This is a genomic window from Brevundimonas sp. TWP1-3 (assembly GCF_049896085.1).
In the GTDB taxonomy this organism is placed as follows: Bacteria; Pseudomonadota; Alphaproteobacteria; order Caulobacterales; family Caulobacteraceae; genus Brevundimonas.
The window spans coordinates 560821-998723 of the sequence record NZ_JAFCTP010000001.1 but is presented as its reverse complement, the minus strand read 5'-3'; the positions used below and the strand labels follow the sequence as shown (position 1 = coordinate 998723).

Below are 437903 nucleotides of genomic sequence, written 5' to 3'. Positions count from 1 at the left end.
CGAGATCGAGATCAAGGTCGCCCAGGGCGCCAAGCCCGGCGAGGGCGGCCAGCTGCCCGGTTTCAAGGTGACCGAATTCATCGCCCGGATGCGCCACGCCGTGCCCGGCACGACCCTGATTTCGCCGCCGCCGCACCACGACATCTATTCCATCGAGGACCTGGCCCAGCTCATCTACGACCTGAAGGCCATCAACCCCGATGCGCGGGTGACGGTGAAACTGGTGTCGGCCTCGGGCATCGGCGCCATCGCATCGGGCGTGGCCAAGGCCAACGCCGACGCCATCCTGATCGCCGGCCACAACGGCGGCACCGGCGCCTCGCCCCAGACCTCGATCAAGCACGCCGGCCTGCCGTGGGAGATCGGCCTGGCCGAGGCCCACCAGGTGCTGACGCTGAACAATCTGCGCGGGACAGTGACGCTGCGCACCGACGGCGGGGTCCGCACCGGCCGCGACGTGGTCATCGCCGCCATGTTGGGGGCCGAGGAATACGGGATCGGCACCGCCGCCCTGATCGCCATGGGCTGTCTGATGGTGCGCCAGTGCCATTCCAACACCTGCCCCGTCGGCGTCTGTTCCCAGGACGAGCGCCTGCGCGAGAAGTTCACCGGCACCCCCGACAAGGTCGTGAACCTGTTCACCTTCATCGCCGAGGAGACCCGCGAGATCCTGGCCTCCATCGGCGCCCGCACGATGGACGAGATCATCGGCCGCACCGACCTGTTGCGTCAGGTCCGGCGCGGCGGGTCTCACCTGGACGACCTCGACCTGAACCCCCTGCTGGTTCAGGTGGACGAGGGCGCGGCCGGCAAATGGGCCGACAAGACGACGCGCAAGCCCATCGCCGACAGCCTGGACGCGCGAGTGCTGCAGGACGCCGTCCGCTTCCTGGATCGCGGCCAGACGCTGGAACTGTCTTATCCGCTGAACAACACCCAGCGCACGGTCGGCGCCGCCGTCTCGTCCGCCATCGTGCGGCGCTTCGGCCCTCAGGGACCGGCCGGTCGCCTGAAGCTGCGTCTGGAAGGCATCGCGGGCCAGAGCTTCGGCGCCTTTGCGGCGAGGGGTCTGGAACTGCACCTGACGGGCGAGGCCAACGACTATGTCGGCAAGGGCCTGTCGGGCGCCGAGATCTCGGTCCGCACGCCGGAATGGCGCGAGGATCAGCTGATCTGCGGCAACACCACCCTGTATGGCGCCACCTCGGGCCGGCTGTTCGTCGCCGGCGCGGCGGGCGAGCGGTTCGCGGTGCGCAACTCGGGCGCCGAGGCGGTGGTCGAGGGCCTGGGCGCCCACGGCTGCGAATATATGACCGGCGGCCGGGTGGTCGTGCTGGGCTCAGTCGGCTGGAACCTGGCGGCGGGCATGAGCGGCGGCGAGCTGTTCGTGCTGGACCAGCCGGGCTTTGCCGAGCGGGCTCTGAACGGCGACCTGGCGGGCGTGTCCGACATCGACGCGGCGGCGGCCGAACGGCTGCGCGCCCTGGTCGAGGCGCACCTGGCCGCGACCGCATCCCCGCTGGCCCGCCGCCTGTTGGGCGACTGGGACAACACACTGCAAAGGTTCGTGCGCATCGTTCCGCTGACGGACATTGTCACCCGGTCGGAACGGCTTAAGACTTCCGCCTGACCTCGTTTTCTTCCTCTCCTCCCCGAGACGAATCCATGACCCGACACGCCGCCCTCGCCGCCACACTCGTCGCGGGGGCGGCGTCGCTGGCGTCTCCCGCTCTGGCGGCGCCAGCCCTGCTGGCGCATCAGGCGCCGCTGGTCATCGACACTGCGGCGACGGCCTGGATCCTGACTTCCACGGCCCTGGTGCTGCTGATGACCCTGCCGGGCCTGGCGCTGTTCTACGGCGGCATGGTGCGCAAGAAGAACATCATCAGCGTCATCGCCCAGTCGGCGGCGGCCTTCGCCATCGTCTCGGTGCTGTGGTTCCTGGTCGGCTACAGCCTGTCGTTCGGCAAGGGGCCGGACGCCATCAACGGCTTTATCGGCGGGGTCCAGGCGGCCTTCCTGAACGGGGTGACGGCCCAGACGGCCCACAGCCTGCTGCCCGGCCTGCCCGAACTGTTGTTCGTCAGCTTCCAGATGACCTTCGCCATCATCACCCCGGCCCTGATCGCCGGCGCCTTCGCCGAGCGGATGAAGTTCTCGGCCAGCCTGCTGTTCTTCGCCCTGTGGCATCTGATCGTCTATGCGCCGATCTGTCATCAGGTCTGGGGCGGCGGCTATCTGGGCGGGCTGGGCGTGCTCGACTTCGCGGGCGGGGCGGTGGTCCACGTCAATGCGGGGATCGCCGGCCTGGTCTGCGCCCTGGTGCTGGGGCCGCGTCACGGCTTCGGACGCGACAACATGGCCCCCGCCAATCTGGTCTACAGCGCCATCGGCACCGGCCTGCTGCTGGTCGGCTGGCTGGGCTTCAACGCCGGGTCGGCGGGCGCGGCGGATGCTTTGGCCGCCACGGCCGCCTTCAACACCATCCTGGCCGCCGGGGCTGCGGCGCTCGGCTGGATGACCATCGAATGGTTCGACCGCAAGCGTCCGACCCTGCTGGGTCTGCTGTCCGGCGTCGTCGGCGGCCTGGTCGCCATCACGCCCGCCGCCGGCTTCGTCGATCCCAAGGGTGCCTTCTTCATCGGCCTGATCGCCGGCCCGGCCTGCTATGCGGGCGCGGTCTGGCTGAAGCGCGCGCTGAAATACGACGACACCCTGGACGCCTTCGGCGTGCACGGCGTGGGCGGCATCGTCGGCGCCCTGTTGACCGGCGTCTTCGCCACCACGACCGTCAACGCCCTGTCGGACGGCGCCACGGTGTGGAAACAGGCCGTCGGCTTGGGCGGCGTCATCGTCTGGAGCGCGGCGGGCACCTTCCTCGTCCTGATGATCTGCAAGTTCACCACCGGCCTGCGCGTCACCAAGGACGAAGAGGTCGAGGGGCTGGACTATACCCAGCACGGCGAGGCCATCCACTAACCGGCCCACAGGGCGCGGGGCGCGGGCGGTTGATCCCGCCCCCGTCCGCCCCCATCTTCATCTGTGACGGAAGGTCTTGCCGATTGCGGGGGACCGGCCGCTCGGTCGCTTTATTCCAGGACCCAGATGACGACGACGCGCACCATCCTGTTCGACAGCCCCTTCCTGTTGGGCTTCGATCACACCCGCGCCCTGATCGACCGCGCCGCCAAGGCGACGGCCGAAAGCTATCCGCCCTACAATGTCGAACAGATCGGCGAAGCGGGCGTGCGCATCAGCTTGGCCGTCGCCGGGTTCGCGCCCGACGAACTGGCCATCACCCTGGACGGCCGCCAACTGACCATCGCGGGCAAGCGCGACGACGCCGGCAAGGGGGAGCAGGCCTTCCTGCATCGCGGCATCGCGGCGCGGGGCTTCGTGCGCAACTTCGTCCTGGCCGACGGGCTGGAAGTCGAAGGCGCCCGTCTGGAGCACGGCCTGCTGCACGTCGATCTGATCCGCCCCGAGTCCGAACGCCAGGTGCGGCGCATTCCCATCACGGTCGGCTGAAAAGCATAGCCGTTCGAACCGCCCGGCGATCCGGGCGTTGTAAAACTCAAAGGAGGCGATCCTAATGACGCCGATGACGATGACCAAGGAAGATTTTGCAGGACTGGGCGCCCCCGACCTCGTCTACGTGCGAGAGATCAAGGCAGCCGACCTGCTTGAAGAAGCGGTCGAGATCAAGGACGTGGACCTGAACCCCGGCCAGTCACTCTATGCCGTCCACAGCGCCGACGGTGAACGTCTGGCGGTCATGATCGACCGCGACACCGCCTTCGCCGCCGCCGTGGCGCACGAGCTGGAGCCGGTTTCGGTTCACTGATTGAATGTGATGGGGCGGCGGCCAACCCCGCCTGCATGACGCCTAGGCGGCGGTCGCGGCCGTATCCTTGACGAACAGGGCCCGGATCGCATCCGTCGTGCGCGCCTGACGCAACTGTTCGCGCAGTTCCGGCGATCGCATGGCGCGCGACACCGCCGCCAGCGCCCGCAGATGCTCCGCCCCCGCCTTGGACGGGGCGTACAGCCCAAAGATCAGGTCCACCGGACGATCGTCCACGGCGTCATAGGCCACGGGCGTATCCAGCCGCACGAAGACCGCCGTCACCTGGCTCACCTCGTCCAGACGCGCATGCGGCACGGCCACCCCGGACCCCAGCCCGGTCGATCCCAGCGCCTCGCGCTCCATCAGGGCGTCGAAAATTCGGGATTCGTCGATGCCCAAGGCATGAGACGTCGCCTCGGCCAGGGCATGCAGCGCCTGTCGCTTGGACGACGCGCCGCCGCGCAGCACCACGCCCTTGGGCGCGAGCAGATCATCGATGTCCATCAGACAACCTCGATACACGCAGACGACAACGGCGCGGGCGCCCGTTTAGAGGCTCCCGCGCCGAAGTCAAACTTGGCTGTTCAGTTCACTGAGCCGTTGGTCTTGGTCTTGCCATTGGTCGCACTGGCGATTTCAGGGTCGATCCAGCCGACATTGCCGTCCGGGCGACGATAGACGACCGCCAGGCCGCCATGGGCCGCATTGCGGAACAGGACGACGGGATAGCCCGTCATATCCAGCTCCAGCACCGCACGTCCGACCGTGATGGTGCGGATTTCATGCTCGGTCTCGGCGATGACCATGCCCACGGGCGGCGGGCCGTCGTTCTCGCCGGTGTCGCCGAAGACGTCGTCCTCCACGCTGTCGGGATCACGCAGCACGATGCTGCGTGCGACTTCACGGGCGGCGTTCTCGGTCTTCTCGGGCGACAGACCCTTGGGTCCGATGTGGTGATCCTTGAGCCGACGCTTGTAGCGACGGACCCTTTTTTCGAGACGATCCAGCGCCTCGGTGAAGGCGGAATGGGCGTCGCCGCCCATGCCGGTCGTCACCAGAGTCTGGCCCGACGCAAGGCGGACCCAACAGTCCACCTTGAAGTTGTGGCCGTCCTTGGACACCACGACCTCGGCGTCTTCACCGCCTCGGGCGAAGTATTTTCCGACCCCGTCTTCGAGTTCCTGGGAGATGCGCGAGCCTAACGCTTCGCCGACATCCACTTGCTTGCCGCTCACTTGGACTTGCATACGCATAGAACGCTCCCGACCGGATTTGGTGTCAATCGGGATCACCGTTTTGTGGTTACGCTTCAGGCGGTCTTCATCATCCTGCGGCGCTCGACGGACGATGGAATTCTCAACGCTTCCCGATATTTGGCGACGGTTCGGCGGGCGATGTCGATGCCCGTTTCCTTCAGGATTTCCACAATCTTGTCGTCGGACAAGACGTCGCCTTCCAGGCCCTCGCCGTCGATCATCGACTTGATCCGGCGACGGACGGCCTCGGCCGAATGGGTCGACGCCCCGTCCACCGACTGGATGGCGGCGGTGAAGAAGAATTTCAGCTCGAACACGCCGCGCGGGGTGGCGATATATTTGTTCGAGGTGACGCGGCTGACCGTCGATTCGTGCATGCCGATGGCGTCGGCGACGGTCTTCAGATTGAGCGGCCGCAGGAACTCGACGCCAAAGGCGAGAAAGGCGTCCTGCTGGCGCACGATTTCGGACGACACCTTCAGAATGGTCTTGGCCCGCTGGTCCAGCGACTTGACCAGCCAGTTGGCCTGGGCGGCGCAGTCGGCGACGAAGGTCTTTTCCGTATCGGACCGCACCCCGGCCTGCACCAGCCCATGATAGCGCTTGTCCACCAGCAGACGCGGCAGGGTGTCGGCGTTCAGCTCGACCCGCCAGCCGCCGGCCGGGTCGGGCCGCACATGCACGTCAGGCACCACCGTCTGGGCCGGCTCTCCACCGAACCCGGCGCCGGGGCGCGGCGTCAGCGCTTTCAACTCGGCGATCATGTCGGTCAGGTCTTCGCCATCGACGTCGCAGACCTTCTTCAGCCCCGTCAGGTCGCGCCTAGCAAGCAGGTCCAGATTGTCCAGCAGGGCCGCCATAGCCGGGTCGAACCGGTTGCGCTCGATCAGCTGCAGCTTCAGGCATTCCGGCACAGACCGCGCCATGACGCCCGTCGGCTCGAACCCGTGGCAGACGGTCAGCACCGCCTCGATCCGCTCCAGCGTCACGCCCAGCCGGTCGGCGAACTCGGCCAGCTCGCCGCGCAGATAACCGCCCTCGTCCGTGGCGTCGATCAGGGTCAGGGCGATCCCGTGATCGGAAGGCGAAAATCCGGCCGAGGAGGCCTGGGCCTGAAGATGTTCCCACAGGGTCGGCTCGTGCGTGTCGGGCCGTTCGCCGTCGCCCTCGAACATCTGGCCGCCCTTGCCGGCGCTGGACCAGTCCGACAGACCCGGCTGGGCCTCGTCGGTCATCCGGTCGCTGGTGCGCTCGCCCGGCGCCGCGTCGCCGTAGACATCGTCGGAGCCGGCATCCATCGAGGCGACGGACTCATGCCCGACCCCGTCGCCGAAAGACATTTCGCCGTCGGACGCCGCCTCGACGCGCTCGACCGGCTCGGGCATCTCGCCCTCCGGCTCCTCGCGCTGCAGCAGCGGATTGCGTTCCAGCTCGGCCTCGACGAAGTCGTCCAGCTCAAGATTCGACAGTTGCAGCAGCTTGATCGCCTGCTGCAGCTGGGGCGTGATGACCAGCCCCTGCCCCTGCCTGATCTCTAACCTTTGCCCGATCACGTTCGAAATCTTCCCGCCCGTCCGCCAAGTGGCCCGGAACTTGCTGGGGCAGAATGTCGCCTAAACGGTTAACGCCAGACGAACGGGACCGCACACCGCTTTCGTCATCCTCCGGCAAGCCGCGTCTTCGCGGCGCAGACCGGTGGATCCAGCGGCGCCGAAGGCGATGCGTCCCCAAAAGAAATGTCAGAAATCGAGCGCGCGACAGGGTCGCGCTCACGCGCGCCGCTGGGTTCCCCGGTCTCGCTACGCTCGCCGGAGAATGACGAAAGAGGGTTCATACCCTCACACCGCGATCAAACGTAGTTTTCGCCCAGATACACCCGGCGCACCTCGGCGTCGTGGACCGCCTCGTCGGAGGTGCCTTCGAACAGCACGGCCCCGTTCGAGATGATCGAGACCCGGTCGGTGATGTCCAGGGTCTCGCGCACATTGTGGTCGGTGATCAGCACGCCGATGCCCTGGCTGGCCAGATAGCGGATCACGGTGCGGATGTCGGCGATGGCCAGGGGGTCGATGCCGGCGAAGGGTTCGTCCAGCAGCATGAAGGACGGCCGGCCCGCCAGCGCCCGCGCGATCTCGACCCGCCGACGCTCGCCGCCCGACAGGGCCGTCGCCCCGGCATGGCGCAGGTGGTCGATGTGCAGTTCGTTCAGCAGGCGGTCGGTCTCGGCGCGGATCTGGTCGCGCGGATAGTTCAGCTCGACCACCGCCTTGACGTTCTGCTCGACCGTCATGCCGCGGAAGATCGAGGCTTCCTGCGCCAGATAGCCCAGGCCCATGCGGCTGCGCTGGTACATCGGCTGGCCGGTGATGTCCTCGCCGTCCAGCCAGATCGTGCCCGAGTCCGGCGGGATCAGGCCGGTGATCATGTAGAAGCAGGTCGTCTTGCCCGCGCCGTTGGGACCCAACAGGCCCGCGACCTCGCCGCGCTGCACCGTCAGGGACACGTCGCGCACCACCTGACGCGGCCCGAAGGACCGGGCGAGGTTCAGCACCCGCAGCCCCTTTTCCGCAGGCGAGACCACCGGCTGCGGCGTCGTCGCCGGCCGGTCGTCCAGGTTCAGGGCTGACAGTTCCTTGCGCGCCAAATGCTCAGGTCCAGACGGCCGACGGCCTCAGTTTGCGTTGGGGTAGAAGACGCCCTGCACGCGGCTTCCGGCGGCGCCGCGCGGCGCGCCGTCCATGCGGGCGGCCTCGGTGTTGATGTTGTAGACCAGGCGCGAGCCGGTCAGGACGTTCTTGCCCTGGGTCAGGACCACATTGCCCGTAACCACGATCTCGCCATTGCCCAGATTATAGACGGCGCGGTCGCCGCGCATCGACTGGTCCGGGGTCACGAAATAGACGGTTCCGGCGGCCTCCGCGCGTTCCAGATCGCCGCCCGCGCCGCTGACCAGGGTCAGGGTGTCGGCGCGGAAGCGGTTGCCGCCCTGCGTCGCTTCGGCCCGGCCTCTCAGGATGATGCGGTTGGGGCCGTATTCGACCGAGTCCGCGCCATAGGCGACGGGCTGGTTGCCCGTTTGTGATTGCGCGTCGCCGACGGCCGGCAGGGCCACGACCGTCACGGCCGCGACCATCGCCAGAGCCTTTGAAATCTTCGTCATGATCATCCGCCAGACCCCTTGGGCGTCAGCACGCCCATCACCTTGTTGTCGCCCGCGCCGTCGAACACGACGCGCTGTCCCTGATCATAGATCGCATAGGACGATGCGTTGATGGTTCCAATAGGGCCGGAACCCTGAACGCCCTTTGAACCGGTGACGTTTCCGGTCGAGGTATCGACCACCGCCTCGGGCGTGGTCAAAACAAAGCCGGTGCCGCCGTCCGAGATCCGCACGTTCGGACCAATGGTCACCGTCTTGGCCTGCTCGTTATAGGTGCCGCCGTCGGCGGTCAGTTCGGTCACCTTGCGCCCACCCAGGTTCAGCTTCAGCGCCGGACCGATCAGGCGGAAATGGCCGGTGGCCGGATCACGCACCGCCCCCTGGGCGCCGACGGTGAAGGCCCGGCCCTGGGCGTCCTGGCCGTGGAACAGGGGGCTGTCCAGACGGACTTCCTGGCTCTGGCTGGCCTTGCGCTCCACCCCCGACATCACGGTGCGGAACACCGTCCAGGTCAGGGCGCCGCCCGCCAGCACCAGGATGATGATCGGCAGGACGCGGCGATACAGCTTCACCCGCCGCGAGCGCGCACGCCAGCGGGCGCCGGCCAAGGCGACCCTGGCCTCGTCGGCCTCGATGCGGGACTGTTCGCCGGGTTCGGTCAAGCGCGCCTCAGCTGTGGGCGAAGATGTCGATCTCGTCCCAGCCGGCGAGGTCGAGCGCCGAACGGGTCGGCAGGAAGTCGAAACATTGGGCGGCCAGCTCGGCGCGCCCCTCGCGCGCCAGCATCATGTCCAGCTTGGCCTTGGCCGCGTGCAGATACAGGACGTCGGACGCCGCATAGTCCAGCTGCGCCTGGCTCAGCGTCTCCGCGCCCCAGTCCGACGACTGCTGGGCCTTGGACAGGTCCACGCCCACCGTCTCGCGCACCACGTCCTTCAGGCCGTGCCGATCGGTGTAGGTCCGCGCCAGCTTGGAGGCGATCTTGGTGCAATAGACCGGCCGCGTCTCGACCCCGAGATGCAGCAGGAACATGCCGATGTCGAACCGGCCGAAGTGGAAGATCTTGGTCACCGCCGGATCGGTCAGCACCCGCTTCAGATTTGGACAGTCGTAGTCCGGCCGCTTTAGCCGCACGACATGGGCGTTCCCGTCGCCGGACGACAGCTGCACCACGCACAGCGGATCGCGGCGGAAGCGCAGGCCCATGGTCTCGGAATCGATAGCGACCTCGGACCCCAGGTCCAGGTCGTCGGGCAGGTCGCCCTCGTGCAGGTAAACAGTCATGCTCTGGCTCTTACACGGCGAACGCGGCGGACGAAACGGGCTACAGCCATGCTGAACGCCGCGCCGCATTCAAGAAACGGCCTCAAGCAGGTAATGCGCCGCGCGCATTCCGGTAGGCCCAAAATACGGCCTCAAGCAGCGGAGCGCCGCGCGCGATGCGATAGGCCAAAAGAATGAAAGCGCCGCACCATTCGGTGCGACGCTTTCAATAATATGGTGCCCAGAAGAGGACTCGAACCTCCACGGCCGTTAAGCCACTGGCACCTGAAGCCAGCGCGTCTACCAATTCCGCCATCTGGGCCCCGTCGGCAGCGCCTTGCGGCGTTTCCATCGGGAAGGCGCGGACCTCTAAGGCAGCGAAACGACGGGGTCAACAGAGGTTTTTCGCCGCGTGTCGTTTTATTCCGCAAGCGGCGCTTCAAGCCTTGCCGCATCGCCTTTTCGATCCGCGTTCGGCGGCGACTTAACGCCTGCTAAGCCTGTTTTCTAACCCCGTCTTGAGTCCGGCCCGCCTACAACCGCCCCATGGCGGACCCCTCCCTCAGCCCCCACGCGCCCGAACGCCGCGTCAAGCCGCGCGCGCCGTTCCGCCAGCGCCGCCGCGCCGGCGAGCGGGTGCAGATGCTGGGTCAGCCCGTCGATCTGGTGAAGCCGGAGGAGGTTCTACACCATGTGCAGCAGGCGGTGCTTCAGGGCGAAAAGAGCCTGATCGCCAACCATAATCTGCACAGCCTGTATCTGATCCAGAAGCGCCCGGAACTGGCTGGCTTCTATGACCGGGCCGATCTGATCGAGGTCGATTCCACGCCGCTGCTGTGGTTCTCGCGCGCGCTGGGCCTGCACAGCCGGGGCTTTCACCGCTGCACCTATCTGGACTGGCGCGATCATTTCTGGAGCGTGGCGAACCGTAACGGCTGGCGCGTCATGTCCATCGGCGGCGCGCCCGGCGTCGGCGACGAGGCGGCCCGCAGGCTGAAGGCCCGCTATCCCGACGCCGACATCGCCATCCATCACGGCTTCTTCGACGCGCATCGCGAAGGGCCCGAGAATGCGGCCGTCCTCGCCCAGATCACCACCTTCCAGCCTCACATCCTGTTCGTCGGCATGGGCATGCCGCGCCAGGAACTGTGGATCGACGACAATTTCGAACGCCTGCCCGATTGCGTCATCCTGTCGGTCGGCGCCGCCTTCGACTATGAGGCGGGCGTGCAGAGCGCCGCGCCGCGCTGGATGGGTCGGGCCGGAATCGAATGGGCCTATCGCCTGTTGCACGATCCGAAACGCCTGTTCGTCCGCTACTGCGTCGAGCCCTGGACCCTGCTGCCCCTGGCCCTGCGCGACATCCGCGACGCCCGTCGCCGCCGATCTCCGCCCGCCTGATCACGTTATTCCTACTGGCCAGATAGTTATTTATCGCCATGATCCGCCCCGCTCGCCGTGTGTTATCGACACGGCCGGAAACAGAAGCGGGGACGTGAGTGCCACAGCAGAATGGACCGCATGTCGCCATCGTGGGCGCGGGTTTCAGCGGCCTTCTGACCGCCGTCAATCTGCTGAAGGCCTCGCCCGACGTGCGCGTCACCCTGATCGAGCGGCGCGGCGTCTTCGGTCCCGGCACCGCCTATGACACCGGCAGCCCCAACCATCTGCTGAACGTCCGCCTGGACAATATGAGCGCCTTCCCCGACCAGCCGGGGCATCTCGCCGACTGGCTGGCGGAACAGCCGTCATGGCGCGCCCAGGACGGCTTCATCACCCGCGGCGTCTATGGCGAATACCTGCGCGCCCTGCTGAACGAGGCGCTGGACGACGCCCCCGACCGGCTGACCCTGATCGGGGCCGAGGCCCACTCCATCGATCGTCAAGGCGATGCCTGGCATATTGTCACCAGCGACGGAGAGGTCACGGCGGACCAGGTCGTGCTGGCCCTAGGCAATCTGGAGCCCGCCTCGCCCCCCGGCGTCGAGGCCGAGGTTCGGAACGCTCCCGCCTATGTCGAGAACCCCTGGCGGTTCGATCCCCAGTCGGCCGGCGACGCGCGCAACGTCCTGCTGATCGGTTCGGGCCTGACGATGGTGGATGCGGCCCTGACGCTGCGCCGACCGGGACGCAGGCTGACCGCCCTGTCGCGTCACGGCCTTCTGCCCCGCGCCCACGCCACGGTCCCGCCCGCGCCCTATGTCGGCGCGTTTTCGGGCAGCCCTGCCGAAATCCTTCATCAGATTCGCGCCGCCACGGCCGAGGCCGACTGGCGTGCGGTGTTCGACCGCCTTCGCCATTCCGCCCGCGACATCTGGCGCGGGTGGTCGCAAAGTCAGCGCAGCCGCTTCCTGCGCCATCTGCGTCCTCTGTGGGACGTGCATCGCCACCGCCTGTCGCCCGGCGTGGCCCGCGACATCCACTCCATGCTGGCTGGCGGCGAGTTGACCATCCTGGCGGGCAAGCTGACCGAACTGAAGACCACCGACGTGATCGAGGCCTCCTGGCGCCCGCGCGGGAAAAAGCGCGCCATCCGCGACCGCTTCGACCTGGTGGTCAACTGCACCGGCCCGCTGGGCGTGATCTCCAAAAGCACCGAGCCGATGATCCGCGACATCCTGGACAAGGGTTACGGCCGCCCCGACCCTCTGGGCCTGGGCCTGCAGGTCGACGACGACGGCGGCCTGCTGGACGGCGCGGGCGCACCGGCGCAGGGCCTTCACGCCATCGGCCCCCTGACGCGCGGCGCCTTCTGGGAGATGACCGCCGTGCCCGATCTGCGCGGTCAGGCCCGCGATCTTGCCCGCCGTATTCTGTCGGATCGGTCCTAGACCCGAACAACCGACACGTTTAGCCTTTACACGCAGGAAATCGGGGAGGGCCTACATGTCGCGGAGTATACGCATCGGCCTGCTGGCCGCGACCCTGGCGTTCGCCCTGGCCGGCTTCGCGCCTCAAGCCGTCTCGGATTACCGCCTGGCCTCCGCCGACAAGGTGCGCATCGACGTCTTCGGCGAGGACGCGCTCAGCGGCGAGTTCACCGTCAATGCCGAGGGCAAGGTCGCCCTGCCCCTGATCGGCGAAGTGCAGGCCGCCGGCCTGACGGGCACCCAGCTTCAGGACGCCGTCACTCAAGCCTTGAGCCAAGGGTATCTGAACCAGCCGCGCGTCACGGCCCAGGTCCTGACCTATCGGCCCATCTACATCCTGGGCGAGGTCAATCGGCCGGGCGAATACCCCTATCTCCCGGACCTGACGGTGCTGAACGCCGTGGCGAAGGCGCAAGGCTTCACCTACCGCGCCAATGCGCGCCGGGTCTTCGTGCGCCGCTCGGGCTCACAGATCGAAGAGCCCCAGCCGCTGACCGCCGACACCCGCGTGTCGCCGGGCGACACCCTCCGGATCGGCGAACGCTACTTCTGAGCCTGCCTCAGATCGGCATCGCCATGATTTCCTTGTAGGCGGAAATCACCTGGTCGCGCACCGAGATCACCGTCTCCAACGACGCCTCGGCCGAGCTGAGCGCGGTCACCACGTCGATCAGATTGCCCTGACCCTGGACCGATTTCGTCATCTGGGTCTCGGCCGCGCGCGACTGCTGGGTCATGTCGGTCATGGCGTTCTTGACTAGGTCGGCGAAGCCGCCGTCGCCGGCGCCCGGCGCTTGCGCTGCGCCGGAAAGCCCGGTCGGCATGGCGCCGCCCTGGACGGCGGCATAGGCCTTGGCGGCCATCATCGGGTTCATGGCCTAGTCCTCAGCGTTTGATGATGTCGAGGGTGCGGCTGTCCATCGACCGCGCCGTCTCGATGACGTTCAGATTGGCCTCATAGGCGCGTTGCGCCTCGCGCATGTCCATCGCCTCGACCAGGGTGTCCACGTTCGGCCGCATCACATAGCCCTGGGCGTTCGCGGCCGGGTGCGACGGGTCGTAGTCCATCTTGAACTCGCCCTGGTCGGGCCGGACCTCTGCCAGGGTGACGCCTGTCGCGCCATCGACCTCGCGCGCCTGGAAGACGGGGATCTGGCGGCGATAGGGCTCGCCGCCCGGGGTGCGGGCCGTCGACTGGGCGTTGGCGATATTCTCGGCGATGACGCGCATCCGCGACTGCTGGGCCTTAAGGGCCGAGGCCGCCACGGCCATGGTGCTGTTCGAGGGCGCGATGGGATCAGGCATTTGTCAGTCCTTCTTCAGCCGCCGGGCCGCTTGGCGGCCATGCGGATCATGGACATGGATTTCTGGTAGAAGCCGATGGCGGCGTCATAGGCCATGCGGCTCTCGGCCATCTTCAGCATCTGCTCTTCGACCACGACCGAGTTGCCGTCCAACGTGGTCTCCGAATCGGGCGACTTGGTCGGATCGAACCGCACCGGCGAACCGGCGGGCGCGATATGGGCGGCGTTGGTGCGCACCATCTGCAGCCCCCCGCCCGACCGCATGGCGGCGGCGAAGTCGGTCGGCTGCTTCAGGTCACGGCCGACGAAGCCGGGCGTATCGGCGTTGGCGACGTTCTCCGCGATAACGCGCTGACGCTCGTCCAGCCAGCCCAGCCGGCCCTTGATCTGCCCCAGCAGCGGTATGTCGGCGACGCCCATGGCGATCTCCCGTGCGACGCGGATGCGCGCAATGGGCAGAAAATGCCGCCTGCATGGTTAATAACCTCTTATCTCAACGCCTCGTTAACCGTGGTGGTTAACATTCGCCTTCTAAGCGCCGACTGCGCGGGGCCTCAAAGCGTCATGAATTTCCTCGATCTCGTCCGGGCGGTCTTCGGCCTGGCCTTCACCCTCGGCCTGATCGGGATCGTGGCCTGGGCCGCGCGCCGCTATGCGCCCCAGCTGCTGGCCAAGCTCAGCGCCGAACGCGGGGCCCGCCGGCTTCAGGTGGTCGAGACCCTGGTCCTGGACCCCGCCCGCCGCCTGGTCCTGGTCCGCGTCGATGACGAGGAACGGCTGATCCTGCTGGGCGAAGGCCGCGAGCTGATCGAACCGCGCCAGACCAACCTCGGCCAGACCAACCTCGGCCAACCGGGAGGCGGCCTGTGAAACGCGCAGCCATCATAAAACCCGCCCTGTTCGTCAAACCCACGGGCGCCGAGATCAAACGCGGGGCCCTGCTGTCGCTGTTCACCACCCTGGTCTGCCTGGCCTGGCCCGTCGCGGCCCTGGCCCAGCAGGCGGCGCAGAGCGGTTCGGCCCTCAACATCGATCTGGGCACCGGCGCCGGCCTGACCCAGCGGGTGGTTCAGCTGGTCGGGCTGATGACCGTGCTGTCCCTGGCGCCGTCCATCGTCATCATGACCACCAGCTTCGTGCGGATCATCGTCGTCCTGTCGCTGTTGCGCACGGCGCTGGGCATGCAGCAGTCGCCGCCGAACGCCGTCCTGGTGTCCCTGGCGCTGTTCCTGAGCGCCATCGTCATGGCCCCGACCTGGCAGGACGCCTATGATTCGGGCATCCGCCCGCTGATGGATCAGCAGATCGAACTGCCCCAGGCCTTCGATCTGGCGTCGGAACCCGTGAAAACCTTCATGCTGGCCCAGGTGGATCGCGGCGACCTCGCCCTGTTCACCCGCCTCAGCAACATCGAGCCGCCTCAGAACGTCCAGGAACTGCCCCTGCGCGTGGTCACCCCGGCCTTCATGATCAGCGAGCTTAAGAAGGCGTTCGAAATCGGATTTCTCCTTTTCGTTCCGTTCCTTGTGATCGATCTGGTGGTGGCCAGCGTGCTGATGTCCATGGGTATGATGATGCTGCCCCCGGTGGTGGTCTCCCTGCCGTTCAAGTTGATCTTCTTCGTGCTGGTGGACGGCTGGCGACTGGTCGCCGGAAGCCTGGTCGAGAGCTTCCAACGAGCGTCCGGTACCGGATAATCCCCCGCCCCATATGGCTTTCAGCGTCATAGACGCTTGCAAAGCCCGTCAAAATCCGTGTTGATCCCCCGGTCCTCGCCCGGAATCGGGCGACTAACACTGGAAACGCTTCTTATGACCACTCAAGCCGAACTGATCGCCGCCGTCGCAAAAGACGCCGGTGTCTCGCAGGCCGACGCCGGCAAGGTGCTGACCGCCATCGTCGAAAACATCCACTCGACCCTGAAGTCGGGCGGCGACATCCGCATCTCGAACCTGGGCGTCTTCGACACCGCCGCCCGCGCCGAGCGCGAAGGCCGCAACCCGGCCACCGGCGCGACCATCAAGATCGCCGCCTCCAAGGCCGTGCGCTTCCGCGTCTCCAAGCCTCTGAAGGACGCCGTCAACGGCTAAGCCTTTTCGGTCCTGCGATGCAGGATCGGCAAAGCTCGACGGGCGGGGGTCGCGACGCGATCTCCGCCCGTTTCAATTTCAGGCGGCGGCTTTCGCCTCGGCTTCTTTTCTGAACGCCTGTTTGGCGCTGTTGACCCAGCCGACGAAGGTGTCCGCCTGGCTGGACAGGTTGGCGAAGTCGCCCGCCCCCGCCACGCCCGACAGACTGTCGTCCAGCGCCACGCGGATAGCGGGGCCCGATCGCGCGCCGGCGACGAAAGGCGCATAGCGGGCGTTCAGCCTTTGCAGCGCGGCCCGGTCGCCGCTCAGCGAATAGCCCACGCCCGCCCGGATCAGCCAGCTTTCCTCCGCTGGGGTCAGCGCGCCCGCCGCCTTGTATCGCTCGCCCAGCCGCGCCTCATAGACCGGCGCCGCATCGGTCCATTTCTGCTGTTTCCAGAAGATGTCGGCCCGCACCTCGCGCGCCGGATTCGATTGGTCGCGATCCAGCACCTCCAGCGCATGGTCGAACCGGCCCAGGTCCATCAGGGCGCGGGCCTCCAGCGCCCTGCGCTCGCTGTTTATCGCGGCGGGCAACAGGGTGGTGCGCGAGCCCCATATGGCCTGCAGCGCCTTCTCGGGCTGGCGATCCATCAGATAGACGGTGGCCAGGTTGGTGGCGACCTGGGCCTTGGCCACCCCGTCCAGCCGCTCGTCCACCTGGTGTTTCAGCAGTTCGGCGGCCTGGTCCAGCAGATCGACGTCGATCAGGCGGCGCGACAGGCGGCGCACCATCTCGTCCCCGTCGGCCCCGATGGGCGTCAGTTCGCGGAAATCATAGAACAGGGCCAGCGCCTGCACCGGCTGCAACCCGTCCGCCGCCCCTTCCAGGAACAGGGCGCGGAAGGCGTTGGACTGGTCGGCCTGGACCTCAGCCGCGCCCGGCACGCCCGCCATCCGCTTGCCCGCCCCGCGCAGGGCGTCCAGCGCCTCGCGGTATCGTCCCTGTTGCAGATAGATGCCCGACAGCTTGCGCACGACCGCCATCTCGGTCGCGTCCCCGCGCCAGCGCCACTTCAGCTGCTCCAGCTGCGCCGTCGCCTGATCCGGCGTGATCGCGCCCTTGTCCAGCTCCAGGCTGATCGCGCCCAGTTTCGCCGGCGTCGCGATCCCGTCCAGCGGCGCGCGCGCCACGGCCTTGTAGATCGCCAGCGCCCGGTCCTTGTCGCCGTTCAGGTCGAACATCCGCGCCTGCACCAGCCGCGCCGTCAGCTGATCGACGGCCGGCGCGTCCTGGCTGAACACATAGGCCAGCAGTTGCTGGGCGGCGGGCAGGTCGTTCAGCTGGATAGCCGCCATGGCGTGGGCCGCGCCGAACCGCGCGCGCCAATCCTTGGGGAAGTCGTCGATCACCGAGGCGCCGGCGGCGAAGTTCCTGCGCGCCCCCTCCCAGTCGCCCATCTCCGAGGCGATATAGCCCAGCCAGACCTTGGTCGCCGGGTCGTTGGTCAGGGCGGCGCCCGAGAAATCGACCTGGGCCTCTTCAAGCCGTCCGATGCCGACGCGCGCCACGCCGCGCAGGCCCCGCACCTCGGGTTCGCCCTGCAGATTGGGCGCCTTGGCGATCAGGGCGTTCAGCACGCCGATCGCCTCATAGTTCAGGCCCGACCCGACCAGGAACCGCGCCAGCGCCATCCGCGCCTCGATCGGGGCGCGCGGATTGTCGCTCGCCCCGATCGTCTCCAGCCCCGCCGCGTCCTGCAGCCGGCGATAGCGATCCGAGAATCCCGCCTCGCCCGTCGTCGCCCAGGTCTCGTCGATCAGGGCCGGATGGGCCGCCCGCTTGGGCGCGTCGGCCGCTTGGTCCCCGGTCTCCAGCCCCGCCGTCGGCGCCGACAGCGTCAGCCCCTTGGGCCGGCTCAGCGTCACCAGATCGCCCGCCGCCTCGATCTTCAGATCGTCGGCCCCGGTCTCGACCGCCAGGCCCTGCGCCGTCGGAATCAAGGTCAGATCCACCGTGCGGCGCCCGCCCGCATACCCCTTGCCGGGCGCCAGCGCCGTCACCGCCGCGAATCGGTCCCCGACCAGCGGATCGGTCAGCCAGATCGCCTTGGTCGCCCCGGCCATCTGCGCCACCAGCACCGGCGCGCCGTCGTCGGAACGATCCACCTCGACGCCAGAAGCGCCGGCCTGGACCCCGCCGATGGTCACAGTCCAGGTTCCGCCCTGGCCCTGCGCCGAGACGCCCAACCCCTCGGGCGCCGCGATCCGCATGGCGGTATAGCCCGGCCCCGCGGCCCAGTGCGCGTCCTTGGCCGGCCCCCCCGCCAAGTGAGTGTCCTTGGCCCCGGTCATGTCCATGCGCGCGGCCGTGTCGAACACGATCCACACCGCATCCCCCCGACGGAAGACGGCGGCCCCCACGGGCGCGCCCCAGTCGAAGGTCAGGACGGTCTTCTGTTCGCTGGATTCGGCCCGAACCGGCACGACGGCCTTGGTCGTCTGCGGCGCGGCCGCGTCGCCGCCTTCCGGCGCCTTGCCGGGCGCATAGAGGTTCAGCCACACCGCCCCGTCCGCGACGCCGGAACGGGCGTCCGCCCCCTCCTCCAGCGTCAGGATCAGGTCCGTGCCGCCGGCCCGCGCCATACGCGTCTCGACCGACTTCACCCCTGCGGGCGGATCGACCCTCAGGCGCGAAACATCGGGCGCAGCGGTCGTGCCCATCCGCACCACGACCTTGTCGCCCTCGCGGCTGACGCGCGAGCGCACCCCGATGACCCCGCCGAATTCGACGCGGGTGAAGGCGTCGTTCTGGCCGATGCTGATCGACAGCGGATCGCGCGACGGGCCGACTTCCTGGGCCAGCGGCGCCATGGGCGCAAACACGACGGCGCCCGCCGTGGCGGCTGCCACAGTCGTCTTCAGGATGCGCTTGGTCGGCGAGGCCCCGGACATATCTCCCGACCCATGCCCCACAAGGCCTTTAATCGCAGTTAACCGACGTTGACCGTAGTTCTACGGATGCGCCCCCTTCTTTCGTCGCCGCTAGGACAACCGGTCCACGCGACAGGACCGCCTTCAGGGCGCATAGAGTGGTCCCATGACCGACTATCCTCGCCTCAGCACCCTCAAGACCGGCCTGGCCTGTCGTTGCCCCCGCTGTGGCGAGGGGCCGCTGTTCAAGGGCTATCTGACGCTTCAGACCGACTGCCCCGAATGCGGCCTCAGCTACGCCTTCGCCGATCCGGCGGACGGCCCGGCCTTCTTCGTCATGTCGGCGGTGGGGATCATCGGCATGATCCTGCTGATGGTGTTCGACTTCACCGTCCACCCGCCGATCTGGGTCCATCTGGTGGTCACCCTGCCGATCCTGATCGCCATGTGCCTGGGCTGCCTGCGCCCCTTCAAGGCCTGGCTGGTCGCCGAACAATACATCCACAAGGCCGCCCCGCCCGAGTTCTCCTCAAACGGCAAGCACGGCCCCTTCTAGGGTTCGATCACCGTCAGCTCAGGCCAGCGCGCACGCGCATTCTCGACGGTCTTCACCCACCCCTTGGCCAGCGGCCTGTTCGGATTGGGCCGGATCGTCATCGCGAACACGTCCTCCAGCCCGAAGGGTGCGGCGACGCTGATCGCATCGTCGGCCTCCAGCCGCAGCCCGACCGCGAAGGTCGGCGCCACGAACCGCCCCAGGGCCTCGTCCGTCGATCCCAGCGCCTCATAGGGTTCGCCGAACCGATCCTGGAACCACAGATGCACCCGCGCCTGGTTGCGCACCTCGACCTGGCTGCGGAACGGCTCGTCGAAGGCGGCGGCGACGCGTTTGATGACGATGTCCTCGGCGTCGTAGGACAGGTCCGACCCGTCGAAATAGGCCAGGTCGTAGTCCTTCACCCCATACCCCGCCGGCCGCCCCGTCTTCACATTCCACACCGCCTGATAGACCGCCCCCGACACCAGCCGCCAATCCGGCAGGTCCAGCGCCCTCACAGTCGTCAGCACATGCATCAGCCCGGCGTCGGCGCGCACGATGTCGGTCAGTTCTTCGTTCAGGACGTCGCTCATCCCCGATCATTAGCGAGCGCGCCGGTCGCAGGGGAGTGGCGACGAAAGACCGTCCACAGCCCCTTTTCCTCGTCATCCTAGGCCTTGTGCCTAAGATCCAGACTCCCGGTGTTTCCACAGCGTGCGCAGGCTTCGAACGCGGAGCGTATGGATCCTAGGCACGAGGCCTAGGATGACGGCCTCAAAGGAGATGTCTCGCCTACCCCCGCATCGGCCAGCCGTGGTCCAGCGGGCCGTGTCCGCCGCCCAGGCCCGGCGCGCGGCGGATCGCCTCGCCGACATAGGCCCAGGCCTCGGCGACCGCGACCTCCAGCGGCCGGCCCAGCGCCAGTCCGGCCGCGCAGGCGCTGGCCAGGGTGCAGCCGGTGCCGTGGGTGTGGCGGGTGTCAATCCGTTCGGCCTCCAGCACCGTCTCGCCGTCGCCGGTCATCAGCAGGTCGATCACAGTCGGCCCCGACACATGGCCGCCCTTCATCAGCACCGCCCGCGCCCCCATGCCTAACAGGGCCTCGCCCGCCCGCCTCTGGCCGTCCAGATCGTGGACGGCGAACCCCGTCAGCGCCTCGGCCTCGGGCGCATTGGGCGTCAGCAGGGCAGCGCGCGGGATCATCAGCGATTTCACCGCCGACACCGCCGCATCGGGCAACAGGGGGTGGCCGCCCTTGGCCACCATGACCGGATCGACCACCGCCGGGGCGTCGGCCTCGTCCAGCAGGGCGGCGACCGTCTCGACCACCTCGACAGAGCCCAGCATGCCGGTCTTGAACGCATCCGTGCCGATGTCTTCCAGCACCGCCCGCGCCTGGGCCGCGATCAGATCCAGCGGCAACGGATAGACGCCGTGAACCCCCAATGTGTTCTGCACCGTGATGGCCGTGATGGCGGTGGCGGCGAACCCGCCCATCATCGTCACGGCCTTGATGTCGGCCTGGATGCCCGCGCCGCCGCCCGAGTCGGACCCCGCCAAAATCAGCACCCGGCCCTGATGAAGCGCACTCATGCCGCCGCTCCCGAAAACAGTTTCAGCCCGACGATGCCCGCCACGATCAGCAGGATGCACACCGCCCGCACCGCCGTCGCCGGCTCGCCATAGACCAGGATTCCGACCACGGCCGCCCCGACGGCCCCGATGCCGGTCCAGACCGCATAGGCCGTGCCGATCGGCAGCTTCTGTGTGGCGACCCACAACAGGACCATGCTGCCTGCCAAGGCGACCAGCACCCCCAGCGAGGTCCACGGCCGGCTGACGCCCACGTTCTTGAGGCCCGAGGCCCACAGGACCTCCAGCAGACCGGCGACGACCAGGGTCGCCCACGGATTGATCGACATCACCCAGGACATGACGACCAGATGGAACAGGCCGCCGTCATGAGCAAGCCGCGATCAGGCCCCGAGCGGCCCCTTGAAGATGAAGAAGGCCCCCAGGCCGATGAAGGCGAACCCGACCAGGTGGTTCACCGTCAGCTTCTCGCCCAGATACAGCACCGAGAAGCCGGCGAAGACCAGCAGGGTGATCACCTCCTGCATCGTCTTCAGTTCGGCCGGCGAATAGACCTGGATGCCGATCCGGTTGGCCGGCACCGCCAGCCAGTATTCGAAGAAGGCGATGCCCCAGCTGGCCGTCACCAACAGCCACAGCGGCTTGTGATCGAACTTCAGATGCCCGTACCAGGCGAAGGTCATGAAGACGTTCGACAGGGCCAGCATGACGATGGGGGCGATGTAAGAGGTCAGGGGCATGGACGCGGACCCAGGTTGTTGCTTTCGCCGCCTCTACACCAGCCGCGACCAGACGTCGCGGGGCTTCAACCCGCCGCCATCACAGCCGCCTGGACCTTCAGCGCCTGCACCGTCTCGCGCACGTCATGGACCCGCACCATCAGCGCGCCCCGCCGCACGCCTTCCAGCGCCAAGGCCAGCGAGCCGCCCAGACGGTCGGTCGCCTCGACCGCCGTCGCATCGATGGCCTGGATCGTCCGCTTGCGGCTGGCCGCGTACAGCACCGGAAAGCCCAGATCGACCAGCGCCCCCAACCCCGCTGTCAGCGCCATATTGTGCGCCAGTGTCTTGCCGAAGCCGATGCCGGGATCCAGCCAGATCCGCTCGCGCGCCACGCCCGCCGCTATCGCCGCCTCGGCCCGGCCGCGCAGATAGGCCCCCACCTCGGCCACCACATCGCCATAGCGCGGGTCCGCCTGCATCGTGCGCGGCTCGCCCTTCATGTGCATCAGCACCACGTCGCAGCCCATTTCGGCCGCAACCGTCAGACTGTCGGGCGCATGGCCCAGGGCCGTCACATCGTTCCACATCGTCGCCCCGGCGGCGACGGCGGCGCGCGCCACGGCCGGCTTCATCGTATCGACGCTGATCGGCCCGCCCCAGCGCGCGCGGACGCCCGCGATCACCGGCGCGACCCGGTCGATCTCCTCGCCCTCGCCCACCGGCTCCGCCCCCGGCCGCGTGCTCTCGCCGCCGATGTCCAGCACGTCGGCCCCGTCGGCGACCAGCCGCATGGCCCGGTCCACCGCGCCTTGCGTCGAGGCCCACCTTCCCCCGTCCGAGAAACTGTCGGGCGTCACGTTGACGATCCCCATCACCTGCGACAAGGCGGCCGTCCGCGCGGTTTGACTTTCATGGGCCATGGGACCAGCCTCTAGCCGTGATCACTCAGCCCGTCAGCCAGGCTCGACGCCTTTCTTACGCAGGACGCCTCGTCGCAGGCGACTGACCCGGAACGGCCGCGCGCCCTTCGCCCCGTTCCGGGCATCGATCCACCCCCTGAAAACCGCCAGCGTCCCCGCCGTCCTGTCACGGCGTGCGGGCGCTCGCGATCCAATGAAAGATCCGCCATGACCCCCTCCACCGCCACGTCCGCCCGTCCCGACATCTTCCTCAGCGCCGATGACTATGACGCCCTGTCCCGCCTCGTGGGCGACATGCCCGGCGAGGGCGTCGCCGGACTGCTGCAGCAAGAGCTTGAGCGCGCCATCGTCTGCGCGCCCGGCGACCGCCCCTCCGGCGCCGCCCCGCTTCATCGCTGGCTGCATTACATCGACAGCCGCTCGCCCGAGCCGCGCCGCATCCAGATCGTCCTGCCGCACCAGGCCGACATCGACGCGGGCAAGGTCTCGGTCCTGTCCCACGTCGGCGCAGGCCTGATCGGCCTGGTGGAAGGCCACACCATCGCCTGGACCGACCCCTCGGGCGTCGAGCGCAGCCTGACCCCGGTCATGGTCGAAGACCCCGAGGACCTTTCCCAGGACTGACGGCGCTCAGGGACGCTTCTGCGGATGGGGGGTCTCACCCCGCTTCAGCATCTCGACCAGGCGCGCGATGGCCTTGGCGCGCCCGGCCGGGGTCTTGGGCGCTTGGGTGCGATAGATCAGGGCGAAGCGGTTCTGGGCCGTCAGGATGTCGAACATCGCCCGCGCCTGCGGCTCCGCATCGATGGCCGCCATCAGGTCGTCGGGCGCGGCGGCGTCCTTGACCCGATATGCGGCGTCCCAGCGTCCGTCCACCCTGGCCGCCTCGACGTGCTTCAGTCCGTGTTCGGTCATCCGTCCTTCGTCGTTCAGGCGGGCGACATTGGAGACATTGATCTGGCTCCAGACGCTCTTCTTGCCGCGCGGCGAGACGCGTTGCAGAAAGCTGACCTCGTCCAGGCTCTTGCGCACCCCGTCGATCCAGCCCCAGCACAGGATCACGTCCACCGCCTCGGCCCAGGTGATCGAGGCCACGCCCGATTTCACCTTGTAGATGCGGATCCACAGCTCCGTCTCACGATCATGGTTCTGGCCCAGCCAGGCGTGAAAGCCGTCCTTGTCCGCGAACGCCCGCACCTTCGCCGGATCGACCACCATGGGCGCCATCAGCCGGGCCTCCCGATCAGCCCGCCCAGCGCCTCCAGATAGGCGGCGAAGGCCTTGCGGCCGGCGGGGGTGATCGACACGCGGGTCAGGGGCTTGTTGTTCACGAAGCTCTTGGCCACGGCGACATAGCCTGCCTCCTCCAGCTTCTTGATATGGACGGACAGATTGCCTTGCGTCGCCTCCAGCACCGTCTTCAGCTCGGTGAAGTCGGCGGCCTCGGCATCGGCCAAATAGACCATGATCCCCAGCCGCATCCGGCCGTGGATGACCTCGTCGATCTTGCCGAGATCGTTCAGCCCCATGGATCAGCCGGCGTCCGCATCGACGGCGCGCGTCTGCAAGGCCGCGCGCGTCATGATCCAGCCCGGCCCGGCGAAGAGGGCGAACAGGGCGGCGGTGCAGACATAAAGGTAGATCACCGGCTCGCGCACCAGCAGGCCCAGCGCCACCGCCGTGATCCAGCCGCCGATCGACGCCGCCAGCATCCAGGGCTTCTTCCTGAGGTTCCAGGCTACGAACCATGCCGCCGCCTGCAACGCGAAGATCATCGCCGGATAATAGAGCCAGACGGCGAAATCCTTGTCCCGCGCCGCGCCGATGCCGAACACGATGATGATCGCCAGGTTCGCCATGCCCGCGCCGCTGAAGGCCGCGTTCAGGGTCCGCGTCACGATGGGTCCCGCCGCCCCGATCTTGCGATCCTCGCGGATGGCCCAGGTCAGCACGATCAGGAAGGCGACGGTGATCCCGGTCACGAAAGCCAGATTGGCCAAGTCCGGCCAGCGCACCCAGCCCACGGCCTGGCCGACGTGGAACAGGCACTGCAAGCCGTACAGCAGGCCGCCGGCTAAATAGGCCACGCCCAGCGTCAGGGTCGCCTTGGGATTGTTCCCGCCCTGGACGATGGCCTTCAGAAAGGCCAGGTCGGCTTCGGGCGTGCTGCGAGACTTGTCGGACATCGGGTGATTCCTGTGCGACCGGCGCACGTTCTCGGATGAACGCCGCCGTCGGGGTTGGCAAGCTATTCGGCGGGGACCAGGGCGGGCGTCGGCTTGTTGCGCCACGGCGCGCGTCGCCCATTCAGCCACCGCCCCATGAAACTGTGGCGGATCAGCAGTTCGTAAGAGACCAGGCAGACGGCGAAGACCCCCAGCGAAACGCCGGCCAGTTTCAGCCCCCACGGTCCGGCCCAGTCCTGCACCCAGACCTGGGCCAGCATGACCAGCGGCAGGTGCACGATATAGACCCAGTAGGAGGCGTCGGAGAGATAGCGCCGGACCGGGCTGCGTCCCGACAGGAACCGCAGGCACAGCCCCATGGCGGCCAGGGCCGAGGCATAGACCGCCAGGGCCGTCACGGCGGCGGCCAGCGCCTTGGCGCCGGTCGGCGCGGTCATCGGCGCAATGTTCGGTCCGCCCGCCAGGACATAGGCGGCGACGCCCGAGATCGCCGCCACGATCAGGAACAACGGCGACCATCTGGCTATCCGCCCCAGCAGGTCGCGCCGACGGTCCAGCATGAAGCCCAGGCCGAAAGCGAGGCCGAACCCGACCAGGGCAGAGACGTGAGGGATCACGCCCGCATCCGGCGTCGGCACGGCGAAGAAGGCGATCCATTTCGGGTCCAGCCACAGCGCCAAGGCCAGCGGCGCGGCCAGGACGACGGGCGTCCATGGTCCGATCAGGGCGCCGGTGATCCTGTCTGCGACCGGCCCCGACCGGCCCTTGCGATCCACCGCAGAGAAGACAGCGCGAAGGATCAGCACGGCGGCGTAGAACAGCGTCAGCACCCACAGGAACCACAGATGGGTCAGCGGGAAATTGGTCCAGTCATAGGTCGGCGGCGGGGGCGGCGGCGCGCCCGGCGTGACCAGACCGTTGGCATGCGCGTTCCAGACCAGGGCCGTTACGATCCCCGCCATGACCGGAAACCAGAAGGCCGCCAGCGGCCCGGCGATCCGCATCGCCCGGTCCTTGGCGAACCCGACCCACCCCCGTCGCGCCAGCATCATGTGGGCGAACAGGCCGGCGATCAGGAAGAAGGCCGTCATGCGAAAAAGGTGAATGGCGAAGAACAGCCACGCCGCGCCGATGGACCGGCTCTCGTCCGCCACGATCCAGATCTGCTGCGGGAAGAACGACAGGCTGGCGTGCAGCACCACCCCCAGCAGCAGCGCACCGGCGCGCAACGCATCCAGCCCGTGCAGGCGCTCGGCTTGATCCCTTCCAGACATCGACATGACGACCCCTCTTCAGATTGAGAGCACCATATGTCATAGACTTGTCTGTAATACAAACTTGTTCGCCACACCCACGTCATCACCCTCGGGCTCGACCCGAGGGCCGGGTCGGCCGCCGCATTTCGTCAAAGGCGCCGCAGAGCCCGATCCGCAGCCGGTCCTCGGGTCGAGCCCGAGGATGACGGTGTAGAGAGAGGGCATCGTCCCAAAGAAAAACCCGCCGGGAGATCGCTCTCCCGGCGGGCTTCTTCATTCGAACCTGAACCTGGGTTCAGTGAACCGTCGGCACGCTGGTCGCGGCCGGCGCGGCGACCGGCACCTCGATGTCGGTGCCGTCAGACACCGGCGTCACCGGCACCGAGACCGAAGGTCCGGCGTTGGGGAAGTTGTTCTCGTCACGGTTCGGCGCGACGCCCTTCTCCAGCAGATCCTTGATCTCCTCGCCCGACAGGGTCTCGTATTCCAGCAGGGCCTGGGACAGTTTCTCGTGGTCCTCGGCCTTGGTGGTCAGGATGCGACGCGCATCGTCCCAGCCTGCGGACACCAGACGACGAACCTCTTCGTCGATGGTGCGCGCCGTCTCTTCCGAGACGTTCTGGCTGCGCGCCACCGAGTGACCCAGGAAGACCTCTTCCTGGTTCTCGCCGTAGGCCACCGTGCCCAGCTTCTCGGAGAAGCCCCAGCGCGTGACCATGGCGCGCGCCAGCTTCGTCGCCTGTTCGATGTCCGACGAGGCGCCCGAGGTGATGTTCTCCTTGCCGAAGATCAGCTCCTCGGCGACGCGGCCGCCGGCCATGATGGCGATCCGGTCGATCATCTGCTGGTATTTCATCGAATAGCGGTCGCCTTCCGGCAACTGCATCACCATGCCCAGGGCCCGACCGCGCGGAACGATGGTCGCCTTGTGGACGGGGTCGGCCATCTTGACGTTCATGGCGACGATGGCGTGACCGGCCTCGTGATAGGCGGTCAGGCGCTTTTCTTCCTCGTTCATGGCCATGGAGCGACGCTCGGCGCCCATCAGCACCTTGTCCTTGGCGTCCTCGAAGTCGCGCTGGGTGACCATGCGACGGTCCTTGCGCGCCGCCGTCAGCGCCGCCTCGTTGACCAGATTGGCCAGGTCGGCGCCCGAGAAGCCGGGCGTGCCGCGCGCGATGGTCTTGGTGTTCACGTCGGCGGCCAGGGGCACGTCCTTCATGTGGACGCGCAGGATGCGTTCGCGACCCGAGACATCCGGGTTCGGCACCACCACCTGGCGGTCGAAACGGCCGGGACGCAGCAGGGCCGGGTCCAGCACGTCGGGACGGTTGGTGGCGGCGATCAGGATGATGTTCTCGGACGCCTCGAAGCCGTCCATCTCGACCAGCAGCTGGTTCAGCGTCTGTTCGCGCTCGTCATTGCCGCCGCCCAGTCCGGCGCCGCGATGGCGACCGACGGCGTCGATCTCATCAATGAAGATGATGCAGGGCGCATTCTTCTTGGCCTGTTCGAACATGTCGCGCACGCGGCTGGCGCCGACGCCCACGAACATTTCGACGAAGTCCGAGCCCGAGATCGAGAAGAAGGGCACGCCCGCCTCGCCTGCGACCGCACGGGCCAGCAGCGTCTTGCCGGTGCCGGGAGGGCCCACCAGAAGCGCGCCCTTGGGGATCTTGCCGCCCAGACGTTGGAACTTGCCCGGATCCTTCAGGAAGTCGACGACCTCCTGCAGTTCGTCCTTGGCCTCGTCCACGCCGGCGACGTCGTCGAAGGTCTTCCTACCCTTGTGCTCGGTCAGCAGCTTGGCCTTGGACTTGCCGAAGCCCATGGCGCCCTTCGCCCCGCCCTGCATCTGGCGCATGAAGAAGATCCAAACCCCGATCAGCAGCGCGATCGGCAGGATGCCCAGCAGCAGGCTCATCCAGATCGACTGGCCGCCCGACTTGGCGTCGATCTCGACGTTGGCCGCCAGCATCTGGGCCACCAGCTGTTCGTTGGGATAGACGGTGGTGGAGGTGAAGCGTTCGCCGTTCTTCAGCTCGCCGTTCACCTTGTCCAGGCGGATGGTCACCTGTTTGACGTCGCCGGCGTTCACCCGCTGCACCAGTTCGGAATAGCTCATCACTTCGGGTTTGCCGCCGGGCGGCTGGCCCGCCACGCCGTTCATGGCGCCGCCCTGGGACAGGGCGGCGTAGCCTGCCAGAAGCGCCAGGATGATCACGCCGGTGATCGCCAGATTACGCAGGTTCATTGAGGTCCTCGGTCGTCCGCGAACCCGAGTGGGTCGACGGTCTGGATGTGTCTGCCTGGGAAAATAGGAGCTTAATCAGCGTTACGCTATCGGGTGGCGGAAATCAGGTCGTCTTCGTGCGTCGTTTCGTCCAGCGCCAGCCTGAGCCGTTCCGCGACAAGCGCGCGCCGTTCGACCCCTTCGCCTGCAAGAACCGGCGCCAGGGCGTCGTCCCTGATCAACACAGGCCAGGCCCCGCGCGTCGCCGCCGGCAGGCGATTGATCTCGATCCTGTCGGCGTCCGACAGGCTGGCCAGCCGCCCCCGCGCCGCCACGACCGACCAGCCGGGGTGTTCGGCGCGAAAGGCGAACCGCCCGTCCCACATCGCCTCGACGCCCGGCGTCAGGACCAGCGGCGCAGTACCGCGCCGGCCCAGTTCGCCCGCCTCGCGCATCACCCGAACCGTATCGCCGACGGCCTCGATCCGTGCGCCGGCGAGGGTCGCAGCGAAATCCTCGCCCGCCCTCAGCCGCGCCGTCAGACCCTGCACCCTTGCCCCACGTGGCGGCGTCGCCCCGCCCCCGACGCAGACCAGAGCCGCCGCCAGCGTCCGCGCTCCAATGTCGCGGTCTGCGCGCACCATCGCCTCGTCGTCCATCGCCAGTCTGCGATCAGTCTCGACGCGCCCGTCGTCCGACACATCCGGCGCCTGACCCGCCAGCGCCTGCCGCGCCCGGCTGCGCCCGAACCTCGGATCGGCGTTGGCGGGATCCTCGATCCAGTCCGCTCCCTGCCCGGCCAGCCAGTTCCGCAACACCCCGCGCCGCTCGCCCAACAGGGGCCGCAGCAGCATCAGCCCCCGCCCCTGCGGCCAGGCCGGCGACGGCGACCATTCGCGCACCCGTCCCAGCGTCGAGCCTTGCGCCCGCATCAGATCGGCCTCGGCGATGTCGTCGGCGGTATGGGCGAACAGCACGACGGACGCCCCGGCCTCGCGCGCCGCATCGGCGATCAGCCCATGCCGCGCCGCCCGCGCCGCCGCCGTCAGACCGGTCTTCGGCTTGTCCCCGTCCCAGCTCAGCCCGCGCCAGTCCGCCCCCGCCGCCCGCGCGGCCTCTCCCGCAAACTTCGTCCAGCCGCCGCTGTCGGAGTTCAAACGGTGATCCACGGTCAGGGCCAGCACCGACCGCCCGCGCGATCGCCCCCAGTCGGTCGCCAGCCGCAACAGGGCGACGGAATCCCCGCCTCCCGACAGGGCCAGCGCCACAGGCCGCGCCGTCTCTCTCGTCAGTCGCGCATCCAGCCGCGCGAACGCTCGCGCCGTCAGATCATTGTCGGGCGTCAGGCGCACCCGCCCGTGGTCTTCAACTGCGCCGCCCGCGCCTTCTGCGGGTCCGAGGCGGCGGGCGCATAGCGGCGCGTGAACTCGCCCAGAGCCGCGCACCCTTGCGGCTTCCTCTGGGTCGAGAACAGGGCGTCGGCCAGTTTCAGCGTCGTGTCCGCCGCCCAGCCGATGCGCGGCCAGTCCTTCAGCGCGGCGGCGTAATAGGGCACAGCCCCCGCCTTGTCGTTCGCCGCGACCCTCAGGTCGCCCAGGCGCGAGTTGGCCTCGCGCGACTGCGGCGTGTCGGGCCAGGCCGCGATCACCGTCTCCAGCGCCCGCTCCCCGCGCGGCCGGTCGCTGGACAACAGGGCCACCGCCGCCGCCAGGTCCCGCGTCGCATCGCCGGTCGGCGAGGTCGCCTCGATCGGCGCATTCAGCTCGGCCGCCGTTTCCAGCTTCTGGAGACGCGCCTCGGTCTCGGTCAGCCGTACGGTCAGGGCCTGGTTGTCGCGCGTGGCCTCATCCAGCTGGAACGTCAGCCGCTCGTTGTCGCCATTGATGCGGCGCACCGTGGCCTCCAGGTCGCCCAGCCGCCGATCCATCAGGGCGAACTGCCCTTGCAGGGTCACCACCTCGGGGTCCGGCTCGACCAGCACAGGCTGGCCGGCGGCGTTCCTCTGGGTCAGGGCGCGCTCCAGCCGGCGCACATTGCGGTCCAGCTGGTCCAGCCGGCGATTGTCCCACTCGGTCCGCTCCATGATGTTGGGCTGGGCCTGTTGCGCGACGGCGGCGCCGCCGATCAGGACCAACCCGAGAGCGGCGGCGGCGAGAAGGTGAGCACGAGAGATCGAGAGCTTGGTCATACCTCTAGCTTTCACCGATTTGGGGCCGCCGCAAGGCCGGTCTAGTGACCCAGCCCCAGATAGACGATGGCCGTCACGAACAGGCCCACCACGATGTTGCAGAACATCAGCAGCGCCGTCGTCCGCCACAGGGCCGAGAACCAGGACAACGAATAGGCGCCCTTCATCTGGGCGAACATATGCACCGGCACGGCCAGCACCCCCAGTGTAATGACGATCTGACCCAGCCACCCCGCCAACGTCGCCGACAACACCATCAGCATCAGCAGCATGGCCATGAAGGTCAGCGAATACAGGACATAGACCCCGTGGTCGTACAGGGTGAACCCCCGCTTCCACAGGAACAGCAGGGCCACGAACGGGATCGACAACGGCACCAGCAGGAAGGCGAACTTGTACATCGTCTGCTGCAACTTATAGAGCGCAAGGTCCGGGTTCTGCAGCTTCTTCAGCACCGTGGCGCCGACGCCGTGGCCTTGCTTGTTCGCGTCCTGGCCCATGACCCTCAGCTTGGTCTCGCCGCCCTGGCCGGTCGCCATATCCTTGATGCTGGCCTGCCAGCTGCCGGGCTTCAGCCCATCGGCGCGCCCGTCGCGCTGTTCGACCTCCAGCCGGGCCAAGGCTGTGCGTCGATCATCGACCAGCTTCTGTCCGGCGTTGATCGCCATCTGCATCCTCGGGGCAGGCTGGGCTGCACTCTCGGCGCGCAGCTGGACCAGCGCCTTTTCGGCCTCGGCCAGACCGACCCGCTGGGCGGCGATCCGCTCGCTCATATCCGCCGCCTCGCCGGTCTTCGACTCGGGGTGCGGCATGAAGCTGAGCGCGAAGAACATCACGAACAGGGTGAACAGGAAGATCGCCAGCGGCGAGACATAGCGCGACCGCTTGCCCTCGACCCACTCGCGGGTAAGACGGCCAGGATTCAGCCACAGCAGCGGCAGGGTGCGCCAGATGCGGGCGTCGAAATGCATGACCCCGTGCAGCAGCTCTTCGCCCAGGTGCAGCAGGGTGCGGTGGACGTGGGTCGGCTGGCCGCAATTGGCGCAGAAGTTGCCGCTGGTCTGGGCGCCGCAGTCCGAACAGACGCCGTGGCTGTGGTCCTCGCCCGCCTTGCCCGTCGGCGTCTCGATCGCGCCCGCGATCAGGCCGCCCGTGACGGCGCCGCCGGCCCCTTCGATGTCCATGTCCTGATCCCCCGATCCTTACGGCGACGTTCTTGCCGCCCGCCCGGCGTCAGGACAAGCGCCGAAACGAAAAGAGGCGCCGGCCTTGCAGCCGACGCCCCTTCGCTCTGTCTTCTCAGCCAGTGTTTAGCGCGGCGCGCCCGACACGATGGCGGTGTGGGCGTTGCGGTTGCGCGCGAACGAATCCTCGCTCGACCCTTCCGCGATCGGGCGCTCCTTGCCGAAGCTGATGGTGTCGATCCGGCCCGCCGGAATGCCGCGGTTGATCAGATAGGTCCGCACCGACTCGGCGCGGCGCGCGCCCAGGGCCAGGTTGTATTCGCGCGTGCCGCGTTCGTCGGCATTGCCTTCGATGCGGATCGTCACCGACGGATAGCGTTGCAGCCACTGCGCCTGGGCGTCCAGGCGCGGCATGGCCTCGGGACGGACCTCATAGCTGTCCAGGTCGAAATAGATGCGGTCGCCGACGTTGACGACGAAGTCCTGCTCGGTGCCGGGCGCGGCCGAACCCATCTCGCCGCCGGTCACAGGGCCGGTCGGGGCGGTCGGATAGGCGGGGCCCGTCGGCTGCGTCGTGCCGTCGTTCGGACCAGGCACGCCGGTTTCGACCGGGGGCTTGCGGGTGCAGGCGGCCATGGCGGCGACGGCGCAGCCCACCATCGCCAGCTTGAGAATGCGGGAAGTCTTCATGAGGTCGTCTCCTGACGGTGTTTCTTGTGCGAGGCCGCAGCCCTCAAGCTTGGCGTTACAGTCTGCCTTGGGCGATTTTTCGGCGCGAGAGGCGATAACGCACAGTTCAGCTTTAAGGCTCCGATGTGATCGGCGCAGTGTTTACGACGGACAGGCGTCCGCGCCCTGGTTCATGCCCAGATTGGTCGGCGGGCGGTCCAGCAGCGGCGACCAGGCGGGGTCGGTGCCGCGCCCGTTATAGCCCGCCTGCGACACCACCCGACCGGACAGGTCCACGGTCCACAGGCGCGTATCGCCGCCGCGCGTCTGGCGCGCGAACATGACGTAGCGGCCGTTGGGCGCCCAGTTCGGGCCTTCCTCGAAATAGCTGGATGACAGGATGCGCTCGCCCGAACCGTCCGAGTTCATCACCCCGGTCGAGAACTGGCCGCCGCCCTGTTTGGTGAAGGCGATCAGATTGCCGGTCGGGCTCCACGACGGCGCCGTATACAGGCCGCCCCCGCGCGAGATCGGCCGCTGGCCCGATCCGTCCGAGCGCATGACATACAGGCGCGCCGACCCCGAACGGTCCGAGGTGAAGACGATCTGGCTGCCGTCCGGGCTGAACGAGGGCGAGGTGTCGATGCCCGGATCGTTGGTCAGGCGCGTGATCTGACGGCTTCTCAGGTCCATCACATAGACGTCGGTATTGCCGCCCCGGATGATCGAGAAGGCGATCTTGTTGCCGTCGTTGGAGAAGCGCGGCGCCAGCACCTGACCGTCGAACTCGCCCAGGCTCTCGCGCCGGCCGGTCGTCAGATTGTACAGATAGATGCGGCTGTAATCCTTGCCCAGCGCCACATAGGTGATCTCGTCCGGCTGCGACAGCGAGAAGCGCGGCGACATGATCACCTCGTCGCCCTGGGTCAGATAGGTCGGGTTGAACCCGTCCTGGTCGGCGATGGTCAGGCGGTTGATCCGGTTCAGCTGCGTGCCCTCTTCGGACACGAAGATCACGCGCGAATCGAAGAAGCCGCTCTCGCCCGTCATCCGCTGATAGATGACGTCGGAAATCTTGTGCGCGATCCGGCGCCATTGTTCCTGCGTCGCCGTAAACTGATAGCTGACCAGCTGGCACTGGCGATACGGATCATACAGGCGGAAACCCACGTCCAACCGGCCGTCGCCGCGCGTCGTCACCCCGCCGTACAGCACCGCCTGCGCCCCGATCTGGGTCCACTGCGGAAAGTTCGGCGCATTGGCCAGCGTCAGCCCCGTCTCGATGAAGCTGGACGGGTTCAACGGCTCGAAGAAGCCAGACCGTTTCAGATTGCCGCTGACCACGTTCGAGATGTCCGACCCGTGCGTCCCCGCAAACGGCACGACCGCGATCTGAAGTGGCCGCAACACGCCGTCATCGACCACGACATCCTGTATCGGTGCGTTCTGAGGCGCAGCTTGAGCGTGAACCGGGCTGAGCGCCATTGGCCCCGCCAAGATGGCGACGGCGGCAGAGGCCATAAGAAGGTTCAGACGCATGATTTGCTCCCACGCTTTGGAAAGACAGTCTCGTCCTTATCGTCGGACGTTGTGACAATCGCCAGCTTCACGGCGATTGGGGCGACATTCGGTCATGGACAGGGCCTGTCACGAGACCTTTAGCGATTTCCGCACTTTCGAGCGGTTTCAAAGCGGAAAGGCACTTCTTGGGCTTGGAAGCCATTCGGCACGTTGAAAGGCACTGCGGCCCTAAGAGCTCGCAGCATTGCGTCAGACGCAGCGCGCCAAGTCGCGTCGCTGCGCGGCTGTTCCAGACGAGGCGAGCCAACGATCTGTCCATCGGCTGTCAGCCGGACCGTCACGCGAATGGTCATGGAGTCCATGCCTGGCAGGTCGCAGTTTAAATTCCAGTGCGGGTTCACCTGCCCCGCTAACGCAGCAAGCTGCGGCCCGGTCGCCTGAGACGCCGTTCCCGCCCCCTGCTGACCCGTCGCCGGCCTTCCGCGATTGTTCGTCGGGCGCGTCGGTCCGGCCAGGGCGTCCAGGTCCAGGCTCGGCTCGGGCCGTTGCGGCGCCGGACGGGCGGGCGCGGGCGTCGCCGGGCGCGGATTGGTCGGGGCCTTGGTCGGCGGCGCAGGCGTGGGCGGCTGGGGCCGGGGCGGCGTCGGGCGAGGCGGCGTCGGACGCGGCGTGGGGGTCGGCGTCGGACGCGGCGTGGGGGTCGGCGTCGGAGCAGGCGTCGGCCGCGCCGGCGTGGGCCGTGGCGGCGTCGGGGTCGGACGCGGCACGGGCTGGGGCGGCGTCGGCTGGGGCGTGGGCGGAACCGGATCAGGTTGCTGCACCGGCGCGGTCGCGGCGTCGTCGGGTGACGGCTCGGGCTGCGGATTGTCGGCCGGCGCCGCCTGCACCACCTCTTCCGAGACGATGGTCACCGGCACCGAGGCGACCAGCGGCGTCTCGTCTTCGTCCACCTTGTGCGAGAACGTCACGAAGGCGAGCGCGATCACCCCGGCGTGCAGGGCGAGGGATCCGAGGATCGCGGGGCTCGGACGACGCAAGGGGCTCAGGCCTCCGGCGCCGTGTCGGTGATCAGGTTCAGCTTGGTGAAGCCCGAGGCGCTCAGCCGCGCCATCACCCGCGCCACCGCCTGATAGGGGGCACGCCCATCGGCCCGCACGAACACCGGCCGCTCCGACGCCTGTTCCGCGCCGCCGGCCTCGGTCAGCAACCGCTCCGACAGGGCGTCGAACGCCGTCTCGCTGTCCCCGACGAAGATCGCGCCCTGCTGGTCGATGCTGACCGACAGGGGTTCCGACCTGATCTCGACCGCGCTGGCCTCGGTCTTGGGCAGTTCGACCGGCACCCCGACCGTCAGCAACGGCGCCGAGATCATGAAGATGATCAGCAGCACCAGCATCACGTCCACCAGGGGCGTGACGTTGATCTCGGTCAGAGGGCCTTTACGCCCCCGCCGTCCCCGACGCCCTCCGCCGCCGCTCGAACCACCGCCCAGGGCCATGGCTCAGCCGCCCCGCGTCAGGCTGAGGTCGCTGGACGCCACGGGCGGAGGCGGCGGGGCCGAGGGGCTGCCCAGGCGGCGCGCCACGGCGGCCTGCAGGTCGTCCGCAAACGCCTCCAGCCGATTCGAGAACTTGCCCGCGTCGATCGAGAACTTGTTGTAGGCGATATAGGCCGGGATGGCCGCCGCCAGGCCGATGGCCGTAGCGAACAAAGCTTCCGCAATGGCCGGCGCCACGGTCGTCAGATTGGTATTGCCCGCCGCCGCGATGCGGCCGAACGCATTCATGATGCCCCACACCGTGCCGAACAGGCCGATGAAGGGCGAGGCGGTCGCCACGACCGACAGCACGCCCAGACCGTTCTCGATCCGCTGGCTCTCGCGCGTGATCAGGCTGTTCATCGCCCGGTCGATGCGGGTCATCAGCAGGTCGCCCTGGTGTTCGTTCAGCGCCCCGCGCTGACGCGCCTCACGCCAGTCAGACAGGGCGATCACCAGCATGCGCGGCAGGGCGTGGTCCGGCGCCGGCCCGGCCTGGGCCGCGACGTCCTCCAACGACCGGCCCGACTGGACCGCCTTTTCGAAGTCGTCGGCCTGTTTGTTCAGCGCCGTGAACCGCACCGCCTTGTCGATGATGATGGTCCACGACCAGATCGAGGCCGCCGCCAGACCGATCATCACCGTCTTCACCACCCAGTCGGCGGTCATGAACAGCTCGACGGGGTTCATCATCGAGGCGTCGACGGGCATTGTCATTCAGGCGCTCCGGGCGGAATCGAGTTCGTTCACGCCCTCTTCGACCCAGCGGACGTGACCATTGTGTGGCGTCCGGCCCGTTTAGCTCCGACCCGACCGCCCGTCATCTGACAGGCGCGTCATAAGGGTTAACAGAGGGTTATTCCGCGCCCGATCTGCGCGTCGGATCGACCGCGACGGCCACCGGGGCGCCGACGCTGATAATCACGCCCTCGTGGCCTTCCTTGGCGATGGAATAGGTGGCGGCGTCGCGCAGCAGCTGTTCCTCGCACAGACGGTCTCCGGCCCGGCCCAGTTCGGCGCAGCCGCGCTTGGCCGCATCGGTCCAGCCCAGCACCCGGCGCGTCGCCGCCTCGGCCCGTTTGATCGCCGCCTCGTCTTCTGCGGCGGCCTGGGCGATCAGCGCCTGACGCGCGCCCTGCTGGTATTGCAGCTCGGCCTGGCCCGCCATCTTGCGTTCCCAGACCTTGTAATAGGGACAGCCCACCAGCCCGCCGCCGATCAGCAGCAGGAACAGCAGGACCGTGACGATCACCGCGCTGGTGGACATCTTGTAGGTTTCTGCAGCCACGACGTTTCCCCTCGTTTCGGAACGATTTTAGCGGAATCGGCGACGTCCGACAGCCCCATCTCTTCCGCTCATCCCGGCGAAAGCCGGGACGCCGCCAGCCACGGCGTCACCTTCTCGACCAGCCCCTTGGAGGGCCGGCGCGGTCGTCCGTCCAGATGGATGCAGACCGCCGTCACCTCGGCGCGGCACAGCACTTCGCCCGCCCGCTCCACGCTCTGGCGGATGATCAGCCGCACCCCCTTCACCTCTTCGTAAATCGTGCGCACCACCAGGGCGTCGTCGATCCGCGCGGGCTTCAGATATTTGATGTTCATTTCCGCCACGACGAACGCCAGCGGCTCGGCCTCTTCCAGCAGATCGGCGTGCCCCACCCCGATGGCGCGCAGGAAGTCCGAACGTCCCCGCTCGAAATAGCGCACATAGTTGGCGTGATAGACTAGGCCGGTGAAATCGGTGTCCTCGTAATAGACGCGCACCGGCAACAGGTGATCGCGCCCCTCGAAACGGCCGGCGGTGGGTTGGTCGATGCTCATCCGTGCAGTCTAGCGCACTGGAGACGGCTGCGTAGGCCCCTGCATGAAGCCGGGGCAATACCGCTGACGCATCTCGCGAAACTCGGTCGGCAAGGGATCGTCGCTGAACAGGATGCGGTTGGGGATCGACACGAACCCGACCGCCGGCCCGCCCGCAACCCGCCCCATATAGCCGCACACCGCCCGCCTCTGTCCCGCCTCGGCATAGCGCAGCTCGGCGCCGGGGCCCGCCTGGATGCGGATCTGACGCGTGACCCGCGTCGAGGCCGGCTCGGGCGACGGCGTGTTCGCCGGCCGCATCGCGACCCAGGCGACGACGGCGCACAGGGCCAGCACGACCGCCGCCGCGATCATCGTCCACCGCTGTCGCGGGCTGCGATGCGGCATCATCTTCATGCGGCGGGCGCATCCAGGGTGAAGTCCAGCGGCGTGTCGGCGGCCGGCAGGCAGCTGCGGTCCACCGGCTTGGACGGATCACGCAAGAAGTCGCGCGCCATCTTGCGGGTGCAAGCGCTGGCGTTGATCACGCCGTGGGTGGCGTTAGTCACGATCACCACCTGGCTGTGGGAATAGCCCTTGGCGGCCGCCTCGGTCAGGGGCGGCGGGCAACCGGGATCGATCTCGGCGGCGACGAACAGGGTCGGGATGTCGGTCTGGACCGGCAGATTCTCGATGGGCGCGGCGGGCCGCTCGCCCACGGCCGCGCAGACGTCGAACAGCCGCGACAGCGACGGGACCAGCACCTCGGCCACCGGATCGCCCGCCGCCCCGGCCGCCAGCCGCGCCTTGGATTCGAACGGCAGCTCCTCCTTGCACAGGTGCGCCATGTGCTGGCCCTCGAAATAATAGGTCCGATCCTCGGCGATCTCGGCGACGGGGCTCAGATCGCCGGCGATGATCTTCTCCAGATCGACCGGCAGCCCCCGCACCCCCGTGGCGCTATAGGTCGTGTCCATTAGAAAGGCCGAGAGGTCGTCGACGGTAAACGTGCGCCCGTCATTGCCGGTGATCGGCCCTGCCAGCCATTTGCGCGCCTCGACCTCGAACCGCGCCTGAAGGTTCGGATGCTGCGCCGCGCACGCCGGCTGGGCCGCGCATTTGGCCAGGATGACCTTCACCGCCGCCGACACTTGTTCCGGCGTGCCGACGGCCCAGTTGCCCTCGGGCGGCCAGGGGCTGTCCATCACGGCGGCGCGCACGATCTGGGGCTGATGCGTGATGACGGCGGCCTCGATGCGCGGCCCGTACGATCCGCCCCACAGGTCGATCTTCGTCAGGCCCAGCGCCTGGACCATGTCCTTCACGTCGTCGGCGATGGCGGCGGCGTTGTACTGGTTCAGATCGACGCCCTGCGCCTGATAGCCCTTCAGACAGGCGATCAGCCCGTCGCGGTCCGCATCGGACGGCGGCCCGGCGTCGGTCAGCTGCACGCCCGGACAGTCCATCGACGGCTTGCTCGCCCCGCCGCCGCGCTGATCGAACAGGATTACGTCCTGATCCACGGCGAAGGCCTCGGGATTGCGGCGCAAGGCCCCCAGCATCCGCCCCGCCCCCGGCGTCAACGCGCCACCCGGCCCGCCGTGGAACGTCACCATCGGCGGCAGCGCCTGTCCCGAGGCGTCCCTGAACGGCGCGCTGGCCTTTATGATCACCACGGCGACGTCGATGCGCCGGTCGCTGACGCTACCGTCGCGCGCCTCGTCCACCGTCAGCGTTCCGCACCGCACCTCGCGCAGCCCCGTCGGCCAGTCGCTCGGACAGGGCTTGTCGGTGAACACCGGCGCCGCCGCGTTCGCCGGCGGAGCCAAAGCCGTCAGGCCGGCTACGAGCGCCAGGACGGCCAGAGTGCGCAAGATCATAGGACGGCTCCGGTTCGACGCCACCAAACCCTCGCCCGCCCCGCTTGGCAACCGCCTATTCGAACAGGTCGCCCGGCACGGGACCGGCGGCCGGCGGCGCAGGCGCACTCAGCCCCAGGTGGGCATAGGCCTTGGCGCAGGCGACGCGTCCGCGCGGGGTGCGCATGATGAAGCCCTGTTGCATCAGATAGGGCTCGATCACGTCCTCGACCGCGTCGCGCGCCTCGGCGATGGCGGCCGCCAAGGTGTCCATCCCCACCGGCCCGCCGCCGTAGTTTTCGATCAGCGCCCTCAGGAACCGCCGGTCCAGGCTGTCCAGCCCGGCCTCGTCCACCTCCAGCCGCGCCAGCGCCCGCGCCGCCACCAGTTTGGAGATCGTCTCGGCCCCCTCGGCGGACGCAAAGTCCCGCACCCGGCGCAGCAGACGCCCGGCGATCCGGGGCGTGCCGCGCGCCCGTGACGCGATCTCGCGCGCGCCATCCTCGTCGATGGCCGCGCCCATCTTGCGCGCCGTGCCGCGCACCACCGCCGTCAGCTCGTCGGCCGAATAGAACTCCAGCCGCAGCGGGATGCCGAACCGGTCCCGCAGCGGCGTGGCCAGCAGCCCCGCCCGCGTCGTCGCCCCGACCAGGGTGAAGGGCGCCAGATCGATCCGCACCGACCGCGCCGACGGCCCCTCGCCGATGATCAGGTCCAGCACATGGTCCTCCATGGCCGGATACAGGATCTCCTCGACGTTGGGGCTCAGCCGGTGGATTTCGTCGATGAACAGGACATCGCGCGGCTCCAGATTGGTCAGGATGGCCGCCAGATCGCCCGCCTTGGCCAGGATCGGCCCCGATGTCGCCCTGAACCCCACGCCCAGCTCGCGCGCCACGATCTGCGCCAGGGTCGTCTTGCCCAGCCCCGGCGGCCCGAACAGCAGCACATGGTCCAGCGCCTCGGCCCGCCCGCGCGCCGCATCGATGAAGACCTTCAGATTGCCCTTGGCCTGCGACTGCCCGACGAACTCGGACAGCGTCTGCGGCCGCAGGGCGCGGTCGTAGGCTTCGCCGGGGGCGGCGTCGGCGGCGACCAGTCTATCGTCGCTCATCGCACCGCTCCCCGACGCGACAGGCCTACAGCCCCTTCAGGACCACGTAGCCGACCACCATGGCGATCAGACCGACGGCGAAGACGATCACGACCTGCAGTTTCTTGTTCATTGTCAAATCCACTCTGACGTTTCGGGGGGGCGTCCGCATAGGCCGCGTCACTCACCCGGCTCAACCCCGCCGCCCTTGAACCTGGCCCGAAACCTGGGGAGCGTTCCGTTCTCACCGCCCCAACTCCTGCAAGGCCGCCCGGATCACGGCGGGCAGTTCGGCCTCGTCGCCCCCGTTTTTCGACTCAAGCCGGATCAGCGCCTGATCCACCGCCCGCCGCGCATTGACCTCGGCCACGCCCAGCCCCAGCAGGGCCGACACCGCCTCGCCGGTGATGGACGGCGCAGGCGGCGCGATCTCGACATGCATGCCCGGCGCGGTCGGCGCGAAACTGACTTCGCCCAGCGGCTTGCCCTTCAGCTCGGTCACGATCCTCAGCGCCAGCTTGGGCCCCACGCCATTGGCCCGCGCCACGGCCGCCTTGTCCTCGCGCGCGACCGCTCCCGCCAGTTCGCCCGGCGGCAGCACATCCAGCACCGCCAGCGCCGCCTTCGGCCCCACCCCCTGGATGGCCAGCAGGGTGGTGAAGGCCCGCCGCTCGTCGCGCGTCAGAAAGCCGTACAGGCGCGGCCCCGCGTCCTCGCTCCACTGCGAATGCACATGCACCGTCGCCTCGTCGCCCGGCGCCGGCAACCGTCCCAGGGTCCGCGCCCCACAGGACACGACATAGCCCACGCCTGCACAGTCGATCAGGCAATCCGCCTCCCCGACCTCGGCCAGCACGCCACGCAAACGCCCGATCACGCCGCCCCCCGATGCATCGCTTCCAGCAAGGCCCGTTTCCTCAGTTGCGCATGGGTGACCGCCACGGCCAGCGCATCGGCGGCATCCGCCTTTACGTCGCCGGCGGTCGGCAGCAGCCGCTTGATCATGAAGGCGATCTGGCTCTTGTCCGCGTGCCCCGCGCCCACCACCGCCTTCTTGATCAGGTTCGGCGAATATTCCGCCACCGTCAGCCCCAGCTTGGCCGGCGCCAGCATCACCGCCGCCCGCGCATGGCCCAGCTTCAGGGTCGAGGACGGGTTCACGTTTACGAACACCTCCTCCACCGCCGCCTCCTCGCAGCCGTGGTCGGCGCAGATGACGCCCAGCGCCTCGAACAGATGCAGCAGCCGCTCGCTGAACGGCGCGGTCTCCGGCGGGCTGACGACCCCGTGCGCCACCCACCTCAACCGCGCACCGTCGGACACGATCACCCCCCAGCCGGTGCGTCGCAGACCGGGGTCCAGGCCGATGATTCTGACAGGTTCGTTCGCCATCCGTTCCCCTCATGCCGCAAAGAGGGTTATCGGGCAATGAACGGTTTTCAGTCGTCGCGCGGGTCCAGGCTGTAGGCGACCACGCCCGGTATGGCGCACAGCTGTTCCGCCAGCCGCTTCAGCTGGCTTTCCTCCGCCGCCCTCAACCGCCACGTCCGCCGCACGTTGCGCCCCTCGTCGATCAGTTCGAACGTGTCGTGCCGCACCTCGGCGTCGATCGCCCTCAAGGCCGCCTCGATGGCCGGCTCAGGCGACGCCTCGCGCCTCTCCCAGCACACCTCGGCGTCCACCACCGTCCGCGCCGGCAGCCGGCCGCTGATCAGTTTCAGCCCGACCAGGATCAGGGCCGTGACCACCGTCGCCGCCGAGCCCAGCGCATACAGACCCGCCCCGAACAGAATGCCGATCGCCGATGTGATCCACAGCGACGCCGCCGTGGTCAGGCCGTGGATCGAGAACCCGGTGCGGAAGATCACGCCCGCGCACAGGAAGCCGATCCCCGTCAGCACCCCGTGCGCCATCCGCGTCGGATCGGTGACGATGTTCTCGTCGGGCAGGGCGCGGAACGCCCAGTCCGCCTGCGACATGGCCGCCAGCATCAGCAGGGCCGAAGCCAGACTGACCAATATGTGGGTGCGCAGACCCGCCGGCCGCCCGCGCCATTCCCGCTCGAAACCGATCACACCGCCCGCGATCACCGCGCCGAGGATCGGCGCCACCGCGCCTTCGAGACTGCCCAGATTCATCCGCCCTCAACGACGGGACGCGGCGGGATGTTCCTTGGACGGACAGTCCTGCGACACCCTGTTCTCAGGCCGACCGTCAGCCGTGTTTTTCGATATAGGCCTCGGGATCCTTGTTTACTGGCTTGACCCCGGTGATGTGCTCGGCCTCGAAGGCGGCGAACTTGACGGCCAGGGCGTGGCGCGTCTCGATGTCGGCATTCATGCGGAAGTCGGTCAGCCCCTGCCGCTCCTCCTCGCCCATGTGCTTGGAGTTGACGACGTTCGCCTCGCCCACGGCCTCGAACCAGGCCTTGGTTCCCACCTCGTGCTGCTCCACCGCCTTGACCGCGTTTCGCAGCTTGTTGTGATCCTCGATGGCGTCCTCGGTCTCGCCCTCGACCGTGCCGTCCTCGGCGTCGTTTGCGCCCTCGCCCTGTTTCAGCAGCTCGGGATAGAAGAACCGCTCCTCGGCCTCGGCATGCACGTCCAGAAACGCCGACAGCCTCAACCACACGGCGCTCAGCGCATCCACGTCCTTGGGATCGATCTGCTCGATGATCGCGAACAGCCGACGCTGTTCGGCATGGTCGTCGAGGATCAACTGGGTGATGTCCATGGGGCCCTCCAGGCGTACCGGTGAAGCCTCGTTACGCCTTCGCCGCCGCCCGGTTCCGTGCGAACGACTCGCGCCCTATTTCGGGTGATGGTCTCGCAACGACTCGTCCCCCAGGACCGCACTGGCTGCGGCGATCAGATCGTTCAGTTCACCATGCACGATGGCCCAGACGCGGCTTTCCGCGACGTTCTGATAGACGTGGCGAAAGACATTGCCGGAATCCTCGATCTGCCGCCATCGGATCGACGGATGATCGGCCTGCTGGACGCCACGAAGACGCCGAGCCGCTTCCGACACGATCTCCAGACATCGCGTGACCGCATAGAAGGTCTTGCGATCCGCCGCGAACTCGGCGGCCGACAGGGTTGCGCAGAAGCTCTGCGCCAAAAGGCAGTTGTCCAGAATGGCCCGCCAGGCGAGCCTCTCCCTGCGATCCGGCTCAGAAAGCAAAGATCGCCTCGCGCTCCGCCTCACGGCGGACGGGTTCGATCAGCATCTCGCGATCCGACACGTCTGCGCGGCCCGCGAACAGGTCGCCGATGAACTGGGTGATGCCGACGTAGTCGTAGAGGTTCACGTCCGCCGCCGGGTCGATCTGGACCATGATGTCCAGATCGCTGTCAGGGCCTGCATCGCCACGTGCGACCGATCCGAACAGGGCGGCATGCGTGACGCCCTGACGACGCAGTTCGCCCTCGTGCTCGCGCAGGACGGCAATGACGGCGGCGCTGTTCATGACGACAGTTTAGCGCGAACGCCGTTTCGACGCGAGGGCGCCGGAAATCAGCCCGCGTATTTCGCCGCGTCCTCGTCCGAGACATCCTCGTTGGAATAGACGGCCGACACGTCGTCCTCGGCGTCCAGCGCGTCCAGCAGCTTGAACAGCGTCCCGACCGCGTCGCCGGTGACCGGCACGTCCGACTGCGGCTTCCAGACGATGGCGGTGGATTTCGGATCGCCCAGAACCTTGGACATGGCCTCGGCGACTTCGTTCAGGTCCTCGAAGGCGGTCCAGATCGTGTGGCCCGGCGCGTCCTCATAGATGTCGGGCTTGACCAGGTCGCTCTCGACGTCCTGGGCGCCGGCCTCGATGGCGGCCTCCATCACGGCGTCTTCCGAACCGGCCTCGGCGGCGTAGGTGATCTTGCCGACCTTGTCCCACATGAAGGCGACGGAATTCATCTCGCTCAGCGCCCCGCCGTTCTTTTTGAACGCCGCGCCGATGTTGGACGCCGCGCGGTTGCGGTTGTCGGTCAAAGCCTCGACGATGATGCCCACGCCGCCCGGCCCCCGGCCCTCGTAGCGGACCTCTTCCATCGTATCGACGTCGCCGCCCGAGGCCTTGTTGATGGCGCGGGTGATCACGTCCTTGGGCAGGCTCTCGGCCTTGGCGTTGTTGACCGCCAGACGCAGGCGCGGGTTCAGCGCCGGATCGGGCATGCCGTTCTTGGCCGCCACGGTGATGTCGCGCGACAGTTTGGAGAACAGCTTGGAGCGCTGCGCATCGGCGCGCCCCTTGCGGTGCATGATGTTCTTGAATTTCGAGTGGCCGGCCATGGGATCGTCTTCGTGCGTTCTGGAACCTGAGCGGGCGGTCCTAAACCAACAGTGTCATCCTGTCACGATGGGTGACAGGGGTGGAACCTCGACCGTTTGCGCGTATTGATCCCCCGCAGACAGACGGAGCGCAGCCATGACCGCAGACGACACCATCTACGAAGCCCAGGGCTATATGGACGAAGACCTGCACGAGGCCGACATCGTCGAATGGTACGAAACACGCCCGGTCACCGTCTCGACCGCCGTCGCCACCGGCGCCATCGCCACCGCCTTCACCCTGGGCGCCCTGACCGCCGTCGGCGCCCTGTTCCTGATCGGCCGCCTGGACGACTGACGGCCGGGAGACCGGTCGCCCCAGTCAGACGGTCAGTCTCAAGGCCAAGGCCGCCAAGGTCACGGCGAGTACGGGCAAGGTCATGACCACCCCGACCTTGAAATAGTAGCTCCAGCCGATCTTCACGCCCTTCTTCGCCAGGACGTGCAGCCACAGCAAGGTGGCCAGCGATCCGATCGGCGTCATCTTGGGGCCCAGGTCGCTGCCGATGACATTGGCGTAGATCATCGCCTCCTTGACCGCGCCCGTCGCCGACGAGGCGTCGATGGACAAGGCGCCGATCAGGACGGCCGGCATGTTGTTGGCGATGGACGACAGGAAGGCGGTCAGGAAGCCGGTCCCGAAGGCCGCGCCCCAGACGCCGCCTTGCGCGAACCCGTCCAGCAGCCCTGCGACATGGCGGGTAAGGCCGGCGTTCCCCAGCCCATAGACCACCAGATACATGCCCAGAGAAAAGATCACGATCTGCCAGGGCGCCTCGCGCAACACCCTGGTCGTGCTGATCACCGCACCCCGACCGGCGACCACAAGAAGGATGGCCGCGCCCGCTGCCGCGACGGCCGAGACGGGGACGCCCCTGGGCTCCATCACGAAGAAGCCGACCAGCAGCAGGGCCAGCACGATCCAGCCCGCGACGAAGGTCGCCCGGTCCTTGATCGCCGTCGCAGGCAGGGCCAGGCGGTCGATGTCATAGGCCCTGGGGATGTCGCGCCCGAAGACCGCGAACAGGACGACGAGCGTCGCGGCGATGGCCGCCAGGTCCACGGGGACCATGACCGCCGCATAGCGGTCGAAGCCGATGTCGAAGAAGTCGGCCGAGACGATGTTGACCAGGTTGGACACCACCAGCGGCAGGCTGGCGGCGTCGGCGATGAAGCCCGCCGCCATGACGAAGGCCAGGGTCGCCTTGGGTCCGTAGCCGAGCGCCAGCAGCATGGCGATGACGATGGGCGTCAGGATCAGCGCCGCCCCGTCATTGGCGAACAGGGCCGACACCGCCGCCCCCAGCAGAACGAACAGCACGAACAGCCTGCGCCCATGGCCGCCGCCCCAGCGACCGACATGCAGGGCGGCCCATTCGAAGAAGCCGGCCTCGTCCAGCAACAGGCTGATGACGATGATGGCGATGAAGGTCGCCGTCGCATTCCAGACGATGCCCCAGACCACGGGAATGTCGTTCAGGGTGACGACGCCCAGCAACAGCGCGACCGCCGCGCCGCCCATCGCGCTCCAGCCGATCTGCAGGCCCTTCGGCTGCCAGATCACCAGGGTGGTGGTGACCGCGAAGATCAGAAGGGCGATGATCATGGGGAGGCTCCGTTGCGGCCGACCGGCGACCGCAGAAACCCCTCTAGCTTGCACTCGACCACATTTCCAGTATCTTGGAATAATGGAATCCGAACCGGCCATTCTCGCGCTCGCCGCCCTGGCCCAGTCCACGCGACTGGACGCCTTTCGGCTGCTGGTTCGACACGAACCCGAAGGCCTGCCTGCGGGAGAAATCGCCGACCGGCTTGCCGTCCCGACCAATACGATGTCGGCGCATCTGGGCGTGCTATCCCGCGCGGGACTAATCACGGCGCAGAGGCGCAGCCGGTCGATCATCTACCGCGCCGATCTGGATCGGCTGCGCGAGGTCGTCCTGTTCCTGCTCAAGGACTGCTGCCAAGGCAGCGCCGAGCTTTGCAAACCCCTGCTGGCCGAACTGGCCCCCTGCTGCGACTGAGGCCCCAATGGACGTCGTCATCTATCACAATCCCGCCTGCGGGACGTCGCGCAACACCCTGGCCCTGATCCGCCATGTCGGAATCGAGCCGCATGTGATCGAATATCTGAAGACCCCGCCCAGCCGGGCGCTGGTGGCGCAACTGCTCGAACGGATGGGCGGGTCGGTGCGCGACATCCTGCGCGAGAAGGGCAGGCCCTATGCCGAACTGGGCCTGGACGACGCCGCCCTGTCGGACGACCAGCTGCTGGACGCCATCGAGGCGCATCCGATCCTGATGAACCGCCCCATCGTCTTCACGCCCCTGGGGGTGAAACTGTGCCGCCCGTCCGAGGCGGTGCTGGATCTGTTGCCCCAGGAGGGGCTGAAGCCCTTCGCCAAGGAGGACGGCGAGGTCGTCGTCGACGCCGACGGGCGCCGCGTGATCGGATGAGCCGACTTCGCGACCTGCCCGATCCCGGCCATCTGCCGGCCCTCGATCCGGCCTATCTCTCGACCACGCCCGCGCAGGGCCTGGGTCCGGGAAATCCCGCGCCGCGCATTCTGCTGCTCTACGGCTCCCTGCGCGCGCGGTCCTTCTCGCGCCTGTGCGTCGAGGAGGCGGCGCGACTGTTGCAGGTCATGGGGTGCGAGACCCGCATCTTCGATCCGTCCGACCTGCCGCTGACCGATCAGGTCGCCGGCGACGACCATCCGGCCGTGCACGAACTGCGTGAACACGCCATGTGGTCCGAAGGCATGGTCTGGTGCAGCCCGGAACGGCACGGCCAGATCTCGGCGATCATGAAGCTCCAGATCGACCACCTGCCGCTCAACATGGGCGGCATGCGCCCGACCCAGGGCCGCTCCCTGGCGGTCATGCAGGTGTCGGGCGGCTCGCAGAGCTTCAACGCCGTCAACACCCTGCGTCTGCTCGGCCGCTGGATGCGGATGATCACCATCCCCAACCAGTCCAGCGTCGCCAAGGCCTTCACGGAGTTCGACGACGCAGGCCGCATGAAGCCGTCGGCCTACTACGACCGGATCGTCGATGTGATGGAGGAACTGGTGCGGTTCACAATCCTGACCCGGCCTCACGCCGCGCAGCTTGTGGACCGCTACTCCGAGCGAAAGGCCGAGCAGACGCCGATAGACCGGTCAAAGGATCTGTCCGCAATCGCCGGCGGTTCTTAGCCCCTCACCCCGCCCGCAGGTTCTCCACCACGGCCTTCAGCTTGGCCGGCAGCGGCTTGGGTCGGCGGGTTTCGGCGTCGACATAGACGTGGACGAAATGGCCGATGGCGGCGGGGACATCGGCGCTGCGCTTGAAGACCGCAAAGCCGTAGGTGACGCTGGAGGTGCCGATCTTATCGACCTTGATCCCGACCTCGATCACGTCAGGGAACTTCAGCGACGAGGTGTAGCGGCAGCCGGAATCCACCACCAGGCCGATGGATTCCGTCAGGGCGTCGGCGATCAGCAGGTGGGCGTTCACCGCCGAGTCCACGAACTCGTAGAATTTGGCGTTGTTGATGTGCCCGTACTGGTCGTTGTCGGCCCAGCGCGTCGAGACCATGTGAAAGGCCTTGTAGGTCGCGCGGTGGGCCAGGGCGCCCTCGTCTCGTTTCGGCATCGTCATCTCCCTCGGCGACGCGAACCGTCGCTCTCGATCACGACGCTCTAGCTTGGACGACGTTGCGTCAAGCGCCTATCGGTAAAAGCCTGATCACGAACGCGCTGGTCTTTTCGGACATGAGGACAAGAGCATGAGCATCCCGACCCGCGCCGCCATCCTGTCCCGCATGGGCGCCGCGCCCCCTTACGCCGACAGCCGCCCCCTCTCCGTCAATGCCGTGACGCTGGACCCGCCCGGTCCCGGCGAAGTCCTGGTCGCGATCAAGGCCGCAGGCCTGTGCCACTCGGATCTCAGCGTCATCAACGGCGACCGCCCCCGCCCTCTGCCCATGGCCCTGGGTCACGAAGCCGCAGGCGTGGTCGAGGCCCTGGGGGAGGGCGTCACGGATCTGGCCGTCGGGGACCACGTCGTCATGGTCTTCATGCCCTCATGCGGCCATTGCGATCCCTGCGCCGGCGGCCGTCCCGCCCTGTGCGAGCCGGGCGCCGCCGCGAACGGCAAGGGCGAACTGTTGTCCGGCGCCCGCCGCCTCTTCCGCGAGGGCGAGCCGGTCAATCACCACCTCGGCTGTTCGGCCTTCGCCGAACACGCCGTCGTTTCACGCCGCTCCCTGGTGAAGATCGACCCGGCCCTGTCGTTCGAGGAGGCGGCCCTGTTCGGCTGCGCCGTCCTGACCGGGGTCGGCGCCGTGGTGAACACAGCCGGGGTCAAGGCGGGCCAGAGCGTCGTGGTCATCGGCCTGGGCGGCGTCGGCCTGTCCAGCGTCCTCGGCGCCCTGGCCAGCGGCGCCTCGCCTGTCATCGCCGTCGATCTGTCGGAGGACAAGCTGGCCTTGGCCCGCACCCTGGGTCCGGTCCACACCGTCAACGGCGCCGATGCCGACGCCGTCGATCAGGTCCGCGCCCTGACCAAGGGCGGCGCCGACTTCGCCTTCGAAATGGCCGGCTCGGCCCGCGCCCTCGACACCGCCTGGCGGATGACCCGGCGCGGCGGGACCACCGTCACCGCCGGCCTGCCCCCGCCTGAGGCGGCGCTCGCCGTCAACATCGTCTCCCTGGTCGGCGAGGAGCGCACGCTGAAGGGCTCCTACATCGGCGCCTGCGTCCCCAGCCGCGACATCCCCCGCTACGTCGCCCTCTACCGCCAGGGCCGGCTGCCGGTGGACCGGCTGATGAGCGGCGTCATCCCTCTGGACGACATCAACGCCGGCTTCGACCGCCTGCACGCCGGCGAGGTGGTGCGGCTGATCGTCAGGCCCTGACGACCAGCCCCTGGATCACTCCGCCGGCTTTGGCGGCGCGTTCTTCACATACTGGTCCATCCAGCGGGTCATCTCCCACAGGGTGTGGCCCACCGATTCCCGCGCCCGATAGCCGTGCGCCTCCAGCGGCAGGGTGACGTAACGCGCCGTCGCCCCCAGCCCCTTCAGCGCCGCATAGAACCGCTCGCTCTGTACCGGGAAGGTGCCGGAATTATCGTCCGCCTCGCCGTGGATCAGCAGGATCGGCTCGTTCAGCTTGTTCGCATAGGTGAAGGGCGACATCTCGGTATAGACCTCGGTCGCCTCCCAATAGTTGCGCTGCTCGGCCTGGAAGCCGAACGGCGTCAGGGTGCGGTTATAGGCCCCCGACCGCGCGATCCCGGTCTTGAACAGGTCGCTGTGCGCCAGCAGGTTGGCGGTCATGAAGGCGCCGTAGCTGTGGCCCCCGACCGCGATCCGGTCGCGATCCGCCACCCCCATCGCCACCACCGCATCGACCGCGGCCTTCGCGTCGGCGACCAGTTGTTCGACATAGGTGTCGTTCGGCTCGGCCCCGTCCTTGCCGATGATGGGCATGGAGGGGTTGTCGAAGATCGCATAGCCCTGGGTCAGCAGGAACAGGTGGCTGGACCCGCCCGGCCGCACGAACCGGTTCTGCACATCCACCGTCTGGCCCGCCACCGCCGCGTCGGTGAACTCGGCCGGATAGGCCCACATCAACATGGGCAACGGCCCGTCGCGATCCTTGTCGTAGCCGGCCGGCAGATACAGCGTCCCCGACAGCTTGACCCCGTCCGCCCGTTCATAGGTCACCAACTGCCGCGTCGCCCCGGCCAGTTGCGGCGCCGGATCGGGGAAGTTGGTCAGGGCCGTCGTCTGGCCCGTCGTCAGGTCACGGATCTGCAGGTTCGGCGGGTCCAGCCGCGTCTCGCGCTGCGTCACCACCCGTTTGCCGTCCGCATCCAGGAAGCCGACCACCGCCTCGTAATCCGTATCGGCCGAGGTCCACAGCCGTTCGCTGCGTCCCGTCGCCGGGTCCATCGCGGCCAGGAAGGGGAACTCGCCCTGCGGCGTCGCCCCGGCGCCCGACATCAGGATCCGCCCCTGCGGATCGAACCGGATCACCGGCCGTCCCGCCGCATTCGGCTGGGTCACCGGCTGGCCCGGATTGTCGTATCGGGCCTGATAGTTCCGCTCCAGCAGCACCCGGCCCTCGCCGGGGTTCGACGGATCGACCACGAACCGCGTCTCGTGCCGGGTGTTGAACCAGCGGCTGTTAACGATGGCCAGGTCGTCGCGCCCCCAGGTGATCCCGCCGAACCGCTCCTTCAGATCGATCAGCTTGACCGGCGCGTCCGTGAACGGCGCGGCCTGCATGAAGACCCGGTCGCGGAACTCGGCCTCGCGCTTGATGTCGCCGCCGTCCAGCGCCACGACCCAGGTCAGGGTCGCCGGCGCATCGGCCCGCCAGCCCACCGAACGCGGCCCCGGCGCCACGGCGTCGAAGGCGGTCGGAACGTCGTCCCTCAGCGGCAGATCGGCGATGGTCCGCACCACCCGGCCGGCCATATCCGTCACCACGATCTCGGTCGGGAACAGGTCGTCCGGCACCACATAGGAATAGGGCCGCTTGGCGATCTCATGCAGGATGTACTGGCCATCCGGCGACACGGCGCTGTCCAGATAGACCGCCGGCGCCCCAATCGTCCGTACACGGCCGTTCAGCGGAACCAGGGTCAGCTGCGAGGTGAAATAATGGTCGAACAGGGCCTCATCGCCGGGGTTTGACAGCAGGTCCTGATAGGTCCGCACCGGCGCCACGCGCCCGGCCGTCTCCTCAATGTTCGGCCCCGTCGGCGCCGCCGTCACGTCGGGCGCCGCACCCCGTCCGGCCGGCACCGCCTCGACCAACAGGCCCGAACTGTCGGGCAGCCATTCATAGCCCGACCCGCCCGTCATATTGACCACCGGCTCGGTCAGTTTCCGCGCCCGCGCCGTGGCCACATCCACGACCCACAGCTCCAGCCCCGTCGGCCGGTCCAGCACGAAGGCCAGAGATTTCGTATCCGGCGAGAACCGCGCCGCCGTGAACCGCGCCTCGGCCGGCAGAGCCACGACCCGCGCCGGTCCCCCGTCCACCGCCTGAAGGCTCAGCCCCGTCAGCCACGACACCCGGCTCTCCGCCAGGCCATTGTTCCTCGGATTGATCCGCGCCCCCGCCAGCCGCAGCATCGGCTCAGCCAGGGCCTTGATGCTGGGCAGGTTCGACCGATCCATCAGCACCAGGGTCTTGCGATCCGGGCTCAACATCGGCGACGGCGTCGGCTTGGCGTCCAGAATGTCCGCGATGGGCGCCGGCGGCTGCTGATAGACCGATACCGCCGGGGCCGCAGTCTGAGCGCCCGAGCTTTGAGCCAGGGCCGCACCAGCCACGCCGCTCATCAACACCGTCGCCAGCACAAGGCCGGCGCCACGAACACGCATCATCATCGTCTGAAATCCCCACAAAACCCGAACCCCAGACCTAACCCCGCCTGCGCGCCCGTGCCAACCCGTTTCAGGGTTACAGTGTCACATGGACGCTGGCGGATCATCAGATCGCGATCTTTCCGAAGGCAGACGCATGGCGCCCCCTCTGGGCAGGCTCAGCTTCGCGGCGCCGGGACCAGTTCGATCAGGTCGAGATTGGACTCGTACTGCGGCCAGGGCAGGACCAGGCGCCAGCGGGCCTCGCCGATGCGTTCCAGCACGGCGACCAGATCGCGGTCGGCGTTGCGGCCGTAGGAGTTGGCGGCGGGTTCCTGGGCCAGGGCCATGGAGCCGAGCAGGACCATGTGCCGGTCGTTCTCGGGAAACAGCAGGCCCGACGGACGTTGCGACCCGGTCAGTTTGGAGAACTTCAGCCCGCGCGGCGTCTGTTCGATGCGGCAGGCGAACCAGCCGTAGACGACATAGCCCAGGCCGTCCTCGCCGCCCTGGGAGCCCAGTTTGACGGTGCGGCAGCGGTAGTCGCCGGGCGGCGGCGCGACGCCGGGGCGGGCGGCCTTGGGCGAGATGAGCTCGCCCAGGCTGTTCAGGTCGCCCGAGCCGCGCTGACGCTTCGCCTGCTGCAAGGCCAGGGTCCAGGCGGCGTCGACGCGGCGATAACGGTCGCGATCGGCCGAGGTGATGACGCCGCGCCAGTCCATCAGCGCGGCGGCGCCCGATGCAGTGCTGGGCGGCGGAGGCGGGGGCGGCGGGGTCGCGGCGCAGGCGGCGACGGCGCAGACGGCGACTAGAGGCGCCAGACGGCGGATCAACAGACGGGACGAAACGAACCGGGCGAACTGACGCATCAACGCTTCCCTTGGGGGCGACCTTGCGGGCGAAGTGGCCCTCTTAGGCCCTCTGGCACCGGTCGGCGTCAAGGCCGGCGGACGCGGGCGCGCCGCCCAGCACGTCGTTCAGCGCGGCCGCCAGGGCGGTCAAGTCCAGCGGCTTGGCCAGATAGGCGTCGAAGCCAGCGGCGGCGCCGCGCGTGCGGTCCTGGGGCGAGACGGCGGCGGTCAGGGCCAGGACCGGCACGTGGCGCGTCATCGGATCGGCGTCCAGCCGCGCCTTGACCTCATAGCCATCCATATCCGGCAGGCCGATATCCAGCAGGATCACGTCGGGCTGAAGCGCGCGGGCCAGCTCCAGCCCCTCCGGCCCCGTCGTCGCGGCGTGCAGCGTCAGACCCAGTCCGGTCGCAGCCTGTCGCATCAGGGCGATGTTGGCGGGGTTGTCCTCGACATAGAGCACCACCGCCTGTTTCGGCGTCGCGGCGCCCATAACGCCAGCGGCGGGCAGGCTGAGCGAGAAAATCGTCCCGCCCCAGGGCTCGCGCTGCTGGGTGAGGGCGCCGCCCATCCGCTCGGCCAGGCGCTGGACCGAGGCAACGCCCAGGGCGGTGCCGCCGCGCGCATCCTGGCCGTCCAGGGGGTGGAACAGGCGCTTCGATCCCTCGCCCGTTGGGGCCGCGCCGGCGTCATGGACGGCGACGATGACCTGTGCGTCGTCGCGCCTCATCACCATGCGGACGGTGCCGCCGCCGGGCGAATGGAGCACGGCGTTCTCGACCAGGCGGCGCAGGATGCGGCGGACCTGGCCGGGGTCGGCCATGACGCACAGACCTGACGCCGGCGGGGGACAGTCAAGCGCAACGCCCCCCTCGCGCGCCTGCGCCTCGACGCCGTCGCAGACCTGGCGCAGAGCCAGGCGCATGTCGACGCGGTGGATGGACGGCGAGGCGCCGGCGTCGCCGCAGGCCACGAAGGCGTCCGCTTCTTCGATCAAGGCCAGCAGCACTGCGCTCGCCGCCTCGATCTGGCGCACGGCCTGGGACTGGCGTGCGGTCAGGGGGTCGGCCTCGGCGTTGACGCGCAGCAGTTGGGAAAAGCCCATGACGGTGGTCAGGGGGGTGCGCAGTTCGCGCCCCAGGGCCTGCATCACCTCGCCCTTGGTGCGGTCCTCGGCGGTCAGGCGCTCGATCTGCGCCTCGGCGGTCGTCAGGGCGCGACGCAAGACCTGGGTCTGCTGGACGATGCGGGTTTCGAGCCGTTCGTTCTCACGGCGCAGACGCAGCGCGACCGCATGCGCCTGAAGCCAGAGCCATATTCCCGCGCAGGTCCCGGCCAGGGCCAGGGACAAGACAAGCAAGACGATATCCATGACGCCCTCCTACGCGCCAGAATGGCGCGCAGGAGTTGCGTTCAGGTAAACACGCTCGCGTAAGTTGTTTAGTCTTCGGAAGCTGCGGCGGCTTCCGGCTTGCGGCGCGGGGCGCGACGACGCGGGGCCGCCTCGCCTTCGGCTTCCGGGGCCGACGCGGGGGCAGCCGAGGCGGGGGCGCGGGTCAGGAAGCCCGGCAGGGCCGTCGGGGCGTCGCCCTCGTCCGCCGCTATGGCGGCGGCGGTGCGGCGCGGACGGCGGGCGGGACGGTCCTCGGCGGCAGGGGTTTCGACCTTGTTCTCGACGACGGGGCTCTCGACGACGGGGGTCTCGACGGCCGGAGCCTCGCTGACGGTCTCGGCGTCGGAGGCGTCGGCGTGGACGGGGGCGCCGTCTTCCGCGCCTTCCTGATTGTCGAAGCGACGGTTGCGTTCCTCGCGGCGACGCTCCCAGCGTTCGCGACGGCTCTCGCGGCGACCGCCCTCGCCCTCGGCGCGGACCTCGTCGCCCTCGCGCGGCTCGCGGGGTTCACGCGGTTCGCGAGGCGGTTGGGCGTCGCGGTTCTGGTCGCGGTCACGATTTTGGTCGCGGTCACGGTCGCGATTCTGGTCACGGTCGCGATTCTGGTCGCGGTCGCGATCACGGTCGCGGTTCTGGGTCTGATCCCGATCGCGGTTGTAGTCGCGGTCGCGGTTCTGGTCGCGGTTCTGGTCGCGGTTCTGGTTCTGCTCGGTGCGCTCGGACGCTTCCTGCGCCTGGCGGTCGGCAGCCTGCTGGGCGGCGACGAAGGCGGCGGCCTGGGCGCCGGATTCGTCCTCGAAATCGATGTCGAAGCCCTGGTTCGACTGTTCGCGCGCGGCGATGTCCGAGAAGGACCGCTGCGGCTGAAGGGCGCGCAGGACGCGGTAATAGTGTTCGGCGTGCTGCTGATAGTTTTCGGCCAGCACCCGGTCGCCGCCGGACGAGGCGTCGCGGGCGAGCTGCTGATAGCGCTCATACACGGTCTGGGCGTTGCCCCGGACCTTGATATTTTCGGGGCCTTGCGAGTCCCACGAACGATTCGGATTGGCGCTGTTGGCGTTCGAGGCGCCCGCCTTGTTCCGATTGCGTCCGCGCTGACGCTTCATGCCCTTGAAATCTCTCATTCGCGCTACCGTGTGCAGGGATGGAGCCCAGGCCAGCGGCCGGTTCCGTCCGTTTCGTGGTTCCGTTTCGATCGGGGCCGATCCCCGATTGTCGAACTGTCGGAAGGCCTTGTCGCCCGCATGGTGCGCCGGTCCTTTCGGGACCGACCGTCATGATCGGCTCAAGCGCGAACAGCCGGATAGAGGCCCGTAAAGCTGCGTTTGAGTGGGAGACGAGCGAGACTTAACCTGTGCGACGCCCCTTTCCAAGAGGTATTCGTCAAAGCGTCGCACGCGCTCGTTAACTGCCCCGCTTTGCCGATGCCTGCCTGCTGGGCTAGGCATGACCTTTGAGACGACGACGAGGCTATCCCATGCGTGTTCTGGTTCTGGGCGGCGACGGTTTCTGCGGCTGGCCCACGGCCCTGCATCTGTCGGCCGCAGGGTGGGACGTGACCGTCGTCGACAACCTGAGCCGTCGCAACATCGACAATGAGCTGGAGGTCCAGTCCCTGACGCCGATTCGCACCATGGGCGAGCGGATCAAGGCCTGGAAAGAGGTGTCCGGCCGCGACATCGGTTTCGTCAACATGACGGTCGGCAAGGAGTTCGACCGTCTGGTCGCCCTGATCCGCGAGCAAGCCCCCGACAGCGTGGTGCATTTCGCCGAACAGCGCGCGGCCCCCTATTCGATGAAGTCGGCGCGGCACAAGCTGTACACTGTCGACAACAATATCAACGCCACCAACCACCTGCTGGCCGCCATCGTCGAGAGCGGGCTGGACGTACACCTGGCCCACCTGGGGACCATGGGGGTCTATGGCTACGGCACCGCGGGCCTGCGTATCCCCGAGGGCTATCTGAAGGTGACGGTCCAGACCGACAACGGCCCCGCGGAACAGGAAATCCTGTTCCCGCCCAATCCGGGCAGCATCTATCACATGACCAAGACGCAGGACGCCCTGCTGTTCCAGTTCTATGCCCGTAACGACGCCTTGCGGATCACCGACCTGCACCAGGGCATCGTCTGGGGGACGCAGACGGTCGAGACCAAGCAGGACGAACGGCTGATCAACCGCTTCGACTATGACGGCGATTACGGCACGGTGCTGAACCGGTTCCTGATGCAGGCGGCGGTGGGCTATCCGTTGACGGTGCACGGATCGGGCGGCCAGACGCGGGCCTTCATCCATATCCAGGACACGGTGCGCTGCGTCGAGCTGGCGCTGAAGAACCCGCCAAAGCGCGGCGAGCGGGTCAAGATCCTCAACCAGATGACCGAGAGCCGGCGCGTGCGCGACCTGGCCGCGATGATCGCCGACAAGACCGGCGCCGAGATCCACAACGTCGCCAACCCGCGCCAGGAGGCCGACGAGAACGACCTGGTCGTCGCCAACGACCAGTTCCGCTACCTGGGGCTGAAGCCCATCACCCTGGCCCAGGGACTGATGGACGAGGTGACCGAGATCGCCCGCCATTACGCCAACCGGGCCGACCTGACGCGGGTGCCCTGCGTCTCCGCCTGGAACCAACGCCGGGCGGAGGCGCTGGAAAATGAGGCGCGGCCGCCATCCGCCGCGCCGGTTTCCAAAGTTCTGACGGCCTGAGTAACGTGACCCCCACCGACGTCCATGACCCTGCACCCGCCCCGAACCTGCTGGTCTTCGGCGGCGGCTATCTGGGGCGGGCGACGGCGCTGGAGGCGATCCGGCGCGGCGGTCGGGCCGTCGCCACCTCGCGCGATCCCGACCGGCGTCGCGCCCTGGCGGCCGAGGGCGTCACGGCCATCGACCCGACAGACACGGCCGCGCTGAAGACGGCGCTTGAGGCGGCGACGGCCGTCCTGATCACCGCCGCGCCGGACGCCCACGGCTGTCCCGGTCTGCGCGCCCTGGGACCGCTGGCGGGCGACGCCTGGCCCGACTGGATCGGCTATGTCTCCTCCACCTCCGTCTATGGCGACCGGGCCGGGGGCTGGGTGTTCGAGGACGGGCCGCTGAACGCCGCCAATCTGGAGGGCGCGCGCCGGGTGCGGGCCGAGCGCGACTGGCTGGACGGGGCGCAGGGGATGGGGCTGACGGTGCAGATCTTCCGCCTGCCAGGCTTCTATGGGCCGGGGCGTAGCGTGGTCGAGCGGCTGCGGGACGGCACGGCGAAACTGGTGTGCAAGCCGGGCCAGGTCTTCAACCGTATCCATGTGGACGACATCGTCTCGGGCCTGTTCGCCTCGATGGCCCGGCCGCGTCCGGGTGCGGCCTACAATCTGACCGACGACGAACCCTCGCCGGCCGATGTGGTGATGGAATGGACCGCCGGTCGGATGGGCCTGCCCCGCCCGCCCCAGGTCGACTGGACCGACGACAGCGTCAGCGAGGCGATGCGGCGCTTCTATCTGGATTCCAAACGCGTCTCGAACGCCCTGGCCAAGGCCGAGCTGGACTGGCGGCCCTCCTATCCGACCTGGCGCGAGGGGCTGGCGACGCTGCTGGAGACGCCGCCGCCGTTGCGGTTGGTGAGTTGATCACAACCCGTCATCCTCGGGCTTGACCCGAGGACCGGATGGTCCGCCGCTCATGCGAAGGGGCGACGCACAGTCCGACCGGCGCCCGGTCCTCGGGTCAAGCCCGAGGATGACGGGATAATGTGGTCGCGCTCAAGCCGCGAGCGACCGCATCGCGAGCATAGCGCGCTTAAAAGGGCAGCAGATTCCGCTGACGGCTGTAGCTCATGGTCCCGATATTGGCCCCCAGGCGTAAGCCTACGCCGGTGCGGATCGGCGCCAGGACGATACCGTCCGCCTGCTGATAATTCACGCCCATGCCGGCGACCAGATAGGCCGAACCCTCGACGCCCGGATAGCGGCGATAGATCATGTCGGGGTGGTACAGGCCATAGACCAGGGTGAAGACCCGGCTGGCGTTGCCGCCCCAGTCCCAACCCACGGACGCGCCCTGCCAAAACACCTCCTGCGAGGCCGACAGGTCCTTCATGTGCAAAGCGCCGCGGCCGTAGCGGGCGCCGACGACCACGGCGCCGGAGCCTTCTTCGCCTGCGATATAGGCGGTCGGGCGGTCGCCCTGGTCGGCGAAGACACGCTCGATGGCGCCGCCCACGACCTCTGCCGCGATGCCCAGTTCGCGCGAACCCGCCGAGACCAGTTCGTCGAAGCTATAGGCCTGGGCCGTCTGGTCCGAGCGGATCGGATAGTTGGGATCGCGCGCCGGCGCCGTGGCGCAGGCGCCGACGGCCGAGGCGCCGGCCGCGGTGGCCAGGCCGGAAAGAATCAGTTGGCGACGATGCATGGGGGGACGCTCCGAGAGGCGGCGAGAGGACGGCCGGCTGGCGCACCGGTCTTGGCTTCACCGTCCCCGACCTTTGCGGCAGCCTTGCGGCTTCAAGGTTAACGAGGACTTACGAGAGGAGGACCAGCGTCGGCAATCAAGAGGCGGATGGTCCACAAAGGCATGGTCAGCTATCGTCTGGATGAATGATCAATGAGATGCCCCGTCGTCAGACACTGTCACGCTGGATCACGATCCCAGTCGGGGTCGCTATCGCGATCTCACTTGCATACGTGTTGAATCAACCCGGCAAGATAAGACTTGAGACCGCTCGGCGCGATCTCGCCAAAGCCGGCTACCCCAATGCGCGCGTCAATCGGGTTCAACTTCCGACAAATATGCAGCGTTGCGGGGTCGGCCAGATCCGCAACAAAGGCTATGCTTATAGTTGGGAGACAGACGCTCACGGCGGGGTCTTCTGCCTGCGCCAAGACGGTCGTCCCAGCAGCGTCATTCAAGATCAATAACGGAACCGCCTCCAAGCTGTCCTAGAAGCCACCTCGATCCGTAAACTTTACGCTCGCAGTAGCCCGCCCTGCTTTTCACCGCCGCTGCGACTTTGGCGATCAAGCCTGGAAGCGCTTGCGGCGGATGACCAGCCAAGCCACAGCGATCAGGACGGCGAGGGTTCCGAAGGCCTTGGCGGCCGTCAGCGGGTCCTCGACCACGAAGATCACAAACAGGGTTGTATTGATCGCCAGAGCGATGATCGCCGGCAGGGGATAGAGCGGCATTTTCCAAGGCCGTTCCAGATTGGGCTCACGCACCCTCAGGACGATGACGGCCGCATTCACCAGAACGCTCATCAGCGCCAGCAGAGACGTCGAGAACGTCAGAAGCGTCTCATAGACGCCGATCGTCGCCAGAAGGCCGCCGGCCAGCACCGTTGCGATCAGGGCCAGACGCGGCGTGCCATTGGCTGCGACCCGGGTCACGGCGGACACCTGATATTCCCGCGCCATGGCGAACAGGACGCGCGGGAACACCATCACCATGGCATTAATGATCGTCACCAGCGACACCAACGAAATGGCCGTGACGATGGGGCCGGCCACATCGCCGAACACCCGACCGGCCGCATCCGCCGCTACCAGGTTCGACCCGGCCATTTCGGCCGGCGTCAGGACGTTGAGATAGGCGAGGTTCGCCAGGACATAGATCACCGTCACCACGGCGATGCCCGAGAAGGTCGCGCGCGCGATGGTTCGGCCCGGATCGACGACCTCCTCACAGAAATAGGAGGCGCTGTTCCAGCCGTAGTAGGTGCCGGAAATGGCCCGCAAGGCCATGACGATGCCGCCGAACGTCAGGGCCGCCGCCGTCGCCGGTGCGATCTCGGTGGCGACGGGCACACCCCGGGGCGCCAGAAACAGGCCGATGATCAGCACGGTGAACAGGGCGGCCTTGACCGCGCTGCCGATCTCCTGCGACCGACCGCCGACCTTGGTGCCCAGCCATTGCACGCTGCCCACCGCGACGACGATCAGCAGGGCGAGGATGTCTATAGGAACGGTCGTGGCGACGCCCAGTCGGTGCAGATACTCGCCGAAGACCACGGCGATGAAGGCGATGCCGCCCATGTTGCCGAGCCAGTCGCACACGCCGACAGCCAGCCCTGTCACAGACCCGAAAGCGCGCCGGGCGAAGATATAGGGCCCGCCCGTCTTGCGGATCGAGGCGGCCAGTTCGACCGTCGACATGGCGTCGATCCAGGCGACCAGACCGGCGACGCACCACAGGGCGATGATGATCGTAGGGTTCTGCACCCCTTCGGCGACCACGCCCGGCGTGCGCAGAATCCCCTGCCCGATGACGCCGCCGACCACGACGGCGACGCCGAACGTCACGCCCAGCACGCGCAGCAAATGGCCGCGATCAGGATCAGCCGCCTGAGGTTCCGTCGTCATCGCCTGCTTCCCCTGCGTCGTCCGAAAGGCGACGCTGCGATCCTTATGCCCGCAGCTTGCCGCCCTGCTTTTCCACCGCCGCCACGACCTTGGCGGTCAGGGCTTCGATCTCGGCCTCGGTCAGGGTGGCGTCACGGGGTTGGATTACGACTTCCAGGGCGACGGACTTGAAGCCCTCGTCCACGCCCTTGCCGCGATAGACGTCGAAGACGCGGACATCGGCGATCAGGGCCTTGTCGGCGCCGGCTGCGGCCCGGACCAGATCGCCCACCGGCTTGGCGTCCTCGACCACGAAGGCGAAGTCGCGGGTCAGGGGCATCAGGGGCGACAGGTCGGCGGAACCGCGCGCCTTGCCGGATTTGCCGCGCGGCTCGGGCACGACGTCCAGCAGGATCTCGAAGCCCAGGATCGGACCGTCGGCGTCCAGCGCCTTCAGCACGCGCGGGTGCAGTTCGCCGAACTCGACCATGACGTTCTTCGGCCCCAGCTGCAGCCGGGCCGAACGGCCGGGGTGCCACCAATCGCGGTTCTGGCCCTGGACCAGTTGCAGCGAACCGACCGGCGCGCCGATCTCTTCCAGCAAGGTGGTCAGATCGGCCTTCAGGGCGAACAGGGCGTCTTCCCCGGCGCCGGCCCAGTGCCGGGCGGCATGGGGGGCGACCAAGGCGGCGATGACCGTGCGCTGATCCTTGGGACCGTCGCCCAGATAGATGGGGCCGATCTCGAACAGGGCGGCATCGGCGAAGCCACGCGCGGCGTTGCGCGCCGCCGCCTGGATCAGGTTCGGCAGGATGGATGACCGCATGCAGTCCAGATCGGCCGCGATGGGGTTCTCCAGCACCAGCCGGTCGTCCCCGCCGCCGAACAGGGCCGCGGTCGATTGCTTGGTGAAGGACCAGGTGACGGCCTCGGCGTAGCCCAGGGCCGCCAACGCGCGGCGCGCGGTGCGGACACGGGCCTGACGGGGGCTCAGCACCCCGCCGGCGGGCCGAGCGACCTCGGGCAGGGGCGTGTCGGGCAGGCTGTCGAAGCCCTCGATCCGCGCCACCTCTTCTACCAGATCAGCCCGGCCCTCGACGTCGCGCCGCCACGACGGCGGGGTCACGATCCAGGGCTCGGCCTGATCGGCGGGCCCGGCGGTGACCAGGAAGCCGAGCTGGCCCAGGATGGTCCCGATCCGGTCGTCGTCCAGGTCCATGCCGCTGAGCCGTTTCACATAGGCGGGGTCGAAGGCGAAGGGCGCCGGGCTGGCCGGGGGCTCGCCGACGAAGACGATCTCGGACGGCTCGCCGCCGCACAGGTCCAGGATCAGCCGCGTGGCCAGTTCCAGCCCCGGCGTGACCGAGACCGGATCGACGCCGCGCGCGAATCGGTACTGGGCGTCGGAATGGATGCCCAGCGCACGGCCCGTCTGAGCGATGACCAGCGGGTCGAACCAGGCGCTCTCGATGAAGACATCGGTGGTGGTCTCGTCGCAGCCGGTGCTCTCGCCGCCCATGACGCCGCCCAGGCCGATGGGACGCTCGCCCCCAGCGTCGGCGATGACGCAGTCGGTCGCGGCGGCCGCATAGGTCTTGCCGTCCAGGGCGAGCAGATGCTCCGGCTCGCCGCCCTCGATATGGGCGGTCCCGGCCGAGACCTGGCCCGCGCGCACGACGATCTCGGTCCCGACCAGCTTGGCCACGTCATAGACGTGCAGCGGCCGGGCGCGGTCATAGGCGATCAGATTGGTTACATCGACCAGACGGTTGATCGAGCGCAGGCCGATGGCGGTCAGACGTTTCTGCAGCCAGGCCGGCGACGGGCCGTTCTTCACGCCCCGGATCACGCGACCGGCGAAGACCGGACACATCTCGGGCGCTTCGAGCCGCACGGTGATCGGCGACGGGAAGGCCCCGCGCACCACGGCGATGTCGAAATGCTTCAGCTTGCCGACGCTGGCGGCCGCCAGATCCCGCGCGATGCCGGCGACGCCCAGCCAGTCGGGCCGGTTCGGCGTGACCTCGAAGTCGATGACGGGTTCCGCGCCGAACAGGCCGGCGACCGGCGTCCCCACCGGGATCTCGGGCGGCAGTTCCTGAATGCCGTCGCTCTCGTCCGACAGCTCCAGCTCGGAGGCCGAGCACAGCATGCCGTTGGACACCACGCCGCGCACCGGCTTCTCGACCAAGGTCACGCCCAGGCCGGGCACATAGGCGCCGATGGGGGCGTAGATGGTGGTCAGGCCCGCGCGCGCATTGGGCGCCCCGCAGACGATCTCCTTCAGCCCGTCGACGGTCTCGACCTGACAGACCTGAAGCCGGTCTGCGTTGGGGTGGCGCTCGGCCGACAGGATCTTGGCCACGGTGAAGGGCGCCAGTTTGGCGGCGGGGTCGAGAACCTCCTCGACCTCCAGCCCGGCCATGGTCATGGCCTCGGCGATCTGATGGACGTCCGCCTCGGTTTCGAGGTGGTCCTTCAGCCAGGACAGGGTGAACTTCATGCTTGCGGCGCCACGACCGACGGCACGGCCGCCAGTTGCTCAAGGATCTCATCGGAACCCGTGAAGCCGACGTTGTAAAACTCGCAGCCGATGAAGGTGCAGTCATGCATCGGAACGGTCCCGAGCGCCTTGGAGCCCATCGGCTTCAGGAGCAGATTGCGCATCTCGCCACGCGGATTGCCGAAGTTGGTCTCATCGAAAGTCGTGCCCGGACCGACCAGCACGATGGCAGGTCCGTCAAAGCGGCATCCGACGAAGGTGCGGCCCACCACGGCGCCTTGCGCGAGACAGGTCACGTACAGGTCGTGCAGGCTCATATCGACGTTCTCGAACGTCTTCAGGCTGAAATCGCTGGCGAGGTTGACGGGGCGGTTGATCGGAAGACGGGCCATCAAACAAAAGCCTTTTCATGCGGAGTGCGCGTAGCGGACGTTATGTCGGTCATCATTCAGCTCAGCCCGCTCGCCGGATTAGGAGCGGCGAACGCGGAGAAGCCGTAGTGCGCCAGCCAGCGCGTATCGGCGTCGAACATGGGGCGCAGGTCGGGCACGCCGTATTTCAACATGGCCAGGCGATCCACCCCCATGCCGAAGGCGAAGCCCTGATACTCGTCCGGGTCGATGCCGCAGTTCCGCAGCACATTGGGATGCACCATCCCGCAGCCCAGAATCTCCAGCCAGTCGTCGCCGGTGTTGAACACCAGTTTCCCACCCGACCGGTCACAGCGGATGTCCATCTCCGCCGAGGGTTCGGTGAAGGGGAAGTGGTGCGGCCGGAACCGCGCCTGGACCTCGTCCAGCTCGAAGAAGCGGGCGATGAAGGTCTGAAGCGTGGTCTTCAGATGGCCCATATGGATGTCGCGGTCGATCACCAGGCCTTCGATCTGGTGGAACATCGGCGTGTGGGTGGCGTCCGAATCCTTACGGAAGGTGCGACCCGGCGCGATGATGCGAATGGGCGGCTTTTGCGACATCATGGTGCGGACCTGCACCGGCGAGGTGTGGGTGCGCAGCACCTTGCGCTCGCCTGTCTCGGGGTCCGGCTTCAGGAAGAAGGTGTCGTGCATCTCCCGCGCCGGATGTTTGGGCGGGAAGTTCAGGGCGGTGAAATTGTGGAAGTCGTCCTCGATGTCCGGGCCTTCCGCCACCGCAAACCCCATCTCGGCGAACAGGGCGATCATCTCGTCCATCACCTGCATGGTTGGGTGGACCCCGCCCTTCCTGCGCGGCCTGGCCGGCAGGGTCAGGTCGATGCGTTCGGCCTGAAGCCGGGCGTCCAGCTCGGCGGCTTCCAGCTCGGCCTTCTTGGCGGTGATGGCGGCGGCCACGCGGTCGCGCAGGCCGTTGATCATCGGCCCCTGTTCGCGGCGCTCGTCGGGGCTCATCGCCCCCATCCCCTTCAGCAGGCCGGAGACGGAGCCGGACTTGCCCAGGGTGGCGACGCGCACCTCCTCCAGGGCGGCGACGCTTTCGGCGCCGCCGATGGCGTTGATCAGGTCGAGTTCGAGTTTGGCGAGATCGGTCATTTGCCCCGTGCCTTAACGGGTGGAACGGCTTTCGTCACCCTTCAAGGCGATGCAGCGAACGTCTGAAGGCTTGCGCCGGACCAGGCGTTTCCGTCCGCTCACTGATCAACTGTCCGAAACCCGCCGCGAAAGGTTCATGAACGGCAAAGCTGGCGTTAAATATCAGCCGCTAAGCAGGCCTCCGAACGGGTGGGGACCTTGATGCCGCGTATCGGTGACTTCGTTGATTTGATCACGCCGGTGGCGCCGTCCACGCCTGGCGCGGATGTGTTCGAGCGGTTCCAGACCGAGCCCAACACCCTGGCCCTGGCCGTCGTGGACGACGACGGCCGCCCGGTCGGCATCATCGAGCGCAACGCCTTCACCTTGAGGATGGCGGCCGAGTTCGGGCGCGCCCTGTACGCCAGGAAACCGGCCGAAAGCCTGATGGACCGCAACGCCCCGATCGCCGAGGCGGCGACCAGCGCCGAGACCTTCTTCCAGGCCTATGGGGCGGCGGAACTGGGCGCCCTGCTGAGCGGCTTCGTCGTGGTGGCGGACGGCCGCTACGTCGGCGTCGGCACGGCGCTTCAGGTCGTTCAGGCCGGGGCAGCGCTTCACCGCCAGCGCGCCGAGGAGATGAGCGCCCTGGCGCGCGACCTGGCCGTCGCCGAGGCCGAGGCCGTCGCCTCCAGCCGCGCCAAGTCCGAGTTCCTGGCGGTGATGAGCCACGAGATCCGCACGCCGTTGAACGGGGTGCTGGGCGTCGCCGCCCTGATGGACAAGAAGCTGGAGCAGGAAGAACTGCGCCCCTACGTCCGCACCGTCATCGATTCGGGCCAGAGCCTGCTGCGGCTGCTGACCGACGCGCTGGACATGTCGCGCGCCTCGGCCGGAATGCTGACCCTGGAGGAAGAGCCGCTGAACCTGTCGGCCGTCGCCTTCGACATCGACGCCCTTTGGCGCGCGCGGGCCGAGGAAAAGGCGTTGACCCTGACCGTCCGCACCGACTTCGAATCCAGCCCCTGGGTCAGGGCGGACGGCATGCGGATCAAACAGCTGCTGAACAACCTGGTCGGCAACGCCCTGAAGTTCACCCAGTCCGGCGGGGTGGTCGCCACCCTGGCCAGCCGGATGACGCGCGACGGTCTCAGGGTCGAACTGACGGTGGACGACAGCGGCCCCGGCGTGCCCGAGGCGGCGGCGGCGACCATCTTCGACCCCTTCAACATCGGCAAGGCCGGGCGCGAGGGCGCCGGCGCCGGCCTGGGCCTGGCCATCTGCCGCCAGATCGCCGAGCGTATGGACGGAACCATCGGCCTCAGCGTATCGCCGCTGGGCGGGGCGCGGTTCCATGTCGTCCTGCCCCTCAGCGCCTGCGCGGCGGACGAGGCGGGCACAACCCCGACCATGGCCGAGCCGACCCCGCATGAGACGCTTCATGTGCTGGTCGTCGACGACAACCCGACCAACCGTTTCGTCGCCGGCAAGCTGCTGGAGATGTTCGACTGCACTGCGGAGATGGCCGAGAACGGCCGCGAGGCGCTGGAGGCGGTTCAGAACCGGCGCTTCGACCTGGTGCTGATGGACATCAAGATGCCGGTCATGGACGGGGTCGCCGCCACCCGCGCGATTCGCGCCCTGCCCGGCCCGGTCGCCCGACTGCCCATCCTGGCCCTGACCGCCAACGCCGATGAGCGCGACGAGCTGGACTATATCGCCGCCGGCATGAACGGCGTGGCGCAAAAGCCGATCCAGCCGGACGCCCTGTTGAACGCCATCCGCCTCGTTCTGGCCGGCGCCGAAGCCGAGGCCGAGGCCGAGGCTGACCGCTTGATTGAGGCAGCCGCCGCCTGAACCCACCGGCCCGAACGAAGAACGCCCGCCCCGGCGAACCGGAACGGGCGTTGATCTTGGTCGGTGCGACTGTGGCTTAAGCCAGAGCGGCGCGAACCTTTTCCGCGACGGCCTTGAAGCCGGTCGGGTCAGCCGCGATCGAGGCCAGAACCTTGCGGTCCAGTTCGATGCCGGCCTTGTTCAGACCGTTGATGAACTGGCTGTAGGTGAAGCCTTCCAGACGCGCGGCGGCGTTGATGCGCTGGATCCACAGGGCGCGGAAGTTGCGCTTCTTGGTGCGACGGTCGCGATAGGCGTATTGCCCGGCGCGGTCGACGGCGGCCTTGGCCGTACGGATGGTGTTCTTGCGGCGGCCGGAGAAGCCCTTGGCCTGCTCCAGAACCTTCTTGTGCTTGGCGTGCGAGGTTACGCCACGTTTTACGCGAGCCATGTCGCTATTCCTTCAAATTCTTTGGGATGGAGATCAGTCGTACAGCGCGCGCCGATCAGGCGTACGGCATGTAGGATTTGATCTTCTTGGCGTCGGCGTCGGCCATGACCTTGGTGCCGCGGTTCTGGCGGATGTATTTCGAGTTGTGGCTGATCAAGCGGTGACGCTTGCCTGCAACGCCCGACTTCACCTTGCCAGTGGCCGTGAATTTGAAGCGCTTCTTGGCGCCTGACTTCGTCTTCAGTTTCGGCATTTCAGTCTCCTTTTTGGAGGGCTACCGCCCTTCGGGCTGCTTGAGCCGTGGGGAGGTGGTCTTCCAGAGTTTAAGAACCGCCCAGGCATGCCTGTTCGCCCGGCGGTTCGGTACGCGAAGGCGCGGCTTGTAGGCGAAGACGCCTGCCGACGCAAGACGTGAGTCAGGACAAGGACTTGGCGGCCATTTCGTCGGCGGCCTTGCCCCGTTGGATCGCCCGTCCGGCATTGATCGCCATGACCGCCGCCGGGATGGTCAGCAGCGCCCCGACCAGGAAGGGCCAGTCGTGCCCCAGGCCGGAAAACAGCGCGCCGGCGATCATCGGCCCGAAGATGCGCGCCACCGAGCTGGAGGCCATGTTCAGCCCCAGCATGGCGCCCTGCCGGTCGGGCGGCGAGGCGCGGCTGATCATGGCCGAGATATTGGGCATGGCCATCGACATGCCGCACGCGCCCAGCGCCATGACCATCGGAATGACCCAGCCCTGGACGATGGGAATGGACAGGGCGCCCAGCTCCAGCCGGGTCGCCGGGAACCAGGCGACGGGCGCCAGCACCTGCAGCACCAGCGAGCTTCCGAACAGCAGCATGCCGACCGCCAGCACCCGCGATTCGCCGAACCGCCGCGCCAGCTTTCCGGCGAAGAACCCCTGGTTCAGGGTCGAGACGATGCCCACGATCATGAAGCTGAGCCCCACCTCACGCGCGCCCCATTGATAGCGGCTCTCGGCCCACAGGCCGAACACGCTCTCCATCGCCGAAAACCCGGCCATATAGATCAGGGTCACGATCAGCACCCGCGACACCACATCGTTGTCGCGCGCATCCTTCAGCCCTGCCAGGAAGGCCGGGCGCGGTGCGGCCGGATCGGCCTTGGCCCGGCTCTCGCGCAGGAAGACGATCACCCCGACCGCCGCCACGGCCGCCAGGGCCGCCGCCAGGAAGATCGGCAGCTGGTATCCCAGACGGCCCAGCTGCGGCTGGGTCAGCAGGCCGCCCAGCCCCGGCCCGACGATGAAGCCCAGGCCGAAGGCGGCGCCGATCAGCCCCATCCGCCCCGCCCTCTGTTCCGGCGGCGTCACATCGGCGACATAGCCTTGCACCGTCGAGATGTTTCCCGCCCCCAGACCGGTGAACAGCCGCACCGCGATCGCCAGCCAGATGTTCGGCACGAAGGCCAGCATCAGATAACCCAGCGCATTGGCGAACAGGGTGATCAGCAGCACAGGCTTGCGCCCGATCCGATCCGACAGCCGCCCCCAGAACGGCTCGGCGAAGAACTGACCGAGCGAATAGGCCGAGAACATCAGCGTGATCTGCCACGCCTCGGCCTGCAGGCTCTGGGCGAAGAAGGGCAGCAGCGGCACCACCAGCCCGAACCCGACCAGATTGATGAAGACCGTGGCGAACAACACGGCCAGCGCCGGGGTCTTGAGCTTGGGCGGGGTCGTCGGTGTCGCGGTCATGAGCAAACGCTTAGCGTGCCGTGCTGCGCCTAGCGAGCGGTTGTTGAGCTCGCCCCCATCTCGGTTGGATCTGATCGATCCGACTTACCGCTTGCTTAAATCGAACACTGATATACCGCTACTTATGGTTGTATTTTGCAGCCAAGGAAAACGACAGATGGGTATTTTTGATTGGCTGAACGTAGGCGGCCAAGTGGTCGACCTGGCGTCAAATATCGCAGGGCTTCTGTCCGAGGATTCGGATGAGGCCAACGGCGCGAGCTACGATCTTGGGTCGGTCGTATTCGCCCTCGACCAAAACCAGCACACATGGGTCGGCAATCCGACGGGCAACGATATGCTTATGCTTCTGTCTCAGACGCAGTTGCAGCCTGCCAGCGCTCAACCTGGCACCTCGACTTTGCCGGTTCCGATCTCCGCCAACGGCGGCAACGACATCAGCCAGGCGATGCAGCTGTATCAAAGTGGCGGTACGTTCACGGTCTCGCCGATCAGCACCACCTCGGACACGCTTACCAATGCGATCAGCTTTGCGATTCGCTCGGTGGCGATCGCCTCGACTGTTTCGATCGTCAACGGCGTGACGGCCAATGGCGGCCGGCAAGCCGACGGCACCTGGGCATTCACGATCAAATCCACGGGCCCCACATTGACCGGTGGAACGATCACGGTGACCGACCAGAACAATGTCACCGCGTCGGCTCAAGTGACGTTCACCAACCCCGGCACGGCCCAGGATACCAGCGACGGCACAGCCATCCTGCCCGAAAGCCTGCTTCTTTCGCCGACCATAACGGCGCTGGAAATCGTGTTGGAGATGAGCAGCGCCGACGTTCGCGCCCTATCGAAAGCATCGGCCAGCAAGCCTTTGAAGGACATCCCCGTCTTCAAAAACCTGAAGCCGCGTTAGACCCTAACCGGCGTACAACGCTTCGGGATTTCTCGACGCTGCGGAGCCTTGCTCAAAAAGAAAGGACTGGACGCCTCGTGCGTCCAGTCCTCGTTCTTTTGAAGTCTCAGGGCCTTGATCGCCCCAGGCCGTGGATCGCGATCAGCGCGGGGCGAGGATCATGATCATCTGGCGGCCTTCCATCTTGGGCGAGAACTCGACCTTGGCGATTTCGTCGAAATCGGCCTGGACCTTGTTCAGCAGCTTCATGCCCAGTTCGGGGTGCGCCATCTCACGACCGCGGAAGCGAAGGGTCACCTTGACCTTGTCGCCCTCGTCGAAGAAGCGGTGCATGGCCTTGGTCTTCACCTCGTAGTCGTGGGTGTCGATATTGGGGCGCAGCTTGATTTCCTTCAGCTCGACGACCTTTTGGCGCTTGCGCTGCTCGGCCTTCTTCTTCTGCTCCTGGAAACGGTGCTTGCCGTAATCGAGGATCTTGACCACCGGCGGCTCGGAGGTGGAGACGATCTCGACCAGGTCCATCCCGGCTTCTTCGGCGGCTTCGAGCGCGGAAGAGGTGGGCATGACGCCCTGTTTCTCGCCGTTCTGGTCGATGAGCAGAACGCGGGGGGCGCGGATATCCTGGTTCATACGCGGCCCGTCTTTCACGGGTGGCGCTTGCATGGGACGGCGAATGGGCGTCGTTTCCTTATGTGATCAGAGAAGGCGTGTGTCTTGATAAGCGGAATGGCGCAGCGTGCGCCACGTTCCCCTTAAGGCCGCAATATGCGCCCGGAAGGCCGGTTTTTCAAGGCTTCACGGGCGGGGCGCCGATATAGGCGTCGTGCAGCGCCAGCACCGCCTCGAACACGTGATCCACGCTCAGATCCTCGATGGGCGCGAACTGGCCGCGTGTCTCGTTGGACGCCGCCGTGCGCGTCTTTGGACCCCACGGACCATACAGCCACCACTCGGTCGGACCGAACAGACCTAGCGTCGGCCGCCCAAGCGCCGCCGAGACGTGCATCAGGCCTGAGTCATTGCCGACGAACAGATCGGCCCGGTCGATGGCGGCGGCCGAAGCGAGGATGTCGCCCTTGCCGACGAAATCGATGCCGCGAGGCCCGGCGGCGTCCATAGCCGGCGTCGCCGGCGGCCGGTCGCCCGGCCCGCCCACGGGCATGAAGCGCCAGCCGTCGAAGCGCGGTTCGGCCTTCAGCTTCTCGACCAGGGCGCCCCAGCGGTCGGCGGGCCAGCTCTTGCCCGGCTGATGCGCGATGGGGGCGAGCGCAATGATCCGGCCGGGACCGGCGCCGCCCGCCAGCTGCGGATCGATGACGGGGGCGGCCTCGGCCCGCGCCTGATCGTCCAGGAAGATTTCGGGATCCAGCGGCGTCTGCGAGCCCATCAGGCGCGACACCATCTCGACCTTGCGCAGGCCGGTCTCCCACGAGCGGTTATAGACCACGCGCCGCTTGGCCGGGATCAGATAGCTGAGCGCCGAACCCCGGATGTCGATGACCAGGTCCCAGCGCGTGCCGACGACCTGTTTCCACAGGTCGAGCCAGTGGCCGGACATCTTCTTCTTGTCGAGCACGATGGTGCGCACCACGCCCGGCGCATTGCGGAAGAAGGGCGCCGGCGGCCGACCGCAGGCGACGGTGATCTGCGCCCCCGGAACCTGGCGCGCGATCTCGCGGATCACCCCCGACGAGATGACGCAGTCGCCGATGCGGTTGGAGGTGACGAACAGAACTTGGGGCGCGGACATGCGCCTGTAGTTCCGCCATCGCGCGTCGCGGTCAAGGGTGACGGCGGCGGAAAGTCCGGGCAAAACGCGCCCATGACCGACATCCGTCACCTGTCCCGCCCCGACGGCGAAACCCTGGCCTTCAAACGGATCGAAGGCGACGGCCCGACCGTGGTCTGGGTCGGCGGCTTCCGCTCGGACATGGAGGGGACCAAGGCCCTGGCGCTGGAGGCGTCCTCACGCGAACGCGGCTGGTCCTACGTCCGCTACGACCATTTCGCCCACGGCCAGTCGTCGGGCGACTGGCGCCAGGCGACCATCGGCCGCTGGCGCGAGGACGCCATCGCCCTGATCGACAGCCTGTCCGGCCCGGTCATCCCCGTCGGCTCGTCGATGGGCGGCTGGGTCTCGCTGCTGGCGAGCCTGGCCCGACCCGAACGGATCAAGGGGCTGATCCTGGTCAATCCGGCCCAGGACTTCACTGAACGGCTGATGTGGCCGGGCTTGGCCGACCACGAACGCCAGGCCATCCTGCGCGAGGGCGAGACCCTGATCGTCGAGCAGGGCCTTGGCGAATACGTCCTGACGCGGCGCATGTTCGAGGAAGCGCGGGACTGGCTGCTGCTGGACGGCATGATCGACATCGCCGCGCCGGTCCATGTGCTCCAGGGCCGCGCCGACGACGTCGTGCCCTGGCGGCATCAGGTCGAACTGGTAGAGCGCCTGACGGGCGGCGACGTGCGGCTCGACCTGATTGAGGGCGGAGACCACCGGCTTTCGACCGCGACCGACCTCGACCGGCTGGTCGCGGCGGTGGAGGCAATGCGGAGCTAGATCCTCCCCCGCTGACGCAGGGGAGGATTGGGTCAGCCCTTCCCCGTCAGCGCCCCATACAGATCCGTCCGCCGATCCCGAAAGAAGCCCCAGGCCGCGCGATACTTGTCCAGTTCGTCCAGGTCGAAGCGGTGCACCAGCACCCCCTCCTCCTCGGCGCCCAGGCTCTCGACCAGATCGCCGCGCTGATCGGCGATGAAGGAATGGCCGTAGAAGGTCTGGCCGACCTCGGTCACCGTCTCATGGCCGATCCGGTTGGCGCCGACGACCGGCACGGCGTTGGACACCGCATGACCCTGCATGGCGCGACGCCAGGGCTCGGCCGTGTGCAGGTCCGCGTCATGCGGCTCGGTGCCGATGGCGGTCGGATACATCAGCACGTCGGCGCCCATCAGCATCATCGCCCGCGCCGCCTCCGGGAACCACTGGTCCCAGCAGATGCCGACCCCGACCTTGCCGAACCGGGTGTTCCAGACCTTGAAGCCCGTGTCGCCCGGCCGGAAATAATACTTCTCCTGATAGCCGGGACCGTCGGGGATATGGCTCTTGCGATAGACGCCCAGCACCTCGCCGTCCGCGTCCAGCATGACCATCGAGTTGTAATACTGTGGCCCGTCCTTTTCGAAGATCGAGACCGGAATGGCCACGCCCAGCGCCTTGGCCACGGGCGCCATGGCCAAAACGCAGGGATGTTCGCGCCACTCATAGGCCTGGGTGAACCAGTGCTCTTCCTGCGAGACGCAGAAATACGGCCCCTGGAACAGTTCCGACGGCAGGATCACCTGCGCGCCCCTGGACGCTGCCTCGCGCACGAGGTCGACGGTCTTGGCGATGTTCGCCTGCATGTCCTCGCCATACGAGGTCTGGATGCCGGCGACGGTGATGTTGCGGGTCATGCGGGCTCCTGCTGGGAGATGCAGTGGAACGAGCCGCCGCCGGTCAGGATGGCCTTGGACGGCAGCGGGATGATCTCGCGATCTGGGAAGGCTTCCTTCAACGCCTGACAAGCCATGTCGGCCGCCCGGTCGTCGCCATAGGTCGGCACAACGATCGCGCCGTTGGCGATCAGGAAGTTCATGTGGCTGGCCGGGATCGGCCGTTCGTCCTCGTCCAGCACCAGGCCCGGCGACGGGATCCTCAGCACACGGATCGACCGCCCTTCGGCGTCGGTCATGGCCGACAGATCGCGCGCCGTGGCGTCATAGACCTCGGCGTTGGGGTCGTTGCGACCCCAGGCGACCGGGCAGGCCACGACGCCCCGCGCGACGAAGCGGGCCAGGTTGTCGACGTGGCCGTCGGTGTGGTCGTTCAGCAGGCCGTCGCCCAGCCACAGCACGGCCTTGGCCCCGATGGCCGTCTCCAGCGCGGCGGTCGCGACCGCCTCATCCTGGTTCCAGGCCGGGTTGCGGTTGGGGTTCAACAGGCACTGGCGCGTGGTCAGCACCGTCCCCTCCCCGTCGTGATCCAGCGACCCGCCCTCCATGACGAAGTCGTTCCAGGTCAGGGCCACGCCCGAATGCTCGCCGATCTGCCCGGCGACCAGATCGTCGCCCGGCATGTCGTATTTCCCGCCCCAGCCGTTGAACTTGAACGCCGCCGCTGTCTTCGATTCCGCACCGAAGATCGGCCCGGTGTCGCGCAGCCAGATGTCGCCGAACTCGCCGGCCACCACCTCTACATTCTCGACCCCGGCGAACCGCGCCTGAGCGTCCGCCAGAACCTCGGCCTTGCCCACCATCAGCTTGACCTGTTCACGCCCCGGCCCGGCCAGAGCCCGCACCAGGCCCTCGACCTCGTCCTGCGCCTGTTCCAGCGCCTCGAACCAGTATTCCGCATGGCTGGGCCAGCCCACCCACATGGCGCGGTGCGGAGCCCACTCTGCGGGGATGGCTGCAGGGATGGGAGCGGTCATCGGCGAACTGATCCTGTCTAGAGTTCCGGCGGGACGTCCGGGACGAAACGCGCGCCGCGCCATATGGCCCCTCCAGCACCCGACTTCAACGCCGGGCCTCTACGCCAAAGAAAAAGGGCGGCCCGCGAACGGACCGCCCCTCGTCGTTTCAGTCTGTTGTTCGCTTAGAACTTCAGGCCGACCGTCATTTGCACAGTGCGCGGCGAACCGAGCGAGTAGGTGCGGGCCAGTCCGCCACGCAGCGGGACGCGGGGATCGCTGCTGACGACAGCGGCGAGACCGTTGTTCCCTTGCGAGATGTTGCCCAGATAGTCTTCGTCGAACAGGTTGGTCACGTTCAACTGAACATAGGCGCCCTGGATGGAGATGTTCGGCAGGTCATAGCGAACGTCCAGATCGGCGACGACATAGGACGGCGCCACTTCATCGTTGACGTCGGTGGCGAAGCGATCGCCGACATATTTGGCTTGCAGGCCGACGTGGAAGTTCTCGGTCGGATCCCAATCGACGCGGGTCGACAAGGTCCAATCCGGCGTCTCCACGACCTTCTTGCCCTGGGTTTGCAGGAACTGCGGGATTTGCAGAGCCGCAGCCGGAGCCGTCGGGCAGGCCGGGGTGGAACCGGCGACCTGGTTGGCGCTGGTGCAGGCGAAGTTGCCGAGGAACAGGTTATCCTGCAGTTCGCTGTCGTTGTACGAAGCGGACGCGTTGATCGTCCATTGCTCGTTGAGGACATAGCCGATCTGGGCATCGACGCCCTTTTGCTTCACGGCGCCGACGTTGCGATCGACGCTGAAGCCGAAGGTCGGCGAGGTGATGTCGTTGTCCAGCGACGAGACGATGCGGTTTTCGAACTCGGTGTACCAGACGGCGACCGAACCGATGACCCGGTCCGAACGATAGCGGTAGCCGAGGTCGTAGGTCTTGGTCGTTTCCGGCTGAACGGCCGAGAAGTCGATGGCGTTGGTCGTCGGGTTACGAACGGGTTGATAAAGGTTGTCCGTGCGCGGAACCGAGATGCCTTCGGCGTAGCTGACGTAGACGCTGTTGCCGCCGCCGAAGCGGTAGACGGCGCCCAGGTTCGGCAGAACGTCGTCGAACTTAACCGTCGCCGCGTAAGGTGGGATATAGGGCGTGGTGCCGGTCGAGGCGAAGGTGACGTTGCCGTTCGCGAGCGTGCTCGCCACAGCTTCGGTCGTGCATCGCACGGTCGAGCTGCCGTTTTGCGAGTAGCAGTACTGGTTCAGCTCGCGTTCGAAGAAGGGCGCGCGGACACCAAGGTTGATCGTCAGGGCGCGGTCCAGGAACTCGCCGACATATTCAACAGCGACCTGGTTCAGCTGGGCGATCGAGAAACGATCACGGCTGCGCAGGATGGATCCGTCACGACCGACGATGCGCGCATCCTTGTCGCCCCAACGCTCCTGACCCGCGAACGGATTGCTCGGCTCGCTGTCGCGACCGAAACGGATCGCTTCGCCGGTCTGGCGGTGACGTCCGTAATCCAGGGTGTAGGCGGCGCGCAGACGCTGGGTGTCGGTGATGTTCCAGATCAGCGAGCTGGTCAGGCCATAACGGTGGGTGTTCGTGTTGCTCGGCGTATACAGGCCCACGTTGTCGCAGCTGTCGCCGTCGCCGTTCAGGTCAACGCCCGTCGCGTTGAAGGCGGCGGTGGCGCACTGGGCGTTGGTGATGGCCGACAGGCCGGTCGCGCTGTTGTTGTTGGTGCGGTTCTGGTCGAGGCGGTCGTCACGCTCTTGGAAAAGCGTGTAGCCGCCGCCGTTGGCGATCGTGTATTGGAACGAAGGGTCGATCGTCAGGCGGATTTTGTCCGTCAGGCCGTAGCTGAACTGACCGCGGATGTTGCCCGTGTTGGACGGGTTGATGCGCAGGCCGTGGTAGTTGGTGCAGCTTCCCAGCGCCGTGGATCCGTCGCTCAGAACACGCTGGCTCTGGGTGTTTTCATCCTGAACCGTTCCGCCGACGCCGAGCGGAGTGACGCAGGCGATGTCGTTCTCAAGGAACGAGTTGTTCTCGAACTGCGCCTTGGTGATCAGGTTGTTGTACTGGTTGTTGCGGTTGATGTTCCAGTGCGCGGCGATGCTGGCGAAGTTGCCTTCGCCCAGATCCTGGTACAGCTTTCCGTTGAACTGGGTCTTCTCCAGTTCGCCCGAACCCTTGAACTTGTCGTAGTTCGTATAGGAAGCCGTGAGGTAGGCCGTCGTGCCCCAGGGACCGAACTCACCGGAATCAACCCGTGCGAACATGCGCTTGTAGTTGAACGAGCCGATCGCCGTATTGATCTGCAGGCCCCGGACATCCAGCGGCGTGGAAGACCGATAGGCGATGGTGCCGCCCGTGGCCGAAGCCGTCGGGCTGTCGACGTCGGCAGTGCCCTGGTTGACCGTCGCGCGCTCGATCAGTTCTGAATCAAGCAGCTGGTTCGTATAGGCGGCGTAGTTGCCGGTATCGTTCAGCGGCATGCCGTCGAAGGTGATGGACACGCGGTTGCCGTCGAAACCACGCAGACGAATGTTGCCGCCCGAGTTGCCGTACGGGTCGGAGTTCACGAAGTTCAGGCCGGGAACCAGGTTCAGGCTTTGCAGGATGGTCTGACCCGACGCCTGCGTCGAGATGAACTCTTGGTTGATGCTGGAGCGGGTTTTCGGAGCCGTCTCAGCGGTCACGCCTGCGATGGCGCGAGGCGCGCGAGTGCCGGTGACGACGACTTCCTGGACTTCGGTGGCTTCCGTGCCGGTCGATTGGGCGGAGGCGCCGCCTGCGAAGGCGAGCGAGCCGACGAGGGCGGTGGTCGCCCAGATCAGGCTTTTGCGAGTTATCATTACATCTATCCCCAGATGGACGGCGCGAATGGCCTGGGCGGCAAGCGGCCATCGCCTGTCGCAATCCAGCCCCCTCTAGGACTCATGTTGAACCTTGGGACGACAGTTATGTAACAGCAATATGACAGCGCCCTGGGAGTGGTCTTGGCGCCACACCTTTGGTGCCGGCGTCGGGCGCTCAGTCCGAGATGCGTTCGAAGACGTCCACGATGCCGCGCGCTGTAGGAAGGATCGCATGAGGCTCGTGGAAGTTGCCGTTAACCTGGCTTTGCGCGATCACATGGGCGCGGAAACGGGTGAACAGGGCGGTGTCGGGCGCTTTGGGCGCGGACCAGAAGGCGTCGATCGGCTGCTGGTCGGTCAGCCCCTCGAAGTCGAAGAAGGCGTCGCCCATCACCTTGACCGGCGTGTGGAAGCCTAGAGCCGACAGGGCGGCGCTGGAGTTGTTGACTACCATACCCTGCGACGCGCGGCACAGGGCGGCCAGGTTGCCGCCGTCGATGAAATCGACGCGACCGGCCAAGCCGTGCTCTTGCGCCAGTCGCATCGTCACGACGCGCAGATTCACAAGACCCGGATCCAGCGGGTGATTCTTGACGACAAGTCGTGTGCCAGCGGGAGCGTTTGCGGCGAAACTCGCGATAACAGCCTTCAGAAAAGCCTGGTTATCGACGTATTGCGAATATCGCAGCAGCTGGGCGTCACCCTCGCGCTGCAGGCAGGCGATGAAGAAGTCCCCGCGCGCCTTTATGACATCGGCGTCGTAATTCTCGACCCTGCGGAACGCCAGGCCGACATAGCGACGGATATGGCCGAGGCACTGTTTCAGCGGCGAAAAGACATAGGGTGCAGCGTAACGGGGGAACAGCGCACCGCCGATGATCTGGGCAGCGTGATAGGCGCTGATATTGGCCACATGGTGCGGCAATATCTTGCCGATGGCGATCGGTTCAGGAACTGGCGGCGCGGGCTCGGGATAACCATCGCGGAAGCGCGGCAGGGCGCTGGAGCCGTTGACGCCATTCCGCTCGACGGTCACCCAATCGGGGCGGAAATAACCGTTCTCCAGCACCCAAACCCTGCAGCCCAAGTCATCGCAGGCCGACAGGATGGCGCGATTGTAGGGACCTGCCTCACCGAACAGGACGAGGTCGGTGAACTCCGGCGCGAGGGTTTCGAGACGATCAACCCACTGTTCGGGCGCATCCTTGAAGGCGACCCCGCCCTGACGCCGCCAGTTGAGCGCGTCGCCGGCGTTGAAAATCATGCGCCTGACGCTGGCCCCGCGCTCTTCGAGTACAGCGGCCAAGGCCATGCCGAACGAACCGAACGGAGCCGATACGATAAGAAAACGGCGGCCGGCCAGCGGCTTGGTGCGATCCAGGTTCGGGAAGGCGGAGACGACCGCCGAGGGCGAGATCTGCGACGGACGCGACCGGTGCAGCGCATCGGGCCGCGCGGTCTCGGCCCTGAGCCGGTAACGCCGACGCCGGCGCGCGGAAAGAAGCCTGGAAGGCGAGCGCAGATCGGCCATTAAGCCAGACCATGCTCTGAAAACGCGCGACCGTCGAGAAGCCGCGTCGCGGCCCCTTCACAATCATGACGTTTGCGGACGGAGATCATCTCCGCCCTTTTGTCGCGGCGAGCCGATGGGATCAATCGAAATCGGCGCCACCCACGACGTTGATCCAAGCGGGGCTTTTGGCTTGGCTTTTCAGCATCAAAGCCGCCGCCACCCAGAGGATGACGACGGCTCGATGTCTTCTGATCGACAACTTTCATCGTTCTTCGGTCGCCGGCCCGGCATGCCAGGCCGGCTTCCTGAAGAGACTTAGAAGTTGATGTCGATGGTCGCGCGGCGGTTGAGCGGTTCACGCACACCGTCGGCGGTCGGCTTGGCCAGGTTGGTTTCGCCCTTGCCGTCGAGGGCGATGACGCCGCCGTTGACGCCTGCAGCAACCAGCGAGTCCGCGACGGTGCGCGAACGGCGGTTGGACAGACCCAGGTTATAGGCGGCCGAACCCGAGGTGTCGGTGTAGCCGACGATCACGACGCGCGTCGGACGACCCGACTTGGCGTAGTTGGCGGCTTGCGTCACGACCGAGCGGGCTTCCGCGGTCAGGTCCGAGCGATCCCAGTCGAAGTAGACGACGAACTGGCGAGCGACCGGGGTCTGAGCGACCGGCGGCGGGGGCGGCGGGGGCGGAGGAGGCGGCGGGGGCGGAGGCGGCGGGGGCGGGGGCGGGGGAGCCATTTCTTCCGCACCGAAGCTGTAGCGCAGACCCAGGGTCACGGTGTGCGACTGATCGTAGTCGCCGTCCCATTCGCCGAACTGCGTGGCGCCGGCGCCCGTGCCGACCGTCGTCGAGGCGAAGCCAGCATCGCCCGTCAGGTAGCGGTAGGTCAGGTCGATGTTGGTGCGGTCGCCCACAGCCCAAGCCAGACCGGCGATCGCCTGAGCGGCGAACTTGGTCGAGTCGTCATCGGCCGTGAAGGTCGCGCCGCGGTTGGCGCGCAGGTTGCCCGTCAGGTCAGTCTTGACGCGGTTCACACCGGCGCCCAGACCGACGAAGGGACGGATGCCCCAGGCTTCGTAGCCGAAGTCATAGATGACGTTCGCCATCAGGGTCATCGATTCGATGTCGCCTTCAGGAGAGAAGCAACCGCCCGTGGCCGGGGTGAAGTTGCAGAGGCCCTGCGTGCCCGAAACGGCGCGAACCGTGCCGACGTCGCCCGAGCGGTAGCCGCCTTCGAGTTCCGCACGCCAGTTGGGGTTGAAGCGATAGCCGAGACGGGCGAACGCCGCCCAGCCGTCGTTCACTTCATAGTTCCACGACGCGCCGGTCGTGGACGACTCGGCGTTGATGTCGTCGATCATGTGGTAACCGGCGTCGATGGCGCCGTACCAGCCATTGGGTTCTGCCGATGCGGCTCCGGCTGCGAACAGCCCGGCTGCGGCGACAGAGGCGAGAAGTTTAAGCTTCATAGCTTCCTCACTGTGTGAATTGCGCGAAGCTGCGCATTAGCACAGCGTTCCCGAGCCGAACGGCATGGCTGGCGTCCGGTTCCGCTCTAGGATTAGGATTGTGACGACTGTGGCGCCGTTTCAACACATTGGGCGCCCGCGAAAGGGAACAGATTATGGCGATGCGGTTCGACGGACAGGTGGCGATCGTGACGGGCGCGGGGGGCGGCCTGGGGCGCGAACACGCCTTGGCGCTGGCGGAGCGCGGGGCCAAGGTGGTGGTCAACGACCTAGGCGGGGCCCGCGACGGCTCGGGCGGATCCGCCAGCGCCGCCGAGGCCGTGGTCGCCGAAATCGAGGCGGCCGGCGGCGAGGCCATCGCCAACGCCGCCTCCGTCACGGACTATGCGGCGGTTCAGGCCATGGTTGATCAGGCGATGGCGAAATGGGGCCGGATCGACATCCTGGTGAACAACGCCGGCGTCCTGCGCGACAAGAGCTTCGCCAAAATGGAGATCGAGGATTTCCGCTTCGTCGTCGATGTGCACCTGATGGGGGCGGTCAACTGCACCAAGGCGGTGTGGGAGATCATGCGGGGGCAGAACTACGGCCGGATCGTGATGACCACCTCGTCGTCCGGCCTGTACGGCAACTTCGGCCAGGCCAACTATGGCGCAGCCAAGATGGCCCTGGTCGGCCTGATGCAGACCCTGTCGATCGAGGGGGCCAAGAACGACATCCGCGTCAACTGCCTGGCGCCCACCGCCCACACCCGCATGACCGAGGATCTGGGCGCCGCCCTGCCGCTGGAAGCCCTCTCCCCTGCCCTCGTCACGCCGGGTCTTCTATACTTGGTCAGCCGCGACGCCCCCAGCCGCGCCATCCTGGCCGCCGGGGCCGGCGGGTTCGAACGCGCCTATGTCACCCTGACCCAAGGCGACTTCATCACGGGCGAGGATGCGCCCGAACAGGTCGCCGCCCGCTTCGACGCCATCTCGGACCGCACCGGCGAGATCATCCCGGAAATGGGGGCTGCCCAGGGCGTGATCGAACTGACCAAGGCCCAGAAGGCGCACTCTTCCTAGAGGGCCTATCGCGCTGCGCGCTACTTGAGGCCAGTTGTCGATACGACGCTTGCGTTGACGTGGCGGCAGGCGCCTAACTTCCTTCCAGAGGAAACCGGCCTCAAGCAGCGCGAATGCGCGATAGGCCAAACAAAAATGGGCTCAAGTAGCCCGAAGGGCGATAGCCCCAGGAGGAAAGCTCATGCGCGAAGCCGTCATCGTCTCCACCGCCCGCACCCCAATCGGCCGGGCCTATCGCGGGGCCTTCAACGACACCCAGGCCCAGCAACTCGGCGCCCATGCAGTCAAGCACGCGGTCCAGCGCGCCGGCGTCGATCCGGCCGAGATCGAGGACGTGATCATGGGCGCGGCCCTGCAGCAGGGCTCGACCGGAACCAATGTGGCGCGCCAGATCGCCCTGGCCGCCGGCCTGCCCTCGACCGTTCCCGGCATGAGCCTGGATCGCCAGTGCGCCTCGGGCCTGATGGGCATCGCCACGGCGGCGAAACAGGTCGTTTTCGATCAGCAGAAGATGGCGGTCGGCGGCGGTCTGGAAAGCATCTCCCTGGTCCAGAACCAGCACATGAACCTGTACCGCGGCAAGGACGAGGCCCTGCTGAAGCTGGCGCCGCACATGTATATGTCGATGCTTGAGACGGCCGAGGTCGTGGCCCGGCGCTATGGCATCGACCGCGACCGCCAGGACGAATATGCGCTCCAGTCCCAGCAGCGCACGGCGGCGGCGCAGGCGGCGGGCCGTTTCGACGCCGAGATCGTGCCGATGACCAACTCCATGCTGGTCACGGACAAGGCGACCGGCGAGACCTCATCCAAAGAGGTGACCCTGTCGAAGGATGAAGGCAACCGGCCTGAAACCACCCTGGAAGGCCTGAAGTCGCTGAAGCCCGTGTTCGGCGCCGGCGAGGAAATCCAGCAGGGCGAGTTCATCACCGCCGGCAACGCCTCGCAACTGTCGGACGGCGCATCGGCCTGCGTGATCATGGAGGCCGGCGAGGCGGTGAAGCGCAACCTTCAGCCGCTGGGCGTCTATCGCGGCATGGCCGTGGCGGGCTGCGAGCCGGACGAAATGGGTATCGGCCCGGTCTATGCGGTGCCCAAACTGCTGAAGCGCCACGGCCTGACGGTGGACGACATCGGCATCTGGGAGCTGAACGAGGCCTTCGCCGTCCAGGTCCTCTATTGCGCTGAAACCCTCGGCATTCCGATGGACCGACTGAACGTCTCGGGCGGCGCCATCTCCATCGGCCACCCCTACGGCATGTCCGGCGCCCGCATGACCGGCCATGTCCTGATCGAAGGCAAGCGTCGCGGCGCCAAATACGGCGTCGTCACCATGTGCATCGGCGGCGGCATGGGCGCGGCCGGCCTGTTCGAGATTTACTGATTTCGTCTTTCGTCATCCTCCGGCAAGCCGCTTGCGGCGCCGACCGGGGGACCCAGCGGCGCGCGAGAGCGCGAACCTGTTGCGGACTTTGCGTCTAGGATAGTGCGGCGCACGAATCGCCTACGGCGCCGCTGGGTCCCCCGGCCTCGCTACGCTCGCCGGGGGATGACGAAAGAATAGACCACCAGGTCAAGGCAGAGGGTTACGACGGCCTTAAACCCGTTCGCTGATCTTGATCGCCGCCTTGCACCCGACCTTGATCACCCCGCTCAGCAACCGATAGGCCGGCGCCTCGCGGCTGCCGTGTTCGATGGCGTGGTCGTGATGGGCCAGCTCCTCGTCGCGGAACTGTTTCAGCTCGGCCGCCAGGGCCGGATCGCGCTCGCCGATCTCGGCGATCTGGTCGGCATAGTGTTTCTCGATGACGCTCTCGACCGCCTCGGTGCAGGCGTGCGCCGCCTTCTCGCCCATCAGGGCCGTGCCGGCGCCCAGGGCCGAGGCCGCGATCCGCCACAGGGGCGTCATCACTGTGGGCCGCACCTGCCGCTCGTTCAGCAGCCGGTCGAAGCGCGCCAGATGCACCGCCTCCTGGTCCTGCATCTCGCCCAGGTCGCGGGCGATCTCGCCCCTGCCCTTGCGCCCTTCGAACACCGCCTTCTGCGCGCGATAGATCAGGACGGCGGCATACTCCCCGGCATGATCGACCCGCAGGATCTCGTCCATCCGCGCCTTGTCGGCGCCACGTCCAGGTCTGGGCAGGGGAATGGAGCCGCTCATCAGATCAGGCCTTCTCGATACGGGGGGCGCGGGCGTCTTTGGGGCGTTTGGCGGCCAGCAGGCTGAACACCGCAAGCGCCGAGGCGGCGATGGCGTTCCATCCGGCCATCGACAGACCCAGCCAGCTCCAGGCCACGTCGCCGCAACCGATCACCTTGACCACCGGCCCCGTGCCCATGGCCAGGGCCGTCAGACTGTCAATATCGACCGACCCGCCGACCGACGAACAGGTCGCGGGCAAGGCCCACCAGCCATATTCACCGCCCATGTGGAAGATGGCCGTCACGGCCCCGGTGGCGAAGACGGCGGCCAGCAGGAAGGCGGCGATGCGAGGGGTTCCCCGCCGGCTGCCGCTGATCAGGGTCCAGGCCGTGGCGACCGCCGCGACCGCGACCGCGCCCCAATAGGCCTCGCGCTGCTTGAGGCACAGGTTGCAGGGCTCCAGCCCCCCGAACCGCTCGAAAGCATGGGCCGCGCCCAGCATGGCCAGCGACGCGGCCAAGGCGAAGGCGGTCCACCAACGGGTCAGAAGGCGATAGGCGTCGATCATTGCGAAAAGTCTTACCCCTCCCCAGGCCTTACGTCGACTTACAGAAGCTTCACGGCGACGATCAGTCCGACCAGAGCCACGAGGCCGATCACGCTCCACAGCGCCAGCCGCTTTTCCACCTGCGCCAGCATGGCCGGACCCCAGCGTTTCAGGATCCACGCCTCCAGGAAGAACCGCCCGCCGCGCGTCACCACCGACGCCCCCGCGCCAGATCCAAGACGCGGTCGTAAAGCTGGCGAAGCATGAAAATCCCTGAGGCGACGTCGTCCCCTAGCAACGCCGGCTTCAACCCCCTAATCGGATCGCATGACGCCCACACCCTCCCCCGGAAAACAGGACGACGTCAGCCACAACGTCACCCGCCTCTTGCGACGGCTGGCGGACGACGGCGGCGACGCAGGCCTGACCCTGCACGAGATTCGCGACCGGCTGGACGAGCGCGCCTATGGGCTGCTGATCCTGCTGCTCTCCATCCCCTGCCTGGTGCCCGGCCTTTACGGGGTGCCGCAGATCGTCGGCCTGATCGTCATCCTGCTGGCCGGTCAGATGCTGGTCGGGCGCGAGGAGCCGTGGCTGCCGCGCTGGTTCCTGAACCTGCGATGCAAGGGCGCCTGGCTGAAGGCCATGGCCGATTTCGCCGAGTCGAAACTGGGCTGGATCGACCGACTGTCGCGCCCCCGCCTGCGCCGCTTCGCCGACGGGCCGGGCGAGAAGCTGGCGGCCGTCTTCATGATCCTGGCGACCCTGACCATCGTCATGCCCCTGACCAACACCATCCCCTCGGTCGCCCTGGCCCTGCTGTCGGTCGGCCTGATCCAGCGCGACGGCCTGTTCGTCCTCGCCGGCGCCGCCGTCACCACCGTCTGGCTGACGATCCTGGGCGCCTTGGGAACCGGCCTGCTGATGGGCGCCGAATGGGCGACACGCTGGCTGCCGGGCTGAATCGGTACAGAAAGTGGAGTCTCGCGCACGTCGTCGTTGAATCGCTTCGTCTCATCGCGCCATATTCGCGCGCCTAGTCGCGGAGCACTGATTCCATGAAATCGAACCTGATCGGCACCTTGGCCGCCTTGAGCGTCGCCGTCGGGTGGACCGCGCCGAGCCAGGCCCAGCAGGCGGCTGCGATCGAGGCGCGCACGGCGCCAGAAGGCGTCGCCGTCACCTGGCGCCTTGCCCAGCCGACCGATCAGGTCGCCTACCTGGATCCAAACATCATCCGCACGCGATGGACCGTCACGACGCCCGGCGTGACCCTGGCGGACGGCGTGGTGAAGTCAGACCAGCCCTTCGACACATTCGAAATCCTGATCGCGCCCGACGCCGCCGAGGTCGACAGGGTCTATATGGGTCTGACCCGCGTCGGCGCGGGCCATGTGCTCTATGGTCCCGCCCTGACGCTGAAGGGTATGGACGCCCAACTGACCGCGAGGCGTGTCGAAGGCGAGACGACCTTGCCCGAGGCGCAGGCGATCAAGGGCTACGCCTATATCGGCCCGGAGGCGGCCGTGACGCGCAAGAATGGCGGGGCGGTCGTGACTGGCGCTTCGGTTCCCGCATCGCTTTCGACGCTGATGGGCGACGGCTTCCTGGCGGCCCAGAACTTCTACGGCGCCAGACTGGGCCGCGACCTGCCCTACCAGCCGGTCCTGGTCGTCACGACCGACAGCCCCGGCCCGACGACGTTCCGGGGGGATGTGACAGACACCGGCGTCATCGCCTTGCGCTTCTACGGCACGTCCTGGGACAGCCCGCCCGAGGAGGTCCGCGGGCCGCTTTCCACCTTCGTCTGGCATGAGACCTTCCACCTCTGGAACGGTCATGGTGTCATCACCAAGGACGGCGACGCCGCGCCTTGGCTGCATGAGGGCGGCGCCGAATACGGCGCCCTGGTCGCCGCCGTCTCGTCCGGCGTCATCGACGACGCCCAGGTGAAGTCCTCCCTGGCCCAAAGCCTGAACGGTTGCCGATCCGCTTTGGAGGATCGCGACTACGATCCCCGGCGTCTGCGATCCGGCTCGGCGGTCTACGACTGCGGCGTCGTGATCCAGTGGATCGCCGATCTGGAAACGCGCCAAGCTTCCGAAGGGCGGCGCGACATCTTCGATGTATGGAAGACAATGCTGGACGCCGGCCGCGCAGGCGACGGCTATGGGGTGGCGGATTTCCGCGCCCTTCTCCGCAGCGACAGCGGCGTGAGCGTCCTGCTGGACGGACCGGGCATGGACCGTTGGCCGGGCATTGAAGCGCGGCTGGCGTCGCTGGGCGTTGTCCTGAAAGATCAGCCCGGCCAGGACGACTATCGCCAGGCCGCCCTGTTTCATCTGAACGACCAGAACTGCACCGGCGGCGGCACAGGTTTTTACCGGAACCCCGAGGGCATCAGGCTGGACACCGGCGACCGGTGCGGCGTGCTGTCGGGCGACCCCCTCCTGGCCGGCATCGAGGATCATGACCCTTACGCCGACGCCGAAGCCATGTTCTTAGCGGTTCAGGCCCGCTGCGCCCAAAGCCAGCCAGTCCGTTACCGGTTCGAGGACGGCCGGACGGTCGAGGCCGTCTGCAAGGCCCCGCTCGTCGCGCCCAAGGCATGGGTTGTAACCGCGGCCCCGGCGCTGACGACGCGATCGAGCTGAAACGGTCGGCCGCTCTCGCCTCCGTCATCACGACCCCGTGGCTTCGGCTTGGCTCCGTCGTCTTCTGTGACTAGGTTCCGCGCCAATCGGCGGCCCCTTTCGGTTAAGCCCGCCTCGAAAATCTGTGCGGGAGACACGCCATGAACGACATGACCCAGTCCACGGTCGAACAGATCGACCAGGAAAACCCCCTCGGCGTCGACGGTTTCGAATTCGTCGAATTCACCGGCCCCGAGCCGAGGGCGATGATCTCGCGCCTGGAGTTGATGGGCTTCACCCAGACGCACGTGAACCCCCGGACCGACGTGGTCCGCCTGAAGCAGGGCGACATAAGCTTCCTGGTTCACCGCAAGACCCAGGATCGTCCGGACAGCCAGGCCGCGACCTTCGCCAAGGATCATGGCCCGTCCGCCAACGGCATGGCCTTCCGCACCACCAACGCCAAGGCCGCCTATGAGGGCGCGGTGGAGCGCGGCGCCAAGCCGGCGCAAGGCGTCTCGGGCGGCGCCCTGGGCGGCGACTATCCCTACATCCTCGAAGGCATCGGCGGTTCGCTGCTCTACGTCATCGACCAGTATGGCGACGCCGGCTCCCTGTACGACACCTGGGACGAGATCGAGGGCTGGGAGGAATCCGAGCGCAAGAATTCGATGGGCCTGGAGATCCTGGATCACCTGACCCACAACGTGCGCCGCGGCGAGATGCGCACCTGGTCCGGCTTCTACGGCTCGGTCTTCAACTTCGAAGAGCAGAAGTATTTCGACATCAAGGGCAAGGCGACCGGCCTGTTCTCGCAAGCCATGATCGCGCCCGATCGCGCCATCCGCATCCCCCTGAACGAAAGCCAGGACGACAACTCCCAGATCGAGGAGTTCCTGCGTCGCTACAACGGCGAGGGCATCCAGCACATCGCCCTGACCACCGAGAACATCTTCGAGACGGTCGAGGCCATGCGCGAACGCGGCGTCGAGTTCCAGGACACCATCGAGACCTATTTCGAACTGATCGACAAACGCCTGCCCAACCACGGGCACGACGTGGCGCGGATGCGCAAGAACCGCATCCTGATCGACGGCTCGGACGAGGACGGCCTGCTGCTGCAGATCTTCACCCAGGACACCTTCGGCCCGATCTTCTTCGAGATCATCCAGCGCAAGGGCAACGAGGGCTTCGGCAACGGCAACTTCCAGGCCCTGTTCGACTCCATCGAGCTGGACCAGATCCGTCGCGGCGTCATCAAGGTCGACGCCTGAATGCAGATGCGGCCGCCCACGTGGCTGCCTTGGCTCGGCCCGGTCCTCGCGGCCGGCGCCGGGGCCCTGGCTGGCGAATACTGGCTGGGCGGCGGCTTCTGGATGGTCCTGATCGCCGCCCTCCTCTGCGGCTTCGCCCCCATCGTCGGCTATCAGGTGTGGAAGCGGCTGCACCACCGGGGGTGAGTTCCGGACGGGGCCGGAACCTGTCTCGTCTATCTCAGCGGCGTCTCCGCGACGACTGCGGCGAGATCCTCGTCGATGAACGGCGCCAGAAACGTCCTGACGGGCTGCTGGAAGCAGGCATCCCAGGGTTGGGTCTTGAAAAAATAGTTCCAGACATTCGCCCCGCCGGGACTTGAGGCGAATGTCTTGAACGCCACCAGGTCTGGAACGAACAGGCTTTGTGCGATCGGCTCTGACACGCACCGGATGGCCTCTTCGATGACGGGATCAGGCGCGGCCTTGACGCGTGCGATCAATCGGTCCGAAAGCCGGGCATCTCGATCGTATAGATTCAGATTGCGTTCGGTCAGAACGTCGACGGCCAGCCGGCTGGCGGCGATGTTGATGCTCCAGCTGTACTCCGAAACATACGCCTCCCGAGGGAACAGGGCCGCCGCCGCCGCATGCCGCTCCGGCCCCGGATCCTGCGGCAAGGCCGGCGGGATCGAAGCCGCCTGAAGGCTCAGGACGGAGACAAGCGCTGTGATCATGATCCATGAGTATCGGCCGTCGAGACTGTCATCAATGGGTCGATTTCGGTCTTGGATTTCGGCAGACGCAGACGTGTGCGGATAGGCCAGAAAGAAGACATCGCAAACGTCAACTTAGGGTAGTTAGCGGACCTACCCATTAGTCTGTTCGGATGAACGGCCTCGCACGACACGTGTAACGCCCCTCCGCAATCTGGATGTCCGCTCCAAGACGAGCAGGGATCGCAAAGTAGGTGTTCCTGCCTTTCGATTTCACGAGAATTTTCGCAGGCCCATAAACAAAGCATTCTCCAACGCCCATCTCGGTGAAACGACAGTCAGTAGTGCCTTCAAGGGTCTGCAGCGTGAAATCCCCGGACGTGATGTTATTCCGGATCGAGCCCCAGTATTCATTCGGGAAGCCACCTACCTCAGCGCAAGGCGTGCCCGGGTTGGTTTGTCCTGAAAACGCCAGTAGGGCTAATCCAAGGATGATCATGCTTGTTCCTCACTTCGACAGGAGGGTACGCGGTTGCTGAAGGCCCGCAAGGTGTCGATTTGCGACGCAAACCGTCAGCATGGAAGCGGACCTTCGGTTCGTCACGCCCTCTCCTATGCTGGAGGCAGCAAAGCTGACAGTACTCCTGAATGGGATCAGCCTCTGCATCAGGCCGACATGTTCGGACCACGGGCCTCTTTCGCGCGGACGAAGCGTCATATCGCTAAGCGCCAACGCTCTGATTTTACGACACTTCCGATTTTCTTCGACCAATCGACCTGACAGGGCCCCGCGCTGCGTTAGACTGCCGCCGACCGGCGCCTCGGAGGGAAAGTGCACAGATTGCACCCTGTTTTTCGGCGCCCGGAGGGGTTTCACGATGCGCGCCGCATATTTCGGACTGATTGCACTCTTTGCACTGTGTTTTTCCTCGGCCCACGCCCAGGACGCCGCCCCCCGCTGGTCGCTCGCCATCCACGGCGGCGCCGGCGTCATCGAGCGCTCCAGCCTGACGCCGGAGCAGGACGCCGCCTATCGCGCCTCGCTGCAACGCGCGCTGGACGCCGGTTCGGCCGTCCTGACGCAGGGCGGCTCGGCGCTGGACGCGGTTCAGGCCGCGGTTGAGGTCATGGAGGACGACCCCCTGTTCAACGCCGGGCGCGGCGCGGTCTTCACGGCGGCGGGCCGGAACGAACTGGACGCCGCCGTCATGAGCGGTTCGGACCTGACCGCCGGGTCCGTCGCCGGCCTGACTGCGACCCGCCACCCCATCGCCGCCGCCCGCGCGGTGATGGAACGCTCGCCCCACGTCATGCTGATCGGCCCCGGCGCCGACGCCTTCGCCGCCTCCGTCGGGCTGGAACAGGTCGATCCGTCCTGGTTCTTCACCGAGCGGCGCTGGCAGGGTCTGACCAAGGCCCTGACCGAGGCCGGCCAGCCCATCCCGGACCGCCCCGCCGGCGCGCCCGCGTCCCCAACGGCCTCGGGCGACGAGGGCGCCGAGATCGCCCCGCCCCTGAACGAGAAGAAGTTCGGCACGGTCGGGGCCGTGGCCCTCGACGCTCAGGGCCGCCTCGCCGCCGCCACCTCCACCGGCGGCATGACCGCCAAACGCTGGGGCCGGGTCGGCGACGTTCCCGTCATCGGCGCCGGCACCTACGCCTCCAACGCCGACGGCTGCGCCGTGTCGGCGACCGGCGACGGCGAATATTTCATCCGCGCCACCGTGGCGCGCGACATCTGCGCCCGGATCGGTGCCACAACGGCGGCCGACACGGCGGCCCAGGCCGAGATCGACGAGGCCAAGACCCTGGGCGGCCTGGGCGGCGTCATCGTCATGACCACGGGCGGCGCCCCCGCCTTCGCCATGTCCACCTCGGGCATGTATCGCGGCGCCGTCTCCTCGACCGCCCCGGCCCGCGTCGCCATCTACGCCGATGAAAACTGATTCCCACGCCCCTTTCGTCATCCTCCGGGCCGCGCAGCGGAACCGGGGGACCCAGCGGCGCGCGAGAGCGCGAAGCTGTCACAGACGAGGTTTTTCCATTCGTGCCGCGGACGCATCGCCTTCGGCGCCGCTGGGTCCCCCGATCTGCGCCGCTGTCGCGGCTTGTCGGAGGATGACGAAAGTGCATTTCAGACTATTCAGACGTTTCAGACTCTCTTTTTCCAGACCGAGCCCATGCCTGCATCCGACGATGAACTGACCCTGATGGCCCAGGAGGAGCTGGACGCCGCCTGCGCCATGCCCTTCGTCGAGCTGAAGAAGATCACCCCCTGGGGCGACAGCTACGAAGGCTTCGCCCCGTCCGGCCGCACGGTCGAGGTCGAGCGCCGCTACCTCTGGGCCGTCGATCCCAAGGGCGGCGTCATCGTCGAGGTCGAGGTCCGCGACGCGGCCGCCCGTACCGGCGCCGAGGCTCGCGCCCTGTTGACGCCAAACGCGTGATCGCTCGGTTTCCAACCCCGTGAATTCGGTTTAGGCCTTTGTCCATGAAACTCGCCTCGCTCAAGCACGGCCGCGATGGCCGCCTCGTCGTCGTCTCCCAGGACCTGAACTGGTTCACGGACGCCTTCCTGATCGCCCCCACCCTGCAGGCCGCCTTGGACGACTGGGAGCGTTGCGGTCCCCGCCTGCTAGCCCTGGCCGAAAGCCTGGAGCACGAGGCCGTGCCGCGCGGCCGCTTCCACGAGCGGGACGCCGCATCCCCCCTGCCCCGCGCCTATCAGTGGGTCGACGGCTCAGCCTATGTGAACCACGTCGAGCTTGTGCGCCGCGCGCGCGGGGCCGAAATGCCCGCCACCTTCTGGACCGATCCGCTGATGTACCAGGGCGGTTCCGACAGCTTCCTCAGCCCCCGCGACGCCATCCCCCTGGCCGACGAAGCCTGGGGCTGCGACCTGGAGGCCGAGGTGGTCGTGGTCGTCGGCGACGTGCCCCAGGGCGCGACGCAGGAACAGGCGCTGGAGGCCATTCGCCTAGTCGGCCTGGTCAACGACGTATCCTTGCGCAACCTGATCCCGGCGGAACTGGCCAAGGGTTTCGGCTTCGTCCAGTCCAAGCCCGCCAGCGCCCTGTCGCCCGTCCTGGTCACACCCGAGGCCTTGGGCGACCGCTGGCAGGACGGCAAGCTGCACGGCGCCCTGAACGTCCAGTTGAACGGCCAGGACTTCGGCAAGGCCGACGCCGGCGTGGACATGACCTTCGACTTCGGGACCCTGATCGCCCACCTGGCCAAGACCCGCTCGCTGGGCGCCGGGACCATCATCGGTTCGGGCACCGTGTCCAACAAGGACGCCGACGGCGGCCCCGGCAAGCCCGTGTCGGAAGGTGGTCTGGGCTACAGCTGCATCGCCGAGGTCCGCACGGTCGAAACGATTCTGCGCGGCGCCGCCGAGACCCCCTTCCTCAAGCACGGCGACACGGTGCGGATCGAGATGCTGGACGACCGTCACCACTCCATCTTCGGCGCCATCGAACAGACCGTCGCCCCGCTTTCCAGCGACGTGTGACAGGATTAGGCTGACCGCATCGGCCTCGGGGGAGGCCGTATCCGGTCTTTGGGGAGAGACGACGTGCCGCCTGAAAAACTGATCCCGCTGCTCATGATCCCGATCATGCTGGTGGTCGTGCTGCTGAAGAACCGCAGGAAGCGGGTGCTGAAGCCGCATCTGCTGTGGATCATGCCGGCCATCGTCCTGCCGCTGATCAGCCTGGGCCTGTGGGGCACGGCGCAGAACCCCCACATGGCCCACGCCCCGTTCGGCCCCGCCGCCTGGGCGGTGCTGGCCATCGGCGCAGTGCTGGGCGGTGTCGCCGGCTGGTATCGCGGCAAGACCGTCACCATCGAAAGGGAGCCGGACGGCGCCCTGATGGCCCAGGCCTCTCCCCTGGGCCTGATCCTGCTGGTCGTGCTGTTCGCCGGCCGGTCGCTGCTGCGCGACCTGATCGAGAGCCACGCCGCCGAATGGCATCTGAACGCCATGGCCGTGACCGACGCCTTCCTGGTCTTCGCCATGGGCCTGATCGTCATGCAGCGCGTCGAAATGTACATCCGCGCCCGTCGCATCCAGGCGGGGGGAACGGACAGCCATGTGGAGGTCGCGGCGTGATTGCAGGCCTGTTGCTGGCGCTCGCACAAGAAGCCGCCGTGTCGGATCTGGCGTGGACGGCCACGAAAAAGGACGGCTTGGAAGCTGCGTCTATTGAATACGATGTCGGGGTGACTCTCTCGGCGGCTTGCCGAAATGGGCGGTTCGTATTTGCGTTGGGAGGACTGCCGACGACGGGCACCGTCGAAGCAACCCGGAAACTCGATGTCAGCCTTCGCGACCAGACGCTGGTATCGTCGACTTGGTCAGTCGCGCCAAACAGCAACGGCTCGGTCGTTCTGGCGGCGGCCCCCTCGATCTACGCGCGCCACCTTCGCTCGTCGGAGAGCTTCACCGTGCGCATTCCTGCAGAAGGTGACATCCGAGCCCAACGCTACCAACTCGCCATCCCGCGAGATCATTCGCCGCTCGACGCGGTAATGAGGGCCTGCGACGTCGCCTTGGAGAACGCTGCCGACGCAATCTATGATCCCCGCCCCTTGAATGTCGTCTGGGCCGTCCCCCCAAGAATCACTCCGCCGCCGACCTTGCCATCGGCCAGCTATGCGGAAGCGTTAATTCAGTGTTCCGTTGATGAACGCGGCAAACCCGAAGATTGCGCCCTTCTGGACGAAAACCCCGCACGCTCAGGCTTCGACCGTCATGCCTTAGGGATGATAACAAGCGGGCGGGTGGAACGTATCGACGGAGCGCCTATCCAGGCGGGCGGCGTCTTCACGACAAGAATGACCTTCAGCATGACTAACCACTGAAGGAACACTAGACCCGCCTCACGTCTCTGTGGCATGAGGCTGCCTCTGCGGGCGTGGTGGAATTGGTAGACGCGCTGGATTCAAAATCCTGTTCCGAAAGGAGTGCCGGTTCGACCCCGGCCGCCCGCACCACCTTCTTGAAAACCTGATCAGCCCAGTTGGCGGTGGAAGAACCCCGCCACGTCGGCGAGAACCGTCGCCTTCTTGCGGAACAGGGGCGAGAAGGTCGCGATCAGGTCGGCGTGATCCAGCCCGGGATAAAGCTTGGCTTCGGACCGTCCGCCCACCGCCCGCATTCGCTCGTCCAGAATGACCGTGTCCTCGTCGTGGACCACCGTGTCCGCCGTCCCGTGGCCCAGCCACAGCGGCGGGGCGTCGGCGCGGACGAAGGTGACGGGCTGGGTCAGGGTCGGGTCCGGGGCGCGGCCGAAGGCGTTGCGCGACGCCGCCAAGTCGAACGGCAGGAAGTCGTAAGGCCCCGCCAGCCCCGCCGCCGCCTTGATCAGGTCCGGCCGACCGACGGCGGCCATGTAGCGCCGGTCCAGCGCGATCATCATCGCCAGGTGCGCGCCCGCCGAATGGCCCAGCACGCCCAGGCGCGCGGGATCGCCGCCATGTTCAGCCGCCACGTCCGCCGCCTTGGCCGTGGCCGCCGCCGCATCCTCGATGAAGGCCGGGAAGACGACCTGGGGCACGACGCGGTAGTCCGGCAGGGCCACGACGAACCCCTGCGCCGCCAGGGCCTGGGCGGCCCAGCCGTACTGGCTGCGCGAGCCGGAATCCCAGCCGCCGCCATAGAAGAAGACCAGGGTCGAATACGGTCCCGGTGCGGTCGGGGCGTAGATATCCATCTGCTGGCGCGGATCGTCGCCATAGGCGATGTCGCGCGCGACACGCCGCACGCCGCCATCTCTCGGCCCCAAGGTGTTGAGCAGGCCAAGCGGCGAGCAAGCGGCGGCGAGAAGCCCCAGGGCGGGCGCGAAAAGTCCACGGCGGGTCATGCGGAGTGCTCCATCGCGCTTCAATACGTTCGCTCCAGCCGATCGGTCGTCGTCGCCTTGACGAATACCGCGCCCCTACCTGGCGTTGGCGATCAGCCGACCGCAGTCGGCGTCCTCGGCCAGGCCCGGATCGACGAAGGCGAACAGGGCCGTCACCGGCGCCACCACCGCGCCCAGCAGCCCCGCCAGCCCGCCCTGGGAGACCATCTCGCGCACGTCCACCCCGACCTTGGGCGCGGTCAGAGGACCGGAGACCGTGATCGGCGCCCACAGGCGCAGCAGGCGCGGTTTCTTGGATTCGCCGTCGATCTTCAGGTTCAATGTCTCGGCGCCCAGATCGATCGTGCCCTTGCCCTGGGCCAGCACGACATCGGTGTCGATGATGAAGGTCCGGGCCGTCGCCGTGCCCCCGCTGACGGTGAAGTCGGCGACCGCGCAGCGGATCTGGCTTTCGGACTGATCGCCGCTGAGCAGTTTCAGCAGGCCCGCGCTGGCGTTGATGCCCAGCAGTTCGGCGAAGGCCGCCCGCATCCGACCGTTCGGCACCACCAGGCTGAGCGAGCCCTTGGACGCCGCCGCAAAGTCGTGGATCGAGGCGCCCGGCCCCTCCAGCTTGGCCCGACCCAGGGCGCGGCCGCTCAACGGCGACGAGCCGTTGCGCGCCGGAATGATCGATTCCAGCGGATAGCCGGCCAGCCGCAGATCGACGGTGCTGTAGGGCGTGGTCTTGGTCGCATCGATCCGCGCCGTGCCGTTCATCTCGCCCCGGTTGAAGTTGAAGCTGATCGGGTCGAGCTTCAGAATGCCATCCTTCAGATCGGCCCCCAGGTTCACGGCCCGCACGTCGAAGTCGTTCGCCTTCACAGCCGCCGCCCGATAGGTCAGCGTCCCGTCCATCGTCTGCAGGCGTTCGGTCTGAAGCTTGGCGTCGGGCAGCAGCTTGCCGCCGACCACGACCGGCGCTTCGGTATCCGTGCCGGCCGCATTGGTCCGGACGCGCGCGCCCAGCACGGCGGCCAGGTCGTCGATGTCCAGCCGGCGCGAGGTCAGCTGCGCATCCACCCTCAGACGCTCGGCGGAATCGATCCGCACCTCGCCCGACAGGTCGGACGCGCCGACCCGGCCGTCGAAATCCTTGAAGGTCCAGGTCCGCGCGTTGCGGTTCAGCGCGCCCGACAGCCGATAGGCCGGCGTATTGGGCAGGGTCACGCCGGTCAGCAGATAGAGATCGGACAGATTGCCGCCCTCGATCGTCATCGTCGCGTCGAACCGGCCCAGGTCGAACGGCCGCGTGATCGCCCCCTTGGCGTTCAGCGACGAACCCGCCCCGGTCACGTTCGCCTCGAACCGATAGGGTCGATCGCGCCGAATGTTCATGAAGGGCCCGCCCTCGATCTTCAGCGTCAGCGGCGATCCCCTGACATCGCCCCGTCCGTCCAGCACGAAGCCCGCCGCGCCGCTGGCCGCCTCTCGCGCATTGACGGCGGCTTGCAGCGTCAGGCCGCGCCGCTGTTCGTCGAAGGACAGCTGGCCGTCGGTGATGATCAGTTGCTGGATGACCGGCAGCTTCAGCCCCTCGCCGGTGTCGGGCTTGTTCGGGTTCAACGCCCAGCTCTTGCGACCGTCCTTGGCCGAGATCAGCACCACCCTGGGCCGGGTGAAGCTGAGCAGCGTCATCTCGATCTGGCCGGCCAGCAGCTTCCTCAGCCTGACCGAGGCGCGGATTTCATCGACATCGGCCGTGTCGCGATCCCGCGCCCAGTCTGGCCCGCCGACCTTGAGCCCCCGCACCACGGCGGACGGCGTCCAGCTGAACAGGTTGACGTCCAGATCCCCCGTCAGGGCGATCTGGCGATCGTATTTGACCGAGGCCCAGCGCCCTATGGGGCCACGCAGCATGTTCCAGTCGAACAGGGCCAGAAACAGCACCACGATCGCGACGAGGACCAGCACGACCCCGGCCGCCCATTTTTCCGCCGATCCGGGCCGCCGCGCCGCCGCATAGACCGGGTCGTTGTCGCGAACCCAGTCGCGCCAGGACCGCAGGCGCACGCCCGCAGGGACCAAGGCCCTTTGATGCACGTCAGCCCGAAAAGTCCGCCAATTCCGTGGGTTCGACAATCGCTCGTCTCCGTCAGCCACACAGAACGCATCAGCCCCCATTTGGAGCCGCAACGTCAACCCGCCATTGCGTGTCGTCTATTTGACGTGAACTTGTCGCATAATCTTTACAAACAGAAATATCGGCGCATATTTCGTCAGAGTCCTGATCTTAATTCAGGCCATGGAGGATGCCCGGATGACCCGTTTTCTCACGCCTGCCCTGATCGTCGCCGCCCTGGCGGCCGCCGCGACGCCCAGTCTTGCCCAGCAGAGTCTGGCACAACAGAGTCTGGCCCAGCAGACGCAAGCCCGCGAAACCCTCCGCCCCGCCGCGCTGCGGGCGGTCATGGCGTGCAAGACCGACACGGCCACGCGTCGCGCCTATCAGCGCGAGTTCGGCGCCGCGCCCGTCTTCGTGACCGCACAGGAAGCCGTCGCCGCCCGCGAGAACGGCCAGCGCTGGGCCACCCCGCGATGCATGACCGAGCATCAGTACAATCGACTGGTCGCCTCGACCCAGACGCGCGCGTCGCTCTGAGCCCCAGCCCCCATCTGATAAGAACCGAGCGCATAAGATAAGGGGCGCGGCCTTTCGACCGCGCCCCTTTCTGTCATTCCAGATTACCGCGGCTTACTGCGCCGGCGTCAGATATTTGTTCAGCCAGCCGAACACTTCGTTGTGCCATTGCAGGCTGTTGGCGGGCTTCAGCACCCAGTGGTTCTCGTTGGGGAAGACGATCAATCGACTGTCGATGCCCCGACGTTGCAGCGCCGTGAAGGTCGACAGGCCCTGGGCGGTGGGAATGCGGAAGTCGCGATCACCCTGGACGACCAGCATCGGCGTCTTCCAGTTCTCGACGTGGTTGGCCGGGTTGAACTTCTGATAGCCCTCCGGCTTGTCCCACGGCGTGCCGCCGTATTCCCACTCGGTGAACCAAAGCTCCTCGGTCGAATAGCCCATGCCGAAGGTGTCGAAGACACCGTCGTGATTGACCAGGCACTTGAACTCATTGGACCAGTTGCCGGCGATCCAGTTGATCATATAGCCGCCGTACGACGCGCCCAGCGCGCAGGCGTTGTCGCCGTCCAGGAAGCTGTATTTCTGCTGCGCCGCCGCCCAGCCCTTTTGCAGGTCTTCCAGCGGGCGGTCGCCCCAGTGCTGGCTGATCGCGTCGGTGAAGGCCTGGCCGTAGCCGGTCGAGCCGTGGAAATCGATCATCACCACCGCATAGCCCGCGCCGGCGTAGGTCTCGGGGTTCCAGCGATAGGACCAGCCGTCGCCGAACGAGCCCTGCGGCCCGCCGTGGATCAGGAAGGCGACCGGATATTTGCGGCCCTCGACATAGCCGACCGGCTTGATGACATAGCCGTGGACCGTCTCGTTGTTCCAGCCGGGGAAGCTGAACTGCTCATACTCGCCGAACGATTTGGCGGCGAAGGCGGGGTTTGACTGCGTCAGGCGGCGCGGCATCTCGCGACCGAGATAGGTCTTGAAATACAGGTCGCCCGGCTCGCGCAGGCTGTCCTGGGCGAAGACGAAGCCCGACGGCGTCTGCTGGAAGGCCGAGACGTGGCCCGCGCCCGTGATCGGCGTCACCACCCCGTTGCGCGCATCCACCGAGAACAGCTTGGTCGAACCAACGTCGCCCGCCGTCGTGTACAGCGTCTGGCCGTCGCGCGACCATTGCAGGGTGTCGGCCGACCGGTCCCAGTTCGAAGCGATCTCGCGCTTCTGGCCGGTTTCGACATCCATCAGGACAATCTGATAGCGATCCGCCTCGAAGCCCGGCCGCGCCATGGCGCGATAAGCCAGGGTCCGCCCGTCCGGCGAGAAGACCGGGCCGGTGTCCCAGGCGTCGTTGTCGTCGGTCAGGTTGGTGAAGGTGCCGTCGCCCGACAGACCGTTGGTCTTCCACAGGTCGAAATTGGTGCTCCACGGCTCGGTCTGGCCCGCCAGACGCGCCGAGAAGACCACGGCGTCGCCCGCCGGCGTGAAGACGAACTCGCTCTCGTCGCCGAACGGCTTGGAGGGTGTGTCGCCGTCAAAACCCTTGGTGATCCAGGCCGGCGTTCCCGTGGCCTTGCCGTCGCGACCGATGGACTGGACGAACAGATGGTTCTGGGTGTGGTCGTTCCACGTATCCCAGTGACGCACGAACATGCGGTCATAGACCTGGCCGGTCGTCTTGCCTTCGGCGATGGCCTTGCCCTGTTCGACCGAGGCGTTCAGGTCGGACGCGTTGGGATAGACGGCCAGCGACACCGCCACCTTGTCGCCCGTCGGGCTGATCCGATAGGCGTTCACGTCGGTCGGCAGGTTGGTCACCTGCACCGGCGCCGACGTGGGCGAGGCCACGCGCCAGACCTGGCTCGCTCCCGACTTGCCCGACAGGAAATACAGATTGCCGTCCCCGCCCCAGCGCGCGGTGTTGGCGCCCTGGTCCGAGATGGCCAGTCGACGCGGCGCGGCGTCCGGCGTGGTCAGGTCCAGTATCCACAGACTGCCGGCGCGGCTGTTGGCGTCCACGTCCGTGGTCGTGACCGAATAGACGACATAGCGCCCGTCCGGCGACACCTGCGGATCGCCCAGCCGGTTGGCGGTGATCATGTCCTGATAGGTGAAGGCGTCGGGCGTCGCAGGCGCGGCGGGAACCGGGGCGGGCGGAACCTGGGCCAGGGCCGGAACGGCGCTCATCAAGGCGACAGCCGCGCAGGCGGCGGACAGAAGGGAACGGTGACGCATCAAGCTCTTCCTCGGAAATCTTGCTGCGCGAGGCGTAGCACCGCCGTTCGCCGGGCGGAAGTTGCCGCGAACGGCCGACTTAGCTAAGATAGTTAGACCAACCCAAGATCCCGGGGAGCGAGACATGACCGTCGTTACCGTCCATCACGCCAAGACCCACCTGTCCAAACTGATCGCCGCCGCCGAGCGCGGCGAAGAGGTCGTCATCGCCCGCGGCGACAAGCCGGCCGTGCGGATCGTGCCGTTCGAACCGGCCGCCAAGCCTGATCGCAAGCCGGGTCGGCTGAAGGGCATGGGCAAGTTCGACGAAAGCTTCTTCGATCCCCTGCCCGAGGAAGAACTGCGGCTGTGGGAAGGACGCGGCGATTGAATGTCTTGCTCGATACCCACGCCCTCATGTGGTGGGTCTGGGACGACGAGCGGCTGACGCAACCCGCGAGACAGGCCATTCGATCTGCCGAAACCATATTCGTGAGCAGCGTCTCGGCCATCGAGATCGCCATCAAATATCGCATCGGCAAACTGCCGAACGGAGAAATGCTGGCCGAGCACTTTTTGAAGGTCATGGACGATGAGTCGTTCGCCGAACTTCCCGTAACCTGGCGGGACGCCAGCCTCGCGGGCCGCATGGAGGGCGATCACCGCGATCCGTTCGACCGGCTGCTGATCGCCCAGGGCCTGCTGAACGAACTGACGCTCGTATCCAACGAGCGCCTGTTCGACAGTTTCGGGGTGGCCCGGATCTGGTGATTTATTCCGCCGCCGTATAGCGGCCGACCCAGTCCAGGATTTCCTGCTGCCAGTCGACCCAGGTGCGGGGCTTCAGCACCCAGTGGTTCTCGTCCGGCACATGGACGAAGCGGCTGGGAACGCCCTGGCGCTGAAGGGCCGCGAAGGTCGCCAGACCCTGCTCCATCGGCACGCGGAAATCCTTGGAGCCATGCAGCACCAGCATCGGCTTGTTCCAGTCGCCCGCATAGGTTTCCGGGTTGAAGGCGTCGTACACCGCCTTGCGCTCCCAGCTCGGCCCGCCGAACTCATGGATGAAGTTGCCGATATCCATGGCGTTCATCAGCTGAGGCACGTCGAACACCCCGGCGTGGTTGACCAGGCAGCGCCACGGCCCGTTCCACTTGCCGGCGATCATATTGACCATATAGCCGCCGTAGGAGGCGCCCAGGGCGCAGGCCCGGTCGCCGTCGATCCACGGATTGCTAGACAGGGCCGCCGCCCAGCCCTTCTCCAGATCCTCCAGCGGCCGGTCGCCCCAGTGGTCGTTGATGGCGTCGGTGAAGGCCTGGCCGTAGCCGGGCGAGCCGTGGAAGTTGATCATCACCACCGCATAGCCGGCGGCCGTATAGGTCTGCGGGTTCCAGCGGTAGGAGAAGCTCTCGGTCCAGGGCGATTTCGGCCCGCCGTGGATCAGATAGACGGCCGGATAGCGCCGCCCCTCGACCGCCCCGGCCGGCTTGAACACCCAGCCCTGAACCGGCTCGTCGTTCCAGCCGGCGAAGGTGAAGGCCTCGCCCTTGGACAGGCCCAGCAGCGCCAGCACCTCGGCGTTCTGGCGGCTGATCTGGCGCGGTTCGCCATTGGCGTGGACGAAGATTTGCGCCGGGGCGACGAAGCTTTCGTGGGCGTATGCCAGGACGCCCGCGACCTCTTCATAGGACCCGACCGCGCCGTTTCCGGTCAGGGGCGTGACCCGGCCGTTGCGCGCATCGACCGAGAACAGCCGGTTCTGCCCCTCGTCCGCCGCCGAGACCAGCAGCGAGCGCCCGTCGGTGCGCCACTGCAGGCCGCCCGCGCCGCGATCCCAGTCGGTCAGCTTCCTCGCGCCGGAGCCGTCGGCGTTCGCGACCCAGACCGCCGCCTGATCCCCGCCGACATTCTCGCGCGGCGCCGACAGCCAGGCCAGTTGGCGGCCGTTCGGCGAAAAGACAGGATTGCCGTCCGCCCCCTTGTTCGCCTCGGTCAGGTTGACCGGCGCGCCGCCGTTTAGTGCTACGCGGAACACGTCGCTGTTGCTGGTGAAGGGCTCGCCCGCCCCTTGCGTCTGGGTTCCGTAGACCAGCGACCGCCCGTCCGGAGAAATGTCGAAGCTGGAATCGCCCGCCGACACATCGGCATCCAGGCCCGCCAGCAGATCGCGCGGCTCGCCTCCACCCAGCCCCGACCCGTTCAGCGGCTGGACGAACAGATGGGTGCGGCGCGTATCCACCCAGTGATCGAAGTCGCGCAGCGGCAGACGGTCATAGGTCTGGATCGTCGATTTGCCCCGCGCATCCAGCCGCGTCTTGGTGCAGGCCAGCGTATCGCAATCGACGAAGACCGACACCGCCAGCACCAGCGACCTGCCGTCCGGCGCGATGCGGAACCCCGAGACATCGAACGGCAAGGTCGTCACCTGGGCCGCCGCCATCCCGGCCGCATCCGTGCGCCAGACCTGGTTCGATCCGCCCCGCGACGACAGGAAATAGATGGCCCCGCCGTCCGGCGCCCAGCGCGCGCCCGCGGCGCCGCCTTCCGAGATCGCCAGCCTGCGCGGCTCGCCGGATTGTTGACCGGGGGCGACATCCGCCAGCCACAGGCCGTTGACGCCCTTGTTGCCGTCCCAGTCGGTGGTGCGCACGGCGTAGACGATCTGGCGGCCGTCCGGCGAGACGCGCGGCTCGCTGACCCGCTCTATCATCGCCAGGTCCTTCAGCGACAGGCCACGCGGCTGACTCTGGGATTGGGGCGCAGCCGCCTCGGCCGTCGCAGGCGCCGTCTGCTGGGCGAACGCAGGCGCGGCGGCCAGCATCAGGGTTCCAAAGGCGGCGGCCGCCATCCAGCGTGAACGCGTCATGTCTCATCCCCACAGCGATTTGCGATCTTGATAGGGGGCGTTTGCCGCAACGCCAAGCGACCAAGGCGTCGCTGCCTGCGCCGCGCATCTTGCTCCCCTCGACCGAACCGGCGACAAGCGACCCTTCATGGATTCAGCCCCTCTTCCCGCCCGACGCCGACCGCACATCGTCGATGTGCTGATCGCCGAACGTGCGCCGCGCCTGACCGCCTCGCCTCTGTGGCCCGTGGTGCGACCGGCGCTTTATGGCGTGCTGGGCTATGGGGCGGCGGTGCGGATGGCCGACGCCATCCAGCCCCTGTCGGGCACCCAGACCTTCGACTACGTCTCCGACCTGCTGAAGCTGAAGGTGACGACGACCAACTTGGATCGCCTGCCCGCGACCGGCCGCTGCGTCGTGGTGTGCAACCACCCCACCGGCATCGCCGACGGGGTCGCCGTGTTCGACGCCATCAAACAGCGGCGCAGCGACATGATCTTCTTCGCCAACGCCGACGCCATCCGCGTCTCGCCCCGGCTGGACGAAACCATCATCCCCGTCGAATGGGTCCACGACAAACGCACACGCGAAAAGACCCGGGCCACCCTGACCGCGGCGAAGGAGGCGTTCGAGGCCGAACGCTGCGTCGTCATGTTCCCCGCCGGTCGTCTGGCGCGCGAGAGGAACGGCGTCCTGACCGATCCCGAATGGGCGCCGACCGCCGCCTCAATGGCGCGCAAATACGATGCGCCGGTCATCCCCATGCACGTCACCGGCCCCTACAGCCGCCTGTTCCACCTGTTCGACAAGGTCTCGCAGGAGCTGCGCGACGTGACCCTGTTCCACGAGCTTCTGAACAAGGCGGGCAAACCGTTCGGCGTCGATGTCGGCCTGCCCATCCCCGCCGACCGACTGGACGTGGACGCGGCCAAGGCGACCGAGGCGTTGAAGCGGTTCACCGAACGGACCCTGGCCAATGATCCCGACGCGGTGTTCGCATGAAGATCGAACTGCCCGACGCCGAGGCCACCACCGCTTTGGGCCAGGGTATCGCCCCCCTGCTCGCGCCGGGCGACAGCGTCCTGCTTTACGGGCCGCTGGGCATGGGCAAGTCCACCCTGGCGCGCGGCCTGATCCGCGCCCTGACCACGCCGGACGAGGACGTGCCGTCTCCCACCTTCACCCTGGTCCAGTTCTACGAGTCCGACCCGCCCGTCGCCCATTTCGACCTCTACCGCCTGACCCGACCGGAAGAGGCGTTCGAGATCGGCCTGGACGAGGCGCTGGACGAAGGTTGCGCCGTCATCGAATGGCCCGAACGGCTGGGCGAGGAACCGGGCCGCTTCCTGGGGCCGGACCAACTCACCGTTACGATTTCGGAACAGGGCGAAGGCCGCCTTGCGACCGTTTCCGGCGTAGGCCGATGGAAAGAGCTGATCGACCATGTCCGTTTCTGACCGCGAGCAGCTTCGCCTCGACTTCCTGGCGTCCGCAGGCCTGGGCGACGCCGTGCGCGCCCCCCTGCCCGGCGACGCCTCGACCCGGCGTTACGAGCGGCTGACCCCGACGACCGGCCCGACCCTGATGCTGATGGACCAGGCCCCCGCCGCCGAAAGCCCGCCCGCCGATCCGGCCTGGACGCCGCAGCAACGCCACGCGGCCGGTTGGAATGCCGTCGCCCGCCTGTCGGCCGGACGGATCGAGGCCTTCGCCGCCGTCGCCGCCCATCTGAAGTCGCTGGGCCTGTCCGCCCCCGAGATCCCGGCGCTGGACGCCCCGAACGGCCTGGCGGTGCTGGAGGATTTCGGCGACGCCCTGTTCGCCCGAGTGATCGAGGACGGCGCCGACGAGACGGCGCTCTATCTGGCCGCCATCGAGGCCCTGGCGACCCTGCACGAAGCCGGTTCCCCGCCGCAAACCCTGCACGGCCCCGGCGGCGACTGGCCCCTGCTGACCTATGACGAGACGGCGCTTCAGGGCGGGGCCGATCTGTTCGTCGACTGGCTGCCCCGTCTCGACGACCGCGTCGCCTTCGATGCCGCCGCGATCGCCGACTGGCGCGCGGCCTGGGCGCCCCTGGTCGCCTCGGGCGCGGCCGGGGCCTGTGTCATGGCTCACCGCGACTATCACGCCGAAAACCTGATCTGGCTGCCCGAGCGTGAAGGCCCCGCCCGCGTCGGCATGATCGACTTCCAGGACGCCGTGCGTGCCCACCCCTCCTGGGACCTGCACTCCCTGCTGCAGGACGCCCGCCGCGACGTGTCGCCGGCGCTGGAGGCCCAGGCTCTGGACCGCTATTTCGCCCTGCGTCCCGACGTGGACCGCGCCGCCTTCATGGCCAACTACGCCGGCCTCGCCGCCCTGAACGAGGCGCGGATCATCGGCATCTTCGCCCGGCTGATCGCTCGCGACGGCAAGCCCCGTTACCGCCAGTTCCTGCCGCGCATGTGGCGGCATCTGAACGCCAATCTGGAACAGCCGGCCCTGGCGCCCGTCGCCCGCTGGTTCGACCGCCATGTCCCTACCGAGGTGCGCGCATGACCGCTCCCAAGACTGCCCCCAAGACGGCGATGGTGCTCGCCGCCGGCCTGGGCACCCGCATGCGCCCCCTGACCGACGACCGGCCCAAGGCCCTGGTCGAGGTCCAGGGCCGCGCCCTGATCGACCATGTGCTGGACCGATTGGCGGACGCCGGCGTCGAAAAGGCGGTGGTCAACGTCCACTGGTTTGCGGATCGTCTGGAAAGCCATCTGGCCGCGCGCGGCCAAAACCCTAAAAATCGGGGCCCGCAGATCGTCATTTCCGACGAACGCGCCGAACTGCTGGAGACCGGCGGCGGGCTCAAGAAGGCCCATCCCCTGCTGGGCGAGGATCCCGTCTTCGTCGCCAATATCGACAGCGTCTGGATCGACCGGGGCGACGCCTTGGCTGACCTCGTGCGCCTGTGGAACCCCGAGACGATGGACGCCGCCCTGCTGCTGGCCCGCCGCGAGGGCTCAATCGGCTTCGAGGGCGACGGCGATTTCTTCCTGCGTGAGGACGGCGGCCTCGCCTTCCGCGGCGCGGCCGCCTCCGCTCCCTACGCCTATATGGGCGTCCACATCACCCGCCCCGGTTATGCCGACAGCGGCTGCGAAGGCCCCTTCTCCCTCAGCCCCCTGTGGCGCAAGTCCGCCGCCGAAGGCCGTCTGTTCGGCTGCGTGCTTGACGGCGACTGGATGCACGTCGGCGATCCTCAGGCGCGGGACCAGGCCGAGGCGAAACTGGCGGGAGACGCGTGAGCGTCTTCGATCCCTTCACGGCGTCCAGCCCGCGCTGGTACGCCATTCCCGCGCATCGGCCGTTCCTCGAAGACCTGGCCGCAGGCGTCCTCGACTGGCTGGGCGAACTGCCGCCCGAGACCCTGTCGGACGCCACCATCCTCCTGCCCAACCGGCGCGCCGCCCGCGCCTTCACCGGCGCCCTGTCGAAACTCTCGCAGGGCCGCCCCATCCTGTTGCCCCAGGTCCGGCCTCTGGGCGATCTGGAGGAGGACGAGCCGCCCTTCACCCCCGGCGCCCTCGGCCTCGACCTGCCCCCCGCCATCCCGGCCCTGACGCGCCGGTTCGAAATGGCGCGGATGATCGTCGAACAGTTCGACGCTGCCCTGACGCCGATGCGGGCCCTGGACCTGGCCGACGCGCTCGGCGGCTTCCTCGATTCCTGCCAGCTGGAAGAAATCCAGAACCCCGAACGGATCGCCACACTGGTCGACGGCGAAATGGCCGAACATTGGGAACGGTCGGCCGAGTTCCTGGGCCTGGCCGTCACCGCCTGGCCTAAACGTCTCGCCGAACTGGGCATGGTCGATCCCGCCTGGCGCCGCGCCACCCTGCTGCGCCGCCTCGCCGAACTGTGGGACCACACGCCCCCGACCCAGGCCGTCATCGCCGCCGGTTCGACCGGCACCGTCCCCGCCGCCGGCGACGTGCTGAAGGCCGTGGCGAGGGCGCCGCTGGGCTGCGTCGTCCTGCCGGGACTGGACCTCGATCTGGATAAGGCGGTCTGGGACCGTCTGGACGAACAGCATCCGCAGAGCGCGATGAAACGTCTGCTGGACCGCTGCGACATTCCCCGCGAAACCGTCCGACCCTGGTTCCGCCCCCCGGTCGCCCCCGCCGTCGAGGCGCAAGGCCTGGCCCGCCAGCGGCTGGTCAACGAAGCCCTGCGCCCCGCCGAGGCCACCGACGACTGGCGCCGCGCCATCCGCGACATCCGTTCGGCCGCCGCCGCGCGGGGCGAGGCCCGCGATCCCATAGCCGAAGGTCTGCAAGGCCTGTCCCTGCTCACCGTCCGCGCCGAGGAAGAGGCCGCCGCCGCCATCGCCCTGATGATGCGCGAGACGCTGGAAACGCCCAATTCTGATGGAACGGGAAGGACCTGCGCGCTCGTCACGCCCGACCAGGCCCTTGGCCGCCGCGTCGCCGCCCGGCTGGAACGCTGGGGCGTCATCCCGGATTCGTCGGCCGGCGCCCCCCTGTCGCGCCTGCCCGCCGGCGCCCTGGTCGATCTGTGCGCCCGCTGGATCGCCGATCCGGTTCAGCCCCATCTGCTGCTGGCCGTCGTCAAACACCCCTTGGCCCGGTTCGACCTGGGCGACTCTTCTCAGGCCGCCGCCGTCGCCGCGCTTGAGGAACACGCCCTGCGCGGCCCCCGCCCGCGCGACTTCGCCGCCCTGCGCTGCCGTCTGCTTGAGGCGGTCGAACCGGACCGACGCGGCAAGGCCCCGCCCGAGTGGACGCGCGATCGCCTGTCGGCCGCCACGCGCCTGGTCGACCATCTGCAAACCGCCGTCGAAGCCGCGACCGCTGTCTTCACGCCCGAAGCGGATCTAAACACGGCCGCCTCGGCCCTGACGCGCCTGATCGAAACCCTGGCCGGCCAGGACGCCTGGGCCGGCCCCGACGGCGAGGCCGCCGGCGCCCTTCTGTCCGGCTTGATCGAGGGCGGGGCCTCCCTGGGCCGCATCCGCCGCGCCGAACTGGCGGAACTGGTCGCGTCCCTGGTGCAGGAGACCGTGGTCCGCACTGGCGGCGCCACCCATCCGTCGCTGCGGATTCTCGGGGCCATCGAGGCGCGGCTGGTGCGCGCCGACCGGATGATCCTGGCGGGCCTGGAGGAAGGCGTCTGGCCCCAGGCCGCCCCGACCGATCCCTTCCTGTCGCGTCCGATGCGCAAGGCGCTGGGCCTGCCCCCGCCCGAGCGCCGCCTGGGCCAGACGGCCCAGGACTTCGTCCAGGCCGCCTGCGCCGACGAGGTCATCCTGGTCCACAGCGAACGGCGCGGCGGCCAGCCCGCCGTGCGCTCGCGCTGGCTGTGGCGGCTGGAGATGCTGACGCGCGGCGCCGATGCGGCCGAGACGCCCGTCTCCATCGCCCGACCGACCACCGTCCTCGACTGGGCCCGCGCCCTGGACGCGCCCCCGCCAGGACCGCCGCGCTTCGCCAAACGACCCGAGCCCCGCCCGCCGGTGCATCGCCGCCCGCGCAGCCTCTATGTCACCCGCATCGAACGCTGGGTGCGCGACCCCTACGCCATCTACGCCCTGTGGGTGCTGGGGCTGGAGGCGCTGGAGCGTCCCGGCGCTTCTGCCGAAGCGCTCGCCCGTGGCAACGCCGTCCACGCCGCCATCGAACGGCTGACCCTGGACTGGCCCGACGACCTGCCCGACGACTGCGAAACCATCCTTCACGACCATCTGCTGCGTGAACTGGGCGCGCGCGGCTTCGAGGATGCGGCCATGGCGCGCGAGGCGCCCCTGGCCCGCAACTGCGCCCGCTGGCTGACCGACTTCGAACGCCGCCGCCGCGCGCGGGGCATCGACATCCTGGTCGAGCAACAGGGGACCATGACCTTCGACGCCCCCGCCGGCCCCTTCACGGTCAAGGCCTTCGCCGACCGGATCGAACTGTCGTCCGACGGCGCGGCGGTGATGGATTTCAAGACCGGCGCGGCTCCATCCGCCAAACAGGTCAAGTCCGGCTTCGCCCCACAACTGACCCTGACCGCCGCCATACTGGCCGACGGCGGGTTCGAGCGGACCAACGGCCCGGTCACGCCCGACGAACTGACCTATGTCCGCGTAGTCGGCCGCAAGACGGCGGGCGAGGTCATCACCCGCGCCTCAGGCGCCGAGGCCGCCGACCTGGCCCAGGCGGCGCTGGAGGGGCTGAAGCGCCGCATCGCCCGGTTCGACGACGAGAACACCCCTTACGTCTCCTGGGCCGCACCCCAGTTCATGGGCAATCAGGGCGGCAACTACGACCATCTGGCCCGCGTCTGGGAATGGTCGGTGATCGGCGACGGCGAGGACAGCGAATGACCGCCCTCTCTCCCCAGATCGTTGCGGCCGACCCGCGCCTGACCGTCTTCGTCACCGCCAACGCCGGTTCGGGCAAGACCACCACCCTGGTCAACCGGGTGGCGCGGCTGCTGCTGGATCAGGTCGATCCCGGCGCCATCCTGTGCGTCACCTACACCAAGGCCGCCGCCGCCGAGATGCAGGCGCGGCTGTTCGACCAACTGGGCGGCTGGGCGGTGCTGGACGACGCCGCTCTGTCGCGCGAACTGGCCCGGATTGACGACGGCGACCCGCAGGCGATGGATCACGCGGCGCTTTCCCGCGCCCGCAAGCTGTTCGCCCGCGCGCTAGAGACGCCCGGCGGGCTGAAGATCCAGACCATCCACGCCTTCTGCGAAAAACTGCTGCGTCGCTTCCCGCTCGAGGCTGGGGTCTCGCCCCGCTTCACCGTGCTGGAAGACCAGGCCGCGACCGCCCTCAGCCATTCCGCGCGCGAAGACCTGGCCCGCGCCGCCGTCGCCGCGCCGGACGGTCCCATCGGCCTGGCCTACAGCCATTTCGCCGTCGAACTGGACTGGCAGAGGTTCCAGGCCCTGCTGTCGATGATCGAGGCCAAGCGCGCCGATCTGCTGGACTATATCGACCGGGCCGAGGCCGGAACCGCGCCCGATCCCTACGCCCTCACCGACGCCGAGGCGGGCCGCAGTCCCGAAGAATTGGAACAGGACTTCGTCGCCTTCATCGATCCCGGCGAATGGAACCGCATGGCCGAGGCCATGGAGACCGGCTCGACCAACGACCGCAAGATCGCCGACGCCATGAGCGTGGCCGCCCCGCCCTACGCTGGGTTTTCGGCTCTGTCGAAAGTCTTCTGCACGGAGAAGGGCGAGCCCCGCGCCAAAATGGGCACCAAGTCGGCGCCCCAGGGAGCCGTCGGCTGGCTGGTCGATCTGCAGACCCAATTCCTCGCGACCCGCGAGGCACTGCGCAAGGCCCGGATCGCCGACGACACGATCAAGGTCCTGACCCTGGCCCGCGCCCACGCCGCCTTCTACGAGGCCGCCAAGGCCCAGCGCGGCGCCCTGGACTTCCCCGACCTGGTCGCCCGCGCCGCCGCCCTTCTGACCCGCAGCGGGGCCGCCGCCTGGGTGCTGTACAAGCTGGACGGCGGCGTCGATCACGTCCTGATCGACGAGGCCCAGGACACCGCGCCCGAACAATGGGCCATCGTCCGCGCCCTGACCGGAGAATTCTATTCCGGCGAAAAGTCCGGCCGCACCGTCTTCGCCGTCGGCGACGAGAAACAGTCGATCTACTCCTTCCAGGGCGCCCGGCCCGAACGGCTGCGTCAGGAACGCGGCGCGTTTCTCGCCTTGGCCGAGGGCGCCGGCGAGCCCTTCGCCGGGCCCGAGCTGAACACCTCCTACCGTTCGACCGAAGAGGTGCTGACCTTCGTTGACGCCGTCTTCGCCGCCCCCGACCGCACCCGCGCCCTGACCGGCCCCCAAGGCGACATCGCCCGACACCTGCCCGCCCGCATCGGCCAGCACGGCGCCATCGACCTGTGGCCCCTGTTCCTGGACGAACCCGCGCCAGAGACCGACGCCTGGGACGATCCGGTGGATCAGGAGAGCACCGGCAGCGCCCGCAAACGCATGGCCCGCGACCTGGCGCGCGAGATCCGCCGCCAGGTCGAAAGCGGCCTGGCCGTGTTCGACCGTAGCACCCGCGAGCTCCGCCCCGCCGGCTACGGCGACTATATCGTCCTGGTCCGCCGCCGCGACGCCACCTTCGAGGAGATCATTCGGGCGCTGAAGACCGAGGGCGTCCCCGTCGCCGGGGCCGACCGGCTGAAACTGTCCAGCCATATCGTTTTCGACGACCTGATCGCCCTGGCCCGTTTCGCCCTCTTCCCCGACGACGACCTGTCCCTGGCCGAGGTGCTGCGCAGTCCCCTGTGCGACATGGACGAGGATGGCCTCTACGCCCTCGCCGGCCGCGAGAACCGCAAGGCGGGCCAGCTGTGGCGCGACCTGCGCGACCGCGCCCACGAACGCCCCGAATGGAGCCGCGCCCGCGAGGCGCTTCAGGCTGCCGTCGATGCACGCGGCGGCGATCCCTTCGCCTTCTTCTCCCAGGCCCTGAACCGGGTGGACGACACCGGCCGCTCCGGCCGCGCCCGCATCCTGGCCCGGCTGGGCCGCGAGGCGGAAGAGGCCATAGACGAGACCCTGAACCAAGTCCTGGCGGCCGAGAACCGCGGCGCGATCGACCTGGAGACCTGCCTGGCCCAGCTGGAAGCCGCCGACGTCGAGGTGAAGCGCGAGCTGGAAGGCGCGCGCGGCGAGGTCCGCGTCATGACCGTCCACGGCGCCAAGGGACTGGAGGCGCCCATCGTCATCCTGCCCGACACCACCATGAAGGCGAAGGCGCAAGGCCCGTCCCTGATGCCCGCCGTCACCGATGAAGGTGAAGGCGAGGCCTGGCTGATGGCCCCCGGCTCAGCCAAGGACGACTGCCCCGCCTCGGCCGACGCCCGCGCGGCGCGCCAGGCCCGCACCGACGACGAGACGCTGCGTCTGCTCTATGTCGCCCTGACCCGCGCCCGCGACCGGGTCATCGTCATGGGCCGCGCCTCCAGCCGGGGCGCCGAACCCGGCAGCTGGTGGTCGGTAATCGAAGAGACCTTCGACCGGCTGGGGGATCAGGTGCGCGAGGTCGAGAACGGCGTCCGCCGCTTCGGCGTCGATCCCGAACGTCGGCCCGTCGCGACCGCCCAAGACCGCACGACCGCCGCCCTGCCCGCCTGGGCGGCCACGCCGCCGCCCGCCGACGCCGCCGCCCGCTTCGCCGCGCCGTCGCGGATGGAGGGCTCGATCCGCATCCCCGCCCCCTCTCCCCTGGCCCGCAGCGCGGCCGGCGGCGCGTCGCTGGGCCGGTTCCGGCGCGGCGACCTGATCCACCGGCTGCTGGAGCGCCTGCCCGAGATCGCCCCTGCCGACCGCCCCGACGCCGCGCGGCGCCTGCTGGCGCGCGAGACCGATCTGGACGAGGCCCAGCGCGCCGAAATGATCGCCGCCGCCTTCTCGGTGCTGGACGACGCCCGCTTCGCCCCGGTCTTCGGTCCCGGCTCCCGCGCCGAGGTCGCTCTGACCGGCGCCCTGCCTGGCCCGCCCAGCGTGGCGATCAACGGCCGCATCGACCGGCTGGTGGTCACGCCCGACCGGGTGCTGGTCATTGACTACAAGACCAACCGCCCCGCCCCCGACGCCCTGGAGCGGGTCGATCCCGCCTATGTCTTGCAGGCCGCCGTCTATGTCGCCGTGCTGAAACGCCTCTACCCCGACCGCCCGGTCGAGGCCGCCCTGGTCTGGACCGACGGCCCCAAGCTGATGCCGATCCCGCAGGCGATGCTGGACGCAGCGTTGGCGGACAGTTGAATTGCCCGCGATTCGCTCCCACATCTGCATCCGAACCCGGACGCTCCGGCCAACACCAACCCGCGCTCAAGTAGCGAGGCGCCGCGCGCCGAGCGTTAGCGCCCAAGGAGCCATTTATGGCGACAGTTAAAGTCACCGACGAAAGCTTCGACGCCGACGTCCTGAAGTCGTCCACCCCTGTGTTGGTGGACTTCTGGGCCGAATGGTGCGGCCCCTGCAAGCAGATCGGCCCGGCACTGGAACAGATCGCCGACGAACTGGGCGGCAAGGTCACCGTCGCCAAGATCAACATCGATGACAGCCCCATGACCCCGTCCAAACTGGGCGTGAAGGGCATCCCGACGCTGATGCTGTTCAAGGACGGCCAGATGACCTCGATGAAGGTCGGCGCCATGCCCAAGGGCAAGATCGTCGAATGGCTGGCCGAGGCGGGCGTCAAGGCCGACGCCTGATCCGGACGGATCGCTGAAGATCAAACGCCCGCCGGTCCCGACCGGCGGGCGTTTCGCTGTTGTGGACAGGACCGTCAGACAGCCGGGCGGTCGCCAGGTCGAACGCTTCGTCCTGCCAGCCGGTGATCCCGCCCGCCATGATCTTCACCGGTCGCCCGAGTTCGGCGAGCCGCAGCGCACCTCGCGCCGCCCCGTTGCAATGCGGCCCGGCGCAATAGGTCACGAACAGCGTCTCTTGCGGCCAGTGCGCCAGTCGCGAGGAAATGATCTTGCCGTGCGGAAGATTGATCGCCCCCGGGACATGGCCCTTGGCGAAAAGCGCCGGAGACCGCACGTCCAGCAGGACGAAATCCGCCTCTTTCGACAGGGCGTCATGCACGTCCCAGCAGTCGGTCTCGAAGGTGAAGTCGGCTGCGAAACGCCGCCTTGCTTCATTGCTGTCGGCGGCGGGAATGGCGGTCACGGATGAGGTCATGGGTGTCTCCTTCGTGATCCAAGGTGCCTTGAGATCCCGCCGGCTTTCAATTGGCGCGATTGACGATATACGTAAAAATCATGCCAAACCTGTCCGGTCCGCTCGTCGTCGCTCTCGTCTATGACGGCCTGTGCACTTTCGAGTTCGGCATCGCCGCCGAAGTCTTCGGTCTTGCCCGCCCGGAAATGGGATCGACCTGGTATCGTTTCGCCAGTTGCGCGATCGAGGATGGCCCGCTCAGGGCGCATGGCGGGTTCAGCCTGCTGCCGGACGGCGGCATGGATTTGATCGACGCCGCCGACCTGATCGTCATCCCGGGCTGGAGAGACGTGCAGGCCCCCGTCCCACCCGACTTGATCGAGCGGTTGCGCGCGGCCCATGCGCGAGGCGCGAGACTGGCGTCCATCTGTTCGGGCGCCTTCGTGCTGGCGGCGACGGGTCTGCTGGACGGCCGCGTCGCGACGACCCACTGGCGTTACGCGGACGCCTTGAGGCGAAAATTCCCATTGATCCAAGTGGATGAGACCTCGCTGTATCGCCATGACGACGGCCTGATGACCTCTGCTGGCAGCGCGGCCGGCATCGACCTGATGATCGAAATCGTGCGCCAGGACTTCGGATCGTCCGCCGCCAACTCGGTCGCGCGACGCATCGTCATGCCGGCCCACCGCAGCGGTGGACAGGCGCAGTTCCTCGAACGTCCCGTGGCCTTGCGCAAACAGACGGAGATCGCGCCTTTGCTGGATCGTGTACGCACGCAACTGCACCGCCCCTGGCCGATCGCCATATTGGCCCGTGAGGCCCGGATGAGCCCTCGGACCTTTTTGCGCCGCTTCGCCGAGACGACCGGCGTATCGCCTGGAGAATGGTTGGTGCAGGCGCGGATCGACGCCGCCAAGGCGCTGTTGTCCGAAACCGCCGGATCCATCGACGAGATCGCAGCCGCCGTCGGCCTGGGCGGCGCACCCGCCCTGCGGCATCACTTTCGGACACGGCTGCGCATTTCTCCCAGCGAGTATCGTCGTGCCTGCGTATCGCCATGCTAGGATGCCGCAATGAGCAATGATGACGAGCCCACACCCGCCCCCACGGACGAGATTCCCGGCGAGACCCCCGTCCAGCGCGCCCTGCGCCTGAAGAACGCCAAGCTCGACGGCCGGCCCCAGGCCCCGCGCGGCGGCCGTTTCCAGCGCGAGCAGAACGCCCGCATCGCGGCGGGCAAATCGCGCCCCTGGATGAGCAAATAAAGCACTCTCCCTCCCCTTCATGGGGAGGGACGATCGCGCAGCGATCAGGGTGGGGCCCGAGAGGGCGTGAGCGAGGTCCTGAATTCCCCACCCCGGCTACGCTTCGCTTCGCCGCCCCTCCCCATGAAGGGGAGGGAGATCTGTCAGTCCGGCCAGGTCTCCCGGCTCGCCCCCAGCACTTCTCCCGCCAGATACAGCGACCCACAGATCGCGATGCGGCCGGCTCCCAGCCTCAACGCCAGGTCCAGCGCGTCACCCACCGACCCCGCCGGCGTCGCCGCCAGTCCATGACCGCGCGCCACGGCCGCCAGAGCTGCCGGGTCGGCCGACGCCCCGTCGAAGCCGACGGTGAACACCGTCGCCTGGCTGTCCTTCAAGGCGGCGAAGAAACCGCCCGCATCCTTGTTCGACAACATGCCGCAGATCAGGGCCAGCGGACGCGGCGCGCGCGCCTGACGCTCGGCCAGAAACGCCGCCAGGGCCTTTGCGGCATGGGGATTGTGGCCCCCGTCCAGCCACAGTTCGGCCTCGGCCGCTCTGGCCGCCTCGCCGTAAGGTCCGGCCGAAATCCGTTGGAGCCGCGCGGGCCAGCGCACGGCCTTCAGCCCCTCGGCGATGGCGGTTTCCGGCAAATCCAGTTCAACCGCCGCCGCCACGGCCAGGGCCGCATTGTCGATCTGGTGCGCCCCCGCCAGCGCCGGCGCCGGCAGATCCATGAACAGTTCAGCCGTCTGGAAAGCCAACCCGCCCCGCTCGGCCCAGGCGTCGAAATCGACCCCCAGCACCGTCAGCCGCGCATGGACATCGGCGGCGCGACGTTCGATGGCCGCCATCGCCTCCTCGCGCTGGCGCGCGATCACGGCCGGCGCCCCGGCCTTCAGCACCCCCGCCTTTTCCGAGGCGATCCCCGCCAGGTCCGTGCCCAGAAACTCCGCATGGTCGTAATCGACGGGGGTGATCACGCTCAGCAGCGGCCGTTCGATCACATTGGTCGCGTCCAGCACCCCGCCCAGGCCCACCTCGATGATGGCCAGGTCGGCCGGCGTTTCGGCCATGGCCAGGAAGGCGGCGGCGGTGGTGCTTTCGAACACCGTGGCCTCGCTGTTCGTGTCGGCCATCACGGCCTCGATCCGGTCCAGGATGGCGTTCAGCGCCTCGTCCTCGATCAGCTTGCCGGCCAGCCGTATCCGCTCGTTGAACCGCACCAGATGGGGCGAGGTATAGGCGTGGACCTTCAGCCCCGCCGCCTCGGCGATGGCGCGGATCAGGGCGACGGTCGAGCCCTTGCCGTTGGTGCCCGCCACATGGATCACCGGCGGCAACTTGTGTTGCGGATCGCCCAGGGCGGCGCAAAGCACGCGCATTCTTTCCAGCGACAGGTCGATCCGCTGGGGGTGGCGCGCACGTAGACGTTCGGAGACGGGATCCATCCGCCTCCTTTAGCCCCTGATTTCGAGAACCGCGACATGACTTCCAGGCCGCACATCAGAACGGCGGCCCGCATCGTCCTGGCGGCCGTCTTCCTGGGCGCCGGCGTGCTGCATCTGATGGTTCCTGGCCCGTTCGTGCGGATCACGCCGCACTGGGTGTCGGACCCCGCCCTGGTCGTGACGCTGACAGGGATCGCCGAGCTGCTGGGCGCGGCGGGGCTGATGATCCCGCGGCTGCGTGTCGTCGCCGGCTGGGCGCTGGCCCTCTATGCGGTCTGCGTCTATCCAGCCAATATCCAGCACGCGATGGACGGGCTGGCGTCAGGCACGGACTTGGGTTTGGCCTATCATGGCCCGAGACTGCTGCTTCAGCCGGTCATCGTCTGGTGGTGCCTGTGGGCCTCGACCGCGATCGACTGGCCCTTCAGGACGCGTCAGGCGGCGGCGCGCGTGCCGCCCATCAGCATGGAGAGAATCTGACCCAGGGTGCGCGGCAGGTCGGCGCGGGTCACGACCCGGTCCACCATGCCTTTTTCCTGCAGATATTCGGCGCGCTGGAAGCCCGGCGGCAGTTTCTCGCGGATGGTGGCCTCGATCACGCGCGGACCGGCGAACCCGATCAGGGCGCCCGGCTCGGCCAAGTGCACGTCGCCCAGCATGGCGTAGGAGGCGGTCACCCCCCCCGTCGTCGGATCCGTCAGGACCACGGCGTAGGGCAGTTTCGCATCCTTCAGCTCTTCGATGGCCAGGGTCGTCCGCGCCATCTGCATCAGCGACAGGGCGCCTTCCTGCATCCGCGCGCCGCCGGCGGCGGTGAAACAGATCATCGGAACCTTGCGGGCCACGGCCTCGCGCGCGGCCTTGATGAAGGCCTCGCCCGCCGCCATGCCCAGCGACCCGCCCATGAAGGTGAAGTCCTGCACGATCACAACGGCCTCCTGGCCGCCGACGACGCCATAGCCGATGGCCATGGTGTCCTTGCGCCCCGACGCCTTGCGTGCGGCGCTCAGGCGATCCTTGTAGGATTTTCCGTCCGAGAATTTCAGCGGATCTTCCGGCACGTCCGGCGTGTCGATGGACTCATAGACGCCGCCCTCGAAGGTGGCCTTCAGGCGGGTCGGCGCGTCGATCCGCATATGGCGGCCCGACGGCGTCACCCACAGGGACGCCTCCAGATCCGAGCGATACAGCATCTCGCCGCTATCGGGATCCTTGACCCACAGATTGTCAGGGGTGTCGCGGCGCGACACGATCTTGCGGACGCCGGGCGCAAAGCGGCTCAGCCAGCCGCCGCGCTTTTCCTGGGGTTTGCTCTTGTCGATCATGGGCGGGCTCTTAGACGGTTTCCGCCACGGAAGCACTACTGACGACCGATCGAACCGCGTCGCCCAGCGCCTTCACCCGGGCCAGCACACGCGGCGCGACCGGTTCGCCGGCCTCCAGCGCGGCGGCGACCTCGTCCACCAGGGCCGAACCGACGACGACCGCATCGGCCACGCGGGCGATCTCGGCGGCCTTTTCGGGCGTCTTGACCCCGAAGCCGACCGCGACCGGCAGGCCCGAGGCCTTGCGGACCCGCTCCACCGCCGGCGCCACCACCTCGGCGTTCGCTTCCTTGACGCCGGTCACGCCCGCGACCGCCACATAATAGACGAAGCCCGAGGTGCCCCGGACCACGATCTTCAGCCGTTCGTCGTCCGACGTCGGCGTGGCCAGTCGGATCAGCGAGATCGAAACCTTGTCCAACGCTTCGATCAGCGGCCCGGCCTCTTCGGGCGGACAGTCCACGACGATCAGGCCGTCGATGCCGCAGTCGGCGGCATAGGCGGCGAAGGCGTCATAGCCCAGGCTCTCGATCGGGTTCAGATAGCCCATCAGCACGACCGGCGTGGCGTCGTCGCCTTTGCGGAATTCCTTGGCCAGATCCATGGTCGAGCGCAGGCCGAACCCGGCCGCCATGCCCCGGATCGCCGCCCGCTGGATCGGCGGCCCCTCGGCCATGGGATCCGAAAACGGAAAGCCCAGTTCGATGATGTCGGCCCCGGCGCCGGGCAGGCCGTTCAGGATCGCCAACGCCTCCTCGCGCGACGGATCGCCCCCCATCACATAGGGAATGAAGGCCGCACGGCCCTCGGCCTTCAGCGCGGCGAAACGGGCGTCGATACGGGCGGTGGTCATTGCGGCGGCGATCCGGCGGGAGCGGCAGGCGGGGTCGCAGCAGCAGCCGCGCACACGTCGCCGGGGATGGTGGCGAAGCCCAGATAGGCGGGCAGTTCGGCGACGGCGGTCTTGGTGGTGTCGTAGAAGGCGACCATCTGCATGCCGTCGCAGCCGCCGGCCTCGCGGCGCTTGATAAGGACCACGCGGTTCTCGTCCCCGCCCGCCGCCAGCCAGCCCTTGGTCTCCAGATCGGCGATATAGGCGTCGGCCAGGGCGCCGATCTGGCCCAGTTGCGCGGTCACGCAATACGCCCGGCCCGTCAGATTGTTCAGCCCCCCGCAATCGGCCGCCAACTCCGCGCCCGTCAACAGGCCGACATCGGCCGGGCCGCCTTGAGGTGAGGCCGGAGCAGGCGTCTGGGCCTGAGCGGCGGTGGACAGGGCGAGCGCGGCGGTCGCCGCAAGCAGACTACGGATCACAGTTCCACTCCCAGATGTTTGGCGACCTGGAAGATGTCCTTGTCGCCGCGGCCCGACATCAGCAGGACGACATCGCCGCCCTTGCCGACTTCGCGCGCCACTTCGCCGGTCCGCGCAAGGGCGTGGGCCGGTTCCAGCGCCGGGATGATGCCTTCCAGCTTCGAACACAGCTGGAACGCCTCCAGCGCCTCATTGTCGGTCGCCGAACGATATTCCGCCCGGCCGATGTCGTGCAGCCAGGCGTGCTCCGGCCCGATACCCGGATAGTCCAGCCCGGCCGAGATCGAATGGCCCTCGACGATATTGCCGTCCTCGTCTTGCAGCAGATAGGTCCGGTTGCCGTGCAACACGCCCGACCGGCCGCCCTTCAGCGACGCCGCGTGGTCCGGCGTATCCAGCCCATGACCCGCCGCCTCGACCCCGATCAGGCGCACAGCCTCGTCCTCGATGAAGGGGTGGAAGGCGCCGATGGCGTTCGATCCGCCGCCGATACAGGCCACCACAGCCTCGGGCAGCTTGCCCATCCGGGCCATCGACTGGGTCTTGATCTCCTTGCCGATCACCGACTGGAAATCGCGCACCATGGCCGGATAGGGGTGCGGACCCGCCGCCGTGCCGATGATGTAATAGGTGTCCGAGACGTTGGTGACCCAGTCGCGCATCGCCTCGTTCATCGCGTCTTTCAGGGTCGCGGCGCCGGCTGTGACCGAGAAGACTTCCGAGCCCAGCAGACGCATGCGGAACACGTTCGGCTGCTGCCGCTCCACGTCCACCGCGCCCATGTAAACCGTGCAGGGCAAACCAAAGCGCGCCGACACGGTCGCCGACGCCACGCCGTGCTGACCCGCGCCGGTCTCGGCGATGATGCGTGTCTTGCCCATGCGCCGCGCCAGCAGGATCTGGCCCATGCAATTATTGATCTTGTGCGCGCCCGTGTGGTTCAGGTCCTCGCGCTTCAGCCAGATCCGCGCCCCGCCGAAATGCTCGGTCAGCCGTTCGGCGAAATACAGCGGGCTTTCACGACCGACATAGTGGGTCAGGAAGCCGTCCAGCTCGGCCTGGAAGCTCGGATCGGCCTTGGCCGCCTTATAGGCCGCATCCAGCTCGTGGATCAGCGGCATCAGGGTCTCGGCCACGAACTGCCCGCCATAGGGACCGAACCGGCCCTGCGCGTCCGGCCAGGCGTAGGCGTTGGACAACGGCTGGCCAGAGGTCGGGGCTTGGATGGGGATTTGAGCGTTCACGAGTCCAACTTTCACGCAGGGAGGCGTCGTAATTACGTCCGGCGTGCGTTTTGGATGAAGGCCGCGATCCGGTCGGCGTCCTTAACACCCGGCGCGCTTTCCACGCCAGAGGACACATCGACCATGGGCGCCCCGGTGATCCGCAGCGCCTCGGCCACATTGTCCGGGTTCAGCCCCCCCGCCACGAACCAGTCATGGCGGAACACCCGGTCCGCCAGCAGGGTCCAGTCGAAAGCCACGCCGTGCCCCCCGCTGTAGCTGGCCCCTTTGGGCGCCTTGGCATCCAGCAGCAAATGGTTGGCCGCTGCCTCCATCGCGTCCAGCCCGATCAGATCCTCCGCGCCGGACACCCCCCGCGCCTTGATCACCGGGATTTCATAGTCGATCCGCGCATTGCGAACCTCCAGCGCCGTCTCCCGCCCATGCAACTGTATCATGTCGGGTTGGAGATCATGGACCAGAACGTCCATTTCAGGACCGACCATGTCCGCAAACAGCAGCACAGTCTTGGCCCGGCCTCGCGCCCGATCCACCAGCCGGCTCGCCAGACTTGGCCCGGCATATCGCGGACTGGCCTTCACCATCACGAATCCGACGAAATCGGCGCCGGCGTCCAGAGCGGCGTCCAGGGTGTCGGCCGTGGTAAGGCCGCAGATCTTGATCTTTGTCGTCATGGCACGAGTACCTGCAGGCCGATGTCGGTCGCCACCTTGGCCATGTCCTCGTCCAGTGTCGCGAGGCTACAGCCATGCCTCGCCGCCAGCGCGAGATGAAGCGCATCGGGCGCGCGCAATCTCACGTCATTTCTCACCAAGCGCCGCGCTTCCACCATATCGCCATCAAGGACCGAAAGGACGACCCTGCCTCTCAACCATTGGTCCAGTTGCAGTTCGAATTCGCGCCGATCCCTGTCGAGCAAATTGCGCATACGCGTCTTCACCGCCAGGGCGGAGGAAAACTCTGTAAGCGTCCAACTGCTCATGACGAAGGCATCAACGCCCGCGATCCAGGCCGAAGCGCGCTCGGTGTGCTTGTCGGTTTGAAACAGGGACATCAGGACGCTGGTGTCCAGATAGACGGTCAAACCTCTTCGTCCCGCATCCGGCGCAGGAGCGTCACCGAATCCATCGACGCTTCTGATTTGATCCGCACCCTTTTCAGCCAGTCCATGTCCATCGGCCCTGACGTCGGCTCAACCTCCTGCGCCGGCTCCAGTCGCGCCACAGGCACGCCGCGCCGCGTGATGGTCACGGCCTCGCCCGCCAGCATGCGATCCAGCAACTTGGGCAGGTTGTTCTTGGCTTCGGCGACGGAGTAGCTGGACATGGCCATCAAGATAGCCATCTGCCGCCAAAAGTCCAATCAGTCGCCGGTCGGTTCCACAAAGATCGACGCGATCTCGTCCGGGCTCAGCAGCCGCCACTGTCCCGGCGCCAGATCGGCCGGCAGGGCCAGTCCGCCCATCCGCTCGCGGTGCAGGGTCTCCACGTGATTTCCGGCGGCGGCGAACATGCGCCGCACCTGATGATAGCGCCCTTCGGTTACCGTCAGCAGGGCCTCGGTCGGCGTCACGACCTCCAGCACGGCGGGCGCCAGCGGCTTGTCCTCGCCTTCCAGCACCAGCTCCCCGGCCGCGAACAGTTCGCCTTCCGTCCCCACCAGCGGCCGCGCCAGTCCGGCGCGATAGACCTTGGTCACATGGCGTTTGGGCGAAATCACCCGGTGCAGCAGGTCGCCGTCGTCCGTCAGCAGCAGCAGGCCCGTCGTCTGCTTGTCCAGCCGCCCGATGGTCGAGATGGCCGGATCGCGCGCCCGCCACCGTCCCGGCAGGATGTCATAGACCAGCGCCCCCTCTTCCTTGTGCGAACAGGTCATGCCCAGCGGCTTGTTCAGCATGATCACCAACCCCTGCACGGGGTCCAGCGGCTCGCCGTCGATCTCCATCCGCGTCGGCAGATCGCGCGTCACCGGAATGCGTTTGGACACATCCGTCAGGTCCGCCCCGTCCAGCACGATCCCGCCCGCCTTGGCCATCCGCGCCATCTCGGCCCGCGAGCCATAGCCCATCGAGCCCAGCAGGCGGTCGACCCTCGACGTGGGGACTTTTTTCATACGCTACCGCCCTTCGGGCTGCTTGAGCGCTTGCTCACTTCACCGCCTCGAACAGCTTGTAGCCGCCCGCTTCCGCCACCAGCCGCACCCGTTTGAACGCCGCATTCAGCTCCGCCTCATACGGCAGGTGACGGTTGGCCACGACCCAGGCGACGCCGCCCTTCTTCAGCAGTTCGGCCGCCTTGCGAATGAAAGCCTGGCCCAGCCGCCGGTCCTCGGCCCCGCCGTCGTGGAAGGGCGGATTGCTGACCACGAAATCCTTGTCGCCCTTGGCCTCCAGGGTGCGGGCGTCGGACCACCAGACCTTGGCCCGTTCGTCGGTGACGTTCTCGCGCGCGGCGCGGATGGCGCGGCGATCCAGATCGACCAGCTTCAGCTTGGTCACCGCCGACGAACGCAGCACCACGATCGACAGGGCGCCATAGCCGCAGCCCAGATCGACCCCCTCGCCCTTCATCGGCGGCAGGTGTTCGGCCAGCAGCGCCGACCCCGCGTCGATCCGGTCCCAGGCGAAAATCCCCGGTTGAGACCAGGCCTCAAGCCCCGGCACGAACTGCGGGCCGCCTGCGGCGATGGCGGCGTCGATGGCCGCGTCCAGCCCCTGCGCCGTCTCGGGCTTGAAGACGATGCAGCGGCGATGGTGCGCCTTGGCCGTCTCGGCGACCTCGACGCCGAACGCCTTCAGCTCCTTGCCCAGGCGCGAGCCGCCCTTGTCCTTGGGCGCCATGACATCCAATCGCCCGCCGACCTTCAGCGCCCTCAGCGCCAGGGCCAGGACATAGCGCCGCTCCAGCACGCCGGGCGGGGCGTAGATCATCACCGTATCGGCCGAACCGGGGTCCTGCGCCTCCAGCGCAGCGGAATCCGGGATCAGGGGCGAGGTCTGGGTCGCCCCACCCTCGCCAGTGCTTGGCGGATCGAAAACGACAGGCGGGCGGCCATAGAGAAGCGTGGTCATGCCCCGCACTTAGAGGGTGAAGGCGAAAATCGCCAGTCAGGGGAGTCCTACCCCCAATCCCGTCACCCTCGGGCTCGTCCCGAGGGCCCACTGCAAATGCGGACACTCGCCGACGCCGTTTCGCAAAGGCGCGGAAACTTCAGGCCATCGAGATCGCCTAACCGTAGGCCCTCGGGACAAGCCCGAGGGTGACGGCCTTTGATGCTCAGAACCCCGCCTGCAACAGCACCAGCCCCACGACCCCGACCACGATCCGCCACCAGGCGAAGACGCCGAAGCCGCGCTTGGACACGAAATCCAGCAGGAACCGCACCACCGCCAGCGCCGAGAGGAAGGCCACGACGAAGCCCACGGCGATCAGGCCGACGTCGCTGAAATCCAGCGTCTTGTGGTTCTTGAACAGGTCATAGGCCACCGCCGCCCCCATGGTGGGCAGGGCCAGGAAGAAGCTGAACTCGGCCGCCGACCGCTTGTCGGTCTTCAGCAGCAGGCCGCCGGCGATGGTGGCGCCCGATCGCGACACGCCGGGGATCATGGCCAGGCACTGGAACAGGCCGATCAGGAAATAGATCCGCATCGGATAGGCCTCGGCGTCCAGCCATTTGGGCCGCTTGTCCATCCGGTCCAGCGCCAGCAGGATCACCCCCCCGACGATCAGGGCCACGCACACCACCTGCGGCGTCTCGAACAGCACCGTCTTGATATAGTCGTACGCCAAAAAGCCGATCACCACGGCGGGCGCGAAGGCGACCAGCAGGCCGATCAGGAACCGCCGCGCCTCCGGGTCGAACGGCCAGCGCGTCGCCAGCGCCCACAGCCGTTTGAAATAGACGCTGATGATGGCCAGCAGGGCGCCCAGCTGGATCACGATCTCGAACGTCTTGCCCGAACTCTCGAACCCCATGAAATGGCCCAGCAGCAGCATATGGCCCGTGGACGAGACCGGAATGAACTCGGTCAGCCCCTCGACCAGACCCAGGATGATGGCCGCCAGCCAGTCCGACATGAAAACCCCGAAACAGGTCCGGGATCACGACGCGCCCGGTTCGCCCCTGCCTTAGCGCAATCGTCCCCGATTAGGCGAGGGGACCGCGAGCGGTTGGCTTTCCGCCATGATTGCGCGAGAAGAGGCCGCATATGACGACGCCCGCCCCCGCACCTGCGCCTCTGGAAGACGCCCACCTGGCCACCCGCCGCATCACCCGCCTGTCGGTCGGGGTCGCGGTCGTGCTGATCGCGATGAAGGCCTTCGCGCTGGGCGCCTCCGGCTCGGTCTCCATCCTGGCGACCCTGGCGGATTCGGTGCTGGATCTGGCGGCGTCCCTGACCACCTTCTTCGCCGTGCGCTGGGCCGCCGCTCCAGCCGACGAAAACCACCGCTATGGTCACGGCAAGGGCGAGGCCCTGTCCGCCCTGGTCCAGGCCGGGCTGGTCTTCGCCTCGGCCCTGTTCATCGCCTGGGAGGGGGTGCAGCGCATCTTCGATCCCCGCCCCGTCACCTCGGGCTGGTGGGCGACCGGCGTCGTGGTCGCCGCCATCGCCATCACCGCCTGGCTGGTGTGGATGCAGACCCAGGCGTTGAAGAAGACCGGCTCTCTCGCCGTCGCCGGCGACCGCGCCCACTACGCCGCCGACCTGGCCGCCAATGTGGTGGTGCTGATCGGGGTGATCTCGGGCGCCTTCCTGGGCGCGCCGGGCCTGGATGCGGCGGCGGGCATCGTCGTCGCCGTCTGGCTGTTCTGGGGCGCGACCGGCATGTTGAAGGCCGCCGCCGACCATCTGCTGGACCGCGCCGTGCCCGAGGCCGACCGCGCCGCCATCACCCAGGCCGTCCTGGCCGATCCGCAAGTCTTCGGCGTGCATCAGCTGCGCACCCGCATGGCCGGCCAGGTGATGATGATCCAGATGCACGTCGATCTGGACGCCCACCAGACCCTGGACGCCGCCCACGCCATCGTCGTCGCGGCCGAGAACCGGGTGCTGGCCCTCTTCCCCACGGCCGACATCCTGATCCACGCCGACCCGCGCGGACACACCCGTCCGCAGACGGACGTTCCCGCCGTCGCGACGCCCGCGCCAGAGCCTGAACGGCCGGCCGTCGAGGCCCCGACCGGCCCCGCGCCAAAGGGCCCCTGGTCCTGACCTTGCGCCCAATTTCAATGCAGTAAACGCGCATTAACGGGTCGGGGCGCATCAACCCCTGATGGCCGACCCTTGCGTTCTCTTCCACTTCGCCTTCCAGCCCGCTTCGCGCGCCGCGCGCCTGGCCCTGGGCGAGGCGCGGATCGAATGGACCGACACCCCGGTCCGTCCGTGGGAGGCCGACTGCCCGGTCAACGACTTCAATCCGTCCGGCCTGCCGCCGGTGATTCAGACGATGGATCGCGGCCGCCCACTGGTCCTGTGCGAACTGCCCGCCGTCCTGGGCTGGATCGAGGATCAGCAGAAGGCCCCGCTGCTGCTGCCCGCCGACGCCGCCGAACGCGCCGAGGCGCGCCGCCTGACCGGCTGGTTCGAGCGCCGCTTCATGGACGAGGTCGACGCCGTCCTGCTGCACGAGCGGATGGAGAAACCCCTGCTCAAACTGGGCCCGCCAGAGGCCCGCGCCCTGCGCGAGGGCCGCGACGCCCTGAAAGCCCATCTCGCCATGCTGGAGGACCTGGTCGCCGCTCGCGACTGGCTGGCCGGCCGCCGCCTCAGCCAGGCCGACCTGATCGCCGCCGCCCATCTGTCGGTGCTCGACTATTTCGGCGAAATCCAGTGGAAGAACTGGCCCGGTCTGAAGACCTGGTACTCCAAACTCAAGTCCCGCCCGTGCTTCCGCCCCCTGCTCGCCGACCGCTTCGTCGGCGTGCCGCCGTCGGCTTGGTATGCGGATCTAGATTTCTAGACGCCAAGCAGACGTGTTTGATGACCGCTAAGGGTGGAAAGCGGACGTTGACCATGGCGTCGTGTGTGTCGAAGGATGAGCAATGCTTCGCGCTATTTCCCTCTTCGGATTTCTGGCCATGTGCTGGCTCGCAGCCAGCACAGCAGAAGCTTGCAGTTATCAGCTTCCTCGAAATCCCGGCGAGACCAAAGCGCATGCTTACGAACGCCGTCGGCAGGCCAATCAGGATCGCTACTGGGCAGACGCCGATACGATCTTCGTTGGGCGGGTCATCGGGCTTATGATGGGCGACCGTGGCCTCGAAGTGAGCGTCCTACCCCGGAGGTCGATCAAGGGCGACGTCGGGACAGATGTTGTCACCTACTCTCTTGATGGCATTGAGGTGAGCTGTGATCGCGCAGCTTTTCCAGACTATGACAAAGTCGGGTTGTTCTATGCCAGCCGCGAGAACGATCGCCTTGTCGTTTTCGGAATGCTCGGTCCGAATGACATCAAAGACGAAGTTTTAAGAGCCCGCGTATTGAGAGAACTTGAGCCGGGCGAACTCACGACGCTGACGATGGAGACACCAACTGAAGATCGATGGCCGATGGTCCTCGCCGGGCTGATAGCGTTCTTTGCGTTCATCGGGGGCATTGTGATCGGGCGACAGGGTCGGAAGCGGACGGTCGCTTAATCAGCCCGCCGAAGGTCCGCTTTGGGTCGAATCCAGACCCGAGCACATTCTTCAAAATCGCTCGCCTCAAGACGCCTTAGCGTCCTCGTGCTATCCCCCGCCCCGTGTCCGACCGCCTGAAAACCTTCATCCGCCAGCGCGCGGCCGAGCTCGGCTTCGATGTCTGCCGTTTCGCCTCGGCGGCCGACGCCTGGCCGGCGGGCGAGCGGCTGCGCCATTTCGTCGACGAGGGCCGGCATGGCGACATGGAATGGATGGAGACGACGCTGGATCGCCGCCAGCACCCCACCGCCATGTGGGACGAGGCCAGGACCGCCATCGTCCTGGGCATGAACTACGGCCCCGAGGAGAACCCGCTGGACCAGCTGGCCGACCGTTCGGCCGGATACATTTCGGTCTATGCGCGCGGCGACGACTATCACGAGGTCATCAAGGGCCGGCTGAAACAGCTGGCGGGCCAGATCGCGGTCCGCAACGGCGCCGACATCAAGGTCTTCGTCGATACCGCCCCATTAATGGAAAAGCCGTTGGCCCAGCGCGCCGGCCTGGGCTGGCAGGGCAAACACACCAATCTGCTCAGCCGCACCCACGGCAACTGGCTGTTCCTGGGCACCATCCTGACCGCCGCTGAGATCGAACCGGACGCGGCCGAGACCGAACATTGCGGCCGCTGCACCGCCTGTCTCGACGCCTGCCCGACCAAGGCCTTCCCCGCCCCGTTCCAGCTCGACGCCCGACGCTGCCTCTCCTACCTGACCATCGAATTCGCCGATCCCTGGCCGGTCGAGTTCCGCACCCTGACCGGATCGCGCATCTATGGCTGTGACGACTGTCTGGCGGTCTGTCCGTGGAACAAGTTCGCACAGGAAGCGCGCGAGATTCGGCTGGCGCCCCGCCCCGCCTTCCAAAGCCCGCGCCTGGCCGACCTGCTGGGGCTCGACGATCCCGCCTTCCGCGCCCTGTTCACCAAGAGCCCGGTCAAGCGGATCGGCCGCGACCGCTTCCTGAGGAACGTCCTTTACGCCGTCGGCAACGCGGGCGACGCATCCCTGATCGCCCCGACGAAAGCCCTGCTGGCCGACCCCTCGCCCCTGGTGCGCGGCGCCGCCGTCTGGGCCCTGTCGCAACTGACGCCGCCCGGCGAGTTCGCGGCCCTGTCCGAGGCGACGATGGAGACCGACCCCCAGGTCCTGGCCGAATGGGGACGGGCGCAAACGCCTCAACCCGCATAATCGCCGCGACGAACCGCAGCGATTTCAACGCCCTGAAGACGACCACAGACCGCTACCCTGCCGCCCCCGCGCGCTGGGCTATACTGCCCGCCTGTCTTTGACATTCGCCGGAGAACTGCAAACCGCTCGCAAAAATCTGCACGAAAGTACACTCGAAAAATTCGCAGTGCACTTTTCCTCCCCGCTTCGCGGGGAGGGGGACCGCGCGTAGCGTGGTGGAGGGGCTCTTGAAGTCCCACAGGCGCCTGTGATGCGTCGCACAACCCCTCCGTCACGGCGCTGAAGAAGCGCCGCGCCACCTCCCCACGAAGTGGGGAGGAGACGGATCGCTGGGATCACCCCATCGCCGTGCCGACGCCCGATCCACCGCCCGGCACCTTGGCAACGTCCAGCAGTTTCAGCCGGAAGATCAGCACGGAGTTCGCCGGGATCTTGGGGCTGCTGCGCTCGCCATAGCCCAGCTCGGGCGGCACATAGAGCAGCCATTCGTCGCCGACGCGCATCTTCTGCAACGCCTCGGTCCAGCCCTTGACCACCTCTTCCGGCGTGAACACCGCCGGCGCGCCGCGCGCGAACGAGCTGTCGAACACGCTGTTGTCGACCAGCTTGCCCTCGTAATCGACCTTGACCAGGTCGTTGCGGTCCGGGCTGACGCCGCTGGCCGGCCCCGCCTGCACGACCTTGTATTGCAGGCCGCTGGGCAGGGTCACGACGCCGTCGGCCTTGGCGTTCTCGGTCATGAAGGCGACCGCCTCGGCCTTGCCCGCGTTCGGATCGACCGGCTCGGCCTGGCCGCAGCCCGCCAGCAGCAGCGCGGCGACGACTGCCGCCTTACCCCATCCGAAGTTCATAGCCGCGTTCCTTCAAGGCCTCGCCGATCTCGTCGGCGTGGGCGCTATCGCGCGTTTCGACCATGATGTCGAACTCCGCGCCCTTGGCCGGCACGTCCAGCGCCAGGCGGTTGTGGACCACGTCGATGATATTGCCGCCCAGGCCGCCGATCACCGCCGCCATAGCCGACAACATGCCCGGCCGGTCGTCGCCCAGGATACGGTAAACCAGCAACCTCCGTTCACGGACCATCTCGCGGTTCAGCACCACGGCCAGCATCCGCGCGTCGATGTTTCCGCCGCACAGCTCCAGCCCGACCTTCATCCCCTTGAACCGGTCGGGATAGGCCAGCAGGGCCGCCAGGCCGCCGGCGCCCGCGCCCTCGGACACCGTCTTCTCATAGGTGACGTAGTGGGCGACGGCCCGTTCGAAGTCCGCCTCCTCGCAGACGAAGACCTCGTCCACCAAGGGATCGGCCAAAGCAAAGGGGATGTCGCCCACGGCCTTGATGGCGATGCCCTCGGCGATGGTCTGGCCGGTGCAGACCGGCGGCAGGCCCGCCCGCCGCGCGGTGAAGGACGGATAGCGCGCCGCCTCGACCCCGAACACCTTGATGTCCGGTTTCATCGCCTTGGCCGCGATGGCGCAGCCGGCGATCAGCCCGCCCCCGCCGATGGGGATCAGCAGCGCCTCGACGTCGGGCGCATCCTCCAGGAACTCGATGGCGCAGACCCCCTGGCCCGCCACGATGCCTGCGTCGTCGAAGGCCGAGACGAAGACATAGCCCTTCTCGACCTCCAGCCGCTGGGCCGCCTCGGTCGAGCCGGTGAAGTCCAGCCCCTCGATCACCACCGTCGCCCCATGCGAGCGGGTGCCGTTGATCTTGGCGAAGGGCGTGCCCTCCGGCATTACGATGGTCACCGGCACGCCCAGCCGACCGCCGTGATAGGCCAGGGCCTGGGCGTGGTTGCCGGCGCTGGCCGCCACCACCCCGCGCCTGCGCTCCTCCGGCGTCAGCATCAGCAGCCGGTTCAGCGCGCCGCGCTCCTTGAAGCTGCCGGTGAATTGCAGGTTGTCGAACTTGACCCAGACCTCGGCCCCGGTCAGCTGCGACAGCTTCCTGGAATAGCGGGTCGGGGTGTGGTCGACCTGGCCTGCGATCCGGGCGCGGGCGGCTTGGATGTCGGCGAAGGTGACGGTCATGCGGGCGTTTCCGAGCTGTCGCGCCTCGACGAATGGGCGCGTTGTTCGGGTCTGTTTCGCGCGTTGTCGGGTCCGGGTCCAGAGGCGGGCGTCTTGACCGTGGAAGTGGGAGGCCGGGTCTGCGATAGTGGGCGCGTCGTCCCCCCGACCGCGAAATCCCCCGGAGGAAAGCCCATGTCGATCCGCCCCTTCGCCGCCCCAGGCCTCGCCCTCGCCCTGACCGCCGCCGCCCTTTCGGCCTGCGCCCCCACGACCGGAGGCGGCCTGCCCTACGCCGGGCCTGCGGCCTTCGACGAAGGCGATTTCGGCTGGTCCCAGATGCCCGGCCGCAACAGCATCGAAGGCCAGATCGCCTTCGCCCAGGACGGCAAGACCTTCGCCTGCGTCGGCTCGGCCGGCCTGACGCCCGACACCCCCTACACCCGCGCCCGCTTCCGCACCCTGTATGGCTCGACCGAGCGCGCGGCCGTGCCCGCCGCCGTGGTCCGCGCCCGCACTGTGCCGGACGCCAACGCCAACTACAGCGGCTATGTCCGGTCCGAACGCTGCGAGAACGGCCGCGTCCGCTTCGACGGCCTGCCGGACGGCGGCTGGTTCCTGATCGTGCCGGTCACGGCGGGCGATGCGCCTCTGGTGCTGATGCGCCACGTCCAGACGCGCGGCGGCCGTGTCGTCGCCGTCACCCTGTGACCCCCACACCTGTTCTCACGAAGATGCGACCCCGGTAACGCGGATCGCCATCTTCTGACCACGAGCGCCCCGGACTGATCGCTTCTTCTGTGAGAGTTCGGGGAGCGTTTTCTTGTCCCAACACAATATCGTAGGGTCCGAGGCCTTTACACGAGGGCCATCGGTCATCATCCGCAAATACAAGGCGGGCGGCATGCGGCGGCGACGGTCCAAGACCATCGCCACCTTCATCGCCGGCGCGGGCGCCATGCTGGTGGTCGGCCTGATCACCGCCGCCGCCGTCTATGGACCGACCCTGGCCGGCGGCTGACGCCCGGCTGGCCCTCAGGCCAGCCAGACCATCATGCGGGTGTCCGCCTCGGCCCGACGCGCCTTGCTCCACGCCCGGCGCGTCTCGCCGGTGTAGAGGAAGCCCGCCTTCTCCAGCACGCGGCCCGACGCCGGGTTGTCGGCGAAATGGCCGGCGACCAGCGCCCGGCGCTTCCACTTGCGGCTGGCCCAGACCAGGGCGGCGTCCAGCGCCTCGGTGGCGAAGCCCCGCCCCCAATACTCCCGACCGATCCAGTATCCCGTCTCGGGCACGCGATCCTCGCCCTCGAACAGGCCGATGACCCCGATCGGCCCCGCGTCCTCATGGTCGATGACGAAGGTGTTGGCGCGCCTGGGATCCTGGGACGCCACCTGCAGCACGAAGTCGTCGGCGTCACGCATCTGGAACGGGTGGGGCATCCGCTTGGTCATGCGCGCGATGTCCAGGTCGTTGGCAAGGGTAGCGATGCGCGGCGCGTCCTGGGGCGCGGGCGCACGCAGCACCAGGCGCCGGGTCTCGACGACGGGAGAGGTTTCGATGACGCACATGGGCGTTGCCTCGGATCTTCAACCGTCTCCTTGAAGGGCTCGGACGGTCTTCGAGGCGGGGAAACGCAAACGGGGAGCCTGGTGATCCAGACTCCCCGCGGAATATAATCCCTGGTCCGGACCGGCTGCTTTCAGAAGCAACGCCGATCCGGGAAGGTCCAGATCGCGTTACTCGGCGGCCATCGCCACTTGGGCGTCGTCATTGGCCGCGAGGATCGACACGTAACAACGGCCGCCCGCCTTCTTGGTGAATTTCACCGCGCCGTGCGTCAGGGCGAACAGGGTGTGGTCGCGGCCCATGCCGATGTTCTCACCCGGGTGGAAGGTGGTGCCGCGTTGGCGCACGATGATGTTGCCGGCCAGCACGCGCTCGCCGCCATACTTCTTCACGCCAAGGCGCTTCGACTCGGAGTCGCGACCGTTACGCGACGAACCACCGGATTTCTTGTGAGCCATCTTGCCGCTCCGTCTTTCCTGAGTGTCCTATCGGCCTTTCGGCCTACTTGAGGACGTCTCTCTTAGCTGGGTCTGGCGCTGTGAGGCGCCGGTGAATGTCTTAGGCTTCGTCGCCGGTGGCTTCAGCCTTGGGCGCGGCCTTCTTCTTGGCCGGGGCCTTCTTGGCGGGAGACGAGCTCTCGACCACGACGCCCTTGACCTCGGCGCCGTCCACGTCGGTCACGACCGTCTCGGTCGAACCCAGCGAAGAAGTCGCTTCACGAGCGGCCAGGTTGCGGGCCCGCAGGTTGATCTCGGCCTTGGTCGTCAGATCGACCTTGCCATCCCACTTGGCGGTCTCGCCGGCGCCGTCGATGCCGGTGATGCGCAGGACCGATTCCATCTGGCGGTGGCCGTTGGTGCGGCGATAGCCCTGGCGACGGGTCTTCTTGAAGATCTTGATCTTCTCACCCTTGCGGGTTTCGACCAGGGTCGCACCGACGAAAGCGCCGTCGATGAGCGGGGCGCCCAGGGTCACGCCGTTGTCGCCGCCCAGCATCAGGACGCTGTCGAACTTCAGCTCCGAGCCGGCGTCGCCGTCGAGCTTTTCGACGACAATGGTGTCGCCCGGTTGGACCCGGTACTGCTTGCCGCCGGTCTTGATCACCGCGTACATGTTGAAGCCTCAGCGCAAACGCAAAAAAAGATACGCCGCCCAAGGACACCCCCGGCGGCGAAGAGCGGCGACATATACGGAAGGGTGTCCGAGAGTCAACGCCGAACCCGGCGGAAATTCAGCCCCGGACGGATTATCCCCCGCCGTTATGACCCATACGGCCTCAATCCCAGACTCAGTCCAGGGCGCAGATGTCGGGCAGGCCGCGCAAGGCGCCAGCGTGGTCCAGGCCGTAGCCGACCAGGAAGCGGTTCGGCGCCTCCCAGCCGACGAAGTCCGGCTCGGGCGCACGCGGAGCGGGCCAGGGCTTTCTGGCGAAGACGCAGGTCAGGACCTCAGACGCGCCGGCCTCGCGCGCGATGCGGACCGCCTCGGCCAGCGACAGGCCGGTGTCGAACACATCGTCCAGGATCAGGACGCGACGCCCGGCGATCGGGCGCTGGAACGGGGCATAGACGTCGATGCGGCCACGGCTGGTCTGTTCGTCGCCGTAGGAGGCCAGCCACAGGGCGTCGAAGCGGACGTTGCGGCCGACGCGGGACAGGGCGCGGGTCAGGTCGGCGGCGAACCACAGGCCGCCGGTCAGCAGTACGGCGGCGACGGTGTCGTCGTCGATCACGGGGGCGATGCGCTGGGCCAGGTCGGCGACGATGCGCGCCACCTCGGCCTCGGGCAAAAGAACGGTCGGCGTCGGGGAGGGATCAGCCATGATGCGAGGGCGATACCGCCTCACCCTGCCCCTTGTCCACCGCCCCCACGGGTCGCGCGTCGATCGGCGCGGCCGTGTTCGGGGCCTCGGCGCCGGGCGCCGTGGCCGAACGCAGCCCCTGGGCCGTCGCCGGCTGTGCTGCGGCAGGGGCGTGGTCGGAGTTCGGTTCGGCCCCATGCGCCGCAGCCTTCCTGTCGTCATCGTGCCCGGCGGTCGGCTTGGTTGGCGTCGGGCTCATCGGGGCGAAGTCGACGCCGATGCCGGCGCCGTGACCGCCTGGATCGGGGATCAGGGCGGCGAATCCCTGGACCTTGCCCGGCAGGACGGGCGCCGCGTCGATTTCGACGATCTTGAAGCCCACCTCCGCTCCGTTGGCGTCCACCAGGGCGACGCGGACGGGCGGCGACACGATCTCGACGTCGCGCACGTTGCGAAGGGCGCCGGACACCACGACCATGCCGGGATGGCCCGGCGCGGCCTTGGCGGTCAGGGCCTCGAAGTCCAGCCCGACCGGGTTCACCGTCGCGCCAAAGAATTTGTAGGCCGAGGCCGCCTTGGGGAAGGCCTGGACGATCTCGACCCGGAACAGGAAGGCCGCCACGATCAGGCCGATGAAGACGCTGGCCAGACCGGCCCAGACGACGCCCTGGGCGGCGGCGCGACGCAGCTTCTTCTGGCGGTCGGCGCGGGCGCGGAAGGCGCGGGGTAGTTCGGGCGCCGGCGTCTCGGCCAGGCTGGCGGCGGTCGGCGCGGGTTCCGGTTCGGGCGCGGTTTTTGGGGTGGAGGCGGCGGCGACCACGGGCTCGGGCGTCAGGGTCAGTTCCAGCGGCTCGTCGGGCGTCGCGCGCCACACTTCGCCGCACGACTGGCACCGCACCTTGCGGCCGTTCGTACCGACCGCGTCGTCGGGAATGAAATAGCTGGTGGCGCAGGCGGGGCAGGTCAGTATCATGTGGCTGACTGCGAGGCTGTCGCCCCCTCCCGTAAGGCGCGACGCCGCGCCCTGTTCCTGAAACACATACCATGCCGTCCTCGCCCGCCGATTCCGCTCCCGTGTCCGAGACCGCCCGCCTGTCGGGGGTGGGTTTCGGCTATGCAGGCGCGCCCGACGTGCTGAGCGACATTAACCTCATTCTGCCGCGCGGCTCTTTCCACTTCCTTACCGGGCCGTCCGGGGCTGGAAAGTCTTCGCTGCTGCGCCTGCTGACGCTGGCGGACCGACCCCGAACGGGCAGCATCCGCCTGTTTGGATCGGATGTCACGCGCATCGACCGCCGCGACATTCCCGCCTTTCGACGGCGCATGGGGGTGGTGTTCCAGGACTTTCGCCTGCTGGATCACCTGTCCGCCTTCGACAATGTCGCCCTGCCCTTGCGCCTGGCGGGCGGATCCGAGGCCGACTATGCCGCCGATGTGCAGGAGATGCTGAAATGGGTCGGCCTGGGCCGCCGGATGGACGCCCGCCCCCCGGCCCTGTCCGGCGGCGAGAAACAGCGGCTGGCCATCGCCCGCGCCGTCATCACCCGGCCCGGCCTGATCGTGGCGGACGAACCGACGGGCAGCGTGGACGCCGTCATGGCCGACAAGCTGCTGCGGCTGTTCCAGTCGCTGAACAAGCTGGGGGCCACGGTCCTGATCGCCAGCCATGACGACGCCCTGGCCCAGCGGTCGGGCGCGCGCGTCCTGCGGCTGGACGCCGGGCGTCTGAGCGAACCGTCGCGGGCCGCCGCATGATCCGCCTGTCCGACTTCAGCCTGTCCAGCCGCCGCCCCGGCCTGTTGCCGCCCGCCGCCGCCGGCGAGCCCTGGCTGATGACCGTCATCGCGGTCCTGTGTTTCCTGGCGTGCCTCGCCGCCGTCGCCGCATCGGCTGCGGATCGCGCCGCGCACGGCTGGGCCAGACAGTTGGGCGCCGAGGCTACGGTGCAGGTGCGCCCCAGCGTCGGTGAGACCGGCGACACCGCCGCCGCCCGCGCGGCCGAAACCCTGTCGAGCGTCGATGGGGTCGAGGAGGCCGCCGCCCTGAGCCGCAAGGCGGCCGAGGATCTGCTGCGGCCCTGGCTGGGCGACGCGGTCCTGCCCGATCTGCCCCTGCCCCATCTAGTGACCGTCAGGCTGAACGCCCAGGCGCCGGCCAGCGCCGTGACCCTAAGCCGCGCCCTGGCCGAGGCCGGGCTGGACGCGACGGTGGACGACCACAGCCTGTGGCGCGGCGAGGTCGAGCGGTCCGCCGCCCTGATCACGGCCCTGGCCGGCGCCGCCTTCCTGGCCATCGCCTTCGCCGCCGCCGCCGCCATCGCCTATGCGACCCGCGCGGGTCTGGCGGCCGGGCAGGGCGTGATCGAGACATTGAGCCTGAACGGGGCGACGGACGGGGCCATCGCCTGGCTGTTCCAGCGGCGATTCGGCCTGATGGCGGCGGGCGCGGGCGCGATAGGCGCCGGGCTGGCCGCGATCCTGCTGGCCTTCCTGAGGGTCCTGGGCGGATCGGACGGGCTGTCGGCGGCGTTGCCGATCACCTGGAGCGACCTTGCGCTGCTCTCGCCATGCCCGCTGCTCGCGGCTACGGTTGCGGTTCTCGCCGCGAGATTCGCCGCCATGCGAGTGCTGGCTTCGGGCAAGGATGGAGGAGACGCATGAGACTGTTGAGCGTCATCGCCATCGCGGCCCTGATCTGGCTGGTCGGCCTGTTCGCCTTTGCGCATCGGGTGCGCGAGCTGACGCCCGCCGACGATCCCGCGCGCGCCGACGCCATCGTCGCCCTGACCGGCCCCTCGTCCGAACGGGTCAATACCGCCATCCGCCTGCTGGAACAGGGCAAGGGCGAGCGGGTGCTGATCTCGGGCGTCAACCGCGAGGTCCGCCGTCAGGAACTGCGTGAGCTGACGCCCGGCTCCAGCCGTCTGTTCAACTGCTGCGTCGATCTGGGCTTCGAGGCCGAGGACACCGTCGGCAACGCCCAGGAGATCGCCGCCTGGACCCGCGCCAAGGGCTATCGCAGCCTGATCGTGGTCACCTCCGACTATCACATGCCGCGTTCGCTGGTCGAAATCCGGGGCCAGCTGCCGGGCGTGACGCTGACGCCCTACGCCATCTCCACCCCGTCGCTGGACAATGTCCGCTGGTGGCGAGCGGCGGTGACGGCGCGGCGCATGACGCTGGAATATATGAAATACCTCGCTGTCCTGGGCCGCGAGGGCGTGCGTCGCATCACCCGCGACCGTCCCGCCGCCCAGACGCCAAGCACAGACCCGTCTCCTGACGAAAAGGCCCCTGCCTAAGTGAACACCCTGCGTTCCCTGCTCTTCACCGCCTGGCTCTATCTGTCGATGCCGATCATCGCCATCGGCCTGTCGCCGGCCCTCCTGGGTCCGCATCGCTATGCCCAGGGGGTGTGCCGGTTGTGGGCCAAGATCGTCCTGTTCGGCCTGCGCTGGATCGCCGGGGTCAAGGTCGAGGTGCGGGGACTGGAGCACGCCCCGTCCGGCGCGGCCCTGATCGCATCGAAACACCAGGGTATGCTGGACATCGTGGCCCTGCTGGCCGTGCTGCCGGACGCCTGTTTCATCATGAAGAAGGAGCTGATGCCCCTGCCCTTCTTCGGCTGGTTCGCCTGGAAGGCCAAGATGATCGCCGTGGACCGCGCCGGTCACGCCAAGGCGCTGAAGGACATGACCCGTCAGGCGCACGATCGCCTGGCCGAAAGCCGCCAGATCGTCATCTTCCCCGAGGGCACCCGCAACGATCCGGGCGTGCCCGGAGACTACAAGCCCGGCGTCGCCGCCATCTATCGCGATCTGCAAGGGCCCTGCTGGCCGGTCGCCACCAACTCCGGCGTCCATTGGCCGCCGCACGGCTTCCGGCGCTATCCGGGCAAGGTCGTGTTCGAATTCCTTGAGCCCATCCCCGCCGGGCTGAAGCGCGGCGCCATGATGGCGTTGCTGGAAAGTCGCATCGAGACGGCTTCGTTGGCACTGCTGGAGCCAAAAGCCTAGCTCAGGCGTATGAGGGCTTCCGATTTCGTCCTTTTAGGAAACCTCCCCGTATGTTCCTGCGTACCTTCGCCCTGACGACCGCCGCTGCCTGCGCCTTCGCCGGCTCCGCCTTCGCCCAGTCGCAACCCTATGAGCAGCTTCGTCCTGCGCCCCAGGGCTGGACTGTCGATCTCGGTGTCGGCGCCCTCTACAGCAAGGACAGCGGCGGCGACACGGGATCCCAGACCACGGTCGTGCCGTGGGTGTCGGCCAACTATCGCGACGTCGTCTATGTGAACGCCATCGACGGCCTCGGCTGGAATGCGATCAAGACCGACGACTTCCGCGCCGGCCTGCAACTGCGCCCGCGCTTCTCGCCTGAAGACATCGAGGGCCTGGACCTGGATCGTCCTGATTTCGGCGCCGATCTCGCCGCCTATGCCTACAAGCGTCTGCCCGGCAACATCGTGGTCGGCGGCCGGGTCAGCCGCGACGTGACCGACGTCAGCGAAGGCACCGAATACTACGCCTCGGTCGGCCATCAGCGCGTCACGCCGGTCGGTCTGCTGAACGCCTCGGTCTATGCCCGCGGCGGCGACGCCAAGCTGGCGGACGCCTATTATGGCGTCAGCACCGCCGAGGCCGTGCGCAACGGCATCGACGCCTATTCGCCGGGCAGCGGCCTGCAAGGCGCGGGCGCCAGTCTGGTGCTCCTGGTTCCGATCGGCGACAAATGGGGCGCGGGCGCTCTGGTCAACTATGAACGCCGTCTGGGCGACGTCGCCGACAGCCCCCTGTCCCAGGAAGACGACACGATCCGCACGGGCGTCTTCTTCGCCCGCCGCTTCGGCGGCTGATGACAGAACGGCGGCCGTGGATGCGGCCGCCGTCCCTTGCTTCGATCAGGTCGCCGCGAACTCGCTCAGCGCATCGATCACGGCGCGGTTCTGGTCTTCGGTGCCGATGGTGATGCGCAGGGCCTGGGGCAGGCCGTAGCCGCCGACCGGGCGCACGATGATGCCCTTGGTGTTGAGGTATTCGTTGGCGGCGGCGGCGCGTTCGGGCCCGTCGAACAGCACCAGCACGAAGTTGCCGGCGCTGGGCAGTACCTCAAGGCCGAAGCCGCGCAGGGCCTGAGTCAAACGCGGCTTCCAGTTCGAGACCAAGTCGCGCGACGCCGTCTGGTGCGCCTCGTCGAACAGGGCGGCGGTGGCGGCGTCCACGCCCGGAACCGAGACGTTGAACGGCAGGCGGATGCGGTCGATCGCCTCGGCGATCTTCAGCGGCGCATAGCCGAAGCCGATGCGCAAACCGCCCAGGCCGTGGATCTTGGAGAAGGTGCGGGTGACGACGATGTTCTCGGCGTCCTTGGCCAGCGGGAAGGCGGTCTCCCAGTCGGCCTCGGTCACATATTCCGCATAGGCCTCGTCCACGACCAGGATGATGTGGGCCGGCAGGGCGGCGTGCAGACGGCGGATTTCCTCGCCCGTATTGTAGCTGCCGGTCGGGTTTGACGGGTTGGAGACATAGACGATCTTGGTCCGGTCATCGACCTGGGCCAGCAGCGCATCGACCTCGGCCTTGAAGTTCGGCTCGGGCGCCAGCTTGACCTGGGCCTCGCAGCCTAGGGCGCTGATACGGTAGGCGAGGAAGCCGTACTGGCCGCAGACGATGTTGTCGCCGGCCGTCAGATAGGTCTGGTTCAGCAGGGCGAAAACCTCGTCCGAGCCGTTGCCGAAGATCAGCCGTTCGGCCTCCAGCCCATGGATCTCGGCTGCGGCGTCGCGCAGCTTGGTCGCGCGGCCGTCGGGATAGATGTGGATGTTCTTGATCGCGGCCTCATAGGCGGCGCGCGCCTTCTCGCCCGCGCCCAGCATGTTCTCGTTCGAGGACAGCTTCATCGGCTCGGCGACGCCGGCGATGGACGACTTGCCGCCGACATAGGGGGCGATGTCGAGGATGCCGGGCTTGGGGGCGGGCGCGTCGGTCATGGGAAACCTTGAACTAATAGATGGGGGCGGCGCCGATGACGCCGTTCAGGCGGCCGGGCGCGGTCTTCAGCCGCCCGTCCTCGGCCTGCACATAGCCCGTCAGCACGAACAGCTTCAAGCCGCCCGCCGCCGCCAGCGGATCGGCGACCAGTCCGGCCTCGCCCAGGGCCTCGACGATCTTGGTCTCGGACCAGCCGCTGTCGGTGACCCAGAAGCTGCGGTCGTCGCCGGTCGGGCCGGAGGTTTCCCTGGACACCACGAAGGCCTGGGGCCGGCCGCGTCGGTCGTCGGGCAGGGCGGCGACGATCTTCAGTTCGGGCCGCGCCAGCAGTCGCCCCCACCAGGGCCGGTCGGGCGTCAGATCGATCACGGCGCGCGCCCCGGCCTCGACCGCCTTCAACGCATCGTCGGCCGACATGGGGCGCGATCCCAGGCCGTAGCGATCAACCGCCAGAGCCTGGGCCAGGCCGCCGCAGACGACCAGGGCCGGGCCGGTCGCCACCTCCAGCCGGCCCCACACCGCCTTGACCGCCGTGGCCTCTGCGGGCGATGCGCCATCCAGCAACTGACGCAGGGCGATGGCCGAGGCGTCGGCCCGGTCGCGTGGCCCCGCCGCAACCCGCGCTCGCACCGCCTGGACCAGGGTGCGGTCCAGCGCCAACAAGGCTTCGTTTGTCTCGGGTTCGTCCAGCAAGGCCATCAGAACAGCTTGGGCGCCGGGGCCAGGGGGAAGGGGCCGAGCCAGGTGCGACCGTCGCGGAACACCAGCGTCAGGGGCAGTTGCTCCTGACCCGTCGCTTCGGCGGTGCCCGCCGCAGCCGCAGCCCCGGCCGCGCCGATCCGGTTGACCGGCCCCTGTCGCGTCGCCATCAGGCCGGCAAGCGCGGGCAGAGGTTTCTGCGCCTGCAGTTCGACCTGGCCTGTCAGCCGTCCGTTCGCATCGGCTCTCAACACGTCGCTGCTGAGGGTCGCGCGGCTGTCGCCCGCCTGCAGGTCGCCGCGCACATTGCGGAACGTCCCGCCCGCCTTCGTCCAGGCCGAGAAGACCCCGGCCGCGTCGCCGCCCGTCTTCAACAGGCTGGCCTGGCCGATCACGGCCTCAAGCTGGGTGGTCAGGCGGCCGTCCTGGGCGAAGCCTTCGACGGGGCCGTCCGCCCGCCCCTGCCCGTCCACCAGGCGGAACATGACATCGACGTCGTCGGTCGGCGTGGTCGAGCCTTCCAGATGCGGTCGGGCGTACAGCTCGATCCGCGCGGCGCGGGCGATGGGGAAGGGTTCGGCGCCGGTCTGGGTCGTGAAGACCGGATTGACCATCTCCAGCGCCAGATTGGGCCAGCGCTGGTCGATGCCGCTGGCGCTCATTCGGATGGCGTCGCCCTTGACCGCGACCTCGCCCTTGCCGGCGCGGGTCAGCATCAGCCCCTGCGGCGCCACGACCACCCATTTGGTGGGCTGATAGGCGTTGGCCTCGGCGTTCAGTTCGGCCGCATTGATGGCGTGACCCGAGGGCGTCTGCACAACCAACTGGGTCAGGCCGACACGGGCGCGGAAGGGCCAGCCGGTGATCGTCTTGCCCGCGAAACGCACGTCCCACCCGTCCTGACGCAGGGTCTGGACCTGGGCCTCAAGTCGCGTGTCGATCTGGCGCGTCAGAAAGACCCACCAGCCGGTCCAGGCCGCCAGGGCGATCAGCACGAGGATGAAGGGCGCATAGAGGCCCTTGCGGCTGGGTCGCTTGGTGGTGTCGGTCATGCGCGATCCTATAGCGCGCCATTTCAAGCCGTTCTAGGCGGTGAGGTCGGCCAGAACGGCGTCGGTCGCTCGCAGCGCCTCGTCCGGCGCGACGCCCAGCAACAGCCCGCGCTGGCCCCCATTGATCAGCACCCGATCGAACAGGATGGCCGTCTCGTCCATGGCGGTCGGCACGGTCTTCTTCTGGCCGAAGGGACTGACCCCGCCGACCTTGTAACCGGTCAGCCGTTCGGCGTCGGCGGGCTTCATCATCTGGGCCGACTTGGCCCCCAGCACGGCCGCCAGCTTCTTCATGCTGACCTCGCAGTCGGAGGGCACGATGACGCAGGCGGGCGCGCCGTCCACCAGGACCATCAGGGTCTTGAACACCTGCTCGGGCGCAATGCCCAGGGCCTCGGCCGCCTGCAACCCCACGCGCGGCGCATCGGGGTCGTAGTCGTAGGGGAACAGGTCGAAGGCGACGCCCGCCTTGGTCAGGGCGACGGTCGCGGGCGTGGTCTTCGACATCTCAGGTCGTCTCGGGGTTCAGGAAGCTGCGGGTCAGTTCCACCGCATCGGCCAGGCCCATGCGTTGGACCTCGGTGCCCGGCGGCAGGCTGGCGAACAGGCGTGTCGGCGTGGCGGCGTCCAGCATCAGGAAGACCCCCTTGTCATCGCCGCGCCGGATCAGCCGGCCGAAGGCCTGGGCGATGCGGGCGCGGGCCAGGGCGTCGTCATAGCCCTTGCCCCCCAGCCGCTCGCGCCGCGCCTTGTGCAGCAGGTCCGGGCGCGGCCAGGGTACGCGGTCGAAGGCCAGCACCCGCAGGGACCGGCCCGGCACGTCCACCCCGTCGCGCACCGCGTCGGTGCCCAGCAGGCATGAGTTCTCCTCGACCCGGAACATGTCCACCAGGGCCCCGACCTCCAGCGGATCGACGTGCTGGGCATACAGAGGCACGCCGGATTTCGCCAGGTCCGGACCCAGCCGTTCATAGACCGCTTTCAGCCGGCGGATGGCGGTGAACAGACCCAGCCCCCCGCCCCCGGCCGCCAGAAACAGTTCGCGCATCGCCGCCGCCGTCTGGCGCGGGTCGTCCTTGACCAGGTCGTTGACGACGATGACCCGGCTGTTGGCCGCATAGTCGAACGGGCTTTCGACCTTCAGGGTGCGCGGCGGATCGATCAGACGGGCCGATCCGGTCCGCATCCGCGCCAGGTCGAACGGGTCCTCCTGCATCGGATCGGACAGGGTCGCCGAGGTCACCAGCACCCCGTGCGACGGCACGATCACGGCGGCCTCAAGCGGCACGGTCGGGTCGATCCAGTGGCGACGCAGGGCCACGTCGTGGATGCGGCCGAACGCCGTCTCGGCCGACAGCCAGTCGACGAAGTCGGGATCGGGCTGATCGCCCCCATCCTCCAGCGCCGCCAGCATGGACCGCCAGCCCGGCAGGGTCATGCGCGCGCGCCGGTCCAGACCGCGCAGCGCCCCCTCGATCCGTGACCGTTGCGAGCCGTCCAGCTCGGCCGCCTCGTCATCCAGAATGTCCTCCAGATGGCGCGACAGGGCCAACAGCGGCGCCTCCAGCGCGGCCAGGGCCTGGGCCGCCGCGCGGGCGGTCTCGGCCACCGGATCGGTCACAGGCTTCAGCGCGCACTCCATGCCGAACTCGGGGCCGCCGTAGGTATTGGTCTCGGCCGTGCGGGCCCGAAGTTGGTCCAGCGCAGCAGCGAGGAAGGCCTCGATTGGGCCGATGGGATTGACCTCTCCCGAGGCCGGGGCCACGCGGCCCGATACGCCTTCGCCCGGAAGCGCGGCCGAGGCGCGGATGGCGTCCTGAAGCGCCTTCAGCGCCGCCTCATTGTCCCCGACCATGTCGCCCAGCCGCTGTTCCAGCCCGCGCCCGCGACGCCCCCGCCCCTCCGGCCCCCGGATCCAGCGGCGCAGCTCGGCCGCCTCCTGGCCCGACAGACAGGCGGAAAAGGCGCTGTCGGCGGCGTCGAACAGATGGTGGCCCTCGTCGAAGACGATGCGTTTCAGCGCCGCCGTCTCGCCGTCCTGTTTCTGGCCCCGCGCCGACCGCGCCCCGTCGAACGCCGCCTGGGTCAGGACCAGGGCGTGGTTGGCGATGACCAGGTCCGCACGGCGGCTGGCGCGAATGGTCTTTTCGACGAAACAGCTGCGATAGTGGGGACAGGCGGCGTGGACGCATTCGCCCCGCCGATCCACCAGATTCGCCGCCCCCGCCGCATGGGCCGCCGGCATGGCGAACAGGCCGGGCAGCCAGCCGGGAAAGTCCCCGCCGGTCATGTCGCCGTCGCGCGTATGCAGGGCCCATCGCCCGGCCAGCGCCAGGCCGATCAGGTCGCCGTTCCCCAGTTGGGCCGCCTGGACCATGTCCTGCAGGTTCAGGACGCACAGGTAGTTCTCGCGCCCTTTTCGGATCACCGCCTTCTTCTTGCGCTCGGCCGGATCGGGCCACAGCGAATGGCTCTCGCGGTCGATCTGACGTTGCAGGGCGCGGGTATAGGTCGATATCCAGGCCGCCCCCTGGTTCCGCTCGGCCCACAGGGAGGCGGGCGCCAGATAGCCCAGAGTCTTGCCCGTGCCGGTCCCCGCCTCGGCCAGCAGCACGCGGGGCCGCCCTTCTTCATTGCGCGGCGAAAAGGCGAAGGCGGCCTCGGCGGCGTAGTCCGACTGGGTCGGGCGGGTCTCGTCCAAGCCCGAGGCCTGAAGCAGTTTCTCCAGCCGGATGCGCGCGCTCTCGGAATCGACCGGGGCCGACCCCGCCTCGCCGCGCGGCGCCTCGTCCTCCCACTCTGTCAGGCGCGACCAGACGTCCAGCCCCGACCCACGATGCTGGCGCGCCCGCACGCCGCCCGCCTCCAACGCCTGAACGACGCGCTCGCCCCAGGCCCAGCCGGCCCGCTGCATCGTCAGCGCCAGGACATAGGCGGCCTCACGCTCGGGATAGGCCGGCTCGGCCAGTTCGCGCAGCAACAGCCCCGCCGCCTCGCGCAGGGCCGCCGCCTGCGCCTCGGCCGACTTGGGCTCGGCCATCCCCAACGACAGAGCCAGGCCCGTGGGCGACGGCGCGCAGAACCGCGCCGGCCGCACGAAGGCGTACAGCTCCAGCACATCCATCAGCTCGGGCGACCTCGGCGGCGGCGTCAGACCCAGCCGCCGCGCCGTCAGCGAGGCATGGGCCACCATGACCGGCCCGGCGCTGAAGAACCCCTCGGCCGCCCCCCGCCCGATCTTCCTCGCACCCGCCTCGTCGCACACCGCCCCTGCTCCGGGCGGCGTGGCGAGCGCCGGGGGCAACTCTGCCCACGGCTCGGCGCCGGTCAGGCGGGTTTCAGCGATGACGGATTCGTCGGACACGACCGATAGATAGCGACCTCGCGGCTGAAACGGAACGGGAACATCTGGTTTCGACCGCCACACAGTTATATATGTCGATTGAACAAGGAGATCGCCGTGAACAAACCGATTGATCCCACGGACTGGCTGGTCGCCATGGCCGCCAAGATCGAGGTCGAAGGCCCGCAGACGGTGGAGGTCGCCGGGCACGGCCGCGTGACCTTGATCGCCGAGGCGGAATTCCGGCGATTGAACGAACGCAAGCCCACCTTCAAGGAGTGGCTGCTGACCGGTCCCCGGCTTGACGACGTCGAGATTGAGCGCGATCCGCGACCCAGCCGAGACTTCTCTTTTTGAAGTATCTGCTCGACACCAATGCGATCAGCGAAACGCTAAAGTCCCGACCCAATGAGGGCTTTCTCGATTGGCTGGATACGGTCGTCTCGCTGCCGGAAGAACTCGACGACACCTTATACATCAGCGTCCTGTCTCTGGGGGAGATGCGGCGTGGCGCAATGAAGCTGGCGCCCGGTCCGAGACGCGAGGTGATCGAACGAAGGATCGCGGAGATGGTCGACGACTACAGTGACCGGCTTCTCGCCGTGGATCTCGCAGTCGCAGAACAGTGGGCCATACTGGCCGAGCGCTACAAAGTAAGTGGGATTAGCGTGGGGCTGATCGACGAATTGATCGCGGCGACCGCGCTCGCCAACGATCTGACCCTGGTCACACGCAACATTCGCCATTTTGAACACAGCGGTTGTCGTCTGCTCTCGCCGTGGAGCGTGTGACGACCCTTCCCCCTCTTTTCGCCGACTGGTTCGCGTCGCGCGGCTGGTCTCCTCGGCGGCATCAGCTGGAGATGATCGCGGCGGGTGAAGCGGGCAGGCACGCCTTGCTGGTCGCGCCGACCGGCGGGGGCAAGACGCTGGCGGGGTTTTTGCCCAGTCTGATCGAACTGGCGGAGCGTGGACCCAGGCCGGCGACCGGGCCGGGGTCGGGGGTGCATACCCTGTATCTGTCGCCGTTGAAGGCCCTGACCACCGATGTCGAGCGCAATCTGATGACCCCGATCCGGGAGATCGGGCTGAACATCTATGTCGAGACGCGGACGGGCGACACGAAGCAATCCAAGCGCCAGCGTCAGCGCGACTTTCCGCCCGACATCCTGCTGACCACGCCCGAGCAGTTGGCCCTGTTCTGCGCCTGGGAGGGGGCAAGGGGCTATTTCGCCGATCTGAAATGCGTGGTGCTGGACGAGGTGCATGCGATCTGGAGCGGCAAGCGAGGCGACCTGCTGTCGCTGGGGCTGGGGCGGTTGCAGAGCTTTTCGCCGGGGATGCGGCGGGTGGGGCTGAGCGCGACCATCGAAGATCCGGACCTGATCCGGGGGTGGCTGGCGCCGCGACTTCCTTCTCCCCTTGAGGGAGAACGAAGCTCGCGGAGCGAGACGGATGAGGGGTTGCTCCGCGGCCAAACCTCATCAGTTTCTGAGGCCGAACCGACCCCTCATCCGAGCCCTTCGGGCCCCCCTTCTCCCGCAAGGGGAGAAGGGGTGATCTTGGTCGGCGGCGATCCCGGCGCGCCCGCCGCGATCGACGTCCTGATCTCCGAGGGCAAGGTGCCTTGGGCGGGCCACACGGGCCAGCACGCCATCCCGGAAGTCTACGCCGCCATCCAGCGTTCGACCCTGGCGCTGATCTTCGTCAACACCCGCTGGCAGTCGGAGTTCGTGTTCCAGCAGCTCTGGGCGATCAACGACGAGAACCTGCCCATCGGCCTGCACCACGGCTCGTTGGCAGCCGAACAGCGGCGCAAGATCGAGGCGGCGATGGCGCGGGGCGACTTGCGAGCCGTGGTCTGCACCTCGACGCTGGATCTCGGCATCGACTGGGGCGACGTGGACCTGGTCATCCAGATGGCGGCGCCGAAAGGATCGAGCCGCCTGGTCCAGCGGATCGGCCGCGCCAATCACCGGCTGGACGAGCCCTCGCGCGCCCTTCTGGTGCCCGCCAGCCGGTTCGAGATGCTGGAATGCCAGGCGGCGCGCGAGGCGGTGGCCGACAACGCCTTCGACTGGGAGCCGATTCACATCGGCACCCTGGACACCCTGGCCCAGCATATCATGGGCGTCGCCTGTTCCGGGGCCTTTGACATGCAGGCCCTGTATGACGAGATCGTCGGCTGCGGCCCCTATCGCGACCTGACGTGGGAGCAGTTCGAGGAGGTGGTCGATTTCGTCGCCACCGGCGGATACGCCCTGCGCACCTACGACCGGTTCGCGCGGATCGTGCGCACGCAAGACGGCCGCTGGAAAGTCCGCAACCAGCACATCGCCCAGCGCCACCGCATGAACGTCGGGGCCATCGTCTCGGCCGGCACCCTGAACGTGCGTGTCGCCAGCCGCCGGGGCGGGGCGTCGCGCCAGCTGATCGGCGGGCGCAAGGTGGGCGAGGCCGAAGAGTGGTATTTCGAACAGCTGACGCCCGGCGACACCTTTCTGTTCGCCGGCCAGGTCTGGGCGTTCCAGGGCATCACGGGGACTGACGCCCTGGTCACCCACGCCAACGACAAGGATCCCAAGATCCCGTCCTGGGGCGGGTCGAAGTTCCCGCTGTCGACGTCGCTGGCCGACCGGGTGCGGACGATGATCCACGACCGCGACCACTGGCGCGTCCTGCCGCCCGACGTGCAGGAATGGCTGGAGCTTCAGGAGACCCGTTCGGTCATTCCCAATGCAGAATCCATGCTGGTCGAGACCTTCCCGCGCGGCAGTCGGCATTTCCTGGTCGCCTATCCGTTCGAGGGCAATCTGGCCCACACCACCCTGTGCATGCTGCTGACGCGGCGGCTGGACCGGATGGGCGTCGGGCCTCTGGGATTCGTCGTCACCGACTATTCGCTGGCCATCTGGTCGATCAAGCCGATGGACGGGATCGACCTGGACGCCCTGTTCCAGTCCGACATGCTGGGCGACGATCTGGAGGCCTGGCTGGAGGAAAGCTTCATGATGAAGCGGTCCTTCCGCAATTGCGCCCTGATCTCGGGCTTGATCGAACGCCGCCAGCCGGGCGCCGAGAAGACCGGCCGCCAGGTGACCTTTTCCACCGACCTGATCTACGACGTGCTGCGCCGCCACCAACCCGACCATCTGCTGCTCAAGACCGCCCGCGCCGACGCCGCCTCGGGCCTGCTCGACGTGGCGCGGCTGGGCCAGATGCTGACGCGGATCGAGGGCCGGATCCGGCATCAGCCCCTGACGCGGCCCTCGCCATTCTGCGTGCCGGTGCTGGTCCAGATCGGGCGCGAGCGCGTGGGCGGGGACGCCGCCGAGATGATCCTGGACGAGAGCGCCGAACTGCTGATCGCAGAGGTCATGGACGACGCCGAACCCGGCGAGGCCGCATGAACGCCGCCTTGCGCCAGACCCTTTCACCCGCCCGCAAGACCTGCGGTTCACTGAGCGTGCGGATCGCGGGCGAGGCCTGCGTGCTGCGCTGTTCCGGGGCGATGTGGGTTCCGGCCTACGGCGCCCTGATCGTCGCGGATCTGCATCTGGAAAAGGGGTCCGCCTTCGCCGTGCGCGGCCAGCTGCTGCCGCCCTATGACAGCCGCGCCACGCTGGACAGGCTGGAGGCCGAGATCGCCGAACTGGACCCGGCCATGGTCGTGTTGTTGGGCGACAGTTTCCATGACACGAAGGCCATTTCCCGTATGGCCGCCGACGACCGCGCGCGGCTGGACAGGCTGGCGGCGGGGCGCGACTGGCTGTGGCTGGAGGGCAATCATGACCGCGAGGCGCTCGCTCGGGATGCAGACACAGCGGCCCGCCTGCCCGGTCGGGTCATCGGCGACATGGCCCTGGGCCCGCTTCGCCTGACGCATGAGCCGGAACCGCTGACCGCCGACGACGACCGGCGCGGGGAGGTCGCGGGACACCTGCATCCCGCCGCGCGCGTCGCCGCCTATGGACGCGGCGTGCGGCGGCCGTGTTTCGTCACGGACGGATCGCGCATCGTCCTTCCGGCCTTCGGCGCCTTCACCGGCGGATTGAACGCGCGCGATCCGGCCATCGCCGATCTGTTCGCCGCCCCGCCCCTGGCCGCCGCCTTGGGACGGGACCGGGTCCACGCCCTGGCCTGGGACGTGCTGCGATAGGGCGTTCGTAAACCGTTCAGCACGTCGCTTCACCGCATCTTGGCGGACGGCGATGCAGGATGACGGTGGATCAGTTTTACGGACGCCCGCCTCATGCTCACGCCCCGCCGCATCGTCATGGCCGCCCGCCTCGGCTTCGCCATGGCGGCCCTAGGCATGGCCGTCCTGATGCTGGGACCGTTCCAGGGGCTGGAGCAGGTCTTCGGCCTGAATGACAAGGCCGCCCACGTCATCGCCTTCTACGCCGTGGCCAGCGGCCTGTTCCTGATCGCACCCAGCCAGCGCCGCGACGACCTGGCACTCTATGTCATCGCCGCCGCCTTCGGCGTCGAACTGCTGCAGGCCCTGACTGGCCGCAGCGTCTCCATCATCGACTTTCTAGCCGGCGCCGCCGGTGTCACGGCCGCCTGGGCGCCTGGGCGTATCGAACAGCTGCGCCAGTCGTTCCGCCGCCATCCCGACCTGACCCTGACCGAAATCGACCGTCTGGACCGCCGCCTGCGCCGCCGCCGCGCCTCGACAGGCCCGTCCCCCGTGAACGCCGTCCAGCGCCTTTAGGGCTCCAGCTCGATGTCCCAGTAGAGGAAGCTGAAACCGCCTAATCCGTCGCAATAAGCCCCTGAGGACATTGATGAATACCGCTTCATCATGAGGCGGAAGAAGCCCGTGGTCACCATTTGGTCACCACGGCGCCAGCAATCGCGAGCGATTTCCAGCCTGTCCAGGAGCTTACCAGAGTGGGCGAGAAAAGTCGTCTAAGGAGGTCTGCTTGGCGCCAGAAGCGGACACTATCATCCAACCCAAGCCCGGACATGCTCGCCGATTCTGGACCATTGCGCTTGTGACCTCAGCGTGACTTCTTCGAGATACGGAGGACACGGTGACACAACTGGATGCTCGAGAGCATTTCAAAGAGATAGTGGCCGCCGGAGTCGGCGAGTATGTGGAAGCCGAAGCTGAGCTTACTGCTGCCACCCAAGCGGCCGATGAGGACCGGATCCAGAAGGCGCGGTTTAGGGCGCTTCGATTAGGTGGCGCGGCGGCAATCTATCTGCACCATTTCGCTGATATAGTTGCAAAACGACCCTCAAAAGGACTGCCGGACTTCGAGTCGTCGGTGGCTAAGGTGCGAGAGTTTCTCCAAGCCAAAGGTGCCGTTGACCTCACCATCCTGGGAGATGCTGCCGACTCTCTGCAGCATGCTGTTCTGACTTACCGGCTGCCGAGGCAAGTCGAAGAGGCGGGACAAGTCCCGTGGTCTCTCGGGGATATGGCGTTGATCGTTATGGCGAAGGCAAGTTCGGCGGTGGTGAACAGGTATGGATACTCGCGCGCTCCGGCCAGCGCTCGCTTACGTCAGTCCTTCGCGGGATTACCACTGTGTGGGAAGACGTACTCTTCGGCTGAGCGCCTACGTTGCGGCGAAGCCAAGCAGGCAAACGGCTCGGCCACCTTCCCAGGATCAGGGGAGACAAAGAACCTCGATCTGGCTGGCGGCATAGATGGTGGGATCGCGTTCTGAGAGGACCTGCCAGGGGATGATCTCATCGACCAGCAGGCACCTGAAACGCTCCTCGTCGAAAAGCCCCATCCGCACGCCCTGAGCAACGATGAGCGCGGCTTTCATATGTTCAACGGTCGCATTGTCGGGCAAGCGCAACACTCTACGGCCAGCGTCTGTAAAGGCCGCAAGGAGACGCGCACCGCTGACGCAGCATCGTGTGGAACCGCCTCCGAACAGACCCATCTCGATCTCGAGAGGCGACCCAAGATGGGCATGTGCAAGCTCGAACGTCCCCTTGCCAGCATTGAGGTTAAATTGGCGGAAGAAGCCGTCGAAGCGGGCCAAGGCGGATACTGCCTGGGCGATTTCCTGGGCGGTGTAGGGATAGGGCCGCATGCCGGTCCAGAGCGCATCCAACAGACGCTGGAAGCGGCCAGGCACAACCTCGCCATCTACAGTGACGTTCAGAAGATCAGTGCAACGCCGACGCCGCTCGATCAGATCAACGACGGCATTCCCGTCGCTCTCAAGCGTGCTCAAAGCCAATTTGACGTCAGCCTGCGACAGGTCCACGGCATTCCATCGCTCGTCGGGACCGGCCGCCCAGATTTCGCTGGGCGGCGCACTCTCGGCAGGCGCAGCAGCAGGCTCGGCCTGCACATGGTAGACCTTCAACGGCGACGCCGGGTCGTCGATAAGCGTCTGGAACCGCCGGCTCCGCTCATCCAGCACCGCATGGAGGCGGATCATCTGCTCCAGATGGCTCTCCCGAGCCGGATAAATCTCGCCGCGGCTGATCGGGGAGATAGCGCCCGTCTGTAGAAAGACGATCCGGTCGACCGGCCAAAACCTTTCAAGATCCGCATTGCCCTCCAGGAAGAGCCCGGCCTGAGCCTGAAGGCGCCACAGATTGGCAACATCGATCTCGAGAAACCGGAACTGCAACCTGCCGGCGGACATCACCTCGAAGAAGCTCGACAGACGATCGTGGTCGAGCAGATAGATTGCCCCGTACTCAGCCGCGCCCACATCCTCTGTGGCGAACCAACCGGCGACCGCCGGCTCCCGGGTCAAATCAATGAGTGGCGTAGCGGCAATGCCATGGTGCTGGACTGCTGCAAGAATCTGATCGTCGGACTGGAGGTAAGGGACCATCTCCGGAGAGTTTCGGGCCCACGACCAAAACGACTTCAATTTCTCCAAGTCCACCTCCCTTCCGCCGGCCGTGCACCGCGAAACGGTAGAGGTCGATCGTGGTCAACCACGAGAAGCTGACCAACATCGCCGACTACTGGTGGAACTCCGAAGACCAAATCCTTCGCGACCCGACCATCGGCCGCACTGTGAACCTGATCGTCCACGACCTTCAGGAGGTGAACGACGCCCTGCGGCGCGGCGAGTACTTCTGGACCGACATCGTTCGCGACGGCATCGCCCTCTACGAGATTCCCGGCCATCCCTTCGCGACGCCGCAGCCAATGACGGCCCAAGCGGCGGCAGAGATGGCGGAGCGCCATTTCGAGCAATGGTCAATCAGTGTCGCTCGTTCTTTAGAAACGGCTGCTGAACAACTGGCGAAAAACGCTGAACTAGGCTGGCGGAGAGATGCAGCGTTCAACCTCCACCAAGCGGTGGAGCGCGCCTACGCCTGCTTCCTCTTGGTTCACACTTTTTATTTTCCGCGCTCTCACAACATCAAATTCCTCCGTTCGCTGGCCGAGGACGTGAACACCGGCCTAGTGGAGGCCTGGCCCCGTGAGCACCGCTTCGACCGTCGCCGGTTCGAGCTGCTGAAACGCGCCTATGTCGAAGCCCGCTACAGCGACCAGTACGACGCCTCGGCAGAGGATCTGGAGTGGCTGATGACCCGCGCCGGCCATCTGCGCGATATCGTTGCCGACCTCTGCCAGACCCGCATCTCGGAGCTGAAGTCCAAGGCCGCCACCGCCTGATCTGTGGGTGTTTGCGACATCGCTCGATCACATTCGCTTGACGGAATGTGAAAATGAAACGCCGTGAAAAGCCTTGAAACAACCCTTCCGTGACCGGCCTTTTCGGCGGGATTGACGAGCTGGGGATAAGTGCGTCGCTTGAGGACCTTCACCAAGGAGCACCCTCAATGACCCGTCATTTCCCCGAAGAGACCGAAGACGTTCTGCTGAACCGCAAGGAGGCTTCGCGCGAACTTGCGACCTTAGGCATCCGCCGCGCGCCCTCCACCCTCGCCAAGATCTTCTGCACCAGATCCGACGGTCCGCCCTGCACCCACCTCGGCCGCACGCCATACTATCCGAGAAGCAAACTGCACGAATGGGCCCGGAGCCAGCTAACCGGCCTGCGCTCCTCGTCGAGCCAGCCGCGCCGGCAAGGCGGCTGGCCCCAAGAGGTGGACCAGTCGCCGCCGCTCTAGAGCTCCAGGCCGAGCCCTTTGCTGCGTTGCTGCTGACCGAAGCGGAAGTCCACCTGACCGCCCTGCAGCACCCCGGTGAGCGCCTGTCCCCGACAGGCCTCCAGCGCCGGCCGCCACGACGCCAGGGTCACGGCGGCCTTGCTCTCGATCACCGCATAGGTCCGACCGCCCATATGGGCCCGGTCCAGATAGACGCCGGAGAACCTCTGCCCCTCCTGGGCCCTGACCAACGGCTTGCCGGCCTGTCCGAGCCGTTCCATCTGGCCCTCCAGCTCCAGGGTCCAGAGCTGCCGCCTTTCCCCCTCGCCGAGCCCCATCGGCGCGCCTGAGCCGATGCCCCAGCTTTTCAGCACCTCAGCCCGTTGAAGCCCTAGCGCCTTCGCCTCGTCGGCCAGCGCCCCCGCCTCCGGTCCCTTCGCCAATCCGCCGGCGACCTTGTCGAGCCAGGTCACGCCTCTGGCCTGCGGCTGCAGCTCCAGCGGTCGAACGTCCAGCACCCGCACCTCCAGATCGACTGCGCCATGACGCGCATGGTCCGCCGCCGAGGCTTTCGCCAGATAGTCAGACGGAATGGCGAACAGGCCTTCGCCAAGACTCTGGCACGCCCCCTCACGGCTCATCGCTTCCAGCCGCCGCACATGCCGCTCGATAAACGCCGGACTGTCTCCCGGTCGTGCGGCCTGGTGCTCCTTCGCTGAATAAATCCCGCCACGCTCGCCGGCGATCTCAATGATCGTTCGGTCCGACGCCCGCTCTGGTCGCGCCTTGCCCCGCACCTCGACGATCGCCCGCTCCGGCACGCGGTCCAGGATCAGGGCGCTGTCCAGCGACGGCAGCCGCACATGGCCAAACCGTCCATCCATCGTCTCCATCACCAGGGCCTGCGGTCCGTTTCCATAGGGGCCGATAGGCTGCACCCCGGCATAGGCGCCGACGACGCTCTCGCCCGCCTTGATCTCCAGCGGCTGAAGCCGCTCCATCTGCCCGCCCCACCGGCCGCCCCAGATCGCCTTGGCGGCCGCCGCCTCTCTCGCTTCGCGCTCCCCGACCCGCTGCAGGGTCTCGCGTAGATCGGCGGGGACGTTCCACATCTCAGGCCCCTCGCGCGCGACCCAGCCCCGCGTCTCCAGATGGACCAGCCGTCGTAGCGCATCGGTTCGTTGCGCCTCTGGCAGACTTTCCAGGCTCAGCCGCCCGTCGCGGACTTCGCCGATCAGGGTCTGGTCCATGCGGGTGAACCGGTCCGCCGTGACGTCCTTCTCTGAACCCGCCCGCTCCTGCCTCGGCCCAAGGATTTCGGTCGCCAGTTGCTGGGACCGCTGACGTAGCCCGTGGCTGACGTAGTCGCGGGGGATGACCAGATCCCGGCCGTCGTCGCGCTTGCCCCGCAGCAGGATATGCAGATGCGGTCGTCCGGTGTCGTAGTGGGCGCTCGCCACCCATTCGAGCGGCGTGCCCATGTCGGTAGAGACCTGATCCATGAACCGGCGGGTGAAAGCCTTGAGGTCGGGCAACTCGCGCCCGTCCTCCGGATTGACGATGATCCGGAAGTGGTGCCGGTCTCCTTCGCAACGCCGTGCGAACCCGGACGCCTCCACTGCGTCTTCGCGCGCATCGAAGAAACGACCCGGCTCGCCCTTCGCGCCAGCCCCCTCGCGGGCCACATAGCGGACATGGGTCATCAGCGCCCTCTTGGCCCCCGGCGTCATCGGCACGACCCGCACCTTGACGATCACCCGACGCATGCCGCCCGCCGCCGACCGCACCGGTCGGACACGCTGCACTGAACCCTTCGAAGAGAAATGCCGCGCTCTCGCGCGCGGCGGCATCGACGGCGTCGCCCGGCTGACCAGCCGCCCGACGGTCCAGGTCGGCGGAGTTTCCCGCCGCGCCGTCATCGGCGGTTTGAGGCCGTAGTCTTCAGGTTCTCTCGGTTCGGTCATGGCGGGCTCCCGCGTCCCCGAAACCCTTCGCCTTTACCGATGTACCCGGCCGGCGAGTTCCAAGGATCGCAGGCCGGATTTTATCTTGCCCTGCCACCCTGTCGCTGTGCCTCTCGACGCTCATGGTTGCTCATGATTGACGGACGAGGGCTCACCTCGCGGCTCAGCTGCGCGTCCGTCCGCTCAGTCCAGGCGCGTCATCCGACCCGCTACAAGGTTCGAATGAAGGGGGCTGCGGCCAGGATGGCCTGGCTGCGATTATTGACTTCCAGCTTCTTCAAAATGGCCGACACATGTTGTTTGACCGTGCCTTCCGTCAGGTTCATCTCTCCGGCGATTTCCTTGTTCAGCTTGCCGTCGGATAGGGCGCGCAGCACCCGCAATTGGGCTGCCGAGAGACGGGCCACGCGCTTGTGGAAGTCGATCACGGTCTCGTCGGCCTGTGCGTCGTGCGGGAACAGTTCTTCGCCGCGCAACAGGGCGCCCACGCCGTTCACCAAGGTCTCGACCGGAGCAGCCTTGGACAAATAGCCCTGAACACCGAAGGCCCGGGCCATGCTGATCGAATGCAAGTCGGCGCGCGATGAGACGATCGCCACGGCGCTGTCAGGCAGCAGTTGCTGAATCCGCAACAGCGCGCTGAAGCCGTCGGCGTCGGGCAGCAGCAAGTCCAACATCACCAGCTTCACCCGGGGACCATACAATCGGGCGTATTGTTCAGCTTCAGCGGCGGACGTCACACGGCCGACGTCCAAATGCGGGTAGGCCGCCCGGATCGACAACTCCAAAGCCTGCCCCACCAATGGGTGGTCATCAACGATCAAGACGATCCAGCGCATGGGTCATTACACCCCGTGATTGTTACCCGTCGCTTAAAATCAATCCAACCCCGCCAGAAAGCTCGGCGTCTTCGCATTCCCTTGAGTTCGCCCGCTCGCTGACCGGAAACAACGGCCAAAACCTATAACTTTGGTTCGATTTCGCCCGTTTTTCACGCACCGCTTGTAGACCCCGGATGAAATCGGGATGATTTGGCTCTCCAACGCCGCCGCGGAACCCTCCGTGACGCACCCCGAAAAAAGTTGGAGAGTTCCATGTTCATCAAGTCGCTGACCGCCGCCGCCGTCCTCGCCCTGACCGCTGTCGCCGCCCCCGCCCTGGCCCAGAGCGCATCGACCACCGGTTCGGGTTCGATCACCGTGATCCGCCCCCTGACGCTTACCAAGACCGCCGACCTGAAGTTCGGCACCGTGGTTCGCCCGGCGACGGGTTCAGGCACGGCCGTGATCAGCGCCGCCGGCGCCCGCTCCGTCACCGGCGGCGTGGTTGGCCTGAGCTCGGGCGACGCCCCGGCCGCTGCCGCCTTCACGGTCGCCGGCGAAGGCGGCCAGTCGGTCTCGGTCACCGTCCCGGCCTCCTTCTCGATGGCCAACGGCACCGACACCCTGGTCGTCACCACCTCGAACAGCCTGACGGGTTCGGCCGCCAGCCAGACCTTGTCGAACGCCCTTGGGTCGGCCGGTTCGCTGGCCTTCACGGTGGGTGGATCCGTTCCGGTCGCCTCGACCACGACCACCGGCGCCTACACCGGGACGTTCACTGTCTCGGCCGCCTACAACTGAGGCTAGGCGGATGTTTCCACTGCATCAGGAGGGCGAGACGGCTGGCCCCATTAACCCCACGATAGGGTCTTGGGGCCATCGTTTCGCGTCCCTGTTGCATACGGCCTTCACCATGAGCCTGCGATTCCTGATCCCTGCGTTCGCGCTCCTGCTGCTTGTGGGGTCTGCAGAGGCGCAGGTCGGGGCGGATCTGAACATCTCGCCCAAGCGCGTCGTGTTCGGTCCCGGAGAGCGCAGCGCCACGGTCTATATTTTCAATCAGGGCGATAGCGAAGCCACCTACACGGTCGAGACGGTGGACCGGATCATGCTCGCCGACGGCCAGATCGTCGCCGCCGCCGACCGGCCGGAAATCGCCGTCAACTCGGCCGACGACCTGGTTCAATACACGCCGCGTCGCATCACCTTGCAGCCGCGCGAAAGCCAGGCCATCCGCGTGCGGGCCCGCCCCGGCGCGGACGCTGGCGAATACCGCACCCACCTGACCGTGACCGCCTTGCCGTCAGAAGACACCGGCTTCACCGTCCAGCAGGCGACACAGCCGGGCGGCGGCGAGGTGTCGTTGCAGGTCGTGGCCCTGTTCAGCGTCAGCATTCCCGTCATCGTGCGCGACGGTCCTGCCGACGCACGCGCAGCGATCGAGAACCCCGCCATCGTGCAGGAGGGAGAGGCGCGCCTGCTGTCGCTCGACCTGGTTCGGCTGGGCGCCAGCTCTGTCTATGGCGATGTCGAAATCCTGTCGGGTCAAGGCGCCGACGCCAAGATCATCACTGCCGTGCGCGGCGTAGCCGTCTATCCCGAGGTCGCCCGACGTACGATGGTCGCCGCGCTTCCGGCCGTGATTGGCGCAGGCCAAGTCTTGACGGTCATCTATCGCGACGACGACACGCACAAGGGCGAGGTCCTGGCGATGACGACCCTCGTTGCTCCGTGATCACCGCCCGCTCAGCCGGCGCAGCCGCGGTTGCGCTCGCCGCCGCCATGGGCTCGTCGGACGCGTTCGCCCAAACCCTGGTGCGCAATCTGGTGATCGCCGCCGATCCCCAACCTTTCAGCGCCGACGACCTGCTTTGGATGGAGGTGCGCGCCGGCGACCTGCAACTGGCTGAGTCGATGAATGTGTACGCCTCCCGTTCGGGCGTCTTTGTGCCTCTGGGCGAGTTCTCGCGCGTGCTGGAGCTGGCCGTCGGCGTGTTCCCCGGCCAACGCCGGGCCGAGGGCTGGGTGCTATCGCCTGACCGGCGCCTGGTCGTCGATCTGGCGACACGCCAGGCGACGGTTCAGGGGCGCATCATCCCCTTCAGCACGGACCAGGCCGCCATCTACGACGGCGACCTCTATGTCCGCGCAGATCTGCTGGAACAACTGCTGCCGGTTCGGATCAAGGCCGATGCCAGCGCCCAGGTTCTGGCCCTGACGGCGACCGAGGCCCTGCCGTTTCAGCAACGGGCCGAACGCGAGCAGCGCCGCGCCGGCGCCGTGGGCGCTCCGCAGGACGAAGGGACGCGGCTGGCGACGCCTTATCGCCTGTTCACCGCACCGTCTTTCGACGTCAACATCGGCGGCCAGCTGGCGCGTGACGGGATCGATCAGGCCAGCCGCTATGATATCCGCGCCGCCGGCGACCTGCTGCATGCTGGACTTGAGGCCTATGCCGGGTCCGATGACGACGGCCGCATAAGCGATGTTCGCGTAACCCTCAGCCGCAAGGATCCCTACGGCCGCGCGCTCGGGCCGCTGGGCGGTACGCGGGCCGGCGTGGGCGACATCTTCACCCCGTCCATGGCCATCGGCGCCGCGAGCTATGCGGGACGCGGCCTCTATTATACGTCCGCGCCGCTGGAGAATCTGGACCTGGCCACGCCGTTGAACCTGCGCGGTGAACTGGCGCTGGGCGAGGATGTCGAACTGTATGTCAACGAGGTGCTGCAGCGCGCCCAAACCTCGCCGGTGCAGGGGCGCTATGAATTTCTGGATGTGCCTCTGGCGTTTGGACTGAACACGCTGCGCCTGGTCTTCTACGGATCCCAAGGTCAGCGGCGCGAGGTCGTGCGCCGCATCAACTTCGGAACGGGCCAGGTCGAGGCCGGCCGGTTCGTCCTGCGGCTCGGCGCGGCCGAACAGGGGCTGACGGTCTTCGATGTCAGCGGCGGGGAGACCCCGATGATGGCCGAGGCCGGAGCCACGCGCCTGGTGGCCTTGGCCGACTATGGGCTGTCCCCCGGCCTGACGCTGAGCGCCGGAGCCGCCCGCTATCGGCCCCAGGGTCAGGCGACCCGCACCCTGGGCAGTCTCGGCCTACGCGGATCCCTGGGCGCCGTGGCTGCCCAGGTCGACGCGGCCTTCGACGATCAGGGCGGGCGGGGCGTCACCCTGGGCGCAGCGGCGCGGCCGTTTGGCGTCTCTATCGTCGGCCGCCATTCGGAATATGCCGGCGACTTTATCGACGAGACTCGACAGTTGGGCGTCAGCGACCAGGCGCCGCTGGCCCGCGCCACCGACCTGCGGCTGGACGGTCAGGTATCGGGCCCCCGAGGACTGGCCGTGCCGCTGTCGTTCAACGTGCGCCGGCTTCAGCGCGCGGACGATAGTCTGACGACCAATGCCGAACTGCGGGCCTCGGCCCCCATAGGGCGCTATTACGCCTCCAGCAGCGTCGTCTATGAGGCTGAAAAGACCGCCTTGGCCAGCCGCCGTCGCTGGCTGGGCGCCAGCGATGTCACCACCCTGATCTCGGCCCGGCTGCAGGCGCGTGCGGGCGTGTCGTACGAACTGTCGCCGGATCCGGGCGTCGATACCGCCTATGCGACCGTGGACTGGCAAATCAGTGACGCCAACGCCCTGCGCCTCGGCGTCGTGCGCGCCATCGGCCCCCGGCCGGCGACCAGCTTCCAGGCCTCGAACCTGTGGCGCGCGCGGCGTTTCGATCTGGCGCTGAACGTCGCCTATGAGACCGAGCGCAAGGACTGGCGCATCGGTCTGCAACTGGGCTTCGGCTTCGGTTATGATCCGCTTGAGCGTCGCTACGAGATGACCCGACCCGGCGTAGCCGGTGGTGGAGCCGTAGCGGTCAACGCCTGGATCGACGCCAACGGCGACGGCCTGCGCCAAACGGACGAACAGGGCGTCGGCGGCCTGGTCGTGGACACGCCTGCCGGCGCCGAGGTGACCGACGAGGCGGGTCGCGTCTTCGCCACCGGCCTCGGGGACGCCGCCGTCGCGCGTATTCGCCTGAACGACGAGGCGATCGACGATCCCTTCCTGGTCGGCGGCGCCGGCGTGATCGAGATCGTGCCCCGCGCCGGCCGGACCCTCGTCATTGACCGGCCTATGGCGCGCAGCGCCGAGGTCGAACTGACCGCCCTGTTCATACGCGAGGATGGCGTCTCGCGTCCGCTGGCGGCGCTGGACGTCGAGCTGGTCGCAGAACGCGGCGGCCAAGCAATCCGGGCGCGCAGCGACCACGCCGGCATCCTGTTTTTCGAAGGCGTCCCGCCCGGCGCCTATGTCCTACGCCTCCAGACGGATCAGGCCCGAACGCAGGGCATGAGCCTGGCGGCGCCGGTGACCCTGTTTGTGCCGGCTGACGGCGGCTTTGTTCGCGGCGGCCAGGTGCGTGTGCGCCTGGGCCAGGATGGTCAGCCATGAATCGTGTCCTGGCCGCCCTGGTCGCGATCGGCGCACTGCTGGCGGCGGCCCAAGGCGCTCATGCTCAGGCGACGGTCACGCGATCGCCCGCCACCGCGCCCGCCTTGGGCACGACGATCCGGGGCAATGCGACCACGGTGTTCAGCATCTCGGCCACGGGAACCGTGACCCGCGTCTCCGGCAACGCCATCCGCCTGTCCAGTGCGTCGGTGACAACGCCCACCCTGACCATCAACTGTGGTCTGCTGAACCTGTCGGGCCTGTGCGCCCTGCGCTATGTGCGGGTCACGATCACGCCGGTCACCGGGTCAGGACCCGCGACCATATCGAAACTGCGCGTCGCATCACTGTCGGGCGCCAGCTATCGCAGCGGTTCTGCGCCATCCGAAGGAGCCAGTCTGATGTTCGACCTGAATCCGCTGGGCCTGCTGGGCAGCGCCACCCTGCGGCTGGGCATGGATGTCACCCTGGCCGCCAACGCCGCGAGCGGAAACCACAGCTACGACTACATCGTCACCGTAGACCTGGTTCAATGATCGCTCGTCTCGCCTTGATCGCATCACTGATCGCCCCTCAGGTCGCGGCGCCGGCCTTCGCCCAGACAGCGCGGGGCTCGCTGGAGGTGCAGCGCAGCCTGAGCGTCGCGGCCGTCCACGTCAGGTCGATTCAGCCGGACACCTTGTCGGCGTCGCTATCGGTCGTGTCTGATGCGAGCCGCCCCGATGCGCCGTCGGTCGTGATGGTCCGCGGTGATCCCGGGCGGGTCTATCGCATCCGCGTGCCGGAAACCCTGACCTCCGATCAGGGGATGTCGATCGTGGAGGATGTCCAGATCTGGAGCGTCAATACTGGCGATGTCTCGACCGTGCGCGTGTCCCACATGGATGCGGACGGTCGCGATCTGTTGCGCATCACGGGTCGGCTGCGACAGCAGGGGCTAGCTTCGGATGGCGCCGTCCTGACCGCCCTGCCCCTGACCATCGACTACGAATAGTTAGATTCCGTCGATAGCGGCCACCAGGGCGTCGATCTCATCCTCGCGGGGAACCTCACCTGCGGCGAAACGCCCATCCACCGCCAGGGCCGCCGCTCCGACGTCGACGAAGCCGAAGATGCCCGCGGCGCCCGCGAGCCCGTGGGCCAGATGTTCGACGTCCTGAAACCCTTCCGCGCCTCTTGCCCAGGCCAGACGGATGGCCGACGCCTCTTCTTTCGCCTTCTTGCGAAAACGGTCGCGCAACTCGGCCAGAGGATCGACGGTCAAGCGCGGGCTTCGGCCAGAAGATCCCGGACCTGACTGGCCAGGGTCATTGGGTCGAACGGCTTGGTGATGACGCCGATCGCCCCCAGGGTCTTGAAACGATCGATCTCGCCGGACTGTGCGCGCGCCGTCATGAAGATGACAGGCGTCTCGCCCAGCCCCTCGATCCGACGCAACGCCGACAGCACGCCAGGTCCATCCATCTGCGGCATCATGACATCCAGAAGGATGACGTCAGGACGTGCGCCCGCCGACAGCTGCTCCAGCGCGGCTTCGCCGGACGCCATGCTGGTCAGGCTGATCTCGGGATCGAGCTCCAGCGCCATGGCCGCCACCTCGCGGATGTCCGGCTCGTCGTCAACGTGCATCAGGGTGATCGGCATGGCGGCTCCAATGTTCAGTTGCGAACGTCCTTGTGGGTGAGACGCCGCACCGTGCGGGCCAGGTGCGCCAGCGAGGTGCGCGACTTCACCAGCACGGCTTCGACCCTTTGACCCAGCGCGGCGTCCATCTCTTGAGCCGAATAGACGACGACCGGAATCGATCCGCCTGCATCGTCTCCCAACTCTTTCAGAAGCTCCAGACCCGACCCGTCTGGCAGGCCGAGATCCAGGATCACCAGATCGGGACGCGCGATCGCCAAGGCGCGGCGCGCATCGGCCAGGCTGCCCGCGCCCGACATTTCGGCCACCCCCGCCAGGGTCGAAGCCGTCACCTGGAGGATATCCGGGTCGTCGTCCACATGAAGGATCGAGGGCCGTCGCGTCTCCAGCCGATCCAGGATCGAAGCGACTGCCGACCTCAACCGGCTCTGATCGAACGGCTTCTCCAGCCAGTCCAGCACCTCCAACGACCGTCCACGCGCCTTGCCGCGCGCCACGTCCGCCGACACCACGACGACCGGCAGATCCCGTGTCGCCGCATGGCCCCGCAACGCGCGGATCAGACCGATCCCGTCCGCATCGGGCAGTTGCAGATCGACCAGAACGGCCGCGTAGCGCTCCTGCCGAACCACGTCGAGCGCCCCGCGCGCTGTGGCGACCACATGGGCCTCGAACCCGTCCTGCTCCAGCATGACGCGCAGCACCTCGGCAGCGTCGGGATCATCCTCGACGATCAGCAGTCTCGGGCCGGTTCCGGGCGCCGTATCGGAAACCCCGATGGCCAACGGCAGGTCCAGATGGAAGGTCGCCCCCTCGCCCGGCGCGGATTCAAACCACAGCCGCCCTCCGTGCCGTTCCGCAATCTCGCGGGCGATAGCCAGGCCCAGCCCGGTTCCGCCGCGCTGGCGGGTGTCAGACCCGTCGGCCTGGGCGAACTTGTTGAAAATGCGCGCGCGGAATTCGTCGGGAATGCCCGGCCCGTGGTCGCGCACGCTCAGCCGCGCAATCCGCGCCTCGGGCACGACGCTGACTTCAACCACCCCGCCCGAGGGCGAGAACTTGGCCGCATTGGACAGCAGATTGACCACCACCTGCACCAGCCGATCGGCGTCGCCGCTGACCGGCGCCTCGGCCCCCTCGCTTAACGTCAGGCTGACCCCCAGACTGTCGGCGAGGCCCCGCACGCTGTCCAGTGAGACCAGAGCAATGTCGCGCAGGTCCAGCGACACCAGATCCAGCGTCATCTGACCCGACTCGATCTTCTCCACATCCAGGATGTCGTTGATAAGTCGAATCAGCCGCTGGCTGTTGGAATGGGCGATGCCGATCAACCGACCCGCCTTCTCAGGCAGCACGCCGCCCGCCCCCCCGACCAGCAAACCCAAAGACCCCGCAATCGAGGTCAGGGGCGTCCTCAGCTCGTGACTGACGGTAGAAACGAACTGCTGCTTCATCTCCTCCACGCGACGGCGCTCTGAAATGTCGCGGATCACCGCCACCAGATGCACGCCCGTCGGCAGAGTCATCGGGCTCAAGGCCACATCCACGGGGAAGGTCGTGCCGTCGCGACGCCGGGCGGTGAGTTCACGCACGACGCCCTGTTCGAAATCTTCGCGATTGGCGCCGATCCGGGTCAGGAAAGCTGTTTCTCCATCGCCGCCCAAGTCCATCAAGACCGAAACATCGCGACGCCCCAGTTCAGGCGCGGTCCAGCCGAACATGCGCGTCGCCGCCGTGTTCAGCGTTTCGATGCTGCCGCTGGGATTCAACGTCAGAATGGCGTCGATGGCGCTGTCGAAGATGGCTGTCTGACGGGCGGCCGTCGCCTGAACTGCGTCCAGCAAGACGCGACGTGTCCGGACATAACGCCAGACCAGAAAACCGCTCGACGCGACCACCGCAATCAGCAGCAGGAACACGCCTGCGACCAGGCGTTCGGTCATGCGGCTGCGTGCATCAGCGCGCTGCGTCACATCAGCAAGCGCCTGGGCGTCGACGGCCACCATCCGGTCGACGGCGACGCGAATATCGTCCATTGCCGCCTTGCCCACGCCGTTGGAGACCGCATCGAGCCCGGCCTCACGACCCTGGGTGTCGTGCGCCACGATACCGTTCCGCATCGCCGCCTGTTTGCGCGCGATTAGGGTCTCCAGCCAAACCAGATTGGCCGCCTGTTGAGGATTGTCGCGATAGAGCGCCTTCAGGCGCGGGAGTTCGGCACCCAGCGCACGGGCTGCGCTGTTATAGGGCTCCAGATAGCTGGCTTGGCCCGTGATCACATAGCCTCGCTGGCCTGTCTCGGCATCCTGCATGGACGAGAAGATTTGCAGCAACTGGGCGCGGGCCACATGGGATCGCTCGACCTCGGCTCGTAATGCGCGCGCGCGATCGAACTCAAGCCGAAGCTCTAGTCCGACGAAAGCCAGGCCCAGCAAGACGGCGACAGCCAAGGCGACCAACAGGGCTTGCTGATAGGGTCTCGTGATTACGGCGCGCTTCAAGGTCGGCAAGCGGAGGTCTCCGATGCAGGCTCGAAGACGCCCGCTCAATCACGAAGCGCGTTCTTTGCGCCAAACGATGCAGCAGGCTCCCATGATCGGCGCCGCACGACAATAGAAGGTTCTGACGCCACTCCAGAAGCCTTATGTTTGCTACGCTCGTCCAAGCACCGCTTAAAGCTGACCCTGCTCGCCTTCGACCCCAGCGTCGTCCCGTGCGAGGTGGCGGATTTGGGTCATGAGCGCCTCTTCGTCCCGGTGTCATCGGCACGACCTGCACCTTGACCATCACCGGCGCATCCCGCCCGCCGGAGAGCGGACGGGTCGAACACGCTGGACGGAGCCCCTCACATTCAAGGGCCGCGCTTTGGCGCGCGGCGGCATCGACGGCGTCGCCAGACTGACGAAGCGTCCGGCTTTCCAGATCGCCAGCGTCTCCCGCCGCGCCGTCATCGGCGGCCTGAAGCCGTAGTCTTCAGGAGCACGGGGCTCGGTCATGGCGCTCCCGCGCCCCGAACCCTTTCGCCTTCACCGATGTACCCGACTGGCGATTTCAAGGATCGCAGGCCGGAAGAACGACGGCGCCCGGCCGCGTCAGATCGTCGCGGCCGTCGCGCTGCACCCCACGAGATCGCAGTCAAGTTGAAGACGGGACCAATCAGGCTTCTCCAGCCTGCGAGGTTGCTTGCGACGGTCGCCAATCCCGCGACGACAGCGCTGGGCGTCGCTCTGCAGTCCCATCTCGGAAAAGTCAGCTCCAATACAAATGCGCGGACGCGCACACTCTGCGCGCGAACACCTAAGCTTGCGCAGCAGCGAAGACTGGCTTTGCTGTAAAGACCGTCGATCCGTCCATTTACCTTGAGTTGTGACTCGGTGAACATAGTTCCAGATCTGGAGGACTGACTCATGATCAATGCCATGGCCGAAGGGCTCGGCCGATCGGATCAAGCGGCGGACGCCGCAGGGGCCGTCGATCGGGACTGGATGATCCACTCCGTCGAGTCGATGCTGCGGCAGGCGTTTCCAACCCTCATCATCGTCGGAAGCCAGGCGTCGATCTATTTCAACGACGCCTGTCGCGCGCTTCTGCCGCTATCAGCTTCGCAGGGGGGCGTATTCGAGGACATGGCGCCGTCCCTGTCTTCCCAGTTGGCGGCGACCATCGCGGCGGCTTGGACAGGCGACGCGGGAACCGCCGATGACATCCGGCTGCATATCGATCGCCCGGAGGGCGCGCGGGAGACCTGGGTCACGGCTGCCGTCACGCCTATCGCCCGCGACGACAAGGTGCACGCCGTACTGTGCATGCTCCGCGACGTCACTGAGGAGAAGGGCTTGCGCGCGCGTCTCTTAACCGCGGAATCAACTTTGGACTCACTGACGAGCTTGGCCCCCCTCTTCCTGTGGCGCCTGGACACCCGCGGGGTCATCCGATGGATGAACGACCGATGTCAGACCTATTTGGGCGTCAGCCTACCGCAAGCGAGGACGGATGGCTGGATAGGCTGGCTTCATCCGGCCGAACGGGACCGCATCATCGCCGACTGGGGCCGCGCCGTCACCCTGGCCAAACCCTTCGAAAGCCGGCACCGGCTCCGCAGCGCAGGCGGCGTCTATCGCTGGTTCACCATTCGCGCCCTGCCCCAGTTCGACGAGCACGGAGAGTTGTTCGAATGGCATTCAGCGGCTTTGGAAGTCCTGGACGCAGAGAACGCCGCGCCCGAGCGCCGACTGCTCTGGACAGTCGATGTCGCCGACTGGAGCCGTCGCTTTCTCAACATTGACACCCAGACCGCCTGGCCGGGAGATCGCCCCTCTGTCATCGCCTGGACCGACCAGCTCGCTGCGGTTCTTGAGGAGGATCGCCCTGCGTTTCGTTCGGCGGTCGAGACGTTGATGACCGGCAAGTCCATCGAGGCCGCCTATCGTGTTCGCGACCGCAGCGGAAGTCTGCTTTCGGTCGAGGACACCGCCTTTCCATTGATCGAGGCGGATGGGGAGATCAGGCGATTCGTTGGCGAATCCCGAATTCGCACCCAGCCCGGCAAGACCGTTCTTCTCATCGACCCTGCGCGCCGGGGTTGCCAGGTGCGCCGCGCACTAGAGAGCGATGAAGTCCGGGTGGATGTGACTGGCGCCCTGGACCAAACGCTTCGGACACGCACGGGTGTTCAAACGATCGTCTACTGCTCCGACTCGACCGTCGTGGACATCCTCAAGGCGACAGAGGTCGTCGGACGCGAGCTGCCTGACGTTCCTCTGGTCATACTGGGGGATCCATTGGCGACGCCGCGTGAGGTCATCGCTCTGCACAACTCGGGGGTCGTCGATCTTCTGTCCTATGGCGACACCGAAGAGACCCACATCGCCGCCATTCGGGCGCATTGTGGAATCTCCAATGATAACATTGACCTATCCCTACCTGGTAGACCTACCAGGCAGGCCTTGGCCCGATTATCTTCGCGTGAACGGGAGATTCTGGAACACGCGGTCTCGGGCGGTACGTCCAAGACGATCGGGCGCCTGCTCGGCATCAGCCCTCGGACCGTCGACTACCATCGCGGCAAGGCGCTGGACAAACTCGGGATGAGGTCGGTCAGCCAGGCGGGAGACCTTTTCACCCCCCGTGAAGCCCTACCCGCGAGCCGTTACTAGGCGTCAAAAGTAGGTCCCCTGCGCGAAATCCAGGAAACCGCAATCGCGTCACGATTGTGTCCTCGGTCGCATTAGCCTCTCCGTCTGGGAGCAGAAGTCTCCCGTGCTGGGAGAAGTGCAATGTCGGCAAAGGGTTGGAAAAGCGGATCCGCCGTTCTTGGGAATGGGACGACGCGCGCGACACGGCTGTTGGTCGCGACAGTCTATATGATCGGCGCGCTGGCGCCCTTCGGATTGCTCGTCGCGCCTGAACGCGCGCGGGCCCAGACAAGCCTGGTGAGCGTCTGCTCCGGCGTCTCCCTGCCGCGTTCTGTGGTCACAGACATCATGGGCCCCGTCATCACCGGCGTCGTGACGCCGCTCGAAGATATCCTCGACGGCCTGCTCGGCATCCTGGTCCCCGATGTTGATGTTGGCGCGGACGATCTGCTGAACGACGCCGCAAGCGGTCAGAACATCAACCTTCAGGTTCTCGATGTGAACGGCGGCCTCGTCGACCCCGACAACGCCTGCATCAATCAGGCGGACGGCTTCACCCTGGCTGAAGAAGCGGGCATCGCCATCGGCGGCAATCAGATCACTGGGCTTGGTTCCGGAGGAGCGATTGCAGTGGCGGGCGAGGTCAACTCCATAGCCTTCGGCAATGGCGCCGTAACGGCCGCCACGTCTGCGGACGCCATCGCTCTCGGCCGGAACGCCGAGGTGCTGGGCGGGGCCGCCGGCTCGATCGCCTTCGGCGCGGACGCCTCCGTGGCTGTCGCCAACAGTCTCGCCCTCGGATCGGGCAGCACCGCGCTTCGCGGCGCCCAGACGGGTTACTCCCCCCTTGGAGTCGTTGATCCCCAAAACTCGGTCGGCGAGATGTCCTTCGGCGCCGTCGGCGCGGAACGCCAGTTGACCAATGTTGCGGCCGGCTCGGCAGACACGGACGCCGTCAATTTGCGGCAGCTTCGGGGTGTGGCCACGAGCATCGACGCCCTCGCCGCCCTGGCCGTCACCTATGACGACAGCACCGCCGCGACCCTCACCTTGGGCGGCGCGACAGGCACGCGCATCACCAATTTGACCGCCGGTCTATTGGCCGCCGGGTCCACCGACGCCGTCAACGGCGCTCAGCTGTTCGGTCTCGGTTCCAGCTTGGCGGCCGAGATCGGCGGCAGCACTGTCTTCGATCCCGCCTCCAGTACTCTCGACATCGGTCTGACTTACGACGGCGTGATCTACGGCAGCGTCCAGGAAGCCCTCGACGCGGTCTTCACGACGCCGGCCGGCGGCAGCCCCTTCCTGGCCGTCAACTCCGCTCTGGGCGGCGCCCTGGCCGGAGGCTTGAATTCGACAGCCGTCGGCCCTGCGGCTTCGGCCAGCGCCGACAATAGCGTGGCCCTGGGCGCTTCCAGCACGGCGACGCGTGGATCGCTCGCCGCCTATGCGGCCCTGGGTCTGGAAACGCCGCAAACCTCATCGGGCGAAGTCTCCATCGGCGCCGTCGGCGCGGAACGTCAGCTGACCAATGTGGCCGCCGGATCCGCCGTCACCGACGCCGTCAACGTGGGCCAGTTGCAGGGCGTGTCAGACGACCTTCAGGCTTTGGCGGACGTCGCCGTCGCCTACGACGATTCGACGGGCGCCAGCCTGACGCTCGCCGGTATCGGCGGGACAGTCATCAGCAATGTCGCCGCGGGCGATCTGAGCGCCGCATCGACAGAAGCCGTCAATGGCTCGCAGTTGTTCGCCACCAACACCCAGGTGGCCGCCAGCGTGAACGCGATCGACGAGCTCGGCACAGATCTGGACACCCTCGCGCAAACGGCCGTCCAGTATGACGACATTCTGGCGGGTCGGGTCACCCTGGCGGGTGTTGACGGCACGGTGATCGGCAACGTCGCTGCCGGCGCCCTGACCTCCACCTCGACCGAGGCGGTCAACGGCGCTCAGCTGTTCGCCACCAACACGCAGGTCGGCATCAACACAACGGCCATCACCAACCTCAGCACCGACTTGGGCGCCCTGTCGGATACCGCCGTCCAATACGACGACCTGCTGGCAGGCCGGGTCACCCTTGCTGGCGTTGACGGCACGATCATCGGCAACGTCGCTGCCGGCGCTCTCACCGCGACCTCGACAGAGGCGATCAATGGTTCGCAGCTGTTCGCCACCAATAGCCAGGTCGGGCTGAACACAGACGCGATCGCGGACATCGCCGCCGTGTCAGCGCTGGCGGTCGTCTATGACGACGCGTCTTCGGACACCCTGACCCTGGCAGGTCTCGCTGGCACCACCATCAATAATGTCGCGGCGGGAGAGCTCAGCGCGGTCTCCAACCAAGCGGTGAACGGCGCTCAGCTGTTCGCCACCAACACTCAGGTTGGAATCAACACGACGGCCATCACCAACCTCAGCACCGACCTGGGCGCCCTGTCCGACACGGCCGTCATGTACGACGACCTGCTGGCCGGCCGCGTCACCCTGGCAGGGGTCGATGGCACGGTGATCGGCAATGTCGCCGCCGGCGCCCTGTCCTCCACCTCGAACGAGGCCGTCAACGGCGCCCAGCTGTTCGCCACCAATACCCAGGTCGGAATCAACACGACCGCCATCACCAACCTCAGCACCGACCTGGGCGCCCTGTCGGATACGGCCGTCATGTACGACGACCTCCTGGCCGGCCGCGTCACCCTGGCGGGTGTTGACGGCACCGTCATCGGCAATGTCGCCGCCGGCGCCCTGTCCTCCACATCAACCGAGGCGGTCAATGGCGCCCAGCTGTTCGCCACCAATACCCAGGTCGGGATCAACACGACCGCCATCACCAACCTCAGCACCGACCTGGGCGCCCTGTCCGACACGGCCGTCATGTACGACGATTTTCTGGCGGGACGGGTCACCCTGGCCGGCGTTGACGGCACCATCATCGGCAATGTCGCCGCCGGCGCCCTGACCTCCACCTCGACCGAGGCGGTCAACGGCGCTCAGCTGTTCGCCACCAACACCCAGGTCGGATTGAATACGGATGCGATTGCGGACATCGCCGCCGTCTCTGCGCTGGCGGTCGCCTATGACGACCCAAGCTTTGACACCCTGACCCTTGCCGGCGCCGCCGGCACCACCATCAGCAATGTCGCGGCGGGCGAGCTCAGCGCCGCCTCCACCGAGGCGGTCAACGGCGCACAACTGTTCGCGACCAACACCCAGGTCGCAGAGAACACCGCCGACATCGTCACCAACACCACCGCTATCACCACCATCACGAACAATCTGAACAATGGCGCGGTCGGCGTGGTGCAATATTCGGACGCCGCCGATCCGACGACGCCGAACGGCGGGGTCCCCAGCAATGACGTGACCCTTGTGGGCGCGCTGGCCGGTCCGGTGGGCCTGCACAATGTCGCCGCCGGCCTGATTGCTTCCGGGTCGAGCGACGCCGTCAACGGCGGCCAAATCTTCGCCTTCGGCCAGAGTGCGGCGGCCGGGTTCGGCGGCGGCACCGCCTTCAACCCTCTGACCAACAGCCTGGATGTCGCCATCACCTATCAGGGCGTCCAATACGCCAGCATCCAGGCCTTCCTGGACGCCCTGTCGGGTGCGCCGACGGGCGGCGGATCCAGCGTCTATCTCGCCGTCAACTCCAACCTCGCCCCTGCGAACGCCCAAGGCCAGGATGCCGTCGCCGTCGGTCCCGAATCTCAGGCCGTCGCGGACAACAGCGTCGCCCTGGGCGGCGGCAGCGTCGCCGATCGCGCTGCGCAAACCGACTATGCGGCGCTAGGCGTCACGGGCCTTCAATCGTCGGCCGGCTCGGTCTCGTTCGGCTCTGCCGGCGCCGAACGCCAGCTCACCCATGTCGCGGCCGGCACGGCGGCGACCGACGCGGTCAATGTCGCCCAGTTGCAGGGCGTGTCCGATCGGGTCGAAGCCATCGCCGGGACCGCCGTCTCCTACGACACGACCACCCGCGACACCCTGACGCTGGCCGGCGCCAGCGGGACCACCATCACCAATGTCGCAGCGGGCCAAGTCAACGCGACCTCGTCCGACGCCGTCAACGGGTCGCAACTGTTCGCCACCAACACCCAGGTCGCCCAGAACACGACGGCGATCACCAATCTGACCAACAACATCGCCAACGGCAGCCTCGGCCCCGTGCAATACAGCGACGGCGATGACCCCGAGACCCCGAACGGCGGAGTGCGCTCCGACGATCTGACGCTGGTCGGCGCCAGCGGCGGCGCCGTTGGTCTGCACAATGTCGCCAACGGCCGTATCGCCGCCGGCTCGACCGACGCCGTCAACGGCGGCCAGATCTACGAACTGGCCTTCGCCGCGACCAATGCGGTCCAGTACGACACCGACGCAAACGGCGGTCGCACCAACAGCATCACCTTCCAGGGCGGCGACGCCTCGGCCCCGGTGACGCTGAACAATGTCGCGGCCGGTGCAGTCACGGCCACCTCCACGGAGGCGGTCAATGGCTCGCAGCTGTTTCAGACCAACCAGGCCGTCGCCACGGCTCAGACAACGGCCGACAGCGCCCTGGCCCTGGGCCAGAACTCGCTCCAGTACGCCGACCAGGGCCAGACCCGCGTGGTTCTGGGCCGCAGCAATGGGCCGGCGGTCACCGTCAGCAATGTCGCCGCCGGGGTCGCAGACACCGACGCCGTCAACGTCCTGCAACTGCGCGAGAGCATGAACGAAGCGATCCAGCAGTCGAACGCCTACACCGACATGCGGCTGGCGGCGGTCAACTACAACGTCCAGGAAGTGCGCAAGCTGGCCTTCGCCGGCACGGCGGGCGCCCTGGCGGCGGCCGGGATGCCGCAGATCGCCGAGCGCGGCAAGTCGATGTTCGCGGTGGGCTACGGCACCTACGAGGGCCAATCGGCCATGGCGATGGGCTACTCCCGCGCCCTTGGCGACGGCTCCATGGTCTTCCGAGCCGGCGCGACCTTCGACACCCAGAACCATGTCGGCGCCAACGCCGGCATCGGCTGGCGCTTCTGAATAGGCCAGGGGAGGCTCAGCCTCCCCTGGCTATCCGCCTTATAGGCCAAGCTCCAAGAGGTTGTTTCCTGTGTCCGCCCCCACCCTCACCGACGCTGAGTTCGAGACCATGATGGCGCGGTTCATCGCCGCCGGGGATCGGTTGTCAGACCTCCAGCTTCTCGATCTCGCGGATTGCTATCACGAGATGCTCCGGCAAAGGCGCACGGGTCGGGTAAGCGATCGGGAGGCCTCAGTGACGGACCCGGTGCGCGTCCCTCCAGAGGATCGAACGTTTTGACGCGGGGCGCTGAAGGACCCAGGCACGCAAGCCTCCACTGTCAGGCCACGGGGCGCAAAGGCTCTATGTCCGCCAAGGCTTGGCGATTGGCGATCGCATCCCGCGACAGGTCATGCTGGGCCTGGAGGTTCATCCAGAACTCCGGTGACGTCCCGAACACCCTCGCGAGCCGCAGGCCTGTGTCAGACGTGATGGCGCGCTGCTCGCGGACTAGCTGCTCGATCCGACTGCGATCCTTCAACCCCATGGCGCGCGCCAATCCGCCAGCCGAGAGCTTGAAGGCCGGCAGATAGTCCTCCCGCAAAATCTCGCCCGGGTGGGCCAGAGGCGTGGCGAAGGTCGTGTAGTCACGAACGGTCATGACGATCTCCCAGGCTCCCGCCGTCGGATGAAGAGGAGGTCTGTGACCTCCGGGATGGTCTCAATGGTAGTCGACGAACTCAACATCTTCGGGACCGGACGCTCCCCAAGAGAAGCAGATCCGAAACTGGTCGTTCACGCTGATGGACCACTGCCCGTCCCGATTATCGACGAGTCGGTGGAGCCGGTTTCCCGGCGGATCTCTCAGGTCGCCCACATCCGTTGCGGCATCCAGCACCTGGAGCTTTCGCCGCGCGCGCCTCAGGAGGTCGGCCGGAAAGCCTTTGGGGCTCGCGCCAAGAAACACCAACTCGGTCTGGCGATCCTTGAAGGACTGGATCATCCTCCACATCCATTGATGTCGCCCGACATGTAGCGCCAAACGCGACATGTCGCAACCGCTTTGTAGCGTGACACACTACACATGATCATTTCCGCCCTCAGCGGGTCGTCGTAGAAGCGTTTCTGCGACGTTGCGGCTGATCCGGTCGGCAGCGGCGCGGATCGGATCGTCAGCCAAGTGAGCATACCGGCTGGTGGTCGCGACATGGGCGTGCCCGAGCAGCTTGCCGATCAAGGGGAGACCCTCGCCGGACGCCAAACCTGCGCTCGCGAAGCTGTGGCGAAGGTCGTGGATGCGGACATCATCGAGCCCCGCTTTCTTGCGGATGCAGACCCAGGCCCAGTCCAGATTGGCGACCGGCTGGTCAGGCCTCCGGCGGTCGGGAAACAGATATACGCTTCCATTGGACTTGAGCGCCGCGACCAGCTCCAGAGCAGCCACGCCGAGCGGAATGATCTTCGGCCCGGTTTTGGAGTCCCGCAGCCGCAGCAGGCCGCGATCGAGATCCAGCTCGGACCACCTCAGACGAGCGATCTCGTTCTTGCGCGCGCCCGTCAACGCCAGCAGCCGCAGGATGGTGATATGCCGAGGGTCGCCGCCGTCCTTTTCGAGGTCGGAGAGGACATCCCCAAGTCGGCCGAGCTCCGCGGGAGACAGGAAACGATCTCTCCGATTGTCGCGAAAGCGTTTCACGCCTCGAACGGGGCTCTGCGCTATGAAACCGTAGTCGACTGCGAAGTTGAAGATGCCGCCGAGGAGACCGACCGTTCGCGCAGCAGCGCCCTTGCCGCCCCGTGTGTGCGGCGTCGCGTCCTTACGAATATTCCCGTTGCCCACGTCGATCATCAGCCGCTGGATATCGCTCCGAGCGACATCGGTGACTTTCATGTTCCCGATCCGGGGGTTGATATGCCGCTTGATCCGTATGCGGTCGATATGGAGCGTCGTCGCCTTCTTGGTCGCCGTGCCCTCGGCCATGTAGAGCTCGCACAGCTCCCGGACCGTCATCTCGGCGCGGCGTTCAGCTTTCACCCCTTGCGGGTCGCCGCCCATTGCGACCCGCGCGAGCGCTTTGCGCGCCTCCTCGCGGGCCTCCTCAGTCGTCAGAACGCCGTGGGTCGCCAGCGTCAGCATCCGCCTCGCGCCGCCGATCGTTCGGTATCTTACGATGTAGGTTTTTCGGCCTTCCGGGGTGACCCGAACGCCAAACCCCTTCAACTCGATATCCCACGCCAAATACCGCTCTGGGCCTACCACCAGGGCATCTACGGCCCGTTTGGTCAATTTCGTGGTCACCGTATGGTCACCAGACATTTCGCCTCCGTCCCGCCACAGCGGGTTTTGAACGCCCATTTTGGTGACCACATGGTCACCACTTGGGAGCAAATCGGAGGATAAAGCGGTCATCCCGGGCAATCGCCCTTTGCCCAGTTTACGCCATCAAAACAGGCACTTGGGCATCAACAGGAAACATCGGGAAACCCTAGGGTTCGAGCTCGATGTCCCAGTAGAGATAGTCCAGCCAGCTCTGGTGCAGGTAATGCGGCGGGAAGCGACGGCCCGCATCTTGAAGCTGCCAGGCGTTGGGGCGATAGGGTTCGCGGCGGATCGGCATCATGGCTTGGCGCGGGGTGCGGCCGCCCTTGGCCAGGTTGCAGGGGCTGCAGGCGGCGACGATGTTCTCCCAGGTCGTGCGGCCGCCGTGCGAGCGGGGGATGACGTGGTCGAAGGTCAGATCCTTCGACTCTCCGCAGTACTGACAGGCGAAACCGTCGCGCAGGAAGACGTTGAAGCGGGTGAAGGCGGGGTTGCGGTCCTGGTCCACATAGCTGCGCAGCGCGATCACGCTGGGAAGCTGCATCTCCATCGAAGGGGAGCGGACGACCTTGTCATACAGGGACACCACGTCCACGCGGTCCTGATAGACCGCCTTGACCGCCTCCTCCCACGGCCAGAGCGACAGCGGATAGTAGGACAGCGGCCGGAAGTCGGCGTTCAGCACCAGGGCGGGAAAACCGGAGGGCGGTCGATGGAGAACCTGCATCAGGCCCTCCCGCGCGGACGGGGGGATATTGAGGCGACAGAGGTGAGGACACGTCTCCTTCCCTAGTCTTGCAGCGACAGCCTACCCTTGATTCCCGCTCATCGCCATGACCAGAGTGCAGCGTTTTCGTGACGAGGCCTCAGAAAATCTCGACCAGTTCGAACCGCTCGCAAACGACCTTCATGCCCGGCGCCCAACTGCCCTCGCGGCGGTAATAGGCCTCGTGCGCGTCCCGCCACCATTTATAGCTAAGATCGCCCTCCCCCTCCGCACGGGCGAAGTCCTCTCCGACGTCTTCAAAGGCCATGATCTCGACCTCGGTCGTGCGGATGGCGCAGCGGGGCGCGCCCGCGCCATCCAGGATCACGCTGACCTCGCCGACGGTCGGCATGATGTCGGCCTCGCACGCCGCCAGAGACGAACAGGTGGCGCGCTTGCCGCCAGCCAGCACCAGGGCCAGCAGTTCGTCGGCCAGTTCCGGGCTGTCGCCGAAGGGCCAGCGCGGGGCGTCGCGATAGGCGGCGGGGATTTCGCTCATGACCTAGGCCCGACTGGCATGGGTGGGAAAGCCCGGCAGGGTCCAGCCCCAGCGCAGGGCGCAGGCCCGCAACAGGAAACCGCACAGGGCCGCGACGATGGCGGCCGGCCAGATCGGCATGCCGGGCGCGCGCAGCGCGATATAGACCGTCGCCGCCAGTATGGCAGCCGTGACGTTGATCTCTCGCCGCAGCAGGATCGACGGCTGACCCGCCAATGTGTCGCGCACCACCCCGCCGAAACAGGCTGTCAGCGTGCCCATGACGATGCAGATCAGGGCCGGCGCGCCCGCCGCCTCGGCTTTGGCCGCGCCCATGACGCCGTAAGCCGCAAGCCCGATCGCATCCAGCCACAGCAGGGCGCGGAACCGCCAGTCGCGCTGACCCACCAGCCACAAGGCCGTCGAGGCGAACAGGCAGACCGCCAGATAGCGCCAGTCCTGAACCCAGAACACAGGCAGGCCCAGCAACAGGTCGCGCAGGGTGCCGCCGCCCACGCCGGTGATGGCGCCGAAGAAGGCGAAGGTGACCACGTCGTGCTTCTCGCGTGCGGCGGCCAGGGCGCCGGTGGCGGCGAAGACGGCGACGCCGGCGAAGTCCAACGCCGACAGCACGGTCTGGGGATTGCGCAGGGGTTCGGTCAGGACGGGATCGAGCGGGGTCATTGCGCAGCCTCCAGAACGATCTCGCCGCGCTTCACGCCCGTGTACCAGGCCCACAGCAGATGGGTCGCCACCGCCCGATACGGCCGCCAGACCTCGGCGCGGGCATAGGCGGCTTTCTGGTCCGGCCGCACCTCGGCGCCGTCGGCCCAGCGTAGGGCCTCCTGCAGCGCCACGTCGCCGCCGGGAAACACGTCCAGCCGACCCTCGCACATCAGGAGATAAGCCTCGGCCGTCCACAGCCCCACGCCCTTCAGCGCCGTCAGGGCGGCGATCGCCGCTTCGTCGTCGAGACTGGCCAGATGCTCCAGATCGATCTCGCCGGCGAGCTGGGCGCGGGCGATGCCCTGACCATAGGTGGCCTTCTGCCGCGACAAACCCATGTCGCGCAGTTGATCCAGATCGTGCGCCAGCAGCAGCTCGGGCGTGATCCCGCCCATCCCCTCGCGCAGCCGCGCCCAGACCGAAGCGGCCGAGGCCACCGAAACCTGCTGCTCCACGATCATGCGGAACAGGCCTTCGAACCCGCCGACCCGCAGCCGCCATTCGAAGGCCGGCGTCTGCGCATGCACGCGCGCCATGGCCGGATCGGCGGCGACCAGCGCCTCGCGCGCGGCGGCGATGTCCTGGGGCGTGGGCTGAGGCGGCATGGCCTACCTATGACCTGCTCAGGCGCTCAAGGAAATGGAGGCGCTGGCGGATTTCGGCTGGCGACAGCGCGATGTAATAACTATTATTGGTCGGTCGATTGAGGATTCCGTCATGACCATGACCGTCGAACTGGGTGCGCTGGAACAGGTGGTGGACCGCCTGGTCCGCGACGGCCGATACGGCTCCAAGAGCGAAGTGCTGCGCACCGGCGTGCGGTTGGTACAGGAGCATGAGGCCCGACTGGCGGCCCTGCTGGGCAAGCTGGAAGAGGGGATCGCCGACGCCGACGCCGGCCGGTTGACCCCGCTCGAAGACGCCCGCGCTGCGTTCGAGGCCCGGTGGGCCGCCGAGGGCGAATGAGAGTTCGGCTCGCCGACGCCGCCTTACGCGACCTGGCTTCGATTGAGGACCATGTCGCTCTGGACAGCCCAAACGCGGCGCGGCGACTGGTCAGGACGCTTTTTGGACGCTGCGAAACGCTCGCTCAAAATCCCCGGCGCTATCCAGAGGCCGGCATCGCCGATCTGCGAAAGCGCCCCGAGGGCAGCTATCTGATCTTCTATAGGGTGACGGCCGATGTCGAGGTCGTCCGCATACTTCACGCCGCCCGTGACTGGACGCATCTGCTGGCCACGGACGAAGACTGAGCCGTGTTCACGACCCGCTTCGCCCCCTCCCCCACCGGCCGCCTGCACAAGGGCCATGCCTTCTCGGCCCTGAGCGCCTGGTCGGCGGCGAAGGCGGCGGGCGGGCGGTTCGTGCTGCGGATCGAGGATATCGATCCGACGCGGTGCAGGCCGGAATACGAGGCGGGCATTCTTGAGGATCTGGCCTGGCTGGGCCTGGACTGGGAGACGCCGGTGCGGCGCCAGTCGGATTATCTGGACGACTACGCCGCCGTGATCGAAGGCCTGAGAGAGCGCGGGCTGCTCTATCGGTGTTTCCGCACGCGCAAGGAGATCCTTAACGGCATCGGCGATGCGCCGCACGGGGCGATGGAATCGGTGCGGCCCGGCCCCCATCCGGCGCAGGAAGAGGCGCGGCTGCTGGCCTCGGGCGCGCCCTTCGCCTGGCGGCTGTCGCTGGATCTGGCGCGCGAGGCGCTGGGCGATGCGGTCTGGACCGGCCTGACCTTCGTCGAGGAGGGCGAGGGTCCGAACGGCGAAACCGGGGTGGTCGCCGTAAATCCCGAGGCGGCGGGCGACGTGGTGCTGGCGCGCAAGGATACGGGCGTCGCCTATCATCTGGCGGTCACCCACGACGACGCGCTGCAGGGCGTGAGCCATGTGATCCGGGGGCAGGACCTGTTCGAGGCGACCGATGTGCAGCGGCTGATCCAGACGCTGATGGGCTGGCCCGCGCCGACCTATCGCCATCACCGGCTGCTGGCGGGCGCGGATGGGCGGCGCTACGCCAAGCGGGATCGTTCGGTCACCCTGGCCGAACTGCGGGCGGGCGGATTGACGGCTGAAGCCCTGCGCGCCGAACTGGGCTTCAGCTTCGGCGGCTGAAGATGCGCGAGGCGCCGTAGCCGGTCAGGGCGGCCAGAACGACGCACAGCACGCCGTAAAGCCACGGGCGACGATGAGCGAACTCGTAGATGTCGCGCTCCAGCCCGACCTTCTCGACCGTCAGCGTCAGGTTGGACACCGACTGCGGCTCGCCGTTCTGGAACAGCCAGACCTCGGCGTAGTATTTGCCGGTCGGCGCGACGGTGGGCAGTTCGACCTCGGCGCGGAACAGGCCCCGGTCGACGAACTCCACCCCTTGGGAATCGGTATCGTAGAGGGCGGCGGCCTCCTTCAGCCGGATCACGGCGCGGCGCCAGTCCAGATAGTCGTCGCCCAGCCGGCTGACCACCACATCGCGCACGCCGTAACGGGTGACGGTGCGGCTTTCCTCCGGCGCGTCGATGCGCAGGTGATCGACCCCGACGCCGAGGCGGCGCAGCTGGCCGAAGTCGGCGATGTCACTGAGCGGGCGCGTCGAGGCGGTCATGTAGAAGCCGGGCGCGCCTTCGAACAGCACGGGCCGGCTGTTCAGCCAGACGCCAGAGGTGCGGGTCTTCTTCACCAGGCGGATCGGCGCATCCGGCCCTCGCACCACCACGACGACGTCGGCCGGTTCGGGCGTCGGATTGAACACCGCGCCATAGAGGACGATGGACGCGCCCGTGAAGCTGGAATCGACGCGGACCTGGGCGTCGGTCAGGGCGGCGGCGACGCGCAGTTCGCCCGTCGTCGCCTCCGACCGATCCGGAGCCGGCGCCGTGATGGCGGGCGGTGGAGGGGGAAGCGCCTGCATCAGTCCGCGATCCCCGGCGCGATCATAAAGATGTCGTTGGGGCGCACGAACAGGTCCAGTCCCATCTGGATTCCGACCAGCAGAACGATCAGCCCCAGGGCCGCCCGCAACTCCTCGGCGCGGAAACGACCGGCGAACCGCGCACCGAGCTGGGCCCCGACCACCCCGCCCAGCAGCAGGATGGTGGACAGGACGATGTCGACCGTCTGGTTGCGCCCGGCCTGAAGGATGGTGGTGATGGCGGTGGTAATGATGATCTGGAACAGGCTGGTGCCCACCACCGCGCCTGCCCGCATCCGCAGGATATACAGCATGGCCGGCACAAGTATGAAGCCGCCGCCCACCCCCATGATGGCCGACAGGACCCCCGCGAAGACGCCCAGGCCGAACGGCGGCAGGGCGCTGATGTACAGACCCGACTTGGGAAATTTCATCTTCAGCGGCAGACCGTACAGCCACATCGGCCGCCGGCGCTGCTTGTGCGTCGCGGGCAGGCCCCGACGACGACGCAGGATCTCGGTCAGGCTCTCGTTCAGCATCAGCACGCCGATGGCGCCCAGGAAGACGAGGTAGGAGACTGCGACGACCAGGTCGGCCTGGCCCAGCAGGCGCAGGTATCGAAACAGCTCGACCCCCGCCAGGGCGCCGACCGCGCCGCCGGCCGCCATCACCGAGCCCATCTTGAAATCGACCGCGCCTGCCCCCGCATAGCGGATGACGCCGGAGGTCGAGGAGGCGACGACGTGGCTGGCCTGGCTGGCGACGGCGACGGTCGGGGGAATGCCCAGGAAGACCAGGATCGGGGCCATCAGGAAGCCGCCGCCGATGCCGAACAGGCCGGACACGAACCCGACCACCGCCCCCAGGATCACCAAGGTCGGCCAGTTCACCGAAACCTCGGCGATCGGCAGATAGATGTCCAAAGGACGCGCCTTCGGCTGGAGCGGTTAAAGGATCGCCGTCAGGCGGCAGCGGGGGTCGTCAACGACCGGGCGACCGATAGCCGCCCGACGCATGTGAATCTACCCCGTCGCCTGCGACGCGGGTTGAGACTGGGCCACGAAGGCGTCTGCGGCGGTGCGGGCGGCGCGCTGGGCGGTGGCGCTGGCTATCGGACGCAGGCGCGTTACGGCGGCCTGGGCCTCGGAGTCCCCGCCGCGCGCGGCGATCATGTACCACTTCAGGGCTTCGGTCGGATTCTTGGCCACGCCGTCGGCGCCGGTCTCGTAGATGCGCGCGACATTGTACTGGCTATCCGGCAGGCCGCGCTCGGCGGCGTTGAGCAGCCAGGTCAGGGCCTCGGCCTGATTGGTCGCGCCGCCGTCGCCTTCATACAGCTGCATCCCGTAGAGATGCATTCCGCGCGGATCGCCGCCCTCGGCCGCACGACGGCCCCACTGACGGCTCAGCGCCGGGTCGGCGGGAACGCCGTTGGCGCCGTCCAGATACAGCTGACCCAGATAGGTCTGGGCGGGCGCGTAACCCAGGTTGGCGGCGCGCTTCATGCCGTCCAGACCCGTGCTGTCGCCGGCCTCCAGCTTGCCGATGGCCGTTTCGTAGTCGGCCGCGCCGGGACCAGCGAGATCGAAGGTCGGTCGCACGCCGGTCGGCGTCACGGCCGAGGCGGCGATAGGCATGGCAGGGCCAGCAGCCTGGGCGCCGCCGAAGCTCGGCAGGTCGAAGTCCGGCGCGCCGCCGTCGGTCAGGGACAGATAGCCATAGACGCCGCCGGTCAGGGCGACCGCCGTGACCGAGGCCAGAAAGGTCTTCTTGACGGTCGAGCCGTCCTTCGCCGCCTGTCTGTCCAGCCGCTCCTGCAGCTTGGACTTGCCGCCCCGCTTGAGGCCGAAGCCCGAACGCGGCGCCGGTTCCGGCTCGGGCGGCGTCGTGATGGCGGCGCGGGCGGCGTCGATGGTGCTGCGGGTCGCCGAGGCGCGACCGGCGGCAGCGGCGGCTTCCATGCTGGCGCGCAGACGGCGCGGATCGACGAACTCGGTCTCGCCGCCGAAATCGTCGTCGTCGGCGTCCAGAACGGGCGCGGCGCGCTTTTCGGCCGCGGCGGTCGAGAAGCCGGGCGAGGTCGCTTCCAGCGCGTCCTCGACATCGGCGCCGCCGAACCCACTGAAGGGCTGGATGATGGGTTCGACACCGTCGGGATCGACCTGGCGCGACGGCGGCTCGTCCGCCTCGGCGGCGACCGGCTCGGGTTCGGGTTCGGCGAAGGCGGTCGCGGGGAAGGGCGAGGCGGCGGCGACTTCGGGCGTGACCGGATCGCTGGACCAGGCGTCCTCGTCGGTGAAGGTCTCGTCGGGGAAGGCGGCGGCGCGCCAGTCGCCGTCGACCGAGGCGGACTGGATCGGCGCAGGCGCAGCGCGTTCAGGAACAGCGCGCGACGGAGCCCAGGACGGTTCGTTGTCCAGCGGCTTGTCGCGGATGGCCGAAGGCGTTCGCGTCTCGATGCTCTCGCGCGCCTCGGCCAGCAAACGAGCGGTGCGCTCCTCGGTCATCCGCATACGCTCGGCCAGTTCGCCCGAGGCGCGGTCGTAGCGTTGCTCGATCTTGTCCGAGCTTTCCGACAGGCGTCGGCCGATGTCTTCCAGCGCCTGCTGCGAGCGGCGCTCCGACTGGGCGATGCGGTCGCTCAGCTGGTCCGAGATGCGAGTGATCTCGCCGCCCAGCTTTTCCAGCGCGATGGCGTGGCGGTCGTCGCTGGCGGTCAGGCGTTGATCGACGCGGTCGACGTGACGCGCGAACTCCTGATCCAGGCGACCGGCGCGACGCGCGACCTCGGTCTCGATGGTCTGGCCGACAGCTTCCGTCACGGCGCGGGCGACGGCGTCGGTGCGACCCTCGCTGTCGGTTTCGACCTTCTGGACGCGGGCGTTCAGGTTGCGGGCGATGCGCAGGACTTCGCGACCCATGGCCTCAAGGCCCACGGCGCCCTTCTGCTCGGACGCCTTGATCTGGTCGCCGACGGCCTGGACCGCGCGTTCGATCCGGTCGATACGCGCGCCGGTTTCGGCGGCGTCGAGACGCTGCATCATTTCGGCGCGATTGTTCTCGATCTGGCGCGAAAGGCTTTCGGCCAGCTTTTCGAAGCGTGCGAGATCGCGCGCGCTTTCCGGCTCGACCCGGCTCTCGGCCGACCGCATCCGCTGATCCAGCTCGGCGAACGAGCGTTCCAGCGTCTTCAGCGCTTCGGTGGTGCGGTTCTGGGCCTCGTCCAGACGCGCGCCGACCTGGGCCAGCATTTCCGTGCCGACGCCGGGGCCGGCGGCCTTTTCGACCGCCTCCATCCGCTCGCGCAGGTCGTTGACGCCCAGGCGCTGGCGTTCCTCGATGTCGTACAGACGGCCGGTCAGGGCGCCCAGCGAGGCCTCGACCTTGCCGAATGCTTCTTGCGTCAGCGGGCCGGTGTCGCGTTCGAAGGCGCGCAGGCGGCGGTGGCCCTCGCGCAGTTCTTCGGCAATGTCGTCGATACGGCGCGCGGCGCCCTGGGCCTCGGCCTCCTGGCCGTCCAGGCGACGCATCAGGCCGGAAACCGCCTGGTCCACGCCCTGGATGGCGACGGTCGAGCGACGTTCGGCGGCTTCCAGCCGCGCGGCGATCACATCGATGGAGGCGCTGATCCGATGCCCGTTGTCTTCGGCGACATCATAGGCGTCGTCGAGACGGCGGCTGCGGTTGCGGCGTTCGTATTCGGACGCTTGGGAGCGACGCGGCAGGGTGGCGTAGCCCTCCTCCTCGTCCTCCATGATCATGGAGTTGAGCCATTCGCCCAGCGTCATGCCGGAACGACGCGCAAGGTCTTTTGCGACCTCACGGGCCTTGGGATCGATTCCCTTAACGCTCCAAGGCGCTGCAGCGCTCACTGATTCGGCTCCCGACCCATACGACGCAGGCTATACCGTCAATATCGAGGGTGTAAACTGATGGTTAACCGCAATATCTAGCGGCGATCTTCCAATCCTGTGGACAGGCCTCCAGACGCCGGGATTAGTGAATCATCTCGGTTAATGCAGTGTGAAGATTAACCTCCCGGCAAGGGTTCGCTTGCCAAGCGGCGCGCGCTTCGCCACGTGCGGCGCATGAGCTTGACGACAACCCTCATTTTCCTGGCCCTGGCCCTGGCCGTCATGGTCTTCACCGGCTGGCGCGGGGCGCGTCCGCCCGACCCGCTCAAGGGGCCGCGCATGATGCCGTGGCGGTTTTTGATGGTCGGGTCTGCGGCCATCGCCATGCTGCTGCTGATCCACCTGGCGACCCTGTTCGGCGCCGAACGCGCGCCGTGGGTTCCCGGAGCTTAGCCTTAGGAACCCGAACCCGGCCGGTCTGTTGATCCTGCAGCTCACTCAAGGAGATGCTGCATGACCGACAAGCTGACCGCCGCCGAGGCGGAAAAGGAATTTTGGAAAAGCCTGAAGGAGTCCAACACCGGGATGCTGGGCCTGGACAAGCCCGGCTATCACCATCAGCCCATGACCGGCTATGGCGAGGACGAGACCGGAACCATCTGGTTCTTCACCCGTGACGACACCGACTTCGCCCGTGACGTGGCCGGCGGCGGTCAGGACGGGATGTTCTGCTACCAGGCCAAGGACGGCAAGGTTCAGGCCTGCATCCACGGTCGCCTGGCCATCGACCAGGATCGCACCCGGATCGACAAATACTGGAACCCCGTCGTCGCCGCCTGGTATCCCGACGGCAAGGACGACCCGCACCTGACCCTGGTCCGGTTCGACGCCAACGACGGCCGCGTCTGGGTGTCCGACAAGGGCGCGCTGGGCTTCGGCTACGAAGTCCTCAAGGCCAACCTGACCAAGTCGACGCCCGACGTCGGCGGCGTGTCGGACGTGAAGCTGTAGGCGACCGACGCCATTAAGTCAGAAAGGGCGGACCTGATCGGGTCCGCCCTTTTTCTCGTTCAGCCCGCGAAGCACCAGGCCAGGACGGCCTTCTGGGCGTGGATGCGGTTCTCGGCCTCGTCCCAGACCAGGGAGCGCGGGCCGTCGATGACAGCGTCGGTGACTTCCTCGCCCCGGTGGGCGGGCAGGCAGTGCAGGAAGACGGCGTCGGGATCGGCCAGGGCCATCAGGGCCTCGTCCACCGAATAGGATTCGAAGGCGGCCAGACGCGCCTCATAATCCTGATCGCCCATCGAGACCCAGGTGTCGGTGACGACCACGTCGGCGCCCTTGATCGCCTCGCGCGGGTCGCTGGTCAGGGTGACGGCGTTCGCGCCCTTGGCCAGGTCGCGCAGGTCGGGATGATATTCCGCCGGGCAGGCGACGTTCAGGTGGAAGCCGAACTTGGGCGCCGCATGCATGAAGCTGTGGCAGACATTGTTGCCGTCGCCGATCCAGGCGATGGTCTTGCCGGCGATGGGGCCGGAATGTTCCTCGATCGTCTGCAGGTCGGCCAGGATCTGGCACGGGTGGCTGCGGTCGGTCAGGCCGTTGATCACAGGCACGGTCGAGACGCGGGCGAAGCGCTCGACATCTTCGTGGTCATTGGCGCGGATCATCACCGCATCGACCATGCGCGACAGGACGCGGGCCGTATCCTCCACCGGCTCGCCACGACCCAGCTGCATGTCGGCGGCCGTGGCGATGATCGACGACCCGCCCAACTGGCGGATGGCCGCGTCGAAGCTGAAGCGGGTGCGGGTCGAGTTCTTCTCGAAGATCATCGCCAGGACGCGATCCTTGCCCGGCGCGTCGGCGTCGGGCCGCCCCTGGGGCCAGCCCTTGCGGGCAGCCTTGCGGGCATGGGCGTCGTCCAGAATGGCGCGCAGTTCAGCGGCTTCGAGTCGATGGATGTCGAGGAAGTGGCGGGTCATGGCATCCTCCACCCTCTCCCGTTGGGAGAGGGCTTGAGCGCCCGAGAGCCGCAGGCGCTCGGACTTGCGCGAAAGGGTGAGGGTTCGGTCTTGGCCGGTGAGGTGCGACCCTCACCCTTTCGCCTTGACGCATCGCTGCGCTCTGCGAGGCTCAAGCCCTCTCCCAGCGGGAGAGGGACGCTCATGCCGCCAGCTTCTCGCGCGCGACCTCGCAGGCGCCCTCGAACCGGGCGATGGCCTCGCGGGCCTCGTCCAGGGTCAGGTTCAGCGGCGGCAGCAGGCGCACGCAGTTGTCGCCGCCGCCGGCGATCAGCAGTTTTTGCGTATCGCGCGCCAGGGCCATGAACTCGCGATTGTTCGGCACCAGCTTGATCCCGATCAGCAGTCCCTTGCCGCGCACGTCGGCGATCACGTCGGGGAACCGTTCCTGCAGGCCCACGAACTGCTGCTTCAGATAGCCGGCGATCTCGTTGACGTTGTTCAGGATCTCGGGGCTGTTGATCAGGCTCAGCGCCTTTTGACCGACAGCCATGGCCAGGGGGTTGCCGCCGAAGGTCGAGCCGTGGACGCCGACCGTCATGCCCTTGGCCGCCTTGGCCGAGGCCAGGCAGGCGCCGATGGGGAAGCCGCCGCCCAGGGCCTTGGCCACCGCCATGATGTCGGGCGCCATGCCGGCCCATTCGTGGGCCCACAGCTTGCCCGTCCGGCCCATGCCGCACTGGACCTCGTCGAAGATGATCAGGACGCCGTGTTCGTCGCACAGCTCGCGCAGCCCACGCAGGCACTGGTCCGGCATGGCGCGGCAGCCGCCCTCGCCCTGGACCGGCTCGACGATGATTGCGGCGGTCGTGGGGTTGGCGATGGCGGCCTTGATGGCCTCGTGGTCGCCCCACTTCAGCTGGTGGAAGCCCTGCATCGGCGGGCCGAAGCCCTCGGTGTAGCTGGGGTTGGCGGCGGCGTTGATGGCCCCATAGGTCCGGCCGTGGAACGAGCCGTCGAAGCCGTAGATGTCGATCCGCTCGGGCGCGCCGTTGGCGGAGTGATATTTGCGCGCCGTCTTCAGCGCGCACTCGACGGCTTCCGTGCCCGAGTTGGTGAAGAAGACCACGTCGGCGAAGCTCGACTCGCACAGGGCGTCGGCCAGGGCTTCCTGGCCCGGAATGCGGAAGATGTTGGACACGTGCCACAGCTTCTCGGCCTGATCTTTGACCGCCTGGACCAGTTCGGGGTGGGCATGGCCCAGGCCGTTGGTCGAGATGCCGGCGACGCAGTCGAGATATTCGGTCCCGTCGGTCGCCCACAGACGCGCGCCTCGGCCGCGTTCCACTTCCAGCGGCGCGCGATTGTAGACACCCATCAGATGTTCAGTGGACACGGACCAAGACCTCCAAAAGCGATACGGCCCCGCCGCGAGCGCGACGGAGCCGGATTGATACGGACAGGCGTTGTCGGATTAGTGACGGTGTTAGTCAACACCGGCGCCGAGCACGCCTTTCGCCCGCACGTCGGCGACGATGGCGCGAACGGCGGCGATCTGGTCCGCATCCAGACCCCGCAACGGCAGGATGAAGTTGCTGTTGGGCGTCAGGGCGAAGATCCAGCGATCCTTCTCCTCGACCGCCGCCGCGACCAGGGTCCAGCCCACCCGGCTTTCCAGCTCCTCGGCGGAAACGACGAAGCCGTCTGCGGACAGACGCCAGGACACCGGCCGTTGCGAGATCGGCGCGGCGCGGGACACGGCCATGACCCGCCGATGAGCCAGCATGCTGAGGCCGACGAAGCCATAGAGGCCCGCGAGCTGCAACCCGACCACCCAGGCCACCGGTCCATAGGTATCGAAGGCCGCCACGAGGATGGTCGCCATCATGAACAGGCCCAGCCACAGCATCGGCCAGGTCGTCCAGCGACGGATGGTCGGCCAGGCCTTGATGGCGGCGCGGCCTTCCTTCGGCGTCGGCTGAACGCCGAAAACCTCGACGACGATGCTCACTGAGCGCTGGGGACCGGCGCCGGGATGGCAGGGGCGGTCTCGGCGGCGACGGCGGCGTCCTTGGCCTGGATCTCGACCAGACGCTTGTCCAGGGCCAGACCCAGGTCGGCGATGAACAGACCGAAACGGGCCACGTCCACGCCCTTCAGATACGACAGCCTGTCCTCGGTCGAATGGATGCGCTGGAAGACGGGCGGCACGAAGCCTTCCTTCAGGCCATTGTTCTCGCCGCCGTTGAAGGCCAGCCACATCTGGTGGGCGCCGACCGCGTCCTGGGTGCCCATCGACACTACCGGCACGCCGGCCGCCGAGAAGGCGCGGTCGTCGCTGGGCGGATAGACCGGATAGGGCATGCAGTCGAAGCCGCGCTCGGCGCACAGGCTACGCAGCGTCTCCAGCACGAAGTCTGACTGGTCGCCGTTGTTCTCGCCATACATGATCGTCTGGCCGTAGGCGGCGACGTCGGCGTTGATGACGGCGGCGATCCTGTCCTTGCCGTGCTTTTCCAGGAAAGCCTTGGCGCCCAGCAGGCCCAGCTCTTCCTGGTCGGTGAAGACGAAGACGAAACGGTGGGCGACCGGCTGGCCCTCCAGCCCCATCTCCAGGGTCTTGGCCGCCTCCATCATCGCCATGACCGAGCCGACATTGTCGACGATGCCTTGCGACAGGGTGCCGTCGCGCAGCTTCACCGCGTCATAGTGGGCGGTCAGGACGATGTCCTTGGCGCCCTCGCCGACCGTGACGACGACGTTCGCGCCTTCCATCGGGCCGGTGGCCTGGTTGCCGCCGGCGAAGACCTGGATTTCGGGCGTGAAGCCCAGCGTGGTCAGCATGCCGACCAGAACCTGGGTCCGTTCGGCGTTGGTGGGCTTGACGAACTGGGCGGCGCCGGCGCCGATGTCGGGGCGGTCCCCAGCTTGAGGCGTCGCCTCCTGAGCGAAGGCGGGAACAGCGGCGAACAGCGCCGTGGCGGCGACAAGCGAACGGAACAGCATGGCGGACCTCTCGGGGGGGAGCGATCCGCAACAGGTAGCGATCTAGCTCTTGAGACGCCACCCCGAGCGGAACACCAGCCAGCAGACGACGCCCATGACGACCATCAGCACGGCCGAACCGACGACCCCGATCATCAGATTGCTCTCGGCATGGCCGATGAAGCCATAGCGGAAGCCGTCGATCAGATAGAAGAAGGGATTGTAGCGGCTGAGCGAGCGGAAGGGTTCGGGCAGGTTCTCGACCAGATAGAAGGTGCCCGACAGGAAGGTCATGGGCATGACGATGAAGTTCTGGACCGCCGACAGATGGTCGAACTTCTCGCTCCACAACCCCGCCAGCACGCCGGTCATGCCCATGACGAAACAGGCGGCCAGGGCGAACCAGACGATGGCGAAGATATTGGCGATGCCCAGCGGCGCGAACGGCAGGACGCAGATCGCCGTCACCAGACCGACCGCCAGGCCCCGCGTTGCGGCGCCCAGGGTGAAGCCCAGCGTCAGCTCCAGCGGGCTGAGCGGCGGGGTCAGGAAATCGGTGGCCGTGCCCATGATCTTGGCCTGGATCAGGCTGGACGAGGCGTTGGCGAAGGCGTTGTTCAACATGGCCATCATGATCAGGCCCGGCGCGACGAACAGGGCAAACGGCGTGCCGTGCAGCGGCGGCCGCGCGTTCTGAAGCGCCACCACGAACACCAGCATATAGAGCAGCGTCGTCACCACCGGCGCCGCCACCGTCTGGGCGCCCACCTTCCAGAAGCGCCGCACCTCGCGCAGATACAGCGTCTGCACCCCGATCCAGTTGATCCCCGGATAGCGACGCGGCTGCGGCAAACCGGCGGGGCGGGTGGAGATCAGGTCGGTGGTCTCGGTCATGGCCCGCCAGATGCGCTCGACCGTGGCGGTTCGCAAGGGATCACCCCCGATCCGCCAGAAAACGACCTCCCCGCCTTAACCTTAACGATGATTCAATATCTGGTTTCTGTGGACGGTTGATTCGCACATCTTGCGTCTCTTAACGGCTGGTTTACGATTAGTTGTAGGTCAAGACCCCGGAGGGGGAGCCTGGACCTAGATATTGAATCCAAACTCGCTGGAGGGTGGCATGACCGCAGGCTGGACCGACGACCGCGTAGGCGCGCTGAAGAAGCTCTGGCTTGAGGGCCAATCCGCGAGCCAGATCGCCAAACAATTGGGCGGCGGGGTTACCCGCAACGCCGTGATCGGCAAGGTGCACCGCCTGGGCCTGTCGGGCCGGGCCGCCCCGTCGCAACCGGCGCGCACCGTCGCCGCGACCTTCCGCACCGCCCGTCCGCGCCCCGCGCCGGCCGCCCCGGCCCAGCCCTCGGCCCCGCGCCGTCTTGAGGCCGTCCAGCCCAAGCCTGTCCAGGCCGCCGCCCCCGTCCCCGCCCCGATCCCGGATCTGCCGGGCACGGCGACGGTGATGACCCTGGGCGCCCACATGTGCAAATGGCCAATCGGCGACCCGTCGTCGCGCGAGTTCAGCTTCTGCGGCCGCCGCTCCTCGGAAGGCGTCTATTGCGTCGAACACGCCCGCGTCGCCTACCAGCCGCAAGTCCGTCGCGGCTCCAAGGAAAGCGGTTCCGACCTGGCCCGCAGCCTGCGTCGGTACATCTAAGGGCGCTATCGCGCTTCGCGCTACTTGAGCGCAGCGCTTCGCGCGGTTCATTCCCGCGTCACAGATGCTCTCTAGGGAGCCGACTTCCCCCTCGCCGGCTCGCGCAAGCAAGCCGGCGAGACTTCAGGGGCGGGGCTGCGGTTCATCCGGGTTGACGCAGCCCCATCCGCCTTTTGCTTTCGTCATCCTCCGACAAGCCGCGTATTGGCGGCGCAGATCGGGGGACCCAGCGGCGCCGAAGGCGATGCGTCCGCCGCACCAACATCAAACATCCCGTCCGCGACATGTTCGCGCTCTCGCGCGCCGCTGGCTTCCCCGGTCTCGCTGCGCGCGCCGGAGAATGACGAAAGAGGATGGCGGCGAACCTAGTTCAACACCCGCCGCGCGTCGGGCGTGTCCAACGAGAACGCCGGGATCTCCGCCTCGAAACTGCGCCCATCCGCATCCGTCATATAATAGGCGCCGACCATCGACCCGCTGTCGGTGCTCAGCGGACAGCCCGAGGCATAGGCATAGCTGCCGCCCGGTTCGATCACCGGCTGTTCGCCGACCACGCCGGGGCCGCGCACCTCTTCCACATGACCGTGACCGTCGGTGATGGTCCAGCGGCGCGCCATCAGCTGCACCGTCGACCCGCTCAGGTTCACGATCTCGATCTGATAGGCCCAGACCCAGCGGCCTTCGTCGGGATCGGACTGCCCCGCCAGATAGCTGGGCCGGACCCGGATCAGGATGCCGTTCGATTCGGCGGTATAGGCAGGACCATCGTGCATGGGCTATATGCTCGCCCCGCCGCGCGCGGGCTGCAAGCGCGACTTGGAGACAAGTCGCGAAAACCGTGTGAGACAGACGCCATGAGCTCCTTCCAAGCGCCCCGTCCCGGCATCCTGCCCGCCCAGTCCATCGAGACGTTGATCGCCACGGGCGCCATCACGTCGGACACAGAATTCGATCACGACCAGGTCCAGCCCGCCAGCCTGGACCTGCGCCTGTCGGACCAGGCCTGGCGCGTCCGCGCCTCCTTCCTGCCCGGCAAGCGCAAGGTCGAGGAGCGGATCGCCGATGTCGCCATGCACGCCATCGAGATCACCCCCGCCGGCGTCGTGCTGGAAAAGGGCTGCGTCTATATCGTGCGCCTGCAAGAACGGCTGAAACTGCCCAAGGGCCTGATCGCGCGGGCCAACCCGAAAAGCTCGACCGGCCGGGTCGACGTCTTCGTGCGCCTGCTGACCGACCAGGGCGCCCGCTTCGATGATGTGGCCGAGGGGTATGACGGGCCCCTCTACATGGAGGTCGCGCCCCAGACCTTCTCCATCCTGGTGCGGCCCGGCACCCGGTTGAACCAGCTGCGGCTCAAGGCCGGCGATCCGCCCAAGCTTGAAACCCGTTCGGTCGGCGTGGATCTGCAGGGCGGCGACATCGTCGGCTTCCGCGGCCGTCGCCATGCGGGGGTGGTCGATCTGGACCATATCGACGGCCACGACCCGCGCGACTTCTGGGAGCCGCTGACGCTACGCCGTGGCGAACTGCTGCTGGATCCGGGCGAGTTCTATATCCTGGCCTCGTCAGACGATGTCGAGATCCCGGTCGATCAGGCCGCCGAAATGACCCCCATCGACCCGTCGGTGGGCGAGTTCCGCGTCCACTACGCCGGCTTCTTCGACCCCGGCTTCGGCACGGACGAGGCGCACGGCGCGGGCTCGAAAGGCGTGCTGGAGGTCCGCACCCACGACACACCCTTCCTGCTGGAACACGGCCAGATCGTCGCCCGCCTGGTCTACGAACCCCTGACCGAACGCCCCAGCCGCCTGTATGGCGAGAGCGGCAGCCACTATCAGAACCAGGGCCTGAAGCTGTCGAAGCATTTCAGGGTGTGGTGACCTCTCCCTCCCCTTCATGGGGAGGGGCGGCGCAGCGAAGCGCAGCCGGGGTGGGGCAGTCAGGACCTCGCTCGCGCCCCTTCGGGCCCCACCCTGATCGCTACGCGATCGTCCCTCCCCATAAAGGGGAGGGAGAAGCTCACGTCAGCTTGTCGGCCTTCCGCAATCCCGGGAACATCGCCGACCAGGCCCCGGTCGCCGCCAGAGCGCCGAAGCCGCCGAACACCGCCGCCCCGACCGCGCCCAGCATCCGGACCATGACGCCGGAATAGGCCTCGCCCAGCTCGTTCGACGCGCCGATGAACAGCATGGACACCGAAGACACCCGCCCGCGCATGTGATCGGGCGTGGCCAGCTGGATCAGGGTCTGGCGGATATTGACGCTGATCATGTCCGCACCGCCGCCGATCAGCAGGGCCAGGGCGCTGAGCCAGACGATCTTGGACAGGCCGAACGTCACCGTGCAGATCCCGAACACCGCCACCGCCGCGAACATCCATCGCCCGCCGTGCCGCACGATGGGGTAACGGCTCAGATAGATCGCCACCACCATCGCCCCGACGCCGAACGACGCCCGCAACAGGCCGAACCCCTGCGGGCCCACATGCAGGATGTCGCGCGCGAAGATCGGGGTCAGCAGGGCCACGCCGGCGAACAGCACCACCACCAGGTCCAGCGAAATGGCGCCCAGCACGATCTTGGTCTTGTAGACATAGGCCAGCCCCTCCTTGACGGATTCGATGGGCGACAGGGGATTGGCCTGGGGCGCGGGCTTGCCGCTGGTGCGGATCAGGATGAAGGCCGCCACGGCCAGCAGGAACATGCCCAGCGACACCGCATAGGCCAGGGGCACGTTCACCCCCACGATCACCCCGCCCAGGGCCGGGCCGGCGATGGCCCCGGTCTGGAAGGCGATAGACTGGGCCGCAATGGCGGGCGGCAGGGCCTTGCGGCCCACCACCATCGGCAGGAAGGCCTGGCTGGCCGGCGCCAGAAACGCCCGCGCCGCGCCGAACAGGGCGGCGACGGCCAACAGACCCCACAGGGGCGGGTTCCCGTGCAGAGCCATGGCGAGGAACGAGCCCGCGCAGGCCGCCTCCACCAGGATCGAAATCCACACCGTGCGCTTGCGATCGCGACGATCCGCCATCGCCCCGGCCGGCAGGGTGAAGGCCAGCAGCGGCAGGAACTGACACAGGCCGACCAGACCTAGATACAGGCTGGCCTCCTCGATCGGATGATCCCGCCTGGCGATCTCATAGACCTGCCACAACAGGGCCGACGACTGAATCTGGATCGCCAGCACGGCGACCACCCGGCCGAACCACAGCAGGCGGAAGTCGCGGATGCCCCATGGACTGGACGGGCCCTCTGGGGGCGCGGGCGGGGCGGCGGGGCCGGTATCTATGGTTTCTGTGGTCACGTGCGTCTGGATTGTTTCGGATATGGCGAGCCGTCGCGGTGGAAATAGCCGTCGACGCCCGCGTGGAGCACCATGTCGATGTCGGGATAGTCGCAAGGGGTGATGGTCGGGCTGCGCGTCCCGACCTCAAGCAGCACCGCCTCGCGGCCGGATCGGTTCTCTATTCTGTGACCATTGGGCACGCCCGCCTTGAACCCGGCGCAGTCGCCGGCGCGCAGGACGGTCTCGCCGTCGTCCTCGATCAGCACCACCTCCCCCTCGACCACCATGACGAACTCGTCCTCCTCGGCGTGCCAATGCCTCTGGCTGGACCAGGCGCCGTCGGGCAGGCGCAGCAGATTGACGCCGAACTGGGTCAGGCCCGCTGCATCGCCCAACTTCCAGCGGCGACGCGGCTTGCACGGGCCGGCGAACTCTTCGGGATAGGTCGTGCCGTCGCCTCTCGGCGCGCTGTCGATGTCGATCTTGGGCATGGGCCTTCTCGCCTTGGCGTGTTTTCCCTAAAGCATAGCTGCATGAGCCGCGCATCAACTCCTGTGATCGATCCTGTCGAACTGACCCGCGACCTGATCCGCATTCCGTCCGTCACCCCCGCCGACGAGGGGGCCATGGACGTGCTGGAACGCCATCTGACGGCCCTGGGCTTCACCTGCCGTCGGCTGGCCTTCGAGGGGCCGGGGGGCGAAGGGGTCCATGCGCGGATCGAGAACCTGTATGCGCGGCGCGGGACCGCCTCGCCCAACCTGTGTTTCGCCGGCCATACGGACGTGGTCCCGACCGGCCCGTCGGAGCAGTGGTCGTCGCAACCCTTCACCGCCGAGGTCCGCGACGGCCTGCTGTACGGACGCGGCGCCGTGGACATGAAGGGCGGGATCGCCGCCTGGGTCGCCGCCGTGTCCCAGGTCATCGCCGAGGGCGAGCCCGAAGGCTCCCTCTCCTTCCTGATCACCGGCGACGAGGAAGGCCCGGCCCTGCACGGCACCAAACGGGTGGTCGAGACCCTGGCGGCCGAGGGCGAGGTCATCGACGCCTGCGTGGTCGGCGAACCCTCGTCGTCGCAGCATCTGGCCGACATGATCAAGGTCGGGCGGCGCGGCTCGCTGAACACCTGGATCACGGTCACCGGCAAACAGGGCCACGTCGCCTATCCCGAACGGGCGGCCAATCCGGCCCCGGTGATTGCCAAGCTGATGAGCCGGCTGAACGACCATGTGCTGGACGATGGCTACGAGCACTTCCCCCCGTCCAACCTCGAAATCACCACCATCGACATCGGCAATCCGGCGACCAACATCATTCCGGCCCAGGCCAAGGCGCGGCTGAACATCCGCTTCAACCCCAGCCATACCGGCGACGGACTGATCGACTGGCTGAACCGCGAGGCCGGGGCCATGCAGGCCGAGACCGGGCTACAGATCACGCTGGAGCACCTGTGCTCGGGCGAGGCCTTCCTGACCGAGCCCGGCGTCTTCGTCGCGGCGGTGCAGGACGCGGTCGAGGCCGTCGCCGGCCGCCGGCCCGAGGCCTCCACCACCGGCGGCACCTCCGACGCCCGCTTCATCCGCGCCCTGTGCCCGGTGCTGGAACTGGGCCTGGTCGGCCAGACCATGCACCAGATCGACGAGCGCGTGCCGGTGGCGGAGCTGGAAACCCTGACGGCGGTCTATCGTCGGGTAATCGAGACGGTGTTCGAACGGTTGTAACGACACCTGTTACTGGCCAATTCTGCTGAATCTGGCTGCAGTTGGTCCGCCCGCAAAACCCGACCTTTTGTGTGTTCTGAGAAGGACGGGAAGGAAACATACTGGACGATCTACCGAGGACCAGCTTAGCTCGCTGTAATTCTGGAGGATGTCTGTGGGTTGGTTTGCAAAACTATTCGGACGCTCAACGGAGGTGGCCAAATCGCCGCAAGCTGAGCGTCCCCTACGCTCAAGCATCGAGCCGCCGCCGGGACTGTTGCCTAAGAGGGGCCACGTTCAATGGCGAGCTGGCTCTTTCCCTACAGAGGTTGTCGGCGAAAGCCACTATCAAAGGGCGATTATGGCTCAATGCGGCGGGCATACCCGCTACGGCGTCGAACACGAGTGCATCGCCACGGTCCGGCCCGACCCGTCGAATAAATTCGACCTGAATGCCGTCGAGGTGCTGATCGGTGGACAGCGCGTTGGGTTCCTATCCCGATAAGAGGCCCCTCGCATGAAGGAAGCCCTTTTGGCTGTCGGCTTAGGCTCTGCGACATGTGGAGCCCGCATCAACGGCGGTTGGCGGACAAACCAATATGACGAGGGTCATTTCGGCGTCAGGCTAGCTATACCAGGATGGGGTCCGCTAGATTTCGGAGGGGGTCTAGTTCACGGAGAACCAAGGGTATGGCCCAAAAAGGATCGCACCTCCCGACCCGTCTCAAGTGGTGCTGGCCCCTTAGTGGGAAGGCGAATAGCTTTTATGGGGGCCGCGCAGAGTAAGTTACCTGACGAACTCGCTGCCATGGGGGCAACCATCGTTGCAGGCGTTGGTAAAACGACCACTGACTTGATCGTAATAGGTGGAGACCGGCCGTTCACATTTGGAGTCGAAAGAAGCCGCACCTTTGTGACCGCTAGCGAAGCAGCTATGTCAGGTCAGCCAATTCGCATCTGGGGAGAGTCTGAATTTCGGAAGGCGCTTCCACCCGCAATCGTTCCTTAATTCCGTTCCAAGAACCGCAACGCCGTCAGCACATGCGTCTTCACCCCCAGCGGCAGGACCTTCTCGTTCGGTGAGAACTCTGGCGAATGGTTCGGGGCGGACTGTGACGGGTCCACGCCGTCGGGACTGGCCCCGAGATGGTAGAAGACGCCGGGGATGACCTGCTGGAAATAGCTGAAGTCCTCGGCCACCGTGGTCGGGGGCGTGGCGGGGTTCACATTGCCTTCGCCCGCAGCCTCGGTCAGGACCGGGGCCAGCCAGGCGGACAGGCCGGGGTCGTTGAAGACCAGGGCGGCGTTCTGTTTGACGCCGAACTCGGCGGTGGCGCCATAGGCGGCGGCGACGTGGTCGATGGCGGTCTCGGCCCGGGCGACCAGGGCGTCGCGCTGGGTGACGTCGAAGGTGCGCAGGGTGCCCGACAGGGTCGCGCTGTCGGGGATGATATTGTAGCGGACGCCGGCGTTCAGGGTGGCGATGGTGAAGACCGTCGGGGTGGTGGTCGGATCGACCGTGCGGGCGGTCAGGGTGTTGACCGTCTCGATCACCTGGCCCGCCACCGCGATCACATCGACCCCGCGCCAGGGCCAGGCGCCGTGGGTCTGTTTGCCCTTCAGCACGATATCGACCCGGTCCGAGGCGGCCATGAAGCCTTCGGGCCGATAGAAGACGCTGCCCGGACGGCCCGGCACGACGTGCAGGCCGAAGATGGCCTCGGGCTTGGGATCGTTCAGCGCGCCCTCGGCGATCATCAGGGCGGCGCCGCCCTTGGGTTCGCCGGGAGGGGCGCCCTCCTCCGCCGGCTGGAAGACGAAGACCACCGTGCCGGCGATCCGGTCCTTCATCCCGGCCAGGACCTCGGCCGCCCCCATCAGCATGGCCATGTGCATGTCGTGGCCGCAGGCGTGGGCGACGGGAACCGTATTGCCCATGTATGTCCCGGTCGCGGTGGAGGCGAAGTCGAGACCCGTCGCCTCCTGCACCGGCAGGGCGTCCATGTCGGCGCGCAGAGCCACGACCCGGCCGGGCCGCGCGCCGCGCAGGATGCCGACGACGCCCGTCTTGCCGACCCCGGTGCGGACCTCCAGCCCCAGGGACCGCAGGTGTTCGGCGATCACCCCGGCCGAGCGCGTCTCGGCGAAGCCCAGTTCGGGATGCTGGTGGAAGTCGCGACGCCAGGCGGTCACCTCGGGCATCACGCGCTGGACGGCGGCGTCCACGCTGGCCGCATCGACGGCCTGGGCGTTTGCAGCACCGGCCGCGAGCAGCAGCGCCAGGGTGGAGGCGGCGAACAGTCGGCGCATGTGAAGGTCCCGTGAAATTTGAAGCCTGATCGCAGGTGACGGCGCCGCGAGCGCTTGTGCAAGCCGTCGCGAACGGCGATCTCTGTCGGCATGGCCGAGAAGGACTTCAAGAGCGCGAAGACGGAATGGCGGGACGTGGTCCTGGTGTGCCGCAAATGCTCCAAGAAGCTGGACGGCGGCTTCGGCCCCGGCGGCGACCTGACGCTGAAGAAGGCGCTGCGCAAATATCTGCACCTCAAGAAGGGCAAGCAGGGCCGCAAGGGCGGGCTGATCGTCACCGGCGCCGACTGTTTCGACATCTGCCCCAAGGGCGGGGTGGTCGCGGTCAACTCGGCCCAGCCCAAGAAGCTGCTGATCATTCCCGCCGGCGCGGACCTGTTCGAGGTCAAGACGCGGCTGGGGCTGGACGACGGGCGGCGGCTGAAGCTGGTCGAACCGGACTGACGCAGGTTGGCGGGTTGCGCCTTCCTTCCGGCGACGAGCCGTGCCAGAGCGAAACCATGGATGACACTCGTATCGAAAAACGCGTCGGCGTTCAGGCGACCTCGGACCGGATCTGGGATCTGATCGCCGACCTGTCGGGCTGGAGCGCCTGGAACCCGGTGGACACCGATGTCGAAGGCGCCATCGCCTATGGCGGGCGGCTGACGATGACCGAGGCCTGGCCCGACATGCCCGAGCGCCAGGCCCTGGCCCAGGTCGTCGAATGGCAGCCGCGCATGCGTCTGGTCTGGGCCGAACGACGCGGCTTCCTGTTCCAGAGCCTGCGCTACATCCAGATCGAGGAGCTGGGCCCCGGCAACTGCATCCTGACCGTCGGTATCCGCTTCTCGGGCCTGCGCGGCGAACTGTTCCACGACAAGCACCGCCCCGCGATCAAGGCGGCGCTGGAGCGCGCGGCCGAGGGCCTCAAGGCGGCGGCGGAGGCCGGTTAGCCGCCCTCTTTCATCATATCCATGACGTTCAGGATCGCCGGTCCCAGGATGACGATGAACAGCACCGGCAGGAAGAACAGGATCATCGGCACGGTCAGCTGCGCCGGCAGGGCCGAGGCCTTCTTCTCGGCGGCGGACAGGCGCAGGTCGCGGTTTTCCTTGGCCATGACGCGCAGGGCGGTCGCCAGCGGCGTGCCATAGGTCTCGGCCTGGGTCATGGCGGTGGCGACCGACTTCACGCCCGGATGGTTGGTGCGCTTGCCCAGATTTTCATAGGCCATCCGCCGGTCGGGCAGATAGCTGAGCTCGGCCGACAGCAGCGACAACTCCTCGGCTAAATCGATCGACGACGCCCCCATTTCCTGGCTGACCTTGGTGATCGCCGCCTCGATGGACATGCCGGCTTCGACGCAGATCAGCAGCAGGTCCAACGCATCGGGAAACGCCTGCATGATCGAGGTGCGGCGCTTGGTGATGCGGTTCTTCAGATACAGATTGGGCGCATAGAAACCCGCGACCGCCGCCGCCATGACCAGCGTCAGCTTGTTCATCGTGGGCCAGTCCACGATCTTGATCACGAACATGTAGAAGGCCGCCAGGATCATGAAGACGAAGGGCGAGGCGAAGCGGAAGAAGTAGAAGGTCGTCAGCGGGCGCGGCCCGCGATAGCCGGCCTGGGCCATCTGACCGGCGACCTTGGGGTCCTCCAGCAGCTTGGTCAGGTTCAGCCGATCCACGATCCGCTTCTTGAACCCGTCGTCGGTGTGACGCAGCGCGCCCTGGCCGGCCGCCATACTGGCGCGCGAGCGGCGCTTCAGATCGTCGCGGCGTTCGGCGACGGCCTTCATCCGCTTGTCCAGCTTCACCCCGCCGCTCATCGACGAGAGCAGGGTCATGACGGTGGCGAAGACCAGCACGCCCACGCCGATGCTGAGCAGGTTCTGCGGGTCGGTGATGAAGCGAATGAAGCCTTCCATTACTCCCGCCTCAGAACTTGAACGAGATCATGCGCTTCATCACGAAGATGCCGGTCGCCATCAGGCAGACCGCCATCAACAGCATGAAGTTGCCGCGGAAGTCGGTGAACAGCGGCATCATGTAGGACGGCGTCGTGAACATCACCATCGTCATAACCGCAGGCGGCAGGGAGGCGATGATGCCTGCGGAGGCCAAGGCTTCGGACGACAAAGCCTTGATCTTCTCGCCCATCATCCGGCGCGCGCGCAGCACGCCCGACAGGTTGCCCAGGGCCTCGGCCAGGTTGCCGCCGGTCTTCTGCTGAATGGCGATGACGATGGTGAAGAAGCGCAGTTCCGGCGTCGGCATCCGCTCGAACATCTTGTCCAGCGCCTGCTCCAGTGTCAGGCCGACGCCCAGGCCCTCGACCAACTTCTGGAACTCCGGCCCCAGCGGCGCCGGGCTTTCGCGGCCGATGATCTTGAAGCATTCGTGGACCGGCAGGCCCGACTTGATGCCCCGCACGATGACGTCGACGGCGTTGGGAAACTCCAGCGAGAACTTCTTCATCCGCCCCTTGGCCAGGAAGCCGACGACCCAGCGCGGCAGGCCCAGGCCGAACACCAGGGCGAGGCCCAGCACCGCGAGAACAGGCAGGCCGAGCACGAAGGCGACCAGCGCCGCCACCACGCCGACCACGGCGGAGATGATGTAGAAGGTGCGCACATTCAGGCTGAGACCTGCCTGTTTCAGGCGCGCGGCCAGGGTGGTGCGCGCCTTGCGTTCGCGGCGATCCGCTTCCTGAAGCTGGATCAGGATCTGTTTGCGCCGCGCCTCGGGCGTATTGGCGGCGGCCGCCTTGCGGGCGATAGCGGGGTTCTTCTTGGCCTCGCCCAGGCTTTGGGCGCGCTTGACCGCCTGGGCCGACGAATCGTCGCCCCCGACGAAGACCCAGCCCAGGCCGCCGATGGTGATGAAGGCCAGAACGGCGGCGAGGATCGGCAGCATGGTCTACTCCGCCGCGTCCAGGGCGTCGGCCAGCTCGCGCTCCAGCCCGTAATAGCGGGCGCGATCCCAGAACCGCGGACGGGCGATGCCGGTCGAACGGTGCCGGCCGATGATCTTGCCGTTCTCGTCCTCGCCGGTGATGTCGTAGACGAACAGGTCCTGGGTCACGATCACGTCGCCTTCCAGCCCCACCACCTCGGTGATGTGGGTGATGCGGCGCGAACCGTCGCGCAGGCGGGCGGCCTGGATGATCACATCGACCGAGCCGACGATCATCTCGCGGATCGTGCGCGAGGGCAGGCCGTATCCGCCCATGGTGATCATGGATTCCATCCGGCTGATGGCTTCGCGCGGGCTGTTGGCGTGCAGCGTGCCCATGGAGCCGTCGTGGCCGGTGTTCATGGCCTGCAACAGGTCGAAGGCCTCGGGACCGCGCACCTCGCCGACGATAATCCGCTCGGGACGCATCCGCAGGCAGTTCTTCACCAGGTCGCGCATGGTGATCGTGCCCTGGCCTTCCAGGTTCGGCGGGCGGGTTTCCAGACGCACCACGTGCGGCTGCTGCAGTTGCAGTTCGGCGGCGTCCTCGCAGGTGATGACGCGCTCGGTCGGGTCGATGAAGGCCGTCAGGGTGTTCAGCAGGGTCGTCTTGCCCGAACCCGTACCGCCCGAGATGACCAGATTGCATCGCGACGCGCCGATGACGCCCAGGACGCGCGCGCCCTCTGGACTGATGGAGGCGTACTCCACCAGGTTCTTCATCGTCAGCTTGTCTTTCTTGAACTTCCGGATCGTCAGCGTCGGGCCGTCGATCGCCAACGGCGGAGCGATGACGTTGACGCGCGAACCGTCCGGCAGACGGGCGTCGCAGATTGGGCTGCTCTCGTCCACGCGGCGGCCGACCTGGGACACGATCCGCTGGCAGATGTTCATCAGCTGGGTGTTGTCGCGGAAACGGACGTTGGTCAGCTGAACCTTGCCCGCCACCTCGATGAAGACCCGGCCGGCGCCGTTGACCATGATGTCGGCGATGTCGTCACGCGCCAGCAGCGGCTCCAGCGGCCCATAGCCCAGGACGTCGTTGACGATGTCCTGAACCAGATGCTCCTGCTCGGCGACCGACATGGAGACGTTCTTGATCGCGACCAGTTCGGCGACGATGTCGCGGATTTCTTCCGACGCGGCCTTCTGGTCGAGATGCGCCAGCTGAGCCAGGTCGATGGTGTTCATCAAGGCATTGAAGATCGTCGTCTTCGTGGCGTGATAATAGTCGCTCTGTTCCCGGACGATCTCGGCGACGGCCTGGGCCTTCTTCAGCTGCTCAAGACCCGCAGTGGCCTTCGGACCCGTTCCGGCGACGTTGCCGGTCGGGCGCGGAGCATCAGGAGCCGGCTTGGGCTTGGGACGCGAAGCCAGCGCGTCCAGGCGATCGGCCGGCGCAGGCTGGGTGGGCGCAGACGCGCGATCGAAGGCGTCCGCCGCCGGTTCCATATCCTCGTCGGCATAGGCATAGGCCGGCGCCTTGGCCGCCATCGCAGGAGCGGCGGCGTCCATATTGAACACCGACACAGGTTCGCCGCCACCGGGCGCAGGGGCCGGACGCAGGGGCGCCGGCGCGGCGCCGGGCTGACCTGTGCGTTTGCCGAACATCCGTCAGCGCTTCTTGAACATGTTGGCGAACAGGGATTTCGAGGCGCCGTCAGCCGGCTTGGTCTTCTCGGCCTTGCCGGCCTTTCCCGGCTTGGCCTTCGGTCCCGCCACCATGGGCAGTTCGCGACGCGACACGATCTGGGCCAGAGTCTGGAAGGCCTCGGCCGCCTTGGTCTTGGCCCCGGCGTCCAGGATCATCTGGCCATTGTTGGCGGCGGCGCCGAAGGTCTTGGCGTCGAAGGGAATGATCAGGCTGGGGTGAACCCCCAGGGCGGCGCCGAAGTCCTTGGCCGGGATCTCGGGACGCCCCGGCACGCCGACCTGGTTCAACACCAGGCGCGGCGGCGCATCATTGGGGCGGCCCTGACGGATCAGATCGATCATGTTCTTGGCGTTGCGCAGCGAGGCCAGGTCGGGCGTGGCCACCACCACCACCTCGTCGGCGCTGATCAGGGTGCGGCGCATCCACGGCGACCACAGGTGCGGCAGGTCCAGCACGACGAACGGCGCCGTGGCGCGGATCTGATTGGTGACCTCCTCGAACGCCTCGGTCGAGATGTCCCAGTCCGTGTCCAGGCTGGCGGGCGCGGCGAACAGGCTCAGCTTGTCGGTGCAGCGGACCATCATCCGGTCCAGCAGGGTGGCGTCCAGCCGGTCCGGCTGGCCCAGGGCGTCGGCGACGCCGCTCAGCGGGTCCTGGTTGAAGTCCAGGCCGGCCGTGCCGAACGGCAGGTCGTAATCGACGATGACGGTGTTGGCGCCGATCCGCTCGGAGATCGCATAGGCGGTGTTGTGCGCCACGGCCGAGGCCCCCGCCCCGCCCCGTGCGCCGACGAAGGCGATGGTGCGGCCGACGAAGGGCTGGGCCGGATCGTTGAACAGGCCGCCGATGGCCGCGATCAGTTGCAGCGGCTGTAACGGCGCGACCAGATATTCACTGACCCCGCGCCGCATCAGCTCGCGGAACAGGATGATGTCGTTGGTCGCCCCGACGACGATCACCTTGGTGCCCGCGTCGCAGACCTCGGCCAGTTGATCGACTTCCCACAGCAGGGTCTGGGGGTCTTTCAGGCACTCGACGATGATCAGCGGCGGCGTCGGTTCGTGATGATAGGTCTCGACCGCAGCGGCCACGCCCCCGACGCGGATCTGGGTCGTCGCACGCGACAGGCGTCGATCCTGGGCCGCGCGTTCGGCGGCCGCCAGCGTATCCTGGCGCTCGGCGAAAACGTGGATAGCGATGCGCGGCACCGACACCTCGCCGATGGCGCTGGACGGCGCCAGGCCGGCGGAAGCAAGGCCGGTTTCCACCAGGCTGGCCTGAGCCTGGGCCACGACGTCGCCGACAGGGTTGAAACTTGCGGTCTCGGGGACATAGGCGGGCGCTGCTGAAACAGGCGCAAGCGATTGGGGCGCGGGCTGAACCGGCGCGGCGGCCGTGAACTGAAGCGGCGCCCGGGCTTGATCGGCCGAAACCTCAGCCAAAGGTTCGGCGAACTCCATATCGACGTCGAAGGCGTCGTCGAAGGTATCGAACACGCGGGTGACGGGGGCTGTGCTCATGGGTCTAGTTCACCGCACGGGAGACGGCGGTCTCCTGGATCAGCGTTTCGGCTTCGGCCGCCGTCGGCTTGCCGGCCCGGTAGAGATCGAACACCACAGTGCGTCGTCCCGCGTCGGCAGGCGTCATCGCACGAGGTCTTTGAATGTCGCGCGGATCCTCGATCTGGGCGGCGAGGTTGGCCGTGACTGCGCAACCGAAGTTCGACGCGGACCGGTTGTCTCCGGTGCGGCTCAGATTGCCCCAGGTCGTCCCGCATTGCGGCACGGCGGCGCGGACGGTCTGATAGCCGACCACCACCGGCGCCCTCGGATCTGGCGCGGCATAGCTGACAAGGGTGATGCGATCCGGCGACACGCCGGACGACGCCAGTATGGACTTGATGTCATAGGCGGTCTTCAGCGCGACCGGATCGTTTCCGGCGGGCGCCTCGATCACCATCGGCACGGCGTCAATGTAGCGATAGCGTCCGACCAGGGCCTGCAGGGCCTCGGCCTGCGCCGGCGACAGGCCGGTGTCGTGAACCGCCAGGGCGATTCGGTCCAGGTCGGGCTCGACCTGAAGCTGATAGCGCGAGGTGGGTGTCAACGGCGGTTCCCCGCCCAGGCTTGCCGGCCCGCCGACACAGCCGCCAAGCGAAAGCGTAGCAGCCAAGAAAACGATAATCGGGGTGCGGTTCATGTCGCTCACTCGATCACATAGCCGACCGAGCCGGCCGGGGGCGCATTGGGCAGGCCATAGACCTGGTTCAGCTGTCCGAAGAGGATGGTCTGGCTGTCTTCGGCGATCCGCAGGCCGTCGGCCGGCGTCTGCATCCGGCCAGGCGAGGTCGGGCTGACGATATAGGGCTCGACGATGACCACCAGCTCGGTCTCGCCCATCAGATAGTCGCGCGAGCGGAACAGGGATCCCAACACCGGCAGATTGGTGACGCCGGGCAGCGAATCCACGGTCTGGCGGCTGCTTTCCTGAAGCAGGCCGGCGATCATCATCGATCCGCCCGAGGGGATTTCGATGGTGTTCTCGCTGCGACGGACCGTCAGGCCCGGCAGGGTGATGGAGGACGGCGTTCCCGCACCGATGGTCAGGCCGCCCTGCGACGACAGTTCGGACACCTCGACCTTGACCTGCAGGCTGATGCGGCCGCCCGACAGCACGACCGGACGGAAGGCCAGGCCCACGCCATAGGGCTTGTACTGAACCGTGATCTGGCCCTGAGCGTCACGGCTGGCAGGAACGGGGAACTCACCGCCGGCGAGGAAGCTGGCGGCCTCACCGTTTACGGAGGTCAGGTTCGGCTCGGCGAGCGTGCGCAGCAGACCCACGCGCTCGAAGGCCTTCAACATGGCCTCGCCCTTGTTCAGACCATCCGAGCCCGGACCGGTGCCCGCAGCCGCGGTATCCCAGTTGGAGGCGTCTTCTGGACCGTTGACAGTGAAGTTGCAGAGCGCTCCGACGGGGAAAGCCCCGCCGCAGGGCCGCTGCAACTGATAGTTCTTGGTCGTGTCGATCGACGTTCCGGTGCTGATGCCGCCCAAAAGCGCGCCGTTGACGCCCCAGGTGGCTGCATTGCCCAACAACCATTGGGTGTCGCCGAGGCGGCCGATGACCGCAGACGTGTTGAAGCCCAGCTGCTTGATGACGTTGCGCTGAACCTCGACCACGCGGACCTTCAACGTCACTTGATCCGACCCCGGCACAGTGATCAGGTTCAGGACCTTTTCGGGCGCGGACACGAAGGCGGCGGCGATACGGCTGGCCTGGGTCGATTGTGCAGGGTTCTCGGCCACGCCGCTCAGGATGATGCTGTCGTTGACCGCCTCGGCCTTGACCTGGCCGCCTGGGATCATGCGGTTCAGCGTGTCCTGTAGAGCGCTTGTGCCCGCATCGACGCGGACGCGCAGGCTCAAGATCGTACGTCCGGCCCCGTCCAGGAAGACGGCGTCGGTTTCGCCCGGCGCGATGCCGATCACAGTAATGCGGCGCGGCGAATGCAGCATGGCCTCGGCCACCTGCGGATTGGACACGATCACGTCGCGCGCATCGGCGGGCAGATCGACGGCGAACGACGTGCCGCGCGGAAGATTGATCATTTGCGGCGCGGCGCCCATCGACACGGCGGTCCGCGTCTGGGCCACGCCGGCCGGCACGGCGGTCAGGCTGGCCAGAAGAGCACACGCGACGGCGGCGGTCTTTTGCATCGCGGATCGGCGCATCGAAACGGCTTTCATGGGACGGCGACCACTTCGGGCGCGCCGCCGCGATAGATGCGAACGGCTTGGGGTTGGGCCGTCGCCGCAGCGCGACGGTGCGTGGCGCCGGATGGGCCGGCCGTATCGGCATAGGAGCGCAGCGACAGCGACAGTTCGCCCTCGGCCTTGGCTTGGGCCAGCATTTCCGCGTCCTGCGGACGGACTTCCAGAGTGGCGGTCGCGCCGACCACCGCCTGTTCGTCGTCGCCGGCGCGCGTCGATTGGTCGATGGCCAGCACCTTGATGTTCTGCAGAACGGTGCCGGAGATGAACTTGGACTTGGAGGCGCCTTCGACCGCGCCGTTGCGATTGGTTTCGGCGGTCAGGACCACATCGACCCGGTCGCCCGGCAGGATGAAGCCGCCTGCGGCGGATTCCACGGTGACGGCGATCGCCATCGCGCGCATCCCCGGTTCGAGATAGGCGGCCAAATAGCCGCTGTCGCCGGCCCGCACGATCTTGCGCGCCACGATCGGTTCACCGGCCAGAATGGGCTCGCGCACGACCGAGCCGATATAGTCGGACTTGGCGCCGGGCCCGGCCATGTCGGTCACGGCCTTGGCGACGCCCTCAACGGCCCCGCTTGTCTTCTCGGCCGCGTTATCGGCGGCGGGCTTGGCGGGAACGGGCGTGGAGCCGTCGGTGATGAAGACCGGATTGACCTCGTCGACCGGCCAGTCCTTCCAGGCCAGATCGCCTTCGACCAGACGTTGGCCGGGCTCCAGATCCTTGGCGGCGACCAGCACCTTGGCCATCGGGCGCGTCTCGACCTGAGCGGCGGCGGCCGGTGCGGCGGGTTGGTTGGACGACGACCCCATGGCCCGGACCACCAGGGCCAAACCGATGGCCGAGACGGCGGCGATGCAGATGACGACGATACGGGCGGGCTTCATCCAGAATGTCTCCAGCAGGCGCTGTGTTCGGATTCAGTCCCCGAGGCCTACCGTTAACGATCATGACCCTTACGGGTTAACGCTTCCTAAGCGGTGCGAACGCTGGTCCGTGCAACCTCAACGACCCGACGCGAAGGTCAGCAGCAGACCGCTTTCCGGCAGGGCCAACAGGGCGCCAGCGGCGATGGCGACGCCATAGGGGATGTCGCCCTTGGGCTGCATCAGATTGACGACCCAGCCTTGCGACACCGACGGCGCGACCATCGGGAAATATTGACGCGCGGTCATCAGGAACAGGCAGAAGGCGCCGCCCGCGATGCCGGTCCACAGCAGGAAGGGCGCGACGCCGGTCGATCCCATCCACAGACAGCTGGCGGCCAGCAGCTTGGCGTCGCCGCCGCCGACCCATCCGGCCGCGAACATGCCCATTCCGACCAAAAGTGCAGCCACGCCGATCCCGACGTGAATGGCGATGTCCATCGGCGCGGCGCCGATCAGCAAGGCGACGGGAAAGAAGGCGGCGATCAGGGCCAGGGAGACCCAGTTGGGAATCTTCATCGTGATCAGGTCATGCAGACCTCCGACGATCACGAGGGCCGGAAACACGCCGAGCACGATGAGCAGCAGAATATCCATGACGCCTATCTTGCCCGGCAGGGCTTAAGGTTGGGTTGCCAAAAAGAAAAGGGGCCGGAGCTTTTCAGCTCCGGCCCCCGTCTCTACGTCGATCACTCGACGATTACGTGTTCGCTTTGTTCAGTTCGGTCGAGACCTTGGTGAAGGTCGCCTTCAAGCTGGTGCTCATGGTGCCGAGCACCGTGATCAGAGCGACGGCGATCAGAGCAGCGATCAGGCCGTATTCGATGGCGGTGGCGCCCGATTCGTCTTTGGCGAAGCGCGAGATGAACTTGGTCATGGGTAGGTCCTTTTTTTTCAAAATGGTCTAGCGAGCAACTTGGCGGGGGGAGCCGGTAGCCCGCTTGACCCCCAAACGCAGGATCAAAATGCCAGACCCCCGTTAAATCTGAGTCACGAGGTTTGGTTACGCGCAGATTTACCAAAGAAAATTCTCATCCCGACGCTTCAGCCTTTGTTGAGAATCATCGGCGCATCATGCGTGCGTCCGCGTCCGCACGCGCCGTCATTCAGAGCCGCCGATGTCTCGCATCTCCGCCCCCGTCCTGGCGCAAGTCCTCGCCTTCGCCCTCGTCGCCGCCCCCATCGCGGCGCATGCCCAGAACGGACCGCTCAACGTCGAGATTGATCGTTCGACCCGGGTCCAGCTGCGCGGCGCGGCCGCCTCGGTCATCGTCGGCAACTCGCAGATCGCGGACGTGTCCATGGTCGACGCCAACACCCTCTTCATCGTCGGCAAGGGCTATGGCGTCACCGAGGTCGCCGTGATCGACAGCGTCGGCCGCACCCTGTTCCAGCGCGAGATCGTCGTGTCCGGGGGCTCGACGGGTTCGGTTCGCGTCTGGCGCGGCGCCCAAGCGACGGAAATGGCCTGCGGCTCTTCCTGCGCGCCCAGCGTTCGCGTCGCTCCGACAGCCGCGCCGACCGCCCCCTGACCCCGGATATGAGCGCCCCGGATCTATCGGCCGCCAGTCAGCGTCGTTCGCGGCGCCGACCCAAGCGTGAAGGCGCGGCGGCCGTCGAGTTCGCCATGGTCGCTCTTCCCTTCTTCCTGATGATCTTCTCGATCCTGGAACTGGGCGTCGTGTTCATTCTGGATTCGGTCATGGAGACGGCGACCACCGAAGCCGGCCGCCTGGTCCGCACCGGACAGGCCGATCAGCAGAAGTTCAACGCCGCCCGCTTCAAGACCGAGTTCTGCAGCCGCATGATGCTGTTCGAAAGCGACTGCGCCAATCGCGCGACCGTGGACGTCCGCGTGATCCCCAAATTCACCGAGCCCAATCCTCCCGATCCGATCACCAACGGCGCGATGGACGAGAAGAAGACCATCTACGACGGCGGCAAGCCTGGCGATTTCATTCTGGTCAGCGTCTGGTATGTGCATCCGCTCGCTACCCCGATGTTGAGCCAGGCCACCTCGCCGCTTGGGGTCGGCAAGATCATACTGCGCTCCACGACCGCCTTCCGCAACGAGCCCTGGAATGCGTAGGTCCGGCCTGATCTCATGCTTCAGGGCGCTGGGACGCGACACGCGCGGCCTGGCGGCGGTGGAGTTCGCCTTCCTCGCGCCGATCCTGATCGTGTTCTATTTCGGCATGGTCGAATTCTGCCAGGGCTATATGGCGCTGAAACGCACGGGACATGTCGCCGCGATGACGGCGGACCTGGTGTCCCAATCCGATTCGGTCACCAAGACCGAAATCCAGGATATGCTCGCTTTCGGCGATCTGATTATGAAACCTTTTGCAGCGAGCGGCCTAACCCAGCGGGTCTCAAGCGTCACGCGGGTCAATGCGACGACCTACCGGGTCGATTGGAGCGTCGGAAAGGGCATCACCGCGAAACTGACGGTGGCGGAAGCCAAGCTCCCTTCCGACATGCTCACCGACGGCGAATCCGTCATCGTGTCCGAGGCGAACTACGACTACAGATCGCCGTTCGATCGCGTCGCGCCCTACGTCACCCAGTTCAAGCGGATGGCCTATCTGCGTCCCCGCACGGCCGACGTGATCGCCTGCACGGGCTGCTGACCTAATATCCGATCAGAGCGTCGCGCATCGCCGAAATCTTCGCGTCGGTTTCGGCCTCTTCCTCCACTGGATCGCTGTCGGCGACGATGCCCGCGCCGGCCAGGGTGCGGAAGCGCCATATGCCCTCCGACCGCTCGAAGCCGGCCGTGCGGATCAGGACCGACGCGGTCAACGTGCCGCCCTCCTCGATCAAGAACAGCGATCCGCACCAGGGACCGCGCGGCGGTTCGTGCGCCGCAATGACCTTCATGGCCTGATGCTTTGGCGCGCCGGTGATCGAGCCTGGCGGGAAGGTCGCCTCCAGCAGGTCGGCGGGGCCGATGCCGGGATCGGCCTGAGACGTCACCGTCGAGACCAGATGATGCACGGTCGGATGGTTCTCGACCTCGAACAGGGTTTCGACCCGCACCGACCCCGGCTGCGACACCCGCGCCAGGTCGTTGCGCATCAGGTCGACGATCATCAGGTTTTCGGCCCGGTCCTTGGCGCTGGATTTCAGAGCGTCCGCCAGGGCGGCGTCCTGGACCGGGTCGAGGGCGCGGGGGCGGGTGCCCTTGATCGGGCGGGCCTCGATGCGTCGGCTGGCGGCGTCGAAGGCGAGAAAAAGCTCGGGCGAGTTGGACACCAGCGCCCGCTCCCCGATCCGCCAATAGGCCCCGAACGGCGAGGCGCGATCCTGCTGAAGTCGCAGAAAGACGTCGAAGGGATCGGCGGCCGGCTTCAACGCCCCCGACCAGGCCTGCGCGATATTGGCCTGGAACAGCTCGCCCGCCGCGATCCGCTCCACCACGTCCGACACGGCGGCGCGATAGGCGCCCGGCGACATCTCGGCCTCGAAGGTCTCTGCCGGCGCCGACGGTGGCGCGACGACGGCGGCGTTCGCCAACCAGCCGAGGGCGACCGCTGCGGCCACATCCGCCCGCTCCGCCGTCGCCCCTCGTCCCACCGCGCGCACGGTGCGCTGATGATGATCAAAGGTCAGCATGGCCGGGTAGCGGGCCAGCATCAGGTCGGGCCATGTCGTCTCTCGCCGCCCGGTCGCCGGCCGCGCGCCTGCGTCATAGGCGGCCAGGCCCACCACGCCTGCGCCGAACGCCGGATCTCTCAGCGCCTGGAACGGCGCGGCGTCATCGACAGGGCCGACCTGAACAAGGTCCGGCGCCGTGGCGACGTGCGACCAGCGCCCCCCCGGTCCACCGTCCGACAAGAGAGCCAAGGCCCCGTCACGGCCGCCCAGACCCGCCGCGACCGCGACGGGTTCCGCCCACGGCGCATCGCGCGTGACGACGTGGCTGAGAACATCGCTCACGCCGACAGTCGCTCCACGATCCGCTCGCGCCGGGCGGTATCCACACCCAGGGCGTCGCCCAGATAGGCGTCCACCGACCCATGCCGCGCCTCGACCTCGGAGAACGCCGCCTCCAGATAGGCGGCCTCGACACCCAGGAAGGCGACGATGGCGTCATCCGACGCGATCCGGCCAGTCACCTTGTGCAGCTGTTTGGCGATGCCGGGCGCGCGACCCGCCAGATCGACGGCGACATTGGTCAGCAGATAGTCCTCGACCATGTCGTCGCGCGACACGCCCAGCAGGTGGTGGGTCAGGGCGGCGAGAAACCCCGTCCGGTCCTTGCCCGCCGCACAGTGGATCACCACCGCCCGATCCTGATCCGCCAGCGCCTGAAAATAGCGGGCGAAGACATCCAGATGCGAGGCGTCGAAGGGCAGGGTTCGATAGGTCTTGGCCATGAAGCGCCGACCCGACTCCGGCGTCAGGTCCGCGGTCTTCAGGAAGGTGATGTGCGGCGCCTCGGCCCCGTCGTCCACGCCGCCCTCGATCACCCGTCCGGTGAAGCCCTCCGGCCGACGCGACGGCTGATCTCGACGTTCGCCGGGGCGACGCAGATCGACCACCGCCCCGATGTCCAGCTGCCGCAGCCGCTCCAGATCCGCCTCGGTCGCCCGCGCATGGTGGGCCGAACGCAACAGACGGCCAGGCTGCACGCGCCGCCCGGCCGTCGTGGCGTAGTCGCCATAGTCGCGGAAGTTGTCGATGGCCTCGAAGGCATGAAGACGGGTGGTCATACCCGCGCTTCTAGCTTGATTTCACCGCTCTGGCAGCAGGCCCGCCATCGCATCGAGATAGGCGACGAAGGCGTCGCGTCCCTGGTCGGTCAGACTGGCCTCGGTCAGGGGCTTTCGGCCCTTGAAACTCTTGGTCACGGCAACGAAACCGGCCTCTTCCAGCTTGCGCAGATGGACCGACAGATTGCCGTCCGTGGTCTGCAACCGGGCCTTCAGGGTGGTGAAGTCCGCCGTCCCCGCACCCGACAGATAGGCCATGATCCCCAGCCGGATGCGCCCGTGGATCACATCGTCGATCCGGCTGATATCGAAATCATCGGCCATGCTCAGACGATCTCCGACGGTTCCTGACGCATCAGGATGATGCCCGGAACCAGGGCGACGGCCATCAGAACAACCGTGAACACCGGATAGATCATGGCGCTGTCGATGAACCAGGCCACGGCGACCGCGCCGGCATAGGCCGCAAGCGCCGTCACCGACATCCAGCGCGTCTTCGTCATCGCCGCCCCGATCATCCAGGCCGAACCATAGGCAACCAGCACGGTTGTCGGCATCACCGCCATCCAGGACCAGTTGTCGGTCTTGAACGACAAGGCCACCAGCGCCAGCCAGGTGACGAAGATGCCGTAGCCGACGCCCGACCAGGCCGCGCCGACCGCCTTGTTGCCGGCGGAGTTGATGCCCGGCTTGCCCTTCATGCGCCCGATCAGCATCGTCAGCGCGACCGCGAAGACAGCGCCGGAGCCGATCCACAACCAAAGCTGCGCCCAGGGGCTGATGTCCAGAACGTCGGACTGGAGGGCCCACTGGCCCAGACTGGCGCCGCCAAACACGATGGCGGCGGTGATCAGGATCGGTCCCGCCAACAAGGGCGCGTGGCGCCCGTCGTGCGCAAGGCTGCGCATATAGGCGATGTCGTCCTGAATGGCCTGGGTCTCGCGGGTCATGGGTCTCTCCTCCTCAAATTCGATGAGGAAGCATCGCCCACAAACTTTGTATTGTAAAGTTCTTTCTCGGGATCGGTGTCGCGCATAGAAAAAGGGGCGGAACCGAAGTCCCGCCCCTCGATCTGATTGTCTCGCCCGTTAGAGTCGGGGCGTGCCGCCGCGTCCGCGAAGTCCGCCGGCCACAAGGGCGATGACGAACAGGATGATGGCGACGACAGCGACGAATTTAGCGATCTCGAACGAGAAGTTCGCGATGCCGCCGAAGCCGAGGACGGCCGCGACCAAGGCCACGACCAGGAAGATAATTGCCCAACGCATCATGGGTTTGGCTCTCCTGAGTTGATGTTGCCGCCGGCGACCCGAGAGCCGTTCGTCGGTCCTATACATTAACGTTGTCGCGGCTTGGCCGTTCCGTCCTTCGATTGGCTTATCGACGACGACGGCGCGAATAGCCGCCCTGATCCATCTTGCGCTCGGCGACCATGCTGGCGACGATCGCCGCCAGGGCCGGATTGCGCAGCAGAAGGAAGGCCGCGCCCAGACCGCCGACGGCGCCCACGATCGGGCGCTCGCGCACGATATGGATCACCTTGCCCAGCAGACCTTCCGGCTCGTCCTCTTCATCGCTCTCGTCGTGCTTGTCGCCCTTCAGGAAAACGACGGCCACGATCAGGGCGACCAGGGCGAACAGACCGAAGGTCACGGCCGCCGCGCCCAGCGGCGTCAAGGTCAGGCTGAGCGCATAGAAGATCGACAAGCCCAGGAAGACGACGGCCAGAAACACGCTGGCGGCGACGACAGCCGTCGCCACCAGCTTTTTGACGATGCCCTTGAACATCAGCGGCGGCGGCCGGCCAGCAGCAGGCCCAGGATGACGCCGACGCCCAGAGCCACGGCCGTGGACTGAAGCGGACGCTCCTGCACGCGCTCGACGACATAGCGTTGCGCCTCGTCGAAGCGTTCGGCGGCGTCGTCGTAATATTCGCGGCCCTTCACGCGGGCCTCGTCGTAATAGCCACGAGCCTGGTCGCGCACTTCGTCGCTCTTGGCGCGCAGCTTGGCTTCGGCCTCGGCGGCCTTCTCGCGCAGGCGCTGGGTTTCCTCGCGGGCGCCGGTCTTCAGATCCTCCTTGAGGGTCTTCAGGTCGGCCTTGATGTCTTCTCGGGCCTTGGTGGTGGCCATGATGCGCGCTCCGTTGAAAGCTTGGCGGTAGAATAGAGAACCCCGTCTGGCAACGCCACACTCCGAACGAGGTTCCAACAGATGGGCGCCCGCCTCTGCCCTCGCCACGGGCTTTTCGCCGCACTAGAACGGTCGCATGACCCAATGGCTGTTCCCGCCCCGCTCCATCCCATCGCTGCCGATCGTCGGATCGGACCAGCGGTTTCCCGTCCGCCGGATCCTGTGCGTGGGCCAGAACTACGCCGCCCATGCGCGCGAGATGGGGTCGGACCCCGACAAGCAGACGCCCTTCTTCTTCGCCAAGCCCGGCGACGCCGTGGTGTCGGACGGGGCCAACCCCGCCTACCCGTCGGCGACGGCCAATCTGCATTACGAGGCCGAACTGGTCGCGGCCATCGGGCCGGATGCCGACGGCGGGGTCGCCATCGTCGGCTGGGCCGTCGGTTGCGACCTGACGCGCCGCGATCTCCAGGCCGAGGCCAAGAAAACCGGCCGCCCCTGGGACGCGGCCAAGGGGTTCGACCAGTCCGCGCCGTGTGGCCCGATCACCCTGGGCGCCCTGCCCCATCCCGCCGGCGCCATCGGCCTCAGCGTCAACGGCGAGGTCAAGCAGGCGGGGGCGCTGGACGACATGATCCTGAACCCCGACCGCATCGTCGCGGCGGCGCAGGCCCTGTGGAGCGTGCAACCCGGCGACCTGATCTTCACCGGCACCCCGTCCGGCGTCGGCCCGGTCAGCCCCGGCGACCGCGTGGTCGTCACCGTCGAGGGTCTGGAGACGCTCAGCTTCGAGATCCAGCCATGATCCTGCACGGCTATTGGCGTTCGGGCGCCAGCTACCGCGTCCGCATCGCCCTGAACCTGAAAGGGCTCGGCTACGACTTCGCCGCCCACGACCTGCGCAAGGGCGAGCAGAAGACCGCCGACTATCTGGCCCTGAACCCGCAGGGCATGGTGCCCGCCCTGCAGGACGGCGACCTGATCGTCACCCAGAGCCCGGCCATCCTGGAGTGGCTGGAGGAAACCCACCCCGAACCGGCCCTGTTGCCGAGGACCGCCAACGATCGGGCGGCCGTGCGCGCCATGGCCGCCCTGATCGCATGCGACATTCACCCGCTGAACAACCTGCGAGTGCTGAAGGCCTTGCGGTCGAACTTCGACGCCGATCAGGCGACCGTCGACGCCTGGGCGGCCGGGTGGATCGCGCCGGGATTCGATGCGCTTGAGGCCCTGATCGCGCGCCACGGCGGCGCCTGGTGTTTCGGCGACGCGCCGACGCTGGCGGATTGCTATTTGATTCCACAGCTCTATTCGGCGCGGCGGTTCAACATGGACCTGTCCCCCTGGTCCCGCCTTCTGGCCATCGAGGCGACCGCCGGAGCCCACCCCGCCTTCGCCTCGGCCCACCCGGATCGCCAGCCAGACGCGGATGTCTGATTTTCGCCGGATTGCGCATATCAGCGGTGGATAAGTAGGGTTCGCTTAAGGTCTCGCTCAGCGTCCCTTAAGCATTGGGCGTCATTGTGCGGGCGTGTCGTATTCCCCCGCCACACCTTCGGCGTCGTCGCCCATCCATCGCCTGGCTCTCGCCGTGGTGACAGAGCCCGAACGCGCGCCCGGCGCCTTCATGAGCGCGCCGTCCGGCGCTCGTGAAGAGGCCATGCGTTTTCTGCTTCAGACGGGAGCCGACGCCGGGGTCAAACTGATCGCCACCCGGCCCGAGGGCGACGGCGAGCGTCTGCTGGGTCAGGCCTGGCCCTTCCCCTCGCCCTTCCAGGTCACGGTGCGGACCGTGCCGTTAAGCGAAGGTCTGGACCGGGTCGAGGCCCGCGCCCGGCGCTCGCTGGAACGGATGGGCCTGCCCCGCGGCGACGTTTTGCTGATTTCCAACGCCGCCGATTTGGCCGGCGCCGAAGGTCGCGCCCTGTGGGATCGCGCCCGCAGCCTCAAGGATCGCGGCCTTTATCGCCGCATTGGTTTCTGCGCCACTTTGGAAGACGGTCCCGCCCTGCTGGCGCGCCGCCTCGAAGCGGACGTCGTCCAGGTGCCGTGCAGCCTGCTGGACCAACGCGCGGCCCAGGACGGCGTGCTGGAGGCCATCGCCGATACGGGCGCATCCGTTCATCTGTCTTCGGTCTTCGCCGGCGGCCTGCTGTTCGCGGGCGGCGACGATCTTCCGGCCGAACTGGCCAGCCACGCCCAGGCCCTGTCGCGCACGCGCCGGCGTTTAGCCGAGCAGCGTTGCGACCCGATGCAGGCGGCCCTGGGTTACGCCCTGGCGCTCAAAGGGGTGGACAAGGTGGTGGCCAGCGTCGCCTCGGCCGCCGAACTGCGCGCCATCCTGGCTGCCGCCCACGCCCCCTGCCCCAATCTGGACTGGGGGTCATTGGCGCTGGAAGCGCCGGCGGCCTTCACCGCCGGCGCCCGCGCCCGGATCAGTAGCGCAGCCTGATCCCGACATAGCCGGACCGCCCCGGCTCTCCGTAACCGAACACCTGCTGATAGTGTTCGTCGCTCAGGTTCTCGATCCGCGCCGTCAATGTGACCTGGTCGGTCAGTTCATAGGCCGCGTTCAGGTTCGCGGTGACGAAGCCGTCGCGCGCCACGGTCGAGAAGCCGCCCGAGTCGTCCTGGTCGCCTTCCGCCCGCACCGTCAGGGCACCCGAGACGCGATCACCGGTCCAGCCCAGGGTCGCCGCACCGGCGTGTTCCGGCACGCGCAACAGGCGCAGGCCCGTCGTGCGGTCCTCGGCGTCGGTCCAGGCATAGGCCAGCGTCAGGTCGAAACCGGCGCCCAGCAAGGCGCGGCCTTCCAGCTCGAACCCGTCCGACCGGGTCTTGGCCACATTGATGTAGCGTCCGGCAGTATAGGTGATCTGGTCCTCGACGTTCAGGCGATACAGGGTCGCGCGACCGTCGAAGCGGCCATCGGCCGAGGCCCAGCCCAGGGCGATCTCGACGCTGTCGGCCGTTTCCGGCTTCAGTTCGGGATAGGGCAGCGGTGCGAAGCAGAAGTCGCAGACCGCCTGGCTGACGGTCGGCGACTTGAAGCCCGTGCCGTAGGCGCCTGACAGGATGAACCCGCCGGCCAGATCATAGGCCGCCGAGATGCGACCCGTCGTCTTGGAGCCGAAATCGTCGGTGTCGTCGTAACGCAGGCCGCCGGTCAGGTTCAGCGCGCCGACGTCATACTGGGCCACGCCGAACACCGAGGTGATCGACAGGTCGCGCGACAGGCCCGACGACAGAGCCGCCGACGCCTCGTTGCGCTCGACGCCGAACGCATAGTCGATGTCCTGCGCCTTGCCGTTGGCCTGCCAGCGATAGGCCTGACGGTCGCCGGTGAAGGTCGAACCGAAGCCGTCGCTGACCGAGCTGCGGTCCAGATCCGACGCGGAGACGCTGAACTGATGGTTCAGGCCGAACGCCTGGGCGGTCACCCGGCCAAAGCCCGACCACTGCTCGCTTTCCTGGGTGTCGTCGGTGTCGGCCAACGCGAAAGTCGGGGCCGGGAAGCCGTCTAGATCGGCCTTTGATTTATTCCAGCGCACCGAGCCGTCGACCTTGACCAGGTCCGAGAAGGCGTAGCGGCCCTTGGCGCCCAGGGTCGTGCTGCGGAAGCCGTCGGCCTCGGGATTGCCGTCCGCCTCGTCGGCGGCGGAGATGCCGTCGGTGTCGAACCGCGAAACATAGGCGCTGACGGCGTAAGTCTCGTTAGCGACGCCGGCCGATAGGCGGCCGCGCACCGTGTCGAAACTGCCGGCCTCGGCCTCTGCGCGCACGCCGTCGATCTCTTTGGTCGTGAAGGCAATCACGCCGCCGATGGCGTCGGAACCCCACAGCGACGACTGCGGGCCGCTGAGCACTTCGATGCGCTCGATGTCGGCCAGCTCGAAGCTGGAGAAGTCATAGGCGCCGTTGGGCTCGGCCGCATCGTTGACGGGCGCGCCATCTACCAGCACCAAGGTCTTGCCGGGCGTGGCGCCGCGCATGCGGACCTGGGCCACGCCGCCGAACGCCCCCGTGCGCGTCACCGACAGGCCCGGCACGTCGGCCAGGATGTCGGCGGCGAAGATCGCGCCGCGCTGTTCGATGGTCTTGGCGTCGATGACGCGGGCGCCGGGCGTGTCGGCGACGATGGCCGGGATGCGGGTGGCGGTGATGACGACGTCGTCCAGCTGGGTCGCATCATCAGCGGCGAAGGCAGGCGCGGCGAAGGCGCCAATCGTTACAGAAAAAGCAGCCGTCGAGAGAAGAATGGAACGCTTCATTGAGCGAGATCCCCGTTTCGGTCCCGCGAGTGCGCGCGAGAGACCGTTCAAAGCGAGCCGACCCGCCAGACCGCGAGGGTCTGGACGGCGCAAGGTCGGGTCGCTGCGACGGTTAAGTCCCCGCGCCTCTGTCTGGTCCCGGACAGCAGCGAGCGACACAGGCGGCCAGGTTTCCTGGCTTGCGGGTCAAAAACCGCCGTCCTCGCCTTCCCAGTCACCCAGTGGCGCCGAAGTCGTCAGACCCCGGACGGACGACGCTCTCGCCGCCTACAGTTGCGGGCACAGCCACGGTGTCTCACCGTGTTCCCTAAACCGCCTGGCGCGGCCTATCGCAGGGGCGACAAGCCTGTGCAAGGGCCGTTCAACGGCCTTGAGCCGCCGGGCGCGATCCGTCACCCTGTCGCCACATGAACGCCCCCGTCACTCACCCGCCCGAAATCGCCGCTTCGCTGGAGGGCGCGACGCCGTTCATGGCGCAATATCTGACGGCCAAGGCGGGTCAGCCGGACGCCATCCTCTTCTTCCGCATGGGCGACTTCTACGAACTGTTCTTCAAGGACGCCGAGGTCGCCGCCGCCGCCCTGGGCATCACCCTGACCAAGCGGGGCAAGCACCAGGGCGAGGACATCCCGATGGCCGGGGTGCCGGTTCACGCCATGGAGGGCTACCTCGCCCGCCTGATCCGCATGGGTCACAAGGTCGCCATCTGCGAACAGCTGGAAGACCCCGCCGAGGCCAAGAAGCGCGGCGGCAAATCCGTGGTCCATCGCGGCGTGGTGCGGGTCGTGACGCCCGGCACCCTGACCGAGGACAGTCTGCTGGACGCGCGCGGCGCCAATCGCCTGGCGGCGGTCGCGGTGCGCAAAGGAAGGGCGGCGGTCGCCGTGGTCGAACTGTCGTCCGGCGCGGTCGATTCCGTCGCCTGCTCAATCGAAGACCTGGGCGCGGCCCTCGCCGCCTTCCGACCGTCCGAGGTTCTGGTCACCGACCGGATGTATTCGGACGAGGCGACGCGCGAAGCGCTGGACGGCTCGGGCGGCGTGGTCCAGGCGCTGGCCTCCGCCATCGCCGAACCCCAGGCCGCGCGGGTGCGGGTCGAACGGTTGTACGGCGTCTCGGCGCTCGACGGTTTCGGCGCCTTCGAGGAGGCCGAGGTCTCGGCGCTCGGCCTGATCGCCGCCTATCTTGAGACGACCCAGGCCGGCAAGGTTCCCGCCCTGGCCCCGCCGCGTCGGCTGGGCGAGAGCGGCTTTCTGGCCATCGACCCGGCGACCCGCACCAGTCTGGAGATCGACCGCACCCAGCGCGGCGAGCGCGAGGGGTCTTTACTCGCCTGCATCGACCGCACCGTCACCTCGGGCGGGGCGCGCGCCCTGGCCGAACGGATCGCCCGCCCCCTGCGCGATCCGCTGGCGATCAACGAGCAGCTCGACGCCGTCGAATGGCTGCTGGAGCGGCGCGATCTGAGGCGCGACCTGCGCGAGGCGTTGAAGGCGTCCTCGGACATCGCCCGCGCCGTCGGACGGCTGGCCCTGGGACGCGGCGGCCCGCGCGATCTGGCGGCCGTGCGCATCGGCCTGTCGATCGCCGAGGGCGTCGCCAGCCTGTTCGTGGGTCAAGTCGATCCCCTGACCGGCCAGCCGCGCCGCATCGCCTCGGCGCTCGACCGGCTGACCCTTTCGCCCGACGTGTCGCGACTGAAGGCCGATCTGATCGACGGTCTGGTGGACGAGCCCTCGCACCTGGCGCGCGACGGCGGCTATGTGCGCCCCGACTATCGCCCCGAACTGGACGCCGCCCGCACCCTGCGCGACGACAGCCGCCGCGTCGTCGCCGACCTGGAAGCCCGCGCCGTCGCCGAATCCGGCGTGCCCTTCAAGGTCAAGCACAACGCCGTCTTGGGCTACTTCCTGGAAACCTCGGCCAAGGCGGCGGAACCCCTATTCCGCGCCGGCCCAGACAGCCCCTTCATCCATCGCCAGACCCTGGCGAGCCAGGTCCGCTTCACCACGGTCGAACTGTCGGAACTGGACGCCAAGATCAGCCAGGCCGGCCACCGCGCCCTGGCCATTGAAAGCGAGACCTTCGAGGGCTGGCGACGCGAGGCCGCCCGCCTGGCCCAGCCGTTGCAGGCCGTCGCCGAGGCCTTAGCCGAACTGGACGCCCACGCCGCCCTGTCCGAATGGGCGCAGGAAGTCGGCGCGACCCGGCCCGTGGTGGACGACACCCTGACCTTCTGCGTCGAGGCCGGTCGCCATCCTGTCGTCGAGGCGGCGGTCAAGGCGCAGGGGTCGCCCTACACCCCCAACAACGCCCGGCTGGACGGGTCAGGCCAGGACGGATCGCGCCTCGCCATCGTCACCGGCCCCAATATGGCGGGTAAATCGACCTTCCTGCGCCAGAACGCGCTTCTGGTGATCCTGGCCCAGGCCGGCGCCTTCGTGCCCGCCCGCTCGATGCGGCTGGGCGTGGTGGACCGGCTGTTCAGTCGCGTCGGGGCCGGCGACGACCTGGCGCGCGGCCGCTCCACCTTCATGATGGAGATGGTCGAGACCGCCGCCATCCTGACCCAGGCCACGCCGAAGAGCTTCGTCGTGCTGGACGAGATCGGCCGCGGCACCGCCACCTACGACGGCCTGGCCATCGCCTGGGCCACGGCCGAGGCCCTGCACGAGACCAACCGCGCCCGCACCCTGTTCGCCACCCACTATCACGAGCTGGCCCAGCTGGAGATGCGGCTGGACCACGTCTGCAACCTGTCCATGGTCGCGCGCGAATGGAACGGCGAGCTGGTCTTCCTGCACGAGGCGGCGCCCGGCGCGGCCGACCGCTCATACGGCGTCCAGGTCGCCAAGCTTGCCGGCGTCCCCGCCGCCGTCGTCGCCCGCGCCCGCTCGGTTCTGAACCGGCTGGAGGGTGAAAAGGCCGCCGCCGCCCGCTTGGACGACCTGCCCCTGTTCGCCGTCGCCGAGCCGGAACCGATGCGCGGTCCGTCGCCGCTGGACAAGGCCATGCAGGACGTCGATCCCGACGCCCTCAGCCCGCGCGAGGCGCTGGAAGCCCTGTACCGGCTCAAGGGTCTGGCTTGACCGTAACTACGCAAGAACCCCTATAGGTTGAGAATTTTAACCTCATTCGGCCAGACTTGAGCTTCGCCCTCCACGCCGCTCCAACCGAACGAGACGATGAAGCTCAGCGCCCTTTCCCTGTCGGCCAAGACGGCCCTGATGGTCATCGCCGCCCTCGGCGCCCTGACCGTGGCCGTGATGGCGCTCGCCGCCGTCCTTCTGACCCGCGACGCCGAGTCCAGAGCGGCCGAGCGTCAGGAAACCAATATGCGGGTCGCCTGGAACGTGCTGGCCGACTATGGCGACGGTTTCACCGCGCGCGACGGCAAACTCTACGTCGGCTCGACGCCGATGAACGACTTCACCGCCCCCGTGGATCGGGTGAAGACCCTGGTCGGCGGCACCGCCACCGTCTTCCTGGGCGACCTGCGCGTCACCACCAATGTGGTCAAGGACGACGGCTCGCGCGCGGTCGGCACCCGGCTGAAACCTGGCCCGGTCTTCGACGCCGTGCTCAAGGACGGCCGGCCCTATCGCGGCCAGGCCGATATCTTGGGCAAGCCCTATTTCGTCGCCTACGACCCGATCAAGACCACGGCGGGCCAGACCATCGGCGTGCTGTATGTCGGCATTCCCAAGGCCGACTTCATGGCCTCGGTGAACAATGTGATGATCGCCCTGTTCGCCTGTGGCCTGGTCGTGGCCCTGCTGACGGTCGGCGCCTGCCTGGTCGTGTCGCGCCGGATGTTCTCGCCGATGAAAGGCCTGTGCGACCGGATGGAGGCCCTTCGTCAGGGCCGCACCGACTTCGACGCCCCCTGGGTCTCGCGCGGCGACGACATCGGCCAGATTTCGCGCGCCGTCATCGCCTTCCGCGACGCCGCCCTGCGTCAGAAGGAGACCGAGACCGAGGCCGAGACCATGCGTGAAAGCGCCCGCGCCACCCGCCTCGCCGGCGAGGCCGATCGCGAACGGCTGGCCGCCGAAGACGCCGTGGTGGTCGAGGCCCTGGGCGACGGCCTGGCGGCCCTGGCGCGCGGCGACCTGACCTATCGGATCACCACCACCTTCGCCGAGCGCAGCAAGAAGCTGAAGGACGATTACAACGCCGCCGCCGACACCCTGACGGCGACCATGGGCGACATCATCGAACTGGTCGGGGCGATGCGCTCCGGCACGGCCGAGGTCACCACCGCCACCAACGACCTGTCGCGCCGCACCGAGCAACAGGCCGCCGCACTAGAAGAAACCGCCGCGGCTCTGGACCAGATCACCGTCACGGTGAAGAAGACCGCCGAGGGCGCCCAGTCCGCCGCCGGCATCACCGCCAAGGCCCGAGGCGGGGCCGAGGAACGCGAGCGGATCATCGCTGACACCACCGCCGCCATGGGTCAGATCGAAAGCACCTCGGGCCGCATCGGCGAGATCATCGGCGTCATCGACGAGATCGCCTTCCAGACCAATCTCCTGGCCCTGAACGCCGGGGTCGAGGCCGCCCGTGCGGGCGAGGCCGGTCGCGGTTTCGCCGTCGTCGCCTCAGAGGTTCGCGCCCTGGCCCAGCGTTCGGCCGACGCTGCGCGAGAGATCAAGGGGCTGATCGCCGCGTCCAGCGCCAGCGTCGGCGAAGGCGCCCGACTGGTGTCCCAGACCGGCGGCGCCCTGACCGCCCTGATCAGCCAGGTCGCCGACATCAACCTGCTGGCCGCCGAGATCGCCGCCTCCGCTCGCGAACAGGCCGTGGGTCTCGCCGAGGTCAACGTCGCCGTGAACCAGATGGACCAGACCACTCAACAAAATGCTGCGATGGTCGAACAGACCACCGCCGCCAATCAGGCCCTCAGCCACGAGGCCGAGCAGTTGGCCGAGCTGGTTTCGCGCTTCCGCATCGACGCAGGCCGCCAATCCCAAGGCCGAGAGACGGCCTGGGCCGCCTGACGCACCTCTAAACAGCAAGAGGCCCGGCCGCTGAAAAGCGACCGGGTCTTTTTCTTGTCCTAGAGCCTGCGCCTTTCGGCGCGGCGCCGGATCAGGCCTGCATCATCCAGCCTTCGACATCCATGGCCGCCTGACGGACGGCTTCCGAACGGGTCGGGTGGGCGTGGCAGGTGCGGGCGATGTCTTCCGAGGCGCCGCCGAAGCTCATGGTGATGGCGGCCTCGTGGATCATTTCGCCGGCCTGCGGACCCATGATGTGGACGCCCAGCACCTTGTCGGTGGCGGCGTCGGCCAGGACCTTGGCGAAGCCGTCGGTCTCGTGGTTGATCTTGGCGCGGCTGTTGGCGGTGAAGGGGAACTTGCCCTTCTTGTAGGCGACGCCGGCGGCCTTCAGCTGATCCTCGGTCTGACCGACCCAAGCCACTTCGGGGAAGGTGTAGACGACGCTGGGGACCAGGGCGTAGTCGACGTGGCCGTATTTGCCGGCGATGGTGTCGATCACGGCCACGGCGTCTTCCTCCGCCTTGTGCGCCAGCATCGGACCGTGGGTCACGTCGCCGATCACCCAGACGCCATCCGCCACCTTGAAGTGGTCATGGTCGATGAAGCCGCGCTTGTCCGGCGTCACGCCGACGCTCTCCAGACCCAGGCCTTCGGTATAGGGGCGACGGCCGATGGCGATCAGGACGACGTCGCCCTTCAGGGTTTCGGCGGCGCCGCCGGCCGACGGTTCGACCGTCAGCTCCACCCCGTCCTTGACCGACTTGGCGGCCGTGACCTTGGCGCCCAGTTTGAAGCTCATGCCCTGTTTGGTCAGGGTGCGCTGGAAGGCGGTGGCGACCTCGGTGTCCATGCCGGGGGTGATCCGGTCCAGGAACTCGACCACGGTCACTTCCGCGCCCAGACGGCGCCAGACTGACCCCAGCTCCAGGCCGATGATGCCGGCGCCGACCACGATCAGCTTTTTCGGCACAGCCGGCAGCGACAGGGCGCCGGTGGAATCGATCACCTTGCCGTCCTCGAAGGCGACGCCCGGCAGGGGGGTCGGCTCCGAGCCGGTGGCGATGACGATGTTCTTGGCGTCCAGCGTCTGGACCGAACCGTCGGCGGCGGTGACTTCCACCTTGCCCTTGCCGACGATCTTGCCGCGCCCCTTGATCCAGTCGGCCTTGTTCTTCTTGAACAGGAACTCGATCCCCTTGGTCAGGGCCGTGACGCTCTCGTCCTTGGACTTGTGCATTTGGCCCAGGTTCAGCTTGGGCTGGACCTCGATGCCGATCTTGGCGAATTCGCTGTTGGCGGCGTTCCACATTTCCGAGGCGTGCAGCAGGGCCTTGGACGGCATGCAGCCGACGTTCAGGCAGGTGCCGCCCAGGGTGGCGCGCATCTCGACGCAGGCGACCTTCAGGCCCAGCTGGCCCGCACGGATCGCGGCGTTGTAGCCGCCAGGGCCTCCGCCGATGATGACGACGTCGTAGGCGGCGGTGGCTTCGGCCATGGTATCCTCTGGTCTTCTGGCGCGCGGGGAAAGGCGCGCGGACACTAGCGCCGACCCCGCACGGGTCAACCGCTGCACGCCATATGGGGCCGCGTTTCGACCAATTGCAGAGGTCGGGACCACGAAAAAGGGCCGAGCGTCGCCGCAACGCCCCTTCTCGATCTTGCACGCCTCAGATTTTAGAAGGCCATCCGCGCGACGACCTGGAACCATGGGCCGGCGGATTCTGTCTCCAACTCATACTCGTCGTAGTCGCGGTCGATCTGCTCCTGCTCGGTGTTGAACTTGTCGAACACCTCGTCCTTGGACGAATCCAGCAGGTTCGAGCCCGTGAAGCGGAGGACGATGTTCTCGGCGATCTTCTTCTCGACGAAGATTTCCAGGTCGGCGCCATAGGTCGTCTTGACCTCTTCCGACACGACGCGGGCCAGCGCATCGCCCTGCTTGCGGTAGGTTGCGCCGAAGGCCGCACCCCAGGTCGGGATGTCGTGGGTGAAGCCGACGTTGAAGACGTATTCCGCCTGGCTGTTAAACCGACGCTCACCCATGAAGTCGTCGACCGAGCTGTCCAGCCAGGAGTAGTTCAGGAAGACGCCGGTCGTCTCCATGCCGATGAAGTCCAGCGGCGTGGACAGGTCGAACTCGACGCCCCAGACCTGACCGTCGCCGACATTGTCGACGCTGTAGATGAACGTGCCGTCGCCGGCGGATCCCTCTGCGCCGGTGTTCACGTCCTCGATCAGGTCGGTGATGTCGCGATAGAAGGCGTTGACGCCGAAGACGCCGCGGCGACCCAGACGACGCTCAAAGCCCGCGTCAACGCCCCAGGCCGATTCCGGCTTCAGATTCGGGTTGCCGATGAAGTCGCTGTCGCCGACCTCTTCTTCGAGCAGGACCGGCGAGAGACGGTCGAAGTTCGGCCGACGCACGGTGCGCGCGGCCGAGAAGGTCAGTCGATCGGTCTCGTTCAGCTTGATGCGCAGACTCGCCGACGGCAGCAGGAAGGCATAGTCGGTGTCGTTGACGCGGTCTGCGGCGGCGACCGTCTCGTCGGTGATGGTGGTGTCGGTGGTCTCATAACGCAGACCGGCCTCCCACTTGGCGGCGCCCTTCTCGCCCGACAGCATGATGTAGGGGTCGATCCGGGTTTCCTCGATCGTGCCCAGACCGCCAGGGATCGGCTCGAAAGCGCCAAAGCTCCAGTTGGTCGCAGCATTGGTCGAACCATTGGCGACGTTGAAGCGGACCCGATCGGGAGCGGTGATCGAGGTGTCGCGATCCTTCTGATTCCACTGGACCCCGAACTCCAGCTCCAAATCCCCTGCCAGCGGGCGCTTGTGTTCCAGCGCGCCGCTCAGCTCCTTGTCTTCGATATCCGTCTGGGTCGCGTCGGCCGTGAACCGATCCTCGTCGGGGAAGACCAGGGCGTCACGCCGGTATTCGGACTCATATTCATATTCGTACTGCTCGTCCTTGATGGCGGCGTAGCCGAACTTGAAGGTGGTCTCGCCGCCCAGCATTTCGCGCGTATATCGCAGGTTCAGCGACAGGTTGTCGGTGCGGATATCCACGTCGTTGTCGTTGACCGTGCTGATGTTCGCATTGGTCTCGACACCGTCGATGTATTCGATCGAGTCCTCGTCCTGATAGCGATCGGTGCGAACGAAGACGCCCGACAGGTTCAGACGACCGCCCGCGACTTCCACATCGTAAGAGCCGTTGAAGGAATAGTCGGTGCCGTCGCGGGTGTCGGTCTGGACCTCGGTATTGTCCAGCGTGCCATTGGGCTCGTCGAACCGTTGGCTGTATTTCTGCTTGGGATTGCGGCGGTCCTGAATATTGGCGCCGAGCAGCAGTCGCCCTGGTCCGGCCTGGCCGCCCCAGACGGCGCCGTAGCTGCCGCCCCACTGACCGTATTCGCTGTCTTTCCAGTGCAAGGCGCCGAGGCGGACATAGCCGCCGTCCAGCGACAGGGCGTCACGCAGAACGATATTGATGGCGCCGGCGACGGCATCGCCCGAACGGTTGGCCGACGAAGAGCGGACGACCTCGACCCGCTCGATCAGCTCGGCGGGAATGCGATCGACGAAGAAGGACCGATCGACGCCGGCGCCGGGCACGCGCTCCCCGTTGATCAGGATTTGAGTGTATCCCGAGTCCAGGCCGCGCAGGCGCACGCCGTCCGATTCCAGCACGTCCGACAGGAAGGCGACCGAGGGCACCCGCTTCAGGGCGTCGCCGGCCGTCAGCGGCTCGAACCGCTGGAAATAGTCCAGGTCGTAGGACAGGGTCGGCACCACGTCGTCGGTGCGGTTGCGCATGGCCGGCTCGCCGGTGACGACGATCTCTTCCAGCGCCGTGACGGGCGTCTGGGCGGTCTGCTGCGGCGCGACCTCGTCGGCGGCCAGAACGGGAGCGGCGAAGGCGAGCGGGGCCAATGCGGCGCCCATGAGCAGGTTGATTTTCATCTCGATGATCCCCTTCGGCGGGCGACGTTTCACCTCTGCCGATGGGCGGCCCGATAGCGGGGACTGGCGACGCGAAAGCGACGTTTCGACGACGGCGATTTCGCGGTTTCAGGACAGTTGCGCGACGATCCGTCCTGACACCGATCATGCGTCATCGAACCGCATTCAAACCGTCACCAGGACGCCGTTGACCTGTGGGGGTTCGGCCTTGATCTGGGCCCCGACGAAATCACGTGACGACGTCACATCCGGGAACCTGCCATGACTTCGCCGATCCGACGCGCCGCCCGTTTCACCGCCGCCGCTTCTTTCTTCGCCTTGCTCGCGGCCTGCGCCACGACGGAAGTCGATTTCCAGGGTGAGGGCGAAGGCTTCGTCGGCCCCGGCGCGTCGGTCCAGGCTGTGCTGGAAACCCCGTCGGTCGGCACGGCGGGCCAGGACGCCGCCGACGATCCTGCCGTCTGGGCCAGCGCGACGCCGGTCACGGTGATGGGCAAACAAACCCCCGGCTTCGTCGCCGGCACGGACAAGAAGTCCGGTCTCTATATCTATGGCTTCGACGGTCAGATCCTGCAGTTCCTGCCCGAGGGCCTGCTGAACAACGTCGATGTGGTCGAGGGCCTGACCATCGGCGGCCGGCCCCAGGTGGTGCTGGGCGCCAGCGACCGCACGCCCGGCAAGACCGGCATTTCGCTCTACACCTTCGACCCGGCCGGGACCGGCGAGAACGGCGTGCGCTATTGGGGCGCCGTCGCCACCGACGTGATCGAACCTTACGGCTTCTGCTTTGCGCGTCGCGGGGCCGAGGTCCAGGCCATCCTGGTCGGCCATGAGGGCGAACTGCGCCAGTTCATCCTGACGGTCGGCGCCGACGGCAAGCCTGCCGCCCGCGAGGTCCGCCGCGCCGAGATCGGCACCATCTCCGAAGGCTGCGCCGCCGACGAGGCCACCGACGCCCTCTATATCAACGAAGAGAACGTGGGCCTGTGGCGCTATGGCCTGAACCCGGCGTCGGGCGCGGCCCGCACCCTGATCCAGCCCATCGCCAAGGACATTCTGGTCGCCGACGCCGAAGGCCTGACGACCATAACCGACCCCTCGGGCCGCTACCTGATCGCCTCCAGCCAGGGCGATTCCAACTTCCCCGTCTGGCGCATCGACGGCGCGGCGCCGGAATATAAAGGCCGGTTCAAGGTCGTGGACGGCGCGGTGGACCGCATCACCGGCACGGACGGCCTCGCCGCCGCCAGCGGCCCGGTCGGCCCCTTCCCCGAGGGCCTGGTCGTGATCCAGGACGACGTCAACGACGTCGGCACCCAGAACTTCAAATACGTCGACTGGCGCGACATCCGCAGGGCGCTGGGGCTGTAGCGCCCGACGCCATCATCCTAGGCGAGGGTTCACCAAGACCGGCATCAGTTCATGCCCAGCCTAAGCGCGAAATTTATCTTACGGTCTCACAGCGACGCCTTGGGCTGCGCACTGCCGCCGCACACGGGCTTGGGCAGACTGGTTCCGCTCGTGATACCAGTTGCCTACCCGCGTCAGGTTGGGGATTCCGAGCGGTCTATCCTCAACCGTGTCCGGAGTCGTGTCGCTCGATATAAACACCATCGGCGTTTCTCCTGGCGATGTAACAAGTCCGCAAACCGTGCGCCTATCGGTCGAAAACGCAAATGCTGAAAGCTCGGCCTCAGGATAGGCAATCGCCAAATCTCTCAGACGATCCTTGAGGTGGCTTTCAATCTCGGCGTTGGTTGCTGGTCCTTGGTTGGTCGGTTGAGGACTGGCGGGCGAGGAACAAGCCGCCAATAGGCCAAAGATGGAAAATCCAATCAACTTCACCATCAGTTCCTCCAGTGGATAGTAACCGGACGCCAGCGGGTATCAGTGTAGCCAGGTCCGCGGGGCGTCTCATCGACAAAGTACCGATCCAAAGCGACACGGACCCGTTTGACGATCTCGATCACGCCGCACGCATCGGTCTTGCGGAATCCAATGAAGATCGGCCAACCTCTGTAATCAGACTGGAGTGCGCAGTTTGCGCTCCATTCGAAGCAGCCCCCCAAGGCCTCGTACGCCTCAGCGCCCTTGGGATAACCGACAACGAAGGTATCGGGCGCCGGAGGGCCGTCGGCGGGCATGTTCGCGGCGACAAGAAGGGATCGCTGCAAGGACGAAAATTCGGTCGCCGAGTATCGATCCACGTCACACGATTGGGGATCCAGCACGAGACCGTCTTCGACAGGAAATCCGAACGCGCCAAAGGAGTGGTTGAACTCGCCAATGTTCTGAGATCCGATGTTTCCGCCAACAGCCGCGCTGTACATCCGAACTCTGATCTCTTGGTCGTCGTGCGACGGGCCGTCCGTCATTGGAATCTTGATGCGCAACCGCATCCTCGGGCCGGGCGTGGCGTCGGGCAAGATCATGACGGGAGGCAGTCGCAAGCGTATTCTCTTTCCCGTGATGCGATCACCGCCTGGGATATATTCATAGAGGCTCTGCTCCACGAAACCTTGAGGCTTGGTAATCGACAAACGGGGTCGCCCCGGCTTTACGATATCTCCGGGTTTGGGGTCTCCAGCAGGGGCGTAAGACGCGGGAGTCAAAAGGCAAAGGGGCAAACACGCCCACATCAATTTGCGGCGGCTCATCAACGCCGAGTCCACTTCCAAACCGCTGCGGACATCCGCTCAGACTCGTTGCAAAGAATCACTTTGCTTGCGCCTTGCGAAGCTCAACCAGCGCAAACGCGGCTCGCGTCGCCAGAACACCCGCCAGAACACCCACTAGATTGAACGCGGAAAGAGCAGCCCAGCCATAAACCCATCTGGTGAAGGGATAGGCAAGGCCGACAATCGCCCATGCTGTCATCCCGAGAGCGACGAAGCGATTAGGGACAGAACGAAGGTAGAAGCCTCCCACCATTGCGACGGCGGACAGAACAAGGAGAAAGAGCGAGGTTGCGTTCGGGTCTCGGGTGACAAGCGTGCTGAACGGAAACCGCCACGCGTAGATGGCCGAAAAGACGTGTGTGATAGCAATGGCGTAGAAACCTGCCGCGCCTTCTTCGACACCAGAACGCGCGGCTTCCACGCTGGAAAATTTCTGAAATGGGTTGGCCTTGGCCAGCGTTTTGGCTTGGGGACTGTAAATCGCCATAGAGGAAGCATCCTCCAAAAGCGTGAGCCCCAAGTTGAAAAACTATCGGTGATTTGGAGGTGCGCCGCCCATCCCAAAACAGATGATCGGAATGTCGCTGTCAGACCCGAGGGTAACGGCGACTGTCACTGATCCTCGTCGAACTTCCGCGCGACGAGGTCGGTCAGGGCTTCCATGGCCTCCTCGGCGTCCGGCCCTTCGGCGGAGACGTCGATGCTGCAGCCGATGCCGGCGCCCAGCATCAGCAGGCCCATGATCGAGCGGGCGTCCACCGTCACGCCGTCGCGGGTGACGTGGATCTCGCTTTCGAAGCTGGAGGCCAGTTTGACGAACTTGGCCGAGGCGCGGGCGTGCAGACCGCGCGTGTTGCAGATGTTCAGGGTCGCGGTGACGGTCATTTTTCGCCTGCGAGCACCCAGGACGCGACGGAGATGTATTTGCGGCCGGCGTCCTGCGCATGGGCCACACAGGATTCCAGCGTCTCGCGGCCGCGCACGCTGGCCAGTTTGATCAGCATGGGCAGGTTCAGTCCGGCGATCACCTCGGCGTGGGTCTGTTCCATCACCGAAATCGCCAGGTTCGAGGGCGTGCCGCCGAACATGTCGGTCAGCAGGATGACGCCATCGCCGTCGTCCACGGCCGCCGCCGCGTCCACGATGTCGCGACGCCGACGCTCCATGTCGTCTTCCGGCCCGATGCAGATGGCCGCGACGCCGCGCTGCGGGCCGACCACATGCTCCATGGCGGAGAGAAATTCGGACGCCAGCCCGCCGTGGGTGACGATCACCAGACCGATCATGAGGACTTCACTCGCATCCCGCCCCGAACCGTCCCAGGCATTCCCCCGCCCGGCAAGGGAGGCCGGACGCCGCCCTCTTTGGACCGCAAGGGGCGTGTCATAGACCCGTCTTTCGGGGTTTCAAAGCGTCTCCAACGCGACTGCGACCACATCGACGGCCGAGGCCGGTCTGGGGTCCAGCGCCAAGAGGGGCAGGTCCACCCCCGCGAAACGCCGTGTCTGCGGCTCTGGAAGGCGTTCGACGGCCTCCGGCACGCAGGCGACGGCCAGCACCACTCGGGCCATGGGGCGTGTCGCGGCGGACACGATTCCGACCCCGCGAACCTCGATTCGACCCGCGATAGAGGCCGGCGCTGAGGCATGAACCGCCCCGCCAGACGTCCAGACCTGGGTGTAGTCGTCGCTGATCAACCGCCAGCCGCGCCCGATCAACCGCAGGGCCAGATCGCTCTTTCCCACGCCCGACGGCCCAAGGATCATCACCCCCTGCCACGCGCCGCGCCTGCGAACGGCGACCGTCGTGGCGTGGACGGGCGGCTCCATCGTCATGCCCTGCGGCCGACCGCCGGGAAGACGATCTCGAACCGGGCGCCGCCCTCGGGACGGTTCTCGGCATGGACGCGACCGCCATGCGCCTCGGCGATCTGACGCACGATCGACAGGCCCAGGCCCGAGTTCGACCCGAACGCCGCCCCCTTGGGCCGCGAGGTGTAGAAACGCTCGAACACCGTCTCCAGGTTCTCGGCCGGAATGCCCGGTCCCTGGTCCTCGACGCGCACGCGGATCGGCAGGTCGTCGGTCGTCTCTTCCAGCGTCACCTTGACCACCCCGCCGGCCGGGCTGAACGAGCGGGCGTTGTCGATCAGGTTGCGGAACACCTGCCCCAGCGGCCCGTCCCGCCCCATGACCCGCAGCGCCTGCTCGGGCGCCGTGAAGGTCACCGGTATGTCGCCGGGCTTGGCGGTCGTCTCATAGATGCCGACGATGTCGGCCAGCAGCCGGTTCACGTCCACCGGGCGTGGCCGATCCCGCGACAGTTCCGCATCCAGCCGCGACGCATTCGAAATGTCGGTGATCAGCCGATCCAGCCGCCGCACGTCCTGTTGCAGCAGGGCCGTCAGCTTCTCGCGGTGCGCATCCGTCTTGACCAGCGGCAGGGTCTCCAGCGCCGAACGGATCGAGGTCAGGGGGTTCTTGATCTCATGCGACACGTCGGCGGCGAACCGCTCGATGGCGTCCATCCGCGTCGACAGGGTGTCGGTCATGGATTCCAGCGACCGGGCCAGGTCGCCGATCTCGTCCTTGCGATCCTCCAGATCGGGCAGGGAGATGGCGCGCGCGCGTTGCAGTTTCACCTGATCCGCCGCCGCCGACAGCCGCATGATGGGCCGCGCCACGAACAGATGCAGCAGCAACGATCCCAGCAGATTGACGCCCAGCGCCACCAGGGCGAACGGGAACAGGGCCTGCCGCTGGGCGCCCAGGATTTCGTCCACGTCCCCGGATTCGACGGTCAGCACGCCCAGCACCTGACGGACATGGCGCACGGGAATGGAGACGGAGACGACCCGGTCGCCGGATTCGTTGCGGCGAAGCGTCGACTGGGACGAGCCATCCAGCGCCGCCGCCACCTCGGCCGCCAGTTCGCTGTCGGCGCGGGCGACCCGGCGCTCGGACAGCAGATTGGCCTTGGCGGCGTCCTCGGTTGTCGAACCCGCCGGCCGCGCGTCGGGCAGGGGCCGGCCGCCGATCGCTTCCGTCACCTGATAGCTGTCGACCAGCAACAGGCCGTTGACATCATATAGCCGCACCCGCTGGCCCGCGGGGATGAACCGGTCGGTCAGCCAGATTGACGCGCGGATGGGGTCCAGTTCGGGCGTCGGCTCGCCGCGAGTCACGCCTTCTTCGCGCAGCACATTGGCCAGCAACTCGGCCTGCACCGTCAGCGATTCCTGACGCGCCTCGATCAGGCCCGGACGCCATTCGTTGATCGCCAGCGCCCCGCCAAACAGGATCAGCAGGCTGAGCAGGTTCAGCACCAGGATGAAGCCGCCCAGCCGCGATCCGCCGAAGCGGAGCAACGGCCGGCGCACAGGCTCCTCGTCGGGCTCTCGCCCGCCCGGAAGATCAGCTCTCGCGGTAGCGGTAGCCGACGCCATACAGGGTCTCGATCGCGTCGAACTCATTGTCCACGGCGCGGAACTTCTTGCGCATCCGCTTCACGTGGCTGTCGATGGTGCGGTCGTCGACATAGACCTGGTCGTCGTAGGCGGCGTCCATCAGGTTGTCGCGGCTCTTCACGAAGCCGGGGCGCTGGGCCAGGGCCTGAAGCAGCAGGAATTCGGTGACGGTCAGCTTGACCGGCTTGCCGTCCCAGGTCGATTCGTGACGGGCGGGGTCCATCGACAGCTTGCCGCGCTTGATCGCGCGCCCCGAGACCTCGGCCGCCGTCTCCGGCTCGCCGCCGTCGGCGCCCGTGCGGCGCAGCAGGGCCTTGACCCGCTCGATCAGCAGACGCTGGCTGAACGGTTTGTGGATGTAGTCGTCGGCGCCCAGGTTGAAGCCGAGGATTTCGTCGATCTCCTCGTCCTTGGACGTCAGCATGATGACCGGAATCTGCGAGGTCTGGCGCAGGCGACGCAGCACCTCCATCCCGTCCATGCGCGGCATCTTCACGTCCAGGATCGCCAGATCGGGCGGCGAGGATTCCAGCGCGGCCAAGCCCGATGCGCCGTCGTGATAGGCGGTGATCTTGTGGCCATGGCTTTCCAGCGCCAGCGACACGGACGCCACGATGTTCTCGTCGTCATCGATCAGGGTGATGTTGGCCAAGTCTGTCTTCTCCTGAACTTGCGTTCTCGCGAACGACAACGCGCAACAAGCGTAACCGTTCGATCGCGGTCACATTAGGGCTGGAGCCCGGCGGGCAGAAGGGAATTCGATCCACAATCTCCAACAGCGCGCGAACGCCCAAGATGGTTCGTCGCCCCGCCCATTTCAACGCGGCGCCGAATTCGCCTCTGCAAACCTCGCCTTAAAGCCTTGCCCGCCAAGGTGGGGCCATGGCCGGTCCGATCCACTACGAAGTCTATGTCCGCAAGAGCGCCCCGTCGTTCTGGACCCTGCTGATCGCGACCGAAGACCGCAAACACGCCATCGAGACCGCCGAAGACCAGTTGAACGACCGCCTCGCCGTCGCCTCGCGCGTCACCAAGGAGACGCTGGACCCCGACACGATGGAGTTCAGTTCTCTGACGATCCTGACGCTGGGCGCGCCGGAAGAGAAAAAGAAGAAGGTCGCCGACCCGGCGATCCGCCCGGCCTGCAGCGGCCCGGCCGATTTCTATTCCCCCCACGCCCGCGCCCTGATCGGTCGGGTGCTGGAGGACTGGCTGAAGCGCGAGGGCGTCACCCCCTTCGAACTGCTGCACCGTCCCGACGTCGCTGAACGGCTCGAAGCCTCGGGCGTCGAGCTTCAGCACGCGATCCAGAAGGTGTCCGTTCCTGAAAGCCAGGCCACGGGCCAGGACGTCCACTCCGTCGTCCGCCACTATCAAAAGCTGGTCGATCAGGCGATGGCCCGCCTGCGCAAGGCCGGGCGCGACGGACTCTTCCCGGAGCTGCAGGATCGCTCGATCGCCGACCTGGCGCACCGCCTGGCCGGGGCCTCGACTCGCGCCTTCAGCATGGGCGGCGTCATCGCCGACGCGATCAAGGATCGACGCGGCGCGCGCGAACGGCTGGGCTTGCTGATGGACCTGATGGATGGAGCGCCGATCGACGGGCCGCCGCGCGCCCTGGTGGTCGTCGCGGTCGAACAGATCGTCGCCGAAATGCTGGAGGTGCGATCCAACCTGACCGAAATCCTCGGCCCTTCGCTGGATCAGGGCGCGAATCTCGCGGCCATCGTGCGAATGGTGGCGCCGTCCGAGATGGACAGCCTTCTGCGCATGGACCCGCGCCTGGCCCTGATGATGCCCGATGTCGAAGGCCCGGCCGCACGCCTGGGCCTGCACCTGGCCGCCGGCGAGTTTCCGCTTTTAGCCGCGTCTCTGGCCCGGCTGGTCACGCGCGAACTCACCAGCCAGCGTCGTCTTCGCCCCCAGGATCCGGTCGGAGAGATCGACATCCTGCGCCTGCTGGCCATGGCCCTGACGGCTTCGGCCGGTCGTCTGCTGACTTTGGAAGAGGTCCAGGCGGCGTTCGTTGAACGTTCCAAGAGCTTGGTCACGGCGGACTTCGTCGGCGCCTACGTCAATCCCTGCCCCACTGTCCTAGCCGAGGCGGAGCAACTGACCCGACTGTGCGAGAACGTCACCGGCGGGGCCAACAAGCGCGCGGCCGCTCGTTGGCTCGGGGCCTGCATCGGCTCCCTACGGTTCGAAAAGGAGATGCGCCAGTCGCTTCCGGGCGGCCCCAGCGCGTCGCAGAAGCTGGCGATCCTGGCCCGGTTGCAGCGCTCGGTTCAGGCGGCGCACCTGGGTGAACACGACGAGAGCCAGATCGCACAGGCGCTCGGCGTGATCGGGGGCAATCTGGAAGCCGACGCCAAACTGGTGGCCCATATCGTTCGCGCTCAGGCCCCCGCGCCCCAAAAACTGACGGCCCTGCTCAAACTCGCCACGGGAGAAGCCGGCCCATTGGGTCCGGCGGCCGACCGCGCCCGGTCGGAAGCGATCAAACTGCTGCGCGCGCCGGACATCCGCACAGCTCTGTCGTCCGCACCCGAAAGCGTAGCCTCCCTCAAGGGCCTGATGCAGGCGGCAGGTCTCGCCGCCTGACGGTTCAGTCGAAGATGTCGAAGATGCTGTCGCGCTTCTTTTTCTTGTAGCGATAGTCGTCGTCGCGATGGCGTTCATCGCGGTATTTGTCGCTCTTGTAGCCCCGATCGTCGCGGTAGGGCTGCGGCGCGGCGCCGCCCCAGGGCTGAGGCGGGGCCTGCATGTGCGGCTGGGGCTGAATCGGCGGCGGGGCGTAGGCCTGCGCGGGCGCGGCCGGCGGCGCAGAGGCGCTGCCTTCCTCTACGGCGGCGGCCATCAGTTTTTCCAGCTCGCCGCGGTCCAGCCAGACGCCCCGACAGTCGGGGCACATGTCGAACTGGACGCCGTTGCGCTCCAGCGTCTGCATGGCGGCATTGTCGTTGGGGCACATCAGAAGAGGCATTTCGGGCTCCGGTCGAAGGATTCAGGATCGGGCGGTCGATACGACGGGCCAGGAGGGGAGAAAGCCCCATCGCATCGACGCACCCGTGCGGTCCGACATCGCGTCGTACAGCCCGGCGCAAGGAAGGGGGAACGCCAGACCGCAACAACGCCAGAGGGGCCCGTTCCGCGCCTTCAAGCTAGGCGCCGCCCTGCCCCGCCGCCATGCGTCGCGGGGCCGCAGGCGTCGCATTTCGCGGCGCACCGGCCCCAGCCGGCATGGTTTCGGTGATGAGGCGTCGCGTTTACAGCGACTTGAAACTAAGCAGCGGCAATCGACCATACACGCCAGCGACAGGAGCTATGATCCCCTTCGGTCTTTGACATCGCCATTGGAACGGACGGGGACATAAAGGACTGTTCTCGTTTCGCGTTGAAACCGTCTGAATTTTTTCGAACGAAAAACCGTTTGGAAACAGATCCATGGCCTCGAAAGTGCACACTGTGCACTCTGTTTTTGTCACGGCCAGAGTCTGAAAAACTGTCCGCCTAGCAGACCTGCCCGGCCGCCCAGCCCGACGACCAAGCCCACTGGAAATTATAGCCTCCCAGCCAACCGGTCACGTCCACCGCCTCGCCGATGAAATACAGGCCGGGAACGGCCTTGGCCTGCATCGTCTGCTGATCCAGCGCCGCCGTATCGATCCCGCCCAAGGTGACCTCGGCGGTGCGATATCCCTCCGACCCGACCGGCTTGACGGCCCAGGCATTCACGGCCTGGTCCAGCCGCCTCAGCACCTTGTCCGACAGGTCCGCCAGATTGCCCGACGCGCCCTCGCGCACGCACAGGCTTTCGGCCAGGCGACGCGGCACGATATGGCCCAGCGCCGTATGCACGGCCTGACGCCCGTTCGTCGCCTTGGCAGCCTTCAACTCCTCGAACACGTCGCGGCCCGGCGCCATGCTGGCCACCACGGCCTCGCCCTCGCGCCAGTAGGAGCTGATCTGCAGAATGGCCGGGCCGGACAGGCCCCGGTGGGTGAACAGCATGGCCTCGTTGAAGCTGGCCTTGCGCGCCTTGGCCCCTTCGGGCGCCGAGGCGACCGAGGCGTCCACCGCCACCCCCGCCAGCGGAACCAGCGTCTCCAGCAGCCCAGCCTCGAACGTCAGCGGCACCAAGGCCGGCCGTGTCTCGGTGACGCGAATGTCGAACTGGCGTGCGACCTCATAGGCCCAGCCGGTCGCGCCCATCTTGGGGATCGACTTGCCGCCCGTCGCCACGACCAGGGACGCCGCCGCGACCTGTGACCCGTCCGACAGGGTCGCCGACCAGCCGTCGCCCGAGCGCGCGATCCGCTCCACCCCGGTCTTCATGTTCAGGGCTGCGCCGGCCGCCGCCATGTCGTCCGTCAGCATACGGACGATCTGCTTGGCGCTGTCGTCGCAGAACAGTTGGCCCAGCGTCTTTTCGTGCCAGGCGATCCCGGCCTTGTCGATGCGCTTGATGAAGTCGTGCTGGGTGTAGCGGCGCAAGGCCGAGGTCGCGAACCGGGGGTTCTCGCCCAGGAAGTTCGCCGGCCCGCAGCCCAGATTGGTGAAGTTGCAACGCCCGCCGCCCGAGATACGAATCTTCTCGCCCGGCCGGTCGGCATGATCGACGACCAGCACCCGGCGCCCCCGCCGTCCGGCCTCGATCGCGGCCATCATCCCGGCCGCGCCCGCCCCCACGACGAGGACGTCGAACGACGCCCTCGTCATGACAGGCCCCTCGTTTCGAGGGTCTTAGTAACGATAGTGATCCGTCTTGAACGGACCTTCGACCGGCACATTGATGTATTCGGCCTGGTCCTTGGTCAGAACGGTCAGCTTGGCGCCCAGCTTGGCCAGGTGCAGCATGGCGACCTTCTCGTCCAGGTGCTTGGGCAGGGTATAGACCTTGTTGTCGTAGGCCTTGGCGTTGGTCCACAGCTCGATCTGGGCCAGGGTCTGGTTGGTGAAGGACGCCGACATCACGAAGGACGGGTGGCCCGTGGCATTGCCCAGGTTCACCAGACGGCCTTCCGACAGCAGGATGATCTTCTTGCCGTCCGGGAACTCGACGTGGTGGACCTGCGGCTTGATCTCGTCCCACTTGAAGTTCTTCAGGCCGGCGACTTGGATCTCCGAGTCGAAGTGACCGATGTTGCAGACGATGGCGTTGTTCTTCATCTGCCGCATGTGGTCGACGGTGATGACGTCCTTGTTGCCGGTCGTCGTCACATAGATGTCGGCGCGGCCGGCGGTATCGTCCAGCGTCTGGACCTCATAGCCCTCCATCGCGGCCTGCAGGGCGCAGATCGGGTCGATCTCGGTCACGATCACGCGGGCGCCGCCCTGGCGCAGCGAAGCGGCCGAACCCTTGCCCACATCGCCGTAACCGCAGACCACGGCGACCTTGCCCGACAGCATGACGTCGGTGCCGCGACGGATGGCGTCGACCAGCGATTCACGGCAGCCGTACAGGTTGTCGAACTTGGACTTGGTGACGCTGTCGTTGACGTTGATGGCGGGGAAGGGCAGCTCGCCCTTTTCGGCCATCTGATACAGGCGGTGAACGCCCGTGGTCGTCTCTTCCGACACGCCGCCGATGGCGTCGCGGATGGCCGAGTAGAAGCCGGGCTTCTCGGCGATGTAGCGCTTCATGACCTTGAAGAGGGCTTCCTCTTCTTCGTTCTGAGGGTTGGCCAGGACCGAGATGTCCTTCTCGGCCTTGGGGCCGAGCACGGTCAGCAGGGTCGCGTCGCCGCCGTCGTCCAGGATCAGGTTCGGATAGCCGCCGTCAGCCCATTCGAAGATCTTGTGGGCGTAGTCCCAGTATTCTTCCAGCGTCTCGCCCTTGGTGGCGAAGACCGGCGTGCCGGCCGCGGCGATGGCGGCGGCGGCGTGGTCCTGGGTCGAGAAGATGTTGCACGAGGCCCAGCGCACTTCGGCGCCCAGGGCTTCCAGCGTCTGGATCAGGACCGCCGTCTGGATGGTCATGTGCAGGCTGCCGGCGATGCGGGCGCCCTTCAGGATCTGCTGCTCGCCGAACTCCTCGCGCAGAGCCATCAGGCCCGGCATTTCGGTTTCGGCGATCTCGATTTCCTTGTTGCCCCAGTCGGCCAGGGTGATGTCGCGAACGATGTAGTCGGTCATGTCAGGGCTCCGAGCCGCAGGAAGGTTTGGGGCCTCTTAGCCCGGTGAGCGCCAGTTATCAACAAACACATAAAGATATCCTTATGCGATCTGGATACGCGATGACGTTAATGTCTCGAAAACCCACACCAACTATGTGGACAATACCGTGACGGGGGCGTCCGGCAATCAGTAAGAGGTTTGCGTGCATGTCAGAGACGTCGATCCAGCAGCGAACGGCCTTCGCCGGCCTGTCCGGCCCGTCGTCCGCCTACAAGGCGATCCAGGGCGCCATTCGCCGCGCCGTGCCTGCCGCCCTCGACGCCTTCTACGACCGCATCCGCGCCACGCCCGAGACCCGGCGCTTCTTCCGTGACGAGACCCATATCGGCCGCGCCAAGTCCGCCCAGGTGGGCCACTGGGATGCGATCGTGGAAGGACGCGCAGACGCCGACTATGCTCGCGCAGTCACCGTCATCGGCCAGACCCACGCCCGGATCGGCCTGGAGCCGCGCTGGTATATCGGGGGCTACGGCGTGCTGCTGGCCGAGTTGATGAAGGCGGTGGCGACGCGGCCCCGCAAACGGTTCGCCGGCGCCGCCCACGACCGCGAAACCGGCGAGGGCCTTGCCGAACTGACCCAACGCGCCCTGCTGGACATGGACCTGGCCATCTCGATCTATCTGGACGCGCTCCAGCAAGAGCGGGACAACGCCGCCGCCGCCAAGGCCGAGGCCGATGCCCGTCAGGCCGAGGTCGTGGCGGCCCTGGGACAGGCCCTGAAGACACTGGCGAGCGGCGACCTCAGCATCGCCATCCAGTCCGAATTTCCCCAAGAGTATCGCACGCTGAAGGACGACTTCAACAGCGCCGCCGCCAGCCTGCGGAACGCCTTCGGCGCCGTCGCCGAGAGCGCCGAGGCGGTGCGGACCGGCTCGGACGAACTGGCCAGCGCGTCGGACGACCTGGCCAACCGCACCGAACGCCAGGCCGCCGGGCTGGAGCGCACCGCAGCCACCACCGAAGAGATCGCCGCCGGGGTCGAACAGACCGCCAAGGGCGCGCAGAACACCGCCCAGGCCGTCGCCGCCGTGCGCCGCGACGTTGAGAACGGCGGCGAGGTCGTCGGCGAAACGACCCAGGCCATGACCGCTATCCAGGAGTCGTCGGTCGAGATCGCCCGCTTCACCTCCCTGATCGACGAAATCGCCTTCCAGACCAACCTGCTGGCCCTGAACGCGGGGGTCGAGGCGGCCCGTGCAGGCGAGGCCGGTCGCGGCTTCGCCGTCGTCGCCTCCGAAGTCCGTGCCCTGGCCCAGCGCTCCGCTGAAGCCTCCGGCGAGATCCGCACCCTGATCGCCACCTCGGCCGCCCAGGTCGCGCGGGGCGTGGACCTGGTCGAACGCGCAGGCCAGGCGCTGGACCGGATCGGCGAACGGGTCGCGGCGGTGGACGACCTCGCCGGCGACATGGCCTCGGCCTCGCGACATCAGGCCGATCGACTGTCCGAGGTTCGCCAGGCCCTGGTCCAGCTGGACGAGATCACCCAGCAGAACGCCGCCATGACCGAACAGGCCACCGCCGCCAGCCGCCAACTGGCCGGAGAAGCCGAGACCCTGGCGCGTCAGATCGCGGGATTCCGGTTCGAGGGCTCGACGTCTGACGCCCGCTCCCCGCACCGCCGCGCGGCGTGAGGGTTTCTTAAGCCGTCGGGACTAGTGTCGACCTCATGGAACGCCGCGCTCTTCTCGGTCTCGCCGTCGTCGCGACGGCCGCCGCCTCGACCTCTGCTCGCGCCTCGTCGAGCGGGGGCGCGGCGCCGTCCGCCGACACCTTTTTCCGCCTGCCGGTCATCACCGCCTCGATCATCCAGGCCAGCGGCCGTCGCGGGGTCCTGACCATAGAGACGGGGGTGGACGTGCCCGACGCGGCCCTTCGCACCCGCGCCCAGCAGTCGGCCCCGCGCCTGCGCGCGGCCTACAACACCGCCGCCCAGCGCTTCGCCAACGGCATCCGCCCCGGCGCCGTGCCCAATATCGACCAGCTGTCGGCCGAACTTCAGGCGGCGACCAACGCCGCCCTGGGCCGGACCGGCGCCCGCGTGCTGCTCGGCACCGTCATGGCGGTCTAAAGAAACGAATAGGGGTCCACGTCCACCGTCAGGCGGACCGAGGCCGGGACCTTCACCCGCGCCAGCCAGGCCCGAAGGAAGGCCTGGATATTCACGTCGCGGTCGGCCCGCACCAGCAGCCGCTTGCGCCGTCGCCCCCGCACCAAGGCAAGCGGCGCGTCGGCGGGGCCATAGACCTCCAGCCGTTCGGCGTTGGGAATGGCCTGGGCCAGGTCGTTGGCCGTCTTCTCGACCGCCGCCGCATTCTCGCTGGACAGGATGATCGCCGCCAGCCGGCCATAGGGCGGCAGGGACGCCGCCTCGCGCTCGGCCATCTCCGCCTCGACGAAGGCGTCGCGGTCGCCGGCCGTCAGCGCCATCAGCACCGGATGCTCTGGCGTCCAGGTCTGCAAGATGGCCCGTCCTGGCCGATCCGCCCGCCCCGCCCGCCCCGTCGCCTGGGCCAGCAGCTGGTAGGTCCGCTCGGCCGCGCGCAGGTCTCCGCCGCGTAGCCCCAGGTCCGCGTCCACCACCCCGACCAGGGTCAGGCGCGGGAAGTTGTGGCCTTTGGCCGCCGCCTGGGTGGCGACCAGGATGTCGATCTCGCCATCAGTCATCCGCTGGATCAAGTCGCGCGCCGACCGGGCGTCGGGCGCGGTGTCCGAGCTGAACACCGCCGTCCGCGCATCCGGGAAGAGCTGACGCACCTCCTCCTCGACCCGCTCCACCCCCGGACCGACCGAGACCAGCGAATCCTCGGCACCACACGACGGGCACAGCTTGGGCCGCGCCATGGAGAAGCCGGTCAGGTGGCAAACCAGCCGCCCGGTATAGCGATGCTCGACCAGCCAGCTGTCGGTGTCCGGCGCCGTCAGCCGATGCCCGCAGGCGCGGCACAGGACGACGGGGGCGTAGCCGCGCCGGTTAAGGAACAGCAGGGTCTGTTCGCCCCGCAGCAAGGTCTCGCCGATGGCCAGACGCAGCGGCTGCGACAGCCAGGTTTGGGGATCGGGCGTATTCTGGCGCAGGTCCAGCAGGGCGATGTCAGGCAGCACCGCCGTCCCGTGCCGCGCGCCCAGCCTCAGCCAGTCGTAGCGCCCGCTCTGGGCATTCCACAGCGTCTCCAGCGACGGCGTGGCCGAGGCCAGGACCACCCCCGCCCCCTCGATCCGCGCTCGCGCCACCGCCAGGTCGCGCCCGTGATAGACCAGTCCCTCCTCCTGCTTGAACGAGCCGTCGTGCTCCTCGTCCACCACGACCAGCCGCAGGTTGACGAAGGGCAGGAACAGGGCCGAACGGGCGCCGACCACGATATTGCAGCGGCCGGCGACCACCGCCTCCCACACCTGACGACGGCGGGGCGGGGCGACGCCGGAATGCCATTCGGCCGGGGCGGCGCCGAACCGGGCCGTGATCCGCTCGATCAGGGCCTGGGTCAGGGCGATCTCGGGCAACAGGATCAGGATCTGCGCCGCCGGATCGGCCCGCAGCACCCGGGCAATCGCCTCCAGATAGGCCTCGGTCTTGCCCGACCCCGTGACCCCGTCCAGCAGGAAGGGGCGAAAGCCGCCGCCCGTCACGCCCTCGGCCAATGCCGCCGCCGCCGCCGCCTGGTCTCCGTTCAGCGAGGCGGGCGCGTGGTCGGGATCGGGCCGGTCGAACGCCGCCTCGGCCGCGATCTCGATGATCTCCAGCACGCCTTCGTCGATCAGTCCCTTGACCACGGCGGACGACACCCCCGCCGCGCGCGCCAGATCGACGCCCTTCATGGATCGCTCGCCCAAGGCCTCCAGCACGCCGGTCCGGGCCGGGGTGGCGCGCGACGGCGACCGCTCGCCGACCCGCCGCACCCTGCGTTCCGGCCGGGGACGCGGCGCGCGCAGGCCCTTCAACGCCGTCGCCGCCATCTCGCCGGGCGGCGACAGGGTCCAGCGCCCGGCCCATTCGACGAAATCCACCACGCGCGACGGCAGGGCCGGATCGTCCAGCAGACTGTCCACCGCCTTCAGCCGCCGGTTCGACCCCGTCGTCTCGAACACCTCGGACACGATGCCCCGCATCAGGCGCGGCCCCAGCGGCACGGCGACCTGATCGCCGCGCGCCAGGGTCATGCCTTCGGGAACCTCGTAATCGAAGGCTTCCGGCACCGGCAGAGGAATGAGGACCGAGGCGACTTTCACTTGATCCTCCCCCGGCGGGGGAGGGGGACCGCCCGAAGGGTGGTGGAGGGGGCTGACCGCGAACAGGGTGTCTGGGGCTGGCCCCCTCCACCGCTTCGCGGTCCCCCTCCCCCGATGGGGGAGGATTGGGCTCGATTCCTATCGTCGGTGGCGCTAAAAGCCCTGCCCATGAAACTCTTTCTCGATACCGCCGACGTCGCCGTCATCAAGGACATGGTCCCCACCGGAATGGTGGACGGCGTCACCACCAATCCGTCTCTGATCGCCAAGTCGGGTCGGAACATCGCCGAGGTCATCGCCGAAATCTGCGCCCTGGTCGAGGGTCCGATTTCCGCCGAGGCCGTCTCGCTCGATTTCGAGACCATGGTCAAGGAGGGCGACAAGCTCGCCGCCATCGCCCCCAACGTGGTCGTGAAACTGCCCCTGACCTGGGACGGCCTGCGCGCCTGCCGCGTCTTCACCGACAAGGGGATCAAGACCAACGTCACCCTGTGCTTCTCCGCCGCCCAGGCCCTGCTGGCCGCCAAGGCAGGCGCCACCTTCGTCTCGCCCTTCGTCGGCCGTCTGGAAGACAACGGCGCCGATGGCATCGGCCTGCTGGAAGAAATCCGCGTCCTGTATGATGTGCACGGTTTCGACACCCAGATCCTGGCCGCGTCCTTACGCAACGTGGCCCATGTGGCCGCCGCCGCAGTCGCCGGATCGGACGCCGCCACCTTCGGCGCCGACACCTTCAAGGCGCTGGTGAACCACCCGTTAACCGACAAGGGTCTTGATGCCTTCGTGGCGGACTGGGCCAAGACCGGTCAGTCGATCCTGTAGCATCGCGTTTCCTGGAGAGGTCTGTTTGAGCGGCTCATTGGACCTTTTCGAAACGTCGGAATCGGACGCAACGCCCCATGTGGGCGACGGCCTGCATTGGCCCGACGTGCGCGGCTGGCTTCAGACCCATCCCCAGACCCTGCTGGACGACCGGTCCCTGCTGGAAGAGATCGGCCTGCGTCCGCATGGCCGCAACGTGGTCGAGTTCGGCGCCGCCGCCCTGACGCGGCTGGAGGCCGTAGTCGAGCGCGAGACCGGCGCCCGGCGCGAGATCGAACTGATCGCCCGCGCCAACTTCGCCGCCCAGACCCAGACGCACGTCGCGACCCTGGACCTGATGGAGGCGCGCAACCATTCCGACCTGGCCCGGCGGCTGGATGCGGCGGCGCAGGGGCGGTTCGGCCTGGCCGGCGCCGCCATCGCCCTGGAAAAACCCGGCGGCGTGCCCTTCGGCTGGCGCGCGCTGGAAGAGGGCGACGTGGACAACCTGTTGGGCGAACACGGCCTGACCTGGCTGGGCCCGATGATCCCCGGACTGAATTTCTTCGGTGCGACCGAGGATCAGGTGAAGTCCATCGCCCTGGTGCGCATGGCCCCGCACCTGACGCCCGGCGGACCGCCACGCCCCTGCATCTGCGCCTTCGGCTCGCCCGAGCCGGAAGGCTTCACCCCGAACATGGGCTGCGAACTGGCGGCCTTCCTGGCGCGGGTTGTGGAGCGGATGGCCGAGCGATGGCCGGTTCTGAACTGAGCGCCTCCGACGCCTTGCGCGCCTGGCTCGACCATCTGGCGCACGAGCGTCGGCTGTCGCCGCGCACGCTGGAGGCCTATGGCCATATCGGTCGGCTCTATGTCGCCTTCCTCGAACGCCATCGCGGCGAGACCCTGTCGCTGAAGGACATGGGCACGATCACCGCCGCCGAGGTCCGCGCCCACATGGCCGAGCGCCGTTCAGGCGACCACCCGCTGGCGGCGCGGTCGCTGAGCCAGAGCCTGTCAGCCATTTGCGGATTTCATGCCTTCCTCGACCGGCGGCTGGACACCCCCGCCCCGCAACTGGCCCTGGTGCGCGGCCCCAAGGTCAAGCCGTCCCTGCCCCGGCCTGTAACCGAGGATCAGGCGCGCGGACTGCTGGCCGAACCGGACGCCGATCCCGACGCCGAACCGTGGGAGGCCGCGCGCGACCGGGCGGTGCTGACCCTGCTCTACGGCTGCGGCCTGCGGATTTCCGAGGCCATGTCGCTAGTCCGCAGCGATGCGCCGCTGGGCGAGACCCTGCGCATCGTCGGCAAGGGGTCCAAGACCCGGATCGCCCCCATCCTGCCCGCCGTGCGCGCGGCGGTGGACGCCTATCTGGCCCTGCTGCCCTTCCCGCTTCAGCCGACCGACGCCCTGTTCCGCGCCCGGCGCGGCGGCCCGCTCAGCCCCCGTCACGTCCAGGCCTCGGTCCAGAAGCTGCGCGGGCGGCTGGACCTGCCCGAACGCACCACGCCCCATGCCCTGCGCCACAGTTTCGCGACCCATCTGCTGGGCGCCGGCGCCGACCTGCGTTCGATCCAGGAACTGCTGGGCCACGCCAGCCTGTCGACGACCCAGAAATACACCGGCGTCGATGCGGATAGACTTTTGAATGCCTATGCGGCCGCCCATCCTCGCGCCTAGAACGGCGCAATGACCATCGACATCCTGGCCATCGGCCTGCCCGCCCTCGCCGACCAAATGCTGACCCAGCGCGCGCCCGACCTCGGCTGGACCCTGCATCGCCCCGGCCCCGACGGCCTGGCGCCGCCCGAGGTGGCCGAGCGGATCGTCGGCGTCGCCGCCTCGGGCGCCGCGACCGTGGACGCCCGTCTGATCGACGCCCTGCCGGCGCTGAAGATCGTCTCGGTCCATGCCGTCGGCTACGACCTGACCGATGTGGCCCACGCCCGGTCGCGCGGCGCAGTCGTCACCCATACGCCCGATGTGCTGAACGAGGACGTCGCCGACCTGGCCTTGCTGCTGACCCTGGGGACCTTGCGTCGCCTGCCGGCTATGGACGCCTGGGTTCGCGCCGGGCGCTGGGTTTCGGACGGGCCGCCGCCGCTGTCGCGCAGCGCCACGGGCCTGCGCTACGGCCTGCTGGGCCTGGGCCGGATCGGCCAGGCCATCGCGCGGCGGCTGGAGCCGCTCGCCGGAAGCCTCGCCTATCACACCCGCAACCCGGTCAAGGATATGCCGTGGCGGCACGTGCCGAACCTGGTCGATCTGGCGGCCCAGGTCGATGTGCTGATCGTGATCGTGCCGGGCGGCGCATCGACGCGCGGCCTGGTCTCGGCCGAGGTGCTGGAGGCCCTGGGTCCGACCGGCGTGCTGATCAATGTCGCGCGCGGCGAGGTGGTGGATCAGGACGCCCTGGTCGCCGCCCTGACCTCGGGCCGGCTGGGCGGCGCAGGCCTGGATGTGTTCGCGGACGAGCCGAACGTGCCCCAGGCCCTGATCGACAGCGACCGCTGCGTCCTGACGCCCCACGTCGCCTCGGCCACCGTCGAGACCCGCAACGCCATGGCCGAGCTGATGATGGCCAACCTGGAGGCCGTGCTGGTGGACAGGCCGCCGGTCACGCCGGTCCCGGACTAGTTTACTGAGGCGGCCGTGAAGGACGGGGCGGCGTCACCGACACGGTCGGGCCGAACACGCGGCCCAGCGCACGCGGCTGATCGGGGATCGCATAGCTGATCGGCAAGGGGCAGTTGTTCCGATCGCGCCGATCCAGCAGCAGATAACGCCGCGCCTGGCCGTCATCGAGAGAGCGGTCAAGCAACGCCCCCGCGCGATCCCCTGTTCGCTGCTCGGCCTGCATCAGAGGGTCGGGGCAAGGCATGGCCGCCCGGTCCGCGACAGGCGCGCCCCGGACCATGGCCGGGTCGGTGACGGGCGCAGGCTGGACGGTCACGACGTTCGACAAGGCCAGCATCAGCAAGGTCAGCATGGCAGTCCTCCCAATCTGATCGGAGGCTACACCCGCAACCCTCGATTGACTAGATCGCCTTGATCGCCCCGCCGTCCAGCCGGATCAGCGAGCCGGTGACATAGGCCGCCAGGGGGCTGGCCAGGAAGGCGGCGGTGGCGCCGAACTCCTCGGTCGTGCCGATGCGGCTGACGGGGATGGACTTGACGGACTCGGCCCGCGCCTGCTGCGGCGTGACGCCGGTGCGTTCGGCCGCCGCCTGGTCCAGCCGTTCGATGCGCGGCGTGTCGATCCGGCCCGGCAACAGGGTGTTGACCGTCACCCCGTCCGGTCCGACCTCGTTCGCCAGCGTCTTGGCCCAGGCGGCGACCGAGGCCCGCAGGGTGTTGGACACGCCCAGCGCCGCCGACGGCTCCACCACCGTGATCGAGGCGACGTTCAGTATCCGTCCCCAACCGGCCGCCCGCATGCGCGGCAACATCCGGTCCGTCAGGCGAAAGATCGACAGCACCATCGATTCGAAATGATCGCGCCACACCGCCGGCTCCAGACCCGACACCCCCGACGGCGGCGGCCCGCCCGTATTGTTCAGCAGGATCTCGATATGACCGCCCAGCAGCTCTTCGGCGAGGTCCGCCGCCTTCAGCAGCGCCGCGTGATCCGCCAGGTCCGCCGTGACCACGACCGCCTTGCCCGGCCCGGCCGCGTTCAGCGCATCCGCCACGGCCTGAAGCTTTTGCCCATCGCGCGACAGCAGGGCGACATGCGCCCCTTCCGCGACCAGGGCCGTCGCCACCGCGCGGCCCAGGCCGGATGATCCGCCGCAGATCAGGGCGCGCTTGCGCTCCAGTTTCAGGTCCATGGTCGATCTCCGGCTTCGATTTCCAGCCCCGGATATCGGACGCCCGCTCGCCCGGCGCAACGCGGCGTTAACCGACGCGGCGCACCTTCATGCCGAAGCGGCCGCCATCAGCCGCCAGGACAGGCCGGGGAGGGCTCGCCCATGTCGACCAAAATGACGTCGAGCATCCGCCGACACAGCGATCATTTCGAGCCGCAGGATGCCGATCCCCAGGAACAGCGCCGCCTGCGCGGCCAGCTGGAACAGATCGACTACGCCGCCTACATCGCCAACAAGGAGGTGATCGGCCACGCCCTGACCGGCGTCGATGCCTCGTCCCTGCAAAAGCTGGCGGTGATGACCGCCACGGCCCGCGCCAAATGGGTGGCGGAATCGCTGCGCCTGGCCCACTCCGGCTCGGCCGTGACGCCCGACCAGGTCGCCCGCCTGACCGCCGCCCGCACCGCCTACGACGAACTCGCCGAAGCCTACGAGGCCCTGCGCCGCATCATCGAGCGGGGGTACATCTCGCTGCGGTGATCCAGCCGACGCGTCCGCAGGAACCGGGGGCCGGGAACCTCGTTCAGCCGCCATGTCGAACGCACGCACGATTTCCATCGCCCTTCTCGCCGGCGCAGCCCTGGCGCTGGGCGCCTGCGCCACCCTGCAACGCGGCCCGGTCGGCAACGCCGCCGTGCCGCAGCCGGCCAAGGCCGTGGATCTGAACCGCTACGCCGGCCTCTGGTACGAGATCGGTCGCTACGAGAACGGGTTCGAACGCGGCTGCGAGGGCGTGACCGCCGAATATACGGTGCGCGACGACGGTCTGGTCGGCGTGCTGAACACCTGTCGCCAGGGCGCGACCACCGGCCCGGTCAAGACCTCGCAGGGCAAGGCCAAGGTGGTCGAGGGCAGCGACAACGCCAGACTGAAGGTGTCCTTCTTCGGTCCCTTCTATTTCGGCGACTATTGGGTGCTGGATCACGCCGACGACTATTCCTGGACCATCGTCGGCGAACCGTCCGGCCGCTACCTCTGGCTGCTCAGCCGCACGGCCCAACCCTCGCCCCAGGTCCGCGACGCCATCCTGACCCGCGCCCGCGCCCTCGGCTACGACCTGACCCTGATTAGGCCGACCCAGCATTGATCGACCAGCATCCGGCGTGACGCGGACCGCGTAGAACCCCGAACCGTTCAAGGACCATCCCATGCGTATCGCAATCCTCGCCGCCCTGTCCGCCACCCTCTTCTCGGCCGCATCGGCCTCGGCCGAGACGATCTCGACCCACGTGCTCGACCTCGCACGCGGCGTCGGCGGGCGCGACGTGCCCGTCACCCTGGCGATCAAACAAGACGACGGCGGCTGGCGACAACTGGCGACCGCCCGCACCGACGAGAACGGCCGGGTGCGGTCATTCGGCGATCAGGTCACGACCCAGGCCGCTACCTACAAGCTGACCTTCGACATGTCGCACTATGGCGACACGGACGCCCAGCCCTTCTTTCCCGAGATCGACGTGGTGTTCCAGGTCCGCGACCCCAGCATCCACTACCACGTCCCCGTCGTCGTCAGCCCCTACGGCTATAGCACCTACCGCGGCAACTAGGCTTAAATTTCAGGATGCCTGGTGGAGCCGAGGGGAGTCGAACCCCTGACCTCGTCATTGCGAACGACGCGCTCTACCAACTGAGCTACGGCCCCGTTTCCAGCGTGGGATCGGGTTCACAGGCGTGGCGGACATAGAAGGCGGGCGGGCGTGGTGTCAACGGGCTTGTGAGCGCAATCCGCGCAGCTCGGAAACGGCCGTTGTCGGACCGGGTGCGAACACGCTAGAAGCGCCGATCCAAGCAGGAGTTACGGTTCATGGGCTACGCCCTCGTCTGGTTGATCAACGCCATCATCAGTCTGATGATCTGGTTCATCATCGCCCAAGCCATCTTGAGCTGGCTGGTGGCGTTCGACGTCGTCAACTATCGCAACCGCTTCGTCTATTCTGTCGGGACCTTCCTGGATCGGGTCACCGCGCCCCTGCTGGAGCCGTTCCGCCGCATCATCCCGAACCTGGGCGGCATCGACATCTCGCCCATCGTGGTCATCCTGCTGCTGCAGTTCATCAGCGTGCTGTTCAACCGCACGGCGGCGCCGGCCCTGGTCCAGCTGCTGGGCTGAGGCGACACGGCGGGCGGAAATCTGACGTCGGGGGGCCGATCCGCTCTTGCGCCGGGCGTCTTCCTTTCTAAAGGTGCCCGCCCGACCACTTTCGACCACGGTTCATGACCACGATCACCACAGTCGCCATTCTGGGCGCCGGACAGATGGGCGCAGGCATCGCCCAGGCGGTGGCGCTCGGGGGCTATTCGGTTCGGCTCTATGATGTCGTCGCCGACCGGCTGCCGCTGGCGCAGGGCGAGATCGCGGCCAGCCTGTCGCGCCATGTCGCGCGCGGTCTGATCGATCAGGCCGCCGCCGACGCGGCGCTGGCCCGCATCGTCACGGCGCAGGTGATGGCCGAGGCGGTCGCCGACGCCGACCTAGTCATCGAGGCCGCGCTGGAGGACGAGGCGGTCAAGAAGGCGATCTACGCCCAGGTCTTGCCGCACCTGGGGCCGAACACCCTGCTGGCGTCCAACACCTCGTCGATCTCGATCACCCGCCTGGCGTCCTCGACCGACCGGCCGGATCGGTTCGTGGGCCTGCACTTCATGAAGCCGGCGCCGATCATGAAGCTGGTCGAGATCGTGCGCGGCATCGCCACCTCGGCCGAGACCCATTCCGCCGCCGTCGCCTTCGCCGAGAGCCTGGGCAAGACGACCACGGACGCCGAGGACTTCCCCGCCTTCATCGTCAACCGCATCCTGGTGCCGATGATGAACGAGGCGATCTTCGCCCTGTACGAAGGGGTCGGCAACGTCGCCTCGATCGACAAGGCGCTGCGTCTGGGGGCCAACCATCCGATGGGGCCGCTGGAGCTGGCGGACTTCATGGGTCTGGACGTCGTCCTGGCCATCATGAACGTGCTGTACGACGGCCTGGCCGACAGCAAATACCGCCCCTGCCCGCTGCTGGTGAAATATGTCGAGGCCGGCTGGTTGGGCCGCAAGAGCGGACGCGGCTTCTACGACTATTCCGGCGACACGCCGGCGCCGACACGATGAGCCGGTTCGAGAGCTATTCCGATCTGCCGGGTCAGGCGACCATCGCCGCACGGCCCGCGCCTCTGTATCCGATCCTGGCCTGTCTGGCGGGCGCGGCCTGGCCCCCGCTGTGGCTGACCCTGCCGTTCTGGCGGCCCCATGCTTTCATGCCCGGCCGCGACATGGACTGGCGGCTGGTGGTGATGGTGATCGGCCTGATCACCGTGCCGCTGGCCCTGTATCGCATCCTGAACGAGCGCAAGTGCGACGGTCGTCCCGGCACGCGGTTGGGCGTCGTGTGGCGCTTCATGATGTACGGCGGCCTGGCGGCGGCCCTGGTCCAGATCGTCGTCGCCCTGGGCATGAGCGTCATGGGCTGGATCGAGGCCGGCGACTTCATGCAGGCCCTGGGCGCGACCGAGACGACCCTGCTGATCTTCGGCGTCGGCGGCCTGCCCATCGCCATGATCGTGGGCGTCAGCTACGCCTTGTGGGCGGGTCTGTGCGCCGCCTTCATCGCCTTCGAGGCGCGGCCGGCGGTCAAGGACAGACTGGGCCTGATGCCCAAGCGCTGAGGCCGCCGCGCTTAAGGCCGACATCTGGGGATTGGGGGATCCGCACATGACCATGGACGATAACGAAGCCGACGCCGCGCCGATGCTGTCGCCGGTCGTCGCGACCTCGCGCATCGCCAGCCTGGACGTGATGCGGGGCCTGGCGGTGCTGGGCATCCTTGCGGTCAACGTCGTCTCCTTCGCCCTGCCCTTCATGGTTTATGAAGACGCGAGCTTGAGCCCGTTCGCGGTGACGGGCGCCAACGCCGTGGCGCGCTGGACGATGGACGTCTTCTTCCACCAGAAGTTCATCACCCTGTTCTCGATGCTGTTCGGCGCCTCGATCTTTCTGGTGGGGGGCGAGCGGGGCGATTCGGCGCGCGGGCGGCTGTTGCGGCGGCGCCTGTTCTGGCTGGCGATCATCGCCCTGATCCACGGCCTGGCCCTCTGGTACGGCGACGTGCTGCTGCTCTACGCCTGGTCCGGCCTGTTCGTGATGCTGATGCGGTCGATGCGCGCCGGGACGCTGATCGGCGTGGGCCTCGGCGTCACCCTAGCGCTGGGCGCGATGCAGGCCCTGGCCACCTGGCTGATGGTCGCCGGACCGCCGGCCTTCACCGAGGCGATGAGCCAGGGCGGACCGCAGTACACCGCCGCCATGGTCGCCGAGGCCATCGCCGCCTATCGCAGCGGCTGGGCCGGGGCGATGGGCCAGAACCTTCAGAGCTGGATGTTCCTGCAAGGGGCCAGCCTGACCATGTTCGTCTTCTCGACCGTGGCCCTGATGATGCTGGGCATGGGGCTGTTCAAGTCAGGGTTCTTCAGCGGCCGGGCGCCGACATGGGTCTATGCGACGCTGATCGCCGTGGGCGGGGCGGTGCTGGCCCTGCTGGGCGTGCTGGAATGGACCGAGGCCATGGCGGCGCCCAACACAGACCCGACGCGCGGCCTGGCGGGGGCGGTCGCCTCCTTCCCGATCTTCGTCACCCTGGCCTATGTCAGCCTGATCGTGCTGGCGACGACGCGAGGTCTGGCGTGGATCACGGCGGCGCTGCGGCCCGTGGGCCAGATGGCCTTCACCAACTATCTGACCCAGACCCTGATCATGACGACGATCTTCTACATGCCCTGGGGGCCGCGCCTGTTCGGACAGGTGGACTATGTGCAGATGTGGGGCCTGGTCCTGGGCGTCTGGGCGCTGCAACTGGTCTGGTCGCCGCTGTGGTTGTCGCGGTTCAGCATGGGGCCGCTGGAGTGGGTTTGGCGCTGTCTGACCTATGGTCGTCGGGTGCCGATCCAGAAACCCGGCTGACGGCGCTTTTATCGCAGGCGCGAAGGGATTAACTGAGGGCCATGGCCGCCCAGGATACTCCCGCCGAAACCTTCAAACGCGCGCTGGGTCATGCCGCGCGGGCCCTGGCCGAACAGCCCGAGCTTGAGGTGACGTTCGGGTCCGACGGCCCAAAGCTGTCGAACGGCGTCCTGACCCTGCCCCATCCGCCGCGCGATCCGTCCGGGCCCGAGAGCGCCTCTCTGCGGGGCCAGGCCGACCGGCTGGCGCTTAGGCTGGCCAATCACGATGCGGCGGTGAACGCGAAGATGCGGCCTGCCGACGCCAAGGCGGCCGAGGTGTTCGACGCGGTCGAGCAGGCGCGGGTCGAGGCGTTCGGCTCGGAACACTTGGCCGGGGTACGCGATAACCTGGGCGCCGCCCTGATCACCCGCCTGGAAAAGACCGGCGCCCTGCGAATCAATGACGCCGACCGCGTGCCGGTGTCCGAGGCCGTGGCGCTTCTGGTGCGCGAGCGGCTGACCGGACGCCCCGCCCCCGACGGCGCCAGGGCCATGCTGGATTTGGTGCGCGCCAATATCGAGGCCAAGGCGGGCGCCAAGCTGGACGCCCTGGCAGGCACGGCGGGCGATCAGGAAGGCTTTGCGCTGAAGATGCGCGAGGTGCTGCGCGCGCTGGATCTGGATCCCGGCGACGGGCGCGGCGAGGACTCTTCAGAAGATCCCGGCGACGAGGAACCCGATCCCCAGGATCCGGCCGCCGACGATGACCAGGACGAGGAGGAAGACGAGGACGGCGGCGAGGGCTCCCAGTCGATGGAGGGCGACGCCGACGATCAGTCCTCGGACGAAGAACGCGAGAGCCGTCCCGAGGGCGCGCCCGCCGATCCCGACGGCGAAGGCTCCGACGACGGCCCCGAACTGCAGGAAGGTCAGCAGCCGAACCGCCAGCAGACGGCCGACGACGGCCGCGCGGTGGACTTCTACCGCGTCTTCACCACCGCCTTCGACGAGGTGGTGGACGCCGCCGACCTGTGCGATCCGGTCGAGCTGGACCGGCTGCGCGCCCTGCTGGACGGCCAACTGGCCATCCTCTCCAGCGTCGTCTCGCGCCTGGCCAACAAGCTGCAACGCCGCCTGCTGGCCCAGCAGAACCGTTCCTGGGTCTTCGATCTGGAAGAGGGGATGCTGGACACCGCCCGCCTGACCCGGATCGTCACCGATCCCACCGCTCCCCTGTCCTTCAAGGCCGAGAGCGAAAGCCCATTCCGCGATACCGTGGTGACCCTGCTGCTGGACAACTCCGGCTCCATGCGCGGGCGGCCGATCATGGTGGCGGCGGTCTGCGCCGACATCCTGGCGCGCACCCTGGAACGCTGCGGCGTCAAGGTCGAGATCCTGGGCTTCACCACCCGCGCCTGGAAGGGCGGTCAGAGCCGCGAGGCCTGGATCACCGCCGGCAAGCCCGCCAATCCGGGCCGCCTGAACGATCTGCGCCACATCATCTACAAGGCCGCCGATGCGCCCTGGCGCCGCGCCAAGAAGAACCTGGGCCTGATGATGCGCGAGGGCCTGCTGAAGGAAAACATCGACGGCGAGGCGCTTCAGTGGGCGCATAATCGCCTGCTGGCCCGCACCGAGCAGCGCCGCATCCTGATGGTCATCTCCGACGGCTCGCCGGTGGACGATTCGACCCAGTCGGCCAACGCCGCCCTGTATCTGGACAAACACCTGCGCCAGGTGATCGCCGAGATCGAGGATCGGTCGCCGGTCGAACTGCTGGCCATCGGCATCGGCCACGACGTGACCCGCTGGTACCGCAAGGCCCTGACCATCGTGGACGTGGAACAGCTGGCGGGCGCCATGACCGAGAAGCTGGCCGAACTGTTCGAGAATGAAGGCGCGGCCGGTCCCACGCGACGAACGCGAAAGAAGCTGGCGGCATGAGCCGTTTCGGTCGTCTCGCCTCCGTCTGGATCGCCCTGTCGCTGACGGCCTGCGCCGCCTCGCTCGGCGCGCCACGGCCCTATCCGTTGTCTTCGGACGGCTGGACGCCGGCGGTCGCGGAACTGAGAAGCGTCAGCCTGGGCCTGCCCGGCGGGGCGCAGTTGGCGGACGGCGTGTGGTTCGCCGGGGGGCTGCAACTCATCGCCGCCCCGACCTCGCCCCTGCACAGCCTGTCGGACCTGAAACTGACCGGCGATGGCGGCTTCGTCACCGTGTCGGATGCGGGCGATCTGGTGCGCGGCGACATTCGCCTGGACGCCGCCGGGCGACTGATCGGCCTGGATAATTTCCGCTCGCGCCGCCTGACGCTGGAAGACGGTCGGGCGATCTCCGACAAGCAGGACGGCGACGCCGAGGGCCTGGTCGTCACGCCCTCCGGCGATCTGCTGGTCAGCTTCGAACGGCGTCACCGGATCTGGAACTACGGCCCGCTGTCGGCCCTGAAGGCCCAGCCGACGCCGATGCGGGCGCCCGACTTCGCCTTCACCGAAAACGACGGGATGGAGGGCCTGGCCGTCTCGCCCAACGGCTGGCGCGTCTCGGGCGAGGCCGGCGGCGTCTGGGATTGCTCATCGGCCCGGTGCACGGTCGTGACCGCCCCGCCCGGGACGCCCATTCCCGACAGCGACTACCGCATCACCGGCCTGGATCGTGATCCATCCGGCGCCGGGTGGTTCGTGGTTCAGCGCCTGTACCGTGCGCCCATCGACATGCGCGCACGCGTTCGCCGCATGGCCCCGGACGGAACCCTGGGGCCGATCCTGATCGAGCTGAAACTCCCCGGCACCACCGACAATTTCGAGGGGGTCGCCGCCGAGACGCGCCATGGAAAGACGCGCCTCTACATCCTGTCCGACGACAACTTCAATCCGGCCCAGCGCACCCTGATGCTGGCCTTCGACCTGAGCTGATTTTCAGGCGGCCCCGGCCCATTGGGTCGATTGAGCCGTCGTGTCGTCGGCGCGCAGGGCACGCACGAAGTCATCGCGCCAGATGCCCACATCGGTGGCGCGCACCACCTCCATCAGGGCCTCCCATTTCCGAATACGTTCGGCCAAGGGCATGGTCAGCGCCTTCTGGATGGCGTCCGACAACTCCTCGCGGCTGTAGGGATTGACCAGCAGGGCCTCGCCCATCTGCTCGGCCGCCCCGGCGAAGCGCGACAGGATCAGCACGCCCGGATCTTCGGGGTTCTGTGCGCAGACATATTCCTTGGCCACCAGGTTCATGCCGTCGCGCAGCGGCGTGACCAAGCCCACCCGCGCCGCGCGATAGATGCCGGCCAGCTGATCCCGGCGATAGGTGCGGTTCAGATAGCGGATCGGCTGCCAGTCCATATCGCCGAAGGCACCGTTGATCCGCCCCGCCAGGGCGTCCAGCCGCGCACGAATATCCTGATAGGAATCCACGTCGTCGCGCGAGATCGGCGTGACCTGCAACAGGAAGACCTCGCCTCGCATCGAGGCGTTGTCCTGCAGGAACTGCTCATAGCCGAGCAGCCGCTCCTCCAGCCCCTTGGAATAATCCAGCCGGTCCACGCCCACCATCATCGACCGGAAGGCCGACGACGCCGCCATCCGGTCATAGGTCCGCGCCCCCAGGGTCGAGTTCCGCGCCGCCAGGAAGCCGTCCACGTCGATGCCGATGGGGAAGACGCCAGTCTGAACCTTGCGTCCGAAACACTCCAGCCCGCCAGTCCCATCCAGTTCGCCCTGGGCCTCCGAGACCACATAGTCGGTGAACAGATCGCTCCATTCCTGGGTGTGGAAACCGATCAGGTCGAAGTCGAACATCGACTCCACCAGCCGCCGGTGATGCGGCAGGGTCACCAACAGCTGACGCGCGGGCCAGGGCGTGTGCAGGAAGAAGCCGATCCGGTTCCTAATGCCCAGGCGGCGCAGATCCCGCGCCATCGGGATCATGTGATAGTCGTGGATCCAGATCATGTCGTCGGGCTGGATCAACGGGGCCAGCACCTCGGCGAAGCGGCGGTTCACCCGCTCATAGCCTTCGCCATACGACCGCTCGTACTGCGCCAGGTCGATGCGGTGGTGGAACAGCGGCCACAGCGTCTTGTTGGCGTAGCCGTTGTAGTATTCATCGACGTCCTGGGCTTCCAGATCGACCAGGCCCACGGTCACGCCGGCCCGGTCCTCGATCTTCACCTCGCCGGTGTAGTGTTCGATCGTCTCGCCGGACCAGCCGAACCACAGGCCGTCGTATTTTCTCAACGCAGCGGACAGGGCCATGGCCAGGCCGCCGGCAGACCCTGCGGCAGGGTCTGCCGGGGCGGAGACCCGGTTGGAAACGACGATAAGGCGGCTCATGACTTCACTTCGAACGGCGACCCCAGCCCCGGGGTCCGGATATTAACGCACATCGGTCCACGAACGGCTCAACAGCACGGCGCAATTGATGATCCCGACAAGCGAATAGGTCTGCGGATAGTTGCCCCACAGTTCGCCGTCGTCGATCGAGATGTCCTCGCTCAACAGGCCCGCGGCCGTGCGGCGGTCCAGCATTTCCTGGAAGATGGTGCGCGCCTCCTCGATCCGGCCGTTCTGGTGCAGGGCCTCGATGAACCAGAAGGTGCAGAAGTTGAACGCCGTCTCGGGCTCGCCGAAGTCGTCCGGCTCGACATAGCGGAACAGGAACGGCCCCTTCTTCAGATCGCGCTCGATGGCGTCGAAGGTGGCGACCTGACGCGGATCGTGCGCCTCCAGGAAGCCGAGATCGGTCATCTGCAGCAGCGAGGCGTCCAGCTCACGCCCGCCGAAGCTGGCGGCGAACCGGCCTTCGTCGGGTAGGTAGGCCTCGGCCTCGATCCGCTCGCGGATGATGCGGGCCCGTTCGCGCCAGAACTCGCCGCGATCCGGCAGGCCCAGATGGTCCGCCGCCTTGGCCAGACGGTCGCAGGCGGCCCAGCACATGACGGAGGAATAGGTGTGGACCCGCGCGATGGTGCGGAACTCCCACAGGCCGGCGTCGGTCTTGTCGTGCATGGCGAAGGCCCGATCGCCGATGGTCTCCAGCGCATGGAAGTCGTCGAGCGTGCCGGGGCGCAACAGGCGCACGTCGTAGAAGGCCTGGACCAACGGCAGGACAATCTGTCCGTACACGTCATGTTGCAGATGCTCGTGCGCCTGATTGCCGATCCGCACCGGCTTCATGCCGCGATAACCCTCGACGGAATCGACGATGCTCTCGCCGATGCCCGGCTCCAGACCCACGCCATAGACCGGCTGGACGTGACCGCCGGCGGAATCGTCGACGAGATTCCTCAGATAGACGAGGTAGTTCTCCAGGATGTCCACGGCGCCCAGCCGGTTCAGCGCCCGCACCGTGTAATAGGCGTCGCGGATCCAGCAGTAGCGATAGTCCCAGTTGCGCCCGCTCTCCTTGAACTCGGGCACCGAAGTCGTCATCGCCGCGACGATGGCGCCGGTCTCTTCATAGGCGCACAGCTTCAGCGTGATCGCCGCGCGGATCACAGCCTCCTGATAGTCCAGCGGCAGATAGAGTTTGCGCACCCAGTCCTGCCAGTAGGCCACCGTCCGGTCCAGCGCGCCCTGCACCCCGTGACCCACATCCTGGTCGTAGCCCTCGTCCGGACCCAGGAAGAAGGCGTGCGGCCGTTCCAGCCGGAACACCCTCTCCTCCAGCACATGCGACACCGGACAATCGGTCGTCAGGCGGAAGGTGACGTCGGCGCACATATAGCGGACGTGGTTGGAGCCGGAGGTGTTCGGCGCCGGGCGCGCGCCCCAGTCCGTCGAGGGCCGCAGCCTGACCCGAATGCGCGGCGTGCCCGACAGCGGCCGCACCATCCGCGCAAAGGCCAGCGGGCGATAGGTGCGTGAATGTTTGGGATGGCGCGGGGCGAAATCGATGATCTCGGCGCTAGAACCGTCCTCGGCCGTCATCACCGTGCGCAACACCGGGGTGTTGCGGACATAGGCCTGCTCGATCGACTTCAGGTCCTCCATCTCAATGGCCCAGAAACCATGATCGGGTTCCTCGCCGTCCATCAGGGCGGAAAACACCGGGTCGCCGTCCACACGCGGCGCGCAGGCCCAGACGAAGCGGCCCTGGCGGTCGATCAGGGCGCTGACGCCGCAGTTGCCGATGGGGAAAAGATCAAGATTGGGCTTCATCGGTTCAGGCCTTCGCTACGGCTTCAAGCCAGGTCAGTACGGCGTCCACATCGTCCAGGCGGTAACGCGCCGCCGTCTCGCGCTCGGGCCCGACCAGCACGCCATAGCCGCCCAGGGCAGCCGCCGCCTCGAACCCGTATTCATCGGTCAGATCGTCGCCCAGCATGACCGGGACGGCGCCCTTGAACGGCGCCTCCTGCATGAAGGCGGTGACGGCCGTGCCCTTGTCGGCCCCCGGCGTCTTCAATTCCAGCACCATATGGCCGGGTTGAAGCGTCAGGCCGGTTTCGGATTGAAGCTCGGCGGCCAGCGCCTTGGCGGCGCGCGCTTCGTCCGGCGCCTGTCGGTAATGCAGGCCGACCGACACGCCCTTGTCCTCGACGATGACGCCGGGCCGGTCGGCGGCAAAGGCCTCGAACGCCTCCATGGCCTCGGCGACTCCGACGTCCGCGGTCTTGCGCTCGATCGACCCGTCCTTCAGACGGCGCTCTAGACCATGCACGCCCGAACCGGACATCAGGGCGTTGTCGGAGATTCGGTCGATCTCGGCGATGGTGCGCCCGCTAACGATGGCGACGCGACCGGACAGGCGCGCCTCGACCGCTTTCAGCGCCGACGTGCGTCGCGCTGTGGGCAGAACCGCGTCAGGCGTCGGGGCCATCGGCGCCAGAACGCCGTCCATGTCCAGAAACAGGGCGATTCCGTCGGCAACGACAGGCGGTGTCGGGAGCGATAGCGAAGCGGCTCCGGCATGAGACGGCATTGACGATCAGACTCTTTGTTTGACTTCCCCGACGATCCTAACGCGCCAATGCGGCAAAGGTTGACCAGAAACCGACAAAGTCGTCTGAAAGGAGGGCGGCGCGCGCCAAGCAGTCACGGTGGATCGCGCACGTCAAAGAAGGAGAGCCCGGTTGCGGGCCGTCAAAGCATGACCGAGATCGTTCACTCGACCCCCGAAGACATCGCCGGCATGACCGACCGCGCGCGCGAGGTCGTCCGACTGAACATCGAGGCGCTGGAGGCGCTGGAGCGTTCGATCGATGTGTCGATGGCCCGCGCCGTCGATGTGATCATGAGCCGACCCGGCTATGTCGTCGTCACCGGCATGGGCAAGTCGGGCCATATCGGCAACAAGATCGCCGCGACCTTGGCTTCGACCGGCACCAACGCCTTCTTTGTCCACCCGGCTGAAATGAGCCACGGCGACTTGGGCATGCTGCGCCCCGACGTGACCCTGCTGGCGCTGTCGAACTCGGGCGAGAGCCGCGAACTGCGCGACCCCCTGATCTATTGCCAGCGCAACGGCATCCCCGTCATCGCCATCACCCAACGCCCCGCCAGCTTCCTCGGCCGCAACGCCGCCGTCTGCCTGACCATGCCCAAGGTGGCGGAGGCCTGTCCCAACGGCCTGGCGCCCACGACCTCGACCCTGATGGCCCTGGCCCTGGGCGATGCCCTGGCCATGGTGCTGATGGATCGTCGGGAGTTCACGGCGATGGACTTCGGCCTGCACCACCCCGGCGGCGCCTTGGGTATGAGCCTGCAGAGCGTGCGCGAATGGATGGGCGACAACGCCGCCGCTCCGGCCAGCGTGCCGCTGACCGCCAGCTTCGGCGACGTGGTGTCGGCCGTCACCGAGGGCCGCAAGGGCGCCGTCGCCGTGCTGAACGACGATGGAACCCTGGCGGGGATCGTCACCGACGGCGACCTGCGCCGCGCCTTCCAGCGCGACACCACCCGCTTGACGGCGGCCGACATCATGGGCGCCAACCCGATCACCGTCGATCCCGACGCCCGCATGAGCGACGTCGTGGACCTGCTGACCGCCAACAAGATCGCCAACCTGTTCGTGATCGAGGACGGAAAGCCTACAGCCATCGTCCATGTCGCCGAACTGATGCAGGCCGGTTACGTCGCCTGACATGCGTATTCTCTATGACGCCAGCCGGCTGATGAGCCGGGCAGATCGCTCCGCCCCGACCGGCGTGGACCGGGTCTGTCTGGCCTATGCGGAATGGTTGCTCGCCTCGCCCAACGTGACGACCATTCCGGTGCGGGGTCGCAAGAACCGGCTCGTCGCCGTTGAGATCGACTGGTTCCGACGTTTCGTCGTCGATCTGCGGGCCAAATGGAACGGCGCGGCCAGCGCTCCCGCCGATCTGGCGCACGAACAGCGACTGCTGGCGGCCCTGACCTCAGAGACGCGGCCCGCCGCATCGGTGCTGGGCGCGCCCCCCGCCCCCGTTCAGGAGAAGCCCGCCGACAAGACCCGCGTGCTGAAACAGTTCTTTCGGTCCCGTCATGCCAAGTCTTTGCCGGAGGCCGACCTTTATTTGACCGTGGGGCACACCACCCTGCACGATCCTGCGGCGCTTGAAGATCTTCAGGCGGCCGGAATCGAGCGGGTCGTTCTGATCCACGACCTGATTCCTGTGACCCATCCCGAGTTCTGCCGCCCTGGCGACGGCGAGAAACATCATGCGCGCGTCGCCAACACCCTGCGCCTCGCCAGCCGGATCATCGTCAACTCGGCCTACACAGGCGAAGAATTGCGCGCCTTCGCCAGTCGTGAAGGCCTGCCCCAGCCACCCATCCACGTCGCCCACCTTGGGCTGGAGCCGGCCTTCGTCGCCGGCGACGCCATCGCGGCGGCACGCCCCTATTTCGTCCATGTCGGCACCATCGAGGCGCGCAAGAACCTTGCCCTTCTGCTGACGCTGTGGCGCCGGCTGGAGGAGCGGCTGGGCGAGCGAACCCCGTCGCTGGTGCTGGTCGGCCGCTACGGCTGGGAGAACGAGGCTGTGCTGGACCACCTGCAACGCTCGCCCAATCTGCAGGGGGTGGTGCATCAGGCCTCGAATCTGTCCGACGCCGTCCTCGCGCGTCTGATGCGCGGCGCCCGCGCGGTGCTGGCCCCCTCCTCCGTCGAGGGGTTCGACCTGCCGGCGGTCGAGGCCTGCGCCATGGGGTTGCCCCTGATCGCCTCCGACATCCCGCCGCACCGCGAGTTGACGCCGAACGCCGAGTTGATCGACCCGCTCGACGGCCTGGGGTGGCTGGCCGCCATCGAGCGCGCGACGCAGGCGGCCTCGGCCTCGCCGCCGGCCTATGTCGCCCCGGACTGGCCGGGGCATTTCCGCATCGTCGCCGACGCGATCGGCCTTGAACACGCCTAGCCTCTGGCGAGCGCGTTCAAAGGCTTGTAATCAATCCGCGAACAAGGGCTATCGCGCTTCATGACTCGCACCATCCTGCCGCTCGCCATCGTCGCCATTCTGGGCGGCTGCTCCACCCTGCCGCGCGACGGACCGTCGGGCGCCTCGGTCAACGCCGGCGCCACCACAGCTTCCGCCTTGGGCAGCTACGCTCTGGTGCCGCTGACCTATGAGGTCACCGAGCGGATGAAACAGGTGCCGCCGCAGTTCTTCGGCACGCTGGCCGCCGGATCCAGCGATCAGCCCGCCGACGTGATCGGCGAAGGCGACACCCTGGCGATTTCGATCTTCGACCCTTCCGGCTCGCTGTTCGGCGGAACCCTGGGCTCCGGCTCTTCGTCCTCCAGCCGCACGAACACGACCCTGTCCGGCGGCAACCAGGCCCTGCCGGGCGCCGTCGTCGATCGCTCCGGCTCGGTCGCCATTCCGTTCGGCGGTCAGGTTCGCGTCCAGGGCCTGACCTCGACCCAGGCGGCGGCGGCCATCCGACGCGCATTGGTCGGCAAGGTCGCCAACCCCCAGGTTCTGGTGTCGATCGCGGGCAACGCCTCCAACACCGTCAACGTCCTTGGCGACGTGCGCCAGCCGGGCCGTGCGCCCCTGGGCGTCAACAGCGACCGCATCCTGGACGTCATCGCGGCGGCGGGCGGCTCGGCCCGCACCACGGACGACCTGATCATCTCGATCCAGCGCGAAGGCCAAACCTACACCGCCCCCTTGTCGGCTGTGACGACCGAGTTCGGCGAGAACGTCCGCCTGCAACGCGGCGACGTGGTCAATGTCCAGTACAAGCCTCGCCGTTTCTCGACCTTCGGCGGCCTGAACGCCGTGGCCCAGGTCGACATGCCGGCCGGCCCCATGACCCTGACCGGCGCCATGTCCAAGGTGGGCGGGCTGAACACAAACACCGCCAACGCCCGTCGCGTCCTGATCTTCCGCTTCGAACGCCCCGAAGTGGCCCAGGCCCTGGGCATCAACCAGCCCGCCACCCCGCGCGGAGTGCCGGTGGTCTATGAGCTGGACTTCAGCGACGCGGCCAACGTCTTCGCCGCCACCAACATGCAGGTCATGCCGGAAGACGTGATCTATGTGCCCCTGGCCGGCGCCGCCGAGATGCGGAAATTCTTCGAGGTGGTTCAGAGCCTGACCCGCGTCGTCTATGACGTGTCGGTGACCAGCACGCTCAACAACAACTGACATCATGGCCAGACGGCGGGCGCTGCTTTCGGGTCTGTTTTCACGCAAGCCCGCCGCCGCGCCTGCCGACGACCGCGCCGATCCGTTCGAGCGTCCCGCCTATCTCGAACCCGTCGAGCCCGACGCCCTCAGCCTGACGCTGGACGAGATCGAAGCCGGCGCGCTCGCCATCTACGCCGGCGCCGGCCTGCCGACACAGCCCGGTCACTATCGACGCGAGCCCGATAGCGAGGACTGGACGTTTCTCGCCGCCGACATTCGGCCATCCGAAAGGTTCGCGCTCGCGCTTGAATACCCGCCGGAGCAGGGCTGGCGGTTCGCGCGACTTCAGGATCTGGGCGCCCGCTCGGAGCGCGAAGACTTGCGCGCCGCCGCCCGTCTTCTGGGCGATGTCGCAGCGTTGCGAAACGCTCGGCGAGAAACCCTGACCCAGGATCACCTTCTCACCGCTATGGAGTTGGGCGCCGCCTGGCGTGCGCTGCGTGACGCCCAGGCCGTGCGAACCTCACGCCTGACGCTCTCTGTGCCGGCACGGACAAGATCGCTCAAAGGCGACAAGCTGCAAAAGCCGCGCTAGAGAGCCCGCCTCCCCGAACAGCAGGCCCCTTTCATGTCCGACGCCCCCGAAAAACCGCCCGAGTACCAGCCCGTCGGCCGCATCATCGCCATGCCGGCGGACACCAACCCCGAGGGCGACATCTTCGGCGGCTGGCTGCTGGCCCAGATGGACGTGGCGGGTGCGACCCCGGCGTTCGAACTGGCCTGCGGACGTTGCGCCACCGTGGCGCTGGACGGCATGGTCTTCCATCAGCCCGTCTCGGTCGGCGACGAGGTCAGCATCTACGCCCATGTCATCGGCTCGGGTCGCACATCCATCCGTGTGCAGGTGGAGGCCTGGAAGCGCGCGCGAGGCCAGCCCCAGGCCGCGTCCGTGCGTGTGACCCAGGGCGTCTTCACCTATGTCGCCATCGACGAGCACCGCAAACCACGCGCCCTGCCCGGCAAGGAATGAGGCTGGCAAGGAATAGGCGCAAATCTTGACCTTGGACCGGGGCGGGCCTACGTCCCGGCCATGGCCATCCGACGCATCCTCACCATCGACAACGCCGCCGACCTGGCGATCCTGAAGCAGGTTTCCACGCCCGTGGCGGCGGTGGACGACGCCGTCCGCGCCCTGATGGACGACATGCTGGAGACCATGTACGACGCGCCCGGCATCGGCCTCGCCGCAGTGCAGATCGGCGCGCTGGACCGGGTCATCGTCATGGACCTAGGCGATCGCGACGGCAGGGTGCCCGAAACCGAGGAAGAGGACACCCCCGAGGCCTTCGAGGCGCGCAAGAACCCGCGCTTCTTCGCCAACCCGGAAATCCTGTGGACCTCGGACGAGCTCTACACCTACGAGGAAGGCTGCCTGTCGATCCCCGAGTATTTCGACAAGGTGGAACGCCCGGCCCGCGTCCGCATTCGCTATCTGAACCGTGACGGTCAGTCGGTGGAGGAAGAGGCCGAGGGCCTCTACGCCGTCTGCATCCAGCACGAGATGGACCACCTTAACGGCGTGCTCTTCATCGACCATCTGTCGCGTCTCAAGCGGGATCGCGCCGTGACCAAGGTCAAGAAGGCCGCCCGCGACAGGATCGCCACCTGATGACCAAGATCGTCCGCCCTGAACGTATCGAACGCGCCGCGCGCCGCATCGCGCCGTCCATTCCGCGCGGCCGGTCTCTGATCATCGATTCCTCGGGCCGTCGTCGCCTGACCCGCAGCCAGAAGATCGGCGTCGCCGGGGTCGCGACACTGGCGGGCGTGGCCCTGCTGGGCGTTGTGGCGGGCCTGCTGCTGGACAAGCTGCTCGATTTCGACGACGCACTGGACGCGGGCGGCGAGTGGGATGAGGGCGGCGGCGTCTTCACCCGCTGGCAGTAAACCTCTAAAGGCGTGCCCATGCGCCTTGCCTTCATGGGAACTCCCGACTTCGCCGTGCCGTCCCTGGCAGAGCTGATCGCCTCGGGTCACGAGATCGTCGCCGTCTATTCGCAGCCGCCGCGCCCCAAGGGCCGGGGCCAGAAACTGACGCCGTCGCCGGTTCACGCCTTCGCCGAGACCATGGGCCTGCCGGTCTTCACGCCCGAGTCGATGAAGAGCCCAGACGCCATCGCCGCCTTCCAGAGCCTGGACCTCGACGCCGCCTGCGTCGTCGCCTACGGCCAGATCCTCAAGGCTGAGGTGCTGGATGCGCCCCGCCTGGGCTGTTTCAATCTTCATGGCTCGCTGCTGCCCCGTTGGCGCGGCGCGGCGCCGATCCAGCGCGCCATCATGGCCGGCGACGCCCAGACCGGCGTCCAGATCATGCAGATGGGCGTCGGCCTGGACGAAGGCCCCATCCTGCTGACCGAACTGATGGACATCCGCGCCGACGACACGGCCGCGACCCTGTCCGAGCGTATGTCCCATGTCGGCGCCGGCCTGTGGCCGCGTGCGCTGGCGGCCATCGAGCGCGGCAGCGTCACCCCGTCGGAACAGGTCGGCGAGCCGACTTACGCCAAGAAGATCACCCCGGCAGAGGCGCGCATCGACTGGACCCGCCCGGCGGCTGAAGTGGACGCCCATATTCGCGGCCTGTCGCCCTTCCCCGGCGCCTGGTTCGAAGCGCCCTCCGACACCGGGCCAGTGCGGATTAAAGCCCTGCTGTCGACCCTGGCGGACGGTTCGGGCGCGCCCGGCGCGACGCTCGACGACGCCCTGACCGTCGCCTGCGGGACTGGCGCCGTGCGTCTGATCCGGGTTCAGCGCGAAGGCAAGGCGGCGCAATCGACCGATGAGATGCTGCGGGGCTTTGCCCTGCCGGCCGGGACCGTACTCGGCTGATGCCGCGCTACAAGCTGATCATCGAATACGACGGCACGGCCTACAACGGCTTCCAGGCCCAGGACGGCCAGCCGACCGTGCAAGGCGCGCTGGAGACCGCCATCCACGCCTTCTCGGGCGAGCGAATCCGCATCGCCGCCGCCGGCCGCACCGACACCGGCGTCCATGCGACCGCCCAGGTCATCCACGCCGATCTGGACCGCGACTGGCCCGTCGATACGGTGCTGAACGCCATGAACGCCCATCTGATCAAACAGGAGGTCTGCGTCCTGTCGGCGGACTATGCGCCCGATCCCGATTGGCACGCCCGGTTCTCGGCGACCGGCAGAGGCTATCTGTACCGCATCCTGAACCGCCGCCCCCAGCCGGTGCTGGAGCGCGACCGCGTCTGGCACGTCAAGAAGACCCTGGACGCCGAGGCCATGCACCACGCGGCCCAGGTCCTGGTCGGGCATCACGACTTCACCACCTTCCGCGACGTGGGCTGCCAGTCCAAGTCGCCGGTCAAGACCCTAGACGTGGCCCGCGTCTCCCGTTTCGGAGAAGAGGTGCATCTGGTCTTCCAGGCCCGCAGCTTCCTACACCGCCAGGTTCGGTCGATGGCCGGCACTCTGGTCGAGGTGGGTCTGGGCCGCTGGACCGCCCATGACGTCAAGGCCGCGCTGGAGGCGAAGGACCGCGCCCGGTGCGGCCCCGTCGCCCCCTCGGCGGGGCTCTATCTCAGCGGCGTGCGCTACGACTGAACCCCGCCTGGGGCCGGATCAGCCGCGCTGCTGAACCAGAACCTCGGCGATCTGCACCGCGTTCAGGGCCGCGCCCTTCCTCAGATTGTCGTTCGAGACGAACAGGGCAAGGCCGTGCTCGACCGTCGGATCGGGCCGCACCCGGCCGACGAAGACGGGGTCCTGGCCCGCCGCCTCCAGCGGGTTAGGCACGGCCGTCACCACCACGCCCGGCGCCCGGCCCAGCAGGTCCAGCGCCTGAGTTACGGACAGGGCCCGTTCGAACTCGACATTGATCGACAGGGAGTGGCCGGTGAAGACCGGCACCCGCACGCAGGTGCCCGACACCGGCAGGCCGGGGATTTCCAGGATCTTGCGGCTCTCGTCGCGCAGCTTCAGCTCCTCGTCGGTATAGCCGTCCTCGCCGAGCGTGTAGTTCAGGGCCACGACGTTCGCGGCGATCGGCACGACCCACTTTTCCGGCGCGCCGAAGTCCACCGCCCCGCCGTCGCGCGCTAGGGCCGCGCCCTGCCCCACGGCCGCACGCGACTGGTCCTCCAGCACACGGATGCCCTCGACCCCGCCGCCCGACACGGCCTGATAGGTCGAGACCGTCAGACGCTTCAGGCCCGCCGCGTCGTGCAGGGGCTTCAGCACCGGCATGGCGGCCATGGTGGTGCAGTTGGGGTTGGCGATGATCCCCTTGGGCAGGTTCGCCAGGGCGTGGGGGTTCACCTCGGCGACCACCAAGGGCACTTGGGGGTCGCCGCGCCAGGCGGAGGAGTTATCGATCACCACCGCGCCGGCGGCCGCCACCCTGGGCGCCAGAGCCTTGGACGTATCACCGCCGGCCGAGAAGAAGACGATGTCCAGACCGGCGTAGTCGGCGCTCGCCGCATCCTCGACCACGATATCGGTCTCGCCGAAGCGCACGGTCTTGCCCGCCGACCGGGCCGAGGCGAACAGGCGCAGCGAGGCCAGCGGGAAGTTCCGCTCGGCTAACAGCCCGCGCATCATCTCGCCGACGAGGCCGGTGGCGCCGACGATGCCCACATGGACGGGGCCGACATGCGGTGGATTGGACGGGGAAAAGGACATTCAGGCGTCTCCTGGAAAGATGGAGGCGCGGGGTTCAGCCGGATCGACCGCCCCGCGCATCGGCGGGGCTTGGGATCGGGGTTCGGCGCTTCAGACCTTGCGCACACCCGAAACCGCCCCGCCGAAGCCGGTGGTTTTCGAGATAATCGCTTTGGTCAGGCGCTGGGTCACGGCGACGCTCTCTAAGGGCGAGAATCGGTCGTGTAAACAGCCAAGTTGGGAATGATCGGGCGCGGGCGTCCCCATTGAGAGTCCTGCGCGCAAAAACTTCGTCATCCTGGCCCTTGTGGCGAGGATCCAGACTCCCGGTCCATCCGCAGGGTGCGCCATAGTCGAACACCGGGAGTCTGGATCCCAGGGACAAGCCCTGGGATGACGGGTAATCAGTGGAGTGTCAGACCTTCGACAGGATCAGCGTGCCGTTGGTGCCGCCGAAGCCGAAGCTGTTGGACATGACATGGGTCAGTTCGCCCTCGTGGCGCTGACGCAGGATCGGCATGCTCTCGAACGCCGGATCGAGGGTCTCGATATGGGCGCTCTCGGCGGCGAAGCCGTTTTGCATCATCAACAGGCAGTAGATGGCTTCCTGCGCGCCCGCTGCGCCGAGCGAATGGCCCGTCAGCGACTTGGTAGAGGAAATCATCGGCATCTGGTCGCCGAAGACGGCGCGCACGGCCTCCATTTCCTTGGAGTCGCCGACCGGGGTCGAGGTGCCGTGCGGGTTCAGATAGTCGATCACCGGATTGCCGGCCTGTTCCAGCGCGATCTTCATGCAGCGCTGGGCCCCTTCGCCCGACGGAGCGACCATGTCGTGACCGTCGGAATTGGCGCCGTAACCCGTGACTTCGGCATAGATGGTCGCGCCGCGCGCCTTGGCCCGCTCGTATTCCTCCAGCACCACGATGCCGGCGCCGCCGGCGATGACGAAGCCGTCGCGGGCGGCGTCATAGGCACGCGAGGCGACCGACGGATTGTCGTTGAAGTCCGAAGACATGGCGCCCATGGCGTCGAACATGTTCGACATGGACCAGTCGATGTCCTCGCAACCACCGGCGAAGACCACGTCCTGCTTGCCCCACTGGATCTGTTCGACCCCGGCGCCGATGCAGTGGGCCGACGTCGCACAGGCCGAGCTGATCGAATAGTTGACGCCGCGCATCTGGAACCAGGTGGACAGCACCGCCGACGGGCCGGACGCCATGGCCTTGGGCACCGCGAACGGGCCGATGCGCTTGGGCGACCCGCGCTCCACCGTAGTGGCGGCGGCCTGCAGGATGACCTGGGTCGAGGGACCGCCCTCGCCGACGATCAGGCCGATGCGGTCGTCCTTAATCTCGTCGGCCGTCATGCCCGACGACTTCAGCGCCTCTTCGAAGGCGATGTGCCCCCAGGCCGTGCCGTTGGCCAGGAAGCGGGCCGCGCGACGGTCCACCAGTTCCTCCCACGGGCCGATCTTGGGCGGCGCCCAGACCTGGCTGCGGAAGCCGTATTTGGCGTGATCGGGGGCATGGACGACGCCCGAACGGGCTTCGCGCAGGGACTGGGTGACCTCTTCGGCGCCGTGACCGATGGAGGAGACGATGCCCAGGCCAGTGACGACGACACGACGCATGGTGTTTCCTTCTGATGCTTCTCGACCCGAGGGTCTTCCGCCTTGTTCGCGGTTATATAGGGGCTTAAGCGCCCGCCGCCTCATCCTTGGCGCCGAACAGGCCGACCCGCATGTCATTGCAGGTGTAGATGACCTGGCCGTCGGCCTCCAGCACGCCGTCGGCGATGCCCATGACCAGTTTGCGGTTGATGACGCGCTTCAGGTTGATCTTGTAGACCACCTTCTTGATGTCCGGCGTGACCTGGCCGGTGAACTTGACCTCGCCGACGCCCAGGGCGCGGCCCTTGCCGGGTCCGCCGATCCAGCCGAGATAGAAGCCGACCAGTTGCCACATGGCGTCCAGGCCCAGGCAGCCGGGCATGACCGGGTCGCCAATGAAGTGGCACTGGAAGAACCAGAGCTCGGGATTGATGTCGAGTTCCGCCTCGACATAGCCCTTGCCGTGCTCGCCGCCGTCCGAGTTGATCGTCGTGATCCGGTCGAACATCAGCATCGGCGGGGCGGGCAGCTGGGCGTTGCCGGGACCGAACAGTTCGCCGCGGCCCGAGGCCAGCAGGGCCTCATGATCAAAGGACGAAGGGTATTGGGACTGGGTCAAGGCGTTTCCGTTTCTTGATACGTTGCGCGCGGGTTACACGACCGCGCCGCTTCGCTCAACAGCGTGCGGTCAGTTGCGTCCCGTGCCCGCCGGCCGATTGGCGTTGCACAGCGCCCGTTCCTGGGTTCCGAACACCGCCCGTTGCGCCACCCAGCCTTCAAGCCGCCGCGCCCGGACCTTGCACCAGCCCTCTTCGCATTCGTCCAGCAACACCAGGGCGCGCGGCGACAGGCGCGCCCGCACCGAGGCCGTTTCGGATCGGCCCGACCGGATCGGCACTTCTTGTGCGGTCGTGTTGAAGACATAGCGTCGGCCCGACGACACGGTGCGGTGGATCCAGGCGACGGCGCCGTCGGGATCGCAGATCTTGCGCCACTCGGTCGTCTCGGCGATCACCTGAACCGGCAGGCCGGCGGCGCGGTATTCCCACAGGATCGGATAATCCAGCCCCGGCCCCTGACGGGCGCGCACGTGCGAGGACTTCAACGAAATCCAGCGCGGCACCTCCAGCCCGGTCGGGGTCGGGCGGCCGTCAGGCATGGTCGCGCCCGCACTGGCCATCACCCCGAGACCGAGAATCGCCAGAACGACGGCGGTGCGGCGTCGCAGGCTTTGGAAGATGGCGGCGGCTTTGCTAGACACTGAATGGAACGACCCGTCGCGCGCGCTTTCGATCCGTCTGAATCGCCGCCCGCAAACCAAGGCCCGTAATGTCCGCCCGCAAGCTTAAGGTCGTATTAACCAGACGCCTGCCCGACGCGGTGGAAACGCGGATGCGCGAGCTGTTCGACGCCGAGCTGAACCTCAAGGACCAGCCGATGGACCGCGCCGCCCTCCAGGCCGCCGTCCAGCGCGCCGAGGTCCTGGTGCCGACCATCACCGACGTCATCGACGCCGACCTGATCAACGGCGCGGGCGAGCAGTTGAAGATGATCGCCAACTTCGGCGCTGGGGTGGACCATATCGACATCGACGCCGCCGTGGCGCGCGGGATCATCGTCACCAACACCCCCGGCGTCCTGACCGAGGACACCGCCGACTTGGCCATGAGCCTGATCCTGGCCGTCAGCCGCCGCATCGTCGAGGGCGCCCAGGTGGTCGCCGAGGGCCGGTTCGAGGGCTGGACCCCGACCTGGATGTGCGGCCGCAAACTGTGGGGCAAGCGGCTGGGGATCGTCGGCATGGGCCGGATCGGCCAGGCCCTGGCCCGCCGCGCCAAGGCCTTCGGCCTGCAGGTCCATTACCATAACCGCAAACCCGTCCCGGCCCTGATCGAGGAAGAACTGGGCGCGACCTATTGGGACGATCTGGATCAGATGCTGGCGCGGATGGATATCGTCTCGCTGAACTGTCCGGCGACCAGGGACACCCACCATCTGCTGTCGGCCGAGCGTCTCGCCCGGCTTCAGCCCCACGCCATCCTGATCAACACCGCGCGCGGCGAACTGATCGACGAGGCGGCCCTGTCTCAGGCCGTGGCCATGCGCGCCCTGTCCGGCGTCGGCCTTGACGTGTTCGAGAACGAGCCGGCCATCCACCCCGGCCTGCTGGGTCAGCCCAACGTCGTCCTGTTGCCCCACCTAGGCTCCGCCACCCTGGAAGCCCGCCAGGACATGGGCGACCGCGTCATCGCCAACGTCATGACCTACCAGAACGGCCACCGTCCGCCCGACCGCGTCATCCCCGCGATGCTTTAGGCCCGCGGTGCTTTAGGCCGACGCCAGCAACCGCTCGGCCGCATCGGGGTATTTCTGCGCCAGCCGCGCCGCCCAGTCCGCCTTCAGCGGCAGAGGCGCGCGGACCTCGCGGATGCGGCGCTCGACCAGGGCGGCCGCCTCGCGGTGCGCGGGCCAGTCCATCAGAAAGCCCAGCGCCGTCTCGAAATCGGCATAGGTGGTGGCATGCGCCAGGGCGCGGTCCAGCGCCTCGACGTCATCGAAATCCGGCAGGCGCGCCAGATAGGCCCTCAGCACCGGCGTCGACAGGTCGCGTTCGAACATCGCCCAGCGAAGCTCTTGCGCCTCCTCCTTGCGGCCCTCGGCTTCCAGGAGGTCGATCGAGGTCGCCTCCCAGGCCGGCGTCAGGGTCGGCGGGCCGGCTTGCGGCGAACGCCCGAAGGTCCAGCGCCGATTGCCCGCCGACGGCGCCAGCGCCGACTCCAGCGCCTGTCGCGCCTCTGGGATGCGGTCGGCGACCAGCAGCCGCTTGGCCATGACCGCCGCGAAGTCCGGCGAGCCCCTCTCCTCCGGCGTGGTCAGCGACAGCCACAAATCGAGATCGCCCGCCCGATCCGCCAGCCGCCGCATCACCGTCCGCATCCCGCGCGCGCTCGATGTCTTGTCCAGAGCGTCCAACAGCCGCCTCGCCAGGTCCGCCGTCAGTGCCTCGCCGCCCGCCCCGATCCAGCGAGCGTATTCCAGCGGCTGACGCTCCACCGCCTGGGCCAGCGGTGCGACGGCCTTCTCGTCGGCCCGAACGGCAGCCTCGGCGATCCGCCACAAGTCAGGGGCGGCCGTCTCGAACGCGGCCGCCACCTCGCCCTTCTGATCCTTGACCCGCGTCGCCAGGCCGCGAAACAGGTCGAACCAGGCGATCAGCCGCTCCAGCCCCTGCCCCGGCGCCGCCACGGCCAGATCATCGACGATAGCCCCGCGCAGGATGTCCAGATCCCGCAGCAGGTCGGGGCGCTTGCGCCACGACACCCGCGCGCGGCTGGCGGCGATGGTCGACAGACGCTTGTCCAGTTCCAGCGCCAACAGGTCCGGCCCGGCCTCGGCCGCCAGCACCAGCCGAAGACGGCGCTTCAGAATGGCGTCCGCGTCGGCCGCCTGCATCAGCAGCTCGCCCAGGCGATCAGCCCCCAACCCGCTCAGATTGGCGGCGTTCAGGCGTTTGGGCGAGGCGGGACGTCGGGCCATCGGGCCTCCTTTTCACAAGTCTGTCGGACCGGACTCACACGGCTGTCGAAAACCACGGGCAGGGGAGGAACCGCCGCGAGCGGGCTTCGTTTCCGGCGACCTGTCTGAGGAAGTGTTGCGTTGGACTCCTACTATTGCATCGTCAACCTGCCCGGCGTTCCGGTGCGGGACATCTGCGTGCTCGACGCCGCCAACGACACGGCTGCCAATCAGGCGCTGGAGGGGATCGCCCGCAACTGGGTCGGGTTCGAGACCCTGTATCTGTATTGCGGCGAACGACTGGTGACTGTGCTCAGCAATCCCGCCCTGGGCTTCGCCGCCCCCCTGCCGGATCTGGACCTGGCTGACATCCGCTTCGCCACCGCCGCCTGAGGCTCAGCCGCCGCAGATCGGGCAATGGGGGTCTGCCCCCACCCGCACGGTGCGCGCTGTGCCCGCCAGACCGTCATAGAGCAGGAGCCGTCCGGTCAGAGCCTCGCCCGCCCCCGTGATCAGCTTGATCACCTCCAGCGCCGCCATCGACCCGATCACGCCGGCCAACGCCCCGACCACCCCGACGCGCGAGCAGGTTTCCGCGTCCGGCGGGATCTCCGGCGTCAAACATTGATAGCAGGGCCGGCCCGCAAACACCCCGACCTGACCGTTCCAGCGGCCCAAAGCGCCGGACACCAGCGGCTTGCTGGACGCGACGCAGGCCGCATTGACCCACAGCCGGGTCTGGAAATCGTCGGTGCCGTCCAAGACGATGTCGAAGGCGCCCACCTGCGCCGCTGCATTGTCGAGCGTCAGCCGCTCGGCGAAGGTCTCGACCGTCACATGAGGATTGAGACTACCCAGCCGTTCAGCCGCCGCCTCGACCTTGGGCCGGCCGACCTCCGCCGTGGAAAAGGCGATCTGGCGCTGCAGGTTGGACAGGCCCACCACGTCGTCGTCGATCAGGCCCAGCGTCCCGACGCCCGCCGCCGCCAGATATAGCGCCGCTGGCGATCCCACGCCGCCCGCGCCGACGATCAGCACCCGCGCGCGTTTCAGCGCCTGCTGCCCCGGCCCGCCCACTTCAGACAGGACCAGATGCCGCGCATAGCGTTCGACTTCGTCTTCGGAAAAGATCACCGCCCTATTTAGCCCTGCCGACGACGGGGCGCGAGGGGCGCCGCGTCAAACGGCGTCGGCCATTCTCTCGACCAGGCGCGCCAAAACGCGATCCGCATGGACCGCTGCGTCGGGCTGCATCAGGTCCGAGGCCATGAACGTCTCGGCCTCGGGCGTCGTCTCCAACCGCGCCATGGCCCAGTTCGGGAACAGACGCTCCGCGACCGACTGGTCGGACACGATCCGCAGATTCTCGTGGCGGCGATCTTGGCTCAGCCGCCCCATGACACGGTTCAGATCGACGCGCGCGCCTTCCAGAACCTGCAGGAACCGTCCGTCGTGGCGCATCAGCACACCCGTCAGATGGTCGCGACGATTGTTCTGTTCGGACACGCCGATGATGTCGATCAGGGGCATCAGGCCGGAACCGACCAGCCCGGTCGCCTCGCTGACATAGACAATACGGAACAACGCCATACCCACTCTGTACGCAACTCAGGGCCAAGGCCCGACGTCGCGACAGCTAGGCGATGAGGGTTAACAGAAGGCGCCAGCCTATGGGCCGGGCTGAGGGGCCGGTTCAGGCGGCCATCTTGACGTGTTCGCACGACAGCAGCTTTTCCAGCCCCGCGCTGGACAGATCGCTCAATCGCCGACCATGCAGAATGTCACGGGCCTGGGCGTCGTTGAGGGCGCACAACCGGGCTGAGTCCCGCATCCGGCGCTGCATCACAGGACGATCTTCCAGAACGCGGAGGTTGCGATGACGCGGATCGTTCGACAGGCGCGTCAGCAGCCGGTCCAGGTCGGCCCGCGCACCTTCCGCCACCTGGGCCGCTTCGCCGTCGTGGAACATCATCGCGCTGCTGATCTCGTCGCGACGGTTGTTGCGCTCCGACACGCCGAGGATTTCTGCGATCGACTGCACGTCACGACCTGACGCACCGATCATTTCACTCACGAAAACGATGCGATAAAGCACGACTTATCCCCCGATAGCGCCAATCATTGAGATGATCTGCGCCTTCTAGCCATTATTGGGGTCAAAATAAGACGCCGTTATCCCAATCGACCCCGGACTTGATGCACGCCGCCCGGCGCGCCATCTGAGGGGGATGACACAGAGCGCTTCGAACTTCCCCGACTGGCACGGCACAACCATCCTGGCGGTGCGCAAGAACGGCCGCACCGTCATCGCCGGCGACGGCCAGGTCTCGATGGGGCCGACCATCGTCAAAGGCGCGGCGCGCAAGGTGCGGGTGCTGGCCGGCGGCAAGGTGCTGGCGGGCTTCGCCGGGGCCACGGCCGACGCCTTCACCCTGATCGAGCGGCTGGAGGCCAAGCTGGAGCAGTATCCCGACCAGCTGGCCCGCGCCTGCGTGGACCTGGCCAAGGACTGGCGCACCGACCGCTATCTGCGTCGGCTTGAGGCCATGCTGCTGGTGGCGGACAAGTCGTCCATCTTCACCGTGACCGGCGTCGGCGACGTGCTGGAGCCGGAATACGGCGTCGCCGCTGTTGGTTCGGGCGGCAACTACGCCCTGTCGGCCGCGCGCGCCCTGATCGATGAGACCGAGCTGGACGCCGAACAGGTCGCGCGCAAGGCGATGAAGATCGCCGCCGAGATCTGCGTCTACACCAACGGCAATCTGACGGTGGAAACGCTTCAGGCCTGATCCGGCCGCCGGGTCAGATCACTTCCGCGATCAGGCCCAGCGCCTTGGCCTCCTGGGCCTCGATATACCAGTTGGCCGGGGCGCGTTTCAGCACATCTTCCATGGTGACGGAGGATCCCCGCACCAGGTTCTCGAACCCCTCGTTCTGGATGGCGATGGAGTGTTCGAGCTCGTTCAGCATTGCCCGGACCGAGGCGATGCAGGTGGTCAGCGGCCCGATGACGTGCAGCTGCTGGTCCATCTTGCGCTCATGGATCATCACCCGCGCGCCCCGCGTCAAATAACGGTTCGGGATGGCGAAGAAGCTCATGAAGGTGGCTCCGGCGGAATAGATGGCCGCCTTGCCCAGGAAGACCAGCCGCCGCGACGGATTGATGTCGCTCTGAAATCGCACGTCCTCGCCCATCATCCGCGCCACCTCGGGATCGCCGCCCAGGGTCGACAGCTCGATCACGGTCAGCCCGGTTTTGGGGGCAGCCGCCAACTGATCACGGAACCGGTCGTACATGGCATAGTCGACAGCACCAGCCAGCAGGATGCGCGGCGTGTCGAAAGCTTCGGCGGTCAGGACGCCCGTCGGCGCGGAACGGGACATCAGGCGTCGGGCGACGACGCGGCGTCTTCGCTGACGGGATAACCCTGCGCCGAGGCCCAGGATTTCGCCTCGCCGATGGAAAAGAAGGCCTGGTCCCGGATGTGTCGCGACCCGTCCGTATCGACCAGTTCGCACTCCCACCAGCGGATCGTGCGTCGGTCCGACGTGTTGCAGGTACGGGGTACGAGAAGGGCGTGCGGCGTCATGGCCTCAACAACGGAAAATACGCGCCCAGGTTCCGCCGCATTGCCATTTCTCTTTGCGTAACAATCGCCTGCATCCATCAAGCGACATTCGTTGATCCCCCCATATCGCTCTCGCCGCCCATGCAATTTGCGGTGGCCCTTGCCTTGGCTTAAGCGCGCAGCATGAGCACCGACGCCCCAATCCGCCCCCTCGCCCGCAATCCCCGCGGCTTCGCCGATAAGCGCGGCCGCGACCTGACCGCTGAACGCCGCATCGTGGCGCGCGTGTCCGAAGTCTATGAGCGCTGGGGCTTCGAACCGCTGGAGACCCCGGCCTTCGAATACGCCGACGCCCTGGGCAAATTCCTGCCCGATGCCGACCGTCCCAACGAAGGCGTGTTCGCGCTTCAGGACGACGCCGGTTCGGACGAACCGGGCGAGTGGATGGCCCTGCGTTACGACCACACCGCGCCCCTGGCCCGGTTCGCGGCCCAGACGTGGGAGACCCTGCCCAAGCCGTTCCGGCGCTACGCCTATGGGCCGGTCTGGCGCAACGAGAAGCCCGGCCCCGGTCGCTTCCGCGAGTTCTGGCAGTGCGACGCCGACACCGTCGGTTCCGACCGTCCCGAGGCCGACGCCGAGATCATCGCCATGGCCTGCGAAGGTCTGGCCAGCGCGGGCCTGGACACCGGCCAAGCCCAGATTCGCGTCTCGAACCGCAAGCTGTTCGACGGCCTGTTCGACGCCGGCGGCGTGACCGAGGCCGGTCAGCGGCTGACGGCCCTGCGCGCCATCGACAAGTTCGACCGCCTGGGCTGGGAGGGCGTGGTCCAGCTGCTGGGCGAGGGCCGCCTGGACGACTCCGGCGACTACACCAAGGGCGCAAGCCTGCCGACCAAGGTGACGGCGGCCATCGAGGCCTTCCTGGCCTCGGCCAATACGCCCGGCCTGACGCGGGCGCAGACCCTGGACGCGGTCGCGCGCTCGGGCGATCTCGGCGCGGCGGGCGAGGCGGCGCTGAACGAACTGGGCGCCATCGACCGGGCGCTGGCCGCCATGTCGGTCGGCCAGGAAACGGTCAAGTTCGACCCCACCATCGTGCGCGGGCTGGAATATTACACCGGCGCCGTGTTCGAGGCCGAGCTGCTGCTGGACACCGTGGACGACAAGGGCCGGCCGGTCCGCTTCGGCTCCATCGGCGGCGGCGGCCGCTATGACGACCTGGTCGCCCGCTTCACCGGCCAGAGCACGCCGGCCACCGGCTTCTCTTTCGGCGTCTCGCGCCTGGCCTCGGCCCTGCGCGCGGCCGGTCGCGGGGCAGAAGACGCCGTGCGCGGCCCCGTGGTGGTCATCGTTTTCTCCGAAGACGACATGACCCACTATCTGACGGCCGTCGCCGAACTGCGCGCCGCCAGGATCGCCGCCGAGCTCTACCTCGGTCGGGCAGGCATGAAGGCTCAGATGAAATACGCCGACCGGCGCGGCGCGCCCGCGGTCGTCATCCTGGGCGGCGACGAGATCGCCGCCGGCGAGGTCACCATCAAGGATCTGGACGCGGGCCGCGCCGCCGCCGCCGCCATTACCGACAACGACGCCTGGAAGGCCGAACGTCCGGGCCAGATGAAAATCCCTCGCGAAGGTCTGGTCGCCGCCATCAAATCCATTATCGAATAACCTTCGATAATAAGGATCCTCAAAGATGAGTTATCAGCGATAAGTCGAAGAAAGTTCGACTCGGGTGAAACCCGCCGTTGACGCGGACGGGGCCGATGCGTCAAATGAACTCACTCGAGGGCAAGCGTTGCTCAAGCGCGCAGCACTCGAAGGCGTTTCGGGGAGGAAACGTCCGCTCTTCAAAGAGCGCGAAAGCCCGCTGCGATGTATCCCCCGCAGCGGGCTTTTTCGCGCCTGGAGCCCAGCGCAATCTCTGAAAAACCTCGACAAATTGTCGATGCGATGTCGAGGTTTCGACAGGCGATTGTCGACATGAAAAAGGCCGGGGCGGACCCCGGCCTTTTCCGTTTATCGAAGAAGCGTCACCTTACCAGAGGCGAACGCGTTCCTCAGGCGTCAGATAGTATTTCGTGCCCGGCTGAACGTCGAAGGCGTCGTACCAGGCGTCCATGTTGCGCACCGGGCCGATGACCCGGAACTGGGCCGCCGAGTGAGGGTCGGTGGCGACCTGCTGCTTCAGGGCTTCGTCGCGGTATTTCGACTGCCAGACCTGGGCCCAGCCGTAGAAGAAGCGCTGGTCGCCCGTCGCCCCGTCCAGAACCGGCGCCGGCTGACCGTTCAGCGACAGGTGATAGGCCTCCAGACCCACCGCCACGCCCGAGGCGTCGCCGATGTTCTCGCCCATCGTCAGGCCGGGGTTGATGGTGTAGCCGGCGATCGGCTCGTAGGTCGCATATTGCGCGCCCAGACGCGCCGTCAGGGCCTCGAAGTTGGCCTTGTCCTGCGGCGTCCACCAGTTGCGCAGAACGCCGTCGCCGTCGGACTTGGAGCCCTGGTCGTCGAAGCCGTGGCCGATCTCGTGGCCGATCACCCCGCCGATGCCGCCATAGTTGACCGCCGCATCTCCGTTCGGATCGAAGAAGGGCGGCTGCAGGATCGCCGCCGGGAAAACGATCTCGTTGTTGGCCGAGTTGTAATAGGCGTTCACCGTCTGCGGGGTCATGCCCCACTCGGACTTGTCGACCGGTTCGTTCAGGCGGGCCAGATCATAGTTCCACTCGAACAGGCCGCGGCGCTCGGCATTGCCGACCAGGTCGTCGGGGCGGACCTCCAGGCCGGAGTAGTCGCGCCACTTGTCGGGATAGCCGATCTTGACCGTGAACTTGCGCAGCTTCTCTTGCGCCGCCGCCTTGGTCTCGGTCCCCATCCACGTCAGGTTCTCGATCCGGTGCGACAGGGCGGTGCGCAGGTTGGCGACCAGTTCTTCCATCTTGGCCTTGGATTCGGCCGGGAAATACTGGGCGACATAGAGCCGGCCCGCAGCCTCGCCCAGCGAACCTTCGGCGAAGGAGATGGCGCGCTTTTCGCGGGTGCGCTGCTCGGGCTGGCCCGACAGGTCGCGCGAGCGGAACTCCCACTGGGCGTCCGAGAAGCGCTTGGACATCATGGGCGCCATGTCGTCGGCGGTGTGGAAGGCTTCCCAGGCCTGCAACAGCTCGACCGGGGTCTCGGCGTAGATGGCTGCGATCTTGGGCATGGCCGTGTCCTGACGCACGATCAGGCGCGGCACGCCGCCCAGTTCGGCGGCGTCGTAATAGGCCTGCCAGGCGAAGCCCGGCGCGTCCTCGGCCAGCTTGGCGATGGTGAACTCGTTGTAGGTCTTATCGCGGTTGCGGTTCTCGGCCGGCGACCAGTGGGCCTCGGCGATCTTGCTTTCCAGGGCCACGATCTGGGCGGCGGTCTCGGTCGGGTTCGCCCAGCCGATCATGCCCAGCATGCGCGCGACATAGGCCTCGTACAGGACCTTCTTGTCGGCGAAACGCGCGTCCAGATAATAGTCGCGGTTCGGCAGACCGATGCCCGATTGGCCCGTCGAGACGACGTAGCGGGTCGGTTGTTTGGAATCGATGGTGATGCCGGTGCCGAAGAAGGACGAACCGAAGCGGCCGACCGTCTGGCCCATATAGACGGCCATCTTTTCATGGCTGTCGGCGGCGCGGATCGCGGCCAGATAGGGTTGCAGCGGTTGGGCATCCAGCTGCTCGATGCGCGCCTCATCAATGTAGGAGCGATAGGCGTCGGCGACCTTGGCCTCGTCCGAACCGGGCGCCAGGTCGGTGCGGTTCGCCAGGCCCAGCACCAGTTCCTTCATGCGGTTGTCCGACAGTTCGCGCAGCAGTGCGAACGAGCCGTAGCTGGTGCGATCCGAAGGGATGACCAGTTTTTCCAGAGCCGTGCCGTTGGCGTACTGGAAGAAGTCGTCGCCCGGCTTCACCGATGTGTCGCGGCCTGCCATGTCGAAGCCCCAGGTCCCGTAGCGGGGCGCCTCTGTGCCTTTCCAGCCCGCCGCCGTCTCTTCGCCCGAGAACAGGGAAACGATCGAGCAGGTCTCGTCGATGCAGGCGTGGTCGTGGCCGACGTCCTGCGCCAGAACGGCGCTGGCGGGCAGAAGAAGGGCGCCGACGGCGGCCCCGATAAGCAGACGTTTCATCACTATGTCCCTGTTCCCACCCGGCATTTGGATGGTTCGGCGCCGACCCTAGTCCGGCGAGGGGGGGTGTCGCCTTAAAAAAAGTTCATGATTCCGATGCGACCTCTCGCCACGGCGCGGGGATCAGGGTCTGATACGTGGACATAAGGGGGGCGGATGCACGGTCAGGGCGGGGACTATAAGGATCTGGTGGTCTTTCTGGCCGCCGCCGGCGTCATCGTGCCCCTAGTCAACCGGCTCAAGATCAGTCCCATCCTGGGTTTCCTGGCGGCGGGGGTGCTGCTGGGGCCGGACGGCCTGGGCCGTTTCGCGCAAAGCGTGCCCTGGCTGTCGTGGTTGACCATCGGCGATCCGGGGCAGTTGGCCCAGCTGTCGGAACTGGGCGTCGCCTTTCTTCTGTTCATGATCGGGCTGGAGCTGTCGTGGGAGCGGCTGCGCGCCATGCGCCGGCTGGTGTTCGGCCTGGGCCTGATGCAGGTCGTCGTCTGCACCGCCGTTCTGGCCTGTGGTTTCCTGCTGATGGGTCAGACGCTGGCCAGCGCCGTGGTGCTGGGCATGGGCCTGGCCCTGTCCTCGACCGCCGTGGTCATGCCGGTCCTGGCCGAACGCGGGCGACTGAAGGGGACCGTCGGCCGATCCACCTTCGCCATCCTGCTGGCCCAGGATCTGTCCGTCGCCCCCATCCTGATCACCGTCACCGTCCTGGCGGCCTTGGCCCAGCAGGGCGGCGCGCTGGACACCGCCGTCCTGGGGCGCGCCCTGTTCACCTTGGTGCCGGCGGCGCTCGGCCTGGGCCTGATGGTCCTGCTGGGCCGCGTCGTGCTGCGGCCGATGTTCAGGTCGGTGGCCAAGGCCCGCAAGGTCGACCAGGGCGGCGAACTGTTCGTCGCGGCCTCTCTGCTGGTCGTGGTCGGCGCCGGCCTCGCCGCCCAGGCCAGCGGCCTGTCGATGAGCATCGGCGCCCTGCTGGCCGGGGTTTTGCTGGCCGAGACCGAGTTCAGGCGCGAGGTCGAGGTCTCCATCGAACCGTTCAAGGGCCTGTTGCTGGGCGTCTTCTTCGTCGGCGTCGGCCTGGGGCTGGACCTGGACGCCATCGCCGCCGATCCCGTCGGCGTCTTCGGCCTGGCCCTGGCGCTGACGGTCGTGAAGACGGGCGTCATCTTCAGCCTGGCAAGGGTCTGGGGCCTGGGCGCGCGCCCCGCGCTGGAGACGGCCCTGGTCCTGGCCCCGGCGGGCGAGTTCGCCTTCGTCGTCTTCGCCACCGGCTTGGTCGAAGGCCTGGCCCCGCCCCAACTGACCAATACCGTGGCCCTGTCGGCGACGGTCAGCATCTTCTCCATTCCCCTGCTGGCCCTGCTGGGTCAGCGACTGGCGCGCAAGACGGCGCCGGATGGCGAGCGCCTGCCCGACCTTCCTCCGCCCGAGGCGATGGACGGGGCCGTGATCATCGTCGGCTTCGGCCGTGTCGGGCGGCTGATCGGCGAGATGCTGAAGGAGCACGACCAGGCCTTCATCGCCCTGGACACCGATCCCGGCATCGTCTCGGCCGGCCGGCGCGACGGCTTCGACGTCTTCTATGGCGACGCCGGCCGCCGTGAGATGCTGCAGCACTGCGGCGTGCAATCCACCCGCGCCCTGATCGTGACCATGGACGCCCCGACCAAGGTGGACGAGGTGGTCACGGCCGCACGATCCATGCGCGAGGATCTGATCCTGATCGCCCGCGCCCGCGACGACCAGCACGCCATGCGGCTGTATGGCCTGGGCGTCACCGACGCCGTGCCGGAGACGACCGAGGCCAGCCTGCAGCTGGCCGAAAACACCCTGGTCGATCTGGGCGTGCCCATGGGTCTGGTGCTCGCCTCCATCCACGAGAGACGCGACCAGTTTCGCAAGGCCTTCCAGGCGGCGACCCCGATCGAGCGCCGCAATCGCCCCAGCCGGGCGCTGCGCCGCACGGTCCGTCCGGCCAAAACTGCCCCCAGCCAAGACTAGGGACTCATACCTACGGTCGCCAAGCGGACCCATTTTCGTCATGGTTCCATGATGCAAGCGCCGCTTCCGTATCCCTGCATCTTCGGAGCAGCAGCGCCCATCCGTCCCGCCCTCGGGCCGAGATATTCACCTGAAGTCGATGGCGGATGCTCCCCCTCATCCGCGACTTAAAGTAGAGTAAAAGCCTGATTTATGACTGATACTGTCGCAACCCTCGCCGTCGAACCCCGCCTGAACCGGCGCCAGGCCGCCAAGATCCGCACGCGACAAAAGGTTCTCGACGCCGCCCGCTCGCTCTTCGCCGAGCGCGGCTACGAGCCCGCCACCATCCGCGACATCGCCAAGGGCGCAGGCATGTCCACCGGCGCCGTCTTCGCCAACTTCCAGGACAAGGCCGAACTGTTCGAGGCCGTCTTGACCGAGGACATGACGCGTCTGGCCGAAGTGGTCGAGGCCGCCGCCCCCAAGGGCGAGCCCGTCCGCCAGCGTCTCGTCACCGCCCTCAGCGCCGGCTACCACTCGTCGCTGGACCAGTTGCCCCTGTTCCAGGCCATCGTCGCCCGGTCGTGGTTCCAGCCCCTCGCTGCCGAGATGCGCGCCCGCGCCGCAACCAAGAACCTGCTGCTCGCCATCGGCGGCATCCTGCAGGAGGCCGTGGCCAAGGGCGAACTGTCCAAGGACGCCGACAGCCGCCTGCTGGTCGAGCTGATCTGGGACGCCTATCTGTCGAACTATCGCCGCGCCGCCTATGACGAATGGGACGCGCAGGCCCTGTCGGACCATATGGGCAAGCAGATCGACGTGATCCTGGCCGGCGCAATCACCGCCAAATAAGTCGAAGAGAAGCCACTTTCGAAAAGGCCGGGTCCGCCAGCGCGGGCCCGGCCTTTTCCTTTGCCGTCAAAGACGCCTTTTCAAGGTGACGTAGAAGGCGCCGTTTCCGCCGTGCCGCTGGTGGGCGACGGTGAAGCCCGACACCACGCCGCGCAGCGCGGGCGACTGCATCCATTCCGCAAAGGCCGAGCGGATGACCCCGCCGCCCATCCGTCCCTGGCCGGTGATGACCAGCACCGCCCGCATCCCGCGCGCCTGGCACGAGGTCAAAAAGCCGCGAAGCTGATCCTCGGCCTCGAAGCGGCCGAAGCCGTGCAGGTCGATGCGCGCCTCGATGGGGTCGCGTTCGCGCGACAGCCGCTGCTTGCGACGCGGCTCCAGATCTTCGGGCGCAGGCTTGGGGCGTGGGGGCGAAGGGCGTTTTTCGACGGGGAGCGCGGCGGCGACGCGTTTCGGCGACGACTTGGCCAGCGGACGCGGGCGCTCCATCGGCGTGACGACGATCTCGGGCGGGGTCTCAGCGCCGGGAGTGACGCGGGCGGCCTTGCGCGTCTTGGGCGGGGCCACCGATCCGGCGACGCGGGTCCAGATGCGACGGTCTTCGGGCGTCAGTCCGTTTTCGTCGCGGCTCGGACCCTTTCGCCTCATGCCTCGCCGTCGTCCTCGATCGTGTCGCCCGGTCCCGGCTCGTGCGCCAGAAGATCGCCGGGCTGGCAGTCCAGTTCGCGGCACAGGGCGTCCAGGGTCGAGAACCGCACCGCGCGCGCCTTGCCCGTCTTCAGGATCGACAGGTTCGCCACCGTCACCCCGACCCGGTCGGCGAGTTCGGTCAACGACATGCGGCGTTCCACAAGGACGCGGTCGAGCTGGACGCGGATGGCCATGCGGAAAATCCTATTCGAAACGGCTCAGATCGTCAGTTCGGATTCGCGGCGCAGGCGCGCGCCCTCGCGGAACACCTCCGCCAGCACGAAGACGATCAGCACGGAAAAGATCGGGGTCAGCAGTTCGCCGAACCCCTGCGGGTCCATGACGCCGGGCGCCAGCCGCTTGGCGACGAAGCCTTGCGCCACCCAGACGCCGCCGGTCACGACCGCCAGGGTCAGGCCGATCTGGCGCAGGCGGCGCACATTGTCGGGCTGGAACGGATCGCCCATGGTCAGGGTGCGAATGATGCGGCGCAGACTGCGCAGGATCAGCATGAAGCCGCCGAAATAGGCCGTCGCGGCGCCCAGGCCGAACAGCAGCAGAGTGCGCGTCAGCGGTAGTTGCTTGCCGCCGGAATCCCCGCTGACGGTGATGTTCACATTATCCAGAGGGATGAAGATCGCCGCGATGACCAGCAGCAGCAGCAGGCCGGTGATCAGCCAAAGCAGGATATAGGCGACGTCCAGCACCAGCTTCAGCACGCTGGAGACCGAACCCGGCCCCATCGCCTTGAACGGAACACGCAGGGCGCTCAGCCCCTTCAGGGCGCTTGCCTCGCCTCGCTTCAGCGGATTTGGCGGCGTCGGCAGGCGCATGGTCTTTCTGATCTCAGGCCGGGGACGGCGGGGCGATGGCCACGCGGGGTCCGGCGAACCCGCGCGCGGCTCTATACATCGCGGTCTTCATACAGGTCGTCAAAGCTCTCTTGATCGAAAAAGGCTGGATCAGAAGCCTTGGAACAGAATGACGACCAGGGCGGTCGGCAGGGCGGCGATCAGAACGGTGCTGACAAAAGCAGCGCCGACCTTGTCGAGCCACATCGAGACGTTCATCGTGTGCATGGTATTTCTCCGTCTTTCCTGCTGGGCGATTATCGCCCTTTGCATTTGTTAATCGCATGATCGTTTCCGTTTTCGCGGAAGTCATGAACGTTGCGACCTCGTTCCTGACGATCAATAGATAGGCTGTGCGGAGGGAAAAGGCACGTTACATATCGTTTAACGATATTAAACTTTGGCAATAGACTGTTTCAGGGGCGTGATCGTCGATGAATCTCAAGCTTATCAAGGGGATGCGGCTCGTCGTCGCGACTCATAACCCCGGCAAGGTCCCGGAAATCTCGGCGCTGCTGGGCGGAAATTACGAGATCGTCACCGCAGGCCAGTTGAATCTGCCTGAGCCGGACGAGACCGAGACCACTTTCGCCGGCAACGCCATGCTGAAGGCTCGCCATGCAGCCCAGCTGTCGGGCGAGGTTTCGCTGGCCGACGATTCCGGCCTGTCCGTCGCGGCCCTGGACGGAGCGCCCGGCATCTTTTCCGCACGCTGGGCCGGACCGGGCAAGGATTTCGCCGTCGCCATGAAGAAGGTCGAGGACCGGCTGGAAGAGATCGGCGCGACCGACCGCGCCGCCTGGTTCACCTCGGCCCTGGCCGTCGCCTGGCCCGACGGCCCCTGCGTGGTGGTCGAGGGCGAAGTCCACGGCCAACTGACCTTCCCGCCGCGCGGCGACCGGGGCTTCGGCTACGACCCCCTCTTCATTCCAGACGGCGGCGACCTGACCCTCGGCGAGATGGAGCCGCAGGCCAAGGACGCCATCAGCCACCGCACCCGCGCCTTCGCCAAGCTGAAGGCCGCCCTGATTGACTGATCCCCGCGATCCAGGGACCGACATCGGCCTCTACGTCCACTGGCCGTATTGCGCGCGCATCTGCCCCTATTGCGACTTCAACGTCGTGCGCGACCGGGTGCGAGGCGAGGAGCAGGCCGGGCTGGTCGAGGCGATCCTAGCCGATCTGCGCGCCCAGAGGGTTCTGACCGGGCCGCGACGGCTGGCGTCGATCTTCTTCGGCGGGGGCACGCCGTCGCTGATGGCTCCCAAGGCCGTCGCCCGCATCGTGGCGGCGGCGCGCGACCTGTTCCCGCCCGCCGGCGAGATCGAGATCACGCTGGAGGCCAACCCCACCGATGCCGAGGCCGGCCGGTTCGCCGCCCTGGCCGACGCCGGGATCAATCGCCTGTCGATGGGGGTTCAGGCGCTGGACGACGCCGCCCTGCGCTTTCTGGGTCGCGACCATTCTGCGGCCGAGGCCCTGCGCGCGGTCGATCTGGCCCGCCGCGCCTTCGACCGCCTGTCCATCGACCTGATCTACGCCCGCCCGGACCAGACGCCGGACGACTGGGCCGCCGAACTCACCATGGCCCTGGCCCTGGGGTTCGAGCATGTCTCGCCGTACCAGCTGACCATCGAGCCCACGACCGCCTTCGGTCGGGCCTTTGCGCGCGGAACCCTGACGCCGCCGGACGAGGATCGCGCCGCCTCTCTTTATGAAACCACCCAGGCTGTGCTTTCGGCCGCCGGCTTCGACGCCTATGAGGTGTCCAACCACGCGAGCGGCCCGGCCGCCCGGTCGTCGCATAATCTGCATGTCTGGCGTGGCGGCGACTATCTGGGCCTCGGCCCCGGCGCCCACGGACGGCTGACCCTGGACGGCGTCAGGACCGCGACCGTCGCCCATCGCCGTATCGCCGACTATGTCGTGGGGGTATCGGCCGGCACGCCCTGGTCCGACCGCGACGCCCAGAGCCCCGCCGATGCGGCCGAGGACCGGTTCCTGCTGGCCCTTCGCACCACCGAGGGCGCGCCCGTGGGCCTGCTCTCGGCTCTGGACCTGTCGCCCGCGGGCGCGCCGGTGGCGGACCTGATCGCCGACGGGTTTCTGAGGCTGCAAGACGACCGGCTGATCGCCACCGCACGCGGCCGCCCGGTGCTGGACGGGGTTCTGAAGGCGCTGCTGACCTAGCCCTTCCTCAGACCCAGCATCCCTAGCCATCCGCCGCTGGTCAGAAGCGCCACGTCCAGCAGCGCCAGCGGCAGGGGCGTGGACACGGGGGCGGCGATGAAGCGTGAACGCCAGTCCGGCCCGAACTTACCCTTGTAACTGCGCAAGCCCTGGAAGCCGTAAAGCGCCCCACCTTCCTCGAACACCAGGGCGCCGACCCGCGCGAAGACCGGGGCGATCCGGCGATCCTCCAGGCCCGCCAGCGGCGCCATCCCCAGGTCGAAACTGGCCAGGCCCTCCGTCTTGGCCCACTGGGCGCAGCGGATGAACAGATAATCCATCACCCCGTGCGGCGCGTCAGGCCTGTGGCGCATAAGGTCCACCGCCGCCTCGTCCGGCGAGGTCAGAAGATTGGCGAAGGCCACGATCCGCCCGCCCTCTCGCACCACGGCCAGCGGCGTCAAATCCAGATAGGCGGCGTCGAACCGACCCATGGAGAAAGATTTCTCAGACCCCTCGTGCATGGCCAGCCAGGCGTCCGAAATCTCGCGCAGCTCGTCGGCGATGGGTCCGGCCGCGCCGGGCGGCAGCACCTCGAACGACGACCCTTCGCGCTCGGCGCGATTGACGGCCGTGCGCAGGTTCTGCTTGCCCTTGCCCTCGATGGAGAATTTGTCGGCCTCGATCACCGCGGTCTCGCCGACCTTGCGCACCGCCAGCCCCATGGTCGCCAGATCGCCCAGAATATCCTCGCTGACGGAATAGAAGACCGCAGCGCCGCCATAGCTGTCGGCCATCTCGGCGAAGGACCACAGCAGTTCACGACGCTCGCTCTTCAGGCCTGCCGGTTCGCCCATGGTGATCCAGCGTCGCCCGCGCACGCGATAGGCCAGGAAGCTGGATCCCGACGGACTGAACATCAGGGCCTTGTCGCCCAGCATGGCCAACCAGGCCTCGGGCGTGGCCGAGTCCGCCGCCTTGAGCGCCGCCGTCGCGCGTTCGATGTCGGCGGCGCTGGCCGGGCCGTGATTGTGTGCGCCCGGCGAACTCAGCAAGGAGCGCCCCGCCACGACCAGCGTCAGGATCGCCAGCACCAGCCCCGCGCGCAGGAAACCCGACGCCTGGCGATCGCTGAGGAAACGCCACCACAGCTCATCACTATAGGCCACGTCGCGATAGGCGAAGAAGCCTAGCCACAGCATGGCCGCCACAACCGCCGTCAGCAGCACCAGCCAGCTGGGCCGCAAAGGTTCGCTCAACCTCGACCGACGATTGAAGGCCGACCGGCAGGGCGCCAGCAGGGCCGCAACCAACACGAGATTGATCGCCTGCTGCCAATCCAGCCCCTTCAGTATGGAGAACACCGCCCCCATCGCCAGCACCAGCAGAGCCGCCCAATAGGCCCCCCGCCGACGCCGCCACAGCCCCGCTGACAACAACAGCAACAGGAAGCCGGCGATGCTGGCGACGAAGTGGGACAGATCGATCAGAATCGGAGACACCACCCCGGTCAGCCGACGCAGCCGGTCGTCGAACTCGGGCGTCACCGCCGTGACCAGCATCAAGGCCCCGGCCACGAAGGCCACGATGGCGAAGATCTGCGGCGTCAGCTCATAGGCCAGGCCCAGAAGACGGCGGATCAAACCTGAAGCGTGCTTGGGTCGGCTGGACAAGCGTGGCCTTTCGAATCGTGATTGCCCGAACATAGACCAAGAATCGTCCAACCGGGGCGCTCCCAAGGTCATTTCTGGGCAGGTGAAACAATCCGTAACGTGGGGAGTATATTGCGGTGCGGGCGTCGGGCCCGCGTAACCGGGGACGTTCTCCCATGACCATCAAGACCGCGCTTCTGGCCGGCGCTGCCGCCGCCTTCTTGACCGCCGCGCCGGCACTGGCGCAAGAAACCACGCCCGCTCCGGCTGCTGCGCCTGCCGCCGCTGCGTCCTCGCAGCAATCGCTCTCGCTCAACCCCGGCTCGACCGTGGCCGGTCCTGACGGCGAACTGGGCAAGCTGGAAGGCGTTCAGAACAATGCCGAAGGCAAACAGGAGCTCACCGTTCGCGGCGCAGACGGCCAGCTTCGCGCCGTGCCGCTGAGCGGCATCCGCCAGGAAGGCACCGGCGTCGTCGTGGCCTACACCAAGGCCGAGTTTGACGCCGCCGCTCCGATCCCGGGCGCACCGCCTGCTCCGGCTGCCGCCCCCGCACCGGCTCCGACTTCGGACCCGATGGCTGAGCCGACCACGGAATCGACCGATCCCGCCACGACCGAGCCAACTACCCCGGCGCCGGACGCCGCGACCCCGGCTCCGACCGAGCCGCAGTAAAACAGCCTTCCAAGGTTGAATGATGAAGGGCGGTCGGGTTTCCCGACCGCCCTTTCGTTTGTCTGCAATCAATCAATGAGATCGCGCAGCAAAAAGGGCGGCTCTTTCGAGCCGCCCTCTTCGTCTTCAGCCTATTGCCGGATCAAGCGCGACGCTTGACCAGTCCCAGCAGGAACAGCAGCAGGCAGGCGCCCAGGAACGCCACGATCAGGGTGACGAAGTTGAAGCCGCCGACCGGCGTGCCGAAGATGTTGTTGGAGATGAAGCCGCCGAGCAGAGCGCCGATGACGCCGACGATAAGATTCGTCAGCAGGCCGTGATTACGACCCATGACCTTTTCAGCCAGCCAACCGGCGACGATGCCGATGACAAGCCAACCAATGATTCCCAAACCCATGCTGTGGTTCCTTCCTTTAAAAGCCAAGCTGCAGCAGTAAATGCAGCTCGGGCCATACGGTTGCGTCGTCTCTTCACCTTCGCCGCAATATCGCCGAACTCGCCTCGGACGCGATCCGGCACGGTGATTGCCCCATCGACGTGTGTCGTCCCGCATCGGGACAGACGTTGAGACGAGGATCACGGCCATGGCCGCCGACATCGACCTGCATCTGGGCCGCCGCCTGCGTCGGCGCCGGCGTCTGTTGGGCCTGACCCAGCAACAGCTGGCCGTCCAGGTCGGCATCCGCTTCCAGCAGATCCAGAAGTACGAATGCGGCGCCAACCGCATCTCGGCCGCCCGCCTGTGGCAGTTGTCCGAGGCGCTGGAAACGCCGGTCGCCTATTTCTACGACGGTCTCGCCGAGGCGATGGAGAACGACGCGCCGCCGCCCAAGGGCGGCGAGGTCTTCTCGCGCAAGGAGACGCTGGACCTGATCCAGGCCTATTATCAGCTGGACGAACGCCCCCGTCGCCGCCTGCTGGACCTGGCCAAGTCGCTGCATACCGATGTGGCCCCGGCCTGAGACGCTGAGGGGCGCCCAAGCCGGCGAAAGCACGGTATGGGAGCCTCATGACCGAATACGAAGCCTTCGCCATCGAACTGGCGCGCGAAGCCGCGCGCGTCACCCTGCCCTTCTTCCGCTCGGACATCGGGCATGAGGACAAGGGCGGCGCCGCCGGCTTCGACCCGGTCACCGAGGCCGACAAACAGGCCGAGGCCGCCATCCGCCGCCTGATCGCCGCCCGCTATCCCGACCACGGCGTCATCGGCGAGGAATACGGCCAGGACCGGCCCGACGCCGAGCATGTCTGGGTGCTGGACCCCATCGACGGCACCCGCGCCTTCATCTCGGGCCTGCCGCTATGGACCACCCTGATCGCCCTGCGCCAGGAGGCGCGCCCCACGGTCGGCGTCATCGCCCAGCCCTATCTGGACGAGATCTTCATCGGCGGCCCGTCCGGCGCGCGGCTGCTGCGCGGCGAGACCCAGACGCCGCTCGCCGTGCGGTCATGCGAGAAACTGACCGAAGCCGTCATCTCGACCACCGACCCCGACATCTTCAACGGCGCCGAACTGGGCGCCTGGACCCAGGTCCGCGCCACCGCCCGGCTGGCCCGCCTAGGCTGCGACGCCTATGCCTATGCGATGGTGGCGGCGGGCAAGATGGACCTGGTCGCCGAGACCAGCCTGAAACCCTGGGACTGGTCCGCCCTGGTCCCCGTGATCGAGGCCGCAGGCGGCAAGGTCGTCAACTGGCGCGGCGCGGTGCCGGACGACAACGGCCAGATCCTCGCCGTCGGCGACGCCCGTTTGATTGATCAGGCCCTGGTGACCCTGAAACGCGCGGCGGTCTGAGTACCTCGACTGGTGCATATTGACGCAGGTCGAGAGACGGCGTCAGGGTGCTCGCAGTTAGGGAACGATCTTGATGCCTGGGCCGTCGAAACTGGTTGTGGGCGTCGACGTGCCTTGGGTCACGAGCTGGAGCGGCGAAGCAATTATAGGCGCTGCGCCATGCCGGACCGTCGGCGGATGCCTTGCCCTGATGCAGGCCAGCGATCCCGGCAGCGGTAAGCCGCAATATTCGAAGAACCACCTCGTCCGACAGCGTCTCACGGTCGCGCGCATGTTGTGCCCGATGTGCGGCGAACCGACCAAAGAGAGCGATCGCTGGACCCAGATCGCTGCACGGCGATGCGCCGGCCAGCTCAGGGCGCGCGGCGGCCAGGTTCGCGCCGACATCGCCGACGACCGGGTGATGATCGACGCCGGCTCGATCGCGCCCCTGCATCGCCGCTGCGTCGATCGCTCCATGAAATACTGCCCCCATCTGCGCGCCAGCGACGACGTGATGGTGATGCGGTTCCCGCGCGAGTGGCTGGTCCTGCCGCTGCTGGTCAAGGCGGAGACAGGCGACGGCGTTGCAGTGGCCTTTCTCCAGCTGTGCGGCATAACCCAGACGATCGATCGGCGCTGGCGCACCGAAACTGCGGCCTGAGACGTTAGCTGGCCGTCACGTCCACCGTCCGCGCCGACGGGTCAGTGACCGCATCCGCTGTCGGGGCGACCATGTCGGCCACGGCGTCGAACTCGTTCAGGAAGACGGCGCGCAGGTCGTCGGCCTCCATGATGACCTCGTGCTTGGCCCCAGCCACCTCGACATAGCGGCCGCGAGGGATGCGTTTGGCCGCCCAGCGGTTCGTCTGTTTCCACACCACGTCGTCGGCGTCGGCCTGGACGATGACGACCGGCGCCTTTACCGATTTCAACGCCTTGGGCTTGAGCGCCCGCTCGCCGGCGTCCAGCGCAAAGGCCAGCCAGCCGTAGGTCGGGCCGCCGATGGCCAGGTGCGGGCAGGCGTACAGCTGCTGGCGCCAGGTCTCGTATCGGCTCTCGTCCGAGGTCAGGGCGTCCTCGGCGAAGTTGTGGTCGAACGGATCGTCGGGATCGCCCAGGATGTAATCGCCCGCCTGGCCGTGGCGGATGTTCCAGCGCACCACCAGCTTGACCGACCACATCGAGCGCTTGCCGGTCTTGATGCGCAGCATGGGGCTGGACAGGACCGCGCCCGCGAACCGATCCTCGCCGCTTTCGAGGGTCAGCAGGTTCAGGCAGGCGCCCATCGAATGCCCCACCATGATCCAGGGCTTGGGGCACTGGTCCTCATAGGCGTTCAGCAGGCGGTTATAGTCGTCCAGAAACTCCTCGACCGCGCGGGCGTGACCCTTCAACCGGTCGGGCAGCAGGCGCGCCGACAGCCCCTGGCCTCGCCAGTCATGGCTCAGCACGCACCAGCCGCGCGCCAGGAAGTTGCCGATGACCTCGTAGTATTTCTCGATCGGCTCGGTGCGACCGGGGCTGAGCACCACCGTACCGCGCACCTTGTCCGCGCTCAGGTGCGACGGCTTCCACAAGCCGGCGCGCAGGCGCATTCCGCCCGCGCCGCGGAACCAGTCGCCCTTGCCGCCGGGGGGCGAGGCGGCGCCGGGAACCCCCATCAGGGGGGCGTTGGCGGCGAAGGCTTGGGCGCGGTTCACTCGGGCTTCCTGAACTTCAAGGTCATGCGATCGCTCTCGCCGATCGCCTCGTATTTGGATCGGTCGAAGGCGGGATCGGCGGGTTCCCCGCGCGGCGCCGTCAGGCGCGTGGGCGCAAGCGTATCGACGCCGAACGGATGGTCCTTGGTGTCTGCCTCATTGGCGTTGATCTCCGACGCCGCGACGAAGACGAAGCCCGCCTCGGCCGCCAACTGGCGCACGAAGGCCTCCTGGACATAGCCGTTGGCGGCGACCGGATCCTGATCCTCTTCCGGCGACAGCCGGTGCTGCTCGATCCCCAATATGCCGCCCGGCCGCAGCGCGGCGAAGGCGTCATAGAAGGCCTTTTCGACGATGCCCGCCGCCATCCAGCCGTGCAGGGTGCGCATGAACAGGCACAGTTCCGCCGTCCCCGCTGCTGCGGTCACCGGGCCGGACTCCGCGCCGAACACCGTGAACTGCGGCTCGCCATACAGTTTCTTGTCGCTGGAAAACCGCGTGCGGAAGGCGGCGTTCAGCACGGCCTGGGCCGGATCGGCGGTCGGCCCTTCCGGGAACAAGGCGGCGACATAGGTTCCCGCCCCCTTGGCCAGATACGGGGCCAGGATTTCGGTGTACCAGCCGCTGCCGGGCCAGAATTCCACCACCGTCATCCGCGGCTGAAGGCCGAAGAACCGCAGGGTCTCCATCGGATGGCGGAAGGCGTCGCGCGCCTTGTCCTGGGCCGAGCGCCAGGATCCCTCGACCGCCCATTCCAGCGAACCTTCCGCCGGGCCGGCGGGCGTGGGCGGCGCCTCGGGCGCCTTTGCGGCCTCGTCCTTGCGTCCGCAAGCCGCCACGCCGGTCAAAGCCAGCGCCGCAGCGCCGCTCAGCAGGAACCGACGCGACAATCCGCCCGCGCTCGCAAGACAATCAGCCATTCAACACTCCCGCAGACATCGGGACCCGCGTCCGACACACCTTGGCGGATTGGGCTTAATGGGGTTCGCGGGCCCGGTCAAAACGCGAACCCCTATTCCGGCTATTCCGGCTTGCGGAACCGCAGGGTCATCCGGTCGCTCTCGCCGACGGCGTCGAAGGCGGCCCGTTCCTCGGGCGTCAGGGTGCGGCCCGACGGATCGTTGCGCGCCGCCGACTGGCGGATGGGCGGCAGGGTCCAGACGCCGAACGGATGGTCGTGATCGTCCTTGGGATTGGCGTTCAGCTCGCTGCGCGCCTCCAGCACGAAGCCGGCGTTGCGGGCCTCGTGGATCACATAGCTTTCCGGCACATAGCCGGTCGAGGCCACGTCGGCGACGTTCAGCCCCTCGGCGCTGCGGTGCTGTTCGACGGCCAGGACGCCGCCCGGCTTCAACGCCTTGAAGAAGGCCTGGAGATAGGGCTGGGTCCGGTCGTTCCGCGACCAGTTGTGGAAGGCGCGCGCCACCAGGATGAAGTCCGCGCTGCCCTCGGCCACGCCCATGTCTTCCAGCGGCCGGTTGACGGGCACATAGCGACCGCCGGTCGCCGCCGCATAGGGCTCCAGAATGTGCCGCCACCAGCTGGCGCCGCCCGGCTCGATCTCCACCACCGTCATGCCCGGCGTCAGGCCCCAGAAGGTCAGGGATTCGTAAGGGTGGCGATAGACGTCGCGCGCGCGGTCGGCGGCGGGCCGGGTCTCGGCGGCGACTGCGGCCTGCAAGGCCGTGTCCTCGGCGAAGGTCGGCAGGGCGCTGGACAGGGCCGAGCGCGGCGGCGTCCAGGCGCCTTCGGTCTGGGGCGACTGTTGGGCGACAGCAGGGACGGCGGACAGCAGGACGGCGGCAAGGCCGAAGACGGCAGGGCGCATGATCAGGGGCTCCGGGTTCAGGTCCTCCTCCATAGGCAGGCGCGGCGCCCGAGCAAATGACGTTCGCGAGACGCCGGCCAATTTGACGCAATCAAAATCCTCCACGCCGCGCCCTTGACGCGGTTTTGCAGGTCACCATCTCTTCTCCCGAGAGCGCCGATTTCGGGTTCTCCAGACTGACGACGCCGGTTTCGGGTCGTCGGACTGCATCCCTACCGTCCGGGCCAAACCGCCGGACGGCTCAACCTTGCTGATCCTCAGGAGGATGCTGATGCGTACCTATGATTTCACCCCGCTGTACCGTTCAGCCGTCGGCTTCGACCGTCTGGCCAATCTGCTGGAAAGCGCCTCGCGCACGACCAGCCAGGACACGGGCTATCCCCCCTACAATATCGAGACCACGGGCGAGAACGCCTATCGCATCGAGATCGCCGTCGCCGGCTTCGGCCCTGACGAGCTGAATATCGAGGTGAAGGAAAACCTGCTTACCGTGACCGGCCGCAAGACCGCCAACGACGATACCGCGACACAGAAGACCTATCTGCATCGCGGCCTGGCCGAGCGCGACTTCGAGCGCCGCTTCCAGCTGGCAGACTACGTCGTCGTCACCGACGCGAACCTGGTCAACGGCCTGCTGTCGATTTCGCTGAAGCGCGAACTGCCCGAGGCGCTGAAGCCCCGCCGCATCGAGATCGGCGCCGGCCAGCCCCTGATCGAAGGCAAGGCTGAAAACAAGGCCGAAGCGGCCTAAGCCGTTTCAAGGCGAACTCTGAAGGGCGGCGTTCGCGCCGCCCTTTTTCTATGCCAGATGCGAAAAGGCGGCGACGACCTGTTCATAGGCCGGCCGCTTGAACGGCACGATCAAATCGCAGGCGTCCGACAACGGGCCCCAGCGCCAGGCGTCGAACTCGACGTCGTCGTCGGCCGCCAGATCGATCTCGGCCTCGTCGCCGGTGAAGCGGAAGGCGAACCACTGCTGCTTCTGGCCCTTGAAGCCGCGCCAGGCCTTGGCGTTGTTCATGGCCTCGGGCGGAAAGTCGTACAGGACCCAGTCGTCGGTGCGCGCCAGCAGCTCGACCGAGGTCACGCCGGTTTCCTCGCGCAGTTCGCGCCGGGCGGCGTCTTCCAGATCCTCGCCCGCATCGACGCCCCCTTGCGGGAACTGCCAGTTATGCGGGCCGGGCGTGGCGTGGCGCTGGCCGTACCAGACCAGGCCGTCGCGATTGAACAGCACGACCCCGACATTGGGCCGATAGGCGTGGAGATCGGCCACTAGCGCCCCGGCCGCATCGACATGGACGAGGCGGGCGCCAGTTGCAGGCCGCGCTGTTCCAGACCGGCGGTCCAGCGGGCGGCGGCCTCGACCGTCACCGGATAGCTGAAGCCGGTCCCCAGGGCTGAGCCGCGCAGCTTGGCCTGGGCCTCCAGACCGTTCAGGGCGGCGATGATGGCGGCCGGCGACTGGATCCGGTCGATGACACGGTCCGCGCTGGCCCGCGCCCAGGCGCCTGGACGGCGCTGGAACGAGCCGTCGTCCAGGAAGGCGACGCCGCGCTGACGCAGGATCCCCAGGAAGGCGTTCATGCCCGTGTCCGAGCTTGAGAAGCGGTCGCCCAGATAGTTGGTCACGCCGAAATAGCCGGTGGCCCGGCCCAGCAGCCAGTCCATCTTGGCGCCGACGTCGTCCGCGCCGCCGTCTGCCAGCAGCGTATAGGGACCGGGATCGTTGTCGGGATAGCCGGTCGGCTCCATCGGCATTTCCAGCATGACCTCATGGCCCTGCGCCCGCGCCTGGTCGATCCAGGATTGCAGGTTATCGGCATAGGGCACGAAGCTGAGCGTCACTTCCGGCGGCAGGCGTTCGATGGCCGCGCGGGTCGTCACCGCATTCAAGCCGAGACCGCCGACGATCAGCGACACGCGCGGCTTGCCGTTCGGGCGGAAGGGTCGGGCATAGGCCTGGGCCGGGACGCGGCCGTCAGGCGCGATCACCGGCAGGACGCCATTCGGGCCCGGCTGCGACAGGCCCGCGATCGGCGCCTTGGCCAGGGGCGAGGCGGCATGGACCGGCGCGGTGTAGGCCGCACCGCCGCCCGAGACGCTGCCGCCGTCCGGCAGAGTGATCATGGCCTCGCCGCCCGTGGCGGCATCCCCGCCGCCTGCCAGGTTCTGATAAAGCCCCATCGCCCCCATGGAGAAGGCCTCGAAGCCGGTCGGCGCCGGCGCTTGCGGCGCGGGGGCTTCGCGCTCCAGCGCGACATGGGCCGAGGGCGTGCCGGCCTTGGGATCGCCCAGCACCGTCAGGAACAGGGCGCTGGTGCTCAGCAGGAACAGCCCGGCGAGGCCCGCCACGACCGGCGGCTTCTTCAGGGCGTTGATGACAGGCGTCAGGCTCGGGCCGTCCTTTGCACGCGGAGCGGCTCCGGCGGCGGCGGCGAGGGCGGATTGGCGTTTGGCGAACATGGGCAAGGACGGAACCGATCTGGAATCCTAGGCCCGCATCATCGCTCCGCGCCGGTTAAGAAACCCTAACGGCCGGTTCACCATGATCTCGGTGGGGATTTCTGGGGGCGGCTGTCACGGATCGTGCGTTGACGCGGGCGCATTCGCACTTCCAGATGCCGATCTCCCCGTGCCGACCAAGGATATTCTACATGATGAGCCCTGCCGCCGACGACGCCCTGCGCGACGAAGTCCGACTGCTGGGCGGGCTTCTGGGCGACATCATCCGCGACGAGGGCGGACAGGCCCTGTTCGACCACGTCGAGGCGGTGCGTCAGGCCTCCATCGCCTATCACCGCGACCCGGCCTCGCATCCCGCCAAACGTCTGGAGAAGCTGCTGACCGCCATGTCCGTGGATCAGGCGGCCGGGCTGGCGCACGGTTTCGCCCTGTTCTCCCTGCTGGCCAATATCGCCGAGGACCGCTCGACCCGCAGGCGGGCCCAGAGCCAGGCCGAGGCCGGCGCCCGGCCCGACACCCCCGAAGGCGCGCTGAAGCGGTTAGCCGATCAGGGCGTGGACCGCGAGGCCGTGCGCGCCCTGCTGGACCAGTCCCTGATCTCGCCCGTCCTGACCGCCCACCCGTCCGAGGTGCGCCGAAAGAGCGTCATCGACCGCATCGCCGCCATCACCGACCTGCTGGACGCCTGCGACAAGGCCGGCGACGCCTGCACGCTCGACGCTGTGTCAGAGCCGCTGCGCCGCCAGATCGTCATCCTGTGGGCCACACGCCTGGTCCGCACCCAGGGGCTGGTGGTGCAGGACGAGATCGACACCGTCGTCTCCTTCCTCGACCGCATCTTCCTGCACGTCGCCCCCAAGCAGCTGTCGGCCTGGCGTCGGCTGCTGGACGCGCCGGACCTCAAGCCCTTCATGCGGGTCGGCACCTGGGTCGGCGGCGACCGCGACGGAAATCCGAATGTGGACGCCACGGTCATGGCCGCCGCCTTCCGCACCCAGGCGCGGGCGGTGCTGACCTTCTATCTGGAGGAGGTCCACGCCCTGGGCGCCGAGCTCAGCCTCGCCGCCGAACTGGCCCAGGTGTCGCCTGAACTTCAGGCGCTGGCCGACGCCGCCCACGATCCCTCGCCCCACCGCGCGGACGAGCCGTATCGCCGCGCCCTGACCGGCGTCTACGCCCGTCTCGCCGCCACGCACCAGAAGCTGGGGGACGCCCCCGCCCCGCGTCGTCCAGCCGTCGAGGCCCAGCCCTATCCCGGTCCCGACGCCTTCGAGGCCGACCTGAAGACCCTGCACGACAGCCTGGTCTCGCACCATGGCGGCGTCTTCGTCGACGACCGGCTCAGCGACCTGATCACGGCGGTCGAGGTGTTCGGCTTCCACATGGCGACCCTGGACATGCGCCAGAACGCCGACGTCCACGAACGCGTCGTCGCCGACCTCCTCAAGGTCGCAGGCGTCCAGTCCGACTATCTGGCGCTGGACGAGGAGGGACGGCTGAAGGTGCTGGCCGAGGAACTGGCCTCGTCGCGCCTGCTGTTCAGCCCCTATGCCGACTACGAGCCGGAGACGCTGAAGGAGCGCGCCATCCTTCAGGCCGCCGCGGCCTCGCTCGCCGCCTTCGGACCCCAGGCCATCCGCACCCATATCGTGTCCAAGACCGATGCGGCCTCGGACCTGCTGGAGGTTTATCTGCTGCTCAAGGAGGTCGGTCTCTATCGCCCCGAAGACCCCGCCGCATGCCCGATCCAGGCCGCCCCCCTGTTCGAGACCATCGAAGATCTGCGCGCCGCCCGTCCGACCCTTGAGCGACTGCTTCAGGAACCGTCCGCCCTCGCCGTCGCCAAGGCGCGCGGGGTGCAGGAGGTGATGATCGGTTATTCAGACTCCAATAAGGACGGCTCCTACCTGACCTCGGGCTGGGAACTGCACGAGGCCTCGCGCGCCCTGGTCGAGGTGACGCAGAAACATGGCTTGAAGCTGCAGCTGTTCCATGGTCGCGGCGGCACGGTAGGGCGGGGCGGCGGCTCGTCCTTCGCCGGCGTGCTGGCCCAGCCGGAAGGCACGGTCCAGGGCCGCATCCGCACCACCGAACAGGGCGAGGTCATCGCCAACAAATACGGCGAGCCCGAGATCGCCCTGCGCAATCTGGACGCCCTGACCTGCGGCGCCATGCTGGCCTCGCTGGGCAAGGGGACGGATCACGCCTTCACCGCCGAGCACGGCGCCACCCTGTCGGACCTGTCGGCCCGTTCGATGGCCGCCTATCGCCAGTTGGTCTATGAGACCGACGGCTTCGTCGACTATTATCGCGCCGCCACCCCCATCGCCGAGATCGCCGACCTGAAGATCGGCTCGCGCCCGTCGTCGCGCACCGCCTCGACGCGGATCGAGGACCTGCGCGCCATTCCCTGGGTGTTCAGCTGGTCGCAGAGCCGGGTCATGCTGCCCGGCTGGTTCGGCTTCGGCTCGGCGGTGCAGGGCCAGGACATGGGCCAGCTGAAGGCGATGGCCGAGGCCTGGCCCTTCTTCAAGACCCTGGTCCAGAACATGGAGATGGTCATGGCCAAGTCCGACATGACCATCGCCCGCCGCTACGCCACCCTGGTCCCCGACGCCTCTCTGGCCTCACGCATCTATGGCGAGATCCGCGAGGAATGGCAGCGCACCCATGACGCCATCCTGGCGATCACCGGCCACGACGCCCTTCTGGGCGGCCAGCCCGAGCTGGACCGGCTGATCCGCCTGCGCATGCCCTATGTCGAGCCGCTGAACCACGTCCAGATCGAGCTGATCCGCCGCCGCCGCGCCGGCGACGACGACCCCCGCGTCCGCGAGGGCATCCTGCTGGCCATCAACGGCGTGGCGGCGGGATTGAGGAACAGCGGGTGACTACAGCCACTTCGTCCGCTTGAACGTCACGTACAGGGCCGCGCAAATGGCGGCGATGACGCCCAGGACCGAATAGTATCCGTATTCCCAGCGCAGTTCCGGCATGTGCTCGAAGTTCATGCCGTAGATGCCGGCGATGGCCGTCGGCACGGCCAGGATGGCGGCCCAGGCGGCCAGCTTGCGTGTGATCAGGCCCTGGCGTTGCTGCTCCAGCAGATTGGCGACCTCGAACACCGACGACAGGATGTCGTTCAGCCCGCCCAGCCGGCTGTTCACCCGCCGCACATGGTCGCTCACGTCCCTGAAATAGGGCCGCACGTCGGGGTCGATACAGGGCAGGTCCAGCGACTGCAGACGCCCCGCCACCTCCTCCATCGGCCCCAGGATGCGCCGGAACTTCAACAGTTCGCGGCGCAGGGTGAACAGGCGCCGAATCTCGACCCGCGACAGGAAGGCGTCCAGCGTGCGCTGCTCCATCTCCAGCACGCTGTCCTCGGCGTCGTCGACGATGGGAGCATAGGCGTCGACGATGAAGTCCAGAATGCCGTGCAGGACGAAGTCCGGCCCCTTCTTGAGCTGTAGCGGCGACGCCTCCAGCTGCGCCCGCAACAGATTGTGCGCCCGCGCCGAGCCGTGGCGGATGCTGACCACGTGGTCGTCGCCGACGAAGACGTGGGTCTCGCCATAGGCGATGCGATCGTCGATCTTCAGCGCCGTGCGGGCGACCACGAACAGTTCGCGGCCATAAACCTCGACCTTGGGCATCTGGTGCGCGGCCAGAGCGTCCTCGACCGCCAGCGGGTGCAGCTTGAACCGTTCGACCAGGACATCGATCTCGGCGTCCGTCGGATCGTACAGGCCCACCCAGACGAACTCTCCCGGTTCGAGCGCCAGCCCCTCGGGTGTCAACGGCGCCTCGCGCACGCGCTGGCCGTCGCGATAGACATAGGAGGCGACGACGGTCATAAAATCTCCAGCAGGCCGATGCCCAGCCCTGACTTAGAGGCTGAACGGCCCCAGTTGAAGCACCTGACGCACCCACGTGTTCGTCCAGGCGTCGATCCTGACCAAAATGTCATGACGTCGAATTATGAAAGCGCCGCCTTTCGGCCTCGGAAGCTTCGCCGTTTCGATCCGATCCAGCGTCACCTTTCCCTGCCCCGGACAACAAAGGGCGGAAAAATGGAACCAGGATCATGCTCGGACTCGCCTCTCTGACGACCGCCGCCTTCCTCGCCGCCGGCGCAATCTCCTCCGCTCCCATCGAAGCCCGCATCTCCTACGGGGACCTCGACCTGTCGAGCCGCGCCGGCGTGACAGAGTTCGACGCCCGCGTCCGACATGTCGCGCGAAATCTGTGCACCGGCCGCCTGCCCGTCGAACGCCTGAGCTGCATGGACAAGGTGCGAGACGAAGCCATGTCTCTCCTGCCCGAACGCGCCCGCACCGAATATGCGCGCGGTCGCGTCGCCTTCGAGGCCTGAAACGCAGGACGCCGCCGGACCGATGATCCGACGGCGTCCCATTTCACAAAGCCAAAGCCGCTTTCCGGGCCTCAAGTCGCCCAAAGGGCGGTAGTCCCTAGGATCAAGATACCGGGAAGCCCCGGACCTTCAGCAGAGCCGCCACGTCCGGGTCTCGACCGCGGAAGGCGCGATAGGCTTCCGCTCGGTCGGTGGTGTTGCCCGGCGCCAGCATGATCGACTTGAAGCGGCCGGCGATGTCCGGGTTGAACACGTCGCCCGACTCCTCGAAATAGGCCCAGGTGTCGGCGTCCATCGTCTCGGACCAGAGGTAGCTGTAGTAGCCCGCCGAATAGCCATCCGACGTGAATAGGTGGTTGAACTGCGGCAGGCGGTGCCGCATCACGATCTCCTTGGGCATGCCGATCCGCGCCAGGCTGGCCTTTTCGAAGGCGTCGATTTCGGTCGGCGGCGTGGCTTGCGTGTGCAGGTCCATGTCCACGATGGCCGAGGACAGATAGCTGACCGTCGCATAGCCCTGGTTGAAGGTGGCGGCGGCCTCGATCTTGTTCACCAGCGCCTGCGGCATGGCCGCGCCCGTCTGATAGTGTTTCAGATAGCCGTCCAGGATCGGGCGGCTCAGCACCCAGTGCTCGTGGACCTGCGACGGATATTCGACGAAGTCGCGCGGCGTATTGCCGAACGACGGATAGGTCACGTTCGACGAATAGTAGTGCAGGGTGTGGCCGAACTCGTGGAACAGGGTCTCGGCGTCATCCAGCGAGATCAGGACGGGCTCGCCCGGCTCGGGCTTGGTGAAGTTGTTGTTGTTCGAGCCCAGGATCACCTTGGAGCCGTCCAGCGTCGAGAATGACCGATAGGTGGTCATCCAGGCGCCCGAACGCTTGCCCGGACGGGCGTAGTCGTCGGTGTAGTACAGGCCGATCAACTTGCCGGTGGCCTTGTCGTGCAACTCATAGACCTCGACGTCCGGCTCGAAGGTCGGGACCGAACCCTTGGGAAGCTTGGTGAACTTGAAGCCGTACAGGCGCTCGGCCATGGCGAAGGAGCCGGCGCGCACCGCGTTCAGCTCGAAATAGGGCTTCAGCTGGTTCTGATCCAGGTCGTACTTGGCCTTACGGACCTTCTCGGCGAAGTAGAGGTAGTCCCAGGGCTCGATGTCGAAACCGGCGATCGCCTTCATGTCGGCGACCTCTTCGGCGACGCGGGCCTTGGCCGGCGCCCAGACGCGATCCATCAGGGCCTGAGCCGCCGCAGGCGTCTTGGCCATGGTGTCCTGCATGCGCAGTTCGGCATGGTTGCGGTAGCCCAGCAGCTTGGCGCGCTGGTCGCGCAGCTTGACGATCTCGGCGATGGTCGAGTTGGTGTCGTTGGCGTCGCCGTTGTCGCCGCGGTTGACGAACTTCTTCCAGACCTGTTCGCGCAGCGCCCGGTCGTCGGCGAAGGTCAGGAAGGGATCCACCGACGAACGCGTGTTCAGGATGGCCCAGCCCTGCAGGTTGCGGCTGCGGGCGGCGCCCGCAGCGGCGGCCTTGTTGGAATCGGGCAGGCCCGCCAGACCGGCTTCGTTCGGGATCAGGGTCCAGGCGTTCTCGTCGGCGACGACCTTCTGGCCGAAGCGGGTGAAGGCGTTGGACAGGGCGGTGTTGATCCGGCCCAACTCAGCCTTGCCGGCCGCGTCCAGATTGGCGCCCGAGCGGATGAAGGCGTCGCGGCGACGCTCGGCCAGACGTTTCTGCTGGGCGCTCAGGCCCGCCGCGTCGGCGGTGTCGGCGACGGTCTTGACCCGCAGGAACAGCTTCTCGTTGAAGGTGATCTCGTCCGAGGCGGCCGACAGGATCGGCGACAGTTCGGTATCGAGAGCGTCGAAGGCCTCGCCGCCGATGTTCGACGTCATGACGCCATAGATGTTGGACGCCCGATCCAGCGGCTCGGCGGCCAGTTCCAGCGCCGTCATGGTGTTGGCGAAGGTCGGGGCCTCGGGGTTGTTGGCGATGGCGGCGATGTCTGCGCGTTGCAGTTCGATGCCTTCCAGCATGGCTTCGCGCAGCTTGGCCGGCGTCACCTTGTCGAACGGCGGCACGCCGTCATAGGAGCCGGTCCACGGCTGAAGCAGCTCCGCACGCGGCGTCTGGGTCGGCAGGACGGCGCGGGCGATGCGCGCTTCCTCGACCAGGCTGGCGGCCGACGGGGCGGCTGCGGACCCGCCCGACGCGACGCCGGTGGAGGCCCCCGTCGAGGCGCAGGCCGACAGGGCCATCAGGCTGCCGCCCGCGATGAGAAGCTGGCGTCTATGCATGGAATGCTCCGAAAGAAGATCATGATTGCCCACACACTTAGGCGCACCGGACGGCCCCGTCACCTGACGGGACGGTAATCTTCTCGGCAATCCGGTTGGATACGTCGTCGCACTGCTCTAAAGCGCGCCCATGGCTATTGGCGTTTTCGACTCCGGCGTGGGCGGTCTGACCGTTCACCGCGAACTGACACGGCGTTTCCCTGCGCGGGACTTCATCTATCTGGCCGATCAGGCCCACGCCCCCTATGGCGGGCGCAGCGGCGAGGATATCGTCGAACTGACAAAGACGGGGTGCGAGCGGCTATTCGACGCCGGCGCCTCCGTGGTCGTCCTGGCCTGCAACACCGCCAGCGCCATCGCCCTTCGCCGCCTGCAACAGACCTGGCTGCCGGGTCTGCGCGAACGGCTGGGCCGCCCGGTCAACATCCTGGGCATCATCGTGCCCACCATCGAGGCCGCGACCGGCAAGCCCTGGAGCTTCGAGGCCGAGCGGCCGCAGGAGGGCGAGAAGGTCGCCTCCATCGCCATCACCGGCGTCTTCTGCACCGCCGCCACGGCCATCAGCCGCGTCTACGAGATCGAGATCGACAAGCGGCGCGAGGATATCGCCGTCTTCTCCGAACCCTGCCCCGGCTTGGCGGGCCTGATCGAGCTGGGCGCCCCGCGCGAAGAGTTGAAGGTGGTGATCGACGACCACGTCGACGCCCTGCGCCGTCGCATCGGTCGCCATCCCGACAAGGCCATACTGGGCTGCACCCACTACGAGATCGTCGCCGAACTGTTCGCCCAGGCCCTGCCGGCGGGAACGGCGCTAATCGAACAGCCCAAGGCGGTCGCCGATGCGCTGGAGCGTTATTTCAAGGCGCACCCCGAATATGACCTGGGCGACAGCGGCCGCCGCGATTTCCTGACCACCGGCCAGGCCGGCCCCCAGTCGGAGATGGTGTCCCAGTTCTGGGGCGCGCCCCTGACCTTCGCCCAGGCGTAGAGGGTCAGCAGCCCGGACAATCCGGCAGCGGCTCATTCTCCAGCTGCAGCGTCGTGTGGCCGATGGTGTAACGTTTCGCCACGGCCTGGGCCTCGCAAATCAAAGCCGCCGTATCGAGACGGTCGTGAACCAGATGCGCCGTCAGAGCCGTCTCGGTCGTGGACAGGCCCCAGACGTGCAGATCATGCACCGCCCGCACGCCCGGCAGGGCGACCAGCGCCTTTTCCAGCGCCGGCACGTCCACGCCCGTCGGGGCGCCGTCCATGGCCAGGTTGACGGAATCCTTCAGCAGGCCCCAGGTGGACCACAGGATCACGACCACGATCGCCAGGCTGACCAGGGGATCGACCACGGACCAGCCGGTCAGCATGATCAAGCCCCCCGCCGCCACCACGCCCAGCGACACCCCGGCGTCGGCCATCATGTGCAGATAGGCGCCGCGCGCATTCAGGTCGTGCTGCGACTTCATGAACAGAAGCGCGGTGCCCAGGTTGATGACGAAGCCGATGCCCGCCACCGCCATGATGACGCCCGACCCGACCGGCGCCGGCTCGTTGAAGCGGCGCACCGCCTCGAAAGCGATGGCCCCGCAGGCGAAAATCAGCAGCAGCGCATTGCCCAGGGCCGCCAGAACCGTCGCCTTGCCGAACCCATAGGTCCGCCGACCGCCCGCCGCCCCATGCGCGCCGCGCCGCGCCAGCCAGGCCGCGCCGCCCGCCATGGCCAGGCCCAGCACGTCCGACAGATTATGTCCGGCGTCAGCCAGCAGCGCCGTGGAATCCGCGATCAGCCCCGCGCCGAACTCGCACGCCACGAACAGCAGATTGACGACCAGACCGACGGCGTAGCGCCAGTCGCCGGTATCCACCGGGCCGTGGCTGTGTCCGCCATGCCCGTGCCCATGACCGTGGCTGTGCCCATGATGGCCGTGTGAATGGCCGTGCCCATGATCCGAGTGATCGTGGTCATGGTCGTGATCGGCGTGGTCGTGCGCGGCGTTCATGGCTCGCCTATACGCCGTTTGGCGCAACAGCCAAGCTGATACATGATAACGCATTGAATGTTATCATGTAATATCGCCTCAGTGCTGATGCATGGCGACGACGAGGCCAAGCGCGATCAGGGCCACGCCCAGCACCGCCCCCTCATACCTCGCCCACCGTTCCAGCCGCAGGATCGAGGCGCCGGCGCTGGCCAGGGCCGTGAATGTCGCCATGCCGGCGATGGTGCCGACCGCAAACACCACCGTCAGCATCGCAAGAGCGCCGATGCCCGCCGAGGCCGAGGACAGATAGATGGGCAACAACACTTCGCCCGGCGACACCGCCATCATCGCGATCAGGCCCAGGAAGGCCGCCTTGTCCGACACCGCCGGCTCTGAAGTTTCCAGGGCGGGACCACCGGCCACGGCCGGCCGACGCAAGGTCGCGCGCGCCAGATAGAAGGCGCCGAACAGGAACAGCAGCACCGCCGCCAGATGCGGCAACACCCCCTCGATCCATTGATCCAGCGCCAGGCCCGCCGCCACGATCAGGCCGCCGACCACCGCCGTCGTGGCGATATGGGCCAGGCCCGCCGCCGTCACTGCCATCAGGATCCGCGACGGTCGCCAGCCTTGCGCCCGTCCGACCAGGGTGAAGGGCAGCCAGTGGGTCGGCAGGGCCGCATGCAGAAAGGCCGCGACGAAGCCGCCCCCCAGCAGCGAAAGCATGACGGACTGTTCGGGACCGGGGGACATGACCGGCCCTATAGCGTGTTACTTTATAACGGTCGAGAGGGATTCTCGCCTAAAGCCAGTCGGCGAACGGCTCGCGGTCCAGCATTTCCTCATATGTCGGGCGCGGCCGGATCACGGCCCACTGATCGCCGTCCACCAGAACTTCGGGGACCAGAGGCCGGCTGTTGTATTCGCTCGACATCACCGCGCCGTAAGCCCCCGCCCCGGTGAAGACGATCAAGTCCTCGGCCTCCAGCGGCGGCAGCTCGCGGTCGCGCGCGAAGGTGTCGCCGGTCTCGCACACCGGCCCGACCACATCGTGCGGCAGGCGCGCACCGCCGCGCGGATTGACCGGCTGGATGTCGTGGAAGGCGTCGTACAGCGCTGGCCGCATCAGGTCGTTCATCGCCGCGTCCAGCACCAGGAAGCGTCGCCCGTCCGAGCGTTCGTTGACCTGGATCACCTGGCTGAGCAGCACGCCGGCGTTGGCGGCCAGCAGCCGCCCCGGCTCGAACGCCGCCTCGACGTCCAGCCCGTTCAAAACCCGCGCGGCCATGGCGACATAGTCGGCCGGCGACGGCGGTTCGGTCCCGCCGGAATAGGGCACGCCCAGCCCACCGCCCAGGTCCAGCCGCGTCACGGCATGACCCTGAGCCCGCAGGTCCCGCGTCATCTGAGCCAGCACCGTGAAGGCGGCCTCCAGCGGGGCCAAATCGGTGATCTGGCTGCCGATATGACAAGCCAGCCCCACCGGCGTGACATGGGGCGAGGCCGAGGCGCGCGCGTACAGCCCCATCGCCTCCTCGACCGGCACGCCGAACTTGTCGCCCTTGCCGCCCGTGGTGATCTTGGCGTGACCGCCCGCGCCGACGTTGGGATTGACGCGCACGGCGATGGCCGGAGAGGTGTCCATCATGGCCGCGATGGCGATCAGCCGGTCCAGCTCCGCACCGGACTCGATATTGATCTGACGCACGCCGACGCTGATGGCGAAGGCCATTTCCACATCGGTCTTGCCCACGCCGGAAAAGATGATCCGGTCGGACGGCACGCCTGCCGCCAGCGCACGGCGGATTTCACCCTCGGACACGGTGTCGGCGCCCGAGCCCAGCTTGGCCAGGGTCGCCAGCACCGACAGGTTGGAGTTGGCCTTGACCGCAAAGGCGATCAGCGCCTCGCCCAACGCATCGCGATGCGCATCGGCGGCGGCGCGCAGCAGGCCGTAGTGCCGCTTCAGCGTCGCGGTCGAATAGACATAGGCCGGCGTGCCGACCTCGTCCGCGATCAGCTCCAGCGGCACGCCCTCGGCATACAGGGCGCCGTCCTTCAGGTCGAAATGGTGCAAGGCTAGCGCGGGTCGTTCTGGGCGGCGCCGGCGCCGATGGGGTTCGAAGGCCCGCCGTCGATCGGCACGCTGCTGGACGGGCGGTTCATGGTCGCCGGCTCGGGCAGATGCGGCGCGCGGCTGTCGCGCGGCGCACGCTCGGTCTCGCGCACCGGCGATTCCAGATCGGCCATGCGACCGCAAGCCGAGGTAAGCAGGGCGAGCGCGCCCGCAAGGATCAGGATCTTTTTCACAGGCGGGCTCTCCAGTCGGCGATACGCGCACGGACCTGTTCCGGCGCGGTTCCCCCATAGCTTTGACGGCTTTCGCAGGAAGCCTGGGCGGTCAGCACCTTGTAAACCGCTTCGGTGATCCCCGGCTCCAGTTTCTGCATTTCTTCCAGCGGCAATTGCGACAGGTCCACCCCCAGGGTCTCCGCCCGCTTCACCGCCGCCCCCGTCACATGGTGCGCCTTGCGGAACGGCAGGTTCAGCTCGCGCACCAGCCAGTCGGCCAGGTCCGTCGCGGTCGAGAAGCCCGCGCCTGCCGCCTGGGCCATGCGTTCCGTATTGGGCTGCAGCGCCGACACCATCGCGGTCATGGCGACCAGGGCCAGGTCCAGGGCGTCGAAGGCCTCGAACACCGGCGGCTTGTCCTCCTGCATGTCCTTGGAATAGGCCAGCGGCAGACCCTTCATGACCGTCGACAGGGCGACCAGCGAGCCCAGGATCCGGCCGGTCTTGGCCCGCACCAGTTCGGCCGCGTCGGGATTGCGCTTCTGCGGCATGATCGACGACCCGGTCGTCAGGTCGTCCGGCAGGGAGGCGAAGCCGAACATCGGCGTCATCCAGATTACGATCTCCTCGGCCAAACGCGACAGATGCCCCGCCGTGATCGAGGCGGCGGCCAGGCTCTCCAGCGCAAAGTCCCGGTCCGAGACCGCATCCAGCGAGTTGGCCATCGGCCGGTCGAAGCCAAGCGCCGCCGCCGTCATCTGGCGATCAATGGGGAAGGGCGAACCGGCCAGGGCCGCGGCGCCCAGCGGGCTTTCGTTCATCCGGGCGCGCGCGTCGTTGAAGCGCCCCGCATCGCGGCCGAACATCTCGACATAGGCCATCAGGTGGTGACCCAGGGTCACGGGCTGGGCCGTCTGCAAATGGGTGAAGCCGGGCATCAGGTCGCCCGCATGCTGTTCGGCGCGCGCCAGCAGGGCGGCCTGCAAGGCCTTCAACTGGGCGACCGAACGATCGCAGGCGTCGCGCACCCAAAGGCGGAAATCGACGGCAACCTGGTCGTTGCGGCTGCGCGCCGTGTGCAGGCGGCCCGACGGCTTGCCGATCAGTTCGTTCAGGCGCGCCTCCACATTCATGTGGATGTCCTCGAACTGGTCGCGGAAGGGGAAGGTGCCGGCCTCGATCTCGGATTCGATGGCGTCCAGCCCGCCCAGGATGGCCTCGGCGTCCGCCTGCTGGATGATGCCCTGTTTGGCCAGCATGCGGCAGTGGGCGCGCGACCCCGCCAGATCCTGGCGCCACAGCCGCTGATCCACGCCGATGGAGACGTTGATCGCCTGCATGATTTCGGCGGGGCGCGACGAAAAGCGTCCGCCCCACATGTCTTGACCCGCGGGCTTCACCGGCGCAGTCGAACCGCCAGATGGCTTGGCGTCGGAAGAGGTGGATTCAGTCATGAGCGGCTCTAGAAAGGCGATCTGGGCGGTCGTCGGCGCGGTCGTCGTCGTCAGCACCATCGCCGGCGCCGGCGGCATGGCGATGTCGCTATACGCCAATCATCGCCAGAAGGCGCAAGTCGAAGAGGCCGCAACGGCCGCCGCGACGCCAAAAAGCGACCTGGCGCGGTTCGCCGTAGGTCCCCTTGCGGCGCTTTCGACCCCGGCAGATGCCAAGACGGCCCCCGAATACGCCTTCCGCGACCGCACCGGCACCGCCGTCCGCTTTTCGGCCTTCGAGGGCAAGGTGGTGGTCGTGAACCTGTGGGCGATGTGGTGCGCGCCATGCAAGGCGGAGATGCCGACGCTTCAGGCCCTGGCGAAAGCCTATGAGGCGAACGAGGATCTGGTGGTCCTGCCGATCAATGTGGACGCCACGCCCGAAGCGGCGGCCGACGCCAGACGCTTTCTCGACGACCACGCCCCCCTGCCCTTCTACAGCGACATCCGTTTCCAGCTGCCGTTCGAGTTTCCGGGCAAGGGCGCCATGCCGCAGACGATCATCCTGGATCGCCAGGGCCGTATCCGCGCCACCATGGCCGGCGAGGCGGACTGGTCCAGCCCCCAGGCCCGCGCCCTGATCGACGCGGTGCTGGCGGAAGGCAGCTCACCGCCTCCCGCCTGATCCGTGCTTTAGTTATCGACCGGAACGCGTTGGTCCGTGGCGGGATTGATCGCGCCGGGCTTGCCTTCAGCGGCCGCTTCGGCCTGTTCGCCTTCCAGCTTGTCGGCGACCTTGCCGGCCCCGGTCTCGACGGCCTGGGCCGCCTTCATCGCCCCACCCTCGATCACCTCACCGGCGCGCGACGCCACATCCGCCGTCTTGTCGGCGGCGGCTTCGGCATGGGCTTCGGTCTTTTCCTGCTCGGTCTCGGTGCAGGCGGCGGCGCCCAAGGTCAGGGCGGCGACAGCCGCCATCAAGGCTTTGGTTCGGATCGTCATGGCGGATCTCCGGTCAAGGTTAAGGTCTCGACCGACAAACGCAGCACAACAGCACAGGTTGCAGCGGATCGCCGGCCCCGAGCGGAACTCCGTCACAACCGCGCGGCAGGAGCGCGCGCGGGCCTCGCGATGTCGCCATTTCAAACCGCGAACCCGTCATAACGACAACGGCGCCGCAACCGTAAGTCCCTGCCGATGGTCCGTCGGATTTGCCAGGCGAGCGAAGACATGAGAGCTTGGCGGATCAGGGAGAAAAGCCATGTTCTCAACGCCTCTCATTTTCGTCGCCGCGCTCGCGTTTCAAGCGTCCGCTCAAACCCCACCCGTCACGACACCGACTTCACCCCAAGCGGGTGCGGCGGAGCAGCCGGCGCCGGCCCGCGCACGTCGCGTCTGCGAACGGCGCGCCTTGACAGGCCGCAGGCTGGAGCAAACTATTTGCTACACGCCGGAACAATACGCTGCGCTGGTCCAGGCCAAGCGCAAGGAACTGGAAGACATCCAGAGCCGCAACAATGTTCAGTATGATCGCGGGATCGTCGGCATCGGCCCTGGACCACTCTAGCCCTGCCGACCTCTTGGAAAGTGGTGACTGGAGGCGGGATCGTTCTTAGACCCACATCTCCTGTGATGCACATCGCCTGCTGAAACAGGCTCAATCACCGCGCCAAACAGCGGGGTGATTGAGCCTGCAAAAGCACGCACAGCCCATCATCTGACTTCCCGATACGCTAAGGGTGGATAGCGGAACTGTACCATAACCCCTTAGCTGCGGCCTTTTAGCCGTTGTGCGACAGCTTGCATTCTGGCGTTTGCCGCGCGCTCCATGTCTCTACATTCGGCAGCAGTCTTGTCTGGTCGGGTAGGGTCTGCCAGACCTTGCTCATACCCCTGCTTGAAGCTGGAGATCAGCCACGCCGGCACACCTGACGGCGCCTGATCGGAGGTTAGGCCATCGAGGCGCTCCTTGGCGCCGGCAGGTAGGTGAGCGGCGCAAATACCGGAGTATCTCCCCAGACCCATGAATGCGACCACGGCTTCCGCAGCGTCAGAGTTTGCGGGCGTGATGATCGGAGGTCCTGCCTCCTGCCCCATAAGGCTGGCGCTCAAAAATGCAGCAATGATCATCTTCTTCCCCGTGTCGAGCAGGGGGCGACCGACGGACACGCCCCGGATGAACTTCGCACAAAGTTAGGTCACCGAGGAGAGCCGTAACAATGATCATCCGAACAATAAAATGGTGACTGGAGGCGGGATCGAACCGCCGACCTGTGGGTTATGAAGCGTCCGTGCCCGACCGCTTAGTTGGTTGTTCCGTCGCCGCTTTTTCGGGGGCGTCCGAAACGGGTTCGGGACTATTCCGGGACATTGCCTCAAGCGCGGCGCGCACGTCGTCCTCGACGGCGTGGGCGTAGACCATGGTCGATTTGATATCGGCGTGGCCGAGCAGGCGCTGGGCCATGCGGATGTTGCCGGTCGCGCGGAGGGCGGTCATGGCGCTGTGGTGGCGCAGGTCGTGGGCGCCCTTCATGCCCTTGCTGGCGCGAAGTCCTGACGTCGTCATGGCGCGGCGCAAGGCGATCGAGGCGCCGTTGTAGGTCAGGGCGCGGAGCTTGGCCTGGCCGAACTTGGGCGGCTTCATCTCCCGGAACCACACGGTGTCCAGTTTGGCGGCCTGCGCCCTGCCCTTGCGCGCGGCCAGCATGGCGGCGTCGGCCGGCAGGATCGGAATGACGTGGTCGTCGCCGCCCTTTCGTTCCCTCAGCCTGACCCGCGCCCGCGCCGGGTCGGCGACGTCGATGTCGTCCAGGCTGAAGAAGAGTTCGGACAGCCGGCAGCCGTAGCGCGAGGCGAAGCGGACCAGATCGTGCCAGTGCGGCCGCACCTCAGCCAGCACCAGGTCCAGCTGGCCAGCGGCGAACTCCTTGGGCTTGGGCTTGGGTTCCTTCATCCGCAGCGCCTGCCAGTCGATCTCCGGCAGGGTCGCGCCCCATACCTTCCGGGCACGGATCAGGATCGGTCGCAGGCTATCGATCATGTCGCGGTTCACCGTGCCGTTGGACGGCAGGTATTGCTTGGCGCTCTTGCCCTCGGCCTTGGCGAAGGTCATGCCTCGACGGCGCTGGATCCCGCGCGCGACGACGTCCGTGGTGATCTCGCCGATCGGCGTCTTGGGGCCGATGGCCTTGACCGCCCGCTCGATGCGGCCCTCAAGCCGATCGCCCCCCTTCAGCGTCGATCCGTGCTCGTCCCACCAACGGGCCGCCGCTTCGTCCAGGGTCATGCGGCTGGCGTCGTCCAGTTCGCCCTTGGCGGCCTGGACGCGTATGCGGCGCTCTACTTCTTCGGCCGCGCGGCGCGTTTCAACGCCCGTCGAGCCGTGAAATCGACGACCTTTGATCTGGAAGTCGTATTGGAAGTAGGGGCTCTTGGCTGGCTTATAGACGGACATGACGCGTCACTCTCGGTCAGATAGGCGCGGATGTCACCCTCGGTGTAACCGCGCGTCTTTCCGGCCCCCACGCGGACGGCCCGGATGATGCCGGCGTCGGTCATCTCGCGCAGGGTTTTGGGGTCGCAGCCGATCACCTTGCAGGCGGCGGCGGCGGTGATGACGGCCGCCTCGGCGAAGGCGGCCTGGATGCGGGCCTCGGTCACGGGGCCGATCATCGGCAGGCGTTCGGCGGCTCCCATGGTCACGCGGCCTCCAGATAACGGTCGACCAGGCCTTGCAGTTTGCTCGCGTCGGCTTGGGCGGCCTGGACGCCAAGGGCGGGATCGATGATGGCGTGCGCCTGGCTGGCCTTGACGCCCAGCACCTCCATGATGGGCGGGTCGGAGCCATCCTGGGCGACCAGATAGAGGGCGGTGACGGGGGCGGGGTAGCAGCGCTGTCCCTCTCGATCGAGCCGGCCGATGCACTGGTGATGGATGCCGGGCGACCAGTCGAGTTCGCCGAACACGACCGTCGAGGCGCGCATCTGAAGGCCGTCGATGCCGGCGCCGGATCGCAGGCTCATGATCATCAGGTCCGTCTCGCCTTCCAGGAAGGCGCGCTTGGTCGCTTCCTTGGCCTTGGGCGTCTCGGTGCCGGTGAACAGGCGCGGCTTCAGGTCCGCTAGCTCTTTCAGCCAGATGTCATAGACGGCGCGGTGCCAGCCGAAGAGCAGGATGGGTTCGCCCGATTCGACCAGGACGCGGACGGCGGCTGCGACCTGTCGGGCCTTGGCGACGCCGGTGGCCTGACGGGCCAGCATATCGAGCTTGCGCACGGCGTCGCCCCGCTCGGTAAAGGCGCCGGTCGTCGCGGTGATGGCGAGGGCGCGCGCCGCGTCCTCGATGCTGGCCAGGGCGTCGGCCGAGTGTTCGATTTCGCGGACCAGAATGTTCGGCCGGCCCTCGCGATCCTTGGTCTTGCGGGTGAAGCTGTTGCAGTCCCGCAGGTAGGCGCCGAGCGCGCGCGGGTCGTTGACCCTGTATTTGCCGTTGCCCAGCGCCGAACACCATTCGCGCAGGAAGTCGGATTTCTCCCCGAGCACCTCGGGTCGCAGGAAGCGCATCACCTCCCAGATCTCGTCGCCGTAGTTGTAGATCGGCGTGGCGGTCAGCCCCAGCTTCAACCGGGCGACCTCGGCCAGGCGCAAGGCGGCCTTGCCTTTCTCGGCCTGCTCGCCGCGTCGCAGCTCCTGCATCTCGTCGAAGGCCAGCAAACCGATCTCGGTCGCCTCAAGCACGTCGGCCCAGCCAGCAAGCTGGCTGTAGGCGAGGATGCGGACGTCGGGCGTCAGCAGGCCGCCTGAGGCGTTGGTCGGCGGCTTGGTCCCCTGAAGCACCTCGACCTGAAGCATGGTGAAGTCGCGCAGCTTCTGCGCCCACTGTTCGCGAAGGTGGGGCAGGCACACGATCACCGCCGGCAGGGCGTCTTTGATCAGGGCGGCGGCGCCTGTCGTGTAGGTCTTGCCCTCGCCCACCTCGTCCCCGACCAGCAAGCCGCCCACGCGCTCCAACAAGGCGACGGCGCGGCCCTGATGCTCGCGCACCTCCTGCCCAGGTTGCAGGCCGGTGAAAAGCGGGGGGAAATAGGGCTGGGTGCGGATGGTCTCCAACTCGGCGACGATGCCGCGATAGCGGTCCGTCTCGCCGGCGAGGCGCGCGCGGTCCGCCTCGGACATGGCCAGCGGATAGCGGCTCTCGAACCACGTCAGATCTGCGCAGCGGTCCGGCGTGTCGGGGAAGGCATAGGGTCCGCCTGATCCCTTGGGAATGTGGGTGAAGATGGCCTTGAGCCGGATCTTCACATGCGGCTCCAGCTGGTCCAGCAACCAGGTGTCGTCCGCCAGTGAAAGGGCGCCATAGGTTCTCACAGCCAGGCCCTTCCCAAGCTGATGACGCACAGCGGTTTTCCGTTGATCGTAGCGGGCGCGCGGAGGGCGCGGTTCGTCAGCAGGATCAGGTCGGTGACCTCAGGGTGTTCGGCATATCGGATGAGCTGGCGCATGACGTCCGCCTCCCGCGCCTTGTTCATCTTCACCTCGATCACGACACCGAGGATGAAGAAGTCGGGAATGTCGCGGGACGACAGGCGGTGCTCGGGCTTCAGGTCCGGCTGGATCTCGATCGGCAGACGGTCGATCAGCCATTGCCGGATCTGCGCCTGGCAAGCCTTCTCGTCGTCGAGATCGAACCGGCCGGACGACAGCCATCCGACCAGCGTGTGGGCCAGGGGGCGAACCGGGTTTGTCATCAGACTTCCCCCAACGCCGACAGATAGAGGTCGAGGATCGCCTCCTCCTCCTGACGCTTCGCCTTGTCCTGCGTGCGTATGCGGATGACCTTGCGGAGGATTTTCACGTCGTAGCCCTCGCCTTTCGCCTCGGCGAAGACCTCCTTCATGTCGGCGAGCACCGCTTGCTTGTCTTCTTCCAGTCGTTCCAGCCGCTCAACGATGGTGCGGATACGGCCTTGCGCCGTCACCGTCAGAGCGTCCTGTCCGTCGGTGTCGGCGGCTGCTTCGTTCAGCAGCGGCGGCGAGCCTTCGCCGCGCGGCTCAGGCGAGGGAACGAGGACCACGCGCTTGCCGGCGTGATCGGCCGAACTCACGACGCCGGCGACCTCCAGCGCTTCCATGAGTGTGGCGGCGCTGTTGTAGCCGATCTGCAGGCGACGCTGGATGTAAGACACCGACGCCTTCTGGTCGGTCGTGACGATCAATGCGGCCTGTTTGAATAGTTCCTGGGCGGCCTGGGGAATCAAGTTGACCATCAGGCCGGCTCTGCGGGGTTGGCGATCTCTAGCAGGACGTCGGCGTGGCAGGGGCTGTCGAGCGGGCACCAGCAGGCGAGGTTCTTACCTCTCAGCTCGTGAGCGCTGGCGATGATGCGGCCGATATAGGAGTCAGGCACCGCGAGGGGCGGGCAGAAAGATCCGTTCGACATGAACCCCATGGTCGCCACGCGGAACCGACGGACGGCCTCGGCCGCATCGGGGATGCCCGGCTCGCCGACGCGCCAAGGATTGCCCCAGCGTTTTCCAGGGCCGCGCGTGACCACGACGGTGTTGACTGGCAGGCTCCATCCCTTGCGACGTGACAGCTGAATGCGGTGAGCCCTCACTGAGCGACCTCCGCCGGATAGCCGTCGTGCTGAACGCCATCCAGGCGGCGGCCTGCCGCCTTCTTTCCGGCGCGGTAGCAGGTCGGCTCATCGTCGATGTGCATGCCCTCAGCCGACGCCGAGGTCAGGGTTTCGAAGTGCCACTGGTCATTGAACCAATCGGCGGTATCGACCGTGCGGCCGATGGTGTTCTGAGCGTTCTCGCCCGGCGTCCAGTCGCCCCATTGCTTGAACAGGAACGGCGTGCCGGCGGCGGCGCAGTCATCGCGGATGTGCCGCGCCCAGTCCGGGTGCATGGGGCGGGAGCCTTGGCCGCTCTCTCCTCCGACGACGACCCAGTCCAGTTTCGCGGACAGGGTCTCGGCAAAGAATGGGCCGTCTGTGCGGGACATGCCTTGGCCTGTCAGGGCGTTGCGGTATCGGCGGTGCGGCGGCTCGACCTCAAGCGATCGGAAGTCGATCGAGCCGAGGAGCGGTTCGGCCGATACCCAGCGCACGGCGGCCGGCGTCTCCAGCAAGATCGCCACGCGTTGGGCTGCGCGCGTCTGGTCCTCAGCGCTGACGCCCAGCCATACGTTCGGCAAGGGCCAGGGCGTGTCGTCAAAGCTAACGCCATGCGAGGCGCCGTCGATACGGGCGGCGGCGTCGTCCAGCACCTGGGGCACGATGAACGACATGTGGTCGAGCGCCCGCTGCGATTCTGCAAGCCGGACGAAATAGGCCAGCATCCGCTCCGGTCGCTTCGTCAGTATCTGGAAGACGTGCTGGGGGCACAGCGCCATCACGGCGAAGATCTGGTCCAGTTGGTCGTCGGTGACGCCGTCGTGGAACAGGTCGCCATGGGCGGCGACGAAAATCTTGCGCGGCTTTGACCAGCGCAGCGGTTGGGTCAGCCAGTCGGCATTGAATCGGACTTGTCCGTTCCAGACGGGCCCGGCCTTGCTCTCGGTCGTCAGGCCCTTGCGCGAGGGGTGATCGCGCAAGCGGGTGCCGGCGAGCCTCATTGCATAGCAGTTCGTGCAACCCGGCGAGACGACGCTGCACCCGGTGACGATGTTCCAGGTCGCGTCGGTCCATTCGATGTGGGTGTGGTCAGCCATGGACAGCGCCCACAACCTGTGCGGTATACAGCGAATGGCTCAGCGTATCGTCATTATCTCTTGGGTGGCCACGTGCGTCGCAATCGTCACGATCGTCTGGTGCGCCGCTTTCGGTCCTACGATGAATCCGTTCTTGGCTTGGCTCGATGCGCACGACGGCGCGGCATGGGTTCAGGCCGTTGGCTCCGTAGCCGCCCTGTTCGCCCTTTTTGTTGCTCAGCGGCTTGACCACGCTAGAGATGCCGAGGTCGTCGCAAAGACTGTTGAGCAGGACACTGCGGACCAAGCTGAAGCGCTTTTGCTTTTGGCCACGCCCATTCAAGTTGAGGTGGGCGGAGCGCAAGCCCTGTCTCAAGCGGGCGATTGGAGCGTTGCAAGCGCGCGAATTAAGAAGGCCAACTTTGCCAGCCTTCTGAAAATGATCGAGGCGGTTCAGCTGCACAAGTTGCCGGGCCGAAGAGCTGCTGTTGCGGCAATGGCTGCGCGAATGGCCTGCATTCAGCTGATCGAGCATCTGAGCGAGATTGAAGAAATCCTGCCGACGCAGCCTGACCCGAACGTGCTTGACGACTGGGTGGCTACGCTCGAAACGCACATCGATTATCTCGAATCGATTGTGGTTCACGCTCGTTGAGATGAACGTAGCGGTCATCAGGCGGCGTCCTTCATGTCGTCGGCCATCACGAGGCGGTTACGGCGCAGGGCGGCTTGCAGGACGGCCATGCCCTGGCCGTCGAGGTAGGCGTGGCCGATGAGGCGGTCGCGGTCGTTGCCGGCGTCCAGGGCGAAGACGGAGACGGCGCGGCGGGGGCTGGTGTCGCCCTCGATCTCAAGGTCTTCGATCTCGATCAGTTCGAGGGCCTGAAGGCCGCGCTCGCGCTGGATGTGACGGGCCAGGGCGTCGAGGTCAGCGAAGGCCTTGGGCTTGTCGGCGGGGTTCGCCGTCAGGATGGCGAAGCGGACGTCGTGGGACATGCGGTATCTCCGGCGATGAAGGTTGCGGGGTGCGGGGGTCGGCAGGTTGTGGGCGGCCAGCAAGGCGACGCCTTCGATCCAGGGCGGACGCATCAGGCGGCTTCGTCCTGGTCAGCGTCGGCCTCGGCCTCGGCCGTGGCGTCGCCTCCGGTCGGCGTGTCGCCGGCGGCGGCGAGGTGTTCGTCGGTCAGGATGACGGCGCCGTCGTGGGTCCAGTCGAAACCGTCCTCGCCAAAGGCGACGCCGTTGTCTTCGAGGAAGGCGGTCAGGATCTGCGTCGCCAGTTCGGCGGCCTGCTCGTCCGTCAGGTCGGGGCGGCGGTCGGCGGCGATGGCCGCGATGGCGTCGACGAACTCTTCCTCGGTCGGGCCTTCGGGCTCGGCGGGCGTGGGGGTCAAGACGCCGCCGGCGGCGTTGGCGGCGACGACGATCATCTGATTGATCGCCAGTTCCTGCTCGCTGGGCGCGCCGTAGTGGTCGCGTGTCTTGACCGTTGTGCCGTTGGCGGCGGCGATAATCCCGGACGGCAGGGCCTGCCACGGCAGGGGGCGGTCCAAGTCATTGGCGATGCTGACGACCTCTTCCGGCTGCCCGGCTTCGGGACGTTCCTGCGCGGCGGCGAGCAGGCGCAGGTGACGTTGGCGCGCCTCGGCCCAAACCGCGTCGCGAGCAGCGAGTGCGGCGGCGCGGTCTTGGTTCTCCCGCTCGCGCTGTTCGGCGGCGATGCGGGCGTCTTCGACAAGAGCAGCGCCCTCCTCCGTCAGCTCGCCGGGATCTGCCAGCCAAGGTGTGCCGAGGACGGGCGTTTCATCGTCCCAAGCCGGGGCTTGATCGCCCAAGACCTTGACCTGGGCCTCGCGGAGCGCGGCGAGACGCGTGTCGGTGTCCCCGCCGTGCAGGCCGGCCGGAAGGCGAGGATTGCACCAGTCGATCCCGTGCGGCGCGCTGTAGCCGCGCTTGACGATGAAGCGGCCAAGGTGCTCCCCGAAGGTCTTGATGTCCGAGAATTCCAGGACGCCAAGTTCTTGCAGGCGTTTAGCCTCGGGCGTTGTGCCGGCGTCGGGAGCGACAACAATCTGATTCCACAGGTTCCCGTATTTGGTCATCTCGTAGGCGGCGAAGATGGTCTCGACTGTCGCCAGCCATTCGGCCGGGGTCAGATCGACGGGCGCCGGTTCGTTGTCCTTCGCCGCCAGCTTCTGGCGGGCGTCCCGGACCGACAGGTGTTTGGGATCGTCGCGCGGCAGGGTCATGCGCTGCTGGTCGGCCTCGTCCAGCTTCAAAAAACGGCGGTGCTGCTGGACGTGTTCGGGGGTGTAGCCGAGGCGTTCGGCGATCAGCTTGTTCTCGAAGCCCAGCTCGGCCAGCTGCTCGAAACCGTTGGCCTTCTCGATCGGGTTCAGCTTGCGGCGCAGCAGGTTCTCGGCGATCGCGGCGAAGCGGGTTTCCTTGGCGTCGCGGTCCAGCAGGCGGGTCAGGATCGGCTCTTCCGGCTCCCAATCGCCATCGCTGATGGCCTCGCCGATGGCGCGCCAGCGGCGTTCGCCAGCGACCAGTCGATAGCGCGGCAGGGTCTGTTCGCCGGCCGGGGTGACGACAGTGATCGTCGCGTCCTGAAGGTCGTCGGCGGCCATGGGGCGCACGACCAGGTTCTGCAGCAGGCCGTTCTTGACGATGTCGGCGCGCAAGGCGTCCAGCTCATCCTTGGCGTCGTCGCTGGTCCAGTCCTGACGGGCGTTGTCCGGGTCGGGCAAGATCTGGTCGTGGCGCAGGGCCAAAAGGCCGTCGGGCATGGCGTCGCCGCCTGCGCTGGCCGTCTCGGCGCGGTTGATCGCCTCCAGCTGCAACAGGCCGTCCGAGGTCAGGCCGTCCGCCATCGGATCCGGCAGCAGGAGGCCGGCCGTGACCATGCCCTTGAGCGTCTTGCCGAGGTTGGACTGGTCGCGGCCGATCGAGGCTGCGAGGGTGGTGATTGTCGGCGTGGCGCGTCGGTCAGCCGGCGAGGCCAGGGCGCGCAAGACGTCGGCGTTCTGGACGGCGAGGATGTTCAGTTCGAGCATGGACATGGTTGGGTTCGGGGTCCGGTCAGGCGAAGGCGCGCAAGGCCAGGACGGCCGTCGCGATCAGGATGGCGAGAATGATGAAGCGGGCGCCGGTGTGGTTCGGTCGGGGATCCAGCGGGCCGCCGTTCGGCGGGCGGCGATCGGCCTCGTCCGCGACCTGGTCCAGGCGAAGGGCGGTGGACCAGCCTCCGGCGATGGCGTTGTCGGCGCGCAGGGTGTTGGCGACGTCGCGGGCCTCGGTCGGGGTCAGCAGTCGGTCGTAACCGGGCGTGACGACGGCGACGCGCATCTCGCGGGCGATGTTGCGGGTCGCGAGGATGCAGGGTTCGTGCAGGCCGGACGCCTCAAGCGCCAGGACGCAGTCGGCGACGCGATCAACGCCGGGGCGGATCGAGCGAGCGACCACGGCATCGACCCGATGCGCCAGGCGCTGGGTCGATCCGAAGGACAGGTGACGAACCGGGTTCGTCGGAAAGGGCAGAACGTTGGTCATGGCGCGGACGCTCCCGTGGGTGGGTGTCCGCACCGACCCGGCGGGATTGCCGGTGGCGCTAGGGTGACGCCTCGTCGGTGCGGACGAGGCAGACGCTCGCATTAATGCAAGTCGCCAGTCAAGAGCATTTATGCAAGTGGCTCGGCAGGGTCGTGCCCGTTAGGTTGGCGGTGGAGGCTCACACATGCTCGCAACCCTAGTTTTCGCCGCTGCGCTCACGACACAGGTCGCGGCTTCGCAACCAAGCGACAGGTTCGATTTATTGTGTGAGGGAGTCGTGACCTCAGACGGTGATCCTGCGGGGACGCCTGTTGTGCGCCGTATCAGAATCGACCTCGAAGCCGGCCGTTGGTGTGCGGACGATTGTAGCCGCACTGAAACTATCGCCGAGGCGTCTGCTGACGCTTTGGTGCTGGATAGGGACGGCCAGGCGCCGGGCGGCCCTGGACGCTACGCGCTGCAAACCGTTTCGCGCGTTACCGGAGCTTGGCGGTCCGACGTGAGCATGCGCCGACCAGTTTCGATGTGGGTAAAGGTCGCCGGGTCATGCCGAGCCGCAGCGTTCAGCGGGTTCCCTGCGGCTATGTTCTGACCTACCGCCGGCGGGGCCGGTAGCTACCGATGACCAAGGCAGCGACCTCGATTTCGATCGATGGATCCTCTTCCACGCCGTCAATAAGGCGCACTGGCTCACGCCAGCGGGGGTTCAGCGACCGAGGCCAGAACTCGAAGGCGCCGGCCTGGGTCCGCACGACCTCCTTGACCGTCCGCTCCATCTCGGCCCCGTTATTGCGGCGACGGACCAAGACGACGTGATCGCCGTGCTGGGGCGCATAGCCAAGGGCAAAGGCGTCCACGACGTGGATCAGCTCGCCGTCGCGATACTCACGATCCATTGAATCGCCGGACACACGTTCGAGCCACTGCGGGAAGCTGGCATAGGCGGGGTCGGGGGCGACTGTGCCCGAGCCATAGAAGACCTGGCTGTCAGATATCTCCTGCCAGTTGCCGGCGCCCACTTCGTATCGGATCGGCAAGAACTCAGCCCCCACCATTTGCGGTTCGGAGCTGTTGGTCTCGGGCGCCGATACGCCAATCGCGGACGCCAGCCGCGAGAGCGTGCGGCTGGAGGTGACGTACTGATAGTCTTCCTTGAGCGCGCGGTGGATCGTGGACTCCGCAACGCCCGCACGTTTAGCCCACTGCTTCACCGTAAGGCCGGTGTCAGTCAGTGTTTCCTGAAGCCAGGAGCGGATGGCGGCGGCTGTCGTCATGGGCTTGCATTGTTGCAAGTTCGAGCCTGTTTCGGCGACTTGCATTACTGCGCTTGACGACGCTTGCATTAATGCGTCACTTTGCGCGCCATGTCTCCAGAGATCGCCGACTTCGAGAACGAGTGCGCCGCCGCCGGCGTCACGCCCGCCGCTGCCGTCGAGGCTGGGGGGCTGAACCCTTCCACGTGGTTCAGGTGGCGCAACGGTGCCTCGTCTCCGAACCTTCGCAGCTTCTTGGCGGCACGTGAGGGTCTTCGGATTCTCGTTGGTCGTAATCATGGCGCGTCGCCCCTGTCGTCTAATGACGCGGTTGTGGCGCCGGGCGCGGATCGTGGCGCCGAGAAAAGCTTGGCCGTTTTCTCCCCAGCAGAGGATGCGGCATGAGCGCGGTCCTGGATTACGAAGCCATCTGCGCCCGCGACGGCGCGGCCTTCACCCTGCGCTTCCAGGGGGCGGACAAGGTCGTCGATGTGCGGATGACCGGGGCGGTCGTCGCGCGGCTGTTCACGCGATGGCTGTTCGGGCCGGATCGCGAAGGCGTGCTGGTTCTGCCGCTGTCACCCCTGGGTGAGCGTTGCACCTGGAAAGGCGGACCCGACGGCGATGAGGAGTTCGAGGGCGCGCCGGGCGGCGTCCAGATCCGTGTCGTCTCGCGTGACGACGACGTCGAGATAGAGATCGCCGGGCGACTTGGGCCCGAGGAACTGCACCTTGACCCCGCGTGTGCGGGGCTGGCCGATGGGCGGCCGACCGACGGGAAAGAGGGTGAACCTGACGGGTGTCCCGTCCGCGAGGCGGACGGCGATCACGACGTCGGTGTCGTGGGCGGCCATGACGATGTCTCCGAGATTGAGGGTCGTCGAGAGAAGGCTGAGTCGCCGCCCGCCGGAAGCCGCCATGCGCCCACCCTGCGCAATGCTGGGGGGATCGCATGAGCGAGGTCGCACCCAACCGCTGGCTGAAGCTGAAGACGAAGCTGCTGATCAAGGCGTGCGGCGGTCTGGAGGAGGCCTCGGCCGCCTGCGCGGCGTCTTGCCGGCCCTATTCCGTGCCGCACCTGTCGCGGTGCCAGCGGCCCGATACGCCCGACTTCCTGCCGATCGACATCGTGCTGTGCCTGCAAGACTACTGCGGCGAACCGCTCATCACGGCCGCCATGACCGAGGTCCGGCCGGCCGGTGACGTGGTCGGGTGCCTGCGAGACGAGGTGGCCGATGTCATCGAGCGCGGCGGCGACCTGTCCAAGGCGGTGCGGGCGGCGATGGCGGATGGTCAGGTCGATCCGCGCGAGGGCGCCGAGATCGGCGTGATGCTGGATGCATTCTTCGAGGAACTACACCAGGCGCGCGAGGCCCTGGCGGTCGCCATGCGGCCCAAGGGCGTGGGGTCGGCATCGTGAGCGACAACGGATTCCATACCGGCCTGGGCCTGTGCCCGACGACGCCGAACAAGGACATGGCCGCCTTTGACGACCTGCCGCCAATGGTGCGGGCGCGACTGCGGGAGGCCCCGGTCAAGGTGGCCAGCGAGCCGCTGCTGAAGTTCTGGCGCTCGGACATCGGCGACGCCACGGCGCGTCACGCGGCCCTGATCGACGGGCTGGATCAGAAGCTGGGGCAATACGCATGACGACGCGCGCGGATTTCGTGGACGCGGACTTCGTGATGTCCAAACGGGCGCTGCGGGCCAGCTGGGGCGCGATCTCGGCGATGACCGGGTGCCCGGAGATCGAGCTGAGGCGCAAGTTCGATACCGCCCTGCCGCCCCTGCCCGCACCCACCGTGATGGCGCTGTCGCCGCGACAGAAGGCGGAACAGGCCCTGATGAAGGGCGGGTTGCGGCGCGATACGGCGGTCATCGTCGCGCGCCTGTGGCAGGCCAATGGGGCGGTGATATCTGGTGACGACCTGGCGCGCGGCATCGCCGGAGGCGGGGCGGCCCAGGACGCCTGCAAGGCGGCGCGGGCCGAGGCCAAGGAACGGCTGGGTCTGGCCTTCCGACCCAAGGGGTTCGGCCTGACAACCGACGACCTGGTCGCGGTGTCGCGGATGATCGAAGCCTGGGAGTCCGATCAGTGAACCGGCGCCCCGGCAAATCGCAGGCGCGACCGGCTGGGGTGAAGAGCCGGGCCGATTGGCGCGGTCTGGTCGAGCTGGCCAAGGCCTGCGCCGACGATGCGGCCGAAGAGACGTGCGGGCAGGATGCGGAGTTGCGGCTGGCCAGCTTGGGCAACCGGGTCAACGCCGCCTCGACCGAGGTGTTTGCACGCGAGGCTGGAGCGGCGACCACGGATGCGGCGAAGGCCTTTGTCCTGACCGCCAAGGCCTTTGCCCGGCGCGAGACGCCCGGCGAGGTGCGGCGTCGTCTGGCGGCCTCGGTCGCGGGCCTTTCGATGTTTTTGGATCAGCAGCTGACCGGCCTGGCGGACCGGGATTTTCGTCAGGCCCATCGCGGCCGACCGGAGGTGTGGGGATGACAGAGAAGATGACGGCCGCCCATGTGGCGCTCGCGATCGTGGCGGCGTGCCGGATGACGAGGACCGATCCGCAGGGCGTGTTCGGCCCGGCGCACGGCAACAAGCGGGTGCGGTTGATCGCGGCGGCGGGGTTGATGACCGCGCTGAGGCTGAAACCGCGCGATGTCGCCGGCGTCTTCCAGGTCGAGGCGACGCGCCTGGCCCCGTCGATGCTGCGCAGCGCGGACATCGGGACGGACGGGCTGCTGACCATCGCAGAGGCCCTGCGGACCGGCGGCCTGCTGGAGGACGAGCGCCCACAGCAAAAGGCGGCGGGCGCGGATGCGTCGGCGCGTAAGCCCTCGCCGGTTCAGGCGCGCCCGGATCGCCCGGCTGATCCGCCGCCAGCGCCGAAACCGCCGCCCCTCGTCCCGCCCCGACCCCGCGACATCGAGCGACCCCGGCCGGTCGCGACAAACCCGGTTCGTGGGCGGACGGCAAAGGGGACGTCGGCGGTCGAGACGCTGAAGGCGGTCAACGCCAACATCGTGCGCTGGTCCCGGATCTACATCGCGCGCGGCGTGTCGGTCGCGGATCTGGCGGACCTGTTCGGCGTCGATATTGAGGCCCTGTCGGATCGCCTGAAGCCCGAACTAGCGAGGGCGGCATGAGCGATCTCGAGAATGCGCACCGGCGGGCGCTGAACGAAGCGCATGAGGCCACGCAAACATACTCCGATTATTGGCGGGGATGCTTGGGTCCGTATCTGCGTGGTCAGCCGGAAGAGCGAACGCATCAGTCAATCGCTCAATGGCTGTCGGACTGCACATCGAACTTGATCTGCGATGTGGACGACGCACGAAAGATCATGGCCGCTTTCGAGAAGTGGAAAGCTGACGCGCAAGTCGCTCGGACCATTGGCGTGCCGGAGCCTTCGTTCACCGCCTACGTCTCCGTCCTAAAATCGACTGACGACGGGCAGGCCGAGCCATGACCGCCGACACTGTCGAATTCCCCGCTCGCCCGGCGGGCGAGCCTGTCGGCATGCGTCGCGTCGCGGCCGTGGGCGACATTGTCGTCTTCTGCCTGAACGCCGTGATCGGTCTGTGGGCGGCCTGGCCCGTCGCCATCGTCGACGATGACGGCGTGGTGCTGGGCGTCACCAGCCGGGCCGGCAAAATGTTCGGCGTCGATCGGATGAACTGCTCGCGCGACGTCCTGGCCTTCCGCGCGGCCGATCATGATCCCGAGGCCTTCGCCGCCCTGCGCTGGCGGACCTGGATGGATCAGTGCGATGCGCTGATCGCCTTCGCCGAGATCGCGACGGTGACGCCGTGACGGAGCGGAAAGCGCCTCGATCGCGCATGACACCGGCATCGCCCGGTGATCTGGTGGTCCTTCAGATTCAGGGCACGTCCGGTTGGACGGTCCTGTCGGTTGCGGAGGTCGATGAGGACGGCGCGATTACCGCCGTGTTCGACGTGGATGGCCGCATGGTCGCCATCTACCGGATGACCGACAGCCTCTCGTCATGGTTCGTCTGCGGCGCAGCGCGCTTGCGAGAGGGCGCGCACGCCGAACTCCAAGGTCTGACCTCGACCGACATGGCCGACATCAAGGCGGCGTTTCGGGAGCGAGCGGCCGATGTGTGATCGCTGCGGCGTGCTGGCGGCCGAGAACGCGCGGCTGAAGGATGAGCTGACAGAGTGGCGGCGACAGGCCGAGGATGACGGCAAGCTAAGCGACGACCAGGAAGTGGATGTGCGGTGGCGGCGGTCTCTTCGTGCGCGCCCTGGTGTAGCGAGGTTGGCGCGCCTGATGGTTCGTCGGGCCGGTCAGATCGTGACGCCGGATGCCGTTGTTCGCGCCGTCAGCCCCGATCCAGACTCGATCGCTGACAGCAGCCGAACCTCAGGTGTAGCCATCTGCCAGCTGCGCGCCGCGCTCAGGTCGCGCGGCCTGGATGGATCTATCGACACGATCTGGGGTGTCGGTTGGCGGATGCCGCGTCCGAGCGCAGACCGGCTGGACCAGTTCGTCCTGGAGGCCTCGGCATGAGCGGCCATGTGGTCTGCGGCGACAGTCGCCAGGTGCTGCGCGAGCTGGCGCCGGACTCGCTGGATGGGTGCGCCTGCGACCCGCCCTATGCCTTGGTCAGCATCGGCAAGCGGTTCGGGGCGAACGACGCGGCGCCCGCCAAACTCGGCGCGAGCGGTGCCTATGCTCGCGCCTCGGCCGGGTTCATGGGGCAGCAATGGGACACCGGCGAGACGGCGTTCGATCCCGGCTTTTGGGCCGAGGTGCTGCGGGTGCTGAAGCCGGGGGCGCATATCGTCGCGTTCGGCGGGACGCGGACCTATCACCGACTGGTCTGCGCGATCGAGGATGCCGGGTTCGAGATCCGCGACCAGTTGGCGTGGATCTATGGCTCGGGCTTCCCGAAGTCACACAATCAGCGAGGGCCGTGGGAAGGCTGGGGGTCTGCCCTGAAGCCTGCCTTCGAACCCATCGTCCTGGCCCGTAAGCCGCTGGACGGGACGCTGGCGCAGAACCTGAGGCGATGGGGCGTCGGGGCGCTGCATATCGATGCGTGCCGGGTGGGATTTGGCGATGGCGGCGCGCGGGCGGGTGAGGCCTCGGCCGGGCGGCGCTATGATCAGCAGGGTTCGACGAACTTCGCGGCGACGCCCGGTCCGCGCGGCGGTGATGCGCGCGGGCGTTGGCCGGCGAACGTGCTGCATGACGGATCGGACGAGGTCGTGGTGGCCTTTCCGCATTCGCCGGGCCAGCTGGCCGGTCTGTCCGGCGATGAGCCGAGCGATATGACGGATCAGATCTACGGCAAGTTCGCAGGGCGGCGGGCCTCGATTCCGCGCGGCGACGCTGGGTCGGCGTCGCGGTTCTTTTACTGCGCCAAGGCGTCGAAGGCGGAGCGGATGGGCTCGGGACATCCGACCGTGAAGCCCATCGCCGTCATGCGCTGGCTGCTGCGACTGATCGCGCGGCCGGGTGCGCTGATCCTCGACCCGTTTGCGGGATCCGGGACCACGGGCGTCGCGGCCTTGGCCGAAGGTCAGAGGACGTTCCTGATCGAGCGCGAGGCGCGGTTCTGCGCCGACATCGATCGCCGGTTGAGGGCTGCAGCATGACGCGTGACCTGTTCGGCGAGACGCCTCGGCCGCAGCCGAAGGCCGGCGAGATCGCGCTGGCGATGGTGCTGCACGACCAGACCGACAAGGCCTGGCTGCTGGCCGAGAGCAACGACAAGCGAGAGGCGCAGTGGGCGCCGAAGTCACAGGCGAAACGCGGCGAGGGCCGCGACGAGAACATCTGGACCATGCCGACCTGGCTGGCTCAGGAACGGGGGTGGATGTGAGTAGGATTGGGGAGGCCGGCGCGTTCGAGGCGGCCTTGAACCTGTTGCGTGAGCAGCTGAGAGCGGTGGCGGACGTGCGCCGCCAAGTCGCCAGCGATGAGGTGCTGAGGGCCGAAGACCCGAAACATCAGCATGCCCTGATGGTCCAGACGCTGAGCGAGATGGGGCAGCTGGGGCGGGCGATCAGCACGCTGGAAGCCGTGGATGCCGGGCGGATCGTGGTCGCGCCTGAGATCGTGCTGCGGCCCCGCGTGGCGGCGGCGGACCTGCCTCCGATGGAGCGGACCAGCGCCCTTGCCCTGAAGACGCCCAGCGCGCCGCTGGGGGCCTTGTCATGAGTGACGTGGCGGTGACGTGGGCCAAGGCGCAGGAATGCGTCGATGAGGCCGGGCGCAAGGATCGCAACGCCAAACAGACGCTGGTGCATCTGGCGTCCTACGTCGATGCGCTGGGCGTGGGCTGGGCGTCCGTGCCGGTCCTGGCCATGGAGATGGACGTGTCGGAGCGGTCGGTCCAGCGCGGCCTGAGGGCGCTTGAAGGCATGAGCCTGATCAAGGCGACCGGCGACAAGAAGAACCTGGAGGGGCGGCTCTACCCCTATTATCAGCTGCCGCTTGAGACGGGTCACGCCAGCACCGCGCGCCGCCGCAAGGCCGAACGGGCCGCCGCGCGGGGTGACAGGGTGTCACCCCAAGAGGGCGAAAATCCGGGGTCGCGGGGTGACAGGGTGTCACCCCAAGATGTCGCATCTGTCACCCCGTGGGGTGACACGGGTGTCACCCAAATAGGGAAGGGAATTACTCAAGGGTTTAAACCCTCCGCGAGCGTGCGTGCGAGCGAGGCCGCTGGGAAGGCTTGGGCGATGAAGGCGCCGGAACGGGTCGCTCCGCCACGGGTCGAGGCGTCGTGGCTCAACGCCGTCGAGCGCAGCCGTGAGAGCGACGACCGGCTGCTGAGCGCGGTCCGGGCCTGCGTCGCCCGTGATCCCGACTTCGGCCGGGGCAAGGCGATGAACCTGGACCGCTGGCTGGACGAGGATCGGTTCATGCCATGGCTGCCGGACGACGGGGCGTTGGCCCAGGCGCCGGTCGTCTCGGGCTGGGCGGGACCGGCGCATGTCCGGGCCGCCGTGCTGGACGCGATGGGCGAGGCGGGCGTGGCCAGCTACCTCAATCACGCGCGCTGGGACGATGGGCCCGGCGCAGTCGTCGCCGCCACGAAGATCGGGGCGCAACGGCTGACGGACGGGGCGGGTTCGGTGCTGAAGGCGCTGGGCGTATCGGTGATCGCGAAGGGGACGGCGCATGGGTAAGGCGGCGGTGGCGATGCGTCTGAGCGCCGATCAGATGGCGAAGATCGAGGCCGGTCAGGCGCGGCGGGTCGCGGCGCCGGTCGAGGTGGTGGTGTCGGGCGTGGCCTTGCGGCCTTCGCAACGGGACGCCCTGGTCGAGGCGGAACGGTTGGCGGGCGGCGGGCTGGCCGAGCGGCGCAAGGCGGCCTCGCTGGTGCGTCTGGTCGAGGGGCAGTTGAAGGCGGCGCGCGAGGGGGCGGCCGTCGAGGCGGCGATTGAGGACACGCTGCTGCGGGCCGAGATGCGCGGCGAGGTGTTCGAGATCGAGACCGTTGATGTCGGCGCGTTCCGTCGTGATGACAACGGCGGGCTGGCGCGGGTCAAGGGTCAGCCGGTGCTGGACGTCCAGACCGTGCGGCGTGCGCGTCGGGTCGATGGGATCGCCAGCCTCTATCGGGCCGGGCACCTCGACGATGACCAGGTGCGGATCGCGGACGAGTATCGCCAGCTGGTCGAAGAGGCCCGGCCTCCGGTCGGGGTGGCGACGATCGAGCCTCGGGTTGGGAAGGCCTGGGCTGATCCCGAGGCTCCGATGGCGGCGGCGATCGAACGGGGCATGGCTGGGGCGCTGCTGTCGAAGATGCATGGTGCGATGACCAAACGTCAGGCCGCCGTGCTTCAGGCCGTCGCCGGTCGAGGCAGCAGCTTGCGGGGACTTGCGGCGGGCGGAAAGCAATGGCAGGCGAATCGGTCGCTGCTGATCGCCGCACTTACAGTTTGCGAGAAAGTTCGACGCGTCGAGAAAATGTAGGTTGGCGCCGGTACACGCTAAGTGCATCCGTTCCCTCACTTCCAGAGGTGCGACCCCAGCCCGCCCGGCTCTGCCGAGGCGGGTTTCTCATGGCCGCCCAACTTCACGGGTCCTTCCCCCGTCCCCTACGCAATACGGTCGGGCTGGGCGTGTAATCTTTTTAGTGAACCGGTTTACAAAAACGGTTGACGGTTGACGGGGTGGTTGACGCATGAGGCGATCCCAGTTCGCCGCGTTGATCGGCGTCTCCAAACAGCAAGTCGGCAAGTATGTTTCAGACGGCACCGTCCTGCTGGACGGCGCTGACGTTGACGTTGAAGAAAGTCTCGCGCGTCTTGAGGGTCGCCTAGACGAAACGAAACGTCAGCGCGCTTTGGCCATGTGGAGCGGTCGGTCGACGTCGGCGCCTCGTTCTGCCACGTCTGGCGCGCCTGGCGCGCCGGCAAAGGCGCTCTCAGGTAAAGCGCGGCACGACGAAGCCCGCGCGGAACTGGCTGAGTTGGAGTTGGCCCAACGCAAAGGCGAACTGCTGGAAACGGCCGACGTCGAGGCGAAGGCAGATGAGGCCGTCCAGGCCCTGCGGGAGACGATGGCCGCCGGGCGGCGGGAGGATGCCGATCAGATCTGCGCCAAGTTCGGCATCCCAGCGGAACGAGCGACCGCTCTGGCTCGCGAACTCAACACGCGCGACGAAAGAGCACTTGGTCGATTTGCGAGAGCGATGGCGGTTCTGGCGTTCGACGAGGGTGTCGCTGATGTCGAAACAAACCCGGTTCGCCCGGAGGCCGAGGGCGTCGCGGCATGAGCCGCTTTGGACTGGCCTCGGCCGCCGCCGTTATCTTTGGTGCGATCGCAGCGGCTGCAAAGCCAGCGCCCAGCCGACGCGTGGCGGAATGGGCTGACCAGGACCGCTGGGTCGCTGCGGAATCGGGATCGTCCCGGCCTGGCAAATGGATGAACGCCACTACGCCTTACGGCGTGGAGATGATGGAGTGTTTGGACAACGACTATCCGGCCCGGCGAGTGATCGTCAGCGCCGGCGCCCAGCTGATAAAATCAGAGTTGTTCCTGAACTGGGCTGGCCAGACGATCTGCGACGACCCGGCGCCCATGATGCTGGTGCTGCCGAGCCTGGATGAGCTTCGGAACTGGAATTCGACGAAGTGGCAACCGACGCTCGACGCAACGCCGGCGCTTAAACGTCGCGTGTTCGAGCGGGTCGAGCGGTCGCGTGCTGGATCGACGACCAACTTCAAGGCCTTTCGCGGCGGCTTCCTTATGGTCACGACGGCCATGTCGTCGAAAGGTCTTCAGGGACGCTCGGTTAAACGTCTCGCTTGCGACGAGGTATCGGAGTTCCCCCTAGACACGGGTGGACGCGGCGACCCTATAAAACAGGCCGAGACGCGTGGAGATGGGCACGACGATTTCAAGGCGTTGTACACATCGACGCCCAAGGAACTGCCGGGGTGCCGCATCACGAAGATGCTGCATGCCGGCGATCACCGCATCTACTACGTGGACTGTCCGCATTGCGGGGACGCTCAGCAGCTCGTCTTCGAACAATTGCAGGCACCAACGGCCGAAAATCCCCGCGTCGCCTACGGGTGCCTGGCGTGCGGTTCAGACATTGACGAGATCCACAAGCCGGCGATGCTGGCCGGGGGCCGGTGGATCAAGACCTACACATCTGAGGATCCGGCAAACCCGGCTCCGCCCCTGCATTTCCCCGCCGATCAGATCGCACGATGGCGCGCTCGTAGCTCCGAAGGTCGCGATCCAAGCTTCCACCTTTGGCAGGCCTACTCTCCGTTCAAGTCCTGGAGCGTGCTGTGGGGAGAATATGTCGAAGCCTCAAAGGATGACGCTGACCTCAAGGTCTTCTGGCAACAGAAGCTGGGCAGGGCTTGGGATCCTGCGACGGACGCCCCTGACGAGCAGAAGTTGTTTGAAGCCCGAGGCCGCTTCGTCCAGCGCGGCGTCGTACCGGCCTGGGCGTGCGAACTGGTGCTGGCCGTCGATAACCAGGGCGATCGGATCGAGTGGGATGGCTATGCGATGGGGCCGGATCTCTCAATGGCTCGCTTCGATTGGGGGGTGATTGAGCACGATCCTCTGACGGCGGAGGCGTGGGCCAGTTTGGCGGAGGTCGTCGGCCGCCGCTATCCTGGTGAGGTCACCATTCCGCTGGGCTGGGACATGGTCGGCGTCGATCTGGGTGGCAAAAAGGGCACGACCGAGCGGGTATATCGCTTCGTCCGCGCTCGGCCGAACGTTGTCGCGGTCAAGGGATCCTCCAATCCCGACGAGGTGCCGCTAAGGAAGGGCAAGCGTCGGGTTTTGCGCCTGAAGGATGGCTCCACACTTACGATCGAGCCGCATCTGATTGGTGGCCATGGTCTGAAGCTGGATATCTACTCGATGCTTCAGACCAGTCTCGAAGCGGAGAAAGAACGGTTGCCGGGCGGCCTGTATAACCCGGCCGACGCCACGCTAGAGGACTTCAAGCAGTACACCGCAGAAGTCTATCGCAAGCCGACCACGCAGCGTGCTGGCGCGGTGGGTCACTGGGACAAGCTTCCGGGCCGGTCTAACGAGCGTCTCGACAACGCGATCTATGCGCGCGGGATGTTCTGGTCGCGGGGCGCCTATACCCGGACAGAAGACGAATGGCGTGCGCTTTTTGAGGCGCGAGCGGAGCGACCGGAATCGGTGTTGCCCCTGTTCGACGCGGTCGAGATCCCGATGGTGACGCCGGCTGAACCGGCCTCGAACCCCGGACCGACTAAAAACGCCTGGCATTCAAGCCGAAGGAAGCTGTGATGGCTCTATCGATTGAAGAACAAGCCGAGTTGGGCCGCCTTCGCATCGTCAGAATGCGTCTGATCTCCGGCGAGAACGTCGCGAAGATCACGTCCAATGGGCGCTCGGTCGAATACAGCCAGGCCAGCCTGCCGAAACTTGAAGAGATCATATCTGGCCTGGAGCGTCGCGCGGGTCGCCGCCGTGGCGGCGCCATCGGCTTCCGCTTGTAGGAGCGTCTGCATGACATTGCTCGACGCCTCGGGGCGCCCCATCAGTTCGGCGCCGCAGCGTCGCGTCCAGGCGCTCGCCGGCGGCTTCGACTTCACGTCAGCCTACGACTCGGGCGGTACGCGTGGACCGGTCATGGCTGATTGGTTCGCACAAATCCGCTCGGCCGATCTTGAATGGATCCCGAACCGCAACCCGTCAGTCGCCCGCGCTCGGGACATCGTGCGAAACGATCCCGTCGGCGCATCGGCGGTCTCGCGTCGTCAGAACTCGGCCATTGGGCGTGGCTGGCGTTTGTCGGCCCGGCCAAATGCGCGTGCGCTCGGCATCGATCCGGCCGTCGCTCGTGACTTGGGTTCTCAGATGGAGATCGAGTTCAGGTCTCACGCCTATGGCCATGCTTTTGAGATGGATGCGGAGCGGCGACTTAACTTCGGGCAGCTGCTGCGCGTCACGACGGCGCATCTGATGGTCGATGGCGATGGCCCGGCTCTCATCGAATGGGCGCCCGACGAAGGCACCCGGTACGCCACACGTCTGCGCCTGGTTGATCCTGACCGGCTGTCCAATCCCATGGGACGGATGGACGATCGCTTCCTGCGCGGCGGCATCGAGCGCAATGGTGTGGGCGTGCCGATCCGCTATTTCTTTAGGGAGCGTCATCCTGCCGACCTGGGCGTGGACGGCCAGCGTTACACCTGGACCGGTTACGATCGCTTCACAGCCTGGGGGCGTCCGCAGGTACTGCATGCCTTCGATCCGCAGCGCGCTGAGCAGACACGCGGCGTTTCTCGCTTCGCTGCGGCACTGAAAAGTTTCCGGTCGTTGTCGAAGTTCGCAGATGCGACGCTTCAGGCTGCGACGATCAACGCCCTGATGGTGGCGTTTGTTAAATCCAGCGCCGGACCGGAAGCGGTCAGCGAATACCTGGCCGTCGATGATTTGAAAGGTTTCGAGACCTCGCGAGAGGGCTTCTACGAGGACAATCCGGTGTCGCTTTCTGGCGGCGCGCGCATGCCCGTCTTGCCGTTCGGCGACGAGATCGAAATGCAGACCGCCTCGCGCGATGTCGCGAGTTTTGACGCCTTCGTGAGGGCCAACATCCGCCTCATCGCGGCGTCGCTGGACGTGACCTACGAAGAACTGTCGATGGATTACAGCCAGACGAACTATTCTTCGGCTCGCGCCGCCATGGTCCATGCCTGGGCTGCGACACAGTCGCTATCGTCGGTTCTTGAGGCGCAAATCGTGCGGCCGTACTACGTCGCCTTTCTGGAGGAGGCATTCGACCGGGGCTATCTGACGGTTCCCGCTGGTGCGCCAGATTTCTACGACGCCATCGACGCCTACGCTGAGGCGAAATGGATCGGCCCCGGACGCGGCTACGTCGATCCGACCAAAGAAATCGACGCTGCGGCGGCCCGGATCGAGGCGGGCGTCTCGACTCTGGAAGATGAGTGCGCGGACCAGGGCAAGGACTGGGAAGAGGTGCTGGACCAGCGCGCGCGAGAACGTGATCGCCTCGCCGAACTCGGCCTAGACATCGCCGCCGGCCTTGGCGGCGCTTCACCGTTGCAAACTGACGCTGAGCAGGAACAGGCGCGTGACGCCCGTCCTGGGGCCTTGGCCCGCGTTCGCGGCGTCGCCCGCTCTGCGGAACACGCCGCCCATCTGGATCAGCGCTCGGGCGCCTGAGGACACACCATGCAAGATGTTCAGCTTCTGGCGTCCCGCTACGCGGGCCGTCCCCTGTTGCTTACGCCAAATGCTGCACGCGATCTGGCGAACCGGGTTCGCGGGGCCGATGCCCGCGTGTTCGAGCGGCCATCACGCATCGGCGCTTTCCTTCGCCGGGTCGGGTTGGCGAACGGCGGCAAGGTCGGGCGCATCCAGGCGATGGATGACGACGATTACGATGGCCCGCCGCCTGTGCCGATGGAACAGCAGTTGGCCTATTCGCCGCGTTGGGTCGGCGACGTCGAAGACACCGGGTTCTGTTGGTCGCTGAAAAATGGCGTCGCGCTCATGTGCTGCGATACGCCACTGGTCGAGCGGGGCGACGAGTTCTGCGGCATGGTCTGGCATGGCTATGACACGCTGCTCCTCGCCATGCGTGAGGCTCTGGCCGACGCGCGGGTTCGGGGCGTCTTCCTGAGGCTGGACACGCCGGGCGGTGTCGTCGGCGGCGGCCTGCCTGCCCTTGCGCAGTTCATGCGGGAGGCGCGTGAGAGCGCAGGCGGCAAGCCGATCTGGGTTTACGCCGACATGGCCTGTTCCGCCGGCTACTGGATCGCCGCCCAAGCGGATCGGATCCTCGCGCCCAGCGTCGGATACGTCGGATCGCTCGGTGCCGTCATGGTCCACGAAGACTGGTCTGGTGCGCTGGAGCAGGACGGCATCGCCATCACCTCGATTGAGTTCCCAGAAGGCGGCGTGAAGACTGAGGGGGCCTGGTGGAAGGCGCTAAGCGAGGCTGGACGCGCAGCCTGGCAGGCGGACATCAGTCACGTCGGAGAGATGTTCTTTTCGGATGTCACGGCGGGCCGGCCGGCTCTGACCCACGACGCCATGCTCGCCATGCGCGCCGACGCCTTCATGGCAGACCACACAGACGCCGGCCGATCGGGCCTGGCGATGCAACTGGTTGATGAGATTGCGACCGAGGAAGCGGCCTTTGCCGCCCTCGTCGCTCACGTAACCGACCCAGCGGAAGATCATTCCGCCGCCGCGCCTGGGCAGCGCGCGTCGGCTTCCACCCCACAGGAGAGGCCAATGGCCACACGAACCCAAGCGGGCGGCAAGCCGACCCGCGCCGCGCAGGTCGCGTCCGCGAAAAGGGCGCTGAAGCTGGCGCAGGCGAACCTTGCGCGCGCCGAAGCGACAGGCGCACCCCCCGAAGACGACGAGGACGCCGAGGAACAGGCGGCCGAACCTAACGAAGGTTCGGAAGGCGACGAGGGTGGCGAAGAAGGCGACGAGCCGGGCGATGACCAGGAAGAGTCGCAAGCGATCGCCGCGTCTGCCGAGGCCAAGACGCATCCTCAACTGGCTCTGGCGGCGATCCAAAGCGGCATGTCGCTGAAACAGTTCCAGGCGACGGCATCCGCAGCCGGAGCCGCTCCGCGCGTCTCCCGTCTGGATGCGGCGATGAACGGCGCGCGCCGGCTCACGCCCGACACTCCGGGCGCATCAGCTCAGGGTCTGGGCGGCGCACTTGTCGCCGATGCCCAGCGGCGAAGGGCTGCCGCCACCGCTCGCGGTCGCTGAGCCTTCCAGCCTTTTGGCCGGGTCGGCTCCGGCGTTTTCGATGAAGGAGACCCGCCATGCAGGTCATCAAAACAAATCAGCCGACGACGCTCGGCGATCTAATCCACTGGGAGGTCAACCCGACCTTCACGACCGAGGACGGCATTCTCTTGGCGGGCGCCGGCGGTGTCCGCGACGTGCCGCAGTTCGCGGTGATCTCGCAGGTGACCGCCAGCAAGAAGCTGCAGCAAATCGACTTCGCGGGATCGGGCGGCGCCAACACCGCCTACGGTGTCAGCCTTCTTCCCGCTCAAGCGGCTGACGGTGTCGATGGCGAGATCAAGTATCTTCGTCGTGGGCCCGCAATCATCCATGCCGAGAGCATCGCTTGGCCCGCCGGCGTGAGCGACGCCAACAAGGCTGCAGCGCTGGCGACCCTCCTCGGCCTCGGCATCCTGGCCAAGACCGGCATCTGACTTCTCGGCCCGCCAGCGGGCCGGCGTTCATCCCAACTGAACTCACCGGTCCGCTGAAGGCTTCGGCCCGCGACCGCAATCCAAGGAAATACACCTATGTCGACGACCGTCGTCACTCAGGACGCGGGCCTGCGCCTGCCCTTCACCACGGTGGAGCTGACCCAGTCCATCAACACCCTCCCGCCGCAGTTCGGCCAAATGGCCCGCGACGGCATGTTCCCGATCGAGCCTCTGGCCTCTGCCTATATCGAGATCGTTTCGGAAGGCGGCGCGATCTACGCCCTCCCGATCACGGACGAAGGTCGCCCCGCCACGATCGCCCGCCGCGATAAGGGCCAGTCGCTGATCTTCAAAATCCCGAACATCACCCATGAAGACAGCGTGCTGGCTAACGACATTCGCAACTGGTTGGCTGCGGCGCAGCGCACGCGCCGACCCGAAACGTTGGTCAACCTGGTCAACAAGCGTCTCGAAAAACTGCGCCGCAAGTTCGATCTGACGCTCGAACTGCTGCGGGTCTCCGCCTTGTCGGGCAAGATCATCGATGGCGGAGGCGGCGAAGTGTACGACCTCTTCACCGCCTTCAATGTGGTCCAGCAGATCGTCTATTTCGATCTGGCCAACGCCAACGCGGACGTAAACGCCAAGTGCGGCGAGGTGATCGACATCATCGGTCAGAACCTCAACGACGAAAGCATGAACGGTGTCGTGGCCCGCGTGTCGCCTGGCTTCTTCAACAAGCTGATCGCTCACAAATCGGTCCGCGAACTCTACCTCAATACGGTCAATGCCCTTGCGCTGGCCGCGATCGTTCGCACGGACGACGGCCAGTACCGTCCTCGTGAGTTCGCGCACGGCGGCCTGCTCTTCAGGGAATACAACGCCAAGATCCCGATGGCGGACAAGTCGCTCTGGACTCCGTTCCCTGGAGACACGGGCGTCGCCTATCCCGACGGCACGCTGGACAGCCACGTCACCTACGCCGCGCCGCCTCTCGACATTCGCGAGCTGGACGGCGAACCGGCCGACGGCGGGTCGGACGATGATCTGATCCACCTGAGCGAAGAACCCATGAAGCACGGTCGTGGGCTTGAGTGGTCGGGGCAGATGAACGCCCTGCCCCTGTGGCGTCGCCCGGCGACCTTGGTCAAGCTGAGCGCAGCGGCCTCGGCTTAAGACGGAGGGCGGCGAATGTTCGGTCAACATCTCGCCGCCCTCGATGCGGCCGTTTTTGCGCACCTCAGCGATGACACGGCGGCGATCTGGTCTCGACCAGGTGCCTTCGACACGACGGTGGCGGCGCTGTTCGATCGGGTTGAACAGGCGGGGTCGATCGGCGGCATGTCCGTGATCGACTTCGCCGATGTCGTGCGGATCTCGGTCGCTGAGGTCGAGGTTCGCCGGCCGGGACAGTCGCCTCAGTCCGGCGACCTGTTCATCGTCGGCGGCGTCCAGGCGGTCGTCCATGGCGAGCCGTGGCGCGACGCGCAACAGAACGGCCGCGACTGGCTCTGTCCCGTTAGCCGCTGATGGCCAGTTTGTCAGGCCGGTCGGCGTGGGGGCTGGCGACGGCGGATAGCAGCGCGTCCCGGCCGTCGCGCATCGGCCATCAAAGCCAAGGCGGAGCGGCCGTAAAGCTAACGGTCGAGAGCGCGTCAGAAGGCGACCTGGGCCTTGCCCTTCAGGGAAAGCTTCAGGCCTCGATCGACGACCAGCTGAAGGCGCTGCACGGCGCCTACTGGCGGGCGATGAGCCGGGTCGTCGAGGCCGGCAAGGGCCGGCTGCGCGCGGACATCATCGCAGGCGGTTTCCACAACGCGCGCTCGCTCGCGAACACCTGGCGCGGCAACGCCTATCCCCGCGACAAGAACAGCCTCGACGTCGCAGGCTGGATCTACACCCGCGCTGGCATGCTGATCTCGGTGTTCGAAGAGGCGACCGTCATCAAGGTCGCCGGCAATGCCCAGTTCCTGGCCATCCCCCTCGGTCCGGCCAAGGCGATCGTCCGTCGCCTGCAGAAGCAAAAGAAAAAGGGCCTGATCGGGCGCAACGCCTGGGGCCGGTTCGAGAAGGATGATTCCTACGTCGAGCAGGTGGCGCGCGCCATGGGCGTGGACCTGGTCCCGATCATCGCGGCGGATCGTCAGACGGGCGTCCTGGTCGCCGCCGACAAGCGCGCCCTGACCCCGACCGGACGCAAGGCCAAGGGCCTGTCCAAGCCGCCGACACCTCTGTTCGCCCTCGCCAAGACGGCGACCCTGCGCAAGCGGATCAAGGGCCGGGCGCTGCTCGACGAGATCATGAAGAATTTCCCCAGCGACTTTGTCCACGCCCTGATGGGCGAACTGGCCGTCGATCAGAAAGAGGGCGGCTGATGACCAACCGCGAAGCCCTGCTCCAGGCCCTGGTCGCGCTGACCGCCACCGACTCCTCGTTGCCGCCGGCGCAGCTGGACGAACCGGAGCCGACGCGCTGGGAGCCACGCCTGGGCGGCGTCGCCATCGCCGGCGAACTGCTGCACGCCCTGGCGGTCCAGGATGCGACGCCGGAAACCCTCGCCTTCGTGCGGGGCGCCGAGATCGACGAGGCGGGTGAGGAACTCGAATTCACGCCCGTCATCGCCTACGCCGTCCAGGCCAAGCCGGGCATTGGCGATACGACCGATCAACTCCGCGCTGCGCGCCGGCTGGCCCGCGATGAAGGTGTGCGGTTGATCGCGGATCTGATCGCCAGCGACCGCACCCTCGGCGTCGAGGCCGAAGTCTACGCCGAGGTGCTGCCCCCGGCCCGTGACGACGACGTCGCCTTCGTCAACGCCCTGCCGTCCGCCACGGCCCTGATCCCGATCCGCATCCTCTACACCGGCCGCGACGCGGCCTCCTGAAGGAGACTTCGATGCCCAAAGCCATCGGCGATACCGCCGCTGACAAACCCGGTTCGTCAGCAAACGACGCGCCGCCGCCCGAGCGCAGCCCGCTGGACCACGATGGCGACGGCCGCAAGGGCGGCGTCGCGCCTGTCCCCGCTGTTCAGCATCTGGCCGTGATCCAGGACGATCCCGAGCGTCGCCTCGTCCACGGCCAGGTGATCGGCGTCTCCGATCACGACGCCAAATTGCTGCTGGCGACCGACAGCGTGCGCGTCGCCACCGACGTCGAGGTCGAGCTGGCCCAGCCCTTCGTCCACCTCTGGACATCCTGACCTTCCCCTAACCGGAGCTTCCGCCATGACGACTTCGAACGATCCGCGCGGCCGTCTGGCCGAACTCTACAGCGCCTCTCAGACGGCCCTCATCACCCCGGCCGTCGCGCCGGGTCAGACCTTCTTCCGTCGTCACTTCTACGACTGGACGCCCTCGCCGCAGGAAGAGCCGCAGGACGACGAGCTGATGGGCGGCGGCTTCGCCAACTCGATCGACGCCCGGCCGGCCGCCCCGGACATCCACCGGGCCTCGCTGCGTGTGGCCTGGCCGCTGGATCTGGCGCAGATCGGCTTTGTCCTGACCGAGCTGCTGGGTGTGCCGGCGACGTCGGGCGCCTCGCCCTATGTCCACACCTTCGACAGTGCGACGACGGTTGTGCCAAGCCGCACCTTCGAGCGGCGTCTGGCGGCCGGTCAGTATGACGGCGCCGTCGGCGCTGTGGCGCGCTCGCTCCAGTTCCCGATCGGGTCGGACCGAGGCTACACCCGCGTCACCGCAGATTACTTCGCGCGGGAGGCGCTGGAGCAGTACGGAGCATCAGTTGCGGGCACGCCGGAAACCCCGACCATCAACAGCCGCGTCCCGCGCGCCGTCGGCACGATCAAGCGCGGCGGCACCCAACTGGCCGCCGTGATCTCGGGTGACGCCACGATCGCCAACGTCCTAGGCGAAGACAGCTACGCCGGGTCCAAGTTCGTCGATGACGTGGCGCTGGAAGGGCGAACGGCGGCGATCAACATCACTGGCCGCTTCAAGGGCGCCGCCATGCGCGACCTCGGCAAGGTGCCTGTCGGCGGCTTCATCCAGGAAGCGTCGGACTTCGATCTGGAATGGGCGCTGTCGGCGACCCTGAAACTGGTCCTTACCATTCGCAACGTCCGCTTCGCCCGCGTCGCCATCGGCACCAGCGGCCCCGGCCGCATCGACGTGCCGCTGCGCGGCCGGGCCGAGATCGGCGCCAACGCCTCCATGGTCACGGCGGTCCTGACCAACACCACGCCGGGCTACACCTGATGCAGCCGAAACACGACGCCTGGTCGCCGACCGAACCTGAGTGGGTGTCGCTGGCGCCGGGCGTCAAATGGCTGCTGCGCCGCCCGGATGGCGCGGATAAGATGGTGGTGGCCTCGGACGTGTCCCAGGCCATGTCGCGCATCTATCAAGGCCGGGCCGAGCTGGAGGCGCTGGGGCTGGACAATGAGATGGCCGGCGCCGACCACATCCTCAGCCTGGACCAAATCGTCGGCTATAGCTCCCTGCTGACCGCGAGCCGCTATGCCCGGCTGTGCCTGATGGATTGGGAGGGGATCGACGATCCCAAGAGTGGCGATAGACTCGACTTCGCTGATCCGTCCGCCATCCATGACGCGCTGGTCTTCGGCCCGCCGGGTGGGGGTTCGCCCCTGCTGTCGCCATTCCTGGCCTGGATCGATCAGCCCCGTCGGCCCATGGGCGCCGAGACCGTGCGGCTTCGCGCCCTGGCCAAGGATCACTGGAGCGGCGGAGCGGAGCGGTGCCGGGCCTGTGCGGACGAGTCCGATCCCTGCGCCAAGGGCGGATCGGTCGAGGGCGAGATCTGCCCGCGCCTGAAAAGTACGCCCCTGACCCCCGAAGGCATCGCGGCCTGGGAGATCGTCAGCAGCGCCAGCGGTCTGTGGGAACGCGCCGGCATGTCGGGAGTGGTCACGGGCCTGCACTTCCGCGACGCCCTGCTGGTGTTCGAGGCGCAATGCGCCGGCGGGCGCGAGCAGCTCGACTTCGCCGCCGCCTTCGCCGCCTTCCGCGCGATCGAGGCCGGCCGCCTGGAAGCCGAGGCCGAGCAGGCCAAGGCTGACGCTGACCTCAAGGACTGATCGCAATGGCGGATGGCGGCGGCATCAACCTTCGGCTTTCGCTGAAGGGGGCGGAACAGGTGCGCGCCGAGCTGGCCAGCATCGGCCCGGCCGGCAACCGCATGGCGCGCGATCTCGACCGCGCGCTGCGTCAGCCGTCGGGCGGCATGAAGGCGCTGGACACGGGCATGCGGGAGGCGCGTAGCGGCCTTGACGGCTTCGCCTCGCGCGCCGGTCCGGTCGGCTCGGTGCTGCAATCCTTTGGGGGCTGGGGGATGGCTGCGGCGGCGGGCTTCGCCGCTGTGGCCGCTGGCGCCGCCGCTGCGATCCAGATCGCCAATCAGGCGACGGCTGCCGCCGCTGACCTGACCGATGCGGCGGATCGCATCGGCGTCGGCACAGAGGCGCTTCAGCAATGGCGCTATGTGGCGGATGAGGCCGGGGTGCCCGTCCAGGCGCTTGAGGCGGATCTCGAAAAGCTGAACGGCGTCCTCGGTAAGTTCAAGATGGGCATCGGTGATGCGAAGCTGAAGCCTTGGTTCCAGGAACTTGGCATCAGCAAAGCCGATCTCGACAGCATCACGACTGCAGATCAACTGATGCTGATGCTGGCCGACCGCCTGGGTCAGATCTCCGACCGATCCAAGCAAGTGGCGGCGGCGCGCGCCTTCGGCATCGAGGCGTCGTTGCCGGCCTTGCGCTTGGGCGAACAGGGCGTGCGCGATCTGCTGGAGGCTTCAAAGGAACTCGGCGTCGTCCTGGATGCCGAAACAGTCCAGAAGCTGGACGAGGCTGACCGCAAAGCTGAGCTGGCTGGTCAGCAGCTCAAGACGCTGGCGCACGGCGCCGTCGAACCGCTCGCGACCGCCATGGCGAATGCCGGCGCCTATCTGTCAAACCTGACTTTGGAGTTCAGTCGGATCGAGGCGCGGACGCCGGGCTGGATCCAGAACTTCATGGCGCTTTCGCGCGTCATGCCTGGCACAGGGGCGATCCAGCGTGTTGCCGAATATGTGGTCGCTCAGCAGGTCCGCGCCCGACGGAATCCTTCGGCGTTGCCGACGCCTGGCATCAGCGCCGGTGAAGCCGGTGTCGATTTGGATGATCCCGCGCTCATGCGGCAAGGTCGCGCGGCAGCGGCCTTGGGTTCCGGCGGCGGCTATCAGCTGCAGGGGCATGACGCCAAGGGTGGTGGTGGCGGGGGCGACGGCGGCGCAGCGCGCCGAGCGGCGGCCGAGGCCGAGAGAAAACAGCGAGAGATCGAGCGCCTGTATGAGCAGCTTGATCGTGAAGTCACCTCAAGCCGCCGCGATGTCACTCAGGAGCGTTGGTCTGGCGAGGCACCGGCCGACCGCGCCCAGCTTGCAAAGAGTCTCGCCGCTTTGGACCGCAAGGAGCGGGACGACAAGATCGAGGAGATGCGCAAGGATCTCGAAAGGAAGGGTGCGCTGGATGAGCGGCGTCAGCTGCTGCTCCGTCAGATCGCCGACATGAACGCAGAGGCTGATGCTCTCGCGGACAACCGGATTATCGAAGAGCAGACAAAGGCCGAGAAGGAGGCCCGGCTTCAGGCCGAGCAGGCCTACAGCGACATGCAGGCCGAGATCCTTTCCCTCGCATCCGCGACAGCGCGAACTTCGGATGAGCGGCGGGCGATCGAGCTGAGCATCCTTGAGATCGCGCAGCGGCGCCAAAAGGCGGATCTGGAAGCTGCCATTGAAGCCGAGAAGGAACCGGCCGCCCGCGCCCGTCTGGTCGCGGCCTTGGAAAACCTGCCGAACCTTCACGCTGCTCAGACGGACCGCGTCCAACGTGACAACGCCGGACCATTCGCGGCCTGGCGCGAGGCGCAGATGACGGGGCCGCAGTCGCAAGAGTGGCTTCAGGGTGAGGCGCTGGACGCGCTGGACGGCATGAACAAGGGCCTGATGGACGCCTGGAAGAATGCCGAGGGCGCGGGCGATGCGCTGAGCCGGATGGGCCGTGCCGGTATCGACGCCTTGGGGCAGATCAAGGATGCGCTGCTAAAGGTGGCGATCCAGCAGATGATCATCCAGCCCCTGACCAACGCCCTATTCGGGGGCGGCAAGTCGGGCGGGGGCGGCGGCTTCCTCAGCAACCTGATGAGCAACATCATGGACTCCGTGGGCCTGGGCGGATCCGGCAAGGTTCCGATTAAGGCGGGCAAGGCGCGCGGCGGCCTGAACCCGTCTCGCGGCCTGGTGCCTGTCGGCGAATACGGCATCGAGTTGATGGACATGCCGGCGGGCGCGCGGATCTACGACACCGAGCGGACCGAGAGAATGCTGCGGGACGCGACGACGGGCGGCGGCCGGGGTGGCGGCGGTGTCATGCAGCCGACCTTCAACATGCCGGTGACCGTCGTGAACAACGGCTCCGAAAAACTCCAGGCCACGACGCGCCAGACGCCGGATGGGATCGACGTCCTGCTGGAACCGATGGTCCGAAAGGCTGTCGGTAAGATGGGGTCGGACGGCTCGCTGGCCAAAGCGCACCACCAGACGCCAAGAGGGAAGACACGCTGATGGCGAATGGTCTGTGGAATGCGGGCTTCCTTCAGGGCGCCGAACATTGGGTCACGGTCGGCGGCGGCGCACTGGCCGTGGACGAAACCCTGCGGGGTGCGCCGGGGCGTGCCGTGCTGAAGGCCTCGCGCCTGGCCGCGACCATCGGTCTGACCGCGCCGGTCGAGCCGGCCGCCGCCGATCGCGTCGCGGTCTCGGCCGGTGACGTCGTGGAGTTCTCGGCCGGCGCTCTGGGTCTGCTGGGCGTGGTCGAGGCGCCGGCCGCGCCGCGCGCCTGGGCCGTCTTCTACAATGCGGCAGGGACGGTGCTGGAAACCCGGCCGCTGGTCGTTCGGCCGCCCGAGGTAGCAACCCACGGCCTGGGTCTCGCCGGCGTCCGCGCCAGCTTCTATGGCGTCCAGCAACGCGAGATGGCGCCGGCGGGCGCCGCAAAGGCGACGTTGCGGGTGGAGGCCGTCTCGACCGCCGCGAACCAGACTGTCGCCGCCCTGCTACTGAAGCCGATGGTGGCGAAAGTTTCAGCGGCGCGAACGCTGCCGCTGGCATGGACGCCGGGTCAGCACAGCAGCAGCGATCTGGCGTTCGCCGCCTGGCCGGTGATCCTGCGGCCCTTCCGCGCCGGTGCCGGCGGCGAGGTCCAGCCGGGGCGTGTCGAGTACCAGGCCGGCGCTGGTCGGCCGAAGTCACGGCGCACGGCTCTGGATCCCGTGCGCAAGTTCATGGGTCAGGTGCGTTGTGATGGCGTGGAGCGCGCCTTCCTGGAACAGTTCTGGCGCGAGGGGCTGGCCGACTTCTGGATCGTTGAGCCGGACACCGATCGGCTGTGCATCGCCAGCTGGGCCGCTGACGGGGCGCCGATGATGGTCGAGCAACGCGGCCTGACCTGCATGATGCAGGTCGGTCTCTGGATGGAGACGGCCTGATGCCCACCCCCGTCAGCGAGGACATGGTCGAGGCGGCCTGGCGTCGCGAAGAGGATCCTGTCGCCCAGCTGATCGTCATCCGATCCGACGCGGATCCCGATCCGATCACCGTCACGGACTGGCCCGAGGGCATTACGTCCAATGGCGTGGACTATCCGCACTATCCCTTCGAGCTGGTCTGGCACGGCGCCAGCAAGGATGAGCCGTTCGGCAAGGGCAAGCTGACGATCGGCAATGTGGACAAGCGGATTGAGGAGGCTTGCGACGCCGCCTTGACGCCGCCTGAGGTCGATCTGTCGCTTGTCCGGGTCGATGCCCCGGATGTGGTCGAGAAGGCCGTCCTGGGGGCCAAGGTGCCCAACGTCGAGGGCGACGCCATGCGGGTCAGTGCCGTGATCCGCCCGCGCGACTTCAGCGAAGAGCCGGCCTGCGCGACGAAGTACGTGCCCTCGACCACGCCCGGCATGTTCTGACCATGGAGATGGTCGTGCCGGCGGATCTGGAGCGCCGGGTCGCGGCGCTTATCGGCGTGCCGTTCCGGGTGAGGGGTGATGACCTGGACGGTTGGGATTGCCGGGGTTGCGCGCGCTGGTGCCTTAAGCATCTGTGCGGCGTGGACGTGCCAGACTATCTGGACCTCTACGCCTCGACGATCATCGCCGTGTCCGGCCGGCGCGAGCGCGCGCGGCTGCTGGGTGAGGGGCTGGCCCAGACCTGGCGGCCGGTTCCGCCTCAGGCCGGCGCGGTCGCCCTTCTATCCTGGCTCGGCTCGGCCGGGCATGTCGGCTTCATCCTTTCGCCGACGAAGATCCTCCACGCGGACATCCGCGTCGGAACGGCGGTGCTGGATCTCGATGATCCGGCCGCCGCCTACAGGCTGAAGGGCGCCTTCGTCCCGGCCTTCGTCACCGACATCCGCCACGCCTGACGGCGCGGCCCTATTTCTTGTGAGGCCCCATGGCTGACGGCAGCGTCCCTATTGTGCTGTCACCGGAGCCGTTCGCGCGCACGACGGTCTACGTCGAGGCGCCGGCCGGCTGCACGGTGCGGACCATGCTCGCTTCGGCGATCACGCACGGCCATCTGCAGCTCGACGACCTGCCGCGCACCAACGTCTATGTCGACGGCGAACGCCTCGATCGCGAAGAGGCGCTGTCGCTGGTGCTGGCCGAGGGTCAGGTCGTCAATGTCGTGGTCGAGCCGCTAGGCGGCGGTGGCGGCAAGAAAGACATCGGCCAGATCCTGCTGACCATCGCGGTCATCGCGGTCAGCATGTGGGTCGGCGGCCCGACCGGCCCCCTCAAGGCCTGGCCCTTGCTGGCCAAACAGGTCGCGGCGGCGGCGATCCTGACGGCGGGACAGATGGCGGTCGCCGCCATCTTCAAGCCCGAGACCAACATCGCCAAGGTGAACGATCGCTACGCCCTGTCGTCGGCCTCGAACCAGTATCGGCCCTGGGCGTCCATGCCGATGGCGCTGGGCGAGGTGGTGGTCGCGCCGGATCTGGCCGTAAAGACCTTCACCCAGGCGCAGGGCGAGGATCAATGGATTTACGGCATCCTCGGCCTGCACTACGGCCCCTGCACGGCCGAAGACCTGAAGATCGGCGACACCCTGGTCAGTTCCATGGGCGCCAGCGACGTGCGCGTGGCCTATCACTTGACGCCCGGACCCCGCGCCTTCTCGATCGTGGCCAACGACACCGACCAGCTGGACCTTCAGGAAGAGCTGGCGGCGACCGTCAGCGGATCGACGGCTGTCGTCCGCGCGGCCTCGGCCGAGGGGGAGCGGTTCGAGTTCGACTTCTTCATGCCGCAGGGCCTGTATTTCGCGAAGGATGACGGCCGCAAGATCGCCGCGTCTCTGACCGTCACAATCCGCTATCGGCCGATCGACCAGAACGGCGTGCCGACCGGATCGGGCGCTTGGGCGGACGGCCTGACGATTCCGCTGTCGTCCGCCTCCAGCGATCCTTGGCGCATCATGCGCGAACTGGCTCTGCCGCTCGGCCGGTACGAGTTCGAGGTCAAGCGGTCGAAGCTGGAAGACGACAACGCCAAGCGCAAGACCGACATCGGCTGGACGGCCATTCGCGCCATCGCTTTCCGCAAGCCGGTGCTGGATGAGACCCTGTCGCTGATCGAGTTCGCGGTTCGCGCGTCGGCGCTGAACCAGGGCAACCTCGCGCCCTTCACCTGCCGGATCACGCCCGTCTGCGAGACCTGGAACGGCTCGGCGTGGGGAACGCCGGCGCCGACGTCGAACCCGGCCGCGATCACGCGCTGGCTGATGACCGGTCCTGCCCCCGCCATCCCACTGACGAAGCCGCAGGCCGACGTCGGCCTGCGGACCTGGGCGGCGCTGTGCGACCAGTATAACTGGAAGTCCCACATCTACCTGACCGAGGACCGCAAACAGGATGCGGTCATGCAGCTGCTGGGCATGAACGGCCGCGCCAGCCTGTTCTGGGACGGGACGCAGCTGGTGTCCGCGCCGTGGGTCGAGAAGCCCGCGCCGCGTCAGTTGTTCGCCGGATCGAACCTGAAGGATCACCGCTGGGAAATCGTCTATCCCGACACGGTCCACGCCCTGCGCGTCGAGTTTCAGAACATCGATCAAGGCGGCGAGGCGGACGAGATCTACGTCTATGCCGACGGCTATGGCGAGACGGCCGATCCCGCCAACAACATCCTGCCGGCGACGCTGGTCGAGGCCCTGCGGCTGGAAGGCCAGCAGACGATCGAGCGCGCCTATCGCGACGGGCGCTGGAACCTCGGCGCCCGCATGCATCAGCGCCGGGTGGATAGCTGGTCCACGGATATCGGGCATATCGTCTGCCGCTACGGCGACCGCGTGCGCCTGGCCTGGGACCGCGTGGGGACGGCCAACGCCACGGTGCGCAACCGCCTGTGGTCCGGCGCTTTGGTGTCCGGCCTGAGATTGAGCCAGCCGGTGCGGATGGAGCCGGGAAAAACCTACGCCCTCGACCTTCGCCTGCCCGATCAGGTCATCACCGGCGTGCCGATCGTCAATACGGCGACGACGGGCGATGTCGTGACCCGCTCGATCCTGTTCGCGGACCTGCGCAACGCCAACGTTTCCCCGCGCGGCGGCGATTTGGTGGCCTTCGGCGAGCCTGAGCGGATCAGCGAGGACGTCGAGATCATCGGGATCACGCCGGGCACGGACCTGACGGCCAACATGGTGGGCATCCGCTACGTCGCGCCGCTGCTGATGGCCGGCGAGACCGGGCCGATCCCGCCGCTGCAAAGCCGCCTGACCCGCGACCGCGCCATGGACCCGCCCATGCCGACCCTGCTCGGCTGGCAGGTGAACGAGGAAGGTGTGCGGATCGGTTTCTCCATGCCGCCCTGGCGCGGGTCGCCGATCACCGGCTTCACCGTCCGCTGGCGCCAGACGCCGGCGGCGGGTCAGGCGTCTACGTGGCTGCAACTGCCCGACCTTCCCGCCAACGCCATGACGGCGGTGACCCCTCCCCTGCGCGAGTTGCCGGCCGAGAGCACGAACGTCACCAGCGCCCAGGTGCAAATCGTCGCCGTGACGGCCGACGGCCGCGCGTCGCCGGCGCTCCAGATCACGGTGCAAGAGGCGGCTATCCAACAGCCGCCGGCCGGCGACTGGAGCGTGACGGAACTGACGGAAGCGCCGGATGGCTCACGCCAGTCCGGGTTCCTGGTCATCGGCCTGGTGGGGTCGATCAATCCCCGTCGCGTGACGGTGGAGTACGGCGCCTCGACCAACGGTCCCTGGGATGCCGCCTTCGACGGCGCGCCAGTCCAGGGGGTTGTCCGTGCGCCGATCCTTGGGATGCAACCCGGCGCTCAGTGCTGGATCGCCATCACCTATTGGACGGCGCAGGCCGCTGCGCCCAGCGTTCGACGCGTGCTCGGGCCGTTCACGGCGCCGCCCCTCGTCGCCGATGTGTCGCCCAACGCCCCCGGCCTGTCTCAGATCAAGGCGGACATCGCGGCGGCGTTCGGCGACATCCTGGATGTGTCGGGGCGGATCGATCAGACCCGCGCCGATCTCGACGCCGCCGACCAGAACCTGGTCAATGCGATCACCGGGGTGGACGCCAAGGCTAACCAGCTCGTCGAACTGACGGCCGAGCTGGAGGTCTCGGACCAGAACCTCATCAACGCGATCACGGGGGTGGACGCCAAGGCGAACCAGCTGGTCGAACTGACGGCCGAGCTGGAGATCGCCGACCAGAACCTCATCAATGCGATCGGCGGGGTGGACGACAAGGCTAACCAGCTCGTCGAACTGACGGCTGAACTGGAGGACAACAAGGCCAGCGTGGCGTCGTTGAACGCGCAGGTGGCGCGGATCGACGGGGTCGAGGCCGTCAATGCGACGCAGGCCTTGGCCCTGGTCGATCTGGAAAACGGCAAGGTCGCGCTGAGCGAATACAATACGCTGAAGGGCGAGGTCACGTCGGCGCGGGGTGAGGCGCCGTCGCTGCTGGGCCAAATCCAGAGCCTGAAATCCGTCGATCTGGATCTAGAGAACAACAAGGCCAGCGTGGAATCGCTGGATGCGCAGGTCGCGCGGATCGACGGGGTCGAGGCGGTCAATGCGACGCAGGCCCTGGCTCTGGTCGATCTGGAAAACGGCAAGGTCGCGCTGAGCGAATACAATACGCTGAAGGCCGAGGTCACGGCGGGGCGAGACGGGGCGCCGTCGCTGCTGGGCCAGATCCAGAACCTGAAATCCGTCGATCTGGATCTGGAGAACAACAAGGCCAGCGTGGAATCGCTGGATGCGCAGGTCGCACGGATCGACGGGGTCGAGGCGGTCAATGCGACGCAGGCCCTGGCTCTGGTCGATCTGGAAAACGGCAAGGTCGCGCTGAGCGAATACAACACGCTGAAGGCCGAGGTCACGGCGGGGCGAGACGGGGCGCCGTCGCTGCTGGGCCAGATCCAGAACCTGAAATCCGTCGATCTGGATCTGGAGAACAACAAGGCCAGCGTGGAGACCGTCAACGCCCTGACGGCAAGAACGACCAATGCCGAAGCCGAGATCATCGATCTGGAGAACGCCCTCGCAACCGAGGCCCAGATCCGCGCCGAAGCGGTGAACCAGTTGTCGGTTCGGCAAAACCCGCGCGCCAACATCGTCAGCAACAGCTCGGGCGCGCAGGGCATGAAGGGCTTGACGCGCTTCGGTTTGCGATCGGTCGAAGCATATCCGGTTACTGCCGACGGTCCGCAGTTCGTGGCGGCGGCGCCCAACGCCGTCGGGGAAAACTTCGGCGCCATATCGCCCGCATTCCCGATCAACGGCGGCGAGCGTTATTCGCTGCAAGCCGAGCTTGCAGCCGCAGACACCATCAGCGGAACGGTTCGGGCGCTTGCCTTCTACCTCGACGCTGGCGGGTCTCAGGTCGGGTCGCCGCAGTCGGTAGAGTATCCGGCCGGTGACTGGGCGCTGCGCAAGAGCGAGGGCTTCCTCGCCCCCGTCAGCGCCGTGCAGGTCAGGTTGCAGATCGACGCCGCCGCGACGTTCGGCGCTGGGGGCGCGGCCGGGTGGCGTCGGATCAAGCTGGAACGCGGCATGGTCTGCACGCCGTGGACCGACGACGCTTCGGCGGCGTCGATGTCCGCTTCGCTCACCGACCAGTCGCTGGCCATTCTCGATCTGGAGAACCAGAATGCTTTGGCCAGTTGGTACAAGATCGCAGACGCGGCGGGCGGGAAGCCGACCCGGATCGGCCTGCAATCCTCCGCCTTCGGCAACTTCATCGCCCTGGACGCCGAGCAAATCTACTTCGGCGACAACACCGTCTTCGACAATGCCAGCGACACGATCCAGACGGTCTGGGGCACGACCCGCAAGGTGATGGCCTGGGGCGCACCGTTCGGGTCAGACAATCTGGTCGAGTGGGTCGGCCCCAGCAGCATCGCCCTCGGCTCCATGACGAAGGCCAACGCCGGGTTCTGGGTCGATCAGTCCGCCGCCTACGGCCCCACACCCCTGCCGTCGTTCTGGGCCAAGGTGACGCCGACGCAGATCACCCGGTCGCGGACGGGGGCCGGATCGATCAGCACCGCGCTGAATGACGTGATCGTCACCTGCTACACCGGCACATCGGGAGCGACCTGCAACTGGTCCCGCGTCTCTGGTGACGCTTCGATCAGCTACCCCACGACCGGCTTCACGCCCGTGTTCAACACGACGCTGGCGGCCGGTCAGACAAAGACCGCCCTGTTCGTCGGACTGGTGGCCAAGGGCGGGGACGTGGACCTCGTCTACGTCAACGTCGAGTTCTCCGACAACGTCTGATCATCAACCCAAAGGAGCCTGCCATGGAAGCGATCCTCGCTGTCCTGTTCGTCGCCGCTGTCGTCAGCGTCGCCATCTACGCCTTCACCCGGAAACCCAAGCCGTCGGGCGCTGTTCGCCCGCGCGGTCCACAATCGCCCGCCAAGCCGCGCGGGGAGGACTGAGTCATGCCCACTGAAAAAACCGATGCTGAAAAAGTCGCGCTTGCCGAGGCCATGATGGCCGAAGCCGCCGCTCTGGTGAAAGCTGCGCGCCTGCCGTCCGCCCAGGCGGCTTTGGACGTTCTGACCGGACCCAAGTGTCAGGCGTTTTTGGCTGCGCTCAAGGCCGCTGTGGACGCCAGCGCAGACGACCTGGCGCGCCCTGCCGGCTCGACTGGCGAAGAAGGCACGAAACAGATGCTGCAGCGCATCTTTACGGTTTGGGAAAACACGCTGGCGGTGGCCCAGAAGCGGGTGGCGAGCTTGCAGCCCGCGCCCCCGCCCGCTGATCCCGAGGCCGTCCCGGTCACCCCGGCGCCCGCCGAAGCCTAGAGGTCTTTGGCAGGCCCGTTCGGCTCGTCCGGTTCGCCGTCGGCGTCCCTGTCGGTGATCTCGCGAGGCTTTCGCCAGCTCTCGAAGCTGCCTGACACCGCGAACAGAGCGCCAGCCAAGACGACGGCGCCAATGAAAAGCCAGATAAGTTCCATGGGGTGCAAGCGCTCCATGGAACTGACGGGTTCCCCAAGCCGCCCAACGGCTGTTCCACCACGGCCTGACTATCGGAGGGGCGGATATGATTGACCCGCGCGAAATCCCCGCGTTCTGGGGCCTGTGCGGCGGCCTGCTGTCGGGCGCTGTGGGGCTGGTGACGGCCTATTCCGCCAAGGCGGGCAACCCGGTCGCCCAGCGGCGCGCCTGGTTGCACCTGGGCCTCGGCATAGTCGCCGGCCCCATCGTCGCCGAGGCCCTGACCCAAGGCGTAATCCTCGCCGTCGTGCCGGTCCTCGACATGCGCGGTGTTGCCCTGTCGCTGGGCTGGATGGTGGCGAATGATCCGCGCGCCCTCTTCGACACCCTGACCCGCGTGGTGCGGGCCGTCTTCAACCAGGAGCCTCAGCGATGAACGCTCACGTGCTGATGGTGCTCTATACGGGCATCACCTTCGTCTCGGCCGGCGCATGCCTGCTGGAAATCTGCCGGCTGCTCGGAAAGACTTATGAGACGAAGGCCTCGGCCTCGATGCTCTGGCGATGCCTGCACTTCGTCGCGGCCGTGATCCTGTTCGGATACGGCTGCATGGTCCTGTTCCCCGGCAAGGCGCTACAGGTCCAGCACATGAGCATCGGCCTGCCGCTGGTCGGGACGGTGATCATCGTGTCCGCCCTGGCCTATCTCGACCATGTCATGGGTGAGCGGGAGCCGCCGCCGTGGAGTCATCAGTTCATTCAGCTATTGGTCCTGCTGGGCATGGACGGCCTGTCCCGCCGCGCCGCCTTCATGCTGCCGCCCGCTGCTGTCGGCGATGGCGCGCCGCCCGAAGACGACGGCAAGCGCGGGCTTCGTCTTCTGGTCCTGAGCGGCGCCATAGCCGTCATCGCAGGGATCGCCGGCTTCATCCTAACGAACAGCGCCGGCGCCGTCTGACGAGCCCGGTTCGTCTCAGCCGGGAGCCCATCGCGTGATCAGATAGACGCCGCCTGCAACGACCGCCCAAGCGGCGAGGCTGGCGACGACCAGGGCGATCACCCGCACCTTGCCCGACCACTTCGTTCAGGCGCGCCCCATAGCGGGCTTCCGTTGTCAGGCTTCATCGGCATGGCGGCGACCTAAGCACATGCGAACGCCGTTCGCATCCCACCCACACAATCCGGAGACTGCCATGTCATTCGCCACAGCATCTCGCGTCGGGATCATATCGCCTGTCGTTCAGGGTAACATCTCACTTCACGCCCAAGGCATTGAGTTCATCTTGAGAGATGAAGCTGATCTCTTTGATCCCCAAGGGGCCGTCATAAATGAAGCGAGTAGATTTCAGGAAGTGTCGTCCGAGGATCATCTGAAAAACTGAACTCGGCGTGATCGCGTTTGAGAGCAGTACGCCAGCTCGTATGAAGATGTCGGCAGGTGGGAAAAACAGCGTCACTTCGTGGGTGGTGACCCGCTCCACGGTGCCAAGAGCGGTGTGATTAAATGACTGGACAGCGGGTCCACACCCTTGGGCGAACTGCATGGAGAGGACGCTGTAGTCCGCGCCAGTGTCAATCAGCGCCCAAGTGTCCCGCAACCCACTGACGTGAACCTGCCCGCCTTCGAACCTTGGGGCCTGCCAGCTGAACCTAACTCGGACCAACGGAAGAGCTGAAAACGCGTCGCTCGACGGCAGGCCCTGAGCGGTCAGGTGGACGACGGGTGCAGTCAGAGCAGCCTCAGACACGTACGACTTTGTAGTTGGCGGCATTATTACTCTCCCGCATGGCCGCGAACGCGGTCCGTAGCTCACTTATTGAGCGACATCTCGCCACCTCGCGTCAACACCCTCACAATCTGGAGACTGACCATGGCCTCGAAAGAGCCTGCCTGGCTGGCGTTCGCCCGCCAGCAAATCGGCGTGCGTGAAATCGTCGGACCCAAACACAGCCCGGTCATCATGGGCTGGATTAAGGAGTTGGGTGCGAAGGTGCTCGGCATCACCGTCAACGACGACGAAACCCCGTGGTGCGGGACGTTTATGGCGCTGGTCATGAAGCGGTCGGGATTGACTGCGCCTGCGATCGCCGTCCGCGCCGCCTCGTGGGGACGCGCCGGCGCATGGGGCCGCGAACTGATCGGTCCGCGCCTGGGCTGCATCATGGTCTTCACGCGCGCGGGCGGCGGGCATGTCGGCCTCTATCTCGGCGAGGACGCCACCCACTTCCACATCCTCGGCGGCAACCAGACCAACAGCGTCAGCATCACGCGCATCGCAAAGGAGCGGCTCGCTGACGGCGGGATGCGCTGGCCCAAGGGTCCAGCCCTGCCGCCCGTGCAGGTCATCCGCCTGAAGGCCTCGGGTGCGCCTGTGACGGTGAATGAGGCATGAGCGCCGCCCTCGCCCTCATCACCTCCCGCCTTGGCCTCGGGATCATCTGCGGCGTCCTGATCCTGGCGTCCGTCACCGCCTCCTACCAATGGGGCGTGACGCACCGGGACATGGTCCGTGAAGAGCAGCGGGCCAACGGCCTATGGTCGGACATCAACGCCCCGAATGTCGGCTACAAGGACCGCCTGACCATGTGCGGAGCCAACCTCGCCGGTGCACAGTCGGCGCTGGCCCGGCAGAACCAGGCGGTCGATGACCTGAAGGCCGCGAGCGACGCCGCCGCCGTTCGAGCGCAGGCCGCCGTCAATGCCGCCCAGGCCCGCGCCACGGCCGCTCAGCAACGTGCTCAGCAACTGCTACTCGAAACACCTCTCCCCGGCGAAACCCGCTGCGAAGCGGCCGACCGGCTTATCCTGGAGCAAGTCCGATGAACCGCGCCCTGATCCTGTCCGTCCTGCTGCTGGCCAGCTGCAACACTACGTCGAAGGTCGCGCCTGAGCCGGTCGTTCAGATCGTTGAGGTGAAGGTGCCGGTCGCGGTCGCCTGCAGCCCCGACATTGGGCCAGAGCCGGCCTATGTGGACACGCCCGAGGCCATCGCCATGGCGCCAGACATCTTCGCGCGAACGGTGCTGCTGATCGCCGGCCGGGTCCAGCGGATCGCGCGGGATGATGTAAAGACGGCGGCGCTGGATGAGTGTCGCCGCCCGCCGGCCGTGCCGCCCCGACCGGGCTAGGCGATTTCTTTGCAGATCGTGTAAACAAATCCCGATTTGCAGAAAGTGCAAAACAGCGTCGAGCCTTCAGGCTTCGCATATCAGAAGCCCCGCTCTCTTCGGAGGGCGGGGCTTTTGTCGTCTCTCGGACTCTCGGAACTGCGATGGCCCTGCATGGTTGTGGAGCCGGAGCCGGCCTCAGGGGTGACGGCCCGGCAAATGCGTCACTCCGTGCGACGGGCGGTCTACTCTCCTAGGTAGGGCCGCCTGTCGCTTCTCGGCTCACCGGCCGGATGCCCGCCTTCTCCAGATCCTCGTCAGCGCACATGCCGGTGATGACGCGGCGATGCTCCCATATGTCGGAGCCGACCTCGCTGAGCCAGGCATTCAGCCGCCGCGCCCAGATGATCTGGCCCGGCTCCGCAGTCGAGACGTGAAAGCCTTCTCCGCCCGGATCGCGTTTCGAATAGACCATGACATGCCGGGACTGGCAGGCGCCGCAGTGAAGCGTCGCGGCCCATGCGCTGACCTGGGCGGGCAACCACTTCGTGAACCGGGTGACGATGTCGCGGCCTGAGATATGGGCTTCCCTGCCGCAACCCCTGCACTGAACCACCAACTGATTGCCGCGATGGGGCAGATCGATCATCCGGCCTGAGACGCCCGAGAGGTAGGGCGCGCCGGTCATCGCCGCGAGAGGCGGGCCGCCAGCATGTGGGTCTCGTGCGCTGTCATCTTGGCGAACTGGCCCATACCCAGCGCGAGGGCGGCGCTGACCAGCCGGTCGTTCTCTTCCTTGGACACATAGGCGACGTTTGATCCCGGCCCCGGCTTCGCCGGCAGGCTGGGGTGTGGCGGCGGATTTGGCACTGTGCGCGAAGCCAGCTCGGCCTCCAGCTGCATCAACTCCGACAGCGGCATGGGTCGTGACGAACCCGGTTTGTCGTTCGGCATACCCTCACTCCTCTTCATTCCGTCCCCGTCCGGGGCGGGATCGGCGCGTTGCAGCGCGTCGATCTGCGGGCGTTCCCCCGCACGACCAGGACTGATCGGCCGCTCGGCTGATCGCCGCCCCCGCTCACGCGAGCCGGGGACTCCTACTCGTGCAGAAGGCGACTCCGCAAATGAATTGTTCTCGTAATGTTCTCATTGTCGATCAGCGACCCGTCGCGCCGTGTGAGCCACCCACGGCCTGGCTGGGCGGCAAGCGTCATCTGGCGCGACGCATCTGCGGCGTGCTGGCCGCCACGCCCCATGACGCTTACTGCGAGCCGTTCATCGGCATGGGCGGCGTCTTCCTGCGCCGGCGTGTCCGACCGGCCGTCGAGGTCATCAACGACCTCAGCGGCGACGTGGTCACCCTGTTCCGGGTGGCGCAGCGATTCCCCGACGCCCTGATCCGTGAGCTGGCATGGCGGCCGGCGGCGCGGGCGGAGTTCGAGCGGATTCGCGAGACGCCGGCCGGGGATCTGCTGGACATCGAGAGGGCCGCCCGGTTTCTGTATCTCCAGACGCTGGGCTTCGGCGGCAAGGTCGCCGGTCGGTCGTATGGCGTCAGCCCCACCAGCCCCCACAATTTCGACCTGACGAAGATCGAGCCGCGCCTGCGCCAGCTGCACGACCGCATGGCGGGCGTCGTGATCGAGAACCTGGACTGGCTGGCCTTCATCACCCGCTACGATCGCGCCGGCAGCCTCTTCTATCTGGACCCGCCCTATTGGGGCGGTGAAGCCGACTACGGCGCCGCCATGTTCTCCCGCGACGACTTCCAGCGGATGGCCGACAAGCTGCAAGGGATCGAGGGTCGGTTCCTGCTCTCGATTAACGACCGGCCGGAGATCCGCGAGATGTTCGCCTGGGCCGACATTGAGGCCGTGAAGACGACCTACTCGGTCCAGGGCGGCAATGCGCCAGGTGCGGCCGAACTGCTGATCGCGAAAGGGGTCAACTTGGCCTCGGCTGCGCCTCAGGCCTCGCTCCTGTGAGAACAGCCTGCGAACATCCTCCGGGACTATTCCGGGACTTTCTCTCCCGAACCGGGACTTTCGTTCCCTTTTGGTCCCCGCCGTCAGCGCCAGCCGTTGCGCCTTCTCGGGTTCAACCGCCTGAATATGAATAGGAAAGTGGTGACTGGAGGCGGGATCGAACCGCCGACCTGTGGGTTATGAATCCACCGCTCTAACCATCTGAGCTACCCAGTCCCGGGCCTGCGCGAGGCCGACGGCCAGCGCGAAAGAGGCGTGCCTATATCGCCGTCGGGCGCGCGGTTCAAGTCGTCTCGGTGCAGATCGTGCGGCGATAGGGCGCAAGACGCCGCAGGGCCGGAACGGTAACGCTGGCGTCGCCGTTCCAGAACCAACGCCTGTTTCCCATCGGAGCCTTCGCCATGCGCCTGATCGTCGCCGCCGCCTCGACGTCCCTGCTTGTCCTCGCCGCCGCCTGCGGCGCGAACGGCGAAAGCGCAAACGCTCCACCCCAGGCCGGCGCGCCGCTGGAGACCCGCCCGGCCAACAACCCCGATCAGCAGCCGGCCTTCGTCGGACAGACGCGCGCGCCGGGCGTCAAGACGGAACAGGCGATGACCCACACGGTGGTCGCCTCTGGCCTGGTTCATCCCTGGGGACTGGCGGCTATGCCCGACGGTCGCTGGCTGGTGACGGAGAAACCCGGCCGCCTGCGCATCATCACCGCCCAGGGCCAGATCAGCGAGCCGGTCGCCGGCCTCCCCGCCGTCGACGCCCGCGGCCAGGGCGGCCTGCTGGACGTGATCGTCGGTCCCGACTTCGCCCAGGACCGGATGATCTACTGGAGCTATTCCGAACCGCGCGAGGGCGGCAACGCCACCTCGGTCGCCCGCGCGCGTCTGTCGGACGACGGCGCGCGCGTGGAGAACGTCCAGGTCATCTTCCGCGCCTTGCCCGTTTATGATGGCGACAAACATTTCGGCTCGGCCCTAGCGTTTGCGCCGGACGGCAAGCTGTTCATCACCTTGGGCGAACGCTCGGACCGGCCGATGCGGCCCCAGGCCCAAGACCTGGGCTCGCACATGGGCAAGACGATCCGCATCAACGCCGACGGCTCCGTGCCCCAGGACAATCCCTTCGTCGGCCGCGCCGGCGCCCTGCCCGAGATTTGGAGCCTGGGCCACCGCAACGCCCAGGGGATCGCCGTCCAGCCGGGAACCGGCGCGATCTGGACCATCGAACACGGCACGCGCGGCGGTGATGAGGTCAATCTGGACAAGCCGGGCCTGAACTACGGATGGCCCAACGCGGCTTACGGCGTGGAATACGCCGGCGGTCAGATCAACAGCGGCGCCACCCAGGCGCCGGGCACAGAACAGCCGGTCTATTATTGGGACCCCGTCATCGCACCGGGCGGGGCAACCTTCTATCAGGGCGGCATGTTCCCCGGCTGGGACGGAAACCTGCTGGTCGCGGGGCTGAAGGAAAAGCACATCTCCCGTCTGGTGGTCCAGAACGATCGCGTGGTCGGCGAGGAGCGTCTGCTGACGGATCTGGGCGAACGCGTCCGCGACGTGGCGGTTGGATCGGACGGCGCAGTCTGGGCCATCACCGACGAGGAGAACGGCAAGCTGGTCAGGCTGGCGGCGACGCAGTAGTCTTTCGACGCCGGGGGGCGACAAGGAGCGCATCGGCGCTCAGGGAGCACCGAGCCATGCGTATCCTCATTCTCTCCGCCGCGATCAGCCTGCCCTTGCTGGCGGCCTGCGGCACCACGGGCGGCGTCAACAGCTACCAGAAGGACATGGACGCGCTGGAGGCGGAATGCACCCGCAGCCAGGGCATCCTGACGCCGACTGGCCTGCAGACCGGCCGTCCCCAGACGGACTACGTCTGCAAGATCACCGGCGGTGCGACCCGCATTCCGCCGCGCTGACGGAACGCGAGCGGGCTTGGCTATTGCGCCGGCCCGCTCGCCAGCGGCGTCGAAAGCCCTCCTGATCGAAAAAACACAGGCCCCTTGGCGCGGCATCACGCGGCTTATTACTTGACGTTGACGTAAACGTAGGGTTCTTGGCGTCCACGCTTGGAACCGCCCTGCCCCCATGTCGCCAACCGCCCATTCCTTTCAAAAGGGGGCGGTGAGCATGGGGGCCACAGATGGAGACGCACTCCCATGGCTGACGCCTATATCTACGACGCCGTCCGCACCCCGCGCGGCAAGGGCAAGAAGGACGGCTCGCTGCACGAGATCACCGGTCTCAGCCTGGCGACCCAGGTGCTGGAGGCCCTGCGCGACCGCAACGATCTGGACACGTCCAAGGTCGATGACGTCATCCTGGGCTGCGTCACGCCCGTGGGCGAACTCGGCGCCGACATCGCCCGCACGGCGGTGCTCTCGGCCGGCTGGTCGCAATATACGGCCGGCGTTCAGGTCAACCGCTTCTGCGCCTCGGGCCTGGAAGCCGTGAACATGGCCACGGCCAAGGTGAAGTCCGGCGAGGCCGACTTCGCCGTCGGCGGCGGCGTCGAGGTCATGAGCCGCGTGCCCATGGGTTCGGACATGGGCGCCTGGCCCACCGACCCGTCCTCGGCATTCCCGACCTATTTCGTGCCGCAGGGCGTGTCGGCGGACATGATCGCCACGAAGTACGGCTTCAGCCGCGACGACGTGGACGCCTATTCGGTCGAGAGCCACAAGCGCGCCGCCAAGGCCTGGGCCGAGGGCCGGTTCAAGAATTCGGTCATCGGCGTCAAGGACCAGCTGGGCCTGACCATCCTGGACCATGACGAGACCATTCGTCCGAACACGGACATGCAGACCCTGGGCGGCCTGAACCCCTCCTTCGCCATGATGGGCGAGATGGCCTTCGACAGCGTGATCAACCAACGCTACCCCGAGGTCGAGCGCGTCAACCACGTCCACACCCCCGGCAACTCGTCCGGCATCGTCGACGGTTCGGCCGGGGTGCTGATCGGTTCGCTGGAAGCCGGCCAGGCCCTGGGTCTGAAGCCGCGCGCCAAGATCCTGGGCGGCGCCTCGATCGGCTCCGAGCCGTCGATCATGCTGACCGGCCCGGAATATGTGACGCGCAAACTGCTGGGCAAGCTGGGCATGACGCCCGACGACATCGACGTGTGGGAGCTGAACGAGGCCTTCGCCGCCGTCGTGCTTCGCTACATGCAGGCCCTGAACATCGACCACGCCAAGATGAATGTGAACGGCGGCGGCATCTCGATGGGCCACCCCCTGGGCGCCACCGGCGCCATGATCACCGGCATCGCCCTGGACGAGCTGGAACGCTCGAACAAGTCGACGGCCCTGATCACCCTGTGCATCGGCGGCGGCATGGGCACCGCCACCGTCATCGAACGCGTCTGAGGATCACACCCATGGAAAACTTCAAGATCGACGTCGACGCCGACGGCATCGCCCTGGTCACCTTCGACGTGCCGGGTCGTTCGATGAACACCCTGACCTCTTCGGTGATGACGGAAATCCCCGAACTGGTCGAACGCATCAAGACCGACGACGCCATCAAGGGCGCGGTCATCACCTCGGGCAAGGCGTCGGGCTTCTGCGCGGGCGCAGACCTGGGCGACATGGCCGGCGGCGTCCTGTCGGGCGGCGGCGACCTGCAGAAGGCGTTTGACGCCGGCTGGAAGCTGAACGGCGCCTTCCGCGCGCTGGAAACCTCGGGCAAGCCGATCGCGGCCGCGATCAACGGCCTGGCCCTGGGCGGCGGGCTGGAGTTCACCTTGGCCTGCCATTATCGCGTGGTCGAGAACGACAACAAGATCCAGCTGGGCCTGCCCGAGATCAAGGTCGGCCTCTTCCCCGGCGGCGGCGGCACCCAGCGCCTGACCCGTCTGGTCGGCGTCCAGAACGCCATGATGGCCATGAGCGAGGGCAAGTCCTTCCGCCCCAATGACGCCAAGGGCGCCGGCATCGTCCATGAGGTGGTCGAAAAGGGCCAGTCGGTCGAGGCCGCCAAGACCTGGATCAAGAACGGCGGCAAGGCCGTCCAGCCGTGGGACGACAAGTCGTTCAAACTGCCCGGCGGCGGTCCCTATCACCCGGCCGGCATCCAGAACTTCATGGTCGGCAACGCCATGCTGCGCAAACAGTCCTACGGCAACTATCCGGCCGTGGTGAACCTGATGAAGGCCGTTTACGAAGGCGCCCAGGTGCCGATGGACGCGGCCCTGCGCATCGAGACCCGCTATTTCATCAAGACCCTGATGACGCCGCAGGCCCAGGCCATGATCCGCTCGCTGTTCCTGTCCAAGCAGGAACTGGACAAGGGCGCCGTGCGTCCGGCCGGCGTGCCCAAGTCGGACGCGAAGAAAGTCACCGTGATCGGCGCAGGCATGATGGGCGCAGGCATCGCCTATGTTCAGGTCATGGCTGGTATCGAGACCGTGCTGATCGACCAGACCCAGGAAGCCGCCGACAGGGGCAAGGCCCATGTCGAGGAGCTGCTGAAGAAGCGTCTGTCGCGCGGTCAGATGACCCAAGACAAGTATGACGCGACCCTGGCCCTGGTCACGGCCACGACCGACTATGACCACATCAAGGGCTCGGACCTCGTGGTCGAGGCCGTGTTCGAAAGCCGCGAGATCAAGGCCGACGTGACCAAGCGCGCCGAGGCCCAACTGGTCGAGGGCGCCGTCTTCGGCTCCAACACCTCGACCCTGCCAATCACGGGCCTGGCCGAGGCCTCGGTCCGTCCCGAGGACTTCATCGGCATCCACTTCTTCTCGCCCGTCGACAAGATGATGCTGGTCGAGATCATCCTGGGCGAAAAGACGGGTCAGGCCGCCATCGCCAAGGCGCTGGACTATGTGCTGAAGATCAAGAAGACGCCGATCGTCGTCAACGACAGCCGCGGCTTCTACACCTCGCGCTGTTTCTCCACCTTCCTGATGGAAGGCATGGCGATGCTGGAAGAGGGCTACGGCCCGGCCCTGATCGACAATGTCGGTCGCATGACCGGCATGCCGCGCGGCCCGCTGGAGATGCACGACGACGTCGCCCTGGACCTGTCCTACAAGATCGCCAAACAGACCAAGGCCGACCTCGGCGACAAATACGTCGCTAACGAGGGTGAGCAGATCGTCGCCACCATGGTCGAGGGTGGACGGTTCGGCCGAAAGAACGGCAAGGGCTTCTACGATTACGACCAGAAGCCCAAGACCCTGTGGGCGGGCCTGGCCGACCTCGCGCCGACCACCAAGAGCATCGACAAGCCCGAGGAGGCCACCGCCTTTGCGCAGATCGACGAGCTGAAGACACGCCTGCTGTATCGCCAGGCCGTCGAAGTCGCCCGCTGCTGGGCTGAGGGCGTCATTGACGACCCGCGTGAAGCCGACCTGGGCGCCATCCTGGGCTGGGGCTTCGCGCCCTGGACCGGCGGCCCGATCAGCATGATCGACGGCATCGGCCTGGCCAAGTTCGTCGAGACGGCGGACCGCTTGGCCGCGACCTACGGCGACCGCTTCAAGGTCCCGCAGCTGCTTCGTGATATGGCCGCCAAGAACGAGACCTTCTACGGCAAGTTCGCCCCGGAGAAGGCCGCCGCCTGATCGGCTGCGGATATCGTTGAACGGCGAAACGGGCGGCCTTCAGGCCGCCCGTTTTCGTTTGGCCAGCCCACCATTCCGCTCATCCCGGCGAAAGCCGGGACCCAGAGCTTTAGGCGATCGGCTCATCCTCTGCCCCCGATTATTCGATCCAACGCACTGCCGAGCGACAGACCTGGGTCCCGGCTTTCGCCGGGATAAGCGGGTATCTGAATCCGGCCTCAAGTCGCGCGAACGCGCGATAGGCCACAAAAGAAAGACCCGCCCGACACGAGGTCGAGCGGGTCGCTCCGCCGCCCTTCGCGGGGTCGGTGGCGGGTCGCTGGGGGCGACGGAGTAGGGTGAAAAGACCGGGCCGCCGCCGGAGCGAACCCGAAAAGGTCCGCCCCGGCCGCCCAGCCTCTTGTCTTTGCGTCAGCCTTCGAGATCCTGACCTTCGTCCGGCTCGGGCGTGCCCAGCAGTTCGTCGGCGATCTTGTTGGTCGAGGCCCGCACCGCCTTCTCGATCGAGGCGGCGATGTCGGGGTTCTGTTTCAGAAACTCGCGCACATTCTCGCGGCCCTGACCGATCCGAGTCGAGTCATAGCTGAACCAGCTGCCCGACTTCTCGATGATCCCGGCCTTGACGCCCAAGTCGATGATCTCGCCCAGTTTGGAGATGCCCTCGCCGTACATGATGTCGAAGATGACCTCGCGGAACGGCGGGGCGACCTTGTTCTTGACCACCTTGACCCGGGTGGTGTTGCCGACCACCTCGTCGCGGTTCTTGATCGCGCCGGTGCGGCGGATGTCCAGACGCACCGAGGCGTAGAACTTCAGCGCATTGCCGCCCGTCGTCGTCTCGGGCGAGCCGTACATGACGCCGATCTTGTGACGGATCTGGTTGATGAACAGGACGATGCAGTTCGACTTGGAGATGGACGCCGTCAGCTTGCGCAGCGCCTGGCTCATCAGACGCGCCTGAAGGCCCGGCAGGCTGTCGCCCATCTCGCCCTCGATTTCGGCGCGCGGCGTAAGCGCAGCGACCGAGTCGATGACCACGATGTCCACGGCGCCGGAGCGCACCAGGGTGTCGACGATCTCCAGCGCCTGTTCGCCGGTGTCCGGCTGCGACACCAGCAGGTCGTCCAGATTGACGCCCAGCTTCTGGGCATAGCCCGGATCCAGAGCGTGTTCGGCGTCCACGAAGGCGGCGACGCCGCCGGCCTTCTGAACCTCGGCCACCGTATGCAGGGCCAGGGTGGTCTTGCCCGAGGATTCTGGGCCGAACACCTCGATCACCCGCCCGCGCGGCAGGCCGCCGATGCCGAGCGCCATATCCAGACCCAGCGATCCGGTGGACACCGAGGGGATCACGTCGGCGACCCCGCCCTTGCCCAGTTTCATCACCGAACCCTTGCCGAAGGCGCGATCGATCTGCGCGATCGCCGCCTCCAGGGCGCGTTGCTTGTCGCCGTCGTCCTTGCCCACCAACTTGAGTGCTGCCTGTGAAGCCATTGCCTTCGTCTCCCTTGCCATGATTCCCGTCATTAAGCTTGGGAGAGACCCGCCTGGACCCGCCCCCGTTTCGTGAGGACGACTATGTGCATGGTTTGTTCTGGTTCACAAGATGTTCTCGTCGATCAAAACAAGAACACCGAAAAGCCACGTCCGATATTGACGCAGGCTACAACGGCAATCTCAGGCTGAAGCTGAGACCTTCGGGCAGATAGGCCATAGCCGCCGACCCGCCCAGAGATCGGTTGACGGTAGACTCGATCAGGGCCGAGCCGAAGCCCCGACGCTGTGGCGGCTGCACCTGCGGCCCGCCGCTTTCGACCCAATCCAGCAGAAGGTGACGGTCCGTCACCGACCAATCGACGCGAACGCATCCCGTCGCATTCGCCAGGGCGCCGTATTTCGCGGCGTTCACCGCCAGCTCATGGAACACCATCCCCATCCCCAATGTCTGCTGGGCGTTCAGATCGACGTCGGGGCCGGTCAGGCGCACCTGCTCCTCGGCATAGGGCGCCAGTTCCTGTGCTAGCATGGCGTGCAGATCGACGCGTTCCCAGTTGCCGGCCGTCAGCAGGTTCTGGGTGTTGGACAATGCCAGAAGCCGCGCCTCGAACAGGGTGGTGAAGGTGGCCACGTCCGGCGTCCGCCGGGCGGTCTGTCGGGCGATCGACTGCACCGTCGCCAAGGTGTTCTTGACCCGGTGATTCAGCTCGTTGATCAACAACCACTGCAACCGTTCGCTGTCGGCTAGGGCGGCGAAGGCCTCTCGGCGGTCGGTGATGTCGGTGATCACGCCGGACATCTTTAGGGGCCGCCCCGAGCGACTGCGGATCAACCGCCCGCGCAGATGAATCCATCGGCCGGACCCCGGCAGGAACCATTCCTGATCGTATTCGTCGGTCCCCGCGATGGCCTGTTCCAGCGCCTGGCGATGCTGCGGCAGGTCCTCTGGCGACAGGCGGTCGCCGATTTCACTGGGGCCGAGGCGCTCGGCGGGGTCGATGGACAGGATCTCCCTGGCTCTGCGGGACATGACCGGCGCTTTCATCGGCAGCGTCGCCTCCCAGAAGCCGACGCCTCCGGCGTCCACGGCGGCCAGGACATTGGCCCTCTGGTCCGCCATTGAGGCGCCAACGGCGAGAAACAAAAGGGTGACCGCGCCCGCCGTCACCGCGACCGCCAGCACCACTGGAGAGGCCCCGCCCTCGACCGGCGCCCCGCCGGCGTTGGCGGTCACCGTCAGGGCCGCCATACCGATATGGTGCATGGAGACGATGGCCAACCCCAGGATGACGGCGGCGACGCCGCGCCAGACCCGGTCGCGCTCCTGGCGGGCGGCGATCAGGGCGGCATAGGCGGCGACCACGGCGACGACCACCGACAAGGCGACCAGCCCCGGCCGATAGGTCAGGGTCGCATTCAGCCGCATCGCGGCCATGCCGACATAGTGCATGGCGACGATCGCGCCGCCCATCAACAGCGCCGCCGGCGCCAGTCGCCATGCTGCGGGCCCTGCCGTCCCCGCCGCCAGAAAGGCCGCCGCCGTGCCGGCCGTCGCCAGCAGGAACGAGACCAGCGTCAGGCCGGCGTCATAGGAAACCGGCTCCTCGACATGGAAACCCAGCATGGCGAGGAAATGCATCGACCAGATGCTGACGCCCAGAGCCAGGGCCGCGACGCCCAGCCAGCGCAATCGCGCCGCGCCCAGGTGGCTGCGGGTCCGATTGAACAGGTCCAGAGCCGTCCACGCGCCCAGGATCGCAATCGCCAGCGACAGGACGGTGAACGGATTGACGTATGCGTGGTGCAAGCGCGCCTGGGCTCCGGAAGAAAAACAGCCGCACCCATAACCCGGATCGATGACCCCTACGACCCGGAAATCACGGCGGCGTCAGGAGACGAACCGGGCCGCCAGCGCCACGGCGCAGCCCGTCAGCAGGCCGGCGGAGGCGAGCAAGCTAACTACCCGCACCTCGCCTGCCGATGTCGGCGCCAGCGGCCGGGCCGTCAGCACCACCAACAGGGCGATCAGGCCCAAGGCTCCGGGCAGGTCCATCCCGACGCCCAGAAACACGCCATGCCCCTGAACCAGCAGCCATCCGCCCACGACCACGGTTGCGACCGCCGCCGGGATCAGGGCGCGCCAGGACGTCAGCCTGGCCCCGATCACGGCCGCGAGTGCTGCAGCGAATGCGGCGATCATTCCGGGCCAGAGGAAGAGGAAGGCCGCCTCGGGCGCTGCGGCCTGGACCAGCCCGCCCAGGATCAGCACCAGCACGATCAGGCCCAGCCAGCCGCCCCAGGTCGTCCGGTCCTCGTCCGAAGGCCACAGGCTCAGCCCCACAGCGACCACCGCCGCCCCGACGACCAGCAGGCTGAACCCGCCGAGAGCCGTCGCAAGCACCGCCGCCGCAGCGACCACCCCGACTATGACCCTTCGGCCGATCCGCCCCCGTCCCCCTGCCGCCACCAGAACCAAGGCGAGCATCGCCAGCGCCACACCGACCTCCAGCACCGGCAGGCGACGAAGCAGAGTGTAGTAGGTCTCTGCCGAATCGACCCGGCCGCCGACCGGTCCGGCCAGCACCCGCACGGCCTGGCCGACGACCACGGCGCTGGCCAGCAGCCACAGCCCGTCCGTCGCGCCCCGCACCACCGACATCGCCCTCAGCCCCGTCGCATGATGCGCGCCCCAGGCGGCGAAGACGGTCGCAAGCCCGGCGGCGATCAGAAGGATCCAGCCGACGACCGGCGGGTGACGCACGACGAACAGGCCGTACACATCGGCATAGACCGCATTCTGCGTCGCCTGAGGCAGGGTCGGCGCGCGCAGGAAGGCGTCGGCGGTCTCCAGCGCCTGCGACCCGATATGCTGAAGACTGCCCTGGTCCAGAGCCTCGGGCGTCGAAGCCGGCGAGTGGTACTGGGCCGGTCGGCCGATGAAGGCCAGGTTGATTCCCGACAGTTCGCGCCCCGCCGCCACCGTGAAATCCGTGCCGTTGGGCATCAGCCGATAGATGAAGATCGCCAGGGCGTTGCTGGACGGGCCGCCGGTCGCCTTGCGCGTCGCCTGGGCGTAGTGGGCGATGGTCTCGGCGTTGCCGGGGCCGGTCTCGAACATCATGGCGCGCCCGCCGCCACCCCGCGCCTCCAGATTGATCACCGCCCCGATGCGGTCGCGCAACGGATGCTCGCTGAAGAAGGCCCGCGCCCCGTCCAGGTTCAACTCCTCGGCATCGGTCAGCAGCACGACCAGCGTCCTGTCCGCCCCGCCCCGCGCCTTGATCGCCCGCACCGCCTCCAGGATCGCCGCGACGCCGCTCGCATCGTCGGCGGCCCCCGGCGAGTTCGGCACGCTGTCGTAATGGGCCATCAGGGCGACGGCGGGCAGGCCGGGATCTCGCCCCGGCAGAACTCCGACGATATTGACGGCTCTCAGCGCTGCGGCGTCGCCGCCGTCCTTCTCGATCCGCGCCACAGCGGCCGGCGACAGGGCGCCGGATTGCAGGCTGGGCTGCAGCCCTAGGGCGGCCAGACGCTGGACCAGATAGGCCTGGACCTGCTGATGTTCGGGCGATCCGACGGGATGGGGCGCGCGGGCGATGAGGCGCACATCGGCCATGGCCCGCTCGGCGGAAAAGCCGATGGCGGGCGTCGAGGCCGGCAGGGGCGCGGGCGTCTGGCTGGCGAAAACGGCCAAGCCTAGGGCGGCGGCCAAGGACGCGAGAAACAGGACCAGCCGCATACTCAAATCCCCCGATCGATCAGGCGCTCAGTCAGCCTTGAACGACCGCTTTGCGCAAGTGCGGCCCAAAGGCCTCACCGCCGGACGATATTGCGCGCCGTCACATTGCCCGTGGCGCTATCGCTGTCGTTCGCGCTGGAGCCGAACGGCCAGCCCCGGTCGTCCCCGCAATAGCGCCTTCCGCCCTCGCGCGACCCGATCACCACCGCGCGCGGACGCAGCCAGCCGGCGCTGGTGAAGACATTGTCCGTGATCTGATTATAAGACGGCGTCTGGTGCCGGATCACCCCGTCCTCGCCGCAGTTTCGGTACAGGAACACCCCGCCCTTGCCGCCCATGGCCAGCCGGTTGCCCACGATGCGGTTAGCGCCCGATCCATCCACGGCGATCTGCTCGCGTCCGGTTCGGATGTCGAAATCGTTGTCTTGGATCAGGGCGCCCGCGCTCTCGGCGTCCAGATAGACGGCGGTCGAGGTCGAACGCCCTGCAAAGGTCGAGCGGGTCACCGTGGTCCGTGTCACGCCCGGCCCGACGTAGAGGGGAATGGTCCCCGCCCCCTCGAACCGCACCCGGTCCAGGGTGACCCGGACCGGCGCCGCAGACTGGGCCGCCTGGGTATGACCCGCGGTGCGCGACGAGGCCAGCAGGTCGCGCATCGACCCGCCTGCCCCCATGCCCCAGATCCGCACATTGCCGACGACGGTGCAGTTGCGCACCGTGACATCGACCGGCCGCGACCACCCCTCTCCGTCACGCCGGGACCAGACGGCCACGGTCGGGGCAGAGGTTGTCGCCTGACCCGGCGCGCGGACAGCGCCCCCGCCGCAGTCCAGCGACGCGCCTGACGCCTCGGCGCCCTCGATCAGGACACGGCGGCGAATGTCGATGCCTGACAGTTCGGCGCGGCACCTGAGACGATAGGGCTGATCCGACGGCGTGGTCAGGTCGCGGATTTCCTGCGCCGTGCAGGGCCGGTCGGCTGGCGGCGCCTGAAACGCCATGGCGGCCAAGGCGAGCCACAGCGCCATGTCAGGGCAGAACGGTCGCCAGGGCCCCGCGTTCGGCCGCGCAGCCGGGGTTGGTCAGGCCGCTGCGACGCGCGGTCTCCAGTTCCGCTCGCGCCGCCGCGACATCCGCTTGGAAGGCGGGCATCTGCACGGCCTCGACGACGACGGCCCGGCCGATCTCCTCGCCTACAGCCACGTCGGTCGGATAATGCATGGCGCAGATCAGGCGGCTGACACCGATCTGATGGCTGATCCTTCGCACGGCCTCAGCCCGCTCCGGCTCCAGCGCGGCGAAGGCCTCGCCATAGGCCATGCCGACGGCGGCGCTGCCCGACGGGTAGGAGGCGCCTTGTCGGGTGGCGGCGTTTACGACCTGACAGGCGCGCCGTCGGGGATCGTCGCCGACCGGTCGGGGCCGCGCCTGTCGCGCCTTCACCCGTTCCGCCACGCTGTTCGCGTCATGAAACACGCGCGCCATCAGCCGATCCAGCGCCGGCGTCTCGGCCGACCCCAGCCGCACGCCCAGGGCGCAGTCGAAATGCTGCAGGGCCAGGGGCGGACGCAGTTCCGCGTGGGAGGTCGCCAGCAGCCAGCGATCGCCGTCTTCCAGCGCGACATAGCGCGCGGAGGCCGCCTTGTCCGCCAGGTCCTGGAGCGACCCGACCGTGGGCGGCGGCGGGACCGCCTCGGCCAGCCGCGCGATCGCGCCGTCGGCCAGAAATCCCTCGGTCGGCGTCGTCACGACCGGTTTCGGGGCGCCGGCGCAACCGACGACCAGCAGGATCGCCGTCGCCGCGCCCAGGGCGGCGACCGACCTCACTGCCCGGCGCTCCAGCCCAGCTGGACCGAGGTCGCGCCTGCATCCGTGGGCGCCGCCACGACCTGGAGCGAGGGCCCGTTCGCCTGGTCGCCGGCCGCGCCATAGGCCCGCGCCTCGCCCTGGTTCATGCCCGTGACGGATCGCAGCCCCGCCGCCTCCGCCCGCTCGCGATAGAAGGCCACGACCTGATCGGGCGAGGCGTCGGTGGTGAAGGTGACCAAACCGCCGGCGCCCGCTTCGCCGCCGGCCAGCAGCGGCTGTCCCTCGACCTGGGCGCCCGGATAGAGCGCCGCAAAGGCAGGCGCGCCATCGACCGCAGGCGCGCCTGCGGCGGGCGCGTCGTCGGATGGCGCGACAGGGTCAGGTGCCGGTGTCTCTGCGACCACCGCAGGCGCGGCCGCATCGGGCGCCTGTTTCGCATCGGCCGGCTTGGCCGTGCGGTCGCATCCGGCGAGACAGAACAGAACCACGGCGGCGGCTGCCGCCCTACGAAGCGTCATCGAAAGATCGTCCCTGACCTAATTTGGTCGAAGCGCCACCGTGGCGCATGCGTGCGGCGGCAGCAAGGCGCCGTCGTCAGTCGCCACGCTCGACCGCATCGGCGGACTCACGTCCCTCTTCCGCCAGGGCGTCGTTGATCTCGCGTGAATCAGGATCGTCGTCGGATCCCGAGGCCGATCCGCCCCGCAGCGATCCTGCCCGCGTATCCGATCCCGAATCACTACCGTCCAGGGCGTCGATCAGCGTGTCAGCCTTGTGCCCCAGATCCGGCTTTTCGCCCATGTCAGCGGCCTCTCTTGCGTCGTCGCAATCCACTTCGGGCTTGTTGGGATCGATGTCCGTCATGGCGCAGGTCTCCGTGGTGAGGATTTGAGTCTTAAAGCGCCCGACCCGGTTGCGGTTCCGCCCCCGCGCCCTTGAACCTCGGCGGACAGCCCCGATCTAGGCGTCATGATCCCGTTCTCAGTTCTCGACCTCTCCCCCATCGTCGAAGGCGGCGACGCCCGCCGCGGCCTGGACGAAACCCTGGCCCTGGCCCAGGCCGCCGACCGCCTCGGCTACGAGCGGTTCTGGCTGGCCGAGCACCACAACATGCCCGGCATCGCCAGCGCCGCGACCTCCATCGTCATCGGCCATGTGGCGGCGGGGACGCAACGTATTCGCGTCGGGTCCGGCGGCGTCATGCTGCCCAACCACGCGCCGCTGGTGGTCGCCGAACAGTTCGGCACGCTGGAGACCCTGTTCCCCGGCCGCATCGACGTCGGCCTGGGCCGCGCGCCCGGCACGGACGGCGCCACCGCCCGTGCGCTGCGTCGCTATTTCGAAGGCGCAGACCAATTCCCGCGAGACGTCGTCGAACTGATCCAGTGGTTCGAGCCGGCGTCCGAAAACCAGCCCGTCCGCGCCGTCCCCGGCGCCGGGCTGCGCGTGCCCGTCTGGCTGCTGGGCTCCAGCCTGTTCAGCGCCCAGCTGGCCGGCCAACTCGGCCTGCCCTACGCCTTCGCCAGCCATTTCGCACCCGAACTGCTGCTGGAGGCCCTGGCGCTTTATCGCCGCAGCTTCACCCCGTCTGACCGCCTGGCCAAGCCTCACGCCATGGCCGCGATCAACGTCTTCGCCGCCGATACGGACGCCGAGGGCGTGCGCCTGTCCACCTCGATGCAGCAGAGTTTCGCCCGCCTCTCGACCGGCAAGCCCGGCAAACTGCCCCCGCCCGTCGACGACATCACCACCGTCCTGACGCCGCAACAGATCGAGGGCGCCAAGGGCCGCCTGCTCTATTCCGCCATCGGCGGGCCCGAGACGGTCAAGCGCCAGCTCGCCGACTTCATCGCCCTGACTGGCGTGGACGAGCTGATGGTCACCGGCATGATGTTCGACAACGCCGCCCGCATCCACAGCCTGGAAATCGTCGCCGAGGCGCGCGAGCAGATGGCGATGGCGGACGCGGCCTAAAGCCCGGCCAAAAACTCGACCAGCAGCGCGCTCACCTCATCCGCCCGCTCCTGCTGGATCCAGTGCCCGGCCCCCGGCACGACCACCGACTGGGTCAGCCCCGGCGCCCAATCCTTCAGCCCAGCCTCATGCCCGCCGGCGTAGTGGCGCACCGGATCGTCCTCACCGACGACGAACAGGGCCGGCGGGGTGATCTTCTGCTCCTGCACGAAGGCCGTCAGCGACCAGTTCAGGTCCATCGCGCGGTACCAGTTCAGCGGCGCGTCGAACCCGGACGCCGAAAACGCCTGCACATACTCGCCGAAATGGTCCGCGCTCATCCACGGCGGCAGGGTCGCCGCGTCGTCGATGGTGTCGAGCAAATCCACGCCGTGCGGCATGAAGCCGGTGGAGCGCCGATCCGCAGGGGTCGCCCCGTCATAGGCATAGAACAGCTTCCTCAAGGCCGTCGCCGGATCGGCGTCCATCGCCATATGTGCGTCCAGCGCCTGGAACCGGCTGATGTAGAGATCGCCGAGGCCCGCCCGTTTCGAGATCGCGGCCATGGCGGCCGTGGGCGGTCCCTTGGGACGGCGCGGCTGGAACGGCACCGACAGGCCCGCCACCGCGGTGAAGACATCGGGCCTCAACAGGGCGCAATGCCAGGCCACCGGCGCGCCCCAGTCGTGACCCACGACGACGCAGGACCGCTTGCCCAGCGCCCGGACCAGATCGACCATGTCCCCGACCAGATGCAGGATGGAATAGGCATTCACCCCTGCCGGCTTCTCGGTCCCGCCATAACCCCTCATGTCCGGGGCTGCGACGTGGTATCCTGCCTGGGACAAGGCCCCGACCTGGGCCCGCCAGCTGACCCCCAGTTCGGGAAAGCCGTGGATCAGCAGGACCAGCGGCGCGTTGGGGTCTTCGAACCCGGCGTCCAGAACCTGTTGGACCAGGCCGTCGGTCTTGATAAGCCGCGTTCGCATTCCACCCTCTTTCGCGGTCTTCGCCGCTTCTAGTTTCGTCAGGACGGACATGACCCGCCTCGTCACCTTTGCGGACGGTACGACCGTTCCCGCCCTCGGCCAAGGCACCTGGGAGCTGGGCGACGACCCGGCCTGGCGCGACGAGGAGCAGCAGGCCCTGGCCCGCGGCATCGACCTGGGCATGACCCTGATCGACACGGCCGAGCTGTATGGCGACGGCCGCTCGGAGCGGCTGGTGGGCGAGGTCATCGCCGACCGCCGCGACGAGGTCTTCCTGGTCTCCAAGGTCCGGCCCGAGAAAGCCTCGGAGATGAAGATGATGCTGGCCTGCGAGAAGTCGCTGGAACGGCTCGGCGTCGAACGGCTGGACCTCTACCTGCTGCACTGGGAAGGCAACGTCCCGCTGGAAGAGACCGTCGAGGCCTTCCGCGATCTGGTCGACGAGGGGATGATCGCCCGCTGGGGCGTGTCCAACCTGGACCTGCGCGCCATGGAGCAGCTGATGGAGATCGAGGGGGGCGAGGACTGCGCCGCCAACCAGCTGCTCTACAATCTGGCCTCGCGCGGGGTGGAGTTCGACCTCTTGCCCTGGATGCAGGCGCGCGACATGCCGATGATGGCCTATTCGCCCCTGGGACGCGGCGAACTGCTGGAACAGCCCCTGATCCGCGACATCGCCAACCGCCATTCGGCCAGCCCGGCCCAGGTGGCGCTGGCCGCCGTCCTGCGCCACGACGGCGTCATCGCCATTCCCAAGGCCAGCAGCGTCGAACACGTCGAGGCCAATGCCGACGCCCTTGAAATCCAGTTCGATCTGGAAGACCTGGAACGCCTGGACGAGGCGTTCCGAGCGCCAAACCATGCGGTGCCGCTGGATATTATCTGAGAGTCCAAAACTTCATCCCGTCACCCTCGGGCTTGTCCCGAGGGCCCACCGCAGGTTCAGGCTCGGCAGTCTGACGTTCAGGGCGTGACTTACAGCCTCTTGCGACCGGGCTTGCCTTGCCGTGGGCCCTCGGGACAAGCCCGAGGGTGACGGGTTTGAGATAAAAGAGGATTTTTGGTCCTAGAGACCCGAAACCTCGTCATCAGCGATCACTCCCAGCAGCCGCCCCCGCTCTTCATCCGTATACGGAACAACCGGCCCTCGCCCCCACACCGGGTCGGGCCAAAGGCCGTCGTCGCGCCTTCGCCCGACCACATGCACATGCAGTTGCGCCGTCACATTGCCGATGGCGCCGACGTTCAGCTTCTCCACCATACCCAGTCGCCGAACCAGCGCCCCAGCCCGCACCGTCTCCTCCATCAGCATCGCCCGCTGCTCGACGCTCAGGTCCTCAAGCTCTACCGCCCCCTCGACGCGCGGGATCAGGATCAGCCAGGGAAACCGCGCATCGTCCTGCAGCCGCACATGGCACAGCGGCCATTCGGCCGCGGCGACCGACCCTACTTCGAAGGCCGGCGCGACCTCAAACCCCATCAGTTCAGCCCGTAGATGACGCAGGCGCTGTCGGTCAGGGTCTGCAACGGCGGTTGCAGCGCCAGCCGCGCCGCCTCGATATCCGCCTCGCTGGGGCCTGCCCCGCCTGCCATCGGCGCGGGCGGTGCGGGAGGCGGCGCAAATGCCGCTTCGGCGCTCACCCGCGATCCCGTCACTACGATGTCGTCCACCGTCGTCGCCTGTCCGCCGGCGGCATAGGACGGCCAGCCGGCCAGGACGTCCGTCTGGCAGACGCGGCCCGAGGGATCGATGATCTTGACTCGCCCCAGGGTCGCGCCGGCGTTGGTCGCCGCCGCCTCGGCCCGACGGCGCGCATCCTTCATCGCCTCGGCCTGCAGATTGGCCTTCCAGCTGTTCTCCGGCTCCAGGTTGAAGTTCACCTGGCCGATCGACGTCGGGCGCGAGGCCACGATCGTCGCATAGACCCGCTCGATCAGGCGCACGTCACGCACCGTCACGCTGACGGAGGCGTCGGCCTGATAGCGCGCCACGCGGTCGGCGCGGGTGTTGTCGCGCATCACTCCATTCTCGTCGCGGTATTGGTCATAGAGAGGCCGGGTGGTGACGCTGGTCTCGACCCGCACCTTGTCCGCACCGTAAGCCGACAGCGACTGGCTCAGCGCCCGCACCTGGTCGGCGGCGGCGCGCGAAGCCTCCGTTACGCTGCGGTCCACCGACTGGAAGCTGGCGGAAACGAAGGCGCGGTTGGCCTGGATCTCGACCCGCACCTGGCCGACCGAGGCGATCACCGGATCACGCATCCACCAGGGCGCAGGGATATAGCGGTCGCCGATCGTGGCGGGCGGCGTCTGGGCCATGACAGGCGCAGAAGCGACAACGGGCGCGGCGCACAGCAGCAGGGCGAGAGCGAGAGAAGGGCGCATCGAAATCCTCCAGTTGGGGCCGGACCTTCGCAAGCCTGACCAAGGCCGTAAAGCGAGGTTCTTGCGACAGCCGCTTGAGGGGTCTAGACCGCCCGCACGATTAATCCCCATTTCGCACACGCAATAAACGGAGACATCCATGGCTCGCGCGAAGATCGCCCTTATCGGCGCCGGCATGATCGGCGGAACCCTGGCCCACGTGGCCGCGCGCGAAGCCCTGGGCGACGTGATCCTGTTCGACATCGCCGAAGGCACCCCGCAGGGCAAAGCCCTCGACATCGCCGAGGCCACCGCCGTCTTCGGCTCGGACGTGGCCCTGAAGGGCGCCAACGACTACGCCGACATCGCGGGCGCCGACGTTTGCATCGTCACCGCCGGCGTGCCGCGCAAGCCGGGCATGAGCCGCGACGACCTGATCGGCATCAACCTGAAGGTCATGAAGGCCGTCGGCGAGGGCATCAAGGCCCACGCCCCCAACGCCTTCGTCATCTGCATCACCAACCCGCTCGACGCCATGGTCTGGGCCCTGCAGAAGTTCTCAGGCCTGCCCAAGGAAAAGGTCGTCGGCATGGCCGGCGTTTTGGACTCGGCGCGCTTCGCCTACTTCCTGGCTGAAAAGACCGGCGTCTCGGTGCAGGACATCCACGCCTGGACCCTGGGCGGTCACGGTGACGACATGGTGCCGATGGTGCGCCACTCGACCGTCGGCGGCCTGCCGCTGCCCGACGCCGTCGCCGCCGGCCTGCTGAGCCAGGCCGATCTGGACGCCATCGTCGACCGCACCCGCAAGGGCGGCGGCGAGATCGTGGCCCTGCTGAAGACCGGCTCGGCCTTCTACGCGCCAGCTGAAAGCGCCATCGCCATGGCCAAGTCCTACCTGCTGGACCAGAAGCGCGTCCTGCCCTGCGCCGTCTGGCTGTCGGGCGAATACGGCCTGTCGGACCTCTACGTCGGCGTCCCCGCCCTGATCGGCGCCAACGGCGTCGAGAAGGTGATCGAGTTCACCACCAACGACGAAGAAAAGGCGATGTTTGAAAAGTCCGTCGCCTCCGTCCAGGGCCTGCTGCAGGCCTGCAAGGACATCGACGGTTCGCTGGCTTAAGCCACGCATCAATCGAATGACGAAGGGCCGCGGAGCAATCCGCGGCCCTTTTTTCTTTTCCCTTCTCCCATTGGGAGAAGGTGGCCCGCAGGGCCGGATGAGGGTCGGCCGGTGGTCCAAATCGCACGACCCTCCCCTCACCCTTTCGCACAAGAACGACGGCTATCGCCGCCGTGCGCTCAAGCCCTCTCCCAGCGGGAGAGGGAGGTCATTGCGCCGCCGCATACCCCATCTCGCCTGCGAACTTCGGCAGCAGTTGCAGCCACACCGCCAGCGGGTCCGCCAGTTGCGTCACGCCTCCGCCCGACAGCACGACGACATCGTACTGCACCGTCGCGGTCGGGGTTTCGGCCGAGGTGTGGAAGGCCTTCAGATAGCGGTTGTCGCGGTTCCAGGCGTTGACCTTGTCCAGCGTCGCGCCCGCGCCCGGCACGACGGCGCTGAACTGAACCTCGCCGCAGACGCCCGCCTCGCAGCCGTAGAAGAAGACGGCCCAGGTCAGGCCCGCATTGGTCACGGTGAAGAAGGTCAGGCCGTTCTCGGTCTGCACCGGCCCGACCCGTCCGCCCAGCCCGGTGATCCACGTCCCGACCTCGGCCGGAGTCAGTCCGCGACTGGCCGTCGCGGGGGCCGTCTGGGCCAAAGCCGCCCCCGCCGTCAGCGGCGACACGGTCAATGCAAAGGCGGCGGCGAGGGCGAAGCGGCGCATGGAAACTCTCCGAAGGTCAGCCGTCACCCTAGCCGTCAGTCCCGCACGTGCGCCAGCCAGTCCTTGCTCTGCATCTCGTTGAACCGCGACACGGTGCGTTCGAACTCGAACGCCCCCACCCCCTCGGTATAGAGGGCCTCCGGCTTGGCCGCCGCCAGCACGATCAGCTTGGTCTTGGCCTCATAGAGCGCGTCCACCAGGGTCACCAGACGCCGCGCCTCCTGCTGGTTGGCCGAACTCAGGATCGGCACGTCTTCCAGGAACAGGGTATGGAACCGCTGGGCGATGGCCAGATAGTCCTGCGGGCCCAGCGGCGTGCCGCACAGCTCCACAAACGTCGCCCGCGCCATCGAGCCGACGGTGCGCTCCACCACCACGTCGCGGCCCAGCACGGTCAGGTGCGCCGGCTCTTCGGGCTCCCCGCCCTTCAGCTCGCGCCACAGATCCTCGAACCCCGCGCGGTCGTCCGGGGTGTGCCAGACCTGGGCCGAGGTCATCCGGTCCAGCCGCCAGTCGCGCGCGCCGGCCATCTCCACCACCGCGCAACGCTCACGGATGATGTCGATGAAGGGGACGAACAGCTGGCGATTGATGCCGTTCTTGTACAGGTCCTCGGCCGCCCGGTTCGAGGTGATGGCCAGCACCACCTTGTCCTCGAACAGGGCCTCGAACAGCCGGCCCAGGATCATGGCGTCGGCGATGTCGGTGACCTGCAGTTCGTCGAAACACAGCAGCCGGGCCTCCGACGCGATCAGTCGGGCGATGGGCGGGATGGGATCGTCGCCCTTATGCGTCCCGAACACGGCCTTGCGTGTCTTCGCATCGCCCTCGCGCCACTGTTTCACCAGGTCGTGGACCCGGGCCATGAAGGCGTGGAAGTGGGCGCGGGTCTTTCGCGGCTCGGGCGTCGCCGAATAGAACAGGTCCATCAGCATGGACTTGCCGCGGCCGGGCGGGCCGTAGAGGTAGACGCCCCGCACCTCCGGCGCCTTGCCGAACAGGCCGCGCTTGGCCAGATCGACCTCCAGCCGCTCCAGCGCCGCGATCACGCTGGCTTGCGCCGGATCGGGCGTTAGCACGCCCTCTTCCACGCGGATGTCGTAGGCGTTACGGATGCGGGAGGTCATGGGACGGCTGCTTAACGCCCTCTCCGCCGAAAAGCGATTGCTTCGCGGCCCCGAACGCCTATTTGCAATGCCGAACACCACACCAAAAAAAGGCGCTCAAGCAGCGAGGCCCCGCGGGCCGAGCGTAGCGCGTCCGAAGGACAACGAAAAATGGGTTATCGCGTCGCCATCGTCGGAGCCACGGGCAATGTGGGCCGCGAAATGCTGAACATTCTGGAAGAGGTCGAATTCCCCGTCGACGCCATCCACGCCATCGCCTCGCGCAAGTCCAAGGGGGTCGAGGTCTCGTTCGGCGACAAGACCATCAAATGCCAGGACATCGAACAGTTCGACTTCTCGACCGTCGATATCGTCCTGATGTCCGCCGGCGGCGCGGTGTCCAAGGAATGGTCGGAAAAGATCGGCAAGGCCGGCCCCATCGTGATCGACAACTCCTCGGCCTTCCGCAAGGACCCGGACGTGCCGCTGATCGTGCCCGAGGTGAACCCCGACGCCATCAAGGACGCGACCAAGAAGAACATCATCGCCAACCCCAACTGCTCGACCATCCAGCTGGTGACGGCGCTGAAGCCCCTGCATGACGTGGCGAAGATCAAGCGGGTGGTGGTCTCGACCTATCAGTCGGTGTCCGGCGCCGGCAAGGAAGGCATGGACGAGCTGTGGAACCAGACCAAGGCCATCTACGGCCTGGGCGACGCGCGTCCCAAGAAGTTCCCCAAACAGATCGCCTTCAACGTCATCCCCTACATCGGCGCCTTCCTTGAGGACGGCTCGACCGACGAGGAGCAGAAGATGTCGGACGAGACGCACAAGATGCTGGACCCCGACATCAAGGTCACGGTCACCTGCGTGCGGGTGCCGGTCTTCGTCGGCCACTCCGAGGCCGTGAACATCGAGTTCGACCGCCCCATGGAACCCGACGAGGCCCGCGCCATCCTGCGTGAAGCGCCCGGCGTCCTGGTGATCGATAAGCAGGAACACGACGGCTATATCACCCCCGTCGATGCGGCCGGCGAACATGCCGTCTATGTGTCGCGCATCCGCAAGGATTCGAGCGTCGAGAACGGCCTGAACCTGTGGGTCGTCTCCGACAACCTGCGCAAGGGCGCCGCCCTGAACGCCATTCAGATCGCCCAGCTGCTGGACGAGACGGGCGTGATCAAGTCCTCGTCGGGGTATCGTTCGATCACGGTGTAAGCAGCCTCGACCTTAACACTCACCGTCATCCTCGGGCTTGACCCGAGGATCGGACCTGACAAGCGCCCATGCATCGCCCGTTCGCATCAGCGGCCGATCGCCCGATCCTCGGGTCAAGCCCGAGGATGACGGCGAAGGCGTGGAAGGACATTCGCTAATGCCCCCCGCCAACCCCGATGACCCCCGCGCGGTCGGCACGGCCATCGCCTGCTACACCCTGTGGGGCCTCTTGCCGCTGCTGTTCATGGCGATGGCGGCCAACGGTTTCGGTGCGCCCGAAATCCTGGCCCATCGGGCCGTCTGGTCGGTCTTCGTCGCGGGCTTGGTCCTGCTGCTCGCCGGCCAGTGGGGCGAGGCGAAAAAGGTGCTGGCCACGCCGCGCACCCTGGCCTGGCTGGCCCTGTCGGCCCTGCTGATCGCGACGAACTGGAGCCTCTACGTCTACGCCACGACGCACCATGCGACGCTGGAGGCCAGCCTCGGCTACTATATCAATCCCCTGCTCAACATGGCGGCCGGCGCCGTGCTGTTCCGCGAGAAGATCGATCGCTGGAGCGCCGTCGCAATCGGTCTCGCCGCCGTCGGTGTCGTCGTCCAGACCGTCGCCCTGGGCCATGTGCCGATCATCGGTCTGACCCTGGCCGTCACCTTCTGCGCCTATGCGGTGATCCGAAAACGCGTGCCCGCCTCGGCCCAGACCGGCCTGTTCGTCGAATGCCTGGTCCTGCTGCCCATCGGCGCGGTCTTCCTGGCCTGGCTGACGATCCAGGGTCAGGCAGTGGGCTTTGCCTCGCCCTCGGGTCTGGCCTGGGCCCTGATCAACGGGCCGGCGACGGTGATCCCGCTGGTGCTGTTCGCCTGGTCGGCGCGGCGTCTGCCCCTGTCCACCGTCGGCTTCATCCAGTTCCTGGCGCCCACGCTTCAGTTCGCCTGCGGCGTCCTGACGGGTGAAGCCCTAACCCCACTGCGCATCGTCTCGTTCGTCTTCATTTGGGCGGGCGCGGGCGTCTTCGCCCTGGGCGCGCTCAACCGCTCGCGCGCCGCCAAACGGGCCGTCGCCCTCTCTGAAACGGTCTAGAGCGCCCCGTACAGCGCCTGCAGCAGGCGTTTGGGACGCGGGTCGCCGATCAGGTGGGGCGACTGGCGCGTCATCACATAGGCGGCCGACAGCCGGCGCGACGGATCCGCCATGGCCATCGACCCGCCCCAGCCGTAGTGACCGAAGGCTTCATCCGGCCCGAACACCTTTAGCCCGTCGTTGCGCATCAGCCCCGCCGCCCAGCTGATCTCGAACGGCAGCACCTTGTCCGGCCCGTGGATCCGTTCGCGCGTCAACTGCTCCAGCGTCCCCGCCGACAGCACCGACCGGCCGTCGAGACCGCCGCCGTTGGCGACCACCCCCATCATCCGCGCCAGCCCCAGGGCCGTGCCGTGCAGATTGGCCGACGGGATTTCCATCTCGCGCCAGGCGGCCGAACCCCGCCCGCCGGGCGCCGAGCCGCGATCCAGGAAGGCCGCCTGTTTGATCGGATTGACGACACCCAGGCTGGGCGCCGCCGTGGGTTTGCGCATCTGGGCCACCCGCCCGTGCTCGCTCTCCGGCAGGCCGATCCACAGATCGAGATCGGAAAAGTCCTGGCGCAGCGCCTGGCCCATGGTCCGCCCCGTCGCACGGCGAAACACCTCATTGGCCAGATAGCCGACCGTGACGGGGTGATAGCCCGAGGCCGTGCCCGGTTCCCACATCGGCGCCTGGGCCGCCAGCCGCGCCAAGACGGCGGGCACGTCGAACCAGATGGTCGGATCGACCGCTTCCGAGAAGCCGGGCAGGCCTGACTGATGGCTCATCAACTGGGCCACGGTCACGTCCGCCTTGCCCGCCGCGCCGAACTCGGGCCACAGTGAGGCGACCGTCTGGTCATAGTCGACCTGCCCCGCCTCGACCGCCGTCGCCATCAGGATCGCCATCACCGCCTTGCCGGTCGAGAAGACCGAGGTCAGGGTCGCCTCCGTGAACGGCGTCGTCTTCGCCGTATCCGCATGGCCCGCCCACAGATCGACGACCGCCTCGCCCTCGACCAGCACGCTGAACCGCGCCGCCTGCTCGTTCAGCCCCTCGGGCGCCTCGGTGAAGTTGGCGGCGAACGCCTCGCGCACGGCCTTATAGCCGGCAGCGCAGACGCCTTGGATGTCGATGGGATCGGTCATGGGCTGGTCTTAGCCGCCCGCCGGCCGTCTGTCAGCCGCGCGCGGGCGTGCAAAAACTGGGGCGCTCGCCCTCGGCGCGAAAGACGTTGGCGACGAAGGCGGCGCGACGGCCCTGTGTGCGTTTGACCAGAACGGCGATCATCGGTCGTTGCGCCTCGCCCGTACACCAGGCGGTGCGGCTGTTGTTGTCGGCAGGAATGGTCTGGCCTTCGACGAAGGCGCCGTGACGCGCCGTCAGGGCGACGGCCGCCTCTCGCAGCGCCTCGGGATCGCCGCCCTCCACCGACGCCGAGCATCCCCCGTTCGGCAAGGCCACGACGAAGACCTTGGAATAGGAAGCCAGCCGCCACGCCGCCGTCGCCGTGGGCGATCCAGTCGAGCGTGGCGCAACGGGACGCAGCCAGTGATCAAGGGCCAACGCCTCGATCGACGATCCATCGCGCACCGCCGTCATGCAGATGTCCGAAAACACAATAGCCATGGCGGCGGTCGGCGAGGTCAGCGCCGCATACGGCGCGGGCTGGGTGCGGCGCACCTCGGTCGGCTGTGCGGCAAAGCCGCTGAGCAAGGCCCCGATCAGGGACGCCCCGACCAAGGACGTCAGAACCCGGCACGTCCCGCCGCCAACGGTCCACCCTTCAGCCTTCGGCATCATCAGCCCCCCGTGATGCCTGATGGTTGCAGAAGCCTCCGCCCGGAGCAAGGGCACAGCCTATTACGAAAAAGGCCCCGCGCCGGAGCGCGGGGCCTCAGTTCTTTCGATCCGGCGTGCGGATCAGCCCGCGAAGACCTCGACAGCCTGTTCGGCCAGGATGGTCAGACCTTCGCCGTTGACGTCGGCGAAGCCGCCGTGGACGTCGTACTGGATCTTGGTCCCGCCGCTATACACGGTCACCAGGCCCTCGCGCAGGGCGGTCATGAAGGGGGCGTGGTCCGGCAGGACGCCGAAGTCGCCCTCGACGCCCGGCGCGTCCACCTGGTCCACGAGGCCGGAGAAGACCTCGCGTTCCGGCGAGACGAGAGAGAAGTTCAGCTTGCCGGCCATGATCAGGCTTCCGAAGCCATCTTCTCGGCCTTGGCGACGGCCTCTTCGATCGCGCCGACCATGTAGAAGGCGGCTTCCGGCAGGTGATCGTAGTCACCGGCGACGATGCCCTTGAACGAGCGGATCGTGTCGGCCAGTTCGACGAACTTGCCCGGCGCGTTGGTGAACTGCTCGGCCACGAAGAAGGGCTGCGACAGGAAGCGCTGAATCTTGCGGGCGCGCGAGACGACCAGCTTGTCCTCTTCCGACAGCTCGTCCATGCCCAGGATGGCGATGATGTCCTTCAGGCCCTTGTACTGCTGCAGCACTTCCTGGACCGAACGGGCGACCTGGTAGTGCTCTTCGCCGATGACCAGCGGGTCCATGATCCGCGAGGTCGAGTCCAGCGGATCGACGGCGGGGAAGATGGCCTGGGCGGCGATGTCACGCGACAGCATGGTCGTCGCGTCCAAGTGGGCGAAGGACGCGGCGGGCGCCGGGTCGGTGGGGTCATCGGCCGGGACGTAGATGGCCTGGACCGAGGTGATCGAGCCCTTCTTGGTCGAGGTGATGCGTTCCTGCAGGTTGCCCATCTCGGTGGCCAGCGTCGGCTGATAGCCCACGGCCGACGGAATGCGGCCCAGCAGAGCCGACACTTCCGAACCGGCCTGGGTGAAGCGGAAGATGTTGTCGACGAACAGCAGGACATCCTTGCCTTCCTCGTCGCGGAAATACTCGGCCTGGGCCAGGCCGGTCAGGGCGACGCGGGCGCGGGCGCCGGGAGGCTCGTTCATCTGCCCATAGACCAGGGCGCACTTGGAGCCTTCGGTCGAGCCGCCGTTCTTGGCCGGGTCCACGTTCACGTTGGACTCAATCATTTCGTGATACAGGTCGTTGCCTTCGCGAGTGCGCTCGCCCACGCCGGCCAGAACCGAATAACCGCCGTAAGCCTTGGCGATGTTGTTGATCAGTTCCTGCATCGTCACGGTCTTGCCGACGCCGGCGCCGCCGAACAGGCCGGTCTTGCCGCCCTTGGTGTAGGGGCAGATCAGGTCGATCACCTTGATGCCCGTGACCAGGATTTCCGACGAGTTGGTCTGCTCCTCGAAGGTCGGGGCCTCGCGGTGGATCGGACGGTATTGCGTGGTCTGGATCGGGCCGGCTTCGTCGATCGGCTGGCCGACGACGTTCATGATGCGGCCCAGCACGCCCGGTCCGACCGGGGTCTGGATCGAGGAGCCGGTGTCGATCACGGGCTGACCGCGCGTCAGGCCCTCGGTCGTGTCCATGGCGATGGTGCGGACCATGTTCTCACCCAGGTGCTGGGCGACTTCCAGCACCAGGGTGAAGGGCTCGCCCGTCTTCTGGTCGATGTTCTGCGTGTTCAGGGCGTTCAGTATCGCCGGCAGGTGGCCGGTGAACTCGACGTCGACGACGGCGCCGATGACCTGGGCGATCTTGCCGGTGGCGACGATGGAGCCCGGCGCGGTAGCGGCGGCGGGCGCCGTCTTGACGGCGGGCTTCTTGGCGGCGGGTTTTTTGGCGACGGTGTCGGTCATGGCTGGGGTCCGTATCGGAATGTCTGTTCGGTCGGGATCAGAGGGCTTCGGCGCCGGCGATGATCTCGATCAGTTCGGTGGTGATCTGGGCTTGGCGCTTGCGGTTGTACTGCAGCGTCAGGGCGTTGATGAGGTCGCCGGCGTTGCGCGTGGCGTTGTCCATCGCCGCCATCTGCGAGCCGAAGAAGCCGGCCTGGTTCTCGTACAGAGCGGCCAGGATCTGGGTCGTCAGGTTGCGTGGCAGCAGGGTTTCGAGGATTTCCTCTTCCGAGGGCTCGTATTCATAGACCGCGCCGTTTAGGTCGATGGGCTGGGCGTCGCCCTCGACCACGGCCGGGATCAACTGCTTGCCGGTCGGGACCTGTTGGATCACCGACTTGAACTGGCTGTAGAACAGGGTGACCACGTCGGCCTGGCCGTCCTCGAACGCCGTGGCGATCATTTCGGCGACCGGCTGGGCCGAGGGCAGGCCGATGGTCTTGTGGTCGCTCAGTTCGAAGGTGTGGATCACCTTGTCGCCGTACAGACGCGTCAGTTGATCGCGCGACTTCTTGCCGACGGCGATGATCTTCACGTCCTTGCCGTTGGCGATCAGGCTGTTGATCCGCTCGCGTGCGGCGCGGATGACGTTGGTCGAGAAACCGCCCGCCAGACCCTTGTCCGCCGTCGCCACCACGATCAGGTGACGATGGTCCTGACCCGTGCCGGCAAGCAAGCGCGGCGCGTCGGCGCCTGAGACGCCGGCGGCGAGGTTGGCGATGACCGAGGCCATCTTCTGCGCATAGGGTCGGGCGCTCTCGGCCTGATCCTGGGCGCGTTTCAGCTTGGCCGCGGCGACCATCTGCATGGCTTTCGTGATCTTCTGCGTCGCTTTGACGCTTCCGATCCGATTGCGCATTTCCTTGAGGCTGGCCATCCGGCGTTGCTCTTCCTCTAACTACCGGCGGGGTTCAGGCGAAGGTCTTGACGAAGGCGGCCAGGATGTCCTTCAGCTCGGCTTCGAGGTCCGAGGTCAGGTCCTTCTTGGTGCGGATGCCTTCGAGCAGGCTGGCGTGGTTCGCATGGATGCGCGCCAGCAGTTCCTTCTCGAACCGGCCGACGTCGCCCACGGCGATCCCGTCGATATAGCCGCGCGTGCCGGCGTAGACCGAGACGACCTGCTCTTCCATCGCCAGCGGCGAATATTGCGGTTGCTTCAGCAGCTCGGTCAGGCGGGCGCCGCGCGCCAGCAGCTTCTGGGTCGAGGCGTCCAGGTCCGAGCCGAACTTGGCGAAGGCGGCCATCTCGCGATACTGGGCCAGCTCGCCCTTGATGGTGCCGGCGACCTTCTTCATCGCCTTGGTCTGGGCCGAGGAGCCGACGCGCGACACCGAGATGCCGACGTTCACGGCCGGGCGGATGCCTTGGTAGAAGAGGTCCGATTCCAGGAAGATCTGGCCGTCGGTGATCGAGATCACATTGGTGGGGATATAGGCCGAAACGTCGTTGGCCTGGGTTTCGATGATCGGCAGGGCCGTCAGCGAGCCCGAGCCGTAATCCTCATTAAGCTTGGCCGAACGCTCCAGCAGGCGGCTGTGCAGGTAGAAGACGTCGCCCGGATAGGCTTCACGGCCGGGCGGACGGCGCAGCAGCAGGGACATCTGGCGATAGGCCACAGCCTGCTTGGACAGGTCGTCATAGACGATCAGGGCGTGCATGCCGTTGTCGCGGAAGAACTCGCCCATGGCGGTGCCGGCGAACGGGGCCAGGAACTGCAGCGGGGCCGGCTCCGAGGCCGTAGCGGCGACGACGATGGTGTATTCCAGCGCGCCGGCCTCTTCGAGCGTCTTGACGATCTGGGCGACGGTCGAGCGCTTCTGGCCGATGGCGACGTAGATGCAGTAGAGCTTGGCGCTCTCGTCGTCGGTCTTGTTGACGTTCTTCTGGTTCAGGATGGTGTCGACGGCGACGGCGGTCTTGCCGACCTGACGGTCGCCGATGATCAGCTCGCGCTGGCCGCGGCCGACGGGGATCAGGGTGTCGATGGCCTTCAGGCCGGTCTGCATCGGCTCGTGAACCGACTTGCGCGGGATGATGCCCGGCGCCTTGACGTCGACGCGGCGACGCTCGGTGAACTCGATCGGGCCCTTGCCGTCGATCGGCTCGCCCAGCGGGTTGACGACGCGGCCCAAGAGGCCACGGCCCACCGGCACGTCCACGATCTCGCCCAGGCGGCGCACGTCGTCGCCCTCGGCGATCTGGGCGTCCGCGCCGAAGATCACGGCGCCGACGTTGTCGCGTTCCAGGTTCAGGGCCATGCCCTTGACGCCGGCCTTGGTGAACTCGACCATTTCGCCGGCCTGGACATTGTCCAGACCGTGGATGCGGGCGATGCCGTCGCCGACCGACAGCACGCTGCCGACGTCGGAAACGTCGGCTTCGACGCCGAAGTTGGCGATCTGCGACTTGAGGATGGCCGAGATTTCAGCGGCGCGGATGTCCATGACGGGCTCTCTGTTCTTCAGTCTTTATGCGGGTGCGCCGATCAGGCGCGCTTCATTCTTGTGTGCGGGGAGCGGGCTTTAAGCCCGCTTGAGGGCGAACTTCATCTGGTCGAGCTTGGTCTTCAGCGAGGCGTCGAACAGTTTCGAGCCGACCTTGATCTTCAGGCCGCCCAGGATCGACGGATCGACGCGCGCGGTCAGCTCCGGCGCCTTGCCCAGGCTATTGGACAGGGCGGCGGTGATGGCGGCGACCTGTTTGGCGTCCAGAGGCTGGGCCGAGACGACCTCGGCGGCGACGACGCCGGCGTGTTTGGCGTAGCGCGCCTCGAAGCCGGCGATCACGCCCGGCAGATCCTTGGCGCGATGGTTCTGGGCCAGCAGACCCAGGAAGTTGGACGTGGTCTGTTCGAACTTCGCCTTGGCGGCGATGGCGACCAGACCCTTGGCCTGATCCTCGGCGCTGATGACGGGCGAGGCGGCCAGACGACGCAGGTCGGCGCTCTCGATCCAGGCCGCCTTCAGCGACTTCAGGTCAGCACGGACAGCGTCCAGGCGGCCGGTTTCCAGCGCCAGGTCAAACAGCGCCTGTGCGTAGCGATCGCCGACTTCCGTCGTTCTGAAATCATCAGCCACTGATTAGGGTCCGAGGTCGTTGTGTCAGGGTCGCAACCGACTGCGAGGCTCGCAACGGTCAAAAGCTTGAAATGCTTACGGAAAGCACGACAGAGGCCGTATCCGTAAATACGCCCCCTTCAAGCCGGGCGCCTGATAGCACGGGGTTTCGCCGCTCGCAACATTGCGTGAAGGGGTGATGAAGCCGCACCCTGTCGCATCAGGGCGTCGCACCCTGGTCATCCCTCCGTGAGAAAATCAGGCCAGACCCTTCGACGAGAACCCACAAGGAACTGTCGCCCCTGCTGATCGCCACCGCCTGCGCCTTACTGGCGCCGTGCGTCGTCGCCCCATCGAGCGTCCGGGCCAGGGCCCTGCCTGAGCGGCAGACGCCCCCCTGCGGACACCCCGCGCTCGGTGCGGCTGATGAGCTACAACATTCGCTATGACGCGCCCGACGATACGCCGAACTGGGCGCAGCGCCGTCCGCACATGGCGCGCCAGATCGCCTTCTTCGACCCTGACGTCCTGGGGGTCCAGGAGGCGTTGATTCCGATGGTCGCCTATCTGGCCGAACAGGCGCCGGCCTACGATCATTACGGCGTCGGCCGCGACGACGGCGCCCAGACGGGCGAGACGACGACCCTGTTCTGGCGTCGCGACCGATTCGAGGCGATCAGCGCCCAGACCCTATGGTGCTCCCCCACGCCCGACCGGCCGTCCAAGGGCTGGGACGCCGCCCTGCCCCGCACCGTGACGCGGGTCGTGCTACGCGATCGAGCCGACGGCCGGCTGCTAGATATACGCAACGCCCATCTGGACCATGTCGGGGCCGTTGCTCGTGAAGGCTGCGCCGCCTTGGCGGCGGACCTGGCGCCGGCGACGGTCGAGGGGGTGACGGCGGCGGTGGCGCTGATGGGGGATTTCAACGCCGGGCCGGACACAGCCCCCTATCGCCGCGTCATCGCGGCCGGCCTGCGCGACGCCCGCACCGTCAGCCCCGTCGTGTTCGGACCGAACGGCACCTACAACGCCTTCGACATCGCCAACGACAATGACGGCGTCGCTATCGACCATGTCTTCGTCGGCCTCGGCCTGTCGGTCGAACGCTACGCCGTGCCGACCGATTCCTTCGCCGGCCAGGTGATCTCGGACCATTTCCCGGTGCTGGTCGATATCGCCTCGGAAGGGGCCTTGATCGCCCGATGAAGGCCAGGGGTGCGACCATTGCGCCGCACCCCGTCGCTTGATCGGAACCCGCAGCGGCCCTAGCGCTTTCCGCTCAAGCTTTATTCTCCACCAGGAACCCCAATGCTCGACAGCATCACCCCTCTGCTCTCAGATCCGGCCGCCTGGGCCGCATTGGTGACCCTCATCGTGATGGAGGTCGTGCTTGGTATCGACAACCTGATCTTCATCTCCATCCTCTCGAACAAGCTGCCAGAGCACCAGCGCCAGAAGGTCCGTCGCCTCGGCATCGGCCTGGCCCTGATCATGCGCCTGGCCCTGCTGTCGATCATCGCCTGGCTGGTCGGCCTGGTTCAGCCCGTCTTCACCGTCATGGGCAACGAATTCTCGTGGAAGGATCTGATCCTGATCGCGGGCGGTCTGTTCCTGGTCTGGAAGGCGACCAAGGAGATCCACCACACCGTCGATCCCACGCCCAGCCATGACGTGATGGACAAGAAGGACGTGATGATCATGAACGCGGGCGCGGCGATCTTCCAGATCATTCTGCTGGACATCGTCTTCTCGATCGACTCGATCCTGACCGCCGTCGGCATGACCGAACACCTGCCGATCATGGTCGTCGCCGTCCTGGTCGCCGTGACCGTGATGCTGCTGGCCGCCGATCCCCTGGCCAACTTCATCAACAAGAACCCCAGCGTGGTCATGCTGGCGCTCGGCTTCCTCTTGATGATCGGCATGGTGCTGATCGCCGACGGCTTCGGCTATCACGTGCCCAAGGGCTACATCTACGCCGCCATGGCCTTCTCGGCCGGTGTCGAGGCCTTGAACATGATGGGGCGTCGCGGCGCCACCAAGAAGGAAATGGCCGAACAGGCCCGCAGCGACGCGAACGCCGCCGAGGTCCGCGCCCAGAAGGCCGAGGCCGAAGCCGCCGCCGAGCAGGGCTGAGGCTCATGAACCGCCTGTCGTCGCGTCTCGGCAGTCTGATCGCCGGCCTGATCCTGGCGACAGGCGTTTGCCTGCCGGTCCGGGCCGAGGTTCCGGTCCAGTCCTGGGAGGTCGTGCGGGCCTATCCGCACGATACGGAGGCCTTCACCGAGGGCCTCTTCTTCCACGACGGCGCCCTCTACGAGAGTACGGGCCTGTATCCGTCCTTCATCCGCCAGGTGGATCTGGAAACCGGCCGAGTGGAGCGCCAGCGCGACCTGCCGACCATCTATTTCGGCGAGGGCATGACCACGCTGAACGGCAAGCTCTACAGCCTGACCTGGCGCAACCACATCGGCTTCATCTGGAAGCTTGACGACTTCTCGCCCCTGGGCGGCTTTTCGTATCCGGGCGAGGGCTGGGCCCTGGCCACCGACGGCCGCCGCCTGATTATGAGCGACGGCACCGACCAGCTGCGCTTCCTCGATCCCGAGACTCTGGCCGAGACCGGCCGCGTCTCCGTCACCGCCGACGGCAAGCCGCTGGATCAGATCAACGAGCTGGAATGGATCGACGGCGAGGTCTTCGCCAACCTGTGGCAGGACAACCGCATCGCCCGCATCGACCCCGAGACCGGCGTGGTGAAGGCCTTCATCGACCTGACCGCCCTGGTCCCCAAGGACGCCGGCCTGGACCCCAATGACGACGTCCTGAACGGCATCGCCTGGGACGCCGCCGGCAAGCGGCTGTTCGTTACCGGCAAGCGCTGGCCGCAACTGTTCGAGATCAGGCTGCGCTAGAACAGCGAAAGAGCCGGACGCGACGGCGTCCGGCTCTTGGCTTTCAGTTCTGGCTCGGGCTCAACCGTGCAGGTCGAACCGGTCCAGCTCGGTCACCTTGGTCCAGGCGGCCACGAAGTCCGACACGAACTTGGCCTCAGCATCCGCCCCGGCATAGACCTCGGCCAGGGCGCGCAGCACGGCGTTGGAGCCGAACACCAGATCGACGCGGGTGCCGGTCCATTTCGGTTCGCCCGTGCGACGGTCGCGCCCTTCGAACACATCCTTGGCGTCCGAGGTCGCCGTCCACTTCACATCCATGTCCAGCAGGTTGACGAAGACATCGTTGGACAGCACGCCCGGCCGCTCGGTCAGCACGCCGTGCGTCGCCCCGCCGACATTGATGTTGATCGCCCGCAAGCCGCCGATCAGCACCGTCATCTCCGGCGCCGTCAGCGTCAGCCGCTGCGCCTGGTCGATCAGCAGGGCCTCGGCCGGAACCGCATAACGGGCCTTCTGGAAGTTGCGGAACCCATCGGCGACCGGCTCCAGATAGGAGAAGGATTCCACATCCGTCTGCGCCTGGCTGGCGTCCGTCCGACCCGGCGTGAACGGCACGCTGGCCTCATGGCCCGCCGCCTTCGCCGCCTGCTCGACGCCCGCATTGCCGGCCAGCACGATCAGGTCGGCCATCGAGACTTTCTTGCCGCCCGTCTGGCCCTGGTTGAACTCGAACTGGATACGCTCCAGCGTCTTCAGCACCCGGTCCAGCTGCTCGGGCTGGTTGGCGGCCCAATCCTTTTGCGGCGCCAGGCGGATGCGCGCCCCATTGGCCCCGCCCCGCTTGTCCCCGCCCCGGAAGGTCGAGGCCGAGGCCCAGGCCGTGCCGACCAGTTCAGCGGCGCTCAGGCCCGAATCCAACACCTTGGCTTTCAGAACCGCCGCATCCGTCGCATCGATCAGCGGGTGATCGACTTCCGGCACGGGATCCTGCCAGATCAGCACTTCGCGCGGGACTTCCGGCCCGACGTAGCGCGAACGCGGTCCCAGATCGCGATGGGTCAGCTTGAACCAGGCCCGTGCAAAGGCTTCGGCGAAGGCCTGCGGATTGTTCAGGAAGCGGCGCGAGATCTTCTCGTATTCCGGGTCGAACCGCATCGACAGATCGGTCGTCAGCATGGTCGGCCGCTTCTTCTTCGCCGGATCGTGGGCGTCGGGGATGATCTCGCCCGCGTCCTTTGCCACCCACTGGTGCGCCCCGGCCGGCGACTTCTCCAGCTCCCATTCGAAGCCGAACAGGTTCTCGAAGAAGAAGTTGCTCCACTGGGCCGGCGTCTGGGTCCAGGTGACTTCCAGCCCGCTGGTGATGGCGTCGCGGCCCGAACCCGATCCGAAGCTGGAGGTCCAACCCAGGCCTTGCGCCTCCAGGCCGTCGCCCTCGGGCTCGGCGCCGACGTGATCGGCCGGGCCGGCGCCGTGGGTCTTGCCGAAGGTGTGCCCCCCCGCGATCAGGGCGACCGTCTCCTCGTCGTTCATCGCCATCCGCTTGAAGGTTTCGCGAATGTCGTGCGCCGCCGCCAGCGGGTCGGGATTGCCGTCCGGCCCCTCGGGATTGACGTAGATCAGACCCATCTGGACGGCCGCCAGCGGGTTTTCAAGATCGCGCGTGTGCTCGTCGCCGTCTGCGCGGTCGTCCGACACCAGCACGGCCTCGTCGCCGGGCTTCACCACCCCTTGCGAGCCGTGGGCATAGCGTTCGTCGCCGCCCAGCCAGGTCATCTCACGACCCCAATAGACGTCCTGATCCGGCTCCCAGGTATCGGCGCGACCACCCGAGAAACCGAAGGTGCGGAAACCCATGGTCTCCAGCGCCACGTTCCCGGTCAGGATCATCAGGTCGGCCCAGGAGATGGCCTGGCCGTATTTCTGCTTGATCGGCCACAACAGGCGCCGCGACTTGTCGATGTTGACGTTGTCGGGCCAGGAGTTCAGCGGCGCAAACCGCTGCTGGCCGCGCCCGCCGCCGCCCCGGCCGTCGCCGACCCGATAGGTGCCGGCGCTGTGCCAAGCCATGCGGATGAACTGCGGCCCGTAGTGACCGAAGTCGGCCGGCCACCAGTCCTTGGAGTCCGTCATCAGCGCCCGCAGATCCGCCTTCAGCGCCTCATAGTCCAGCTTGGCGAAGGCCTCGCGATAGTTGAAGGTTTCTCCCAACGGGTCGGACTTCGACGAATGCTGGTTCAGCAGGTTGGTGCGCAGTTGGCCCGGCCACCAGTCGCGGTTCTGCACGCCCCCGCCCGCGACCGACTCCGTCGTCCGTCCGGAAACGGGGCATTTGGCTTCAGTGGACATGATGATCTTCCCTGCTGGTTTGCGCGGCTTAGGGCCGGGTCTCGATAGCCCTGTAGATGACGGGGTCATTCGACACGGGTCAAACACATAAAGCCAATCGATTGTCCTTGGCGTCAGCATAGGTTCGGCCTATCTAACAGCCATGCTTCCCACCCTTCGACAGCTTCAGTATCTCAAGCTCCTGGCCGAGCATGGCAGCTTCTCGCGCGCCGCCGAGGCCGCCCACGTCAGCCAGCCGGCCCTCAGCGCCGGGGTGCAGGAGCTGGAGCGTATCCTCGGCGCGCCCGTGGTCGAACGGGCGCGCGGCGCCGTCATCATGACCGCCGTCGGGGTCGAGGCCGTGCGCCGGGCCGAGGACGTGCTGGCCCGCACCGAGGATCTGGTCGAGGCGGCCAAGAACGCCGGCCGCCTGCTGTCCGGCCGCTTCCGCCTGGGCGTCATCCCCACCGTCGCCCCCTTCCTGCTGCCCGCCAAACTGCCGTCGGTGAAGGCCGCCTATCCCAGCCTGAAGCTGTTCATCCGCGAGGATTTGACGCCCCGCCTGATCGCCGCCCTGAAGGCGGGCCAGATCGACGCCGCCGTCATCGCCCTGCCTTACGACGCGCCGGGCATCGAACACGCGCGCATCGGCGACGACGAGATCATGGCCGCCGCGCCCCACGACCACGCCCTGGCCGCGCCTGGGCCCATCCGACCTGGCTCGTTGCGGGCCGAGGACCTGATCCTGCTGGAAGACGGCCATTGCCTGCGCGACCATGCTCTGGCCGCGCTCGACATCGAGGCCCCGCGCGGCGACGACGTCTTCGCCGCCACCAGCCTGCACACCCTGGTCCAGATGGTCGGCTCGGGCCTGGGCGTCTCCTTCCTGCCGAAGATGGCGGTCCAGGCGGGTCTGGCCGACAACCCGTCCGTCGCCATCCGCGCCTTCGAAAACCAGGCCGACGGCGCCCCGCCCCACCGCGAGATCGTCGTCGCCTGGCGCGCCGGCTCCAGCCGCGCCGCCGAGGCCCGGCTGCTGGCCGAGGCCCTAAAGCTGGACTGAAACTGGATTGAACCTGTTGACCTGAGCGCCGAACAGGCCGCTTGGGAAGCGCATGGCAACCGAAACCGTCTACATCGTCCAGGCCTATGTCCAGGGCCGGGGCAAGGCTCTCCGCGCCGAACAGCAAGTCGGCTGCAAGGATGCAGAAGAAGCGCGCCGCAAGGCCGAACGCCTGGCGCCCTTGCGTCTGGGCGTGGTCGCCTTCGCCGTCTCGGCCGACACCGAAATGGGCGACTACGACGAGGAGCCGACCATAATCTTCAAGGCCGGCCAACTGCCGCCGCCGTTCAGCGACGCGGACTGAGATTGGAGGGGCAACCGCCCCGGCCGCAAGGCGTTCGTTTCTTTAGACAACGGATCGGCGCCGCCCCGGGCGTTCGACCTAAGCTTCAGGACGCCTCATGGCCTATCGCACCCTCAATCCCTTCACCGAACAGCTGATCGAAGACTATCCCGAACACACGGACGACGCCGTCGAAGCCGCTCTGGCCAAGGCGGACGCCGTCTTCCGTTCCGACTGGTCCCAGGGCGACATCCAGCCCCGCCTCGCCGTGCTGAAGTCCCTGTCGGCCCTGCTGACCGAGAACCGCGACAGCCTGGCCCGCACCATCGCCGAGGAGATGGGCAAGCCCCTGGCCCAGGGGCAGGGCGAGATCGATCTGTGCGCCGGCATCGCCGCCTACTATGCCGAAAAGGCCGCCGACTTCCTCAAACCCCAGAAGATCGACAGCGAACTGGGCGAGGCTTGGGTCGAGTTCCATCCCGTCGGCGTGCTGCTGGCGGTCGAGCCGTGGAACTTCCCCATCTATCAGTTGATCCGCGTCGTCGCCCCCGCCATCGCGGTCGGCAATCCGGTGCTCTACAAGCACGCGGGCATCGTGCCGCGCTGCGCCGCCCGTTTCGCCAAACTGGTGCGTGAGGCCGGCGCGCCCGAGGGCTTCGTCGCCAACCTCTACATCTCCTCGGACAAGGTCGCCGAACTGATCGGCGACGACCGGATCCAGGGCGTGGCCCTGACCGGGTCGGAGGGGGCCGGTGCCAAGGTCTCGGCTCGCGCGTCGGAAATGCTGAAGAAATCGACGCTGGAACTGGGCGGCAGCGATGTCTTCGTGGTGCTGGACGACGCCGACATCGACAAGGCGGTCGCGGCGGGCGTCGAGGGGCGACTGTCCAACGCAGGTCAGGTCTGCACCGGCTCCAAACGCTTCATCGTCCAGAAGTCGGTCGCCGACGCCTTCACCACCGGCTTCGTCGAGGGGATGAAGAGCGCCGTCATGGGCGACCCGCTGGATGAGGCCACGGTGCTCGGTCCGCTGTCGTCCGAAGACGCGCTGAAGACCCTGACCAAACAGGTCGAGGAGGCGGTCCAGCACGGCGCCAAGGCCGTCATCGGCGGCAAGCCCGCAGACCGCACCGGCTTCTTCTACGAGCCCACTGTCCTGACCGACGTCGCCCGCGACAACCCGGCCTTCTATCAGGAGTTCTTCGGCCCCGTTGCCCAGGTCTTCGTGGTCGAGGACGACGATGCGGTCGTGGCCCTGGCCAACGACTCCCGCTTCGGCCTGGGCGGGTCGATCTTCTCGGGCGACACAACCCGCGCCCGCAAGCTGGCGTCGCGGATCGAGACCGGCATGGTCTTCATCAACACCACCACGACCTCCATGCCCGAACTGCCATTCGGCGGCATCAAACGCTCGGGCTTCGGCCGCGAGCTGGGCGATGTCGGCATCAAGGAGTTTGTCAACCGCAAGCTGGTGGTCGTCGCCGCAGACTGACGCCACCCCAGCGGCAAGCAAAAAGGGCCGGCGGATCGCTCCGCCGGCCCTTTCCTTGTCTTCAGCAGACCGCTGCCTATTCGGCGGCGATCGGCGCTTCGGTTTCCGGGCCGCGGGCCAGGTTGCGCAGCACGTAGGGCATGACGCCGCCGGCCAGCAGATAGTCCAGCTCGGTCTGGTTATCGATGCGGCAACGCACGGGGAAGCGGGCCATCTTGCCGTCCGACGGGCGGAACAGCTCGACCCACAGGTCCTGGCGAGGCTTCAGCTTGCCGATATTGGCGTCCGACAGGCCGCGGATCGTGACGATCTCTTCGCCCGTCAGGCCCAGCTTGAGCCAGCCGTCCTGCTTGAACTGCAGCGGCACGACGCCCATGCCGACCAGGTTCGAACGGTGGATACGCTCGAAGCTTTCGGCGATGACGGCGCGGACGCCCAGCAGGCGGGTCCCCTTGGCCGCCCAGTCGCGCGACGAGCCGGTGCCGTATTCCTTGCCGGCGAAGACGACCAGCGGCCGGCCTTCCGACTGGTAACGCATGGCGGCGTCATAGATCGACATGGTGTCGTTCGACGGGAAGTGTTTGGTCACGCCGCCTTCGATCTCGGGCGTGATCCGGTTCTTGATGCGGATGTTGGCGAATGTGCCGCGCATCATGACTTCGTGGTTGCCGCGACGGGCGCCGTAGCTGTTGAACTCGGCCGCCTCGACGCCGTGGTTGGTCAGATAGACGCCGGCGGGCGAGGTCTTCTTGATCGAACCGGCCGGGGAAATGTGGTCGGTGGTGATGCTGTCGCCGAAGATAGCCAGGACCCGGGCCTCGACGATGTCCTGGACCGGGGTCAGGTCCATCGACAGGCCGTCGAAATAGGGCGGGTTGGCGACATAGGTGGAGGCGTCGTCCCACTCATAGGTCTGGCCGCCGGTGACCTTGATGGCCTGCCAGTGCTTGTCGCCCTTGAAGACGTCCTTGTAGCGCTTGGCGAACATGGCCGGGGTGACCGACTTCTTCTGGATCTCGGCGATCTCCTGCGAGGTCGGCCAGACATCCTTCAGGAAGACGTCGTTGCCCTTCTTGTCCTGACCGATCGGATCCTTGGTGATGTCGATCCGCATCGAGCCGGCGATGGCGTAGGCGACGACCAGCGGCGGCGAGGCCAGATAGTTGGCCTGGACGTCCGGGTTCACCCGGCCTTCGAAGTTGCGGTTGCCCGACAGGACCGAGGTCGCGACCAGGGCGTTGTCGTTGATCGCCTTGGAGATCGCCGGGTCCAGCGGACCCGAGTTGCCGATGCAGGTAGTGCAGCCATAGCCGACCAGGTTGAAGCCCAGGGCGTCCAGGTCCTTCTGCAGGCCCGCGTCGGTCAGATAGTCCGTGACGACCTGCGAGCCCGGCGCTAGCGAGGTCTTGACCCACGGCTTGGCCTTCAGGCCGAGCGCATTGGCCTTGCGCGCCACCAGGCCGGCGGCGATCAGCACCGACGGGTTGGAGGTGTTGGTGCACGAGGTGATGGCCGCGATGACCACGTCGCCGTCGCCGACGGTGAACTTCTGGCCATCGACGGAAACGCGCTCGGCGTCGGTCGGGCGGCTGAAGACCTCGGTCAGGGCAGTCTCGAAGGCCGGGGCGGCGGTGGTCAGTTCGACGCGGTCCTGCGGACGCTTCGGACCCGCCAGCGACGGCACGACGGTCGAGATGTCCAGTTCCAGCACGTCGGTGAAGACCGGGTCTTCCGAGTTCTCGTCGATCCACAACCCTTGAGCCTTCGCATAGGCCTCGACCAGGGCGACGCGCGCCTTGTCGCGGCCCGTGGCGGTCAGATAGCCGATTGTGGCGGCCGAGACGGGGAAGAAGCCGCAGGTGGCGCCGTATTCCGGGGCCATGTTGGCGATGGTCGCCTGGTCTTCGATCGTCATGTTCGGCAGGGCGTCGCCGAAGAACTCGACGAACTTGCCGACCACGCCCTTCTTGCGCAGCATCTGGGTGACGGTCAGCACCAGGTCGGTCGCCGTCGTGCCTTCCGGCATCGAACCCGTCAGCTTGAAGCCGATGACTTCGGGGATCAGCATCGGGATCGGCTGGCCCAGCATGGCGGCTTCGGCCTCGATGCCGCCGACGCCCCAGCCCAGGACGGCCAGGCCGTTGATCATGGTGGTGTGGCTGTCGGTGCCGACGACGGTGTCGGGATAGGCGACGGTCTTCTTGCCTTCATCGATGGTCCAGACGGTCTGGGCCAGATTCTCCAGGTTCACCTGGTGGCAGATGCCGGTGCCGGGGGGCACGACGCGGAAGTTGTTGAAGGCCGACGAGCCCCAGCGCAGGAAGTTGTAGCGCTCGATGTTGCGCTCGTATTCGCGCTCGACGTTCTGGCCGAAGGCCTTGGACGTCCCGAAGTTGTCGACCATCACCGAGTGGTCGATGACCAGATCGACCGGCACCAGCGGATTGATCTTGGCGGCGTCGGCGCCCAGGGCGCTCATGGCGTCGCGCATGGCGGCCAGGTCGACCACGGCGGGAACGCCGGTGAAGTCCTGCATCAGGACGCGGGCCGGACGGAAGGCGATCTCATGCTCGACCGAGCCCTTGTTCTCGACCCAGGCGGCGACGGCGCGCAGGTCGGCCTCGGTCACCGAGACGCCGTCTTCGTTGCGCAGCAGGTTCTCCAGCAGCACCTTCATCGAGCGCGGCAGGCGGGAAATCCCGGTCAGACCGGCTTCCTCGGCGGCGGGAAGGCTGTAATAGGCGTATTTCTTACGCCCGACGGAAAGGTCCTGGCGGGTCTTGAAGCTGTCGTTCGACGGCATGGAGTCTTCCTCTGGTCAGCGCCGCCCGACAATCCGGTTGCGCCTTCGCGCGACAGACGCAGCGGCTCACAGGGCCCCTGCGCGCGCGGCGAAAGCCTGCTGCGGCGACCGTGCCTATAGCTCTACGGGACCCGACCGTCCATGTGTCCACACCCTCGACAGGGACATTGAGAAGGGTTCGCAGATTTTCCCTCCCCTTTATGGGGAGGGGTGATCGCGAAGCGATCGGGGTGGGGATGTCAGGAACGCACCGGCCGACACGCCCCCACCCGACCTCGCTGCGCTCGGCCACCCTCCTCATAAAGGGGAGGGAGAGTCTGCGATGATCCACACCCTCACCCTCTCCGACCTGACCGTCTCGCGCGGCGAGCGGCGGCTGTTCCACGGCCTCGACCTGACCCTGCGCGCCGGCGAGGTCCTGGCCCTGACGGGCGCGAACGGGGCGGGCAAGACCAGCCTGCTGCGCGCCATCGCCGGCCTGTTTCGCCCCGATGCGGGCACGGTCGGTTTTCAGGACGGCGACGGCAATCCGCTGGACGAGCGGCAGGCGCGCGGCCGCGAAACCCATTTCCTAGGCCATCTGGACGGGCTGAAGGGCGGCCGCACGGCCCGCGAGGAACTGGGCTTCCAGTGCGACTGGCTGGGCCACACCCAGTATGGCCTCGATCACGCCGTCGAGGCCTTCGGCCTGAAGCCCCTTCTAGACCTAGAGGTGCGGCGTCTGTCCGCCGGCCAGCGCCGTCGCCTGGCGATGGGGCGGCTGGTCGGATCGCCACGCGCCCTATGGCTGCTGGACGAGCCCATGGCGCCGCTGGACGCCCGCTGGCGCGAGGCCTTCGCCGACCAGATGAAGCGCCATCTCGAAGCCGACGGCCTGATCGTCGCCGCCGTCCACGACCCGCTGCCCCTGCCGACCCGCGCTCTCGACCTGGGGAGCCTGAAATGAGCCGCCGCGACGCCGATCAGGAACCGCGCCCGCCCGGCCTGCGCGGCGCCACCCGCGTCCTTATGGAGCGCGAGCTGGACCTGGCCTGGGGCGGGGGCGGCGGGCCGCTGCTGGCCTGCGGCTTCTTCGCCTGTCTGACCGCCATCCTGCCGTTGGCGGCCGGCGGCGATCCGCGCACGCTCGGCCCGGTCGCGGGCGGCGTCGCCTGGCTGGCCCTGGCTCTGGCGTCCCTGCTGTCGCTGGAGCGGCTGTTCGAACGTGACATGGAGGACGGCGGCTTGGACCTGCTGGCGCTGGGCCATCTGTCGCTGGAGCAGGTCGTGCTGATCAAGGCCCTGGCCCAGTGGATCGCCGTCGGCCTGCCGCTCGCCCTGACCGCCCCCGTCGCCGCCCTGGCCCTGGGCCTGCCGGCGTCGCTGACGCCGCTCGTCGCCCTGACCGCCCTGATCGGCGGCGCGGGCTTCGCCTTCACCGGCGCGCTGGGCGCCGCCCTCGCGCTCGGCGCCAAGCGCGGCGGCCTGCTGATCGCCGTGGTCGTCCTGCCCCTTTTCATTCCGCCCGTGGTCTTCGGCGCGGGCGCCCTGGAACGCGCCGCATCTAGCCAGCCCGTGGCCCCAGCTTTGGCGCTGCTCTGCGCCTACGTCCTGTTCGCCGCCGTGGTCGCCCCCTTCGCTGGGGCGGCCGCCGTTCGGAATGCACAGGGGTGAGCTTGCCCGTCAGCCCTTCGCCGCGTAAGCGCTGAACCGATGTTCGGCCTGTCCAATCCGCAGCGCTTCATGGCCTTCACCGGCCCGTTGACGCCCGTTCTGTGGGGCCTCGCCGCCGTGCTGCTGGGCGTCGGCGCCTGGCTCAGCTTCTCGGTCCCGGCCGATTATCAGCAGGGCGACACCGTGCGGATCATGTTCGTCCATGTGCCCGCCGCCGTCCTGGGCCTGGGCGCCTATGCGGCCCTGGGCGTCTCCAGCTTCTTCGCGCTCGTCTTCCGCCACGCCCTGGCCGACGCCGCCGCCCGCGCCGCCGCCCTGCCGGGCGCGGCCTTCACGGCCCTCGCCCTGTTCACCGGCTCGCTATGGGGCCAGCCGATGTGGGGAACCTGGTGGGTGTGGGACGCGCGCCTGACCAGCGTGCTGGTGCTGTTCCTCTTCTACCTCGGCTATATGGCGCTGCGGGCCTCGATCGACGACGAGCAGAAGGCCGGGCGCGCCGCCGCCGTCCTGGGTCTCGTCGGCCTGATCAACCTGCCGATCGTCAAATTCTCGGTCGATTGGTGGAACACCCTGCACCAGCCCGCCAGCTTCCTGACCCCCGGATCGTCAGGGCTGGACCCCGTCTATCTGCCGCCCTTCCTGACCATGCTGGCGGCCTATGGGGTGCTGTTCCTCGCCCTGTGGCTGACGGCCATCCGCACCGAGATCCGCCGCCGCCGCGTCATGACCCTGCGCGCCCGCCTGGTCCAGGAGGCTTAACCGATGCTCGACCTCGACATGACCCCCTACGCCGCCTTCGTCTGGCCCGCCTGGGCCGTCAGCGCCCTGGTCCTGACCGCCCTGACCGCCCGCGCCGTCATCGCCTCGCGCAAATGGAAGCGTGAACTCATGCAACTGGAAGCGGACGCCTCCACCGAACAATCGGATTCCAACCGCCCTCAAGTAGCGCGAAGCGCGATAGGGCCCAAAGAATGAACCGCTGGCTGGCCCTCCTGCCGCTGGTGGTCCTCGCGGCGCTGGCGGCCCTGTTCGTCGGCTGGTCGCTGAAGCGCGATCCGGCCTTCAAGCCCGACGCCCTGGTCGGCCAGCCCATCCCCGAGACCGTCCTGCCGATGCTGTCCGGCGACCAGGCGGGACCGGGCAATCTGGACCTCAAGACCGCCGGCGTCGGCCGGCCCATGCTGGTCAATGTCTTCGCCTCGTGGTGCGCGCCGTGCCGGATCGAACACCCCAAGCTGCTGGCGCTGAAGGCGCGCGGGATCGCCGTCGTCGGCGTCGCCTACAAGGACGAGCCGGTCGCCACCCGCGCCTTCCTGGACGAGCTGGGCGACCCCTATTCCATGGTTCTGGTGGATCGCGAGGGCCGTGCAGGTCTGGACCTGGGCATCTCCGGCGTGCCCGAGACCTTCGCCGTCGACGCCATGGGCCGGATCACCGCCAAACAGTCGGGCCCCCTGCTGGACGACGCCGACATCGAACGGCTGGTCGCCTCCATGCAGGCCCCGCCCCGTTCAGCACCCAGCCCGGCGCCTCGCCCTCAGTAACGCCTGCCAGAGGCCGTTAACCCTTTTTCGAGGGTTTTCGTTAACCATACCGGCATGAGCGCGATTCGCACCGGCCTGCCGCTGAACCTGCCCGCCCAGGGCCTCGATCTGCCGAGCGCGCGCAACGCCCAGGCGGCCTTCTTCCGCGCCGCCATGGATCAAGCGGCCGCTTCCAGGGCGCCCGTGCCGGCCGCCGCCGTCATGTCCTCGATTCGCACGGCCAACCCGGCCCGGCCCGCCGAAGCCCCCGCCATGGCGCCTGAGCGTGAAGAGCCCCGCATCATGCGCCCCGGCTCCTACCTCGACATCCGGGTCTGACGCTCAGTCCAGCGGCGTCGCCCCCAACAGCGTCCGACACGCTTCGGCTTCCGCCGCCAGCGCCGCCCGCTTCGCTTCGCCGAACCCGTCCAGCGTCTTGTAGGGCATGGCCAGCCGCACATTGTCCCTCAGCCGAGGCCGGTTGCGCTCCAGAAAGCCCCAGTACAGCCGGTTGAACGGGCAGGCCGCATCGCCGCTCTTGCTCTTCACGTCGTAGCGACAGGCCCCGCAGTAGTCGCTCATCCGGTCGATATAGGCCCCCGACGCCGCATAGGGCTTGGACCCCACGATCCCGCCGTCCGCAAACAGGGCCATGCCGCGCGTATTGGGCATCTCCACCCATTCATAGGCGTCGGCGTAGACGCACATATACCAGTCGTCGACCGCATCGGGATGCACCCCCAGCAACAGGGCCAAGTTGCCCGTCACCATCAGCCGCTGGATGTGATGGGCATAGGCGTTGTCGCGCGTCGTCTTCACCACATCGGCGACGCAGGCCATGTCGGTCTCGCCGGACCAGTAGAACCAGGGCAGCTTGCGGTCCGCATCCAGGAAGTTGCGCGCCCGATATTCCGGCGCCTTCAGCCAATAGATGCCCCGCACGAACTCGCGCCACCCCAAGATCTGGCGAATGAATCCCTCCACCGCGTTCAACGGCGCGCGACCTGCGCGATAGACGCCTTCCGCCCGGCGACAGACGTCCAGCGGGTCCAGCAGGCCCAGGTTGATCGAGGTTGAGAGCAGCCCGTGCCACATCCACGGCTGGTTCTCAGCCATCGCGTCCTGCCAGTCCCCGAACGACGGCAGGACGTCGCTCAGGAAGTGCGCCAGCGTCGTTTCCGCCTCGTCCGCCGTCGTCGCCCAGCCGAACCCGTCCAGCGATCCGAAATGGTCGCCAAACAGCCGCTCCACATCCACCATGGCCTCGCGCGCCACGGTGTTGGGTGGGATGCGCAGCCGACCGGGCGGCGTCACGCCTTTCGCCAACTTCTTTCGGTTCTCGGCGTCATAGTTCCAGCGCCCGCCCTCCGGCTGGGCCCCGTCCATCAGAATGCCCGTCTCGCGCCGCATCTCACGATAGAAGAACTCCATCCTCAGTTGCGACTTGCCCGAGGCCCAGCGTCGGAAGCGGTCGTGCGAGCTGATGAAGCGGCGATCCTCGCAGATCTCGACAGGCAGGCCCGCACCCTCGGCGAAGGCCGCCAGATGCTGGGCCAGCCGCCACTCGCCGCATTCCGTCAGCACCACCGCCTCATAGGCGCCGTCGTCCAGGGCGCGGGCCAGTTCGCCAGTGATCGATCCGCTGTTGTCGGGATCGTCGATCCGCACATAACGCACCCGCACGCCCCGCGCCTTCTGCCGCGCGGCATGGTTTCGCATGGCGGCGAAGGTCAGGGCGAGCTTCTGTTTGTGATGCCGGACATAGGTCGCCTCGTCCCGGACCTCGGCCATCAGGACAGTGTCGATATCGGGGTCCAGCCCCTCCAGCGCCGACAGGTCGTCGGATAGCTGATCGCCCAGCACCAGCCTAAGCACGGACATGCGTCATCCCCACTTGCGGACCAGAGTTTGAAGACGCGGACGCACGCGAAGAAAGAGCCGATACGCACCTTCCAGCGCCGCAAGAACCACCGGAATACGCGCCGCCAGCCCGATGGGCCGCAGCAAGGGAATGGCCCGCCACATGGCCGCAAAGGCCGCCGCGCCGGACAGCAGCCGCCCATCCTCGCTGGCGTGGAACCGGGCGAGCAGGGCGTCGCGGTCGATGGGGCAGGTCGCGTCGCCCTTGTCCACATCGATGAACCGGATCGCGCCCCGGCGATCCAGCCGACGCATCAGCGCGATCTCGCGACGACACAGGGGACAGCCTCCGTCATACCAGACAAGCAGTTGGGTCATCGACGTCTAGGGCTTTCGTGGACGTGGCGCGTGGTCGCCATGATATACGGGCGTCTTCTGTAGTCTGGATTGCACGCAGCCTGACAGGTGTCCGATGGATGATGAAATGACCGACCGACACAGACTGCCGCCGATCGCCCGTGTCCTGGGTTTCGCGGGCCTCCTACCCCAGGCGGCGGCGGTCGCGGTCCTGGTTCTGGGCGGGCCGGACGTTCGGTTCGCGGCCCTCAGCCTGGCCTATGCCTATGCCGCCCTGATCTTCAGCTTCCTGGGCGGGGTCTGGTGGGGCCTGGGCGCCATGGCGCGCGGCGCAGCGCCGCGTTGGGTCTGGATTGCGGCCGTGCTGCCGTCCCTGCTGGCCCTGGCGACAGCCTGGCCCTGGGCGACCGGTCAAACCTGGCCCGGACCGTCCCTGGTCGCCTTGGGCGTCTTCATCGCCGCCAGCCTGATCGTCGATCTCCGCCTCAAGGCCGCAGGACTGACGCCGCAAGGCTGGCTGTCGTTGCGCATCCCGCTGTCGCTGGGACTTGGTCTTCTGACGCTGGTGGCTGGTCTGATCTGACGGCGCTATCGCCGAAGGCGCGGGGTCGCACACCGGGCAAAAAATCGGGGCCTGCCGAGAACGACAGGCCCCTGATTTTATCAGTCTCGACTTGGAGCGGGCGAAGAGATTCGAACTCTCGACCCCAACCTTGGCAATGTTGGGGATCAGCATTTCCGGGCTTTTCAGGACGTTCCAAAAATCAGCTTTGTACGTTGTTTTGCATAGAGTTTCTTGTTTATCCGGTTGCGGAGCTTTTCGGCCGGTTTCACTTGAGTTGGTAGCGGAGTGGTAGCGGTGGCTCGGAAATGAGCGTATGTTTCTATCGCCATGACGAAGCAAAAACTCACCAGGCGCGTGGTTGAGAGCGCGCCAGTTCCGGAGACCGGCGAGGGTCGAATCTGGGACAGCGAGATCGCAGGCTTCTGCCTTCGGATCTATCCGGGGACCGAGACCCGACACGGCCATGCCGCCAAGCCGGTCCGAAGAATCTTCGCCATCAAGTACCGGGTCCGCGGGATCCAACGCTGGCTGACGCTTGGCGAGCATGGCGACGGTCCGGACAAGCTCACCGCGGACCGCGCTCGCAAGGAGGCCGCATCGGTGGTGGTCGACGCACGGCGCGGCATCGATCCCGGCGAAGCCCGCAGGCGCATCGAGGGCCTTACCGTCAAAGGCCTGGTTGAGCTCTATCTGGAGAGGGGGCCGGACGACAAACCGACCAAACGGGATTCGTCATGGGCCATGGACCGGACCAACCTCGAGCGCCACGTCGTACCCCTGCTTGGGAAGTTGGCGCTTGATACGGTCACCCGCGACCACATCACCGGGATGATCCGCTCGATCACGGCCGGGAAGACCGCCAAGGATGTGAAGACCAAACTTCGTGGTCGATCCATCGTCAAGGGCGGGGCAGGCATCGCTGACCGCACCTATTCCACCCTGCGGGCGACCTTCAACTGGGCGATCGACAAGGGCCATTTCGCCGGCCCGAACCCCTGCGCCAAGGTCGAACGAAAGCTCCGACCGGCGGTCGAACGCTTCCTGTCAGAGGCCCAGGCCCAGGACCTGATCGCCGCTCTCGACGCCCTGGAGGCGGATGCGACGATCTCCGAACGGCAGGGCGCAGTCTATCGGCTTCTGCTTCTGACGGGCGCGCGGCGAAACGAAATCGCGGGCCTGCGCTGGACGGAGGTCGACTTCGACCGGCGCCGGCTCGTGCTGCCGCCGAGCCGCACCAAGGCCGGCGGTCGCACGGGGGATCGTCGGATCTCGCTCAACGACATGGCCTTCGGAATCCTGCAGCGTCTCTACAAGACCCGCGGTCGAAGCCAGTTCGTCTTCCCGGCCACCAAGGGCGACAACGGATATGCGACCTCCGAGTCCAAGATCTGGCGCGACAAGGTGCTCCCCAAAGCCAAGCTGGAAGGCGTCCGCATCCACGACCTGCGCCACAGTTTCGCAAGCTTCGCCCTGGCCGACGGGGCCAGCCTCCCGATGATCGGAAAGGCTCTGGGACACGCCAACAGTCGCGCCACGGAACGGTATGCCCATCTGAGCGACGATCCGGTTCGCGCGCTTGCGGAGCGGATCGGTGAGCGTTTCAGTCCCAAGGCCTGAACTCGGGTCCACGCGCTGATATCAACCCTGCGCCATAGTTTGTCTATGATCCTAGTAAGACACTCACGGTGTTCCAATATGCCGAATGGCAAACCAATGTGTTTGACAACCTTCATATTAGGACACTAATAGTGTTCAAATGCAGGGAAAGCTAAACAAGCTCGAACGTATCCTCCCGGAAGGCCTTCTGGTCGATTCCGGCTGGATGAACGAGAACGGCTATCCCAACTCGCTAAGGGCCAAATACGTCGCTTCGGGGCGCCTGGAACGCACGGCGCGCCGCGTTTATCGACGTCCGCGCGGAACCCTCGACTGGCCCGTCGCCGTGCTCTCGCTCCAGGCCCTGCTCGACTATTCCATCGTCGTGGGAGGACGCACCGCGCTCGAACTTCAAGGCTATGCCCACTACCTTCTTGCCACCCGCAAGGAGGTTCATCTCTATGGCGACGAAACCCCGCCGACCTGGCTGGCCGACCTGCCTCTGGATGTCGCGTTCAAATATCATTCGTCCCAGAAGTTGTTCCGCAGCGCCCGATACTTCGAGGTCGCCCGGCTCCGCGAGGACTCCAGCGAAACCGGCCTCCTGGCGGACTGGGCCCGCGCCGCAGTAGTGGACACCCCCCTGGGCCACTGGCAATGGCCCTTGCGCCAGTCGACGCCCGAGCGCGCGATCCTCGAACTTCTGGACGAACTCCCCGATCATGAGAGCTTCGACCAGGCGGACCAGCTGATGGGCGCCCTGGCCACCCTCAGCCCGCGACGTCTCCAGCGTCTGCTCGAGGATTGCGTGAGCGTGAAGGTCAAACGCTTGTTCTTCTATTTCGCTGACCGACATGGTCATGCGTGGCTGAAAGCCCTGGACCGCGACGCCATCGATCTGGGCAGCGGCAACCGCGTGCTCGCCAAGGGCGGTCGACTGGACCCGACCTACAAGATCACCGTGCCGAGGTCGCTCGATGCCGGTCAGTGACGTCTACGCCCGGCAGGTCCGCCTCCTCGTCCGAACCCTTCCCCTCGTGTTCCAGGAACCCTGCTTCGCCCTGAAGGGCGGCACGGCGATCAATCTTTTCGTCCGCGACCTGCCGCGGCTGTCGGTCGATATCGACCTGACCTATCTGCCCGTCGAGGATCGAGACACATCGCTCGCCGCAATCGATGCGGCGCTGAGGCGGATCGCTGACGCCATCGAACACGCCCTGCCGGGGTCGGTCGTCGTGCGAGGCAAGGGTGGAGCCCAGCCCGTGATCGACAAGCTGCTCGTCCGGGCGGACGGCGCGGTGATCAAGGTGGAGGTGACGCCGGTCCTGCGCGGCGTGGTGTTCGAGCCCGAAGTCCGTCCGGTTTCAGCAGCGGTGGAAGAGCGCTTCGGTTATGCGGAGGCGCGGATGGTCTCCCACGCCGATCTCTATGCCGGCAAGATCATGGCCGCGCTGGACCGCCAACATCCTCGCGATCTGTTCGACGTCCGCGATCTGCTGGCCAATGAGGGGATCACGCCGGCACTGCGACAGGCCTTTGTGATCTATCTGGCCAGCCACCACCGGCCCATGGCCGAGGTGCTCCGCGCCAATCCCAAGAATCTGGCCCAGGAGTTCGAACGCGGGTTCGATGGGATGACCGAAGACCCGGTGGACCTCCAGGACCTCATCGCGGCGCGCACAGCCCTGATCACCGCCATCGTCGATGACATGCCCGAGGTCCACCGCGCCTTCCTGATCGGGTTCAAGGCCGGCGCGCCTGACTGGGACCTGATCGGCCTGCCCGACGCCGCCGACCTCCCCGCCGTGCGCTGGAAGCAGTTGAACCTCGACCGTCTGGAGCCCGCCCGGCGCACAGACATGGTCGAACGGCTTCGACAGACTTGGCCGCAATCAGTCTGACAATACCACCAGACAGCAACATGCTCACTGACTCCGGAGGTTCGGACGCTATGAGCAACTGACGCAAACGGTCGCTTCGGTGTCTGCCCGATCGGTCTAGATGGAAATTTCCGGAACGCCAGCCTGCCCTAGGAGCGCGTAGAGTTCGGCTACCTTTGATCGTTGGCCACGTTGCTGGCAGAACGCAAAGATGGCCCGCTGCTTCGCTCGGGAGAGGGCGACGAAAAACGCGGCGAGGCCCTCTTTGTCGCCGGGTTTGTGCGCCCACCAAGCTTGGTCGTCGAGACCCATGAAGACGATCGTGTCGTACTCAAGCCCCTTGCTCTTATGCACGGTCATCAGAGGTATCTGATCGAGACCTTCGAAGGCATCCAAGCACTCGGACCAGGTCGATACCCCGGTCGCCGATGCCATCAGGTGCTGCAGCAGCCCTTCAACGACGATCTCGAGAAGATTGCTTGCTCCATATTCAACATAGGTTCTTTGAACGGCCGCGGGATCGAGGAAGGTCAACACGGCCTCTGCGATGTTAACCGCCGCCTCCGCCGAGGGCGCGGTTTCAGTCATGTCTTTCCTAAGCCCGGCCAGAAAACGGGACAGAGTGGCTTCAGCCCGGGCGTCCGCAGCATCGTCGCCGGGCGGGATCGCTCTCAGCGCCGAGACAGCGGCGGATAGATACTGCCAGGCTGCAGGCGAACGCTGGACAGATCCGAGCCTGAGCGCAGCGACGACGAGCCGGCAGAGGCTGTCGGACAGCAGGTCCTGAAGCGGGACTTTGCCGACCAGCGCGCTTTCGTTGCGAATACGCAAGCCGCTCGCGGCCATCGGCGCGCGGAGTTCGGTGTCCACCGCCTCCGCCTTCTGCTTGACGAGGATCGCATAGTCGCGTGGGCGACGTCCTCTCCGCTTCATGTCGCTGGCCAACCACGTCGCGAGATGGCGCGTTTCTTGAGCGCATGTCGGGCTGTTCCAAATCTGGGCCACGTCGCCATCGATAAGTTTGCCTGTCTTGGCCAAGACCTGTGGCGACGATGGGTCGAGGGCGCGTGCGACGACATGCTGGATGGCGACGAGATCCGGTGAAGAACGAAAGTTGAAGAGCAGGGGCACCCGCAGAGCGTGGAAGTCTGCTTCCAATCGGGCGAAGGCGTCTGGTCTCGCGCCGGCCCAGCCCATGATCCTTTGTTTGTCGTCTCCGACGCCGGTGATTACGGCGCTGCTGCCTCTGAAGACCGAATAGAGGAAATCATACTGAGCGAAGGTGGTGTCCTGAAACTCGTCGACGAAGATGAAAGGATAGGTGGCGCGGAGTGCGTTCGCGATCTGAGGATTTGATCTCAGAAGCAACTCGGCCATGCGGTTCAACGTGACGAAGGTCAGGTTGGATGGATTTCCCGCACCCCGTTGCTCTGACCACCACCGTGTGGTCGCAAACTCAGCCCCGGATCGCGGTTCCGGGTGAGGAACGAGCATGCGTCTGGCCCCCACCGTACGACCCTCGAAACTCGAGGGACCGATCTCCTCGATCTCGGCCTTCCATGGACCTGGCGCCGCAAGCCGTGCTTGAGTGAGCCAATAGTTGGTCGACTTGTAATCCCAAAAGGCAATCTCATAGGGCTTCGTCGGACGCCACTCGGCGGGAATTGCAGTGTAGAATCTGTCCACCAGGTTTTTGGTGAAGGCGTCGAACGTGATCGAAGTGAACCGATCCGAAAACTCCGCAGGGCATCGCTGTTTGACGCGGTCCGCCAGATTTCCGGCGGCATCGCCCTTGAAGGAAATGGCCAGGATCTGGAAAGGCGGGCGGCACAGGCCTGTTTCCAGCAGATAGGTCGCCTTCTGCGCCAGGAACTCTGTCTTGCCCGCCCCAGGGCCTGCGACTACTGAGGTCGATCCCGGGTGGCGGAGCGCGGTCCACGCGGCGGGTTCGAGGGCATCGATCCCGCGCGGCCTCCAGTCGTCTGGCGCGGTGAACCGTAACGTCATGATGTTGGCGATACGGTCAGAGCCCCGGGCGCAGCCGGCGGCGGGGGATCGAGCTGGGCCGCGACGGAGCCGAGCAAGGCCTTCAGTTCCTCGGGAGCCGCCGAAGCGAGGGCCGGACTGTCGAGACCGCTCAAAACCCGCACATGCGTGCTTGGCTTGCCTCGCCCCAGAAACAGATAACGATACCAGCGCAGCAGGCTGTCCTGGCTGGAGTCGTAGAGGGCGTGAATGCCGCCGTCGCCCAACACGGCGTCTCGCGGCTCCCCGGCCGGGGACGGTCCGGAACGTCCGGGCTCTGGCGCCGAATAGGCGGCCTGCAATGCCATCAGCATCGAGTAATCCAAATCCAGCGGCTCACAGAAGAAGACGTTGAACCTTCGAAGAGATCGCGCCCACGTCTGAATGTTTGTCCAGTTGGCGGCGGCGAAGGTGTCGAAGGCCGCCAGGTCGGCCGAAGGGCCCGCCGGGCTTGGGGTTTGGAAAAGTTGGTCAGGCCGAACGCCATTTTCCATCAGCTGCGCGCAGGCGGTCTTGATGCGCCCCCAGCCGCCGCCCGCACGACCGTAATCCAGATCCAGAAGAGTCGCGTGCGGAATGTCCAGATCGACAAGCAGCCGCCACAGGTGATTGACGTGGCGGCCCCCAAGGGGAACCACCGCCACGAAAGACCGATCGATGTCCAGGCCAAGGGCCTCGGCGAGGCGCGGGAGCACCACCTCTTCGGAGGCGCCTTCGCCGAGGATCACGAAACGGGCAAAATAGAGTTCGGGGTAGGTTCGCACAGCCTCGCGAACGAACTTCGAAGCCTCGTCCGCGATCGGAGGCAATCGGATCCCTCTCACGCGGCAGGCGCGGGTCTTCGGGTCGAGGCGGAAATGACGGACTTGCTCCGGCTTCACCCGCGCCAGAATGCTTGGCGAATGGCTCGATAGCATAGCTTGAGCCCGTGACCCTGCGGTCAGTTCCTGGATCTGTCGGACGATACGGGAGAGGTAGAACGGCGCGAGGTTGTTTTCTGGCTCTTCGACGGCGATCAGGGTCAAGGCGGGAATGCTGATGCCGCCGGGCTGAAATCCATCAGGGCGGGGATCCGTCGCCAGGTTCGATTCTACGTCGAGCGTCGCCGCGGTCATGGCGAGGTGGAACAGAGATCGCTGGCCGTCACTCAACTCATCGAGACCACGTTCGCGCCCTGCCTCGTCGGGGCGGAACAATACCTCAGCCTTGCGGATGAACTGTTCGAACCGGAGATCGATAGGCCGAAACACCGGCGTGGAGTCCGTGCCTGCGGTGTGGACCTGCTGCCATCGCCTGGTGACTGCTGCGACCACGGCGTCTACCGCCGGCTCGCCGGAGAACGCGTTGTTCAGGGCAGAGCCCGCCGAAGCGAACGTCGTCCGCGTGCCTTCCGACCAGTTGATCGCCCGCCACAAGCGTCCACGCAAAAAGGCCGTCACCTGCGAGATGCCGTCCCGCGAGGCCGGTACATAGATGAGCTGGATTCTGGCTCTATCTTTGGGTTTCAGGTCCGAACACTCAGCGTCCGTGTATGCCCCCATCGTCCGAACGGCGCGATAGGTGTGTTCGATCGCCCCATCGATGGAGCCGTCATCCGTCCAGACCGCCTCCATCCGCAAGCGGCATTTCATCCTTCCGCTGTCGTCCGTCGCCATCTGAGAGAAGAACTCAGGAACGGCAGACGCGTCCGCAAGCGGATCGTCGAGTTCCGGAAAGGCCAAAACCGCCTCTATGGTGAACCGGCGCTCATTAGGCGGATTCACTTCCACAGCCGGGATATGGAAGTCTTGTCGCCGAAGCCGCCGCTGGTCCGGCGTAACGCCGAAGAGCCGCTGAAGCGCAAGCATAACAGCGGTCTTTCCCGCACCATTTACACCGACGAAGGCGGTCAAGCCTTGATCGAGAAGGATCGGGATAGGGTTTGGTCCGAAGCATCGGAAGCCGGAAATTTCAAGTCGTTCGATGTGCAAGACGCCACTCCCCTTGACGCGACACGCTGAGATGCCGCAACCTTTGCTTGCAGCCCGTTCTGACGGCCCTTGTAAGGCTCGACAAGGGGCAACCGTGAACCATTAGCTTGGGCTTTCGGCTCTCGCGCGTCAGCTTCTGATCAACGTCGGCGGCGGATCGCCCAGACGAGTTTGGCCAGCGCCGATGCCAAGGCGGCCGCCGCCAACAAAGCGGCCGGCTCTAACAGCTGAGCCATCACGAGGCCTGCGATCCTTGATCGTCGGCGCCGCTAAAATGACGGCGATCCAGGATCAGAATCTTCCGGGCCCGAACAGCCGGATCGGCGTCCCGGTGTGCGATGCCAACAATCCCGACGCGTCGCGGCGCCTTAGAAGAGGTGTCGGGTTCAACTCCGAAGACGACACCCAAGCCTTCGCGGCGCATCTCATCGAGATGGCTGAAGATCAGATGGTAGAGTTCCCGTAGCCCGCCTACGCTCGATCTCGTCAGCAACGGTCCTGCGGCAAGCCGGAAGGCGAGAACTTCGATCAGCTCGAACAGGCCGCTGACCAGCGATGAAGGCTCCGGATCTCCGCCGAGCGGCGCATGAACGACCAGGTCGCATCCGGCCAAGGATCGGAGCTTGGCCTGGTTGTCGAGCGGCGACACCTTCACGATTGCGATGTGGGGATAGGGGTTGTTTTCCGGCTCTGCCAGCTCATCAGGCGTCAGCGGGCGCCGGGTCGCCGTGTAGTATCCTGGCTCAAAACCGAACGCCGCGCCTATCCGGTCGAGCGCCTCGGGCTGAACCTTCTCCCCGCGTTCGATGCGTTCGAGGGTGGAGAGAGAAATGCCGGCCATATCCGCGAGCGTGGACTGTTTCCACGACCGAAGTCTTCGTGTCACCGACACATTGAACGCGATGATTTCAGGCGGGACCGGAGCATCGATGCTGGGGTCTGGGGCTGGCAGGGCCACAAGGCGGTCGTAGAGGGAGGGGGTCGGCATAATGGTATCCTTTCGCCCCCTTTTCTGGGACCTCGCGTGCCGCGAAAGTAGCCCCATCCGTCCTTCACCACCCGCCGCAAATGGCTGACGCTCGCCGTTCGCATTCGCCATCGGGGTGGGCGGGGCTCATCGGCATAGTAGGGCTAATTGAGATTGCGCTGTCTCGTGCGAATCTCCTGCGTGGTTCGCCAAGTTGGAAATGATGGACTGGAACCATGACCGAGCGGAAAGAGGCAGACCCTCGTGAGGCGATTGTAGATGATGGCCTGCTGTCGCCACAGGTCGAGACGTGGCGACATATCTACATCGACAACTACCGTGACTGGTTCGAGCTCGCGCGCGAGCTGAACCGGTATGCCGTGAGCCTATTCCAGGATCATCAGGACGCCGGCGACGGCGGGCCTGCAAATGCGGCCGCGCCGACCGCCGTTCGCGTCTACGGCCGTGCACTTAACGCCTACACGGCAAGCATCATGCTTGCCGAGCGCGCCATGACGATAGAGGCCGTGGGCGCGGTGCGCCCCATCCACGAAGCCGGGTTCTGGCTCAGTCTTCTGGCGACCAATCCGGAGAAGGCGCTCGAGGAGCTGGACATCGATCACCACAAGCACGCGGTCGATCGTGAACAGCTCCTCCGGGCGGCCTACCCAGGAAACGCCGAGCTCCATTCCGCGTCGGTGCAAAGAGAAGCGGCTCATGCCGCGCTGCTGGGCAAACGCCGGCCGATCTCCATGAAGGCGTTGGCGGCGAGCCTGCCCGGAGATCCCGGCTACCTCCAGTATCGTCTCGCGAGCGGCTTCTACGGGCATCTCTCGCGAAATAGTCTGGACGCCCTGAAGCTGCGGACAGGAGACAAGGGCGTCCGGCCGATACTGGGACCGTTTGAAACCGAGATTCCCAAGGCGCTTTTCTTCGCGATCGACGCCATGGCGCGCACGACGCGCTATTTTGCGGCGCTGGTGAAGGTGCGTGACGCGAACGACATCCTTTCGGCGCTGCGAACGACGCTTACTGATCTCGGCAAGGCCGACGCCGAGGCCGGGCCCCAAGGCGGCTGACGGCCCCGCGACGTTCCGACAAAACGGTTGCCGAAGCGAATCGGCTGCTACGATCCGTCATGGGCAAGAAGATCTCAGACAACCCGACAGCAGCCGAGATGATGCAGGCGGCTGAGGCGGCGCGTCTCATCGCGAGCCTCGGGATCGTGCCGCCGGATGGCCCATTGGCAGACGCCGCCAAAGCGCTGGCGGACGTCGTCGACAAGGCCGGCGTCCTGACCCTGCCCGACCGCTTCAACACCGCCTTCTCGGGCGTGGGTTGGGTCACTTGCGGAAGCATGCCCACAGAGGCGATGGAATCCGCGATCGCACTCAAGACCGCAGGCAGGGCGGTCGATGCGGAGCAGTTGCTGGCCGACATCTTCGATGAGCCGACGCTGAGGTTCCTGATCATGCGCTCCCATCGCTTCCACAAGGTGTACGAGCGCAAGCCCCAGCTTGAAGAGGCCAAGGCGCTGTTCCTTGAGGGCCGCTATCTCGCCGCCACGCCACTCCTGCTTATGGCCTCTGACGGGCTGGCCTACGACGTCGGCGGCTTCAGCGTCTTCTCCGAGCACGCCGATCTCACGGCCTTTGATTCCATCGTCGGTCACCCGACCGGCTTGCCCGCCCTGATCGGTCTCATCAGGGCGCCACGCACCAAAACGACGGGGGACCCGATTTCAATCCCCTACCGGCACGGCATCCTGCATGGTCGTGATAGCGGCTACGGGAACCGGATCGCCTGCGCCAAGGCCTGGCACCTGTTCCAGGCCTTGGTCGATTGGGCTCAAGAGAAGGCCGCCGAGCCGGACCGGATCGCGGTCCAGAAGCGCAAGGCCTCACAGTCATTTGGCGATATTATCGACGAGGCCGTATCAAGCGCGGCGCGTCGAGACGCGGAGAAAAAGGCGCTCGACGCCTGGACGGCCCGAGACCTCCCCGGCCTGCCAGATAGTCTCGAACCCGGCTCGCCAGAGGAAGCGCTTCACGACTATCTAGTCGGCTGGAGCACTAGCAACTTCATGCTGATGGGGAGCCGATCGATCAATGTCGTCGGCAAGAGCGCCGGAAAGCTCGCCTACGAAGCCCGTCGCGACGCGCGCGGGCTTAGGCTGACGGATTTCCGTATCCAACGGTTCGAGGACACGACCCCAAGCAGCTCGCGTGCGGAAACAATGCTTACGTTCGAAACCTCAACGGGGCGAAGGGAGATGCAGCTCTCGATCGGGGTCATGCTCGACCTCGGCAAGGACGGCATTCACCTGCGCGGCCCCATGGCGCGGTGGCAAGTCATGGGCCACGCCTTGCAAGAGGCCCGCAGGCGTTTGGGTGAAGCTGGCGACCAAGAATCAGTGATGCCATGACGTGAGATGCCTGGCGCAGCGAAAGACATCTGGGCGTCGGGCGCGATCAGCCCATGCTGATGCTGGCCCGCTGATCCTGGAGGCGATCGAACGCGTTGCGGATCGCCAGGGAGAGATTGATGCGCAGGCGCGTCACCGCATTGTCGCGGCCATCGAGATAGTCTCGTTCAAGGCGGCGTAACTGGTCGGCGGCCCGCGCATCGCTGAAGACGTCGAGACTGTCGAGTTCCTCGTGAACCGCGACGATCTGCGCGGTCGAGCCCCGGCCGACGATGCGGAAGTCGGGGCTCGCGGGCAGTCCGCCGGAGACGGGCGAGAACACCTTGATCGTTTCCCGCCCCTTGTTCTCCGTGGTGACGAAACTGTGGTCCGCGATGTCGATGATGAAATCGCCGGTCAGCGCGGTCGCAGGCTGATACAGGCCCGACCGGTTCCGGAGCCTTTCATGGAGCCAGTAGTCCTGATCAGTATCGATCGGCGCTTCGCCCGGCTCGTCGTCCCACGGCCTGTAGCCCGACCGCGGATTGAGCGGCGCGTGGATATAGGCCCCAAGGTTTGACGGGAGCTTGCCGTAGCTCACGTCGAACTGGTCCGCGAAGGCGGCGGCCAGCCGGCCGGCGACCAGGAGCTCGAGACCGCTGAGGTGGAGCGCTCCGATCAGCGCGGCGTGCGCCAGCCCGACGCCGTCGTAGACTCGCGCGCCCGCCTTGCCCGAAACGCTGGCCCGCGCTCTGGGCGCGAGTCCCTGATCGTGGAGTAGCGCGAAATTGCGCGGCGTAATATCCGCCGCCAACGCCACTTCGCGCGAGGTCAGTAAGTCCTGTGTCGATCTCGAAGGGCGGCCCATGTAAACTCTCACTCTCTGGAAGTTTTAACTTCCACGAAGTGGGTGTTTAGTCAAGGGCTTGCTTCAACACACGGTGGGACGCCGGAGCCGCGGCTGTTCGTGGCCTTCAGATGTAGTGCTTGAAGGGCAAGGGCGGCAGGTTGGCGATTGGCGCGGCGGTCAGGATTTCGCCGACGTCGTCTGCAAACCTCAAGGTCACCGGCGTGCCATCCCCGTAGATGCAGGCATTGAAGTTCAACTTGGTGAGACCTAGGACGTCCTGCATGACCTGGGTCAGATCCGCGTCGCCCTTGGTCACCTCGATGGACAGTGGGTTGGGCGCTTCGCGACCTGGATAGGTCTGGAGATCGGGCACGAATCCGACGGTCCAGAGATAGCCCTTGCGCGGGCTGACGGTAAGGGCCGTTCCACGCAGAACAGGGCTCCGTCCCTGACGGAAGAGTTTGATCTCGCGCGTCGTCTGGATCCGCACGCCGACAAGCCGTGTGTCAGGTCCCACGGCGCTGGAGAAGCCTCGCCATTCCGCCTCGTTGAAATGCTGCTTGGCGTGGATGAAAAGTTCCTTGGGCGGGCGGCCGTGCTTGGCGATATAGGCCTCGACCACCAGGCCGGCGATCTCCTTCGCCTTCGCCTCATCAAGGTGGAACTCGGACGTCGTCAGCGAATACCAGGGGCCCACTGCGCCCTTGAACACGACGCCGTCTCCGGATCCGAGAAACATCTGGGCGCCGCAACAGGCGTTCCCTGGCGATCCGGCGGTATCGGTCTTCTTGAAGACGAGACCGATGTAGCAGACGTCCTCTCTGACACCCGCTAAAGCCCAAGGACGCCCCCCGGCCTTGAAGAAGGCGGTCGTCGACAAGTTCCAGGCGATATTGGCGGGATCCTGTAGCATCCGCGGCTTGCCGCCGAGCGCATTGACGCCCTCCGGATCGATCGTCGATTCCCGGACGATCTGAAGAACCACTTTCTGATCGAGCAGCCGCGCCTTGAGCTGGTTGTGGAAATCGACCTCGTACCGGTAGGGCTCGGCGGCGGCGTTGTCCTCTGCGAACATCGACGGCACCTGTACGAAGTTCCGCGCCGTACGGGCGGAGAACCGCTGGCTGGTTCGGGTCCGTTCGGGCAAGGGAACGATCGACTTCGGCCGACAGAACCGGTGTACATCATCCGGAATAACGACAAACCAGACCGCCGGCACGCTGTCCTCCTCGCGGAGGAACTTTCGGATAGCCTGGTCGAAGAGATCGACGGTCTTGTACACGCGCTCGTGGCCGTCCGGGATCCGGACTGTGCTCGACAAGGCCGCCGCTGAAATCGAGATGGTCGCGACGGGGTTGGCGGGCCATTTGGTCTTGAAGGCCGCCTCAAAGCCCGGGAAAGCCAGATGGTGCTGCTCCGCCTTGGCGGCCGGAATATATCCCGTGATCTGGGATACCCACTTCTTGTACCGCGCTATTCCCTCGTCCGTGCCGATGACGCCGACCCTCATTTCAGCGGGTTTGCCCTCGTCGATCATGGGGCCGAAAAGGAACAGACCATCCTTCGGATCGGGCAGCATCTGGCCGTGTCCGAACTGGAGTAGCGGCTCCGGCAGGATCTGCAGGCTCTGGAGCGGTTCAGTCATCTGCGGGCTCCGCCATGTCCGCGATCTCGAAGGCCTCGTCCGGCTCCACCGGCGCTTCCGGAGGCGTCTCGTCCTCATCATCCAGGACCACGGCCCGGGATTTCACGGCGGGATCGGCGCAAGAGATCGGCGATTCGAATAGGACTGGCCGCGCATCCACGACGACCTCTGCAAAATCGCCCATCGGCAACCTCAGGCGGCCGTCGTCGTCACCGATCCAGGCCACGTAGGCCAACATCAGATCGCGCCACTGCCCGTTCCACCAGTTCCGGCAGAAGCCGCGCCGGAGCTTGTGCATCTTCTCCACGCTATCGAGCGGCGTCTTGCCGTCGTGCGAGAAGATGACGGCCGCCTTCATGACGAAATGGGGGGTGTCCGTCATGACGGGTTTGGCGATGAAGCCGAGGTGCCAGTAAACTCCCCGCTTCTCGCTCCGGCCCACCATGGCCTTGCGCCTGCGTTTGCCGGTGTGATCGACAAAATAGGCGGTGTCCTTTTCGATCAGGTCCTTGGTGAAGAACCATGCGACCGAATTGTCGGCCATCTCGAACGCGGACAATCCCTTGGCCGCCATGGCGTTGTTCCAGGATTGCCGCAGGAGGTTGACCACCATGCGCCGCGCGTCCGCGCGTTTTACACCGGGCATCGCCGCCGGCATTCCGGCCAACATGTCTTCCAGCGGCAAGGTGTAGCGATGCTCGATGACCTGTTCCGGAAGAGCGAGCTTCAGATCCACCTCCGTGCCGAACGTCCCCACCAGCCTGAAGTATTTGAACCAGGGGAGACGGGTCTCGGCCATGACGCTCGTGACCGCCGTCTCGGCGACGCCGAGCGAGAAGAGGGACACTTGGGGAGGTAGCGAGGCGATTGGGAGCCAGTTCGAGTAGAGCTGCTCGGGCTCAATCCGGGGCATCTGATCGGCGTCGGACCGCCGGAGACACCAGGCTGCGACATCAGCCAGGGCGATTGCACCTTTCGGCACGCCGTCACGCTCAAGAACCTGAAACACTCTGGCCAGGGCGGGAGCCCACCCGGCCTTGAAGTCGATGACATTCTTGCGGGCGATATTGGCTTTGAAGTCCGAAAAGGGGACATCGTCGACCCTGACCGGCAAGAGGAAATTGGCGATCTTGTCGCTGCGCTCCACCGTGACGGCGAGGTGGATTTCGTCTTTCACGCCCTCCTTGTTCAGGGCTGCGGCTGAGACGACCAGGATGAATTTCGCCGTGTGATGGCGAATGGCGTCTTCGATGTCGTCCCAGAACAGCTCCCCGCCGATCAGCTTGGTGACATCCGACCAGACTTCATAGCCGGCGCTGGCGAGTTGAACGCCGAGCCATCGGACGAAATCGTTCTCCTCAGGATTGGCATGGCTGATGAAGACGAGGCGACGGCCGGGTCCGGAGGCCGTTTGAGGCGATGGCGAGGTCACGGATGATGGAATCACTCAGGAACCATAGCGTGATTTCCAAAACTCTTCCTGTTTTGTTCCGCCGCGCTGTCGCACGCTTCGCCGGCGCGATCTCGCTAGAGGTTGTAGACGGCCTTGAGCCGCGCGACGAGTTGCCCCGCGTCAGGCGGCGAGAGTTTCAGCGCCTTCGGATCAAAGGTTTTGTCCGCCTCGACCGCTTCGACAAAGGCCCGCAGATCGGCGGCAATCCCGTCCGGGACCGCCATGGTCATCGTCGGCCCTAACAGCTGAAGGAGCTTGAACACATCGTTGCGATGCTTGGTGACATTCCGGCTATCGACCTGCTGGCCGTCCGCCCGGTCGCGCGCCAGGTTGTTGTAGGCGAACGCCTTGAAGGGAATGAGGGTCTGGACGTCGATGACGGGGACGCCGTCCATCTCTGTCGTTCCGTCCTTGAGCAACGCGTAATAGGCGTCGTCGAGCAGCATGGCTGACAGGCTCTCGACCGTCCCGTCCAGCGGTATGGGCGTGAGGCGCGCGCCCTCCGGCACAGTGATGACATCGGGCAGCCGCGAGAACAGCTCGATCATCGCCGGATAGGTTTTGTCAGAGGGATGGGTGAACCGGAAGAAATTCCTCGCGCCATCGCTGCGTTCGCGGGTCTGGTAGCCGCCGGCGTCGATGAAGGCCCAGAAGGATCGGACGAACTCCGACTTCAGGGCCTCGAGACAGAGGACCAAGTCGAGGTCCTTGGTCGGTCGGAACGGCAGACCGGCGCCGGTCATGTGGATCTCGGCCGCCGCCCCGCCGATCAATGTGTACTGGTCCTCGAAGCCCGCGAAAGCCGCCTTGAACACATCAATACCTACGACCATCCGAAGGGCTCCATGAGGGTGTCGACGGCCTGATCGAGGCGTTCGTCATGACGGTCCTCCAGGCTCAGATACAGGGAGAGGCGATCCACGACGGGTCCGTGATGGCAAATCAGACGGGGATCGTAAGACCAGGTTTCGATGCGGATGGCTTCCGGGTCCCGATCGTCGGCCGGCTGAAGGTCGTGCTGGTAGACCAGCCCCTTCCACTGACGGGCGGATACTGCCCGGGTTTCATGAACGGGAGGACCGAGGAGGGTGTAATCCGACAAAGCGGATTCCCCGGCCAGCGGCAGCGCTTGGACCTCGGGAAACGGCCTGACCAGACGACGGGCACGGACGGGCGACTGAAGCAAATCACGGACCGCCCGCCAGAGGTCGTCGCCCTCCTGCTTGAAAGCGATGCGACGCGCCCGGCCGCGAACATCGATGCTGAGAATGCCGTGCCGCTGCAGTTCATCAACCACCCGCCCGGTGCTCATGGCGGAATATTGAAACCGCTCGGCCAGGGACTTGGGCGTCTGGCCATCGAGGTCCTCACGAAGTAACGAGGCCAGGACCACGACCTGGGCGGCCGGCGTCAACTGTTCCAAGGCCGGCCGGACCTCTGACCGGAAATATTCGCGCAGATCGGCGCCGAGCTCGGGTAGGAACAGCTGATTGCCGGGGACGATGAAGTTGACGCCCTGCTGGATAAGACGCTGGCGATTGGCCGAGCTCAGGGCGTCGGTCAGGAAGACAACCACGAACGCGTCCGATGTCGAGCGGGCGGTCTCGATATGTTTGGCGATTGTCGCCGGGGTTTCCGCGTCCTGGCCGGGCGTGGCGAGAATGAGCAGCTTTCGTCCGAACAGGCTCGTTTCGGCGAGACGATAGCGATCCGTCAGGAAAAACGGCAGGAGGCCGACGTCGGCGTCTTTGAACGTCAATCGGATGTCGAACAGCTGCGTGACGTAGGCCGCCGCATCGTCGAAAAGACGGCCCAGGCTCCCAAAAAATGTCGCGTTCGATAACATTGGACTGCACGATAACATTGGCAATGTTACCATTCAATCTAATGTTATTATTGTTGTCGTGGCGGCGTTTCAGCTACCGGCCCGCGCCTCCAATTCGCCAACGTCAGACTAGGGGCTCCATTGGAAGAAGGTCCGCATCACGTTCGAGGTCTTCGCGCCTGAGCCGACGCCCCTCCAGGAGCAGCCAGTCGAGTCGTTCCCGGAGTTGATCGTCAGAAAAGCCGGGAGCCCAGGCGAGCGGCGTCAGTTCGATGAGCGCCTCCTCCAGGCCCATCCGGAACTCACCCGTCAGGGTGGTTAGTTCGATGGTCAGGCTGATGCTCTGGGACCGATGCCGGTTGTAGTCTTCGATCAGCCCCAGATACTCATAGTTCTCATCTGCGCGCGCTCGCGCGGCAGGGATGTCGACGTCGTGTTTTCGGTTGGGCGCGATATCGGTCACGAGATCACGAAGATCGGAGATGCTCAGCGCATTCTCCGAATACGAGGCGTCGATCGATCGCAGGTCCGTCACGACCTGGCGGCAGTCCTGACAGATGTACACGACCCGATAGGATCGGAACGCCCCCATCCAGCTCTCATCCCCGACGCGCCAGAACAAGGCCTGGGGATCGCGCTCGGCCGTGAAAACCATGTGACGATGCAGGCGTCCCGTCCATTTGCCCTTTCCCGAAAGTCGGAGCGCCTCGCTCCGATCGCGCCGGCAGACCTCGCACCGCCAGTCCGGGACGACCCGCCGCCAGGGTGTCTCGACGCCTTGGGAGGTCCTGAAGGCCGCGAGGTCTTCGAGGCTCGGTCTTCGCGCGGCGGTCCGCTTGAGACGGGGCGAAATTCCAAAGCCGTCGTGACGAACCGAGCGCTCCGAAACGATGCCGGGTATCCGATAAAGGCTTTCTGCGTCTTGGCCCTGCTGCGATGCGAGGCGGGGCACGATCGACGTCAGGACGTGTGGGCTCCAGAACTGCGGTGGATTGCCCTGGATGCGATGGCCTCCCGCTTTCAGACGCCCCGCAAGGATGTCGAGAAAGGCGAGCCGGTCCGCAACGTCGCTCTCGACCTCGTTCCAGACGTCACGGACCGCCTCATCGTCGATCCCATGCATCCGGTTGGGCTTCACCTGGATGAAGCGCATGATCTCGCGGGGCGAGAAGCTGAAATAGCTGGGGATCAGGTCGCCGAGCCGGCCCTTGGCCTTCCCCTCGGCCGTATTGCAGTCGTTGCAGATCAGGGTGGTGAAGAACCGCATGGTGAGGTCTTTGCAGGCGTCGACGCCGCGCCGAAGGTCCCGGGCTTCCGGGGTCCGGTCCTCAATGTTCACGAGCGGGCGAAGCCTCTGTTTGGCGTGATCGCGCAGGTGGTCGTGATGCCATTCCAGCTGGCACAGAAGGACACCGTTATCGCTGACCCGCGCGATATCGGGCTTGCGGCGCTGACAGGCCTCACAGACCCAGTCACGCCGGACCTCGGCCCAGTTGCTGTTCAGATTGAGCTTCTGCGCGCCCAGGCTGAGCATCAGGGCCTTGGATTGCCGGCTCCAGGCGCCGTCTGCCTGGGGCAGCAGGGACTCAAGGTCCTCGTCGGAAACCGCTCTGAGGTCGGGCATGATGAGAGAGAAGGATGCGGTCATCGAGGAATCCGGATGTTCAAGACGAACTGCCTCGAGTGTGCGCCAGATTCGGACGTCCGCTCGCCTTCAACTCTGAGGTCACCAGTTCCGAAGCTCGCGGGTCTGGGGTCGTCAGGCGCGGCCGGCCGGCGCGCCGCCCGACTCCGCCAAGGGCAGGTCCATCGCGTAGCACCAGTAGATCAACAGGGCCGCGGTTAGCGCCTTGTCATCCAGTCCCGACGGAAAGGGTGTTCCTGCGCGCTCACCGGCCATTTCATTGATTTGGATCACTGAAAGCGCCTGCGTCAGGCGAGAGCCCAGCACCCGGCCCGCCTCCGGCGAAACCCGTTTCCAGCGCTTGAGGCGGACGCGATCCTGAATCGCCGCGTCAGCTGCGGGTTCCGATGCCGGGGCATAGGCGACGTCGCGCCACGGAGCGAAATACTGCGCTTCCGGCCAGAGCAGCCGAGACTGGTCGCCCCAAGGGATGACGACCGGCCTGCTTTGTTCCGGTCGCGAGATCCCGCTTTCGCAGAACGTCCTCAGAAGCTCGAACTTGTCCATACCGGTCTCACCAGGCCCTGAAGGACGACGCCGTCATCGCTGTCTGAGGTTCGGCGCCGGAAGGTCGTTGAGCTCACAAATCAGGGCCCGACAGCGATCGAATATGATCGCCGCGAGGTTCGGCGGATAGACGTGCTCGCTTCCGTGGGCGATCTCGTTGCGAATATGGACGAGCAACTGGTGATCGTCGCCCCACTGACTTTTCTGCGGCGGCGATAAAATGTTCCGATCAACCGCATAGCCCAGACGCCTTGCGAGGCCGGGCATCTTCTTGGCGTCAGCGCCCAGCCGAGTCTTCAGGGCGAACTCGAGACTGGCCAGGGCCTGACCGGCGGCGACCACCATCAGTTCGTAGTCGAGCCAGCCATAGATCAAGGCGTTCAGGGCGCGCGCATAAATCCTGGCCACGACGTCCGGTGCACCGGCAGGCAGATCCAGATCGGCGACCATGTCGTAGTGGTCGCGGAAGCTCAACGGGCGCAGGCCGTCGACCGGGTCGTCCGTCATCACGATCCGATATCGGGCGTCGGGCTCCAGGGCCTCTGCGTAGGTTTTCATTTGCGTCTGTCCCTTGGCAACGACGCCGCTGTCCGGCTTTGTAGGTCAATGGGCAAGTATGATCCGCTTCGGGACTATCTCCGCAAACTGAAGACCGATGAACTCGAACTCTCCTTCGCCGAGATGGAGCGAAAGATCGGCTATATGCTACCCAAGAGCGCGGGCCTGCCGCAGTGGTGGGCGAACACAACCGACCCGGCCACAACACACGTTCAACGCAAGGCCTGGGGTGCCGCCGGCTTCGACGCCTTCCTGATCGCCGGCGCCGACCGCGTCCGTTTCAAGCGGGTCCAATCGACCCGGTCCGCCTCCTAGCCTCCGAAGTCGAACGCAGCCTGGTTTTCGGAAACACCAGATTTCCGTTTCCGACGGCTCTTGACGGGCTGATCCGAGCCGCTCTCAGCCTCAGGCGCCGCTGACCTCGGCGGCTCTTCCAGGGTTCTCCTGACTGGCGGTCTAACCGGCGCCGGCCTCTCCACTATGGCCCGGGGCTCCGGCAGGCGCCTCGGCGTCCTCGCCCGTCGCCACGCCAGCAGCTCGCTCTGCCACCACCCGACCCGGTTTTGCGAGACCTGGACGCAGGCCGGGAAATCTCCGGTCTTCTGCATACGCCAGACCGTCGTCCGGCTCAGACCGCAGATCACCTTCACCTGCGACCAGGGGAGAATCCGGTCTTCCAACGCGTCGAACGGAGGCGGCTCGCTCACACTGTCCATGACACCGCCTCGTCCGCCCGGCGCTCCAGAACCTCGGCCAGCAAGCGGGCGTCCCGCGCCGCATCGACCGGATCTCGAACCTCCCAGGTGCGAAGAACGTCCTTCAAAGCGAAGCTGACCGCCGGGTCGACCAGCAGGTCCGCCACGCTGGGCGCCCACTCCGTTCTGAACCCTTCCAATCCCGCCTCAGGCATGACGCCGACCCCTGGCCGCGGGCGGGGCAGACGCGCGAAGGTCGCTGACCTGGTTCAAGGCCCAGGCGCGCAGCACGCCACGCGGATAGTAGGGTCTGTGCCGCACATGCAGACAGGGAGGCCCATTGCCTCCGGTGGACCACAGCCGGGCGAGCGTCTCCGGCTTCATGCGGATGCCGAATTGGATCAGGAAGGCGGACGCTTCCTTTCGGGTCAGCAGATCCTCATCGGCGGCGTCAGTCACCGCCGCCACCGGTTCTGTCGCGGGGATCATCGGCTGGGCTCCGGGGTCCGGCACTCCCGGGAATTGCGGGCGCCCCTCCCGGCCGAGAGCGCGAGGTAACAGTCAACGGCCGCGGCCACATAGGCTTGCGTCTCCGCTATGTTCGGTATGCGCCCGAGCCGGGCGACGCGATCCGGTCCCGAATTATATGCCGCGAACGCCAGCCGGACGTCGCCGAAGCGGAGCAGCTGCCGGGCCAGATAGTCCGCCCCGCCGTTGAGGTTCTCGATCGGATCGAAACGGTCTCTGACCGCGAGATCCGCCGCCGTTCCCGGCATCAACTGCGTCAGGCCGCCGGCCCCGACCGGAGACACGGCATCGACCCGGTATGCGGATTCCACGATCACCAGCGCATGAAGCATCTTGGGGTCAATCCCGTGGCGCTCGGCGGCGACGGCGATCGCGTCCATGAACGGCTGTGAAAGGGTCGGAAGTCGGGGCGTGAGGTCATCGACGCCCGCCACGTCCGACACAGGCTGCGCGGCGGGACGGCCGAACAGATCGCCGCCGGCGTTGCGCCAGTCGACCGTTTGAGCGGATGCGTTGCCCGCTGCGAGCGCCAGGGCCAGAGCGGCCAAAAAGGATCTCACCATGTCAAGGTCTCCCGAAACACCCCCTCCAGGTCTCGGGTCCGGACGGGGCCAAAATAGCGACTGTCGAAACTTCCCGGCGTGTCGCCGAGCAAGAAGAGCTCGTCCGGCGCGAGCCGACGGCAGCCGGTCCAGCCGGGCAGAGCCGCGCCGCGCCGATCACGATCTAGAACGTGAGCCACGCGGCCAGGCATTCGAACCGCAGTTCCCTGCCGGCAGACGGGATCGCCACCGACGGCCGCGACCCGTTTGATCAGAAGCACTTCCGCCGGCATCCCGAGTGCGCCCAGATAACGCCGGGCGATGGGGGGTTGGGGCAGAGCAACCATCGCCCCCCTCTCCGCCGCGCCGCCAGGCTGTCGCAGATAGAGGCCACGCGGGACGCTGGGGCTCTCGTTGACGAGGGCCAGGGCCGGCGTCTGATCGACGATCAGGGCGCCCACGGCCAGGAAGAAGGTGGTGACGCCGAGCACGGCCCAGCGATTTCCAGTATCGAGAGGTGTCCAGGTCATGGGCGGTACGGCTCCAGGATCAGGTCGCGGGTGATCATCACGCGAACCGGCGCGCCGGCGCGTAGACGGATCGACGGCCGGACCTCCAGCTCCCGGTCCACCAACCGGCCCCCGACCTGGGAGCCCTCGATCGCGGCGGCGTCGCCAGCGTCGCCGAGCAGGCCGCCCGATCCCTCGCCTTCGCCGTCACGGGCGACCTGGCCCAGGGTTGTGATGGCCCCGGCGAACAGGGTGCCAACCAGGAGCGGGAACAGCCGTCGATCGACCTGGCCTCGCACGCCGACCGCGCCCTGCGCGTCCACACCGGGCTCGCCGGTGAGGACGAGACTTTTGCCGTTGGGCAGGATCAGCCGGTCCCAGGTCAGGAAGGCGCGTCGGTCGCCATAGGCGCTCTCGCCCTCATGGCGGCCGATAAGCCGGGTCCCCTGGGGCAGGACGAGATGGCGGCCGCTGACGGTGTCATAGACATTCTGCGAGACCGTCGCGACGACCGGCCCGGCGCGCGCGGTGTCCACCCCGGTCAACAGGACCGCAGGAATTATCGCGCCAGCCTTCAGCTCATAGGGTGACAGCGGTGCCGTGAGTGTATGGCCATTATAGGTGGCGCCGATGTCCGCAGCGTCCGCACGAGCGCCGGCCGTCGCTGGACCCGCCCTGGCATGCGCGGCAGGACCAGCCCCGGTTGACGACCCCTCGAAGAACAAGCCCGATCGCGCCGCCTGTGCGCCCGGACTGGGCCCGGTCGCCCGGGTCGTCCGCGATGGCGCATAACCGGCGCTATACCGGGCCGGCGCGGGCGGTGGCGGCGGGACACCCGGCTCAGCCGTCTCGGGCTCGGCCCCATGGCGCGGCTCGGGCAGCCGGTCATAGGTCGCCGGCTGGTCGGTGACCGCTTCGGAGGGCCGAACGGAGCCCCGGGCCTGGTCCTCCCGGCCTTCGACGGCGCGGAGCCGGGCGCTGTCGCGCAATTCCGGCTGGACGACGAAGGCCCAGGCCAGGGAGCCGGAGACGAGTATCACGCCGCCGATCACAATCGTCTGGACGACAGACTTGCGCAGCCGGGTGACCGGCGGACGCCGCGCCCGCATTGACAGGCCAGGCGGCGGCGCCTTGGCCTTGCTGGCCAGGTCGGGTCTGACCTCAGGGTCGACGCCGGACCCTGCCGAAGAAGCAACATCGTCGGGATCGTGGGGGGTATCCTGGAAAGCGGTCATCGGGCGGCTCCCTGGAGACGGCGGATACGAACGATCTGGGGGCGTCGATCGCCGAGCCTGAGCTCGGCGCGATCGAAGACGCGATCGACGATGAACAGACCTAACTGCTCTCTCGGGAGATGGGCCATGGCGGTCCGAACATAGGCCAGGAGAGCGGTCCAGGACGCGATGGCCGGCCGACGACCGGCCTCGATCCGGGTCAGCCGGACGGCCAGCTCGCGCAGAATCTTCAGCTCCCCGAAAACGGCGGGCCCGGCATGAACCGTCCGAATTAGTTCCGACAGGTCCGCTGCGAGAACGGCGCCCAGACTGCCGAAGTGGGTGAGCAGGTCACACGCCAGGCGGTCCGGATCGTCGGCTGACCGGCCCAGCATCAGGCTCAGCAGGGCGCGATCGTCCAGGGTCTCACAAGCGAGCATCGGGTTCGGCGGGGTCGGGCGCGCAGCGTCGCAACGGTCGCGAGCCGGGCTGGGATTCAGGGTCATGGCGGTGTCCTTTGCCGCTCCACCACGGAGCGCCCGCCACCGGCCTTCCTTTCCCCTCCGCCGGGGTTGTCGCCGCCGTGGCGAGACGGCATGGCTGGACCGTTGAAATGGCTTATGATCGCCTCAGCCCTGCTGCTGTACCCGGCGCTTGCACACGCCGATCCGTGCTAAGGTCGGCTGCCCGATCGCGCGGGACAGACCTTCTCCGGCGTCGTCCGCTATGTCGGCGACGGCGACAGCCTGTGTGTGGGTCCCGGCACCGATCCGGCGACCTGGATCGAGGTCAGGCTCTCGGACTTCGATGCGCCAGAACTGCACAGTCCGACGGGCCGTGCCGCTCGCGTGCGTCTGTCAAGTCTCGCCCGAGGTCGCGTTCTGAGTTGCGTTGCTGTGCGCGGGAGGAGCGGCCGGGTCATCGTCCATGATCGGGTCATCGGAGCGTTTCACCTGGAAGGTCTTAGCGTTGGCGACCTCCTGCGTATGGCGGGAGGCCGCGAGGGTGGGAACTAGCCGCCTCGTGCCTGACCCTTCGAGAAGGGGCTTTGTTTCGGGGCAACAGGTGCCCGCGGTCGTCCCCGGATGCGTACGATCGCGAGATCGTCGAGATTGTTCATCGTTGATCGTCTCAGTTATGAACCATGATCCGCTGACAAGAGCCTCCGGCCTGGCTGGACGGCAAATCCCGAGCAAGCAACCAGATCAGCGTTTCAGCAATTGCGTTTACGAGCAGCTCATCCTCGTCCGCGGTCAACAGGCGCCCGCCGACTTCGTTGAACAGTGCGGCATCTGCGGCCAGGGCGCGGATCAGTTTCTGTCGAAGACCAGGCTGTTCTCCAGGATCGTGCGAGGCGGCGCTTGAATCGCTTTCGATCAGCCCGGCCTGGGATTTCAACGACGTATTGAGCTCAACGCCCGCCTCCAGGACTTTGATGGCGGCTAGGGCCAAGCCGTGGTCCTGGAGCGATCTCAGGGTGCGCCTGACGTCGGTCGTGAGACGAGCGTACGTCTTGACGCCAGTCCGAACGGCCGACTCGTGTTCCGCGTTCAGGAAAATGTTCGATGGTTGCGCCAACCAATCGTCCTCCAGCTCTAGGTTGCCATCGCCACCCCAGCAGTCAATTCGTCTAACCAATCTATTTTGGAGTCGGCAGCTAAGGTCAAATGATAGGACAAGCAGCTAGAGAGCGATAAGCTTCGAAAGCGCGACCCGCGCAGCGCGAGCTCGATCGGCCCCTGAACTTGGATTCCGAACCTGCCCCCCGCTGACGCAGCGATCTGGTGCAAGGATGGGTGACCGTCGCCCCTCCGGCAGCTCGACCGTTAAGGCTCAGGTGTCGGCGACGCAGAGGGGGACCCCGTCGCTCAAATTCTACGGTCCCTATGTTCGCGGCATGCTGTGCGAGGCGAGCATATCTTGTAGGCGCGGGGAGGGGCCGTTGCGGCGCGTCCCCGGTCACAAACGCCGCCCGCTCGGTTTGATCGTGGAGAGAGACGTCAGCACGACGAACCCCAGCATGGCATCAGGCATTTGCGTCGGATTACTGAGGGTCTATGCGCTCCAGGAATTCAACCACAGCACTGAGAAAGGCGTCGTTGCGATCACCCGCCACCATGTGTGAAGCCCCGGCGACATCGGTGAACTGTGCGTTCGGAAGCTGGTCGACGAAGGATTCCGCCGCTTCTAAGGATACCAGCTCACTGAGGCGACCGCGGATAAGATGGACCGGCAGTTTCAACCCAGGCAGCCGAGCCCGGAATGCCTCCGCGTCATGCAAGGACTTCCCGCTCTGCATACCGGCGACGACGCCGGGATCCCAATGCCAGCGGTATCGGCCGTCGGCGCCCTTCCTGAGGTTCTTGGCCAACCCGGATTGATCTGAAGGTCTCGGGCGGTGGGGCAGATAGGCAGCAATAATGTCGGCCGCTTCGTCAAGGCTTCCGAAACCTTCCGTTACATTGGCGCTCATGAACTCGATCACCCTGGCGGCTCCGTCCAGGTCCATGCCGGGAACGATATCCACCAATGTGATCGAGTTGAAACTTCCAGGCGCGAGTTCCGCCTCCGCGTACAGTCCGGCGAGACCGCCCAGCGACGCCCCGATCAAGGCCGGACGGTCACCCATCGTCTTCGCAACCTCCACAAGGTCGGCCGCGAACCGCTCGATCGCGTAGCTGCCCGTCGTCGACCAAGCACTGTCGCCGTGGCCGCGAAGATCGAGCGCCACCACTTGCCAACCTCGATCCGCAAGCACCGTCGCCGTCTTGGCCCAGGAATGTCGGGTCTGGCCCCCGCCGTGCGCCATCAGGATCGATCCGCGTCCGGGCCGACCATAGCGGTCGGCCGCCAAATCTAGACCGTCGGTGGTCCTGAACGCTGCTCTGGCCGGTTCTTTCATTCGGAAGTCTCAATCTTTGGTTCGGAGTTTCGCTTCGTTTCTGAACCGGCCGCAGGATCAGCCCAGGCGTTGGAAACCGGCGGAACTTTGCACCACCCCCTCGAATCGCCGGTTTCGATCACGCCCCTGGCCCATCCCCTAGGGGGGAAACCTTGGGTTCCAAGGCATTCACCCACTGGTTCAAATAGGCTTCGAACAACGCTTTCGACGCTCCCAAATGAACGTCAGCGTGCATGCCTCGCATCAACCATTGGCTCAACATGAATGTCCGACCGACAGACAACTCACCGGCGGGGCCGCCAAACCCGGCGGAATCAGCGGGATGAAAATCCTGCACCATCCGATAGAAGCCTGTCCAAAGACGGGTGAGGATTTCCGCGAGTTCCGGAGCCCTGCGGCTGGCGTGGCTGAGTTCCGCCAAAACAACGCCTTCGCGCGCGAGGAAGATGTCTTTCCAGAGCGCCAGTGAAAACTGCCTGATCGGATCAGGGTCTCTCTGAACTCGCTTCCAGATCTCAAGCATCTTCTGGGACACGTCAGCGACGAGAGACGCCGTCGCAGCCTCGACCAGGGCGGCTTTCGATGTGAAGTGATGCAAGGGAGCCCCGCGCGAGACCCCTGCCACGGCCACGACCCGGCCGATCGTTAGTTCGCCATAGCCATGCTCGTGAAGCGTCTCGAGCGTCGCCTCGATCAGCCGCCGTTTCATCGCGGCGGATCGCTCGGTCTGGGTTCGGGGGTGAGGTCGACCGTCATGTGCGAGATGTGTCATGGCCTCTCACGTTTCGGCTGGATTGCACAAGGAACCAAAGGTCACGGGCCAGACTAGAGTGCCCGGGAGATCAGCTCTCGCATGATGTCATTGGTGCCCCCGTAGATCTGGTGGGCGCGGTTGTCGACGAACGCCCGCGACACAGGATACTCCCACATGAACCCGTAACCGCCATGCATCTGAACACACTGGTCTATGACGCGGCTACACATCTCTGACACCCACATCTTGGCCGCCGCAGCCGCCATCGGCGTCAGGGTCCCGGCGATCTCCGCCTTAAGACATTCGTCTACGAAGGTGCGGCCGACGCCGAGTTCGGTCTGCATGTCCGCCATTCGGTGGCGCATGGTCTGGAAGGCGGCGACCGGACGCCCAAAGGCGGTACGGGACTTCACATAGTCGCGAGCGATGTCGAAGGCGGCTTCTGCGCTCGCCTGCGCCTGGATTGCGATCATCAGGCGCTCCCAGGCGAGTTGCTGCATCAGCATCAGGAAGCCGGCGCCTTCGCTGCCCAGCAGGTTCTCCTTGGGAACCCGGACATCCTCGAAGAAAAGTTCAGCCGTGTCCTGGGCTCGCATACCCATCTTTTTGAGCGGTTTTCCCTTGGTGAACCCAGGCGTACCCGCTTCCACGAGCATCAAACTGGTGTCCGCGCTCCCCTTGCCGGTTTCTCCGGTCTTGGCGACGACGATCACGAGGTCAGCGAGAAATCCGTTGGTGATGAAGATCTTTGATCCATTGAGGACGTAGTGGTCGCCGGCGTCGCGGGCTCGGGTCCGAATATTTTGGAGGTCCGATCCCGTTCCGGGTTCGGTCATGGCAATCGCGCCGATGAGCTCTCCAGACGCCATTCTGGGCAGATACCTCTCCTTTTGGGCCTGGCTGCCATAGTGCATAAGGTACGGCGCGACGATTTCGGAGTGGAGCGAAAAGCCTGGCCCGCTGGCGCCCACGCGCGCCTGCTCCTCCATAACTATAGTCGCGAAAAGGCGGTCCGCGCCGAGCCCTCCGAAGGCCTCAGGCATCGTCACACACAGCATCCCGGCCGCACCCGCCTTGTTCCATAGGTCTCGGTCGACATGCCCCTGAGCCTCCCAGGCTTCCCAGTGCGGGTAGACCTCAGCCTCGAAAAAGTTTCGCACGCCCCGGCGGTAGTCGTCGTGTTCCGACCCGAAGACGGTGCGATTGAGCAGGGGAGTGGTCTCCGGCGGAGCCATGAAGATCGGCCTAGCGTCCTTGGACATCGTCATCGCTCCGCATACCAAGCGTCACGTGCCTGGGAAAAGTTACATGTTGGACGTACAGTATGTTGTCTGGCATGATCAGCCTGTCAAGGTGAGATGACGGTCTTCGACCGCAGCGGTTTCGATAACGATTTGGAGTCCAGCCCGATGAATCCGGCTTCGACCTATGACAGGCATCGCCCATTGGCAGGATTCAACGTCATCTCCCTGGCGCAGAATCTGCCCGGGCCGGTCGCGTTGTCGATGCTCGTCGCGGACGGCGTGACTGCGACGAAGATAGAACCGCCTTCGGGCGATCTGCTTCACCTTGCATGCCCTCCCTGGTACGAAGACCTGCATAGGGGAGTCGAGGTCTACGCCCTGGATTTGCGTGAACCGTCACAAATGGCCTCGCTCCGCACCATACTGGCGCAGTCAGACCTGCTCATCACCAGCCAGAGACCCTCTGCCCTGTCGCGCCTGGGAATTACAGCGCCGTCGCTGATGGAGATCAACAGCCGGCTTTGCTGGGTCGAGATTGTGGGCGACACCCGGGCGCCGGAAGTGCCGGGTCATGATCTGACCTACCAGATGGACGCAGGCCTGGTCGCTCCCCCGTCGATGCCTCTTACCCTTGTCGCTGATCTCGGGGGGGCAGCGGAAGCGGCGCGCGCTGGGTTGGCGCTGCTGCTCGGTCGGGAACGTGGATCGCAGGGTCGCCATCGCACCGTCGGCCTGAAGCAGGCCGCACTCGCGTTCGCAGCGCCGGTCGGCTATGGCCTGACCCGGAGCGGGGGAGCCTTATCGGGTGCGTTTCCGGGCTACGGAATCCACCCATTGAAAAATGGCTGGGCGGCGGTTGCAGCGATCGAGCCCAAATTCGCCGCTCGCTTGATGGAGATCACCGCGGGGGATCCGGAAGGATTTTTATCAGATCTGTCGGTGTCCGAAGTCGATGAGATAGCCAAGATCAACGACCTGCCGATCAGCACAGTGTTCGGTTCTGAAGAGACTTCCTAGCTCGGGATTGACGGGCATAAGAGTATGAGGCCGGCTCGAAAATGACGGGCGGCCCGCACAAACTCACCACAGAAACGATCGAGCATTACAGCACTGAGGCCCGTTTCGGCAAAGGCGTTCAATAGTCCCCTTGCCGTCACATCGCGCTCTGCGATGTTGGACCACATCGCCTCGCGGCCTCCCGAGGTCCGGCCATCCATCACTCGCCCGTCGACGTCGTGGACACGCCCTGGGTCCAGCAGGCTGGTCGGAATGGAGAGACGCGATGTGTCGCGCGACGACCTCGGCTTGGCCAGCTGTGCGAAAGGATAATGGCTTCAAACGCACGGATACCAAAACCTTCCCACGTCCGCCTTCCGGCGTTGATGAGTTTGTCGACGAGATCCACGCCCGTGGGGACAGTCCTAGGCTCCGGTCCTGTCGCTCGGACCTGCCCTGAAGCAGTCAGCCGCGGGATGGTTCGCTTGGGCGTCGCGCCTGTCTGTGATTGACCCGCTCTCGGTCGCTCTTCCCTAGCTACAGGACCCGCGGCTGCAGACCGGCTTGACGACTATCGCGGCGATCAAATCCCGATTTCGCCTACAGCTCGGTCATCTGAGTGACGATCCGGCGTGAACTCGTGGGGATTTGGAGGCCATCAGGCGCCCAGGCTCGTAATATACGGTCGAAGCCTAGCGAATAATGGAACGCTTTGGTACCAGCGACGTTTTCAGGACGTTCAGAAGTGGACATCCTTCCTTCCAAGCCGGCACGGTCTATGACCGTGCCGGTCCTTCCCGGCGATGACAGACGAGCACAGGGCTCCAGACACTTAAGCCATGTTCGCTGCGGCCGGAATCTTGAAGAAGGCCGTCAGTTGCTCGGCACCACGGTCGTTATTCAATCGATGTGGCCGGTTAGCATCGTCGCTACCAGAACGTCCGACTAGGAAGCCCAGGAAGTTCAGAGCCCGGCGCTGCGACTTGCATTATGAAGTCGCCGGATTGCCCCACGCTTTGGGACAGCACTCTTCGGCCGCTGCCTTGCTGCACGATCATCCGAGGCTTGAGCAGGCTGGGGTTCTTTCCTTTGGGGGCCGAGCCGACCGGGATCGCGCTCTAAGGAAATCGGTACGTCATGACCAGACCTGCGGTATCGATACCCTGGTTGCGCCCGTCGCCCAGGATTTGTCCGTGCGAAAGATGGACCCACTGGAGACCGATCCTCGTGTCTTCCGAGGCCTTCCAATCAAGGCTGAGGGCGGATCGGAAGAGATCCCGTGAGCCCAGCAGAAGCCGTGATTGCGCCTCGACAGGATTGATCGTGTCCACGACCCCGTCATGCAACGCATAACCGAACTGGATCTCGCCGCTGAACCGCTCGGACAGGTCGCGACGCCACGCCAGGCCGACCGCCGCGAAATTCGTGTCGCCGTCGCTGTTCACCGAGCCGCTCACATAGACCCTTGGACGGCCGACAGTCGCCAGGGCCGCGATGGGCCGGCTCAACAGCGCCACTTCGAGGTTGAGGCCGCTTTCGCGATCGCCCGCGCCCAGATGGAGGACGTCGTGCTGCATGACGGCGACGCGGATCTGCCGACCGTCGTCTTGGGCATTGGCGACGCCGGCAAGGGACTGAAAAGACAGGCCGATGGCCGCCGCTGAGATCAGCGGACGGAGATTTTTACTAGAGGGCATCGAATGTCTCGTTGGCGTCAGGGGTTCTGAGGACCGGGTTGCCCGCCGGATCCGCCACCCGGTGGGGAGGGAGGCTCCACCAGGCCGACATTCAATGGCGCCCAGCCATCGCCGGCCGCTGCGCGACGACGGCCCTCCTCGAAGAGCGCCGTCATCGAATCCTGGTCGAAATCGAGCACGGAAGCGTCGACCTCTGGCGGAATCGCCGCCACGTTCACGCGCATTCCGTTGCGGCGAGCGAACGCGCCCTGGGCCGCAAGACTAGTTCGCAGAAGAGACTGGGTCATGCTCTGGTAAGACCGGACGAAGACGGACGGCAGACTGCCCTTGGTCTGACGATAGTCCTGCCCGAGCTTTCCGTTTATGATGACGTAGAGTTCGCTGCCGCTCCAGCCGGGAAGGGCTTCGCCACTCAGGATCATCCCTTCCGGAACGCCGAGAAACGGGGTGTTGACCCCGCCATCGACATGCATCTCCTGCCGAACGGTCCCGGCCTCGGTCACTCCGGCGATCAAGACCGGGGGGAAGACGCCCGGAATACTGGCCGATGCGAGAAGCACCTGACGGAACAACCGCAGGGCGTTTTCATCGCCGCCCTCGGCCAGAAGGCCCATGTCCCAGATAACCGTCTCGCCGGAATCGAGGTTCGTCGTGGCGACAAAGAGCCTCCTCCCCTTTTTGTTTTCCAGGGCGATTTGCGCCAGCAAAGCCGGCGTTACGTGCTCTTCGACAAGCGCTTCAAGCGTTCGCGGACTGAAGAGACCTGGCGACAGAAAAGCAGCGAAGCTGCGCCAGCTTAAGAGACCCTCGGTCTGTCCTTCGGAATAGGCTGCCGCGAGTTCATCGTCCCAGTCAGGACCGAGGAAGGCGTAGGGCGCTGCCAGGGCTCCTGTGCTCACGCCTGTGACGATATCGAAGTCCGGGCGATCGCCGTGCTGAGTCCACCCGGCCACGATGCCGGCCCCATAGGCACCGTTTGCCCCCCCTCCAGACAAGGCGAGAATCGACCGGCGGCGGTCACTGCCGGCGAGCCGATTGCGAAAATCCTCTGCAATCCGCTCCAGCCGGCCTTGATCGCTCGGTGCGATCCTGGGGTCCTGGGTCGCGACGAGGCCCCGCTCCAACTCGTGGAGCGACATCTCGGGCGCGCGATCCACCGTCGCACACGCACTGAAGGCCAGGCCGCAGGCTGCGATCAGCGCGATACGAACTCTTTGCATAAGTACTTTCTAGCGATGAGGGTAATACGCCGTAGCGTTACCCCGCAGGAACTCGCCCGTGCGTGTTGAGTTCCCTACAGTGTGCGAATGACCTCTGATCTCTCACATTTTGACGAGCCGACGGAGCGTGATCCGAAAATTGGTCGTCCGAGCCTTCGAGAAGCCGACATCATCGACGTCGATCTGCTGGCCACCACCTGGCGACTCTTTGTAGATCAAGGTTATTCGAGAACCACAATCGAGGCGGTCGCGCGCCACGCGCGCATGAGCAAGCGCACGATCTATCAAAGATACAGTTCCAAGGATCAGCTCGTGGAAGCGGCGATCCGCGATGCTCTGGAGCGCTGGAGAAGCCACGTCCGGGCATCTCTGACGAATACGACGTCCCGCTCCGAGGACTGGCTGGGAGAGTTCGTTCGCCGCTGCCTTGAGATCCTGGTCTCGCCGGAAGGAAGCGCCCTCATGGGCTTTCTGCTCACGGAAGACGAGACCTTCCGCACCATCAGAGAAACTGTGTCGGCTTCAGTTCGCCAAAGCGTCGATGTTTTCTCGGTGCTTCTGGCGCAGCGGACGCCGGGCCTATCCGAGAAAATGGCCGAGGACCTCTCTCTGGCGGTTCTCGACCTGCTGATCGGTTTCGCGACCCGTCTCAACGCTCTGCAGCCTCATGAAGCCATGGATGAAATTCGCACGCGAGGGTCGCGCTTCACGGCGGTTATTCGCACCCTGGTGGATAGGCAATGCGCACAAACCCCAGCTTAAAGCGACGGTCGACCGACGACGTCGGCATGCCGAGCGTCACGGAGTCTCCGACAGTCCGCGTCCGCAAGACTTGCTCAAGCGCGAACCCGGCTTCGGCTCCACGCCGGCATCACGCGCTTTCGACGGGGTTAAAGCGCCTCGTGGAAAATCAAGATCGGGGCCCGGGCGCCGATAAAGACAATCGCTGTGCCGGAAGACCGTTGCGGTACAGTCGCAGCCCAAGGTTAACCGGCTTTATGGCGACCAAAACACCAATGACAGATGGAGACGTCCGGACCGTGCGTCGGGCCCTTTCCGCCCGATCTTTGAGGTCTTCAGGAGTCCAGGGGCGGCAGCTTGTCACCCCCGAGCCGGCGGACTTCATCCAGATGGTTCTGGGCCGACAGGCTGGCGGCCTGGGCATGAGCCTTTAGGCGTGGATCGTCGGTGTGAAGAGAAAAGGTGGTATGCAGCAGAGAAGAGTCGAGCAGTACGGTGATCTGCTGCGCCAACCACAGGCGATCCCGCTCCTGCGGAGCGGCGGCTTCGAGATCGGCGACATAGGCGGCATGTCTGGCCGAGAGGCGGGTGGGGGCCGCTGTCCCGCCGACATCCGCGAGCAGGTTTGACTGGGTCGCCAGCAGCTGGACATGTTGCGCCTCCAGGCTGTTGGCCAAAGCCTTCATCTCGGGGTCCGCGGATCGGGCCTTGATCGCCCTTGCCGCTGCGACAAGATACAGGTCGTCATAGCAGGCGGCGACAAGGTATCCCTCAGGCGTATTGACGTCGTTGATCTCCGGGGCTCCGCTGGCCGCCATTGGCGTCTCAAGCGCAACAGCGTCGACCGGTTCCGGATCCTCACTTTGTGGTCCGCAGGCCGCGACGGCCAGCATCGCGCAAGCCATCAGGATCGTGATTTTCCACACAGGGAAACTCCCACAAAGCGCCTTCAAGACAAAGGCCAAAATGGAACGACCGGGTACCCTAAAGAGTTTCGTCAATGCCCCCGTTTGGGCGTCCTTCCAATTCGCAGCGCGGTCTTTGGCCGCGCTGCGTCGTTCTTCCGCTCAAGCCGTCTGATTTAGGATCGTCATGCTGCGAAAATACACAGCGCTCCTCCTGCTCGTCGCCCCGCTGGCCGCATGCAATGCAGGCATGTCCATTGACAGGGGGACACAGACGTTCAAGGCGGGGGTCGGCGACGCCGCAGCGACCCCGCTCGAAGATCTGAATGTGCGCCGCGACGCGATTCCCGCCGTTCTGACCGAAGCAGTCGCCCATCCCTATGAGCTTGCAGGCCTCAGCGGGTGCAGACTGATATCGGCCGAGGTCTCACGCCTGGACGAGGCGCTGGGACCCGATCTTGACGATCCTGAACGGGAGAGCGTCGAACGAACGGAAGACATCGCCGCCGGCGCCGCGCTGGACGTCGTTCGAGACACGGTGACGGACTTCATTCCCATGCGCAGCTGGGTCCGCCGTCTGTCCGGCGCGGAACAGCACAGCCGCCGGGTTCAGCAATCAATTCAGGCGGGGTTGGTGCGCCGATCGTTCCTCAAGGGCGTCGGCTTGCAAAGAAGCTGCCGTCCGCCCGCCGCGCCGCTAGGCGTTCGCCCCCTGCGCTAGGTTCGTGTCAACCCGCCAGTCGTTTGGGGGGCCTGGCCGAAGGCGGTGCTGTTTCCTCTGGTCCGCATCCATACAGTTCCAGAAATCGGTCGGCCGCGGTGCGGGCCTCTTTCGACGCGTCGCAAGTCTCGGCGGCGTCGAACAATCCGGCGAGCATTCGCACTTGGGTCCCCGCCACTGTCAGGGCGCGGAACTCGGCGGCGGCCTCGTCCGGATCCGGGCATTTCAGGCGCCCTGCTTTCATCTCGCGCACGAGAAAGTCTCTGAGGCTCGACGAGCACTCTTGCGAGATTTCAGCGCAGATCGCATTCGCCCGAGTGATCTCTTCAGGCAAAACCCGTTCCATGGCTCGAAGCGCACGATGGTACCGAACGGTGCGCATTTGCCTCAAGGCGGATTCTGCATAGGCTGCCAAGGCGGTTCGAGTGTCCGGTTGGCCCGGGACCTGCTCAAACGGTTCCAGAAGCGCCGCCCGGCACGAGTCGAGAACCGCAAGCTTCAGGCCCTGCGCCCCACCGAACTGATTGTACACGGTCTGGCGCGATACGCCGGCCCTGCTGGCGATCGCGGCCAGGGACGGCCTCGCGCTACCCGCAACATCAATCGCCGCCTCAAGAATGGCGTTCTGCTTGTCCCGGTCGATCGCTCCGCGGTGTCGACTCATCTTCCATCCCGTCGATCAGCCGACCTCGCGAGGGCCCAGGCGCTCCAAGAGATCGCGCTCGCATGCCAAGGGCGTGGACACACCCGAGCACCAAGTTGACGCTCCGCGTCCGCCTTCGTCAACTCAAGCTTTTGAATGTCTTGAACGCCAGCGAGCCGCCGAGGGAGGGCCATGTATGCCGGTCAGTCCTCCCGTCCTTCGTCGGAGCGGTGGCAGGCGCGGTCAGCAGTGACGTACTGCTTAGAGGGTTGACCGCGGAACGACAGGTCACCTTCTCCTGCCCTGCCCTGCCCTGCCCTGCCTTGCCTTGCCTTAGCCGCGATCGGCAGCGGCTTTAGTCTTATTGTGCGCTTGACCCAGCTGCTTCTGGCAGCAGCAGGCGTGGTCTGGGCGCTCCACTTTTCGCCTTTCAACGACACGGGGCAGCTGAGATCGCCTCAGTGGGTCGTCGACCGGCCTTGGCCATGCAGATGCCGGCGTTCGGCGGAATGGCCACCGATGCGTGGCCCTGGGTCCTCGTTGCTGAGGCCGAGGGCCTATGGGCCGCGCACTGCGAGGCAGCGGCAGTGCTGCTGATCTGCCCGCTGCGGTGGGCGGCTTACACCGTTGCCCGAAACCAACTCCCTGCACCAAGGCGAAACTGGAAGTTGGGAGCCCCCGGCCACTCGTTCGAGAGCGAGCCGCGCTCCAACTTGGTGGTCGTCACCATCGGAGCCGGATCGTTGGCAGCGTAGCCACATGGTGGAGCCGCTTAAACATCACGCGAATTTCCGTCGGCGACAGCGACCAGCTCCCTGGAACAAATGTCGCGATCGAGGCGGGGCCGACATCGTCGGCGGGATTGGCGAACTTCTCGCCGTGCGAGATCGCAAACCTGTAGATCTGCTTGAGGATGTCGCGGACATGGAGCGCCGCGATCGACGATCTTACGAGAGTAAGCGCGCAGGTCATCCGGCGTGATTTCCGTCAGCAGCCGATTCGTCCAGACTGGCAGACGCTC

Annotated in this window: 459 protein-coding genes, 4 tRNA genes, 1 pseudogene and 1 riboswitch (1 of these 465 running past the window's edge); of the genes and pseudogenes, 210 read left to right on the top strand and 254 right to left on the bottom strand. The window is 67.1% G+C overall.

Features of this window, described 5'->3' with window-relative positions:
* The 4 genes from gltB to ACP693_RS05060 all read left to right on the top strand — a co-directional run.
* Positions 1 to 1630, top strand: partial view of a glutamate synthase large subunit gene (gene gltB, locus ACP693_RS05075; protein WP_426018449.1) — the 3' end only. The gene continues 2885 nt to the left of window position 1, outside the view; 1630 of the gene's 4515 nt are visible here — the last part of the coding sequence; the start codon falls outside the window, past its left edge; the stop codon is at positions 1628 to 1630.
* A gap of 35 nt (positions 1631 to 1665) precedes the next feature.
* Positions 1666 to 2979 carry an ammonium transporter gene (locus ACP693_RS05070; protein WP_426018451.1) on the top strand — a complete coding sequence of 438 codons (1314 nt, stop codon included), beginning with the start codon at positions 1666 to 1668 and terminating at the stop codon, positions 2977 to 2979.
* A gap of 126 nt (positions 2980 to 3105) precedes the next feature.
* Positions 3106 to 3528, top strand: a complete 423-nt coding sequence (locus ACP693_RS05065; RefSeq protein WP_425986043.1) for an Hsp20 family protein — start codon at positions 3106 to 3108, stop codon at positions 3526 to 3528.
* 64 nt (positions 3529 to 3592) lie between these two features.
* On the top strand, positions 3593 to 3844 hold the full coding sequence (locus ACP693_RS05060) for a DUF1150 family protein (RefSeq protein WP_135194761.1): 252 nt from the start codon (positions 3593 to 3595) through the stop codon (positions 3842 to 3844).
* 42 nt (positions 3845 to 3886) lie between these two features.
* Here ACP693_RS05060 and ptsN read toward each other — a convergent pair whose 3' ends face one another.
* The 8 genes from ptsN to ACP693_RS05020 form a co-directional block, all read right to left on the bottom strand.
* Entirely contained in the window at positions 3887 to 4351 is a 465-nt protein-coding gene (ptsN, locus tag ACP693_RS05055; protein ID WP_426018453.1) for a PTS IIA-like nitrogen regulatory protein PtsN, read from the bottom strand.
* 80 nt (positions 4352 to 4431) lie between these two features.
* Positions 4432 to 5094: a ribosome hibernation-promoting factor, HPF/YfiA family gene (gene hpf / locus ACP693_RS05050; protein ID WP_425987075.1), complete on the bottom strand. Its 663-nt coding sequence runs from the start codon at positions 5092 to 5094 to the stop codon at positions 4432 to 4434.
* A gap of 62 nt (positions 5095 to 5156) precedes the next feature.
* Positions 5157 to 6656, bottom strand: a complete 1500-nt coding sequence (gene rpoN, locus ACP693_RS05045) for an RNA polymerase factor sigma-54 (protein WP_426018455.1) — start codon at positions 6654 to 6656, stop codon at positions 5157 to 5159.
* Positions 6657 to 6952: 296 nt separating this feature from the next.
* The gene (lptB, locus tag ACP693_RS05040; protein ID WP_426018457.1) at positions 6953 to 7747 is read right to left on the bottom strand and encodes an LPS export ABC transporter ATP-binding protein; all 795 of its coding nucleotides are present in this window, start codon (positions 7745 to 7747) and stop codon (positions 6953 to 6955) included.
* A 27-nt stretch (positions 7748 to 7774) separates the two neighbouring features.
* Positions 7775 to 8263, bottom strand: a complete 489-nt coding sequence (locus ACP693_RS05035; RefSeq protein WP_426018460.1) for an LptA/OstA family protein — start codon at positions 8261 to 8263, stop codon at positions 7775 to 7777.
* Positions 8264 to 8265: 2 nt separating this feature from the next.
* On the bottom strand, positions 8266 to 8925 hold the full coding sequence (gene lptC, locus ACP693_RS05030; protein WP_425986054.1) for an LPS export ABC transporter periplasmic protein LptC: 660 nt from the start codon (positions 8923 to 8925) through the stop codon (positions 8266 to 8268).
* 7 nt (positions 8926 to 8932) lie between these two features.
* Positions 8933 to 9547 (bottom strand): ribonuclease D, encoded by a 615-nt coding sequence (locus ACP693_RS05025; RefSeq protein ID WP_426018462.1) that lies wholly within the window; start codon positions 9545 to 9547, stop codon positions 8933 to 8935.
* Positions 9548 to 9761: 214 nt separating this feature from the next.
* A tRNA-Leu gene (locus ACP693_RS05020) sits at positions 9762 to 9848 on the bottom strand.
* Between the two features lie 224 nt (positions 9849 to 10072).
* Here ACP693_RS05020 and ACP693_RS05015 point away from each other — a divergent pair.
* The 3 genes from ACP693_RS05015 (at position 10073) to ACP693_RS05005 (ending at position 12949) form a co-directional block, all read left to right on the top strand.
* Complete coding sequence (locus tag ACP693_RS05015) at positions 10073 to 10927, top strand: WecB/TagA/CpsF family glycosyltransferase (protein ID WP_426018464.1); 855 nt, start codon at positions 10073 to 10075, stop codon at positions 10925 to 10927.
* 98 nt (positions 10928 to 11025) lie between these two features.
* A complete protein-coding gene (locus tag ACP693_RS05010) occupies positions 11026 to 12357 on the top strand; it encodes an FAD/NAD(P)-binding protein (RefSeq protein WP_426018466.1) in 1332 nt (443 codons plus the stop codon).
* A 55-nt stretch (positions 12358 to 12412) separates the two neighbouring features.
* Positions 12413 to 12949: a polysaccharide biosynthesis/export family protein gene (locus ACP693_RS05005; RefSeq protein ID WP_426018468.1), complete on the top strand. Its 537-nt coding sequence runs from the start codon at positions 12413 to 12415 to the stop codon at positions 12947 to 12949.
* A gap of 7 nt (positions 12950 to 12956) precedes the next feature.
* Here ACP693_RS05005 and fliE read toward each other — a convergent pair whose 3' ends face one another.
* The 3 genes from fliE to flgB are packed head-to-tail and all read right to left on the bottom strand — an operon-like array spanning position 12957 to position 14120.
* The gene (gene fliE / locus ACP693_RS05000; protein WP_346494190.1) at positions 12957 to 13271 is read right to left on the bottom strand and encodes a flagellar hook-basal body complex protein FliE; all 315 of its coding nucleotides are present in this window, start codon (positions 13269 to 13271) and stop codon (positions 12957 to 12959) included.
* A 10-nt stretch (positions 13272 to 13281) separates the two neighbouring features.
* On the bottom strand, positions 13282 to 13701 hold the full coding sequence (flgC, locus tag ACP693_RS04995; RefSeq protein WP_409716660.1) for a flagellar basal body rod protein FlgC: 420 nt from the start codon (positions 13699 to 13701) through the stop codon (positions 13282 to 13284).
* 14 nt (positions 13702 to 13715) lie between these two features.
* Positions 13716 to 14120 carry a flagellar basal body rod protein FlgB gene (gene flgB / locus ACP693_RS04990; protein WP_135194750.1) on the bottom strand — a complete coding sequence of 135 codons (405 nt, stop codon included), beginning with the start codon at positions 14118 to 14120 and terminating at the stop codon, positions 13716 to 13718.
* 144 nt (positions 14121 to 14264) lie between these two features.
* Here flgB and ACP693_RS04985 point away from each other — a divergent pair, with 144 nt between their 5' ends.
* From ACP693_RS04985 to ACP693_RS04975, 3 genes are all read left to right on the top strand, one after another.
* The gene (locus ACP693_RS04985; protein ID WP_426018471.1) at positions 14265 to 14570 is read left to right on the top strand and encodes a FliO/MopB family protein; all 306 of its coding nucleotides are present in this window, start codon (positions 14265 to 14267) and stop codon (positions 14568 to 14570) included.
* A gap of 14 nt (positions 14571 to 14584) precedes the next feature.
* Positions 14585 to 15397, top strand: coding sequence for a flagellar type III secretion system pore protein FliP (fliP, locus tag ACP693_RS04980; RefSeq protein ID WP_426019627.1), 813 nt, complete (start codon positions 14585 to 14587; stop codon positions 15395 to 15397).
* A gap of 114 nt (positions 15398 to 15511) precedes the next feature.
* Positions 15512 to 15790 carry an HU family DNA-binding protein gene (locus tag ACP693_RS04975; RefSeq protein WP_087120554.1) on the top strand — a complete coding sequence of 93 codons (279 nt, stop codon included), beginning with the start codon at positions 15512 to 15514 and terminating at the stop codon, positions 15788 to 15790.
* A 78-nt stretch (positions 15791 to 15868) separates the two neighbouring features.
* On the opposite strand, the gene ACP693_RS04970 is transcribed toward ACP693_RS04975, so the two are convergent.
* A complete protein-coding gene (locus ACP693_RS04970; protein ID WP_426018473.1) occupies positions 15869 to 18724 on the bottom strand; it encodes a tetratricopeptide repeat protein in 2856 nt (951 codons plus the stop codon).
* Positions 18725 to 18869: 145 nt separating this feature from the next.
* On the opposite strand from ACP693_RS04970, the gene ACP693_RS04965 reads away from it, so the two are divergent.
* Positions 18870 to 19259 carry a DUF983 domain-containing protein gene (locus ACP693_RS04965; RefSeq protein WP_426018475.1) on the top strand — a complete coding sequence of 130 codons (390 nt, stop codon included), beginning with the start codon at positions 18870 to 18872 and terminating at the stop codon, positions 19257 to 19259.
* On the opposite strand, the gene ACP693_RS04960 is transcribed toward ACP693_RS04965, so the two are convergent.
* The 5 genes from ACP693_RS04960 to folP form a co-directional block, all read right to left on the bottom strand.
* Positions 19256 to 19834 carry a nucleotidyltransferase family protein gene (locus ACP693_RS04960; RefSeq protein WP_426018477.1) on the bottom strand — a complete coding sequence of 193 codons (579 nt, stop codon included), beginning with the start codon at positions 19832 to 19834 and terminating at the stop codon, positions 19256 to 19258. The two genes, ACP693_RS04965 and ACP693_RS04960, sit on opposite strands and share 4 nt — an antisense overlap.
* A gap of 199 nt (positions 19835 to 20033) precedes the next feature.
* Positions 20034 to 20834 (bottom strand): bifunctional hydroxymethylpyrimidine kinase/phosphomethylpyrimidine kinase, encoded by an 801-nt coding sequence (thiD, locus tag ACP693_RS04955; protein WP_426018479.1) that lies wholly within the window; start codon positions 20832 to 20834, stop codon positions 20034 to 20036.
* Positions 20831 to 21175, bottom strand: coding sequence for a DMT family transporter (locus ACP693_RS04950; RefSeq protein WP_159846381.1), 345 nt, complete (start codon positions 21173 to 21175; stop codon positions 20831 to 20833). The genes thiD and ACP693_RS04950 overlap by 4 nt, the downstream gene beginning before the upstream one ends.
* A 42-nt stretch (positions 21176 to 21217) precedes the next feature.
* The gene (locus ACP693_RS04945; protein WP_409716612.1) at positions 21218 to 21574 is read right to left on the bottom strand and encodes a DMT family protein; all 357 of its coding nucleotides are present in this window, start codon (positions 21572 to 21574) and stop codon (positions 21218 to 21220) included.
* 65 nt (positions 21575 to 21639) lie between these two features.
* Entirely contained in the window at positions 21640 to 22476 is an 837-nt protein-coding gene (folP, locus tag ACP693_RS04940; protein ID WP_426018481.1) for a dihydropteroate synthase, read from the bottom strand.
* 207 nt (positions 22477 to 22683) lie between these two features.
* Here folP and ACP693_RS04935 point away from each other — a divergent pair, with 207 nt between their 5' ends.
* Positions 22684 to 23100, top strand: coding sequence for a GreA/GreB family elongation factor (locus ACP693_RS04935; RefSeq protein WP_426018483.1), 417 nt, complete (start codon positions 22684 to 22686; stop codon positions 23098 to 23100).
* Positions 23101 to 23106: 6 nt separating this feature from the next.
* Here ACP693_RS04935 and ACP693_RS04930 read toward each other — a convergent pair whose 3' ends face one another.
* From ACP693_RS04930 to ACP693_RS04810, 25 genes are all read right to left on the bottom strand, one after another.
* Positions 23107 to 23703 (bottom strand): YdeI/OmpD-associated family protein, encoded by a 597-nt coding sequence (locus ACP693_RS04930; RefSeq protein ID WP_426018485.1) that lies wholly within the window; start codon positions 23701 to 23703, stop codon positions 23107 to 23109.
* Positions 23703 to 24005, bottom strand: a complete 303-nt coding sequence (locus ACP693_RS04925; protein WP_426018487.1) for a winged helix-turn-helix domain-containing protein — start codon at positions 24003 to 24005, stop codon at positions 23703 to 23705. Before ACP693_RS04925 ends, ACP693_RS04930 begins: the two co-directional genes overlap by 1 nt.
* 3 nt (positions 24006 to 24008) lie before the next feature.
* Positions 24009 to 24662 carry a hypothetical protein gene (locus ACP693_RS04920; protein WP_426018489.1) on the bottom strand — a complete coding sequence of 218 codons (654 nt, stop codon included), beginning with the start codon at positions 24660 to 24662 and terminating at the stop codon, positions 24009 to 24011.
* 62 nt (positions 24663 to 24724) lie between these two features.
* The gene (locus ACP693_RS04915) at positions 24725 to 25942 is read right to left on the bottom strand and encodes an acyltransferase family protein (protein WP_426018491.1); all 1218 of its coding nucleotides are present in this window, start codon (positions 25940 to 25942) and stop codon (positions 24725 to 24727) included.
* A gap of 271 nt (positions 25943 to 26213) precedes the next feature.
* Entirely contained in the window at positions 26214 to 28172 is a 1959-nt protein-coding gene (gene ftsH / locus ACP693_RS04910) for an ATP-dependent zinc metalloprotease FtsH (protein ID WP_426018493.1), read from the bottom strand.
* Between the two features lie 86 nt (positions 28173 to 28258).
* Positions 28259 to 29503, bottom strand: a complete 1245-nt coding sequence (gene tilS / locus ACP693_RS04905; protein ID WP_426018495.1) for a tRNA lysidine(34) synthetase TilS — start codon at positions 29501 to 29503, stop codon at positions 28259 to 28261.
* Positions 29494 to 30339 carry a tol-pal system protein gene (locus ACP693_RS04900; RefSeq protein ID WP_426018497.1) on the bottom strand — a complete coding sequence of 282 codons (846 nt, stop codon included), beginning with the start codon at positions 30337 to 30339 and terminating at the stop codon, positions 29494 to 29496. Before ACP693_RS04900 ends, tilS begins: the two co-directional genes overlap by 10 nt.
* 41 nt (positions 30340 to 30380) lie before the next feature.
* Positions 30381 to 31523 (bottom strand): DUF3667 domain-containing protein, encoded by a 1143-nt coding sequence (locus tag ACP693_RS04895; RefSeq protein ID WP_426018499.1) that lies wholly within the window; start codon positions 31521 to 31523, stop codon positions 30381 to 30383.
* A 126-nt stretch (positions 31524 to 31649) separates the two neighbouring features.
* Entirely contained in the window at positions 31650 to 32213 is a 564-nt protein-coding gene (gene pal / locus ACP693_RS04890; protein ID WP_346494213.1) for a peptidoglycan-associated lipoprotein Pal, read from the bottom strand.
* A 141-nt stretch (positions 32214 to 32354) separates the two neighbouring features.
* The gene (gene tolB, locus ACP693_RS04885) at positions 32355 to 33731 is read right to left on the bottom strand and encodes a Tol-Pal system beta propeller repeat protein TolB (protein ID WP_426018501.1); all 1377 of its coding nucleotides are present in this window, start codon (positions 33729 to 33731) and stop codon (positions 32355 to 32357) included.
* A 119-nt stretch (positions 33732 to 33850) separates the two neighbouring features.
* Positions 33851 to 34750: a hypothetical protein gene (locus ACP693_RS04880; RefSeq protein WP_426018503.1), complete on the bottom strand. Its 900-nt coding sequence runs from the start codon at positions 34748 to 34750 to the stop codon at positions 33851 to 33853.
* Positions 34751 to 34755: 5 nt separating this feature from the next.
* On the bottom strand, positions 34756 to 35211 hold the full coding sequence (locus tag ACP693_RS04875) for an ExbD/TolR family protein (protein WP_426018505.1): 456 nt from the start codon (positions 35209 to 35211) through the stop codon (positions 34756 to 34758).
* Positions 35212 to 35214: 3 nt separating this feature from the next.
* Complete coding sequence (tolQ, locus tag ACP693_RS04870; RefSeq protein WP_426018507.1) at positions 35215 to 35967, bottom strand: protein TolQ; 753 nt, start codon at positions 35965 to 35967, stop codon at positions 35215 to 35217.
* A gap of 139 nt (positions 35968 to 36106) precedes the next feature.
* Positions 36107 to 36538 (bottom strand): hypothetical protein, encoded by a 432-nt coding sequence (locus ACP693_RS04865; protein ID WP_426018510.1) that lies wholly within the window; start codon positions 36536 to 36538, stop codon positions 36107 to 36109.
* Positions 36539 to 36606: 68 nt separating this feature from the next.
* The gene (gene ybgC / locus ACP693_RS04860; protein ID WP_426018512.1) at positions 36607 to 37071 is read right to left on the bottom strand and encodes a tol-pal system-associated acyl-CoA thioesterase; all 465 of its coding nucleotides are present in this window, start codon (positions 37069 to 37071) and stop codon (positions 36607 to 36609) included.
* 9 nt (positions 37072 to 37080) lie between these two features.
* Positions 37081 to 37467 (bottom strand): hypothetical protein, encoded by a 387-nt coding sequence (locus ACP693_RS04855; RefSeq protein WP_426018514.1) that lies wholly within the window; start codon positions 37465 to 37467, stop codon positions 37081 to 37083.
* Positions 37464 to 38930, bottom strand: coding sequence for an alpha/beta fold hydrolase (locus ACP693_RS04850; protein WP_426018516.1), 1467 nt, complete (start codon positions 38928 to 38930; stop codon positions 37464 to 37466). Before ACP693_RS04850 ends, ACP693_RS04855 begins: the two co-directional genes overlap by 4 nt.
* 55 nt (positions 38931 to 38985) lie before the next feature.
* Positions 38986 to 40023, bottom strand: coding sequence for a Holliday junction branch migration DNA helicase RuvB (gene ruvB, locus ACP693_RS04845; protein WP_426018518.1), 1038 nt, complete (start codon positions 40021 to 40023; stop codon positions 38986 to 38988).
* Between the two features lie 223 nt (positions 40024 to 40246).
* Entirely contained in the window at positions 40247 to 40879 is a 633-nt protein-coding gene (gene ruvA, locus ACP693_RS04840) for a Holliday junction branch migration protein RuvA (RefSeq protein WP_426018520.1), read from the bottom strand.
* Positions 40876 to 41394 (bottom strand): crossover junction endodeoxyribonuclease RuvC, encoded by a 519-nt coding sequence (gene ruvC, locus ACP693_RS04835; RefSeq protein WP_426018523.1) that lies wholly within the window; start codon positions 41392 to 41394, stop codon positions 40876 to 40878. The genes ruvA and ruvC overlap by 4 nt, the downstream gene beginning before the upstream one ends.
* A gap of 47 nt (positions 41395 to 41441) precedes the next feature.
* Complete coding sequence (locus tag ACP693_RS04830; RefSeq protein ID WP_426018525.1) at positions 41442 to 42140, bottom strand: MgtC/SapB family protein; 699 nt, start codon at positions 42138 to 42140, stop codon at positions 41442 to 41444.
* Between the two features lie 76 nt (positions 42141 to 42216).
* Positions 42217 to 42735, bottom strand: coding sequence for a hemerythrin domain-containing protein (locus ACP693_RS04825; RefSeq protein ID WP_426018527.1), 519 nt, complete (start codon positions 42733 to 42735; stop codon positions 42217 to 42219).
* 75 nt (positions 42736 to 42810) lie between these two features.
* Positions 42811 to 43185, bottom strand: coding sequence for a DUF86 domain-containing protein (locus ACP693_RS04820; RefSeq protein WP_426018529.1), 375 nt, complete (start codon positions 43183 to 43185; stop codon positions 42811 to 42813).
* Positions 43175 to 43471: a nucleotidyltransferase family protein gene (locus ACP693_RS04815; RefSeq protein WP_425986122.1), complete on the bottom strand. Its 297-nt coding sequence runs from the start codon at positions 43469 to 43471 to the stop codon at positions 43175 to 43177. Before ACP693_RS04815 ends, ACP693_RS04820 begins: the two co-directional genes overlap by 11 nt.
* 47 nt (positions 43472 to 43518) lie before the next feature.
* Positions 43519 to 44292 (bottom strand): YebC/PmpR family DNA-binding transcriptional regulator, encoded by a 774-nt coding sequence (locus ACP693_RS04810; RefSeq protein WP_426018531.1) that lies wholly within the window; start codon positions 44290 to 44292, stop codon positions 43519 to 43521.
* A 136-nt stretch (positions 44293 to 44428) separates the two neighbouring features.
* Between ACP693_RS04810 and ACP693_RS04805 the strand changes: the two genes are divergently transcribed.
* On the top strand, positions 44429 to 44629 hold the full coding sequence (locus ACP693_RS04805; protein WP_425986124.1) for a hypothetical protein: 201 nt from the start codon (positions 44429 to 44431) through the stop codon (positions 44627 to 44629).
* Between the two features lie 24 nt (positions 44630 to 44653).
* On the opposite strand, the gene ACP693_RS04800 is transcribed toward ACP693_RS04805, so the two are convergent.
* Entirely contained in the window at positions 44654 to 45937 is a 1284-nt protein-coding gene (locus tag ACP693_RS04800) for an arsenic transporter (protein WP_426018533.1), read from the bottom strand.
* 82 nt (positions 45938 to 46019) lie between these two features.
* Between ACP693_RS04800 and ACP693_RS04795 the strand changes: the two genes are divergently transcribed.
* From ACP693_RS04795 to arsH, 3 genes are read left to right on the top strand one after another with little or no spacing between them, the layout of a single operon-like run.
* Positions 46020 to 46355 (top strand): ArsR/SmtB family transcription factor, encoded by a 336-nt coding sequence (locus ACP693_RS04795; protein WP_426018536.1) that lies wholly within the window; start codon positions 46020 to 46022, stop codon positions 46353 to 46355.
* Between the two features lie 7 nt (positions 46356 to 46362).
* Positions 46363 to 46788, top strand: coding sequence for an arsenate reductase (glutaredoxin) (gene arsC / locus ACP693_RS04790; RefSeq protein ID WP_426018538.1), 426 nt, complete (start codon positions 46363 to 46365; stop codon positions 46786 to 46788).
* Positions 46785 to 47528, top strand: coding sequence for an arsenical resistance protein ArsH (gene arsH, locus ACP693_RS04785; protein ID WP_426018540.1), 744 nt, complete (start codon positions 46785 to 46787; stop codon positions 47526 to 47528). The genes arsC and arsH overlap by 4 nt, the downstream gene beginning before the upstream one ends.
* Before the next feature lie 4 nt (positions 47529 to 47532).
* Here the strand turns inward: arsH and ACP693_RS04780 are convergent, their stop codons facing one another.
* Positions 47533 to 47967, bottom strand: a complete 435-nt coding sequence (locus tag ACP693_RS04780) for an acyl-CoA thioesterase (protein ID WP_425986134.1) — start codon at positions 47965 to 47967, stop codon at positions 47533 to 47535.
* A gap of 133 nt (positions 47968 to 48100) precedes the next feature.
* Between ACP693_RS04780 and ACP693_RS04775 the strand changes: the two genes are divergently transcribed.
* Positions 48101 to 49231: a zinc-dependent alcohol dehydrogenase family protein gene (locus tag ACP693_RS04775; RefSeq protein ID WP_426018542.1), complete on the top strand. Its 1131-nt coding sequence runs from the start codon at positions 48101 to 48103 to the stop codon at positions 49229 to 49231.
* Positions 49232 to 49246: 15 nt separating this feature from the next.
* Here ACP693_RS04775 and ACP693_RS04770 read toward each other — a convergent pair whose 3' ends face one another.
* The 4 genes from ACP693_RS04770 to ACP693_RS04755 all read right to left on the bottom strand — a co-directional run bounded on the left by ACP693_RS04770 (position 49247) and on the right by ACP693_RS04755 (position 55065).
* On the bottom strand, positions 49247 to 51721 hold the full coding sequence (locus ACP693_RS04770) for a S9 family peptidase (RefSeq protein WP_426018544.1): 2475 nt from the start codon (positions 51719 to 51721) through the stop codon (positions 49247 to 49249).
* A 155-nt stretch (positions 51722 to 51876) separates the two neighbouring features.
* Positions 51877 to 52566, bottom strand: coding sequence for a DUF4893 domain-containing protein (locus tag ACP693_RS04765; protein WP_426018547.1), 690 nt, complete (start codon positions 52564 to 52566; stop codon positions 51877 to 51879).
* A gap of 43 nt (positions 52567 to 52609) precedes the next feature.
* On the bottom strand, positions 52610 to 53920 hold the full coding sequence (locus ACP693_RS04760; protein ID WP_426018549.1) for an ATP-binding response regulator: 1311 nt from the start codon (positions 53918 to 53920) through the stop codon (positions 52610 to 52612).
* A gap of 68 nt (positions 53921 to 53988) precedes the next feature.
* On the bottom strand, positions 53989 to 55065 hold the full coding sequence (locus tag ACP693_RS04755; protein WP_426018551.1) for a DUF4167 domain-containing protein: 1077 nt from the start codon (positions 55063 to 55065) through the stop codon (positions 53989 to 53991).
* 353 nt (positions 55066 to 55418) lie between these two features.
* On the opposite strand from ACP693_RS04755, the gene ACP693_RS04750 reads away from it, so the two are divergent.
* Together ACP693_RS04750 and ACP693_RS04745 are read left to right on the top strand one after the other, a co-directional pair.
* Positions 55419 to 56651, top strand: coding sequence for an NAD-dependent epimerase/dehydratase family protein (locus tag ACP693_RS04750; RefSeq protein ID WP_426018553.1), 1233 nt, complete (start codon positions 55419 to 55421; stop codon positions 56649 to 56651).
* 5 nt (positions 56652 to 56656) lie between these two features.
* On the top strand, positions 56657 to 57565 hold the full coding sequence (locus tag ACP693_RS04745) for an SDR family NAD(P)-dependent oxidoreductase (protein WP_426018555.1): 909 nt from the start codon (positions 56657 to 56659) through the stop codon (positions 57563 to 57565).
* Between the two features lie 169 nt (positions 57566 to 57734).
* Here ACP693_RS04745 and ACP693_RS04740 read toward each other — a convergent pair whose 3' ends face one another.
* A complete protein-coding gene (locus tag ACP693_RS04740) occupies positions 57735 to 58346 on the bottom strand; it encodes a DUF1134 domain-containing protein (protein ID WP_426018557.1) in 612 nt (203 codons plus the stop codon).
* Positions 58347 to 58531: 185 nt separating this feature from the next.
* On the opposite strand from ACP693_RS04740, the gene ACP693_RS04735 reads away from it, so the two are divergent.
* Entirely contained in the window at positions 58532 to 58852 is a 321-nt protein-coding gene (locus ACP693_RS04735) for a hypothetical protein (RefSeq protein ID WP_426018559.1), read from the top strand.
* A gap of 99 nt (positions 58853 to 58951) precedes the next feature.
* Here the strand turns inward: ACP693_RS04735 and ACP693_RS04730 are convergent, their stop codons facing one another.
* From ACP693_RS04730 to pheS, 4 genes are read right to left on the bottom strand one after another with little or no spacing between them, the layout of a single operon-like run.
* Entirely contained in the window at positions 58952 to 60292 is a 1341-nt protein-coding gene (locus ACP693_RS04730) for an APC family permease (protein ID WP_426018561.1), read from the bottom strand.
* A 43-nt stretch (positions 60293 to 60335) separates the two neighbouring features.
* Positions 60336 to 62774, bottom strand: coding sequence for a phenylalanine--tRNA ligase subunit beta (gene pheT / locus ACP693_RS04725; protein ID WP_426018563.1), 2439 nt, complete (start codon positions 62772 to 62774; stop codon positions 60336 to 60338).
* Positions 62771 to 63166 carry a hypothetical protein gene (locus tag ACP693_RS04720; protein ID WP_426018566.1) on the bottom strand — a complete coding sequence of 132 codons (396 nt, stop codon included), beginning with the start codon at positions 63164 to 63166 and terminating at the stop codon, positions 62771 to 62773. Before ACP693_RS04720 ends, pheT begins: the two co-directional genes overlap by 4 nt.
* A 56-nt stretch (positions 63167 to 63222) precedes the next feature.
* Positions 63223 to 64299, bottom strand: a complete 1077-nt coding sequence (gene pheS, locus ACP693_RS04715) for a phenylalanine--tRNA ligase subunit alpha (protein ID WP_426018568.1) — start codon at positions 64297 to 64299, stop codon at positions 63223 to 63225.
* Positions 64300 to 64500: 201 nt separating this feature from the next.
* On the opposite strand from pheS, the gene ACP693_RS04710 reads away from it, so the two are divergent.
* Positions 64501 to 66135 (top strand): response regulator, encoded by a 1635-nt coding sequence (locus ACP693_RS04710; RefSeq protein WP_426018570.1) that lies wholly within the window; start codon positions 64501 to 64503, stop codon positions 66133 to 66135.
* 76 nt (positions 66136 to 66211) lie between these two features.
* On the opposite strand, the gene rplT is transcribed toward ACP693_RS04710, so the two are convergent.
* From rplT to ACP693_RS04695, 3 genes are all read right to left on the bottom strand, one after another.
* On the bottom strand, positions 66212 to 66565 hold the full coding sequence (rplT, locus tag ACP693_RS04705; RefSeq protein ID WP_135193771.1) for a 50S ribosomal protein L20: 354 nt from the start codon (positions 66563 to 66565) through the stop codon (positions 66212 to 66214).
* A 55-nt stretch (positions 66566 to 66620) separates the two neighbouring features.
* Positions 66621 to 66818 (bottom strand): 50S ribosomal protein L35, encoded by a 198-nt coding sequence (rpmI, locus tag ACP693_RS04700; protein ID WP_135193772.1) that lies wholly within the window; start codon positions 66816 to 66818, stop codon positions 66621 to 66623.
* A gap of 163 nt (positions 66819 to 66981) precedes the next feature.
* The gene (locus ACP693_RS04695) at positions 66982 to 68283 is read right to left on the bottom strand and encodes an MFS transporter (RefSeq protein WP_426018572.1); all 1302 of its coding nucleotides are present in this window, start codon (positions 68281 to 68283) and stop codon (positions 66982 to 66984) included.
* Positions 68284 to 68440: 157 nt separating this feature from the next.
* On the opposite strand from ACP693_RS04695, the gene ACP693_RS04690 reads away from it, so the two are divergent.
* On the top strand, positions 68441 to 69193 hold the full coding sequence (locus ACP693_RS04690; RefSeq protein WP_426018574.1) for a hypothetical protein: 753 nt from the start codon (positions 68441 to 68443) through the stop codon (positions 69191 to 69193).
* Positions 69194 to 69334: 141 nt separating this feature from the next.
* Here the strand turns inward: ACP693_RS04690 and infC are convergent, their stop codons facing one another.
* A complete protein-coding gene (gene infC / locus ACP693_RS04685; protein WP_135193774.1) occupies positions 69335 to 69856 on the bottom strand; it encodes a translation initiation factor IF-3 in 522 nt (173 codons plus the stop codon).
* A gap of 124 nt (positions 69857 to 69980) precedes the next feature.
* Entirely contained in the window at positions 69981 to 70943 is a 963-nt protein-coding gene (locus ACP693_RS04680) for a glycosyltransferase family 9 protein (RefSeq protein WP_426018576.1), read from the bottom strand.
* Between the two features lie 72 nt (positions 70944 to 71015).
* On the opposite strand from ACP693_RS04680, the gene ACP693_RS04675 reads away from it, so the two are divergent.
* A complete protein-coding gene (locus ACP693_RS04675; RefSeq protein ID WP_426018578.1) occupies positions 71016 to 71756 on the top strand; it encodes an alpha/beta fold hydrolase in 741 nt (246 codons plus the stop codon).
* A gap of 32 nt (positions 71757 to 71788) precedes the next feature.
* Here the strand turns inward: ACP693_RS04675 and aguB are convergent, their stop codons facing one another.
* The 5 genes from aguB to ACP693_RS04650 form a co-directional block, all read right to left on the bottom strand.
* Positions 71789 to 72652, bottom strand: coding sequence for an N-carbamoylputrescine amidase (gene aguB, locus ACP693_RS04670; RefSeq protein ID WP_426018580.1), 864 nt, complete (start codon positions 72650 to 72652; stop codon positions 71789 to 71791).
* Positions 72649 to 73668 (bottom strand): agmatine deiminase family protein, encoded by a 1020-nt coding sequence (locus tag ACP693_RS04665; RefSeq protein ID WP_426018582.1) that lies wholly within the window; start codon positions 73666 to 73668, stop codon positions 72649 to 72651. Before ACP693_RS04665 ends, aguB begins: the two co-directional genes overlap by 4 nt.
* Before the next feature lie 164 nt (positions 73669 to 73832).
* The gene (locus tag ACP693_RS04660) at positions 73833 to 76511 is read right to left on the bottom strand and encodes a TonB-dependent receptor (protein WP_426018584.1); all 2679 of its coding nucleotides are present in this window, start codon (positions 76509 to 76511) and stop codon (positions 73833 to 73835) included.
* A 178-nt stretch (positions 76512 to 76689) separates the two neighbouring features.
* On the bottom strand, positions 76690 to 78045 hold the full coding sequence (locus tag ACP693_RS04655; protein ID WP_426018586.1) for a capsular biosynthesis protein: 1356 nt from the start codon (positions 78043 to 78045) through the stop codon (positions 76690 to 76692).
* 297 nt (positions 78046 to 78342) lie between these two features.
* Positions 78343 to 79497, bottom strand: coding sequence for an OmpA family protein (locus ACP693_RS04650; protein ID WP_426018588.1), 1155 nt, complete (start codon positions 79495 to 79497; stop codon positions 78343 to 78345).
* Between the two features lie 155 nt (positions 79498 to 79652).
* Here ACP693_RS04650 and ACP693_RS04645 point away from each other — a divergent pair, with 155 nt between their 5' ends.
* Positions 79653 to 80561 carry an SDR family NAD(P)-dependent oxidoreductase gene (locus ACP693_RS04645; protein ID WP_426018590.1) on the top strand — a complete coding sequence of 303 codons (909 nt, stop codon included), beginning with the start codon at positions 79653 to 79655 and terminating at the stop codon, positions 80559 to 80561.
* Positions 80562 to 80742: 181 nt separating this feature from the next.
* Positions 80743 to 81945, top strand: a complete 1203-nt coding sequence (locus tag ACP693_RS04640; RefSeq protein WP_426018592.1) for an acetyl-CoA C-acyltransferase — start codon at positions 80743 to 80745, stop codon at positions 81943 to 81945.
* A 213-nt stretch (positions 81946 to 82158) separates the two neighbouring features.
* Here the strand turns inward: ACP693_RS04640 and ACP693_RS04635 are convergent, their stop codons facing one another.
* From ACP693_RS04635 to ACP693_RS04625, 3 genes are read right to left on the bottom strand one after another with little or no spacing between them, the layout of a single operon-like run.
* A complete protein-coding gene (locus ACP693_RS04635; protein WP_426018594.1) occupies positions 82159 to 82722 on the bottom strand; it encodes a demethoxyubiquinone hydroxylase family protein in 564 nt (187 codons plus the stop codon).
* Between the two features lie 4 nt (positions 82723 to 82726).
* On the bottom strand, positions 82727 to 83272 hold the full coding sequence (locus ACP693_RS04630) for a disulfide bond formation protein B (protein WP_426018595.1): 546 nt from the start codon (positions 83270 to 83272) through the stop codon (positions 82727 to 82729).
* Between the two features lie 38 nt (positions 83273 to 83310).
* The gene (locus ACP693_RS04625) at positions 83311 to 83466 is read right to left on the bottom strand and encodes a hypothetical protein (RefSeq protein ID WP_426018596.1); all 156 of its coding nucleotides are present in this window, start codon (positions 83464 to 83466) and stop codon (positions 83311 to 83313) included.
* A 112-nt stretch (positions 83467 to 83578) separates the two neighbouring features.
* Here ACP693_RS04625 and ACP693_RS04620 point away from each other — a divergent pair, with 112 nt between their 5' ends.
* From ACP693_RS04620 to ACP693_RS04605, 4 genes are all read left to right on the top strand, one after another.
* The gene (locus ACP693_RS04620) at positions 83579 to 84214 is read left to right on the top strand and encodes an exopolysaccharide biosynthesis protein (protein WP_426018597.1); all 636 of its coding nucleotides are present in this window, start codon (positions 83579 to 83581) and stop codon (positions 84212 to 84214) included.
* A gap of 95 nt (positions 84215 to 84309) precedes the next feature.
* Positions 84310 to 85905 carry a hypothetical protein gene (locus ACP693_RS04615; RefSeq protein ID WP_426018599.1) on the top strand — a complete coding sequence of 532 codons (1596 nt, stop codon included), beginning with the start codon at positions 84310 to 84312 and terminating at the stop codon, positions 85903 to 85905.
* Between the two features lie 140 nt (positions 85906 to 86045).
* Positions 86046 to 87158 (top strand): 4-hydroxyphenylpyruvate dioxygenase, encoded by a 1113-nt coding sequence (gene hppD, locus ACP693_RS04610; RefSeq protein WP_426018601.1) that lies wholly within the window; start codon positions 86046 to 86048, stop codon positions 87156 to 87158.
* A gap of 6 nt (positions 87159 to 87164) precedes the next feature.
* Positions 87165 to 87344: a hypothetical protein gene (locus tag ACP693_RS04605; RefSeq protein ID WP_426018603.1), complete on the top strand. Its 180-nt coding sequence runs from the start codon at positions 87165 to 87167 to the stop codon at positions 87342 to 87344.
* Positions 87345 to 87373: 29 nt separating this feature from the next.
* Here ACP693_RS04605 and ACP693_RS04600 read toward each other — a convergent pair whose 3' ends face one another.
* Entirely contained in the window at positions 87374 to 87817 is a 444-nt protein-coding gene (locus tag ACP693_RS04600) for a hypothetical protein (protein WP_426018605.1), read from the bottom strand.
* Between the two features lie 196 nt (positions 87818 to 88013).
* Positions 88014 to 88352 carry a hypothetical protein gene (locus ACP693_RS04595; RefSeq protein WP_426018607.1) on the bottom strand — a complete coding sequence of 113 codons (339 nt, stop codon included), beginning with the start codon at positions 88350 to 88352 and terminating at the stop codon, positions 88014 to 88016.
* Between the two features lie 379 nt (positions 88353 to 88731).
* Here ACP693_RS04595 and ACP693_RS04590 point away from each other — a divergent pair, with 379 nt between their 5' ends.
* The 6 genes from ACP693_RS04590 to ACP693_RS04565 all read left to right on the top strand — a co-directional run bounded on the left by ACP693_RS04590 (position 88732) and on the right by ACP693_RS04565 (position 92848).
* Complete coding sequence (locus ACP693_RS04590) at positions 88732 to 89799, top strand: isoaspartyl peptidase/L-asparaginase family protein (protein WP_426018609.1); 1068 nt, start codon at positions 88732 to 88734, stop codon at positions 89797 to 89799.
* Between the two features lie 234 nt (positions 89800 to 90033).
* Positions 90034 to 90300, top strand: a complete 267-nt coding sequence (locus ACP693_RS04585) for a hypothetical protein (RefSeq protein ID WP_426018611.1) — start codon at positions 90034 to 90036, stop codon at positions 90298 to 90300.
* 44 nt (positions 90301 to 90344) lie between these two features.
* The gene (locus ACP693_RS04580; RefSeq protein WP_426018613.1) at positions 90345 to 91364 is read left to right on the top strand and encodes a fumarylacetoacetate hydrolase family protein; all 1020 of its coding nucleotides are present in this window, start codon (positions 90345 to 90347) and stop codon (positions 91362 to 91364) included.
* A 63-nt stretch (positions 91365 to 91427) separates the two neighbouring features.
* The gene (locus ACP693_RS04575; RefSeq protein ID WP_426018615.1) at positions 91428 to 91964 is read left to right on the top strand and encodes a CcdC protein domain-containing protein; all 537 of its coding nucleotides are present in this window, start codon (positions 91428 to 91430) and stop codon (positions 91962 to 91964) included.
* Positions 91961 to 92716 (top strand): hypothetical protein, encoded by a 756-nt coding sequence (locus ACP693_RS04570; RefSeq protein WP_426018617.1) that lies wholly within the window; start codon positions 91961 to 91963, stop codon positions 92714 to 92716. The genes ACP693_RS04575 and ACP693_RS04570 overlap by 4 nt, the downstream gene beginning before the upstream one ends.
* A gap of 47 nt (positions 92717 to 92763) precedes the next feature.
* Positions 92764 to 92848, top strand: a tRNA-Leu gene (locus tag ACP693_RS04565).
* Between the two features lie 17 nt (positions 92849 to 92865).
* Here the strand turns inward: ACP693_RS04565 and ACP693_RS04560 are convergent.
* Together ACP693_RS04560 and ACP693_RS04555 are read right to left on the bottom strand one after the other, a co-directional pair.
* A complete protein-coding gene (locus ACP693_RS04560; RefSeq protein ID WP_426018619.1) occupies positions 92866 to 93717 on the bottom strand; it encodes an alpha/beta hydrolase in 852 nt (283 codons plus the stop codon).
* A gap of 75 nt (positions 93718 to 93792) precedes the next feature.
* Positions 93793 to 95769, bottom strand: a complete 1977-nt coding sequence (locus ACP693_RS04555) for an AsmA family protein (RefSeq protein WP_426018622.1) — start codon at positions 95767 to 95769, stop codon at positions 93793 to 93795.
* A 247-nt stretch (positions 95770 to 96016) separates the two neighbouring features.
* Between ACP693_RS04555 and ACP693_RS04550 the strand changes: the two genes are divergently transcribed.
* On the top strand, positions 96017 to 96358 hold the full coding sequence (locus ACP693_RS04550) for a hypothetical protein (protein WP_426018624.1): 342 nt from the start codon (positions 96017 to 96019) through the stop codon (positions 96356 to 96358).
* 93 nt (positions 96359 to 96451) lie between these two features.
* On the opposite strand, the gene ACP693_RS04545 is transcribed toward ACP693_RS04550, so the two are convergent.
* Complete coding sequence (locus ACP693_RS04545) at positions 96452 to 98563, bottom strand: prolyl oligopeptidase family serine peptidase (RefSeq protein ID WP_426018627.1); 2112 nt, start codon at positions 98561 to 98563, stop codon at positions 96452 to 96454.
* Positions 98564 to 98687: 124 nt separating this feature from the next.
* Here ACP693_RS04545 and ACP693_RS04540 point away from each other — a divergent pair, with 124 nt between their 5' ends.
* Both ACP693_RS04540 and ACP693_RS04535 read left to right on the top strand, forming a co-directional pair.
* Positions 98688 to 98933, top strand: coding sequence for a type II toxin-antitoxin system Phd/YefM family antitoxin (locus ACP693_RS04540; protein ID WP_426018629.1), 246 nt, complete (start codon positions 98688 to 98690; stop codon positions 98931 to 98933).
* Positions 98930 to 99313 carry a type II toxin-antitoxin system VapC family toxin gene (locus ACP693_RS04535; protein WP_426018631.1) on the top strand — a complete coding sequence of 128 codons (384 nt, stop codon included), beginning with the start codon at positions 98930 to 98932 and terminating at the stop codon, positions 99311 to 99313. Before ACP693_RS04540 ends, ACP693_RS04535 begins: the two co-directional genes overlap by 4 nt.
* Before the next feature lies 1 nt (position 99314).
* Here ACP693_RS04535 and ACP693_RS04530 read toward each other — a convergent pair whose 3' ends face one another.
* On the bottom strand, positions 99315 to 101411 hold the full coding sequence (locus ACP693_RS04530) for a prolyl oligopeptidase family serine peptidase (RefSeq protein ID WP_426018633.1): 2097 nt from the start codon (positions 101409 to 101411) through the stop codon (positions 99315 to 99317).
* Positions 101412 to 101538: 127 nt separating this feature from the next.
* Here ACP693_RS04530 and ACP693_RS04525 point away from each other — a divergent pair, with 127 nt between their 5' ends.
* The 7 genes from ACP693_RS04525 (at position 101539) to trxA (ending at position 111623) form a co-directional block, all read left to right on the top strand.
* The gene (locus ACP693_RS04525) at positions 101539 to 102393 is read left to right on the top strand and encodes a GNAT family N-acetyltransferase (RefSeq protein ID WP_426018635.1); all 855 of its coding nucleotides are present in this window, start codon (positions 101539 to 101541) and stop codon (positions 102391 to 102393) included.
* Positions 102390 to 102848: a tRNA (adenosine(37)-N6)-threonylcarbamoyltransferase complex ATPase subunit type 1 TsaE gene (tsaE, locus tag ACP693_RS04520; RefSeq protein ID WP_426018637.1), complete on the top strand. Its 459-nt coding sequence runs from the start codon at positions 102390 to 102392 to the stop codon at positions 102846 to 102848. The genes ACP693_RS04525 and tsaE overlap by 4 nt, the downstream gene beginning before the upstream one ends.
* Positions 102835 to 103932 carry an N-acetylmuramate/N-acetylglucosamine kinase AmgK gene (gene amgK / locus ACP693_RS04515; RefSeq protein ID WP_426018638.1) on the top strand — a complete coding sequence of 366 codons (1098 nt, stop codon included), beginning with the start codon at positions 102835 to 102837 and terminating at the stop codon, positions 103930 to 103932. Before tsaE ends, amgK begins: the two co-directional genes overlap by 14 nt.
* A 29-nt stretch (positions 103933 to 103961) precedes the next feature.
* A complete protein-coding gene (murU, locus tag ACP693_RS04510; RefSeq protein WP_426019628.1) occupies positions 103962 to 104672 on the top strand; it encodes an N-acetylmuramate alpha-1-phosphate uridylyltransferase MurU in 711 nt (236 codons plus the stop codon).
* Positions 104669 to 107752: a double-strand break repair protein AddB gene (gene addB / locus ACP693_RS04505; RefSeq protein ID WP_426018640.1), complete on the top strand. Its 3084-nt coding sequence runs from the start codon at positions 104669 to 104671 to the stop codon at positions 107750 to 107752. Before murU ends, addB begins: the two co-directional genes overlap by 4 nt.
* A complete protein-coding gene (gene addA, locus ACP693_RS04500; protein WP_426018642.1) occupies positions 107749 to 111171 on the top strand; it encodes a double-strand break repair helicase AddA in 3423 nt (1140 codons plus the stop codon). Before addB ends, addA begins: the two co-directional genes overlap by 4 nt.
* A gap of 116 nt (positions 111172 to 111287) precedes the next feature.
* The gene (gene trxA, locus ACP693_RS04495) at positions 111288 to 111623 is read left to right on the top strand and encodes a thioredoxin (protein ID WP_135193854.1); all 336 of its coding nucleotides are present in this window, start codon (positions 111288 to 111290) and stop codon (positions 111621 to 111623) included.
* Here trxA and ACP693_RS04490 read toward each other — a convergent pair.
* On the bottom strand, positions 111607 to 112098 hold the full coding sequence (locus ACP693_RS04490; protein WP_426018644.1) for a rhodanese-like domain-containing protein: 492 nt from the start codon (positions 112096 to 112098) through the stop codon (positions 111607 to 111609). The two genes, trxA and ACP693_RS04490, sit on opposite strands and share 17 nt — an antisense overlap.
* 80 nt (positions 112099 to 112178) lie before the next feature.
* On the opposite strand from ACP693_RS04490, the gene ftrA reads away from it, so the two are divergent.
* Together ftrA and ACP693_RS04480 are read left to right on the top strand one after the other, a co-directional pair.
* The gene (gene ftrA, locus ACP693_RS04485; RefSeq protein WP_426018646.1) at positions 112179 to 113144 is read left to right on the top strand and encodes a transcriptional regulator FtrA; all 966 of its coding nucleotides are present in this window, start codon (positions 112179 to 112181) and stop codon (positions 113142 to 113144) included.
* A gap of 9 nt (positions 113145 to 113153) precedes the next feature.
* On the top strand, positions 113154 to 113345 hold the full coding sequence (locus ACP693_RS04480; RefSeq protein ID WP_426018647.1) for a hypothetical protein: 192 nt from the start codon (positions 113154 to 113156) through the stop codon (positions 113343 to 113345).
* Between the two features lie 143 nt (positions 113346 to 113488).
* Here ACP693_RS04480 and ACP693_RS04475 read toward each other — a convergent pair whose 3' ends face one another.
* Positions 113489 to 114775 carry a bifunctional folylpolyglutamate synthase/dihydrofolate synthase gene (locus tag ACP693_RS04475; RefSeq protein ID WP_426018648.1) on the bottom strand — a complete coding sequence of 429 codons (1287 nt, stop codon included), beginning with the start codon at positions 114773 to 114775 and terminating at the stop codon, positions 113489 to 113491.
* A gap of 36 nt (positions 114776 to 114811) precedes the next feature.
* Here ACP693_RS04475 and ACP693_RS04470 point away from each other — a divergent pair, with 36 nt between their 5' ends.
* On the top strand, positions 114812 to 115255 hold the full coding sequence (locus tag ACP693_RS04470) for a DoxX family protein (RefSeq protein ID WP_426018650.1): 444 nt from the start codon (positions 114812 to 114814) through the stop codon (positions 115253 to 115255).
* Here the strand turns inward: ACP693_RS04470 and accD are convergent.
* The 10 genes from accD to ACP693_RS04420 all read right to left on the bottom strand — a co-directional run bounded on the left by accD (position 115210) and on the right by ACP693_RS04420 (position 122734).
* Positions 115210 to 116100: an acetyl-CoA carboxylase, carboxyltransferase subunit beta gene (gene accD / locus ACP693_RS04465; RefSeq protein ID WP_426018652.1), complete on the bottom strand. Its 891-nt coding sequence runs from the start codon at positions 116098 to 116100 to the stop codon at positions 115210 to 115212. The two genes, ACP693_RS04470 and accD, sit on opposite strands and share 46 nt — an antisense overlap.
* 10 nt (positions 116101 to 116110) lie before the next feature.
* Positions 116111 to 116953 carry a tryptophan synthase subunit alpha gene (trpA, locus tag ACP693_RS04460; protein WP_426018654.1) on the bottom strand — a complete coding sequence of 281 codons (843 nt, stop codon included), beginning with the start codon at positions 116951 to 116953 and terminating at the stop codon, positions 116111 to 116113.
* On the bottom strand, positions 116950 to 117414 hold the full coding sequence (locus ACP693_RS04455) for a hypothetical protein (protein WP_426018657.1): 465 nt from the start codon (positions 117412 to 117414) through the stop codon (positions 116950 to 116952). Before ACP693_RS04455 ends, trpA begins: the two co-directional genes overlap by 4 nt.
* Entirely contained in the window at positions 117411 to 118613 is a 1203-nt protein-coding gene (trpB, locus tag ACP693_RS04450; RefSeq protein WP_426019630.1) for a tryptophan synthase subunit beta, read from the bottom strand. The genes ACP693_RS04455 and trpB overlap by 4 nt, the downstream gene beginning before the upstream one ends.
* A 77-nt stretch (positions 118614 to 118690) precedes the next feature.
* Positions 118691 to 119332 carry a phosphoribosylanthranilate isomerase gene (locus ACP693_RS04445; protein WP_426018658.1) on the bottom strand — a complete coding sequence of 214 codons (642 nt, stop codon included), beginning with the start codon at positions 119330 to 119332 and terminating at the stop codon, positions 118691 to 118693.
* Entirely contained in the window at positions 119329 to 119742 is a 414-nt protein-coding gene (locus tag ACP693_RS04440) for a type II toxin-antitoxin system VapC family toxin (RefSeq protein WP_426018660.1), read from the bottom strand. The genes ACP693_RS04445 and ACP693_RS04440 overlap by 4 nt, the downstream gene beginning before the upstream one ends.
* Positions 119739 to 120002 (bottom strand): type II toxin-antitoxin system Phd/YefM family antitoxin, encoded by a 264-nt coding sequence (locus ACP693_RS04435; protein WP_426018661.1) that lies wholly within the window; start codon positions 120000 to 120002, stop codon positions 119739 to 119741. Before ACP693_RS04435 ends, ACP693_RS04440 begins: the two co-directional genes overlap by 4 nt.
* A gap of 18 nt (positions 120003 to 120020) precedes the next feature.
* Positions 120021 to 120770, bottom strand: a complete 750-nt coding sequence (locus tag ACP693_RS04430) for a pseudouridine synthase (protein ID WP_426018663.1) — start codon at positions 120768 to 120770, stop codon at positions 120021 to 120023.
* 34 nt (positions 120771 to 120804) lie between these two features.
* On the bottom strand, positions 120805 to 121728 hold the full coding sequence (locus ACP693_RS04425) for a class I SAM-dependent methyltransferase (protein WP_426018665.1): 924 nt from the start codon (positions 121726 to 121728) through the stop codon (positions 120805 to 120807).
* Between the two features lie 205 nt (positions 121729 to 121933).
* The gene (locus ACP693_RS04420; protein WP_426018668.1) at positions 121934 to 122734 is read right to left on the bottom strand and encodes an undecaprenyl-diphosphate phosphatase; all 801 of its coding nucleotides are present in this window, start codon (positions 122732 to 122734) and stop codon (positions 121934 to 121936) included.
* Between the two features lie 131 nt (positions 122735 to 122865).
* On the opposite strand from ACP693_RS04420, the gene ACP693_RS04415 reads away from it, so the two are divergent.
* The 4 genes from ACP693_RS04415 (at position 122866) to queG (ending at position 126526) form a co-directional block, all read left to right on the top strand.
* Positions 122866 to 123870 (top strand): cation diffusion facilitator family transporter, encoded by a 1005-nt coding sequence (locus ACP693_RS04415; RefSeq protein ID WP_426018669.1) that lies wholly within the window; start codon positions 122866 to 122868, stop codon positions 123868 to 123870.
* Between the two features lie 61 nt (positions 123871 to 123931).
* Positions 123932 to 124618: a glutathione S-transferase family protein gene (locus ACP693_RS04410; RefSeq protein ID WP_426018671.1), complete on the top strand. Its 687-nt coding sequence runs from the start codon at positions 123932 to 123934 to the stop codon at positions 124616 to 124618.
* A gap of 82 nt (positions 124619 to 124700) precedes the next feature.
* Entirely contained in the window at positions 124701 to 125294 is a 594-nt protein-coding gene (locus ACP693_RS04405) for a hypothetical protein (protein ID WP_426018673.1), read from the top strand.
* A 104-nt stretch (positions 125295 to 125398) separates the two neighbouring features.
* Positions 125399 to 126526 (top strand): tRNA epoxyqueuosine(34) reductase QueG, encoded by a 1128-nt coding sequence (gene queG / locus ACP693_RS04400; RefSeq protein WP_426018674.1) that lies wholly within the window; start codon positions 125399 to 125401, stop codon positions 126524 to 126526.
* 335 nt (positions 126527 to 126861) lie between these two features.
* On the opposite strand, the gene ACP693_RS04395 is transcribed toward queG, so the two are convergent.
* Both ACP693_RS04395 and ACP693_RS04390 read right to left on the bottom strand, forming a co-directional pair.
* Positions 126862 to 127377: an FKBP-type peptidyl-prolyl cis-trans isomerase gene (locus ACP693_RS04395; RefSeq protein ID WP_426018675.1), complete on the bottom strand. Its 516-nt coding sequence runs from the start codon at positions 127375 to 127377 to the stop codon at positions 126862 to 126864.
* Positions 127358 to 128560: a threonine ammonia-lyase gene (locus tag ACP693_RS04390; RefSeq protein WP_426018677.1), complete on the bottom strand. Its 1203-nt coding sequence runs from the start codon at positions 128558 to 128560 to the stop codon at positions 127358 to 127360. The genes ACP693_RS04395 and ACP693_RS04390 overlap by 20 nt, the downstream gene beginning before the upstream one ends.
* A gap of 174 nt (positions 128561 to 128734) precedes the next feature.
* On the opposite strand from ACP693_RS04390, the gene ACP693_RS04385 reads away from it, so the two are divergent.
* Positions 128735 to 129250 carry a hypothetical protein gene (locus ACP693_RS04385; protein WP_426018680.1) on the top strand — a complete coding sequence of 172 codons (516 nt, stop codon included), beginning with the start codon at positions 128735 to 128737 and terminating at the stop codon, positions 129248 to 129250.
* Positions 129251 to 129362: 112 nt separating this feature from the next.
* Positions 129363 to 129560, top strand: coding sequence for a hypothetical protein (locus ACP693_RS04380; protein WP_135193876.1), 198 nt, complete (start codon positions 129363 to 129365; stop codon positions 129558 to 129560).
* Positions 129561 to 129574: 14 nt separating this feature from the next.
* On the opposite strand, the gene ACP693_RS04375 is transcribed toward ACP693_RS04380, so the two are convergent.
* The 5 genes from ACP693_RS04375 to ACP693_RS04355 all read right to left on the bottom strand — a co-directional run bounded on the left by ACP693_RS04375 (position 129575) and on the right by ACP693_RS04355 (position 132880).
* Positions 129575 to 130108: a GNAT family N-acetyltransferase gene (locus tag ACP693_RS04375; protein ID WP_426018682.1), complete on the bottom strand. Its 534-nt coding sequence runs from the start codon at positions 130106 to 130108 to the stop codon at positions 129575 to 129577.
* A 168-nt stretch (positions 130109 to 130276) separates the two neighbouring features.
* A complete protein-coding gene (gene rpmA, locus ACP693_RS04370) occupies positions 130277 to 130564 on the bottom strand; it encodes a 50S ribosomal protein L27 (RefSeq protein WP_159848772.1) in 288 nt (95 codons plus the stop codon).
* Positions 130565 to 130664: 100 nt separating this feature from the next.
* Positions 130665 to 131219, bottom strand: coding sequence for a 50S ribosomal protein L21 (gene rplU, locus ACP693_RS04365; protein WP_426018685.1), 555 nt, complete (start codon positions 131217 to 131219; stop codon positions 130665 to 130667).
* 175 nt (positions 131220 to 131394) lie between these two features.
* Entirely contained in the window at positions 131395 to 131928 is a 534-nt protein-coding gene (locus tag ACP693_RS04360) for a phosphoribosyltransferase (RefSeq protein ID WP_135193880.1), read from the bottom strand.
* Positions 131921 to 132880, bottom strand: a complete 960-nt coding sequence (locus tag ACP693_RS04355; protein ID WP_426050113.1) for an MJ0042-type zinc finger domain-containing protein — start codon at positions 132878 to 132880, stop codon at positions 131921 to 131923. The genes ACP693_RS04360 and ACP693_RS04355 overlap by 8 nt, the downstream gene beginning before the upstream one ends.
* Positions 132881 to 132951: 71 nt before the next feature.
* Here ACP693_RS04355 and ACP693_RS04350 point away from each other — a divergent pair, with 71 nt between their 5' ends.
* The 5 genes from ACP693_RS04350 to ACP693_RS04330 are packed head-to-tail and all read left to right on the top strand — an operon-like array spanning position 132952 to position 136758.
* Complete coding sequence (locus tag ACP693_RS04350; RefSeq protein ID WP_426018687.1) at positions 132952 to 133662, top strand: cell division ATP-binding protein FtsE; 711 nt, start codon at positions 132952 to 132954, stop codon at positions 133660 to 133662.
* Positions 133659 to 134567, top strand: coding sequence for a cell division protein FtsX (locus ACP693_RS04345; RefSeq protein ID WP_426018689.1), 909 nt, complete (start codon positions 133659 to 133661; stop codon positions 134565 to 134567). The genes ACP693_RS04350 and ACP693_RS04345 overlap by 4 nt, the downstream gene beginning before the upstream one ends.
* Positions 134564 to 135208 (top strand): YdcF family protein, encoded by a 645-nt coding sequence (locus ACP693_RS04340; RefSeq protein WP_426018691.1) that lies wholly within the window; start codon positions 134564 to 134566, stop codon positions 135206 to 135208. The genes ACP693_RS04345 and ACP693_RS04340 overlap by 4 nt, the downstream gene beginning before the upstream one ends.
* Positions 135209 to 135922 (top strand): lysophospholipid acyltransferase family protein, encoded by a 714-nt coding sequence (locus tag ACP693_RS04335; RefSeq protein WP_426018692.1) that lies wholly within the window; start codon positions 135209 to 135211, stop codon positions 135920 to 135922.
* A gap of 50 nt (positions 135923 to 135972) precedes the next feature.
* A complete protein-coding gene (locus ACP693_RS04330) occupies positions 135973 to 136758 on the top strand; it encodes a MipA/OmpV family protein (protein ID WP_426018694.1) in 786 nt (261 codons plus the stop codon).
* A 45-nt stretch (positions 136759 to 136803) separates the two neighbouring features.
* On the opposite strand, the gene hisC is transcribed toward ACP693_RS04330, so the two are convergent.
* From hisC to ACP693_RS04305, 5 genes are read right to left on the bottom strand one after another with little or no spacing between them, the layout of a single operon-like run.
* Positions 136804 to 137892, bottom strand: a complete 1089-nt coding sequence (gene hisC / locus ACP693_RS04325; RefSeq protein ID WP_426018695.1) for a histidinol-phosphate transaminase — start codon at positions 137890 to 137892, stop codon at positions 136804 to 136806.
* Between the two features lie 13 nt (positions 137893 to 137905).
* The gene (locus ACP693_RS04320) at positions 137906 to 138592 is read right to left on the bottom strand and encodes a hypothetical protein (RefSeq protein ID WP_426018697.1); all 687 of its coding nucleotides are present in this window, start codon (positions 138590 to 138592) and stop codon (positions 137906 to 137908) included.
* Positions 138592 to 139644: a DUF2125 domain-containing protein gene (locus tag ACP693_RS04315; RefSeq protein WP_426018698.1), complete on the bottom strand. Its 1053-nt coding sequence runs from the start codon at positions 139642 to 139644 to the stop codon at positions 138592 to 138594. The genes ACP693_RS04320 and ACP693_RS04315 overlap by 1 nt, the downstream gene beginning before the upstream one ends.
* 33 nt (positions 139645 to 139677) lie before the next feature.
* Positions 139678 to 140151, bottom strand: a complete 474-nt coding sequence (gene ybaK / locus ACP693_RS04310; protein ID WP_426018700.1) for a Cys-tRNA(Pro) deacylase — start codon at positions 140149 to 140151, stop codon at positions 139678 to 139680.
* A gap of 1 nt (position 140152) precedes the next feature.
* On the bottom strand, positions 140153 to 143008 hold the full coding sequence (locus tag ACP693_RS04305; RefSeq protein WP_426018702.1) for an ATP-dependent DNA helicase: 2856 nt from the start codon (positions 143006 to 143008) through the stop codon (positions 140153 to 140155).
* A gap of 96 nt (positions 143009 to 143104) precedes the next feature.
* Between ACP693_RS04305 and ACP693_RS04300 the strand changes: the two genes are divergently transcribed.
* From ACP693_RS04300 to ACP693_RS04275, 6 genes are all read left to right on the top strand, one after another.
* On the top strand, positions 143105 to 143344 hold the full coding sequence (locus ACP693_RS04300; protein WP_426018704.1) for a hypothetical protein: 240 nt from the start codon (positions 143105 to 143107) through the stop codon (positions 143342 to 143344).
* A complete protein-coding gene (locus ACP693_RS04295; RefSeq protein ID WP_426018705.1) occupies positions 143341 to 143778 on the top strand; it encodes a type II toxin-antitoxin system VapC family toxin in 438 nt (145 codons plus the stop codon). The genes ACP693_RS04300 and ACP693_RS04295 overlap by 4 nt, the downstream gene beginning before the upstream one ends.
* A complete protein-coding gene (locus tag ACP693_RS04290) occupies positions 143766 to 146396 on the top strand; it encodes a ligase-associated DNA damage response DEXH box helicase (RefSeq protein WP_426019632.1) in 2631 nt (876 codons plus the stop codon). Before ACP693_RS04295 ends, ACP693_RS04290 begins: the two co-directional genes overlap by 13 nt.
* A complete protein-coding gene (pdeM, locus tag ACP693_RS04285) occupies positions 146393 to 147145 on the top strand; it encodes a ligase-associated DNA damage response endonuclease PdeM (RefSeq protein ID WP_426018708.1) in 753 nt (250 codons plus the stop codon). Before ACP693_RS04290 ends, pdeM begins: the two co-directional genes overlap by 4 nt.
* Before the next feature lie 93 nt (positions 147146 to 147238).
* Positions 147239 to 147703, top strand: coding sequence for a hypothetical protein (locus ACP693_RS04280; RefSeq protein ID WP_426018709.1), 465 nt, complete (start codon positions 147239 to 147241; stop codon positions 147701 to 147703).
* 322 nt (positions 147704 to 148025) lie between these two features.
* The gene (locus ACP693_RS04275) at positions 148026 to 148667 is read left to right on the top strand and encodes a hypothetical protein (protein WP_426018710.1); all 642 of its coding nucleotides are present in this window, start codon (positions 148026 to 148028) and stop codon (positions 148665 to 148667) included.
* Here the strand turns inward: ACP693_RS04275 and ACP693_RS04270 are convergent.
* Positions 148608 to 149852: an FRG domain-containing protein gene (locus ACP693_RS04270; protein ID WP_426018712.1), complete on the bottom strand. Its 1245-nt coding sequence runs from the start codon at positions 149850 to 149852 to the stop codon at positions 148608 to 148610. The genes ACP693_RS04275 and ACP693_RS04270 overlap by 60 nt on opposite strands.
* A gap of 50 nt (positions 149853 to 149902) precedes the next feature.
* Between ACP693_RS04270 and ACP693_RS04265 the strand changes: the two genes are divergently transcribed.
* Positions 149903 to 150601 carry a HEPN domain-containing protein gene (locus ACP693_RS04265; protein WP_426018714.1) on the top strand — a complete coding sequence of 233 codons (699 nt, stop codon included), beginning with the start codon at positions 149903 to 149905 and terminating at the stop codon, positions 150599 to 150601.
* 167 nt (positions 150602 to 150768) lie between these two features.
* Positions 150769 to 151059 (top strand): hypothetical protein, encoded by a 291-nt coding sequence (locus tag ACP693_RS04260; RefSeq protein ID WP_426018716.1) that lies wholly within the window; start codon positions 150769 to 150771, stop codon positions 151057 to 151059.
* Here ACP693_RS04260 and ACP693_RS04255 read toward each other — a convergent pair.
* Positions 151056 to 153002: a DUF3363 domain-containing protein gene (locus tag ACP693_RS04255; protein ID WP_426018718.1), complete on the bottom strand. Its 1947-nt coding sequence runs from the start codon at positions 153000 to 153002 to the stop codon at positions 151056 to 151058. The genes ACP693_RS04260 and ACP693_RS04255 overlap by 4 nt on opposite strands.
* Positions 153003 to 153211: 209 nt before the next feature.
* Positions 153212 to 153841, bottom strand: a complete 630-nt coding sequence (locus ACP693_RS04250; RefSeq protein ID WP_426018720.1) for a LuxR C-terminal-related transcriptional regulator — start codon at positions 153839 to 153841, stop codon at positions 153212 to 153214.
* Positions 153842 to 154096: 255 nt separating this feature from the next.
* Here ACP693_RS04250 and ACP693_RS04245 point away from each other — a divergent pair, with 255 nt between their 5' ends.
* The 5 genes from ACP693_RS04245 to ACP693_RS04225 all read left to right on the top strand — a co-directional run bounded on the left by ACP693_RS04245 (position 154097) and on the right by ACP693_RS04225 (position 159266).
* The gene (locus ACP693_RS04245; RefSeq protein ID WP_426018722.1) at positions 154097 to 154624 is read left to right on the top strand and encodes a DUF4402 domain-containing protein; all 528 of its coding nucleotides are present in this window, start codon (positions 154097 to 154099) and stop codon (positions 154622 to 154624) included.
* 112 nt (positions 154625 to 154736) lie between these two features.
* Positions 154737 to 155558 (top strand): fimbrial biogenesis chaperone, encoded by an 822-nt coding sequence (locus tag ACP693_RS04240; protein ID WP_426018723.1) that lies wholly within the window; start codon positions 154737 to 154739, stop codon positions 155556 to 155558.
* Positions 155555 to 158272: a hypothetical protein gene (locus ACP693_RS04235; protein WP_426018724.1), complete on the top strand. Its 2718-nt coding sequence runs from the start codon at positions 155555 to 155557 to the stop codon at positions 158270 to 158272. Before ACP693_RS04240 ends, ACP693_RS04235 begins: the two co-directional genes overlap by 4 nt.
* Complete coding sequence (locus ACP693_RS04230) at positions 158269 to 158808, top strand: hypothetical protein (protein ID WP_426018726.1); 540 nt, start codon at positions 158269 to 158271, stop codon at positions 158806 to 158808. Before ACP693_RS04235 ends, ACP693_RS04230 begins: the two co-directional genes overlap by 4 nt.
* Complete coding sequence (locus ACP693_RS04225; protein ID WP_426018727.1) at positions 158805 to 159266, top strand: hypothetical protein; 462 nt, start codon at positions 158805 to 158807, stop codon at positions 159264 to 159266. The genes ACP693_RS04230 and ACP693_RS04225 overlap by 4 nt, the downstream gene beginning before the upstream one ends.
* Here ACP693_RS04225 and ACP693_RS04220 read toward each other — a convergent pair whose 3' ends face one another.
* From ACP693_RS04220 to ACP693_RS04210, 3 genes are read right to left on the bottom strand one after another with little or no spacing between them, the layout of a single operon-like run.
* Positions 159267 to 159536 carry an Hpt domain-containing protein gene (locus ACP693_RS04220; protein ID WP_426018729.1) on the bottom strand — a complete coding sequence of 90 codons (270 nt, stop codon included), beginning with the start codon at positions 159534 to 159536 and terminating at the stop codon, positions 159267 to 159269.
* Positions 159533 to 159916 carry a response regulator gene (locus tag ACP693_RS04215; protein WP_426018731.1) on the bottom strand — a complete coding sequence of 128 codons (384 nt, stop codon included), beginning with the start codon at positions 159914 to 159916 and terminating at the stop codon, positions 159533 to 159535. Before ACP693_RS04215 ends, ACP693_RS04220 begins: the two co-directional genes overlap by 4 nt.
* Before the next feature lie 14 nt (positions 159917 to 159930).
* On the bottom strand, positions 159931 to 162426 hold the full coding sequence (locus ACP693_RS04210) for a CHASE3 domain-containing protein (protein WP_426018733.1): 2496 nt from the start codon (positions 162424 to 162426) through the stop codon (positions 159931 to 159933).
* A 226-nt stretch (positions 162427 to 162652) separates the two neighbouring features.
* On the opposite strand from ACP693_RS04210, the gene ACP693_RS04205 reads away from it, so the two are divergent.
* The 3 genes from ACP693_RS04205 to ACP693_RS04195 all read left to right on the top strand — a co-directional run bounded on the left by ACP693_RS04205 (position 162653) and on the right by ACP693_RS04195 (position 170070).
* Positions 162653 to 162886, top strand: a complete 234-nt coding sequence (locus ACP693_RS04205; protein WP_426018734.1) for a hypothetical protein — start codon at positions 162653 to 162655, stop codon at positions 162884 to 162886.
* A gap of 437 nt (positions 162887 to 163323) precedes the next feature.
* Positions 163324 to 165072, top strand: coding sequence for a PAS domain-containing protein (locus ACP693_RS04200; RefSeq protein ID WP_426018736.1), 1749 nt, complete (start codon positions 163324 to 163326; stop codon positions 165070 to 165072).
* Between the two features lie 207 nt (positions 165073 to 165279).
* Positions 165280 to 170070 carry a YadA-like family protein gene (locus ACP693_RS04195; protein WP_426018738.1) on the top strand — a complete coding sequence of 1597 codons (4791 nt, stop codon included), beginning with the start codon at positions 165280 to 165282 and terminating at the stop codon, positions 170068 to 170070.
* Between the two features lie 320 nt (positions 170071 to 170390).
* Here the strand turns inward: ACP693_RS04195 and ACP693_RS04190 are convergent, their stop codons facing one another.
* The 7 genes from ACP693_RS04190 to ACP693_RS04160 all read right to left on the bottom strand — a co-directional run bounded on the left by ACP693_RS04190 (position 170391) and on the right by ACP693_RS04160 (position 174945).
* Positions 170391 to 170711 carry a HigA family addiction module antitoxin gene (locus ACP693_RS04190; protein ID WP_426018740.1) on the bottom strand — a complete coding sequence of 107 codons (321 nt, stop codon included), beginning with the start codon at positions 170709 to 170711 and terminating at the stop codon, positions 170391 to 170393.
* Between the two features lie 60 nt (positions 170712 to 170771).
* Positions 170772 to 171053, bottom strand: coding sequence for a type II toxin-antitoxin system RelE/ParE family toxin (locus tag ACP693_RS04185; RefSeq protein ID WP_426018742.1), 282 nt, complete (start codon positions 171051 to 171053; stop codon positions 170772 to 170774).
* A 75-nt stretch (positions 171054 to 171128) separates the two neighbouring features.
* Positions 171129 to 172367, bottom strand: a complete 1239-nt coding sequence (locus ACP693_RS04180) for a tyrosine-type recombinase/integrase (protein WP_426018743.1) — start codon at positions 172365 to 172367, stop codon at positions 171129 to 171131.
* 169 nt (positions 172368 to 172536) lie between these two features.
* Positions 172537 to 173097: an HNH endonuclease gene (locus ACP693_RS04175; RefSeq protein ID WP_159848721.1), complete on the bottom strand. Its 561-nt coding sequence runs from the start codon at positions 173095 to 173097 to the stop codon at positions 172537 to 172539.
* Positions 173098 to 173236: 139 nt separating this feature from the next.
* Positions 173237 to 173635: an ASCH domain-containing protein gene (locus ACP693_RS04170; protein WP_426018745.1), complete on the bottom strand. Its 399-nt coding sequence runs from the start codon at positions 173633 to 173635 to the stop codon at positions 173237 to 173239.
* A 3-nt stretch (positions 173636 to 173638) separates the two neighbouring features.
* Positions 173639 to 174298 (bottom strand): trimeric intracellular cation channel family protein, encoded by a 660-nt coding sequence (locus ACP693_RS04165; RefSeq protein WP_426018747.1) that lies wholly within the window; start codon positions 174296 to 174298, stop codon positions 173639 to 173641.
* Positions 174295 to 174945 carry a DNA-3-methyladenine glycosylase family protein gene (locus ACP693_RS04160; RefSeq protein WP_426018749.1) on the bottom strand — a complete coding sequence of 217 codons (651 nt, stop codon included), beginning with the start codon at positions 174943 to 174945 and terminating at the stop codon, positions 174295 to 174297. The genes ACP693_RS04165 and ACP693_RS04160 overlap by 4 nt, the downstream gene beginning before the upstream one ends.
* A 112-nt stretch (positions 174946 to 175057) precedes the next feature.
* Between ACP693_RS04160 and ACP693_RS04155 the strand changes: the two genes are divergently transcribed.
* From ACP693_RS04155 to gluQRS, 3 genes are read left to right on the top strand one after another with little or no spacing between them, the layout of a single operon-like run.
* Positions 175058 to 175306 (top strand): type II toxin-antitoxin system ParD family antitoxin, encoded by a 249-nt coding sequence (locus tag ACP693_RS04155; protein WP_372692345.1) that lies wholly within the window; start codon positions 175058 to 175060, stop codon positions 175304 to 175306.
* Positions 175303 to 175593, top strand: coding sequence for a type II toxin-antitoxin system RelE/ParE family toxin (locus tag ACP693_RS04150; RefSeq protein ID WP_426018752.1), 291 nt, complete (start codon positions 175303 to 175305; stop codon positions 175591 to 175593). Before ACP693_RS04155 ends, ACP693_RS04150 begins: the two co-directional genes overlap by 4 nt.
* A 3-nt stretch (positions 175594 to 175596) precedes the next feature.
* Complete coding sequence (gene gluQRS / locus ACP693_RS04145) at positions 175597 to 176457, top strand: tRNA glutamyl-Q(34) synthetase GluQRS (protein ID WP_426018754.1); 861 nt, start codon at positions 175597 to 175599, stop codon at positions 176455 to 176457.
* Here the strand turns inward: gluQRS and ACP693_RS04140 are convergent.
* The 3 genes from ACP693_RS04140 to ACP693_RS04130 form a co-directional block, all read right to left on the bottom strand.
* Complete coding sequence (locus tag ACP693_RS04140; RefSeq protein WP_426018755.1) at positions 176441 to 177250, bottom strand: TIGR02186 family protein; 810 nt, start codon at positions 177248 to 177250, stop codon at positions 176441 to 176443. The genes gluQRS and ACP693_RS04140 overlap by 17 nt on opposite strands.
* Positions 177250 to 178173, bottom strand: a complete 924-nt coding sequence (locus ACP693_RS04135; RefSeq protein WP_426018757.1) for a sulfite exporter TauE/SafE family protein — start codon at positions 178171 to 178173, stop codon at positions 177250 to 177252. The genes ACP693_RS04140 and ACP693_RS04135 overlap by 1 nt, the downstream gene beginning before the upstream one ends.
* A gap of 99 nt (positions 178174 to 178272) precedes the next feature.
* Positions 178273 to 181122 (bottom strand): SEL1-like repeat protein, encoded by a 2850-nt coding sequence (locus ACP693_RS04130; RefSeq protein WP_426018760.1) that lies wholly within the window; start codon positions 181120 to 181122, stop codon positions 178273 to 178275.
* Positions 181123 to 181338: 216 nt separating this feature from the next.
* On the opposite strand from ACP693_RS04130, the gene ACP693_RS04125 reads away from it, so the two are divergent.
* Complete coding sequence (locus ACP693_RS04125) at positions 181339 to 181557, top strand: hypothetical protein (RefSeq protein WP_426018762.1); 219 nt, start codon at positions 181339 to 181341, stop codon at positions 181555 to 181557.
* A 60-nt stretch (positions 181558 to 181617) separates the two neighbouring features.
* Complete coding sequence (locus ACP693_RS04120) at positions 181618 to 182115, top strand: pyridoxamine 5'-phosphate oxidase family protein (protein WP_135193906.1); 498 nt, start codon at positions 181618 to 181620, stop codon at positions 182113 to 182115.
* Positions 182116 to 182174: 59 nt separating this feature from the next.
* Here ACP693_RS04120 and argF read toward each other — a convergent pair whose 3' ends face one another.
* From argF to ACP693_RS04095, 5 genes are all read right to left on the bottom strand, one after another.
* Positions 182175 to 183089, bottom strand: coding sequence for an ornithine carbamoyltransferase (gene argF, locus ACP693_RS04115; RefSeq protein WP_426018764.1), 915 nt, complete (start codon positions 183087 to 183089; stop codon positions 182175 to 182177).
* 181 nt (positions 183090 to 183270) lie between these two features.
* Positions 183271 to 184464 carry an aspartate aminotransferase family protein gene (locus ACP693_RS04110; RefSeq protein ID WP_426018766.1) on the bottom strand — a complete coding sequence of 398 codons (1194 nt, stop codon included), beginning with the start codon at positions 184462 to 184464 and terminating at the stop codon, positions 183271 to 183273.
* A gap of 90 nt (positions 184465 to 184554) precedes the next feature.
* Positions 184555 to 185079, bottom strand: coding sequence for a YcxB family protein (locus tag ACP693_RS04105; RefSeq protein WP_426018768.1), 525 nt, complete (start codon positions 185077 to 185079; stop codon positions 184555 to 184557).
* Positions 185076 to 186074 (bottom strand): M28 family metallopeptidase, encoded by a 999-nt coding sequence (locus ACP693_RS04100; RefSeq protein ID WP_426018770.1) that lies wholly within the window; start codon positions 186072 to 186074, stop codon positions 185076 to 185078. Before ACP693_RS04100 ends, ACP693_RS04105 begins: the two co-directional genes overlap by 4 nt.
* A gap of 42 nt (positions 186075 to 186116) precedes the next feature.
* Complete coding sequence (locus tag ACP693_RS04095) at positions 186117 to 186947, bottom strand: ABC transporter permease (protein WP_426019633.1); 831 nt, start codon at positions 186945 to 186947, stop codon at positions 186117 to 186119.
* A gap of 229 nt (positions 186948 to 187176) precedes the next feature.
* Between ACP693_RS04095 and ACP693_RS04090 the strand changes: the two genes are divergently transcribed.
* A complete protein-coding gene (locus ACP693_RS04090) occupies positions 187177 to 187710 on the top strand; it encodes a GcrA family cell cycle regulator (RefSeq protein WP_159848688.1) in 534 nt (177 codons plus the stop codon).
* A 365-nt stretch (positions 187711 to 188075) separates the two neighbouring features.
* Here the strand turns inward: ACP693_RS04090 and apaG are convergent, their stop codons facing one another.
* Complete coding sequence (apaG, locus tag ACP693_RS04085; protein ID WP_271165250.1) at positions 188076 to 188483, bottom strand: Co2+/Mg2+ efflux protein ApaG; 408 nt, start codon at positions 188481 to 188483, stop codon at positions 188076 to 188078.
* Positions 188484 to 188564: 81 nt separating this feature from the next.
* Between apaG and ACP693_RS04080 the strand changes: the two genes are divergently transcribed.
* Positions 188565 to 189590 (top strand): 2'-deoxycytidine 5'-triphosphate deaminase, encoded by a 1026-nt coding sequence (locus ACP693_RS04080; RefSeq protein WP_426018772.1) that lies wholly within the window; start codon positions 188565 to 188567, stop codon positions 189588 to 189590.
* A gap of 139 nt (positions 189591 to 189729) precedes the next feature.
* Here ACP693_RS04080 and ACP693_RS04075 read toward each other — a convergent pair whose 3' ends face one another.
* Both ACP693_RS04075 and ACP693_RS04070 read right to left on the bottom strand, forming a co-directional pair.
* Positions 189730 to 191013, bottom strand: coding sequence for an MFS transporter (locus ACP693_RS04075; protein ID WP_426018774.1), 1284 nt, complete (start codon positions 191011 to 191013; stop codon positions 189730 to 189732).
* The gene (locus ACP693_RS04070) at positions 191010 to 191486 is read right to left on the bottom strand and encodes a cupin domain-containing protein (RefSeq protein WP_426018776.1); all 477 of its coding nucleotides are present in this window, start codon (positions 191484 to 191486) and stop codon (positions 191010 to 191012) included. Before ACP693_RS04070 ends, ACP693_RS04075 begins: the two co-directional genes overlap by 4 nt.
* A 42-nt stretch (positions 191487 to 191528) precedes the next feature.
* Between ACP693_RS04070 and dapE the strand changes: the two genes are divergently transcribed.
* Entirely contained in the window at positions 191529 to 192716 is a 1188-nt protein-coding gene (gene dapE, locus ACP693_RS04065) for a succinyl-diaminopimelate desuccinylase (RefSeq protein WP_426018778.1), read from the top strand.
* A gap of 984 nt (positions 192717 to 193700) precedes the next feature.
* Here dapE and ACP693_RS04060 read toward each other — a convergent pair.
* Positions 193701 to 195005: an amidohydrolase gene (locus ACP693_RS04060; protein WP_426018780.1), complete on the bottom strand. Its 1305-nt coding sequence runs from the start codon at positions 195003 to 195005 to the stop codon at positions 193701 to 193703.
* Between the two features lie 90 nt (positions 195006 to 195095).
* On the opposite strand from ACP693_RS04060, the gene ACP693_RS04055 reads away from it, so the two are divergent.
* Positions 195096 to 195449 carry a hypothetical protein gene (locus tag ACP693_RS04055; RefSeq protein WP_426018782.1) on the top strand — a complete coding sequence of 118 codons (354 nt, stop codon included), beginning with the start codon at positions 195096 to 195098 and terminating at the stop codon, positions 195447 to 195449.
* 56 nt (positions 195450 to 195505) lie between these two features.
* Positions 195506 to 195940 (top strand): SRPBCC family protein, encoded by a 435-nt coding sequence (locus ACP693_RS04050; RefSeq protein ID WP_426018783.1) that lies wholly within the window; start codon positions 195506 to 195508, stop codon positions 195938 to 195940.
* Here ACP693_RS04050 and ACP693_RS04045 read toward each other — a convergent pair.
* The 9 genes from ACP693_RS04045 to ACP693_RS04005 form a co-directional block, all read right to left on the bottom strand.
* Positions 195937 to 196917, bottom strand: a complete 981-nt coding sequence (locus ACP693_RS04045; RefSeq protein ID WP_426018785.1) for a type II secretion system F family protein — start codon at positions 196915 to 196917, stop codon at positions 195937 to 195939. The genes ACP693_RS04050 and ACP693_RS04045 overlap by 4 nt on opposite strands.
* Positions 196918 to 196927: 10 nt before the next feature.
* Positions 196928 to 197905, bottom strand: coding sequence for a type II secretion system F family protein (locus ACP693_RS04040; RefSeq protein ID WP_426018787.1), 978 nt, complete (start codon positions 197903 to 197905; stop codon positions 196928 to 196930).
* A gap of 3 nt (positions 197906 to 197908) precedes the next feature.
* Positions 197909 to 199396, bottom strand: a complete 1488-nt coding sequence (locus ACP693_RS04035) for a CpaF family protein (protein WP_426019635.1) — start codon at positions 199394 to 199396, stop codon at positions 197909 to 197911.
* A gap of 162 nt (positions 199397 to 199558) precedes the next feature.
* A complete protein-coding gene (locus ACP693_RS04030; RefSeq protein ID WP_426018789.1) occupies positions 199559 to 201118 on the bottom strand; it encodes an AAA family ATPase in 1560 nt (519 codons plus the stop codon).
* 4 nt (positions 201119 to 201122) lie between these two features.
* Positions 201123 to 201797: a CpaD family pilus assembly protein gene (locus ACP693_RS04025; RefSeq protein WP_425986360.1), complete on the bottom strand. Its 675-nt coding sequence runs from the start codon at positions 201795 to 201797 to the stop codon at positions 201123 to 201125.
* 5 nt (positions 201798 to 201802) lie between these two features.
* Positions 201803 to 203317 carry a type II and III secretion system protein family protein gene (locus tag ACP693_RS04020; protein WP_426018792.1) on the bottom strand — a complete coding sequence of 505 codons (1515 nt, stop codon included), beginning with the start codon at positions 203315 to 203317 and terminating at the stop codon, positions 201803 to 201805.
* 26 nt (positions 203318 to 203343) lie between these two features.
* On the bottom strand, positions 203344 to 204261 hold the full coding sequence (gene cpaB, locus ACP693_RS04015) for a Flp pilus assembly protein CpaB (protein ID WP_425986363.1): 918 nt from the start codon (positions 204259 to 204261) through the stop codon (positions 203344 to 203346).
* Between the two features lie 117 nt (positions 204262 to 204378).
* Positions 204379 to 204897 (bottom strand): A24 family peptidase, encoded by a 519-nt coding sequence (locus tag ACP693_RS04010; protein WP_425986365.1) that lies wholly within the window; start codon positions 204895 to 204897, stop codon positions 204379 to 204381.
* A gap of 103 nt (positions 204898 to 205000) precedes the next feature.
* Positions 205001 to 205177 carry a Flp family type IVb pilin gene (locus ACP693_RS04005; RefSeq protein ID WP_425986367.1) on the bottom strand — a complete coding sequence of 59 codons (177 nt, stop codon included), beginning with the start codon at positions 205175 to 205177 and terminating at the stop codon, positions 205001 to 205003.
* A 241-nt stretch (positions 205178 to 205418) separates the two neighbouring features.
* Here ACP693_RS04005 and ACP693_RS04000 point away from each other — a divergent pair, with 241 nt between their 5' ends.
* The 3 genes from ACP693_RS04000 to ACP693_RS03990 are packed head-to-tail and all read left to right on the top strand — an operon-like array spanning position 205419 to position 206930.
* Entirely contained in the window at positions 205419 to 205832 is a 414-nt protein-coding gene (locus ACP693_RS04000) for a pilus assembly protein N-terminal domain-containing protein (RefSeq protein WP_426018794.1), read from the top strand.
* An 8-nt stretch (positions 205833 to 205840) separates the two neighbouring features.
* Complete coding sequence (locus ACP693_RS03995; protein WP_426018796.1) at positions 205841 to 206389, top strand: TadE/TadG family type IV pilus assembly protein; 549 nt, start codon at positions 205841 to 205843, stop codon at positions 206387 to 206389.
* Positions 206382 to 206930 carry a TadE/TadG family type IV pilus assembly protein gene (locus ACP693_RS03990; protein ID WP_425986373.1) on the top strand — a complete coding sequence of 183 codons (549 nt, stop codon included), beginning with the start codon at positions 206382 to 206384 and terminating at the stop codon, positions 206928 to 206930. The genes ACP693_RS03995 and ACP693_RS03990 overlap by 8 nt, the downstream gene beginning before the upstream one ends.
* A gap of 1 nt (position 206931) precedes the next feature.
* Here the strand turns inward: ACP693_RS03990 and ACP693_RS03985 are convergent, their stop codons facing one another.
* From ACP693_RS03985 to ACP693_RS03955, 7 genes are all read right to left on the bottom strand, one after another.
* Positions 206932 to 208239 carry an anthranilate synthase component I family protein gene (locus tag ACP693_RS03985; RefSeq protein WP_426018797.1) on the bottom strand — a complete coding sequence of 436 codons (1308 nt, stop codon included), beginning with the start codon at positions 208237 to 208239 and terminating at the stop codon, positions 206932 to 206934.
* Complete coding sequence (locus ACP693_RS03980) at positions 208236 to 209015, bottom strand: tyrosine-protein phosphatase (protein ID WP_426018800.1); 780 nt, start codon at positions 209013 to 209015, stop codon at positions 208236 to 208238. The genes ACP693_RS03985 and ACP693_RS03980 overlap by 4 nt, the downstream gene beginning before the upstream one ends.
* 21 nt (positions 209016 to 209036) lie before the next feature.
* Positions 209037 to 209339 carry a transcriptional regulator gene (locus ACP693_RS03975; protein ID WP_346495739.1) on the bottom strand — a complete coding sequence of 101 codons (303 nt, stop codon included), beginning with the start codon at positions 209337 to 209339 and terminating at the stop codon, positions 209037 to 209039.
* 2 nt (positions 209340 to 209341) lie between these two features.
* The gene (locus tag ACP693_RS03970; RefSeq protein ID WP_426018801.1) at positions 209342 to 209965 is read right to left on the bottom strand and encodes a hypothetical protein; all 624 of its coding nucleotides are present in this window, start codon (positions 209963 to 209965) and stop codon (positions 209342 to 209344) included.
* 138 nt (positions 209966 to 210103) lie between these two features.
* Positions 210104 to 210286 (bottom strand): DUF1328 domain-containing protein, encoded by a 183-nt coding sequence (locus tag ACP693_RS03965; protein WP_087121113.1) that lies wholly within the window; start codon positions 210284 to 210286, stop codon positions 210104 to 210106.
* A gap of 106 nt (positions 210287 to 210392) precedes the next feature.
* Positions 210393 to 210803 (bottom strand): hypothetical protein, encoded by a 411-nt coding sequence (locus ACP693_RS03960; protein ID WP_426018802.1) that lies wholly within the window; start codon positions 210801 to 210803, stop codon positions 210393 to 210395.
* Entirely contained in the window at positions 210803 to 211147 is a 345-nt protein-coding gene (locus ACP693_RS03955; RefSeq protein WP_135193936.1) for a DUF883 family protein, read from the bottom strand. The genes ACP693_RS03960 and ACP693_RS03955 overlap by 1 nt, the downstream gene beginning before the upstream one ends.
* A gap of 136 nt (positions 211148 to 211283) precedes the next feature.
* On the opposite strand from ACP693_RS03955, the gene ACP693_RS03950 reads away from it, so the two are divergent.
* From ACP693_RS03950 to ACP693_RS03940, 3 genes are all read left to right on the top strand, one after another.
* A complete protein-coding gene (locus tag ACP693_RS03950) occupies positions 211284 to 211952 on the top strand; it encodes a fumarylacetoacetate hydrolase family protein (RefSeq protein ID WP_426018804.1) in 669 nt (222 codons plus the stop codon).
* Entirely contained in the window at positions 211949 to 212584 is a 636-nt protein-coding gene (gene maiA / locus ACP693_RS03945) for a maleylacetoacetate isomerase (RefSeq protein WP_426018806.1), read from the top strand. The genes ACP693_RS03950 and maiA overlap by 4 nt, the downstream gene beginning before the upstream one ends.
* Positions 212585 to 212678: 94 nt before the next feature.
* Positions 212679 to 213599: an aldo/keto reductase gene (locus ACP693_RS03940; RefSeq protein ID WP_426018808.1), complete on the top strand. Its 921-nt coding sequence runs from the start codon at positions 212679 to 212681 to the stop codon at positions 213597 to 213599.
* On the opposite strand, the gene ACP693_RS03935 is transcribed toward ACP693_RS03940, so the two are convergent.
* On the bottom strand, positions 213583 to 215418 hold the full coding sequence (locus tag ACP693_RS03935) for a TonB-dependent receptor plug domain-containing protein (protein ID WP_426018810.1): 1836 nt from the start codon (positions 215416 to 215418) through the stop codon (positions 213583 to 213585). The two genes, ACP693_RS03940 and ACP693_RS03935, sit on opposite strands and share 17 nt — an antisense overlap.
* A gap of 146 nt (positions 215419 to 215564) precedes the next feature.
* Positions 215565 to 215750: riboswitch (cobalamin riboswitch) on the bottom strand.
* Positions 215751 to 215825: 75 nt separating this feature from the next.
* Here ACP693_RS03935 and mutS point away from each other — a divergent pair.
* On the top strand, positions 215826 to 218507 hold the full coding sequence (gene mutS / locus ACP693_RS03930) for a DNA mismatch repair protein MutS (protein ID WP_426018811.1): 2682 nt from the start codon (positions 215826 to 215828) through the stop codon (positions 218505 to 218507).
* A gap of 96 nt (positions 218508 to 218603) precedes the next feature.
* Positions 218604 to 220421, top strand: coding sequence for a methyl-accepting chemotaxis protein (locus ACP693_RS03925; protein WP_426018812.1), 1818 nt, complete (start codon positions 218604 to 218606; stop codon positions 220419 to 220421).
* A 91-nt stretch (positions 220422 to 220512) separates the two neighbouring features.
* On the opposite strand, the gene lpdA is transcribed toward ACP693_RS03925, so the two are convergent.
* Positions 220513 to 221919 carry a dihydrolipoyl dehydrogenase gene (gene lpdA / locus ACP693_RS03920; RefSeq protein ID WP_426018814.1) on the bottom strand — a complete coding sequence of 469 codons (1407 nt, stop codon included), beginning with the start codon at positions 221917 to 221919 and terminating at the stop codon, positions 220513 to 220515.
* A gap of 179 nt (positions 221920 to 222098) precedes the next feature.
* A complete protein-coding gene (locus ACP693_RS03915; RefSeq protein WP_426018816.1) occupies positions 222099 to 224387 on the bottom strand; it encodes a TonB-dependent receptor plug domain-containing protein in 2289 nt (762 codons plus the stop codon).
* A gap of 261 nt (positions 224388 to 224648) precedes the next feature.
* Between ACP693_RS03915 and ACP693_RS03910 the strand changes: the two genes are divergently transcribed.
* Positions 224649 to 225758 (top strand): phytase, encoded by a 1110-nt coding sequence (locus ACP693_RS03910; protein WP_426018818.1) that lies wholly within the window; start codon positions 224649 to 224651, stop codon positions 225756 to 225758.
* Between the two features lie 78 nt (positions 225759 to 225836).
* On the opposite strand, the gene ACP693_RS03905 is transcribed toward ACP693_RS03910, so the two are convergent.
* The 8 genes from ACP693_RS03905 to ACP693_RS03870 form a co-directional block, all read right to left on the bottom strand.
* A complete protein-coding gene (locus tag ACP693_RS03905) occupies positions 225837 to 226235 on the bottom strand; it encodes a hypothetical protein (protein WP_426018820.1) in 399 nt (132 codons plus the stop codon).
* Positions 226235 to 226927 (bottom strand): hypothetical protein, encoded by a 693-nt coding sequence (locus ACP693_RS03900; protein ID WP_426018822.1) that lies wholly within the window; start codon positions 226925 to 226927, stop codon positions 226235 to 226237. Before ACP693_RS03900 ends, ACP693_RS03905 begins: the two co-directional genes overlap by 1 nt.
* A 175-nt stretch (positions 226928 to 227102) precedes the next feature.
* Positions 227103 to 227552 (bottom strand): hypothetical protein, encoded by a 450-nt coding sequence (locus ACP693_RS03895; RefSeq protein WP_426018825.1) that lies wholly within the window; start codon positions 227550 to 227552, stop codon positions 227103 to 227105.
* A gap of 125 nt (positions 227553 to 227677) precedes the next feature.
* A complete protein-coding gene (locus ACP693_RS03890; protein ID WP_017506134.1) occupies positions 227678 to 227950 on the bottom strand; it encodes an HPr family phosphocarrier protein in 273 nt (90 codons plus the stop codon).
* Positions 227947 to 228351, bottom strand: coding sequence for a PTS sugar transporter subunit IIA (locus ACP693_RS03885; protein WP_135193946.1), 405 nt, complete (start codon positions 228349 to 228351; stop codon positions 227947 to 227949). The genes ACP693_RS03890 and ACP693_RS03885 overlap by 4 nt, the downstream gene beginning before the upstream one ends.
* 120 nt (positions 228352 to 228471) lie before the next feature.
* Entirely contained in the window at positions 228472 to 228900 is a 429-nt protein-coding gene (locus tag ACP693_RS03880; protein WP_426018827.1) for an HPr kinase/phosphorylase, read from the bottom strand.
* Positions 228897 to 230510 (bottom strand): ATP-binding protein, encoded by a 1614-nt coding sequence (locus ACP693_RS03875; RefSeq protein WP_425986410.1) that lies wholly within the window; start codon positions 230508 to 230510, stop codon positions 228897 to 228899. The genes ACP693_RS03880 and ACP693_RS03875 overlap by 4 nt, the downstream gene beginning before the upstream one ends.
* Positions 230479 to 231183, bottom strand: coding sequence for a response regulator transcription factor (locus ACP693_RS03870; protein ID WP_409719397.1), 705 nt, complete (start codon positions 231181 to 231183; stop codon positions 230479 to 230481). Before ACP693_RS03870 ends, ACP693_RS03875 begins: the two co-directional genes overlap by 32 nt.
* Positions 231184 to 231413: 230 nt before the next feature.
* Between ACP693_RS03870 and ACP693_RS03865 the strand changes: the two genes are divergently transcribed.
* Positions 231414 to 233132 (top strand): hypothetical protein, encoded by a 1719-nt coding sequence (locus ACP693_RS03865; protein WP_426018829.1) that lies wholly within the window; start codon positions 231414 to 231416, stop codon positions 233130 to 233132.
* A gap of 4 nt (positions 233133 to 233136) precedes the next feature.
* Here the strand turns inward: ACP693_RS03865 and ACP693_RS03860 are convergent, their stop codons facing one another.
* From ACP693_RS03860 to ahcY, 3 genes are all read right to left on the bottom strand, one after another.
* Complete coding sequence (locus tag ACP693_RS03860; RefSeq protein WP_426018831.1) at positions 233137 to 233514, bottom strand: zf-TFIIB domain-containing protein; 378 nt, start codon at positions 233512 to 233514, stop codon at positions 233137 to 233139.
* A 527-nt stretch (positions 233515 to 234041) separates the two neighbouring features.
* Positions 234042 to 235250: an NAD(P)/FAD-dependent oxidoreductase gene (locus ACP693_RS03855; protein WP_426018834.1), complete on the bottom strand. Its 1209-nt coding sequence runs from the start codon at positions 235248 to 235250 to the stop codon at positions 234042 to 234044.
* A gap of 24 nt (positions 235251 to 235274) precedes the next feature.
* The gene (gene ahcY / locus ACP693_RS03850) at positions 235275 to 236666 is read right to left on the bottom strand and encodes an adenosylhomocysteinase (protein WP_135193953.1); all 1392 of its coding nucleotides are present in this window, start codon (positions 236664 to 236666) and stop codon (positions 235275 to 235277) included.
* A 188-nt stretch (positions 236667 to 236854) separates the two neighbouring features.
* Here ahcY and ACP693_RS03845 point away from each other — a divergent pair, with 188 nt between their 5' ends.
* Positions 236855 to 238339: a methyl-accepting chemotaxis protein gene (locus ACP693_RS03845; RefSeq protein WP_426018835.1), complete on the top strand. Its 1485-nt coding sequence runs from the start codon at positions 236855 to 236857 to the stop codon at positions 238337 to 238339.
* 35 nt (positions 238340 to 238374) lie between these two features.
* Positions 238375 to 238776 carry a Tat pathway signal protein gene (locus ACP693_RS03840; RefSeq protein ID WP_426018837.1) on the top strand — a complete coding sequence of 134 codons (402 nt, stop codon included), beginning with the start codon at positions 238375 to 238377 and terminating at the stop codon, positions 238774 to 238776.
* Here the strand turns inward: ACP693_RS03840 and ACP693_RS03835 are convergent.
* A complete protein-coding gene (locus ACP693_RS03835; protein WP_426018839.1) occupies positions 238773 to 240935 on the bottom strand; it encodes a primosomal protein N' in 2163 nt (720 codons plus the stop codon). The genes ACP693_RS03840 and ACP693_RS03835 overlap by 4 nt on opposite strands.
* Before the next feature lie 168 nt (positions 240936 to 241103).
* Here ACP693_RS03835 and fsa point away from each other — a divergent pair, with 168 nt between their 5' ends.
* From fsa to ACP693_RS03815, 4 genes are read left to right on the top strand one after another with little or no spacing between them, the layout of a single operon-like run.
* Positions 241104 to 241757 (top strand): fructose-6-phosphate aldolase, encoded by a 654-nt coding sequence (gene fsa, locus ACP693_RS03830; RefSeq protein WP_284876490.1) that lies wholly within the window; start codon positions 241104 to 241106, stop codon positions 241755 to 241757.
* 37 nt (positions 241758 to 241794) lie between these two features.
* Positions 241795 to 242508, top strand: coding sequence for a DUF484 family protein (locus tag ACP693_RS03825; protein WP_426018841.1), 714 nt, complete (start codon positions 241795 to 241797; stop codon positions 242506 to 242508).
* On the top strand, positions 242490 to 243419 hold the full coding sequence (locus tag ACP693_RS03820) for a tyrosine recombinase XerC (protein WP_426018843.1): 930 nt from the start codon (positions 242490 to 242492) through the stop codon (positions 243417 to 243419). Before ACP693_RS03825 ends, ACP693_RS03820 begins: the two co-directional genes overlap by 19 nt.
* 9 nt (positions 243420 to 243428) lie before the next feature.
* A complete protein-coding gene (locus ACP693_RS03815; RefSeq protein ID WP_426018844.1) occupies positions 243429 to 244376 on the top strand; it encodes an NAD(P)-dependent oxidoreductase in 948 nt (315 codons plus the stop codon).
* 1 nt (position 244377) lies between these two features.
* On the opposite strand, the gene ACP693_RS03810 is transcribed toward ACP693_RS03815, so the two are convergent.
* Together ACP693_RS03810 and ACP693_RS03805 are read right to left on the bottom strand one after the other, a co-directional pair.
* Positions 244378 to 244728 carry a hypothetical protein gene (locus ACP693_RS03810; protein ID WP_426018846.1) on the bottom strand — a complete coding sequence of 117 codons (351 nt, stop codon included), beginning with the start codon at positions 244726 to 244728 and terminating at the stop codon, positions 244378 to 244380.
* 49 nt (positions 244729 to 244777) lie between these two features.
* A complete protein-coding gene (locus ACP693_RS03805; protein ID WP_426018848.1) occupies positions 244778 to 245569 on the bottom strand; it encodes an SDR family oxidoreductase in 792 nt (263 codons plus the stop codon).
* A 141-nt stretch (positions 245570 to 245710) separates the two neighbouring features.
* Between ACP693_RS03805 and ACP693_RS03800 the strand changes: the two genes are divergently transcribed.
* The 3 genes from ACP693_RS03800 to uraH all read left to right on the top strand — a co-directional run bounded on the left by ACP693_RS03800 (position 245711) and on the right by uraH (position 247155).
* Positions 245711 to 246088 carry a hypothetical protein gene (locus ACP693_RS03800; protein WP_426018850.1) on the top strand — a complete coding sequence of 126 codons (378 nt, stop codon included), beginning with the start codon at positions 245711 to 245713 and terminating at the stop codon, positions 246086 to 246088.
* Between the two features lie 52 nt (positions 246089 to 246140).
* Positions 246141 to 246695, top strand: coding sequence for a lipocalin family protein (locus ACP693_RS03795; RefSeq protein WP_426018853.1), 555 nt, complete (start codon positions 246141 to 246143; stop codon positions 246693 to 246695).
* A 61-nt stretch (positions 246696 to 246756) separates the two neighbouring features.
* Positions 246757 to 247155, top strand: coding sequence for a hydroxyisourate hydrolase (gene uraH / locus ACP693_RS03790; RefSeq protein ID WP_426018855.1), 399 nt, complete (start codon positions 246757 to 246759; stop codon positions 247153 to 247155).
* 19 nt (positions 247156 to 247174) lie between these two features.
* Here the strand turns inward: uraH and ACP693_RS03785 are convergent.
* Positions 247175 to 247250, bottom strand: a tRNA-Ala gene (locus ACP693_RS03785).
* Between the two features lie 162 nt (positions 247251 to 247412).
* On the opposite strand from ACP693_RS03785, the gene ACP693_RS03780 reads away from it, so the two are divergent.
* The 6 genes from ACP693_RS03780 to ACP693_RS03755 all read left to right on the top strand — a co-directional run bounded on the left by ACP693_RS03780 (position 247413) and on the right by ACP693_RS03755 (position 253445).
* Positions 247413 to 247718, top strand: coding sequence for a YggT family protein (locus ACP693_RS03780; protein ID WP_135193965.1), 306 nt, complete (start codon positions 247413 to 247415; stop codon positions 247716 to 247718).
* A 104-nt stretch (positions 247719 to 247822) separates the two neighbouring features.
* A complete protein-coding gene (locus ACP693_RS03775; protein WP_426018857.1) occupies positions 247823 to 248704 on the top strand; it encodes a 3-hydroxybutyryl-CoA dehydrogenase in 882 nt (293 codons plus the stop codon).
* Entirely contained in the window at positions 248701 to 249258 is a 558-nt protein-coding gene (locus ACP693_RS03770) for a phthalate transporter (RefSeq protein ID WP_426018859.1), read from the top strand. Before ACP693_RS03775 ends, ACP693_RS03770 begins: the two co-directional genes overlap by 4 nt.
* A 46-nt stretch (positions 249259 to 249304) precedes the next feature.
* Entirely contained in the window at positions 249305 to 250549 is a 1245-nt protein-coding gene (locus ACP693_RS03765) for a DUF418 domain-containing protein (RefSeq protein WP_426018861.1), read from the top strand.
* A gap of 41 nt (positions 250550 to 250590) precedes the next feature.
* The gene (gene cobT / locus ACP693_RS03760) at positions 250591 to 252474 is read left to right on the top strand and encodes a cobaltochelatase subunit CobT (protein ID WP_426018863.1); all 1884 of its coding nucleotides are present in this window, start codon (positions 250591 to 250593) and stop codon (positions 252472 to 252474) included.
* Positions 252471 to 253445, top strand: coding sequence for an esterase-like activity of phytase family protein (locus tag ACP693_RS03755; protein ID WP_426018865.1), 975 nt, complete (start codon positions 252471 to 252473; stop codon positions 253443 to 253445). Before cobT ends, ACP693_RS03755 begins: the two co-directional genes overlap by 4 nt.
* A gap of 3 nt (positions 253446 to 253448) precedes the next feature.
* Here ACP693_RS03755 and ACP693_RS03750 read toward each other — a convergent pair whose 3' ends face one another.
* From ACP693_RS03750 to otsB, 3 genes are read right to left on the bottom strand one after another with little or no spacing between them, the layout of a single operon-like run.
* Positions 253449 to 254861, bottom strand: coding sequence for an alpha,alpha-trehalose-phosphate synthase (UDP-forming) (locus ACP693_RS03750; protein ID WP_426018867.1), 1413 nt, complete (start codon positions 254859 to 254861; stop codon positions 253449 to 253451).
* 42 nt (positions 254862 to 254903) lie between these two features.
* Positions 254904 to 256688, bottom strand: coding sequence for a glycoside hydrolase family 15 protein (locus ACP693_RS03745; protein ID WP_426018869.1), 1785 nt, complete (start codon positions 256686 to 256688; stop codon positions 254904 to 254906).
* 4 nt (positions 256689 to 256692) lie between these two features.
* Complete coding sequence (otsB, locus tag ACP693_RS03740) at positions 256693 to 257451, bottom strand: trehalose-phosphatase (protein WP_426018871.1); 759 nt, start codon at positions 257449 to 257451, stop codon at positions 256693 to 256695.
* A gap of 168 nt (positions 257452 to 257619) precedes the next feature.
* Here otsB and ACP693_RS03735 point away from each other — a divergent pair, with 168 nt between their 5' ends.
* From ACP693_RS03735 to truA, 9 genes are read left to right on the top strand one after another with little or no spacing between them, the layout of a single operon-like run.
* Positions 257620 to 258612, top strand: a complete 993-nt coding sequence (locus tag ACP693_RS03735; protein WP_425986457.1) for a KpsF/GutQ family sugar-phosphate isomerase — start codon at positions 257620 to 257622, stop codon at positions 258610 to 258612.
* A gap of 1 nt (position 258613) precedes the next feature.
* Positions 258614 to 259867: a glycosyltransferase family 4 protein gene (locus ACP693_RS03730; protein WP_426018873.1), complete on the top strand. Its 1254-nt coding sequence runs from the start codon at positions 258614 to 258616 to the stop codon at positions 259865 to 259867.
* 60 nt (positions 259868 to 259927) lie between these two features.
* Entirely contained in the window at positions 259928 to 261103 is a 1176-nt protein-coding gene (locus ACP693_RS03725; RefSeq protein ID WP_426018875.1) for a polysaccharide biosynthesis/export family protein, read from the top strand.
* Between the two features lie 4 nt (positions 261104 to 261107).
* Entirely contained in the window at positions 261108 to 261680 is a 573-nt protein-coding gene (locus ACP693_RS03720; protein ID WP_426018876.1) for a hypothetical protein, read from the top strand.
* Between the two features lie 33 nt (positions 261681 to 261713).
* A complete protein-coding gene (locus ACP693_RS03715; RefSeq protein WP_426018878.1) occupies positions 261714 to 262115 on the top strand; it encodes an acyl-CoA thioesterase in 402 nt (133 codons plus the stop codon).
* Positions 262116 to 262175: 60 nt separating this feature from the next.
* Entirely contained in the window at positions 262176 to 262754 is a 579-nt protein-coding gene (gene def, locus ACP693_RS03710; RefSeq protein WP_426018879.1) for a peptide deformylase, read from the top strand.
* The gene (locus ACP693_RS03705; RefSeq protein WP_236547456.1) at positions 262754 to 263032 is read left to right on the top strand and encodes a hypothetical protein; all 279 of its coding nucleotides are present in this window, start codon (positions 262754 to 262756) and stop codon (positions 263030 to 263032) included. The genes def and ACP693_RS03705 overlap by 1 nt, the downstream gene beginning before the upstream one ends.
* Before the next feature lie 18 nt (positions 263033 to 263050).
* Complete coding sequence (fmt, locus tag ACP693_RS03700; protein ID WP_426018880.1) at positions 263051 to 263974, top strand: methionyl-tRNA formyltransferase; 924 nt, start codon at positions 263051 to 263053, stop codon at positions 263972 to 263974.
* Positions 263974 to 264717, top strand: a complete 744-nt coding sequence (gene truA / locus ACP693_RS03695; RefSeq protein WP_426018882.1) for a tRNA pseudouridine(38-40) synthase TruA — start codon at positions 263974 to 263976, stop codon at positions 264715 to 264717. The genes fmt and truA overlap by 1 nt, the downstream gene beginning before the upstream one ends.
* Before the next feature lie 18 nt (positions 264718 to 264735).
* Here the strand turns inward: truA and ACP693_RS03690 are convergent, their stop codons facing one another.
* The 4 genes from ACP693_RS03690 to ACP693_RS03675 all read right to left on the bottom strand — a co-directional run bounded on the left by ACP693_RS03690 (position 264736) and on the right by ACP693_RS03675 (position 268646).
* The gene (locus ACP693_RS03690) at positions 264736 to 265794 is read right to left on the bottom strand and encodes an aspartate-semialdehyde dehydrogenase (protein WP_426018884.1); all 1059 of its coding nucleotides are present in this window, start codon (positions 265792 to 265794) and stop codon (positions 264736 to 264738) included.
* Between the two features lie 394 nt (positions 265795 to 266188).
* Positions 266189 to 267406, bottom strand: a complete 1218-nt coding sequence (fabB, locus tag ACP693_RS03685) for a beta-ketoacyl-ACP synthase I (RefSeq protein WP_426018886.1) — start codon at positions 267404 to 267406, stop codon at positions 266189 to 266191.
* 64 nt (positions 267407 to 267470) lie between these two features.
* Positions 267471 to 268004, bottom strand: coding sequence for a 3-hydroxyacyl-[acyl-carrier-protein] dehydratase FabA (gene fabA / locus ACP693_RS03680; protein WP_159848465.1), 534 nt, complete (start codon positions 268002 to 268004; stop codon positions 267471 to 267473).
* A 69-nt stretch (positions 268005 to 268073) separates the two neighbouring features.
* Positions 268074 to 268646: an SH3 domain-containing protein gene (locus ACP693_RS03675; protein ID WP_346495688.1), complete on the bottom strand. Its 573-nt coding sequence runs from the start codon at positions 268644 to 268646 to the stop codon at positions 268074 to 268076.
* A 68-nt stretch (positions 268647 to 268714) separates the two neighbouring features.
* On the opposite strand from ACP693_RS03675, the gene ACP693_RS03670 reads away from it, so the two are divergent.
* Positions 268715 to 269701 carry a 2-hydroxyacid dehydrogenase gene (locus ACP693_RS03670; protein ID WP_426018889.1) on the top strand — a complete coding sequence of 329 codons (987 nt, stop codon included), beginning with the start codon at positions 268715 to 268717 and terminating at the stop codon, positions 269699 to 269701.
* Positions 269702 to 269713: 12 nt separating this feature from the next.
* Here ACP693_RS03670 and ACP693_RS03665 read toward each other — a convergent pair whose 3' ends face one another.
* Positions 269714 to 270922, bottom strand: coding sequence for a DUF6880 family protein (locus ACP693_RS03665; RefSeq protein WP_426018890.1), 1209 nt, complete (start codon positions 270920 to 270922; stop codon positions 269714 to 269716).
* 120 nt (positions 270923 to 271042) lie between these two features.
* On the opposite strand from ACP693_RS03665, the gene ACP693_RS03660 reads away from it, so the two are divergent.
* Positions 271043 to 271294, top strand: coding sequence for a hypothetical protein (locus tag ACP693_RS03660; protein WP_409719555.1), 252 nt, complete (start codon positions 271043 to 271045; stop codon positions 271292 to 271294).
* A 3-nt stretch (positions 271295 to 271297) separates the two neighbouring features.
* Here the strand turns inward: ACP693_RS03660 and ACP693_RS03655 are convergent, their stop codons facing one another.
* The 3 genes from ACP693_RS03655 to ACP693_RS03645 form a co-directional block, all read right to left on the bottom strand.
* Positions 271298 to 272035, bottom strand: coding sequence for a HesA/MoeB/ThiF family protein (locus ACP693_RS03655; RefSeq protein WP_426018893.1), 738 nt, complete (start codon positions 272033 to 272035; stop codon positions 271298 to 271300).
* Positions 272036 to 272080: 45 nt separating this feature from the next.
* Positions 272081 to 272491: a BLUF domain-containing protein gene (locus ACP693_RS03650; protein ID WP_426018895.1), complete on the bottom strand. Its 411-nt coding sequence runs from the start codon at positions 272489 to 272491 to the stop codon at positions 272081 to 272083.
* Positions 272492 to 272594: 103 nt separating this feature from the next.
* Positions 272595 to 272996 carry a BLUF domain-containing protein gene (locus tag ACP693_RS03645; protein WP_426018898.1) on the bottom strand — a complete coding sequence of 134 codons (402 nt, stop codon included), beginning with the start codon at positions 272994 to 272996 and terminating at the stop codon, positions 272595 to 272597.
* 133 nt (positions 272997 to 273129) lie between these two features.
* Here ACP693_RS03645 and hslV point away from each other — a divergent pair, with 133 nt between their 5' ends.
* Complete coding sequence (gene hslV / locus ACP693_RS03640) at positions 273130 to 273690, top strand: ATP-dependent protease subunit HslV (protein ID WP_425986490.1); 561 nt, start codon at positions 273130 to 273132, stop codon at positions 273688 to 273690.
* A gap of 13 nt (positions 273691 to 273703) precedes the next feature.
* Here hslV and ACP693_RS03635 read toward each other — a convergent pair whose 3' ends face one another.
* A complete protein-coding gene (locus ACP693_RS03635) occupies positions 273704 to 274285 on the bottom strand; it encodes an ATP-dependent Clp protease proteolytic subunit (protein WP_426018899.1) in 582 nt (193 codons plus the stop codon).
* The gene (locus tag ACP693_RS03630; RefSeq protein WP_426018901.1) at positions 274285 to 274491 is read right to left on the bottom strand and encodes a hypothetical protein; all 207 of its coding nucleotides are present in this window, start codon (positions 274489 to 274491) and stop codon (positions 274285 to 274287) included. Before ACP693_RS03630 ends, ACP693_RS03635 begins: the two co-directional genes overlap by 1 nt.
* 162 nt (positions 274492 to 274653) lie before the next feature.
* Here ACP693_RS03630 and hisS point away from each other — a divergent pair, with 162 nt between their 5' ends.
* Positions 274654 to 276144 carry a histidine--tRNA ligase gene (gene hisS / locus ACP693_RS03625; protein ID WP_426018903.1) on the top strand — a complete coding sequence of 497 codons (1491 nt, stop codon included), beginning with the start codon at positions 274654 to 274656 and terminating at the stop codon, positions 276142 to 276144.
* A 367-nt stretch (positions 276145 to 276511) separates the two neighbouring features.
* On the opposite strand, the gene ACP693_RS03620 is transcribed toward hisS, so the two are convergent.
* Entirely contained in the window at positions 276512 to 278635 is a 2124-nt protein-coding gene (locus ACP693_RS03620) for a M13 family metallopeptidase (protein WP_426018904.1), read from the bottom strand.
* A gap of 156 nt (positions 278636 to 278791) precedes the next feature.
* On the opposite strand from ACP693_RS03620, the gene ACP693_RS03615 reads away from it, so the two are divergent.
* Both ACP693_RS03615 and ACP693_RS03610 read left to right on the top strand, forming a co-directional pair.
* Positions 278792 to 280630, top strand: a complete 1839-nt coding sequence (locus ACP693_RS03615; protein ID WP_426018906.1) for a cation:proton antiporter — start codon at positions 278792 to 278794, stop codon at positions 280628 to 280630.
* Between the two features lie 192 nt (positions 280631 to 280822).
* Positions 280823 to 281464 (top strand): TetR/AcrR family transcriptional regulator, encoded by a 642-nt coding sequence (locus ACP693_RS03610; protein WP_135193997.1) that lies wholly within the window; start codon positions 280823 to 280825, stop codon positions 281462 to 281464.
* A gap of 66 nt (positions 281465 to 281530) precedes the next feature.
* On the opposite strand, the gene ACP693_RS03605 is transcribed toward ACP693_RS03610, so the two are convergent.
* The 3 genes from ACP693_RS03605 to ACP693_RS03595 are packed head-to-tail and all read right to left on the bottom strand — an operon-like array spanning position 281531 to position 282987.
* Entirely contained in the window at positions 281531 to 282112 is a 582-nt protein-coding gene (locus tag ACP693_RS03605) for a Smr/MutS family protein (RefSeq protein WP_426018908.1), read from the bottom strand.
* Positions 282109 to 282348, bottom strand: coding sequence for a helix-turn-helix domain-containing protein (locus tag ACP693_RS03600; protein WP_017504942.1), 240 nt, complete (start codon positions 282346 to 282348; stop codon positions 282109 to 282111). Before ACP693_RS03600 ends, ACP693_RS03605 begins: the two co-directional genes overlap by 4 nt.
* A 24-nt stretch (positions 282349 to 282372) precedes the next feature.
* Complete coding sequence (locus ACP693_RS03595) at positions 282373 to 282987, bottom strand: DUF2975 domain-containing protein (RefSeq protein ID WP_426018910.1); 615 nt, start codon at positions 282985 to 282987, stop codon at positions 282373 to 282375.
* Between the two features lie 452 nt (positions 282988 to 283439).
* Between ACP693_RS03595 and rdgB the strand changes: the two genes are divergently transcribed.
* Both rdgB and hemW read left to right on the top strand, forming a co-directional pair.
* Entirely contained in the window at positions 283440 to 284042 is a 603-nt protein-coding gene (rdgB, locus tag ACP693_RS03590; protein ID WP_426018912.1) for an RdgB/HAM1 family non-canonical purine NTP pyrophosphatase, read from the top strand.
* The gene (gene hemW, locus ACP693_RS03585) at positions 284035 to 285195 is read left to right on the top strand and encodes a radical SAM family heme chaperone HemW (protein ID WP_426018914.1); all 1161 of its coding nucleotides are present in this window, start codon (positions 284035 to 284037) and stop codon (positions 285193 to 285195) included. The genes rdgB and hemW overlap by 8 nt, the downstream gene beginning before the upstream one ends.
* On the opposite strand, the gene ACP693_RS03580 is transcribed toward hemW, so the two are convergent.
* Positions 285192 to 286817 (bottom strand): GNAT family N-acetyltransferase, encoded by a 1626-nt coding sequence (locus ACP693_RS03580; protein WP_426018916.1) that lies wholly within the window; start codon positions 286815 to 286817, stop codon positions 285192 to 285194. The two genes, hemW and ACP693_RS03580, sit on opposite strands and share 4 nt — an antisense overlap.
* Positions 286818 to 287002: 185 nt before the next feature.
* Between ACP693_RS03580 and ACP693_RS03575 the strand changes: the two genes are divergently transcribed.
* On the top strand, positions 287003 to 287500 hold the full coding sequence (locus tag ACP693_RS03575) for a hypothetical protein (RefSeq protein ID WP_426018918.1): 498 nt from the start codon (positions 287003 to 287005) through the stop codon (positions 287498 to 287500).
* A gap of 142 nt (positions 287501 to 287642) precedes the next feature.
* Here ACP693_RS03575 and ACP693_RS03570 read toward each other — a convergent pair whose 3' ends face one another.
* Positions 287643 to 287897: a GlsB/YeaQ/YmgE family stress response membrane protein gene (locus ACP693_RS03570; RefSeq protein ID WP_055754335.1), complete on the bottom strand. Its 255-nt coding sequence runs from the start codon at positions 287895 to 287897 to the stop codon at positions 287643 to 287645.
* A 178-nt stretch (positions 287898 to 288075) separates the two neighbouring features.
* Here ACP693_RS03570 and ACP693_RS03565 point away from each other — a divergent pair, with 178 nt between their 5' ends.
* The 3 genes from ACP693_RS03565 to ACP693_RS03555 all read left to right on the top strand — a co-directional run bounded on the left by ACP693_RS03565 (position 288076) and on the right by ACP693_RS03555 (position 289938).
* Entirely contained in the window at positions 288076 to 288462 is a 387-nt protein-coding gene (locus ACP693_RS03565) for a helix-turn-helix domain-containing protein (protein WP_425987083.1), read from the top strand.
* 47 nt (positions 288463 to 288509) lie between these two features.
* Complete coding sequence (gene hisN, locus ACP693_RS03560) at positions 288510 to 289295, top strand: histidinol-phosphatase (RefSeq protein ID WP_426018920.1); 786 nt, start codon at positions 288510 to 288512, stop codon at positions 289293 to 289295.
* 190 nt (positions 289296 to 289485) lie between these two features.
* The gene (locus ACP693_RS03555) at positions 289486 to 289938 is read left to right on the top strand and encodes a hypothetical protein (protein ID WP_426018921.1); all 453 of its coding nucleotides are present in this window, start codon (positions 289486 to 289488) and stop codon (positions 289936 to 289938) included.
* Positions 289939 to 289942: 4 nt separating this feature from the next.
* Here ACP693_RS03555 and ACP693_RS03550 read toward each other — a convergent pair whose 3' ends face one another.
* From ACP693_RS03550 to ACP693_RS03540, 3 genes are all read right to left on the bottom strand, one after another.
* The gene (locus tag ACP693_RS03550) at positions 289943 to 290977 is read right to left on the bottom strand and encodes an alpha/beta fold hydrolase (protein ID WP_426018923.1); all 1035 of its coding nucleotides are present in this window, start codon (positions 290975 to 290977) and stop codon (positions 289943 to 289945) included.
* Positions 290974 to 291897 carry a class I SAM-dependent methyltransferase gene (locus tag ACP693_RS03545; protein ID WP_426018924.1) on the bottom strand — a complete coding sequence of 308 codons (924 nt, stop codon included), beginning with the start codon at positions 291895 to 291897 and terminating at the stop codon, positions 290974 to 290976. The genes ACP693_RS03550 and ACP693_RS03545 overlap by 4 nt, the downstream gene beginning before the upstream one ends.
* A 101-nt stretch (positions 291898 to 291998) precedes the next feature.
* Positions 291999 to 292805 (bottom strand): class I SAM-dependent methyltransferase, encoded by an 807-nt coding sequence (locus ACP693_RS03540; protein ID WP_426018926.1) that lies wholly within the window; start codon positions 292803 to 292805, stop codon positions 291999 to 292001.
* Positions 292806 to 293076: 271 nt separating this feature from the next.
* Between ACP693_RS03540 and ACP693_RS03535 the strand changes: the two genes are divergently transcribed.
* The gene (locus ACP693_RS03535) at positions 293077 to 293556 is read left to right on the top strand and encodes an Hsp20 family protein (protein ID WP_426018927.1); all 480 of its coding nucleotides are present in this window, start codon (positions 293077 to 293079) and stop codon (positions 293554 to 293556) included.
* A 48-nt stretch (positions 293557 to 293604) separates the two neighbouring features.
* Here the strand turns inward: ACP693_RS03535 and ACP693_RS03530 are convergent, their stop codons facing one another.
* Positions 293605 to 294078 carry an RNA pyrophosphohydrolase gene (locus tag ACP693_RS03530; protein WP_426018929.1) on the bottom strand — a complete coding sequence of 158 codons (474 nt, stop codon included), beginning with the start codon at positions 294076 to 294078 and terminating at the stop codon, positions 293605 to 293607.
* Complete coding sequence (locus ACP693_RS03525; RefSeq protein WP_426019637.1) at positions 294078 to 295268, bottom strand: divergent polysaccharide deacetylase family protein; 1191 nt, start codon at positions 295266 to 295268, stop codon at positions 294078 to 294080. The genes ACP693_RS03530 and ACP693_RS03525 overlap by 1 nt, the downstream gene beginning before the upstream one ends.
* Before the next feature lie 191 nt (positions 295269 to 295459).
* Between ACP693_RS03525 and ppc the strand changes: the two genes are divergently transcribed.
* Positions 295460 to 298159: a phosphoenolpyruvate carboxylase gene (gene ppc / locus ACP693_RS03520; protein ID WP_426018931.1), complete on the top strand. Its 2700-nt coding sequence runs from the start codon at positions 295460 to 295462 to the stop codon at positions 298157 to 298159.
* Here ppc and ACP693_RS03515 read toward each other — a convergent pair whose 3' ends face one another.
* Positions 298160 to 299125: a magnesium and cobalt transport protein CorA gene (locus ACP693_RS03515; RefSeq protein WP_426018932.1), complete on the bottom strand. Its 966-nt coding sequence runs from the start codon at positions 299123 to 299125 to the stop codon at positions 298160 to 298162.
* Positions 299126 to 299355: 230 nt separating this feature from the next.
* Here ACP693_RS03515 and ACP693_RS03510 point away from each other — a divergent pair, with 230 nt between their 5' ends.
* On the top strand, positions 299356 to 299643 hold the full coding sequence (locus ACP693_RS03510) for a UrcA family protein (RefSeq protein WP_425986537.1): 288 nt from the start codon (positions 299356 to 299358) through the stop codon (positions 299641 to 299643).
* 103 nt (positions 299644 to 299746) lie between these two features.
* On the opposite strand, the gene ACP693_RS03505 is transcribed toward ACP693_RS03510, so the two are convergent.
* Positions 299747 to 301942: a M3 family metallopeptidase gene (locus ACP693_RS03505; protein WP_426018934.1), complete on the bottom strand. Its 2196-nt coding sequence runs from the start codon at positions 301940 to 301942 to the stop codon at positions 299747 to 299749.
* A 130-nt stretch (positions 301943 to 302072) separates the two neighbouring features.
* Here ACP693_RS03505 and ACP693_RS03500 point away from each other — a divergent pair, with 130 nt between their 5' ends.
* Positions 302073 to 302930: an aspartate/glutamate racemase family protein gene (locus ACP693_RS03500; RefSeq protein ID WP_346495658.1), complete on the top strand. Its 858-nt coding sequence runs from the start codon at positions 302073 to 302075 to the stop codon at positions 302928 to 302930.
* A 4-nt stretch (positions 302931 to 302934) separates the two neighbouring features.
* On the opposite strand, the gene ACP693_RS03495 is transcribed toward ACP693_RS03500, so the two are convergent.
* From ACP693_RS03495 to argH, 5 genes are all read right to left on the bottom strand, one after another.
* Positions 302935 to 303933, bottom strand: coding sequence for a cation diffusion facilitator family transporter (locus ACP693_RS03495; RefSeq protein ID WP_426018935.1), 999 nt, complete (start codon positions 303931 to 303933; stop codon positions 302935 to 302937).
* Between the two features lie 78 nt (positions 303934 to 304011).
* Positions 304012 to 304668: a hypothetical protein gene (locus ACP693_RS03490; protein WP_425986545.1), complete on the bottom strand. Its 657-nt coding sequence runs from the start codon at positions 304666 to 304668 to the stop codon at positions 304012 to 304014.
* A 49-nt stretch (positions 304669 to 304717) separates the two neighbouring features.
* Positions 304718 to 305992, bottom strand: coding sequence for a diaminopimelate decarboxylase (gene lysA / locus ACP693_RS03485; RefSeq protein WP_426018937.1), 1275 nt, complete (start codon positions 305990 to 305992; stop codon positions 304718 to 304720).
* 2 nt (positions 305993 to 305994) lie between these two features.
* Positions 305995 to 306225, bottom strand: coding sequence for a hypothetical protein (locus ACP693_RS03480; protein ID WP_426018938.1), 231 nt, complete (start codon positions 306223 to 306225; stop codon positions 305995 to 305997).
* Complete coding sequence (gene argH, locus ACP693_RS03475) at positions 306222 to 307661, bottom strand: argininosuccinate lyase (protein WP_426018940.1); 1440 nt, start codon at positions 307659 to 307661, stop codon at positions 306222 to 306224. The genes ACP693_RS03480 and argH overlap by 4 nt, the downstream gene beginning before the upstream one ends.
* Here argH and ACP693_RS03470 point away from each other — a divergent pair.
* Positions 307660 to 308325 carry a TlpA family protein disulfide reductase gene (locus tag ACP693_RS03470; RefSeq protein WP_426018942.1) on the top strand — a complete coding sequence of 222 codons (666 nt, stop codon included), beginning with the start codon at positions 307660 to 307662 and terminating at the stop codon, positions 308323 to 308325. The two genes, argH and ACP693_RS03470, sit on opposite strands and share 2 nt — an antisense overlap.
* Before the next feature lie 8 nt (positions 308326 to 308333).
* On the opposite strand, the gene ACP693_RS03465 is transcribed toward ACP693_RS03470, so the two are convergent.
* Positions 308334 to 308642 (bottom strand): hypothetical protein, encoded by a 309-nt coding sequence (locus ACP693_RS03465; RefSeq protein ID WP_425986553.1) that lies wholly within the window; start codon positions 308640 to 308642, stop codon positions 308334 to 308336.
* Positions 308643 to 309051: 409 nt separating this feature from the next.
* On the opposite strand from ACP693_RS03465, the gene ACP693_RS03460 reads away from it, so the two are divergent.
* Positions 309052 to 309207, top strand: a complete 156-nt coding sequence (locus ACP693_RS03460; RefSeq protein ID WP_426018943.1) for a hypothetical protein — start codon at positions 309052 to 309054, stop codon at positions 309205 to 309207.
* Positions 309208 to 309407: 200 nt separating this feature from the next.
* Here ACP693_RS03460 and ACP693_RS03455 read toward each other — a convergent pair whose 3' ends face one another.
* The 9 genes and pseudogenes from ACP693_RS03455 to ACP693_RS03415 all read right to left on the bottom strand — a co-directional run bounded on the left by ACP693_RS03455 (position 309408) and on the right by ACP693_RS03415 (position 315354).
* Positions 309408 to 309770 (bottom strand): hypothetical protein, encoded by a 363-nt coding sequence (locus ACP693_RS03455; RefSeq protein WP_426018944.1) that lies wholly within the window; start codon positions 309768 to 309770, stop codon positions 309408 to 309410.
* Between the two features lie 148 nt (positions 309771 to 309918).
* On the bottom strand, positions 309919 to 311094 hold the full coding sequence (locus tag ACP693_RS03450) for a tyrosine-type recombinase/integrase (protein ID WP_426018946.1): 1176 nt from the start codon (positions 311092 to 311094) through the stop codon (positions 309919 to 309921).
* On the bottom strand, positions 310980 to 311342 hold the full coding sequence (locus ACP693_RS03445) for a helix-turn-helix domain-containing protein (RefSeq protein WP_426018947.1): 363 nt from the start codon (positions 311340 to 311342) through the stop codon (positions 310980 to 310982). Before ACP693_RS03445 ends, ACP693_RS03450 begins: the two co-directional genes overlap by 115 nt.
* Positions 311339 to 313006 carry an SNF2-related protein gene (locus tag ACP693_RS03440; protein WP_426018949.1) on the bottom strand — a complete coding sequence of 556 codons (1668 nt, stop codon included), beginning with the start codon at positions 313004 to 313006 and terminating at the stop codon, positions 311339 to 311341. The genes ACP693_RS03445 and ACP693_RS03440 overlap by 4 nt, the downstream gene beginning before the upstream one ends.
* A complete protein-coding gene (locus ACP693_RS03435; RefSeq protein WP_426018951.1) occupies positions 313003 to 313386 on the bottom strand; it encodes a hypothetical protein in 384 nt (127 codons plus the stop codon). Before ACP693_RS03435 ends, ACP693_RS03440 begins: the two co-directional genes overlap by 4 nt.
* Positions 313386 to 313661, bottom strand: coding sequence for a DUF2312 domain-containing protein (locus ACP693_RS03430; protein ID WP_426019638.1), 276 nt, complete (start codon positions 313659 to 313661; stop codon positions 313386 to 313388). Before ACP693_RS03430 ends, ACP693_RS03435 begins: the two co-directional genes overlap by 1 nt.
* Before the next feature lie 51 nt (positions 313662 to 313712).
* Positions 313713 to 313904 (bottom strand): annotated as a pseudogene (locus ACP693_RS03425) (DNA translocase FtsK); the annotation flags it as partial.
* Positions 313904 to 314254: a DUF4326 domain-containing protein gene (locus ACP693_RS03420; RefSeq protein ID WP_426018953.1), complete on the bottom strand. Its 351-nt coding sequence runs from the start codon at positions 314252 to 314254 to the stop codon at positions 313904 to 313906. The gene ACP693_RS03420 and the pseudogene ACP693_RS03425, both read right to left, overlap by 1 nt.
* Positions 314251 to 315354 (bottom strand): DUF5131 family protein, encoded by a 1104-nt coding sequence (locus ACP693_RS03415; protein WP_426018954.1) that lies wholly within the window; start codon positions 315352 to 315354, stop codon positions 314251 to 314253. The genes ACP693_RS03420 and ACP693_RS03415 overlap by 4 nt, the downstream gene beginning before the upstream one ends.
* Here ACP693_RS03415 and ACP693_RS03410 point away from each other — a divergent pair.
* Complete coding sequence (locus ACP693_RS03410; protein ID WP_426018956.1) at positions 315353 to 315988, top strand: hypothetical protein; 636 nt, start codon at positions 315353 to 315355, stop codon at positions 315986 to 315988. The two genes, ACP693_RS03415 and ACP693_RS03410, sit on opposite strands and share 2 nt — an antisense overlap.
* 17 nt (positions 315989 to 316005) lie before the next feature.
* Here ACP693_RS03410 and ACP693_RS03405 read toward each other — a convergent pair whose 3' ends face one another.
* The 4 genes from ACP693_RS03405 to ACP693_RS03390 form a co-directional block, all read right to left on the bottom strand.
* Positions 316006 to 316422, bottom strand: a complete 417-nt coding sequence (locus tag ACP693_RS03405; RefSeq protein ID WP_426018958.1) for a hypothetical protein — start codon at positions 316420 to 316422, stop codon at positions 316006 to 316008.
* Positions 316422 to 318395 carry a ParB/RepB/Spo0J family partition protein gene (locus ACP693_RS03400; protein WP_426018960.1) on the bottom strand — a complete coding sequence of 658 codons (1974 nt, stop codon included), beginning with the start codon at positions 318393 to 318395 and terminating at the stop codon, positions 316422 to 316424. Before ACP693_RS03400 ends, ACP693_RS03405 begins: the two co-directional genes overlap by 1 nt.
* 19 nt (positions 318396 to 318414) lie before the next feature.
* On the bottom strand, positions 318415 to 318885 hold the full coding sequence (locus tag ACP693_RS03395) for a hypothetical protein (protein ID WP_426018962.1): 471 nt from the start codon (positions 318883 to 318885) through the stop codon (positions 318415 to 318417).
* 593 nt (positions 318886 to 319478) lie between these two features.
* Positions 319479 to 320159: a LexA family protein gene (locus tag ACP693_RS03390; protein ID WP_426018964.1), complete on the bottom strand. Its 681-nt coding sequence runs from the start codon at positions 320157 to 320159 to the stop codon at positions 319479 to 319481.
* A gap of 380 nt (positions 320160 to 320539) precedes the next feature.
* On the opposite strand from ACP693_RS03390, the gene ACP693_RS03385 reads away from it, so the two are divergent.
* The 37 genes from ACP693_RS03385 to ACP693_RS03205 all read left to right on the top strand — a co-directional run bounded on the left by ACP693_RS03385 (position 320540) and on the right by ACP693_RS03205 (position 351284).
* Entirely contained in the window at positions 320540 to 321094 is a 555-nt protein-coding gene (locus ACP693_RS03385; protein ID WP_426018967.1) for a hypothetical protein, read from the top strand.
* Positions 321091 to 321558 carry a hypothetical protein gene (locus ACP693_RS03380; RefSeq protein WP_426018969.1) on the top strand — a complete coding sequence of 156 codons (468 nt, stop codon included), beginning with the start codon at positions 321091 to 321093 and terminating at the stop codon, positions 321556 to 321558. The genes ACP693_RS03385 and ACP693_RS03380 overlap by 4 nt, the downstream gene beginning before the upstream one ends.
* Complete coding sequence (locus ACP693_RS03375) at positions 321555 to 321788, top strand: DUF6525 family protein (RefSeq protein ID WP_426018972.1); 234 nt, start codon at positions 321555 to 321557, stop codon at positions 321786 to 321788. The genes ACP693_RS03380 and ACP693_RS03375 overlap by 4 nt, the downstream gene beginning before the upstream one ends.
* Positions 321785 to 322237, top strand: a complete 453-nt coding sequence (locus ACP693_RS03370; protein ID WP_426018975.1) for a hypothetical protein — start codon at positions 321785 to 321787, stop codon at positions 322235 to 322237. Before ACP693_RS03375 ends, ACP693_RS03370 begins: the two co-directional genes overlap by 4 nt.
* Positions 322234 to 322635 carry a hypothetical protein gene (locus tag ACP693_RS03365; RefSeq protein WP_426018977.1) on the top strand — a complete coding sequence of 134 codons (402 nt, stop codon included), beginning with the start codon at positions 322234 to 322236 and terminating at the stop codon, positions 322633 to 322635. The genes ACP693_RS03370 and ACP693_RS03365 overlap by 4 nt, the downstream gene beginning before the upstream one ends.
* Entirely contained in the window at positions 322632 to 323285 is a 654-nt protein-coding gene (locus tag ACP693_RS03360; protein WP_426018979.1) for a hypothetical protein, read from the top strand. Before ACP693_RS03365 ends, ACP693_RS03360 begins: the two co-directional genes overlap by 4 nt.
* Complete coding sequence (locus ACP693_RS03355; protein ID WP_426018981.1) at positions 323282 to 323608, top strand: hypothetical protein; 327 nt, start codon at positions 323282 to 323284, stop codon at positions 323606 to 323608. The genes ACP693_RS03360 and ACP693_RS03355 overlap by 4 nt, the downstream gene beginning before the upstream one ends.
* A complete protein-coding gene (locus ACP693_RS03350) occupies positions 323605 to 323952 on the top strand; it encodes a hypothetical protein (protein ID WP_426018984.1) in 348 nt (115 codons plus the stop codon). The genes ACP693_RS03355 and ACP693_RS03350 overlap by 4 nt, the downstream gene beginning before the upstream one ends.
* A 26-nt stretch (positions 323953 to 323978) precedes the next feature.
* On the top strand, positions 323979 to 324266 hold the full coding sequence (locus ACP693_RS03345; protein WP_426018987.1) for a hypothetical protein: 288 nt from the start codon (positions 323979 to 323981) through the stop codon (positions 324264 to 324266).
* Positions 324259 to 324672 carry a helix-turn-helix domain-containing protein gene (locus tag ACP693_RS03340; protein WP_426018990.1) on the top strand — a complete coding sequence of 138 codons (414 nt, stop codon included), beginning with the start codon at positions 324259 to 324261 and terminating at the stop codon, positions 324670 to 324672. Before ACP693_RS03345 ends, ACP693_RS03340 begins: the two co-directional genes overlap by 8 nt.
* Positions 324669 to 325763 (top strand): DNA-methyltransferase, encoded by a 1095-nt coding sequence (locus ACP693_RS03335; RefSeq protein ID WP_426018993.1) that lies wholly within the window; start codon positions 324669 to 324671, stop codon positions 325761 to 325763. The genes ACP693_RS03340 and ACP693_RS03335 overlap by 4 nt, the downstream gene beginning before the upstream one ends.
* A complete protein-coding gene (locus tag ACP693_RS03330; RefSeq protein ID WP_426018996.1) occupies positions 325760 to 325990 on the top strand; it encodes a hypothetical protein in 231 nt (76 codons plus the stop codon). The genes ACP693_RS03335 and ACP693_RS03330 overlap by 4 nt, the downstream gene beginning before the upstream one ends.
* A complete protein-coding gene (locus tag ACP693_RS03325; protein ID WP_426018999.1) occupies positions 325987 to 326328 on the top strand; it encodes a hypothetical protein in 342 nt (113 codons plus the stop codon). The genes ACP693_RS03330 and ACP693_RS03325 overlap by 4 nt, the downstream gene beginning before the upstream one ends.
* Entirely contained in the window at positions 326325 to 327302 is a 978-nt protein-coding gene (locus ACP693_RS03320; RefSeq protein WP_426019001.1) for a hypothetical protein, read from the top strand. The genes ACP693_RS03325 and ACP693_RS03320 overlap by 4 nt, the downstream gene beginning before the upstream one ends.
* Complete coding sequence (locus ACP693_RS03315; RefSeq protein ID WP_426019004.1) at positions 327295 to 328092, top strand: hypothetical protein; 798 nt, start codon at positions 327295 to 327297, stop codon at positions 328090 to 328092. The genes ACP693_RS03320 and ACP693_RS03315 overlap by 8 nt, the downstream gene beginning before the upstream one ends.
* Before the next feature lie 211 nt (positions 328093 to 328303).
* Positions 328304 to 328897 (top strand): hypothetical protein, encoded by a 594-nt coding sequence (locus tag ACP693_RS03310; RefSeq protein ID WP_426019006.1) that lies wholly within the window; start codon positions 328304 to 328306, stop codon positions 328895 to 328897.
* Positions 328894 to 330915, top strand: a complete 2022-nt coding sequence (locus tag ACP693_RS03305; protein ID WP_426019009.1) for a terminase gpA endonuclease subunit — start codon at positions 328894 to 328896, stop codon at positions 330913 to 330915. Before ACP693_RS03310 ends, ACP693_RS03305 begins: the two co-directional genes overlap by 4 nt.
* Positions 330915 to 331127 (top strand): gpW family head-tail joining protein, encoded by a 213-nt coding sequence (gpW, locus tag ACP693_RS03300; RefSeq protein WP_426019012.1) that lies wholly within the window; start codon positions 330915 to 330917, stop codon positions 331125 to 331127. Before ACP693_RS03305 ends, gpW begins: the two co-directional genes overlap by 1 nt.
* Before the next feature lie 10 nt (positions 331128 to 331137).
* On the top strand, positions 331138 to 332820 hold the full coding sequence (locus tag ACP693_RS03295; RefSeq protein WP_426019014.1) for a phage portal protein: 1683 nt from the start codon (positions 331138 to 331140) through the stop codon (positions 332818 to 332820).
* A gap of 9 nt (positions 332821 to 332829) precedes the next feature.
* Positions 332830 to 334392, top strand: coding sequence for a S49 family peptidase (locus ACP693_RS03290; RefSeq protein WP_426019017.1), 1563 nt, complete (start codon positions 332830 to 332832; stop codon positions 334390 to 334392).
* A 56-nt stretch (positions 334393 to 334448) separates the two neighbouring features.
* Complete coding sequence (locus tag ACP693_RS03285) at positions 334449 to 334847, top strand: head decoration protein (protein ID WP_426019020.1); 399 nt, start codon at positions 334449 to 334451, stop codon at positions 334845 to 334847.
* A gap of 96 nt (positions 334848 to 334943) precedes the next feature.
* Positions 334944 to 336023 carry a major capsid protein gene (locus tag ACP693_RS03280; RefSeq protein ID WP_426019022.1) on the top strand — a complete coding sequence of 360 codons (1080 nt, stop codon included), beginning with the start codon at positions 334944 to 334946 and terminating at the stop codon, positions 336021 to 336023.
* 15 nt (positions 336024 to 336038) lie between these two features.
* Positions 336039 to 336377 (top strand): head-tail joining protein, encoded by a 339-nt coding sequence (locus tag ACP693_RS03275; protein ID WP_426019025.1) that lies wholly within the window; start codon positions 336039 to 336041, stop codon positions 336375 to 336377.
* Positions 336377 to 337222: a DUF6441 family protein gene (locus tag ACP693_RS03270; RefSeq protein WP_426019027.1), complete on the top strand. Its 846-nt coding sequence runs from the start codon at positions 336377 to 336379 to the stop codon at positions 337220 to 337222. The genes ACP693_RS03275 and ACP693_RS03270 overlap by 1 nt, the downstream gene beginning before the upstream one ends.
* Positions 337222 to 337731, top strand: a complete 510-nt coding sequence (locus ACP693_RS03265; RefSeq protein WP_426019030.1) for a hypothetical protein — start codon at positions 337222 to 337224, stop codon at positions 337729 to 337731. The genes ACP693_RS03270 and ACP693_RS03265 overlap by 1 nt, the downstream gene beginning before the upstream one ends.
* An 11-nt stretch (positions 337732 to 337742) precedes the next feature.
* Positions 337743 to 338048: a hypothetical protein gene (locus tag ACP693_RS03260; RefSeq protein WP_426019033.1), complete on the top strand. Its 306-nt coding sequence runs from the start codon at positions 337743 to 337745 to the stop codon at positions 338046 to 338048.
* Positions 338049 to 338073: 25 nt separating this feature from the next.
* Positions 338074 to 339063, top strand: coding sequence for a phage tail tube protein (locus ACP693_RS03255; protein WP_426019036.1), 990 nt, complete (start codon positions 338074 to 338076; stop codon positions 339061 to 339063).
* Positions 339063 to 339902: a hypothetical protein gene (locus ACP693_RS03250; protein ID WP_426019038.1), complete on the top strand. Its 840-nt coding sequence runs from the start codon at positions 339063 to 339065 to the stop codon at positions 339900 to 339902. Before ACP693_RS03255 ends, ACP693_RS03250 begins: the two co-directional genes overlap by 1 nt.
* A 5-nt stretch (positions 339903 to 339907) precedes the next feature.
* The gene (locus ACP693_RS03245) at positions 339908 to 342427 is read left to right on the top strand and encodes a hypothetical protein (RefSeq protein WP_426019041.1); all 2520 of its coding nucleotides are present in this window, start codon (positions 339908 to 339910) and stop codon (positions 342425 to 342427) included.
* Positions 342427 to 343350: a hypothetical protein gene (locus ACP693_RS03240; RefSeq protein ID WP_426019044.1), complete on the top strand. Its 924-nt coding sequence runs from the start codon at positions 342427 to 342429 to the stop codon at positions 343348 to 343350. The genes ACP693_RS03245 and ACP693_RS03240 overlap by 1 nt, the downstream gene beginning before the upstream one ends.
* A complete protein-coding gene (locus tag ACP693_RS03235; RefSeq protein WP_426019047.1) occupies positions 343350 to 343823 on the top strand; it encodes a hypothetical protein in 474 nt (157 codons plus the stop codon). Before ACP693_RS03240 ends, ACP693_RS03235 begins: the two co-directional genes overlap by 1 nt.
* Before the next feature lie 2 nt (positions 343824 to 343825).
* Complete coding sequence (locus tag ACP693_RS03230; RefSeq protein ID WP_426019050.1) at positions 343826 to 344278, top strand: hypothetical protein; 453 nt, start codon at positions 343826 to 343828, stop codon at positions 344276 to 344278.
* Positions 344279 to 344307: 29 nt separating this feature from the next.
* Positions 344308 to 349659, top strand: coding sequence for a TipJ family phage tail tip protein (gene gpJ, locus ACP693_RS03225; protein WP_426029306.1), 5352 nt, complete (start codon positions 344308 to 344310; stop codon positions 349657 to 349659).
* Positions 349660 to 349682: 23 nt separating this feature from the next.
* Positions 349683 to 349823 (top strand): hypothetical protein, encoded by a 141-nt coding sequence (locus ACP693_RS03220; RefSeq protein WP_426019056.1) that lies wholly within the window; start codon positions 349683 to 349685, stop codon positions 349821 to 349823.
* A gap of 3 nt (positions 349824 to 349826) precedes the next feature.
* Complete coding sequence (locus ACP693_RS03215; RefSeq protein WP_426019059.1) at positions 349827 to 350192, top strand: hypothetical protein; 366 nt, start codon at positions 349827 to 349829, stop codon at positions 350190 to 350192.
* Positions 350193 to 350433: 241 nt separating this feature from the next.
* Positions 350434 to 350763: a hypothetical protein gene (locus ACP693_RS03210; RefSeq protein ID WP_409733565.1), complete on the top strand. Its 330-nt coding sequence runs from the start codon at positions 350434 to 350436 to the stop codon at positions 350761 to 350763.
* Positions 350760 to 351284 carry a hypothetical protein gene (locus ACP693_RS03205; protein ID WP_426019062.1) on the top strand — a complete coding sequence of 175 codons (525 nt, stop codon included), beginning with the start codon at positions 350760 to 350762 and terminating at the stop codon, positions 351282 to 351284. The genes ACP693_RS03210 and ACP693_RS03205 overlap by 4 nt, the downstream gene beginning before the upstream one ends.
* A 295-nt stretch (positions 351285 to 351579) precedes the next feature.
* On the opposite strand, the gene ACP693_RS03200 is transcribed toward ACP693_RS03205, so the two are convergent.
* On the bottom strand, positions 351580 to 351870 hold the full coding sequence (locus tag ACP693_RS03200; protein ID WP_426019065.1) for a hypothetical protein: 291 nt from the start codon (positions 351868 to 351870) through the stop codon (positions 351580 to 351582).
* Between the two features lie 273 nt (positions 351871 to 352143).
* Between ACP693_RS03200 and ACP693_RS03195 the strand changes: the two genes are divergently transcribed.
* From ACP693_RS03195 to ACP693_RS03185, 3 genes are read left to right on the top strand one after another with little or no spacing between them, the layout of a single operon-like run.
* Complete coding sequence (locus ACP693_RS03195) at positions 352144 to 352719, top strand: TIGR02594 family protein (RefSeq protein ID WP_426019068.1); 576 nt, start codon at positions 352144 to 352146, stop codon at positions 352717 to 352719.
* Positions 352716 to 353150 carry a hypothetical protein gene (locus ACP693_RS03190; protein ID WP_426019071.1) on the top strand — a complete coding sequence of 145 codons (435 nt, stop codon included), beginning with the start codon at positions 352716 to 352718 and terminating at the stop codon, positions 353148 to 353150. Before ACP693_RS03195 ends, ACP693_RS03190 begins: the two co-directional genes overlap by 4 nt.
* Positions 353147 to 353455: a hypothetical protein gene (locus ACP693_RS03185; protein ID WP_426019074.1), complete on the top strand. Its 309-nt coding sequence runs from the start codon at positions 353147 to 353149 to the stop codon at positions 353453 to 353455. Before ACP693_RS03190 ends, ACP693_RS03185 begins: the two co-directional genes overlap by 4 nt.
* A gap of 232 nt (positions 353456 to 353687) precedes the next feature.
* On the opposite strand, the gene ACP693_RS03180 is transcribed toward ACP693_RS03185, so the two are convergent.
* On the bottom strand, positions 353688 to 354122 hold the full coding sequence (locus ACP693_RS03180) for a hypothetical protein (protein WP_426019077.1): 435 nt from the start codon (positions 354120 to 354122) through the stop codon (positions 353688 to 353690).
* The gene (locus ACP693_RS03175) at positions 354119 to 354388 is read right to left on the bottom strand and encodes a hypothetical protein (protein WP_426019080.1); all 270 of its coding nucleotides are present in this window, start codon (positions 354386 to 354388) and stop codon (positions 354119 to 354121) included. The genes ACP693_RS03180 and ACP693_RS03175 overlap by 4 nt, the downstream gene beginning before the upstream one ends.
* A 170-nt stretch (positions 354389 to 354558) precedes the next feature.
* On the opposite strand from ACP693_RS03175, the gene ACP693_RS03170 reads away from it, so the two are divergent.
* Positions 354559 to 355419 carry a DNA adenine methylase gene (locus tag ACP693_RS03170; RefSeq protein WP_426019083.1) on the top strand — a complete coding sequence of 287 codons (861 nt, stop codon included), beginning with the start codon at positions 354559 to 354561 and terminating at the stop codon, positions 355417 to 355419.
* Positions 355420 to 355558: 139 nt separating this feature from the next.
* On the opposite strand, the gene ACP693_RS03165 is transcribed toward ACP693_RS03170, so the two are convergent.
* Positions 355559 to 355635: transfer RNA gene (locus ACP693_RS03165), tRNA-Met, on the bottom strand.
* A 185-nt stretch (positions 355636 to 355820) separates the two neighbouring features.
* Here ACP693_RS03165 and ACP693_RS03160 point away from each other — a divergent pair.
* The 4 genes from ACP693_RS03160 to ACP693_RS03145 all read left to right on the top strand — a co-directional run bounded on the left by ACP693_RS03160 (position 355821) and on the right by ACP693_RS03145 (position 360984).
* Positions 355821 to 357056, top strand: a complete 1236-nt coding sequence (locus tag ACP693_RS03160) for a PQQ-dependent sugar dehydrogenase (protein WP_426019086.1) — start codon at positions 355821 to 355823, stop codon at positions 357054 to 357056.
* A gap of 56 nt (positions 357057 to 357112) precedes the next feature.
* Positions 357113 to 357334 (top strand): hypothetical protein, encoded by a 222-nt coding sequence (locus tag ACP693_RS03155; RefSeq protein ID WP_425986559.1) that lies wholly within the window; start codon positions 357113 to 357115, stop codon positions 357332 to 357334.
* 240 nt (positions 357335 to 357574) lie between these two features.
* Positions 357575 to 358780, top strand: a complete 1206-nt coding sequence (locus ACP693_RS03150; RefSeq protein ID WP_426019088.1) for an acetyl-CoA C-acetyltransferase — start codon at positions 357575 to 357577, stop codon at positions 358778 to 358780.
* Positions 358781 to 358791: 11 nt separating this feature from the next.
* Complete coding sequence (locus ACP693_RS03145) at positions 358792 to 360984, top strand: 3-hydroxyacyl-CoA dehydrogenase NAD-binding domain-containing protein (protein WP_426019091.1); 2193 nt, start codon at positions 358792 to 358794, stop codon at positions 360982 to 360984.
* Between the two features lie 411 nt (positions 360985 to 361395).
* Here the strand turns inward: ACP693_RS03145 and recA are convergent, their stop codons facing one another.
* The 7 genes from recA to ACP693_RS03110 all read right to left on the bottom strand — a co-directional run bounded on the left by recA (position 361396) and on the right by ACP693_RS03110 (position 368896).
* Positions 361396 to 362478, bottom strand: coding sequence for a recombinase RecA (gene recA / locus ACP693_RS03140; RefSeq protein WP_425986566.1), 1083 nt, complete (start codon positions 362476 to 362478; stop codon positions 361396 to 361398).
* A 169-nt stretch (positions 362479 to 362647) separates the two neighbouring features.
* Positions 362648 to 364288 carry an MHYT domain-containing protein gene (locus ACP693_RS03135; RefSeq protein ID WP_426019094.1) on the bottom strand — a complete coding sequence of 547 codons (1641 nt, stop codon included), beginning with the start codon at positions 364286 to 364288 and terminating at the stop codon, positions 362648 to 362650.
* Positions 364289 to 364369: 81 nt separating this feature from the next.
* Entirely contained in the window at positions 364370 to 366223 is a 1854-nt protein-coding gene (locus ACP693_RS03130) for a M20/M25/M40 family metallo-hydrolase (protein WP_426019098.1), read from the bottom strand.
* Between the two features lie 74 nt (positions 366224 to 366297).
* Positions 366298 to 367251, bottom strand: a complete 954-nt coding sequence (locus ACP693_RS03125) for a right-handed parallel beta-helix repeat-containing protein (protein WP_426019101.1) — start codon at positions 367249 to 367251, stop codon at positions 366298 to 366300.
* A 1-nt stretch (position 367252) separates the two neighbouring features.
* A complete protein-coding gene (locus ACP693_RS03120) occupies positions 367253 to 368050 on the bottom strand; it encodes a phosphatase PAP2 family protein (protein WP_426019103.1) in 798 nt (265 codons plus the stop codon).
* A complete protein-coding gene (locus ACP693_RS03115; protein ID WP_426019105.1) occupies positions 368047 to 368550 on the bottom strand; it encodes a hypothetical protein in 504 nt (167 codons plus the stop codon). Before ACP693_RS03115 ends, ACP693_RS03120 begins: the two co-directional genes overlap by 4 nt.
* Before the next feature lie 76 nt (positions 368551 to 368626).
* On the bottom strand, positions 368627 to 368896 hold the full coding sequence (locus ACP693_RS03110) for a ribonuclease (RefSeq protein WP_409719629.1): 270 nt from the start codon (positions 368894 to 368896) through the stop codon (positions 368627 to 368629).
* A gap of 105 nt (positions 368897 to 369001) precedes the next feature.
* On the opposite strand from ACP693_RS03110, the gene ACP693_RS03105 reads away from it, so the two are divergent.
* Positions 369002 to 370006 carry an LLM class flavin-dependent oxidoreductase gene (locus ACP693_RS03105; protein ID WP_426019108.1) on the top strand — a complete coding sequence of 335 codons (1005 nt, stop codon included), beginning with the start codon at positions 369002 to 369004 and terminating at the stop codon, positions 370004 to 370006.
* Here ACP693_RS03105 and ACP693_RS03100 read toward each other — a convergent pair.
* Positions 370003 to 370974 carry an alpha/beta fold hydrolase gene (locus tag ACP693_RS03100; RefSeq protein ID WP_426019110.1) on the bottom strand — a complete coding sequence of 324 codons (972 nt, stop codon included), beginning with the start codon at positions 370972 to 370974 and terminating at the stop codon, positions 370003 to 370005. The genes ACP693_RS03105 and ACP693_RS03100 overlap by 4 nt on opposite strands.
* A 49-nt stretch (positions 370975 to 371023) precedes the next feature.
* Here ACP693_RS03100 and ACP693_RS03095 point away from each other — a divergent pair, with 49 nt between their 5' ends.
* Entirely contained in the window at positions 371024 to 371860 is an 837-nt protein-coding gene (locus tag ACP693_RS03095) for an aldo/keto reductase (RefSeq protein ID WP_426019112.1), read from the top strand.
* 180 nt (positions 371861 to 372040) lie between these two features.
* Here the strand turns inward: ACP693_RS03095 and ACP693_RS03090 are convergent, their stop codons facing one another.
* Positions 372041 to 372457 (bottom strand): HIT domain-containing protein, encoded by a 417-nt coding sequence (locus ACP693_RS03090; protein ID WP_426019640.1) that lies wholly within the window; start codon positions 372455 to 372457, stop codon positions 372041 to 372043.
* Positions 372454 to 373359 carry an SIMPL domain-containing protein gene (locus tag ACP693_RS03085; protein ID WP_426019114.1) on the bottom strand — a complete coding sequence of 302 codons (906 nt, stop codon included), beginning with the start codon at positions 373357 to 373359 and terminating at the stop codon, positions 372454 to 372456. Before ACP693_RS03085 ends, ACP693_RS03090 begins: the two co-directional genes overlap by 4 nt.
* Positions 373360 to 373498: 139 nt before the next feature.
* Here ACP693_RS03085 and mdh point away from each other — a divergent pair, with 139 nt between their 5' ends.
* Positions 373499 to 374461, top strand: a complete 963-nt coding sequence (gene mdh / locus ACP693_RS03080) for a malate dehydrogenase (protein WP_426019116.1) — start codon at positions 373499 to 373501, stop codon at positions 374459 to 374461.
* Between the two features lie 208 nt (positions 374462 to 374669).
* Here mdh and ACP693_RS03075 read toward each other — a convergent pair whose 3' ends face one another.
* Entirely contained in the window at positions 374670 to 375170 is a 501-nt protein-coding gene (locus ACP693_RS03075) for a YbjN domain-containing protein (RefSeq protein ID WP_426019119.1), read from the bottom strand.
* 35 nt (positions 375171 to 375205) lie between these two features.
* On the bottom strand, positions 375206 to 376297 hold the full coding sequence (gene zapE / locus ACP693_RS03070) for a cell division protein ZapE (protein ID WP_426019122.1): 1092 nt from the start codon (positions 376295 to 376297) through the stop codon (positions 375206 to 375208).
* A 150-nt stretch (positions 376298 to 376447) separates the two neighbouring features.
* Here zapE and ACP693_RS03065 point away from each other — a divergent pair, with 150 nt between their 5' ends.
* Both ACP693_RS03065 and rarD read left to right on the top strand, forming a co-directional pair.
* Positions 376448 to 377494, top strand: coding sequence for an aspartate-semialdehyde dehydrogenase (locus tag ACP693_RS03065; RefSeq protein WP_426019125.1), 1047 nt, complete (start codon positions 376448 to 376450; stop codon positions 377492 to 377494).
* A gap of 157 nt (positions 377495 to 377651) precedes the next feature.
* On the top strand, positions 377652 to 378572 hold the full coding sequence (rarD, locus tag ACP693_RS03060; RefSeq protein WP_426019127.1) for an EamA family transporter RarD: 921 nt from the start codon (positions 377652 to 377654) through the stop codon (positions 378570 to 378572).
* Here the strand turns inward: rarD and ACP693_RS03055 are convergent.
* The 7 genes from ACP693_RS03055 to ACP693_RS03025 form a co-directional block, all read right to left on the bottom strand.
* Positions 378569 to 379702: a serine hydrolase domain-containing protein gene (locus ACP693_RS03055; RefSeq protein ID WP_426019130.1), complete on the bottom strand. Its 1134-nt coding sequence runs from the start codon at positions 379700 to 379702 to the stop codon at positions 378569 to 378571. The two genes, rarD and ACP693_RS03055, sit on opposite strands and share 4 nt — an antisense overlap.
* Positions 379703 to 379733: 31 nt before the next feature.
* Positions 379734 to 380357 (bottom strand): hypothetical protein, encoded by a 624-nt coding sequence (locus ACP693_RS03050; RefSeq protein WP_426019133.1) that lies wholly within the window; start codon positions 380355 to 380357, stop codon positions 379734 to 379736.
* Between the two features lie 120 nt (positions 380358 to 380477).
* Complete coding sequence (locus tag ACP693_RS03045; RefSeq protein WP_426019135.1) at positions 380478 to 380747, bottom strand: ATP synthase F1 subunit epsilon; 270 nt, start codon at positions 380745 to 380747, stop codon at positions 380478 to 380480.
* 2 nt (positions 380748 to 380749) lie between these two features.
* Positions 380750 to 382285 carry a F0F1 ATP synthase subunit beta gene (atpD, locus tag ACP693_RS03040; protein WP_426019138.1) on the bottom strand — a complete coding sequence of 512 codons (1536 nt, stop codon included), beginning with the start codon at positions 382283 to 382285 and terminating at the stop codon, positions 380750 to 380752.
* A gap of 37 nt (positions 382286 to 382322) precedes the next feature.
* Positions 382323 to 383201 (bottom strand): F0F1 ATP synthase subunit gamma, encoded by an 879-nt coding sequence (locus tag ACP693_RS03035; RefSeq protein WP_426019141.1) that lies wholly within the window; start codon positions 383199 to 383201, stop codon positions 382323 to 382325.
* 34 nt (positions 383202 to 383235) lie between these two features.
* Complete coding sequence (gene atpA, locus ACP693_RS03030) at positions 383236 to 384768, bottom strand: F0F1 ATP synthase subunit alpha (protein WP_135194047.1); 1533 nt, start codon at positions 384766 to 384768, stop codon at positions 383236 to 383238.
* Positions 384769 to 384846: 78 nt separating this feature from the next.
* A complete protein-coding gene (locus ACP693_RS03025; protein ID WP_346495626.1) occupies positions 384847 to 385401 on the bottom strand; it encodes a F0F1 ATP synthase subunit delta in 555 nt (184 codons plus the stop codon).
* A gap of 405 nt (positions 385402 to 385806) precedes the next feature.
* On the opposite strand from ACP693_RS03025, the gene ACP693_RS03020 reads away from it, so the two are divergent.
* The 3 genes from ACP693_RS03020 (at position 385807) to ACP693_RS03010 (ending at position 388298) form a co-directional block, all read left to right on the top strand.
* The gene (locus ACP693_RS03020; protein WP_426019143.1) at positions 385807 to 386589 is read left to right on the top strand and encodes an endonuclease/exonuclease/phosphatase family protein; all 783 of its coding nucleotides are present in this window, start codon (positions 385807 to 385809) and stop codon (positions 386587 to 386589) included.
* Between the two features lie 102 nt (positions 386590 to 386691).
* Entirely contained in the window at positions 386692 to 387519 is an 828-nt protein-coding gene (locus ACP693_RS03015) for a TerC family protein (protein ID WP_426019146.1), read from the top strand.
* Positions 387520 to 387524: 5 nt separating this feature from the next.
* Complete coding sequence (locus ACP693_RS03010) at positions 387525 to 388298, top strand: glutaminyl-peptide cyclotransferase (protein WP_426019149.1); 774 nt, start codon at positions 387525 to 387527, stop codon at positions 388296 to 388298.
* A 60-nt stretch (positions 388299 to 388358) separates the two neighbouring features.
* On the opposite strand, the gene katG is transcribed toward ACP693_RS03010, so the two are convergent.
* Positions 388359 to 390629 (bottom strand): catalase/peroxidase HPI, encoded by a 2271-nt coding sequence (katG, locus tag ACP693_RS03005; RefSeq protein WP_426019152.1) that lies wholly within the window; start codon positions 390627 to 390629, stop codon positions 388359 to 388361.
* Between the two features lie 142 nt (positions 390630 to 390771).
* Here katG and ACP693_RS03000 point away from each other — a divergent pair, with 142 nt between their 5' ends.
* The 3 genes from ACP693_RS03000 (at position 390772) to ACP693_RS02990 (ending at position 393446) form a co-directional block, all read left to right on the top strand.
* Positions 390772 to 391671 carry a hydrogen peroxide-inducible genes activator gene (locus ACP693_RS03000; RefSeq protein ID WP_426019154.1) on the top strand — a complete coding sequence of 300 codons (900 nt, stop codon included), beginning with the start codon at positions 390772 to 390774 and terminating at the stop codon, positions 391669 to 391671.
* A 52-nt stretch (positions 391672 to 391723) separates the two neighbouring features.
* Complete coding sequence (locus tag ACP693_RS02995) at positions 391724 to 391975, top strand: hypothetical protein (RefSeq protein ID WP_426019157.1); 252 nt, start codon at positions 391724 to 391726, stop codon at positions 391973 to 391975.
* Positions 391976 to 392072: 97 nt separating this feature from the next.
* A complete protein-coding gene (locus ACP693_RS02990) occupies positions 392073 to 393446 on the top strand; it encodes an NAD-dependent succinate-semialdehyde dehydrogenase (RefSeq protein ID WP_426019160.1) in 1374 nt (457 codons plus the stop codon).
* A 76-nt stretch (positions 393447 to 393522) separates the two neighbouring features.
* Here the strand turns inward: ACP693_RS02990 and acnA are convergent, their stop codons facing one another.
* On the bottom strand, positions 393523 to 396249 hold the full coding sequence (acnA, locus tag ACP693_RS02985) for an aconitate hydratase AcnA (RefSeq protein WP_426019163.1): 2727 nt from the start codon (positions 396247 to 396249) through the stop codon (positions 393523 to 393525).
* A gap of 322 nt (positions 396250 to 396571) precedes the next feature.
* Between acnA and ccmA the strand changes: the two genes are divergently transcribed.
* The 6 genes from ccmA to ACP693_RS02955 are packed head-to-tail and all read left to right on the top strand — an operon-like array spanning position 396572 to position 399764.
* On the top strand, positions 396572 to 397195 hold the full coding sequence (gene ccmA, locus ACP693_RS02980; RefSeq protein WP_426019166.1) for a heme ABC exporter ATP-binding protein CcmA: 624 nt from the start codon (positions 396572 to 396574) through the stop codon (positions 397193 to 397195).
* Positions 397192 to 397902 carry a heme exporter protein CcmB gene (gene ccmB, locus ACP693_RS02975; RefSeq protein ID WP_426019169.1) on the top strand — a complete coding sequence of 237 codons (711 nt, stop codon included), beginning with the start codon at positions 397192 to 397194 and terminating at the stop codon, positions 397900 to 397902. Before ccmA ends, ccmB begins: the two co-directional genes overlap by 4 nt.
* Before the next feature lie 39 nt (positions 397903 to 397941).
* Positions 397942 to 398661, top strand: a complete 720-nt coding sequence (locus ACP693_RS02970) for a heme ABC transporter permease (protein WP_426019172.1) — start codon at positions 397942 to 397944, stop codon at positions 398659 to 398661.
* A 3-nt stretch (positions 398662 to 398664) separates the two neighbouring features.
* On the top strand, positions 398665 to 398877 hold the full coding sequence (gene ccmD / locus ACP693_RS02965; RefSeq protein WP_426019174.1) for a heme exporter protein CcmD: 213 nt from the start codon (positions 398665 to 398667) through the stop codon (positions 398875 to 398877).
* Complete coding sequence (locus ACP693_RS02960; protein WP_426019177.1) at positions 398874 to 399446, top strand: DsbE family thiol:disulfide interchange protein; 573 nt, start codon at positions 398874 to 398876, stop codon at positions 399444 to 399446. The genes ccmD and ACP693_RS02960 overlap by 4 nt, the downstream gene beginning before the upstream one ends.
* Before the next feature lie 54 nt (positions 399447 to 399500).
* Positions 399501 to 399764, top strand: coding sequence for a hypothetical protein (locus ACP693_RS02955; protein ID WP_426019180.1), 264 nt, complete (start codon positions 399501 to 399503; stop codon positions 399762 to 399764).
* 3 nt (positions 399765 to 399767) lie between these two features.
* Here the strand turns inward: ACP693_RS02955 and ACP693_RS02950 are convergent, their stop codons facing one another.
* Positions 399768 to 401306: a cryptochrome/photolyase family protein gene (locus ACP693_RS02950; protein WP_426019183.1), complete on the bottom strand. Its 1539-nt coding sequence runs from the start codon at positions 401304 to 401306 to the stop codon at positions 399768 to 399770.
* A gap of 3 nt (positions 401307 to 401309) precedes the next feature.
* Positions 401310 to 401663, bottom strand: coding sequence for a thiol-disulfide oxidoreductase DCC family protein (locus tag ACP693_RS02945; protein WP_426019186.1), 354 nt, complete (start codon positions 401661 to 401663; stop codon positions 401310 to 401312).
* Positions 401664 to 401769: 106 nt separating this feature from the next.
* Between ACP693_RS02945 and ACP693_RS02940 the strand changes: the two genes are divergently transcribed.
* From ACP693_RS02940 to ACP693_RS02925, 4 genes are all read left to right on the top strand, one after another.
* Positions 401770 to 402225 carry a DUF3429 domain-containing protein gene (locus ACP693_RS02940; protein WP_426019189.1) on the top strand — a complete coding sequence of 152 codons (456 nt, stop codon included), beginning with the start codon at positions 401770 to 401772 and terminating at the stop codon, positions 402223 to 402225.
* 309 nt (positions 402226 to 402534) lie between these two features.
* On the top strand, positions 402535 to 403824 hold the full coding sequence (locus tag ACP693_RS02935) for a tyrosine-type recombinase/integrase (RefSeq protein ID WP_425986641.1): 1290 nt from the start codon (positions 402535 to 402537) through the stop codon (positions 403822 to 403824).
* 139 nt (positions 403825 to 403963) lie between these two features.
* Entirely contained in the window at positions 403964 to 404794 is an 831-nt protein-coding gene (locus ACP693_RS02930) for a type IV toxin-antitoxin system AbiEi family antitoxin domain-containing protein (RefSeq protein WP_425986643.1), read from the top strand.
* The gene (locus tag ACP693_RS02925; RefSeq protein WP_425986645.1) at positions 404781 to 405704 is read left to right on the top strand and encodes a nucleotidyl transferase AbiEii/AbiGii toxin family protein; all 924 of its coding nucleotides are present in this window, start codon (positions 404781 to 404783) and stop codon (positions 405702 to 405704) included. Before ACP693_RS02930 ends, ACP693_RS02925 begins: the two co-directional genes overlap by 14 nt.
* A 96-nt stretch (positions 405705 to 405800) precedes the next feature.
* Here ACP693_RS02925 and ACP693_RS02920 read toward each other — a convergent pair whose 3' ends face one another.
* From ACP693_RS02920 to ACP693_RS02910, 3 genes are all read right to left on the bottom strand, one after another.
* A complete protein-coding gene (locus tag ACP693_RS02920) occupies positions 405801 to 407690 on the bottom strand; it encodes a UvrD-helicase domain-containing protein (RefSeq protein ID WP_425986646.1) in 1890 nt (629 codons plus the stop codon).
* Positions 407687 to 409678 carry an ATP-dependent nuclease gene (locus ACP693_RS02915; RefSeq protein ID WP_425986648.1) on the bottom strand — a complete coding sequence of 664 codons (1992 nt, stop codon included), beginning with the start codon at positions 409676 to 409678 and terminating at the stop codon, positions 407687 to 407689. The genes ACP693_RS02920 and ACP693_RS02915 overlap by 4 nt, the downstream gene beginning before the upstream one ends.
* Positions 409679 to 409913: 235 nt before the next feature.
* A complete protein-coding gene (locus tag ACP693_RS02910; RefSeq protein WP_425986649.1) occupies positions 409914 to 410666 on the bottom strand; it encodes a helix-turn-helix domain-containing protein in 753 nt (250 codons plus the stop codon).
* 215 nt (positions 410667 to 410881) lie between these two features.
* Here ACP693_RS02910 and ACP693_RS02905 point away from each other — a divergent pair, with 215 nt between their 5' ends.
* Complete coding sequence (locus tag ACP693_RS02905; RefSeq protein WP_425986651.1) at positions 410882 to 411724, top strand: hypothetical protein; 843 nt, start codon at positions 410882 to 410884, stop codon at positions 411722 to 411724.
* A 59-nt stretch (positions 411725 to 411783) separates the two neighbouring features.
* Positions 411784 to 413070 (top strand): hypothetical protein, encoded by a 1287-nt coding sequence (locus ACP693_RS02900; protein ID WP_425986653.1) that lies wholly within the window; start codon positions 411784 to 411786, stop codon positions 413068 to 413070.
* A gap of 46 nt (positions 413071 to 413116) precedes the next feature.
* Here ACP693_RS02900 and ACP693_RS02895 read toward each other — a convergent pair whose 3' ends face one another.
* The 8 genes from ACP693_RS02895 to ACP693_RS02860 form a co-directional block, all read right to left on the bottom strand.
* Positions 413117 to 413917 (bottom strand): hypothetical protein, encoded by an 801-nt coding sequence (locus ACP693_RS02895; RefSeq protein ID WP_425986655.1) that lies wholly within the window; start codon positions 413915 to 413917, stop codon positions 413117 to 413119.
* A gap of 106 nt (positions 413918 to 414023) precedes the next feature.
* The gene (locus ACP693_RS02890) at positions 414024 to 415544 is read right to left on the bottom strand and encodes an argonaute/piwi family protein (RefSeq protein WP_425986657.1); all 1521 of its coding nucleotides are present in this window, start codon (positions 415542 to 415544) and stop codon (positions 414024 to 414026) included.
* Entirely contained in the window at positions 415537 to 416976 is a 1440-nt protein-coding gene (locus ACP693_RS02885; protein WP_425986660.1) for a toll/interleukin-1 receptor domain-containing protein, read from the bottom strand. Before ACP693_RS02885 ends, ACP693_RS02890 begins: the two co-directional genes overlap by 8 nt.
* 95 nt (positions 416977 to 417071) lie before the next feature.
* Entirely contained in the window at positions 417072 to 417770 is a 699-nt protein-coding gene (locus ACP693_RS02880) for a hypothetical protein (protein ID WP_425986662.1), read from the bottom strand.
* A 50-nt stretch (positions 417771 to 417820) separates the two neighbouring features.
* Positions 417821 to 418756: a hypothetical protein gene (locus ACP693_RS02875; RefSeq protein ID WP_425986664.1), complete on the bottom strand. Its 936-nt coding sequence runs from the start codon at positions 418754 to 418756 to the stop codon at positions 417821 to 417823.
* A 190-nt stretch (positions 418757 to 418946) separates the two neighbouring features.
* Positions 418947 to 420470 (bottom strand): hypothetical protein, encoded by a 1524-nt coding sequence (locus ACP693_RS02870; protein WP_425986666.1) that lies wholly within the window; start codon positions 420468 to 420470, stop codon positions 418947 to 418949.
* A gap of 111 nt (positions 420471 to 420581) precedes the next feature.
* On the bottom strand, positions 420582 to 421013 hold the full coding sequence (locus ACP693_RS02865) for a hypothetical protein (RefSeq protein ID WP_425986668.1): 432 nt from the start codon (positions 421011 to 421013) through the stop codon (positions 420582 to 420584).
* A 33-nt stretch (positions 421014 to 421046) separates the two neighbouring features.
* On the bottom strand, positions 421047 to 421571 hold the full coding sequence (locus ACP693_RS02860; protein ID WP_425986669.1) for a hypothetical protein: 525 nt from the start codon (positions 421569 to 421571) through the stop codon (positions 421047 to 421049).
* A 48-nt stretch (positions 421572 to 421619) separates the two neighbouring features.
* Here ACP693_RS02860 and ACP693_RS02855 point away from each other — a divergent pair, with 48 nt between their 5' ends.
* Positions 421620 to 421886 (top strand): DUF7662 domain-containing protein, encoded by a 267-nt coding sequence (locus ACP693_RS02855; protein ID WP_425986671.1) that lies wholly within the window; start codon positions 421620 to 421622, stop codon positions 421884 to 421886.
* Here the strand turns inward: ACP693_RS02855 and ACP693_RS02850 are convergent.
* The 11 genes from ACP693_RS02850 to ACP693_RS02800 all read right to left on the bottom strand — a co-directional run bounded on the left by ACP693_RS02850 (position 421883) and on the right by ACP693_RS02800 (position 429977).
* Positions 421883 to 422287: a helix-turn-helix transcriptional regulator gene (locus tag ACP693_RS02850; RefSeq protein ID WP_425986673.1), complete on the bottom strand. Its 405-nt coding sequence runs from the start codon at positions 422285 to 422287 to the stop codon at positions 421883 to 421885. The genes ACP693_RS02855 and ACP693_RS02850 overlap by 4 nt on opposite strands.
* The gene (locus ACP693_RS02845) at positions 422275 to 422481 is read right to left on the bottom strand and encodes a hypothetical protein (protein WP_425986675.1); all 207 of its coding nucleotides are present in this window, start codon (positions 422479 to 422481) and stop codon (positions 422275 to 422277) included. The genes ACP693_RS02850 and ACP693_RS02845 overlap by 13 nt, the downstream gene beginning before the upstream one ends.
* The gene (locus ACP693_RS02840) at positions 422474 to 422755 is read right to left on the bottom strand and encodes a hypothetical protein (RefSeq protein WP_425986677.1); all 282 of its coding nucleotides are present in this window, start codon (positions 422753 to 422755) and stop codon (positions 422474 to 422476) included. The genes ACP693_RS02845 and ACP693_RS02840 overlap by 8 nt, the downstream gene beginning before the upstream one ends.
* Complete coding sequence (locus ACP693_RS02835) at positions 422752 to 423342, bottom strand: lytic transglycosylase domain-containing protein (protein ID WP_425986679.1); 591 nt, start codon at positions 423340 to 423342, stop codon at positions 422752 to 422754. The genes ACP693_RS02840 and ACP693_RS02835 overlap by 4 nt, the downstream gene beginning before the upstream one ends.
* 8 nt (positions 423343 to 423350) lie before the next feature.
* Entirely contained in the window at positions 423351 to 423866 is a 516-nt protein-coding gene (locus ACP693_RS02830; protein WP_425986681.1) for a S26 family signal peptidase, read from the bottom strand.
* A complete protein-coding gene (locus ACP693_RS02825; RefSeq protein ID WP_425986683.1) occupies positions 423863 to 425080 on the bottom strand; it encodes a TrbI/VirB10 family protein in 1218 nt (405 codons plus the stop codon). Before ACP693_RS02825 ends, ACP693_RS02830 begins: the two co-directional genes overlap by 4 nt.
* Positions 425077 to 425565, bottom strand: coding sequence for a hypothetical protein (locus ACP693_RS02820; protein WP_425986685.1), 489 nt, complete (start codon positions 425563 to 425565; stop codon positions 425077 to 425079). The genes ACP693_RS02825 and ACP693_RS02820 overlap by 4 nt, the downstream gene beginning before the upstream one ends.
* 625 nt (positions 425566 to 426190) lie before the next feature.
* Entirely contained in the window at positions 426191 to 426511 is a 321-nt protein-coding gene (locus ACP693_RS02815) for a hypothetical protein (protein ID WP_425986687.1), read from the bottom strand.
* A 592-nt stretch (positions 426512 to 427103) separates the two neighbouring features.
* A complete protein-coding gene (locus tag ACP693_RS02810) occupies positions 427104 to 427961 on the bottom strand; it encodes an alpha/beta fold hydrolase (RefSeq protein WP_040349824.1) in 858 nt (285 codons plus the stop codon).
* A 118-nt stretch (positions 427962 to 428079) separates the two neighbouring features.
* The gene (locus ACP693_RS02805) at positions 428080 to 428670 is read right to left on the bottom strand and encodes a TetR/AcrR family transcriptional regulator (protein ID WP_425986689.1); all 591 of its coding nucleotides are present in this window, start codon (positions 428668 to 428670) and stop codon (positions 428080 to 428082) included.
* A 116-nt stretch (positions 428671 to 428786) separates the two neighbouring features.
* The gene (locus ACP693_RS02800; protein ID WP_425986691.1) at positions 428787 to 429977 is read right to left on the bottom strand and encodes an acyl-CoA dehydrogenase family protein; all 1191 of its coding nucleotides are present in this window, start codon (positions 429975 to 429977) and stop codon (positions 428787 to 428789) included.
* 96 nt (positions 429978 to 430073) lie between these two features.
* On the opposite strand from ACP693_RS02800, the gene ACP693_RS02795 reads away from it, so the two are divergent.
* Entirely contained in the window at positions 430074 to 430976 is a 903-nt protein-coding gene (locus tag ACP693_RS02795) for a CoA transferase (protein WP_425986693.1), read from the top strand.
* A 1097-nt stretch (positions 430977 to 432073) separates the two neighbouring features.
* Here the strand turns inward: ACP693_RS02795 and ACP693_RS02790 are convergent.
* Positions 432074 to 432652 (bottom strand): hypothetical protein, encoded by a 579-nt coding sequence (locus ACP693_RS02790; RefSeq protein WP_425986695.1) that lies wholly within the window; start codon positions 432650 to 432652, stop codon positions 432074 to 432076.
* 17 nt (positions 432653 to 432669) lie between these two features.
* The gene (locus tag ACP693_RS02785; protein WP_425986698.1) at positions 432670 to 433872 is read right to left on the bottom strand and encodes a patatin-like phospholipase family protein; all 1203 of its coding nucleotides are present in this window, start codon (positions 433870 to 433872) and stop codon (positions 432670 to 432672) included.
* An 87-nt stretch (positions 433873 to 433959) separates the two neighbouring features.
* Here ACP693_RS02785 and ACP693_RS02780 point away from each other — a divergent pair, with 87 nt between their 5' ends.
* Positions 433960 to 434634, top strand: coding sequence for a TetR/AcrR family transcriptional regulator (locus tag ACP693_RS02780; RefSeq protein ID WP_372691464.1), 675 nt, complete (start codon positions 433960 to 433962; stop codon positions 434632 to 434634).
* 314 nt (positions 434635 to 434948) lie between these two features.
* Here the strand turns inward: ACP693_RS02780 and ACP693_RS02775 are convergent, their stop codons facing one another.
* Positions 434949 to 435506: a DUF4142 domain-containing protein gene (locus ACP693_RS02775; protein ID WP_425986700.1), complete on the bottom strand. Its 558-nt coding sequence runs from the start codon at positions 435504 to 435506 to the stop codon at positions 434949 to 434951.
* Between the two features lie 199 nt (positions 435507 to 435705).
* Between ACP693_RS02775 and ACP693_RS02770 the strand changes: the two genes are divergently transcribed.
* Entirely contained in the window at positions 435706 to 436239 is a 534-nt protein-coding gene (locus ACP693_RS02770) for a hypothetical protein (RefSeq protein ID WP_425986702.1), read from the top strand.
* Between the two features lie 7 nt (positions 436240 to 436246).
* On the opposite strand, the gene ACP693_RS02765 is transcribed toward ACP693_RS02770, so the two are convergent.
* A complete protein-coding gene (locus ACP693_RS02765; RefSeq protein ID WP_425986704.1) occupies positions 436247 to 436903 on the bottom strand; it encodes a TetR/AcrR family transcriptional regulator in 657 nt (218 codons plus the stop codon).
* Positions 436904 to 437605: 702 nt separating this feature from the next.
* Positions 437606 to 437854: a hypothetical protein gene (locus ACP693_RS02760; RefSeq protein ID WP_425986706.1), complete on the bottom strand. Its 249-nt coding sequence runs from the start codon at positions 437852 to 437854 to the stop codon at positions 437606 to 437608.
* Between the last annotated feature and the right edge of the window lie 49 nt (positions 437855 to 437903).

What these genes read in the sequence shown, in the direction of transcription:
- ACP693_RS05070 (WP_426018451.1), top strand. Translation starts at nt 1,666, where the DNA reads ATGACCCGACACGCCGCCCTCGCCGCCACACTCGTCGCGGGGGCGGCG.
- ACP693_RS05065 (WP_425986043.1), top strand. Translation starts at nt 3,106, where the DNA reads ATGACGACGACGCGCACCATCCTGTTCGACAGCCCCTTCCTGTTGGGC.
- ACP693_RS05060 (WP_135194761.1), top strand. Translation starts at nt 3,593, where the DNA reads ATGACGCCGATGACGATGACCAAGGAAGATTTTGCAGGACTGGGCGCC.
- ptsN (WP_426018453.1), bottom strand. Translation starts at nt 4,351, where the DNA reads ATGGACATCGATGATCTGCTCGCGCCCAAGGGCGTGGTGCTGCGCGGC.
- hpf (WP_425987075.1), bottom strand. Translation starts at nt 5,094, where the DNA reads ATGCAAGTCCAAGTGAGCGGCAAGCAAGTGGATGTCGGCGAAGCGTTA.
- ACP693_RS05035 (WP_426018460.1), bottom strand. Translation starts at nt 8,263, where the DNA reads ATGACGAAGATTTCAAAGGCTCTGGCGATGGTCGCGGCCGTGACGGTC.
- ACP693_RS05025 (WP_426018462.1), bottom strand. Translation starts at nt 9,547, where the DNA reads ATGACTGTTTACCTGCACGAGGGCGACCTGCCCGACGACCTGGACCTG.
- ACP693_RS05015 (WP_426018464.1), top strand. Translation starts at nt 10,073, where the DNA reads ATGGCGGACCCCTCCCTCAGCCCCCACGCGCCCGAACGCCGCGTCAAG.
- ACP693_RS05005 (WP_426018468.1), top strand. Translation starts at nt 12,413, where the DNA reads ATGTCGCGGAGTATACGCATCGGCCTGCTGGCCGCGACCCTGGCGTTC.
- fliE (WP_346494190.1), bottom strand. Translation starts at nt 13,271, where the DNA reads ATGAACCCGATGATGGCCGCCAAGGCCTATGCCGCCGTCCAGGGCGGC.
- flgC (WP_409716660.1), bottom strand. Translation starts at nt 13,701, where the DNA reads ATGCCTGATCCCATCGCGCCCTCGAACAGCACCATGGCCGTGGCGGCC.
- flgB (WP_135194750.1), bottom strand. Translation starts at nt 14,120, where the DNA reads ATGGGCGTCGCCGACATACCGCTGCTGGGGCAGATCAAGGGCCGGCTG.
- ACP693_RS04985 (WP_426018471.1), top strand. Translation starts at nt 14,265, where the DNA reads ATGAATTTCCTCGATCTCGTCCGGGCGGTCTTCGGCCTGGCCTTCACC.
- ACP693_RS04975 (WP_087120554.1), top strand. Translation starts at nt 15,512, where the DNA reads ATGACCACTCAAGCCGAACTGATCGCCGCCGTCGCAAAAGACGCCGGT.
- ACP693_RS04970 (WP_426018473.1), bottom strand. Translation starts at nt 18,724, where the DNA reads ATGTCCGGGGCCTCGCCGACCAAGCGCATCCTGAAGACGACTGTGGCA.
- ACP693_RS04965 (WP_426018475.1), top strand. Translation starts at nt 18,870, where the DNA reads ATGACCGACTATCCTCGCCTCAGCACCCTCAAGACCGGCCTGGCCTGT.
- ACP693_RS04960 (WP_426018477.1), bottom strand. Translation starts at nt 19,834, where the DNA reads ATGAGCGACGTCCTGAACGAAGAACTGACCGACATCGTGCGCGCCGAC.
- thiD (WP_426018479.1), bottom strand. Translation starts at nt 20,834, where the DNA reads ATGAGTGCGCTTCATCAGGGCCGGGTGCTGATTTTGGCGGGGTCCGAC.
- ACP693_RS04950 (WP_159846381.1), bottom strand. Translation starts at nt 21,175, where the DNA reads ATGTCCTGGGTGATGTCGATCAATCCGTGGGCGACCCTGGTCGTCGCC.
- ACP693_RS04945 (WP_409716612.1), bottom strand. Translation starts at nt 21,574, where the DNA reads ATGCCCCTGACCTCTTACATCGCCCCCATCGTCATGCTGGCCCTGTCG.
- folP (WP_426018481.1), bottom strand. Translation starts at nt 22,476, where the DNA reads ATGGCCCATGAAAGTCAAACCGCGCGGACGGCCGCCTTGTCGCAGGTG.
- ACP693_RS04935 (WP_426018483.1), top strand. Translation starts at nt 22,684, where the DNA reads ATGACCCCCTCCACCGCCACGTCCGCCCGTCCCGACATCTTCCTCAGC.
- ACP693_RS04930 (WP_426018485.1), bottom strand. Translation starts at nt 23,703, where the DNA reads ATGGCGCCCATGGTGGTCGATCCGGCGAAGGTGCGGGCGTTCGCGGAC.
- ACP693_RS04925 (WP_426018487.1), bottom strand. Translation starts at nt 24,005, where the DNA reads ATGGGGCTGAACGATCTCGGCAAGATCGACGAGGTCATCCACGGCCGG.
- ACP693_RS04920 (WP_426018489.1), bottom strand. Translation starts at nt 24,662, where the DNA reads ATGTCCGACAAGTCTCGCAGCACGCCCGAAGCCGACCTGGCCTTTCTG.
- ACP693_RS04915 (WP_426018491.1), bottom strand. Translation starts at nt 25,942, where the DNA reads ATGTCGATGTCTGGAAGGGATCAAGCCGAGCGCCTGCACGGGCTGGAT.
- ftsH (WP_426018493.1), bottom strand. Translation starts at nt 28,172, where the DNA reads ATGAACCTGCGTAATCTGGCGATCACCGGCGTGATCATCCTGGCGCTT.
- ACP693_RS04900 (WP_426018497.1), bottom strand. Translation starts at nt 30,339, where the DNA reads ATGACCAAGCTCTCGATCTCTCGTGCTCACCTTCTCGCCGCCGCCGCT.
- ACP693_RS04895 (WP_426018499.1), bottom strand. Translation starts at nt 31,523, where the DNA reads ATGGACATCGAAGGGGCCGGCGGCGCCGTCACGGGCGGCCTGATCGCG.
- pal (WP_346494213.1), bottom strand. Translation starts at nt 32,213, where the DNA reads ATGAAGACTTCCCGCATTCTCAAGCTGGCGATGGTGGGCTGCGCCGTC.
- tolB (WP_426018501.1), bottom strand. Translation starts at nt 33,731, where the DNA reads ATGCGTCTGAACCTTCTTATGGCCTCTGCCGCCGTCGCCATCTTGGCG.
- ACP693_RS04875 (WP_426018505.1), bottom strand. Translation starts at nt 35,211, where the DNA reads ATGGCCCTGGGCGGTGGTTCGAGCGGCGGCGGAGGGCGTCGGGGACGG.
- tolQ (WP_426018507.1), bottom strand. Translation starts at nt 35,967, where the DNA reads ATGACAATGCCCGTCGACGCCTCGATGATGAACCCCGTCGAGCTGTTC.
- ybgC (WP_426018512.1), bottom strand. Translation starts at nt 37,071, where the DNA reads ATGAGCATCGACCAACCCACCGCCGGCCGTTTCGAGGGGCGCGATCAC.
- ACP693_RS04855 (WP_426018514.1), bottom strand. Translation starts at nt 37,467, where the DNA reads ATGAAGATGATGCCGCATCGCAGCCCGCGACAGCGGTGGACGATGATC.
- ACP693_RS04850 (WP_426018516.1), bottom strand. Translation starts at nt 38,930, where the DNA reads ATGATCTTGCGCACTCTGGCCGTCCTGGCGCTCGTAGCCGGCCTGACG.
- ruvB (WP_426018518.1), bottom strand. Translation starts at nt 40,023, where the DNA reads ATGAGCGACGATAGACTGGTCGCCGCCGACGCCGCCCCCGGCGAAGCC.
- ruvC (WP_426018523.1), bottom strand. Translation starts at nt 41,394, where the DNA reads ATGGCGAACGAACCTGTCAGAATCATCGGCCTGGACCCCGGTCTGCGA.
- ACP693_RS04830 (WP_426018525.1), bottom strand. Translation starts at nt 42,140, where the DNA reads ATGAATCTGGGCAGTCTCGAAGGCGCGGTGGCGCCGATCCTCGGCGCG.
- ACP693_RS04825 (WP_426018527.1), bottom strand. Translation starts at nt 42,735, where the DNA reads ATGGACATCACCCAGTTGATCCTCGACGACCATGCCGAACAGCGTCGG.
- ACP693_RS04815 (WP_425986122.1), bottom strand. Translation starts at nt 43,471, where the DNA reads ATGAACAGCGCCGCCGTCATTGCCGTCCTGCGCGAGCACGAGGGCGAA.
- ACP693_RS04810 (WP_426018531.1), bottom strand. Translation starts at nt 44,292, where the DNA reads ATGGCCGGCCACTCGAAATTCAAGAACATCATGCACCGCAAGGGGCGC.
- ACP693_RS04805 (WP_425986124.1), top strand. Translation starts at nt 44,429, where the DNA reads ATGACCGCAGACGACACCATCTACGAAGCCCAGGGCTATATGGACGAA.
- ACP693_RS04800 (WP_426018533.1), bottom strand. Translation starts at nt 45,937, where the DNA reads ATGATCATCGCCCTTCTGATCTTCGCGGTCACCACCACCCTGGTGATC.
- ACP693_RS04795 (WP_426018536.1), top strand. Translation starts at nt 46,020, where the DNA reads ATGGAATCCGAACCGGCCATTCTCGCGCTCGCCGCCCTGGCCCAGTCC.
- arsC (WP_426018538.1), top strand. Translation starts at nt 46,363, where the DNA reads ATGGACGTCGTCATCTATCACAATCCCGCCTGCGGGACGTCGCGCAAC.
- arsH (WP_426018540.1), top strand. Translation starts at nt 46,785, where the DNA reads ATGAGCCGACTTCGCGACCTGCCCGATCCCGGCCATCTGCCGGCCCTC.
- ACP693_RS04780 (WP_425986134.1), bottom strand. Translation starts at nt 47,967, where the DNA reads ATGCCGAAACGAGACGAGGGCGCCCTGGCCCACCGCGCGACCTACAAG.
- ACP693_RS04775 (WP_426018542.1), top strand. Translation starts at nt 48,101, where the DNA reads ATGAGCATCCCGACCCGCGCCGCCATCCTGTCCCGCATGGGCGCCGCG.
- ACP693_RS04770 (WP_426018544.1), bottom strand. Translation starts at nt 51,721, where the DNA reads ATGATGATGCGTGTTCGTGGCGCCGGCCTTGTGCTGGCGACGGTGTTG.
- ACP693_RS04765 (WP_426018547.1), bottom strand. Translation starts at nt 52,566, where the DNA reads ATGCGTCAGTTCGCCCGGTTCGTTTCGTCCCGTCTGTTGATCCGCCGT.
- ACP693_RS04760 (WP_426018549.1), bottom strand. Translation starts at nt 53,920, where the DNA reads ATGGATATCGTCTTGCTTGTCTTGTCCCTGGCCCTGGCCGGGACCTGC.
- ACP693_RS04755 (WP_426018551.1), bottom strand. Translation starts at nt 55,065, where the DNA reads ATGAGAGATTTCAAGGGCATGAAGCGTCAGCGCGGACGCAATCGGAAC.
- ACP693_RS04750 (WP_426018553.1), top strand. Translation starts at nt 55,419, where the DNA reads ATGCGTGTTCTGGTTCTGGGCGGCGACGGTTTCTGCGGCTGGCCCACG.
- ACP693_RS04740 (WP_426018557.1), bottom strand. Translation starts at nt 58,346, where the DNA reads ATGCATCGTCGCCAACTGATTCTTTCCGGCCTGGCCACCGCGGCCGGC.
- ACP693_RS04735 (WP_426018559.1), top strand. Translation starts at nt 58,532, where the DNA reads ATGATCAATGAGATGCCCCGTCGTCAGACACTGTCACGCTGGATCACG.
- ACP693_RS04730 (WP_426018561.1), bottom strand. Translation starts at nt 60,292, where the DNA reads ATGACGACGGAACCTCAGGCGGCTGATCCTGATCGCGGCCATTTGCTG.
- pheT (WP_426018563.1), bottom strand. Translation starts at nt 62,774, where the DNA reads ATGAAGTTCACCCTGTCCTGGCTGAAGGACCACCTCGAAACCGAGGCG.
- ACP693_RS04720 (WP_426018566.1), bottom strand. Translation starts at nt 63,166, where the DNA reads ATGGCCCGTCTTCCGATCAACCGCCCCGTCAACCTCGCCAGCGATTTC.
- pheS (WP_426018568.1), bottom strand. Translation starts at nt 64,299, where the DNA reads ATGACCGATCTCGCCAAACTCGAACTCGACCTGATCAACGCCATCGGC.
- ACP693_RS04710 (WP_426018570.1), top strand. Translation starts at nt 64,501, where the DNA reads ATGCCGCGTATCGGTGACTTCGTTGATTTGATCACGCCGGTGGCGCCG.
- rplT (WP_135193771.1), bottom strand. Translation starts at nt 66,565, where the DNA reads ATGGCTCGCGTAAAACGTGGCGTAACCTCGCACGCCAAGCACAAGAAG.
- rpmI (WP_135193772.1), bottom strand. Translation starts at nt 66,818, where the DNA reads ATGCCGAAACTGAAGACGAAGTCAGGCGCCAAGAAGCGCTTCAAATTC.
- ACP693_RS04695 (WP_426018572.1), bottom strand. Translation starts at nt 68,283, where the DNA reads ATGACCGCGACACCGACGACCCCGCCCAAGCTCAAGACCCCGGCGCTG.
- ACP693_RS04690 (WP_426018574.1), top strand. Translation starts at nt 68,441, where the DNA reads ATGGGTATTTTTGATTGGCTGAACGTAGGCGGCCAAGTGGTCGACCTG.
- infC (WP_135193774.1), bottom strand. Translation starts at nt 69,856, where the DNA reads ATGCAAGCGCCACCCGTGAAAGACGGGCCGCGTATGAACCAGGATATC.
- ACP693_RS04680 (WP_426018576.1), bottom strand. Translation starts at nt 70,943, where the DNA reads ATGTCCGCGCCCCAAGTTCTGTTCGTCACCTCCAACCGCATCGGCGAC.
- ACP693_RS04675 (WP_426018578.1), top strand. Translation starts at nt 71,016, where the DNA reads ATGACCGACATCCGTCACCTGTCCCGCCCCGACGGCGAAACCCTGGCC.
- aguB (WP_426018580.1), bottom strand. Translation starts at nt 72,652, where the DNA reads ATGACCCGCAACATCACCGTCGCCGGCATCCAGACCTCGTATGGCGAG.
- ACP693_RS04665 (WP_426018582.1), bottom strand. Translation starts at nt 73,668, where the DNA reads ATGACCGCTCCCATCCCTGCAGCCATCCCCGCAGAGTGGGCTCCGCAC.
- ACP693_RS04660 (WP_426018584.1), bottom strand. Translation starts at nt 76,511, where the DNA reads ATGATAACTCGCAAAAGCCTGATCTGGGCGACCACCGCCCTCGTCGGC.
- ACP693_RS04655 (WP_426018586.1), bottom strand. Translation starts at nt 78,045, where the DNA reads ATGGCCGATCTGCGCTCGCCTTCCAGGCTTCTTTCCGCGCGCCGGCGT.
- ACP693_RS04650 (WP_426018588.1), bottom strand. Translation starts at nt 79,497, where the DNA reads ATGAAGCTTAAACTTCTCGCCTCTGTCGCCGCAGCCGGGCTGTTCGCA.
- ACP693_RS04645 (WP_426018590.1), top strand. Translation starts at nt 79,653, where the DNA reads ATGGCGATGCGGTTCGACGGACAGGTGGCGATCGTGACGGGCGCGGGG.
- ACP693_RS04640 (WP_426018592.1), top strand. Translation starts at nt 80,743, where the DNA reads ATGCGCGAAGCCGTCATCGTCTCCACCGCCCGCACCCCAATCGGCCGG.
- ACP693_RS04635 (WP_426018594.1), bottom strand. Translation starts at nt 82,722, where the DNA reads ATGAGCGGCTCCATTCCCCTGCCCAGACCTGGACGTGGCGCCGACAAG.
- ACP693_RS04630 (WP_426018595.1), bottom strand. Translation starts at nt 83,272, where the DNA reads ATGATCGACGCCTATCGCCTTCTGACCCGTTGGTGGACCGCCTTCGCC.
- ACP693_RS04620 (WP_426018597.1), top strand. Translation starts at nt 83,579, where the DNA reads ATGACGCCCACACCCTCCCCCGGAAAACAGGACGACGTCAGCCACAAC.
- ACP693_RS04615 (WP_426018599.1), top strand. Translation starts at nt 84,310, where the DNA reads ATGAAATCGAACCTGATCGGCACCTTGGCCGCCTTGAGCGTCGCCGTC.
- hppD (WP_426018601.1), top strand. Translation starts at nt 86,046, where the DNA reads ATGAACGACATGACCCAGTCCACGGTCGAACAGATCGACCAGGAAAAC.
- ACP693_RS04605 (WP_426018603.1), top strand. Translation starts at nt 87,165, where the DNA reads ATGCGGCCGCCCACGTGGCTGCCTTGGCTCGGCCCGGTCCTCGCGGCC.
- ACP693_RS04595 (WP_426018607.1), bottom strand. Translation starts at nt 88,352, where the DNA reads ATGATCATCCTTGGATTAGCCCTACTGGCGTTTTCAGGACAAACCAAC.
- ACP693_RS04590 (WP_426018609.1), top strand. Translation starts at nt 88,732, where the DNA reads ATGCGCGCCGCATATTTCGGACTGATTGCACTCTTTGCACTGTGTTTT.
- ACP693_RS04585 (WP_426018611.1), top strand. Translation starts at nt 90,034, where the DNA reads ATGCCTGCATCCGACGATGAACTGACCCTGATGGCCCAGGAGGAGCTG.
- ACP693_RS04580 (WP_426018613.1), top strand. Translation starts at nt 90,345, where the DNA reads ATGAAACTCGCCTCGCTCAAGCACGGCCGCGATGGCCGCCTCGTCGTC.
- ACP693_RS04560 (WP_426018619.1), bottom strand. Translation starts at nt 93,717, where the DNA reads ATGACCCGCCGTGGACTTTTCGCGCCCGCCCTGGGGCTTCTCGCCGCC.
- ACP693_RS04550 (WP_426018624.1), top strand. Translation starts at nt 96,017, where the DNA reads ATGACCCGTTTTCTCACGCCTGCCCTGATCGTCGCCGCCCTGGCGGCC.
- ACP693_RS04545 (WP_426018627.1), bottom strand. Translation starts at nt 98,563, where the DNA reads ATGCGTCACCGTTCCCTTCTGTCCGCCGCCTGCGCGGCTGTCGCCTTG.
- ACP693_RS04540 (WP_426018629.1), top strand. Translation starts at nt 98,688, where the DNA reads ATGACCGTCGTTACCGTCCATCACGCCAAGACCCACCTGTCCAAACTG.
- ACP693_RS04530 (WP_426018633.1), bottom strand. Translation starts at nt 101,411, where the DNA reads ATGACGCGTTCACGCTGGATGGCGGCCGCCGCCTTTGGAACCCTGATG.
- ACP693_RS04525 (WP_426018635.1), top strand. Translation starts at nt 101,539, where the DNA reads ATGGATTCAGCCCCTCTTCCCGCCCGACGCCGACCGCACATCGTCGAT.
- tsaE (WP_426018637.1), top strand. Translation starts at nt 102,390, where the DNA reads ATGAAGATCGAACTGCCCGACGCCGAGGCCACCACCGCTTTGGGCCAG.
- amgK (WP_426018638.1), top strand. Translation starts at nt 102,835, where the DNA reads ATGTCCGTTTCTGACCGCGAGCAGCTTCGCCTCGACTTCCTGGCGTCC.
- murU (WP_426019628.1), top strand. Translation starts at nt 103,962, where the DNA reads ATGGTGCTCGCCGCCGGCCTGGGCACCCGCATGCGCCCCCTGACCGAC.
- addA (WP_426018642.1), top strand. Translation starts at nt 107,749, where the DNA reads ATGACCGCCCTCTCTCCCCAGATCGTTGCGGCCGACCCGCGCCTGACC.
- trxA (WP_135193854.1), top strand. Translation starts at nt 111,288, where the DNA reads ATGGCGACAGTTAAAGTCACCGACGAAAGCTTCGACGCCGACGTCCTG.
- ACP693_RS04490 (WP_426018644.1), bottom strand. Translation starts at nt 112,098, where the DNA reads ATGACCTCATCCGTGACCGCCATTCCCGCCGCCGACAGCAATGAAGCA.
- ftrA (WP_426018646.1), top strand. Translation starts at nt 112,179, where the DNA reads ATGCCAAACCTGTCCGGTCCGCTCGTCGTCGCTCTCGTCTATGACGGC.
- ACP693_RS04480 (WP_426018647.1), top strand. Translation starts at nt 113,154, where the DNA reads ATGAGCAATGATGACGAGCCCACACCCGCCCCCACGGACGAGATTCCC.
- ACP693_RS04475 (WP_426018648.1), bottom strand. Translation starts at nt 114,775, where the DNA reads ATGGATCCCGTCTCCGAACGTCTACGTGCGCGCCACCCCCAGCGGATC.
- ACP693_RS04470 (WP_426018650.1), top strand. Translation starts at nt 114,812, where the DNA reads ATGACTTCCAGGCCGCACATCAGAACGGCGGCCCGCATCGTCCTGGCG.
- accD (WP_426018652.1), bottom strand. Translation starts at nt 116,100, where the DNA reads ATGATCGACAAGAGCAAACCCCAGGAAAAGCGCGGCGGCTGGCTGAGC.
- trpA (WP_426018654.1), bottom strand. Translation starts at nt 116,953, where the DNA reads ATGACCACCGCCCGTATCGACGCCCGTTTCGCCGCGCTGAAGGCCGAG.
- ACP693_RS04445 (WP_426018658.1), bottom strand. Translation starts at nt 119,332, where the DNA reads ATGACGACAAAGATCAAGATCTGCGGCCTTACCACGGCCGACACCCTG.
- ACP693_RS04435 (WP_426018661.1), bottom strand. Translation starts at nt 120,002, where the DNA reads ATGGCTATCTTGATGGCCATGTCCAGCTACTCCGTCGCCGAAGCCAAG.
- ACP693_RS04430 (WP_426018663.1), bottom strand. Translation starts at nt 120,770, where the DNA reads ATGAAAAAAGTCCCCACGTCGAGGGTCGACCGCCTGCTGGGCTCGATG.
- ACP693_RS04425 (WP_426018665.1), bottom strand. Translation starts at nt 121,728, where the DNA reads ATGACCACGCTTCTCTATGGCCGCCCGCCTGTCGTTTTCGATCCGCCA.
- ACP693_RS04420 (WP_426018668.1), bottom strand. Translation starts at nt 122,734, where the DNA reads ATGTCGGACTGGCTGGCGGCCATCATCCTGGGTCTGGTCGAGGGGCTG.
- ACP693_RS04415 (WP_426018669.1), top strand. Translation starts at nt 122,866, where the DNA reads ATGACGACGCCCGCCCCCGCACCTGCGCCTCTGGAAGACGCCCACCTG.
- ACP693_RS04410 (WP_426018671.1), top strand. Translation starts at nt 123,932, where the DNA reads ATGGCCGACCCTTGCGTTCTCTTCCACTTCGCCTTCCAGCCCGCTTCG.
- ACP693_RS04405 (WP_426018673.1), top strand. Translation starts at nt 124,701, where the DNA reads ATGCTTCGCGCTATTTCCCTCTTCGGATTTCTGGCCATGTGCTGGCTC.
- ACP693_RS04395 (WP_426018675.1), bottom strand. Translation starts at nt 127,377, where the DNA reads ATGAACTTCGGATGGGGTAAGGCGGCAGTCGTCGCCGCGCTGCTGCTG.
- ACP693_RS04390 (WP_426018677.1), bottom strand. Translation starts at nt 128,560, where the DNA reads ATGACCGTCACCTTCGCCGACATCCAAGCCGCCCGCGCCCGGATCGCA.
- ACP693_RS04385 (WP_426018680.1), top strand. Translation starts at nt 128,735, where the DNA reads ATGTCGATCCGCCCCTTCGCCGCCCCAGGCCTCGCCCTCGCCCTGACC.
- ACP693_RS04375 (WP_426018682.1), bottom strand. Translation starts at nt 130,108, where the DNA reads ATGTGCGTCATCGAAACCTCTCCCGTCGTCGAGACCCGGCGCCTGGTG.
- rpmA (WP_159848772.1), bottom strand. Translation starts at nt 130,564, where the DNA reads ATGGCTCACAAGAAATCCGGTGGTTCGTCGCGTAACGGTCGCGACTCC.
- rplU (WP_426018685.1), bottom strand. Translation starts at nt 131,219, where the DNA reads ATGTACGCGGTGATCAAGACCGGCGGCAAGCAGTACCGGGTCCAACCG.
- ACP693_RS04360 (WP_135193880.1), bottom strand. Translation starts at nt 131,928, where the DNA reads ATGGCTGATCCCTCCCCGACGCCGACCGTTCTTTTGCCCGAGGCCGAG.
- ACP693_RS04355 (WP_426050113.1), bottom strand. Translation starts at nt 132,880, where the DNA reads ATGATACTGACCTGCCCCGCCTGCGCCACCAGCTATTTCATTCCCGAC.
- ACP693_RS04350 (WP_426018687.1), top strand. Translation starts at nt 132,952, where the DNA reads ATGCCGTCCTCGCCCGCCGATTCCGCTCCCGTGTCCGAGACCGCCCGC.
- ACP693_RS04345 (WP_426018689.1), top strand. Translation starts at nt 133,659, where the DNA reads ATGATCCGCCTGTCCGACTTCAGCCTGTCCAGCCGCCGCCCCGGCCTG.
- ACP693_RS04340 (WP_426018691.1), top strand. Translation starts at nt 134,564, where the DNA reads ATGAGACTGTTGAGCGTCATCGCCATCGCGGCCCTGATCTGGCTGGTC.
- ACP693_RS04330 (WP_426018694.1), top strand. Translation starts at nt 135,973, where the DNA reads ATGTTCCTGCGTACCTTCGCCCTGACGACCGCCGCTGCCTGCGCCTTC.
- hisC (WP_426018695.1), bottom strand. Translation starts at nt 137,892, where the DNA reads ATGACCGACGCGCCCGCCCCCAAGCCCGGCATCCTCGACATCGCCCCC.
- ACP693_RS04320 (WP_426018697.1), bottom strand. Translation starts at nt 138,592, where the DNA reads ATGGCCTTGCTGGACGAACCCGAGACAAACGAAGCCTTGTTGGCGCTG.
- ACP693_RS04315 (WP_426018698.1), bottom strand. Translation starts at nt 139,644, where the DNA reads ATGACCGACACCACCAAGCGACCCAGCCGCAAGGGCCTCTATGCGCCC.
- ybaK (WP_426018700.1), bottom strand. Translation starts at nt 140,151, where the DNA reads ATGTCGAAGACCACGCCCGCGACCGTCGCCCTGACCAAGGCGGGCGTC.
- pdeM (WP_426018708.1), top strand. Translation starts at nt 146,393, where the DNA reads ATGAACGCCGCCTTGCGCCAGACCCTTTCACCCGCCCGCAAGACCTGC.
- ACP693_RS04280 (WP_426018709.1), top strand. Translation starts at nt 147,239, where the DNA reads ATGCTCACGCCCCGCCGCATCGTCATGGCCGCCCGCCTCGGCTTCGCC.
- ACP693_RS04260 (WP_426018716.1), top strand. Translation starts at nt 150,769, where the DNA reads ATGACCCGTCATTTCCCCGAAGAGACCGAAGACGTTCTGCTGAACCGC.
- ACP693_RS04255 (WP_426018718.1), bottom strand. Translation starts at nt 153,002, where the DNA reads ATGACCGAACCGAGAGAACCTGAAGACTACGGCCTCAAACCGCCGATG.
- ACP693_RS04250 (WP_426018720.1), bottom strand. Translation starts at nt 153,841, where the DNA reads ATGCGCTGGATCGTCTTGATCGTTGATGACCACCCATTGGTGGGGCAG.
- ACP693_RS04245 (WP_426018722.1), top strand. Translation starts at nt 154,097, where the DNA reads ATGTTCATCAAGTCGCTGACCGCCGCCGCCGTCCTCGCCCTGACCGCT.
- ACP693_RS04240 (WP_426018723.1), top strand. Translation starts at nt 154,737, where the DNA reads ATGAGCCTGCGATTCCTGATCCCTGCGTTCGCGCTCCTGCTGCTTGTG.
- ACP693_RS04230 (WP_426018726.1), top strand. Translation starts at nt 158,269, where the DNA reads ATGAATCGTGTCCTGGCCGCCCTGGTCGCGATCGGCGCACTGCTGGCG.
- ACP693_RS04225 (WP_426018727.1), top strand. Translation starts at nt 158,805, where the DNA reads ATGATCGCTCGTCTCGCCTTGATCGCATCACTGATCGCCCCTCAGGTC.
- ACP693_RS04215 (WP_426018731.1), bottom strand. Translation starts at nt 159,916, where the DNA reads ATGCCGATCACCCTGATGCACGTTGACGACGAGCCGGACATCCGCGAG.
- ACP693_RS04205 (WP_426018734.1), top strand. Translation starts at nt 162,653, where the DNA reads ATGAGCGCCTCTTCGTCCCGGTGTCATCGGCACGACCTGCACCTTGAC.
- ACP693_RS04200 (WP_426018736.1), top strand. Translation starts at nt 163,324, where the DNA reads ATGATCAATGCCATGGCCGAAGGGCTCGGCCGATCGGATCAAGCGGCG.
- ACP693_RS04195 (WP_426018738.1), top strand. Translation starts at nt 165,280, where the DNA reads ATGATCGGCGCGCTGGCGCCCTTCGGATTGCTCGTCGCGCCTGAACGC.
- ACP693_RS04190 (WP_426018740.1), bottom strand. Translation starts at nt 170,711, where the DNA reads ATGACCGTTCGTGACTACACGACCTTCGCCACGCCTCTGGCCCACCCG.
- ACP693_RS04185 (WP_426018742.1), bottom strand. Translation starts at nt 171,053, where the DNA reads ATGATCCAGTCCTTCAAGGATCGCCAGACCGAGTTGGTGTTTCTTGGC.
- ACP693_RS04180 (WP_426018743.1), bottom strand. Translation starts at nt 172,367, where the DNA reads ATGTCTGGTGACCATACGGTGACCACGAAATTGACCAAACGGGCCGTA.
- ACP693_RS04175 (WP_159848721.1), bottom strand. Translation starts at nt 173,097, where the DNA reads ATGCAGGTTCTCCATCGACCGCCCTCCGGTTTTCCCGCCCTGGTGCTG.
- ACP693_RS04170 (WP_426018745.1), bottom strand. Translation starts at nt 173,635, where the DNA reads ATGAGCGAAATCCCCGCCGCCTATCGCGACGCCCCGCGCTGGCCCTTC.
- ACP693_RS04165 (WP_426018747.1), bottom strand. Translation starts at nt 174,298, where the DNA reads ATGACCCCGCTCGATCCCGTCCTGACCGAACCCCTGCGCAATCCCCAG.
- ACP693_RS04160 (WP_426018749.1), bottom strand. Translation starts at nt 174,945, where the DNA reads ATGCCGCCTCAGCCCACGCCCCAGGACATCGCCGCCGCGCGCGAGGCG.
- ACP693_RS04155 (WP_372692345.1), top strand. Translation starts at nt 175,058, where the DNA reads ATGACCATGACCGTCGAACTGGGTGCGCTGGAACAGGTGGTGGACCGC.
- ACP693_RS04150 (WP_426018752.1), top strand. Translation starts at nt 175,303, where the DNA reads ATGAGAGTTCGGCTCGCCGACGCCGCCTTACGCGACCTGGCTTCGATT.
- ACP693_RS04140 (WP_426018755.1), bottom strand. Translation starts at nt 177,250, where the DNA reads ATGCAGGCGCTTCCCCCTCCACCGCCCGCCATCACGGCGCCGGCTCCG.
- ACP693_RS04125 (WP_426018762.1), top strand. Translation starts at nt 181,339, where the DNA reads ATGAGCTTGACGACAACCCTCATTTTCCTGGCCCTGGCCCTGGCCGTC.
- ACP693_RS04120 (WP_135193906.1), top strand. Translation starts at nt 181,618, where the DNA reads ATGACCGACAAGCTGACCGCCGCCGAGGCGGAAAAGGAATTTTGGAAA.
- argF (WP_426018764.1), bottom strand. Translation starts at nt 183,089, where the DNA reads ATGACCCGCCACTTCCTCGACATCCATCGACTCGAAGCCGCTGAACTG.
- ACP693_RS04100 (WP_426018770.1), bottom strand. Translation starts at nt 186,074, where the DNA reads ATGCTGTTCCGTTCGCTTGTCGCCGCCACGGCGCTGTTCGCCGCTGTT.
- ACP693_RS04095 (WP_426019633.1), bottom strand. Translation starts at nt 186,947, where the DNA reads ATGACCGAGACCACCGACCTGATCTCCACCCGCCCCGCCGGTTTGCCG.
- ACP693_RS04090 (WP_159848688.1), top strand. Translation starts at nt 187,177, where the DNA reads ATGACCGCAGGCTGGACCGACGACCGCGTAGGCGCGCTGAAGAAGCTC.
- apaG (WP_271165250.1), bottom strand. Translation starts at nt 188,483, where the DNA reads ATGCACGATGGTCCTGCCTATACCGCCGAATCGAACGGCATCCTGATC.
- ACP693_RS04080 (WP_426018772.1), top strand. Translation starts at nt 188,565, where the DNA reads ATGAGCTCCTTCCAAGCGCCCCGTCCCGGCATCCTGCCCGCCCAGTCC.
- ACP693_RS04070 (WP_426018776.1), bottom strand. Translation starts at nt 191,486, where the DNA reads ATGCCCAAGATCGACATCGACAGCGCGCCGAGAGGCGACGGCACGACC.
- dapE (WP_426018778.1), top strand. Translation starts at nt 191,529, where the DNA reads ATGAGCCGCGCATCAACTCCTGTGATCGATCCTGTCGAACTGACCCGC.
- ACP693_RS04060 (WP_426018780.1), bottom strand. Translation starts at nt 195,005, where the DNA reads ATGCGCCGACTGTTCGCCGCCTCCACCCTGGCGCTGCTGCTCGCGGCC.
- ACP693_RS04055 (WP_426018782.1), top strand. Translation starts at nt 195,096, where the DNA reads ATGGCCGAGAAGGACTTCAAGAGCGCGAAGACGGAATGGCGGGACGTG.
- ACP693_RS04050 (WP_426018783.1), top strand. Translation starts at nt 195,506, where the DNA reads ATGGATGACACTCGTATCGAAAAACGCGTCGGCGTTCAGGCGACCTCG.
- ACP693_RS04045 (WP_426018785.1), bottom strand. Translation starts at nt 196,917, where the DNA reads ATGGAAGGCTTCATTCGCTTCATCACCGACCCGCAGAACCTGCTCAGC.
- ACP693_RS04040 (WP_426018787.1), bottom strand. Translation starts at nt 197,905, where the DNA reads ATGCTGCCGATCCTCGCCGCCGTTCTGGCCTTCATCACCATCGGCGGC.
- ACP693_RS04035 (WP_426019635.1), bottom strand. Translation starts at nt 199,396, where the DNA reads ATGGAACCGGCGGCGGACGCCTTCGATCGCGCGTCTGCGCCCACCCAG.
- ACP693_RS04030 (WP_426018789.1), bottom strand. Translation starts at nt 201,118, where the DNA reads ATGAGCACAGCCCCCGTCACCCGCGTGTTCGATACCTTCGACGACGCC.
- ACP693_RS04025 (WP_425986360.1), bottom strand. Translation starts at nt 201,797, where the DNA reads ATGAACCGCACCCCGATTATCGTTTTCTTGGCTGCTACGCTTTCGCTT.
- ACP693_RS04020 (WP_426018792.1), bottom strand. Translation starts at nt 203,317, where the DNA reads ATGCAAAAGACCGCCGCCGTCGCGTGTGCTCTTCTGGCCAGCCTGACC.
- cpaB (WP_425986363.1), bottom strand. Translation starts at nt 204,261, where the DNA reads ATGAAGCCCGCCCGTATCGTCGTCATCTGCATCGCCGCCGTCTCGGCC.
- ACP693_RS04010 (WP_425986365.1), bottom strand. Translation starts at nt 204,897, where the DNA reads ATGGATATTCTGCTGCTCATCGTGCTCGGCGTGTTTCCGGCCCTCGTG.
- ACP693_RS04005 (WP_425986367.1), bottom strand. Translation starts at nt 205,177, where the DNA reads ATGACCAAGTTCATCTCGCGCTTCGCCAAAGACGAATCGGGCGCCACC.
- ACP693_RS04000 (WP_426018794.1), top strand. Translation starts at nt 205,419, where the DNA reads ATGTCTCGCATCTCCGCCCCCGTCCTGGCGCAAGTCCTCGCCTTCGCC.
- ACP693_RS03995 (WP_426018796.1), top strand. Translation starts at nt 205,841, where the DNA reads ATGAGCGCCCCGGATCTATCGGCCGCCAGTCAGCGTCGTTCGCGGCGC.
- ACP693_RS03990 (WP_425986373.1), top strand. Translation starts at nt 206,382, where the DNA reads ATGCGTAGGTCCGGCCTGATCTCATGCTTCAGGGCGCTGGGACGCGAC.
- ACP693_RS03980 (WP_426018800.1), bottom strand. Translation starts at nt 209,015, where the DNA reads ATGACCACCCGTCTTCATGCCTTCGAGGCCATCGACAACTTCCGCGAC.
- ACP693_RS03975 (WP_346495739.1), bottom strand. Translation starts at nt 209,339, where the DNA reads ATGGCCGATGATTTCGATATCAGCCGGATCGACGATGTGATCCACGGG.
- ACP693_RS03970 (WP_426018801.1), bottom strand. Translation starts at nt 209,965, where the DNA reads ATGACCCGCGAGACCCAGGCCATTCAGGACGACATCGCCTATATGCGC.
- ACP693_RS03965 (WP_087121113.1), bottom strand. Translation starts at nt 210,286, where the DNA reads ATGATGCGTTGGGCAATTATCTTCCTGGTCGTGGCCTTGGTCGCGGCC.
- ACP693_RS03960 (WP_426018802.1), bottom strand. Translation starts at nt 210,803, where the DNA reads ATGTTCAAGGGCATCGTCAAAAAGCTGGTGGCGACGGCTGTCGTCGCC.
- ACP693_RS03955 (WP_135193936.1), bottom strand. Translation starts at nt 211,147, where the DNA reads ATGGCCACCACCAAGGCCCGAGAAGACATCAAGGCCGACCTGAAGACC.
- ACP693_RS03950 (WP_426018804.1), top strand. Translation starts at nt 211,284, where the DNA reads ATGACCCAATGGCTGTTCCCGCCCCGCTCCATCCCATCGCTGCCGATC.
- maiA (WP_426018806.1), top strand. Translation starts at nt 211,949, where the DNA reads ATGATCCTGCACGGCTATTGGCGTTCGGGCGCCAGCTACCGCGTCCGC.
- ACP693_RS03935 (WP_426018810.1), bottom strand. Translation starts at nt 215,418, where the DNA reads ATGAAGCGTTCCATTCTTCTCTCGACGGCTGCTTTTTCTGTAACGATT.
- mutS (WP_426018811.1), top strand. Translation starts at nt 215,826, where the DNA reads ATGAACGCCCCCGTCACTCACCCGCCCGAAATCGCCGCTTCGCTGGAG.
- ACP693_RS03925 (WP_426018812.1), top strand. Translation starts at nt 218,604, where the DNA reads ATGAAGCTCAGCGCCCTTTCCCTGTCGGCCAAGACGGCCCTGATGGTC.
- lpdA (WP_426018814.1), bottom strand. Translation starts at nt 221,919, where the DNA reads ATGGCCGAAGCCACCGCCGCCTACGACGTCGTCATCATCGGCGGAGGC.
- ACP693_RS03915 (WP_426018816.1), bottom strand. Translation starts at nt 224,387, where the DNA reads ATGAAAATCAACCTGCTCATGGGCGCCGCATTGGCCCCGCTCGCCTTC.
- ACP693_RS03910 (WP_426018818.1), top strand. Translation starts at nt 224,649, where the DNA reads ATGACTTCGCCGATCCGACGCGCCGCCCGTTTCACCGCCGCCGCTTCT.
- ACP693_RS03905 (WP_426018820.1), bottom strand. Translation starts at nt 226,235, where the DNA reads ATGGTGAAGTTGATTGGATTTTCCATCTTTGGCCTATTGGCGGCTTGT.
- ACP693_RS03895 (WP_426018825.1), bottom strand. Translation starts at nt 227,552, where the DNA reads ATGGCGATTTACAGTCCCCAAGCCAAAACGCTGGCCAAGGCCAACCCA.
- ACP693_RS03890 (WP_017506134.1), bottom strand. Translation starts at nt 227,950, where the DNA reads ATGACCGTCACCGCGACCCTGAACATCTGCAACACGCGCGGTCTGCAC.
- ACP693_RS03885 (WP_135193946.1), bottom strand. Translation starts at nt 228,351, where the DNA reads ATGATCGGTCTGGTGATCGTCACCCACGGCGGGCTGGCGTCCGAATTT.
- ACP693_RS03880 (WP_426018827.1), bottom strand. Translation starts at nt 228,900, where the DNA reads ATGACGATGGAGCCGCCCGTCCACGCCACGACGGTCGCCGTTCGCAGG.
- ACP693_RS03875 (WP_425986410.1), bottom strand. Translation starts at nt 230,510, where the DNA reads ATGGCGTCGGCTACCGCTACCGCGAGAGCTGATCTTCCGGGCGGGCGA.
- ACP693_RS03865 (WP_426018829.1), top strand. Translation starts at nt 231,414, where the DNA reads ATGGCCGGTCCGATCCACTACGAAGTCTATGTCCGCAAGAGCGCCCCG.
- ACP693_RS03860 (WP_426018831.1), bottom strand. Translation starts at nt 233,514, where the DNA reads ATGCCTCTTCTGATGTGCCCCAACGACAATGCCGCCATGCAGACGCTG.
- ACP693_RS03855 (WP_426018834.1), bottom strand. Translation starts at nt 235,250, where the DNA reads ATGACGAGGGCGTCGTTCGACGTCCTCGTCGTGGGGGCGGGCGCGGCC.
- ahcY (WP_135193953.1), bottom strand. Translation starts at nt 236,666, where the DNA reads ATGACCGACTACATCGTTCGCGACATCACCCTGGCCGACTGGGGCAAC.
- ACP693_RS03845 (WP_426018835.1), top strand. Translation starts at nt 236,855, where the DNA reads ATGTCAGAGACGTCGATCCAGCAGCGAACGGCCTTCGCCGGCCTGTCC.
- ACP693_RS03840 (WP_426018837.1), top strand. Translation starts at nt 238,375, where the DNA reads ATGGAACGCCGCGCTCTTCTCGGTCTCGCCGTCGTCGCGACGGCCGCC.
- fsa (WP_284876490.1), top strand. Translation starts at nt 241,104, where the DNA reads ATGAAACTCTTTCTCGATACCGCCGACGTCGCCGTCATCAAGGACATG.
- ACP693_RS03820 (WP_426018843.1), top strand. Translation starts at nt 242,490, where the DNA reads ATGGCCGGTTCTGAACTGAGCGCCTCCGACGCCTTGCGCGCCTGGCTC.
- ACP693_RS03815 (WP_426018844.1), top strand. Translation starts at nt 243,429, where the DNA reads ATGACCATCGACATCCTGGCCATCGGCCTGCCCGCCCTCGCCGACCAA.
- ACP693_RS03810 (WP_426018846.1), bottom strand. Translation starts at nt 244,728, where the DNA reads ATGCTGACCTTGCTGATGCTGGCCTTGTCGAACGTCGTGACCGTCCAG.
- ACP693_RS03805 (WP_426018848.1), bottom strand. Translation starts at nt 245,569, where the DNA reads ATGGACCTGAAACTGGAGCGCAAGCGCGCCCTGATCTGCGGCGGATCA.
- ACP693_RS03800 (WP_426018850.1), top strand. Translation starts at nt 245,711, where the DNA reads ATGTCGACCAAAATGACGTCGAGCATCCGCCGACACAGCGATCATTTC.
- ACP693_RS03795 (WP_426018853.1), top strand. Translation starts at nt 246,141, where the DNA reads ATGTCGAACGCACGCACGATTTCCATCGCCCTTCTCGCCGGCGCAGCC.
- uraH (WP_426018855.1), top strand. Translation starts at nt 246,757, where the DNA reads ATGCGTATCGCAATCCTCGCCGCCCTGTCCGCCACCCTCTTCTCGGCC.
- ACP693_RS03780 (WP_135193965.1), top strand. Translation starts at nt 247,413, where the DNA reads ATGGGCTACGCCCTCGTCTGGTTGATCAACGCCATCATCAGTCTGATG.
- ACP693_RS03775 (WP_426018857.1), top strand. Translation starts at nt 247,823, where the DNA reads ATGACCACGATCACCACAGTCGCCATTCTGGGCGCCGGACAGATGGGC.
- ACP693_RS03770 (WP_426018859.1), top strand. Translation starts at nt 248,701, where the DNA reads ATGAGCCGGTTCGAGAGCTATTCCGATCTGCCGGGTCAGGCGACCATC.
- ACP693_RS03765 (WP_426018861.1), top strand. Translation starts at nt 249,305, where the DNA reads ATGACCATGGACGATAACGAAGCCGACGCCGCGCCGATGCTGTCGCCG.
- cobT (WP_426018863.1), top strand. Translation starts at nt 250,591, where the DNA reads ATGGCCGCCCAGGATACTCCCGCCGAAACCTTCAAACGCGCGCTGGGT.
- ACP693_RS03755 (WP_426018865.1), top strand. Translation starts at nt 252,471, where the DNA reads ATGAGCCGTTTCGGTCGTCTCGCCTCCGTCTGGATCGCCCTGTCGCTG.
- ACP693_RS03750 (WP_426018867.1), bottom strand. Translation starts at nt 254,861, where the DNA reads ATGAGCCGCCTTATCGTCGTTTCCAACCGGGTCTCCGCCCCGGCAGAC.
- ACP693_RS03745 (WP_426018869.1), bottom strand. Translation starts at nt 256,688, where the DNA reads ATGAAGCCCAATCTTGATCTTTTCCCCATCGGCAACTGCGGCGTCAGC.
- otsB (WP_426018871.1), bottom strand. Translation starts at nt 257,451, where the DNA reads ATGCCGTCTCATGCCGGAGCCGCTTCGCTATCGCTCCCGACACCGCCT.
- ACP693_RS03735 (WP_425986457.1), top strand. Translation starts at nt 257,620, where the DNA reads ATGACCGAGATCGTTCACTCGACCCCCGAAGACATCGCCGGCATGACC.
- ACP693_RS03730 (WP_426018873.1), top strand. Translation starts at nt 258,614, where the DNA reads ATGCGTATTCTCTATGACGCCAGCCGGCTGATGAGCCGGGCAGATCGC.
- ACP693_RS03725 (WP_426018875.1), top strand. Translation starts at nt 259,928, where the DNA reads ATGACTCGCACCATCCTGCCGCTCGCCATCGTCGCCATTCTGGGCGGC.
- ACP693_RS03720 (WP_426018876.1), top strand. Translation starts at nt 261,108, where the DNA reads ATGGCCAGACGGCGGGCGCTGCTTTCGGGTCTGTTTTCACGCAAGCCC.
- ACP693_RS03715 (WP_426018878.1), top strand. Translation starts at nt 261,714, where the DNA reads ATGTCCGACGCCCCCGAAAAACCGCCCGAGTACCAGCCCGTCGGCCGC.
- def (WP_426018879.1), top strand. Translation starts at nt 262,176, where the DNA reads ATGGCCATCCGACGCATCCTCACCATCGACAACGCCGCCGACCTGGCG.
- ACP693_RS03705 (WP_236547456.1), top strand. Translation starts at nt 262,754, where the DNA reads ATGACCAAGATCGTCCGCCCTGAACGTATCGAACGCGCCGCGCGCCGC.
- fmt (WP_426018880.1), top strand. Translation starts at nt 263,051, where the DNA reads ATGCGCCTTGCCTTCATGGGAACTCCCGACTTCGCCGTGCCGTCCCTG.
- truA (WP_426018882.1), top strand. Translation starts at nt 263,974, where the DNA reads ATGCCGCGCTACAAGCTGATCATCGAATACGACGGCACGGCCTACAAC.
- ACP693_RS03690 (WP_426018884.1), bottom strand. Translation starts at nt 265,794, where the DNA reads ATGTCCTTTTCCCCGTCCAATCCACCGCATGTCGGCCCCGTCCATGTG.
- fabB (WP_426018886.1), bottom strand. Translation starts at nt 267,406, where the DNA reads ATGCGTCGTGTCGTCGTCACTGGCCTGGGCATCGTCTCCTCCATCGGT.
- ACP693_RS03670 (WP_426018889.1), top strand. Translation starts at nt 268,715, where the DNA reads ATGTCCGCCCGCAAGCTTAAGGTCGTATTAACCAGACGCCTGCCCGAC.
- ACP693_RS03665 (WP_426018890.1), bottom strand. Translation starts at nt 270,922, where the DNA reads ATGGCCCGACGTCCCGCCTCGCCCAAACGCCTGAACGCCGCCAATCTG.
- ACP693_RS03650 (WP_426018895.1), bottom strand. Translation starts at nt 272,491, where the DNA reads ATGGCGTTGTTCCGTATTGTCTATGTCAGCGAGGCGACCGGGCTGGTC.
- hslV (WP_425986490.1), top strand. Translation starts at nt 273,130, where the DNA reads ATGACACAGAGCGCTTCGAACTTCCCCGACTGGCACGGCACAACCATC.
- ACP693_RS03635 (WP_426018899.1), bottom strand. Translation starts at nt 274,285, where the DNA reads ATGTCCCGTTCCGCGCCGACGGGCGTCCTGACCGCCGAAGCTTTCGAC.
- ACP693_RS03630 (WP_426018901.1), bottom strand. Translation starts at nt 274,491, where the DNA reads ATGACGCCGCACGCCCTTCTCGTACCCCGTACCTGCAACACGTCGGAC.
- hisS (WP_426018903.1), top strand. Translation starts at nt 274,654, where the DNA reads ATGAGCACCGACGCCCCAATCCGCCCCCTCGCCCGCAATCCCCGCGGC.
- ACP693_RS03620 (WP_426018904.1), bottom strand. Translation starts at nt 278,635, where the DNA reads ATGAAACGTCTGCTTATCGGGGCCGCCGTCGGCGCCCTTCTTCTGCCC.
- ACP693_RS03615 (WP_426018906.1), top strand. Translation starts at nt 278,792, where the DNA reads ATGCACGGTCAGGGCGGGGACTATAAGGATCTGGTGGTCTTTCTGGCC.
- ACP693_RS03610 (WP_135193997.1), top strand. Translation starts at nt 280,823, where the DNA reads ATGACTGATACTGTCGCAACCCTCGCCGTCGAACCCCGCCTGAACCGG.
- ACP693_RS03605 (WP_426018908.1), bottom strand. Translation starts at nt 282,112, where the DNA reads ATGAGGCGAAAGGGTCCGAGCCGCGACGAAAACGGACTGACGCCCGAA.
- ACP693_RS03600 (WP_017504942.1), bottom strand. Translation starts at nt 282,348, where the DNA reads ATGGCCATCCGCGTCCAGCTCGACCGCGTCCTTGTGGAACGCCGCATG.
- ACP693_RS03595 (WP_426018910.1), bottom strand. Translation starts at nt 282,987, where the DNA reads ATGCGCCTGCCGACGCCGCCAAATCCGCTGAAGCGAGGCGAGGCAAGC.
- rdgB (WP_426018912.1), top strand. Translation starts at nt 283,440, where the DNA reads ATGAATCTCAAGCTTATCAAGGGGATGCGGCTCGTCGTCGCGACTCAT.
- ACP693_RS03575 (WP_426018918.1), top strand. Translation starts at nt 287,003, where the DNA reads ATGACCATCAAGACCGCGCTTCTGGCCGGCGCTGCCGCCGCCTTCTTG.
- ACP693_RS03570 (WP_055754335.1), bottom strand. Translation starts at nt 287,897, where the DNA reads ATGGGTTTGGGAATCATTGGTTGGCTTGTCATCGGCATCGTCGCCGGT.
- hisN (WP_426018920.1), top strand. Translation starts at nt 288,510, where the DNA reads ATGACCGAATACGAAGCCTTCGCCATCGAACTGGCGCGCGAAGCCGCG.
- ACP693_RS03555 (WP_426018921.1), top strand. Translation starts at nt 289,486, where the DNA reads ATGCAGGCCAGCGATCCCGGCAGCGGTAAGCCGCAATATTCGAAGAAC.
- ACP693_RS03545 (WP_426018924.1), bottom strand. Translation starts at nt 291,897, where the DNA reads ATGGCTGATTGTCTTGCGAGCGCGGGCGGATTGTCGCGTCGGTTCCTG.
- ACP693_RS03540 (WP_426018926.1), bottom strand. Translation starts at nt 292,805, where the DNA reads ATGCGCCCTGCCGTCTTCGGCCTTGCCGCCGTCCTGCTGTCCGCCGTC.
- ACP693_RS03535 (WP_426018927.1), top strand. Translation starts at nt 293,077, where the DNA reads ATGCGTACCTATGATTTCACCCCGCTGTACCGTTCAGCCGTCGGCTTC.
- ACP693_RS03525 (WP_426019637.1), bottom strand. Translation starts at nt 295,268, where the DNA reads ATGTTCGCCAAACGCCAATCCGCCCTCGCCGCCGCCGCCGGAGCCGCT.
- ppc (WP_426018931.1), top strand. Translation starts at nt 295,460, where the DNA reads ATGATGAGCCCTGCCGCCGACGACGCCCTGCGCGACGAAGTCCGACTG.
- ACP693_RS03515 (WP_426018932.1), bottom strand. Translation starts at nt 299,125, where the DNA reads ATGACCGTCGTCGCCTCCTATGTCTATCGCGACGGCCAGCGCGTGCGC.
- ACP693_RS03510 (WP_425986537.1), top strand. Translation starts at nt 299,356, where the DNA reads ATGCTCGGACTCGCCTCTCTGACGACCGCCGCCTTCCTCGCCGCCGGC.
- ACP693_RS03505 (WP_426018934.1), bottom strand. Translation starts at nt 301,942, where the DNA reads ATGCATAGACGCCAGCTTCTCATCGCGGGCGGCAGCCTGATGGCCCTG.
- ACP693_RS03500 (WP_346495658.1), top strand. Translation starts at nt 302,073, where the DNA reads ATGGCTATTGGCGTTTTCGACTCCGGCGTGGGCGGTCTGACCGTTCAC.
- ACP693_RS03495 (WP_426018935.1), bottom strand. Translation starts at nt 303,933, where the DNA reads ATGAACGCCGCGCACGACCACGCCGATCACGACCATGACCACGATCAC.
- ACP693_RS03490 (WP_425986545.1), bottom strand. Translation starts at nt 304,668, where the DNA reads ATGTCCCCCGGTCCCGAACAGTCCGTCATGCTTTCGCTGCTGGGGGGC.
- ACP693_RS03470 (WP_426018942.1), top strand. Translation starts at nt 307,660, where the DNA reads ATGAGCGGCTCTAGAAAGGCGATCTGGGCGGTCGTCGGCGCGGTCGTC.
- argH (WP_426018940.1), bottom strand. Translation starts at nt 307,661, where the DNA reads ATGACTGAATCCACCTCTTCCGACGCCAAGCCATCTGGCGGTTCGACT.
- ACP693_RS03465 (WP_425986553.1), bottom strand. Translation starts at nt 308,642, where the DNA reads ATGACGATCCGAACCAAAGCCTTGATGGCGGCTGTCGCCGCCCTGACC.
- ACP693_RS03455 (WP_426018944.1), bottom strand. Translation starts at nt 309,770, where the DNA reads ATGATCATTGCTGCATTTTTGAGCGCCAGCCTTATGGGGCAGGAGGCA.
- ACP693_RS03450 (WP_426018946.1), bottom strand. Translation starts at nt 311,094, where the DNA reads ATGTCCGTCTATAAGCCAGCCAAGAGCCCCTACTTCCAATACGACTTC.
- ACP693_RS03435 (WP_426018951.1), bottom strand. Translation starts at nt 313,386, where the DNA reads ATGACAAACCCGGTTCGCCCCCTGGCCCACACGCTGGTCGGATGGCTG.
- ACP693_RS03410 (WP_426018956.1), top strand. Translation starts at nt 315,353, where the DNA reads ATGGACAGCGCCCACAACCTGTGCGGTATACAGCGAATGGCTCAGCGT.
- ACP693_RS03415 (WP_426018954.1), bottom strand. Translation starts at nt 315,354, where the DNA reads ATGGCTGACCACACCCACATCGAATGGACCGACGCGACCTGGAACATC.
- ACP693_RS03405 (WP_426018958.1), bottom strand. Translation starts at nt 316,422, where the DNA reads ATGCGTCCGCCCTGGATCGAAGGCGTCGCCTTGCTGGCCGCCCACAAC.
- ACP693_RS03400 (WP_426018960.1), bottom strand. Translation starts at nt 318,395, where the DNA reads ATGTCCATGCTCGAACTGAACATCCTCGCCGTCCAGAACGCCGACGTC.
- ACP693_RS03395 (WP_426018962.1), bottom strand. Translation starts at nt 318,885, where the DNA reads ATGACCAACGTTCTGCCCTTTCCGACGAACCCGGTTCGTCACCTGTCC.
- ACP693_RS03390 (WP_426018964.1), bottom strand. Translation starts at nt 320,159, where the DNA reads ATGACGACAGCCGCCGCCATCCGCTCCTGGCTTCAGGAAACACTGACT.
- ACP693_RS03385 (WP_426018967.1), top strand. Translation starts at nt 320,540, where the DNA reads ATGAGCGCGGTCCTGGATTACGAAGCCATCTGCGCCCGCGACGGCGCG.
- ACP693_RS03380 (WP_426018969.1), top strand. Translation starts at nt 321,091, where the DNA reads ATGAGCGAGGTCGCACCCAACCGCTGGCTGAAGCTGAAGACGAAGCTG.
- ACP693_RS03370 (WP_426018975.1), top strand. Translation starts at nt 321,785, where the DNA reads ATGACGACGCGCGCGGATTTCGTGGACGCGGACTTCGTGATGTCCAAA.
- ACP693_RS03360 (WP_426018979.1), top strand. Translation starts at nt 322,632, where the DNA reads ATGACAGAGAAGATGACGGCCGCCCATGTGGCGCTCGCGATCGTGGCG.
- ACP693_RS03355 (WP_426018981.1), top strand. Translation starts at nt 323,282, where the DNA reads ATGAGCGATCTCGAGAATGCGCACCGGCGGGCGCTGAACGAAGCGCAT.
- ACP693_RS03350 (WP_426018984.1), top strand. Translation starts at nt 323,605, where the DNA reads ATGACCGCCGACACTGTCGAATTCCCCGCTCGCCCGGCGGGCGAGCCT.
- ACP693_RS03345 (WP_426018987.1), top strand. Translation starts at nt 323,979, where the DNA reads ATGACACCGGCATCGCCCGGTGATCTGGTGGTCCTTCAGATTCAGGGC.
- ACP693_RS03340 (WP_426018990.1), top strand. Translation starts at nt 324,259, where the DNA reads ATGTGTGATCGCTGCGGCGTGCTGGCGGCCGAGAACGCGCGGCTGAAG.
- ACP693_RS03335 (WP_426018993.1), top strand. Translation starts at nt 324,669, where the DNA reads ATGAGCGGCCATGTGGTCTGCGGCGACAGTCGCCAGGTGCTGCGCGAG.
- ACP693_RS03330 (WP_426018996.1), top strand. Translation starts at nt 325,760, where the DNA reads ATGACGCGTGACCTGTTCGGCGAGACGCCTCGGCCGCAGCCGAAGGCC.
- ACP693_RS03320 (WP_426019001.1), top strand. Translation starts at nt 326,325, where the DNA reads ATGAGTGACGTGGCGGTGACGTGGGCCAAGGCGCAGGAATGCGTCGAT.
- ACP693_RS03315 (WP_426019004.1), top strand. Translation starts at nt 327,295, where the DNA reads ATGGGTAAGGCGGCGGTGGCGATGCGTCTGAGCGCCGATCAGATGGCG.
- ACP693_RS03310 (WP_426019006.1), top strand. Translation starts at nt 328,304, where the DNA reads ATGAGGCGATCCCAGTTCGCCGCGTTGATCGGCGTCTCCAAACAGCAA.
- ACP693_RS03305 (WP_426019009.1), top strand. Translation starts at nt 328,894, where the DNA reads ATGAGCCGCTTTGGACTGGCCTCGGCCGCCGCCGTTATCTTTGGTGCG.
- gpW (WP_426019012.1), top strand. Translation starts at nt 330,915, where the DNA reads ATGGCTCTATCGATTGAAGAACAAGCCGAGTTGGGCCGCCTTCGCATC.
- ACP693_RS03295 (WP_426019014.1), top strand. Translation starts at nt 331,138, where the DNA reads ATGACATTGCTCGACGCCTCGGGGCGCCCCATCAGTTCGGCGCCGCAG.
- ACP693_RS03290 (WP_426019017.1), top strand. Translation starts at nt 332,830, where the DNA reads ATGCAAGATGTTCAGCTTCTGGCGTCCCGCTACGCGGGCCGTCCCCTG.
- ACP693_RS03285 (WP_426019020.1), top strand. Translation starts at nt 334,449, where the DNA reads ATGCAGGTCATCAAAACAAATCAGCCGACGACGCTCGGCGATCTAATC.
- ACP693_RS03280 (WP_426019022.1), top strand. Translation starts at nt 334,944, where the DNA reads ATGTCGACGACCGTCGTCACTCAGGACGCGGGCCTGCGCCTGCCCTTC.
- ACP693_RS03275 (WP_426019025.1), top strand. Translation starts at nt 336,039, where the DNA reads ATGTTCGGTCAACATCTCGCCGCCCTCGATGCGGCCGTTTTTGCGCAC.
- ACP693_RS03270 (WP_426019027.1), top strand. Translation starts at nt 336,377, where the DNA reads ATGGCCAGTTTGTCAGGCCGGTCGGCGTGGGGGCTGGCGACGGCGGAT.
- ACP693_RS03265 (WP_426019030.1), top strand. Translation starts at nt 337,222, where the DNA reads ATGACCAACCGCGAAGCCCTGCTCCAGGCCCTGGTCGCGCTGACCGCC.
- ACP693_RS03260 (WP_426019033.1), top strand. Translation starts at nt 337,743, where the DNA reads ATGCCCAAAGCCATCGGCGATACCGCCGCTGACAAACCCGGTTCGTCA.
- ACP693_RS03255 (WP_426019036.1), top strand. Translation starts at nt 338,074, where the DNA reads ATGACGACTTCGAACGATCCGCGCGGCCGTCTGGCCGAACTCTACAGC.
- ACP693_RS03250 (WP_426019038.1), top strand. Translation starts at nt 339,063, where the DNA reads ATGCAGCCGAAACACGACGCCTGGTCGCCGACCGAACCTGAGTGGGTG.
- ACP693_RS03245 (WP_426019041.1), top strand. Translation starts at nt 339,908, where the DNA reads ATGGCGGATGGCGGCGGCATCAACCTTCGGCTTTCGCTGAAGGGGGCG.
- ACP693_RS03240 (WP_426019044.1), top strand. Translation starts at nt 342,427, where the DNA reads ATGGCGAATGGTCTGTGGAATGCGGGCTTCCTTCAGGGCGCCGAACAT.
- ACP693_RS03235 (WP_426019047.1), top strand. Translation starts at nt 343,350, where the DNA reads ATGCCCACCCCCGTCAGCGAGGACATGGTCGAGGCGGCCTGGCGTCGC.
- ACP693_RS03230 (WP_426019050.1), top strand. Translation starts at nt 343,826, where the DNA reads ATGGAGATGGTCGTGCCGGCGGATCTGGAGCGCCGGGTCGCGGCGCTT.
- gpJ (WP_426029306.1), top strand. Translation starts at nt 344,308, where the DNA reads ATGGCTGACGGCAGCGTCCCTATTGTGCTGTCACCGGAGCCGTTCGCG.
- ACP693_RS03220 (WP_426019056.1), top strand. Translation starts at nt 349,683, where the DNA reads ATGGAAGCGATCCTCGCTGTCCTGTTCGTCGCCGCTGTCGTCAGCGTC.
- ACP693_RS03215 (WP_426019059.1), top strand. Translation starts at nt 349,827, where the DNA reads ATGCCCACTGAAAAAACCGATGCTGAAAAAGTCGCGCTTGCCGAGGCC.
- ACP693_RS03210 (WP_409733565.1), top strand. Translation starts at nt 350,434, where the DNA reads ATGATTGACCCGCGCGAAATCCCCGCGTTCTGGGGCCTGTGCGGCGGC.
- ACP693_RS03205 (WP_426019062.1), top strand. Translation starts at nt 350,760, where the DNA reads ATGAACGCTCACGTGCTGATGGTGCTCTATACGGGCATCACCTTCGTC.
- ACP693_RS03200 (WP_426019065.1), bottom strand. Translation starts at nt 351,870, where the DNA reads ATGCAGTTCGCCCAAGGGTGTGGACCCGCTGTCCAGTCATTTAATCAC.
- ACP693_RS03190 (WP_426019071.1), top strand. Translation starts at nt 352,716, where the DNA reads ATGAGCGCCGCCCTCGCCCTCATCACCTCCCGCCTTGGCCTCGGGATC.
- ACP693_RS03185 (WP_426019074.1), top strand. Translation starts at nt 353,147, where the DNA reads ATGAACCGCGCCCTGATCCTGTCCGTCCTGCTGCTGGCCAGCTGCAAC.
- ACP693_RS03180 (WP_426019077.1), bottom strand. Translation starts at nt 354,122, where the DNA reads ATGACCGGCGCGCCCTACCTCTCGGGCGTCTCAGGCCGGATGATCGAT.
- ACP693_RS03175 (WP_426019080.1), bottom strand. Translation starts at nt 354,388, where the DNA reads ATGCCGAACGACAAACCGGGTTCGTCACGACCCATGCCGCTGTCGGAG.
- ACP693_RS03170 (WP_426019083.1), top strand. Translation starts at nt 354,559, where the DNA reads ATGAATTGTTCTCGTAATGTTCTCATTGTCGATCAGCGACCCGTCGCG.
- ACP693_RS03160 (WP_426019086.1), top strand. Translation starts at nt 355,821, where the DNA reads ATGCGCCTGATCGTCGCCGCCGCCTCGACGTCCCTGCTTGTCCTCGCC.
- ACP693_RS03155 (WP_425986559.1), top strand. Translation starts at nt 357,113, where the DNA reads ATGCGTATCCTCATTCTCTCCGCCGCGATCAGCCTGCCCTTGCTGGCG.
- ACP693_RS03150 (WP_426019088.1), top strand. Translation starts at nt 357,575, where the DNA reads ATGGCTGACGCCTATATCTACGACGCCGTCCGCACCCCGCGCGGCAAG.
- ACP693_RS03145 (WP_426019091.1), top strand. Translation starts at nt 358,792, where the DNA reads ATGGAAAACTTCAAGATCGACGTCGACGCCGACGGCATCGCCCTGGTC.
- recA (WP_425986566.1), bottom strand. Translation starts at nt 362,478, where the DNA reads ATGGCTTCACAGGCAGCACTCAAGTTGGTGGGCAAGGACGACGGCGAC.
- ACP693_RS03130 (WP_426019098.1), bottom strand. Translation starts at nt 366,223, where the DNA reads ATGCGGCTGGTCCTGTTTCTCGCGTCCTTGGCCGCCGCCCTAGGCTTG.
- ACP693_RS03125 (WP_426019101.1), bottom strand. Translation starts at nt 367,251, where the DNA reads ATGGCGCTGTGGCTCGCCTTGGCCGCCATGGCGTTTCAGGCGCCGCCA.
- ACP693_RS03115 (WP_426019105.1), bottom strand. Translation starts at nt 368,550, where the DNA reads ATGACGCTTCGTAGGGCGGCAGCCGCCGCCGTGGTTCTGTTCTGTCTC.
- ACP693_RS03110 (WP_409719629.1), bottom strand. Translation starts at nt 368,896, where the DNA reads ATGACGGACATCGATCCCAACAAGCCCGAAGTGGATTGCGACGACGCA.
- ACP693_RS03105 (WP_426019108.1), top strand. Translation starts at nt 369,002, where the DNA reads ATGATCCCGTTCTCAGTTCTCGACCTCTCCCCCATCGTCGAAGGCGGC.
- ACP693_RS03100 (WP_426019110.1), bottom strand. Translation starts at nt 370,974, where the DNA reads ATGCGAACGCGGCTTATCAAGACCGACGGCCTGGTCCAACAGGTTCTG.
- ACP693_RS03095 (WP_426019112.1), top strand. Translation starts at nt 371,024, where the DNA reads ATGACCCGCCTCGTCACCTTTGCGGACGGTACGACCGTTCCCGCCCTC.
- ACP693_RS03085 (WP_426019114.1), bottom strand. Translation starts at nt 373,359, where the DNA reads ATGCGCCCTTCTCTCGCTCTCGCCCTGCTGCTGTGCGCCGCGCCCGTT.
- mdh (WP_426019116.1), top strand. Translation starts at nt 373,499, where the DNA reads ATGGCTCGCGCGAAGATCGCCCTTATCGGCGCCGGCATGATCGGCGGA.
- ACP693_RS03075 (WP_426019119.1), bottom strand. Translation starts at nt 375,170, where the DNA reads ATGCGCCGCTTCGCCCTCGCCGCCGCCTTTGCATTGACCGTGTCGCCG.
- zapE (WP_426019122.1), bottom strand. Translation starts at nt 376,297, where the DNA reads ATGACCTCCCGCATCCGTAACGCCTACGACATCCGCGTGGAAGAGGGC.
- ACP693_RS03065 (WP_426019125.1), top strand. Translation starts at nt 376,448, where the DNA reads ATGGGTTATCGCGTCGCCATCGTCGGAGCCACGGGCAATGTGGGCCGC.
- rarD (WP_426019127.1), top strand. Translation starts at nt 377,652, where the DNA reads ATGCCCCCCGCCAACCCCGATGACCCCCGCGCGGTCGGCACGGCCATC.
- ACP693_RS03055 (WP_426019130.1), bottom strand. Translation starts at nt 379,702, where the DNA reads ATGACCGATCCCATCGACATCCAAGGCGTCTGCGCTGCCGGCTATAAG.
- ACP693_RS03050 (WP_426019133.1), bottom strand. Translation starts at nt 380,357, where the DNA reads ATGATGCCGAAGGCTGAAGGGTGGACCGTTGGCGGCGGGACGTGCCGG.
- ACP693_RS03045 (WP_426019135.1), bottom strand. Translation starts at nt 380,747, where the DNA reads ATGGCCGGCAAGCTGAACTTCTCTCTCGTCTCGCCGGAACGCGAGGTC.
- atpD (WP_426019138.1), bottom strand. Translation starts at nt 382,285, where the DNA reads ATGACCGACACCGTCGCCAAAAAACCCGCCGCCAAGAAGCCCGCCGTC.
- ACP693_RS03035 (WP_426019141.1), bottom strand. Translation starts at nt 383,201, where the DNA reads ATGGCCAGCCTCAAGGAAATGCGCAATCGGATCGGAAGCGTCAAAGCG.
- atpA (WP_135194047.1), bottom strand. Translation starts at nt 384,768, where the DNA reads ATGGACATCCGCGCCGCTGAAATCTCGGCCATCCTCAAGTCGCAGATC.
- ACP693_RS03020 (WP_426019143.1), top strand. Translation starts at nt 385,807, where the DNA reads ATGAGCTACAACATTCGCTATGACGCGCCCGACGATACGCCGAACTGG.
- ACP693_RS03015 (WP_426019146.1), top strand. Translation starts at nt 386,692, where the DNA reads ATGCTCGACAGCATCACCCCTCTGCTCTCAGATCCGGCCGCCTGGGCC.
- ACP693_RS03010 (WP_426019149.1), top strand. Translation starts at nt 387,525, where the DNA reads ATGAACCGCCTGTCGTCGCGTCTCGGCAGTCTGATCGCCGGCCTGATC.
- katG (WP_426019152.1), bottom strand. Translation starts at nt 390,629, where the DNA reads ATGTCCACTGAAGCCAAATGCCCCGTTTCCGGACGGACGACGGAGTCG.
- ACP693_RS03000 (WP_426019154.1), top strand. Translation starts at nt 390,772, where the DNA reads ATGCTTCCCACCCTTCGACAGCTTCAGTATCTCAAGCTCCTGGCCGAG.
- ACP693_RS02995 (WP_426019157.1), top strand. Translation starts at nt 391,724, where the DNA reads ATGGCAACCGAAACCGTCTACATCGTCCAGGCCTATGTCCAGGGCCGG.
- ACP693_RS02990 (WP_426019160.1), top strand. Translation starts at nt 392,073, where the DNA reads ATGGCCTATCGCACCCTCAATCCCTTCACCGAACAGCTGATCGAAGAC.
- acnA (WP_426019163.1), bottom strand. Translation starts at nt 396,249, where the DNA reads ATGCCGTCGAACGACAGCTTCAAGACCCGCCAGGACCTTTCCGTCGGG.
- ccmA (WP_426019166.1), top strand. Translation starts at nt 396,572, where the DNA reads ATGATCCACACCCTCACCCTCTCCGACCTGACCGTCTCGCGCGGCGAG.
- ccmB (WP_426019169.1), top strand. Translation starts at nt 397,192, where the DNA reads ATGAGCCGCCGCGACGCCGATCAGGAACCGCGCCCGCCCGGCCTGCGC.
- ACP693_RS02970 (WP_426019172.1), top strand. Translation starts at nt 397,942, where the DNA reads ATGTTCGGCCTGTCCAATCCGCAGCGCTTCATGGCCTTCACCGGCCCG.
- ccmD (WP_426019174.1), top strand. Translation starts at nt 398,665, where the DNA reads ATGCTCGACCTCGACATGACCCCCTACGCCGCCTTCGTCTGGCCCGCC.
- ACP693_RS02960 (WP_426019177.1), top strand. Translation starts at nt 398,874, where the DNA reads ATGAACCGCTGGCTGGCCCTCCTGCCGCTGGTGGTCCTCGCGGCGCTG.
- ACP693_RS02955 (WP_426019180.1), top strand. Translation starts at nt 399,501, where the DNA reads ATGAGCGCGATTCGCACCGGCCTGCCGCTGAACCTGCCCGCCCAGGGC.
- ACP693_RS02950 (WP_426019183.1), bottom strand. Translation starts at nt 401,306, where the DNA reads ATGTCCGTGCTTAGGCTGGTGCTGGGCGATCAGCTATCCGACGACCTG.
- ACP693_RS02945 (WP_426019186.1), bottom strand. Translation starts at nt 401,663, where the DNA reads ATGACCCAACTGCTTGTCTGGTATGACGGAGGCTGTCCCCTGTGTCGT.
- ACP693_RS02940 (WP_426019189.1), top strand. Translation starts at nt 401,770, where the DNA reads ATGACCGACCGACACAGACTGCCGCCGATCGCCCGTGTCCTGGGTTTC.
- ACP693_RS02935 (WP_425986641.1), top strand. Translation starts at nt 402,535, where the DNA reads ATGACGAAGCAAAAACTCACCAGGCGCGTGGTTGAGAGCGCGCCAGTT.
- ACP693_RS02930 (WP_425986643.1), top strand. Translation starts at nt 403,964, where the DNA reads ATGCAGGGAAAGCTAAACAAGCTCGAACGTATCCTCCCGGAAGGCCTT.
- ACP693_RS02925 (WP_425986645.1), top strand. Translation starts at nt 404,781, where the DNA reads ATGCCGGTCAGTGACGTCTACGCCCGGCAGGTCCGCCTCCTCGTCCGA.
- ACP693_RS02920 (WP_425986646.1), bottom strand. Translation starts at nt 407,690, where the DNA reads ATGACGTTACGGTTCACCGCGCCAGACGACTGGAGGCCGCGCGGGATC.
- ACP693_RS02910 (WP_425986649.1), bottom strand. Translation starts at nt 410,666, where the DNA reads ATGCCGACCCCCTCCCTCTACGACCGCCTTGTGGCCCTGCCAGCCCCA.
- ACP693_RS02905 (WP_425986651.1), top strand. Translation starts at nt 410,882, where the DNA reads ATGACCGAGCGGAAAGAGGCAGACCCTCGTGAGGCGATTGTAGATGAT.
- ACP693_RS02900 (WP_425986653.1), top strand. Translation starts at nt 411,784, where the DNA reads ATGGGCAAGAAGATCTCAGACAACCCGACAGCAGCCGAGATGATGCAG.
- ACP693_RS02895 (WP_425986655.1), bottom strand. Translation starts at nt 413,917, where the DNA reads ATGGGCCGCCCTTCGAGATCGACACAGGACTTACTGACCTCGCGCGAA.
- ACP693_RS02890 (WP_425986657.1), bottom strand. Translation starts at nt 415,544, where the DNA reads ATGACTGAACCGCTCCAGAGCCTGCAGATCCTGCCGGAGCCGCTACTC.
- ACP693_RS02870 (WP_425986666.1), bottom strand. Translation starts at nt 420,470, where the DNA reads ATGACCGCATCCTTCTCTCTCATCATGCCCGACCTCAGAGCGGTTTCC.
- ACP693_RS02865 (WP_425986668.1), bottom strand. Translation starts at nt 421,013, where the DNA reads ATGGACAAGTTCGAGCTTCTGAGGACGTTCTGCGAAAGCGGGATCTCG.
- ACP693_RS02860 (WP_425986669.1), bottom strand. Translation starts at nt 421,571, where the DNA reads ATGAAAACCTACGCAGAGGCCCTGGAGCCCGACGCCCGATATCGGATC.
- ACP693_RS02855 (WP_425986671.1), top strand. Translation starts at nt 421,620, where the DNA reads ATGGGCAAGTATGATCCGCTTCGGGACTATCTCCGCAAACTGAAGACC.
- ACP693_RS02850 (WP_425986673.1), bottom strand. Translation starts at nt 422,287, where the DNA reads ATGGACAGTGTGAGCGAGCCGCCTCCGTTCGACGCGTTGGAAGACCGG.
- ACP693_RS02845 (WP_425986675.1), bottom strand. Translation starts at nt 422,481, where the DNA reads ATGCCTGAGGCGGGATTGGAAGGGTTCAGAACGGAGTGGGCGCCCAGC.
- ACP693_RS02840 (WP_425986677.1), bottom strand. Translation starts at nt 422,755, where the DNA reads ATGATCCCCGCGACAGAACCGGTGGCGGCGGTGACTGACGCCGCCGAT.
- ACP693_RS02830 (WP_425986681.1), bottom strand. Translation starts at nt 423,866, where the DNA reads ATGACCTGGACACCTCTCGATACTGGAAATCGCTGGGCCGTGCTCGGC.
- ACP693_RS02825 (WP_425986683.1), bottom strand. Translation starts at nt 425,080, where the DNA reads ATGACCGCTTTCCAGGATACCCCCCACGATCCCGACGATGTTGCTTCT.
- ACP693_RS02820 (WP_425986685.1), bottom strand. Translation starts at nt 425,565, where the DNA reads ATGACCCTGAATCCCAGCCCGGCTCGCGACCGTTGCGACGCTGCGCGC.
- ACP693_RS02810 (WP_040349824.1), bottom strand. Translation starts at nt 427,961, where the DNA reads ATGAAAGAACCGGCCAGAGCAGCGTTCAGGACCACCGACGGTCTAGAT.
- ACP693_RS02805 (WP_425986689.1), bottom strand. Translation starts at nt 428,670, where the DNA reads ATGAAACGGCGGCTGATCGAGGCGACGCTCGAGACGCTTCACGAGCAT.
- ACP693_RS02800 (WP_425986691.1), bottom strand. Translation starts at nt 429,977, where the DNA reads ATGTCCAAGGACGCTAGGCCGATCTTCATGGCTCCGCCGGAGACCACT.
- ACP693_RS02795 (WP_425986693.1), top strand. Translation starts at nt 430,074, where the DNA reads ATGACGGTCTTCGACCGCAGCGGTTTCGATAACGATTTGGAGTCCAGC.
- ACP693_RS02790 (WP_425986695.1), bottom strand. Translation starts at nt 432,652, where the DNA reads ATGCCCTCTAGTAAAAATCTCCGTCCGCTGATCTCAGCGGCGGCCATC.
- ACP693_RS02785 (WP_425986698.1), bottom strand. Translation starts at nt 433,872, where the DNA reads ATGCAAAGAGTTCGTATCGCGCTGATCGCAGCCTGCGGCCTGGCCTTC.
- ACP693_RS02780 (WP_372691464.1), top strand. Translation starts at nt 433,960, where the DNA reads ATGACCTCTGATCTCTCACATTTTGACGAGCCGACGGAGCGTGATCCG.
- ACP693_RS02775 (WP_425986700.1), bottom strand. Translation starts at nt 435,506, where the DNA reads ATGCTGGCCGTCGCGGCCTGCGGACCACAAAGTGAGGATCCGGAACCG.
- ACP693_RS02770 (WP_425986702.1), top strand. Translation starts at nt 435,706, where the DNA reads ATGCTGCGAAAATACACAGCGCTCCTCCTGCTCGTCGCCCCGCTGGCC.
- ACP693_RS02765 (WP_425986704.1), bottom strand. Translation starts at nt 436,903, where the DNA reads ATGAGTCGACACCGCGGAGCGATCGACCGGGACAAGCAGAACGCCATT.
- ACP693_RS02760 (WP_425986706.1), bottom strand. Translation starts at nt 437,854, where the DNA reads ATGACCTGCGCGCTTACTCTCGTAAGATCGTCGATCGCGGCGCTCCAT.